General features: G+C 70.9%; 400 protein-coding genes, 2 tRNA genes, 1 other RNA gene and 3 pseudogenes (2 of these 406 only partly in view). 210 read left to right on the top strand and 196 right to left on the bottom strand.

Annotated features, from left to right (window positions below; all coding sequences use genetic code 11):
* The 4 genes from typA to ACUKCB_RS16700 form a co-directional block, all read left to right on the top strand.
* Positions 1-234 carry the 3' end of a translational GTPase TypA gene (gene typA / locus ACUKCB_RS16715; protein WP_473036533.1) on the top strand. Its footprint begins 1,659 nt before the window's first position, so 234 of the gene's 1,893 nt are visible here — the last part of the coding sequence; its start codon lies off the left edge, out of view; it ends in the stop codon at positions 232-234.
* A 110-nt stretch (positions 235-344) separates the two neighbouring features.
* The gene (locus ACUKCB_RS16710) at positions 345-1,010 is read left to right on the top strand and encodes a DUF6758 family protein (protein ID WP_473036532.1); all 666 of its coding nucleotides are present in this window, start codon (positions 345-347) and stop codon (positions 1,008-1,010) included.
* Between the two features lie 61 nt (positions 1,011-1,071).
* Positions 1,072-1,947 (top strand): PHP domain-containing protein, encoded by an 876-nt coding sequence (locus ACUKCB_RS16705; protein WP_473036530.1) that lies wholly within the window; start codon positions 1,072-1,074, stop codon positions 1,945-1,947.
* A 104-nt stretch (positions 1,948-2,051) separates the two neighbouring features.
* Positions 2,052-2,981, top strand: a complete 930-nt coding sequence (locus ACUKCB_RS16700) for an MBL fold metallo-hydrolase (protein WP_473036529.1) — start codon at positions 2,052-2,054, stop codon at positions 2,979-2,981.
* An 87-nt stretch (positions 2,982-3,068) separates the two neighbouring features.
* On the opposite strand, the gene ACUKCB_RS16695 is transcribed toward ACUKCB_RS16700, so the two are convergent.
* Positions 3,069-3,977 carry an alpha/beta fold hydrolase gene (locus ACUKCB_RS16695; protein WP_473036528.1) on the bottom strand — a complete coding sequence of 303 codons (909 nt, stop codon included), beginning with the start codon at positions 3,975-3,977 and terminating at the stop codon, positions 3,069-3,071.
* Positions 3,978-4,029: 52 nt separating this feature from the next.
* Entirely contained in the window at positions 4,030-5,538 is a 1,509-nt protein-coding gene (locus tag ACUKCB_RS16690) for a DEAD/DEAH box helicase (protein ID WP_473041037.1), read from the bottom strand.
* Positions 5,539-6,163: 625 nt separating this feature from the next.
* Here ACUKCB_RS16690 and ACUKCB_RS16685 point away from each other — a divergent pair.
* The 3 genes from ACUKCB_RS16685 (at position 6,164) to ACUKCB_RS16675 (ending at position 7,850) form a co-directional block, all read left to right on the top strand.
* Complete coding sequence (locus ACUKCB_RS16685) at positions 6,164-6,853, top strand: ferritin-like fold-containing protein (protein WP_473036527.1); 690 nt, start codon at positions 6,164-6,166, stop codon at positions 6,851-6,853.
* A 175-nt stretch (positions 6,854-7,028) separates the two neighbouring features.
* Positions 7,029-7,340, top strand: coding sequence for a DUF6401 family natural product biosynthesis protein (locus ACUKCB_RS16680; protein WP_473036526.1), 312 nt, complete (start codon positions 7,029-7,031; stop codon positions 7,338-7,340).
* 267 nt (positions 7,341-7,607) lie between these two features.
* Complete coding sequence (locus tag ACUKCB_RS16675) at positions 7,608-7,850, top strand: hypothetical protein (RefSeq protein WP_473036525.1); 243 nt, start codon at positions 7,608-7,610, stop codon at positions 7,848-7,850.
* Between the two features lie 101 nt (positions 7,851-7,951).
* Here the strand turns inward: ACUKCB_RS16675 and ACUKCB_RS16670 are convergent, their stop codons facing one another.
* From ACUKCB_RS16670 to ACUKCB_RS16660, 3 genes are all read right to left on the bottom strand, one after another.
* Complete coding sequence (locus ACUKCB_RS16670) at positions 7,952-8,752, bottom strand: mechanosensitive ion channel family protein (RefSeq protein ID WP_473036524.1); 801 nt, start codon at positions 8,750-8,752, stop codon at positions 7,952-7,954.
* Positions 8,753-9,062: 310 nt separating this feature from the next.
* The gene (locus ACUKCB_RS16665; RefSeq protein ID WP_473036523.1) at positions 9,063-9,710 is read right to left on the bottom strand and encodes a TetR/AcrR family transcriptional regulator; all 648 of its coding nucleotides are present in this window, start codon (positions 9,708-9,710) and stop codon (positions 9,063-9,065) included.
* A 279-nt stretch (positions 9,711-9,989) separates the two neighbouring features.
* Positions 9,990-10,217: a hypothetical protein gene (locus ACUKCB_RS16660; protein ID WP_473036522.1), complete on the bottom strand. Its 228-nt coding sequence runs from the start codon at positions 10,215-10,217 to the stop codon at positions 9,990-9,992.
* A 282-nt stretch (positions 10,218-10,499) separates the two neighbouring features.
* On the opposite strand from ACUKCB_RS16660, the gene moeZ reads away from it, so the two are divergent.
* Entirely contained in the window at positions 10,500-11,663 is a 1,164-nt protein-coding gene (gene moeZ / locus ACUKCB_RS16655) for an adenylyltransferase/sulfurtransferase MoeZ (protein ID WP_473036521.1), read from the top strand.
* Between the two features lie 182 nt (positions 11,664-11,845).
* Complete coding sequence (locus tag ACUKCB_RS16650) at positions 11,846-12,232, top strand: SPW repeat domain-containing protein (protein ID WP_473036520.1); 387 nt, start codon at positions 11,846-11,848, stop codon at positions 12,230-12,232.
* 23 nt (positions 12,233-12,255) lie between these two features.
* Here ACUKCB_RS16650 and ACUKCB_RS16645 read toward each other — a convergent pair whose 3' ends face one another.
* Positions 12,256-12,543 carry an EamA family transporter gene (locus tag ACUKCB_RS16645; RefSeq protein ID WP_473036519.1) on the bottom strand — a complete coding sequence of 96 codons (288 nt, stop codon included), beginning with the start codon at positions 12,541-12,543 and terminating at the stop codon, positions 12,256-12,258.
* A 96-nt stretch (positions 12,544-12,639) separates the two neighbouring features.
* Here ACUKCB_RS16645 and ACUKCB_RS16640 point away from each other — a divergent pair, with 96 nt between their 5' ends.
* From ACUKCB_RS16640 to ACUKCB_RS16630, 3 genes are all read left to right on the top strand, one after another.
* Positions 12,640-12,996, top strand: coding sequence for an MGMT family protein (locus ACUKCB_RS16640; RefSeq protein ID WP_473036517.1), 357 nt, complete (start codon positions 12,640-12,642; stop codon positions 12,994-12,996).
* A gap of 87 nt (positions 12,997-13,083) precedes the next feature.
* On the top strand, positions 13,084-16,224 hold the full coding sequence (locus tag ACUKCB_RS16635) for an ATP-dependent helicase (protein WP_473041036.1): 3,141 nt from the start codon (positions 13,084-13,086) through the stop codon (positions 16,222-16,224).
* Positions 16,217-19,843 carry an ATP-dependent helicase gene (locus tag ACUKCB_RS16630; RefSeq protein ID WP_473036516.1) on the top strand — a complete coding sequence of 1,209 codons (3,627 nt, stop codon included), beginning with the start codon at positions 16,217-16,219 and terminating at the stop codon, positions 19,841-19,843. The genes ACUKCB_RS16635 and ACUKCB_RS16630 overlap by 8 nt, the downstream gene beginning before the upstream one ends.
* A gap of 102 nt (positions 19,844-19,945) precedes the next feature.
* Here the strand turns inward: ACUKCB_RS16630 and ACUKCB_RS16625 are convergent, their stop codons facing one another.
* Positions 19,946-20,182 (bottom strand): DUF397 domain-containing protein, encoded by a 237-nt coding sequence (locus ACUKCB_RS16625; RefSeq protein WP_473036515.1) that lies wholly within the window; start codon positions 20,180-20,182, stop codon positions 19,946-19,948.
* Entirely contained in the window at positions 20,179-21,042 is an 864-nt protein-coding gene (locus ACUKCB_RS16620; protein ID WP_473041035.1) for a helix-turn-helix domain-containing protein, read from the bottom strand. The genes ACUKCB_RS16625 and ACUKCB_RS16620 overlap by 4 nt, the downstream gene beginning before the upstream one ends.
* A gap of 233 nt (positions 21,043-21,275) precedes the next feature.
* Between ACUKCB_RS16620 and ACUKCB_RS16615 the strand changes: the two genes are divergently transcribed.
* Complete coding sequence (locus tag ACUKCB_RS16615) at positions 21,276-21,821, top strand: ATP-binding protein (RefSeq protein WP_473036514.1); 546 nt, start codon at positions 21,276-21,278, stop codon at positions 21,819-21,821.
* A gap of 108 nt (positions 21,822-21,929) precedes the next feature.
* Entirely contained in the window at positions 21,930-22,301 is a 372-nt protein-coding gene (locus ACUKCB_RS16610) for a hypothetical protein (RefSeq protein WP_473036513.1), read from the top strand.
* Between the two features lie 216 nt (positions 22,302-22,517).
* Here ACUKCB_RS16610 and ACUKCB_RS16605 read toward each other — a convergent pair whose 3' ends face one another.
* Together ACUKCB_RS16605 and ACUKCB_RS16600 are read right to left on the bottom strand one after the other, a co-directional pair.
* On the bottom strand, positions 22,518-23,174 hold the full coding sequence (locus tag ACUKCB_RS16605) for a DUF4333 domain-containing protein (protein ID WP_473036511.1): 657 nt from the start codon (positions 23,172-23,174) through the stop codon (positions 22,518-22,520).
* A 260-nt stretch (positions 23,175-23,434) separates the two neighbouring features.
* Positions 23,435-23,977, bottom strand: coding sequence for an EF-hand domain-containing protein (locus ACUKCB_RS16600; RefSeq protein WP_473036510.1), 543 nt, complete (start codon positions 23,975-23,977; stop codon positions 23,435-23,437).
* Between the two features lie 155 nt (positions 23,978-24,132).
* Between ACUKCB_RS16600 and ACUKCB_RS16595 the strand changes: the two genes are divergently transcribed.
* Both ACUKCB_RS16595 and nudC read left to right on the top strand, forming a co-directional pair.
* Positions 24,133-25,515 (top strand): dipeptidase, encoded by a 1,383-nt coding sequence (locus ACUKCB_RS16595; RefSeq protein ID WP_473036509.1) that lies wholly within the window; start codon positions 24,133-24,135, stop codon positions 25,513-25,515.
* A 121-nt stretch (positions 25,516-25,636) separates the two neighbouring features.
* Entirely contained in the window at positions 25,637-26,587 is a 951-nt protein-coding gene (gene nudC / locus ACUKCB_RS16590) for an NAD(+) diphosphatase (RefSeq protein WP_452546349.1), read from the top strand.
* 143 nt (positions 26,588-26,730) lie between these two features.
* Here the strand turns inward: nudC and ACUKCB_RS16585 are convergent, their stop codons facing one another.
* Together ACUKCB_RS16585 and ACUKCB_RS16580 are read right to left on the bottom strand one after the other, a co-directional pair.
* Positions 26,731-27,213, bottom strand: a complete 483-nt coding sequence (locus tag ACUKCB_RS16585; protein ID WP_473036508.1) for an ANTAR domain-containing response regulator — start codon at positions 27,211-27,213, stop codon at positions 26,731-26,733.
* A 109-nt stretch (positions 27,214-27,322) separates the two neighbouring features.
* Entirely contained in the window at positions 27,323-27,583 is a 261-nt protein-coding gene (locus tag ACUKCB_RS16580) for a mycoredoxin (protein ID WP_452546525.1), read from the bottom strand.
* Positions 27,584-27,844: 261 nt separating this feature from the next.
* On the opposite strand from ACUKCB_RS16580, the gene ACUKCB_RS16575 reads away from it, so the two are divergent.
* The 6 genes from ACUKCB_RS16575 to ACUKCB_RS16550 all read left to right on the top strand — a co-directional run bounded on the left by ACUKCB_RS16575 (position 27,845) and on the right by ACUKCB_RS16550 (position 33,044).
* Entirely contained in the window at positions 27,845-29,956 is a 2,112-nt protein-coding gene (locus ACUKCB_RS16575; protein ID WP_473036507.1) for an ATP-dependent DNA helicase UvrD2, read from the top strand.
* Complete coding sequence (tesB, locus tag ACUKCB_RS16570) at positions 29,949-30,836, top strand: acyl-CoA thioesterase II (protein WP_191268412.1); 888 nt, start codon at positions 29,949-29,951, stop codon at positions 30,834-30,836. Before ACUKCB_RS16575 ends, tesB begins: the two co-directional genes overlap by 8 nt.
* Positions 30,837-31,072: 236 nt before the next feature.
* A complete protein-coding gene (locus ACUKCB_RS16565) occupies positions 31,073-31,423 on the top strand; it encodes a hypothetical protein (RefSeq protein ID WP_473036506.1) in 351 nt (116 codons plus the stop codon).
* Positions 31,424-31,627: 204 nt separating this feature from the next.
* The gene (locus tag ACUKCB_RS16560) at positions 31,628-31,906 is read left to right on the top strand and encodes a WhiB family transcriptional regulator (RefSeq protein WP_191268410.1); all 279 of its coding nucleotides are present in this window, start codon (positions 31,628-31,630) and stop codon (positions 31,904-31,906) included.
* A 56-nt stretch (positions 31,907-31,962) separates the two neighbouring features.
* Positions 31,963-32,121 (top strand): hypothetical protein, encoded by a 159-nt coding sequence (locus ACUKCB_RS16555; protein ID WP_473036505.1) that lies wholly within the window; start codon positions 31,963-31,965, stop codon positions 32,119-32,121.
* A gap of 356 nt (positions 32,122-32,477) precedes the next feature.
* Positions 32,478-33,044, top strand: coding sequence for a M48 metallopeptidase family protein (locus ACUKCB_RS16550; RefSeq protein WP_473036504.1), 567 nt, complete (start codon positions 32,478-32,480; stop codon positions 33,042-33,044).
* Positions 33,045-33,057: 13 nt separating this feature from the next.
* On the opposite strand, the gene ACUKCB_RS16545 is transcribed toward ACUKCB_RS16550, so the two are convergent.
* The 6 genes from ACUKCB_RS16545 to ACUKCB_RS16520 form a co-directional block, all read right to left on the bottom strand.
* Positions 33,058-33,318 (bottom strand): Txe/YoeB family addiction module toxin, encoded by a 261-nt coding sequence (locus ACUKCB_RS16545; RefSeq protein ID WP_473036503.1) that lies wholly within the window; start codon positions 33,316-33,318, stop codon positions 33,058-33,060.
* Positions 33,315-33,569: a type II toxin-antitoxin system prevent-host-death family antitoxin gene (locus ACUKCB_RS16540; protein WP_473036502.1), complete on the bottom strand. Its 255-nt coding sequence runs from the start codon at positions 33,567-33,569 to the stop codon at positions 33,315-33,317. The genes ACUKCB_RS16545 and ACUKCB_RS16540 overlap by 4 nt, the downstream gene beginning before the upstream one ends.
* A 72-nt stretch (positions 33,570-33,641) precedes the next feature.
* Entirely contained in the window at positions 33,642-33,839 is a 198-nt protein-coding gene (locus ACUKCB_RS16535; protein WP_473036501.1) for a hypothetical protein, read from the bottom strand.
* 31 nt (positions 33,840-33,870) lie between these two features.
* Positions 33,871-34,254 (bottom strand): hypothetical protein, encoded by a 384-nt coding sequence (locus tag ACUKCB_RS16530; protein WP_473036500.1) that lies wholly within the window; start codon positions 34,252-34,254, stop codon positions 33,871-33,873.
* Positions 34,245-34,817 (bottom strand): NUDIX hydrolase, encoded by a 573-nt coding sequence (locus ACUKCB_RS16525; protein WP_473036499.1) that lies wholly within the window; start codon positions 34,815-34,817, stop codon positions 34,245-34,247. Before ACUKCB_RS16525 ends, ACUKCB_RS16530 begins: the two co-directional genes overlap by 10 nt.
* A complete protein-coding gene (locus ACUKCB_RS16520) occupies positions 34,818-36,251 on the bottom strand; it encodes a zinc-dependent metalloprotease (protein WP_473036498.1) in 1,434 nt (477 codons plus the stop codon).
* A gap of 120 nt (positions 36,252-36,371) precedes the next feature.
* Here ACUKCB_RS16520 and ACUKCB_RS16515 point away from each other — a divergent pair, with 120 nt between their 5' ends.
* From ACUKCB_RS16515 to ACUKCB_RS16505, 3 genes are all read left to right on the top strand, one after another.
* Positions 36,372-37,442, top strand: a complete 1,071-nt coding sequence (locus tag ACUKCB_RS16515; RefSeq protein WP_473041034.1) for an NAD-dependent epimerase/dehydratase family protein — start codon at positions 36,372-36,374, stop codon at positions 37,440-37,442.
* A 91-nt stretch (positions 37,443-37,533) separates the two neighbouring features.
* Positions 37,534-37,971, top strand: coding sequence for a molybdenum cofactor biosynthesis protein MoaE (locus tag ACUKCB_RS16510; RefSeq protein WP_473036497.1), 438 nt, complete (start codon positions 37,534-37,536; stop codon positions 37,969-37,971).
* A gap of 126 nt (positions 37,972-38,097) precedes the next feature.
* Entirely contained in the window at positions 38,098-39,165 is a 1,068-nt protein-coding gene (locus ACUKCB_RS16505; RefSeq protein WP_473041033.1) for a YlbL family protein, read from the top strand.
* A gap of 383 nt (positions 39,166-39,548) precedes the next feature.
* Here ACUKCB_RS16505 and ACUKCB_RS16500 read toward each other — a convergent pair whose 3' ends face one another.
* Positions 39,549-40,058, bottom strand: coding sequence for a PPA1309 family protein (locus ACUKCB_RS16500; RefSeq protein WP_473036496.1), 510 nt, complete (start codon positions 40,056-40,058; stop codon positions 39,549-39,551).
* Positions 40,059-40,354: 296 nt separating this feature from the next.
* On the opposite strand from ACUKCB_RS16500, the gene ACUKCB_RS16495 reads away from it, so the two are divergent.
* From ACUKCB_RS16495 to ACUKCB_RS16485, 3 genes are all read left to right on the top strand, one after another.
* On the top strand, positions 40,355-43,318 hold the full coding sequence (locus ACUKCB_RS16495; protein WP_473041032.1) for a UPF0182 family membrane protein: 2,964 nt from the start codon (positions 40,355-40,357) through the stop codon (positions 43,316-43,318).
* A 267-nt stretch (positions 43,319-43,585) separates the two neighbouring features.
* Positions 43,586-43,662 (top strand) — tRNA-Met (locus ACUKCB_RS16490).
* A 261-nt stretch (positions 43,663-43,923) separates the two neighbouring features.
* A tRNA-Met gene (locus ACUKCB_RS16485) sits at positions 43,924-44,000 on the top strand.
* 109 nt (positions 44,001-44,109) lie between these two features.
* On the opposite strand, the gene ACUKCB_RS16480 is transcribed toward ACUKCB_RS16485, so the two are convergent.
* The 5 genes from ACUKCB_RS16480 to hisN form a co-directional block, all read right to left on the bottom strand.
* Entirely contained in the window at positions 44,110-44,829 is a 720-nt protein-coding gene (locus ACUKCB_RS16480) for an ABC transporter ATP-binding protein (protein ID WP_473036495.1), read from the bottom strand.
* Positions 44,830-45,867 carry a permuted SH3 domain-containing protein gene (locus ACUKCB_RS16475; protein WP_473036494.1) on the bottom strand — a complete coding sequence of 346 codons (1,038 nt, stop codon included), beginning with the start codon at positions 45,865-45,867 and terminating at the stop codon, positions 44,830-44,832.
* Between the two features lie 10 nt (positions 45,868-45,877).
* On the bottom strand, positions 45,878-47,113 hold the full coding sequence (locus ACUKCB_RS16470) for an ABC transporter permease (protein WP_473036493.1): 1,236 nt from the start codon (positions 47,111-47,113) through the stop codon (positions 45,878-45,880).
* Between the two features lie 229 nt (positions 47,114-47,342).
* Positions 47,343-47,876, bottom strand: a complete 534-nt coding sequence (locus tag ACUKCB_RS16465; protein WP_473036492.1) for a hypothetical protein — start codon at positions 47,874-47,876, stop codon at positions 47,343-47,345.
* Positions 47,877-47,968: 92 nt separating this feature from the next.
* On the bottom strand, positions 47,969-48,778 hold the full coding sequence (gene hisN, locus ACUKCB_RS16460; protein ID WP_191268397.1) for a histidinol-phosphatase: 810 nt from the start codon (positions 48,776-48,778) through the stop codon (positions 47,969-47,971).
* Positions 48,779-48,947: 169 nt separating this feature from the next.
* On the opposite strand from hisN, the gene ACUKCB_RS16455 reads away from it, so the two are divergent.
* On the top strand, positions 48,948-49,535 hold the full coding sequence (locus tag ACUKCB_RS16455; RefSeq protein WP_473036491.1) for a TetR/AcrR family transcriptional regulator: 588 nt from the start codon (positions 48,948-48,950) through the stop codon (positions 49,533-49,535).
* A gap of 10 nt (positions 49,536-49,545) precedes the next feature.
* A complete protein-coding gene (locus ACUKCB_RS16450) occupies positions 49,546-49,839 on the top strand; it encodes a DUF2087 domain-containing protein (RefSeq protein WP_473036490.1) in 294 nt (97 codons plus the stop codon).
* A gap of 60 nt (positions 49,840-49,899) precedes the next feature.
* Here the strand turns inward: ACUKCB_RS16450 and ACUKCB_RS16445 are convergent, their stop codons facing one another.
* A complete protein-coding gene (locus ACUKCB_RS16445) occupies positions 49,900-50,793 on the bottom strand; it encodes an NAD(P)-dependent oxidoreductase (protein WP_473036489.1) in 894 nt (297 codons plus the stop codon).
* 107 nt (positions 50,794-50,900) lie between these two features.
* Between ACUKCB_RS16445 and ACUKCB_RS16440 the strand changes: the two genes are divergently transcribed.
* Positions 50,901-51,260: a winged helix-turn-helix transcriptional regulator gene (locus ACUKCB_RS16440; protein ID WP_473041031.1), complete on the top strand. Its 360-nt coding sequence runs from the start codon at positions 50,901-50,903 to the stop codon at positions 51,258-51,260.
* A gap of 133 nt (positions 51,261-51,393) precedes the next feature.
* Here the strand turns inward: ACUKCB_RS16440 and rsgA are convergent, their stop codons facing one another.
* Both rsgA and aroA read right to left on the bottom strand, forming a co-directional pair.
* Positions 51,394-52,425 carry a ribosome small subunit-dependent GTPase A gene (rsgA, locus tag ACUKCB_RS16435; RefSeq protein ID WP_473036488.1) on the bottom strand — a complete coding sequence of 344 codons (1,032 nt, stop codon included), beginning with the start codon at positions 52,423-52,425 and terminating at the stop codon, positions 51,394-51,396.
* Positions 52,422-53,762: a 3-phosphoshikimate 1-carboxyvinyltransferase gene (gene aroA, locus ACUKCB_RS16430; RefSeq protein ID WP_473036487.1), complete on the bottom strand. Its 1,341-nt coding sequence runs from the start codon at positions 53,760-53,762 to the stop codon at positions 52,422-52,424. The genes rsgA and aroA overlap by 4 nt, the downstream gene beginning before the upstream one ends.
* Positions 53,763-53,881: 119 nt before the next feature.
* Here aroA and ACUKCB_RS16425 point away from each other — a divergent pair, with 119 nt between their 5' ends.
* Complete coding sequence (locus ACUKCB_RS16425) at positions 53,882-55,054, top strand: cysteine desulfurase family protein (RefSeq protein ID WP_473036486.1); 1,173 nt, start codon at positions 53,882-53,884, stop codon at positions 55,052-55,054.
* A 20-nt stretch (positions 55,055-55,074) separates the two neighbouring features.
* Here the strand turns inward: ACUKCB_RS16425 and ACUKCB_RS16420 are convergent, their stop codons facing one another.
* A complete protein-coding gene (locus ACUKCB_RS16420) occupies positions 55,075-56,187 on the bottom strand; it encodes an NAD(P)H-dependent flavin oxidoreductase (RefSeq protein WP_473036485.1) in 1,113 nt (370 codons plus the stop codon).
* Positions 56,184-56,783: a flavodoxin family protein gene (locus ACUKCB_RS16415; protein ID WP_473036484.1), complete on the bottom strand. Its 600-nt coding sequence runs from the start codon at positions 56,781-56,783 to the stop codon at positions 56,184-56,186. Before ACUKCB_RS16415 ends, ACUKCB_RS16420 begins: the two co-directional genes overlap by 4 nt.
* A 135-nt stretch (positions 56,784-56,918) precedes the next feature.
* Between ACUKCB_RS16415 and ACUKCB_RS16410 the strand changes: the two genes are divergently transcribed.
* A complete protein-coding gene (locus ACUKCB_RS16410) occupies positions 56,919-57,518 on the top strand; it encodes a TetR/AcrR family transcriptional regulator (protein WP_473036483.1) in 600 nt (199 codons plus the stop codon).
* A gap of 46 nt (positions 57,519-57,564) precedes the next feature.
* Here the strand turns inward: ACUKCB_RS16410 and ACUKCB_RS16405 are convergent, their stop codons facing one another.
* Entirely contained in the window at positions 57,565-58,167 is a 603-nt protein-coding gene (locus tag ACUKCB_RS16405) for a peptidylprolyl isomerase (protein ID WP_473036482.1), read from the bottom strand.
* A 104-nt stretch (positions 58,168-58,271) separates the two neighbouring features.
* On the bottom strand, positions 58,272-58,742 hold the full coding sequence (locus tag ACUKCB_RS16400) for a PLD nuclease N-terminal domain-containing protein (RefSeq protein WP_473036481.1): 471 nt from the start codon (positions 58,740-58,742) through the stop codon (positions 58,272-58,274).
* 203 nt (positions 58,743-58,945) lie between these two features.
* Here ACUKCB_RS16400 and ACUKCB_RS16395 point away from each other — a divergent pair, with 203 nt between their 5' ends.
* The 3 genes from ACUKCB_RS16395 to ACUKCB_RS16385 all read left to right on the top strand — a co-directional run bounded on the left by ACUKCB_RS16395 (position 58,946) and on the right by ACUKCB_RS16385 (position 61,494).
* Positions 58,946-59,764 (top strand): helix-turn-helix domain-containing protein, encoded by an 819-nt coding sequence (locus ACUKCB_RS16395; RefSeq protein WP_473036480.1) that lies wholly within the window; start codon positions 58,946-58,948, stop codon positions 59,762-59,764.
* Positions 59,765-59,899: 135 nt separating this feature from the next.
* Positions 59,900-61,114, top strand: coding sequence for an amidohydrolase (locus ACUKCB_RS16390; RefSeq protein ID WP_473036479.1), 1,215 nt, complete (start codon positions 59,900-59,902; stop codon positions 61,112-61,114).
* A 212-nt stretch (positions 61,115-61,326) separates the two neighbouring features.
* A complete protein-coding gene (locus ACUKCB_RS16385; protein WP_473036478.1) occupies positions 61,327-61,494 on the top strand; it encodes a hypothetical protein in 168 nt (55 codons plus the stop codon).
* 12 nt (positions 61,495-61,506) lie between these two features.
* On the opposite strand, the gene ACUKCB_RS16380 is transcribed toward ACUKCB_RS16385, so the two are convergent.
* A complete protein-coding gene (locus tag ACUKCB_RS16380) occupies positions 61,507-62,448 on the bottom strand; it encodes a DUF3592 domain-containing protein (protein ID WP_473036477.1) in 942 nt (313 codons plus the stop codon).
* Positions 62,449-62,517: 69 nt separating this feature from the next.
* Positions 62,518-63,324: a TIGR03089 family protein gene (locus ACUKCB_RS16375; protein WP_473036476.1), complete on the bottom strand. Its 807-nt coding sequence runs from the start codon at positions 63,322-63,324 to the stop codon at positions 62,518-62,520.
* A gap of 154 nt (positions 63,325-63,478) precedes the next feature.
* Between ACUKCB_RS16375 and ACUKCB_RS16370 the strand changes: the two genes are divergently transcribed.
* From ACUKCB_RS16370 to ACUKCB_RS16360, 3 genes are read left to right on the top strand one after another with little or no spacing between them, the layout of a single operon-like run.
* Positions 63,479-65,575, top strand: a complete 2,097-nt coding sequence (locus ACUKCB_RS16370; RefSeq protein ID WP_473036475.1) for a hypothetical protein — start codon at positions 63,479-63,481, stop codon at positions 65,573-65,575.
* Between the two features lie 10 nt (positions 65,576-65,585).
* Positions 65,586-66,521 (top strand): glycosyltransferase family 2 protein, encoded by a 936-nt coding sequence (locus tag ACUKCB_RS16365; protein ID WP_473036474.1) that lies wholly within the window; start codon positions 65,586-65,588, stop codon positions 66,519-66,521.
* The gene (locus tag ACUKCB_RS16360; protein WP_473036473.1) at positions 66,518-67,678 is read left to right on the top strand and encodes a glycosyltransferase family 4 protein; all 1,161 of its coding nucleotides are present in this window, start codon (positions 66,518-66,520) and stop codon (positions 67,676-67,678) included. The genes ACUKCB_RS16365 and ACUKCB_RS16360 overlap by 4 nt, the downstream gene beginning before the upstream one ends.
* A 48-nt stretch (positions 67,679-67,726) precedes the next feature.
* Here ACUKCB_RS16360 and ACUKCB_RS16355 read toward each other — a convergent pair whose 3' ends face one another.
* Together ACUKCB_RS16355 and ACUKCB_RS16350 are read right to left on the bottom strand one after the other, a co-directional pair.
* Positions 67,727-68,500: a hypothetical protein gene (locus ACUKCB_RS16355; RefSeq protein ID WP_473036472.1), complete on the bottom strand. Its 774-nt coding sequence runs from the start codon at positions 68,498-68,500 to the stop codon at positions 67,727-67,729.
* A gap of 96 nt (positions 68,501-68,596) precedes the next feature.
* The gene (locus tag ACUKCB_RS16350) at positions 68,597-69,586 is read right to left on the bottom strand and encodes a lysylphosphatidylglycerol synthase domain-containing protein (protein ID WP_473036471.1); all 990 of its coding nucleotides are present in this window, start codon (positions 69,584-69,586) and stop codon (positions 68,597-68,599) included.
* 206 nt (positions 69,587-69,792) lie between these two features.
* Between ACUKCB_RS16350 and ACUKCB_RS16345 the strand changes: the two genes are divergently transcribed.
* From ACUKCB_RS16345 to ACUKCB_RS16335, 3 genes are all read left to right on the top strand, one after another.
* Entirely contained in the window at positions 69,793-73,446 is a 3,654-nt protein-coding gene (locus tag ACUKCB_RS16345; RefSeq protein ID WP_473036470.1) for a tetratricopeptide repeat protein, read from the top strand.
* 21 nt (positions 73,447-73,467) lie between these two features.
* Complete coding sequence (locus ACUKCB_RS16340; protein WP_473036469.1) at positions 73,468-73,830, top strand: hypothetical protein; 363 nt, start codon at positions 73,468-73,470, stop codon at positions 73,828-73,830.
* A 79-nt stretch (positions 73,831-73,909) separates the two neighbouring features.
* Positions 73,910-76,537: a bifunctional FO biosynthesis protein CofGH gene (locus tag ACUKCB_RS16335; RefSeq protein WP_473036468.1), complete on the top strand. Its 2,628-nt coding sequence runs from the start codon at positions 73,910-73,912 to the stop codon at positions 76,535-76,537.
* Positions 76,538-76,666: 129 nt separating this feature from the next.
* On the opposite strand, the gene ACUKCB_RS16330 is transcribed toward ACUKCB_RS16335, so the two are convergent.
* The 4 genes from ACUKCB_RS16330 to cofD all read right to left on the bottom strand — a co-directional run bounded on the left by ACUKCB_RS16330 (position 76,667) and on the right by cofD (position 83,105).
* Entirely contained in the window at positions 76,667-79,039 is a 2,373-nt protein-coding gene (locus tag ACUKCB_RS16330) for a chitinase C-terminal domain-containing protein (protein ID WP_473036467.1), read from the bottom strand.
* A gap of 126 nt (positions 79,040-79,165) precedes the next feature.
* Complete coding sequence (locus tag ACUKCB_RS16325) at positions 79,166-80,401, bottom strand: glycosyl hydrolase family 18 protein (protein ID WP_473036466.1); 1,236 nt, start codon at positions 80,399-80,401, stop codon at positions 79,166-79,168.
* A gap of 422 nt (positions 80,402-80,823) precedes the next feature.
* On the bottom strand, positions 80,824-82,119 hold the full coding sequence (locus tag ACUKCB_RS16320; protein ID WP_473036465.1) for a coenzyme F420-0:L-glutamate ligase: 1,296 nt from the start codon (positions 82,117-82,119) through the stop codon (positions 80,824-80,826).
* The gene (gene cofD, locus ACUKCB_RS16315; RefSeq protein ID WP_473036464.1) at positions 82,116-83,105 is read right to left on the bottom strand and encodes a 2-phospho-L-lactate transferase; all 990 of its coding nucleotides are present in this window, start codon (positions 83,103-83,105) and stop codon (positions 82,116-82,118) included. The genes ACUKCB_RS16320 and cofD overlap by 4 nt, the downstream gene beginning before the upstream one ends.
* 249 nt (positions 83,106-83,354) lie before the next feature.
* Between cofD and ACUKCB_RS16310 the strand changes: the two genes are divergently transcribed.
* The 4 genes from ACUKCB_RS16310 (at position 83,355) to ACUKCB_RS16295 (ending at position 90,746) form a co-directional block, all read left to right on the top strand.
* A complete protein-coding gene (locus ACUKCB_RS16310; protein WP_473036463.1) occupies positions 83,355-84,689 on the top strand; it encodes a hypothetical protein in 1,335 nt (444 codons plus the stop codon).
* A gap of 239 nt (positions 84,690-84,928) precedes the next feature.
* Positions 84,929-85,216 (top strand): WhiB family transcriptional regulator, encoded by a 288-nt coding sequence (locus tag ACUKCB_RS16305; protein WP_014908913.1) that lies wholly within the window; start codon positions 84,929-84,931, stop codon positions 85,214-85,216.
* Positions 85,217-85,526: 310 nt separating this feature from the next.
* Positions 85,527-89,099, top strand: a complete 3,573-nt coding sequence (locus ACUKCB_RS16300; RefSeq protein ID WP_473036462.1) for a glycosyltransferase — start codon at positions 85,527-85,529, stop codon at positions 89,097-89,099.
* Between the two features lie 3 nt (positions 89,100-89,102).
* On the top strand, positions 89,103-90,746 hold the full coding sequence (locus tag ACUKCB_RS16295) for a DUF5719 family protein (protein ID WP_473036461.1): 1,644 nt from the start codon (positions 89,103-89,105) through the stop codon (positions 90,744-90,746).
* Positions 90,747-90,783: 37 nt separating this feature from the next.
* Here ACUKCB_RS16295 and ACUKCB_RS16290 read toward each other — a convergent pair whose 3' ends face one another.
* On the bottom strand, positions 90,784-91,179 hold the full coding sequence (locus tag ACUKCB_RS16290; protein WP_473041030.1) for a metallopeptidase family protein: 396 nt from the start codon (positions 91,177-91,179) through the stop codon (positions 90,784-90,786).
* Positions 91,180-91,415: 236 nt separating this feature from the next.
* Between ACUKCB_RS16290 and ACUKCB_RS16285 the strand changes: the two genes are divergently transcribed.
* The 4 genes from ACUKCB_RS16285 to ACUKCB_RS16270 all read left to right on the top strand — a co-directional run bounded on the left by ACUKCB_RS16285 (position 91,416) and on the right by ACUKCB_RS16270 (position 95,128).
* Positions 91,416-91,814: a DUF3499 domain-containing protein gene (locus ACUKCB_RS16285; RefSeq protein WP_191268363.1), complete on the top strand. Its 399-nt coding sequence runs from the start codon at positions 91,416-91,418 to the stop codon at positions 91,812-91,814.
* A 141-nt stretch (positions 91,815-91,955) separates the two neighbouring features.
* A complete protein-coding gene (locus ACUKCB_RS16280) occupies positions 91,956-93,326 on the top strand; it encodes a phosphomannomutase/phosphoglucomutase (protein ID WP_473036460.1) in 1,371 nt (456 codons plus the stop codon).
* Between the two features lie 63 nt (positions 93,327-93,389).
* Positions 93,390-93,566 (top strand): Trm112 family protein, encoded by a 177-nt coding sequence (locus ACUKCB_RS16275; protein ID WP_014911237.1) that lies wholly within the window; start codon positions 93,390-93,392, stop codon positions 93,564-93,566.
* 179 nt (positions 93,567-93,745) lie between these two features.
* Positions 93,746-95,128 carry a serine/threonine-protein kinase gene (locus tag ACUKCB_RS16270; protein WP_473036459.1) on the top strand — a complete coding sequence of 461 codons (1,383 nt, stop codon included), beginning with the start codon at positions 93,746-93,748 and terminating at the stop codon, positions 95,126-95,128.
* A gap of 26 nt (positions 95,129-95,154) precedes the next feature.
* Here ACUKCB_RS16270 and ACUKCB_RS16265 read toward each other — a convergent pair whose 3' ends face one another.
* Both ACUKCB_RS16265 and ACUKCB_RS16260 read right to left on the bottom strand, forming a co-directional pair.
* Positions 95,155-96,306 carry a hypothetical protein gene (locus ACUKCB_RS16265; RefSeq protein ID WP_473036457.1) on the bottom strand — a complete coding sequence of 384 codons (1,152 nt, stop codon included), beginning with the start codon at positions 96,304-96,306 and terminating at the stop codon, positions 95,155-95,157.
* An 82-nt stretch (positions 96,307-96,388) separates the two neighbouring features.
* Entirely contained in the window at positions 96,389-96,835 is a 447-nt protein-coding gene (locus ACUKCB_RS16260) for a MerR family transcriptional regulator (protein ID WP_473036456.1), read from the bottom strand.
* Between the two features lie 128 nt (positions 96,836-96,963).
* Here ACUKCB_RS16260 and ahcY (ACUKCB_RS16255) point away from each other — a divergent pair, with 128 nt between their 5' ends.
* Both ahcY (ACUKCB_RS16255) and ahcY (ACUKCB_RS16250) read left to right on the top strand, forming a co-directional pair.
* Positions 96,964-98,400 carry an adenosylhomocysteinase gene (ahcY, locus tag ACUKCB_RS16255; protein ID WP_473036455.1) on the top strand — a complete coding sequence of 479 codons (1,437 nt, stop codon included), beginning with the start codon at positions 96,964-96,966 and terminating at the stop codon, positions 98,398-98,400.
* An 18-nt stretch (positions 98,401-98,418) separates the two neighbouring features.
* A complete protein-coding gene (gene ahcY, locus ACUKCB_RS16250; RefSeq protein WP_473036454.1) occupies positions 98,419-99,681 on the top strand; it encodes an adenosylhomocysteinase in 1,263 nt (420 codons plus the stop codon).
* A gap of 10 nt (positions 99,682-99,691) precedes the next feature.
* Here ahcY (ACUKCB_RS16250) and ACUKCB_RS16245 read toward each other — a convergent pair whose 3' ends face one another.
* Entirely contained in the window at positions 99,692-100,573 is an 882-nt protein-coding gene (locus ACUKCB_RS16245; RefSeq protein WP_473036453.1) for an RDD family protein, read from the bottom strand.
* A 116-nt stretch (positions 100,574-100,689) separates the two neighbouring features.
* Here ACUKCB_RS16245 and ACUKCB_RS16240 point away from each other — a divergent pair, with 116 nt between their 5' ends.
* A complete protein-coding gene (locus tag ACUKCB_RS16240; RefSeq protein ID WP_473036452.1) occupies positions 100,690-101,685 on the top strand; it encodes a stage II sporulation protein M in 996 nt (331 codons plus the stop codon).
* On the opposite strand, the gene ACUKCB_RS16235 is transcribed toward ACUKCB_RS16240, so the two are convergent.
* The 6 genes from ACUKCB_RS16235 to ACUKCB_RS16210 form a co-directional block, all read right to left on the bottom strand.
* A complete protein-coding gene (locus ACUKCB_RS16235; RefSeq protein ID WP_473036451.1) occupies positions 101,682-103,718 on the bottom strand; it encodes a tetratricopeptide repeat protein in 2,037 nt (678 codons plus the stop codon). The genes ACUKCB_RS16240 and ACUKCB_RS16235 overlap by 4 nt on opposite strands.
* A 62-nt stretch (positions 103,719-103,780) precedes the next feature.
* The gene (locus ACUKCB_RS16230) at positions 103,781-105,079 is read right to left on the bottom strand and encodes a DUF58 domain-containing protein (protein ID WP_473036450.1); all 1,299 of its coding nucleotides are present in this window, start codon (positions 105,077-105,079) and stop codon (positions 103,781-103,783) included.
* Complete coding sequence (locus ACUKCB_RS16225; protein ID WP_473036449.1) at positions 105,079-106,062, bottom strand: AAA family ATPase; 984 nt, start codon at positions 106,060-106,062, stop codon at positions 105,079-105,081. The genes ACUKCB_RS16230 and ACUKCB_RS16225 overlap by 1 nt, the downstream gene beginning before the upstream one ends.
* Before the next feature lie 106 nt (positions 106,063-106,168).
* The gene (locus ACUKCB_RS16220; RefSeq protein ID WP_473036448.1) at positions 106,169-107,353 is read right to left on the bottom strand and encodes a DUF4350 domain-containing protein; all 1,185 of its coding nucleotides are present in this window, start codon (positions 107,351-107,353) and stop codon (positions 106,169-106,171) included.
* The gene (locus ACUKCB_RS16215) at positions 107,350-108,000 is read right to left on the bottom strand and encodes a DUF4129 domain-containing protein (RefSeq protein WP_473036447.1); all 651 of its coding nucleotides are present in this window, start codon (positions 107,998-108,000) and stop codon (positions 107,350-107,352) included. The genes ACUKCB_RS16220 and ACUKCB_RS16215 overlap by 4 nt, the downstream gene beginning before the upstream one ends.
* Positions 107,997-109,430, bottom strand: coding sequence for a DUF7847 domain-containing protein (locus ACUKCB_RS16210; RefSeq protein ID WP_473036446.1), 1,434 nt, complete (start codon positions 109,428-109,430; stop codon positions 107,997-107,999). Before ACUKCB_RS16210 ends, ACUKCB_RS16215 begins: the two co-directional genes overlap by 4 nt.
* A 435-nt stretch (positions 109,431-109,865) precedes the next feature.
* Here ACUKCB_RS16210 and mtrA point away from each other — a divergent pair, with 435 nt between their 5' ends.
* The 5 genes from mtrA (at position 109,866) to hpf (ending at position 116,590) form a co-directional block, all read left to right on the top strand.
* Entirely contained in the window at positions 109,866-110,543 is a 678-nt protein-coding gene (gene mtrA, locus ACUKCB_RS16205; protein WP_191268349.1) for an MtrAB system response regulator MtrA, read from the top strand.
* Between the two features lie 16 nt (positions 110,544-110,559).
* Positions 110,560-112,341 carry an MtrAB system histidine kinase MtrB gene (gene mtrB / locus ACUKCB_RS16200; protein WP_473036445.1) on the top strand — a complete coding sequence of 594 codons (1,782 nt, stop codon included), beginning with the start codon at positions 110,560-110,562 and terminating at the stop codon, positions 112,339-112,341.
* A gap of 44 nt (positions 112,342-112,385) precedes the next feature.
* Positions 112,386-114,236: an LpqB family beta-propeller domain-containing protein gene (locus ACUKCB_RS16195; RefSeq protein ID WP_473041029.1), complete on the top strand. Its 1,851-nt coding sequence runs from the start codon at positions 112,386-112,388 to the stop codon at positions 114,234-114,236.
* Between the two features lie 120 nt (positions 114,237-114,356).
* Entirely contained in the window at positions 114,357-115,181 is an 825-nt protein-coding gene (locus tag ACUKCB_RS16190; RefSeq protein ID WP_473036444.1) for a ComF family protein, read from the top strand.
* Between the two features lie 737 nt (positions 115,182-115,918).
* Complete coding sequence (gene hpf, locus ACUKCB_RS16185; protein ID WP_473036443.1) at positions 115,919-116,590, top strand: ribosome hibernation-promoting factor, HPF/YfiA family; 672 nt, start codon at positions 115,919-115,921, stop codon at positions 116,588-116,590.
* Between the two features lie 92 nt (positions 116,591-116,682).
* Here hpf and ACUKCB_RS16180 read toward each other — a convergent pair whose 3' ends face one another.
* Positions 116,683-117,177 (bottom strand): hypothetical protein, encoded by a 495-nt coding sequence (locus ACUKCB_RS16180; protein ID WP_473036442.1) that lies wholly within the window; start codon positions 117,175-117,177, stop codon positions 116,683-116,685.
* A 326-nt stretch (positions 117,178-117,503) separates the two neighbouring features.
* Between ACUKCB_RS16180 and secA the strand changes: the two genes are divergently transcribed.
* Positions 117,504-120,353 carry a preprotein translocase subunit SecA gene (gene secA, locus ACUKCB_RS16175; protein ID WP_473036441.1) on the top strand — a complete coding sequence of 950 codons (2,850 nt, stop codon included), beginning with the start codon at positions 117,504-117,506 and terminating at the stop codon, positions 120,351-120,353.
* Positions 120,354-120,483: 130 nt separating this feature from the next.
* Here secA and ACUKCB_RS16170 read toward each other — a convergent pair whose 3' ends face one another.
* Positions 120,484-121,527 carry an SIS domain-containing protein gene (locus ACUKCB_RS16170; RefSeq protein WP_473036440.1) on the bottom strand — a complete coding sequence of 348 codons (1,044 nt, stop codon included), beginning with the start codon at positions 121,525-121,527 and terminating at the stop codon, positions 120,484-120,486.
* A 298-nt stretch (positions 121,528-121,825) separates the two neighbouring features.
* Here ACUKCB_RS16170 and ACUKCB_RS16165 point away from each other — a divergent pair, with 298 nt between their 5' ends.
* The 17 genes from ACUKCB_RS16165 (at position 121,826) to ACUKCB_RS16085 (ending at position 142,417) form a co-directional block, all read left to right on the top strand.
* Positions 121,826-122,563 carry a GntR family transcriptional regulator gene (locus ACUKCB_RS16165; RefSeq protein ID WP_191268342.1) on the top strand — a complete coding sequence of 246 codons (738 nt, stop codon included), beginning with the start codon at positions 121,826-121,828 and terminating at the stop codon, positions 122,561-122,563.
* 48 nt (positions 122,564-122,611) lie between these two features.
* A complete protein-coding gene (locus ACUKCB_RS16160; RefSeq protein WP_473036439.1) occupies positions 122,612-124,078 on the top strand; it encodes a PTS transporter subunit EIIC in 1,467 nt (488 codons plus the stop codon).
* 119 nt (positions 124,079-124,197) lie between these two features.
* Positions 124,198-124,434, top strand: coding sequence for a PTS sugar transporter subunit IIB (locus ACUKCB_RS16155; protein ID WP_191268340.1), 237 nt, complete (start codon positions 124,198-124,200; stop codon positions 124,432-124,434).
* A 91-nt stretch (positions 124,435-124,525) separates the two neighbouring features.
* Complete coding sequence (locus ACUKCB_RS16150) at positions 124,526-125,014, top strand: PTS sugar transporter subunit IIA (RefSeq protein ID WP_473036438.1); 489 nt, start codon at positions 124,526-124,528, stop codon at positions 125,012-125,014.
* A gap of 104 nt (positions 125,015-125,118) precedes the next feature.
* Entirely contained in the window at positions 125,119-126,798 is a 1,680-nt protein-coding gene (locus tag ACUKCB_RS16145; protein WP_473036437.1) for a glycoside hydrolase family 3 protein, read from the top strand.
* A gap of 95 nt (positions 126,799-126,893) precedes the next feature.
* Positions 126,894-127,550 (top strand): HAD family hydrolase, encoded by a 657-nt coding sequence (locus tag ACUKCB_RS16140; protein ID WP_473036436.1) that lies wholly within the window; start codon positions 126,894-126,896, stop codon positions 127,548-127,550.
* 89 nt (positions 127,551-127,639) lie between these two features.
* The gene (locus ACUKCB_RS16135) at positions 127,640-128,098 is read left to right on the top strand and encodes a DUF6912 family protein (protein WP_473036435.1); all 459 of its coding nucleotides are present in this window, start codon (positions 127,640-127,642) and stop codon (positions 128,096-128,098) included.
* Between the two features lie 259 nt (positions 128,099-128,357).
* The gene (locus ACUKCB_RS16130; RefSeq protein WP_452546534.1) at positions 128,358-129,053 is read left to right on the top strand and encodes an HAD family hydrolase; all 696 of its coding nucleotides are present in this window, start codon (positions 128,358-128,360) and stop codon (positions 129,051-129,053) included.
* A gap of 440 nt (positions 129,054-129,493) precedes the next feature.
* Entirely contained in the window at positions 129,494-134,374 is a 4,881-nt protein-coding gene (locus tag ACUKCB_RS16125; protein ID WP_473036434.1) for an NAD-glutamate dehydrogenase, read from the top strand.
* Between the two features lie 115 nt (positions 134,375-134,489).
* The gene (gene prfB, locus ACUKCB_RS16120) at positions 134,490-135,608 is read left to right on the top strand and encodes a peptide chain release factor 2 (RefSeq protein ID WP_473036433.1); all 1,119 of its coding nucleotides are present in this window, start codon (positions 134,490-134,492) and stop codon (positions 135,606-135,608) included.
* A gap of 365 nt (positions 135,609-135,973) precedes the next feature.
* A complete protein-coding gene (gene ftsE, locus ACUKCB_RS16115) occupies positions 135,974-136,663 on the top strand; it encodes a cell division ATP-binding protein FtsE (RefSeq protein ID WP_191268333.1) in 690 nt (229 codons plus the stop codon).
* An 89-nt stretch (positions 136,664-136,752) separates the two neighbouring features.
* Positions 136,753-137,664 carry a permease-like cell division protein FtsX gene (gene ftsX, locus ACUKCB_RS16110; protein ID WP_473036432.1) on the top strand — a complete coding sequence of 304 codons (912 nt, stop codon included), beginning with the start codon at positions 136,753-136,755 and terminating at the stop codon, positions 137,662-137,664.
* A 79-nt stretch (positions 137,665-137,743) separates the two neighbouring features.
* A complete protein-coding gene (smpB, locus tag ACUKCB_RS16105; protein ID WP_191268332.1) occupies positions 137,744-138,208 on the top strand; it encodes an SsrA-binding protein SmpB in 465 nt (154 codons plus the stop codon).
* Positions 138,209-138,243: 35 nt separating this feature from the next.
* A complete protein-coding gene (locus ACUKCB_RS16100) occupies positions 138,244-140,280 on the top strand; it encodes a penicillin-binding transpeptidase domain-containing protein (protein WP_473036431.1) in 2,037 nt (678 codons plus the stop codon).
* Between the two features lie 404 nt (positions 140,281-140,684).
* Positions 140,685-141,056, top strand: a transfer-messenger RNA (tmRNA) gene (ssrA, locus tag ACUKCB_RS16095).
* Between the two features lie 280 nt (positions 141,057-141,336).
* Positions 141,337-142,074, top strand: coding sequence for a CPBP family intramembrane glutamic endopeptidase (locus ACUKCB_RS16090; RefSeq protein ID WP_473036430.1), 738 nt, complete (start codon positions 141,337-141,339; stop codon positions 142,072-142,074).
* A gap of 10 nt (positions 142,075-142,084) precedes the next feature.
* On the top strand, positions 142,085-142,417 hold the full coding sequence (locus ACUKCB_RS16085; RefSeq protein WP_452546496.1) for a PadR family transcriptional regulator: 333 nt from the start codon (positions 142,085-142,087) through the stop codon (positions 142,415-142,417).
* Here ACUKCB_RS16085 and ACUKCB_RS16080 read toward each other — a convergent pair.
* Positions 142,309-144,864: an MFS transporter gene (locus tag ACUKCB_RS16080; protein WP_473036429.1), complete on the bottom strand. Its 2,556-nt coding sequence runs from the start codon at positions 144,862-144,864 to the stop codon at positions 142,309-142,311. The two genes, ACUKCB_RS16085 and ACUKCB_RS16080, sit on opposite strands and share 109 nt — an antisense overlap.
* A 106-nt stretch (positions 144,865-144,970) precedes the next feature.
* Between ACUKCB_RS16080 and ACUKCB_RS16075 the strand changes: the two genes are divergently transcribed.
* Positions 144,971-145,303, top strand: a complete 333-nt coding sequence (locus tag ACUKCB_RS16075) for an ArsR/SmtB family transcription factor (RefSeq protein ID WP_473036428.1) — start codon at positions 144,971-144,973, stop codon at positions 145,301-145,303.
* Positions 145,304-145,361: 58 nt separating this feature from the next.
* On the opposite strand, the gene ACUKCB_RS16070 is transcribed toward ACUKCB_RS16075, so the two are convergent.
* From ACUKCB_RS16070 to nagA, 3 genes are all read right to left on the bottom strand, one after another.
* Positions 145,362-145,868 (bottom strand): SRPBCC family protein, encoded by a 507-nt coding sequence (locus ACUKCB_RS16070; protein WP_473036427.1) that lies wholly within the window; start codon positions 145,866-145,868, stop codon positions 145,362-145,364.
* A 106-nt stretch (positions 145,869-145,974) separates the two neighbouring features.
* Entirely contained in the window at positions 145,975-146,283 is a 309-nt protein-coding gene (locus ACUKCB_RS16065; protein ID WP_191268326.1) for a hypothetical protein, read from the bottom strand.
* A 102-nt stretch (positions 146,284-146,385) separates the two neighbouring features.
* Complete coding sequence (nagA, locus tag ACUKCB_RS16060; protein ID WP_473036426.1) at positions 146,386-147,519, bottom strand: N-acetylglucosamine-6-phosphate deacetylase; 1,134 nt, start codon at positions 147,517-147,519, stop codon at positions 146,386-146,388.
* Between the two features lie 631 nt (positions 147,520-148,150).
* Here nagA and ACUKCB_RS16055 point away from each other — a divergent pair.
* A complete protein-coding gene (locus ACUKCB_RS16055; protein WP_473036425.1) occupies positions 148,151-148,666 on the top strand; it encodes an NADPH-dependent FMN reductase in 516 nt (171 codons plus the stop codon).
* A 68-nt stretch (positions 148,667-148,734) separates the two neighbouring features.
* Here the strand turns inward: ACUKCB_RS16055 and ACUKCB_RS16050 are convergent, their stop codons facing one another.
* Positions 148,735-149,646 (bottom strand): hypothetical protein, encoded by a 912-nt coding sequence (locus tag ACUKCB_RS16050; protein WP_473036424.1) that lies wholly within the window; start codon positions 149,644-149,646, stop codon positions 148,735-148,737.
* 388 nt (positions 149,647-150,034) lie between these two features.
* On the opposite strand from ACUKCB_RS16050, the gene ACUKCB_RS16045 reads away from it, so the two are divergent.
* The 9 genes from ACUKCB_RS16045 to ACUKCB_RS16005 all read left to right on the top strand — a co-directional run bounded on the left by ACUKCB_RS16045 (position 150,035) and on the right by ACUKCB_RS16005 (position 164,178).
* The gene (locus ACUKCB_RS16045) at positions 150,035-151,639 is read left to right on the top strand and encodes a GDSL-type esterase/lipase family protein (protein ID WP_473041028.1); all 1,605 of its coding nucleotides are present in this window, start codon (positions 150,035-150,037) and stop codon (positions 151,637-151,639) included.
* 3 nt (positions 151,640-151,642) lie between these two features.
* Positions 151,643-153,535 (top strand): MmpA family trehalose lipid delivery protein, encoded by a 1,893-nt coding sequence (locus ACUKCB_RS16040; protein ID WP_473036423.1) that lies wholly within the window; start codon positions 151,643-151,645, stop codon positions 153,533-153,535.
* Complete coding sequence (locus tag ACUKCB_RS16035) at positions 153,532-153,672, top strand: hypothetical protein (protein WP_017542507.1); 141 nt, start codon at positions 153,532-153,534, stop codon at positions 153,670-153,672. The genes ACUKCB_RS16040 and ACUKCB_RS16035 overlap by 4 nt, the downstream gene beginning before the upstream one ends.
* Positions 153,673-153,902: 230 nt before the next feature.
* Positions 153,903-155,252, top strand: a complete 1,350-nt coding sequence (locus ACUKCB_RS16030; protein ID WP_473036422.1) for a glycosyltransferase family 4 protein — start codon at positions 153,903-153,905, stop codon at positions 155,250-155,252.
* Positions 155,249-159,691 (top strand): alpha-(1->3)-arabinofuranosyltransferase, encoded by a 4,443-nt coding sequence (locus ACUKCB_RS16025; protein ID WP_473036421.1) that lies wholly within the window; start codon positions 155,249-155,251, stop codon positions 159,689-159,691. The genes ACUKCB_RS16030 and ACUKCB_RS16025 overlap by 4 nt, the downstream gene beginning before the upstream one ends.
* Positions 159,688-160,767 carry a cell envelope lipid trafficking protein PgfA gene (pgfA, locus tag ACUKCB_RS16020; RefSeq protein WP_473036420.1) on the top strand — a complete coding sequence of 360 codons (1,080 nt, stop codon included), beginning with the start codon at positions 159,688-159,690 and terminating at the stop codon, positions 160,765-160,767. Before ACUKCB_RS16025 ends, pgfA begins: the two co-directional genes overlap by 4 nt.
* Before the next feature lie 10 nt (positions 160,768-160,777).
* Entirely contained in the window at positions 160,778-161,632 is an 855-nt protein-coding gene (locus ACUKCB_RS16015) for an SOS response-associated peptidase (RefSeq protein WP_473036419.1), read from the top strand.
* A 232-nt stretch (positions 161,633-161,864) separates the two neighbouring features.
* The gene (gene thiC / locus ACUKCB_RS16010) at positions 161,865-163,532 is read left to right on the top strand and encodes a phosphomethylpyrimidine synthase ThiC (protein WP_473036418.1); all 1,668 of its coding nucleotides are present in this window, start codon (positions 161,865-161,867) and stop codon (positions 163,530-163,532) included.
* 103 nt (positions 163,533-163,635) lie between these two features.
* Positions 163,636-164,178: a hypothetical protein gene (locus ACUKCB_RS16005; RefSeq protein WP_473036417.1), complete on the top strand. Its 543-nt coding sequence runs from the start codon at positions 163,636-163,638 to the stop codon at positions 164,176-164,178.
* A gap of 91 nt (positions 164,179-164,269) precedes the next feature.
* On the opposite strand, the gene ACUKCB_RS16000 is transcribed toward ACUKCB_RS16005, so the two are convergent.
* Entirely contained in the window at positions 164,270-165,088 is an 819-nt protein-coding gene (locus ACUKCB_RS16000; protein ID WP_473036416.1) for a class I SAM-dependent methyltransferase, read from the bottom strand.
* A gap of 358 nt (positions 165,089-165,446) precedes the next feature.
* Between ACUKCB_RS16000 and ACUKCB_RS15995 the strand changes: the two genes are divergently transcribed.
* The 4 genes from ACUKCB_RS15995 to ACUKCB_RS15980 all read left to right on the top strand — a co-directional run bounded on the left by ACUKCB_RS15995 (position 165,447) and on the right by ACUKCB_RS15980 (position 169,927).
* The gene (locus ACUKCB_RS15995) at positions 165,447-166,121 is read left to right on the top strand and encodes a sigma-70 family RNA polymerase sigma factor (RefSeq protein ID WP_473036415.1); all 675 of its coding nucleotides are present in this window, start codon (positions 165,447-165,449) and stop codon (positions 166,119-166,121) included.
* Complete coding sequence (gene rsrA, locus ACUKCB_RS15990) at positions 166,118-166,429, top strand: mycothiol system anti-sigma-R factor (protein ID WP_473036414.1); 312 nt, start codon at positions 166,118-166,120, stop codon at positions 166,427-166,429. The genes ACUKCB_RS15995 and rsrA overlap by 4 nt, the downstream gene beginning before the upstream one ends.
* Before the next feature lie 820 nt (positions 166,430-167,249).
* A complete protein-coding gene (locus ACUKCB_RS15985; protein WP_473041026.1) occupies positions 167,250-168,596 on the top strand; it encodes an HD-GYP domain-containing protein in 1,347 nt (448 codons plus the stop codon).
* A complete protein-coding gene (locus ACUKCB_RS15980; RefSeq protein WP_473036413.1) occupies positions 168,596-169,927 on the top strand; it encodes an HD-GYP domain-containing protein in 1,332 nt (443 codons plus the stop codon). Before ACUKCB_RS15985 ends, ACUKCB_RS15980 begins: the two co-directional genes overlap by 1 nt.
* Positions 169,928-169,946: 19 nt before the next feature.
* Here ACUKCB_RS15980 and ACUKCB_RS15975 read toward each other — a convergent pair whose 3' ends face one another.
* On the bottom strand, positions 169,947-170,687 hold the full coding sequence (locus ACUKCB_RS15975) for a GntR family transcriptional regulator (protein WP_013154702.1): 741 nt from the start codon (positions 170,685-170,687) through the stop codon (positions 169,947-169,949).
* A 144-nt stretch (positions 170,688-170,831) separates the two neighbouring features.
* Between ACUKCB_RS15975 and ACUKCB_RS15970 the strand changes: the two genes are divergently transcribed.
* Positions 170,832-172,376 carry a sensor histidine kinase gene (locus ACUKCB_RS15970; RefSeq protein ID WP_191268311.1) on the top strand — a complete coding sequence of 515 codons (1,545 nt, stop codon included), beginning with the start codon at positions 170,832-170,834 and terminating at the stop codon, positions 172,374-172,376.
* 175 nt (positions 172,377-172,551) lie between these two features.
* On the opposite strand, the gene ACUKCB_RS15965 is transcribed toward ACUKCB_RS15970, so the two are convergent.
* A complete protein-coding gene (locus ACUKCB_RS15965; RefSeq protein WP_191268310.1) occupies positions 172,552-172,806 on the bottom strand; it encodes a WhiB family transcriptional regulator in 255 nt (84 codons plus the stop codon).
* Positions 172,807-173,091: 285 nt separating this feature from the next.
* Positions 173,092-174,024 carry a diacylglycerol/lipid kinase family protein gene (locus tag ACUKCB_RS15960; RefSeq protein ID WP_473036412.1) on the bottom strand — a complete coding sequence of 311 codons (933 nt, stop codon included), beginning with the start codon at positions 174,022-174,024 and terminating at the stop codon, positions 173,092-173,094.
* 111 nt (positions 174,025-174,135) lie between these two features.
* Here ACUKCB_RS15960 and ACUKCB_RS15955 point away from each other — a divergent pair, with 111 nt between their 5' ends.
* Positions 174,136-174,534, top strand: a complete 399-nt coding sequence (locus tag ACUKCB_RS15955; RefSeq protein ID WP_473036410.1) for a hypothetical protein — start codon at positions 174,136-174,138, stop codon at positions 174,532-174,534.
* A gap of 31 nt (positions 174,535-174,565) precedes the next feature.
* Here ACUKCB_RS15955 and ACUKCB_RS15950 read toward each other — a convergent pair whose 3' ends face one another.
* The 7 genes from ACUKCB_RS15950 to ACUKCB_RS15920 all read right to left on the bottom strand — a co-directional run bounded on the left by ACUKCB_RS15950 (position 174,566) and on the right by ACUKCB_RS15920 (position 180,113).
* Entirely contained in the window at positions 174,566-175,324 is a 759-nt protein-coding gene (locus ACUKCB_RS15950) for an RNA polymerase sigma factor SigF (protein ID WP_014909463.1), read from the bottom strand.
* A gap of 41 nt (positions 175,325-175,365) precedes the next feature.
* The gene (locus ACUKCB_RS15945; RefSeq protein WP_452546857.1) at positions 175,366-175,791 is read right to left on the bottom strand and encodes an ATP-binding protein; all 426 of its coding nucleotides are present in this window, start codon (positions 175,789-175,791) and stop codon (positions 175,366-175,368) included.
* A gap of 125 nt (positions 175,792-175,916) precedes the next feature.
* Positions 175,917-176,408: a GNAT family N-acetyltransferase gene (locus ACUKCB_RS15940; protein ID WP_473036409.1), complete on the bottom strand. Its 492-nt coding sequence runs from the start codon at positions 176,406-176,408 to the stop codon at positions 175,917-175,919.
* Between the two features lie 125 nt (positions 176,409-176,533).
* A complete protein-coding gene (locus ACUKCB_RS15935; RefSeq protein WP_473036408.1) occupies positions 176,534-177,124 on the bottom strand; it encodes a class I SAM-dependent methyltransferase in 591 nt (196 codons plus the stop codon).
* Between the two features lie 214 nt (positions 177,125-177,338).
* On the bottom strand, positions 177,339-178,184 hold the full coding sequence (locus tag ACUKCB_RS15930) for an amino acid ABC transporter ATP-binding protein (protein ID WP_473036407.1): 846 nt from the start codon (positions 178,182-178,184) through the stop codon (positions 177,339-177,341).
* On the bottom strand, positions 178,184-179,146 hold the full coding sequence (locus ACUKCB_RS15925; protein ID WP_473036406.1) for an amino acid ABC transporter permease: 963 nt from the start codon (positions 179,144-179,146) through the stop codon (positions 178,184-178,186). The genes ACUKCB_RS15930 and ACUKCB_RS15925 overlap by 1 nt, the downstream gene beginning before the upstream one ends.
* A gap of 43 nt (positions 179,147-179,189) precedes the next feature.
* Positions 179,190-180,113, bottom strand: coding sequence for an ABC transporter substrate-binding protein (locus ACUKCB_RS15920; protein WP_473036405.1), 924 nt, complete (start codon positions 180,111-180,113; stop codon positions 179,190-179,192).
* A 384-nt stretch (positions 180,114-180,497) separates the two neighbouring features.
* Here ACUKCB_RS15920 and ACUKCB_RS15915 point away from each other — a divergent pair, with 384 nt between their 5' ends.
* On the top strand, positions 180,498-181,691 hold the full coding sequence (locus tag ACUKCB_RS15915; RefSeq protein WP_473036404.1) for an NAD(P)-dependent malic enzyme: 1,194 nt from the start codon (positions 180,498-180,500) through the stop codon (positions 181,689-181,691).
* 74 nt (positions 181,692-181,765) lie between these two features.
* Here ACUKCB_RS15915 and ACUKCB_RS15910 read toward each other — a convergent pair whose 3' ends face one another.
* The 3 genes from ACUKCB_RS15910 to ACUKCB_RS15900 form a co-directional block, all read right to left on the bottom strand.
* Positions 181,766-181,945, bottom strand: coding sequence for a hypothetical protein (locus ACUKCB_RS15910; protein WP_473036403.1), 180 nt, complete (start codon positions 181,943-181,945; stop codon positions 181,766-181,768).
* Positions 181,946-182,030: 85 nt separating this feature from the next.
* Positions 182,031-183,020: a PadR family transcriptional regulator gene (locus tag ACUKCB_RS15905; RefSeq protein ID WP_473036402.1), complete on the bottom strand. Its 990-nt coding sequence runs from the start codon at positions 183,018-183,020 to the stop codon at positions 182,031-182,033.
* Positions 183,021-183,872, bottom strand: a complete 852-nt coding sequence (locus ACUKCB_RS15900) for a DUF4097 family beta strand repeat-containing protein (protein WP_473036401.1) — start codon at positions 183,870-183,872, stop codon at positions 183,021-183,023.
* Between the two features lie 246 nt (positions 183,873-184,118).
* Here ACUKCB_RS15900 and ACUKCB_RS15895 point away from each other — a divergent pair, with 246 nt between their 5' ends.
* On the top strand, positions 184,119-184,538 hold the full coding sequence (locus tag ACUKCB_RS15895) for a hypothetical protein (RefSeq protein ID WP_473036400.1): 420 nt from the start codon (positions 184,119-184,121) through the stop codon (positions 184,536-184,538).
* An 83-nt stretch (positions 184,539-184,621) separates the two neighbouring features.
* On the opposite strand, the gene ACUKCB_RS15890 is transcribed toward ACUKCB_RS15895, so the two are convergent.
* Both ACUKCB_RS15890 and ACUKCB_RS15885 read right to left on the bottom strand, forming a co-directional pair.
* Positions 184,622-184,801 (bottom strand): DUF6104 family protein, encoded by a 180-nt coding sequence (locus ACUKCB_RS15890; RefSeq protein WP_191268298.1) that lies wholly within the window; start codon positions 184,799-184,801, stop codon positions 184,622-184,624.
* 10 nt (positions 184,802-184,811) lie between these two features.
* A complete protein-coding gene (locus ACUKCB_RS15885; protein ID WP_473036399.1) occupies positions 184,812-188,453 on the bottom strand; it encodes a multifunctional oxoglutarate decarboxylase/oxoglutarate dehydrogenase thiamine pyrophosphate-binding subunit/dihydrolipoyllysine-residue succinyltransferase subunit in 3,642 nt (1,213 codons plus the stop codon).
* Between the two features lie 562 nt (positions 188,454-189,015).
* On the opposite strand from ACUKCB_RS15885, the gene ACUKCB_RS15880 reads away from it, so the two are divergent.
* Positions 189,016-189,411, top strand: a complete 396-nt coding sequence (locus ACUKCB_RS15880) for a BlaI/MecI/CopY family transcriptional regulator (protein ID WP_473036398.1) — start codon at positions 189,016-189,018, stop codon at positions 189,409-189,411.
* On the opposite strand, the gene ACUKCB_RS15875 is transcribed toward ACUKCB_RS15880, so the two are convergent.
* Together ACUKCB_RS15875 and ACUKCB_RS15870 are read right to left on the bottom strand one after the other, a co-directional pair.
* A complete protein-coding gene (locus ACUKCB_RS15875; RefSeq protein WP_473036397.1) occupies positions 189,397-190,623 on the bottom strand; it encodes an MFS transporter in 1,227 nt (408 codons plus the stop codon). The genes ACUKCB_RS15880 and ACUKCB_RS15875 overlap by 15 nt on opposite strands.
* A 169-nt stretch (positions 190,624-190,792) precedes the next feature.
* Positions 190,793-191,878: a suppressor of fused domain protein gene (locus ACUKCB_RS15870; RefSeq protein ID WP_473036396.1), complete on the bottom strand. Its 1,086-nt coding sequence runs from the start codon at positions 191,876-191,878 to the stop codon at positions 190,793-190,795.
* Positions 191,879-192,089: 211 nt separating this feature from the next.
* On the opposite strand from ACUKCB_RS15870, the gene rlmN reads away from it, so the two are divergent.
* Positions 192,090-193,187 carry a dual-specificity RNA methyltransferase RlmN gene (gene rlmN / locus ACUKCB_RS15865; RefSeq protein ID WP_473036395.1) on the top strand — a complete coding sequence of 366 codons (1,098 nt, stop codon included), beginning with the start codon at positions 192,090-192,092 and terminating at the stop codon, positions 193,185-193,187.
* A gap of 6 nt (positions 193,188-193,193) precedes the next feature.
* Positions 193,194-193,667 (top strand): hypothetical protein, encoded by a 474-nt coding sequence (locus tag ACUKCB_RS15860; protein ID WP_473036394.1) that lies wholly within the window; start codon positions 193,194-193,196, stop codon positions 193,665-193,667.
* A 34-nt stretch (positions 193,668-193,701) separates the two neighbouring features.
* Here ACUKCB_RS15860 and ACUKCB_RS15855 read toward each other — a convergent pair whose 3' ends face one another.
* Positions 193,702-194,520: an alpha/beta hydrolase gene (locus ACUKCB_RS15855; protein WP_473036393.1), complete on the bottom strand. Its 819-nt coding sequence runs from the start codon at positions 194,518-194,520 to the stop codon at positions 193,702-193,704.
* Positions 194,521-194,658: 138 nt separating this feature from the next.
* On the opposite strand from ACUKCB_RS15855, the gene ACUKCB_RS15850 reads away from it, so the two are divergent.
* Positions 194,659-195,270 carry a hypothetical protein gene (locus ACUKCB_RS15850; protein ID WP_473036392.1) on the top strand — a complete coding sequence of 204 codons (612 nt, stop codon included), beginning with the start codon at positions 194,659-194,661 and terminating at the stop codon, positions 195,268-195,270.
* A 2-nt stretch (positions 195,271-195,272) separates the two neighbouring features.
* Positions 195,273-195,599 (top strand): transcriptional regulator, encoded by a 327-nt coding sequence (locus tag ACUKCB_RS15845; RefSeq protein ID WP_473036391.1) that lies wholly within the window; start codon positions 195,273-195,275, stop codon positions 195,597-195,599.
* A 23-nt stretch (positions 195,600-195,622) separates the two neighbouring features.
* Here ACUKCB_RS15845 and ACUKCB_RS15840 read toward each other — a convergent pair whose 3' ends face one another.
* From ACUKCB_RS15840 to ACUKCB_RS15830, 3 genes are read right to left on the bottom strand one after another with little or no spacing between them, the layout of a single operon-like run.
* Positions 195,623-197,221, bottom strand: a complete 1,599-nt coding sequence (locus tag ACUKCB_RS15840; RefSeq protein WP_473036390.1) for an ABC transporter permease — start codon at positions 197,219-197,221, stop codon at positions 195,623-195,625.
* Positions 197,218-198,147 carry an ABC transporter ATP-binding protein gene (locus ACUKCB_RS15835; RefSeq protein WP_473036389.1) on the bottom strand — a complete coding sequence of 310 codons (930 nt, stop codon included), beginning with the start codon at positions 198,145-198,147 and terminating at the stop codon, positions 197,218-197,220. The genes ACUKCB_RS15840 and ACUKCB_RS15835 overlap by 4 nt, the downstream gene beginning before the upstream one ends.
* 47 nt (positions 198,148-198,194) lie before the next feature.
* Entirely contained in the window at positions 198,195-198,857 is a 663-nt protein-coding gene (locus ACUKCB_RS15830) for a TetR/AcrR family transcriptional regulator (protein ID WP_473036388.1), read from the bottom strand.
* A 122-nt stretch (positions 198,858-198,979) separates the two neighbouring features.
* On the opposite strand from ACUKCB_RS15830, the gene ACUKCB_RS15825 reads away from it, so the two are divergent.
* A complete protein-coding gene (locus tag ACUKCB_RS15825) occupies positions 198,980-199,792 on the top strand; it encodes a carbon-nitrogen hydrolase family protein (protein ID WP_473036387.1) in 813 nt (270 codons plus the stop codon).
* Between the two features lie 240 nt (positions 199,793-200,032).
* Positions 200,033-200,275, top strand: a complete 243-nt coding sequence (locus tag ACUKCB_RS15820) for a hypothetical protein (RefSeq protein ID WP_473036386.1) — start codon at positions 200,033-200,035, stop codon at positions 200,273-200,275.
* Positions 200,276-200,551: 276 nt separating this feature from the next.
* Here the strand turns inward: ACUKCB_RS15820 and ACUKCB_RS15815 are convergent, their stop codons facing one another.
* Together ACUKCB_RS15815 and ACUKCB_RS15810 are read right to left on the bottom strand one after the other, a co-directional pair.
* Complete coding sequence (locus tag ACUKCB_RS15815) at positions 200,552-202,060, bottom strand: CoA-acylating methylmalonate-semialdehyde dehydrogenase (protein ID WP_473036385.1); 1,509 nt, start codon at positions 202,058-202,060, stop codon at positions 200,552-200,554.
* 33 nt (positions 202,061-202,093) lie between these two features.
* A complete protein-coding gene (locus ACUKCB_RS15810; protein ID WP_473041025.1) occupies positions 202,094-203,380 on the bottom strand; it encodes an aspartate aminotransferase family protein in 1,287 nt (428 codons plus the stop codon).
* A gap of 183 nt (positions 203,381-203,563) precedes the next feature.
* On the opposite strand from ACUKCB_RS15810, the gene ACUKCB_RS15805 reads away from it, so the two are divergent.
* Positions 203,564-205,168, top strand: coding sequence for a PucR family transcriptional regulator (locus tag ACUKCB_RS15805; protein ID WP_473036384.1), 1,605 nt, complete (start codon positions 203,564-203,566; stop codon positions 205,166-205,168).
* Positions 205,169-205,216: 48 nt separating this feature from the next.
* Here ACUKCB_RS15805 and gabT read toward each other — a convergent pair whose 3' ends face one another.
* Positions 205,217-206,551 carry a 4-aminobutyrate--2-oxoglutarate transaminase gene (gene gabT / locus ACUKCB_RS15800; RefSeq protein WP_473036383.1) on the bottom strand — a complete coding sequence of 445 codons (1,335 nt, stop codon included), beginning with the start codon at positions 206,549-206,551 and terminating at the stop codon, positions 205,217-205,219.
* A 163-nt stretch (positions 206,552-206,714) separates the two neighbouring features.
* Between gabT and ACUKCB_RS15795 the strand changes: the two genes are divergently transcribed.
* The 11 genes from ACUKCB_RS15795 (at position 206,715) to ACUKCB_RS15745 (ending at position 222,333) form a co-directional block, all read left to right on the top strand.
* Positions 206,715-208,163 (top strand): PucR family transcriptional regulator ligand-binding domain-containing protein, encoded by a 1,449-nt coding sequence (locus tag ACUKCB_RS15795; RefSeq protein ID WP_473036382.1) that lies wholly within the window; start codon positions 206,715-206,717, stop codon positions 208,161-208,163.
* A 139-nt stretch (positions 208,164-208,302) separates the two neighbouring features.
* Entirely contained in the window at positions 208,303-211,386 is a 3,084-nt protein-coding gene (locus ACUKCB_RS15790; protein WP_473036381.1) for a DEAD/DEAH box helicase, read from the top strand.
* 101 nt (positions 211,387-211,487) lie between these two features.
* Positions 211,488-212,366 (top strand): Fpg/Nei family DNA glycosylase, encoded by an 879-nt coding sequence (locus ACUKCB_RS15785; RefSeq protein ID WP_473036379.1) that lies wholly within the window; start codon positions 211,488-211,490, stop codon positions 212,364-212,366.
* A 163-nt stretch (positions 212,367-212,529) separates the two neighbouring features.
* A complete protein-coding gene (locus tag ACUKCB_RS15780) occupies positions 212,530-213,576 on the top strand; it encodes a LacI family DNA-binding transcriptional regulator (RefSeq protein ID WP_473036377.1) in 1,047 nt (348 codons plus the stop codon).
* 172 nt (positions 213,577-213,748) lie between these two features.
* Complete coding sequence (locus ACUKCB_RS15775) at positions 213,749-215,443, top strand: ABC transporter substrate-binding protein (RefSeq protein ID WP_473036376.1); 1,695 nt, start codon at positions 213,749-213,751, stop codon at positions 215,441-215,443.
* Positions 215,444-215,511: 68 nt separating this feature from the next.
* Positions 215,512-216,507, top strand: a complete 996-nt coding sequence (locus tag ACUKCB_RS15770) for an ABC transporter permease (protein WP_473036375.1) — start codon at positions 215,512-215,514, stop codon at positions 216,505-216,507.
* Positions 216,504-217,415: an ABC transporter permease gene (locus tag ACUKCB_RS15765; protein ID WP_473036374.1), complete on the top strand. Its 912-nt coding sequence runs from the start codon at positions 216,504-216,506 to the stop codon at positions 217,413-217,415. Before ACUKCB_RS15770 ends, ACUKCB_RS15765 begins: the two co-directional genes overlap by 4 nt.
* Positions 217,415-218,368, top strand: a complete 954-nt coding sequence (locus tag ACUKCB_RS15760) for an ABC transporter ATP-binding protein (RefSeq protein WP_473036373.1) — start codon at positions 217,415-217,417, stop codon at positions 218,366-218,368. Before ACUKCB_RS15765 ends, ACUKCB_RS15760 begins: the two co-directional genes overlap by 1 nt.
* 4 nt (positions 218,369-218,372) lie before the next feature.
* Positions 218,373-219,284: an ATP-binding cassette domain-containing protein gene (locus ACUKCB_RS15755; RefSeq protein WP_473036372.1), complete on the top strand. Its 912-nt coding sequence runs from the start codon at positions 218,373-218,375 to the stop codon at positions 219,282-219,284.
* A gap of 49 nt (positions 219,285-219,333) precedes the next feature.
* The gene (locus ACUKCB_RS15750; protein ID WP_473036371.1) at positions 219,334-221,850 is read left to right on the top strand and encodes a glycoside hydrolase family 2 protein; all 2,517 of its coding nucleotides are present in this window, start codon (positions 219,334-219,336) and stop codon (positions 221,848-221,850) included.
* Positions 221,851-222,129: 279 nt separating this feature from the next.
* On the top strand, positions 222,130-222,333 hold the full coding sequence (locus ACUKCB_RS15745) for a cold-shock protein (protein ID WP_191268270.1): 204 nt from the start codon (positions 222,130-222,132) through the stop codon (positions 222,331-222,333).
* Between the two features lie 166 nt (positions 222,334-222,499).
* Here the strand turns inward: ACUKCB_RS15745 and ACUKCB_RS15740 are convergent, their stop codons facing one another.
* Positions 222,500-224,068, bottom strand: coding sequence for a glycerol-3-phosphate dehydrogenase/oxidase (locus tag ACUKCB_RS15740; protein WP_473036370.1), 1,569 nt, complete (start codon positions 224,066-224,068; stop codon positions 222,500-222,502).
* 432 nt (positions 224,069-224,500) lie between these two features.
* Here ACUKCB_RS15740 and ACUKCB_RS15735 point away from each other — a divergent pair, with 432 nt between their 5' ends.
* Positions 224,501-225,355, top strand: a complete 855-nt coding sequence (locus ACUKCB_RS15735) for a helix-turn-helix domain-containing protein (RefSeq protein WP_473036369.1) — start codon at positions 224,501-224,503, stop codon at positions 225,353-225,355.
* Between the two features lie 75 nt (positions 225,356-225,430).
* Here ACUKCB_RS15735 and ACUKCB_RS15730 read toward each other — a convergent pair whose 3' ends face one another.
* The 5 genes from ACUKCB_RS15730 to ACUKCB_RS15710 form a co-directional block, all read right to left on the bottom strand.
* Positions 225,431-226,180: an MIP/aquaporin family protein gene (locus ACUKCB_RS15730; RefSeq protein ID WP_473036368.1), complete on the bottom strand. Its 750-nt coding sequence runs from the start codon at positions 226,178-226,180 to the stop codon at positions 225,431-225,433.
* A 217-nt stretch (positions 226,181-226,397) separates the two neighbouring features.
* Positions 226,398-227,897, bottom strand: coding sequence for a glycerol kinase GlpK (glpK, locus tag ACUKCB_RS15725; RefSeq protein WP_473036367.1), 1,500 nt, complete (start codon positions 227,895-227,897; stop codon positions 226,398-226,400).
* Between the two features lie 290 nt (positions 227,898-228,187).
* Positions 228,188-228,976 (bottom strand): IclR family transcriptional regulator, encoded by a 789-nt coding sequence (locus ACUKCB_RS15720; RefSeq protein ID WP_473036366.1) that lies wholly within the window; start codon positions 228,974-228,976, stop codon positions 228,188-228,190.
* Between the two features lie 180 nt (positions 228,977-229,156).
* Positions 229,157-230,161 carry a threonine aldolase family protein gene (locus ACUKCB_RS15715; protein ID WP_473036364.1) on the bottom strand — a complete coding sequence of 335 codons (1,005 nt, stop codon included), beginning with the start codon at positions 230,159-230,161 and terminating at the stop codon, positions 229,157-229,159.
* 94 nt (positions 230,162-230,255) lie between these two features.
* Positions 230,256-230,885 (bottom strand): DJ-1/PfpI family protein, encoded by a 630-nt coding sequence (locus ACUKCB_RS15710; protein ID WP_473036363.1) that lies wholly within the window; start codon positions 230,883-230,885, stop codon positions 230,256-230,258.
* A gap of 401 nt (positions 230,886-231,286) precedes the next feature.
* Here ACUKCB_RS15710 and ACUKCB_RS15705 point away from each other — a divergent pair, with 401 nt between their 5' ends.
* Positions 231,287-232,663 (top strand): GntP family permease, encoded by a 1,377-nt coding sequence (locus tag ACUKCB_RS15705; protein ID WP_473036362.1) that lies wholly within the window; start codon positions 231,287-231,289, stop codon positions 232,661-232,663.
* Between the two features lie 24 nt (positions 232,664-232,687).
* Here ACUKCB_RS15705 and ACUKCB_RS15700 read toward each other — a convergent pair whose 3' ends face one another.
* Positions 232,688-233,398 carry a FadR/GntR family transcriptional regulator gene (locus tag ACUKCB_RS15700; RefSeq protein ID WP_473036361.1) on the bottom strand — a complete coding sequence of 237 codons (711 nt, stop codon included), beginning with the start codon at positions 233,396-233,398 and terminating at the stop codon, positions 232,688-232,690.
* Positions 233,399-233,540: 142 nt separating this feature from the next.
* Between ACUKCB_RS15700 and ACUKCB_RS15695 the strand changes: the two genes are divergently transcribed.
* Positions 233,541-234,056 (top strand): gluconokinase, encoded by a 516-nt coding sequence (locus ACUKCB_RS15695; protein WP_473036360.1) that lies wholly within the window; start codon positions 233,541-233,543, stop codon positions 234,054-234,056.
* Positions 234,057-234,156: 100 nt separating this feature from the next.
* Complete coding sequence (locus ACUKCB_RS15690; RefSeq protein ID WP_473036359.1) at positions 234,157-234,651, top strand: hypothetical protein; 495 nt, start codon at positions 234,157-234,159, stop codon at positions 234,649-234,651.
* A 115-nt stretch (positions 234,652-234,766) separates the two neighbouring features.
* Here ACUKCB_RS15690 and ACUKCB_RS15685 read toward each other — a convergent pair whose 3' ends face one another.
* Positions 234,767-235,168: a hypothetical protein gene (locus ACUKCB_RS15685; RefSeq protein ID WP_473036358.1), complete on the bottom strand. Its 402-nt coding sequence runs from the start codon at positions 235,166-235,168 to the stop codon at positions 234,767-234,769.
* A 340-nt stretch (positions 235,169-235,508) separates the two neighbouring features.
* Here ACUKCB_RS15685 and ACUKCB_RS15680 point away from each other — a divergent pair, with 340 nt between their 5' ends.
* The 5 genes from ACUKCB_RS15680 (at position 235,509) to ACUKCB_RS15660 (ending at position 241,541) form a co-directional block, all read left to right on the top strand.
* A complete protein-coding gene (locus tag ACUKCB_RS15680; RefSeq protein WP_473036357.1) occupies positions 235,509-237,179 on the top strand; it encodes an ABC transporter substrate-binding protein in 1,671 nt (556 codons plus the stop codon).
* Between the two features lie 180 nt (positions 237,180-237,359).
* Positions 237,360-238,364: an ABC transporter permease gene (locus ACUKCB_RS15675; protein WP_473036356.1), complete on the top strand. Its 1,005-nt coding sequence runs from the start codon at positions 237,360-237,362 to the stop codon at positions 238,362-238,364.
* Positions 238,364-239,362 (top strand): ABC transporter permease, encoded by a 999-nt coding sequence (locus ACUKCB_RS15670; RefSeq protein WP_473036355.1) that lies wholly within the window; start codon positions 238,364-238,366, stop codon positions 239,360-239,362. Before ACUKCB_RS15675 ends, ACUKCB_RS15670 begins: the two co-directional genes overlap by 1 nt.
* Positions 239,363-239,364: 2 nt before the next feature.
* Positions 239,365-240,435, top strand: coding sequence for an ABC transporter ATP-binding protein (locus ACUKCB_RS15665; protein ID WP_473036354.1), 1,071 nt, complete (start codon positions 239,365-239,367; stop codon positions 240,433-240,435).
* Complete coding sequence (locus ACUKCB_RS15660; protein ID WP_473036353.1) at positions 240,432-241,541, top strand: ABC transporter ATP-binding protein; 1,110 nt, start codon at positions 240,432-240,434, stop codon at positions 241,539-241,541. Before ACUKCB_RS15665 ends, ACUKCB_RS15660 begins: the two co-directional genes overlap by 4 nt.
* Before the next feature lie 43 nt (positions 241,542-241,584).
* Here ACUKCB_RS15660 and ACUKCB_RS15655 read toward each other — a convergent pair whose 3' ends face one another.
* The 3 genes and pseudogenes from ACUKCB_RS15655 to ACUKCB_RS15645 all read right to left on the bottom strand — a co-directional run.
* Positions 241,585-242,649, bottom strand: a complete 1,065-nt coding sequence (locus ACUKCB_RS15655) for an IS110 family RNA-guided transposase (protein WP_473036352.1) — start codon at positions 242,647-242,649, stop codon at positions 241,585-241,587.
* Positions 242,650-242,996: 347 nt separating this feature from the next.
* Positions 242,997-243,716, bottom strand: coding sequence for a hypothetical protein (locus tag ACUKCB_RS15650; protein ID WP_473041163.1), 720 nt, complete (start codon positions 243,714-243,716; stop codon positions 242,997-242,999).
* Between the two features lie 66 nt (positions 243,717-243,782).
* Positions 243,783-244,049, bottom strand: a pseudogene (locus ACUKCB_RS15645) (type IV toxin-antitoxin system AbiEi family antitoxin domain-containing protein); the annotation flags it as partial.
* Positions 244,050-244,703: 654 nt separating this feature from the next.
* Between ACUKCB_RS15645 and ACUKCB_RS15640 the strand changes: the two are divergent.
* From ACUKCB_RS15640 to ACUKCB_RS15630, 3 genes are all read left to right on the top strand, one after another.
* Positions 244,704-245,498, top strand: a complete 795-nt coding sequence (locus tag ACUKCB_RS15640) for a hypothetical protein (protein WP_473036351.1) — start codon at positions 244,704-244,706, stop codon at positions 245,496-245,498.
* Between the two features lie 185 nt (positions 245,499-245,683).
* On the top strand, positions 245,684-246,118 hold the full coding sequence (locus tag ACUKCB_RS15635) for a thiol-disulfide oxidoreductase DCC family protein (RefSeq protein WP_473036350.1): 435 nt from the start codon (positions 245,684-245,686) through the stop codon (positions 246,116-246,118).
* Complete coding sequence (locus ACUKCB_RS15630) at positions 246,118-246,531, top strand: SdpI family protein (protein ID WP_473036349.1); 414 nt, start codon at positions 246,118-246,120, stop codon at positions 246,529-246,531. The genes ACUKCB_RS15635 and ACUKCB_RS15630 overlap by 1 nt, the downstream gene beginning before the upstream one ends.
* A gap of 18 nt (positions 246,532-246,549) precedes the next feature.
* Here the strand turns inward: ACUKCB_RS15630 and ACUKCB_RS15625 are convergent, their stop codons facing one another.
* Positions 246,550-247,434 (bottom strand): 3-methyladenine DNA glycosylase, encoded by an 885-nt coding sequence (locus tag ACUKCB_RS15625; protein WP_473036348.1) that lies wholly within the window; start codon positions 247,432-247,434, stop codon positions 246,550-246,552.
* A gap of 51 nt (positions 247,435-247,485) precedes the next feature.
* Here ACUKCB_RS15625 and ACUKCB_RS15620 point away from each other — a divergent pair, with 51 nt between their 5' ends.
* On the top strand, positions 247,486-248,082 hold the full coding sequence (locus tag ACUKCB_RS15620) for an HD domain-containing protein (protein WP_473036347.1): 597 nt from the start codon (positions 247,486-247,488) through the stop codon (positions 248,080-248,082).
* A gap of 20 nt (positions 248,083-248,102) precedes the next feature.
* Here ACUKCB_RS15620 and ACUKCB_RS15615 read toward each other — a convergent pair whose 3' ends face one another.
* Positions 248,103-249,902, bottom strand: a complete 1,800-nt coding sequence (locus tag ACUKCB_RS15615) for a hypothetical protein (RefSeq protein WP_473036346.1) — start codon at positions 249,900-249,902, stop codon at positions 248,103-248,105.
* 275 nt (positions 249,903-250,177) lie between these two features.
* Between ACUKCB_RS15615 and ACUKCB_RS15610 the strand changes: the two genes are divergently transcribed.
* Positions 250,178-251,602 (top strand): aldehyde dehydrogenase family protein, encoded by a 1,425-nt coding sequence (locus ACUKCB_RS15610; protein ID WP_473036345.1) that lies wholly within the window; start codon positions 250,178-250,180, stop codon positions 251,600-251,602.
* 128 nt (positions 251,603-251,730) lie between these two features.
* Here the strand turns inward: ACUKCB_RS15610 and ACUKCB_RS15605 are convergent, their stop codons facing one another.
* Together ACUKCB_RS15605 and ACUKCB_RS15600 are read right to left on the bottom strand one after the other, a co-directional pair.
* A complete protein-coding gene (locus ACUKCB_RS15605; protein ID WP_473036344.1) occupies positions 251,731-252,807 on the bottom strand; it encodes a trypsin-like serine peptidase in 1,077 nt (358 codons plus the stop codon).
* 191 nt (positions 252,808-252,998) lie between these two features.
* Entirely contained in the window at positions 252,999-254,630 is a 1,632-nt protein-coding gene (locus tag ACUKCB_RS15600) for a CocE/NonD family hydrolase (protein ID WP_473036343.1), read from the bottom strand.
* 298 nt (positions 254,631-254,928) lie between these two features.
* On the opposite strand from ACUKCB_RS15600, the gene dxr reads away from it, so the two are divergent.
* From dxr to ACUKCB_RS15570, 6 genes are all read left to right on the top strand, one after another.
* The gene (gene dxr / locus ACUKCB_RS15595) at positions 254,929-256,137 is read left to right on the top strand and encodes a 1-deoxy-D-xylulose-5-phosphate reductoisomerase (RefSeq protein ID WP_473041024.1); all 1,209 of its coding nucleotides are present in this window, start codon (positions 254,929-254,931) and stop codon (positions 256,135-256,137) included.
* 28 nt (positions 256,138-256,165) lie between these two features.
* On the top strand, positions 256,166-257,524 hold the full coding sequence (locus tag ACUKCB_RS15590) for a M50 family metallopeptidase (protein ID WP_473036342.1): 1,359 nt from the start codon (positions 256,166-256,168) through the stop codon (positions 257,522-257,524).
* A gap of 244 nt (positions 257,525-257,768) precedes the next feature.
* The gene (ispG, locus tag ACUKCB_RS15585; RefSeq protein ID WP_191268238.1) at positions 257,769-258,923 is read left to right on the top strand and encodes a flavodoxin-dependent (E)-4-hydroxy-3-methylbut-2-enyl-diphosphate synthase; all 1,155 of its coding nucleotides are present in this window, start codon (positions 257,769-257,771) and stop codon (positions 258,921-258,923) included.
* Between the two features lie 417 nt (positions 258,924-259,340).
* A complete protein-coding gene (locus ACUKCB_RS15580; protein ID WP_473036340.1) occupies positions 259,341-260,801 on the top strand; it encodes an amino acid permease in 1,461 nt (486 codons plus the stop codon).
* A 261-nt stretch (positions 260,802-261,062) separates the two neighbouring features.
* Positions 261,063-261,866, top strand: a complete 804-nt coding sequence (locus ACUKCB_RS15575) for a carbon-nitrogen hydrolase family protein (RefSeq protein ID WP_473036339.1) — start codon at positions 261,063-261,065, stop codon at positions 261,864-261,866.
* Positions 261,867-261,921: 55 nt separating this feature from the next.
* Positions 261,922-263,643: a flavin monoamine oxidase family protein gene (locus tag ACUKCB_RS15570; protein ID WP_473036338.1), complete on the top strand. Its 1,722-nt coding sequence runs from the start codon at positions 261,922-261,924 to the stop codon at positions 263,641-263,643.
* Between the two features lie 187 nt (positions 263,644-263,830).
* Here ACUKCB_RS15570 and ACUKCB_RS15565 read toward each other — a convergent pair whose 3' ends face one another.
* Positions 263,831-264,298 (bottom strand): Lrp/AsnC family transcriptional regulator, encoded by a 468-nt coding sequence (locus tag ACUKCB_RS15565; protein ID WP_473036337.1) that lies wholly within the window; start codon positions 264,296-264,298, stop codon positions 263,831-263,833.
* Positions 264,299-264,443: 145 nt separating this feature from the next.
* On the opposite strand from ACUKCB_RS15565, the gene ACUKCB_RS15560 reads away from it, so the two are divergent.
* From ACUKCB_RS15560 to ACUKCB_RS15550, 3 genes are all read left to right on the top strand, one after another.
* The gene (locus ACUKCB_RS15560) at positions 264,444-266,081 is read left to right on the top strand and encodes an alpha/beta fold hydrolase (protein WP_473036336.1); all 1,638 of its coding nucleotides are present in this window, start codon (positions 264,444-264,446) and stop codon (positions 266,079-266,081) included.
* A gap of 109 nt (positions 266,082-266,190) precedes the next feature.
* A complete protein-coding gene (locus ACUKCB_RS15555; protein ID WP_473036335.1) occupies positions 266,191-267,030 on the top strand; it encodes a GNAT family N-acetyltransferase in 840 nt (279 codons plus the stop codon).
* Between the two features lie 149 nt (positions 267,031-267,179).
* Positions 267,180-268,409: a Bcr/CflA family efflux MFS transporter gene (locus tag ACUKCB_RS15550; RefSeq protein ID WP_473036334.1), complete on the top strand. Its 1,230-nt coding sequence runs from the start codon at positions 267,180-267,182 to the stop codon at positions 268,407-268,409.
* Between the two features lie 75 nt (positions 268,410-268,484).
* On the opposite strand, the pseudogene ACUKCB_RS15545 reads toward ACUKCB_RS15550, so the two are convergent.
* Together ACUKCB_RS15545 and ACUKCB_RS15540 are read right to left on the bottom strand one after the other, a co-directional pair.
* Positions 268,485-268,796 (bottom strand): annotated as a pseudogene (locus tag ACUKCB_RS15545) (phosphotransferase); the annotation flags it as partial.
* A 9-nt stretch (positions 268,797-268,805) separates the two neighbouring features.
* Complete coding sequence (locus ACUKCB_RS15540; protein WP_473036333.1) at positions 268,806-269,999, bottom strand: epoxide hydrolase family protein; 1,194 nt, start codon at positions 269,997-269,999, stop codon at positions 268,806-268,808.
* 82 nt (positions 270,000-270,081) lie between these two features.
* On the opposite strand from ACUKCB_RS15540, the gene ACUKCB_RS15535 reads away from it, so the two are divergent.
* The gene (locus ACUKCB_RS15535) at positions 270,082-270,657 is read left to right on the top strand and encodes a CGNR zinc finger domain-containing protein (protein WP_473036332.1); all 576 of its coding nucleotides are present in this window, start codon (positions 270,082-270,084) and stop codon (positions 270,655-270,657) included.
* 91 nt (positions 270,658-270,748) lie between these two features.
* On the opposite strand, the gene ACUKCB_RS15530 is transcribed toward ACUKCB_RS15535, so the two are convergent.
* The 4 genes from ACUKCB_RS15530 to ACUKCB_RS15515 are packed head-to-tail and all read right to left on the bottom strand — an operon-like array spanning position 270,749 to position 275,899.
* Positions 270,749-272,437, bottom strand: a complete 1,689-nt coding sequence (locus tag ACUKCB_RS15530; protein WP_473036331.1) for an ABC transporter ATP-binding protein — start codon at positions 272,435-272,437, stop codon at positions 270,749-270,751.
* Positions 272,434-273,318: an ABC transporter permease gene (locus ACUKCB_RS15525; RefSeq protein ID WP_473036330.1), complete on the bottom strand. Its 885-nt coding sequence runs from the start codon at positions 273,316-273,318 to the stop codon at positions 272,434-272,436. Before ACUKCB_RS15525 ends, ACUKCB_RS15530 begins: the two co-directional genes overlap by 4 nt.
* A complete protein-coding gene (locus ACUKCB_RS15520; RefSeq protein ID WP_473036329.1) occupies positions 273,315-274,250 on the bottom strand; it encodes an ABC transporter permease in 936 nt (311 codons plus the stop codon). The genes ACUKCB_RS15525 and ACUKCB_RS15520 overlap by 4 nt, the downstream gene beginning before the upstream one ends.
* A 44-nt stretch (positions 274,251-274,294) precedes the next feature.
* The gene (locus ACUKCB_RS15515; protein ID WP_473036328.1) at positions 274,295-275,899 is read right to left on the bottom strand and encodes an ABC transporter substrate-binding protein; all 1,605 of its coding nucleotides are present in this window, start codon (positions 275,897-275,899) and stop codon (positions 274,295-274,297) included.
* Between the two features lie 721 nt (positions 275,900-276,620).
* Between ACUKCB_RS15515 and ACUKCB_RS15510 the strand changes: the two genes are divergently transcribed.
* The gene (locus ACUKCB_RS15510) at positions 276,621-277,148 is read left to right on the top strand and encodes an ATP-binding protein (RefSeq protein ID WP_473036327.1); all 528 of its coding nucleotides are present in this window, start codon (positions 276,621-276,623) and stop codon (positions 277,146-277,148) included.
* Between the two features lie 77 nt (positions 277,149-277,225).
* On the opposite strand, the gene ACUKCB_RS15505 is transcribed toward ACUKCB_RS15510, so the two are convergent.
* From ACUKCB_RS15505 to hisS, 4 genes are all read right to left on the bottom strand, one after another.
* Positions 277,226-278,074, bottom strand: a complete 849-nt coding sequence (locus tag ACUKCB_RS15505) for an AMP-binding protein (protein WP_473036326.1) — start codon at positions 278,072-278,074, stop codon at positions 277,226-277,228.
* A 410-nt stretch (positions 278,075-278,484) separates the two neighbouring features.
* Positions 278,485-281,004 (bottom strand): LuxR C-terminal-related transcriptional regulator, encoded by a 2,520-nt coding sequence (locus tag ACUKCB_RS15500; RefSeq protein ID WP_473041023.1) that lies wholly within the window; start codon positions 281,002-281,004, stop codon positions 278,485-278,487.
* A 164-nt stretch (positions 281,005-281,168) separates the two neighbouring features.
* The gene (locus tag ACUKCB_RS15495; protein WP_473036325.1) at positions 281,169-283,619 is read right to left on the bottom strand and encodes an ATP-binding protein; all 2,451 of its coding nucleotides are present in this window, start codon (positions 283,617-283,619) and stop codon (positions 281,169-281,171) included.
* A gap of 187 nt (positions 283,620-283,806) precedes the next feature.
* Positions 283,807-285,126, bottom strand: a complete 1,320-nt coding sequence (hisS, locus tag ACUKCB_RS15490) for a histidine--tRNA ligase (RefSeq protein ID WP_473036324.1) — start codon at positions 285,124-285,126, stop codon at positions 283,807-283,809.
* Between the two features lie 1,374 nt (positions 285,127-286,500).
* Between hisS and ACUKCB_RS15485 the strand changes: the two genes are divergently transcribed.
* From ACUKCB_RS15485 to ACUKCB_RS15470, 4 genes are all read left to right on the top strand, one after another.
* Positions 286,501-287,118: a GTP-binding protein gene (locus ACUKCB_RS15485; protein WP_191268224.1), complete on the top strand. Its 618-nt coding sequence runs from the start codon at positions 286,501-286,503 to the stop codon at positions 287,116-287,118.
* A gap of 121 nt (positions 287,119-287,239) precedes the next feature.
* Positions 287,240-289,549, top strand: a complete 2,310-nt coding sequence (gene secA2 / locus ACUKCB_RS15480) for an accessory Sec system translocase SecA2 (protein ID WP_473041022.1) — start codon at positions 287,240-287,242, stop codon at positions 289,547-289,549.
* Between the two features lie 172 nt (positions 289,550-289,721).
* The gene (locus tag ACUKCB_RS15475) at positions 289,722-289,991 is read left to right on the top strand and encodes a DUF6406 domain-containing protein (RefSeq protein ID WP_473036323.1); all 270 of its coding nucleotides are present in this window, start codon (positions 289,722-289,724) and stop codon (positions 289,989-289,991) included.
* 552 nt (positions 289,992-290,543) lie between these two features.
* The gene (locus ACUKCB_RS15470; protein ID WP_473036322.1) at positions 290,544-290,846 is read left to right on the top strand and encodes a Dabb family protein; all 303 of its coding nucleotides are present in this window, start codon (positions 290,544-290,546) and stop codon (positions 290,844-290,846) included.
* A 281-nt stretch (positions 290,847-291,127) separates the two neighbouring features.
* On the opposite strand, the gene ACUKCB_RS15465 is transcribed toward ACUKCB_RS15470, so the two are convergent.
* The 6 genes from ACUKCB_RS15465 to ACUKCB_RS15440 form a co-directional block, all read right to left on the bottom strand.
* Positions 291,128-291,490, bottom strand: coding sequence for a hypothetical protein (locus ACUKCB_RS15465; protein WP_473036321.1), 363 nt, complete (start codon positions 291,488-291,490; stop codon positions 291,128-291,130).
* Between the two features lie 533 nt (positions 291,491-292,023).
* Complete coding sequence (locus tag ACUKCB_RS15460; protein WP_473036320.1) at positions 292,024-292,962, bottom strand: cytochrome d ubiquinol oxidase subunit II; 939 nt, start codon at positions 292,960-292,962, stop codon at positions 292,024-292,026.
* Between the two features lie 19 nt (positions 292,963-292,981).
* On the bottom strand, positions 292,982-294,301 hold the full coding sequence (locus ACUKCB_RS15455) for a cytochrome ubiquinol oxidase subunit I (RefSeq protein ID WP_473036319.1): 1,320 nt from the start codon (positions 294,299-294,301) through the stop codon (positions 292,982-292,984).
* A 382-nt stretch (positions 294,302-294,683) separates the two neighbouring features.
* Positions 294,684-295,361 carry a response regulator gene (locus tag ACUKCB_RS15450; RefSeq protein WP_473036318.1) on the bottom strand — a complete coding sequence of 226 codons (678 nt, stop codon included), beginning with the start codon at positions 295,359-295,361 and terminating at the stop codon, positions 294,684-294,686.
* A complete protein-coding gene (locus ACUKCB_RS15445) occupies positions 295,336-296,550 on the bottom strand; it encodes a sensor histidine kinase (protein ID WP_473036317.1) in 1,215 nt (404 codons plus the stop codon). Before ACUKCB_RS15445 ends, ACUKCB_RS15450 begins: the two co-directional genes overlap by 26 nt.
* A 121-nt stretch (positions 296,551-296,671) precedes the next feature.
* A complete protein-coding gene (locus ACUKCB_RS15440; RefSeq protein ID WP_473036316.1) occupies positions 296,672-297,523 on the bottom strand; it encodes a spermidine synthase in 852 nt (283 codons plus the stop codon).
* Between the two features lie 167 nt (positions 297,524-297,690).
* Between ACUKCB_RS15440 and ACUKCB_RS15435 the strand changes: the two genes are divergently transcribed.
* A complete protein-coding gene (locus ACUKCB_RS15435; RefSeq protein WP_473041021.1) occupies positions 297,691-299,424 on the top strand; it encodes a proline--tRNA ligase in 1,734 nt (577 codons plus the stop codon).
* A 109-nt stretch (positions 299,425-299,533) separates the two neighbouring features.
* On the opposite strand, the gene ACUKCB_RS15430 is transcribed toward ACUKCB_RS15435, so the two are convergent.
* Both ACUKCB_RS15430 and ACUKCB_RS15425 read right to left on the bottom strand, forming a co-directional pair.
* Positions 299,534-300,010 (bottom strand): ferritin-like domain-containing protein, encoded by a 477-nt coding sequence (locus tag ACUKCB_RS15430; RefSeq protein WP_473036315.1) that lies wholly within the window; start codon positions 300,008-300,010, stop codon positions 299,534-299,536.
* Between the two features lie 41 nt (positions 300,011-300,051).
* Entirely contained in the window at positions 300,052-300,600 is a 549-nt protein-coding gene (locus ACUKCB_RS15425; protein ID WP_473036314.1) for a hypothetical protein, read from the bottom strand.
* 366 nt (positions 300,601-300,966) lie between these two features.
* On the opposite strand from ACUKCB_RS15425, the gene rimP reads away from it, so the two are divergent.
* The 7 genes from rimP (at position 300,967) to truB (ending at position 307,873) form a co-directional block, all read left to right on the top strand.
* The gene (rimP, locus tag ACUKCB_RS15420; protein ID WP_473036313.1) at positions 300,967-301,449 is read left to right on the top strand and encodes a ribosome maturation factor RimP; all 483 of its coding nucleotides are present in this window, start codon (positions 300,967-300,969) and stop codon (positions 301,447-301,449) included.
* Between the two features lie 24 nt (positions 301,450-301,473).
* Positions 301,474-302,496, top strand: coding sequence for a transcription termination factor NusA (gene nusA / locus ACUKCB_RS15415; protein WP_473041020.1), 1,023 nt, complete (start codon positions 301,474-301,476; stop codon positions 302,494-302,496).
* Complete coding sequence (locus ACUKCB_RS15410) at positions 302,474-302,818, top strand: YlxR family protein (protein ID WP_473036312.1); 345 nt, start codon at positions 302,474-302,476, stop codon at positions 302,816-302,818. Before nusA ends, ACUKCB_RS15410 begins: the two co-directional genes overlap by 23 nt.
* Before the next feature lie 233 nt (positions 302,819-303,051).
* Positions 303,052-306,096: a translation initiation factor IF-2 gene (gene infB / locus ACUKCB_RS15405; RefSeq protein WP_473036311.1), complete on the top strand. Its 3,045-nt coding sequence runs from the start codon at positions 303,052-303,054 to the stop codon at positions 306,094-306,096.
* Positions 306,097-306,182: 86 nt separating this feature from the next.
* A complete protein-coding gene (locus ACUKCB_RS15400) occupies positions 306,183-306,479 on the top strand; it encodes a DUF503 domain-containing protein (RefSeq protein WP_017542630.1) in 297 nt (98 codons plus the stop codon).
* A 2-nt stretch (positions 306,480-306,481) separates the two neighbouring features.
* The gene (rbfA, locus tag ACUKCB_RS15395; RefSeq protein ID WP_473036310.1) at positions 306,482-306,919 is read left to right on the top strand and encodes a 30S ribosome-binding factor RbfA; all 438 of its coding nucleotides are present in this window, start codon (positions 306,482-306,484) and stop codon (positions 306,917-306,919) included.
* A 66-nt stretch (positions 306,920-306,985) separates the two neighbouring features.
* Positions 306,986-307,873: a tRNA pseudouridine(55) synthase TruB gene (gene truB / locus ACUKCB_RS15390; RefSeq protein ID WP_473036309.1), complete on the top strand. Its 888-nt coding sequence runs from the start codon at positions 306,986-306,988 to the stop codon at positions 307,871-307,873.
* Here truB and ACUKCB_RS15385 read toward each other — a convergent pair whose 3' ends face one another.
* The 3 genes from ACUKCB_RS15385 to ACUKCB_RS15375 form a co-directional block, all read right to left on the bottom strand.
* Entirely contained in the window at positions 307,874-308,287 is a 414-nt protein-coding gene (locus ACUKCB_RS15385) for a type II toxin-antitoxin system VapC family toxin (protein ID WP_473036307.1), read from the bottom strand.
* The gene (locus ACUKCB_RS15380; RefSeq protein WP_473036306.1) at positions 308,284-308,565 is read right to left on the bottom strand and encodes a hypothetical protein; all 282 of its coding nucleotides are present in this window, start codon (positions 308,563-308,565) and stop codon (positions 308,284-308,286) included. Before ACUKCB_RS15380 ends, ACUKCB_RS15385 begins: the two co-directional genes overlap by 4 nt.
* 133 nt (positions 308,566-308,698) lie before the next feature.
* Positions 308,699-309,643, bottom strand: coding sequence for an alpha/beta fold hydrolase (locus ACUKCB_RS15375; protein ID WP_473036305.1), 945 nt, complete (start codon positions 309,641-309,643; stop codon positions 308,699-308,701).
* A gap of 175 nt (positions 309,644-309,818) precedes the next feature.
* Between ACUKCB_RS15375 and ACUKCB_RS15370 the strand changes: the two genes are divergently transcribed.
* From ACUKCB_RS15370 to ACUKCB_RS15355, 4 genes are all read left to right on the top strand, one after another.
* Complete coding sequence (locus ACUKCB_RS15370) at positions 309,819-310,781, top strand: bifunctional riboflavin kinase/FAD synthetase (RefSeq protein WP_473036304.1); 963 nt, start codon at positions 309,819-309,821, stop codon at positions 310,779-310,781.
* 268 nt (positions 310,782-311,049) lie between these two features.
* The gene (rpsO, locus tag ACUKCB_RS15365; RefSeq protein ID WP_073704321.1) at positions 311,050-311,319 is read left to right on the top strand and encodes a 30S ribosomal protein S15; all 270 of its coding nucleotides are present in this window, start codon (positions 311,050-311,052) and stop codon (positions 311,317-311,319) included.
* A gap of 292 nt (positions 311,320-311,611) precedes the next feature.
* Positions 311,612-313,924 carry a polyribonucleotide nucleotidyltransferase gene (locus ACUKCB_RS15360; protein WP_473036303.1) on the top strand — a complete coding sequence of 771 codons (2,313 nt, stop codon included), beginning with the start codon at positions 311,612-311,614 and terminating at the stop codon, positions 313,922-313,924.
* 108 nt (positions 313,925-314,032) lie between these two features.
* Positions 314,033-315,367 carry a M16 family metallopeptidase gene (locus ACUKCB_RS15355; protein WP_473036302.1) on the top strand — a complete coding sequence of 445 codons (1,335 nt, stop codon included), beginning with the start codon at positions 314,033-314,035 and terminating at the stop codon, positions 315,365-315,367.
* Between the two features lie 83 nt (positions 315,368-315,450).
* On the opposite strand, the gene ACUKCB_RS15350 is transcribed toward ACUKCB_RS15355, so the two are convergent.
* From ACUKCB_RS15350 to ACUKCB_RS15330, 5 genes are all read right to left on the bottom strand, one after another.
* On the bottom strand, positions 315,451-316,680 hold the full coding sequence (locus tag ACUKCB_RS15350) for a Dyp-type peroxidase (RefSeq protein ID WP_473036301.1): 1,230 nt from the start codon (positions 316,678-316,680) through the stop codon (positions 315,451-315,453).
* Entirely contained in the window at positions 316,680-317,300 is a 621-nt protein-coding gene (locus ACUKCB_RS15345) for a copper chaperone PCu(A)C (protein ID WP_473036300.1), read from the bottom strand. Before ACUKCB_RS15345 ends, ACUKCB_RS15350 begins: the two co-directional genes overlap by 1 nt.
* 137 nt (positions 317,301-317,437) lie before the next feature.
* Positions 317,438-317,905 (bottom strand): Hsp20/alpha crystallin family protein, encoded by a 468-nt coding sequence (locus ACUKCB_RS15340; protein ID WP_473036299.1) that lies wholly within the window; start codon positions 317,903-317,905, stop codon positions 317,438-317,440.
* Complete coding sequence (locus ACUKCB_RS15335) at positions 317,902-319,569, bottom strand: BCCT family transporter (RefSeq protein WP_473041019.1); 1,668 nt, start codon at positions 319,567-319,569, stop codon at positions 317,902-317,904. Before ACUKCB_RS15335 ends, ACUKCB_RS15340 begins: the two co-directional genes overlap by 4 nt.
* A 262-nt stretch (positions 319,570-319,831) precedes the next feature.
* On the bottom strand, positions 319,832-320,272 hold the full coding sequence (locus ACUKCB_RS15330) for a MarR family winged helix-turn-helix transcriptional regulator (RefSeq protein WP_473036298.1): 441 nt from the start codon (positions 320,270-320,272) through the stop codon (positions 319,832-319,834).
* Between the two features lie 398 nt (positions 320,273-320,670).
* Between ACUKCB_RS15330 and ACUKCB_RS15325 the strand changes: the two genes are divergently transcribed.
* From ACUKCB_RS15325 to ACUKCB_RS15310, 4 genes are all read left to right on the top strand, one after another.
* Positions 320,671-321,705, top strand: a complete 1,035-nt coding sequence (locus tag ACUKCB_RS15325; RefSeq protein ID WP_473041018.1) for a polyprenyl synthetase family protein — start codon at positions 320,671-320,673, stop codon at positions 321,703-321,705.
* 121 nt (positions 321,706-321,826) lie between these two features.
* Positions 321,827-323,293: a phytoene desaturase family protein gene (crtI, locus tag ACUKCB_RS15320; RefSeq protein WP_473041017.1), complete on the top strand. Its 1,467-nt coding sequence runs from the start codon at positions 321,827-321,829 to the stop codon at positions 323,291-323,293.
* On the top strand, positions 323,290-324,249 hold the full coding sequence (locus ACUKCB_RS15315) for a phytoene/squalene synthase family protein (RefSeq protein WP_473036297.1): 960 nt from the start codon (positions 323,290-323,292) through the stop codon (positions 324,247-324,249). The genes crtI and ACUKCB_RS15315 overlap by 4 nt, the downstream gene beginning before the upstream one ends.
* An 11-nt stretch (positions 324,250-324,260) precedes the next feature.
* Positions 324,261-325,268: a DUF5914 domain-containing protein gene (locus ACUKCB_RS15310; RefSeq protein ID WP_473036296.1), complete on the top strand. Its 1,008-nt coding sequence runs from the start codon at positions 324,261-324,263 to the stop codon at positions 325,266-325,268.
* On the opposite strand, the gene ACUKCB_RS15305 is transcribed toward ACUKCB_RS15310, so the two are convergent.
* Together ACUKCB_RS15305 and ACUKCB_RS15300 are read right to left on the bottom strand one after the other, a co-directional pair.
* Complete coding sequence (locus tag ACUKCB_RS15305) at positions 325,232-326,806, bottom strand: FAD-dependent oxidoreductase (RefSeq protein ID WP_473036295.1); 1,575 nt, start codon at positions 326,804-326,806, stop codon at positions 325,232-325,234. The two genes, ACUKCB_RS15310 and ACUKCB_RS15305, sit on opposite strands and share 37 nt — an antisense overlap.
* Complete coding sequence (locus ACUKCB_RS15300) at positions 326,803-327,549, bottom strand: class I SAM-dependent methyltransferase (protein WP_473036294.1); 747 nt, start codon at positions 327,547-327,549, stop codon at positions 326,803-326,805. Before ACUKCB_RS15300 ends, ACUKCB_RS15305 begins: the two co-directional genes overlap by 4 nt.
* Positions 327,550-327,601: 52 nt before the next feature.
* Here ACUKCB_RS15300 and ACUKCB_RS15295 point away from each other — a divergent pair, with 52 nt between their 5' ends.
* Positions 327,602-328,831 (top strand): lycopene cyclase family protein, encoded by a 1,230-nt coding sequence (locus ACUKCB_RS15295; RefSeq protein WP_473036293.1) that lies wholly within the window; start codon positions 327,602-327,604, stop codon positions 328,829-328,831.
* Here the strand turns inward: ACUKCB_RS15295 and ACUKCB_RS15290 are convergent.
* Positions 328,800-329,867: a MerR family transcriptional regulator gene (locus ACUKCB_RS15290; protein WP_473036292.1), complete on the bottom strand. Its 1,068-nt coding sequence runs from the start codon at positions 329,865-329,867 to the stop codon at positions 328,800-328,802. The two genes, ACUKCB_RS15295 and ACUKCB_RS15290, sit on opposite strands and share 32 nt — an antisense overlap.
* Before the next feature lie 92 nt (positions 329,868-329,959).
* Here ACUKCB_RS15290 and ACUKCB_RS15285 point away from each other — a divergent pair, with 92 nt between their 5' ends.
* The 3 genes from ACUKCB_RS15285 to ACUKCB_RS15275 all read left to right on the top strand — a co-directional run bounded on the left by ACUKCB_RS15285 (position 329,960) and on the right by ACUKCB_RS15275 (position 334,493).
* Positions 329,960-330,619: a DUF4383 domain-containing protein gene (locus ACUKCB_RS15285; RefSeq protein ID WP_473036291.1), complete on the top strand. Its 660-nt coding sequence runs from the start codon at positions 329,960-329,962 to the stop codon at positions 330,617-330,619.
* Positions 330,616-332,118: an SDR family oxidoreductase gene (locus ACUKCB_RS15280; protein WP_473036290.1), complete on the top strand. Its 1,503-nt coding sequence runs from the start codon at positions 330,616-330,618 to the stop codon at positions 332,116-332,118. The genes ACUKCB_RS15285 and ACUKCB_RS15280 overlap by 4 nt, the downstream gene beginning before the upstream one ends.
* A 155-nt stretch (positions 332,119-332,273) precedes the next feature.
* Entirely contained in the window at positions 332,274-334,493 is a 2,220-nt protein-coding gene (locus ACUKCB_RS15275) for an MMPL family transporter (protein ID WP_473036289.1), read from the top strand.
* Here the strand turns inward: ACUKCB_RS15275 and ACUKCB_RS15270 are convergent.
* On the bottom strand, positions 334,453-335,238 hold the full coding sequence (locus ACUKCB_RS15270) for an aminotransferase class IV family protein (protein WP_473036288.1): 786 nt from the start codon (positions 335,236-335,238) through the stop codon (positions 334,453-334,455). The two genes, ACUKCB_RS15275 and ACUKCB_RS15270, sit on opposite strands and share 41 nt — an antisense overlap.
* A 181-nt stretch (positions 335,239-335,419) precedes the next feature.
* On the opposite strand from ACUKCB_RS15270, the gene ACUKCB_RS15265 reads away from it, so the two are divergent.
* Genes ACUKCB_RS15265 through ACUKCB_RS15255 form a run of 3 tightly spaced genes read left to right on the top strand, consistent with a single transcriptional unit; the run spans position 335,420 to position 337,714 of the window.
* Positions 335,420-336,208, top strand: coding sequence for a LamB/YcsF family protein (locus ACUKCB_RS15265; protein WP_473036287.1), 789 nt, complete (start codon positions 335,420-335,422; stop codon positions 336,206-336,208).
* A 28-nt stretch (positions 336,209-336,236) separates the two neighbouring features.
* The gene (locus ACUKCB_RS15260; RefSeq protein WP_473036286.1) at positions 336,237-336,848 is read left to right on the top strand and encodes a 5-oxoprolinase subunit B family protein; all 612 of its coding nucleotides are present in this window, start codon (positions 336,237-336,239) and stop codon (positions 336,846-336,848) included.
* On the top strand, positions 336,845-337,714 hold the full coding sequence (locus ACUKCB_RS15255; RefSeq protein ID WP_473036285.1) for a 5-oxoprolinase subunit C family protein: 870 nt from the start codon (positions 336,845-336,847) through the stop codon (positions 337,712-337,714). Before ACUKCB_RS15260 ends, ACUKCB_RS15255 begins: the two co-directional genes overlap by 4 nt.
* Positions 337,715-338,057: 343 nt before the next feature.
* On the opposite strand, the gene ACUKCB_RS15250 is transcribed toward ACUKCB_RS15255, so the two are convergent.
* Entirely contained in the window at positions 338,058-338,738 is a 681-nt protein-coding gene (locus ACUKCB_RS15250; protein ID WP_473036284.1) for an ABC transporter ATP-binding protein, read from the bottom strand.
* Complete coding sequence (locus ACUKCB_RS15245) at positions 338,735-339,832, bottom strand: ABC transporter permease (protein ID WP_473036283.1); 1,098 nt, start codon at positions 339,830-339,832, stop codon at positions 338,735-338,737. Before ACUKCB_RS15245 ends, ACUKCB_RS15250 begins: the two co-directional genes overlap by 4 nt.
* A 168-nt stretch (positions 339,833-340,000) precedes the next feature.
* Here ACUKCB_RS15245 and ACUKCB_RS15240 point away from each other — a divergent pair, with 168 nt between their 5' ends.
* Together ACUKCB_RS15240 and ACUKCB_RS15235 are read left to right on the top strand one after the other, a co-directional pair.
* Entirely contained in the window at positions 340,001-341,236 is a 1,236-nt protein-coding gene (locus ACUKCB_RS15240; protein ID WP_473036282.1) for a sensor histidine kinase, read from the top strand.
* Positions 341,233-341,910, top strand: coding sequence for a response regulator (locus tag ACUKCB_RS15235; protein ID WP_473036281.1), 678 nt, complete (start codon positions 341,233-341,235; stop codon positions 341,908-341,910). Before ACUKCB_RS15240 ends, ACUKCB_RS15235 begins: the two co-directional genes overlap by 4 nt.
* Here the strand turns inward: ACUKCB_RS15235 and ACUKCB_RS15230 are convergent.
* The 6 genes from ACUKCB_RS15230 to ACUKCB_RS15205 form a co-directional block, all read right to left on the bottom strand.
* Positions 341,894-342,538: a hypothetical protein gene (locus ACUKCB_RS15230; RefSeq protein WP_473036280.1), complete on the bottom strand. Its 645-nt coding sequence runs from the start codon at positions 342,536-342,538 to the stop codon at positions 341,894-341,896. The genes ACUKCB_RS15235 and ACUKCB_RS15230 overlap by 17 nt on opposite strands.
* Positions 342,539-342,748: 210 nt before the next feature.
* Positions 342,749-343,543 carry a hypothetical protein gene (locus ACUKCB_RS15225; RefSeq protein ID WP_473036279.1) on the bottom strand — a complete coding sequence of 265 codons (795 nt, stop codon included), beginning with the start codon at positions 343,541-343,543 and terminating at the stop codon, positions 342,749-342,751.
* An 86-nt stretch (positions 343,544-343,629) separates the two neighbouring features.
* Positions 343,630-344,604, bottom strand: coding sequence for an arsenic resistance protein (locus tag ACUKCB_RS15220; RefSeq protein ID WP_473036278.1), 975 nt, complete (start codon positions 344,602-344,604; stop codon positions 343,630-343,632).
* A gap of 381 nt (positions 344,605-344,985) precedes the next feature.
* Positions 344,986-346,161: a glycoside hydrolase family 1 protein gene (locus ACUKCB_RS15215; RefSeq protein ID WP_473036277.1), complete on the bottom strand. Its 1,176-nt coding sequence runs from the start codon at positions 346,159-346,161 to the stop codon at positions 344,986-344,988.
* A gap of 16 nt (positions 346,162-346,177) precedes the next feature.
* A complete protein-coding gene (locus tag ACUKCB_RS15210) occupies positions 346,178-348,424 on the bottom strand; it encodes a glycoside hydrolase family 3 C-terminal domain-containing protein (RefSeq protein ID WP_473036276.1) in 2,247 nt (748 codons plus the stop codon).
* Entirely contained in the window at positions 348,421-349,176 is a 756-nt protein-coding gene (locus ACUKCB_RS15205) for a TetR/AcrR family transcriptional regulator (protein ID WP_473036275.1), read from the bottom strand. The genes ACUKCB_RS15210 and ACUKCB_RS15205 overlap by 4 nt, the downstream gene beginning before the upstream one ends.
* A gap of 243 nt (positions 349,177-349,419) precedes the next feature.
* On the opposite strand from ACUKCB_RS15205, the gene ACUKCB_RS15200 reads away from it, so the two are divergent.
* The 5 genes from ACUKCB_RS15200 to ACUKCB_RS15180 are packed head-to-tail and all read left to right on the top strand — an operon-like array spanning position 349,420 to position 356,221.
* A complete protein-coding gene (locus ACUKCB_RS15200; RefSeq protein WP_473036274.1) occupies positions 349,420-350,946 on the top strand; it encodes an ABC transporter substrate-binding protein in 1,527 nt (508 codons plus the stop codon).
* Positions 350,947-350,951: 5 nt separating this feature from the next.
* Positions 350,952-351,893 (top strand): ABC transporter permease, encoded by a 942-nt coding sequence (locus tag ACUKCB_RS15195; RefSeq protein WP_473036273.1) that lies wholly within the window; start codon positions 350,952-350,954, stop codon positions 351,891-351,893.
* The gene (locus tag ACUKCB_RS15190) at positions 351,890-353,707 is read left to right on the top strand and encodes an ATP-binding cassette domain-containing protein (protein ID WP_473036272.1); all 1,818 of its coding nucleotides are present in this window, start codon (positions 351,890-351,892) and stop codon (positions 353,705-353,707) included. Before ACUKCB_RS15195 ends, ACUKCB_RS15190 begins: the two co-directional genes overlap by 4 nt.
* A complete protein-coding gene (locus ACUKCB_RS15185) occupies positions 353,704-354,663 on the top strand; it encodes an ABC transporter ATP-binding protein (RefSeq protein WP_473036271.1) in 960 nt (319 codons plus the stop codon). The genes ACUKCB_RS15190 and ACUKCB_RS15185 overlap by 4 nt, the downstream gene beginning before the upstream one ends.
* Positions 354,647-356,221: a family 20 glycosylhydrolase gene (locus ACUKCB_RS15180; protein WP_473036270.1), complete on the top strand. Its 1,575-nt coding sequence runs from the start codon at positions 354,647-354,649 to the stop codon at positions 356,219-356,221. Before ACUKCB_RS15185 ends, ACUKCB_RS15180 begins: the two co-directional genes overlap by 17 nt.
* A gap of 512 nt (positions 356,222-356,733) precedes the next feature.
* Here the strand turns inward: ACUKCB_RS15180 and ACUKCB_RS15175 are convergent.
* The 6 genes from ACUKCB_RS15175 to fxlM (ACUKCB_RS15150) form a co-directional block, all read right to left on the bottom strand.
* On the bottom strand, positions 356,734-357,897 hold the full coding sequence (locus ACUKCB_RS15175; protein ID WP_473036269.1) for a hypothetical protein: 1,164 nt from the start codon (positions 357,895-357,897) through the stop codon (positions 356,734-356,736).
* Complete coding sequence (locus tag ACUKCB_RS15170) at positions 357,894-358,721, bottom strand: thiopeptide-type bacteriocin biosynthesis protein (RefSeq protein ID WP_473036268.1); 828 nt, start codon at positions 358,719-358,721, stop codon at positions 357,894-357,896. Before ACUKCB_RS15170 ends, ACUKCB_RS15175 begins: the two co-directional genes overlap by 4 nt.
* Positions 358,722-358,747: 26 nt before the next feature.
* Entirely contained in the window at positions 358,748-359,995 is a 1,248-nt protein-coding gene (locus tag ACUKCB_RS15165) for a lanthionine synthetase C family protein (RefSeq protein ID WP_473036267.1), read from the bottom strand.
* Positions 359,992-363,015: a lantibiotic dehydratase gene (locus tag ACUKCB_RS15160; RefSeq protein WP_473036266.1), complete on the bottom strand. Its 3,024-nt coding sequence runs from the start codon at positions 363,013-363,015 to the stop codon at positions 359,992-359,994. Before ACUKCB_RS15160 ends, ACUKCB_RS15165 begins: the two co-directional genes overlap by 4 nt.
* An 80-nt stretch (positions 363,016-363,095) precedes the next feature.
* On the bottom strand, positions 363,096-363,242 hold the full coding sequence (locus tag ACUKCB_RS15155) for an FxLD family lanthipeptide (protein ID WP_473036265.1): 147 nt from the start codon (positions 363,240-363,242) through the stop codon (positions 363,096-363,098).
* Positions 363,243-363,293: 51 nt separating this feature from the next.
* Positions 363,294-364,511, bottom strand: coding sequence for a methyltransferase, FxLD system (fxlM, locus tag ACUKCB_RS15150; protein WP_473036264.1), 1,218 nt, complete (start codon positions 364,509-364,511; stop codon positions 363,294-363,296).
* Between the two features lie 463 nt (positions 364,512-364,974).
* On the opposite strand from fxlM (ACUKCB_RS15150), the gene ACUKCB_RS15145 reads away from it, so the two are divergent.
* From ACUKCB_RS15145 to ACUKCB_RS15125, 5 genes are all read left to right on the top strand, one after another.
* Positions 364,975-366,177: a helix-turn-helix domain-containing protein gene (locus tag ACUKCB_RS15145; protein ID WP_473036263.1), complete on the top strand. Its 1,203-nt coding sequence runs from the start codon at positions 364,975-364,977 to the stop codon at positions 366,175-366,177.
* 11 nt (positions 366,178-366,188) lie between these two features.
* Positions 366,189-367,052 (top strand): class I SAM-dependent methyltransferase, encoded by an 864-nt coding sequence (locus tag ACUKCB_RS15140; RefSeq protein ID WP_473036262.1) that lies wholly within the window; start codon positions 366,189-366,191, stop codon positions 367,050-367,052.
* Between the two features lie 59 nt (positions 367,053-367,111).
* Entirely contained in the window at positions 367,112-367,597 is a 486-nt protein-coding gene (locus ACUKCB_RS15135; RefSeq protein ID WP_473036261.1) for an exonuclease domain-containing protein, read from the top strand.
* Between the two features lie 684 nt (positions 367,598-368,281).
* A complete protein-coding gene (gene fxlM, locus ACUKCB_RS15130; RefSeq protein ID WP_473036260.1) occupies positions 368,282-369,538 on the top strand; it encodes a methyltransferase, FxLD system in 1,257 nt (418 codons plus the stop codon).
* A 4-nt stretch (positions 369,539-369,542) separates the two neighbouring features.
* The gene (locus tag ACUKCB_RS15125) at positions 369,543-369,689 is read left to right on the top strand and encodes an FxLD family lanthipeptide (protein WP_473036259.1); all 147 of its coding nucleotides are present in this window, start codon (positions 369,543-369,545) and stop codon (positions 369,687-369,689) included.
* Between the two features lie 323 nt (positions 369,690-370,012).
* On the opposite strand, the gene ACUKCB_RS15120 is transcribed toward ACUKCB_RS15125, so the two are convergent.
* The 3 genes from ACUKCB_RS15120 to ACUKCB_RS15110 all read right to left on the bottom strand — a co-directional run bounded on the left by ACUKCB_RS15120 (position 370,013) and on the right by ACUKCB_RS15110 (position 371,479).
* The gene (locus ACUKCB_RS15120) at positions 370,013-370,195 is read right to left on the bottom strand and encodes a DUF397 domain-containing protein (RefSeq protein WP_473036258.1); all 183 of its coding nucleotides are present in this window, start codon (positions 370,193-370,195) and stop codon (positions 370,013-370,015) included.
* 237 nt (positions 370,196-370,432) lie between these two features.
* A complete protein-coding gene (locus ACUKCB_RS15115; protein WP_473036257.1) occupies positions 370,433-370,621 on the bottom strand; it encodes a DUF397 domain-containing protein in 189 nt (62 codons plus the stop codon).
* Positions 370,622-370,633: 12 nt separating this feature from the next.
* Positions 370,634-371,479, bottom strand: coding sequence for a helix-turn-helix domain-containing protein (locus ACUKCB_RS15110; RefSeq protein WP_473036256.1), 846 nt, complete (start codon positions 371,477-371,479; stop codon positions 370,634-370,636).
* 232 nt (positions 371,480-371,711) lie between these two features.
* On the opposite strand from ACUKCB_RS15110, the gene ACUKCB_RS15105 reads away from it, so the two are divergent.
* Positions 371,712-371,945 carry a hypothetical protein gene (locus tag ACUKCB_RS15105; protein WP_473036254.1) on the top strand — a complete coding sequence of 78 codons (234 nt, stop codon included), beginning with the start codon at positions 371,712-371,714 and terminating at the stop codon, positions 371,943-371,945.
* Entirely contained in the window at positions 371,945-372,664 is a 720-nt protein-coding gene (locus ACUKCB_RS15100) for a hypothetical protein (protein WP_473036253.1), read from the top strand. The genes ACUKCB_RS15105 and ACUKCB_RS15100 overlap by 1 nt, the downstream gene beginning before the upstream one ends.
* 141 nt (positions 372,665-372,805) lie before the next feature.
* Here ACUKCB_RS15100 and ACUKCB_RS15095 read toward each other — a convergent pair whose 3' ends face one another.
* The 3 genes from ACUKCB_RS15095 to ACUKCB_RS15085 form a co-directional block, all read right to left on the bottom strand.
* Positions 372,806-373,897: an IS110 family RNA-guided transposase gene (locus tag ACUKCB_RS15095; protein WP_473036252.1), complete on the bottom strand. Its 1,092-nt coding sequence runs from the start codon at positions 373,895-373,897 to the stop codon at positions 372,806-372,808.
* Between the two features lie 234 nt (positions 373,898-374,131).
* Positions 374,132-375,004, bottom strand: a complete 873-nt coding sequence (locus tag ACUKCB_RS15090; RefSeq protein ID WP_473036251.1) for an RpnC/YadD family protein — start codon at positions 375,002-375,004, stop codon at positions 374,132-374,134.
* A 174-nt stretch (positions 375,005-375,178) separates the two neighbouring features.
* A complete protein-coding gene (locus tag ACUKCB_RS15085) occupies positions 375,179-376,033 on the bottom strand; it encodes a Rossmann-fold NAD(P)-binding domain-containing protein (protein ID WP_473036250.1) in 855 nt (284 codons plus the stop codon).
* 86 nt (positions 376,034-376,119) lie between these two features.
* Between ACUKCB_RS15085 and ACUKCB_RS15080 the strand changes: the two genes are divergently transcribed.
* From ACUKCB_RS15080 to ACUKCB_RS15060, 5 genes are all read left to right on the top strand, one after another.
* Positions 376,120-377,151, top strand: coding sequence for a cupin domain-containing protein (locus ACUKCB_RS15080; RefSeq protein ID WP_473036249.1), 1,032 nt, complete (start codon positions 376,120-376,122; stop codon positions 377,149-377,151).
* Positions 377,152-377,191: 40 nt separating this feature from the next.
* A complete protein-coding gene (locus ACUKCB_RS15075) occupies positions 377,192-377,983 on the top strand; it encodes a class I SAM-dependent methyltransferase (RefSeq protein WP_473036248.1) in 792 nt (263 codons plus the stop codon).
* A gap of 74 nt (positions 377,984-378,057) precedes the next feature.
* Positions 378,058-378,216, top strand: a complete 159-nt coding sequence (locus ACUKCB_RS15070) for a hypothetical protein (protein WP_473036247.1) — start codon at positions 378,058-378,060, stop codon at positions 378,214-378,216.
* A 147-nt stretch (positions 378,217-378,363) separates the two neighbouring features.
* Positions 378,364-378,846 carry a DUF1269 domain-containing protein gene (locus ACUKCB_RS15065; RefSeq protein ID WP_473036246.1) on the top strand — a complete coding sequence of 161 codons (483 nt, stop codon included), beginning with the start codon at positions 378,364-378,366 and terminating at the stop codon, positions 378,844-378,846.
* Between the two features lie 199 nt (positions 378,847-379,045).
* Positions 379,046-380,866 (top strand): alkyl/aryl-sulfatase, encoded by a 1,821-nt coding sequence (locus ACUKCB_RS15060; protein WP_473036245.1) that lies wholly within the window; start codon positions 379,046-379,048, stop codon positions 380,864-380,866.
* Between the two features lie 47 nt (positions 380,867-380,913).
* Here the strand turns inward: ACUKCB_RS15060 and ACUKCB_RS15055 are convergent, their stop codons facing one another.
* The 4 genes from ACUKCB_RS15055 to ACUKCB_RS15040 form a co-directional block, all read right to left on the bottom strand.
* A complete protein-coding gene (locus ACUKCB_RS15055; protein ID WP_473036244.1) occupies positions 380,914-381,813 on the bottom strand; it encodes a GlxA family transcriptional regulator in 900 nt (299 codons plus the stop codon).
* A gap of 65 nt (positions 381,814-381,878) precedes the next feature.
* Positions 381,879-382,487 (bottom strand): isochorismatase family protein, encoded by a 609-nt coding sequence (locus tag ACUKCB_RS15050; protein WP_473036243.1) that lies wholly within the window; start codon positions 382,485-382,487, stop codon positions 381,879-381,881.
* Positions 382,488-382,604: 117 nt separating this feature from the next.
* The gene (locus ACUKCB_RS15045; RefSeq protein ID WP_473036242.1) at positions 382,605-383,054 is read right to left on the bottom strand and encodes a GNAT family N-acetyltransferase; all 450 of its coding nucleotides are present in this window, start codon (positions 383,052-383,054) and stop codon (positions 382,605-382,607) included.
* A gap of 53 nt (positions 383,055-383,107) precedes the next feature.
* On the bottom strand, positions 383,108-384,010 hold the full coding sequence (locus ACUKCB_RS15040; protein ID WP_473041016.1) for a LysR family transcriptional regulator: 903 nt from the start codon (positions 384,008-384,010) through the stop codon (positions 383,108-383,110).
* 171 nt (positions 384,011-384,181) lie between these two features.
* On the opposite strand from ACUKCB_RS15040, the gene ACUKCB_RS15035 reads away from it, so the two are divergent.
* The 3 genes from ACUKCB_RS15035 (at position 384,182) to ACUKCB_RS15025 (ending at position 387,514) form a co-directional block, all read left to right on the top strand.
* A complete protein-coding gene (locus ACUKCB_RS15035; protein ID WP_473036241.1) occupies positions 384,182-385,189 on the top strand; it encodes an NADP-dependent oxidoreductase in 1,008 nt (335 codons plus the stop codon).
* 242 nt (positions 385,190-385,431) lie between these two features.
* Positions 385,432-386,250 carry an aldo/keto reductase gene (locus tag ACUKCB_RS15030; RefSeq protein ID WP_473036240.1) on the top strand — a complete coding sequence of 273 codons (819 nt, stop codon included), beginning with the start codon at positions 385,432-385,434 and terminating at the stop codon, positions 386,248-386,250.
* Between the two features lie 376 nt (positions 386,251-386,626).
* Positions 386,627-387,514 carry an alpha/beta fold hydrolase gene (locus ACUKCB_RS15025; protein ID WP_473036239.1) on the top strand — a complete coding sequence of 296 codons (888 nt, stop codon included), beginning with the start codon at positions 386,627-386,629 and terminating at the stop codon, positions 387,512-387,514.
* A 134-nt stretch (positions 387,515-387,648) separates the two neighbouring features.
* On the opposite strand, the gene ACUKCB_RS15020 is transcribed toward ACUKCB_RS15025, so the two are convergent.
* Positions 387,649-388,248 carry an HAD family hydrolase gene (locus tag ACUKCB_RS15020; protein WP_473036238.1) on the bottom strand — a complete coding sequence of 200 codons (600 nt, stop codon included), beginning with the start codon at positions 388,246-388,248 and terminating at the stop codon, positions 387,649-387,651.
* 324 nt (positions 388,249-388,572) lie between these two features.
* Here ACUKCB_RS15020 and ACUKCB_RS15015 point away from each other — a divergent pair, with 324 nt between their 5' ends.
* Both ACUKCB_RS15015 and ACUKCB_RS15010 read left to right on the top strand, forming a co-directional pair.
* Entirely contained in the window at positions 388,573-390,249 is a 1,677-nt protein-coding gene (locus ACUKCB_RS15015; protein ID WP_473036237.1) for a BCCT family transporter, read from the top strand.
* A 67-nt stretch (positions 390,250-390,316) separates the two neighbouring features.
* Complete coding sequence (locus tag ACUKCB_RS15010) at positions 390,317-391,099, top strand: nucleotidyltransferase domain-containing protein (RefSeq protein WP_473036236.1); 783 nt, start codon at positions 390,317-390,319, stop codon at positions 391,097-391,099.
* Between the two features lie 90 nt (positions 391,100-391,189).
* Here the strand turns inward: ACUKCB_RS15010 and ACUKCB_RS15005 are convergent, their stop codons facing one another.
* Both ACUKCB_RS15005 and ACUKCB_RS15000 read right to left on the bottom strand, forming a co-directional pair.
* Complete coding sequence (locus ACUKCB_RS15005; protein ID WP_473036235.1) at positions 391,190-392,161, bottom strand: GNAT family N-acetyltransferase; 972 nt, start codon at positions 392,159-392,161, stop codon at positions 391,190-391,192.
* A gap of 183 nt (positions 392,162-392,344) precedes the next feature.
* A complete protein-coding gene (locus tag ACUKCB_RS15000) occupies positions 392,345-393,595 on the bottom strand; it encodes a benzoate/H(+) symporter BenE family transporter (RefSeq protein WP_473036234.1) in 1,251 nt (416 codons plus the stop codon).
* Positions 393,596-393,709: 114 nt separating this feature from the next.
* Between ACUKCB_RS15000 and ACUKCB_RS14995 the strand changes: the two genes are divergently transcribed.
* Positions 393,710-394,471 carry a class I SAM-dependent methyltransferase gene (locus ACUKCB_RS14995; protein ID WP_473036233.1) on the top strand — a complete coding sequence of 254 codons (762 nt, stop codon included), beginning with the start codon at positions 393,710-393,712 and terminating at the stop codon, positions 394,469-394,471.
* A gap of 74 nt (positions 394,472-394,545) precedes the next feature.
* Here the strand turns inward: ACUKCB_RS14995 and ACUKCB_RS14990 are convergent, their stop codons facing one another.
* From ACUKCB_RS14990 to ACUKCB_RS14975, 4 genes are all read right to left on the bottom strand, one after another.
* On the bottom strand, positions 394,546-394,899 hold the full coding sequence (locus tag ACUKCB_RS14990) for an antibiotic biosynthesis monooxygenase family protein (RefSeq protein ID WP_473036232.1): 354 nt from the start codon (positions 394,897-394,899) through the stop codon (positions 394,546-394,548).
* Positions 394,900-394,953: 54 nt separating this feature from the next.
* Complete coding sequence (locus ACUKCB_RS14985; protein ID WP_473036230.1) at positions 394,954-395,802, bottom strand: alpha/beta fold hydrolase; 849 nt, start codon at positions 395,800-395,802, stop codon at positions 394,954-394,956.
* A 90-nt stretch (positions 395,803-395,892) separates the two neighbouring features.
* Positions 395,893-396,714 carry an SDR family oxidoreductase gene (locus ACUKCB_RS14980; RefSeq protein ID WP_473036229.1) on the bottom strand — a complete coding sequence of 274 codons (822 nt, stop codon included), beginning with the start codon at positions 396,712-396,714 and terminating at the stop codon, positions 395,893-395,895.
* Between the two features lie 121 nt (positions 396,715-396,835).
* A complete protein-coding gene (locus tag ACUKCB_RS14975; protein ID WP_452547128.1) occupies positions 396,836-397,255 on the bottom strand; it encodes a hypothetical protein in 420 nt (139 codons plus the stop codon).
* 215 nt (positions 397,256-397,470) lie between these two features.
* Between ACUKCB_RS14975 and ACUKCB_RS14970 the strand changes: the two genes are divergently transcribed.
* On the top strand, positions 397,471-398,544 hold the full coding sequence (locus ACUKCB_RS14970) for an ArsO family NAD(P)H-dependent flavin-containing monooxygenase (RefSeq protein ID WP_473036228.1): 1,074 nt from the start codon (positions 397,471-397,473) through the stop codon (positions 398,542-398,544).
* A 123-nt stretch (positions 398,545-398,667) separates the two neighbouring features.
* Here the strand turns inward: ACUKCB_RS14970 and ACUKCB_RS14965 are convergent, their stop codons facing one another.
* From ACUKCB_RS14965 to ACUKCB_RS14920, 10 genes are all read right to left on the bottom strand, one after another.
* Positions 398,668-399,843: an MFS transporter gene (locus ACUKCB_RS14965; protein WP_473036227.1), complete on the bottom strand. Its 1,176-nt coding sequence runs from the start codon at positions 399,841-399,843 to the stop codon at positions 398,668-398,670.
* Positions 399,844-399,997: 154 nt separating this feature from the next.
* The gene (locus ACUKCB_RS14960) at positions 399,998-400,303 is read right to left on the bottom strand and encodes a hypothetical protein (protein WP_473036226.1); all 306 of its coding nucleotides are present in this window, start codon (positions 400,301-400,303) and stop codon (positions 399,998-400,000) included.
* Between the two features lie 262 nt (positions 400,304-400,565).
* On the bottom strand, positions 400,566-401,753 hold the full coding sequence (locus tag ACUKCB_RS14955) for an ADP-ribosylglycohydrolase family protein (RefSeq protein ID WP_473036225.1): 1,188 nt from the start codon (positions 401,751-401,753) through the stop codon (positions 400,566-400,568).
* A gap of 82 nt (positions 401,754-401,835) precedes the next feature.
* Positions 401,836-402,684 carry an alpha/beta fold hydrolase gene (locus ACUKCB_RS14950; RefSeq protein WP_473036224.1) on the bottom strand — a complete coding sequence of 283 codons (849 nt, stop codon included), beginning with the start codon at positions 402,682-402,684 and terminating at the stop codon, positions 401,836-401,838.
* A 100-nt stretch (positions 402,685-402,784) separates the two neighbouring features.
* The gene (locus ACUKCB_RS14945) at positions 402,785-403,693 is read right to left on the bottom strand and encodes a F510_1955 family glycosylhydrolase (RefSeq protein WP_473036223.1); all 909 of its coding nucleotides are present in this window, start codon (positions 403,691-403,693) and stop codon (positions 402,785-402,787) included.
* Positions 403,694-403,779: 86 nt separating this feature from the next.
* Positions 403,780-404,457, bottom strand: a complete 678-nt coding sequence (locus ACUKCB_RS14940; RefSeq protein ID WP_473036222.1) for a DUF305 domain-containing protein — start codon at positions 404,455-404,457, stop codon at positions 403,780-403,782.
* 107 nt (positions 404,458-404,564) lie between these two features.
* A complete protein-coding gene (locus ACUKCB_RS14935; protein WP_473036221.1) occupies positions 404,565-405,083 on the bottom strand; it encodes a hypothetical protein in 519 nt (172 codons plus the stop codon).
* Positions 405,084-405,230: 147 nt separating this feature from the next.
* Entirely contained in the window at positions 405,231-406,895 is a 1,665-nt protein-coding gene (locus tag ACUKCB_RS14930) for a glycoside hydrolase family 10-like protein (protein WP_473036220.1), read from the bottom strand.
* Positions 406,896-407,111: 216 nt separating this feature from the next.
* Positions 407,112-407,693, bottom strand: a complete 582-nt coding sequence (locus ACUKCB_RS14925) for a type I-E CRISPR-associated protein Cas6/Cse3/CasE (RefSeq protein WP_473036219.1) — start codon at positions 407,691-407,693, stop codon at positions 407,112-407,114.
* Between the two features lie 144 nt (positions 407,694-407,837).
* Positions 407,838-408,842, bottom strand: a complete 1,005-nt coding sequence (locus ACUKCB_RS14920; RefSeq protein WP_473036217.1) for an ABC transporter substrate-binding protein — start codon at positions 408,840-408,842, stop codon at positions 407,838-407,840.
* 173 nt (positions 408,843-409,015) lie between these two features.
* On the opposite strand from ACUKCB_RS14920, the gene ACUKCB_RS14915 reads away from it, so the two are divergent.
* From ACUKCB_RS14915 to ACUKCB_RS14905, 3 genes are all read left to right on the top strand, one after another.
* Complete coding sequence (locus tag ACUKCB_RS14915) at positions 409,016-409,879, top strand: PP2C family protein-serine/threonine phosphatase (RefSeq protein ID WP_473036216.1); 864 nt, start codon at positions 409,016-409,018, stop codon at positions 409,877-409,879.
* A gap of 528 nt (positions 409,880-410,407) precedes the next feature.
* Entirely contained in the window at positions 410,408-411,379 is a 972-nt protein-coding gene (locus tag ACUKCB_RS14910; protein ID WP_473036215.1) for a TauD/TfdA dioxygenase family protein, read from the top strand.
* A gap of 137 nt (positions 411,380-411,516) precedes the next feature.
* Positions 411,517-411,909: a RidA family protein gene (locus ACUKCB_RS14905; RefSeq protein ID WP_473036214.1), complete on the top strand. Its 393-nt coding sequence runs from the start codon at positions 411,517-411,519 to the stop codon at positions 411,907-411,909.
* Between the two features lie 125 nt (positions 411,910-412,034).
* Here the strand turns inward: ACUKCB_RS14905 and ACUKCB_RS14900 are convergent, their stop codons facing one another.
* From ACUKCB_RS14900 to ACUKCB_RS14880, 5 genes and pseudogenes are all read right to left on the bottom strand, one after another.
* Positions 412,035-412,214 (bottom strand): hypothetical protein, encoded by a 180-nt coding sequence (locus ACUKCB_RS14900; protein WP_473036213.1) that lies wholly within the window; start codon positions 412,212-412,214, stop codon positions 412,035-412,037.
* A 106-nt stretch (positions 412,215-412,320) separates the two neighbouring features.
* Positions 412,321-412,434, bottom strand: a pseudogene (locus tag ACUKCB_RS14895) (hypothetical protein); the annotation flags it as partial.
* Positions 412,435-412,466: 32 nt separating this feature from the next.
* The gene (locus tag ACUKCB_RS14890) at positions 412,467-412,754 is read right to left on the bottom strand and encodes a hypothetical protein (RefSeq protein WP_473036212.1); all 288 of its coding nucleotides are present in this window, start codon (positions 412,752-412,754) and stop codon (positions 412,467-412,469) included.
* A complete protein-coding gene (locus ACUKCB_RS14885) occupies positions 412,751-413,674 on the bottom strand; it encodes an NADP-dependent oxidoreductase (protein ID WP_473041014.1) in 924 nt (307 codons plus the stop codon). The genes ACUKCB_RS14890 and ACUKCB_RS14885 overlap by 4 nt, the downstream gene beginning before the upstream one ends.
* Positions 413,675-413,706: 32 nt before the next feature.
* Positions 413,707-414,345, bottom strand: coding sequence for a DsbA family oxidoreductase (locus ACUKCB_RS14880; protein WP_473036211.1), 639 nt, complete (start codon positions 414,343-414,345; stop codon positions 413,707-413,709).
* A 136-nt stretch (positions 414,346-414,481) separates the two neighbouring features.
* On the opposite strand from ACUKCB_RS14880, the gene soxR reads away from it, so the two are divergent.
* Positions 414,482-414,931 carry a redox-sensitive transcriptional activator SoxR gene (gene soxR / locus ACUKCB_RS14875; protein ID WP_191268139.1) on the top strand — a complete coding sequence of 150 codons (450 nt, stop codon included), beginning with the start codon at positions 414,482-414,484 and terminating at the stop codon, positions 414,929-414,931.
* A 67-nt stretch (positions 414,932-414,998) separates the two neighbouring features.
* Here the strand turns inward: soxR and ACUKCB_RS14870 are convergent, their stop codons facing one another.
* The gene (locus tag ACUKCB_RS14870) at positions 414,999-416,528 is read right to left on the bottom strand and encodes a sodium:solute symporter (RefSeq protein ID WP_473036210.1); all 1,530 of its coding nucleotides are present in this window, start codon (positions 416,526-416,528) and stop codon (positions 414,999-415,001) included.
* Between the two features lie 96 nt (positions 416,529-416,624).
* Positions 416,625-417,803, bottom strand: coding sequence for an anhydro-N-acetylmuramic acid kinase (locus ACUKCB_RS14865; RefSeq protein WP_473036209.1), 1,179 nt, complete (start codon positions 417,801-417,803; stop codon positions 416,625-416,627).
* A 189-nt stretch (positions 417,804-417,992) separates the two neighbouring features.
* Here ACUKCB_RS14865 and argG point away from each other — a divergent pair, with 189 nt between their 5' ends.
* From argG to ACUKCB_RS14845, 4 genes are all read left to right on the top strand, one after another.
* The gene (argG, locus tag ACUKCB_RS14860) at positions 417,993-419,438 is read left to right on the top strand and encodes an argininosuccinate synthase (RefSeq protein ID WP_191268136.1); all 1,446 of its coding nucleotides are present in this window, start codon (positions 417,993-417,995) and stop codon (positions 419,436-419,438) included.
* A 155-nt stretch (positions 419,439-419,593) separates the two neighbouring features.
* Positions 419,594-420,025, top strand: a complete 432-nt coding sequence (locus tag ACUKCB_RS14855) for a Fur family transcriptional regulator (RefSeq protein WP_191268135.1) — start codon at positions 419,594-419,596, stop codon at positions 420,023-420,025.
* A gap of 68 nt (positions 420,026-420,093) precedes the next feature.
* Positions 420,094-422,316: a catalase/peroxidase HPI gene (katG, locus tag ACUKCB_RS14850; RefSeq protein ID WP_473036208.1), complete on the top strand. Its 2,223-nt coding sequence runs from the start codon at positions 420,094-420,096 to the stop codon at positions 422,314-422,316.
* Between the two features lie 261 nt (positions 422,317-422,577).
* Complete coding sequence (locus ACUKCB_RS14845) at positions 422,578-423,894, top strand: DUF418 domain-containing protein (protein ID WP_473036207.1); 1,317 nt, start codon at positions 422,578-422,580, stop codon at positions 423,892-423,894.
* Positions 423,895-424,281: 387 nt separating this feature from the next.
* Here ACUKCB_RS14845 and ACUKCB_RS14840 read toward each other — a convergent pair whose 3' ends face one another.
* From ACUKCB_RS14840 to ACUKCB_RS14830, 3 genes are all read right to left on the bottom strand, one after another.
* Positions 424,282-424,857: a snapalysin family zinc-dependent metalloprotease gene (locus ACUKCB_RS14840; protein ID WP_473036206.1), complete on the bottom strand. Its 576-nt coding sequence runs from the start codon at positions 424,855-424,857 to the stop codon at positions 424,282-424,284.
* A 117-nt stretch (positions 424,858-424,974) separates the two neighbouring features.
* Positions 424,975-425,823 (bottom strand): HAD family hydrolase, encoded by an 849-nt coding sequence (locus ACUKCB_RS14835; RefSeq protein WP_473036205.1) that lies wholly within the window; start codon positions 425,821-425,823, stop codon positions 424,975-424,977.
* A 43-nt stretch (positions 425,824-425,866) separates the two neighbouring features.
* On the bottom strand, positions 425,867-428,578 hold the full coding sequence (locus ACUKCB_RS14830) for a protein kinase domain-containing protein (RefSeq protein ID WP_473036204.1): 2,712 nt from the start codon (positions 428,576-428,578) through the stop codon (positions 425,867-425,869).
* A 162-nt stretch (positions 428,579-428,740) separates the two neighbouring features.
* Here ACUKCB_RS14830 and ACUKCB_RS14825 point away from each other — a divergent pair, with 162 nt between their 5' ends.
* On the top strand, positions 428,741-429,151 hold the full coding sequence (locus ACUKCB_RS14825; protein WP_473036203.1) for an ArsR/SmtB family transcription factor: 411 nt from the start codon (positions 428,741-428,743) through the stop codon (positions 429,149-429,151).
* Complete coding sequence (locus ACUKCB_RS14820) at positions 429,148-431,067, top strand: heavy metal translocating P-type ATPase (protein ID WP_473036202.1); 1,920 nt, start codon at positions 429,148-429,150, stop codon at positions 431,065-431,067. Before ACUKCB_RS14825 ends, ACUKCB_RS14820 begins: the two co-directional genes overlap by 4 nt.
* Before the next feature lie 117 nt (positions 431,068-431,184).
* On the opposite strand, the gene ACUKCB_RS14815 is transcribed toward ACUKCB_RS14820, so the two are convergent.
* The 4 genes from ACUKCB_RS14815 to ACUKCB_RS14800 form a co-directional block, all read right to left on the bottom strand.
* The gene (locus ACUKCB_RS14815) at positions 431,185-432,330 is read right to left on the bottom strand and encodes a hypothetical protein (RefSeq protein ID WP_473036201.1); all 1,146 of its coding nucleotides are present in this window, start codon (positions 432,328-432,330) and stop codon (positions 431,185-431,187) included.
* Between the two features lie 252 nt (positions 432,331-432,582).
* Positions 432,583-433,263 (bottom strand): helix-turn-helix domain-containing protein, encoded by a 681-nt coding sequence (locus ACUKCB_RS14810; protein WP_473036200.1) that lies wholly within the window; start codon positions 433,261-433,263, stop codon positions 432,583-432,585.
* 177 nt (positions 433,264-433,440) lie between these two features.
* Entirely contained in the window at positions 433,441-434,658 is a 1,218-nt protein-coding gene (locus ACUKCB_RS14805) for a DUF418 domain-containing protein (RefSeq protein ID WP_473036199.1), read from the bottom strand.
* On the bottom strand, positions 434,655-435,380 hold the full coding sequence (locus tag ACUKCB_RS14800) for an NAD(P)-dependent oxidoreductase (RefSeq protein WP_473036197.1): 726 nt from the start codon (positions 435,378-435,380) through the stop codon (positions 434,655-434,657). Before ACUKCB_RS14800 ends, ACUKCB_RS14805 begins: the two co-directional genes overlap by 4 nt.
* 93 nt (positions 435,381-435,473) lie before the next feature.
* On the opposite strand from ACUKCB_RS14800, the gene ACUKCB_RS14795 reads away from it, so the two are divergent.
* The gene (locus ACUKCB_RS14795; RefSeq protein ID WP_473036196.1) at positions 435,474-436,190 is read left to right on the top strand and encodes a TetR/AcrR family transcriptional regulator; all 717 of its coding nucleotides are present in this window, start codon (positions 435,474-435,476) and stop codon (positions 436,188-436,190) included.
* Between the two features lie 89 nt (positions 436,191-436,279).
* Here the strand turns inward: ACUKCB_RS14795 and ACUKCB_RS14790 are convergent, their stop codons facing one another.
* Positions 436,280-437,062 carry an MBL fold metallo-hydrolase gene (locus tag ACUKCB_RS14790; protein ID WP_473036195.1) on the bottom strand — a complete coding sequence of 261 codons (783 nt, stop codon included), beginning with the start codon at positions 437,060-437,062 and terminating at the stop codon, positions 436,280-436,282.
* Between the two features lie 85 nt (positions 437,063-437,147).
* Between ACUKCB_RS14790 and ACUKCB_RS14785 the strand changes: the two genes are divergently transcribed.
* Positions 437,148-437,747, top strand: a complete 600-nt coding sequence (locus ACUKCB_RS14785) for an ABATE domain-containing protein (RefSeq protein WP_473036193.1) — start codon at positions 437,148-437,150, stop codon at positions 437,745-437,747.
* 25 nt (positions 437,748-437,772) lie between these two features.
* Here the strand turns inward: ACUKCB_RS14785 and ACUKCB_RS14780 are convergent, their stop codons facing one another.
* The 6 genes from ACUKCB_RS14780 to ACUKCB_RS14755 form a co-directional block, all read right to left on the bottom strand.
* Positions 437,773-438,768, bottom strand: a complete 996-nt coding sequence (locus ACUKCB_RS14780) for a sodium:calcium antiporter (protein ID WP_473036192.1) — start codon at positions 438,766-438,768, stop codon at positions 437,773-437,775.
* Between the two features lie 151 nt (positions 438,769-438,919).
* Positions 438,920-439,189 carry a hypothetical protein gene (locus ACUKCB_RS14775; RefSeq protein ID WP_473036191.1) on the bottom strand — a complete coding sequence of 90 codons (270 nt, stop codon included), beginning with the start codon at positions 439,187-439,189 and terminating at the stop codon, positions 438,920-438,922.
* 261 nt (positions 439,190-439,450) lie between these two features.
* A complete protein-coding gene (locus tag ACUKCB_RS14770) occupies positions 439,451-440,488 on the bottom strand; it encodes a hypothetical protein (RefSeq protein WP_473036190.1) in 1,038 nt (345 codons plus the stop codon).
* A gap of 98 nt (positions 440,489-440,586) precedes the next feature.
* Positions 440,587-441,132, bottom strand: a complete 546-nt coding sequence (locus ACUKCB_RS14765) for a hypothetical protein (protein ID WP_473036189.1) — start codon at positions 441,130-441,132, stop codon at positions 440,587-440,589.
* On the bottom strand, positions 441,095-441,352 hold the full coding sequence (locus ACUKCB_RS14760) for an alpha/beta fold hydrolase (protein ID WP_473041013.1): 258 nt from the start codon (positions 441,350-441,352) through the stop codon (positions 441,095-441,097). Before ACUKCB_RS14760 ends, ACUKCB_RS14765 begins: the two co-directional genes overlap by 38 nt.
* Before the next feature lie 437 nt (positions 441,353-441,789).
* Complete coding sequence (locus ACUKCB_RS14755; protein ID WP_473036188.1) at positions 441,790-442,161, bottom strand: hypothetical protein; 372 nt, start codon at positions 442,159-442,161, stop codon at positions 441,790-441,792.
* A gap of 1,008 nt (positions 442,162-443,169) precedes the next feature.
* Here ACUKCB_RS14755 and betT point away from each other — a divergent pair.
* The 4 genes from betT to ACUKCB_RS14735 all read left to right on the top strand — a co-directional run bounded on the left by betT (position 443,170) and on the right by ACUKCB_RS14735 (position 447,652).
* Positions 443,170-445,260 (top strand): choline BCCT transporter BetT, encoded by a 2,091-nt coding sequence (gene betT / locus ACUKCB_RS14750; RefSeq protein WP_473041012.1) that lies wholly within the window; start codon positions 443,170-443,172, stop codon positions 445,258-445,260.
* A gap of 1,305 nt (positions 445,261-446,565) precedes the next feature.
* On the top strand, positions 446,566-446,964 hold the full coding sequence (locus tag ACUKCB_RS14745; RefSeq protein ID WP_473036187.1) for a helix-turn-helix domain-containing protein: 399 nt from the start codon (positions 446,566-446,568) through the stop codon (positions 446,962-446,964).
* Complete coding sequence (locus ACUKCB_RS14740) at positions 446,856-447,080, top strand: helix-turn-helix domain-containing protein (RefSeq protein ID WP_473036186.1); 225 nt, start codon at positions 446,856-446,858, stop codon at positions 447,078-447,080. The genes ACUKCB_RS14745 and ACUKCB_RS14740 overlap by 109 nt, the downstream gene beginning before the upstream one ends.
* Positions 447,077-447,652, top strand: coding sequence for a transposase (locus ACUKCB_RS14735; RefSeq protein WP_473036185.1), 576 nt, complete (start codon positions 447,077-447,079; stop codon positions 447,650-447,652). The genes ACUKCB_RS14740 and ACUKCB_RS14735 overlap by 4 nt, the downstream gene beginning before the upstream one ends.
* A gap of 164 nt (positions 447,653-447,816) precedes the next feature.
* Here the strand turns inward: ACUKCB_RS14735 and ACUKCB_RS14730 are convergent, their stop codons facing one another.
* From ACUKCB_RS14730 to ACUKCB_RS14715, 4 genes are all read right to left on the bottom strand, one after another.
* Positions 447,817-448,689 (bottom strand): Vgb family protein, encoded by an 873-nt coding sequence (locus ACUKCB_RS14730; protein WP_473036184.1) that lies wholly within the window; start codon positions 448,687-448,689, stop codon positions 447,817-447,819.
* 29 nt (positions 448,690-448,718) lie between these two features.
* A complete protein-coding gene (locus ACUKCB_RS14725; RefSeq protein WP_473036183.1) occupies positions 448,719-449,618 on the bottom strand; it encodes an alpha/beta fold hydrolase in 900 nt (299 codons plus the stop codon).
* 83 nt (positions 449,619-449,701) lie between these two features.
* The gene (locus ACUKCB_RS14720; RefSeq protein WP_473036182.1) at positions 449,702-451,345 is read right to left on the bottom strand and encodes a DUF6518 family protein; all 1,644 of its coding nucleotides are present in this window, start codon (positions 451,343-451,345) and stop codon (positions 449,702-449,704) included.
* Positions 451,346-451,400: 55 nt separating this feature from the next.
* Positions 451,401-451,874, bottom strand: a complete 474-nt coding sequence (locus tag ACUKCB_RS14715) for a MarR family winged helix-turn-helix transcriptional regulator (RefSeq protein WP_473036181.1) — start codon at positions 451,872-451,874, stop codon at positions 451,401-451,403.
* Positions 451,875-451,946: 72 nt separating this feature from the next.
* On the opposite strand from ACUKCB_RS14715, the gene ACUKCB_RS14710 reads away from it, so the two are divergent.
* Entirely contained in the window at positions 451,947-452,321 is a 375-nt protein-coding gene (locus ACUKCB_RS14710; RefSeq protein ID WP_473036180.1) for a cupin domain-containing protein, read from the top strand.
* Between the two features lie 255 nt (positions 452,322-452,576).
* Here ACUKCB_RS14710 and ACUKCB_RS14705 read toward each other — a convergent pair whose 3' ends face one another.
* From ACUKCB_RS14705 to ACUKCB_RS14695, 3 genes are all read right to left on the bottom strand, one after another.
* Positions 452,577-453,497, bottom strand: coding sequence for a transposase (locus ACUKCB_RS14705; RefSeq protein ID WP_473036179.1), 921 nt, complete (start codon positions 453,495-453,497; stop codon positions 452,577-452,579).
* 110 nt (positions 453,498-453,607) lie between these two features.
* A complete protein-coding gene (locus ACUKCB_RS14700) occupies positions 453,608-454,003 on the bottom strand; it encodes a transposase (RefSeq protein WP_473036178.1) in 396 nt (131 codons plus the stop codon).
* Between the two features lie 1,248 nt (positions 454,004-455,251).
* On the bottom strand, positions 455,252-455,716 hold the full coding sequence (locus ACUKCB_RS14695) for a hypothetical protein (RefSeq protein WP_473036177.1): 465 nt from the start codon (positions 455,714-455,716) through the stop codon (positions 455,252-455,254).
* Positions 455,717-456,508: 792 nt separating this feature from the next.
* Between ACUKCB_RS14695 and ACUKCB_RS14690 the strand changes: the two genes are divergently transcribed.
* Positions 456,509-461,373: the 5' portion of a DNRLRE domain-containing protein gene (locus tag ACUKCB_RS14690; RefSeq protein WP_473036176.1), read on the top strand. It continues 4,252 nt past the right edge of the window; the window shows 4,865 of its 9,117 coding nt (coding positions 1-4,865); it begins with the start codon at positions 456,509-456,511; its stop codon lies beyond the right edge, outside the window.

Genomic DNA, 461,373 nt, shown 5'->3' with positions numbered 1-461,373 from the left:
ATGGACGTCAACATCACCAAGGAGAAGAAGCTCACCAACATGCGTTCGGCCACCGGCGACGAGCTCGTCCGCCTGGTGCCGCCGCGCAAGCTCTCCCTCGAACAGGCCCTGGAGTTCTGCCGCGAGGACGAGTGCGTCGAGGTGACCCCCGAGAACGTCCGCATCCGCAAGGTCATCCTGGACCAGAAGGAGCGCGGCCGGATCGCCGCGAACAAGAAGCGTCAGCAGCAGTAGGACGCCTCGGGGGGCCGAGCGCCCTCCCGGTTCCGGAGTGGGCGGAGTGCGAACGGCACCCCGCCCGCTCCGCGTTTTCGCTGGTCCCCACTCGGGTAGACCCGTAGAACATGAGACCCGAGCCCTCGTGTCCACGTTGCGGGCGCACCGTACAACCCCCGGGGTTGTGGACCAGCGCCTGGCAGTGCGACGCCCACGGACCGGTGGCGCCCCTCCAGGGGATACGCGCCCCGGGTGCCGCCGCGCTTGAGACCCTCCTTCCACAGGTCCGGGTCCCGGTGTGGATCCCCTGGCCGCTGCCGGCGGGATGGGTGGTCACCGGGTTCGCCGAGGCCGGGGACGAACGCAGCGGTTCGCTGGCCGTGGCAGTGGCCCTGTCCGGGCCGAATCCGCTCGGCGGCGTCGGCGAGGCCGTCATCGTCGCGGAGGACCCCGGGATCGGCCTCGGAGCCCGCATCGCGGGGTTGGAGGGTCCCGATCCCGGCAACGGGTTCGACTCCGGACCACCCGACGCCAAGGTACGGTTCGACGGCCACGAGATGGCCCTGTGGAACCTGGACGTGGGCCGGGACCGGGCCGTCTACGCCGGGGAGGCGCTCGCCGACTGGCTGTGGTTGGTCTTCGCCTCCGCCGACACCGGCATGCTGATGTGCGAGGTCAAATCGTTGCGGGACCTGCGTGACATGCAGGACGGGGGTGTGGCCCTGGAACCGCCGTACGGGGCGCCCAGCCCCTTCCTGAGCCGGGTCCTGGCGCCGCGGGAGGAGCCGGAGTGATCCGACCGCTCGGCCCGGCCCGGCCCGAGCGCGAGCGCCTCGACTTACGTACAATCGCCCGGTGACACGTATCGACCTGCACTCCCACAGTTCGGTCTCCGACGGGACCGACGCCCCAGCCGAGGTCATCGCGTACGCGGTCGCCGCCGGACTCGACGTACTCGCCCTGACCGACCACGACACGGTCGGCGGGATCGAGGAGGCCGCCAGACACCTGCCCCCCGACTTCACCCTGGTCCCGGGGATGGAGCTGTCCTGCGCCTACGAGGGGTCCAGCGTCCACCTGGTCTCCTACCTGTTCGACCCGGACTCTCCGGGGCTCGACGCCGAACTGCGCCGGGTCCGCTCCGACCGTGCCTCCCGCGCGGAGGAGATGGTGTACAAGCTTCAGGCGCACGGCGTGGAGGTGACCTGGGAGCGGGTCCTGGAGATCGCCGGGGCCGGACAGGACGAGTACGCCGACGCCAACACCATCGGCAGGCCACACCTGGCGCGCGCCGTGGTGGAGGCGGGGGCCGCCCGGAACGTGCAGGACGCCTTCGACCGGTGGATCGGGTCCGGCGGGCCCGCGTACGCCTCGCGGTACGCGATCGACCCGGTCCGTGCGGTGGAGCTGGTCCGCCAGGCCGGCGGGGTGTGCACACTGGCGCACCCCGCCCGCGCGGAGGGGGCCACCAACGGGGCGGTCCCGGTGGAACTGGCCGAACGGATGGCCGAGGCCGGGTTGGGCGGCATCGAGGCCGACCACCCCTCGCACAACCGGCCGCAGACGAAGTTCTGGCGGGGGGTCGCCGCCGACCTCGGAGTGGTGGTCACCGGATCCAGCGACGACCACGGGGTCCTCACCGGTCACCGGATGGGCTGCCGGACGACCTCCCCGGAGGCGTTCGACGAGCTCATCGCCCCGGCCACCGGGGTACCCCTGATCAAGGGCTGAGAGGGCGCCGCTCCCCGGGATTCGGTACGGTACGGACCACTGCGCGGGAGCGCGACAATAGTCGCAGCGTTTTACTACCCATACCGGACGAAAGGTCTGACGCCGTGTTCTGGAAGCGGAAGTCGAAGAAGCAGGACGGCCAGGAGGCCACCGATTCCGCTGCGGAGGTCGCGGAGGACACCACCGAGGAGACCGAGGACGAGGCGGCCGTGACCGGGGCCGAGTCCGAGGACAAGGACGCCGCGACCGGGGCTGAGCCCGAGGACAAGGGCGCCGCGGCCGAGGACGGCAGCGCCGGGGACGCCGGGGAGAGCGACGAGGCCGACGACGCGGAGTCGGACGAGGACCCCTCGGAGACCGCCGCCGAGTCCGAGGACGAAGAGGTCGAGGAGGTCGGTGTGACCGGCCCCGACACCGACGGCATCACCCGTGTGCGCACCGCCGGAACCTTCGAGTTCGACGGCGAGAAGTTCGACGTCATCAGCAACACCTGGATCATCGAGGCGGACAAGGAGGGGGTCGTGGTCATCGACCCCGCCCACGACGCCGAGGCGATCATGAAGGCCGTCGGTGACCGCGAGGTCTACCTCGTGGCCTGCACCAACGCCTACAGCCCCCACATCGGGGCCGCGCTGGCCATCGCGGAGGAGACCGAGGCGGACATCGCCCTGCACCCCCGTGAGATGCGTGCCTGGCGCCGCATCCACGGCGCGGAGCACCGTCCCGAGATCGACGTGGAGGGCGAGGGCGCCCTGGACATCGGCGACCTGCACATCGACGTCCTGGCCCTGCCCGGTACCGCCAGCGGCACCGTCGGTTTCTACGTGAGCCAGCTCGGCGCCGTGTTCAGCGGTGACACCCTGCGCAAGGGCGAACCCGGCATGGTCGGCAACACCTACATCGACTACACGACGCAGCTCGCCTCCATCGGCGAGAACCTGCTGTCGCTGCCGCCGGACACCCGGATCCTCCCGGACCGCGGCCCCTCCACCACCGTCGAGGCCGAGAGCCGCAACTTCGACTCCTGGGTCTGACCCCGAGGCCCCCGGGTCACCAGGACGAACCGCCGTGCCGCCGTCCCCTCCCGGGGCGGCGGCACGGCGGTTCCACGGCGTTGCGGGTCAGCGGCGGCCGACGGACTCCGTCTCGTTCCAGAAGGACGTCAGCGCGCTGGACGTGGTCTCCGGGGCCTCGACGTTGGGGGAGTGTCCCGCGCCGGGGACCACCAGGCGCCGAGCACCCAGCCGCTCCGCCATCTCGTCCTGCTCGGCCAGCGGCCAGGCGTCGTCGTTCTCGCCGTAGAGCACCAGCTTGGGCACGTCCACCTCGGCCAGCTCCTCGACCCGGTCCGGGGCGCCCAGCAGATCCTCGGCCATGCGGACGAGAGCCAGCGCACTGCTGTTGACGAACCGGTCGCGCAAGAACGCGAGCATCTCGGGGCCGACCGCTCGGGAACGGGCCTCGAGCTCGAAGCGTTCGTCCCACAGTTCGCGGAGGCGTTCGGTGGTGGGGGCCATCGAGAGCGCGGCGATGAGGTTGCGGGTCCGGGCCGCACCCTGGCCGCTCAACGGTCCGGGACCGGAGCACATCAGGGTGAGGGAGGCCAGCGGGGAGAGTTCGGTCAGCGCCGCCTCACGGGAGACCAGACCGCCGAAGGAGTGCCCCACCAGGTGGACGGGACCGCCGTCGCCGACCTGGTCCATGACCTCGGTGACCACCCGTCCCAGCGAGGAGAGCCGGTAGTCGGGGAGTTCGACCCCCGGAGGCGGGGTGAGGGTCTCCAGGCCCGGAGACCGGTGGCTCCCGGGCAGGTCGACCGCCACCACCTCCCGCCCGGCCTGGGCCAGGCTCTGGAGGAGGGCGATGAAATCCTCCTTGCTGCCGGTGAAACCGTGCACCAGGACAGCAGGGGCCAACTCTGTGCCGCCGGACGTGGGCAGAGCCCGGAGTGCGGCCACCGGACCGTACGAAAGTCGCAGGTCCGTGTGCCGCACACCCGGCGGCAGATCGAGGAACTCAGGTGTACTCACGTCGGGCAACCCTAGACGATCGGCGGACCGGCCCGGGAGTACCCGACGGTGATCAGGTGTTCTCGGGGTCCCGGCGCACACCGCCGCGGGTGCGGCGACGACGGCGGACCTTGCGGGCGCCCTCCCCGTCGGAGGACTTCTCGGAGCCGTTCGCGGGGCTCTCGGACTTCACCGCGGTCCTGCCCGCCGAGCCCTCGGCCCCGGTGGCGTTGTCGCCGCCCCGGGTCCGCTTACGGGAACGGTTGCGGCCGCCCGAGCCGGCGCCGCCGCCTCGACCGCCCTGCTCACGGCCCTCCTTGCGGTCACCGCGGCCCCGTCGGCCACCGCGGTCGCCGCCGCGGGGCTGGCCGGTGTCGCCGATGTCCTCGACCTCCTCGGCCTCCAGGCCGGCGTGCTCGCCGCGCTTGTCCACGGCCAGCTTGCCCTTGGTCCCTTCGGGGATGTTGAGCGCCTCGAAGAAACTCGGCGAGGTGGAGTAGGTCTCCTCCGGCTCGTGGAAGTCCAGGCCGAGCGCGCCGTTGATCAGCTTCCAGCGCGGCATCTCCTGCCAGTCCACGAAGGTGACCGCGGTACCGGTGCGCCCCGCACGGCCGGTCCGGCCGATCCGGTGCGTGTAGGTCTTCTCGTCGTCGGGCGTCTCGTAGTTGACCACGTGCGTCACGTCGTCGACGTCCAGGCCGCGGGCGGCCACGTCGGTGGCGACCAGGATGTTGATCTTGCCGTTGCGGAAGGCGCGCAGGGCGCGCTCGCGCTGGCTCTGGCCCAGGTCGCCGTGGACGGCCGCGGCGGCGAAGCCACGGGTCTTGAGGTCGCCGGCGACCCGGTCGCAGGCCCGCTTGGTCTGGCAGAACACCATGCTCTGGCCGTGGTCCTTGGACTGCAGGAGGCGGGCGAGCATCTCCGGCTTGTCCATCTGGTGGGTGCGGAACGCGTGCTGGGCGATCCGGCTGGGGATGGTCGAGCCGTCGATCTCGTTGTCGTCACCGGCCCGCACGTGGGTGGGCTGGCGCAGGTAGTTGCGCGAGAGGGTGACGATCTCGCTCGGCATGGTCGCCGAGAAGAGCATCACCTGGCGTTCGGTGGGGATCTTGGTGAGGATGCGCTCGATGTCGGGGAGGAAGCCCAGGTCGAGCATTTTGTCCGCCTCGTCCAGGACCACCGCCGAGACCTCGTCCAGCCGCAGGTGCTTCTGGTTCTCCAGGTCCAGCAGGCGGCCGGGGGTGCCGACGACGACGTCGACGCCCTCCTTGAGGCCGTTGATCTGCGGCTCGTAGGAGCGGCCGCCGTAGACGGTCAGGATGCGGCCGCTGCTGCGCTTGCTCGCGGTGGTCAGGTCGGCGGCCACCTGGATGGCCAGCTCACGGGTGGGAACCACGACCAGGGCGCGCGGTCGCTTGGCCGAACCCGGCTTCTCCTGCGCCCGCTGGAGCAGGGGCAGACCGAAGGCGAGGGTCTTGCCGGTTCCGGTACGCGCCTGTCCGATGATGTCGCTTCCGTGCAGCGCGATCGGCAGGGCCAGTTCCTGGATCGGGAAGGGTTCGATGATCCCCTCCGCCTCCAGGGCGTCGGCGAGCTCGGGGCTGACGCCCAGGTCTCGGAAGGTGGTGCTGGGTTTCGTGGTCGTCTCTGTACTACTCAGGGCTCAGGCCTCCATCTAGGCGGGCCACAGCGTTGTTCGTGGCCGCGGCGGGGTGCGGTCGCGGGCGGCTTCTGGCCGCCGCGGAGGGCGCGGCTCACCGGGTTCCCGCTTCGGCGAGGGATCCGTGGTGGCGCTGCCGACTGGACCCGCGCGGCCCGGGGGGTGACCCTGGCCGCTGTCTCTCGGTTCCATCCGCTGGTTGTCGTGTGCGGTGCGTAGCTGGGCGCGTGGGCCGTTGCTCCCTCACGCCGCACTGCTCGTGAGGACACGTTGTGGTGTCCGGCTGACACGTCACCGGGCGCCCGCGTCCGCGGCGCCGAAACGTACTCGCGGGAGGGCCCGCGTCGCGGGGGTGCGGGACGCGGCGCCGTGATCGTGCACGCCGGTCATCACGCTGAGTCTAGCTGCTGGTTCGCCCGGTGCACATACCAGTTCGCCGGGCTGTGGACGGCTGTGACCGTACCCGCTCCCAGGTGGTGCAACCGTTTCCGAGCAGCGTTTAGTCCCCGATTGGGGGGCCTGGGGGACGGGCGATACCCTGGCGGGCATGACCAAAGGCCCCTCCGCCGACCCCGGCGTGATCGATCTTCTCGGACTGCTCGCCTACGCCGAGCTCGGTTCCTTCTTCCGGCTCGCCGACGACGCCGGACTGGCGCCCTCGCTGCGAACCAGGGGCCAGCTCGCCGGTCTGGCCGCCACCGAGCAGAACCACTACCAGGCGCTGCGCGAGCGCCTGGTGGAGCTCGGGGTGGACCCGGAGGAGGCCATGGAGCCCTTCGTCGCGCCGCTGGACCTGTGGCACGAGCGCACCGAGCCGCAGAGCTGGCTGGAGAGCCTGGTCAAGACCTACGTCGGCGACGGCATCGCGGGTGACTTCTACCGCAAGGTCGCCGAATTGGCCGACGCGGACACCCGGGCGCTGGTCGAGGACGTGCTCGCCGAGACCGAGCGCGCGGAGTTCCTCGCCGCCCAGGTGCGTTCCGCGCTGGCGGAGAACCCGAAGCTGGCCGGCCGCCTGTCCCTGTGGGCCCGCCGCCTGGTCGGTGAGGCGCTGAGCCAGGCGCAGGCGGTGGCCGTGGACCGGCCGGAGCTCGCCGCGCTTCTGGCGGGCAAGGGGCGGCGCGGGGAGGGCCCGGGCGACTCGGGACTGGACGACCTCGCCGCGGTCAGCCGGATGTTCGCCTCCCTCACCGAGGGTCATGTCGCGCGACTTAACGCCATGGGATTGGCCGATTAGGACACCGAATCGCCGGTGCGACACCGGTTCTGGTGCTTTTGTGATGTTTGACCAGGACTTGGCGCGACTTGGTCAAGTGCGGGTAATTTCCAACACATTCGTTACGATCCATTGGTCCGACGCGCATAGAGTCGATGGAGTTTCCCGTCTCCTGACCACACGAGTAGGTACTTCCATGCCCCGTGGGACCTCCGTGCGCCATCCGCTGGCCGGACTCACCCGTGACTTCCACAAGATCGGCCCCCTGGACGGGCCGGTAGAACCCTGGATGAGCGCTGAGCTGGATCAGCACGCCGCACAGGTGTGCGAGGGCATCGTCTCCGGCGGTGCCGAACTCACCGCGAACACCCTCGGAACCTACCTCCACGGTTTCCTCGACGGCTGCCTCGAACGCGGCTGGGACTCCGAGGACGCCGACTACGACTGGGAGACCCTCCGCATTCTCGCGATCTGCCGACTGGCGAGGGAGCGCGGTTTCGTCCGCTAGGTTGGTGGCATCCGCAGCCGGGTGTGACCTACGACGCGAGATGTATCGCGGTCACCGCCCCACGGGTTCTCCGGCGAAAAGCCGTTGCCGGGCGTACGCTGAAACGTACCGGTGAACCCACAGTGGCCGACCCGGGGCCGGTTCACCCCGGTGTGACCAGGGTCCTGCGGAATGCAACGTGGGATTCACGGTGTTATCAGGGTCCAGGTGGATCTCGGGCGCCGTGACTGGCGGAGCGGCCCGAAGAGCCGCGAGAAAGGAATGCGAATGAGGAGCGGTCGGCATGGGGCGGCGCGCCCACCGGTCGGCGTCCTGATCCAGCAGGATCGCGTCGACTTCGCGCTTTTCGCACTGATCTTCGTCGTCGCACTCGCGTCGATGGTTTTCACCGGACCCGGGAGCATTGTCTTCTGGTTGGCGTTCCTGCCGTTGATCGCCACCGGCGTCCTGGCCTTCCGGCGTATCGAACACCTCGCCCGGCTGGAGCTGCGCGACTCCGAGTTCCTGTGAGCCGGGGCCGCGACGGCGGCACAAGGACGAGGGCGAGGCCGCACGGCCCCGCCCTCCTTCGCTGTCCGGGCCGCCCCCGCGGGTGACCCGGGTCCCTGCGGTCACACGGTGGGCTCACCGCCCGTGCCGCGCTGCCCCGGCATGCTGGTGGCCTCCCTCTTCGACTCGGTGCTCTTCCCGGCCTCGGTGCTCGGACGGTTCATCGCCGCCTCACGCCCGGCCTGGTAGCTGCCCTCGCCGGTGAGCTGTCCGGTCTCGCGTTCGGCGACCTCCAGCCAGCGCGCCCAGCGGGACTGCATCGGCTTGATCATGCCGCCGCCGACGCCGACGATCAGGATGCCGCCCACCGTGGCCAGCGCCGCGATCAGCACCGGCAGGGTGACGGACACGGCCACGCCCATCTGGTTCAGCGCGGCGATGACACCGAGGGCCAGGATGGCCACGGCGGCCACGTTGGCCAGGAGGCGCCCGTAGGAGAGCCCGCCCAGGGCGCCGGTGACCAGGTCCCGGACGGCCTTGGCGATCATGGCCGTGACCACGACGATCACGAGGGCCACGAGGCCGTTCGGAATCCACGCGATGACGTCGCTGAGCAGTGTGCTCACCGGGTTCGGTCCGAAGACGTTGAACGCCATCGTCAGCACGAACAGCAGCCCGACGTAGTAGATGATCTTCCCGCACAGCTCACTGGCGGTCCAGCGGCTGCGCTCGAAGTACTCGCCCACACCTCCGCGGTGCAGCGCGCGGTCCAGTCCGACGCTGTGCAGGCCCTTGCCGACGGCCTTGCCCACGAACCAGGCGATGATCCAGCCCAGTACCAGGATCACCAGGAAGCCCAGCAGCATGGGTACAAAGCCCACAATCGTCTGCCAGGCGTCCGTCAGGCCCTGACCGATGTCCATACGTCTTCACCTCCGAATCGCTAGTTCCACTCAGGGCACCGGGTGGTCGGTGTCCGGCGGATACGGCGAAGAGAAGCGCGGTACTCCTCAGTTTCGCGATACCCGGAGAATGGGAATCGAACCGCTTGTCGGGCGAGCGTCCGGGTGATTGCCAAGCCTTTGCCGGGCAATGATTACTTCTTTGTTCTTTTATTTTCCGGGCGGTGGGAAAATGCCCGATTCGCTGTTGTGTGAAGAGGCTTGTTCGGAAAAAGGAGAGCCCCCGGCGCGCGTTCGCGCGCCGGGGGCGGTGGCTTCGTCGGGCCGGGGCTCAGTCCCCGGCCTCGTCCTCCTCGCCGGACCGGGCGAGGTCCCAGCCGCTGATCCCGCGCCAGGCCAGCCGGGCCACCAGCTGCTCGGCGGCGTTCTGGGGGACCGAACCGTGGTTGTTCAGCCAGTACCGGGCGCTGGTCTCGGCCATGCCGACCAGGGCGATGCTCAGCAGGTGCGCCTCCTCGTCGGAGATGCTGGTGTCCTGCCGGATCACCTTGCCGATCAGCTCGGCGCAGCGCTGGAACGTCTCTTCGCTCTTCTCCCTGACCGCGGGGAGGTTGCGCAGGTCGGACTCGAAGACCAGCCGGAACGCCTCTCCGTCGCCCGCGACGAAGTCGAAGTAGGCCTGGAAACTGGCGGTGACGCGCTGACGGTTGTCGTCGGTGCTCTCCAGTGCCTCCCGCTGCTTCTCGACCAGGGCCTCGGAGTGTTCCTCCAGAAGGGCCAGGTAGAGCTCCAGCTTCCCGGGGAAGTGCTGGTAGAGGACCGGTTTGCTGACACCCGCGCGGTCCGCGATCTCGTCCATCGCCGCCGCATGGTAACCACGGGCGACGAAGACCTCCTGAGCTGCGGCCAGGAGTTGGCGGCGGCGCCTGACCCGGGGCAAGCGGGTGCCCCGGGCGCGGGCGTCTGAAGGAGCTGTCACACCCACACCCTCCGAACTCGGCATGGCAGATGCACGCCATTCATTGGACATCTGCGTGGCTGACGCTGTCGGACCCGGCGTCGGCGCTGTGACGCGGCCCGCAGCTTTTCCCTCATCTTACTGCTGCGTAAGTTCGGTGTGGGCAGCACGGAGCGACGGCTTTCCCGCACCGACCGGGCCGAAAGCCCGCGTCGCAGGTGGGGAGGGGCGCCAAACGCCCGCCGTGCAGGCGAACGGGCCGCCCCCGCCCCCCGACGGTGTGCGGGGCGCGGATCCGCCTCAGCGGCGTTCCTCCTCGTCCGGGCCCACCTCACGCACCTGTTCGATCACGTCCGCCTCGTTGGCCTGGTCGAGGGCCCCCTCCGGGGGCTCCTCGGCCCAGTCGTCGCGGTCCTCGTCCTCGGCCGGGACGCGCTGTTCGGCCGCGTCGGCCTCGGGTACGGCCGCCGCCGGGTCCTCGCCTGCGGCGGTGCGCCCTCTGTTCCCCCTGGGATCGGAAGATGTCACGGGATCCTCCCAACGTCGTCGCGGAGCGTACGAGCGACACTACCTCCGGGTCGCCGCCGGGAGGGGGATCCGCGCGGGATGAACTCCCGGGCCGCCGTGGTTGGGGAGGTCAGGGCACCACCCCGGGGGCGACGAGGGCCACGCCTGCCCGGGGTGGGAATGGAAAACCCCACCCGTTAGGTTGGGTATGAGTGCAAGCAGCTTCGCGCACCGCCCCATGTTCCCGTGGGCCCCTCGGCACGGGTGGATGCGAAGCGACCCGAACAGACATGAGGAGTCACCGTGTCGCTGCCGCCGCTGGTGGAACCAGCCGCAGAGCTGACCGTGGACGAGGTGCGCCGCTACTCGCGTCACCTGATCATCCCCGACGTGGGCATGGACGGCCAGAAGCGTCTGAAGAACGCGAAGGTGCTGGTCGTCGGCGCGGGCGGCCTGGGCTCCCCGGCCCTGCTCTACCTCGCCGCCGCGGGTGTGGGCACGCTCGGCATCATCGACTTCGACGTCGTCGACGAGTCCAACCTCCAGCGTCAGATCATCCACGGTCAGAGTGACGTCGGCCGGCCCAAGGCCGAGTCCGCCCGGGACAGTGTCAAGGAGGTGAACCCCAACGTCGAGGTCGTCCTGCACCAGGAGCGCCTGGAGTCGGACAACGCGTTGGATGTCCTCGCCGACTACGACCTGATCCTGGACGGCACCGACAACTTCGCCACCCGTTACCTGGTCAACGACGCCGCCGTCATCCTGAACAAGCCCTACGTGTGGGGCTCGATCTACCGTTTCGACGGCCAGGTCAGCGTCTTCTGGAACGAGTACGGGCCGCAGTACCGCGACCTGTACCCCGAGCCCCCGCCGCCCGGCATGGTCCCCTCCTGCGCGGAGGGCGGCGTCCTGGGCGTGCTGTGCGCCTCCATCGGCTCGGTGATGGTCAACGAGGCGATCAAGCTGATCACCGGCATCGGTGACCCGCTGGTCGGCCGTCTGCTCATCTTCGACGCCCTGGAGATGAGCTGGCGCGAGGTCAAGGTCCGCAAGGACCCGGACACCGAGCCGGTCACCGAGCTCATCGACTACGAGGCCTTCTGCGGGGCCGTGTCCGAGGAGGCCACCGAGGCCGCTGCGGACTCGACCATCACCGCCCCCGAGCTCAAGGAGCTCCTGGACAACAAGGCCGACGACGTCTTCCTCGTCGACGTCCGGGAGAAGAACGAGTACGAGATCGTCAACATCCCGGGTGCGACGCTCATCCCCAAGGGCCAGTTCCTGAACGGCAAGGCCTTCGAGCAGCTGCCGCAGGACAAGCGCGTCATCCTGCACTGCAAGTCGGGTGTGCGTTCGGCGGAGGCCCTGGCCGCGGTCAAGGCCGCCGGCTTCTCCGACGCCGTGCACGTGGGCGGTGGCGTCCTGGCCTGGGTCAACCAGGTCGACCCGAGCCTGCCCACCTACTAGGACCGCCCGGCCGACACGCCCACCGAGGGCGCGGGGCCACCAGGACGGCGCCGGGGTTCCCCGGCGCCGTCCGCTGTTTTCCGGTGCCGCCCGGCCCTGGGATCCTCCCGAGTGGGTACAGGTCCCACACGGGGTGCCGAGCCGACCACCGGCGCGCACCCCCGCCGCAGGGAGGTGGCGTTATGCGTGTGAAGGGACGCTGGGCGGACTGGGCTTCGGTCGTCCTCGGTGTCGCGGTGGGCCTGAGCTGGATCTGGCACGGGATGTACGGATTCTCCGGCGGGCTGTTCTTCGTACTGGGGCTGGCGGTCGTCCTCGCCGCGGCCGTGTCGCTGACCCGCCCGGGAGCGGTGTCGAGCGAGGTCGGGGTGCTCGCCGTCGGGGCCCTGATCTTCACGCTGCCGTGGATCCTGGGCTTCACCCACATCCTCGGGGCCGCTCTGACCGCATGGATCGGCGGCGGGGCCATCGTCGTGCTGGGCGCCGTCGGGCTGGTCATGGCCGGGGCGGCGCGCAGGCGCGACCCCGAACTGGCCTGGGGCGGCCACAGCAACACCGTGCCGGAGTAGCCACCCGGCCCCGGGCCGTCCGCTCAGCGCGGGCGGCTCCGCTCCGTCCCGGAGGGCTCGGCGTTCTCCGGCGGCTTCACGGACTTCGGGGGCTGTGCCGCAGTGCCCTGTCCTCGTCGGGAGACGGCCACCCCGGCCAGGCACAGCGCCCCGCCCAGCAGCGCGCCCGGCACCGGTATCTCGCCCAGGAGGGCCCAGGAGAGGGCCACCACCAGGGCGGGGACCAGGTAGGTGGTGGCGCCGAGCCGCCCGGCGGGCATCCGGGAGAGGGCGAAGGCCCAGGTGGTGAAGGCCAGCGCGGTGGGGAACACCCCGAGGTGGACGACGGTCGCCGCGCCCTGCGGTGGGGGCCGCCCCGAACCCGCCGCGGAGCCGCTTCGTCGTGGCGGTTGGCTAGGCTTCGCACCATGCCCGAGGAACCCCGAACCCGCACCCCCGGCGACGAGGCACCGGAGGAGACCCTCGACGACTACACCGAGGAGGTCCTCTCCGTGGTCGAGCGCATCCCGTCGGGCCGGGTGCTGAGCTACGGAGACATCGCCGAGTACGTCGGCCGGGGCGGCCCCCGGCAGGTGGGGGCCGTCATGTCCCAGTGGGGCGGGGGAGTGCCCTGGTGGCGGGTGGTGCGGGCGGACGGGCGCCCCGCCGAGGGGCACCTGGTACGTGCCCGATCCCACTACGCCGCCGAGGGGACCCCGATGCGCCCCCGGAGCGACCGTGTGGACATGCGCCGGGCCCGGTGGGACGGGGACTGCGGAGGCTGAGGGCCCGTCCGCACCCCTGGCCGGCCGTCCGGGATGGTCATCCGACTCTGGTGAACTGGGGGCGTGAACACATCCCCGTACCGTCTCGTGCGGCGCGCCCACCAGGTGCAGCCGCCGCCGGTGCTGGACGAGAACCAGCAGTGCGTCGTCGACCACCCGGGCGGACCCCTGCTCGTCCTGGCCGGCCCCGGAACAGGCAAGACCACCACCGTCGTCGAGGCCGTGGTGGACCGCATCGACAACCGGGGCGTGGACCCCTCCCGCGTCCTGGTGCTCACGTTCAGCCGCAAGGCCGCCCAGGAACTGCGCGAGCGCATCACCGGACGGCTGCGCCGCACCACCCGCGAACCCCTGGCGCTGACCTTCCACAGCTACGCCTACTCCCTGATCCGGCGCGAGTTCCAGCGGATGGGCGACCTGCCGCCCCGGCTGCTGTCCGGCCCCGAACAGCTCATGGAGGTCCGCGAACTCCTGTCCTGGGAGTTCCAGGACGGCGCCTCCGGCTGGCCGGAGCGCCTGCGCCCCGCCCTGGAGACCCGCGGTTTCGCGGAGGAGCTGCGCGACTTCCTGATGCGCGCCCAGGAGCGCGGGCTGGGGCCCGGCGAACTCGCGGGGCTGGCCGCAGAACGCGAGCGCGACGACTGGACCGCCGCCGCCGGGTTCCTGTCCCGGATGAACGGCCGCTTCGACATCGCGCCCGTGCCCACGCTCAACTACGCCGAGCTGGTACGGGTGGCCGCCAACATGCTCTCCGACCCCGAGGTGCAGGAGCGCGAGCGCGCCGCCCACGAGGTGGTGTTCGTCGACGAGTACCAGGACACCGACCCCGCCCAGGAGGAACTCCTGCGCGCCCTGGCCGGGGACGGCCGCGACCTCGTGGCGGTCGGCGACCCCGACCAGTCCATCTACGGCTTCCGCGGCGCCGAGGTGGACAACATCCTCGACTTCCCCGGCCGCTTCCGCACGCTCCAGCGCACCGACGCGCCGGTCGTGGCGCTGCGCACCTGCCGCCGCAGCGGCTCCGCCCTGCTCGCGGCCTCCCGCGGCCTCACCCGCCGCCTGCCCGCCGTCGCCGCCGCACACGGCCGGGTCAACGCCCACCGCGACCTCACCCCCGCCGCGGGCGTCCCCGACGGCGAGGTGCACCTGATGATGGCCGACAGCGCCACCCAGGAGGCCGCGGTCATCGCCGACACCCTGCGCCGGGCCCACCTGGTGGACGGGGTCCCGTGGTCGGACATGGCGGTCCTGGTCAGATCCTCCAGCCGCCAGCTCCCCGTGCTCCGCCGGGCCCTGACCGCCGCCTCGGTGCCGGTGGTCGTGGGCCCCGACGACCTGCCGGTGGCCGCCGAACCCCTCGTCCGGCCCCTGCTCGGGCTGATCCGCCATGGCCTGCGCCCGGAGGAACTGGACGAGGAGTCCGCCCGCGAACTCCTGATGAGCCCGTTCGGTGAGGCCGACACGGTCCGCCTGCGCCGCCTGGTGCGCGCCCTGCGCCGCCTGGACCTGGACCGGGCCCGGGAGGCCGGGGACGGCGAGGACCCGGGGTACCGGCCCTCCGCCCGCCTGCTGGTGGACGCCCTGCGCGACCCGCGCGAACTCACCCTGGTGGACCCCGCGGTCGCCGCACCCGCCACCCGGGTGGCCAAGGCGCTGCGGACCGTGCGCGACCTGGCCGCCGAGGGCGCCGACGCCGAACAGGTCCTGTGGGAGCTGTGGCGCGAGAGCGGCCTCGCCGACCGGCTGCTCCGCGCCAGCCTCGCGGGCGGACGCCGGGGGGCCGCGGCCGACCGCGACCTGGACGCCGTGGTGGCCCTGTTCGAGAGCGCCGCCCGCTACTGCGACCGCCTGCCGCCCGGCACCCCCGACGGCTTCCTGGAGGACCTGGCCGCCCAGGAGATCCCCGGCGACAGCCTCGCCGAACGCGCCCCCGACGGCGAGGCGGTGCGCATCCTCACCGCGCACCGCTCCAAGGGCCTGGAGTGGGGGCTGGTCGTGGTCGCCGGAGCCCAGGAGGGGGAGTGGCCCGACCTGCGCCTGCGCGGCTCCCTGCTCGGCGTGGAGGAACTGGTCGACGCCCGGAGCCACGCCGCGGACTCCTTCGGCGCGGCCCTGGCCGCCAAACTCCTGCACGAGGAGCGCCGCCTCTTCTACGTGGCGCTCACCCGCGCCCGGCGCACCCTTCACGTCACCTGCGTGGGCGGCGAGGACACCGACGAACGCCCCTCCCGCTTCATCAACGAGATGGGCCTGGGCGAGCCCGAACAGGTCAGCACCGGCCGCCGCTGGCTCTCCCTGCCCGCGCTCGTCGCCGACCTGCGCTCGGTGGTCACCGACCCCGACGCACCCGGACCGCTGGTCGAGGCCGCCGCCGCACACCTGGCCCGCCTGGCCGAGGAGGGCGTCCGGGGGGCCGACCCGGCCGAGTGGTACGCGCTCACCCCCTTCACCGACGACCGCCCCCTCGCCGAGGAGGAGGACACCATCCGGGTGTCGCCCTCCCAGGTGGAGAGCTTCACCAACTGCCAGCTGCGCTGGCTGCTCGAACGCGCCGCCGGGGCCTCCTCCGGCGACTCCGCCTCCGCGCTCGGCACCGTGGTGCACGCCGTCGCCGTCCTGGTCGCCCAGGGCAGCAGCGCCGAGGAGGTGGGCGCCCGGATGGACGAGATCTGGGCCGACCTGGACTTCGGCGGGCCCTGGCAAGCCGACAAGCAGCGCGACCGCGCCGACGAGATGGTCCGCAAACTCCTCAGCTGGGACGCCGGAAACGAGCGCGAACTGGTCGTCACCGAGGAGGGGTTCCGGGTGGACGTCGGCGGTATCGAGATCACCGGCCGCGTCGACCGCCTCGAACGCGACGAGCAGGGCCGCGCCGTGGTGGTGGACATCAAGACCGGCCGCAACAAGGCCGACGACCTGGCCCGCCACCCCCAGTTGGGCGTCTACCAGATGGCCGTGCTCAGGGGCGCCTTCGCCAAGCTCGGCCTGGCCGAACCCGGCGGCGCCGCACTGGTGCACGTCGGCGGGGCCGCATTCAGCAAGAAGGCGCGTGAACAGGCCCAGCCCCCGCTGGGCGAGGACCCCGACCCCGGATGGGCGCAGACCCTCGTGCGCGAGGTCGCCACCGGCATGGGCGGGTCCCGTTTCGCCGCCACCCGCAACACCGGATGCAACTCGTGCGCCGTGCGCGCCTGTTGTCCGGTCCAGGACGAGGGCAGACATGTCTGAACCCAGCACCCCCACCCCCGACCCCCTCCCAGCCCCCGCCCCCGGATCCCCCGGACCGACTTTCACCCCGGCAGAGCTCGCCCGTCTCCTCGGGCGCCCCGAACCCACCTCCGAGCAGGCCCGGGTCATCTCCGCGCCGCTGGAACCCGGGGTGGTCATCGCCGGGGCGGGGTCCGGCAAGAGCGAGACCATGGCCTCCCGGGTGGTCTGGCTGGTCGCCAACGGGCACGTGCGCCCCGAGCAGGTCCTCGGGCTGACCTTCACCCGCAAGGCCACCGCCGAGCTGGCCGAACGGGTGCGCAAACGCCTGGAGCAGCTACGCGCCACCGAGCAGTTCCCCGAGGAACTGCTGGACGGCGAACCCACGGTCTCCACCTACAACGCCTACGCCGGGCGCATCGTGGCCGACCACGCCCTGCGCGAGGCGGTCGAACCCACCTCCCGGCTGCTCAGCGAGGGCCAGTCCTGGCAGCTGGCCGCCCGGATCGTCGGGGAGTACGACGGGCCGATGGACCACGTCGACGTCGGCGCCGATACCGTCACCCGCCGGGTCCTGGACCTGTCCGGGCAGATCGCCGACCACCTCACCGGCACCGACCAGGTGCGCGGCGTCGGCCGGTGGATCCAGGCCGGGCTGGACCGGATGACCCGCAAACCCACCAAGGAGACCCGGGACCTGGTGGACACCCAGCGCCGCCGCGAGGAACTCCTCCCGCTGGTCGACCGGTACAACCACGCCAAACACGCCCGTGAGGCGATGGACTTCGGCGACCAGATGGCGCTGGCCGCCCGCATCGCCCGGAACCACACCGAGGTCGGCCTCATCGAGCGGGGCCGCTTCCGGGTGGTGCTCCTGGACGAGTACCAGGACACCAGCCACGCCCAGCTCGTGCTGCTGCGTGCCCTGTTCGGCGACGGGCACGCGGTGACCGCCGTCGGCGACCCCTGCCAGTCCATCTACGGCTGGCGCGGGGCGATCGCCGCCAACCTGACCAGCTTCCCCACGGACTTCCCGGCCGCGCCCGGACGGCCCGCCTCCGTGCGCCGCCTGTCCGTCAGCTTCCGCAACGGCCGGCGCGTCCTCGACGTCGCCGAACGCATCTCCGAGCCGCTGCGGGCCGAGGCCGCCGACGTGCCCGTCCTGCACCCCGGGCCCGCACGCCGCGACCGGGGCACCGCCCTGACCGCCCTGTTCACCACCGAGACCGGGGAGGCCGCGTGGATCGCCGACCAGGTGCGCCGCCTGGTCAGGGCCACCGCCGAGGACCCCGGCGGCCCGGTGTTCGCCCCCGACGGCCGGGCCTGGCCCGAGGGCGAGTCCGGCGGGGCCTCCGACGGGGCGGTCAGCCCCGGCGACATCGCCATCCTGTGCCGCAAGCGCTCCCAGTTCCCGCCGCTGCGCGAGGCCCTGGAGGCGCACGACATCCCGGTGGAGGTCGTGGGCCTGGGCGGGCTCATGCTGGTGCCCGAGGTCCGCGACATCATCGCCACCCTGCGCGTGGTCCACGACGCCTCCGCCGGGAACGAACTGGCCCGCCTGCTCACCGGCCCGCGCTGGCGGATGGGCCCCCGCGACCTGGCCGCCCTCGGTGCCCGGGCCGCCGAACTCGCCCGGCACACCCGCCGCGACCTGACCGGGCCCGCCGCCGAGGAGGGCCCGGAGGGCGAGGACGGCGAGGACCTGCTGCGCCGCACCGTCCTGGACCTGACCGCGGAGAGCGGCAGCCTGGTGGACGCCGTCGACGACCCCGGCCCCGCCGGGAACTACTCCGAGGCCGCCTACGAACGCCTGGGCCGCCTCGCCGAGGAACTGCGCTCCCTGCGCAAACTCGTCGGCCAGCCCCTGCCCGACCTCATCACCGAGGTCGAGCGCATGCTGGGCCTGGACATCGAGGTGGGCGCCCGCACCCACCGGGACCCGCTGTCGGCCCGGGCCGACCTCGACGCCTTCGTCGACCACGCCGTCCGCTTCGTGGGCAACACCGAGGACCCCACCCTCGGCAGTTTCCTGGGCTACCTCAACGCCGCCGAGGAGAACGAGAGCGCGCTCAGCCCCGGGGAGCGGGTCGGCGGTTCGGACAGCGTCAAACTCATGACCATGCACGGCGCCAAGGGCCTGGAGTGGCCGGTGGTGATCGTGCCGGGGGTGAGCGCGGGCAAGCGCGCGCCGCTGTTCCCGGCCAAGGCGCGCGACTCGCTGGCCTGGGTGAAGGCCGAGCACCTGCTGCCGTACCCGCTGCGCGGCGACCGCCAGAGCCTGCCCGTCCTACAGGGGGTGGACAAGGAGTCCATCGCCGCCTTCAAGGAGGCCGAGGACGCCCGCCACCTGATGGAGGAGCGGCGCCTGGCCTACGTGGCGGTCACCCGCGCCTCCTACGCCCTGGTGTGCACCGGGCACTGGTGGGGCCGGACCGGCAGCAGCCCGCGCGGCCCCTCGGAGTTCCTGGAGGAGGTCCGCGAGGCGTGCGAGCGGGGCGCCGGGAGCGTCGTGCACTGGGCTCCGCCGCCCGACCCCGAGGACACCAACCCGCACGACGACGAGGAGTCCTCCGCCGTGTGGCCGCCCGCCGAGGTGCCCGCGGTGGGGGGCGGGGCCGCCGCGGCCCCGGCCGAGGCCGCGCCCGTGGTGGACCCGGACCCCGGTGCCGACTTCGTTCCCGGCCCGGAGCCGGAGCACGAGTACGAGCCGGAGTACGACCCCGAGTACGACGACGGGCCCCCGCCCCCGTACGACCCGGGCCCCGAGCCCGTGTTCGAGCCGGAGCCCGGGTTCGAGACCGGACCCGCCCCGGTGGCCGCGCCTGCGCCGGACAGCCGCCGCGCCCAGATCCTGGCCGGGGCCGACCTGGTCGAACGCGCCCGCGCCCGGCTCCGCGCGGGCAGGCCCGCCGGTCCTCAGAAGACCCCCGAGGGGCTGCGCCGCCGCCTCCAGGGGTGGGAGCGCGACACCGAACTGCTGCTCGCCCACCGGGAGACCGAGAGGGCGGGCCCCGGCGACGGGACCGTCCAGGTGGAGCTGCCGGACCACCTGTCGGTGTCCTCCATGGTCTGGCTGGCCCGCGACCCCTCCGCCCTGGCCCGGCAGATCCGCAGGCCGCTGCCCCGGCCGCCCGCGCCGCACACGCGCCGGGGCACGGCTTTCCACGCCTGGTTGGAGCAGCGCTTCGGGCAGCACGCCACCCTGCTCGACGAGCTCCCCGGTGCCGCTGACGAGACGGCGGGGGAGGACGAGGACCTGGCCGAGCTGCAGAGGAAGTTCGAGGAGAGCGAGTGGGGTCCGCGGGTGCCGGTCGAGGTGGAGGTGCCGTTCGAGACGGTCATCGGTGACCGGTTGATCCGCGGCCGGATGGACGCGGTCTTCTACGACACCCTCACCGGGCGCTACGACGTGGTGGACTGGAAGACCGGCCGCCCGCCCGGGAACGGGGCCGAGCAGCGGGCCGTGGGCGTGCAGCTCGCCGCCTACCGCCTGGCCTGGGCCGATCTGGCCGGGGTGGGGCTGAAGGAGGTCCGGGCGGCGTTCCACTACGTGCGGGCGGGGGAGACCGTGCGCCCCACCGACCTGCTGGATGCCGAGGGTCTGGCCGCGCTGATCGCCGGTGTTCCGGAACCGGAGTGAGTCCCGGGGTGTGGGGTGCGGATTCCGCAGCCGAAGGCCCCGGCCGTGACCTGGGATCGGTCACGGCCGGGCTCTGGTTCTGCTGGAGGGGGTCGGAGGCGGTTACCCGAGGGCGGTGGTGAGGAAGGAGGTCCACTCGGCGGCGGGGAAGGGCAGGTGCCCGGCGCCCGGGTGTTTGGAGTCCCGCATCGCCGCACCACAGGGGAGCGATCCCACCTCGACGCAGTTCTGAGCGTGTCCGCTGTGGCTGCTCTTGTGGAAGCCGGTGGGGATGGGAGCGACCTCTACGCAGTTCTGATCCTGTGCACTGTGGGTGCTCTTCCGAAACTCCAGGATCATTCGTTTTCGCTTTCTATCGATGCTTTGACACTGGCGATGAACTGCACAGATGCAGTTGACGATAGTGCTACGCCTTGCACATTACCGAAGGCTACGTTGAAGCGCTCGATGTCACTTGGCTGCTCTAGGTACAGACCATCGGCTGCTGTGCTCACGTAGATGATCGATGGATCACGCGGCTCTGGGAAGTCCAGGATGGTGAACGCTCCAGCCATGCCCAGGTGCGCTCCGCTCGTGAAGCGGAGCACCTGGATATCGATGTTGTGTCGCATAGCCAGGTGTTCGAGGTGTTCAAGCTGCTCGCACATGACTTCTCGGCTGCCAACTATCCGTTTCAGCGCAGCTTCATCGATGACCGCGGTCATGTGGGGTGCCTTGACTCCTGCCAGGATGTTCTGCCTTGTGAGTCGCGCTTCCACTCTTCGTGCGATGCTGGGGTCATCGGTGGCGCGTCCACCCTTGAAGACCTCCTCAGCGTAGGCAGGGGTCTGAAACAGGCCGGGGATGACCTGTGCCTCGTAGGTTCGAAGCGCCGATGCCTCAGCTTCGAAGTCAGGCAGCGCGTTTTCGCTGAAGATGTCCTTGTACCTGGACCACCACCCCTTTTCCTTCGATTCTCGGGATAGGCGATGGAGCGCTTCGCGAGTCTCCTGGTCAATGCCATAGAGGTCAGCCAAGGCGTCCAGGTCTCGTGCGCGCGTACGGCGGGACTCGGCAGTCTCGATCTTGCCGACTGTGGCTCTTGGGACTCCTGAACCTTTAGCGGCTGCGTCCAAGGTCAGGCCGTGCTCTTCGCGGAGGCGACGCAACTCGAAGCCCAGTCGCCTGCGTCGGATGGTGGGGCTATAAGGCCGGTACATAAGGGACAAACTAGCAAGTTCTTCTCCGATTCTCAGTTATTCGTTGAAAACTGAGAATCGCAGTTACAAGATGAAGCTGTAGCCACGACCAGTCCATCACCAGAGGACTTTGAGATTCTTACTGGTCAGGCTATGTCCAGCCCGTTCTGTGCGTCATGGGAACCGTGAACCTCCCGACGGGCGACCTTCCCCACCCCTGTTCGTGCTCTGTCATGCCAAGGAGTGTGTTCGTCATGTCCAACTTCGCCCCGGCGCTCGCGCGAAGCGAGGTCACGGTTCCGTTGGCCAGCTTCATCAAGCCCTTCCACGCCCACTACTTCTCCGGGGCGCCCGACCGCCCCCACTTCCGCAAGCGCCAGTACAGCTTCCCGGGGCTGGCCTCCCTCCTGCCCCTGGCCCGCGCCTTCCTGGACACCTGCGCGGCCGACCGCTCCACCGACTACCGCTACCTGTTCACTCTCCTGGGCGCGGAGCTCGCCAACAACGCCGTCGCGCACTCGCGCTCCAGTAAGGACGGCGCCTGCTACACGCTCCAGGTGGAAAGGCTGGCCGACGGGCTGGTCCTGACCTGCCGGGACCGGGGAAGCCTGCGTCCGACCCGGCCCGTCCCCCTCGCCGCGGACCCGGACGGGCTGGACCTGGAGAGCGAGTCGGGGCGCGGACTGGCCATGGTCAACGCCCTGGCCACCCGGTGGGGCGACAACGCCAACCCGGAGTTCCGCAACGTCTGGTTCTTCCTGGCCAGCGACCTCAGCGAGAGCTGCTGGAACACTCTCTGACCTGAGCTCAGGAACGAGAAAAGGGCCCAGAAGACGCGCCAACGTCCTCTGAGCCCCAACACAAACCCTGAAATCCAGTCCGCTAAAACCAAGAAAGCAGGATCAACGATGAATCCTATCCCCATGCCCCGGACCTCGCGGGAGAACCGGGTGATCGGCGCGACCTGCCCCACCTGTGAGCACCGCTCCTGCCGGACCTGCCGGGCGCAGAGCCTGCCCCGCCTGGGCGGGCACCGGGCGGAGTTCCACACAGAGCACGCCCGAGCCGCGCTGCTCCAGGCCCACCCGTCGCCCGCCACCACCCTCAACGGACGCCTTCGGCGCAGCCCTGATTCCAACCGGCACCTGATCATCTACTTCGGGGAAGCCACCCAGTCCTACTGGGTCGCCTCCCGCACCGGCCTGTACGAGGCCGGGACCTGGGACGACCTGCTCGCCCACCTGTGGGCCCGCGACCAGCTCCGCCGACCGCACCACTAGCGCCACCCCGGGCAACGCCCGTCCTGCCGCCGACAGGTTCCTACCCGGAGGGCGCTGTCGGCTGCCCCAGGACGGGCGTTGCCTGCCTCGGTGGCCCGGGCCCCTTCGGCCCCTTTTTTCGCGGTGATCTTGCTACCAGGGGCCATTTCGGCGCCGAAGTTGCTTCTGGTAGCAAGATCACCGGTTGGGGAGGAGCCGCTGGGTGGTGCGCCGACGCTACTGGGCCTTGTCGACCTGGATGTCCCACAGGACGCTGCTGCCCTCGACGGTGGTCACCGTGATGGTGACGTCGTGGTAGACGCTGTCCTCGAAGAAGTTGCAACTCATCTCGGCTCCCACCTCCGCACGGAGGGAGGTGGAGGTGCAGGCGAGGTTCTCGGGGGCATAGCCCTCCGCTTCCAGCGCGGTGGTCGACTGCTCGATGACCTCTGAAACGGGGACCTCGCCGCCGCTCGCCGCGGTGCTGTTCTCGTCGCCGCCGGTCTCCTCGGCGGCCCCGTCCTCGGCCGCGCCCTCGTCCTCGGCGGCGGTGTCCTCGGCCGGGGCATCGTCGACCTTGATGTCCCACTCGGCCCGGCCGCCGTCCACCGAGGTCGTGGTGATGGTCACGCCGACGCTCTCGCCGCCGTTGGTGAGCTCGCAGCGGATCTCGGCGCCCACCTCCGCGGGCAGGTCCTCGGAGCAGGTGAACTCGTCCGGGGCCCCAGCCGGCTGCTCGGCCAGCATCTCCATGGACTTCTCGGCGACCTCCTCGGCGGAGACGGAGCCGGGGCCGCCGATGCTGAAGTCGAACGAGCAACCGGTGGACAGGAACAGGGGAAGCGCTCCCAGAACTGCTCCGGCGATGATTCGGTGACGGGGGACCTGCCGCATCGCGGCCTCCTAGATCTGTGGTGACATGCCACCTGAACGGACGCCGGGTGCGGCGGGAAGGTTCCGAATCCGAGGGTTCCGATACCGGTTCGTGGTCTAGGCGCCTGATTCGTTGACCAGGTGTCGGCGGGGGTAACCCCTGGGTCACGGGCCGGGACCCTCCGAACCCTCCCGTGCACGCTCCGACAACGGGGCCCCGGCCCCCGGCGGGGACCCGTGCCGGGCGGCGCAGATCCCCGTCCTCCGCCGCCCGACTCCGGTCAGACCACCCCGAAGACGAACCCGCCCGGGGAGTCGATGTCGTCCCCGAACAGGTACCGCCGGGCGGACAGCACGAACTCCTCCCGGCTGATGAAGGCGTCCCCGTCCGTGTCCACGTGCGCGAACCTCTTCCGGGCGCCCGGCTCCTCCGCGCCCAGGGCCTTCGCGTAGACCAGGAACTCCTCCTCGCTGATCCGGCCGTCCTCGTCGGCGTCCAACAGGTCGAACACCGCCTCCGCCACGGCCTCGGCCGCGTTGGACCGGCTCCGGTCCTCCGAGGCCGCCTGCATGGCTGCCACGAACGCCTCCCGGTCCAGACGGCCGTCCCCGGCCTCCTCGTGCCCGGCCAGCTTGTGCCACATCACCTCGTACGCCTCCCGGATGGCCAGGGCGCGGGGCGCCTGCGCCTCCAGGCCGTACCCGGACACGTACCGGTCCACCAGCCTCTGGTAGTCGTCCCAGGTCACGGACTTGTCGCCGTCGGTGTCCAGGACATCGAAGAGATCGCTGAACCTGGCGGCGATCCGGGGGTTGGTGCTCAAGTCTTCCTCCTGTCGGTCCGGGACGCCTACCGTCCCGTTGTGAGTGATGCGGGCCCCGAACGGTTCCATGCGTTGTGCACCCACCGCCGTTCTCGGGCCGTTCGTCCAGGTTCTAAGGTCGATCCTGACAAGGATGTCTAGGACAAGGACGGCTGATGGACGCACGTGCCTACATCGAGGCGCACCGGGACGAGTTCCTCACCTCGCTCAGGGAGTGGCTGGCGATCCCCTCGATCTCCGCCGACCCCGAGCACCACGAGGACGTGCGCCGCTCGGCCCGCTGGCTGGCCGACCACCTTACCGGGACCGGCTTCCCCACGGTCGAGCTTTGGGAGACCCCGGGGCTGCCCGCCGTGTTCGCCGAATGGCCCGCCGCCGACCCCGACGCGCCCACCGTGCTCGTCTACGGCCACCACGACGTGCAGCCCGTCGACCCCCTCGACGAGTGGGAGACCGAACCCTTCACCCCCACCGAACGCGGCACCTCCCTGTACGCGCGGGGTGCCTCCGACGACAAGGGCCAGGTCCTCTTCCACGCCCTGGGCGTGCGTGCGGCCCTGGCGGCCTCCGGCGCCGAGGCCCCGCCCGTCACGATCAAACTCCTGGTCGAGGGCGAGGAGGAGTCCGGCTCCGTGCACTTCGCCGAGCTGATGAAGACCAACCGGGAACGTCTGGCCTGCGACGTCGCCGTCATCTCCGACACCACCATGTGGGCGGCCGACACCCCCTCCATGTGCGTGGGCATGCGCGGCGTCACCGACGTCGAGATCAGCCTGTACGGCCCCGAGCGGGACCTGCACAGCGGCTCCTTCGGCGGCGCCGTCCCCAACCCGCTCAAGGTCATGAGCGACCTGCTGTCCGGGCTGCACGACGCCGACGGTCGCGTCGCGGTCCCCGGCTTCTACGACGGCGTCGTCGAGGCCAGCGAGCAGGAGCGCGAACTCATCGCCCGGTTGCCCTTCGACGAGGCGGCGTGGCTGGCCACCGCCGGCTCCACCGCGGCCCGCGGCGAGAAGGGCTACAGCACCCTGGAGCGCGTCTGGCTGCGGCCCACCGCCGAGATCAACGGCATGTGGGGCGGCCACACCGGCGCGGGCGGCAAGACCATCGTCCCCCGCTCCGCGCACGCCAAGATCAGCTTCCGCCTGGTCCCCGGCCAGGAACCGCTGCACGTCCAGGACCGCGTCCGCGCGTACGTGGAGGCGGGCGTCCCCGACGGTGTCCGCGCCGAACTGGAGTTCGGCGGCCCGGGCGTGCGCGCCTGCGCCTCCGACCTGTCCTCCACCGCGCTGAAGGCCGCCCGCTCCGCGATGGGGCGCGCCTTCGGCAAGGAGGTCCTGTTCACCCGCGAGGGCGGCAGCGGCCCCGAGGCCGACATCGCCGACATCCTCGAAACCCCGCTGGTGTTCCTGGCCGTGGGCCTCAACGAGGACCGTATCCACGCCCCCAACGAGAAGGTCGAGACACCCCTCCTGCTCAAGGGAGCCGAGAGCGCCGCCTACCTCTGGGAGGAGCTGGGCGCCGCCAAGGAGGCCTGAGTCCGTCCGGGGCCGAGCCCCGGACGCGCGCCCCCGCCGTGCCACCGGTTAGCCGGGCGGGGGTGCGCACGGGGCCCGGAGGCGTTAAACCTTGAGGAGAACCACGAACCCGGAAGGCCGCATGGAATCCGAAGCCGCACCCCTGCTCGCCCGTTCCACCGTCGACCCCGTCGGACACCGGCGCGGTGACGACGACTGGCTGGCCGCCGCCTGGGCGGATCCGGCCACCAGGGTCCTGGTCCTGGAGGGCGGTGAGCCCGGCAGCTACGGCTGGAAGGCGCTCATGGCCAAACAGTCCCGTGCCCTGGTCACCACCGGCCGCACCCGGGAACTCGTCCTCACCGACCCGCAGCACGCTCCCGAGGGCGAGCGCTACCTGCTGGGCAGTGACGGGGAGCGCGCCTACTTCGCGGTCCGCTCCACCGCGGAGCTGGCCGCCAACCCGGTGGCCGAGCCAGCGTCCCTGCGCGAGGTCGGGGCGGTCCTCAACGACCACGACACCGGCCTGTTCACCCGGGCGATCGCCCTCGCCAACTGGAACGCCGGCCACGGCTTCTGTCCGCGCTGCGGCGCCGGGACCCGGATCGAGAAGGCGGGTCACGTGCGCGTCTGCGAGCAGGAGGGCACCGAACAGTTCCCCCGGATGGACCCGGCGGTGATCATGCTGGTGCACCGCGAGCGCGACGGCCGCGAGGAGGCGCTGCTGGGCAACAATCCGAACTGGGACGCGCACCGCTTCTCCGTGCTGGCCGGGTTCGTCGACGCGGGGGAGTCCCTCGAACAGGCCGTGGTCCGCGAGGTCGCGGAGGAGGCGGGCGTGGTCGTCGACCAGCCCCGCTACGTGGCCTCGCAGCCCTGGCCGTTCCCGCGCAGCCTCATGGTGGGCTACACCGCCCGCGCGGTGGGCCAGACCGAGCGCACCGACGACGAGATCGCCGAGACCCGCTGGTTCACCCGCCCCGAACTGGCCGAGGCCGTGCACAGCGAGGAGGTCGTCCTTCCGGGGCGGGTCTCCATCGCACGCACCCTCATCGAGCACTGGTACGGCTCGGAGCTCCCCGGCGGCTGGTGACCCCGGGTCTGCGCGCACGTCCCGGCGGCAACGCACGCCGGCGGTGGCGGTGCGCACACCGGCGGCGGGGCGCCCGTCCCCCCGGAAGCGGACGCCCCGTGTCCGTGCCGGTTCCGGTCAACCGGTCCCGGCCGGCGGCCGGTTCAGGTGGAGAGCTCCTCCGGCAGGACGGTCAGCGGGCTGGTGCTGCTCTCCACCACGTCCCGGGCCAGTTCCGCGACCTTGCGGCCACGGGAACGGGCCGAGGAGCGCAGCTTCTCGAACGCCTCGCGCGGCGGCATCGTGTGCCGTTCGGCGAGGACCCCGATCGCCTGCTCCACCACGACACGGGAGTGCAGCGCGTGCTCCAGCTGCGTGATCGTGTGCCGCAGGCGCTCCACCTCCGAAGCCCCCTCGGGGGCCCGGCCGGGCGCCTGCGTCCGAGGACGGTCGGCACCCGCCTCGGAGGTGAGAAGGTCCGCCAGGACCATCGCGCTGACCAGGTCCGGCGTCTCGTGCCCGCTCTGGCCGGTGCCCACACGCCACCCGTGCGGGGTGCGGTGCACCACCTCGACGTCCACCGTGTCGGTGCCCGCTATGTCATGAGGCCTCACATCGTCCCCCAACTCAACACTCCCCGTCATCATGGTCCGAGCTACGGTCTCGGCCGAGCCGTCCCTCGGAACGGGGGTGTCCGCCCCTGGGGGGAGGGGTCCCGCCGCGCGGGCCGCGTCCTGCGGCCCGCGCCGTCCGTCCTCAGGACAGTTCGGCCAGCTTCTTCTTCACCTGAGCGAGCGACGGATTGGTCATCGCGGTCTCGTCCTCGAAGACCACGGTGGGGACCGTCTGGTTCCCGCCGTTCACCTTCATCACGAACTCCGCGGCCTCCGGATTCTCCTCGATGTTCACCTCGCGCAGGGCGATCCCCTCGCGGGACAGCTGGCTCTTGAGCCGCTTGCAGTATCCGCACCAGGGGGTGCTGTACATCGTGAATCGTTCGGTGCCCGTACTCGTCATCTCACTCACGTCTTCTCCGGTCGAAGGTCATGTTCGGGGATCGGTCCCCCCATCCCAACACCAGGGGGCTCCCACCGCTTCCCATGACCGCACGACACAACGTGGGACGCCTCACAGGCCCGACTGGTTCTGGAATGTGTCGATCGGCTCGTTCACCGACCCCGCCGCCGGCACAGGCGGATCCGCTCCCGACGACAGCCGATACTTGAGAGACTGTGCGCCCACGGTAGGACAACCGCCCCAACCAGATGCAGGAGCACCATGGACCCCGACCGCGTCCTGGAGGGACTGGACCCGGAACAGACCGAGGCGGCGCGCGCCCTGCGCGGCCCCGTGTGCATTCTGGCCGGTGCCGGAACGGGGAAGACCAGGGCGATCACCCACCGGATCGCGCACGCCGTGGCCAGCGGGATCGTCTCCGAACAGCAGATCCTCGCGGTCACCTTCACCGCCCGGGCCGCGGGGGAGATGCGCGGACGCCTGCGTTCCCTCGGCGCCCCCAGGGTCCAGGCCCGGACCTTCCACGCGGCCGCCCTGCGCCAGCTCGGATTCTTCTGGCCACAAGTGGTCGGTGGCGAGAAACCCACCCTGATCGACAGCAAGATCCAGGCGGTGGCGCGGGCCGCCCGCTCGGTGGGCCTGCAACCGGACCGGACCGGGCTGCGCGACCTCGCCGGCGAGATCGAGTGGGCCAAGGTCACCCAGGTGCGGCCCAGCGACTACGACAAGGCCGTGGTCAAGGCCGGGCGCGAGGCGCCCATGTCCACCGGCGAGGTCGCCCGCGTCTTCGAGGCCTACGAGGACCTGCGCCGCGAGCACAACCTCCTCGACTTCGAGTCGATGCTCGAACTCACCGCGGGGATGATCACCGAGTACCCCGCGGTCGCCCAGCGGGTGCGCGACCAGTACCGGTACTTCGTCGTGGACGAGTTCCAGGACGTCAACCCGCTCCAGAAACTCCTCCTGGACGCCTGGCTCGGCGACCGCGACGACCTGTGCGTGGTCGGCGACCCCAGCCAGACCATCTACTCCTTCGCCGGGGCCAGCCCGGAGTACCTGACCGGGTTCGCCAACCGCTACCCGCACGCCACCGTCGTCCGGCTGGTCCGCGACTACCGCTCCACCCCCCAGGTGGTGCGGGTGGCCAACCACGTCATCGCGCAGGCCAGGGGCGCGACCTCCGCGAACCACCTCACCCTCCGGGCGCAGCGCCCCGACGGGCCCGATCCGCTCTACCAGGAGTACGACGACGAGCCCGCCGAGGCCACCGGCGTCGCGCGCAAGATCAGCGTCCTGCTGTCCGACGGGGTCCCCGCGAGCGAGATCGCGGTGCTGTTGCGCACCAACTCCCAGTCGGCCGCCTACGAGCAGGCCCTGGCCGACGAGGGCGTCCCCTTCACCGTGCGCGGCACCGCACGCTTCTTCGAGCGCCCCGAGATCAAACAGGCCGTGCACACCCTGCGCGGCGCCCGGCACGGAGCGGCGGGCGAGGAGGCCGAGCCCCTCGTCCCGACCGTGCGCCAACTGCTCTCCCAGATGGGGTTGGCGGAGACCGCCCCCGAGGGGCGCCAGGCCCGGGAGCGCTGGGAGTCGCTCTCGGCGCTGGTCCAGCTCGCCGAGGACATGGCCGCCAGGCCCGGACCCGACGGCCGCCCCGTCACCATGGCGGGCTTCGTGGACGAGCTCGAGACACGGATGGCCACCGAGCACGCGCCCGGGTTCGAGGGGGTGACCATCGCCTCACTGCACTCCGCCAAGGGGCTGGAGTGGGATGCGGTGTTCCTGGTCGGCCTGACCGAGGGCATGGTGCCGATCATCTACGCCGAGACCGACGAGCAGGTGGAGGAGGAGCGCCGGCTCTTCTACGTGGGGGTCACCCGGGCCCGCTCCAGCCTCGCGATGTCCTGGTCGCTGGCTCGCTCGCCCGGCGGCAGGAGGACCCGCAAACCCTCCCGCTTCCTCGACGGCCTGCGCCCCGCCTCGCCCTCCACCGCCAACCGCCGGGATCGGCGCAAGGGCGGGGTCGTGCGCTGCCGGGTGTGCGGGGGCCCGCTGTCCGACTCCACCGAGCGCAAACTCGGCCGCTGCCTGGACTGCCCGTCCACCTACGACGAGGCCCTGCTGGAACGCCTGCGCGAGTGGCGCAGGCAGAGCGCGCAGGAACAGAAGGTGCCCGCCTACGTGATCTTCACCGACGCCACCCTCCAGGCCATCGCCGAGCAGGAGCCCTCCAGCGTCTCCCAGTTGACGGCCGTGTCCGGTGTGGGCCCGACAAAACTGGACCGTTACGGTGAAGCGGTACTCGCGCTGGTCGCGGGGCGGGAACCGGCGGATGCGGACGCCGGTGACGAGGAGGAAGAACCGGATGAGTGAACAAGGTGCGGGGCACACCCGGCAGTCCCTGGCCGACCTGCTGAGGGTCCTGGACCTGGAGCAGATCGAGGTCAACATCTTCCGCGGGATCAGCCCGGACGAGGGGCCCCAGCGGGTCTTCGGCGGACTGGTCGCCGGGCAGGCGCTGGTGGCGGCGGGCCGGACCGTGCCCGCGGGGCGGTACGTGCACTCCCTGCACGCCTACTTCATAAGACCGGGCGACCCGGCGGTGCCGATCGTCTACGAGGTCGACCGGGTCCGGGACGGGCGTTCGTTCACCACCCGCCGGGTCGTGGCGATCCAGCACGGCAAGGCGATCTTCACCCTGTCGGCCTCCTTCCACAAGGAGGAGCCGGGGTTGGACCACCAGATCCCGATGCCGGACGTGCCGCCGCCCGAGGACCTGCTCAGCACCCGCGAGCGGCTGCGCGAGGCGTTCGGGAAGGTGCCGAACTTCGTGCAGTGGCACCCGATCGAGACGCGTCCGGTGGGCGCCATGTCGTTCGAGGCCGAACGCGACCCGCAACTGCGCACCGCCACCAACCCGGTGTGGTTCAAGGTCGACGGCGAACTCCCCGACGACCGCCTCACCCAGGTGTGCCTGATGACCTACGCCTCGGACATGACCCTGCTGGACACGGTGCTGCTCCGGCACGGCCGGTCCTTCGCCGGTATCGCGATGGCCAGCCTCGACCACGCCATGTGGTTCCACCGCCCGTTCCGCGCCGACGAGTGGCTGCTCTACGCCCAGGAGACCCCGACCGCGCAGGGCGCGCGGGGGCTGGCCCGCGGCCTCGTCTACACCCGGGACGGACAACTCGTCTGCTCCGTGGTGCAGGAAGGGATGATCCGCGTGGTCGACGCGGAGGGCTGGGGCTGAGGACCCGTCGGCGCGGGTGGCCCCCGAGGGGGCGGTCCGGGGCCGGAGCGCGGTGGGTAACGCTCCCAGGCCCTTTCCCATTCCCGTGAAGTTCTGGCCGGATGCGGACGTTTTCGCAGGTCAAAAATAGGTTGCCTTGTTTGTTGGGCTGACCGTAGTGTGTACACCGTCGTAATGACCGCTCTCGGCGCAGGTGCAAGACCCTGCGCCCGACTCTGAAGGAGGTGCCCGATCTGATGGCCACGAAGAACACGATGAACCCCGGTTTCGCTGCTGCTTGGCAGCTGTTCTCGCCGCGCGTCGCCCCGGGCACCAGCCTGGGCGGTAGCACCATGGTCGCCACCATGGGCAGCCGTACGAACACCGAAAGTGGCACCGCCGCCATCGGCATGGCCCAGCTCCTCGGAGCCGGTCTCGTGTCCGAGCGGACCAGTGTGCCCGCTGGCGGTGCCATCGGCGGCCTGCGCCACGAGTCCGAGCTCGCCCTTGATCGAGGCAAGTTCACCGGCGGCTTCGAAGACGCATCGCACGAAACCCCGCGCCTGTACGGCGCATCGGGGGAGTGTCCACGGAAGATTCCGGCCTAGAGCAACACGGGCCGAGAGTTTCGACCGTGGCCGCGGACCCCGATACAGGGGCCGCGGCTTTCTTTGTATCTCCGTAGGTTTCCCGTCCCCCAGGGGCGAGGGAGAAGACGGCGGCATCGCAAGTCCAGGTCCCGCACCGGATCTGTTCCGGTGACTGAACACCGACCGCGTTGTACGAACGATCAAAGATCTTGGAGGGCACCGATGCTTGCGTCGGTCCTGGAAACGCCCGCGCTGGGCGAGGTCGACATCCCCTGCCGCAACGAGCCGGACCTGTTCTTCGCGGAGTCCCCCGCCGAGGTCGAGCAGGCCAAGGCGATCTGCGGAGCCTGCCCGATCAGGGAGCAGTGCCTGGCGGACGCCCTCGAACGGCGTGAACCCTGGGGTGTCTGGGGCGGGCAGCTGCTCGTCTCCGGCCAGGTCGTGGCGCGCAAGCGCCCGCGCGGCCGCCCCCGGAAGAACCCCGCGCCGGTCGCCGCCTGACCGCTCGGGTGATCCCGACCTCCCCGACAGACCACTGACAATCGAAGGACTCAGCGATGATGCAGGAACTCATGCAGATGGTGGAGCGTTCCGACGAGGAGCCGCGCGAGCACCAGATCAGAAGGCTCGGTGCCCGACAACTGCGCGCCCGCCAGCGCGAGGAGCGCCGTGCGGAGCAGACGATCATGGAAATCGCGTGGTCACGGCTATGTTGACCGGGGCCCGCTGAGCGGTGTCGAAGGCCCTGGCGAGCCGGGGTCGGGGCGGCACCGCTCAGCGCCCGGCGCGGTCATCCGTGCGGGACAGGCGGACGACGGGGCCGAACGGTCGCACCCTCGGCGGGGGTGCGCCGTTCGGTCTCGTTTGTATAACCAAAAGTGCCGGAAGGTGCCGAATCGGGCCCCGATATGGTCTCCGTCACCGCCCAAAAATCGCCCTGGTCAGAGCGGAACCCGGTACCCGGGGCCGTTTTTCGGTACGGAGCCGGTGGACGGACATCGCGTCAGACAAATGACATTTCGGTACAAGGCACACCTGTTCGGGAGCGCTTCGCTGGGCTACCGTAAACTTCGTGCCCTCGAACACCAAAATCGAGGTACGACGCAGTCCTCGTCGCCGGCGCACAGTGTCGGCCTACCGGGACGGGGACACCACTGTCGTCCTCGTGCCCGCGACGTTCTCCCGCGCAGAGGAAAAGCGCTGGGTGGACCAGATGCTGCAGAAGCTCGACGCACGCGAGGGCCGCAGGCGCCCCGGGGACCGAGAGCTCCACGCCCGTGCGGTCGAACTCGCCGAACGCTACCTGGGCGGCACCAGACTGCCCGACAGCGTCCGCTGGGTCGACAACCAGAACTCACGCTGGGGCTCGTGCACCCCGGACACCGGTATGATCCGCATCTCCCGCCGCGTCGCCGGAATGCCCGCCTGGGTGGTGGACTACGTCCTCGTCCACGAACTCGCGCACCTGCACATCCCGCACCACGGCCGGGACTTCTGGGACCTGGTACGCCGCTACCCCAAGGCCGACCGGGCCCGCGGCTACCTGGAGGGGTTCAGCGCGGGCAGCCGCTCCGAGGGCTGCGCCCACGCCGAGGAGGACGAGGACCTCGAAGCCGACGAGGTCGCCTTCGAGGAGTGAGTCGGAGCGCGTCCTACTTGCCGTAGTGGTAACGGCAGGCCACGATGCGGCTCTCGTCCTCGTGGATTCGGTGGACCAAGTGGTGCTCGTCGGTGATCCGGCGCGACCAGTAGCCATGGAAGCCGTGGCGCAGCGGTTCGGGCTTGCCCATACCGTCGTTGCCGTGCCGATCGATGTCCTTGATCAGGGTGTTGATGCGCTTCAGGACCTTGCGGTCCTGTCCCTGCCACCAGACGTAGTCCTCCCAGGCGTTCTCCGCCCAGACCAGCTTCATTCGGCCAGACCCCGCTCTATCCCGTGTCCGGACTCCAGCTGCTCGATAGCGTCGACCAGGCGCCGGGCGTTCTCCGGGCTGCGGAGAAGGTAGGCGGTCTCTCTGAGGGATTCGTACTCGGACAGAGCCATCATCACCACGGGCTCGTGTCCCGCTCTGGTGATGATGACCTCCTCACGGTCGTTCACGACCGCGTCCATGGTGGCCGCGTAGTTGGCACGGGACTCGGAGTAGGTGATCGTCCTGGTCACTGTTCCTTCTGGGGTTGCCAGCGCGATGTGCACCAGGAGTCGTTGTACAGAAAGTTGTACACCCGGGTGTGGTCAGTCGCCGAACCCGGTGACCGGCGGCGGCTGGGGGAGGAACGGGTTACCGGGCTCGTCCGGGCCGACCGTCTGCCAGCCGTACTCCGGCTCCGGGCCCTGGCCGACCCGGCTCGGGGCACCGGTCACCACGTACAGCAGCGCCATGAAGGCGGCGGCGACGAGGGCGAGGACGGCAACGGTGCGGGCAGGACCCATGGGGGTGTGTCCTTCCTCGGATCCGGGCCGGTCAGCGGCCCCGGGGACGGTCCGGTTCGCCCAGCCCGGCACGGGCCCCGGCGAGGTCGGCGGCGACCCGGCGCAGAGCCAGCGCGCTCACCACCAGCAGGATCCCGAACACGGTCGCGTAGTAGGCGGTCATCCCGCCCCACTCACCGGACACGCCCGCGCGCCCCAGCACCGCGACCAGCAGTACGGCCAGGAACGCACAGATGACCTGGCCCAGGCGCAGGGAACGCTCCTTCTGCCGCACACGGGCCAGGGCCACCTCACGGGGTGAGGCCAGACCCGCGCGCTCGTCTGCGAGCAGCCTGTCGAGGGCCTTCCTGCCACGGCGGGCGGCCAGCACGATGAACAGTCCGCCGAACATGCCCGCGACGGTGATCAGGGACACTGCGCAGCCCCCCGGGGAAGCCGGGACCGGACCGCCGTGGCGGCCGCCCCGACCAGGTCCCGCACCGAGTCGTCAGTGGGCTCGGGCAGCTCCCCGACGGGGAACCAGCCCAGGCCCTCGGACTCGTCGGGGTCCCGGACCAGGACCGCCTCGGCGGGGGCCAGGGCCGCGTACTGCACGTCCAGGTGGAAACTGCCGCCGCCGCACGGCACCGAGTGGCGGTCCAGTCGCACCGGCCGCGGCAGCAGGGTCAGGCCCGTGATCCCGGACTCCTCGACGGCCTCGCGCAACGCGGCACCGCCCAGGGTCCGGTCCTCGGCCTCGCAGTGGCCGCCGGTCTGCAACCACATCCGGTGGATGCGGTGCAGCACCAGGGCCACCCTGGAACCGTCCGAGGAGATGATCGCCGCGGACGCGGTCAGGTGCCCGGGCAGGCAGGTGCGCCACATACCGTCCGCGTGGGCGTCCAGGTGCTCCACGTAGGAGCGGCGAAGCTCCTCCTGCCCGTCGTCGGGCGCGTCCCAGCCGCCCAGCACCGATCGGGCGTCCGCGTGCAATGTCACCTACTCGCCGTCCCTGTCGTCCTCGTCCCCGCCGGATCCCTCGCCGGGCTTGGGCTTCTCCGAGCCGTCGGGTTCGGTCAGCGACGAGATGTCGAAGTCCGGTCCCTCGAACTCGCTCCGCCCGTGCACGAAGGCGTCCGGGTCGGCCAGGTCGTCGCCGGTGGGCATCAGGTCCGGGTGCTGCCAGACGGCGTCGCGGCCCTCCACGCCCCGGGCCTCCTCCAGCGCGGTCCACAGGGCTCCGGCCTCGCGCAGACGGCGCGGGCGCAGCTCCAGACCGACCAGGGCGGCGAAGGTGTGTTCGGCGGGGCCGCCGGTGGCACGGCGCCGACGGGTCGTCTCGGCCAGGGCCCCGGACTGCGGGAGCCGGTCGGCGACGGCCGAGGACACCACGGTCGCCACCCAGCCCTCGATCAGGGCGAGTGTGGTCTCCAGGCGCGTCAGCGCGGCCTTCTGCTGCGGGGTGTCCTCCGGCTGGAGCAGGCCCTCGGGACCCATGCCGCCGGACATCGCCTCCTGCAGAGCCTCGGGGTTGGTGATGTCGATCTCGCCGAGTTTGTCCTCAAGGCCGCTGACGTCGAACGACATCCCGGCCGCGTACTCCTCGACCAGACGGGACACGTGCGAACGCAGCCACGGAACGTGCGAGTAGAGGCGGTGCACGGCCGCCTCCCGGGCGGCCAGGTACAGGCGGACCTCGTCCTCGGGGATCTCCAGGCCCTCACCGAAGCGGGCCACCCCCGAGGGCAGCAGGGCGGCGTTGCCCTCACCCGCGAGCGGCAGGCCGATGTCGGTGGTACCGATCACTTCCTGGGCGAGCTCGCCGATGGCCTGACCGGCCTGCTGGCCGACCATCATGCCGCCCATCTGCTGGATCATGCCCAGCAGCGGACCGGCGACGGAGGCCATCTCCTCGGGCAGGTTCTGCCCCATGGCCTGTACGGTCTTGGCGGTCAGCGGGTCGCACAGCTGCGCCCACGAGTTCATCGTCTTCTCGATCCACTCCGACCGGCTCCACGCCTGGGCCGTCTGGAGCCCCGACGGCAGGTCGGTAGCCTGGTCGAGCCACAGGTCGGCGAGGCGCAGCGCCTCCTCCACCCGTGCGTAGTCGGCGGGCGGCACACTCGGGTCCCCTTGCTGGGACACCGCGTGCCGCGCGATGTTCTTGGCCATGTCCCAGTTGATGCCGGACGTCGAGGACGTCTTCTCCGCCTCGGGTGCGCCGGGGGTGGGCTGGGACGACATCATGTCCGCGAACTGGCGGAGCATGTTGGCCATCTGTTGCGGATCGCCGAACGGGAAACCGTCCGGCATTCCGGAGTCCCCCCCGCCCGGGCGGCCGCTGCCGGCACCCGAGCCGGAGTCGCCAGAACGGCGTCCGGACTCGTCATCGGGATCGTTCGGCATGCTGAAACCGAAAGGCAGGTCGCTCACAATCAGACCTCAGGCAGGATTAGGTTTGGTCTCCACTGTCACGTTAGCTGGGAGTCGCCCGGAGTGAATACCGAAAGCAACCAGGTTCGCCCAGAGCACAGCCCTCCGGACCCGGCGGGCATGGTCGTGGCGGTCACCGGTGCCGCCTCCGGAGTGGGCCGACTCCTCGTGCAACGCCTGGCCGTGCCAGAAGGTTCCATCGCCGCGCGCGAGGTCGTCGCGATCGACGAGGAGTTCGCTGACCTGCGCGGAGTCACCTGGCGGATCGCCGACGTCCGGGACCCCGGCCTCGTCTCGCGGCTGGGCGGCATCGACGTCCTCGTGCACACCGCCGTCGACCGCTCCCTGGACACCAAGCCCTCGCTGCGCCGGGCGAACAACATCCGGGCGGCCCAGACGGTCCTGACCGCCGCGGCGGCCTCCGGGGTGCCCAGGGTCATCCTCGTCACCAGCACCATGGTCTACGGCGCGGCCCCCGACAACCCGGTCCCGCTGGACGAGAACGCCGCCCGCGTCTCCGACAACAGCGAGGGCCTCATGGGCGACTTCGCCGAGATCGAGGAGTTGGCCGAACGCGCCCGCCGGGCCCACCCCGGCCTGACCGTCACCGTGGTGCGTCCTGCACCGCTCGTGGGGCCGGAACTGGACACCCTGCTGAGCCGGCACTTCTCCGCGCCCCGGCTGCTCACCGTCAAGGGCCACGAACAGCACTGGCAGTTCTGCCACGAGGACGACCTCGCCTCGGCCCTGGCCCACTGCGCCCTGCACGGGGTGACCGGTGAGGCCGGTGTGGTGGCCGTGGCCTGCGAGGGCTCCCTGACCCAGGGGGAGGTCGAGGCGATCGCGGGCATGAAGCACTTCGAGGTCCCCGCCAACCTGGCCTTCGGGGCGGTCCGCCGCCTGCACCAGGTCCGCATCACCCCGGCCGCCGCGGGTGAGATCAAGTTCCTGGTCTACCCGTGTGTGGTGGACTGCTCGGCCCTGCGCGAGGCGGGCTGGAAGCCCGGCCACGACAACGAGTCGGCGCTGGAGGCGCTCCTGGACGCCAAGAGCGGCAAGCACGCGATCGCCGGACGCAGCCTCGGCCGCAAGGAGGTCACCATCACCGCGGCCGGTGCCGCGGGCGCTGCGGCCGCCGCCATCGGAACCGCCGCCGCCATCCGCCACATGCGCAAGCGCGGAAAGGCCTGACCTGCGGGGGAAACCCGGAGCGCGGGAAGCCGCACGTGCGGACGGCACGTGCGGAAGCGTCGTTCGCCGGTCGTCTTGATACGGTTTCCACGTGGAACAGATCACTCTCGCGGCCGTACGCGACACGCCCCTGTCCGTCGACGAGGTCCTGGCGGCGGTGGCCGACCCCAGAGCCGGCGGCACCGCGGTCTTCATCGGTACCGTCCGCGACCACGACCACGGTCGGGACGTGTCCGCCCTGGCCTACTCGGCCCACCCGAGCGTCGAGGCGCAGCTGCGCGTCGTCATGGAGAAGGTGCTGAGCGACACCTCCGTCCCCGGGCGCCCCCTCGTGCGGATGGCCGCCACCCACCGGGTCGGCGACCTACGGATCGGCGACACCGCCGTGGTCGTCGCCGTCTCGGCCGAACACCGCGAGGAGGCCTTCGCGGCCTGCCGCAGGCTCATCGACGACCTCAAGGCCCAGGTGCCCATCTGGAAGAACCAGGCCTTCGAGGACGGCGGAGCCGAGTGGGTCGGCTCCCCCTGACCGGGCGGGCCCCGACCCTCCCCTGAGCGCCGACACGCGCCCCCGCGACCGGTGACGGCCACCGGGGACGCCTGAGCGCCGGAGGGTCCACGGGGGCTCTAAGGTGTCAGCATGGTTCGTCGTGTCATGACCCTTGTCGCCGCACTCGTCCTGCTTGCCGGGCTCGGGTACGGCAGTCTCCTCCTGCCCATGCCCTACCTGGTGGCCGCACCCGGTGTCACCCTGGACACCATCGGGGAGCAGGAGGACGGCCGGCCCATCATCGGTATCGAGGGGGCCGAGGACTACGAGCACGACGGATCGCTCTCCATGGTGACCGTCCAGTACGCGGGCGGCCCCCAGCACCGGCTCAACCTCTTCACCCTGGTGACGGCCTGGATCTCCCCGAGCCAGGCGGTCCTGCCGGAGGAGCTCCTCTTCCCGGCCGGTCGCTCCCAGCAGGAGGTCAGCGAGCGGCAGACCGTCCAGATGAACGACTCGCAGACCAAGGCCACCGCCGCGGCCCTCGACCAGCTCGACATCGACTACGAGGCGGTCCCCCGGGTCGCCGAAACCGTCGAGGGCATGCCGGCCGAGGGAATCGTCGAACCGGATGACGTCATCGTCGCCGTCGACGGCGACCCCGTGCCCACCAGCACCGACGGTGCGGCCCCCGAGGAGCCCCTGGGCAGCGCCTACGTCGTGGACCGGGTCAGCGCGCGCGAGGCCGGAGAGCCGGTCGCCCTCACCCTGGAGCGCGACGGCGAGGAGGTCGAGGTCGAGGTCGAGACGGTCAGCAACGACGACGGTTCCGCCGCGGTCGGTGTGCTCATCACCGACGACATGGACTTCCCCGTGGACATCGACATCACCGTCGGTGAGATCGGCGGCCCCAGCGCGGGCATGATGTTCGCCCTCGGGATCATCGACCGGCTCAGCGAGGAGGGCATCACCGGCGGGGCCGGCGTCGCCGGTTCCGGAACCATCTCCACCGACGGCCGGGTCGGCGGGATCAGCGGTGTCCCGCAGAAGATGGTCAGCGCCCAGCGCGACGGCGCGGAGTACTTCTTCGTGGCCGCCGACAGCTGCTCCCAGGTCGCCCAGTCGGCCGCCTACGGCGAACTCGAGGTGGTGCGCGTCGAGACGCTCACCGACGCCGTGGACGCGCTGGAGACCATCCGCGAGGGCGGCGACGACCTGCCCCGCTGCGAGTAAGCGGGACACACGACGAAACGACCCCCGGGCCGCGCGGCCCGGGGGTCCTGCCATCTCGGCCGCAGGGGGAGTGCTTCCCACTCACCTCAGCCGCGGGAGAACACCCCGCCCGCCTGAGCCAGCGGGGGATGTGCCCGCTCTTCTGCCCCAGCCACAAGGGGAGTGCCTCCCACACACCTCAGCCGCAGGGGGTGCCCCTGCCTGCCCGCCCGGCTCCAGGGGGTGTTCTTTCGTTCGGGCGCGGGAGTCTGGGTTTCAGCAAACACAGTGCAAGACGAGTCAAGCCGCCGGCGAGGAACGAGCCAGGCGTAGACGAGGATGAAGAACGCTCCCCTGAGGCGCCCGAACACGGGCCGAAGCGCCAGCGGAGGCCCAAAGAAAACTCAGCCCTCCTCCAGGTCCAGGGTGAGGGCCAGGGCCGAGGTCAGGGCGGGGATCAGGTCCGGACCGTTGAGCACCTCGGTCTCGCTGTCGTGGCTGCGCATCCGCATCGCGCAGTGCCGCGAACCGTCGCGCAGCACGCCGGCGACCATGCGGATCTCCTCGGTCTCCTTGTCCGAGCCGGTGGGGTCCTCGCCCGCGGCCAGGGTCTCGTCCGAGCCCTTCACCACCAGGCGTTCCATGACCAGAGCGCAGCCGGCCACTCCCTCGGGCCACAGGATGCGGCCCAGGGCCTCCTCCAACGGGACGTCTCCGGGCAGCGCCTCCTGCTCGACGGGGGTCAGCTCGTCGGGGCTCACGGGGGATTCGATCCCCAGCATCCCGGCGAGGGCGGGTTCCGCGGCCAACAGCTCCGAGGTGGGGACCAGGGCGTACAGCCCCAGCGGGCGGTCCCACCCCTGTTCGGCGGCGTGGCGTTCCAGGTCCATGACGGCTTCGCGAATGTTCGACACGTTTCCATGGTGGCCGATGTGGGAGCCTCGCCGGGCCCGTTCGACGGCAGTAGGGTCGCAAAGGTGCCGTGCGGTTGCGACTCCGATACCCCAACGATGCAGCCTTGTCACCCGCTGACGGGTGATTTCGGGAACCCGACGGCCACCGATTAAGTTTTTAGTAATAAGGCGCCACACGCGCACCGAACGCACCTACCAAGTCAGAACGAGGGGGAGGCGTGAGCTTTCGATCGCCCGGCGCACCACCTGCGCGTATGCCTCGCCGATCAAGGTTGCTCGCGCCAGTCGCGGCGACCGTGGTCGTCATCATCGCGGCGTTGATGATCGCCGCGAACTTCTGGACCGACTACAAGTGGTTCAATTCCGTCGGCTACACCTCGGTCTTCCTGACCGAGCTGTGGACCCGAGTCCTGCTGTTCGCGGTGGCGGGGATCGTGATGGCGGTCATCGTCGGCGCGAGCATCTTCTTCGCCTACCGGGCCAGGCCCGGCGTCCGGCCGATGAGCCTGGAACAGCAGGGCCTGGACCGCTACCGGCAGTCCATCGACCCCCACCGCAAGCTCTTCTTCTGGATCGCGGTGGGCGCCCTGGCCCTGTTGGCCGGTGCGGCCGCCAGCGGTGACTGGCGCTCATACCTGCAGTTCATGAACGGCGTCGACTTCGGGGCGAACGACCCCGAGTTCGGTATGGACATCTCGTTCTTCGCCTTCACCTACCCGTTCATCCGGGTGCTGCTCGGCTACCTGTACGCGGCCGTCATCCTGGCGTTCATCGCCGCGGTGGTCGTGCACTACCTGTACGGCGGCGTCCGTCTGCAGAACGACTCCGGCCAGCGCGCGACCCCCGCCGCCCGCGTGCACCTGTCGGTCCTGCTGGGCCTCTTCGTGCTGCTGCGCGCCGGGTCCTACTGGCTGGACCGCTACGGACTGGTGTTCTCGGAGCGCGGTTACACCTTCGGTGCCTCGTACACGGATGTGAACGCGGTCAAGACCGCACTCACCATCCTCACCGTCATCTCGGTGATCTGCGCGGTCCTCTTCTTCGCCAACATCGTCTTCAAGAACACGCTGATCCCGGTTGCCTCCCTCGGCCTGCTGGTGCTGTCCGGCGTGGTCGTCGGTGTGGCCTACCCCGCGATCGTCCAGAACTTCCAGGTCGACCCGAACGAGCAGCGCCTGGAAAGCCCCTACATCGAGCGCAACATCGAGAGCACCCGTGAGGCGTACGGCATCGCGGACTCCGAGGTCGAGACCTACGACGCCACCACGGAGCTCACCCCGCAGGAGCTGGCGGCCGAGGCCGACACCATCCCCAGCGTCCGTCTGGCCGACCCTGCGGTGGTCTCGCAGACCTTCCAGCAGATGCAGCAGGTCCGCGGGTTCTACCAGTTCCCGGACGTGCTGGAGGTCGACCGCTACCCGGACTCCGATGGCAACCTGATCGACACGATCGTCGCCGTCCGGGAGCTCGACGGTCCGCCCGCCGACCAGGACAACTGGTTGAACCGGCACCTGATCTACACCCACGGCTTCGGCATGGTCGCGGCTGCGGGCAACCTGATCGACGACGAGGGCCGTCCGGTCTTCACCGAGTACAACATCCCGCCGCGCGGTGAGCTGAGCGAGGTCACGGGCGAGTACGAGCCCCGGATCTACTACGGCCGCGAGGGCGCCGACTACGTCATCGTCCAGGCCGAGCAGGAGTACGACTACCCGCTCGACTCGGAGGAGGTCGGAGGCGACGTCCCGACCCTGGAGGACGCGGCGGAGCCCAGCCCCAGCCCCGAGGCCGACGAGGCCCGCGTGCCCGCCGACTCCGCCGAGGAGGACGCGGCCGCGGACGAGGACGCGGCTACCGAGGAGGAGCCTGCCGCCGAGGAGGGCGCCGACGAGGGGGGCGCCAACGGCGAGGGGTCCCAGCAGTACAACAGGTACGAGGGCGACGGCGGCGTCGAGCTCAACAGCTTCTTCGACCGCATCCTGTACGCGATCAAGTACCAGGAAACGAGCATCCTGCTCAACAGCGCGATCACCAGTGACTCGCGGATCATCTACGAGCGGGACCCGCTGGACCGGGTCGAGAAGGTCGCACCGTTCCTGACCGTGGACAGCCGCCCCTACCCGGCGGTGGTCGAGGGCAAGGTCGTGTGGATCGTCGACGGGTACACCACCTCCGACGGCTACCCCTACGCCAACCGGATCGACTTCACCCAGGCGGTGACCGACACCTTCACCGACGGTGCGGCGCAGCAGGTCGGCGCACTGCCGGGCAACGAGGTCAACTACATCCGGAACTCGGTGAAGGCCACCGTCGACGCCTACGACGGCAGCGTCACCCTCTACGGCTGGGACGAGGAGGACCCCGTCCTCCAGACCTGGAAGGGCGCCTTCCCGGGTGCCGTGGTCAGCAAGGACGACATGAGCGAGGAGCTCGTCCAGCACCTGCGCTACCCGGACGACCTGTTCAAGGTGCAGCGCGAGATCATGCGCGAGTACCACGTCACCGACGCCGCCTCCTACTACGGCGGTCAGGACTTCTGGTCGGTGCCCAACGACCCGACCACCGAGGGGGACCTGCCCGAGCCGCCCTACCGCCAGACCATCAACTACCCCGGTACCGACGAGGCCAACTTCTCGCTGACCAGCACGTTCGTGCCGCGCGGCCGTGAGAACCTGGCCGCGTTCATGGCGGTGGACAGTGATCCCCAGTCCGAGGACTACGGCCAGTTGAAGCTGCTGCAGCTGCCTCGGAGCACGGTGATCTTCGGTCCCGGGCAGGTGCAGAACGCGTTCGACGCGGACGCGGACGTGCGTGAGGTGCTGCTCCCGCTGGAGCAGTCCAACGCCGAGGTGACCCGGGGCAACCTGCTGACCCTGCCGTTCGCGGGCGGTCTGCTCTACGTGGAGCCCCTCTACGTGCAGGCCGGCGGCGGCGGAGCGGCGTCCTTCCCGCTGCTCCAGCAGGTCATGGTCGGCTTCGGTGAGGAGGTCGCCATCGGCAGCAACCTCCAGGAGGCCCTGAACAACCTGTTCGAGGGCGGAGAGGGCCCGCTGCCCGAGGAGGGCGCGGACGCCGAGGAGGGCACCGAGGACGAGGAGTCGTCCGAGGCCGGATCCGGTGACGAGGGCGCCGACACCGACCTGACCGAGGCCCTCAACGAGGCCGTCGAGGCCTGGGAAGAGGCACAGGAGTCGAGCGAGGAGGCCAACGAGCGCCTGCGCGAGGCCCTGGAGGCCCTGGAGGAGGCCGCGGAGAACTAGGTCCGCAGCACCCCCGCGGTGACTGCGGCAGCGGGGGTGCCGGGCGCTCCTGAGAGCGCTTCGCAGGACGGGGCGGGACCCTTCCGGGGTGTCCCGCCCCGTTCGGCTTTCCCCGGGCCCGTACGCCTTCGCGCGGAGCCTGCGCCCGAACGTCCCCCACCGGGGCTCCCCGGGGTGTTCGGCGGCGGCCCGGGGACAGGGTGCGCCACGTCTCCGTCGCCTGATTTGGCTTTCCAGGCGGGGCGCGCTAATCTGAGAACACAACGACGCGGGGTGGAGCAGTTCGGTAGCTCGCTGGGCTCATAACCCAGAGGTCGCAGGTTCAAATCCTGTCCCCGCTACCAAGATCGGACCCGGGAGAAATCCCGGGTCCGGTGCTTTTCCCGGTTTTTCCGCCTCGGCGGGGAATCGGGGGGCGTGCATCGGCGACGGTGCGCGTGCGCGGCGAAAATGCCGGTGCTGACCGCGAGGAAAGCCTGGTAGAGTAGCCAAAGGCCAGGTCGGCCAGCCGACCAGGACAAACAGGTGGATCTCCGATCGGTTTAAAGCAAAACAAGCCGATTTGCCACCCAGGGTTAAAGGCCCTAAAGTAGAGATCACAACGACGCGGGGTGGAGCAGTTCGGTAGCTCGCTGGGCTCATAACCCAGAGGTCGCAGGTTCAAATCCTGTCCCCGCTACCAGGAAAGCGCCGGGTGGAGAAATCCACCCGGCGCTTTTTCGTGTGCGCGAACCCCGTATCCGACGGGATTGTGCCCGGCACCGCTCCCGGAGGACGGTGCCGGGCACTGCTCAGCGGGTGCGGCCCTCCAACAGTTCCACGACCCGGTCGGCCCGCTCGGCCACCTTCGGGTCGTGGGTCACCACGACCACGGCGGCGTCGCGCACCCGGGACTGGTCGATCAGCTGATCCATGATCATGGTGCTGCTGGCGGCGTCCAGGGCGCCCGTGGGCTCGTCGGCCAACACCAGGGCGGGTTCCCGGCTCAGGGCGCGTGCCAGGGCCACACGCTGCTGCTCACCGCCGGACAGCTGGTGCGGCTGGGAGTGCAGCCGGTGCCCCAGCCCCACCGCCTCCAACAACTCCCTGGCACGCGTTCGGCGGCGCCACAGGGGGACCCCGCCCAGCACCATCGGAACGCCCACGTTGGCCAGGGCGGAGCGTCGCTCCAACAGGTGGAACTGCTGGAACACGAAGCCGATCCCGTCCCCGCGCAGCCGCGACCTGCGGCCCTCCCGCAGGGACGTGGTGTCGATCCCGTCGAAGGTGTAGGCACCGCTGCTGGGTTCGTCCAGCAGGCCCAACACGTTCAGCAGGGTGGACTTGCCCGACCCCGACTGCCCCACAATGGCCACGACCTCGCCGCGGCTGACGTCGAAGGTGCAGTCGTGCAACACGTCGATCCGGGTGCCGGAAACCATGAAGTGCCTGGTCAGGCCCTCCACGCAAAGTAGTGGGGGGGTGGGCTGCCGTCCGGTCGCGGCCACCGGACGGGGAGTGTCGACCGTCATCTAGCCGTCCACCCCGTACATGTCGTCCATATCCTCGTCGGCGTCGCCGGGGACGTCGAAACGCGGGTCCAGCGGGACCGGGTCCATGACCGTCTCGCCGACGCTCAGTCCCTCGGTGACCTCGACGAGCTGCCCGTCGGACAGTCCCAGGGAGACCTCGCGGGCCTCCTCGGCGCCGTCGTCGCCGATCACGGTCACCTCGCCCTCCTCGGCGGTGCCGCGCACGGCGGTCACCGGGACGACCACGACGTCCTTGGCCTCGCCCGTGCTCACCGACAGCTTCCCCCGGACCCCGTCGAACACCTGCAGGTCCGAGGGGACCCGGCAGGACAGCTCGGCCCCGGGGCCGCCGCCTTCGGACTCACCGGTGAACGGGTCGAACTCCTCCGGTTCGGGGGCGGGAGCCGAACCCTCCTCCGCCGAGCCCAGGGAGATGAACTCGCACTCGGCGGAGGGCGGCCCCTTGTCGATCTTGAGCATGATGTCGCTCGGGTCCTCGTAGAGCCGGTACAGGTCGTTGGCGGGGACCGTGGCCACGGCGCGGAACTCGTCCGGTGCGACGGTGGCCACTGCCGCACCCGGTTCCAGGACGTCGCCGACCTGGACGTCGTCCATGCCCCTGATCGTCCCGGAGGCGGGTGCGTACAGGGTGACCTCGGTGGTCGCGGGTCCGGCGTCCGAGTCGGCCTCGGCCGCACCCGCGGTGCCCTCCGCGGGTACCGACACGTTGAGGATCGGGGCACCGTTCTCCACGGTGGCGCCGTTGTCCAGCCACAGGTGTGTGACGGTGCCGCCCTGACGGGCCTTGAGCGACTTGCCCGGCTCCGGTCGGACGGTCGCGTCGAGCACGAGCAGGGAACTGACCGTGCCCAGTTCCACCTCCACCGGCCCGCCGTCCGCGTCCGCCGCGGACTGCTGGAGGAACTCCTCCTCCGCCGCCGGGTCGGCGCCTCCCATGCGGGACAGCAGGAGGTAGCCCGAACCGAACAGGCCCAGCACCAGAATGAGGGCCGCGCCGATGATGATCCACTTCTTCACGTGTTGTCTCCTATTCCCGCAGCCCGGCGACGACGGACGCGCGCAGCGCCCTGATCGCGGGGATGATCCCGGCCAAGAGTCCGACGAAGGCCGCACTGCCCAGGCCGACCAGCGCGGCCGAGGGCGGAACCGCCATGCTGATGTCGGGTGGCAGCCACACGAAGCGGCCGATGAGGGCCCCGCCCGCGGCGACCATGGCCCAGGACAGGGCCAGGGCGATCAGCCCGGCGACGACCGCCACGACCACCGCCTCCATCACCACGGCCACGAACAGGGTGAACCTGCTCGCGCCCAGGGCCCGGTAGGTGGCGAGCTCGCGGCGCCGCTCCCGCACCGTGACCAGCCCCACGTTGAGGACTCCGAGCAGGCCGGTGGTGAGGGTGATCACCGCGATGCCGATCAGTCCCAGGGACAGGTAGCCGATGAGCTCCTCGGTCTCCGCCGCGTAGTCGGTGCGGTAGACCATGATGTCCTCCTCGTTCTCGATCCCCCAGCGCCAACTGGCCGAGAACAGGCGGTCGGTGAACACGCCCCCGGAGAACATCTCGTCGGCGGCCTCGTCGGAGGGGTCCACCCGCGCCAGGTAGGTGGGCTGGGAGAGGGAGTTGTCCTCGGGGTCCCAGGAGGGGCCGAAGACGATCTCCCCGGAGGAGGGCGCGCGCAGCAGGTAGGCGCTGTACTGGTTGGCGTTGAAGGTGGAACCCTGCGAGACGCCGACGATCCGCACGTGGGCCCAGTGGTCGGTGCCGATCTGGACGTCGTCGAAGTCGCCGAGTCGATCGGCCAGGGCCTCGTTGACCACCAGGACGGGGGCCCTGGATTCGAGGTCGGCCTCGGTGAACCAGCGGCCCCGGGTCATGTTGATCCGTCGGATGTCGCCGAGGGCGACGTCCACCCCGACGATGTCGGTGTTCCGGATGACCTCGTCGTCCACCCGCAGCGGCGGGGCGGACTCCATCCGCTTGTAGACCGACACCTCCAGGGCGCCGGCCCGGCCGAGGTCCTCCTCGAACGAGTCCAGGTCGGTGACGGTGCCGAAGGTGCTCACCTCGAGGGTCGCCGCACGTCCGGCGTTGGCCTCGCTGTAGGCGGTGGCGAAGCGCTGCCCGAGGTCGCCCGCGGTGACCACCAGGATCAGCGCGCCGACACCGACGACGATGCCGGCGCAGGACAGGATGGTTCGGGCCACGTTGGCCCGGGAACCGGCGAAGGCCAGTACGATCCCGGCGGTGAGGGAACGCAGCATGAAGCCCCTTCCCGTGTGTCTGTAGGGGTCCGGCGCGGCGCCGACGGCGCCGGGGTGCCCCGCGTCGGGCGGGGTGCCAACAGTTCCATCGCGGGCGCGGGGGGTTTCGGTTCACTGGGAACCGGGTTTTCTCGTGGCCGAACCCGGACACACGTCGTCACGGCCGGGGACCCGGGCGCCGGGGCGGGGGAGGCGGTCCGCTCCGGGCCGCGGGCACGGGGCCGCGGGCCTACTCGACCTCGAAGCCGTCGCAGGTGAGGGGCGCACCGCTTCGACCGTCGGACCACACCACCGTGTAGACGCCGGGCACGGTCTCCCCGGCGCCGAAGTCCTCGGGGTAGTCCAGACGCGCCCACGGGTCCCCGGTCAGATCGGCCTCGGCTGTGGCGGTCTCCCTGTCGGGTCCGGTCACGGAGGCGAGGACGGGGCCGGAGTGCTCCGCCTCGGAGTCGGTGAGGCCGAGTTCGACCGGTTCGCCGCCCCCGACCACGGTGCGGGGTGCCTCGCTGCGCCAACCGCCGGGGAGTTCGGGATCGACGGCCGGGGCGCAGGCGTAGCGGGCCGGGTCGAACAGGGTGTCGGGCATGCCGAGCCCGAGCGGACCGGGATCGGCGCTCTCGCGCACGGTCTCGGCGATCATCTCGCTGAGCTGCTGGGGGCTGTGGCCGTGGCCCTCGCCGCAGGCCGTGGCCAGGAGCAGGACCGCCCCGCAGAGCGCGACCGTGCGCCGCGGGTGGGTTCGGGTGGTCAGCACACAGCGCACGTTACTACTCAGCGTGCTGCATTGGGTGCTCTTTGTGTCGGCCGGGGCGGGTCAGTCCGGGACACCGCGCCGGGAGCGCCCCCGCGGGCCGCTCACTCGGGGCGGCGCAGGGGGGTGGGTCCGCCGTTGAGCCAGGTCAGTACCTGGTCGTGGATGGCCCCGTTGGTGCACACCAGCGGCCCGCCGTCCTCGAAGCCGTCACCACGCAGGTTGGTGGCGCGGCCGCCGGCCTCCTCCAGGATGATCGGCAGCGGGGCCGCGTCCCAGAGCGAGAGCTCGGGCTCGGCCGAGATGTCCACGGTCCCCTCCGCCACCATCACGTGCGACCAGAAGTCGCCGTAGGCCCGGGTCCGCCACACCGAGCGGGTCAGCCCCAGGAACGACTCCAGCCGCCCCTGCTCCTCCCAGCCGGTCAGTGACGAGAAGCTCAGTGAGGCGTCCGACAGCTCCGTCACCTTGGAGACGTGGCAGCGCGAGGCCTTGGACAGGCTCCTGCCCGTCCAGGTCCCGCCGCCCTTGGACGCCCACCAGCGCCGGTGCAGCGCCGGAGCCGAGACCACGCCCACCACGGGGCGGTCGCCCTCCAGCAGGGCGATGAGCGTCGCCCACACCGGGACGCCGCGCACGTAGTTCTTCGTGCCGTCGATGGGGTCGATGACCCACACCCGGTTGCTGTTGCCGGTCCTGCCGTACTCCTCGCCGACCACCGCGTCGCGGGGGCGGGCGCGGGAGAGCACACTGCGCAGGGTCTCCTCGACCATGCGGTCGGCTTCGGTCACCGGAGTGAGGTCCGGTTTGGTGTCGACAACCAGGTCAAGCGCGCGGAAGCGCTTCACCGCGATGTCGTCGGCAGCGTCGGCGAGCACGTGGGCCAGCCGCAGATCATCGTCAAAGGACGCCATGGCCGACAACGCTACCCTCCCCGGCACGAACACGCCCAAGGCAGCACCCCCGCGTGATCAGAGTGTTAGGGGGAGCACAGGGCGCCGGGGGAGCGAGGGGACGCCGGTGCGGGAGCGGGCCCGGGGCCGGAGCACGACGGGAGGGGAGGTCGGATGCGAGGATGGGGGAATGGCAAGCGTGAGCGGAGACAGGCGGCCCCGGGAGGGCACCGGGGCGCGTGAACGCCTGATGGACGCCGCCTACGCCGAGGTGCTGGCGGGGGAGTGGGGGGAGCGGCGGATGGCCGACATCGCCGCGGCCGCCCAGGTGTCCAGGCAGACCCTCTACAACGTCTTCGGCAGCAAGGAGGGGTTGCTCCAGGCGGTGGTGGTGCGTGAGGTCAACGCGCTGCTCGACACCGTGGTGGGGGTCCTGGAGTCCGACGGGCGCGACCCCGCGCACGCGGTGAGCCGCACGACCAGGATGGTTCTGCTCGCGGCCCGGGACAACCCACTGCTGCGCGCGGTGGTCACCGGTGACGACGAGCTCCTGCCCGTCCTCACCACCAGGTCCGCGCCGCTCCTGGACGCCCTGGGGGAGCGCATCGTGTGGACGCTGCGGGAGCACTGCCCGGAGGCGGACCCCGCCGTCACCGAGGCGGTCGCGGACGTGACCCTGAGGCTGATCGTGTCGTACTCCCTCCAGCCCGTCGATCCGGACCGGGCCGCCCACAGGGTGGAGATGGTCGTGCACGGCATGCTGCCCGTGGACCGCTGAGGAGACCGTGGTGCTGGAAGGGCCGGGACCGAGCGAACCCGAGCGCCGCGAGGTGCTGCGGACCCACATGCCCCGGGGACGGATCACGTCCCTGCCCGTCCGCCGCACGGACCGCCTCGTCCTGCTCGACCAGGTCGCCCGCGCCTTCGAACCCGGTGTCCGGTACACCGAGGAAGAGGTCAACGCGGTCCTGCGCCGGTTCACCGCCGACCTGGTGGTCCTGCGCCGTAGTCTCACCGACGAGGGCTTCATGGAGCACGACCGGACCCGCTACTGGCGGTGCGGTGGCACCGTCGACCTGTAGGAGGTGTCCGGCGTGCGGCGCACGCCGGACACCCTTCGGCGGTCCCGGGACGGGTGGACTTCAGGAACGCTCGACGAGCAGTTCCAGGGCCCCGGTGCCGTCCTCGTGGGCGAAGCCCTGTGCCAGGCGCTCCGCCAACAGTTCGGAGTAGGGCGCCAGGAGCCGGAAGTCCACTCCCCGCTCCCGGGCCGCCGCGGCCAGGGTGCGGTTACCGGAGACCTGCATGGCCAGGTTGGAGACCACGTCCCTGGTGTAGTCGCCGCTGTCGATCTGCTCGGCCATCGTGTCCGCCGCGGACGCCATCGCGGTGAGCCACGAGGTGAGGAGCCCGGAGAACTCCTTCAGCGGCATCTCCTCACCGCGGACCAGGGCGAAGGCGTGGGTGATCCCGGCCAGCATGCCGTTCATCGCGCTGAGCAGGGCGATGTCGTACAGGGCGGCCGCCCCCGGCCGGGCCCCGGCGAAGTGGACGCCCAGGGGCGCCGCGAGAGCGGGCCGGTGCCGGTCGAAGACCGCCCGCGAGCCGCCGTAGAACACGTAGCCCCCGGCCTCGGGAACGCCGACCATGGGCGGGACCGCCATCACCCCGCCGCTGAGGAAGCGGGCGCCCCGGTCATGGGCCCACACGGCGCGGGCGTCCGCCTGGTCCGGGGTCCCGGTGGTCAGGTCGACCAGGTCCCTGCCGTCGAGGTCGGCCCCGGCCAGAGCCTCCTCGACCGAGGCGTCATCCAACAGGCAGGTCACCACCAGAGGTCCGGCGGCCACGGCCTCGGCGGCGGTGCCGGCCACGTCGGCGCCGAGCGCGCGGAGCGGTTCGGCACGGGCGGCGGTCCGGTTCCAGACGGTTATCGGGTACCCGGCGGCGAGCCAGGCCCTGCCGAGCGCGGCACCCATCGCGCCGAGGCCGAGCAGGACCACGCGGGGCTTGGTTGACTGTGCGGTGTCGTGTGTCATGCGTTCAGGTTCGGGCCGGGCCCGGAGAGCGGACAAGTACGCACTTCGAAGTGGGCGCGCACCTGTGGGTAAGCATCCAGTTGGACAGACGGAACGGAGCGGTCACGTTGGTCACCAGGCGGGCGGAGAACGCGTACCACTGCGGTATCGATGCGGCGATGGACGTGGTGGGCGGTAAGTGGAAGGTGCTCGTCCTGTGGGCCCTCGACGAGCGTCCGCGCAGGTTCGGCGAGCTGCGCAGGGAGTTGTCAGGCGTCACGGAGAAGGTCCTCGCCTCGCACCTGCGTGAACTGGAGGGGGACGGGATCGTGCACCGGGAGGCCTTCGCCGAGGTTCCGCCGCGCGTGGAGTACTCGCTGACGGACCTGGGGCGGAGCCTGAACCGGGCCCTGGAACCGCTGGGGCTCTGGGGTCGCGAACACGTGCTGGCGCAGGCACCGGTCGACGGGGGCCCGCCGAGGCCCTGAGCCCGCGGACCCGGGCGGAGCCACGGGGTTCACCGGGTCGGGGAGTAGGGCGGGCGACGGCCGCGCGGAGTATGCCCGGACGCCCCCCGCGCGGCCTGGGGCAGCCGCGGAGGGCACAGGACGGCCGGAGCGGTCAGGCGTGCGGGCCGGGCGGGGGCTCCGCGGCCTCGGACTCCTCGTCGCCCTCACGGCTGCTGAGCAGGCGCCTGAGCGAGGCCACCCGTTCGGGGTCGGCCTCCCCCCGGTCCAGGGCCGCCCCGATCGCGCACTCCGGGGCCTCGGGCTGGTGGGTGCAGTCGGGCGGGCAGTCCTCGGCGATCTCCGCGAGGTCGTGGAAACCGGCGACGATCTCCTCGGGTGAGACGTGCGCCAGACCGAAGCTGCGCACACCCGGGGTGTCGATCAGCCAGCCGCCCCCGAACCGCAGGGCGAGCGCAGAGGTGGAGGTGTGGCGGCCGCGGCCGGTGACCGCGTTGACGTGGCCGACGGCCCGGTCGGTCCCCGGGACCAGCCGGTTGACCAGGGTCGACTTGCCCACACCGGAGGAGCCCACGAACACCGTGGTCCTGTCGGCCAGGCGGGCGCGCAGCCCGTCGAGGCCGCCCTCGGGGCTGAGCACCTCGTACGGGATCCCCAACGGCCTGTAGGCGCCCAGCATCTCGTCGGGGGAGGCCAGGTCCGCCTTGGTGAGGCAGAGCAGCGGCTCCAGCCCGGCGTCGTAGGCGGCCACCAGGCACCGGTCCACGAAGCGCGGCTGGGGTGCGGGGTCGGCGAGGGCGCAGACGATGGCGAGCTGGTCGGCGTTGGCGACGATCACCCGCTCCACGGGGTCGGTGTCGTCGGCGGTGCGTCTGAGCACCGAGTCGCGCTCACGGACCCGGACCACCCGCGCCAGGGTGTCGGGCCTGCCGGACAGGTCGCCGACCACGTCCACCCGGTCACCGACCACGATGGAGCCCCGACCGAGCTCGCGGGCCTTCATGGCGACCACGGGGACGCCGTCCACCAGGCAGCGGTACCGGCCCCGATCGACGGCGGTGACCAGGCCCTCCACGGCGTTCTCGTGCTTGGGCCGCTTACGGGTGCGCGGTTTGGAACCGCCCCGGGCGCGTACGCGGATGTCGTCCTCGTCCAGATGGCGTCCCCCGCCCCGCGTGCGGCTCATGCCAGGACCTCCGACCACAGGCCCGGGAAGTCGGGCAGGGTCTTGCGTGTCGTGGCGATGTTCTCCACCTCCACTCCGGGCACCGCGAGCCCGATGACCGCGCCGGACGTGGCCATCCGGTGGTCGTCGTAGGAGTGGAACACCCCGCCGCGCAGCGGCCTGGGGCGGATGACCAGACCGTCGGGCAGCTCCTCGGCGTCTCCGCCCAGCCGGTTGATCTCGGCGGCCAGGGCGGCGATGCGGTCGGTCTCGTGGCGGCGCAGGTGTGCGATACCGGTCAGCCGGGAGGGGGAGTCGGCCAGGGCGGCCACGGCCGCGATGGTCGGGGTGAGTTCGCCGACGTCGCGCAGGTCCGCGGTGATGCCGTGGATCCCGCCGGTGCCGCGCAGGGTCAGGTCCGTGCCGTCGGCGCCGGTGCGGGAGACCTCGCCGCCCATCCGGGTGAACAGCCCGCGCAGGGCGTCACCGGGCTGGGTGGTGTGTACCGGCCACCCCTGGACGGTCACCTCGCCCTTGCTGACCAGCGCGGCGGCGAGGAAGGGGGCGGCGTTGGACAGGTCCGGTTCGACGGTGATCTCGGTGGCCCGGACCGGCCCCGGACCGACCTTCCACGAGTTTTCGGCGGTGGTGACGTCGACGCCGACCGCACGGAGCATCTCGACGGTCATGTCCAGGTGCGGCTGGGAGGGGACCGGCGGCCCCTCGTGGCGCACGTGCACCCCTTCGGTGAAGCGGGCGCCGCTGAGCAGCAGGGCCGAGACGAACTGGGAGGACCCCGAGGCGTCCAGGGTGACCTCGCCGCCGCGTACGGCACCGGTCCCGTGGATGGTGAGCGGCAGGGCGCCGCGCCCCCCGTCGTCGATGTCGGCGCCCAGGGCGCGCAGCGCGCGGAGGAGTTCGTCCACGGGCCGCTCACGGGCCCGGGGGTCGCCGTCGAAGTGCACGTCACCGTCGGCCAGGGCGGCCAGCGGCGGCACGAAGCGCATGACGGTGCCGGCGTTGCCGACGTCCACGGTGGCCGGCCCGCGTGGGGGCGCCGGGGTGACGGACAGGTCGGAGACGGCGCCCGGGGACGACGCGGGCAGCTCCTCGATCCGGGTGCCGAGCGCGCGCAGGGCGCCCACCATGAGCTCGCTGTCCCGGCTGACCAGGGGGCCGCGCACCGTGCACGGCGTTTCGGAGAGCGCCGCGAGGATCAGGGCCCGGTTGGTGACGGACTTGGAACCGGGAAGGGAGATCCGGGCGCGCACCGGCTGGCCGGCGGTGGGCGCGGGCCAGTGCTCCCCGGCGGGGGCGGCTGCGGTCTGGTCGGGCTGCGTGGACGCGGAGTCAGGCATGCCCCAAGGTTATCGGGCCGGGCGCGGTCGGGCGGTGGTCGATTCCGGCCTGTGGACAACCGGGCCGCGGGTCCCCGGGGCCCGGAGGGAGGTTGGTCGGACGTATCCTGGCATGCGCCATGGTGTATCTGGATCACGCAGCCACGACCGAGGTCCGCCCCGAGGTGATCGCCGATGTGGCGGCGGAGCTCGGTGCCCTCGGCAACCCCTCGTCCCTGCACGGCCACGGACGGGCCGCCCGGCGAACCGTCGAGGAGGCGCGCGAACGCGTCGCCGAGGCGGTGGGGGCGACCCCGCACGAGGTGGTCTTCACCGCGGGGGGGACCGAGTCGAACAACATCGCGATCAAGGGCCTGTACTGGGCCCGCAACGCCGAGGACCCGGCGCGGGTGCGGATCCTGGTCAGCGCCGTGGAGCACCACGCCGTGCTCGACCCCGCCCGCTGGATGGCCGACCACCAGGGCGCCTCCTGCGAGGAGCTGCCCGTGGACGCCCTGGGCCGGGTCGACCCCCAGGCCCTGCGCGCGGCGATCGAACGCGACCCCGCCTCGGTCGCCCTGGTGTCGGTGATGTGGGCCAACAACGAGATCGGCACGGTGCAGCCGGTGCGCGAGCTGGCCGCGGTCGCCGCCGAGTACGGCGTCCCCTTCCACACGGACGCGGTCCAGGCGGTGGGGGCGCAGGAGGTGGGGTTCGCGTCCAGCGGGGTGAGCGCCCTGACGCTGAGCGGCCACAAGCTCGGCGGTCCGGTGGGCAGCGGGGCGCTCGTGGTGGCGCGGGGCGTCGCCCCGGTGCCGGTCCTGCACGGCGGCGGACAGGAGCGCGACATCCGCTCCGGGACCCTGTCGGCCCCGCTCGCGCGGGGGCTGGCCACCGCCGTTCACCTGGCCGTCGAGGGACGCGAGGAGCACGCCAAGCACCTGTCCGCGCTCCGGGACGAACTGGAGTCCCGGGTCCGCGGGGTCGTCCCCGACGTGGTGGTCAACGGCGACCCGGAGCTGCGCCTGCCGGGGATCGCCCACCTGTCGTTCCCAGGTTGTGAGGGCGACGCCCTGCTGATGCTGCTGGACGCCAGGGGGATTTCCTGCTCCACCGGTTCGGCCTGTTCGGCGGGGGTGGCCCAGCCCAGCCACGTGCTGCTGGCCGCCGGTGCCGGGCCCGAGGCGGCCCTGAGCAGCCTGCGCCTGTCGCTGGGCCGGACCTCGACCGCCGAGGACGTGGACCGGCTGGTCGGCGAGATCGGCCCGGCGGTCGAGCGAGCCCGTGCGGCCATGGCCAAGCGGCGGCGCTGACCGTTCGGGAGCGGTCCTGGCTACGGCGGTGGCGCCTGCGACGGGAGGCCGAGCACCCTGTCGGCATCGGCCACCAGCGCGGCCAGGTAGTCCCCGGCGGTGCCGCCGGGGGCCAGCAGAGCGGCCTGTCCGGACCACAGGTTGAGCCGGTCGGGTCGTTCGAGCTCCGCGGCCCTGGCCCGGATCGGCAGCATGAGGTTGTTCTGTGCCGGGTAGGGCGGGACCCGGTCCTCGGCGTCGGCCATCCCCCGCACCAGGTCGTTGGCGATCCCCCTGGCCGGGCGTCCTGAGAAGAGCCGGGTGAGTACGGTGGTCCGCGCCTGTTCGGAGCCGAGCGCCTTCCGGTGGGCCGGGTTCGCACCCGACTCCCGGGTCCGGAGGAAGCCGGTCCCCACCTGGACGCCGTCAGCGCCCAGGGTCAGGGCGGCGGCGACGCCGCGTCCGTCGGCGATTCCGCCCGCTGCGACGACCGGGACGGTCACGGCGTCACTCACCTGGGGAACCAGGGAGAACGTTCCGACGAGTGACTCGCGCACGGGCGCCAGGAACGAACCGCGGTGTCCGCCCGCGTCGCTACCGGAGGCCACGACCACGTCGCATCCGGCCTCCTGGAGCGCCCGGGCCTCGGCGACCGTGGTGGCCGTGCCGATGAGTGGCGCTCCGATCCGTCGGGCGCCCTCGACCAGCCGCTGGGGCGGTGGGCCCATCACGACGCTGATCACCGGGGGCCGGGCCGCCAGGACGGCGTCCACCTGGGCTTCGAAGTCCAGGTGGGTGTTGACGGTGTCCAGGTCGGGCGGGGTGAGCCCGAACTCGGCGTAGTAGGCGGTGAGTCGGTCGGTGTGCGCCGCCAGTGCCGCCGTGTCCGGTACGGGCCGCTCCTCCTCGGCGCGCGGTATCCACAGGTTGACGGCGAACGGTGCCGAGACGGCCGCGCGGATCCGCTCCACCAGGGGGCCGATCCGTTCGGGGGCCATGGCGTGCACGCCGTAGGATCCCAGACCGCCCGCCTCGGAGACCGCCGCGGTCAGGTCGACCGTGGACAGTCCGCCGCCGAACGGCCCCTGGACCACGGGGTGGCGGATGCCCAGAACCGAGGTGAGGGCGGCTCCGGGCCGCTGGCCGGGGTTCACGCGGTCACCGCCGTGCGCCCGTGCTCGAAACGCACCGCGGCCCGCGCGACCTGGGCGCCCAGGTGCTCGGCCGTGCGCAGGTCGCTGTCGCCGGGAGCCTGGTCGGGGCCCAGGTCGGACGGGGACTGGGCCATGGCACCGGTGAAGCCCGCGAGGCGGTTGAGGTCCGCCCGGCTGCCCCGGCTGGAGTACTCGCCGCCCGGGGCCAGGCCGAGCGGTACCCAGATCATCCCGTGCTGTGCGGCGAACACCGCGAGCGCGCTGAGGGCGGTGTCCTTGTTGCCGTTGGTTCCGGCGGAGTTGGTGAACCCGGCCGCGAGCTTGCCCTGCCAACGCCGTTCCTGCCAGACGGGGGCGGTGGCCTCGGCGAAGCCCTGGAAGACGGCGGAGTTGCCACCCATGTAGGTGGGGGTGCCGAACACGATCGCGTCGGCGTTGTCGAGTGCGGACCACAGGACGTCGTCGGGGGCGGTGACGTCGTGCAGTGAGGACCGCGCGCCGCTCGTGCTCGCGGCCCCTCGGGCGACCGCCTCGGCCTGCCGGGCGGTGTGGCCGTAGCCGCTGTGGAAGGCGACGGCGACTCGGACGTCGTGCATGGGGGACTCTCTTCCTCCGTCGGGTGGGCGCGTCGGCCCGCGTTGGGACAAACATAGACGACCGGTCAACTATTTGGCAATACTGCGATCCTGTGGCTCAACACCGATAGTTGACCGGACGTATACTCTTGGTCCATGGGACGGACGAGTGACGCGAGGGAACGCATCCTGGACTCCTCGCGCAGACTCATGCGCGCGCGGGGCTACACGGCCCTCGGGATCGCGGACATCTGCGCCGACGCCGGGGTGAAGAAGGGCAGTTTCTACCACTTCTTCGACTCCAAGCAGGCGCTGACCGTGGAAGCGGTCGACGAGCAGTGGGCCCAGGAGCGCCGCGCGCTGGAGGCAGCCCTGGCCCAGGCCGCCGGAGGGCCCCTGGGGCGGCTCCGCGCCCTGGTCGAGTGCCTGCTCGGTACCCAGCGCACCGACCACAGCGAGTCGGGGGTGATCCACGGGTGCCTCTACGGCAACCTCGCCCTGGAGCTGAGCGGACAGGAACCGCAGGTGCGCCGGCGGCTGTCCGAGGTGTTCGACGAGCAGGTCGGTATGGTCGCCCGCCTGATCGGCGAGGCGCAGGAGGCGGGACTGGTCGGATCGACGGCCGAAGCCGGCGCTCTGGCCAGGTCGACGGTCGCGCAGATCGAGGGCATGGTGCTGCTCGCCCGGGTGCGCAACGATCCCGCCCTGTTGGACGAGGTCTGGCCCGGCGCCGCACGGCTACTGGGCGTGACCTGATCCCCGGGCCGCGGCTGTCGGCCCGGGAACCCCGTGGGAACCGCCGTCAACCGTCCGCGTGGTTGATGGTCACCGACTCCAGGACGACGTCGCTGAGGGGACGGTCGTTGGCGTCCGTCTCGACCACCGAGATCGCCTCCACGACCGCCATCGACTCCTCGTCGGCCACCCTGCCGAAGATGGTGTGCTTGCCGTCCAGTGACGGGGTCGGCTCCACCGTGATGAAGAACTGGGAGCCGTTGGTGTTCGGGCCCGAGTTGGCCATCGCCAGTACGCCCGGCTCGTCGAAGGTCAGGCCCGAGTCGAACTCGTCCTCGAACTGGTAGCCGGGGCCGCCGCGGCCGGTGCCCTGCGGGTCGCCGCCCTGGATCATGAAGTCCTCGATCACGCGGTGGAAGACCGTGCCGTCGTAGAACTCGTCCCGGCCCGTCTCCGGGTTGGCCGGGCCGTTGCCCTCGGCGAGATCGACGAAGTTGGTGACGGTCAGCGGCGCCTCGGAGGCCAGCAGTTCCACCCTGATGTCGCCCGCACTGGTGTGGAGCGTGGCGCCTCCCGCGTCCGAGGTGGGCTTCTCCTCGTCCTGGCACGCCGAGGTCGCGAACAGGGCGGTGCAGGCGAGGATCGATACCGGCAGGGTCAAACGGTTCATGGTTCACTTCCGAGATCAGGTGCGCAGCGGGCGGCACACAGAGTACTGCGCACAAGTGCACACCAAATCCCCGGGTGGCACCTGACCGAAACTCGGCGCTCGGCTCAGGAGGCGGGGCCCGCCGGGTCCTCGTCCCCGTCGTGTCCGCGCGGCTCTCCGGTCTCCGGGCCGGGGCCGTCGCCGGTTTCCGTCCCGGGGCCGCCGCCGGCCTCCCGGGCCTGCCGTTCCTGCATCTCCCTGGCCCGGCGGCGCTGTTCCTCGGCGCGTTCGCGGCAGCGCCGCAGGAAGGCCTCGTCCTCCTCCGGGGATGCGGCCCGGGCGCGTCCGGGGTGCTCGTACTCGGGGAAGGGCGGCGCGGGGCCGACCGGTCCGCCGGGCGGCGCGGGCTCCCGCGGCGGGCGCCCCAGCAGGAACCACAGCGCAGCACCGAGTTTGGGCAACAGGAGGACGATCACCGCCCACACCGGCTTCGGCAGCAGCCTGATCCGCTCGGAGTCCGACCCGATGACGTCGAACAGCACGTACACCCAGAACGCGAGCGACATCAGTGCGAGGAGGAGGGCGAGGTGGACCAACGGACCTTCCAATCGGGGGAAACACTCGACAGAGAGGGGCGACATCGTCGACTTTGTACTGACTTATCACGGATGGCCGCTCCCGCCCGGTCGCTTGACCAGCCGCCCCGGCGCGGGAGAAGGTTCGAACAGAGGGGCTGGGGCGTCGAACCGAGGGTACGTCACCACAGGCCCGCAAACCTCGGGCGAGGACGGGAGAGGTTATGGGTGTGAACACCGTGTTGCCGTCGGCGATGTGGCTCCCCTTCGGGGCTCGGGTACTGCGTGCCCGATCCGACCGGGGCCTCTCGCGCGCCGAGCTCGCCGAGAACGTGGGAGTGACCGACGACAAGCTCCGCGAGGTCGAGGACGCGCACTGCCGACCGGCCCGCTCCCTGGTCGAACGGGTCGACACCGTCCTGGGCACGGAGCACCAGCTGGTCGACGCCTGGGCGATCACCATCCAGGCGGAGGCGTTCCCCACCGAGTTCGGCGACATGAGCGAACTCGGTACGCACGCCGCCCGCCTGTGGGAGCACCAGCCGATGACGGTCCCCGTCTTCCTGCGCACCCGCGAGTACTCGCGGGCGGTCCTCGAACCCGGCCACCCCAACCTGGAGCCCGCGGAGATCGAGGCCATGGTGGACGGGGAGATGGCCGACCGGGCGGCGATGACCGGACCGGGCGGCCCGGTCCTGCGCGTGGTCCTCAACGAGTCCGTGCTCCAGCGGCCCCAGGGCGGCGCCGACGTGCTCAACGGCCAGCGCGACTTCCTCGCCGACCTGATCAAGGCGGGCATCGTCGACCTCGGGATCATCCCCGAGAAGACACCGAACCACCCGGGGCTCGGCGGGGCCTTCCGGATCATGGAGTTCGCCGACCGCCCCAGCATGGTCTACGCCTTCGCCGCCCAGGGCGGCGAACTCACCGGGGACAGCGAGGACGTCGGCCACTGCCGGATGGTGCGCGACTCCATCGAGGAGGCCAGCGTCGACCTGAGCCCCGAGTCCGAACTCCTCACCGCGCGCTGGTCGGCCGACTGACCGGCCGCCGGGCACGGGCGGTGGACGGCACCGGGCGCACCCGCGGACGGCGAGGGGCGTGCACGGCCGGTCGTGGGATGATCGGTTGCGAAAGAGCCTTGGGAACGTGACCGTCCATGGGCTAGGTTGCCCGCCATGGATATCGCTATCACTTCCGGATACGTCGTCCCCGTCGACGGAGACCCCATCGACGGCGGCACGGTCCTCATCACCGACGGCAGGATCGCCGCCGTCGGCGCGGCAGCCGACGTCGCCGTCCCCGAGGGCGCCGAGATCGTGGACGCCGCGGGCAAGTGGGTCCTGCCCGGCTTCGTCGAGGCCCACGGCCATGTCGGCATCCACGAGGAGACCATCGGCTGGGCCGGTGACGACACCAACGAGATGACCGACCCCAACGGTGCCCGGATGCGGGCGCTCGACGCCATCAACCCCGCCGACCAGGGGTTCACCGACGCCCTGTCCGGCGGTGTCACCAGCTCCGTGATCAAGCCCGGATCGGGCAACCCCATCGGCGGCCGCACCGTGGCCATCAAGATGTGGGGCCGCAGCGTGGAGGACCGGCTGATCAAGGAGCCCGCCAGCGTCAAGAGCGCCCTGGGCGAGAACCCCAAGCGGGTCTACGGCAACAAGGACACGCTTCCCTCCACCCGCCAGGGTGTGGCCGCGGTCATCCGCGACGCCTTCACCAAGGCCCAGGACTACAAGGCCAAGCGGGACCACGCCGAGCGGGAGGGCACGCCCTTCGACCGCGACAACACCCTGGAGACCCTCGTCCGGGTACTGGACGGGGAGGTGCCCTGGTGCCAGCACGTGCACCGCGCCGACGACATGCACACCGCGATGCGGCTGGCCGACGAGTTCGGCTACCGGCTCATCATCAACCACTGCACCGAGGGCCACCTGCTGGCCGACGAGATCGCCGAACGCGGCATCCCGGTCATCACCGGGCCGCTGATGACCAGCCGGTCCAAGGTCGAGGTCGGCAACAGAACCCTCGCCAACCCCGGCATCCTGGACCGCGCGGGCGTCAAGGTCGCCCTCACCACCGACGCCCCGGTCATTCCGATCGAGTTCCTCGTCCACCAGGCCATCCTGTGCGTCAAGGAGGGCATGGACCGCGACTCCGCGATCCGCGCCCTGACGCTCAACCCCGCCGAGATCATGGGCCTGGACGACCGGGTGGGCGCCCTCAGGCCGGGGATGGACGCCGACATCGTGGTCTGGTCCGGGGACCCGCTCGACATCATGAGTCGCGCCCAGCGCGTGTTCGTGGGCGGCCGCGAGGTGTACACCTACGACGAGGCCAGGCGTGAGGGTGTGGCCGCCGACCCCTACTACCGGGAAGCCTGAACCCGTCCCGCCGTCTGAGGCACCTGCGGTCCCGACCGGTGTCCTCTGAGGTACCTCAGACACCTCCGGCGCCGTGCCCCGCACCACTGAGGCGGGGCACGGCGCCGGTTTCTGGTGCACTTTCCCGATGTGGCGGCGGGGGCCTTACCGGGAGTCTGAAGGCAGTCGGACAGAGGGAATCCGGCGGACACGGACTCACCGAAGGGGACACCATGCACCCGGAACTCGCCGCCCAGGCCGCCGACGTCTACCGAGCCGAGGCCGAACGCGCCGCCCGCGAGGAGCGCGCGGTCCGCAAGGCCGTGCGGGAACGGCGCCGGCAGGAACGCGAACGGGGCCGCGGCCCGCGCCCGGCGGGCCGCCCGAACCCGGCGGTGTGAACGACCCGGCCCTCAGAAGGGGGCGAGAACCCGGAACACGAACGTCAGCACCGACCCGACGAGGGTGAACACCACGCCCACGAGGAGCGGCAGCAGGACCGGCAGGGCACCCGGGTTCGGGTGGTCGGCCAGGGCGTAGTGCGGCGGGTGGGCGGGGTCGTAGTCGACGTGCAGGCGCTCCCCGGGTTCGGGTGCGAAGCTGCTGCCGGCGATGGGGTGGCGCAGGTGGACCTCGCGTCCGTCGGCGGCCCGGAATCGGACCGTGAACGGGTGCAGACGCACCTTCCTGCGCCTGTTCCCGTCGCGCTTCCACCTCACCTCGGTCCAGCAGTCGGTGACCACACCGGTGGCGGAGGCGCCGTACTCCGGGCGGACGACCTTTCCGGTGAGCATGCGGTACACCGTGCGCACCAGCAGTCCCAGGCCCACCAGCGCGAAGAGCGGTGGCACGAGGAGTAGAACCGTGCCGCTCATGTTCAGGGCGGCCAGGACGGCGGCCCCGAGGACCACCAGGGCTCCCGCGAGGGGGGAGACCGCCGCCAGGAGGGAGGGCGGCTCGGGGATCCCGTCGCGGTACAGCGGGTAGTCGCCCATGGAGGGCTCCGGGAAGGCCGCGCGCTCCACCCGGGCGTTCGAGGGGTTCCCGGGGGCGTACAGCACCGTGACCGGGGTGCCCTCCCGAAGGAGGTAACCGCCCGTCCCCGAGTCGTCGGCGGTGTCCCAGGAACGCCCCTGGCCGTCGTGCACCCGGACGGCCACCGAGTGCCGGCCCGAGGCACGGTCCATGGGATGGACGGCGGAGACCACCCCATGGGCCCGGACCCCGGACCCGGTCAGTTCCAGGTCGCGTCGGCGTCGTGCGAGGGCGGAGAGGGTCCGGCGGCCGCCCGTGTAGAGGGCCACGCCCGCGGCGACCGCGAGCAGGAGCAGTGTCAAGAGGGTTTCGTCGTCCACCGGGGTGTTCTACCAAACCGACATCACAGACAAAGGGCCGGCCTTGTTCGGGGCCCGCCCGGACCGGGCTCAGCCCACCCGGCGGAAGGGCAGCTCACCTTCGAGTTCGGTCCCGTACAGGGCGCTCACCCGCTCCGTCCCCATCCGGTCCAGGAACCGCTGGAGGCCGTCCTCGGCCGGGGCGGGGGTCAGCACCAGGGGGACCCCGGAGACGACCGCCGCGGTGAGCACCGCCAGCTCCCCGCCCAGGGCGGTGAGCGGGGCGTCCGGGGCGACGACCACGGCGAGCCGGTCCTGCGCGTCCAGTTCCCACTCCTGGGCCAGGGACCGTCCGGCGGCCACCACCTCGGAGCCGGTGAGGGTGCGCCCGGCGGACTCCAGAGCGGGTTCCGCGGGGTCCACCGGGTACGCGGGGAAGTGGTCGCCGTGCCCGCGCACCTCCACGGTGTAGTCGGTGACCATGGGCGGAACCTCGCGCAGCGGCAGGCCCAGCGGGTCCAGGGAGGTGCCCACGACCTCCTCGGCGCCGCTGTCCAGGGCGTCCTCCAGGCGGCCCGGGGCGGCCACCGCGACCTCGGCGCCCGGGGCGACCCCGTCCGCGGACAACACCGCCGCGGCCCCCACCGACCAGCAGGACAGCAGCCACGCCAACGACTGCCAGTGCGGCGGCAGGGCGAGCGCGATCCGGTCCCCCGGCTGCGTACCGAAACCGTCCACGAGCATGTTGGAGGTCTTGGACACCCAGTTGTCGAGGGTGGCCCGGGACAGCTCGATCCGGTCGCCGAATTCGTCGTAGGAGGTCACGAACGGCCGGGAGGGATCGGTGGAGACGAGGTCGCGCCAGAGCCGCGCGGGAGAGTCGGACATGGCGCCCATGTTAGGGCGTGTTCGGCGGGCGTCCGCCCTGCCGCGCGTCGCCCGGCACGTCTCCCACCGAGCTCGTGGCCGACCGCCCCGCCCCGGCGGCGCAGCGGCCCCGCCACGGGGGCGCGGTGTGCGTACCGTGCCGACAAGTGCCAGAGTTGCCCCCATGCGCCTGCTTCCCGGACGGTGCCTCGCCCGTGTGACCGCGCTCCCCGCGATCGCCCTGTCGGCCTGGCTCCTCGCGGCCTTCCCCCTCCTGCTCCTCGGCCAGTTCACCCCGCTGACCGGAGCCGCCCTGGGGCTCCCCGCCGTGGTCGCGGCCTGCGCCCTCCTGCCCCGCCTCGTCCCGGACCCGCCGGTCGACGAGGACGTGCCCTGGTGGCCGGTGATCGCGGTCCTGGGCATCACGGTGGCCTTCGCGGCCGTCCAGATCGCCTTCCACGCCGAGGCGCTGGTGATCCGGCGCGACCCGGCCTCCTACGCGATGTACACGTCCTGGATCGCGGAGAACGGCTACCTGCCCATCCCGCAGCAGCGCGAACTCATCGCGGGCGACGACCCGGGGCTCAGCTACCAGAGCCTCGCCCACTACCAGCGCGACGACGTCATCTGGCCGCAGTTCATGGCCGGGGCGCCCCTGGTGCTGGCCGCCGGCTACTGGCTGGGCGGACTCGACGGCATGCTCGTGACCGCACCGATCCTGGGGGCCCTGGGCGTCCTCACCTTCGCCGGGCTCACCGCCCGCCTCGTCGGTGCCCGCTGGGCCCCACTGGCCGCTCTGGTCCTGGCGGTCTGCCTCCCCCAGCAGTGGGTCAGCCGGTTCACCTACAGCGAACCCCTCGCCCAGGTCCTGCTCCTGGGCGGCCTGGTCCTCGCCTTCGACGCCCTGTCCCGGCACCGCCACCTCACCGACCGCTGGCAGTCCCCGCAGACGCTGGCGGCCGTCGCCGGAGTGGTGTTCGGCCTGGGGGTGCTGGTGCGCATCGACGCCATCCGCGACCTCCTGCCGGTGGTGGGCTTCGTCGGGCTCCTGCTGGTCGCCCGGCGCGGACAGGCGCTGCCGCTGCTCGCCGGGCTCTGCGTGGGCCTCGCCTACGGACTGATCGCGGGGTACGGCTACTCCTACCCCTACCTGGAGTACCTGTCGGACTCGCTGAATCCGCTCCTGCTGATCAGCGCCGGGGTCGTCTTCGCCACCGTCGTGCTCACCGCGGCCCTGTGGCGGTACGGGCTGCCGCACACCGAACGGGTGCGCTGGCTGCCCGGCGCGGTGGCGCTGTTCGCGCTGCTGGTCATGGTCGGTTTCGCTGTCCGCCCGCTGCTGTGGCCGGACTACGGGCACGGCAGCGACTTCACCGACCAGTGGGTCGCCTACGTGCAGGGGGTCGAGGGCCTGCCGATCGAGGGCAGCCGCACCTACTACGACATGAGCCTGTACTGGGTGGGCTGGTACGTGGGGCTGGGCACCGTGCTGTTCGCCTCCCTGGGCGTGGCCCTGGTCCTGCGCAGACTGATCCTGCGCCGCGACCCGTACTGGCTCCTGCCCGCCATGCTGCTCGTGTGGACGGTCGGCACGACCCTGCTGCGCCCCGCCATCACCCCGGACCACCCCTGGGCCAGCAGACGCCTGATCGTGCTGGTGATCCCCGCGTTCATCCTGTTCGCGGTGTGGTTCCTGGCCTGGCTGACCCGCTATTGCGAGAGGGCCGTCGACGACGCCCGGGGCGGGCCGCTCGCCAGGTCGCTGCCGTCCGTGCTCGCCGCCGGCGCCGCCGTGTCCCTGCTCGTGCCCGCGGCCGTGACCTCCGCCTGGGGGATCATGGGGTACCGGCAGGACGTGGGGACGGTCGCGCAGACCGAACGGCTCTGCGAGTCGCTGCCGACCCACGCCTCGGTCATCGTGGTCGACTCCGGGATGGCCGGGGGGTACATGCCGCTGCTGCGCAACGTGTGCGGGGTGCCCACCGCCGCCCTGGACGACCCCACACCGGAGTCGGTCGAACGCGTCGTCTCCGCCGTGCACGAGCGCGGCCGGGACGCCGTGCTCGCCGGGCCGGAGTGGGACCTGCTGACCGAGCTCACCGGCCCCTCGGTGGAGCCCGAACGGCACTTCCACGTGGTCGCCGAGATGGACCCGAGTACCCTCATGGAACCCCCGACCGGGCACTGGACCTTCAACGGAAGCGTGTGGACCGCCGTTCTGCCCGCACCCGAGTGCCCTCCGACGGCCTCGTGCCCCGACCCAGTCACCAGCACAAGCTGAGAAGAACCGGATGAGACCAGCAGACCCGAACCGCCCCGAAGGCCCCGAGCAGGACCCGCCCGTGCGGGTCACCGTCGTCCTCCCCTGCTACAACGAGGAGGAGCACGTCGTCGACGAGATCAAGCGGATCTGCTCGGCGATGGACGCCTCCGGGTACGGGTACGAGCTTCTCGCGGTCGACGACGCCTCCACCGACGGCACCCTCACCCGGCTGCGCGAGGCCGCCGGACTCTTCCCGCACATGCGCGTGGTGGCCTTCGGGCACAACGGCGGCTCGGGCACCGTGCGGCGGATCGGCAGCCAGCGGGCCCGCGGCGAGTACGTGGTGTGGACCGACGCGGACATGAGCTACCCCAACGAGCGCATCCCCGAGTTCGTCGCCATGCTCGACGCCGACCCCGAGACGGACCAGGTCGTGGGCGCCCGCACCCAGGAGATGGGCACGCACAAGGCGCTCCGGGTCCCCGCCAAGTGGCTGATCCGCAAGATCGCCGAACGCCTCACCAACACCCGCATCCCCGACCTCAACTCGGGCCTGCGCGTGTTCCGCCGCGACGTCGCCCGCCCCTACCTGCGCCTGCTGCCGCCCGGTTTCTCCTGCGTCACCACCATCACGCTGGCGTTTCTCTCCAACCAGCACCCCGTGAAGTACGTGCCCATCGAGTACGCCAAGCGCGCGGGCACGTCCAAGTTCCACTTCGTGCGCGACGCCTACCGGTACATCCTCCAGGTGCTGCGCATGGTCATGTACTTCAACCCGCTCAAGGTCCTGATGCCGCCCGCCCTGTGGCTGCTGGGGATCGGCGCGGCCAAGTTCGTCTACGACCAGGTCCGCAATCCGCTCTACATGCCCAACAACACCGTCATGATCCTGATGACCGGGCTGATCATCGCGGCGATCGCGCTCCTGGCCGACCTCATCGTGCGTTCCAGGGAGCACCCGTGACCGAAGCGGACCGGAGCGCGGGCGGCCCGGGGGTCCCCGCGGCACGGAGCATCGTCCTCGTCGGCCCCGCCCACCCCTACAAGGGAGGCGGGGCCCGGCACACCACCGAGCTCGCGCACCGGCTGCGCGGCCTCGGCCACGCGGTGCGGATCGAGTCGTGGCGGGCGCAGTACCCGGCGGCGCTGTACCCGGGACGGCAGACCATCACCGACCCCGAGGGCGAGCCGTTCCCCGACACCCGGCACGACCTGGCCTGGTACCGCCCGGACGGTTGGTGGCGAACCGGGCGGTGGCTGGCCCGGGACGCCGACCTGGTGGTGCTGACCCTGTTCTCGCCGGTGCAGGTGCCCGCCTACCTGGGTCTCCTCGCCGGGATCAGGTCCCGTGGCCGGACCGGTGCCGGTCCCAGGGTGGTGGCGCTGTGCCACAACGTCCTGCCGCACGAGCGCCGCGCGATCGACGTCTCCCTGGTCCGTGCGCTGCTGCGCCGGGTCGACGGGGTCCTCACCCACTCGTCCGAGCAGGGCCGCCTCGCCGAAGGGCTCCTCGTGCCCCAGGGGCCGGCCCCCGTGGTCGCGGAGATGCCCCCGCACCTGCCCGAGACCGGGGGAGCGCGTTCGGAGGAGCAGCCGGGCGAACACCGGCACCTGTTGTTCTTCGGGATCGTCCGGCCCTACAAGGGTGTGGACGTACTGCTGCGCGCCCTCGCCGAGGGAGCGCCCGAGGACGTCACCCTCACCGTCGCGGGTGAGTTCTGGGGCGGCTCGGCGGACCTGGCCGCTCTGGCGGGGGAGCTGGGGCTGACCGATCGGGTCCGGTTCCGGGAGGGCTACGTGCCGGTTGAGGAACTCCCCGGCCTCCTCGCCGAGGCCGACGCCCTCGTGCTGCCCTACCGTTCCGCCACCGCCACCCAGAACGTGTGGCTGGCCCACGAACACGGGCTCCCGGTCATCGCCACTCGGGCGGGCACCCTCGCCGACCACGTCCGGGACGGGGCGGACGGCCTGCTCTGCGAGCCCGGAGACGTCCCGGACCTGGCCCGGGCGCTGGCCGGGTTCTACCGTCCCGGTGAACCGGCCAGACTCCGGGCGGGGGTCCGTCCGGTCGACGCCGAACCGTACTGGCGGGCCTACATCGACCGGCTCCTCGGGTCCTGAGCCGGCCGCCGGGCCGGAAGCCGGGTCCAGGGCTCGGAGCCGCCGGGCCTACCGCGCGGCCCTGTCCCTCAGATGCAGGACGGCCGGCACCAGCAGGCAGAGCGCGCCGAGCACGCCCATGGTCAGGATGACCCAGGGCAGGTGGTCCCGCCAGTCGGAGGGACCGGCGGCCTCGTCCGCTCCGGCCTCCCGCTGCTGGTCCTGCTCCTCCTCGGTGCCGACCTGGACGCTGGCGAGCGGGCCGCCGCCGACCACCGCGCAGTCGCCGAAGCCGGGAAGGGAGAAGGCCTCGGTGGCGACGCGGACCTCGTAGAAGCCCACCGGGGGCTCCCAGTCCTGCCAGGCCAGGGTGGGTGAACCGTCTCCGGACAGGAGCCGGCCGTCTGCACCGGACAGGGTGGCGGTCAGCGGTCCGGCGCGATCGGCGGCTTCGGTCATCTCCTCGGGGGTGACCCCGGGCAGGGGCCGTGCGTGCGGTGCCAGGGCGAGTTCGAGTTCGGCCACCGTCTCGGCGCCCCCGGTGGTCCCAGCGTTCTCTGCGACCTCGGCGTCCCCGGCGAGTTCGGCCGCCAGGTCCAGGGAGAGCTCCGAGCGCCCCTCGGTGGACCGGCTCAGGACGGGGAAGACCTGCCCGACCACGGTGACGGTGCCCGCGCCCCGGTCGCACTCGACCTCGGCGGGTTGGACGTAGGCGTGCGAGGGGCCTTCGGGCGTCGGGTCGGTGGCGGTCGCCGGAGCGGCGGCGCCGAGCAGGGCCGGTACCGGGGCCAGTGACAGGGCGAGGGCGGACAGGACACGTGGGGAGCGGGGGGCCCAGTTCATACGGCATGAGCATAGGCCGCGCCGACCATAAAAGAAAGGTTTCTTTCCTGTTTTGCGCGGACATACCCCCAGGGTCCGGGTCCTGGAGAGCCGTGTTCAGACGGGGCCGGTCGCCGGATCGGACGCGGTGCCGTCAGCGTGCTCCGGCCCGTCTTCCCCACCGGGGCCCGGAGCCCTGGTCAGCAGTACCGCCAACCCGGCCCAACCCACGTCCGCCACCGTCATCACCAGCCGTGAGAGCACCGCCACGACCAACGCCGCACCCGCGTCCACCACAGGGGCCAACGCCACCACCAGCACTGCCTCGCGCACGCCCAGACCGGCGGGGGCGAACACCACCAGCAGCCCCAGGATCCAGGCCAGCGCGTAGGCGCCCACCGCCGGGCCGACCGAGCGCAGCGCGTCGCCGCCCACCGCCCAGGTCAGCAACCACACGTGCAGCCCCAGCGGCACCCAGGCCACCAGGGTCCAGCCCACGGACGCGGCGACCGAACTCCCCTCGACCCTCAGCGGACCCGCCTCGGCCACCTCCCGGAACCGGGAGAAGGGGCGCGCCGCCGACCGCACACCCCAGCCCAGCACACGCGGGTGCAGGCAGACCAGCAGCAGTGGAGCGGCGGCCAGCGCCCACCACCAGCGGCGGGCGGCCTCCACCGAGGACAGGGGCAGCGCCACGGCGGCCACCGCCAGGCTCACCGCCACCGTCACCGCGATCGCCAACAGGGTCGCGGCCGCTCCGCGCGAGCGCGGCACCCGCCAGTCCCGGGCCAGCTCCACCTGGGCCACGAACGCCCACACCGAACCGGGCAGGTACTTGCCGAGCTGTCCGACGAACATCACCCGGGCGGCCGCCGCGCGCGGCAGCGCGGAACCCAGACCGGCGAGCAGTGACCGCCACGCCAACATCTGCGCGGCCAGCCCCGCCATCCCGGCCAGGGCGGCGGCGGGCAGCACCCACAGCGGGAGTTCGGAGACGGCGTCGCGGGCCTGCGTCCAGTTGGCGTACAGGGCCGCGCCCGCGCACGCGCACACCAGCGCGAGCAGGGACAGGCGCACCCACATGTTGCGTCGGAGCCGAGTCAGCACTCCGCCACCCTAGTGCGCCGGACCCGCTCGCATCGGTTGCCCGCGGGCCCGTCCCTCCGAAGGGACGACTGTCCTCGGCGGGGCGGGGCCGTGGTCGGAAAGCACCACAAGCCCGCCATCGCGGGCTTTCGGTGTGCTTCCATGGAGGCCCTGTCACGCCCCGCCCCCCGGGCAGTACGGCCCAGCCCCCAGGAAGAGAGGCCCCCGTGGTCGACCGAATGATCGTGGACATCTCCCCCGGGGGTGTCGTGGACGTCGCGGTGCACTGGGCCCACGAGACCGCTCCCCAACGGATCGGTGAACCCACGGCGGTGGAGCTGCCGTTGGACAGCTCCGACCTGGAGGATCTGCGCTGGTACCTGGAGGACTACCTGCGCTGGCCGTACGGAAAGTACGCCGACCGGGGCCGGGAGGTGGCCCGGCGGATGACCGAGTGGGGCACGGCCCTCTTCCAGGCCCTGTTCCGGACCGGCCCCTGGCGCGAGGCCTACGGCGCCCTGCGCGCCCGCGCCACCCACGTCGAAGTGGTCGTCCAGTCCACTTCCGCGCTCCACCTGGGCCTGCCCTGGGAACTGCTGCACGACCCCTCCCGGGACAGGCCGCTGGTCCTGGACGGGGTGGGCGTCGTCCGCAGTCTGCCCGCCAACCCGCTGGAACCCGCCTTCCCCCTCGCCCAGAAGGACCTACGGGTCCTGATGGTCATCTCCCGCCCGGCCGGGGAAAGGGATGTCGGTTACCGGATCATCGCCCGCCCCCTGCTGGAGCGGTTGGAGGCCGTGCGCGGCAGGGTCGACCTGGTCCTGCTGCGGCCGCCCACCCTGGACCGGCTGAGCGAGGTGTTGGCCGAGGCCGTGCGGGAGGGCAGACCCTTCCAGATCGTGCACTTCGACGGTCACGGAGCCTTCGGGACAGCACCAGCGTCCACCTCGGGGGCGGGCCGGGGGTGGGACCGGCGCCTGTTCCAGGGCGACGTCCCCCAGGGCATGCTGGCGTTCGAGAGGTCCGGAGGCGGCACCGACCTGGTGCCCGCGGAGCAGGTGGCCCGGGTCCTGGCTGAGGGGCAGGTCCCGGTGGTGGTCCTCAACGCCTGCCAGTCCGGTCAGCTGGAGGCGGAGGCGGAGGCGGCGATCGCGACCCGCCTGGTCCAGGACCGGGTCGCCTCGGTCATCGCGATGGCCTACAGCGTCTACACCTACGCCGCCGCCGAGTTCATGACCGCCTTCTACGAGCGCCTCTTCGCCGGTGACCGGGTCGCCGAGGCCGTCACCGCGGGCCGCCGTCGACTCGCCCTCAAGGACACCCGCACCAGCCCTCGCGGCGACCTGCCCTTCAAGGACTGGGTGGTGCCGGTCCACTACCGGCGCAGCGACATCGCCCTGCCCGGCCTGCGCACCGAGCGCACCGGGATGGACCCGATCGGGGAGATCCTCGACCGCCACCGCACCGCCACGACGGCCGCCACCCAGCCGGGCGAGGGGGAGTTGGCCTCCGAAGGTGTGTTCGTGGGCCGTGACAGCGTGTTCCACGCCCTGGAGACCGCTCTGCCCCACCAGAGGACGGTCGTGCTGCACGGTGCCGCCGGATCGGGCAAGACGGAGCTGGCCAAGGCCTTCGGCCGCTGGTGGCGCGACACCCGCGGGGTGGACCGGCCGGACCTGGTGTTCTGGTACTCCTTCCGGCCCGGCGGCCCCGCTTCCTACAGCCTCGACGGGGTGATCGGCCGGATCGGCGCTCAGGTGTTCGGGCCCGAGTTCACCACCCTGGACCCCGACCAGCGGGAGGCCGCGGTCCGGGAACTGCTCGCCACCCAGCGGTGCTTGCTGATCTGGGACAACTTCGAGAGCACCCACACCCTGCCCGACCCCGGAACCGCCACCCCGCCGCTGGACGAAACCGAACGCGACCGGATCAACGCCTTCCTGGGCGACCTCGCACGCGGCCGGAGCGCCCTGATCATCACCAGCCGTACCCGGGAGGAGTGGCTGGACGGGGTGCGGCGGGTACCCGTCGGCGGGCTGACCCTGGAGGAGGCCAACGAGTACACCGACCACCTCCTGGCGGGCTACCCCGACACACTGCCCAAACGGCAGGGGGAGGCCTTCGCCGACCTGCTGCGTTGGCTGGACGGCCACCCCATGAGCATGAAGCTCGTCCTGCCCCTGCTGGAGAGGGCCGACCCCGAAACCCTCCTGGAGGGATTGCGCGGCACGACTCCGCTGCCGGGGCGGGACGGTGCCGACCGGGACACCTCCCTGTCGGTCAGCATCACCCACTCCTTCACCCACCTGGCTCCGGAGGACCAGCAGGCGCTGACCGTGCTGTCGCTGTTCCACAGCACCGCCGACATCAACGTCCTGGGTGTGCCCACCGAGGGGCAGGGAGTCCCGGACCGGCTCCAGGGGCTCAGCCGTGACGACTGGAAGAAGGTCCTGGACCGGGCCGCCGGGATCGGGCTGCTCACCGAGCTCGGCGCGGGCATGTACCGGATGCACCCGGCCCTGCCCTCCTACCTGTCCGATCTCTGGCGCGCCACCCACCCGGAGGACTTCACCGCCCAACGCGAGGCGACCGTCCACGCGCTTTCGACCGCCTTCGCGGCCATCGCCGGATGGCTGTCCAAAAACTTCGGTACGGACGACGCCTCGACAGCCCTGGCGATGACCGCGGCCCACCAGTCCAACCTGGGGTACTTCCTCGCCCACGCCCTCGAACACCAGCTGTGGGAAAACGCCGTGCCGATTCGTCGGGTGCTCGAAAAGTACTGGGGTTTGCAAGGTATGGAAACGGAGGCCCAGGCTTGGTCGGATCGGGTCCGTCTGGTGGTGGAAACCGGCGATGGTTCGCCGCCTCGCCTGAACACGGGGGCTGGAGAGCTGTGGCTGTCTGTCTCCGCGGCTGAGGTGGTACGTCAACTGATCGCCAAACGGCTTGATGCCGCTCAGATGGTCTGTGTCGACATGATCGACGCTTTGCTGGAGCAGTCGGTTTCCGGGGAAGCGCGCGCGTACCTTGCTTTCGCTTATCGTCAGTTGGGTGTGGTTGCCCAGGAGCGCGGTGACCTGGACGGTGCCGGGGACTGGCACCACCGGTCGCTCGCCGTCGAGGGGGGACTGGGTGACCGTCAGGAGATGGCCGCCTCCTTCCATCAGCTGGGCATGATCGCGCATGACCGCGGTGACCTGGACGGCGCCGCGTCCTGGTTGCGCCAGTCGCTGGCCATCTCTGAAGAGCTTGATAACAAATCGGGCGTGGCATCCTCCTGCCATCACCTGGGTGTGGTCGCTCAGGCGCGTGGTGACCTGAAGGGTGCCGGGGACTGGCACCGCCGGTCGCTCGCCTGCGAGGAGGAACTGGGCGACCGTCGGGGTATGGCCGCCTCCTTTCACGAGTTGAGCATGATCGCCCAGGAACTCGGTGATTTCAGCGGTGCCCAATATTGGGTCCACCGGGAACTCGAAATTTCCGCGGAGCTTGATGACGGTCCGGGCCTGGCCTCCTCGTACCACCAATTGGGTATGATCGCCCAGAAGAGCGGCGACCTGGCCGGGGCCGAAGAATGGTTCCGCCATTCACTCGCCGTCAACGAAGAGCTCGGTGACCGGCCGAGAATGGCCTTGAACTACGCGGAGCGGGGATTTCTGGCGGTAGAGCGCGGGTCGCTGGGGCAGGCGCTGGAGATGGTGATTCGAAGCGTCGCACTGTTCTCGGACCTCCCGCATCCATCGACGGAAAGAGCGCTCGCCCTGCTCCGATTGCTGGCCAGGAACCTTGGGGTTCCCGTCCTGGAACAAACCTGGTCCGAAGTGATCGGGAACCCCTTGCCCGACAACGTGCGCGAGTTCGTCGAAGCATCCGAGTAACCCAAGTCGAGGAGTCCTCCCATGAACGACCCCGTCGCCCTCGGGGCCCGCGCCGCCGCCGAACGCCTGAGCGCGGTCCACGGCCCGCGGCTGCTCGCCGACGTGGAGGCCGAACTCCACGGTCGCGAGGCCGACCGCCGCCCCGACCAGTTCGTCGATCCGGTCGCGGTGGGTTCCCTCATTGTGGCCGTCGCCACCCTCGCCTGGACCGTGTACAAGGACCTGAGCTCCAAGAATCCCTCGGTAGCGCCCAGCTCCCAGGTGGTGACCCGGACCGTCACCACCCGACTGCGCCGCACACGCACCCTGACCGAGGAGGACGTCGAGATCGTCACCACCACGGTGGAGGAGACCCTCCCCGCGCTCGACGAGTCCCCGTCCTGACCCGGTCGTCCCACGACTGCCCGAACTGTCCGGGTGGCGGCCGAGGCCGGGAAGGGCCAGGAGCGTAGGGTGAGCCGTTATGAGTGGTGCGAACGACCCTGCCCCAATCCCCACACCCACGGCCTCCGCGATGCGCAGGGCACTGGCCCGAGCCCGGGACGGCAAGACCCTCGACGTCACCGAGGCCGAGGTACTCCTGCACGCCCGCGGTGAGGCCCTCGACCAGCTCCTGGAACACGCGGGAAGGGTCCGTGACGCGGGCCTGGAAGCGGCCGGGCGCCCCGACGTCATCACCTACAGCCGCAAGGTTTTCGTCCCGTTGACCCGCCTGTGCCGCGACCGCTGCCACTACTGCACGTTCGCGACCGTCCCCGGCCGCCTGGACGCCCCCTTCCTGTCCCCGGACGAGGTCCTGGACATCGCCCGAAGGGGCGCGGAGACGGGCTGCAAGGAGGTCCTCATCACCCTGGGGGACCGGCCCGAGGACCGGTGGAAGCAGGCCGCCGAATGGCTGAACTCGCGCGGCTACGACGACACCCTGTCCTACGTCCGCGCCATGGCCATCATGGTCCTGGAGGAGACCGGGCTGCTGCCGCACCTCAACCCCGGGGTGCTGACCTGGTCGGACCTGCAACGTCTCAAGCCGGTGGCCCCGTCCATGGGCATGATGCTGGAGACCACCTCCAGGCGCCTGTTCGAGGAGAAGGGCCAGCCCCACTACGGCAGCCCCGACAAGGACCCCGCCGTACGGCTGCGGGCGATGGAGGACGCGGGGCGCTCCAGCGTCCCCTTCACCACGGGCATCCTGCTCGGGATCGGTGAGACGGTCAGGGACCGGGCCGAGTCGATCTTCGCGATGCGCGGTGTCTCCCGCCGCTACGGCGGCATCCAGGAGGTCATCGTGCAGAACTTCCGGGCCAAGCCGGACACCGCGATGATGCACCGCCCCGACGCGGAACGCGACATGATGGCCGCTACCATCGCCGTGACACGTCTGGTCATGGGTCCCAAGGCACACATCCAGGCTCCGCCCAACCTCATCGCGGCCGAGCGGGGCGGCGTCGACGAGTACGAGCTGATGGTCCGTGCGGGCATCGACGACTGGGGCGGGGTGTCCCCGCTCACCGCGGACCACGTCAACCCCGAACGCCCCTGGCCCCAGATCGACGACCTCGCCGCCCGGACCGCCGCCCAGGGGTTCAGGCTGCGCGAACGCCTCACCGTCTACCCGGAGTACATCCGGGCGGGCGAACCCTGGGTCGACCCGCGCCTGAGCGCACACATCGAGGCGCTCGTGGACCCGGAGACCGGTCTGGCCCGGGAGGACGCCCCGCTGGTCGGACGCCCCTGGCAGGAGCCCGAGGCGGTCCTGGTCTCCTCCGGACGTACCGATCTGCACACCGGGATCGACGCCGAGGGGCGCACCTCGGACCGGCGCGGCGACTTCGACGCGGTCTACGGGGACTGGGACGAACTCACCCCGGGGGTGGACCGCAGGGGCGCCGAGCCCAGGCGCCTGGACCCCGAGATCTCCGCCGCGCTGCGCAGCGCCGAACGCGACCCGGCGGGGCTGAGCGACTCCGAGGCGCTGGCGCTGCTGCACGCCGAAGGCGACGCCCTGGAGGCACTCACCGGGCTGGCCGACCGGCTCCGCCGGGACGCCGTCGGCGACGACGTCACCTACGTTGTGACCAGGAACATCAACTTCACCAACGTCTGCTACACCGGTTGCCGGTTCTGCGCCTTCGCGCAGCGCCGCACCGACGCCGACGCCTACACCCTCTCCCTGGACCAGGTCGCCGACCGGGCGGAGGAGGCCTGGAAGGCGGGGGCCACCGAGGTGTGCATGCAGGGCGGGATCCACCCGGACCTGCCCGGCACCGCGTACTTCGACATCGCCGCCGCCGTCCGCGAGCGGGTTCCGGACATGCACGTCCACGCGTTCAGTCCGATGGAGGTGGTGAACGGCGCGGCCCGCACCAACCTGCCGGTCCGCGAGTGGCTGACCCGTGCCCGCGATGCGGGACTCGGCTCGATCCCGGGGACGGCCGCGGAGATCCTCGACGACGAGGTCCGGTGGATCCTCACCAAGGGCAAACTGCCCACCAGCGAGTGGATCGACGTCGTCACGACCGCGCACGACCTGGGCATTCCCACCACGTCCACGATGATGTACGGGCACGTGGACTCACCGCACCACTGGGTGGCGCACATCAAGCTGCTGCGCTCGCTCCAGGAGAGGGCGGTGGAGCGCAACGGCAGGCGCGGTTTCACCGAGTTCGTGCTGTTGCCGTTCGTGCACACCAACGCGCCGATCTACCTCGCCGGGCTGGCCCGCACGGGGCCGACCGTCCGCGAGAACCGCGCGGTGCACGCCCTGGCCCGCCTGCTCCTGCACGGACACATCGACAACATCCAGGGCTCCTGGGTGAAGCTCAACGAGGGCACCTTCCACCAGCTCCTCAACGGCGGCGTCAACGATGTCGGGGGCACGCTGATGGAGGAGACCATCAGCCGGATGGCCGGTTCCGGCCAGGGTTCGTTCAAGACGATCAGCGACATCAGGGCGCTGGTCGAACCCACGGGCCGTCCGGTGCGCCAGCGCACCACGACCTACGGTCCGGTCTCCGAGGAGCGGCAGCGCGTCGCGGAGGCCAGCGACGGCGTGGCCCCGAGCATCCTGCGCCCCGGTCTGCCCGTGGTCTGACCCCGGAACAGGAAACGAGGGGCGGGGCGCCGGGGATGGCGTCCCGCCCCTCGTCACTGCGCGGCCCCTCGGGGATGGGCCCGGGGCGAGGGGACCGCCGGTCGCGGGGGTGGGGCCCCGCGGTGCGGGTCAGCAGGTGCCGAGTACCTCCCACGCGCCCCACTCACCGGTGGTGCCGGGTTCGCCCTGAGTCCACCACCGGGCCCTGTACGCCGTGCCGTTGTGCGTCACGGTGTCGCCCTGGGTGTAGGTCCCGGCGGTCCACGCCGGTGCGGTGCAGTCGGCAGGCGGGTCGCCGCCGCCGTCGTCACCGCCCGCGGGCGCGTCGACCAGCGTGCCCTCCCTCGGGTGGTCGTAGGTGATCGCGTACTCGTTGGAGCCGACCGTGACGCGGAAGTTCGAGGGCTGTGAGATCGGGAGCTGGTAGCTGAGGGTGAAGTCCAGCGAACCTCCGGCCGGGATGCTCTGCCAGCCGGGCACGGTCAGCTCCACCCGGTGGAAGTCGCCGTCCAGGCCGCCGATGTTGTCCCCGCGGCTGTGCCCCGTCTGCACGTGGGTCAGCCCCATGCCGGACTGGTCGCTCATGTTGGCCGGGGCGGAGGTGCCGTAGTCGAACGTGATCGTCGAGCCGCCGGGGATCTCTCCCGCCGAGTTGTTCGTGACGGTCACGTCCGGGGTGATCGGGTAGTTGTTGTCTCCGAGGGAGAACCCGTGGAAGTCCACGTCGACGTCGAGGACCTCGGCGGGCGCGGCGGTCTGGGCCTTGACCGCACCGTAGGGGCCCGCGTTGCTCAGCGTCTGGTGCAGCGAGGTGACGAGCGTGTCGCCCATCTCGTACTGGCCCTTGGCGGAGTCGTACGAGTAGTCGCCCGCCATCTCCCAGATCATCACGCCGCCCAGGCCGGTGTCGGCCACGTAGTCGGCCTTGGCGCCGATGGCCTGGTCGGCGTCGCCCGACAGGAACGTCCGGGTGTCCGCGTTCCACCACCACTCGTTCTTGGTCACGTCGTCCCAGTGGCGTGTGTAGGTGCCTTCGAGCCCGTCGGTGACGCCGTAGTCGGCCGCGTAGTCCCCGACGACCCCGTTCTCCAGGTTGAGGACGTGCCAGATCGGGTTCACGCCCGCACCGATCGCGTCGCCGGTCACCGGGTCGCTGTCGTACCACAGGTTGTCGACGCCCTCGGCGCCGTGCCCGCAGGGAACGTTGATACCGGTGCCCGGTTGGCACTGGTTCTGGTCGGGCAGGGCCGCGGTGCCCCACAGGCCGTTCTCCCCGCCCTGCACGTCCTGCCAGCCACGGGTGTAGAAGGGCACGCCCAGGTTGATCCGGCCCGCCTGCATGGCGCCCCGGAAGTAGTGGTGCGCCCAGTCCGCGTTCAGGTAGCCGATGCCGTCGAAGGCGCCGTAGACGTCGCTCAGCTCGGGGTCCTGGCCGCTGTCGTAGAGCGCGGCGTTGTGGCCCACGAAGTGGTTCCAGGTGCCGTGCAGGTCGTAGGACATCATGTTGACGAAGTCCAGGTACTGGACGATCTGGTGCACCTCCTGGCCGCGCAGCAGCCAGCCGGAGGAGGGCGCCGCGACGGTCAGCTGGTAGTAGGTGCCGTCCTCGGCGGCGGCCTCGTCGAGCTTCTCGCGCAGGACGCGCATCAGCTCCTCGTAGCCCTCCCAGAGCAGGTCGCGCCGGGCGTCGGAGATCCAGTAGTCGTCCGGGCTGCCCGCGCCCTGCATCGAGGTCGCGTACTCGTAGTCGATGTCGAGGCCGTCGAACCCGTACTCGCGCACGAACTCCACGGCGGAGTCGGCGAAGGTCTCGATCCCGGCGTGGTTGACCCCGGTCTCGGTGGTGGTCGTCGAGTAGAAGCCGCCGCTGTCCACCCGCTCGCCGTCGGGACCGAAGAACCCGCCGGTCTCGGCCCAGCCGCCGACGGCGACCAGGGTCTTCACCCCCGGGTTCTCCTTCTTGAACTTGTTCAGCAGGTTGAAGTGGCCGTCGTAGCCGAATTCGGGGTCGGGCTCCAGACCGGGCTGGTCCCAGGTCATCCCGGTGGCGGGGTTGTCGGGGGTGTCGGGGCCGACGGACAGGCGGTTGTTCTCGTCGACGTGTCCGAACGCGTAGTTGATGTGGGAGATCTTGTCCCAGGGGATGTCGTCGGCCAGGTAGGCGGGCTGTCCGTTGGCGCCGTTGCGCCAGCTGGTGAAGTAGCCGATCACCCTGCGGTCGAGGCCGTTGGGCAGGAGCTCACGCCCCTCGGCGTCGTAGACGTCGCAGTAGGGGACGTCCAGGCCGGGGGTCTGGTGGAGCCCGTCGGGGCGGCAGTCCTCCCCGGCGGAGGCCGGAGCCGGCGCGCTCGGAGCAGACGAGGCCGGAGCGGGCTTGCTCGGGACCGGTGCGGGGAGGGCGGCGGCGGGAGGTGTGGCGAACAGCAGGCTCGCTGTGAAGCCCAGGCCCGCGGCGGCGGCGCCCAGGGCGCGCGCCCAGCGGGGGGAGGGTGTGGCTGTCATCGGGGGTTCCTTCGGGGGAGGAGAAGGCAGACAGGACGGACGGGGGTGGTCAGGTGGGCGAAACGGGTGGGAGAGGGGAGCGGTCCGGGGAGGGAGTGGCCCCGGACCGCTCATCGGGGGAGGAGGTCAGCAGGTGCCGACGCGGTCCCAGACGCCCCACTCGCCGGTGGTGCCGGGCTCCTCGCCCCGGGTCCACCAGCGGGCGGTGTAGACCGAACCGTCGTGGGAGACCGAGTCGCCCTGCGTGTACACGCTGCCGGAGCTCCAGGCGGGAGCGTCGCAGTCGGGGTCGGTCGGCTCGTCGGTCGGGGAGGGGGTGGGTGTGGGGTCCGGGCCGGGGTCGCCGGGGCCGCTGCCCAGCCGGGCGGAGATGGTGTCGGCGAAGTCGTAGCCGTTGGTGGCGTCCCAGTTGATCGACCAGGTCATCACGCCGCCGATCGGGCCGTACGGGGTGGCGGGGGAGAAGGAGCCGCAGTTGGTGCCGGCTTCCAGGCAGTCCAGGGCCGCGATGATGTCGCTCGGGGGCATGTGCCCGCCGCCCGCCGCGGAGGGGACCGCGGGCAGTCCCAGCCCGACCTGGCTCGGGTCCAGGCCCATCTCCAGCTGGATGCAGGCCTGGGCGGCGACGAAGTCGCTGGTGCCCTGGTGGTAGACGCCGTTGTCACACCCCAGCATGGAGCCGGAGTTGTAGTACTGCATGTTCACGATGGTGAGGATGTCGGAGATGTTCTCGGCCAGCTGGTAGTAGCCGGCGCTGGTGCTCTGGAAGTCGATGGTCTGCGGGGCCATCGTGATGATCAGGTCGTCCCCGACCTGGCCGCTGAGGTCGTGCAGGGCGTTGGACATGTGCTCGGCGTTGATGCCGTGCTCCAGGTCGATGTCCACGCCGTCGAACCCGTAGTCCTGCATGAGTTGGCGGGTGGTGTCCGCGAAGTTCCGGGCCTGGGTGGGGTTGGTGACGTCGACGTGCCCGAGTTCGCCGCCGACGGAGATGATCACCTTGCGGCCCTCGGCCTGGATGCCCGCGATGTCCTCGCGGAACTGCTCCTCGGTGTAGCCGTTCAGCTCGCTGCCGGCCAGGTTGAAGGTGATGCCGCCGTCGAGTTCGGGGTGGTTGTCGGCGAAGGCCACCGCCACCAGGTTGTACTCGCTGGGGATCTCGGAGAGCGGCATCACCGTGGAGCCGTTGTCGAAGTTGTGCCAGTAACCGGTGAGCCACTGGTCCGTCTGCTGGACCTCGGCGGTGTCGGACACGGTCTCGATCTCCGTGAGCGTGGCCTGACCACAGGCGGCGACGAGGGCGGTCGCGGCCGCGGCGAGGCCCCCGAGAAGGGTCAGCCGGGTCTTGCGGGGGGTGGACATGCGGGGGTGTTCCTTTCGTCGTGCGGAAGACGAAGAGGCGGCTCTCTGGGAGCCGGGTCGTGAGCCGGGCTAATTGTTAGGAAACTTTAAAGTTGCTGGGGCGGGGCGTCAACGGAAACGGTAAGGAAAGTTTGCAGTTTTCTTGGGCACCCGGTACCACCCGTGACCCCGCGCTCCGCGCAAACGGGACCCGTTGAGCCCGCACGAGCCCGCTCCACACCCGGGTCCGCTCTGTTCGGATCAGAGCCCGCAACGCCCCCGCACGGGCGTTCGCGGTCCGCTCCTGCGACCGTGCCCCCGCCCCGGTACACCGGAAGACGGGGGCACAGTCGCAGGGGAACCAGGCAGGTAGGCGCCGCACGGGGCCGGGCGGTCGGCGCGGTTCCCGTCGGCGCACGCCCGCCGTCAGCACACGCTCCCGGTCAGCGGACCTCGACGAAGTCGTCCGGGTCGCGCGGCGGCCGGTCCCTGGGCGCCTCGGCCGCGTAACCCACGGCCACCGCGCCCATCGGACGCCAGTCGTCGGGCACGTCCAGCACCTCGCGCACCACGTCCGCGCAGAACATCGTGGAGGAGATCCAGGCCGAACCCAGGCCCTCCATGGCCAGGCCCACCAACAGGCTCTGCACCCCGGCGCCCATGGCCACCAGGAACATCGACTGCTCGGCCTCGGCCCGGCGCTCGTCCGGGTAGGGGTGTGCGCCGTCGGCGACCAGGAACGGGACCACCAGGTAGGGCGCGCCGCGCAGGACGTCGCCGCGCCTGGTCCGCCTGGCGATCTGCTCCTCGGTGAAGCCGTCGCCACGCAGGTCGGCCACCCAAGCCTGGAGCATCGAGTCGAGCAGCCGCTTACGCGTGTCCGCCGACTCCACCAGCACGAACCGCCACGGCGTGGTGTGGTGCGGGGCGGGCGCGGTCACGGCGGTGGCCACCGCCCGGCGCACCAGGGCCGGATCGACCGGCCGGTCGGTGAAGGAACGCACGGTCCGTCGGGCCGGGACCACGTCCCGTGATCCGTACCGGAACATGTCGGCGTCGGCCGGGCGCACCAGCTCCGCGGCGCCGGGGCCGTCCTCCTCGGTGACCAGGTCGCCCAGGCCCGAGACCACCGCGACCGGAACACCCGAGGTCTTGCCCTTGACCAGCTCCCCCGCGCCCGCGATCTCGTCGGCGACCGCGTTGACCGTCGCCTCCATCAGGTTGCCGTGGGTGTCGACGGTGCCGCGCAGGTCCTGCACGGCGCGCAACCCGGCCGCACCGATGGCCACGTCGGTCTGGCCCACCCGCCACGGGCGGCCGAACGTGTCCGAGACGATCACCCCCACGCGCACGCCCAGGCGTGCCCGCAGGCTCGCGCGCAGACCGCGGGCCGAGGCGTCGGAGTCCTCGGGAAGCAGTAGTACGGTGCCCTGCTCGACGTTGGAGGCGTCCACCCCCGCCGCGGCCATGACCAGTCCCTGGCGGGTCTGCACGATCCGGGTCCGACCCATCCGCGCGACCACGCGCTCGGTCTCGGCGTCGACGGCCTCGTCGCGGTCCCCGCGCACGGAGCGGCCCTCGGCCTTGCTGACGATCTTGGAGGTGACGACCAGGACGTCGCCGTCGAGCAGCGGCTCGCCGGAGGCGGCCACGGCGTCGGCGATCAGCGCGGCGATGTCGTCACCCGGACCCACCTCGGGCATCCCGGTGAGTCCGCGTACCCGCACCCCGGCGCTCACCGCTGGCCGGCCCGGCGCTCGGACAACTCCACGGCCAGGTCCACGGCGGCCCGGGCGAGTGCCTCGGTGGCCTCGGGGTCGCTCATGTACAGCGGACGTGAGCGCACCTCGATCCCGTCCACCTCGGTGCCGGCATCGGCCTCGTCGACCAGCCAGCCGTCCAGCAGGTCCGAGCCGAGGTGCTCGGCGACCGCGCCGGCGCTGGTCCGCACACCGATCGCGTCCAGGCAGGCGTCCGCCATCCCGCGCACGGGGGCGTCTCCGATGATCGGTGAGACGCCTACCACCGTCTTGTCGACCATGGCTTCCCGGATGCCCTCGATGTTGAGGATGGAGCCCACGCTCACCACCGGGTTGGACGGCGGGATGATGACGGCGTCGGCGTTGCGGATGGCACGGATCACACCGGGGGCGGGCTTGGCCTTCTCCGCGCCCAGGCTGATGATCTCCTCGGCGGGCAGCGCGGCGCGGTGTCTGATCCACCACTCCTGGAAGTGGATGGCCCGGCGGCCGTCCCCGTCGTTGACGACCACGTGCGTCTCGACCTGGTCGTCGGTCATCGGCATCAGCCGCACGCCGGGCTGCCAGCGGTCGCACAGCGCGGTGGTGATCGCGGAGAGGGGGTAGCCGGCAGCGATCATCTGCGCTCGGACGATATGGGTGGCGGTGTCCCGGTCGCCCAACCCGAACCAGGTGGGTTTCATCCCGTAGGCGGCGAGCTCCTCCTTGACGGTGAAGCTCTCGTCGGTCCTGCCCCAGCCCTGTTCCTCGTTGATCCCGCCGCCGAGGGTGTACATCACGGTGTCCAGGTCGGGACAGATCCGGAGACCGAAGAGGGTGATGTCGTCACCGGTGTTGCCGATGACGGTGATCTGGTTCTCTGTGGCCTGGTTCGATTCGGTGGCCGCGTCCGTTCCGAGGGCGGCCTTGAGGCCGCGGAGGAAACGTGCGCCGCCGATACCGCCGGCCGGTACGACTATCCGCATGCGCCCAAGTCTGGCAGGCTGGGGGCGTGTATGGGTCGTCTGCCCCGCAGTGGATACGATCCGGCGTGACCGATTCGGTACCGACGGTGCGTGAACCTTCGGGCGGCGGTCGCCATCCCATCTCATCGGCCCTGCGTTCGGTGTCCCCGTTGTTCCTTCCCGGGCGCGCTTGGGTCGATTCACCCGACAGCCCGACGATATGCCAAGCTTCCTCCGACGCGACGGCGAAGCAGCAGAGGGGAACCTCTCTTGAACAACGAAACACTAGAACGCCTGCGCCTTCCCGGGGCCTGGGTCCTGCTGGGCGCCGTGGGCGTCCAGATGCTCGCCGGACTCATCTCGATGATCATCCGGTCGAACGACCAGTACTCGAGCTTTCCCCTGGCGATGACCAGTAGCGGCGGCAGTTTCTACGGAATCACCACCACGCTCCTGATCATCGGCGCGGTCGCCCTGGTGCTCACCAGCGAGCGGGCCAGGGCCTCGGCCTTCCCCGTGGTCCTGACCTCGATGATCATGGTCGGTATCGGGTTGCTGTTCTGCCTCATCAGCGCGATCAGCGGTTTCGTGGACGTGAACGACGGCGGCCTGGCCTTCGCCGGCTTCCTCTCCACCGCCGCCCAGGGCGCGGTGCTCGGTTTCTTCGGGTTCTACCTGATCAAGATCTTCAACGACCCCACCGTGGTCCCGCGGGCGCAGCCGCAGCAGCAGATGTACAACCAGCAGCCGTTCCCGCCCGCGACCGGTGCCCAGCAGTCGTTCGCCCAGCCCGGCTACCCGGCGGCGGACCCCGCGCAGCAGGCCCAGCAGGCCTACGGTTACGACGCCCAGCAGCAGGCTGCCTACGGTCAGGACGCGGCTGCCCAGCAGCAGGCCGCCTACGGTCAGGACGCCTACGGTCAGGCGCAGCCGCAGTACGGCCAGGACGTGGCCGCGCAGCAGGCCTACGGCTACGACGCCGCCCAGCAGGCGCAGCAGGCGCAGGCCTACGGCACCGGTGCCCAGCAGGCCTATGGTTACGACCCGGCGCAGCAGGCGCAGGCCTACGGGACCGGTGCGCAGCAGGCCGCCTACGGCACCGGTGCCCAGCAGGCCTACGGCCAGGACGTGGCCGCGCAGCAGGCCTACGGCTACGACGCCGCCCAGCAGGCGCAGGCCTACGGCACCGGCGCTCAGCAGGCCGCCTACGGCACCGGTGCCCAGCAGGCCTACGGTCAGGACGCCTACGGCCAGGTGCAGCCCCAGTACGGCCAGGACGTGGCCGCGCAGCAGGTCAACGAGTACGGCCAGGCCTACGACCCGTCCCAGTACGCGCCGCAGGCCGGGGCCGACCAGCAGGCTCAGGACGCCATCCAGCACGGTTGGTACCAGGACCAGGCCCAGCAGGGTCAGGACGCACCCGCCGAGCCCGGAGTTGAACCATTCTTTAACTCCGGTGAGAACACTGGTGGTGAGACGTCCGACCAGAGTGGTGGGGCGTACGGAAGCCAGTATGGCTCCGGCTCCGGCTACGGCTCTGACCAGCAGGGACAGGGCGGTACCGACAACCAGCAGAACTGGTACGGCAGCGACGGCCAGCGCTGAACCGGCTCGGGCCACCGCGCTCTCCGCACCTTGGGAGGTACGTGAATTGCGTGGTAATCCACAGAACGGACATCGCGGGCCTGCCGTTCACGGTTCGTTACATGATATTCAGTGGATTACCACGCAGGGCGCTTGACTCACAGTGAGGCGCACGCGTGTAATTCCAATGTGGGATTTCCACCCGACCTGGGGGACGAAAAGGGTCGGGGACATCTATTGGGGGGCTACAGGAGGTGCGCATGAGCGAGGTCATCCCGCTGGCGCACGGCTCGGACGAAGATCTGGGCTGGCAGGAACGTGCCCTGTGCGCGCAGACGGACCCGGAGGCGTTCTTCCCCGAGAAGGGCGGCTCGACCCGGGAGGCCAAGAAGGTCTGCCAGTCGTGCGAGGTCCGTGCGGAGTGCCTGGAATACGCGCTGGAGCACGACGAGCGCTTCGGCATCTGGGGGGGACTCTCCGAGCGCGAGCGCCGAAGGCTGAAGAAGGCCGCCGGGGGAGATTTCGATTTCCTGGCGGACATGCTGTAGGAGTGCGCGTCACAGCGCGCCCGGGCCACGAGCCCGGGCGCGCTTTTTTCATGTTCGGTGTACTTGAGTACCCTTCGTGCCCTTGGGCATGATTGGTGACTCATGCCTTCTGAGAGCTGAATGCTCCGATATGGTCGCCCCAGGCAGACCCGACCTAATAGGTCCCTAATGGTTCGGGGTGGCGTATCGTGATGTCCCGCGCCCGTGAGTCGCACCCGGCGCACCCCGACGCCCACCGGCCGCCCCGGCCGGCAGAACCCGGGCCCGCACACGGGCCCGTCCCTTCTCCCGGAGAGAACCCACCACAGCCGTGCTTGACCTGGATTCCGCCCGCCATGTCGTCACCGCGGTCATCGTGTCCCACGACGGTGCGCGATGGCTGCCGGAAACCCTGTCCGCGCTCCGCGCCCAGACCAGACCCGTGCAACGGGTCGTGGCCGCCGACACCGCGAGCTCCGACGACAGCACCGACGTCCTCGCGGACCACCTCCCCTCCGACGCCGTCATCGGCCTCCCCGCCTCGACCGGCTACGGTGACGCGGTCAGGGCCGCCCTCGAACTGCCGCGGGCCGACACCGAGGTGCACGGCTTCGACGAGGACGCCACGGAGTGGATCTGGCTCATCCACGACGACCTCACCCCGGAGAAGGACACCCTCGAACAGCTCCTCGCCGCCGCTGACAAGGATCCGCGTACCGCCGTCCTGGGACCCAAGCTCCGTGACTGGTTCGACCGCCGCCTTCTCGTGGAGGCCGGTGTCACCATCGACGGCGCGGGCCGCCGGGAGACCGGGCTGGAGCAGCGGGAGTTCGACCACGGGCAGCACGACGGCACCAGGCAGGTCCTGGCCGTCTCCAGCGCGGGCATGCTGGTGCGCCGCGACGTGTGGGAGCGCCTCGGCGGATTCGACCCGGCGCTGCCCCTCTTCCGGGACGACATCGACTTCTGCTGGCGGGTGGGCGGAGCCGGCCTGAGGGTCCGCCTCGTCACCGAGGCCGTCGCCTACCACGCCGAAGCCTCGGCCCGTCGCCGCAGGAGGATCACCGCCACCCGCAACCACCCCCGCCGGGTGGACCGCAGGCACGCGGTGTTCGTGCTGCTGGCCAACCTCCCCTTCGGCGGCATGGTGTTCGCGCTGCTGCGCAACTCCGTGGGCTCACTGCTCCGCGTGATGATGTACCTGCTCATCAAACAGCCGGCCAACGCCCTGGACGAGGCCGCCGCCATCACCCTCGTCCACGGTCGGCCGTTCCGCCTGGCCCGGGCCCGGTTCCGGCGCCGCCGCGACCGCCGCCGCACCTACAGCGCCATCCGGCCGTTCCTCGCCAGGGGCGTGGCCATGCGGCAGTTCGCCGACGCGGTCACCGGCGTCCTGACCGGTGAAAGGGTCGGCGACACCGCAGGACGCCACCAGGCGGTCACCGTGCCGCCCGGGGAGGACGACGACGGCCTCGCCGACGACTCGACGTCGTTCTTCCGGCGGGTGGTCCTCCAACCCGGGGTCCTGCTGGTCATCGGTCTGACCGTCGTGACGATCATCGCCGAACGCCGGTTGCTGTTCGGCGACATGCTCGCCGGCGGCGCCCTGCCGCCGGTCACCGGCAACGCCATGGACCTGTGGAACCTGTACCTGTCCGGTCGGCCCGACAGCGGGGCGGGGGCGGGGGGACCGGCCCCGCCCTACGTCGGGTTCCTCGCGCTGCTGTCCACCCTGGCCCTGGGACAGCCGTGGCTCGCGGTGATGGTCATCCTGCTGGGCTGCGTCCCGCTGGCCGGGCTCACCGCCTACCTGCTCGCCAGGGAGGTGCTGCGTTTCCGCCCGGCCCGCCTGTGGATGGCCGGAGCCTACGCCCTGCTCCCCATGGCCACCGGTGCGGTGGCGCAGGGCCGGTTGGGCACCGCCCTCGTCCACGCCCTGCTGCCCGTCCTCGGCCTGCTGCTGGTCCGCCTGGTCTCGATGCCGCCCAAACCCTCCAGACGGGCCGCCTGGGGGCTGGGCCTGACACTCACCGTCACCACTGCCTTCGTCCCCCTCGTCTGGCTCCTGTGCCTGGTCACCGGGGTCCTGGTCGCGGTCGCCTTCGGCCACCTGGGGCGCCGGATCTATGTCAGCGTCGCGATCAGCCTGGCCGCGCCGGTGGTCCTGCTGATGCCCTGGACGCTGGAGCTGCTGCTGCACCCGAGCCTGTGGCTGCTGGAGGCCGGGCTGCACCGGCCCGAGCTGTCCGACCCCGGGGCGACCCCCATCGAGCTGCTCATGCTCTCGCCGGGCGGCCCCGGCACACCCCCGTACTGGGTGACCGCGGGGTTCATCGCGGCCGCCCTGTGCTCCCTGCTCCTGCTCCGCAACCGGATGCTGGTCGCGGCGGGCTGGTGCCTGGCCCTCTTCGGGATGCTCATCGCCGTCCTGACCAGCCGGATCGTCATCGAACCCCACTTCGGTGGCCCTCCCGCCCAGGTCTGGCCCGGCGTCGCCCTGGCCTTCTCCGCGACCGCCGTGCTGCTGACGGCGGCGACGGCGGCCCGAGCCTTCGGGGGGATGATCAGAGGAAAGACTGCGCCGCAGGCGTCCGTTGAGGGTGGCGGAGGGCGAGGGGTGGGCGGGGGCCTGCGAAGGTACTTCGCGCTGGGCGTGGCCGCCCTGGCCCTGGCCACCCCCGTCTCCGCGGCGGCCCTGTGGATGTGGGAGGGCGCCGACGGGCCGATCACCGCGAACGCCCCCCGCTCGGTCCCCGGGGCGCTGGAGAGCGTCAGCTCCGACGGCACCGAGCCCCGGGCGCTCATCGTCACCCCGGCCGGGGACGGCGGCGCCGACTACGTCGTGGTCCGCGGCCGTGAACCTCGGCTGGGGGAGGAGCGGGTCCTGCCCGACCCCGAGTCCCGGGCCGTCCTGGACCGGGCCGTCGCCGAGCTCGCCGCGGGCCAGGGCGGCGAACAGCTCATCACCCTGCTCGACCACGGTGTCCAGTACGTGGTCTACCCACGCCCGGAGCTCGGCGGCCCCGCCGACGCCACCATGGTCGACACCCTCGACGGCACCCCGGGGCTGACCCGGCAGTCCCTGTCCGACCACTACGGGCTCTGGCGGATCGCCGAACCCACCGGGGCCCTCCGGGTGGTCTCCGAGGACGGACTGGAGGCCGAGGCGCTCCAGGTCGCGGGTTCCCCGGACGAACTCACCGCCGAGGCGGGCGAGGGGCGCACCGGTCGCCGCCTGGCCCTGGCCGCTCCGGCGGACGGCGGTTGGCGCGCCACCCTCGACGGAACCGAACTGTCCCCGGTGAGCACCGAGAACGGAACCCAGGCATGGGCCCTGCCGGTGCACGGCGGTGAACTGCGCGTCTGGCACACGGACCTGGTGCACACCGCCTGGACGGTCACCCAGGGCGCCCTGCTCCTGATCGTCGCGGTACTCGCCGCCCCGGGCGTGCGCACGGAGGAGGAGCGAAGGCTCATCGAGGCCACCCCGATGCCGTCGCCGCGGCGCCCCCGCCGGGGGCCGCTGGCCCGCTCCTCGGGACCCGGGCGCCGGAGCCGGGTGAACAGGGGCGCCACGGACCCCGGCCGGGGAGAGGCTCCTGGAGGTTCCGACGGCCCCGAGGGGTCCGGCGGGCCCGAGGACGGACCCGAGAGCGATCCGCAGGACCGGCAGGGCGCTCCGGAGCCGACCACGACCGGATCCATCCCCGTGGTGGGCGGCAGGCGCCGCTCCGGCCGGGGCACCCGGCGGGCCGGGAGCCGCAGCAGGCAGGAACCGGGCCGCAGGCGGCGCCCCAGGGCGGACGAGGGCGAGGGCCGGACCGGGGGCCGACGCCGTGCGGGCTCGCCCCGCCGGCCCCGGGACGCATCGGATGGCACCGGCACCGACGAGTGGGAGGAGTAGGTCGTGCGACTGATCGTGGAGAACCGGTTCGCGCTGTTCGGGCTGGTCACACTGGCCCTGCTTGCGCTGTTCGGGGTCGCGTTCGTGATCCGACCGATCGACGCGGAGCTCGGCGTCACCGAACCGGGGACCGTCCGGCCGGAGCTGGCCGCCCGGGTCTGCCCGGCACCGCACGAGTCGGACGACGACGGTGCGGAGAGCTCCGTGGCCGCTTTCGCGCCCCGGGTCAGCCGGGACGACGAGGGTGCGCTGTGGGCCGTCCCGTTGTCCGGGGTCCCGGAGGAGGACGAGGAGGGAACCGGGGACGAACAGGACGACCCCGAACCCGAGGAGGCGGCGGACGAGGAGGACCCGGCTCCCGGCGGGGAGGCGGACGAGCGCGGCGAACTCCTGGGCGAGGAACAGACCGAACCCGGCCGTGTCTGGCGTACCGACACCGGCGACGCGACCGTGCCCACCGCCCTGCACGCCGAGGGCTCCCTCGCCTCCGGCCTGGACGCCGCGCAGACCACGGTCTCCGCCGACGGCGTCACCGAGGTCCGCTGCACCGAGCCGGCCATCGGCACCTGGTTCGCCCTGCCCGGCGCCGCGGACCCCGAAGGCGTGGACCTGGACGCCCTCACCGTGCACCTGGCCAACCCGGAGACCTTCCGGGCCACCGTCAGCGTGGACATCTACACCATGGAGGGCCCCTCCTACTCGCCGGAGAGCCGCGGCATCCACCTGGGCCCGGGGGAGTCCACCCGGCTCGACGTCACCGAGCTCATCCAGAGCACCAGCTCGATCGGTGTTCACGTGCGCACCAGCACGGGCCGCGTCTCCGCCGCACTGCTCGCCGAACACTCGGCCGGCCACAGCGACTGGGTCCCGCCCACCCGGGCACCGGACGAGCGGCAGGTCGTTCCCGGGGTCCCCGGAGGCAAGGGGACCCGCCGCCTGATCGTGGCTGCCCCCGGCGACGCACCGGTCGAGGTACGCGTGCACGTGGTGGCCGCTCAGGAGGAGACGGAGTCGGACGGGGAGGAGGCCGGAGAGGGCGACGCCTCCGGAACCGCCGGTGACCCGCTGGTCCTGCACGTGCCACCGGCGGCCTCGGCCTGGCTGACCCTGCAGAGCGTGCTCGACGGGCGGCCGGGGACGGTCGTGGTGGAGGCGGACGCCCCCGTGGTCGCCGGGGTGATCGCCGAGGAATCCGAAGCCGTGGATGACGACCTGCTGGTCGTGGAGACCGCGTACGCGGCGTCCGTGGACCCGTTGCAGGGGCCGTTGGACACCACGGCCGTCATCCCGGACATGCCCGAGGGGGCCGACGTCGAGGTGGTCCTGGGCGCTCTGGAGGGCGACGCCAGGGTCGTGGCGACCCCGATCGCCGCCGACGGCAGCATGGGCGACTCCGTGCGCGCCGAGGTGGCCGCGGGGACCACCCACGTCTTCGGAACCGACACCGAGGGCTGGGGAGCCCCGGCCGGGACCGACCCCGAGGACGGACACGCGGTGCGGTTGGAACTGCTGGAGGACTCCGGACCGGTGTACATCGCCCGGGTCCTGCGCGCGGGCGGGGGGATCAGCGTGCTACCGGTACGCCCCGCACCCGTGTACGTCGAACTGCCGGTCGTGCGCAACAGCATGACCGGTGTGGTTCCCTAGGCCTGCGTTCGTCCGGGCCCCGCGCGACCCGCGGAGATCAGCTCTCCGGGTCGACCGACTCGGGTTCCACCCCGAGCAGATTGGCGACCTCCTCGACCACGGTCTCGTGGACCAGGAGGGCCATCTCCTCGGGATCCTTCGTCCGGATCTCCACGGGGCGCCGGTAGACGATGATCCGCGCCCGCCCGGCGGGATCGGTCTCCAGGCGGGAGAAGGGGATCGTCTCGGACAGCTCACCGCGGGGCGGGATCGGGGGAACGTCCTCCACGAGGAAGTCGACGTTCGCGAGCTCGCGGGCCCACAACCGTTCGAGGCGTTCGACCGCGTCCAGGACAAGATCGTCGAAGGCCTGCGCCCGGCTACGGGAAACAGGTAGGTCAGAGGGCACGAGAGGACCGCGGATGCCTCGGCCGCGGCGGTCCCGGCGCCGCACTCGGTCTGGTTGGCCACTGGAAAGGCGCACTCGTCGCACACCTTGAGACTAAGCCATCACGGGCCCGCAGCGTAGCCCCGGCGGCCAACCGGCGTCAGGGCCGGCGTCGGGCGGGGACACGCCGGCTCTCCCCGGCGCCGCACGACCTGCCCGGGTCAAGAACAGTCGCCCAAAAACTGTGCAGGTCATGGGACGATGCTGGCGTGTCCCTCGGTAAAGGCATACAGTCAAAAGCTGTGAGCCATGTTCGACGCTGTTCCCGCACCGCGTGCAGGCAGCCCGCCGTATTCACGCTCACGTACGTCTACGCCGACTCCACGGCCGTACTCGGTCCGCTCGCCGCCTACGTGGAACCGCACTGTTACGACCTGTGCGCCATACACGCCGAACGGTTGACCGCGCCGCGGGGCTGGGAGGTCGTCCGGCTTCCGGTCGAGACGTCGGGGGGTGGTCCCGGCAGTGATGACCTGGAGGCCCTCGCCGACGCCGTACGTGAGGCGGCGAGGCCGCCGACGCGCCCAGAGCCGTCCCCCGGGGAGCCCGTGGGTGAAGGCCAGGAGACGCTGCGCCGCGGGCACCTGCGTGTGGTCAAGTCCGACCGCGGTGAGCAGCGGCCACCGCATCCCGAGAGCTGACGGCCCCGGCCCGACCAGGCGGGCGTGCGCCCGGCCGGTGCCCGAGGGGCGTCCCGGCGGGCTCTTGCTAGTTTTGTACGGCGCTCGATTCACGGGGCGCTGGACCGAATTCGTCGCAGAACCGACCTGGCCGGAGCAGACGTGGCTGATCTCGGAAGCATCTTCAAGGCATACGACGTACGCGGTGTGATTCCGGACACCTTCAACGCCGACATCGCCCGGGCGGTCGGCTCCGCCTTCGCCCAGGTGGTCGGTGGTCCCGCCGTCGTGGTCTCGCACGACATGCGGCCCTCCTCCCCGGAGCTCGCCCGCGCCTTCGCCGACGGTGTCCTCTCCCGCGGCGTGGACGTGGTGTTCGCCGGGCTCGGCTCCACCGACCTGCTGTACTACGGTTCGGGCTCCCTCGACCTGCCCGGCGCCATGTTCACCGCCAGCCACAACCCGGCCGAGTACAACGGCATCAAGATGTGCCGCGCGGGGGCCGCGCCGATCAGCGCCGAGACCGGACTGGACGAGGTCCGCGAACTGGCGGAGCGGAACCTGACCGACCCGGAGGCATCCGACGGCGGCCGGGGCCCGCGCGGCACCCTCACGGAGCAGGACCTGCTGCCCGGGTACGCCGACTACCTGCGCGACCTCGTCGACCTGTCCGGCTCCCGCCCGCTCAAGGTCGCCGTGGACGCGGGCAACGGCATGGGCGGCCACACCGTCCCCGCCGTCCTGGAGCAGGGGCTGCCCCTGGAGGTCGTCCCCCTCTACTTCGAACTCGACGGCACCTTCCCCAACCACCCGGCCAACCCCCTGGACCCGGACAACCTGGTCGACCTCCAGGCGAAGGTCCGGCAGAGCGGTGCCGACATCGGCCTGGCCTTCGACGGCGACGCCGACCGCTGCTTCGTCATCGACGAGCGGGGCGAGCCCGTCTCCCCGTCCGCCGTCACCGCGCTGGTCGCCGCGCAGGAGCTCAAGCGCGAACCCGGCGGTACGGTCATCCACAACCTCATCACCTCCGCCGCGGTCCCCGAGATCGTGGCCGAGCGGGGCGGGAAGCCCGTGCGCACCCGGGTCGGCCACTCCTACATCAAGGCCACCATGGCCGAGACCGGCGCGATCTTCGGCGGGGAGCACTCCGCCCACTACTACTTCCGGGACTTCTGGAAGGCCGACACGGGTATGCTCGCGGCCATGCACGTCCTGCGGGTCCTGGGGGCGGACGAGCGTCCGCTCTCGGAGATCACGGAGGAGTACTCCCGGTACGCGGCCTCGGGCGAGATCAACTCCAAGGTCGCGGACGCCCCCGGGCGCATGGCCGCGGTGCGCGCCCAGTTCGCCGACAGGGACGGGGTCACCGTCGACGAACTCGACGGTCTCAGCGTCTCCCTGCCCGGCGGGGCGTGGTTCAACCTGCGCGCCTCCAACACCGAACCGCTGCTGCGACTCAACGTGGAGGCCCCGGACGACACGGCCGTGGCGCGCCTGCGCGACGAGGTCCTGGCCATCGTCCGAAGCTAACCCGGATCCGCGCCCGACCCGGCCATCACACGAGGCCCGGCCATCACACGAGGAACGAGAAGCATGAGCACGAAGATCGACGGCTGGCTGCTGGAGATCCTGGCCTGCCCGCAGAGCCAGGCCCCGCTGCGCCACGACCCGGAGACCGACGAACTGGTCTGTGACGAGAGCGGTCTGGCCTACCCGATCCGCGACGGGATCCCGGTCCTGCTGGTCGACGAGGCGCGGAAAATCTCCTGAGGACGGAAAAAGGTGGGGCGGGGGGTGGAACGTTCTCCTCGTCGCGGTAGTCAGAGGGGGTACGCCCGGGTCGACGGCGCCCTCCGGGGGGCCGGGTCGCGCGCGACCGTACCCGGCCTCGCCTGCCCGTACCCTGATCCTGCGCTCCCCGCCCACGACGACCTCCCTGGAGGACACCGATGCCCGGTCCCGAATCGCTACTGCCGAGCGACCCCCCATCGTTCGGTGACTACAGCGTGACCGGACGTCTGGGCAAGGGCGGCCAGGGGGTCGTCTACCTCGCCGAGGACTCCGCCGGCGACGAGTACGCGGTCAAGGTCCTCAACGACCAGTGGTCGGCCGACGCCGACCTGCGCAGACGGTTCGAGAAGGAGGTCCGCGCGGCCCAGAAGGTCGCCTCCTTCTGTACCGCCGCGATCATCGAGGCCCAGCTCGACAGCGACCCGCCCTACGTGGTCAGCGAGTTCGTCCCGGGCAAGGACCTGCAGGAGACCGTCGCCAAGGGCCGGGTGGTGCGCGGCTCCGCCCTCCAGAGGCTGGCCGTCTCCACCGCCACCGCGCTCGTCGCCATCCACCGGGCGGGGATCGTCCACCGCGACTTCAAACCCGGAAACGTCCTGATCGGCCCGGACGGGCCGCGCGTGATCGACTTCGGTATCGCCCGGGTCGACGACGGCACGGCCACCATGACCAACTCGATCGTCGGAACGCCCTCCTACATGGCGCCCGAGCAGATCGAGGGGCGCGGGATCACCGACAAGTGCGACATCTTCGCCTGGGGTTGCGTGATCGCGTTCGCCTCCACCGGCCGCGCGCCCTTCGGCTCCGACACCGTTCCGGCCGTGGTGCACCGCGTGGTCAGCGCACCGCCGGACCTGGAGGAGATCGACGAGGCGCTGCGACCGGTCGTCGAGGCCTGCCTGGACAAGGACCCGGAGAAGCGCCCCAACGCCCAGACGCTGCTGATGCGGCTGCTCGGCCACGACGGCCCGGTCGGGTCCCCGGAGTCCGCCGACCCGTTCGAGCAGGGTGAGCGGGTCGCCCAGACCGGGCTGCTCAACGGCAACCAACTGCCGCCCGTGCAGCCGCAGGGGCCGCAGTACCCGCCCACCGGGGGCCAGCCCGGGATGGGCTACCCGCCGGGCGTCTCCGACCCGCGCCTGGGTCAGGGCCCCGGGGCGCCCAACCCCTACGGCGGTCCCGGGGTGTCCAACCCCAACCCGATGGCCAACCCGGGGGTGTCCAACCCCCGCCCCGGCCAGATGGGTCACCCGGGGAGCTCGGACCCGCGGCTCGGCGGGTTCGGCGCGCAGCCGGGTACGTCCAACCCCCGGCCCGGGATGCCGGGCCACCCGCAGCAGCCGCACGCCGCGCACCAGGGCGCCAACCCGATGATGACGGGCGCGGTGAACCCCAACCAGACCTACGCCCCGCACGCCGCCCGTTACCCGCGGACGGGCGGACAGGACGCGGTGCTCCAGCAGGGCTGGGTGATCCCGGCGGTGCTGATCACCATCATCATCCTGCTGCTGCTCCTGCTGATCCTGTTCCTCAGCCAATGACCGGGGACCGCGCCCGGCCCGGGAGGTCAGACGCGGGTGAGTTCGTTCATGGAGCGGGACACCGCCTCGTCCACCAGGTCGCGCACCTGGGGCCAACGGTCGTCCACGCAGTCCGTGGGCATCACGGTGACGCTGTCGGTCCCGGACATCTCCAGCGTCTCCCGGACCCCCTCCGAGGTCACCAAACGCGCGTTCGCGGTCACCGCCAGCACTCCCGAGGGCGGGCTGCCCACGTCCTGCACCACCACGTACAGGGCCAGTGACGCCTCACCCGCCACCAGCTCCAGACACGTCCACCAGTGGGCGGCACCCGGAGTGAACAGCGAGCGGTCGGTCGCGCGCGACCCGCGTTCGCCCATCGGGCCTCCCTCGTCCCCCGAGGTCACCGTGGCGCTCGCCCGGGGGTCCAGGGCGCGGAGGATGAGTGCCACCGGGTCCCGCCGGGACCGCACGTACTCCAGGACGCGGCGGCGTGTCACGGCGGCCAGCGGAGGAACCGGTGTCCTCGCCGTGGGCACCGCCCCCGGGTGCCGGCCGAGCTCACCGCGCAGGGCCCCGGTGACCAGCCGCGCGAAGTGGGAGGTCAGGGCCGCGAGCCGCTCCGCCGGATCCTGCCCGGCGCCCGCCCCGGGCGGGGGCGTGCGCGGGTCGAGGAGCAGCGGGGGCAGGTCGGCGCGTTGGAGCACGTGTGAGGCCAGGACCCACGGCAGCACCCAGGGCGGCCCGGCCTCGTCGGGATCCTCTCCGGTGGCCTCGGTCAGGACCCGCACGCACTCGGCGTAGGTGTGCGCGGCTCGGACCACGGGGTGGGCCGGCGCCGCGGCGGACCGGGACAGTTCGAGGGTGTACTCGTCGGACAGGGGGGTTCGCAGCGGTCGCAGCGCGTAGCCCTCGGGAAGTTCGGCGACCCGCTCCGCCAGCGCGGCGACACGGGGCCCGGTCATCGGATCCCCGGACACGTCCGCGCCGGTCAGCAGCAGGTCGGTGAGGGCGCTGCCGCATCCCCACTCCAGGACGCGGGCGTGCGTCAGCGCCCGCCGCGCGGCCCGGCGCACGTCCGGGGGCTGGTTGTGGCGTTGCTCCGCCCAGACCTCCCGCAGGCGGTCGACGTCCCTGAGGTCTTCGCGCACGCGCCCGGGAAGGGACTCCCGGACCGTGTCGCCGAGTTGGCTGTCCACGGTCTCTCCGTAGCCCGTGGGCTGTTTGCCAAAACATGCCGAACGGTTGGTCTGGGTGTCCGGTGGCGGCCGCGGTCCCGGGTCAACCGGAGCGGTCGGTGCGCGTCCTGCCGTCGGAGCGGCCGGGGCCACGGGAGTGCAGCAACCGCATCGCCTTCTCCTTCTCGAAGTCCAGGGCCCGGGCGGGGGCCGCGGCCAGTCTGCCCAGGCGTTCACCGTGCGCGCGCACCCGGGCCAGCACCTCGGGTTCGGCGAGCACGCGCAGGGCGAAGGCCAGCGCGGCGGGCGGGATGTCGAACTCGCGTTCCAGCTCCAGCCCGCCCGCGATCGTCTCCAGGTCCTCCTCGGTGAAGCGGCGGTGCCGGTGTCCGCGGCCGGTGGGCTGTTCCTGGGTGCGGGGGAGGAGGCCCAGGCCCTCGCGGTAGCGCAGCATGCGAGCGGTGCTGCCGACCTGTTCGGCGGCCACGGAGATGGGGACCGGGGAAGGGTCGGGTCCGGGCGCTGTGGGGTCGTCGTCGAGGGCGGCCATGCACGGACCTTAACCCACGCCCGACGCCATACCGAGCAAACCTGACATCCGCGTGTGAGCTTTGTGCCCCGGGGGCGGGCGCGGGCCTAGAATCGGGTCGCAACCACGACTTGACGAGTGAGGAACGCATGGCATTCGACTTCAAGGTCGCAGATCTCTCCCTGGCCGAGTTCGGCCGCGACGAGATCCGCCTCGCCGAGCACGAGATGCCCGGCCTCATGGCCACCCGCGCCGAGTTCGGCGACAGCAAGCCCCTCGCGGGCGCCCGCATCATGGGTTCGCTGCACATGACCGTGCAGACCGCCGTCCTCATCGAGACCCTCGTCGCGCTGGGCGCCGAGGTCCGCTGGGTGAGCTGCAACATCTTCTCCACCCAGGACCACGCCGCGGCCGCCGTCGTGGTCGGCCCCGACGGCACCGCGGACGACCCCCGGGGCGTCCCGGTCTTCGCCTGGAAGGGCGAGACGCTGGAGGAGTACTGGTGGTGCACCGAGCAGGCGCTGACCTGGCCGGGCGCCGAGGGCCCCAACATGATCCTCGACGACGGCGGCGACGCCACCATGCTCGTCCACAAGGGCGCCGAGTTCGAGAGGGCCGGGGCCGTGCCGGACCCCTCCACCGCTGACAGCGAGGAGTTCTCGGTCGTCCTGAGCCTGCTCCAGGAGAGCCTGAAGAAGGACTCCGGCAAGTGGACGAAGATCGCCCAGGGCATCCAGGGCGTCACCGAGGAGACCACCACCGGTGTGCTCCGCCTGTACGAGATGCAGCGTGACGGCAGCCTGTCCTTCCCGGCGATCAACGTCAACGACTCGGTCACCAAGAGCAAGTTCGACAACAAGTACGGCATCCGCCACTCGCTGCCGGACGGCATCATGCGCGCCACCGACGTCCTCATCGGCGGCAAGGTCGCCGTGGTCTGCGGTTACGGCGACGTCGGCAAGGGTTCGGCCGAGGCACTGCGCGGCCAGGGCGCTCGCGTCATCGTGACCGAGATCGACCCGATCAACGCCCTCCAGGCGGCCATGGACGGGTTCCAGGTCGCCACCCTGGAGGACGTGCTGGAGACCGGTGACATCTTCATCACCACCACCGGCAACTTCAACGTGATCATGGCCGACCAGATCCTGCGGATGAAGCACCAGGCGATCGTCGGCAACGTCGGCCACTTCGACAACGAGATCGACATGGCCGGCCTGGCGAAGGTCCCCGGGATCAGGAAGAAGGAGATCAAGCCGCAGGTCCACGAGTGGACCCAGGAGAACGGCAAGTCCGTCCTGGTGCTCTCCGAGGGCCGCCTGCTCAACCTGGGCAACGCCACCGGCCACCCCAGCTTCGTGATGTCCAACAGCTTCACCAACCAGGTCATCGCGCAGATCGAGCTGTTCACCAAGCCCGACGAGTACCCGACCGACGTGTACACGCTGCCGAAGATCCTCGACGAGAAGGTCGCGCGTCTGCACCTGGACGCGCTCGGCGCCAGGCTGACCGAGCTCACCAAGGAGCAGGCCGCCTACATCGGCGTGGACGTGGCCGGGCCGTACAAGCCCGACCACTACCGCTACTAGGGGCGAGTCCGTTCACAGATGACACTCCCCTCGCATGAGGTGGCGGACCTCGGCCTGTCCGGGGCCGGGGTCCGCCGGGTGGCATGGGCCGAACGCTCCATGCCCGTGCTGCGCAGCGTCCGTGGGAGGTTCGCCCGGGAGCGGCCCCTGGCCGGACTCCGGGTGGCCGCCTGCCTGCACGTGACCGCCGAGACCGCCAACCTGCTCCGCGTCCTGCGCGCCGGCGGGGCCCAGGTGTGGTTGGCCGCCTCCAACCCGCTCTCGACCCAGGACGACACCGCCGCAGCGCTGGTCACCGAGTACGGGGTGGCCGTGCACGCCTGGGCGGGGATGGACACCGCCGCCTACGACCGCAACCTGGTCACCGTCCTGGAGGCGCGTCCGCACCTGCTGCTGGACGACGGCTGCGACCTGGTCAACACGGCCCACGCGGACCGCCCCGAACTGCTGGAGGGCGTTCTGGGCGGCTGTGAGCAGACCACCACGGGGGTGATCCGGCTGCGCAGGATGAGCGCGGAGGGCGAACTCCGGCTGCCGATGGTCGCGGTCAACGACACCCGCACCAAGCGGATGTTCGACAACCGCTACGGCACCGGGCAGTCGACCGTGGACGGGATCCTGCGCGCCACGAACACACTGCTCGCAGGCCGGACGGTCGTCGTGGCCGGGTTCGGCTACTGCGGGCGCGGCCTGGCGGAACGGTTCCGGGGCATGGGCTCGAACGTGGTCGTCACCGAGGTGGACCCGGTCAAGGCGCTGGACGCCGTGATGCAGGGATACACCGTCGCGACGATGGACACCGCGGCAGCGGTCGGGGACGTGTTCGTCACCGCCACCGGCAACCGTGACGTCATCCGCCGCGAGCACCTGGCGGTGATGCGGGACGGCGCGATCCTGGCCAACTCGGGCCACTTCGACCTGGAGATCGACCTCAACGCCCTGGACTCGTTGTCCGTCGCGGTCGACCGCGGCGTACGCGAACAGGCCGACGAGTACGTCTTCGCCGACGGGCGCAGGCTCCTGCTGCTGTCCGAGGGGCGCCTGGTGAACCTGGGCGCCGCGGAGGGCCACCCGGCGGCCGTGATGGACATGTCGTTCGCCGTGCAGGCGCTCACCACCGAGTGGCTGGCCCGCGAACACGGCGCGCTCGCGCCGGGGGTGGTGGACGTTCCGGAGGAGACCGACAACGAGGTCGCCCGGCTCGAACTCGCCTCCCTGGGGGTGGGGATCGACGTCCTCACCCCGGGCCAGGAGGCCTACCTGAACTCCTGGCGCCCCTGAGCGGGCCCGGTCAGCGGGCCGGGCCCCGGTACGGGTCGTTCCACCGCGGCGCCTGGTACTGGTGGAACCCCTGGGCCTGTGTGCGGTCCTGCGCCTGCCCCGGGCCCTGTCCCATGGCCTCCATGCTGCGGCGGCGGCGCTCGGCGAGCACGGCGGCGAGGAAGTACGGCGGGGTGGTGCCGGCCGGCGGGGGCGGGCTGACCTGCGCGGCCACCGCGTCGGCCAGTTGGACCCCCATCTCGTGCCGGGTGTGCTCGGCGAGCTCGCCGTAGCGCAGCACGTACTGGCGGGCGGCGTTCGCGGTCTCCGAGGACAGGCGCGAGAGTTCGGTGCTCGCCGCCCAGGCGGCCAGGTGCGGCGGCATCGGGACGACCGGGTCCCGGCGTCCGCCGGAGCGCTCCTCCACCACCATGGTCCCGGCCACGAAGTCCCCGATCCGCCGACCGTCCCGGTTGAGCATCGAGGTGACCAGGGCGACCACGCCGAAGGTCAACCAGAGCTCCACGAACCCGGCGAGCGCCCGCCCCAGCGCCTGGCGGAAGCGTTCGGGCGAACCGTCGGTTCCGACCACCCGCAGCCCCAGGGCCAGCTTGCCCAGGGAGCGTCCACGCGAGACGGACTCGAACGCGGCGGGGTAACCGACCATGATCAGGATCGAACCGGCGAGCGAGATCGCGGCGGTCGCGGCGGGGTCGATGCTCACCCCGATCCAGGAGACGACGACGGCCATGGCGATCAGGGCGATGACCTGCGCCAGGAAGTCGATGGCGATCGAGGCCGTGCGTGTGGCGAACCCGGCCGGGCGCAGTTCGAGGACCACCGCGTCCCCCGTGACCAGCGGCGTCACGCCGTACACGTCGTCACGGGCCTGGCCACCACCGGGATAGGACACCAGCGCACGCTCCCTTACCGGGTGTCTGAAACCGTCGCTTTGACACTACCTGCCAGAGGAGGGGCGAGTTCGCACCCGTCGCGGTCCCGGGGGCCGGATCCAGTAGTGTCCAGTGCGTGGATATCGACGTGTTCGCCGCGGCGCACGCCCGGGAGTGGGAACGGCTGGACGAATTGGTGCGCAGGCGCCGTTCGCTCACAGGTGAGGAGGTCGACGAACTCGTCGAGCTCTACCAGCGGGTGTCGACCCACCTGTCGGTGGTCCGCACCTCGGGGCAGGACCCGGCTCTGGCGGGACGGCTGTCCTCCCAGGTGGCCCGCGCCCGATCCGCGGTCACCGGCTCGCACGCCTCCTCGTGGGCCGACTTCGCGGGGTTCTTCACCAGGGTGTTCCCGGCGGTGCTGTACCGGCTGCGCTGGTGGTGGATCGGCGTCACGGTGGGAACCCTCACGGTGTCGACGGTGACCGGGGTGTGGATCGCCACCAACCCCGACGTCCTGGCCGCACTGGGCACCCCGGAGTCCATCGCGCGCTACGTCGAGCACGACTTCGCCAACTACTACGTGGAGAACCCTCCGGGGTCGTTCGCGGCCCAGGTGTGGACCAACAACGCCTGGGTGGCGGCGCAGGCGATCATCTTCGGGGTGGCCTTCGGCCTGCCGACGCTCGGTGTGCTGTTCCTCAACGCGGTCAACCTGGGGGTGGCCGGGGGGATGATGTTCTCGCTCGACCGCGGAGACGTGTTCTTCGCGCTGATCCTCCCGCACGGCCTGTTGGAGCTGACCGCCGTGTTCGTGGCCGGGGGAGTGGGGCTGAAGCTCGGCTGGACGCTGGTCTCCCCGGGGCGGCGGACCCGTCTGCGCGCCCTGGGCGAGGAGGCCCGCGCGGCCGTCGCCGTGGCGCTGGGCCTGGTGGTGGTGCTGTTCGTCTCGGGCCTCATCGAGGGCCTGGTCACCGGGTGGGTAACCAACACCTGGCTGGCGATCGGCATCGGCGTGGTCGCCGAGGCCCTGTTCTTCGCCTACGTGTTCACCGTGGGCAGGAAGGCCCACCAGGAAGGCGAGACCGGCGACATCGAGAACGCCCCCGCGGCCGTCCCGGTGGCCGGTTAGCCGGAGTTCACGGCCCCGCCAGCCCTGGGCTCCTCCAGGGGCATACCGGCCAGGCGGTCGCGGACCAGTCGGGTCTGCGGGTGCCCCTCACCCAGGTGGTAGGAGCGGCTCCTCAGTACGCTCCCGAAGATCCGGTGGGCCGCGTCGTCGTCACCGCGCCGCAGCGCGAGCAGCCCGAGCTTGTACTCGGCGTTCAGGGTGAGGCGATGTAGCTCGCCCAGGAGATCCCGACGGGTCTCGAAGACCTCCCGGAACAACGGTTCCGCCGCGTCCGTGTCGTGCTCCTGAAAGGCGGCGTACCCGAGTGCGTCCATGGAGGCCAGGGTCTCGGCGGACTCCGGCCCCTGCACCCTCAGCCGCGCCTCCAGAATCTCCGTGTGCTGTTGCCTGGCGAGTGCCCAGTCCCCGCGCATTCCGGCCACCAGGGCGATCTGGTGCCGTGTGTCCAGGGTCCGGGGGTGTTCGGTACCCAGCAGTCGTTCCCTGTCCGTGAGCAACGCGAGATACTCCTGCTCCGCCTCCGGTACACGGTCCTGGAAGAGCCACGCCTCGGCGCACAGGTGCCGGGCCTGGAGGGTGAAAGGATCTTCGGGGCCCAGTGTTTCCTCGGCGCTCCTCCAGGCGGCACCCGCGTGCCGCTCCGCCTCGGCGAACTGACCCAGCTGCAGGTGCCGTCGTGCCTCAGCGAGTCCGACCCTTATCTCGAACTCCGGCCCGAGCGAGGGCACCTTGCGGGCCAGAGAGCCCAAGGCGGCGAAGGCGCCCCGCTCGAGCCGAGGGTGCTGGTCGCCCTGTCCCGTCAACAGCGCCTCGATCTCCAGAATCAGGGGCCGGTCGGTCTCGCCGAGCCGTGATCGCACCGTCTCCGAGACCAGGGGGTGCAGGCGCAACCCGCGCCCCACGAAGCGCAGCTCGGCCTGGACCAGTCCGTGGACGATCAGCGAGTTCACCGCCCGGGCGAAGGACGCCTCGTCCAGCGGCTGATCCGCGACGTCGATGGCACCGCCGAGCAGCTCGGACACCGGCAGCCTCCGCAGCGGCACGGTCTGCCCCTGCGGGCCGAGCAGGGCCAGAGCCCGCAGCAGTGGGACGGCCTGCGGGTTCTGTTCTCCCACCATGCGCAGGGACAGGTCCCAGACCCCGGAGAGCAGGCGGCGCTCGCTGTCGCCCCCCGTGACCAGAGGTTCGGAGAGTTCGTCGAGCCGCGCGACGTTCCCGTCGAGGTGCTCCAGCAGTGAGTTCGCGTTGGGGAAGAGGATGTGGTGGGTGGCCAGGATGCTTCCGGCCAGGAAGAGCGCCAAAGGCACCCCGCCCAGGCGTTCGGCCAGCTCTTCAGCCCCCGGCAGGTACTCGGCCCCCGCGTGGTCCGTCAGTGCCGCGGTCGCGTCCGCACTCTCCAGAACCCCTACCCGGTGCACCTTCGCCGGTGCCCACAGCGCGGGGTCGTCCAGTCTGCTGGTCACGAGCACGAAGCCCTTCGGGCTGGAACGCAGCCAGCCCCGCTGCTCGCCCGGCCGGTGCTCGGGGTCGATCTCCGCGGCCCGGTCGGCATTGTCGATTACCAGCAGCCAAGGGTAAGTCGCGGTGTCCAGGTACCGCCACACCCATCGGGCCGCCTGCCGTGGCGCGTTCCGAAGCCGCTCCGCCTCCTCACGAGAACCGCCCAGCTCCACGGCGACCTCCAACATGCTCGGCAGGATCGCGTCCGGACGCACCCAGAAAACGGTCCACCCTTTCCCCCGCGCATGCGAGGCCAGGGCTGCCGCCGCGGTCGTCTTGCCGAACCCGCCGGGTCCGGTGAGCACATGCGGCACTGATGACCCGCGTTCCATGGCTGCCTGGAGTTCCAGCAGGAGGTCATCACGCCCGCGCGGTGTGGTTGCTGTCCGCGGAGCGTCAAGGGAGACGTCGGAGACAGGCAGGGGCACCGCTGCGGCGTTCAGGGTGACGCTGCCGTGAATCTCTCGGACCTGGAGCAGCTGCCCGTAGATGGTTCCGGTGGCGTGGTTGTGGGCGTCGGGGGGTGAGGCCATGTCCCCATAGTGCCCGAAGGGGGCGCCCTCCGACGGAGAGCGCCCCCTTCGGGAAGCCGGTGCTACAACCGTCCCTGGGCCTTGAGGTTGATGTAGGCGTCGGCCAGGGCCGGGGCGATGCGGTCCGGGGACGCGTCCACCACCTCCGCGCCCATGCGGCGCAGCTCGGCGCTGATCCGGTGCCGTTCGCTGAGCGTGCGCTCGGCGGAGGCGGCCCGGTACAGCGCCTCGGTGCTGCCCCGTTCCGCCGCCATCTCCTCCACCTTCGGGTCCTTGACCGCCGCCACCATCAGCAGGTGGCGAGAGGACAGCAGCGGAAGCCTCGGCAGCAACCCCTCCTCCAAGGAAGTGGCGTTGAGGTCGGTCAGCAGCACCACGAGCCTGCGGGCCCGCCCCTGGGCCATCACCGAGCTCACCAGCCCCGCCGGGTCCGACTCCACCAGCTCGGCCTCCAGCGGAGCCATGGCCTCCACCACACGGTGTACCTGGCTTCCCCTGCCCGAGGCCTTCACCTGGGCGCGCACCCTCCGGTCGTAGGCCATGAAGTCCACCCGGTCGCCCGCCCGGCCCGCCAGCGCCGTCAACAGCAGCGCGGCGTCCATGGCGTGGTCCAGGCGCGGGGTGTCCCCCACCCGTCCGGCCGAGGTGCGGCCGGTGTCCAGTACGACGAGGATCCGCCGGTCCCGCTCGGGCCGCCAGGTCCGCACCACCACGCCGTCGTTGCGTGCGGTCGCGCGCCAGTCGATGGAGCGCACGTCGTCGCCGGGCACGTAGTCGCGCAGGGAGTCGAACTCACTGCCCTGACCGCGCACCATCGCCGTGTGCTGACCTTCCAGCTCACGCAGCCGCGACAGCTTGCCGGGCAGGTGCCTGCGGCTGTGGAACGGCGGCAGCGTCCGCACGGTCCACGGGGCGGTGAGCGTGCGCTGCCGTCCGGCCAGCCCCAGCGGGCCGATGCTGCGCACCGTCACCCCCGCGGAGCGGGCGTCGCCGCGCCGCGTCGGGGTGAGCACGGTCCGGACCCGGCGGCGCTCACCGGGTCCCACCCGCAGGGGTTGGGACCCGGGGGCGGCGTGCGCACTCGGCGGCCAGGCGTCCCGTACCGAGCCGCGCAGCCGGCGCCCGGTCGGGTTGGCCACCGTCACGTACACCTCGGCGCTCTCGCCCAGCCGCAGCGAGGTGTCGCCCTCCCGGGACAGGCGCATCCGCTTCGGCCCGGTCGCCAAGAACACGTCCAACGCGACCAGCAGCACCACCAGGCCCACGCAGACGTAGGCGACGGTCGCGCCGATCTGACCGGAGATCGCCACCGCGCCCGTCGCGAGGAGCGCGAGCAGCGCGGCCCGGCCGGTGACCACCATCAGCGCGGCACCTGGACGGAGGCCAGCACACCGTCCAGGATTCCGTCGGTGGTGGCCCCCTCCAACTCGGCCTCCGGGCGCAGCCCGATCCGGTGCCGCAGCGTGCCCTTGGCCAGGGCCTTCACGTCGTCGGGCGTCACGTAGTCGCGGCCGGACAGCCACGCCCACGCCCGGCTCGTGCGCAGCAGCGCCGTCGCACCGCGGGGTGAGGCGCCCAACTGGAGGGAGGGCGACTGACGGGTGGCCCGGCACAGGTCCACGATGTAGCCGAGGACCTCGGGCGCGATCCGCACCTGCGCCACCGCGTCCCGGGCCGCCTGCAACTCGGCGGCGCCCGCCACCGCGCCCACACCGGCGGCCGCCAGGTCGCCCGGGTCGAAGCCGGCGGCGTGGCGGCCCAGCATGTCCACCTCGGCGGCGCGTTCGGGCAACGGGACCGTCACCTTCAGCAGGAACCGGTCCAGCTGGGCCTCGGGCAGCGGGTAGGTGCCCTCGTACTCGACCGGGTTCTGGGTGGCCGCGACCATGAACGGGTCCGGGAGGGCGACCGGGCGCCCCTCCACGGTGACCTGCCGTTCCTCCATGGCCTCCAGCAGCGAGGCCTGGGTCTTGGGCGGGGTCCGGTTGATCTCGTCGGCCAGCAGCAGGTTGGTGAAGACCGGGCCCTTCATGAACTCGAACTTCGCCGTGTTCTGGTCGTAGACGAGCGAACCCGTCACGTCACCCGGCATCAGGTCAGGGGTGAACTGCACCCGTTTGTGGTCCAGTGACAGGGCCTGCGAGACCGTGCGCACGAGCAGTGTCTTGGCGACACCGGGCACGCCCTCCATCAGCACGTGGCCACGGCACAGCAGTGCCACGACCAGGCCGGTCACCGTCTCGTCCTGGCCCACGACCGCCTTGGCCACCTCGCGGCGCAGGGCGGTCAGCGCCGCCCGGGCCTCGTCGGCGGATGGCAGTGCCTCGGGTGTGAAGGCGCTCACGTGCCGTCTACCTCTCTCGATACCTCAGTGGTCTGTTCTCGTCTGCGGGGGGCGCGGCCGGGGAGTGGCGCCGCGTCCGTCTCCGGCCCCGCCCCGGCTTCCGGGCTCACCGCAGCCTTCCGGCGAGCCGGTCGAGTTCGTCGGCGAGCCGCAGCATCGCCTCGTCGTCCGCCGTGTACGGGTCCGGTTGGGGCGGGTACAGGAGCCGCCACAGGTCCTGGGGGTCCTCTCCGCTCCGGGCGGCGGCCGCGGCCACCACCGAATCCGGGCCGGAATCGGCGCGCAGACCCAGCTTGGGCACCGAACGCTCCAGGAACCCGTTGCGCAGGGCCGAGGCCGCGCGGTCGCGCGCCTTGCGGGACTGGTACAGCCCGGCACGGCCCTCGGTGGTCTCCGAGGCCCGGACCAGGGCGGGGAGCGATTCCGGGACCAGGGCGCCCATCCGCCGCCCGCGCCAGAGGGCGAGCAGCAGCAGGGTCAGCGCCAGGGGGGCCAGGGACCAGCGCAGGCCCGCGGGTACGAGCTCCCACAGGGTGGCGCTCCCGACCTCCTCGGGCGCGTCCGGGCGCAGCCACACCACGTCCTCGGCGGAGAGCAGGTTCAGCGCCAGGGCGGCGTTGCCCGCGGAGTCCAGCTCACGGTTGGTGAGCGGGTCCCCGGTGCCCAGCACCGTCGTGGTGGATCCGTCGGGTGCGGTCACCTGGAGCAGCCCGGAGCCGTCGGCGGCCGGATAACAGCCCAGGGCCTCGGCCCCGTCCCCGGCCCTGTAGAGCTCCCCGGTGACCCCGGCGTCCCCCGCCGCGGTCGCGGCGGGCAGCGCGCACCCGGGTTCGAGGGTGCGTTCGTCGTCGACCCGGCCGGTCATGTCCGCCCCGGGTGCGAAAGCCGCGAGGGAACGCAGGGAGGGCCGCACAAGGACGGTGTCGGACCCCAGGTCGGCCAGGGCGTCCAGCTCCTCGGGGAGCAGCCGGTGGTCCAGCAGGACCACCAGCACGGTGTCCTCCCCCGACCGTTCCACGGCCCGCGCCGCAGCTTCGGAGGTACGGGCGACGGTGACGTCGGAATCCTCGTCGAGGAGCCGTACCAGCGCCCGTGCTCCGTCGGGTTCGGGGCTCCCGGGTTCCAGGTGGCCGGAGGGGAACTGTTCGCTGCCCAGTGACAGCAGGACCGACACCGCGACCAGCAGGCCGATCACGGCGGCGGGTGCCCGGCCGGCCCGCCACAGGCGTCCGGCGGCGGATCCCGGCGCTGAGCCGGCCGGTGGGTGTTCGGGCGGCGCGGTGGTCGTCATCGTCGCCCTTCGTCATGGGTCGGGGACTCGGGTACGACCGGGCGCGCCGCGGCCAGCCGCACGTCCAGCTCACGCAGGGTGCGGGCGGATTCCGCGGTCGCGCCCCGGTCGCCGTAGGCCACGTCGTTGAAGATCTCGGCTCCCCTGTGCAGGCCGGTCGCCTCGTCCGGCAGGGTCCGGGCCGCTTCGGTGGCGAGTTCGGTGGCGGTCCGTCCGGCCCGGGGGCCGATGACGGCTCGTTCCTCCAGGTCCACGCTGATCGCGCGCAGGCGCTCGGTCACCGCCGCGGCGAAGTCGCCCGCGGCCTCGCTCCGGTCCGCCGCCGCGCGGTGGTCGGTGGCGGACCGGGCCTCGTCCTGGTGCACCGACACCTCGGCCCGGCGGTTCCGGGAGGGGCGCAGGTAGAAGATCAGGCCGACCACCAGGGCCAGAACCACCAGCAGGACGCCGGCGAGGAGCCAGCCGCCCGGGACGACCCCCTCGCCCGCGACGACCAGCCGGTCCAGCAGTTCACCCAGCCAGTTGAGGAACCGGTCGATCAGGGACGGTTCGTGGTCCCCGTAGAGCGGGTCGGACAGCTCCTCGATCGCACGCCGCCGTCCCTCCTCCCGGGTGACTTCCAGGGGAGCCGAGTGCGGGGGGCTCACGTGCGGTACTCCGGAAGGTAGATCTCCGGGCCGACCGCCTGGCCCCGCTGCGCGGCCTGGTGCAGCTTGAGGTCCAGTCCCTCGCGGCGCATGCGCAGGTCGATGTAGAGCAGGGTGTTCACCCCGGCGAGGAAGGGCTGGGTGATGGCGTAGATCAGGACGGTGACCACATAGGTGATCACGCCCGCCAGGACCGGCGCCCACACCGCGTCCCCGCCGAGGGTGCTGATGACGCCGGCGAGGAAGCCGAACGGCATGGCCAGGATCATGTTCACCACCAGCACGATCAGCAGGGCCAGCAGCCAGTAGCCCAGAGTCCGCCACCAGTTCTGCTGGGAGAGCCGCCAGGACCTGGCCATGGCCCGGCCCGGACCGAGCCGTTCGAGCACGACCAGGGGCATGGCGTAGTAGAGCCGGATCCAGATCCACAGGGCCGGGATCCCGACGAGGGCACAGCCGACCAGCATGACCAGGAGGCCGACGGCCACGCCCGCCCACGGTTCGTCGGCTCCGAAGGCGATGGCGAAGCCGACGATGAGCGCGATGAACAGGACGACGAAGGCGATGATGCCGATGGCCACCTGGATGCCCAGTTTGATGAAGGCCAGGCCGATGATCGCGCCGACCCGTCCGCGTACGGCCTGCCAGGCCTGCCCCATGGTGAGCCGGTAGCCGAGCACCGACATGCCGACGACCGCGGCGAGCAGACCGAGCAGTACGGCCCCGCCGACGAGGAGGAGCAGGTCCCCGACGAATCCGAGCAGGGTGAGCAGCGGGGAGGTGTTGAAGAGCGGGTCGTCGGGGTCGACCGCGTAGGGGTCCGCCATGATCTCGTCGATGCTCGTGACGTAGTCGTTCGTCACCCAGGTCGTGGAGACGGTGCTGAGCACGGACGCGATCGCCATGACGAGCAGGGCCAGCCCGACGGTGGTCCTCGGGTTGTTGCGGACGTAGCTGAACGCGCCGTTGAAGATGTCGCCGAGCGTCATCGGACGGAGCGCGACCACACCGGGTTTGACGGCCTGCGGTCGCGGGCCGTACCCCTGCGGCGGCCCGTAGGCCTGCTGGGGTCCGTACCCGGGCTGGGGTCCGTAACCCTGCTGGGGCCCGTACCCGGGCTGGGATCCGTAGCCCTGCTGGGGCCCGTAACCGGGAGGGATGCCCTGACCGGGAGCGGGGTGGCCGGGAGGCGGGCCGTACCCCTGCTGCTGCCCTTGACCGGGGGGCGCGCCCTGGCCGGGTGCGCCGTATCCGGGGGGCGGTCCGTGACCGGAGGGCGGGGGCGCGTGGCCCTCCCGAGGCGGTTCGGCGGAGGCCCCCTGGCCTGGTGCGGCCCAGCCGCCGGTCCCGGGAGCGCCTCCGGACTCGGGTGACCCCTGGCCCTCCGGGCTGCCCTCCGGAGTCTCCCGGTGGCCGTCCTCCTGGCTCATCTGCCCCGCCCTCCGTGGGATTCGGTTACTCCGCGCGATCGTTTTCGCGCCAATTCTGACCTGTCGGGAACCAACCTACCGGCCGGTTCCACCGCGCTTCGGCGGTGTTGGAGTGTGTCCCACGACAACCGACGCACTTCATTCCTTTTGTATGCTTTCTGTTACCAACCGGCCAAGTCACGAAGCTTTCTGGGCCTTCCTGGCCAGGGACGACACCGCCGGCGACCGAAAACGGTCCAAAAGGGCCCAACACCGCGGACCGCTCTTCCAACCGCGTCCGAAGCTGGCAAGGTTGGGGGAGGCCGGACGCAGTTCCCCGTGCCCGGGGGACACGGGTACCGACCACTGACGCCGTTTGAGTGTTCCAGGAGAGAGGAGTAGGCGCCGCGGATCCCCGCCCCCGAGGCGGTGGACAACCCGGTGCCGGACACACCGATGAAGGGACGTGTACTGGTTGTCGATGACGACCTCGCCCTCGCCGAGATGCTGGGCATCGTGCTGCGGGGTGAAGGGTTCGAGCCCTCGTTCGTCCACGACGGGGACAAGGCTCTGGAGGCCTTCCACGAGACCAAACCCGACCTGGTCCTCCTCGACCTGATGCTGCCCGGGGCCGACGGGATCGACGTGTGCCGTCAGATCCGCGCCGAGTCCGGGGTTCCCATCGTCATGCTCACCGCCAAGAGCGACACCGTCGACGTCGTCCTCGGTCTGGAGTCGGGGGCCGACGACTACATCGTCAAGCCCTTCAAGCCCAAGGAGCTCGTGGCCCGCGTGCGCGTACGGCTGCGCCGTACCGAGGAGCCCGCGCCCGAGGTCCTCCAGATCGGCGACATCACCATCGACGTCGCCGGACACGCGGTGCGCCGCGACGGCGAACAGATCAGCCTCACCCCGTTGGAGTTCGACCTCCTGGTCGCCCTGGCCCGCAAGCCGCGCCAGGTCTTCACCCGTGAGGTCCTGCTGGAGCAGGTCTGGGGCTACCGCCACGCCGCTGACACGCGCCTGGTCAACGTGCACGTGCAGCGCCTGCGCGCCAAGATCGAGAAGGACCCGGAGCACCCCGAGGTCGTCGTGACCGTCCGCGGTGTCGGCTACAAGGCCGGTACCGCCTGACCTGGTCGGGATCCACATGACCGCGTCCGAACCCGAGGAGGGGCGCAGGACCGAGTCCGAGGGGGAGCGGTCCGCCCCTCCCGTCGGCCTGCCCGAGACCGGGGGCGGCTGGCGGGACAACAACACCGGTCTGACCCGCGCCTACCTGCTCGCCCAACGGGCGGCCCGGGCCCTGGTACGCGTGGTGCACACCAACTGGCGCCGCTCGCTGCACCTGCGGGTCATCAGCACGACCCTGGTCCTGTCCCTGCTGGTGATGGCCGGGCTGGGATACGTGCTGATCTCCGAGGTGCGCGGGGGCCTGTTGGAGGCCAAGACCGAGGCCGCGGTCAACGACCACCGCGCCGGTCTCAACTACGCGCTCCTCGAACTGCGTAAGAACGAGATCGGCGACCGCAACAGGCTTTTGAACAACATCGCGAGCGAGCTGACCAGCCGCAGCGGTGACACCGGGCTCTACAGCGTGTTCATCCTGCCGTCGGTGAGCGACGAACTCGGCTGGGCCACCGGTGAGGGCGACGTTCCGCCCAGGCTCGTGGAGCAGGTCCGCCAGTCCGAGGTGCTCGATCAGCAGTACCACACGTACACGCGCATCGACATGGACGACGGTTCGGTCGAGCCGGCCCTGGTCGTGGGCGCCCAGCTCACCCACGCCTACGAGCTCTACTACATCTTCCCGCTCCAGCACGAGCAGGAGATCCTGGACCTGGTCCAGGGCACGGTCGCCCTGGTCGCGATCCTGCTGGTCATCCTGCTCGGGCTCATCGCGTTCGTGATCACCCGCCTGGTGGTCACCCCCGTGCGTTCCGCCGCACAGTCGGCCGAACGCCTGGCCTCGGGCGATCTCACCGAGCGCATGACCGTGCACGGCGAGGACGACCTCGCCCGGCTCGCCATGTCCTTCAACGACATGGCGGGCAACCTGCAGGAGAAGATCCAGGAACTGGAGGAGCTGTCCAAGCTCCAGCGCCAGTTCGTCTCCGACGTCTCGCACGAGCTCCGCACCCCGCTCACCACCATCCGGATGGCCGGGGACCTGCTCTTCGACGACCGCGAGGAGCTCGACACCTCGCACCGGCGCTCCGTCGAACTGCTCCAGAGCCAGGTCGAACGCTTCGAGGAGCTCCTGTCCGACCTGTTGGAGATCAGCCGCCACGACGCGGGGGCCGCCACCCTGGGCACCGAGTCCACGGACATCCGGGACTCGGTGATGAAGGCTGTCGGCGACGCCGAACAGATCGCGGAGCGGCGCGGTATCAAGGTCATCCTGCGCCTGCCCGCGGAGCCCTGCGTAGCCGAGTTCGACACCCGACGGATCAACCGCATCCTGCGCAACCTGGTGGTGAACGCCATCGAACACAGCGAGGGGCGCGACGTGGTGGTCGCGGCGGCCGGCGACCGCGACGCGATCGCCGTGGCGGTGCGCGACTACGGTGTGGGGCTCAAGGAGGGGGAGGAGCACCTGTGCTTCGACCGCTTCTGGCGGGCCGACTACTCCCGGGTGCGCACCACCGGCGGCACCGGCCTGGGCCTGTCCATCGCCAAGGAGGACGCCACCCTGCACGGGGGCTGGCTCCAGGCCTGGGGGATGCCCGGTCAGGGATCGCAGTTCCGGCTGTCCCTGCCTCGGCGCTCCGGGGCCGAGCTGCGGGGGTCCCCCTTGCCGCTGGTTCCTCCGGAGATCGCCCTGGGGCGCAACTTCACGTCTCTCGGCGACAAGGACGACGGGAACGGTGCGCCGGAGACCCGGAGCCCGGAGAGGGAACGGCCCGGAGCCGACGAGGAGGAGGCCCTGTGAGCGACGTGGTGAGCCCAGGACGATGGAAGCGGGCAACGAGCACCATGGCCGCGGGCGTGCTCGCCTGCGTGTCTCTGGGGGCCTGCGCGAGCGTTCCCATGACCGGTCCCGTCGTTCCCGGTGAGGGCGGGGACACCTCGGGTGACCCCTACGGCAGCTACGTACGGCTCCTGCCCGCCGGACCCCAGCCCGGGGTGGAGCCCGAGGGCCTGATCAACGGTTTTCTCCAGGACATGGGCAGCTTCGAGGACGACCACAAGGCCGCCCGCAGTTACATGCTCCCCGAGATGAGCGAGGACTGGTCCCCGGACGGCTCCGTCCAGGTCTTCGCCGACCTGGACGCGGTGAACCTCGAGTCCGAGGTCTCCGCCGACGGCCTCACCGCCACGGTGCGGCTGCTCAGCAACGAGGTCGCCAGCATCGACGAGAGCGGCAAGTACGTCCCGGCCGATACCGGGACCGTGCTCGAGGAGACCTTCACCCTGGCCCGCGAGGGGGGCGACCCCGAAGGCGAGTGGCGGATCCAGGACCTGCCCGAGGAGATCATCCTCAGCCAGTTGGACGTCGAGCGCACCTACCGCCCGTTCAACCTCTACTACTTCAACCCGGACGGGACGGCCCTGGTCCCGGACCCGGTCTACTTGCCGGTGAGTACCGACCAGCTCGCCGACCGCCTCCTGCGCAAACTCGCCCTGGGGCCCACCGACTGGTTGGACCCGGCGGTGACGTCCTCCTTCCCCGACGGGCTCGTGCCCAAGGTCGAGGTCGACTCCGAACGGGTCATGATCAGTGTCAAGGGCCCGACCGAGGCGGACGAGTACAGCATGGGCGCGCAGATCGCCTGGACGCTGCGGCAGCTTCCCGAGATCCAGGAGTTCACCCTCCGGATCAACGGCGAGGAGGTCGGTTTCCCCCAGGCGGACGGGGAGAGCTCCGACCGGCCGCGCCCGGGCAGCGACTTCTGGGACCGGGTGAGCCCCGGCGCCATGTCCCCGGACGTGCACGCCTACTTCACGCACGAGGGCCAGCTGTGGTCCGCCTCCGACTGGGAGCCGGACACCTTCGAGGACGCCGAACGGGTCCCGGGCCCCCTCGGTGCCGGAGACGTCCAGCTGGACCGGTTCGCGGTCTCGCTCGACGAGAGCACCGTCGCCGGTGTCACGCTGGGCGGCGGGGAGGTCGTCACCAGTTTCACCAGCCCCGGAGCGGAGACCAGGGAGGTCCTCGCCGACGGGGTGTTCACCGAGCTGTCCTGGGACGTGAACGGCAACCTCTGGGTGGTCGAGGAGATCGAGGGCCCGGACCCGGAGGAGGACTCGGAGGACGAGGGAGCCCCGGAGCCGGACGCCGTCCAGCCCGAAGGCGCCGGGGATACGCGCCCGCCCGCCCCGGAGGACACCGCGCTGTGGATGCTGCGCGACGGGGACGAGGTGGTCGAGGCCCAGGTGACGGGGCTACGGGGGCACACCCTGGTGCACTTCAAGATCTCCCGGGACGGCTCCCGGGCCGCCGTGGTCACCGAACGGGACGGGGAACGCGCGCTCCAGGTCGGCCGGGTCGTGGAGGGTGAGGACGGCCAGGTCTCGGTGGGCGGCTTCATCCCCCTGGCGCAGCAGGAACTGGACGACGTCACCGGTATCGCCTGGCGTTCGAGCGACCAACTGGTCGTCCTGGGCAGCCGTGACGGCGGCACCCAGCAGGCGCTGTTCGTCGCCCTGGACGGGGGTACGCCCGCAGCCAGCGCCGGAGCTCCGGGCGCGGGTACGGTCACCATCACCGGAGCCCCCGGGCAGCCCCTGCTCGCCGGTTCCGACGACGGCAACGTCTGGGCGTCCAACGACCCCCTGAACTGGCAGGTCGTGGTGGAGGGCAGCTCGCCCACCTACCCGGGCTGACCCCGGGCCCGACGCGCCCCCCACGCGCCCTCCCCGCCGCTGCGGGGAGGGCGCGTCGGGTTTTCCACAGGCGGGGCGGCGGCACTGGCGGGGACGGCCGTGGCGGTCGATCCTGGAACCATGGACCAACGGACCGGTGCTCTCCGCCGGCGGCCGGACGGTGTCCTCTCCCTGGTGCGACGTCTCCTGGCCGGCCTGCTCGAGGCCCTCCTCGAACTGCTGCTGCCGCACGCCTGCGCGGGATGCGCGAGCCCGGAGGGGCCGCTGTGCGCCCGCTGCCGGACGGTTCTGGAGCGCAGACCGCACCCGTGCGCCCCACGTGAGCGCTGCCCGCCGGCCTGGGCCGCCGGGCCCTACGCCGGGCACCACCGCAGGGTCCTGCTCGCCTACAAGGAACGCGGGGACGGACACCTGGCGGATCACCTGGGGGAGCGGTTGGCCGCCGCCTACCACGCCTCGGGTTGGGCGGGGCCGGACACGCTGCTGGTACCGGTCCCGGGTCGCGGGGGATCCTCGTCCCGGCACAGCCCGGTCACCCGTCTGGCGCTGTCCTGTGCGCACCGGGCGGGCGTCGCGTCGACGGGCGGGGTGGTGCCGCTGCTGAGCTACCGACGCAGGACGCGCCGACAGGTCGGGTTGGGGCGCGCGGAGCGACTGGCCAACAGGGAGGGGGCCTTCACCGTCGGCCGGTGGCCCCCTGCCGCGGGCGGGGGCGGTCGTGGCGGCTCGGGGGAGGTCCGGCGGGGCCTGCGCGGTCGCAGGGTGGTCGTCGTGGACGACGTGCTCACCACCGGTGCCACGGTCGCTGAGGCGACCCGTGCGCTGCGCGAGGAAGGGGCCGCGGTGGTGGGCGCCCTGGTGCTGGCCGAACGGTCCGGGTCCCGGAACCGTCTGTCTCCGGTCACGGGAGCGAGGTCGGAACGAAGGTTTTACGAACCCCCCTGAACAGGCGAAAGGTGCATGTTCACAAGGGTTTGCGACGCTTCTCGGTCAGTTGGGCGCCCGTCCGCTACCTGACATCCGCGCCGGGACAGGTTACGGTCCAGGTATGGCACCCGTCCGGGTCCGTGGTTGCGCCGGATTTTTGAAGCTCCCGGGAACACCGGGGAGCGACTCCGGCAAGCCGATGCCAGGCGCAGGCGAAACGGCCCACGTAAGGCGACTTTTCGTCGACCGATCACGGTGCGCCTTAGAGGTAAGTCCTGCCCCGCGGAGGGTCCCGATGTCCCTCATGACAGGGAGAAGAGCAGTAGTCGCGGATAAGAGCGGCGACACTCTCAGCAGGCGGATGTGGGGACGAAGACCAGGTCGGCCGGACGGGTGGCATACCGACGCGCGGGGGTTCGCCGGTCCCGGAGCGCATGCTCCGGGACCGCGGGCCCCCTCCCGTCCCCTTCACACCGACCCGGCCCGTTTCCCAGCCCTCCTGCCCGCCGGGTGTTCGGTACCGAATGGGCCGAAGGTCCTTTTCGCCAGTTCAGAGGTCGTGATCAATCGTGCCCGTGGGGAGCGTGATGACCCTGCCTCTGATGGGTATACGCACTTCCAACCGAGTCGTGACCCGGATCCGACCGGTTCACAGACGGAAGGGGGCTAGCGCGTCACACCTTCCCCGGCGAGGGAGGGGAGCAGAGCCAGCCTGGCCGTCGCCTTCACGGCGGTCACGCGATGAAGGGGGTCCTATGGACATCATCGTCAAAGGTCGACGCACCAGTGTGAGTGACAAGTTCCGACAGCACGTCGAGAACAAGCTCGACAGGCTCTCCAAGTGGGAGCGCAAGGGCATGAGCGTCGATGTGGAGGTGTCCCAGGAGCGCAACCCCAAGCTCGCCGACGTCCGCGAGCGGGTTGAACTGACCATCCACTCCGATGGCCCTGTCATCAGGAGCGAAGCCGCGTCCGCGGACCGCCACGGTGCGCTCGACCTCGCGGTCGACAAGATCGAGGCCCGCCTCCGCAAGTCCGCGGACCGCCGCAAGGTCCACCGAGGAAACCACACTCCCGTCTCCGTGGCGGCCGCGACCGCCGATCTCCCCGGAGACCTGCCCTCATCCACCCCGACAACAGCCGAGGCACCCCCGGCCCAGCGCAGCGGGGACGAGGAGATCAACGGCGTCGAGCTCGACGGCCGCTTCTCCGACGAGTTCGTCGAACTCGACACCCAGGGGGAGACTCCCGTGATCGTGCGGGAGAAGTACCACCGGGCCAAGCCGATGAGCATCGACCAGGCGCTGATGGAGATGGAACTCGTCGGCCACGACTTCTACCTCTTCCACGACGAGGTCAAGGACGCCCCGAGCGTCGTCTACCGCCGTAAGGGCTTCAACTACGGCGTACTGAGGCTTGTGGACTAGGAACCCCGTCTCCGAACTCCTCCGCACGGGAGGTGGAGAACCGAGCCGAACACGCATCGCGGCGGGCCCGAACGGCCCGCCGCGGTCGTGCGTCACGCCTTCCGGCCCCGCTTGATGCGGTGCAGCGGGGTCTGGTGCGGTTCCTCGGATTCGTAGCGCGGCGGGTCGAGCACCACGTCGCCGAGGATGTCGCAGAACACCGCCACCGCGAGCGCCGCGACCAGCAGGACCCCGCCCAGGATCAGCAGCAGTGGGGCGCCGCCCAGGGCGATCCCCAGTCCGCCGAGGGAGAAGCCGGCCACGGCGAGGGCGACGCAGACCCAGGAGGCCGGGCTCCCCCGGTGACCGTTGCTCGGGGCCAGGGTGCCGCCCTGACGTTGGAACCCCCGGATACGCCCCTTCTCACGTTCCTCGTCGGCCGTCGGGTGGTACTGCTCCCACGCCAGAGCCGGGTCGTACGCCGCAGCGGGACGGACGGACGTCCGCCGGGCCCCCTCCACGGCCGTCTCGATCACCTCGGCCGGTGTTCTCGGAGAGAACGTTCGTCCGCCCCTCCCGGCTCGTTCGGTGCCTCTGTTCGCTCGCATGGTGATCCCTCCCGGGAGCACGTTCGCGTCGGCGGAGCCGCGGTCACACGATTGCGCGCACAACCGTTCGGAACCGCCCCTGCACCCATTGCACTACCCGAAGAAATGCGCGAGTCTGCACAAACATCATGAAAAAGGCGGGAACATCCATACCCGTTCCGCTCGTTTGCTGAGAGGACGGGAAGCGGTTCCGGGTCCTCTAGGATGTAGGCCCGAGGACCAGGGGTCCCCCTGATCTCCGTGGCCGCGAAAAGCGGTCAGCGGGCCTAGATCTGACTCTCCGCCCACGGTGGAGCCAACCGCGATCTGCGAGGAGCGCATAGGAAGTGCCAGGCATACTCGACAAGCTCCTGCGCGCGGGTGAAGGAAAGATCCTGCGCCGGCTCAACAAGCTGAAGGACCAGGTCAACGCGCTTGAGGACGACTACGTCGACCTCACCGACGAGGAACTGCGCGACCTCACCCGGGAGTACAAGGAGCGCTACGAGGACGGGGAGTCCCTGGACGACCTCCTCCCCGAGGCCTTCGCCACCGTCCGCGAGGCGGCCAAGCGCACCCTGGGACAGCGCCCCTTCGACGTCCAGATCATGGGCGCGGCGGCTCTGCACCTGGGCAACATCGCCGAGATGAAGACCGGTGAGGGCAAGACCCTGACCGGAAGCCTCGCGGTGTACCTGAACGCCCTCGCGGGCAAGGGCGCGCACGTCATCACGACCAACGACTACCTCGCTCGGCGCGACGCCCAGAACCTGGGCCGCATCTTCCACTTCCTCGGGCTCGGGGTCGGCGTGGTCGGCCCCCAGATGACCGCGGAGGCCCGTCGCAAGGCCTACCAGGCCGACATCACCTACGGCACGAACAACGAGTTCGGGTTCGACTACCTGCGCGACAACATGGCGCTCTCGCTCAAGGACACGGTCCAGCGCGAGCACTTCTTCGCCCTGGTCGACGAGGTCGACTCCATCCTCATCGACGAGGCACGTACCCCGCTGATCATCAGCGGCCCCTCCGAGCAGAACTCGCGCTGGTACTCCGAGTTCGCGAAGATCGCGCCCCGCCTGAAGAGGGACGTCGACTACGACGTCGACGAGAAGAAGCGCACCGTCGGTATCACCGAGTCCGGTGTGGCCAAGGTCGAGGACTGGCTCGGGATCGACAACCTCTACGAGGCGGTCAACACCCCGCTGATCAGCTTCCTCAACAACTCCCTCAAGGCCAAGGAGCTGTACCGCAAGGACAAGGAGTACATCGTCAAGGACGGTGAGGTCCTCATCGTCGACGAGTTCACCGGGCGCGTCCTGGCCGGCCGCCGCTACAACGAGGGCATGCACCAGGCCATCGAGGCCAAGGAGCGCGTCAAGATCAAGGACGAGAACCAGACTCTCGCCAAGGTCACGCTCCAGAACTACTTCCGCCTCTACGAGAAGCTCGCCGGTATGACCGGTACCGCCCAGACCGAGGCGGCGGAGTTCACCCAGACCTACGGTGTCGGCGTCGTCCCCATCCCGACCAACAAGCCGATGATCCGTGAGGACGTCAAGGACGTCGTCTACAAGCACGAGGACGCGAAGTTCCAGGCCGTGGCCGAGGACATCGCCGAGCGCCACCAGGAGGGACAGCCGGTCCTGGTCGGTACGACCAGCGTCGAGAAGTCCGAACTCCTCTCCCGGATGCTCAAGCGCGAGGGCGTCCCGCACGAGGTCCTCAACGCGAAGAACCACGCCCGTGAGGCCTCGATCATCGCGCGTGCGGGCAAGCTCGGCGGGGTCACCGTGGCCACCAACATGGCCGGCCGCGGTACCGACATCATGCTGGGCGGCAACCCCGACTTCCTCGCCGACGAGGAGCTCCAGAGCCGTGGCCTGAGCCCGCTGGAGACCCCGGAGGAGTACGAGGCCGCCTGGCCGGAGGCGTTGGAGAAGGCCAAGGCCGAGTTCGAGGCGGAGCACGAGAAGGTCGTCGAGGCCGGCGGTCTGTACGTGCTCGGCACCGAGCGCCACGAGTCTCGCCGGATCGACAACCAGCTCCGCGGCCGCTCCGGCCGTCAGGGCGACCCGGGTATCTCCCGCTTCTACCTCTCCCTCCAGGACGACCTGCTGCGTCTGTTCAACTCCAGTCGTCTGGAGGCGTTCATGAACCAGCTGAACATCCCGGACGACCAGCCGATCGAGTCCGGCATGGTGAGCAAGGCGATCGCCTCCGCCCAGGGCCAGGTCGAGACGCAGAACTTCGAGATCCGCAAGAACGTCCTCAAGTACGACGAGGTCCTCAACCGCCAGCGCAAGGTCATCTACGCCGAGCGCCGCAAGGTGCTCGAAGGCCAGGACCTGCGCGACCAGGTCGTGGAAATGCTCCAGGAGGTGCTCCGCGGCTACGTCGTGGAGGAGACCGCCCAGGGCGACCCGGAGGACTGGGACCTCGACAAGCTGTGGCGGGCGTTCAAGCAGGTCTACCCGATCAGCTTCACCGTCGACGAGTTCATCGAGCAGAACGGCGACCTGCACACCCTGACCGGTGACCTCATCGCCACCCAGGTGATCGAGGACGCCGGCGCCGCCTACGACGCCCGTGAGGCCGAGCTGGGCGAGGAGGCCATGCGTGAGGTCGAGCGCCGGGTCATCCTGCAGGTGATGGACCGCAAGTGGCGTGAGCACCTCTACGAGATGGACTACCTCCAGGAGGGCATCGGCCTCCGTGCGATGGCCCAGCGCAACCCGCTGATCGAGTTCCAGCGCGAGGGCTTCGACATGTTCCAGCAGATGCTGGAGGCGATCAAGGAGGAGTCGGTCGGCTACCTCTTCAACGTCGAGGTCCAGGTCCGCAAGAAGGAGGAGCCGACCATCACCGCCTCCGCCGCCGCGCAGACCGCCGCGGCCGTGGGCGGCGGCTCCACCGGCGCGGCCGCCGTCGCCACCGCGGTGGAGGAGGACGAGGAGGCAGTCGGGGCCGACGCTCCCGCCGAGGAGTCCGAGCCCGCCGAGGACGTGGTGGTCCCCGGTTTCGGTGAGGGCCAGCCGGACCGCCTCCAGTACTCCGCGCCCAGCGAGGACGGCGGCGTCGAGCGGCACAGCGAGACGGTGGACCACGAGTACGCGGGCACCGCTCGCAACTCGCCCTGCCCCTGCGGTTCGGGCAAGAAGTACAAGAAGTGCCACGGTGACCCCACGGCCAAGTAGCCGCTGAGGAAGCCACGGACACGCGCGTGGGCGCGACCCCCTGGGGGTCGCGCCCACGCGCTGTTCTGTTGGAGATACGGGCCCCGGCCGTACTGTGCCGGGCGCCGGGGCCTCGGGCCGTGGGTCGGGCTCAGGAGGTCTGGGTGACCTTGTTGAGGCCGCGCGGGACGTCGGGGTCGTAGCCCAGACGGCGGGCGAGGTGCTCGGTGAGCAGCTGGGCGGGAACGATGAGGTTCATCGGGGACACCCACTCGGGCACGTCCGGTACCGGCACGGACAGATCGCTCGCCGCGGCCAGGGCCGCGCCGCCGCCGAAGCCGAACACCGGTGCGCCGGCGGACCGGGCCCGCTCCGCGAGGGCGACCGTGCCCTGCAGGGTGGGGCCGTCGGGCGCGGCCACCAGCAGTGCCGGGGTGCGCGGGTCCACGACCGCGATCGGGCCGTGCAGCAGGTCGGCGTAGGACAGGCCCATCGCGTGCAGGTAGCAGGCCTCCTTGAGCTTCAGGGCCGCCTCCAACGCCGTGGAGAAGGCCATGCCGCGTCCGGAGATCACCGCCCCCTGGACGGCCACCATCCGCTCGACGATCTCCTCCAGGGCGTCCGTGGGCGCAGCGAGGGTCTGCTCGATGCCCTCCGGCACCAGGTCCAGTTCACCGGCGTCGAGGTCCGCGCCCAGGCCCAGGGCGAGGACCGCGAGGGCGGCCAGCTGGGTGTTGTAGGTCTTGGTGGCCGGGACCGCGACCTCGTTCCCGGCCCGGGTGACCAGGGCGACGTCGGCCTCGGCCGCTAGCGGGGAGTCCGCGCCGTTGGTGACGCCGACGGTCCGGGCCCCGCAGTCGGCGGCCCAGCGCATGGTCTCGACGATCTCCTCCGTCTTGCCGGACTGGGAGATGGCCACGGCGAGGACGTCCGAGAGGTCGATCCTGGCGCCGTAGGCGGTCGCGATGGAGGGGGAGCCCAGGGTGGCCAGACGGCCGGTGTGTGCCTGCAGGAGGTAACTGCCGTAGACCGCGGCGTTGTCGGAGGAGCCGCGGGCGATGAACAGGACGTGCTTGGTACTGCGGCCGAGCGCCTCGATCTCGGGGCGCAGGGGCAGCAGGTCGGCGAAGGTGCGGCGCAGCGCCTCGGGCTGTTCGGCGATCTCGGAGCTCATCAGGCTCGTCGTGCTGGTCATGGAGAACCCTCCGGGGTGGACGGGCGGGCCTGGACATGCGCCGGGGGCCGCGCTGGTCACTCGTGGACAGGCCGGGGCAACGCCTACGGCCAGTCACGATGCTGGTTCGCTCCGCGTGCCACAAGGTGGATTGACACGCGGGTCGCGCTATGGTCTAGTCCGGACTATACCAGTTGATATCCGGTATGCGCCGGTACGAGTCAGGTGCCGGAGCAGGCCCCGCGCCAGGGCGTGTTCGGTGGATATGCCCTAGGGTCTAACGCCAACCCGACCGCCGACCGAGAAGGCCGCCCGCCCCATGCCGATCGACGCCAGCAACCCGCTGCCCAAGTACGTCCAACTCCGTGACCTGCTCCTGGACTGGATCACCGCGGCCGGGCTGGGCGTGGACGACATGGTGCCCTCCGAGCGCGAGCTCAGCACCACCTACGGCCTCTCCCGGATGACCGTGCGCCAGACCATCGACCTGCTGGTGGCGGAGGGGCGCCTCTACCGGGTTCCGGGCAAGGGCACCTTCGTCGCCCGGCCCAAGATCGAGATGTCCCTCGTCCTGGCGTCCTTCAGCGAGGACATGCGGGCCCGCGGCTACGAACCCGGCGCCCGCGAGCTGATCCGTCAGGTCATCCCGGCCAGCGGCCACACCGCCCGCATGCTCGACATCGCCCCGGGAACCCTCGTCCACCACATCGAACGCATGCGTACCGCAGACGACGAACCCATGGCGGTGGAGCGTTCCAACATCCCCGCGGACATGGTCCCGGGGCTTGAGGACTACGACCTCGCCGAACGATCCCTCTACGAGGTCCTGGAAAACGAGTTCGACATCCTGTTGGATTCCGGAGAACAGACCATCGAGGCCGGGATCTGCGACTCGGCCGACTCCCGCCTCCTCGGCCTGCCCGCCGGAAGCCCGGTGCTGATCATGCAGCGCCGAAGCTTCGCCAAGGGACAGTGCGTCGAACTCGCGCTGTCCACCTACCGTGCCGACCGCTACCAGCTGCACTCCCGCCTCGACCCGAGGCAGCACGGCGACTGACGCACCGCGCCCGCAGGGCGCGCGTTCGAAAGGGAGGTACCCCCCACCATGTCGGACCCGACCCCCGTTTCCCCGGGCGCCCAACGCGGCGCCGAACGCGGAACCAAACGCGGTTCCTCGGCGCTGGCCGTACTCCAGCGGCTCGGCCGCAGCCTCATGATGCCGATCGCGGTCCTGCCCGCCGCCGCGATCCTGCTCCGCCTGGGACAACCCGACCTGCTCGGCGCCGACGGTCTGGCCGGGCTCAGCGGAATGGGCTGGATGGACCCCGTCTCGGGCGCCGTCGGCACCGCGGGCGAAGCGATCTTCGAGGCCCTCCCGCTGCTGTTCGCCATCGGTGTGGCCATCGGCTTCGCCAGGCGCGCCGACGGTTCGACCGCCCTCGCCGCCGTGGTCGGCTACCTGGTGTTCGACCGGGTGGCCACCTGGACGATGGTGACCTTCGACGGCGCCACCGGCGACATCGGCTCACGGCTGGTCAGCTACCCCCTCGCCGTCGATCCGGTGACCAGGGAGCCGCTCACCGACCCGGAGGCGGTCAACGCCGTCGCCCCGATGATCAACCACGCGGTCAAGAACCCCACCGACGTGCTCGGCGGAATCGCGGTGGGCCTGGTGGCGGCGCTGTTGTGGCAGCGCTACCACCGGATCAAACTGCCCACCTGGCTGGGCTTCTTCGGCGGCCGCCGCTTCGTGCCCATCGTCACGGCCCTGGCTGCCCTGCTCATGGGCGTGGTGCTGGGCCTGGTCTGGCCGCTCGTCGGCATGTGGATCCAGAACCTCGGCGAGGCCATCATCGGTGCGGGTGCGCTCGGCGCGGGCCTCTACGGAGTCATCAACCGCGTTCTGCTCCCCATGGGTCTGCACCACGTGGTGAACTCGTTCATCTGGTTCGTCTCCGGCACCCACACCGCCGAGGACGGCACGGTCACCCACGGCGAGATCACCCGGTACTTCGCCGGGGACCCGGACGCGGGCGGCATGCTGTCCGGGTTCTTCCCCGTGCTCATGTTCGGCCTTCCCGGGGCCGCGCTCGCGATGTGGCTGACCGCGTCCAGGGCCAGGCGCACGCAGATCGGCTCGATCATGATCCCCGCGGCGCTGACCGCGTTCGTCACGGGTATCACCGAACCGGTGGAGTTCGCGTTCATCTTCGTCGCACCGGTCCTCTTCGCCGTGCACATCGTGCTGACCGGCATCTCCATGGCGCTGATGAACCTCCTCGACGTCCAGTTGGGCTTCGGCTTCTCCGCCGGGCTGATCGACCTGCTGCTGAACGCGACGAAGGACAACACCCAGGGGTTGGGGATCCTGCTCCTGTTCGGGGCGTTCTACTTCCTGGTCTACTTCGGGATCTTCTACCTGCTCATCACCAGGTTCAACATTCCCACCCCGGGACGCGAGCCGGATCCCGACGAGACAGCCGCCCCGCACACGGCCCCGACCACCGCGGACGGCACCTCCGAAACCGGACCGGAGCGCCCGGCCGACGGGGACGCCGGGCGCTCCGGCTGAGGGCCGCGCCGGCCCGGTGACGACCGGCCACCGCGCCCACCCTGGCAAGTGGGCGAAGTCACCCCTAAGCTCGGTCCAGGCCCCGGGGCACGCGATCCCGGGTAGAGCACGGAGGGCACATGGCGGACAAGGCAGCGGCGATCGTCGCCGGGTTGGGCGGCGCGGCCAACATCGAGGACATCGAGGCCTGCATCACCCGGCTGCGTACCGAGGTCGCCGACCCCGGACTGGTCCGGGAGAACGACCTGAAGGCGGCGGGCGCGCACGGCGTCCTCGTCTCCGGAAACGTCGTCCAGGTGGTGGTCGGCCCGGAGGCGGACTCCCTCACCGACGACATTCGGGACCTTCTCGACTAGTCCTGGCGGAACGGCACCCGAAAGCAGGACTTCGGCCCTTTCGGGTGGCCGGTTCGCGGGTTAAGTTCCGTCCCTGGGGAAGATCTCCTCCATGTCAGACGTGAACGGTGCGCTGCGCGTACTCTCCCCCGTCACCGGAACGGCGATGTCCCTGGAGACAGTGCCGGACCCGGTGTTCTCCCAGAGCATGGTCGGCCCCGGGGTGGCGGTCCACCCCGAACCAGGGCAGGAGGGCGGCCAGGAGTCCCAGCACGAGGCGGTCGCCCCGATCGCCGGGACCCTGGTCAAGCTCCATCCGCACGCCTACGTGGTCATGGCCCCCGGCGGCGGGCGCGGGGTCCTCGTCCATCTGGGCATCGACACCGTGCAGCTCGCCGGCGAGGGGTTCGTCCTCCTCGCCCGGGAGGGCGCGGAGGTGGCGGCGGGCGCCCCGGTGATCCGCTGGTCGCCCGGGACGGTGGCGGCCCTGGGCAAACCCTCGGTCGTTCCGGTGGTGGCCCTGGACGCCCGGCCGGAGGCCCTCTCCGAACAGGCGGAAGGAGCCGTCGAGCCGGGAGAGGCCCTCTTCCTCTGGGAGTGAGGCCCCGAACCCGCCCGCGCCACGGCGGGGTGCGCCCTCCCCGGCCCCGCGACCGGGTAGTCTCCGGCGGCAAGCAGCGACCCGCCGGAGAATGAAGCCCCGCCATGAGACCGTCCGTTCCACCTGCCCTGGCCCCGGCCTGTGTGGCCCTCACCCTGATCAGCACAGCCTGCTCCACACCCGAGGAGGTGGACACCTCGCCCGGCAGCGATGACCGGAGCCCCGGAGCCTCGGCCGAACCCTTCGAACCGGTCCTGGCCCCGCAACTGCTCGCGGACATGGACCTGGACGACAAGATCGGCCAACTCCTGGTGCTCACCGCGCAGGGCACCACGGCCGCCGAGAACGCCGCCCAGATCGAGGCGCACCGCCCCGGCGGCCTCATCTACTTCGACGCCAACCTGAACGACGCCGAGCAGATCGCCCGGATGTCGGCGGATGTCCAGGACCTGGCCGCCGAACAGGGGCAGGGCGTCCCCCTGCTGATCGGTATCGACCAGGAACAGGGCCTGGTGGCCCGGATGCCCGTGGGCACCCGGTTCCCCGACGCCATGGCGGTCGGCGCCACCGGGGACACCGAACTGGCCGCCCTGCGCGCCGCCACCACCGCCGAGGAGCTCACCGCCGTCGGCGTCAACATGAACTACGCGCCCGACGCCGACGTCAACACCAACCCCGACAACCCGGTCATCGGCATCCGGTCCTTCGGCTCCGACCCGGAATCGGTCTCCGAGATGGTGCTCGCCGAGGCCGGAGCCTACGCCGAGCACGGTGTGGTCCCGGTGGTCAAGCACTTCCCGGGCCACGGGGACACCGACGTGGACAGCCACACCGGGCTGCCCGTCATCGACATGCCCCGGGACCAGTGGGAGGCCGAGCACCTCCCGCCGTTCCGGGCGGCCGTGGACGCGGAGGTGGACGCGATCATGACCGCCCACGTGCTCATGCCGCAACTGGACGCCGAGGAGGACCCGGACCCGGCCACGCTGTCCCCGTCGATCATCGACGGCATCCTGCGCGAGGAACTCGGCTACGACGGGGTGGTCACCACCGACGCCCTCAACATGGAGGGCGTGCGCCAACGCCACGACGACGGCGAGGTGGCCGTCCGGGTGGTGGAGGCCGGTGTGGACCAGCTCCTCATGCCGCCGGACCCCGCGGCGGCGGTCTCCGCGCTGCGCGAGGCCGTCGGGAGCGGGAGGATCACCGAGGAGCGCATCGACCGGTCCGTCCTGCGAATCCTCACCCTCAAGGAGAGGCGCGGGATCCTCGAGGGCGGATCCGCCGATCCGGCCGGGGCCGCCCAGGTACTGGAGGAGCCCGAGCACGCCGAGGCCGCCCAGCGGGTGGCCGACGCCTCGGTCACCCTCGTCCGCAACGAGGCCTCCCTGCTGCCGCTCGCCGAGGGCACACGCGTGCGTGTGCGGGGCGTGGGTGCCGACCGGCTCTCCCCGGCCCTGGCGGACGCCGGCCTGGAGGTCGTGGACAGCGGTGAGGAGGTGCTCGTGGTGGGCACCGACGGCGCCCGGGGGTCGCAGGAGCAGCAGGGCCTGGTCTCCGCGGGCGAGGCCGCGGGCACACCGGTCGTCGTGGTCTCCCAGGGCGGCCCCTACGACCTGGAGGCGTTCCCCGAGGTGGACGCCTTCCTCGCCCTGTACTCGGCGGTGGAGGTCTCCCGGGTGGCCGCGGCGAAGGCGATCGCGGGGGAGCTCGACCCGTCCGGAACACTGCCGGTGGCCATCCCCGGGGCCGAGGTGAGCGCCGGAACCGGGCTCGGCTACTGACCGGACCGCGTGGTTGAACGGTGCGGGGAACGGGAAGAACCGTTCCCCGCCCGGACCCCTCCGGGCGGAAGACGTCCAGGAAGGGAGGGGATCGGATGAACGGCGCCCGACGCGGTGTCATCTCCGACTGGGGCGGTGTCCTCACACCGCCCCTGCTCGACGGCATCCGGGCCTGGCTCCAGGCGGACCGGATCGATGCCGAGCACTACTACGAGGTCATGCGGCCGTACTTCGACGGAAGCCTGCCCGACAACCCCGTGCACGCACTGGAGCGGGGCGAGATCGACACCGGTGAGTTCGAACGCGACCTCGCCGCCCTGCTGCGCTCCACGCACGGCGGCCCCGTGGTGGCGGACGGGCTGATCCACCGCATGTTCTCGAACTTCGACCCGGTCCACGACATGTACGAGACCATCCGCTCGGTGCGGTGGAGCGGTGTCAGTACCGCGCTGCTGTCCAACTCCTGGGGCAACGGGTACCCGCGCGAACACTTCTCGGACACCTTCGACACCGTGGTGATCTCGGGCGAGGTGGGTATGCGCAAGCCCGAGGAGCGCATCTACCTGCACACCTGCGAACAGATGGGACTCAGCCCCCGGGACTGCGTGTTCATCGACGACCTGGAGCACAACGTGGCGACCGCCGAGTCGCTCGGGATGACCGGCATCCTGCACACCGACGTGGCCAGCACCCGCCAGAAGCTTTCCCGCTTCCTGGCCCCCGAGGGCGAACCCGAACGCCAGCGGGTCTGATCGCGGAACGGTCCGCGGCGGGGCGCCGGTCCGGTCACCACGGGTTCTTTGGGAAACTCGTAGGGACCCGACCACGCCCTGGAGCTCCCATGTACGTCTTCCTTCCCAGCACCGTCCCCGCTCTGGCGGCCCTGCTCGACGCGGGCCGCCTGGAGGGTGCGGAACTCACCGCCTTCACCGCCGATCCCGGACCGGGCGGTGACCTCGAGGAGGCCGGGTACGACGCCATGTACGCGGCCGCCGAAGCCTCGCTCGGACTCCTGGCACAGGCCCCCGAGGCGCCCCGCCGCCGCGTGGTGCTCGCCGCGGAGATGCCCGACCACGTCGTCGAACACGAGGCCCGCCACGCCGACGGCGTCGCCCGGGTCAGCGTCCGGGCCGGTGTGCCCTACAAGAGGCTCAGGTCCGCGCACGTGGACGACGCAGACGCGGCCGAGGACATCGCCAGGGCCGCGGCGGACCCCTCCTCCGACGCCGCCGACGAGCACGAACTCATGTGGTTCGCCGTCCAGGAACTGCGCCATCTCGTCGAGGACTCCCGGATGTGACGGAGGGCGGGAACCGCCTCCGCAGATCGGGTGAACCGCGGTGATCTTGCTACCAGGGGCAACTTCGGCGCCGAAATCGCCCCTGGTAGCAAGATCACGGTGAAAGAGGGGATCGCATCCGCCCGCTCGGGCCCGGAACCCTGTCCCGACCCCTGCCCCTGGCCGGATTCGGACGTCGTTTCCTCCCCGAATCGCCCGTCCGGCACAATGGTTGCGTCCCCGAACCCCGACCGCCGAGGAGTCAGCCATCAGCCGCCTGGTGCTATGGAACATCGACCTCACCCTCCTCGACGTGGGGCAGGTGATGCGGGCCGCCTACGCCGAGGCCTTCGAGAAGGTCACGGGTGAACCGCTGGTCTACCTGACCTCGTCGGCGGGACGCACCGACTCGGAGATGTTCTTCGAGTTCTGCGCCCGGAACTACGTCGATCTCGAACCCGACACCGACACCCTGGCCGACTTCCTGGCCGCTCTCGAGACGGCGTTCGGCGCCCGCCACGAGCAGCTCCTGGCCAAGGGCCGGGTCATGCCGGGAGCCGCGGCGTCCCTGGCCGCCGTCGCCTCCATGCCGGACACCGTCCAGACCGTGGTCAGCGGAAGCACCCGGGCCAACGCCACCGCCAAACTGGTGGCCTTCGGCCTGGACACCCACCTCAACCTGGCCGTGGGCGGGTTCGGTTCGGTGAACTACCCCAAGTCCAGCCTCATCCAGTCCATCCGGCTGCACGCCACGGGCGAGGGCGGCCGGGCCTACGCCGAGGAGGAGACGGTGTTCGTCACCGGTTCGGCCCCGGACGTGCGCGCCGCCCTGATCGGCGGAGCGACCCCGCTCGCGGTGCTCAACGGCACGGCTACCGAGGGCCAGTTGCGGGAGGCCGGAGCGCAGATCGTGCTCCCCGACCTCAGCGACCCCAGGGCCGTGATGACCGCCGTCCACCGGGCGACGTCCCGATAACGGCGGTGAGCGCCACCGATGGCGGGTTGCGGCTCCGTGCGCACCCTCGTCAGCCGCGTCGAGGCCGGTGCCGGGGACGGTGCCGCCAGGAGCCCCCGGTGATCTCCGCAATCCGTTTCTTACAGTAGGTAACCACCGTGTAACGGTGTTGGTCCTGTCCTCGGGCGCGAAAAGCAGTAGCCTGTTCACGGTCCCCACGTCGTGGGGGCCGCGCAGGGGCAGGGACAACGGTGTTCCACCGCCCCGTTTGACGCGACCTGTGCGCACAGGTACCAAGCCGACCACCGCCTTCAGGGGTTCACTGCGACCCGAGGCGCTCACGAAAAGTCACAACTCAGCACAGAAGTTCACGGGTCAACTGACGAGCCACACACGTCACATGACCGGGTGTTCTCCCATGCGTTCGTGCGACGTTGCTCACAAAGGAGTGAGAGTTCCCTATGTCCGGGCAATCCGACGTCATCCTCCAGAAGCTGCTCAGCGACGCGGCCTCCCGGTGGAATCCCGGGGACCGACTGAGCCCCGAGTCCGCCGACGCGGTCCGTCGCTTCCTTCCCTTCTACTACCGGCACACCGATCCCGAGGAGATCAGCGGGCGCAGCCCCGAGCAGATCTGCGGGACCGCCGAGGCCCACCGCTCCTTCGGCGCCGAGCGCGCCCAGGGGCGGGCCAAGGTCCGGGTCTACACCCCGGACCTCGACCGGGACGGCTGGGAGCAGCAGACCAGCATCGTCGAGATCGTCACCGACAACGCGCCCTTCCTCGTCTCCTCCGTCACCATGGCCCTGCGGGACCTGGGCACCGGGGTGCGGCTGATCATCCACCCCCAGATGACCGTCGGCCGGGACCTGTCCGGCCGCCTCCTGGAGGTCGACCCGGAGATCGGCGGTGACGGCCTGCTGCCCACCGACGAGTCGTGGATGCACATCGAGATCGACCGCCAGAGCGATCCCGACCGGGTCAAGGAGATCACCACCAGGCTGGAGCGCGTCCTCAACGACGTCCGCTGCGTGGACGAGGACTCCGCCAAGATGAACGACCGGGTCATCCGGATCGCCGACGAGCTGGCCGCCTACCCGGACCGCCTGGTCTCGGGCGGCGTCGACCAGCGTGAGATCGGTGAGAGCGTCGACTTCCTGCGCTGGATGGCCGGCCGTCACTTCACCTTCATGGGCTACCGCGAGTACTCCCTCGTCACCGACGAGAACGGCGACGACTCGCTGCGCCCCGAGCCCGGCACCGGCCTGGGCATCCTGCGGATGGACTCGCCCGCCTCCACCAGCTTCGCGGCCCTGCCCCCGGAGATCCGCGCCAAGGCCCGTGAGCCCTACGTCCTGGTGCTCACCAAGGCCAACTCCCGCGCCACCGTCTACCGGCCCAAGTACCTGGACTACATCGGGGTCAAGAAGTTCGACTCCCAGGGCAACATCGTCGGCGAACGCCGCTTCCTCGGCCTGTTCACCTCCCAGGCCAACACCAGCAGCATCGCCCAGATCCCGATCCTGCGCCGCAAGCAGGCCGAGGTCCTCTCCCTGGCCGGGTTCGAGGCCGAGAGCTACGACGGCAAGGACCTGATCGAGCTCCTGGAGACCTTCCCCCGCGAGGAGCTGCTGCAGATCCCGGTGGGCGAGCTCTACAACATCGTCCGCGGCGTCCTGCGCCTGCGCGACCGCCGCGGCACCAAGCTGTTCATGCGCCGCGACCCCTACGGCGGCCGGTACATCTCCTGCTTCGTGTACATGCCGCGCGACGAGTACAGCACCCGGGTGCGGCTGGAGATCCAGAAGGTCCTCGCCGACGCCTTCCAGGGCGCCACCATGGACCACAACGTGATGATCGGCGCCGCCCCGCTGGCCCGCCTCTACCTGGTGGCCCGCGCCCGGCCCGGGCACACCCTCGCCGACATCGACCAGGTGGCCCTGGAGGAGAAGGTCCGCCGGGCGGCCCGCTCCTGGGACGCCGACTTCGACGACGCCCTCATCGACGAGTTCGGCCCGACCCGCGCCACCACGCTCAAGGAGCGCTACGCCTCCGGGCTCACCGAGGCGTACAAGGTCGACAACAGCCCGGCCTTCGCCGCCAGGGACATCGCCCGCGTCGAGGGCCTGCTCAAGCGGACCACCCCGGGTTCCCGCCAGGGCGAGTTCTCGGCAGGCCTCTACCAGCCCGAGGGGGCCGACCCCTCGACCTGGCGGTTCCGCCTGGCCCGGATCGGCGAACCCATCTCGCTGTCCCGCGTGCTGCCCGTGCTGGAGCACCTCGGCGTCGAGGTGGTCGACGAGCGCCCCTACGACCTGCACGTAGAGGGCCTCGACAAGGTCTGGATCTACGACTTCGGACTCGGCCCGCTGGAGTCCTCCGACCTCTCGCCCGCCCGCCTCAAGGCACTCTTCGAGGACGCCTTCGACGCCTCTTGGCGCGACCTCAGCGAGTCCGACCGGTTCAACGCCCTGGTCGTGCGCGCCGGGCTCGACTGGCGCCAGCTCACCGTCCTGCGCGCCTACGCCAAGTACCTGCGGCAGACCGGGTCCACCTTCAGCCCCGACTACCTGGCCGACGTCCTGGTCGCCAACGTGGGGATCGCCAACCTGCTGGTGGACCTCTTCGAGAACCGCTTCGATCCCGACCGGGACGACGAGGGCCGCGACGAGCGCTGCGAGGTGATCGCCGGCAAGATCAGGAGCGAACTGGAGGGCGTGGCCAGCCTGGACCACGACCGCATCCTGCGCTCGTTCCTGGCGGTCATCCAGGCCACCCTGCGCACCAACCACTACCAGGGCGGAGGCGAACGCCACCCCTACCTGGTGCTCAAGCTCGACCCGCAGGAGATCCCGGACCTGCCCAACCCGCGTCCCCGGTTCGAGATGTACGTCTACTCGCCGCGCGTCGAGGGCGTCCACCTGCGCTTCGGCTCCGTGGCCCGCGGCGGCCTGCGCTGGTCGGACCGGTTCGAGGACTTCCGTACCGAGATCCTCGGCCTGGTCAAGGCCCAGATGGTGAAGAACTCCGTCATCGTGCCCAGCGGCGCCAAGGGCGGGTTCGTCTGCAAGCGGCTGCCCGTCGGCGGTAGCCGTGAGGAGGTGTCGGCCGAGGTCGTCTCCTGCTACAAGCAGTTCATCAGCGGCCTGCTCGACGTCACCGACAACCTCGTCGACGGCCGCGTCGTGCACCCCGAGCGCACGGTCCGGCACGACGCGGACGACTCCTACCTGGTGGTCGCCGCCGACAAGGGCACCGCCACCTTCTCGGACACCGCCAACGCGATCTCCATCGAGCGCGGCTTCTGGCTGGGCGACGCCTTCGCCAGCGGCGGCTCGGTCGGTTACGACCACAAGGCCATGGGCATCACCGCCCGCGGTGCCTGGGAGTCGGTGCGGTACCACTTCCGCGAGATGGGCGTCGACGTCCAGCAACAGCCGTTCACCGTGGTCGGGATCGGTGACATGTCCGGTGACGTGTTCGGCAACGGGATGCTGCTGTCCAAGCAGATCAAGCTGGTGGCCGCCTTCGACCACCGCCACGTCTTCCTCGACCCGGACCCGGACCCCGCGACCTCCTGGGCCGAACGCGAGCGGTTGTTCCACCTTCCGCGCAGCACCTGGGAGGACTACGACCCCGAGCTGATCTCCGAGGGCGGGGGCGTGCACCCGCGCACCGCCAAGTCGATCACCCTCACCCCGCAGGTACGCGAGGCCCTCGGTATCGACGAGGACGTCACGGCGCTCACCCCGGACGAGCTCATCCGGTACGTGCTCACCTCGCCGGTGGACCTGCTGTGGAACGGCGGTATCGGCACCTACGTCAAGGCCGGCAACGAGACCGACGCCGACGTCGGGGACAAGGCCAACGACCAGGTGCGCGTCGACGCCTCCGCGCTGCGCGTGAAGGTGGTCGGGGAGGGTGGCAACCTGGGCCTGACCCAGCCCGCCCGGATCGAGTTCGCCCGGGAGGGCGGCCGGGTCAACAGTGACTTCATCGACAACTCCGCCGGTGTGGACACCTCCGACCACGAGGTCAACATCAAGATCATGCTGGACCGCGAGGTGCAGGCCGGCGAACTCGCCAAGGACGACCGCGACCAGTTGTTCATCGACATGACCGACGAGGTCGCCTCGCTGGTCCTGGACAACAACTACGCCCAGAACACGGTGCTGGCCGCCGCGCGCAAGCAGGCCCACGAGATGCTGCACGTGCACGGCCGCTACATGCGCCAACTGGAGCGCGCCAAGGTCCTCAAGCGCAAGCAGGAGGACCTGCCCTCGGACAAGGCGATCGCCGAGCGGCGGGCCCAGGGCAAGGGGTTGACCGGACCGGAGTTCGCGACGCTGCTCTCCTACACCAAGATCAGCCTCAAGGACCAGATCGAGCTCTCCGACCTGGCCGACGACCCCTACCTGGCGTCGACCCTGACGAACTACTTCCCGACGCCGCTGCGCTCGGACCGCTTCGCCCCGGGGGTGGAGTCCCACCCGCTGCGCAAGGAGATCATCGTCAACCAGGTGACCAACCAGATGGTCAACCGGTCGGGGATCACCTACGCGTTCCGCCTCAACGAGGAGCTGGGCTCCAGCGCCGCGGACATCGCCCGCGCCTACCTGGTGGTCCAGGACGTCCTCCAGCTGCGCAGGTTCTGGGGCGAGATCGAGGCGCTGGACCACCGGATCTCCGTGGACAGCCAGCTGGCGCTGCTGCTGGAGACCCGCAAGCTCGCCGAGCGCTCCGCCCGGTGGCTGCTGCGCAAGCGGACCTTCCCGTTCGACCTGAGCAGTGAGATCGGTTTCTTCGCCGAGGGCGTGGGCGAGGTCCTGCCCCAACTGGAGGACCTGCTGCGCGGCCGCGACCGGGAGGCCTTCGAGGAGCGCCGCGACCGGTACACCTCGCTGGGGGTGCCCACCGGCCTGGCCGGGCAGGTCGCCGCCATGGTGCCCGCCTACTCCACCCTGGACCTGGTGGAGATCGCACACCGCACCGGCCACCCGGTCGGCCGGGTGGCCGGCCTGTACTTCGAACTGGCCGACCGGTTCAACATCAGCTGGTGGCGTGAGCGGATCATCGACCTGCCGCGGGACGACCGCTGGGGCACGATGGCCCGTTCGGCGCTGCGCGACGACCTGTACACGGCGCACGCCGACCTGACCGGCCGGGTCCTGGAGTCGGGGACGGCGGAATCCAACGCCGAACTGATCGCCGGCTGGACCGAGCAGAACGAGACCGCGGTGGAGCGCGCCGGGATCACCCTCTCGGAGATCCAGGAGAACGAGCGCTTCGACCTGGCCACCCTGTCGGTGGCCCTGCGGTCGATCCGTTCCCTGGTCGACTAGGCCGACCAGGAGACGGGCACACGAGGGGCGTGCGGGCGACCGCGCGCCCCTTTCGTGCCCTGACGGGAAGCGCGGATGGGGGACCGCCCCTTTACTGGGTCCTACACTGGGTCCCGTGGCAGAACTGGACCCAGCAGAGAAGATCAAGGAACTCGCGGCGACCCTGGCGAGTGTGACCGCCGTGTTGGACCTGGAGGCGATGCAGACCCAGATCGCCGAACTGCGCGAGCAGTCCGCGGACCCCGACCTGTGGTCCGACCAGGGCAACGCGCAGAAGGTGACGCGCCAGCTCTCCGTTCTGGAGTCCATGGTCAACAAGGTCGGTGGTATCAGGCAGCGCCTCGACGACCTCGGGGTGCTCTACGAGCTCGCCGAGACCGAGGACGATCCGGACACCAAGGCCGAGGCGGACCGTGAGCTCGAGCAGCTCCGCAAGGACATCGGTGAGCTGGAGGTGCGTACGCTCCTCAACGGGCCGCACGACGAGAACGAGGCCATCGTCACCATCAACTCCCAGGCCGGCGGCGTCGACGCCGCCGACTGGGCGCAGATGCTCCAGCGCATGTACCTGCGCTGGGCGGAACGGCACGGATACCCCACGGATGTCTACGAGACCTCCTACGCGGAGGAGGCGGGTATCAAGTCCACCTCGTTCGTGGTCAAGGCGCCCTTCGCCTACGGCACGCTGAGGGGGGAGCACGGCACCCACCGGCTGGTGCGCATCTCGCCCTTCGACAACCAGAACCGGCGCCAGACCTCGTTCGCCGGCGTGGACGTCGTGCCGGTGGTCGAACAGAGCGATCACATCGAGATCGACGAGACCGAGCTGCGAGTGGACGTGTACCGTTCCAGCGGTCCCGGCGGTCAGGGCGTCAACACCACGGACTCCGCGGTGCGTATCACCCACCTGCCCACGGGCATCGTGGTCTCCTGCCAGAACGAGCGTTCGCAGCTGCAGAACAAGGCCACCGCGATGTCGATGCTCCAGGCCAAGCTCCTGGCCCGCAAACGCGAGGAGGAGCAGGCCGCCCTGGACGAGATCCGCGGCGACTCGGTGAGCAGTTGGGGGACCCAGATGCGCAACTACGTGCTGCACCCCTACCAGAGTGTCAAGGACGTGCGGACCGGCGCGGAGACCGGTAACACCTCGGGTGTCCTGGACGGTGAGATCGACGGTTTCATCGACGCCGAGATCCGGTGGATGCGCAGTAGGGAGAAGAACGAACAGAACTGACCCGCCGGGCCCCGGACCGCGGTGTCCCCGCCCCGAAGGCGGGGACACGCCCGGTCGCGGTATTCCCACCCAGAGTGAGTGAACGCGTGTGGCGAGCGGCCTTGTATCCAGATGGTGACGCCCGCGTCTCCGTAGTTTTACCGAAACTACTATATGTGAACGTTATCATCGGTTGACACCTCCGATATGCTCGTGGCTGTTGTCCGATAGTGCTCTGATCTCCACAGATCTCGCGGGTGTGACGGGACCTGGACAATCCGGGCCGCGGCCCCCTCTAAACTGTCGGTGGCCATGCGGCCGGTACGATCCCGAGCGGAGCTCTCTCCGTCGGGTGCCCATACCTTCGAGAGCCTTGTGATGCGCCTGTGATCCACTTCGATAACGTCACCAAGCAGTACCTGACCCAGAAGCGCCCCGCGCTCGACGGTGTTTCCATCGACGTGGACAAGGGCGAGTTCGTCTTCCTGGTCGGCCCGTCCGGCTCGGGCAAGTCGACCTTCCTGCGCTTGGTGCTGAAAGAGGAGAAGCCCAACGAGGGTCGCGTGCACGTCGCGGGCAAGGACCTCGCGCGCCTGTCCAACTGGAAGGTTCCGCACCTTCGCCGCCGCATCGGCTGCGTCTTCCAGGACTTCCGCCTGCTGCCGAACAAGAACGTCTTCGAGAACGTCGCCTTCGCCCTGGAGGTCATCGGCAAGCCCCGGCGGTTCATCAAGAAGGTCGTGCCCGAGGTCGTCGAACTCGTCGGGCTCGAAGGCAAGGCCGGGCGGATGCCCGGGGAGCTCTCCGGTGGTGAGCAGCAGCGCGTGGCCATCGCCCGCGCCTTCGTCAACCGCCCGCAGATCCTGCTGGCCGACGAGCCCACCGGAAACATCGACCCGGCGACCTCCATCGGCATCATGAAGGTCCTGGACCGAATCAACCGCACGGGAACCACCGTCGTCATGGCGACGCACGACGCCGCCATCGTCGACTCGATGCGCAAGCGCGTGATCGAGCTTGAAGAGGGCTTGGTGGTGCGCGACCAGACGCGAGGCGTCTACGGCCAGGCGTACTGACCTCTGGCACGCTCGTCGCCGCGCGGTCGGTCGGCGACCGCGAGACAACCGGCACGGCGAAGCCCCGAAGGATGGACCTTTAACAGATCATGCGAGCACAATTCGTTCTCTCCGAGACGTGGATCGGCCTACGTCGCAACCTGACGATGACCATCGCCGTCATCACGACGGTGGCCATCTCCCTCGCCTTGTTCGGTGCCGGTCTGCTGGTCAACCAGCAGGTTTCCGAGATGCGCAACTACTGGGACCAGCGGATCACGCTGACCGTCTACATGTGCAACGACATCTCCCCGACCGCGGCCTGCCAGGAGAACGGCGCCGCGACACCGGAGGACCGGGAGGCGCTGGAGGAGCAGCTCCGGTCGCTGTCCGAGGTCGAGGACTTCCGCTACCTCACCGCCTCCGAGGCGTGGGCCGACTTCCAGGAGCGCATCGGCTCCTCCAACGAGGCGCTCGCGGAGGCCGCGCAGGAAGGTGACATCCCGGAGAACTACCGGGTCCAGCTCACCAACCCCGACCACTACGACACGGTCCGCGCGGCGGTCGACGGCGCCTCCGGTGTCGACTCGGTCTCCAACGACCAGCGGGTCCTCGAACAGTTCTTCGGGCTGCTCGACGGGCTCAAGTGGGCCGCCCTCGTGGTCGCCGGCGTCCAGTTGGCCGCCGCCGCGCTGCTGATCGGCAACACCATCCGCCTGTCGGCCTACAGCCGCCGCCGGGAGACCGGCATCATGCGGCTGGTCGGTGCGTCGAACTTCTACATCCAGCTGCCCTTCCTCCTGGAGGGCGCCATCGCCGGTTTCATCGGCGGTGTCATCGCGTCCGGGTTCATCGTGGCCACCAGGTACACGCTGCTCACCCAGATCGAGGAGTGGTTCCAGTTCGACGTGGCACTCGGCACGGGTGCCCTGCTCTACGTCATCGGTGTGTCGATGATCCTCGGTGTGCTCCTGTGCACCGTTACCTCGTTCCTCACCCTGCGCCGCTACCTGAAGGTCTGACGGGTCACCGCCGGACACGGGCGGGCCGGGTACCGGGGGGTCACACAGTGGCCCCCCGGACGCATGAAGGGATACAACCGTGGCCAAGGAAACCGGGCAGAAGAAGATCGCCCAGAACCGGCGGGCCCGGCACGACTACCACATCGACGAAACCTACGAGGCGGGTCTGGTCCTGACCGGAACCGAGGTCAAGTCCCTCCGGCAGGGGCGGGCCTCACTCGTGGACGGTTTCGCCCACATCCACGACGGTGAGGTGTGGCTGGAGGGTGTGCACATCCCGGAGTACACCCAGGGGACCTGGACCAACCACTCGGCCCGCAGATCACGTAAGCTACTCCTGCACCGCGAGCAGATCTCCCGGCTGATCGGCAAGACCCGTGAGCCCGGGCGCACGCTGGTTCCGCTGTCGCTGTACTTCAGCGACGGTCGGGCCAAGGTGGAGATCGCTCTGGCTCGCGGTAAGCGTGAGTACGACAAGCGCCACGCCATCGCTGAACGTGAAGCCAAACGCGACATGGAACGCGCGCTTCGCCGACGCCGTTGAGCCGTCCCATGAGGCGCCTGAAAGGAACACACAAGGTGTCCCCCCGTCCCCTCGGCCGCAGGATCGCGGCCGCCAGCAGCGGCCTGATCGTCGCCCTGAGCCTTGCGGCGTGTACGACCCACCCCAGCCCGGAGGTGGCGGTCAGGTCCTTCCTCCTCGCCTGGCAGGACGGGAACTACGCCGAGGCCGCCCGCCACACCGACGGTGACCCCGAAGAGGTCGAGCGGGCCCTGGCCGACGTCCACGACCAGCTCGACCTCGCCTCCATCCGTTTCGACCTCGGCCAGATGTCCCTGCGGGACGAGTCCGCGACCGCCGAGTTCGAGGTCACCGCGGACCTCGGCATCGGGGACCCGGTGTGGAGCTACACCGGGCGGATGCCCCTGGAGGACGGACCGGCGGGCTGGCGGATCAACTGGTCGCCCGGGGTCATCCACCCCGACCTGGGCGAGGGGGAACGCCTCGCGGTCAGCTACGAGATCGAGGACCGCGGCCAGATCCTCGACCGCGAGGGCGAACCCCTGGTCTCCGCGGACAGCGTCACCGCCTTCGGTGTGCTGCCCGCCGACATGGAGGACAAGGAGGCGGGCGTCACCGAGCTCGCCGAACTCCTCGACGAGGAACCCGAACCGCTGCTCAACCGGGTGCGTTCCGCCCCGCCGGAGCAGTTCCAGCCGCTGGTCCTCATGCGTGACGCGGAACTGGACGGAACCCTCCTGAGCGAGGCCGGGAAGATCTCCGGCGTCGACACGCAGGAAGTCAAGATCAACCTGTCCCCCCGGGTCGCGCCCTTCCTCCTCGGTGAGGTCGCGGGTACCGCCGAGCACCGGGTCTCCGCCCGGGTCTCCGGTTCCTACCAGGCCGGCGACACCGTCGGCCTGAGCGGCCTGCAGAACATCTTCCAGCACGAACTCGCCGGTTCGGCCACCACCCAGGTGGTGACCCTCGGCGGGGACGGCGAGCAGACCGACGTCCTGGAGTCGTGGGAGGGCGTCCGCAGCGGCGGCGTCGAGACCACCCTCGACCTGGCCACGCAGAGCGCCGCGGAGAGTGCGCTGGAGGCGCTGCCCGGCAACGGGTACATCGTCGCCGTCGACTCCACCAACGGTGAGGTCCTGGCCGCGGCGAACGCCTCGGGCAGTGCGGCCGACGACGGCGCCTTCACCGGCTCCTACGCCCCGGGCGGGGCCTTCACCCTGGTGTCGTCCCTGGCTGCCCTGGACTCGGGCGCGGTCACCGGGGACACCCCGATGCCCTGCGGTTTCCAGTCCGAGATCGGTGACCAGGTCTTCACCAACCCCAGCAGCGGGTTCCTCTCCGACAACCCCACCCTGGCCCGCAACCTGGCCTACATGTGCACCGTCGGCTTCGTGGACATCGCCTCCGAGGTCGGCCCCGAGGCGCTCACCGAGACCGCCGCCCGGCTCGGTCTGGGTGCCGACTGGCAGCTTCCGCTGCCCGTCTCCTCCGGCACCGTCGACATCGACGGCGGTGACGCCGACGTGGCCTCCGCGATGGTCGGCGAGCACGGTGTCCGGACGAGCCCGCTCGCCATGGCCCTGGCCGCCGGTGCCATCGCCGACGGCTCCTGGCACGAACCCACGCTCGTCCGCGAGGAGGGGCCGACCCGCTCCGGCGAGAACGCACTCGACGAGGCGCACCTGGAAGTGGTCCGGGAGGGGCTGCGGAACGCGGTCGCCAACCGGATGCCCGAGCTGAACCTCGGCGGGGACGAGGTGTCCGGCCAGGCTGCCCGCACCGAACAGCACGACACCGCCCTGCACTGGTTCGTCGGTTACCAGGGTGACGTCGCCTTCGCGGTACTGGCCGAGGTCGACCCCGAGATAACCCAGTGGCAGCAGTACGCCGTCACCGCTGCGGTGAGTTTCCTCAACGGGATGGCCAACGGGACCGTGCCCGAGGGCCAGGTACCCCCGGTCGAGAACACGGCCCCGCCGACGGAAGCTCCGGGCACCCAGACCGGTCCCGGTACCCAGACCGGTCCGGGAACCGAGGCCGGTCCGGGAACGGAAACCGGTTCGGGGACCGAGGCCGACCTCAACGGGACCTGACCGGAGGACTCGGAGAAAAGAAGGGCGCCGCCGAGCAACCCGCGGGTTGCTCGGCGGCGTCTTCTCCTATGACTGGGATCGCGACAGGGGGTAGCGGCCAGTCGCAGAGGGCAGGACCTCGTCTCGGGGGAGGCCCTGCCGGTTCCACAGGTCGGCCCGACCCTGCCGACCGCCCCCGTGAGCTGCGTAGACCACATCTGGAGTCCGCCTCACGGGGGTTTCTCCCTGTTCGGGAGGGTGCAAGGGAGACCGCTCCGATCCGAACCAGGATCTTTGCCCGCACCGGGAATCAGCTTGGTTCCCACACTGTTCAACAGGTAGAGTGACGAACACGAGAGTGCTCGCACACTCGCATGTCAGCCGCCCCGAATCCACGGGTGACGGGTGGTTTTGACAACTTCACAGGGGGTGATCGGTTTCGACTTCGGTAGTCGTTCCAGGGGAAGCGGGTCGAGGGTTGCGTTTGTGACCTCGTTAATCCTGCATTCGCATAAATTCAAGTGCCAATTCTAAGCGCACTGAGTTCGCTCTCGCTGCCTAAGCGATTGTGACTCTGTCGGTCCGGGCTCGTCATCGGCTCGGGATCCGGCACCATTCAGATGACTTACCGCTCAGATCAGGCCACGGGGCCTGAGTGGGACATTTTCGTGGCTGGGCCCGTCAGCGATGTGTCTGTGCAAGCGCTGGGGCCGAGTAGAACGACATCGCAGACTGCACCCGGAGAAGCCCTGGCTCGGTGCTGAAGGACGCGGGTTCGATTCCCGCCACCTCCACCTGACAACGAGACGACCCTGTTCGCGCATTCGCATGCGACCAGGGTCGTTTTGTCGTTCCTGCTGGGGAACCGCCTCAGACCCCCTCGCGCTCCTCGGTCTCCGGACCGCGGGGCGCTTTTGCGTGTCCGGGCCCAGATGCGGGGCGGGGCGGGTGGTCCTGCGGGGCCTCCCGTCCCGCCCCTCCGCTCCCGGCGCCGAAGGGGTTCGTGTGGCTATCTAGGTTGTAATCCTAACTAGGTTGCTTTACCTTCTAAGTAGTGAAGCCGACCAAGGAGACGCCATGCCCCCCGAGCTTCCCGCCCCCGACTTCTCCGTCCCGGCTCTGGCCGTGGTCGCGGTCATGGCCGCCTACCTGCTGCTGGTCGAGCCCTTGTGGGGGAAGAGCTGGTTCGAGCGGATGAAGCGCGACCGCGACACCGACCCGAACGCCTTCACCCGTCTCTTCGGGTGGGGCATGGTCGGCTCCTGGGGCCTGACCGCCCTCGTCGCGGTGTCCGTCCTGCTCTCCCCGGGGGTCTCCTGGGCGCACCTGGGGTTCACCCCGGGAGTGGACTGGAGCACGTTCGCGGGGGTCGTGGTCGGGGCGTCCATCGCGGTCGCGCTGTTCGCCTTCCTGGCCCGGCGGTACGGATTCGGGCCGCGGATCCTGGCGGACCTGCGGCCGCGCAACGGGCGTGAGCGCCGGTACGCGGTCGGAGTCTCGGTCACCGCCGGGATCTGCGAGGAGATCATCTTTCGTGGCCTGTTCATCGCCGTGGGCGTCTCCCTGGGGCTGCCGCTCTACGCGGCGGCGGGGATCAGTCTCGCGATCTTCACCCTCGCCCACCTGTACCAGGGGCCGAAGGCGATGGCGGGGGTCGGTCTCATCGGTTTCAGCTTGACCTACCTGTACCTGAGCACCGGGAACCTGCTGCTGCCGATCCTGCTGCACGTGCTGATCGACCTGCGCGGGTTCCTGCTCGCCCCTGAGCCCAGGAACACTGACGGGGCGCCCGAGAACGTCGCCACCACGGCCTGAAGGAGTACGAATGGATCGACGATCGAGCTGGTTGAAGGGGGTCCTCGACCTCCTGGTCCTGGCCGGGCTGACCGAGGGGGAGAGCTACGGCTACGCCCTGGCGGCCCGGCTGGACGAGGCCGGGTTCGGCCGGATCAAGGGCGGCACCCTCTACCCGGTGCTGAACCGGCTGGAGGAGGCGGGGCTGGTGGTCGCGGAGTTCCGGGCGGCGGCGAAGGGGCCGGGACGGCGCTACTACCAACTGACCGACCACGGCCGTGAGGTCCTCGCGGAGCAGGGCGCCGCGTGGCTGGAATTCGACGGGTCCGTGCGCGAGGTCCTCGGGAAGGGCGGTATCCGATGAGTTATCTGGACGAACTGGAGAAGCTGCTGCGTGAGCGTGGCGTGGCGCCGCAGTGGATCCGGGCCACGACGGACGACCTCGCCGCCTTCCTGGCCGAGGGCGGCACGGACCCGGAGGAGGAGTTCGGTCCGGTGGCCGTGTTCGCCGACGACCTCACCGGGGAGGACGGCGGGACCGGGTCCGCGACCGGGCCCGGGGCCGAGACCCTGGTGTGGGGTGCGGATGCCTTCGAGTCGCCCGTTCGGATGAATGAGATGGGCGCCCAGGGGTGGGAGGTCGACCGGGTGGACCCCAGGGGCCGCTTCGTCAGCCACCGGGACGAAAAACCCCAGACCTGGGAGTACCGACAGGAGTCCGCCCTCGGAAGCCGGGACCGGGCACGGATGGCCGGCCGGCTGGCTCCGGAGGGGTGGGAGCCGTGCGGCCACTACTTCACCTTCGCCTACTTCAAGCGGGCGCGGGCCGCTCTGGTCGGCCCGCGGGCGGAGCTGTCCGAGCGGCCCGAGCCCGGCCGCAAGCGCTTCTTCTGGAGTCTCCCGGGGCTGGTGTTGACCGCGATCGCCCTGCTCGTCGGGGTCGTGGGACTGTTCGGTCTGGGGCGGACCCTCTGGGCGGGCGACGCCGCGGACCGGGTTGCGACCCTGTCGGGTGCCCTGGTGGGCGCCGCTGTGGGGATGGCCGTCACGACCCTCGTGCTCTGGCTGCTCTTCAAGCTGTTCGCCAGGGTCCGGAACCGCTGACCACCCGGACTCCTGGAGGAGCGGGTCGTCACCGAGCGCTTCGCCGCTCTCCGGGACGAACCCGCCCCGGACCTGTTCCGCACGGTCCTCGACCCCTTCCCCGTCGTCGGCGTCGTCGTCCCCGCCGCCGGTGGTCGGTGCGGCGGCCTCGTCGGCGGGGGCGCCGGCGGGGGTCCCGCCACCACGCAGCAGGGCGGCGATGATCACGAGGAACAGCAGGCAGACTCCGGCGAGGATCCAGAGGACGTTGTGGAACGCCCCGTCGTAGGCACCGACGAGGAAGGACGCGAATCCGCCGTCGTCGCCGGGCAGTTCGGTGGCGGGGCCGGAGGTGTGCCCGCCCGCCAGTTCGTTGGCGACGGCGTCCGCCTGCCCCGCGCCCTCGAAGGCTCCGATACCGTCTCCGATCCGGGAGGACAGCAGGGTCGCGAGAAGGGAGCCGTACACGGCCACCGCGATGGCCTCGCTGCCCAGTCGCAGGGTGTTGAGGAAGCCCGCGGCCATCCCGGCCTTCTCCTCTGGCACGATCTCCAGGGCCAGACGGTCGACCAGACCGGCGGGCAGGCCCATGCCCGCACCGGTGATGAGCATCGGCGCGGCCACGACGGCCAGGGAGGCGTCCGGCCCGAAGAGCAGCAGGCCGAGGTCGCCGAGGACCAGGCAGGCCAGGCTGACGTAGAGCAGGAGCAGAGCGGGCACGCCCCGGGCCACGAGTGCGGCGGCGATCAGGGGGCCGACCAGTACGGGGAGGGTCAGCAGCACCATGATGAGCCCGGCTGTTCCGGGGCCGTATCCGCCGACCACCAGCAGGTAGCTGGGCAGGTAGGTGAGGATGGTGACGAAGCCGAACGACGCGGCGACCGGTACCAGGCACAGGCCGACGAACCGGCTGTTGGTGAGCAGGCTCAGGTCCAGCATCGGATCATCGCGGCGGTTCTCCACGACCGCGAAGAGGGCGAGGGCGACGGCGGATCCGGTGAAGAGGCCGAGGACGCTCGGGCTGGCCCACCCCCACTGGGAGCCCTGCACGATGGCGGTGGTGAGCAGGAGCATCGCGATGATGAACAGCAGGCTTCCGGGGAGGTCGATCCGGGCACCGGGGCGACCGCCCCGGGGCACCCCACGGGCGATGAGGGGTACGGCGGCCAGGACCAGGCCCAGGGCGATGGCGTGGGTGCCGAAGATCCAGCGCCGGCCCAGGGCCTCGACGATGAGACCGGAAAGGGAGGGGCCGAGCGCTACGCCGACACCGGCGACGGTGCCGAACAGGGCGAAGGCCTTGGCTCGGTCGGCCCCGTCGAAGACCGTGGCGAGGATGGCGCTGCCGCAGGCGAAGATCGCGGCCCCGCCCAGGCCGGCCAGGCCGCGGGCCAGGTCGAGCAGGAGGACGTCGGTGGCCAGGGCGCTGGCGAGGGAGGCCGCGGCGTAGATCGCGGCGCCGACGGTGAAGGCGCGCATGCGTCCGACGATGTCGGCGATGGAGCCCCAGGCCAGGGTGAAGCAGGCGAAGGCCACGTTGAAGGCGTTGAGGACCCACTGCAACGGAACCAGGTCTGCTCCGGTGTCCGCGCCGATCGCGGGCAGGGCCACGGCTGTGCCGGAGATGGAGGTGGGGACGACGAAGACCGCGAGCAGGATCGCGGCGAGTATGAGAATCCGGGAGGGCGGCGCGCCCGTCGCGGTTCGCGCCGTCGGTGTTTCGGGCATCAGGGGGTCCCTACTGTAGGTTCGATAAATTTCGAACCTACAGTCACACGAAATCTAGGTATGATGCAAGTAGAACCTACTCGTGATGGAGGACACAGGAGGGGCGATGCCTGATCCGGAAGGCCACCCGGACGCCGAGGAGATGGATCTGCGGCTCGTGATGAGCGCGTTGGCCGATCCGCTCCGCTACCAGGTCATCTCGGGCCTCATTGCCGAGCCGGAGGGGGCTGAGCGGAGCTGTGTGTCCTTCGGTCTGCCGGTGTCGAAGTCGACGCGCACCTACCATTTCAGGATCCTGCGCGAGGCCGGGCTCATCCGGCAGGTCGACCGCGGCAACAGCCGGATGGCCCAGCTCCGCCGCGGCGAGATCGAAAAGCGCTTCCCCGGCCTGATCACCCTGGTCCAGCGCAATCCGGCTCGCGTGACCGAGGAGGTCTGACCCCCGATCGGGACAACGGCCGCGGCGGGGGAGTGGGGGAGGCGTTCCGGATGCGGGGTCAGCGCACTTCGGTCAGTGGGCCGAAGTGGTTTCGGGTGTCCTTGACCAGGGAGGCGAGCAAGCTCTCGGCCAGGGGCCTGCCCAGCTGGAGAGCGCTGTCCAGACCCTTCCACGGGGTGAAGGCGAACGACCACACGAGCTTGCTTCCGCCGTCGAAGGGGAGCACGCGGTAGTCCTCGGCGAAGGCGCCGAACACGGGGAGGGTGCCCTCGGTGGCGTGGAAGGACTTGCGGCGTTCGGTCTCGTCCCAGTGGAAGAAGCGCTCGCGCATCCGGTACGCCCCCAGAACACTCGCCTCGCGGGTGGTGCCCACGCCGAAGGGCGCCTCGGAGGTGTAGCGCACGTCGGGCAGCGCCCGGCACCAGGACAGCGGCAGGGGCGAGGTGAGCCCGGCCCAGACCTCGTCGGGGGAGGCTGCCAGTTCGAGCCCCACGCGCCAGCGCATGGGCGCGGTGTCGAAGAAGGTCTCGTCGACGGGGTCGAGTGCGTAGCGGAAGGTGGTCACGAGGGGTCCTGTTCGTCCGGGGGCGCCTCCGGTGAAGGTACCAACTTCCGCGGTGGCACGGAGAGGGGGCGGCGCCGGCCGGCGCCGCCCCCTGACGTACGGCTTCCTATTCCTTGGTGGCCCCGACGAGCCATGCGACCTTGTGGGCGGTGAGCGGCACGCTCCCGCTGTTGCCCAGATGAACCCCGAACGAGGCGATGAACGCGAAGTCGTGTTCACGGCGCTCGCAGATCACGTCCTCGACCGCGTGCGCGGAGGACGGGTTGCGCACCCGGAGACAGAGTGCGGGTTCGTCGACCACTTCCGCCCGGACCTCGTAGCGGGACAGTTCGCTGGCGAGTTTGCCGAGGTGTTCGTGTTCCTCGGAGGGCACCCGGGTCGGCTGCTGCTCGTCGGCCTGTCTCGACTTGGCCATGGCGAATCCTTTCGTGTCAAGCACGGTGCTTTCCTCGACGCCCTGTCCATAATTGTTGCCCAGGGGCAAGTTACTAATCCGTACCGTGCGCACGACACGCCGTTACGCTACCCAACTGCCCCGATACATCACGGCATCGACCGAAAGGTCCTCATTGAGCACCACGAGGTCGGCGTGGCCCCCGACCTCGACGCTCCCGACGCCGGACAGCCCCAGCGCCGCGGACGGGACCGAGGACGCCGACCGGATCGCCTCCGCGGTGGGAACGCCCGCGGCGACCGCGTTGCGCACCGCCTGGGGCAGCACGATCGTGCTGGAGGCGATCGCGCCGGTCTCCACCACGTGTGCCCTGCCGTCCGTCACGCGCACGCGTAGCTCGCCGAGCGTGTACTCGCCGTCTCCCAGGCCCGTCGCCGACATCGCGTCGGTCACCAGCGAGACCCGGTCCGGGCCGGCCGCGTCGAACACCAGCCGCGCGGCCCCCGGGTGGACGTGCACGTTGTCCAGGATCAGCTCCACGGTCACGCGTTCGTCGCCCAGTACCGCTGCGATCGGCCCCGGGTCGCGGTGGTTCAGCGGGCGCATCGCGTTGTACACGTGGGTGGCCACCCTCGCTCCGGCGTCGATCGCGGCGAGGGTCTGCTCGTAGCTGGCCTCGGTGTGCCCGACCGCCGCCACGACGCCGGAGGAGTGCGCCGCCCCGATCAGGTCCAGGGCTCCGGGCAGCTCCGGGGCCACCGTGATCATCCGGACGTGCCCGCGCCCGGCCTTGAGCCAGGCGTCGAACTCGGCGGTGTCGGGGTCGCGTAGCAGGTCGGGGTCGTGGGCCCCGCATTTGGACCGTGCAATGAACGGCCCTTCGAGGTAGATTCCGGCCAGTTCGCCCGCGTCGCACAGTTCGGCCAGTGCTTCGACCTGGCGGAGCGTGTTTCGGGGGTCTGCCGCGACCAGGCCGCCGACCAGGGAGGTCACCCCGGCCCGGCGGTTGAAGGCCACGATCTCCCGAACCCCCTCCGGGTCGGCGTCGGGGAAGGCGTGCCCCGTGCCGCCGTGGATGTGGGTGTCGACCAGCCCCGGTGCGACCAGCCGTCCGCCGACGTCGTGCCGCTCGCCCGGGCCGGGGTCGCCGGTGCCGAGCCCGGCCACCCTGCCGTTCTCGATCCGGACCCAGGTTTCACGGGTTCCGTCGGCCGTCACGGCACGCGCGCCGGTCAGGATGAGGGGTGTCTGGACCATGTTTCGGGCTCTCCCTGTGTCTGGGGTCCGCTGTTGAGCGGGTGCCGATTCCTGTGTGTCGTAAATTACATCCGGGTGGCCGAGCGGTTCGGCGGAGGCCGTGCGCACCTCAGCCGGGTCACGTATTCCCAGCGGAACAGGGTGATCCCGCTCCCTGGGACGGTTGTCCGCGAGGTGGACCGGGCCGCGCGGAGCCCGCCGGCCCCGAAGGAGGGGAGGCGGCACGCATTGACGATAGCGGCCGGGGCGCCCCATGATGGAGACATGTCCGCCGGTGAGCTGCTTGTCCAGCGCCTGCATGTCGATCTGAGACAGCAGGCGAGCGCGCTCTGTCGTAGCTAGCGCCTTGCGGGGTTCGCGCCCCGCGCCACGGTTCTGACCCGTGCCCCTGTGCCCTTACGCAGACACCGGACGCTCATCTCTCCCGACTGGGTCCCGGACCTCTTCCACCGGTCCGATTGAGCACCCCGCCCGAGCCGACGCACACGAGCCCCGGACGACGAGGTCCCGCTCCGCTTCGGTTCATGAGGAACAACGGTCCTCCTCCGGTGTCAACGATTCCGATCACCGCCCCCCGCGTTCCTTCCGGTCGATCCCGGCTTGCTCTGACCGAACCCAGGAGTTCTCCGCCATGACCCGTTTCACCGTGCTCGTCGCCGCACCCCAGACCCACTCCTCCGTGCACACGGCCGCACTGCGCGCCGCGGCGGAGGTCGCCACCCGGGCCGGCGTCACCTCCCGCCCCGAACTCATCGACCTGGCCGAGCTGGGTCCGGACCTGCTCAACGATTCCTCGGACGCCGTGGCCGAGGCCCTGGACCGGATCCAGCGCAGTGACGTGCTGCTGGTGGCCTCCCCGCAGGTGCACGGCACCTACACCGGACTGCTGAAGGTCTTCCTGGACCGGCTGCCCGAGCTCGGCCTGGGCCACACGGTCGCGGTCCCGCTGGCCGTCGTGGAGGACCTGCGCAACAGCCGCGGCATCGAGGAGGACCTGCGGATCCTCCTCGCCGACCTGGGTGCCTGGGTCGCCGAGCCCGGCCTGATCCTGGCCACCGACGAGACCCACCAGCCGGAGAGCGTCGTGCGCGCCTGGGCCGACGTGGCCGCCCCCGGTCTGCGCGAGGCCGTCTCCGTCGCCGCCTAGCACGGGCCCGGGCCGGGCGGCTGCCGCCGGCCCGCCGTACGGGGCCCGCCGGCGGCAGCTGCCCGGGGCTACTCGGCCCGTGCGGGGGAGTCCTGCCCGCGCAGCCTGCTGGTGTCGGCCTCCGCCGCGGCCACGTTGCCGCGGACCAGGACCACCACGAGCAGGGTCAGCGCGAAACCACCGATCCGCAGCGCCAGCGTCAGCGGGTCCTGGGGCAGTTGTTCGCCGAACAGGACCGTGCCGACCACCACCACGAACACGTTGCCGACCACGTTGGACACCGGAGCCGTGATGGAGGCGCGGGAGCGCTGGAGCGAGGTCTGGAAGAGCACGATGCCCACCGCCCAGCCCAGTGCGTACAGGTAGGGGTAGGGCGAGAGCAGGGCGGGGACGATCGCCGCCGGCAGACCGTTGTCGGCCAGCAGGCCGCCCAGGCCCTTGCCCTGGAGCCCCGCACTGCCCTGGGCGAGCCCGGCGGCGGCGCCCATCGCGGCGGCCGAGACGTACCTGCCCCGTCCACCCGCGAGTCCCATCGCGGCCACGCACGCCACGACCGTGACCACACTGACCGTGATCAGCAGCGGGGCGCTCGCGGTCGTGCCGGTCTCGGCGCCGTCGGCGGTGGACAGGCTGAGCAGGCCCAGGGCCACCGGCATGACGCCCAGCGCCACGTACTCGCCCCTGGTGATCCGCTCGCCCAGGACCAGCGTGATGACCAGCAGCATGGTGGCCACGCCCGCCGCGAAGGCCGGTTGGGCCACGGACACCGGGGCCAGGCCGAGGGAGACGATCAGGCCCACACTGCCCAGGGCGGCGAAGACGCAGCCGAACACCCAGCGCGGGTTACCCAGCAGTACCCTGGCCAGATGCAGGGGGCGGTTGATCGAGATCGACTCGCAGCCGTGCAGGGCGCGCTGTTCGACGGTCAGGCCGACCGTGTAGACCACTGCGGAGAGCAGCGCGACCAGGAGTCCGATCACGGCGGGCACCTTTCGGCTCGGTGTGGCGGGGTCCGGCTGGGCCAGCAGGTTGACGGGCTCTATATAACCAGTTCTAGTCTGGTCTGGCGAGCTTCTGTCCCCAGGTCGCCCGACCGGGGGTGATGGTGCTCTGATGACGGACAGGAACCTGTAACTATCCGCGAAGCGCGGCGGCGGGAGATGGGGCACGGTGCAGGACCCGGGCGAGGACGACGCCACCCCCGACGGGCAACCCCCGGAACACGGCCCCCGACGGAGCCGCTGGTCCCCGCGTGTGCCCCACTGGCTGACCGCCGAGCACTGGCGCGGCCTGACCTGGCGCGATCTCGCGGCCCGGCAGCGGGCCGGATCCCGCTTCGAACCCGGCCCCCTGGGTCTGCTCGGCGTCATGCTCGCCGCCATGGCCGCCACCCTGCTGCTCCTGCAGACCGGCTCCGGCGGACTGGGCGGAGGCCGGGACGAGCTTGCCGACGGACCCGTCCCCGTTCCAGGGCCCCCCGACGGGCGGTTGCGGATGATGATGGTGGGCGACTCCGCGACCCAGGGCAGCAGTGGCGACCACACCTGGCGCTACCACCTGTGGTCACACCTGTCGGCCCAGGGCGTCGACTTCGACTTCGTCGGCCCCAGCGACGACATGTACTCCCTCGACGAGGGGGAACCCGGCGACCGCACCTACGCCGAACCGGGCTTCGACACCGACCACGCCGCCCGCTGGGGCGCCACCGCCCAGGACCTGTCCTCCGACGTCGCCCGGGTCGCCGACGAGTACGAACCCCAGTACCTGCTCCTTCTTGCCGGGACCGAGGACATCCTGGCCGGGGGTGGCGCCGACCACGCCCTCGACGGCATTGCCGAGACCGTCTCCACGGTGCGGGTGGTGCTCGACGAGGCCCGGTTCGTGGTCGGCGAACTCCCCGGCGTGCACGGCACCGACGACGACGGGCGGGCCAACGACGAGATCGCCCGGTTCAACATGGGCCTGGTCGACCTCGCCGGACAGATGTCCTCCGCCTCCTCGCCCGTGGTCGTCGCCCAGGTCGCGAAGGACTACTCCCCGGCCGATGACAACTGGGACGCGAGCAACCCCAACGTGCGGGGCGAACTCAGGATCGCCGCGGCCTTCGCCGACGCGCTCGCCGAACCGCTGGGTGTGGGGGCCGCTTTCCCCCGGCCGTTGCCGGAACTCTCCACCGGCCCGCGGATCGCCCCCGAACCCGACCACGAGGAGACCGACGACGGACTCCTGCTCACTTGGGCGGCTGTCCCGGGAGCCACCGACTACCGGGTCCTGCAGCGCAGGGTGAGCCCTTCCCCGGACGAGGCGTCGGTGATCCCCGCGGAGGTCGACAGCGAAGGGGACGAGCGTTCCGTCCGTGTCGGGTCGCTCTTCAGCGGCGCCCGTTACGAGTTCACCGTGCGCACCATCAAGGGCCGTGACGAGGGTGTGGAGTCCGAGCCGATCCAGCTGGTGTGGGACGACGATCCGCCGCCCGGGCCCTCCTGGGTGCGGGTCCAGGCGGAAGGTTCGGTGGTGACCTGGGAGGACGTGGCGGAGGCCGGACACTACGAGGTCTGGGTCCGGCAGTTGGAGTGCGTCCCCGACGACCGCCCGGCGCCCGACGACCGGCGTGCGCCCGGTGACGTCCAAACGGAGGACTCCGGCACCGACGGGCAGGACGGTACCGGTGGCAGGGAACCCGGGGAGCCGGAGCCGAGACCGTCCCCCTCGTCGCCGCAGACACCGCGGCCCGAACCCGAACCGGCCCCCCGACCCTCCCCGACCCCTGCTCCGGAACCCTCGGGCGGCACGTCCTGTGAGCCCCGGGACGGACGGGGGCCCGAGGACGGCGAGGGCTGGCGCACGCTCGGCTCCGTCGGTGAGCGGCCGCGCTGGGAGGCGACGGTCTCCGGACCCTACGAGATCGTGGTCCGCTCCTACCGGGACTACGTGGAGGGCGGCTACTCCGACAGCGTCGTCCTGGAGGACTGATTGATGGGAGCCCCCGCGCGTGTGCTGCCCTGGACGGTGGGTCTGGTCGCGGCGGTGCTCGCGCTGGGACCCGCGCTGGGGCCCGGGTACGTGCTCCGGTACGACATGCTCTTCGTCCCCGGGCTCTCGCTTCCCACGGTGCTGGCCGGGGCGGACGGTTTTCCGCGGGCGATCCCGAGTGACGCCGTGGTGGCGGCCCTGTCCCTGGTCCTGCCGGGTGACGCGGTGCAGGCCCTCGCCCTGCTGGCGGTGTTCACCCTGGGTGGGGCGGGCGCCTTCCGACTGCTGGCCCGGCTGGCGTGTGGTGCCGGGCGGGTCCCGGGGCCCGTGCTGGCGGCAGGTGCGGCGGCCGGGACGGCCTACGTCTGGAACCCGTTCGTGGCCGAACGTCTGTTGTTGGGCCAGTGGGCGGTCCTGCTCGGTTACGCCGGGCTGCCATGGGTGGTGTGGGCGGTGGTTCGGGCGGCGTCGGCACGACCGGCGGCGGGCCTGGCCGCTCTGGTGTGCTCGCTGGTTCCGGCCGCGGTCGGGGGTTTCTCCTCGGTGGTGCTGAGCGCGCTCACCGCCGGCCCGCAGGCTCTGGCGGGACCGCGTCGCCTGCGGGTCGCGGGCCTGTTCCTGTTCGCGTTGGTGCTGGTGTCCCTGCCGTGGCTGCTGCCGTCACTGTCCAGCGGCGCGGCCACGGACCCGGCCGGGGTGGAGGCCTTCGCGGCCCGGGCGGACACCCCGTTCGGCGTGCTGGGGTCCCTGTTGGCGCTCGGCGGGGTGTGGAACTCGGGCGCGGTGCCGCCGGGCTACGGCGAACCGGTGACGGCGCTGGCGCGCCTCCTGCTCTGCGCGGCGTCTCTGGCCGGGTGGGTCTGGTGGCTGTACAGGTCTCCTCCGGCGGTGGGGACCGGGCTCTCGGTGTCGGCCGCTGCGGGGTTCGGGGTCGCGCTCCTGGGGGTGTTCGCTCCGGGGAGGGAGTTCCTGGCCGCGCTGATCGGCCTGTGGCCGGGGTTCGGGCCGCTGCGCGACGGTCAGCTGTACCTGGCGCCGCTCGCCCTGGTGCAGGCGCTCGGGCTGGCAGCGGTGGTGCTGTGGCTGTTACGGGCGCTGCCGGTCCGGACAGACGTGGGACCTGTCGCGGACACGGGCGGAACGGGTTCGTCGGGGGAGGTGGATCGGAGCGGTTTGCCTCTGTGGCGGGTGGGGGCCGTGGTGTTCACGGTGTGCCTGCCCGTGGTGGTGCTGCCCGGCTTGCTGTGGGGGGCGGGAGGCCGGTTGGCCCCGGTGCAGTACCCGGATTCGTGGCTGGCGGCGCAGAACGCGGTGGCCGCCGACGACCGCCCCGGCGCCGTCCTGGTACTGCCGTGGAGCGCGTACCGAGGGCTGGAGTGGTCCGGTGAACCGGTGGTGGTGCTCGACCCGGCGACCAAGCTGTTCGACCGCCGCACGATCTGGAACGACGACCTGATGGTGGGCACCAGGGACGGCGGGACCGTCGTGGTGACCGGTGAGGACGCCCGGGCGCGGGAGGCGGCCCGCCTGCTCGAGCCCGCTCCCGGGACCGCTCTGCCCGGGACCGGCCGGTCACGTGACCCCGATGCGTTGGCGGAGCTCCTGGGTGGTCTCGGGGTGCGCTACGTGGTCGTGTCGGCGCCAGTCGATAACCAGTTCTGGTCTGGTGCCGAAACTTTGTCGCCGGTGGTCGAAGAATCCGACATGACCTTGTTGGAAGTGTCGGACCAGCACATCAAAGCGGATAAAGAGGACATCTCAGGGTTGGAAGTTACCGGGGGGTTAGTTACAGTTGGGGCAATCATCTGGTCTATAGCTAGATCAGGTTCTAGTCTCGGGTTCCAGCGCCCCCAACCACGAACGGGCCGGGGCGCGCGGAAGGAGATCCCCAAGTGATCAAGGTAATCGCCGCCTGTGTGATCGGTGCGGCTCTGGCGGGAGGTGCCACCGTGGTGGCCACCAACCTCGCCACCGAGTCCACCGCGACCGCGGAACCGGTGAACGAAACCCTCTACAACTACGGCGACCGCTAGAGCGCCGTTTTCTGCGGAGGGCGGGCGCCCCGCCGCCAGCGGGGCGCCCGGCCCCGCACACCCCTCGCGACCGCACCCCACGCGGCCGCCCACCCCCAATGACGTCCGGTCGACGGGTCTGCTCGGCGTGCGCTCGGCACACCCCGAAGCAGTCACGCAAGGTTCCTGGTCTATTGCCCTTGGTGACCAGGGTCAGGCGTCGCGCCGGACACCGCGCGGAAGGAGTGCGTGTGGTCTTCCAGAAGGTCCCGACCCGGGTGGAGCCCGGGCACCACCCGGTAGCCCCCGCCCCGGCCGCCATCCCCGCCCCCGCCCGGGCGGAGGCCGGTGAGTCCGCAGCACCCGAACCCGTCACGGTCCCGCCCCGGACCGACCCCGGCCCCCGCCTCGACGGCGTCCGGATCGTCATGGTCAACTGGCGCGACCCGTGGCAGTCCGCCGCGGGCGGCGCCGAGGAGTACGCCTGGCGGATCAGTCGCCACCTGGCCGAACGCGGCGCCATCGTCACCTTCCTGACCAGCCGCGAACCCCACCAGGCCCGAGTCGAGACCAAGGACGGCATCGTCATCCGCCGGATGGGCGGCAAGTTCACCGTCTACCCGCGGGTGATGGCCTGGCTCGCCCTGTGGAGACGCGAGTTCCACCTCGCCTTCGACTGCATGAACGGCGTCCCCTTCTTCTCCAGGCTCGTCCTACGCCGTCGCACCAAGGTCGTCAGCGTCGTCCACCACGTCCACGACCTGCAGTTCAACGCCTACTTCTGCGCGCCGCTGGCCTGGTTCGGCCGGTTCGTGGAGTCGTCCGTGGCCTCCCGGATCTACCGGAACTGCACCACCGTCACCGTCTCCGAGTCCTCCCGCGCCGCCATGCGCGACAAGCTCGGCTGGCGGGCGCCCATAGAGATCGTCCACAACGGGGGCGTCGCCCCGCAGAACCCGGGCGAGGTCCCCGCCGCCCCCGCCCCGGACACCGCCCCCGCGCTGGTCAGCCTCGGCCGACTCGTCGTGCAGAAGCGCGTGTCCCGGGTCGTCGACCTCGCCCGCACGCTCAGCGATGACCATCCCGGCCTGCGGGTCCACATCATCGGCCGCGGTCCCGAGGGCGAGCACCTCGCCGAACAGGTCGGTCGGGACGGCCTCCAGGAACGGGTGGACCTGCACGGCTTCCTGTCGGAGGAGGACAAGAACTCCGTACTGGCCTCCTGCCACCTGCACGTCACCGCCTCCGAGTTCGAGGGATGGGGCCTCACCGTCATCGAGGCCGCCCGGCTCGGTGTGCCCACCGTGGCCTACGATGTGGACGGACTTCGCGATTCGGTCCGCGACGGCGAAACCGGATGGCTCGTCCGCGAGGGAGAGACCCTTCAGGACGTCGTCTCCGGGGCCCTCAAGGAACTGTCCGACCCCCGCAGGGCCGAGGAGGTCCGGCGCGCCTGTCGCGCCTGGGCGGCCCACTTCACCTGGGAGGCCAGCGGTGCCCGGATGACTCGCCTCGTCGCCGCTGAACTCGGCACCGGCGGATCCGCCTGCACACCCCCCGGCATCACCGACCCCGCAGCAGGCAAGAAAGCGAAGATGTGACTTCGGCGGAATCCACCGCCAGGCGCGAACCGGAGGATTCCAGAACACCGACCGCCCCCGGCGGAGTGGACGAGAAGCTGCTGGCGCGGCTCAAGGTCCTCGCGGTGTGTCTGCTCCTGGGAGCACTGGCAGCGAGCATCGACCCCGGCAGGATCGTCAGCGACACCAAGATCGACCTGACGGTCAACCCCCTGGGGTTCATGGAGCGGGCCCTCCACCTCTGGGACGCCTCCTACTTCGGCCAGCTCCAGAACCAGGCCTACGGGTACTTCTTCCCCAACGGCCCCTTCCACCTGCTGTTCGACGTGCTCGGCATGCCCGAGTGGCTCATCCAGCGCCTGTGGATGGCGGTCCTGCTCATCGCGGCCTTCGTGGGCGTCTACAAGGTCGCCGGGGCCCTGGGGCTGGGCACCGTCAACACCCGGATCCTCGCCGGCGTCGCCTACGCGCTCGCTCCGCGCGTGCTCACCCTGCTCTCCTACAACTCGGCCGAGCTCCAGCCCATGCTGCTGATGCCGTGGATCCTGCTCCCCCTGGTGCTGGGTGCCAGGCGGGGGTACTCCCCGGCGCGGGCGGCCCTGCTGTCGGGTCTGGCCTTCCTCCTGTGCGGCGGTACCAACGCCGCCTCCGAGCTCGCCGTCCTCGTCGTCCCCGGCCTCTACCTGCTCACCCGGGCGAACGGCCCGCGCAAGTGGCGGCTCATCCTGTGGTGGTCGGGCGCGCTCGTCCTCGCCTCGTTCTGGTACATCGCCCCGCTGCTCATCATGTCGCGGTACGTGTACTCGTTCATGCCCTACACCGAGGACGCCGCGGTCACCACCGGGATCACCTCCCTGTTCAACTCCCTGCGCGGCACCTCCAACTGGATGGGCTTCCTGCCCGACATGGGCAACACCGCCCTGCCCTCGGGGGCCGAACTCTCCCTCACCCCCTGGCTGGTCGCGGTCACCGCGCTGGTCGCGGGCCTCGGCCTGGCCGGGCTCATCAACCGGCGCACCCCCGAACGCCTCTTCCTCATCAGTAGCCTCCTCGTGGGAACCGCGATCATCGTCGCGGGCTTCACCGGAGCCCTCACCGGGCCCTTCGCGCCCCACATGCGCGAGCTGTTCGACGGCGCCCTCGCGCCCTTCCGCAACGTCCACAAGTTCGACGCGCTCATCCGGCTGCCGATCGTCCTCGGCCTGGCGCACCTGCCCCTCGTGGTCGCCCGGGACCGGGCCGACCGCTCCGGCCCGTCCTCGTTCACCAGGGTCAGGAGGACCGTCGCCGGGGCCGGCGCAGCCGTCTTCCTGGTCACGCTGGTCCCCATCGCCACCGTCGGCATCGCACCCAAGGGCGGTTTCGTGGAGATCCCCGACTACTGGTACGAGGCCGTGGACTGGTTGGAGGAGCGGGGCGACGAACGCGGCATGACCATGGCGTTGCCCGGTTCGGCCCGCGGGGAATACCAGTGGGGGCGCCCCCTGGACGAACCCCTGCAGCCCCTGTTCTCCGGCGCCTGGACCAACCACCAGATCATCCCGTGGGGCTCCTCCGGCATCTCCCGGATCAACCACGAGATCGACCAGCGGGTCTCCTCCGGGCGCGGCTCCGCGGGGCTCGCGGACACCTTCGCGCGCCTGGGCGTCACCCACCTGATCGTCCGCAACGACCTCCAGCGCGTGGGCAACAACGGCGGCTGGCCCGCCCGTGTTCACCAGTCCCTGCAGAACTCGCCGGGCATCACCGAGGCCGCCGAGTTCGGTCCGGTGCTCGGTTCCCTGGACCACCAGTCCGCCTCCCAGTGGTTCGACCAGCCCTACCCGGCACTGACCGTCTACGAGGTCGAGGGGGCGGCGCCCCGGGTCGGCACCGTGCCCGCCGGGGAGGCGCTGCGGGTCACCGGAGGACCCGAGTCCGTCCTGAGCCTGGCCGAACAGGGCCTGGTCAACGACGACCGGCCGATCCTTCTCGGTGACGACCCCGGTGCCGAGGAGATCGCCGCCGAGGACACGATCGTCACCGACACCGCCCGCCGCCGCGAGGTCGTCTACTCCGACGTGCGCCGCAACGTGTCGGCCACCATGACCCGGGACCAGGAGCTCGAACGCGAGGTCCCCGCCCCCGACATCCTGGACCCCGCCTGGGAGGAGTACGTCGCCCACGCCGAGGACCTGGGCGTGGCCGGGGTCACCGCGTCCACCTCCGAAGCGGGGGTCGAAGCCCACGCCGCCAACCGGGACCCGGGACACGCCCCCTACGCGGTCCTGGACGACGACCTCGGGACGGCCTGGCGCTCCAGCGGTTTCGCCGGAGCCCTGCGCCAGTGGGTCGAGGTCGAGTTCACCGAGCCCCGGGACCTCACCGGACTGAGCGTGGCCTTCGAGCAGCTGCCCGACGAGCCGCCGCCCTCGCGTGTCACCCTCATCACCGACAACGGCCGATCCGAGGCGGCCGTCGCCGCCACCGACGAACCCCAGGAGCTCACCGCCCCGCCGGGGCGGACCACCAGACTGCGGATCCGGATCGACGAGCTCGCCTGGGAACCGGAGTTCCGCTTCGGCACCCGGGTGGGCGTCTCCTCGATCTCCGTCCCCGGTCTGGAAGCCTCCCGCACCCTCGACGTGCCCGGGCCGGCCGACGCCGGCACCCTGCTCTTCACCGGGTCGACCGGCACCGCCCCCGGCTGTATGGAGGGTTCGCACGTGTGGGTGTGCAACCCCGCGCTGGAGGTGTCCGGCGAGGACGCCAACAGGCTCGACCGCACCTTCGAACTCTCCGCCGGGGCGGCCGGCGCGGCCCACCGGATCTCCGGGGAGGTGGTCCTCACCGATCCCCGCGAGGCGGAGAACGCCGCCAACCGGTCCGGCGGCCTCCCGCACGTGAGCGGTTCCTCGACCGCCGTCCAGCACCCCGCGGCCATGGGCCGGGGCGCGCTCGACGACGAGGAGAGCACCGTCTGGTACCCGGACCCGGAGGAGAAGAGCCCCTGGCTCGACATCGAGTTGGGTGACCCGACGACCGTGGACCACATGAAGGTCGACTTCCCCCGGTCCGACAGCGTGATGCGGCCGATCAAGGTCACGGTCGAGGGCGGCGGGACCGTCCGGGAGGGATGGCTCGACGGCAGCGGCCGGGTCGACTTCGCACCGCTGACCGCATCCTCCCTGCGGCTGACCTTCGAACGCCCCGAGGGGCAGGCCCTGGAGATCGGGACCATCGAACTCCCCGGTGTTCCCGCGGTGGACGCCGCACCCGACGGTGACGCCGCCACCGCCTGCGGCCTCGGCCCCACCCTGCGGGTCAACGGTCAGCGGGTGGAGACCCGGATCAGCGACGGGACCCTCGCGGACCAGCTCACCGGTGGCCCGCTGCACTACGAGACCTGCACCGACCTGGACCTGACCGAGGGCGGGAACCGGGTCGTCGTCGACCCCGGTAACCGGTACCAGGTGCGGTCGGCCCTGGTGGAGTCCGTCGAGGAGGGTGTCGCCGACCGCCCCGAGGTCCGGATGGCCGAGGTCGGGACCCTGCACTCCTGGGGGCCGGGCGAGCGCCGTTTCGACGTGGCCGCCGACGAGGACAGCCTGCTCGTGGTGAACGAGAACTTCAACGAGGGCTGGGAGGCCCGGATCGAGGGCCGCGACGGGCCGCTGGAGCCGGTCCGGCTGGAGGGCTGGAAGCAGGCCTGGCTGCTGCCCGAGGGCAGTGCCGGCACCGTCACCCTCACCTACACCCCCGACGCCGTCTACCACCGTGTCCTGGCGGCGGGCGGGGCGCTCGCCGCGCTGCTCGTGGTCCTGGCGCTGTGGCCGCGCCGCCGGCTGCCCGCCGGGCGCCGGCTCCGCACCGGCCCTCCGACGGGCTCGCGGGCCCTGCCCGGTGCGGGCCCCGGTTGGCTGCCCCGCTGGGCGGTACTGCCCCTGGGCCTGGGCTACGGTGTGTGGATCGCGGGCTGGGCCGGGGCCGCCGTGGTCGGCGTGCTCCTGCTGTCCCTGTGGTGGCTGGCGCGCCGGGCGCCCAGCAGGCTGCGCCACGCCAAGCCGGGAAGGCCCGCCATGGGCGGCCGGATCCTGCCCCACCTGGCCGGGCCGTGGGTGGTCGTCGTGTCCCTGTCCCTCGCCGGACTGGCGGCGGCCTCGGGGACCTACCTGGCCCTGCACATGCCCTTCCACGACATCACGCAGACCCTGGGGACGGCTCTGCGCGGCTGGGTCCCGCAGGTGCTGTGCCTGCCCGCGATGGCCCGCCTCGTCCTCGCCCTGGGGCAGCGCGGACCGGAGCACGAGCCGCCGGCCGCCGTGCGGCCTCCGGCCCGGGCGCGCACCGGTACGGCAGACGGGGACGCGGGCCGTGCGGGCCCGCCCGGTGCCAACGGGCACGGCGGACCCGGCCCCGGGCGGGACGGGGAACCCGGCCGGGTCGTGGCCGGGCGCGGAGCAGAGGAGGTCCACCGGTGAGCACGTCCTCGAACCCGGGCTCGGTGCCCGCCCCCGGACCCAGGGGCCTCCGCCCGGGGCCCGGCCTGCCCGGGGGCACCCTCCCGGTGGCGGCGGGCGCGTTCCTGCTGACCCTGTCGCTGCTGCTGCCGTTCTACGTCCACGACCGGGTCGCCCCGCTCCCCGCGGACGCCTCCTTCGACCTGCGCATGGTCGACAACCAGGCCAGCTACCTGGACACCGCCACCTGGACCCGGACGCAGGACGTCCGAGTCGAACAGGTCACCCAGGTGGAGGCCTCCGCGCACACCGGCGACTGGTCCGCCTGGGAGATGACGGTGAACACCTCCGCCGCCGACCGGGTCATCGACTACTGGAGCCGCCGCGTCATCGTGCACCGGGAGACCGGCCGCGCGGTCAACTGCTGTGGTGAGCACGTCAACGGTGACCACGCGGTACGCCAGGCCGGGCTGATCCTGTACTGGCCGCCCGGAGCGGCCGAGAGCGGACACTCCTTCTACGACGCCGAGGTGCGTTCGGCCCCCTCGGTCGAGTTCGAGGAGGACGACGAGGTCGCCGGTGTGGCGGTGCGCCGCTACACCCAGGACCTCGACGCGACCCAGGTCCCGGAGTCCGCGCGGCAGGTCCCCGCGGCCCTCTTCGATCCCGGAGCCGAGGGCACGGCGACCGCGACCCGCTGGCTGGAGGTGCGGAGGACGTTCTGGGTCGAACCGGTCACCGGAATGGTGGTGAACATGGAGGAGGACCGGTCCGAGACCCTGCGCCCGCAGAACGGTTCCGGTGAGACGGCCCTGCTCGACGCCGAACTCGCCCTGGCCGACGGGCAGGTCTCCGCCTACGCGGAGCAGGCCCGGGTGCGCTCGCTGCTGCTCCGCGCCCTGGACACCTGGGCCCCCCGGGTCCTGGGCCCGCTCGGTGCGCTCGCCGTGTTCGCCGGGCTGTTCCAGGCATGGCGGTCCCGCCCCCGGGCCGCGGGGTCCGCGGTGGTCGGAGGACCGGTACGGACCGTGGAGCGCGCGACCCGGACGGGTGAAGAGGCTGTGGAAAACCGGGAGCAGCGGGCATCCGCACCGTAGAATCGGACACATGTGCGGTCGCTATGCCCAGTCCAGGAACGTGCACCAGCTGCAGCTCGCCTTCGGTCTGCCGGAACAGGCGGTCGGGGAGGAAGAGGATCCGCGGGCCTGGCCACCCCTGGAGGACCTGGAGCCCGACTACAACATCTCGCCGGGAAGACCCGTCTACGCCGTGCTCGGACCACCGCCGCAGGGTGCTGACGAGGGTCCGGCGGGCCCGCGCTCCCTGCACACGATGCGCTGGGGGCTCGTGCCCTCCTGGGCCAAGGACCGCAACATCGGCTACCGGATGATCAACGCCCGGAGCGAGACGGTCGCGGACAAGCCCGCCTTCCGCACGGCCTACCGGCGCCGCCGCTGTCTGCTTCCCGCCGACGCCTACTACGAGTGGCAGTTGCTCAACAGGGACGGCACCGCCCAGGCCAGCACCTCACCCGTCACCGACCCCGAGCACCGCAGGCGCAAGGCCAAGGCGGCCAAGAAGCCCTTCTCCATCCACTACTCCGACGCGGAGCCCCTCGCCCTGGCCGGGATCTTCGAGCGCTGGCGCGACCCCGAGATCCAGGACGAGAGCGACCCCGCCGCCTGGTTGTGGTCCTGCGCGGTCATCACCACCGAGGCCGCTCCCGAGCTCGCCCACATCCACGAACGCATGCCCGTCGTGGTGCCCACCGAGGGCTGGTCCGCCTGGCTCGACCCGGGTTCGGGCCCCGACGACCTGGCCCACCTGATGGGGGAGACCCCGGTGGACAGGTTCGAGGTCGACGAGGTCTCCACCGACGTCAACAGCATCAAGAACAACCGTCCTGACCTGCTGGAACCCGTCGAGGACACTGGACCGGACCAGTCGGAGACACTTTTCTGACCCCGGAGGAGGCTGGACAGGCCCGGGGACGCCCTGTGTATGGTGTGCGAGGCCACAGGGGAGTGCTTCCCCGGGCTGGGGACACCGTGATCGAGGTGTCCCGGCACATTCGACGTGCACACATGTGAATACGCAACGCGGGAGCTCGCGCCATGGCGGGCTGAGAGGGCGACTCAAGGGTGCCGCCGACCGCAGAACCTGTTCGGGTAATTCCGACGTAGGGAGGCATGCCATGACGGCTCTTGACGGTCGTGAGGTTTCCACCACCGACGAGCACCGGGTGACCACCGGTCCCATCATGGGATCACGGAAGGCCCACCGGGAGATCGACACCCCCGAAGGTCTCACGCTCCGCGTCCCCGCACGCCGGGTGGAACTCAGCAACGGCAGCCACTTCGATCTGTACGACACCTCTGGCCCGTACACCGACGACAACGCGGACATCGACGTCCACCGGGGCCTGCCCAGGACCCGTGAGGCCTGGGCCCTGGACCCCGTGAACGGATCGGTCAGCCAGCTGGCCTACGCCAAGGCCGGGATCACCACTCCGGAAATGCGCTTCGTGGCCGCCCGCGAGGGCATGGACCCCGAGTTCGTCCGCGAGGAGGTGGCGATCGGCCGCGCGGTCATCCCGGTCAACCGCAACCACCCCGAGTCCGAGCCGACCATCATCGGCAAGAACTTCCTGGTCAAGATCAACGCCAACATCGGCAACTCCGCGGTCACCTCCTCGGTGCCCGAGGAGGTCGAGAAGATGGTGTGGGCCACCCGATGGGGCGGCGACACCGTGATGGACCTGTCCACCGGCAAGCGCATCCACGAGACCCGCGAACGCATCATCCGCAACTCCCCGGTGCCCATCGGCACCGTCCCCATCTACCAGGCGCTGGAGAAGGTCGACGGCGACCCCACCCGGCTCAGCTGGGAGATCTACCGCGAGACCATCATCGAACAGGCCGAACAGGGCGTGGACTACATGACCGTCCACGCGGGCGTCCTGCTGCGGTACGTGCCGCTGGCCGCCCGCCGTGTCACCGGGATCGTCTCGCGCGGCGGTTCCATCATGGCCGCCTGGTGCCTGGCCCACCACCGGGAGAGCTTCCTCTACACCCACTACGAGGAACTCTGCGAGATCTTCCGCCGGTACGACATCACCTTCTCCCTCGGGGACGGCCTGCGGCCCGGTTCCATCGCCGACGCCAACGACGAGGCCCAGTTCGCCGAACTGCGCACCCTGGGGGAGCTCACGCACATCGCCCGCTCCCACGACGTACAGGTGATGATCGAGGGCCCCGGCCACGTACCGATGGACAAGATCAAGGAGAACGTGCGCCTGGAGGAGGAACTGTGCGGCGAGGCGCCGTTCTACACGCTCGGCCCCCTGGCCACGGACGTCGCCCCCGGGTACGACCACATCACCTCCGCGATCGGTGCCGCCCAGATCGGCTGGTACGGCACCGCGATGCTCTGCTACGTCACCCCCAAGGAGCACCTGGGCCTGCCCAACCGGGACGACGTCAAGACCGGCGTCATCACCTACAAGCTCGCCGCCCACGCCGCCGACGTCGCCAAGGGGCACCCCGGGGCGCAGGCCTGGGACGACGAGCTGTCCAAGGCGCGCTTCGAGTTCCGCTGGCAGGACCAGTTCCACCTGTCCCTGGACCCCGAGACCGCCCAGTCCTTCCACGACGAGACCCTGCCCGCCGAACCCGCCAAGACCGCGCACTTCTGCTCCATGTGCGGGCCCAAGTTCTGCTCGATGAAGATCTCCCAGGACGTGCGTAAGTACGCCGAGGAGAACGGCCTGGACACCGTCGAGGCGATCGAGAAGGGCATGGCCGACAAGTCCACGGAGTTCGCCGAGGGCGGAAACCGCGTCTACCTGCCCCTGGCCGACTGACCGGCGGGGGACCCGGCACCTGCGGGCCCGCAGGTGCCGGGTCCCCGGATGCCGGGTCCCCGGACCCGTGCCAGGGTGGGTTCCCCCCTCAAGAGAGGTCCGTATGGATTTCCTCCTCCGTGATGCCGCCATGACCCTGGCCGTCTTCGGTTTCTTTTCCGCCGCGTGGTTCGGCTGGGCCCAGGAACGCCCGCCGGCGGGCGCCGCCAGGTGGTTGCTGGGCGCGGGTTCGTCACTGGGAACCCTGGCCGCCGCGGCCGGCGGACTGTCGGCCTGGCAGCACTGGAACAGCGGTTCGGTCCTGGCCGAGGACCCGGACATGAACCTGTACCTGATCATCCTCGGGGTCGAGTTCGGCCTGGCGCTGCTCGGTGTGCTCGTGCTGCTGGCCCTGGGCCGCAGTGACTACTTCGCCCCGTGGGTCTGCCTCGTGGTGGGGGCGCACTTCTTCCCGCTGGCCCCCGTGCTGGCCAACCCGGTGCTGTACGTACTGGGGGCGTGGCTGACCGTGTGGCCCTTCCTCGCGGTTCGCTGGGCCCACCGCCAGGACCTGGCTCCCAGCTTCACCACCGGTACGGGTGCGGGCCCCGCCCTGCTGCTGGCCGCCCTGCCGGCCGCCGCGGCCCTCCTCGGCGCCGGGATGTGAACAGAGGCCCCCTCCACCCCGTACCGCGGTGCGGCGGCCCCGTCTCGGAGCCCGTGTCCTCCCACCGCGCGCAGGCGAGGGGCGGCGGGGCTCAGTGCGGCTTGTGGGCGCTGGCCACCAGGTGGACCCCGACGTAGTCGTCGGAGTCGGCCGCGTGCAGTTCCATCTCCACCAGCCGCGCCATCGAGCGGGGGTCGCGGGCCAGCATCATCTCCACGGTGGAGGCCGACAGCACCGTACGCGGCTTGATCCACTCCAGTTCGAGCCCGGCCTCGGTGACCATCTCGGTGAGCTGTTCGGCGGTGAAGCAACGGGTGATGGAGCCGTCCGGCCAGGGGACGAGGAGCACGTCCGCGCTGGGAGCGTGGCTCAGTTCGGGCCAGTAGTCCTGTTCCGCCAGCAGCGCCATGCCCAGCACCACCGAGTCCACGCAGACCAGGATCCGGCCGCCCGGACGCAGGACCCTCGCGACCTCCGCCATCGACGACTCGGTCGCCAGCTGGCGGGAGAACACCCGGTTGTCCGCGATCACCCCGTCGAAGGAGCCGGGCGCGAAGCTGCGCAGGAAGGCGGAGTCGCCGACGACGTGGCGGAGCCTCCCCCTGCTGGCGGGACGCGGGACGGTGGCCCGCCCGTTCACCAGGGTGAGGGGGCGCATCGCCATGTCCGCGGAGGGCAGCAGGGTGACGACGTCGTGTCCGGCGGCCACGGCGCGGGGTGTCCCGTGGAAGTCGGGGCTGGACAGGTCGAGCAGGCGGGAGGGCGAGGCCGGAAGCCACCGGCTGATCTGTGCCTCCGCGACCGCCCAGTAGAACCGCCAGTAGTCCGAGAGTCGGTCGGTGGTGGCGAACTGCGCCGCGGGCGATCGGGGGCGGTCGGAGGCCGGAGTCGGGGACGGTCGCACGTGCACTCCTCTCCCATCCTTCAAAGGTTTCTACCCGCACTCTGCCATGCCTCACCTTCACCGACCGGGCCAAACGACAAAGTTCGGCCGCGGAGGGGGCTTTGGTCCCCGGTGCGGGCGGAATCAGCTCGCGGAGGACGTTGTTGTCACCAGCACCGTCCGAGGAGCAGATGCCCGGAGGGTGTTCGCGACACGAGGACAGGGAAGGGGCTGGGTTCGGAGCATGCCGACCGCCGGAGCGTGCCTTGAGCGCGGGGAAGCGGTGTCGACGCCACGCGACACCGGTGCGCAGGTCCTGGCTGTGGGGCCGTATCGTTGGGATATGGACGCCCCACCAGGGACCAGCGCGAGGAGGCCGAAGGGCTTGGATCAGAGCCAGGAGACAGCCGAGGAACGGGACGAGCGGTTCGAGAGGGACGTGCTCCCCTTCCTCGACCAGCTCTACTCGGCGGCACTGCGTATGACCCGCAACCCCGCCGACGCCGAGGATCTGGTCCAGGAGACCTTCGCCAAGGCGTTCGGTTCCTTCCACCAGTTCAAGGCGGGGACCAACCTCAAGGCGTGGTTGTACCGCATCCTCACGAACACCTTCATCAACTCCTACCGCAAGAAACAGCGGGAGCCGAAGCAGGCCGGGACCGAGGACGTCGAGGACTGGCAGTTGGCGCAGGCCGCCTCGCACACCGCGGCGGGCCTGAAGTCGGCCGAGGCGGAGGCGCTCGAACACCTCCCCGACAGCGACGTCAAGCGGGCCCTGCAGGAGTTGCCCGAGGACTTCCGGATCGCGGTGTACCTCGCCGATGTCGAGGGCTTCGCGTACAAGGAGGTCGCCGAGATCATGGGCACCCCGATCGGAACGGTGATGTCCCGTCTCCACCGGGGTCGGCGCCAGCTGCGCTCCCACTTGGAGGAGTACGCCGTGGACCGTGGTTTCCTCCCCGCGGAGAGAGCGGCCGAGACCGCTGGAGCCGTTGCTTCGGCAACGCCGGCCGGAGGCCGGGCACAGGTGAGTGGTTCGGATCGAGGAGATCTGCGATGAGCGGCGGCCACGACAACGCGGAGACGGACACCCCGTGCAGCGAGGTGCTCGGCAAGCTCTACACCTACATCGACGGTGAGCTTGAGGAGGGCAACTGCGCGGAGGTCAGGGAGCACCTGGACGGATGTAGCCCGTGCCTGGACGAGTACGGCCTGGAGGAGGCCGTGAAGAAGCTCGTCGCCAAGCACTGCGGTTGCGATCCGGTCCCGCTGGACCTGCGCGACAAGGTCCTCGGGCGCCTGGCCGAGGCGCGTAACGAGCAGTTGGCCCGCGAGGCCAGGGCCGAGTCCCCCGGGACGCCCGCCTGAGCTCCGGCTGAGGGACGGGCCGCCGGGGGCGGTTCGAAACAGGGTGGCGAGAGCTGGAATTCCAGCTCTCGCCACTTTTTGTGCGTTCGGGGAATGTTGTTCTGGTCTGCTGTCTTATGGTCCTTTTGTATGGTTTTGTGTAAAGAGTGCGGTTGCTCTCCTTCGTTACGAGGGTTTTGGTCATCGGGGCGCCCCGTGGGTGGTTCTCGGGGGGTTCGACACGCCCGGTCTCGGGAATCGGTTTTCGGCCGTGACCGACTCGGAATAAATTTCCTCGTCCTTCGCTGCGCCCGTTTCGCTTGGTAACTAACAGTAGTCATGGCTGATGGCTATCGGGTGAGGTGTCGCGGGATCGCCCGAAGGAAGGGGGGTTCCCGGGGGGTACTTTGTGGGGTGTTGTAACTCTGTGTAGTGGCTATCAATTGCTAATTGAATTAGTAATTCCACGCTTCGGAACTTGGTCCCCCTGTGGGCGTCCGGGGTGGCCCCGGTTCGGGTTGGGGGTAATCAGGAAGGTGTCATGGCCCGTTAAACTGGACTCCTTATCCAACGAATGAGGTAATTTGCGCGGCGTGCTCGGTGGATGAGGGGGTCGCCGCCGTGAAGAGAAGGGAACAACGATGTTCGTCAGCATGTTCGGTGCCATGATGGCTGCTGTTTTGATGGCTTCCACTTTTACCGGGTGGTCTTGGTGGTAGAACAGAACCGGTGAAACCATGACAGTCCGGTCGTCGTCGGCGGGGGGTGAACGGGGGTGCGGGCTCTTCCTTGGGGCGCGCGTGTCTACGTCGGAATCATCGTTGTCAGTGCTGTCGCCATCGTGCTCATCGGTCCTTACACGGGTATCGATCTGGGGACCCTGGTGCTCATCGCGGTTCTCTTCGTCGTCGCGGAGTCGATAAGCACGCACGTCGTCGTCGACGTCAAGGAAGCCGGAATCTCACCGAGTTCGGCGGTGTCTCTCGCCGCCGTCATCCTGGTGGGGCCGGTCGGCGCCGCGGTGGTCGGTTTCTCCTCCTGTCTGGCAGTACGCAGACAGGGCCCGGTCAAGCGGGCCTTCAACGGAGCCCAGTTCGCACTGGCGGCCTACACGGCCGGACACGTCTATCTCCTGCTCGGCGGCACCGTCGGAGTGCCGGGCCAGTCGGATTTCCCCGGCATCGTGCTCCCGTACGTCGCCGCGGTCCTGACGCACACCCTGCTCAACTCGGTGCTCATCGGCGCGCTCATGTGGTGCCTGGGCGTCACCCGGCCCGCGGGGCCCGGGCCCGTGCGCTGGCGTCCGCTGATCGTCCTGGAGGTCACTTCCGTCGGCTACCAGATGCTCGGCCTGGCGATCGCGGCGATCTGGGGGGCGGTGGGGATCATCGCTCCGCTCCTGGTCCTGATACCGCTGTTCATCGCCAGGTGGGTCTTCGGCCAGCAGACCGCCGAGGCCCGGGCGCACGAGGCCACCCTGGCCACCCTGTGCCAGGCGGTGGAGACCAAGGACTACTACACCCGGGGCCACTGCATGCGGGTGGCCGAGGGCTCCGCCATGATCGCCGCGGAGCTGGGGATGCCCGCCGAACGGGTGCAGAAGATCCGGTACGCGGGCATGCTGCACGACATCGGCAAACTCGGTGTGCCCACCAAGGTGCTGCAGAAGAACGGGAAGCTCACCGACGACGAGTACGCCGCGATCAAGCTGCACCCCACGCGCGGTTACGAGATCGTTCGTGAGATCAGCTTCCTCGACGAGGCACTGGCGGGGATCCGGCACCACCACGAACGCCTTGACGGACGCGGTTACCCGATGGGGCTGCTCGGAATGGAGATCCCCGAGTCGGCCCGGATCATCAGCGTGGCCGACGTCTTCGACTGCCTGACCTCCACCCGGTCCTACCGCAGGGCCTGGTCGGTCGAGGCCGCCATCGCCGAACTCCGGCGCTGCGCGGGAAGCCAGTTCGACCCGAGGATGGTCGAGGCCCTGGTCCGGGCCGTCTCCCGCGAGGGATGGCAGACCCCGGACATCGCCGAGCCGCCCGGCGGGCGTTACTGCGCGACCGAGGACCCCGAGCCCGGCGGCCCGAGCGCTCCGGTGCCGGCCCCCGCGGAGACGGGGAGGACGGCGCCGGTGGCGGAGTCCACATCGGCCGGAGTGGTGACGGGTGGTCAGGACCGGTGATGACGCAGAAGCAGCCGGACAGCCCGGTCCCGGTCGGTCCCGGATCCGGTGGACCGGAGGGCGGCGCGCTCAGCCACCAGCGTTCGGGTGAGCCGCTCTGGCGCACCCCGCGGCCCTTCCGGGCCGTCCTGGTCGGCGGGGTGGGCGCCGCCGCCCTGGCGGCTCTGGTGTCCACGGCCGCCACCGGGTTCGCCGACCCCTTCGTGGCGCTGGCCTTCTGCCTGGTGATCGCCGGTGGCGAGCTGGCCAGGATCACGCTGCCCGGTCATCGGGAGTCCGCACCGATCGCCCTGGCCGGGGCGATCGCCTACGCGTTCCTGCCCAGCCTGGGCGGGGAGCCGGTACAGCACACCGCCTGGCAGGTGACGGCGGTGGTCGCCCTGGGGGTGGCCCTGGGCGAACTGCCACACGTGGCGGTGGGGCGCAGCCCCCGGCTGGAGGACGTCGCGCGCAGGGTGCTCACGGCACTCCTGCTCGCCGCGGCGTTCCGGCCGCTGGTGGAGTCGCTGTCGTTGACCGGCCCCTCGGTCACCGTCGCCCTGCTCATGACGGCTCTGGTCGCGATGGCCTGGGTGCTGGACGTGGCGGTCTCCGCGGTGCTGCGTGCCGAACGGCTCCGTACCCGGCTGCGGGTGGCGATGCGCGACGAGACCCTGGCGCAGGTCGCCACGGGCGGGGCCATCGCTTCCAGCGGCGTGCTCATCGCGCTGGCCTGCACGGTGACGGGGCTGGTGGGCCTGTTGGTGTTCACCGCCCCGCTCCTGGTCTCCCAGGTGGCCTTCCGCAGGCACTCCGAGGTCCGCCGCACCTATCTGGAGACGGTCCGGGCGCTGTCCCGCGTCACCGAGGTGGGCGGTTACGTGGAGAACGGGCACTCGCGCCGGGTCAGCCGGCTCTCCCACGGGATCGCCTGCGAACTGGGACTGGCCGAGGCGGAGCTGCTGGAACTGGAGTACGCGGCCCTGATGCACGACATCGGCCAGCTCTCGCTCCGCGAGCCCATCGCGGGCGGGGCGACCGTACTGGCCTCGCCCCGGGAACAGCGCCGGATAGCGGAACTGGGCTCGGCGATCATCCGGGAGACCGGGGTGCTGGACAACGTCGCGGAGATGGTCCGCCGCCAGTGCGAGCCCCTGGCGGGGGACGGCGACGAGGGGGTGCCCCCGCTGGGCAGCCGGATCATCAAGGTCGCCAACGCCTTCGACGACCTGGTCGGCGAGAACGGCGACGCCGAGCGCAGGGCCGCCGTCGTCGAGCGCTTGCGCATGGACACCGACAGCGAGTACGACCCCCGCGTGGTGGACGCCCTGGCCAGCGTGCTCGCCCGCTGACCGGGGCGCCGTCCGGGGGTCAGTCCCGGGGCGGGCGCAGGCGGGTGACGAACTTGTACCTGTCGCCGCGGTAGAGCGAGCGGACCCACTCCACAGGGTGGCCGTCGCCGTCGAAGCTGTGCTGGCAGTGCAGGACCAGGGGCAGGCCCACGTCCACCCCCAGCAGCCGCGCCTCGTTCGGGGTGGCCAGCACCGTCTCGATCGACGCCTCCGCCTCCGCGAGGGAGACGTCGTAGGCGCTCGCCAGAGCCTCGTAGAGCGACGCGTATCGGTCGAGCTGCCTACGGAGTCCGGGGAAGCGCCGTGCGGCCAGGTGGGCCGTTTCCACGGCCATGGGTTCGCCGTTGGCGAGGCGGAGCCGCTCGATTCGCAGCACGCGGCCGCCGGAACGGATCGCCAGCAGTTCGGCGAGCTGGTCGTCGGCGTTGATGTAGCTGACGTCCAGGATGCGCGTGGCGGGGTGCAGGCCGTGTGCCCGCATCTCCTGCGTGTAACTGGTCAGCTGGAGGACCTGGGCGACCTTCGGCTTGGCGACGAACGTCCCCTTGCCCTGGATGCGCAGCAGCCGCCCCTCCACGACCATCTCGGTCAGGGCCTGGCGCACCGTGGTGCGCGAGGTGCCGAACTGGGTGGCCAGAGCACGCTCCGGCGGGACCGGGTTCCCGGCCGGCATCGCCTCGATCAGCTCCAGCAGCTGCTTCTTGACCTGGTAGTACTTCGGCACCCGAGGGTTGCCGTCCAGTGTGCGCTGCCCAGTCATCAGTCTCCTCCGCCGCATCCCGCGCTTGTCCCACACCCCGCCCGGAAGTGGCCGGTCCGGCTGCCCTTCGGCCGCCGATTGGTGTGGACCACTGGTCGAGTGCGTGTCTCTTGAGTATGCACGGCTCCATGGGATGATTTGTGAGTGCCTCACCTCAGCGACCTCATTCGCCGCCACACGTCACTCAAGCAGGCGGACCTGGAGTGGATCCACTCCCTGGTCTCCGACTGGCAGCTCCTGGCCGACCTCTCCTTCGCGGACCTCGTGCTGTGGGTGCGCCTACGCGGGGACGACGGCTGGGTAGCCATCGCGCAGATGCGCCCCACCACCGGGCCCACCGCGTTCCAGGACGACCTGGTCGAGACGGTGCTCAGGGACGACATGACCGATGTCACGTCCCGTTCCGGCCCCAGGGTGGTCGGCCGCCGCGCACTCATAGACCGGGCCTGGAGCGAGGGCCGGATCTGCCGGGACGGCGACCCCGACTGGTCGGGCGGCGTACCGGTGAGGGAGGAGACCATTCCGGTCCGCCGCGCGGGCAATCTCATCGCCGTCATCCAACGGAGTACCAACCTGAGCTCGGCGCGTACACCGAGCCGTCTGGAGCTCACCTACCTCCAGAGCGCGGGCGACCTCGCCCAGATGATTGCCGAGGGCGCCTTCCCGTTCAGCGACCAGGGTCCGCTCATGGTCCGCTCCCCGAGGGTGGGCGACGGTCTGCTCCGACTGGACCAGAACGGCGAGGTGGTCTACGCCAGCCCGAACGCCCTCTCCGCCTACCGGCGCCTGGGACTGACCGCGGACCTGGTCGGCGCGCGCCTGGACCGGACCACGCTGGAGCTGGCCGTCCAGGGTGAGGCCCGCGACGAGAACCTGACCTACACCGCGAGCGGGCGCGCCCCGCAGGAGGCCGAGGTCGAGGCACGCGGGGTCACCGTCCAGCTGAGGTCCATACCCCTGGTCATCGACGGTGTGCGGATCGGCGCCCTGGTGATGGTCCGCGACGTCACCGAGCTCCGGCGGCGCGAGCGCGAGCTCATGACCAAGGACGCGACCATCCGGGAGATCCACCACCGGGTGAAGAACAACCTGCAGACGGTGGCGGCGCTGCTGCGCCTGCAGTCGCGGCGCCTGGACATCCCCGAGGCGCGGGCGGCCCTGGACGAGGCGGTCGGCCGGGTGGGTTCGATCGCGATCGTGCACGAGATGCTCTCGCACACCCCGGACGAGGTCGTGGACTTCGACGACATCGCCGACCGGGTCATGCAGATGGCGGCGGAGGTGTCGTCCACGGGCAGCACGGTGGTGCCCCGGCGCGACGGGCACTTCGGGCTGTTGAACGCGTTGGTGGCCACACCGCTGTCGATGGTTCTGGCCGAACTGGTACAGAACGCGGTGGAGCACGGGCTGGGTCAGGGGCCGGGGCTGATCGAGGTGAGGGTGCACCGGTTCGACGCGGGGCCGGGCTTCCCGGGCACGAGCAGCCTGGAGCTGGCCGTCTCCGACGACGGGGGCGGCCTTCCGGAGGACTTCGACCTGGAAGGGACCACGAGTCTGGGGTTGCAGATCGTGCGAACCCTGATCGTGGGCGAGCTCGGGGGGACTCTGGCGATCAAGCCAAAGGAGAGCGGCGGTACGGAGGTGGCGATCAGCCTGCCTCTGGAACACGAGGAGAGGGAGGCCCCCTAGCCGACCGCGTCCGCTCGGCGGTGGGACTCCGCCCGCACGGCCGTGTGCCGGCCCCCGCCGCGCCAAGCGGGGGGTCGGTGGCATCACCGCCACGCGGTGCCCGGAGGCACCGTTGCGCTCCGGGGCGTACCGGGACGGTTCTCGCGTGGTGTCCGTCGGTGACGGAGCGGGAGGATCAGCTGCGGACCATGGGCCGCAGTGCGGAGCCGCGGCGCTTGATGCGACGCCGCTCCTCCTCGGAGGTCCCTCCCCAGACCCCGCCGTCCTGGCCGCTTTCCAGCGCCCACTTCAGGCAGGCGGAACTGACCGGGCAGCGCTGGCAGACTGCCTTGGCCTCCTCGATCTGGATCAGTGCGGGGCCGTAGTTGCCGATGGGGAAGAAGAGTTCGGGGTCTTCGTCACGGCAGGCTGCGTCATGGCGCCAGTCCATGCGGTCCACTCCTCACAGTGAGGCGATCATTTGTGAAGCTTTTCACGATCGGAATGTGCAAGGGCGCCCGGTGGATGGGGACCACCGGGGGGCGTCCAGGCCGAGGTAGTTGAGGTTTCACCCCACGGCCACGTGGGAAGCGCCCAAATTAACTCGCCCGTAACTCGCGGCGATAACTTGAGCGTGACAGGATCGCGGGGGCCATGCAAGAGCTCCCGAGGCCGAAGGTCCTGTTCGGCGTGTCGGGTGCGTCACAGTGGTCGTGAATGGCTGCTTTTCCGGTAATTAACAGAAGATTCGTAATGCCTTCGGTACCGAGTGGAAGTTGACCTGTTTGCGCTCTCCCAGGTATTCACCATCGATTTGGAAGGCTCTCGGATGGCTTGACGAGATCCGGAGCTCCGGCTGGTCGTGCCAGGTCACGTAGCCGTCCCCACGTGCGGGAAGGCCCTTGGGGAAGAACATCTGGGAAAGAACCCAGCCAGTCAGCGCGTGCGAGGACTGGGTCAGCGCGAAAGCGTCCAGGCCGAGCTCGAAACGGGAGTCCGGGGTCGGTTGAAGTGGTAGCGCTCCCGCGTACGTCCACGGAGTGGTGTTCGTGACCAGTGCGAAATAGACATGGTCCAGGGACCTTCCACCACCGGCCACGCTGAGTGACGGATCGCTTATATCCCCTTGGAAGAACAGCTTTACCGCGGCTTCCGCGTAGAGAGCCGGAGTCGCCTTCCTGCCGTTGCCGCGTTCGTGTTCCACCTGTTGCACCACGTCGGCGTCCCAACCGAATCCGGCACAGAACGTGAAGTACCGGTCGTCCTGGTCGCCGGTGATCCGGCCCAGCCCGATCTCCTTCTCGCGTCCCGCCCGGATCGCCTCCAGTACCGCGCCGGTGGCCTCGATCGGGTCGCCGGGGACGCCCAGAGCACGGATGAACACGTTCGCGCTGCCCCCGGGGATCACGGCGTAGCGGGGGCGGGTCAGCTCCTGCGGGGTGGCGAGGAGGCCGTTGACGATCTCGTTGACGGTGCCGTCGCCGCCCAGGCTCAACACGAGTTCGTAGCCTTCGGCCGCGGCCGTCGCGGCCAGTTCACGGGCGTGGTCGCGGTAGGCGGTCTCGACGGGGGTGACGTCCAGCTCGGATGCCAGGGCGCCCAGGATCACCTCGCGGGTGCGCGAGGTGGTCGTGGTCGCATGGGGGTTCACGATGAATAGGGCTCGCACCCGGCCAGTCTAGGCGGTGGGCGCCTCGCCGGGGGTGGAGTGGATCCCCATGGCCCGGAGCAGGACGGGGGCGGGGAGGGGTGAGTTCCGGGGCGCGTATAGGCTCTTCGGGTGTCCTCGCGTCCCATCACCCTCGTCGTCGCCGCCGCACTGGAGGCCCTGGTCGGGCTGGCCGCGGCGGCCGGCGGTCTCTACAGCCTCTACACCGCGGTCACCGGCCGGGCCGGTGATCCGGTCACCTCCGCCGTCCCGCTCACCCTGATCGGCGTCGGGGTCGGTGCGTTGCTGGTCTTCGTCGCGCGCGGGCTGTGGCAGCTGCGCGACTGGGCCCGCACCCCGGTGGTGGTCACCCAGCTCTTCATGGCCGTGGTGGCGTACTACATGTTCACCGGGGAGCAGTACCTGTTCGGCGCCCTCATGCTCGGCACGGCCGTCGTCGCCGCGGCCGCGGTCCTGGCCCCGCCGACGACCGCGGTGCTGTTCCCCGGGACCGAAGAGGATCGCCGGTAGCCAGCACCGCGGCCGAAGGCCACGGATCAGGTCAGTCGTCCGTGGTGAGAGCCTGCCGCAACTGTGCCAGGGTGCGCGCCAGCAGACGCGACACGTGCATCTGGGAGATCCCCAGCTCCTGGGCGATCTGCGACTGGGTCATGTTCCCGAAGAAGCGCAGCAGCAGGATGCGCTTCTCCCGGGGCGGTAGCTGTTCCAGAAGAGGTTTCAGCGACTCGCGGTACTCGACGCCCTCCAACGACTCGTCGACGATCCCCAGGGAGTCGGCCACCGCGGGGGCGTCCTCGTCACCGCTGTCGGGAGCGTCCAACGAAACCGTCGAGTAGGCGTTGGCGGACTCCAGGCCCTCCAACACCTCCTCCTCGGTCATCTGGAGGTGCTGGGCCAGTTCCGCCACGGTGGGGGAGCGCCCCTCCCGCTGCGAGAGGTCGCTGACGGCCTTGGTCAGCGAGAGCTTCAGCTCCTGAAGGCGGCGGGGAACCCGTACCGCCCAGCCCTTGTCCCGGAAGTGGCGCTTGATCTCACCGACGATCGTCGGGGTCGCGTAGGTGGAGAACTCCACCCCGCGCTCCAGGTCGAACCGGTCGATGGACTTGATGAGCCCGATCGTGGCCACCTGGGTGAGATCGTCCAGCCACTCACCGCGGTTGCGGAAGCGCCGGGCCAGGTACTCCACCAAGGGCAGGTGGAGTTCCACCAGCTCGTCCCGGATCCTCCGGCGCTCGGCCGAATCCGCGTCGAGTTCGTTAAGGCGCTCGAACAACTCTCTCGCGCGCGCCCGGTCGGGCACCGCGTGCTCGGTCTTCGCTGTCAGAGCGGGCCCCCTTTCGCTCACGCCGGCTCCAGGGTGCCGCGGCGTTTGTACAGGACGATGTAGACGCGATCGTCCGGGCCGACCCCCGCGTCGACATCCCCCGCGAGAGCGGACAGGACGGTCCAGGCGAAGGTGTCCCGGGCGGGGAGGCGTCCGTCCGCGGTCAGCACCGAGACGGAGATGCGCATCCCATCGGGGGTGAGTTCGAATTCCGTGGTCAGATCTGTGCCCGGCAGCGCCTGGGAGAGGAGCATCGCGCACGCCTCGTCGACCCCGATCCTCAGGTCCTCGATCTCGTCGAGGGTGAAGTCGAGCCGTGCTGCCAGCCCTGCGGTCGCCGTGCGCAGGACAGACAGATAAGCGCTGTCGGCGGGCATGTTGACGGTGACAGCGTCGCGTACACCGGTGGCGTCGGCCGTGGGCACAGCGGTTTCTTCGGTCACGTCCCTCCTTCGGGGGGCGAGGTTGCCGCTTGAGAGCAATGTATCTCGTTTCACCCTGCCACTGACGCAGGGAGGGTGGATCGTGTCCGTCCGTCAAGGCGCGGATACGAGACGAACGGCCCGGCTCAGCCCTTTGTGGAGCCCAGGTCGGCCAGCGCGTCGCCGTCCAGGCGACGGACCGTCCACTCGTCCAGGGACGTCGAACCCAGGGACTTGTAGAACTCGATCGCGGGCATGTTCCAGTCCAGCACCGACCACTCCAGCCGGGTGTAGCCGCGTTCCACGCAGAGCCGGGCGAGGTTCCTCAGCAGGGCCAGGCCGTAGCCGTTTCCGCGCAGTTCGGGGCGGACGTACAGGTCCTCCAGGTGGATGCCGTGCCGACCGGTCCAGGTGGAGTAGTTGCGGAACCACAGGGCGAACCCCGCAGGGGCGGGCGGGCCGTTGCCGCCCGCGTGTTCCGCCACGTGCGCGTAGACCGAGGCGTCCGGTCCGAACAACGCGGTGTGCAGATCCTCCTCGGTCGAGACGACCGCTTCGGGCTCCTTCTCGTACTCCGCGAGTTCCCGGATCATCCGATGGATCTCGGGAACGTCGTCGGGGCGTGCGGGACGGATCATCGGTCCACCTCGGTCGCGGGTCAAATCTGCGGTCGTTTCCAGGGTATGTGCTGGACGGGCGGGGTTCGCGGGGACCGGGGGACCCGCGTGGCGGTCGGCCCGCGGGATCCGTCCGGCCGGTCCGCTCAGCGCGGCCGGTGCGCGACCAACCGCTCCACCAGTCCGAGGAGCAGGCGGTCGTGGTGGCCCACCTCGAAGCCGACCTCCTCGGCCACGGTCCGGGGCAGTCTGCGGGGGTGTTTGCGCAGGCGTTCACGTAGCCGGAACGGGAACCGGGTGTACTCGATGTGGTCGACCAGCAGCAGCCGCCCCCCGGGTACCAGCACCCGGTACATCTCCGCCAGCGCACGCTCCTGGTCGGGGACGGCGCACAGGGCGAGCACGCACACCACGGTGTCGAAGGAGCGGTCGGAGAAGGACATCCGTTGGGCGTCGCCCTCCACCAGGGAGACCGGACGGCCCTGTTCCTCGGCCCTGTCCCGGGCCCCGGCCAGCATCGCGGGGCTCAGGTCCAGTCCGGTCAGCTTCACCTGGGGCGGGTAGTACTCCAGGTTCCGTCCCGTGCCCACGGCCACCTCCAGGGTGCGCCCCCTGGCACCGCCGCAGAGCAGAGCGCGGGTCCGCAGGATCGCCGGTGGCTCGTAACGGCCCCCGGTGTCGTAGCTCCCGGCCCGGTTCTCCCAGAGCCTGCGGGCCTTCTCCGTACGCGCGTCCATGCCTCTCCCCGGGGTCCAGGCCCTGATTCACGGATCACTCCAGACCGTCTGGGTGCCCCTGGGAAATGACTCTGGCGTTGGGAGGCCCTCCGGTCAAGGGCATCGGGCCCCGGCCCGGCGGGCGTCGTCGCGCCGGGGACCCGGGCGAGGCCAGGGCCCCGCGCTCGCGGAGGAACGCGGGGCCCTGGGCGGGTCCGACCGGGTGGGCCCGGTGTCAGAGGACCTTGGAGAGGAACGCCTGGGTGCGCTCGTGCCGGGGGTTGGAGAGCACCTCGTCGGGCGACCCCGACTCCACCACGACGCCGTCGTCCATGAAGACCAGCGAGTCGCCGACCTCGCGGGCGAAGCCCATCTCGTGGGTGACCACGACCATGGTCATGCCGCCCCTGGCCAGGTCCTGCATGACGTCCAGGACCTCACCGACCAGTTCCGGGTCCAGGGCGCTGGTGGGCTCGTCGAACAGCATGAGCGACGGCTCCATGGCCAGCGCTCGGGCGATCGCCACGCGCTGCTGCTGGCCGCCGGAGAGCTGTTCGGGGTAGGCGTTCGCCTTGTCCGGTAGCCCGACCCGCTCCAGCATTTCCATGGCACGCTCGGTGGCTCGGGCCCTGGGAACCCGCTTGACCTGGACCGGAGCCTCGATGATGTTGCCGAGCACGGTCAGGTGGGGGAACAGGTTGAAACGTTGGAAGACCATCCCGATGTCGCTGCGCTGGGCGGCGATCTCGCTGTCGCGCAGCTCGTACAGGCGCCCGCGCTTCTGGCGGTACCCCATCAGCTCGCCGTTGACCCACAGGCGGCCCGCGGTGAGCTTCTCCAGGTGGTTGATGCAGCGCAGGAAGGTGGACTTACCCGACCCCGAGGGGCCGACGACGCACATGACCTCGCCTCGCCGGACCTGCAGGTCGATGCCCTTGAGTACCTCCAGGCGCCCGAAGCTCTTGTGCACGTTCTCGGCCACCACGAGGGCGTCCCCGGGCACGGCCGTTCCGGACGCGGCCGCGCCCTCCGCGGTTCCGGGTGCGGCCTGTTCCCCGTGGTCCCTGGTCTTCTCAGCCATCAGTGCGCCCCTCCGGCGATGCGCTCCCGGGCCGTGCCGCGCCCGCTCCGGTTGAACCTGCGTTCGATGAAGTACTGACCGGTCATCAGGACACTGGTGATCGCCAGGTACCACAGGCACGCCGCCACCAGCATCGGGAAGATCTGGTAGCTCCGGGTGCCGATGGCCTGGAGCTGGTAGAACAGCTCGATGGTCACCGGTACGTAGGCGAGCAGTGCCGTGTCCTTGAGCATGGCGATGGTCTCGTTGCCCGTCGGGGGGATGACGACCCGCATCGCCTGCGGCAGGGTGATCCGCCGCATGATCTTGCTCTTGCTCATGCCCAGGGCCTGGGACGCCTCGGTCTGCCCCTTGTCGACCGACTGCAGACCGGCGCGGATGATCTCCGCCATGTAGGCGCCCTCGGACAGGGACAGGGCCAGCAGACCCGCGGTGTAGCCGGTGAGCAGGGTGCGCGCGTCGATCTCGAAGAAGCGGGCGTCGCCCTCGAGGCCGAGCCACGGCATCCAGTAGTTGTCGAACGGCAGTCCGATGTGGATGGTCGAGTACAGGATGGCGAGGTTGCCGAAGAGCACCGCCAGCACGAGCCGGGGCACGCCGCGGAAGAACCACGTGTACGTCCAGGAGACCGTGACCAGGACGGGGTTCCCGGACAGGCGCATCACCGCGAGGACGATGCCCAGGACGACGCCGATGACCATCGACAGCACGGTCGCGCTCAGCGTCACCCACACGCCCCGGACCACCGGTTCCGAGAACATGTTGTCGAGCATGAACGGCCAGTTGAACGCGGGGTTCGTGAACAGCATGTGCACGAACATCGCGGCGAGGACGAGGATGATCCCCGCTGCCACCCACCGTTCGGGGTACCGGACGGGGACGGCTGTGATCGGTGCGGCCGAACGGCCCGGGGTCGGTTCCTTCGACCCCGGGCCGCCCACCGGTTCGCTCGGTGAGGTCACGTTCAGACTTTCGCTTGGTGTCGGGCGGGAGCGGTCGGAGGAACTACTCCTCGACGGAGGGGTTCACCTCAGCGGTCTCCATGGCGCCGACCTCGATACCCCACTCGCCGAGGACCTCCTCGTAGGTGCCGTCCTCGATCATGGTGTTGAAGGCGGCGGCGACGGCCTCCGCGAGCTCCTCGTCGTCCTGGTGGGTGAGGATGCCGTAGGGGGCGGCGTCGTACTGGTCGCCGATGAACTCCAGCTGTTCGCCGGTCTGCTGCAGGGCGTACAGCGAGGTCGGCAGGTCCGCCAGGGAGGCGTCGTTCAGGCCGGAGACGACGGTCTCGGTGGCCTGCGGCTGGGTCTGGAACTTCTCGATGGTGATGGCTTCCTCGCCGGCGTCGACGCACTCCTGGCTGCGGGCCTCGATGTCCGCGTCGTGGGTGGTGTTCGACTGCACGGCGATGCGCAGGCCGCAGGCGTTCTCGGGGTCCACCCCCTCGGGGTTGCCCGCCGGGCCGAACCACTGGGTGCCGGAGGAGAAGTAGCTGACCATGTTCACGGCCTCCATCCGGTCCTCCGTGATGGTGAAGGAGGAGGAGCCGAGGTCGTAGGTGCCGGTGTCGACGCCGATGATGATCGAGTCGAAGGTGGTCGGCTCCCAGTCGGCCTCCAGACCGAGCTTGCCGAGGGCGGCCTCCAGCAGGTCGACGTTGAAGCCGAGGACGGTCTCGCCGTCCTCGTCCAGGTACTCACCGGGCGGGTAGGAGGCCTCGACGCCGATGGTGACGGAGCCGGCCTCGGCGATGTCCTCGGGGACGAGTGCGGCGAGCTCCTCGTCGACCGCCACCTCGGGCGCCTCTGGCGCCGCCGTGTCCTCGGTGGCGTCCTCTCCGCCACCGCAGGCCGTCAGGGCCAGGACACCGGCCGCGGTGAGGGCGGTGAGGTAGGTCCGGGGCTCGGACAGGGGCTTGCGCAGTGCCATGTGGGGTCTCCTTCTGGGAGCACGGAGTGCCTGTTCAGAGCCGGGTTCAGCGTTGGACGCGGCCTGTCGGTAGCGACATCCAGGACATTATGCTTCATGTGGTGATGCGTCGGTAACGTTCCATCGTGTCGACCCGCGATTTTCCTCTGGTCACCGTTGTGAGAGAATTACGTAACGGGTCATCCCCGTGAGAGGCGGACGCGCAGTACTCGCATAGGAGTCCGGCGAAGACTTGTCTCCCCCGGCGACACAACCGGTCATGGCCGACCGGCGCCGCGGAGAGCTCCCCTAGCACCCTTACGTCTTCGCGCGCGGTCCGTGGCTAACGCCGACCGTCCCCGTCATGGCCGACGTGGACGAACAGCAGACCGAGGGGTTTGAGTAGTGACCACCTTTTCTTCGCGTACCCAGAACACGTCCAAGCTGGACGAGGACCCGGCTTTCGCCATGCACCGCGGCGGCAAGCTGCACGTGACCTCCTCCGTGGACGTCAGTGACCACGAGGGCCTGTCCCTCGCCTACACCCCCGGCGTCGCCCGCGTCTGCGACGCCATCGCCGAGACCCCCGACCTCGTCGAGACCTACACCTGGAAGAGCAACCTGGTCGCCGTCGTCACCGACGGCACCGCCGTGCTCGGCCTGGGCAACATCGGCCCGGAGGCCTCCCTGCCGGTCATGGAGGGCAAGTCGCTGCTCTTCAAGCAGTTCGGCGACGTCGACTCCGTGCCGATCGCGCTCAACTGCACCGGTGTCGACGAGATCGTCGAGACCGTCGTGCGGATGTCGCCCTCCTTCGGTGGCATCAACCTGGAGGACATCGCGGCCCCGCGCTGCTTCGAGATCGAGGCCAAGCTGCGTGAGCGCCTGGACATCCCGGTCTTTCACGACGACCAGCACGGCACCGCCATCGTGACCGTCGCCGCGCTGCACAACGCCGCCCGCCTCACCGGCCGCACCCTGGCCGACCTGCGCGTCGTCGTCTCCGGAGCGGGCGCCGCGGGCGTCGCCGTCACCAAGATGCTCATCGACGGTGGTATCGGCGACATCGCCGTGGCCGACTCCAAGGGCATGATCTACGACGGCCGCGAGGGCCTGACCCCGGTCAAGCAGGAGCTGGCCTCGATCAGCAACAAGGCCGGGATCCAGGGCTCCATCGAGAGCGCCCTCAACGGCGCCGACGTGTTCGTCGGGCTCTCCGCGGGCGAGGTCCCCGAATCGGTCGTGGCCACCATGGCCGACGACGCGATCATCTTCGCCATGGCCAACCCCAACCCGGAGGTGCACCCGGACGTCGCCCGCAGCTACGCGAGCGTCGTCGCCACCGGGCGCAGCGACTTCCCGAACCAGATCAACAACGTGCTGGCCTTCCCCGGCGTCTTCCGGGGAGCCTTCGACGTCCAGGCCACCGACATCACCGAGAACATGAAGCTGGCCGCGGCCAAGGCGCTGGCTGAGCTCGTCGGTGACGACCTGAGCGCCGACTACGTCATCCCCAGCTCCTTCGACGAGCGGGTGGTCCCGGCGGTCTCCGCCGCGGTCGCCGAGCAGGCCCGCCAGGACGGCGTCGCCCGCCGTTAGGCACAGGCCCCGGGCACCACAGGCCCCGGGTACGCCACGAGGGGCCCGGTCCGCAACCGTACGGACCGGGCCCCTCACATCAGCTCTGCGGGAGTGCCGAACTCCTCGGTCAGGAGTGCCAGGGCCGCACGCAGGTCCGCGAGTGCGGCGTCCGGGGTGTCCCCCTCGCCGTGGGCGCCGATGCCGGGGCGCAGCAGGGCGCGGGCACGCCAGCGGCCGTTCTCGTCCTCCTCGATCGTGTACGGGACCAGCACGGGTTCTTCCTTCTCCTTCGGATGATGCGGCCGCGGGGCCCGGAGGACCATGCCCCCGCGTGGTCCTCCGAGCCCCTGCTGCCGGTCAGTCCCTCTTCCGGTCGTCCTCGCCGGTGGCGGCGGACCAGGGGTCGCCGCCGGTGGGCGGCATCGGCCGGGCGTCCCGGCTCGGCGATCCGGGCTCCTCGGCCGACGTCCCCCCGTCCGTGCCCTGGGACCCCCGGGGCCCCTCGGCCGCGCTCTCCGGGCCCTCGCGGTCCTCCCCGTCGTCCTTCTCGGGCGGGCCCCAGCGACTCATGTCGCGGCGGATCACCTCGACGGTGTCGTCGAGGATGCGGCGCAGGTCGTGTGCGGCGGACCCGCCCACCTGCCCGGCTCCGCGGACCATGTCGCGTACACGCACCGAGAAGTCCCGCAGGGCGTGCTCCAGGTCCGGGCGATCGTCCCTGCCCGCCCCTTCCCCGGACTCCTCGCCGGTGCGCTCACCCCGGTCGGATTCGTTGCGGCCCCAGGGGGCCCCGAAGGAGCCGAAGCCCTGGGCGAACCGCTCCCACTCGCGGGCCCACATGCCGCTGTCCCCGCAGTCGCGGTCCCGCTGCCGCTCGCGGTCCCGGTCGTCCTCGGCGGACTCGCCCGGCTCGCGCTCCTCGGAGCGCTGCTCTCCTGCGGCCTCCCCGGCCGGGTCGCGGCGGCTCCCGCCCGCGGTGAACTTGAGTTCGTCGCGCAGGGAGCTGATGGTGGCGCGCACGTCCTGCTTGACCGCCCGGGCGATGTCACGCACCGAGTCGGTGATCTCCTGCTCCAGGTCGTCCAGGTCGCCGCTGCGGGCGCGCAGTTCCGCGCGTCCCTTGTCGGTGAGGCTGTAGACCTTGCGGCCGCCCTCCTCGGTGTGCGTGACCAGGCCCTCCTCCTCCAACCGCGCGAGCCGGGGGTAGATGGTGCCGGGGGAGGGCGAGTACACGCCGAGGAAACGGTCGCGGAGCAGACTGATGATCTCGTAACCGTGCCGCGGGCTCTCGTCCAGCAGCTTGAGCAGGTAGAGACGCAGCCTGCCGTGGCCGAAGATGGTACTCATTCAGGCCCCCTCGGGGATCGCGGCCGGAGCCTCGGGCGCGCGCCGCAGCAGTGCGGTCCGGCCGGACACGGTGTTGACACTGATGGAGGCGGGGTCGACGCCCACGCCGATCTTGCCGCTCAGGGCGCTGCGGGCCGGAGCGCTGCGCCGGTCCAGACCGAAGTCGGAGTCCACCTTCCCGGTGACGGTGCGCAGCTCCACGGTGGCGGAGCTCTCCGAGGGGACCCGCAGGGCCACCTCGCCGGAGACCGTGTTCACCCGGACCCGGGCGGAGGGCGCCAGGTCCGTGTCGACCAGTACGTGGCCGGAGGCGGACTTGGCGCGCAGCTCGGACAGGCGGCCGCCGGCCACCGCCAGCTGGCCGCTGGCGCTGTTGAAGCCCAGGGCGCCGCCGGGGGCGCGCACCGAGGCGTTGCCCGAGGCGGTGTTGAGCTCGGTCTCGCCGGAGACGCCGTCCAGGGTGATCTCGCCGGTGGCGGTGCGCACCCGGGTGCGGGAGGTCAGCCCGGCCACCACCACGGGGGCGCCGGCCGTGGTCACCTCGACCGGGCAGGCGCGCGGGACCCGCAGGTTGACCGTGGCCCGTCGCGAGCCGATGTTCCTGTACCCGCTCAGCTGGATGGGCTTGAGCCGGTCCAACAGGCCCTGACCGGTGAGGTCCCGGTAGTGGACGGTGAGGATACCCGCCTCCTGGGTGACCTCCAGGGGCTCGCCCTCGACGTCGGTGATCTCGAAGGTGACCGGGTCATCCGTGGGGATGATGTTGACCTGGCCGCCGACGATCCGCACCTTCAGGGCGACGATGCCGTCCAGGGTGTGGGTCATCGGACTGTCGATGGTCCATCGTGCCATCGTGAACCCTTTCCACTCGCTCTTGATGACTTCACGATATGTCTCGTGTCTGCCGAACTCAAGATATGTCGCGGATTTCAGGGTCGGCTCAGGGGTGACTAGGGGCTGCCCCCGGCCGCCGGGGGCGCGGGCCTGCGCTTGAATGGGGACGCCACCTGCGAATACGCACAGAACAGCGAGGATTACCCCACCGTGCATCCCCCACAGGCCCCTCCCGAGAAGACACCCCTGCCCGAGAGTCCGCCCATGCCGCGCGCCCTGCGGTTCCTCCGCGTCCTGTTCAGCCTCACGGCGACCCTCTCCGCCCTGACGTCCCTCTTCGCCGGGCTGGGCGTGTTCGCGCTGTTCACGCAACCCGACGCCTTCGGTGAGGCGGCCCTGACCCCGGCGGAGGAGGTGGGCGCCGTCGCCCTCAGCGCCCTGTGGGCGGTCCTGTACGGCACCGCCGCCGTCCTGCTCGGCCGGGGCGGGCGGACCGGACGGCGCTGGGCCCTCGTGGCGATCGGCTGCGAAGCGGCCTTCGTGCTGGCCGACGCGGTTCTGAACGGGGGCACCGAGCCCTTCCTCCGGGCCTCGATCCTGGGCGCGCTCATTCTGCCCGGACTCTTCCTCCTGCTGCTGTGCGCCAGGTCCAGCCGGGAGTGGTTCCGCGCGACCACTGCCTGAGGCACCGGACACACGCGAGGGGCCCGGGTCGGATCGACCCGGGCCCCTCGGCCGGAAACACCGCTCAGCGCGGCTTCCTGTGACTACTCCTCGTCCTCGTCGTCCAACCGGGCCAACCAGGTGGCCAGTCGTTCGACCGGTGTCTCGAACTCGGGGTTGATGTCGGTGAACACCCGCAGCTGCTCGGCGAGCCAGGCGAAGCTGACCTCCTCGTCGCCGCGGCGGTTCTCCAGCTCCTCGATTCCGCGATCGGTGTAGTACATACCGTTCCGCCTACTCGGCGGGCGGGAACACCGTGTCCACCAGGGCCCGCTGCTCGGCCTCGTGCCGCTTGGCCGAACCGGCCGCGGGCGCGGAGGAGGCCGGACGCGAGATCCGGGTGAACGGGCGGTCGAGCTGCTCGGAGAAGACCAGCGCGACGAAGGGCCACGGCCCCATGTTCGCCGGCTCCTCCTGGACCCACAGGACCTCACCCGCGTTCGGGAAGGCCTTGAGCTGCTCCCGGATCTCCTCGATCGGCAGCGGGTAGAGCCGCTCCGCCCGGATGATCGCGGTGTGCTTGTCACCGCTCTTGCGGCGGGCCGCGTCCAGGTCGTAGTAGATCTTGCCCGAGCAGATGACCACGCGACGGACCTTCTCCGGCGCGAGCGAGTCATCCCCGATCAGCGGCTGGAAGTGGCCCGAGGTGAAGTCCTCGGTGGCCGAGGTCGCGGCCTTCAGGCGCAGCAGCGACTTCGGCGTGAACACCACGAGCGGACGCTCGAACGGCGACTTGGCCTGCCACCGCAGGAGGTGGAAGTAGCTCGCCGGGGAGCTCGGCATCGCGACGGTCATGTTCTCCTGCGCGCACTGCTGCAGGAACCGCTCGATACGGGCCGAGGAGTGGTCCGGCCCCTGCCCCTCGTAGCCGTGCGGCAGCAGCATGGTCACGCTGGAGCGCTGGCCCCACTTCTGCTCGCCGGCGCTGATGTACTCGTCGATGATGGTCTGGGCGCCGTTGACGAAGTCGCCGAACTGCGCCTCCCACATCACCAGGGCGTCCGGCCGGGTCAGCGAGTAGCCGTACTCGAAGCCCAGCGCCGCGTACTCGCTGAGCAGCGAGTCGTGCACGTGGAACTTGGTGGTGCCGTTGTCGAACTGCTTGAGCGGCGTGTGGTTCTCGCCGGTCTCGCGGTCCATGAGCGTGGCGTGCCGTTGGCCGAAGGTGCCGCGGCGGCTGTCCTGACCGATCAGGCGGACCGGGTGGCCGTCCATCAGCAGCGAACCGAAGGCCAGCAGCTCACCGGTGGCCCAGTCGATGGTGCCGTTCTCGACCATCGACGCACGGCGGGAGAGCTGGGGCGCCAGCCGCGGGTGCGGCGTGAAGCCCTCGGGCAGCGACACCTGGGTGTCGATGATCCGCTTGACCGTCTCGGTGCTGACCGCCGTCTCGACCTTGGAGTGGTCCAGCCGGGACTCGGTGAAGACCTCGGGCTTGACCACGGCGCCCGCCTCGACCGGCTTCCGCTCGACCTCGCGGGTCTCGGTGAAGGCGCGTTCGAGCTCGGTCTGGTAGTCGCGCAGCGCCGACTCCGCCTCCTCCACCGTGATGTCACCGCGGCCGATGAGGGACTCGGTGAACAGCTTGCGGGTGGAGCGCTTGGCGTCGATGACGTCATACATCAGCGGCTGGGTGAACGCGGGGTTGTCGCCCTCGTTGTGCCCGCGGCGCCGGTAGCAGACGAGGTCGATGACGACGTCCTTGTTGAACGTCTGACGGTAGGCGAAGGCCAGGTGCGCGACCCGGACCACGGCCTCGGGGTCGTCCCCGTTGACGTGGAAGATCGGCGCCTGCACCATCCGTGCGACGTCCGTGGCGTACACGCTGGAGCGGCTGTCGGTCGGCGAGGTGGTGAAGCCCACCTGGTTGTTCACGATGACGTGCACCGTGCCGCCGGTCCGGTAGCCGCGCAGCTGCGACAGGTTCAGGGTCTCGGCGACCACGCCCTGACCGGCGAACGCTGCGTCGCCGTGGATCAGGATGGGCAGGACCGTGAACCCCTGCGGGCCCTTGTCCAGGACGTCCTGCTTGGCGCGGACGATGCCCTCGGCCACCGGGTCCACCGTCTCCAGGTGGGACGGGTTGGCGGCCAGCGTGATCTGGATCTTGTCGCCGTCGGTGGTCTGGAACGTGCCCTCGGTGCCCAGGTGGTACTTGACGTCACCGGAGCCGTGCGCGCTGCGCGGGTCGAGGTTGCCCTCGAACTCACCGAAGATCTGCCCGTAGGACTTGCCGCAGATGTTGGCCAGCACGTTCAGGCGGCCGCGGTGGGCCATGCCGATGACGGCCTCGTCCAACTCGGCCCTGGCGGCCTTGGAGATCACCCCGTCCAGCAGCGGGATCAGCGACTCGCCGCCCTCCAGGGAGAAGCGCTTCTGGCCCACGTACTTGGTCTGCAGGAAGGTCTCGAAGGCCTCCGCGCTGTTGAGCCGGCGCAGGATGTGCAGCTGCTCGTCGCGGTCGAGCTTCTCGTGCTCGCGCTCGACGTGCGCCTGGATCCACTCCCGCTCCTCCGGGCTCTGGATGTGCATGTACTCGATACCCACCGTGCGGCAGTAGGTGTCGCGCAGCACGCCCAGAACGTCGCGAAGCTTCATGACCTGCTTGCCGCCGAAGCCCCCGGTGGGGAACTCGCGGTCCAGGTCCCAGAGGGTCAGGCCGTGCTCCAGCACGTCCAGGTCCGGGTGCTTGCGCTGCTCGTGGTCGAGCGGGTTGGTGTCGGCCATGAGGTGGCCGCGCACGCGGTACGCGTGGATGAGCTCCTGGACCCGGGTGGTCTTGTCGAGCTGGGTCGCCTTGTTGACATGGATGTCCTGCACCCAGCGGACCGGCTCGTACGGGATCCGCAGCGAGTTGAAGATCTCGTCGTAGAAACCGTCGTCGCCCAGCAGCAGCTGGTGGATCCGGCGCAGGAACTCGCCCGACTGGGCACCCTGGATGATCCGGTGGTCATACGTCGAGGTGAGCGTCATGACCTTGCTGATGCCGAGCTCGCTCAGGGTGTCCTGGGACGCGCCCTGGAACTCGGCCGGGTACTCCATGGCGCCGACGCCGAGGATGGTGCCCTGCCCGGGCATCAGGCGCGGCACGGAGTGCACGGTGCCGATGCCGCCGGGGTTGGTCAGGCTGATCGTGGTGCCCTGGAAGTCCGGAACGCCCAGCTTGTTGTTGCGGGCCTTGCGGACCAGGTCCTCGTAGCCGCCCCAGAACTCGTTGAAGTCCATCTCGTCGGACTTCTTGATGGAGGGCACGACCAGCTGACGGGAGCCGTCGGGCTTTTGCAGGTCGATCGCCAGACCGAAGTTCACGTGTTCGGGCTTGGCGACGCCGGGCTTGCCGTCCAGCTCCGTGTAGGAGTGGTTCATCTCCGGCATGGCCTTGAGGGCCTTGACCATGGCGTAGCCGATGAGGTGGGTGAAGGAGACCTTCCCACCGCGACCGCGCCGGAGATGGTTGTTGATGACGATGCGGTTGTCGAACAGCAGCTTGACCGGCACCGCGCGCACGCTCGTCGCGGTCGGCAGGGCCAGGCTCGACTCCATGTTGGTCGCGGTGCGAGCGGTTGCGCCACGCAGCCGCTCCTCCTTGACCTGGAGTGCATCATCGGTGCTCTTGTTGTCCTTGGCGGCAGCGGCGGGGGCCGCGGCCTTCTTCTTCGGCGCGGGCGCGGCAGGGGCCTTCTCGGTCTGCGCCTTCGCGGCCGCAGTGCCCCCACCCTTCCCGTTGGCCGAGTCCGCGGGCTTGTAGTCCGCGAAGAAGTTCCACCAAGCCTTGTCAACCGAATTCGGGTCGGTGAGGTACTTCTGGTAAAGCTCCTCGACCAACCACTCGTTCGGGCCGAAATCTGTCAGGGGTTGAGACGCCTCAGACGACACGGCGGAGATCGCCCACTTCCGCAGCTCGCTTGTGAATGTGTAGGAAAGACGGGTGGCTGCTGGCAAGGCGGGCTCAAAGAAGCATGTGGTCGCTCCCCGCACAGGGGGAGAATCTGCCCTGGCCAGCACTCGTCGGATACCAGGCTACTTGTACCGACCTCCCTGACGGGAACTTCGGTGTTGTTGAAACTGGGAGATAGCTAACAATCTTTCACACGAACCTTGTCGCTGCGTGTCCGTGTCTTTGCCTTGCGTGGCCATCATGTCGTGTTTGCTCATGTTTGACGGGTTTTTTGGCGCGCTTGTGCGTGTCCGTCTCCGACCATCTCCGATGTGGCGCGTCACACGTTTCCGGGCGGGGCGCGGGCGCCGCCCGCGGAAGCCGGAGCGGGGCCGCGGGACAGCAACCGACGGTGCCCGCGGGCCGTCCGGCGGTGAAACGCCGGTGATCGGCAGCGGAGATGCCCGGATCTGTGTGCTCTCCCCGGTTCTCCCACACCGCGACCCCGCCGGTACCTACGATCGCCCGTGCAAACACCGACACATCGGGTGGGGGAGGCGCATGAGGGGGCTCGGGGAACTGGAGGCGGCCATCATGGGTGCCCTGTGGCGCTCGGAGGGGCCGCTGTCCGTACGCGGGGTCCGGGAGAGCATGGTCTACGACCGGGACATCGCCTACACCACCGTCATGACGGTCGCGAACATCCTCTTCCACAAGGGACTGCTGGACCGGGAGAAGCACGGTCGCGCCTGGGTCTACTGGCCCAGGGAGAGCCACGCCGAGTACACGGCCCGGGTGATGGGCGAGGTCCTCGAAACCGGTCCCGACCCCGACGCGACCCTGCTCCGCTTCGTCGAACGCTTCAGTGACGAGGAGATGGCCCGACTCCACCATGTGTTCCGCCAGGTCCGCGACCGCCGCGGCGCCGGCCGCCCCCGCACCTCACCGACGACGTAGCGAACGCACGCTCCGCGCGCAGACCGCGGCCAGCGTCGCCGTCAGCGTCAGCGCCGCCACGACCAGCAGCGACCGGCCGGGTCCGATCGCCTCCGCGACCGGTCCGATCGCCATCTGCCCCACCGGCATCGCCACGAACGAGCCCAGCGCGTCGTAGGAGTACACCCGCGAGAGCCGTTCCGGCGGGACGTTCTCCTGTACCGAGACCTCCCACGCCACACTGAACTGCTCCACCGCCGCCCCGGCGACGAACATCGCCGCGAACAGCAGCGGCACCACCGGGGAGGGGTCGGCCAGCACGAAGAACGGCAACGTCTGCACGGTGACCAGCGCCGTGCCGTAGAACAGCGCCCGCTGCGGTTGCCACCGGGCCGCCAACACACCGCCCACCAGCAGCCCCACGCTGTTGGTCGCCATCAGCAGCCCCCAGACGGTCCGCCCGAACGCGGCGTCGGCGATCCCTGGGCCCAGCACCGAGGTGGCCGCCGACCACCCGGCGTTGACCACCATGAACTGCAACACGATGATCCACACCCATGGCCGCGCCACGAACTCGCTCCACCCCTCCAGCAGGTCGCGCAGCACGCTCTTGCCGCCCGGCACCGCCGTGGACGGCACCCGCAGGAAGAGGAAGGCCACCCCGGCCGCGGCGAACATCACCGCGTCCGCGCCGATCGCCCACCCCGGTCCCAGGAGTCCCACGGCCACGCCGCCAGCCGACATCCCGGCGAACATCCCCAGTTGTTTGGCGATCCCCGCCAGGGCGTTGGCCTGGCGCAGCAGGGCGTGCGGCACGGTCTGCGGGGTCAGCGCCGCCACGGCGGGCAGGTTGGCGGCGGCCGCGGCCCCGTTCAGCAGACTCAGCGCGACCATCAGCGCCAACGAGGCCGTACCGGTGAGCAGGGACAGCGCCAGCAGCCCCTGGGAGAGCGCCGCGAGCACGCAGGCGCCCTGGATCACCAGGGTGCGCGGCAACCGGTCGGCGAGGACCCCGCCCAGCAGCAGGAGGGACACATTGGCGGCCGAGCGCGCGCCCACCACCAGCCCCACCTGGGCCAGGGATCCGGTCACGTCCAGTACCGCGAAGGCCAGGGCCACCGAAGCCATACCGTTGCCGAAGAGCATCAGGACCCGGCCCGCGACCAGGGCACGGAAGGGCCGGTACGCCAGTGGCGCGGTGATACCGGGGCCGGAGCCCTTCGTCTGCGTCATCTCGGATCCGTCCCCGTGGTCAGCCTGCCGACCGGAGCACTCTCTCCGAACGCGGAGGCGGGGGCAATCCTTTTTCGGGGGCGCCGCGCGGCCCGGCGCCGGGCCGCGCGGTCGGTCCGGGACCCGGGGGAGTGCTCCTGATCCAGGACCCAGTGCTGGGGGAGTGCTCCTAGTCCAGGACCCAGCTGCGGCCCTCCGCGGCCAGCTTCTCCACCAGGGTGGCGCTGTCGTGCTCCTTGGCGAACAGGTGCTCGGGGCGGCTGATCGGCACGATCCACAGCCACCGCACCGGGTCGCCCTGGAAGGTCAGTCCTGAGGTGTCCGGCGGTGTCCGGTAGGGGTCGTCCACCAGGGCCCCGGGGTCCTCCAGCAACAGGACCGCGCCCGCGCCCCGGCGCATCGCCCGGTCCTCGGGGTTGTCCAGCCACTTGACCGTGTGCCCGGCCCCGAACCAGGTGACCGCCCGCCACGGAAACGCCCCGATCCACCGGAAGATCCGCGCCGCGTGGTGCGCGGGCAGCGTGGTGGCCAGCGCCAGCTCCACCCGGGCGTACCCCGAGGTGTCGGCCATGTACCGGTCCAGGGTGGGCATCCGCTGCCCGCACATGCCCACCGTGGACAGGACGGTGAACGGCCGCTCCTGCGAGGGCGGGCGCTCCGAGACCCGCAGCAGCGGCGGGTGCCCGTCCGAGACGTCCCAGTAGTGTCCGGCCTCGCCCACCCGGCGGTTCAGATGGCTCAGCACCGTCCGCTGCACGCTGCGCCAGGCGCCCGAGGCCCGCCGCCAGTCCCAGTACGCCTCCGCGTGCACCACCCGCGGCCACAGCTGGTTCCGCACCGAGTCCAGTTCCCAGGCGTAGGCGCTGCGTCCGATCGCCTCCCGGGCGTACCCCGGCAGGCCGCTGTCGGCCTCCGCCCAGCCCGGTATCACCGCGAGCAGGCCCTCCTCGTCCACGAGGGCCACCCCGTCGCCCTCCTCGAACCACACCGCGCGCAGCGTGGCCGGGTCGAAGCGGGGGCGCCCCTGCGGGTGCTTGGTGTAGGCCTCCGGCATCAGCGGCGCCCGGCCCTGGTAGAGACCGCTCGAATCGCTCTCCAGGGGTGCGATCTCGTGGTTGGCCAGCCACACCGGGACCCGGATGCGCTCACGGGCGTCCAGCAGGTAGGCGGCCGTGGTGTGGGAGTCGCACTCGACGACGACACGACGGCTCTGATAAGGACTGATCTCGTCGAGCAGGACGTCGATCTCGGTCACCGGCCCTCCCAGGCACCGACGGGCTCTCGTGTTGTCGTGGCTGCCGCCGGGGCGGACCTGCCCGGGCTGTCCCCACATTAAGTAGAATCGACGCTAGTGCCCTGACAGGCGGAGCAGCACCGCGGTCGCGTATAGGTCGTATAACGACCCGCGGCACCACATCCCTCCCGCGCCGGGCGCAGTCCACCGACTCCACTCCTTACGGATTCTTATGCCCGCCGAGCTCACATTCGTCGCACCCCGTCGCGCCAAGCCGCCCCGGCACCTGGCCGACCTCAGCCCCGAAGAGCGGCAGGAGGTCGTCAGGGAGCTGGGCGAGAAACCCTTCCGGGCCAAGCAGATCGCCAAGCACTACTACGGCGGGCTGGAGTCGGACACCGCCAAGATGACCGACCTCCCGGAGGCCTCCAGGGAGAAGCTCGGTGAGGCGCTGCTGCCCACGCTGCTCACCCCGGTCCGGCACATCACCTGTGACAACGGGATGACCCGCAAGACCCTCTGGAAGGCCTTCGACGGGGTCATGTTCGAGTCGGTGCTGATGCGCTACCCGGACCGCGTCACCCTGTGCATCTCCTCCCAGGCCGGATGCGGTATGAACTGCCCGTTCTGCGCCACCGGCCAGGCGGGCCTGACCCGCAACCTGTCCACCGGCGAGATCGTCGAGCAGGTGGTCGCCAGCGCCCGCGACCTGGATCGCGGCGAGGTCGCCGGCGGCCCGGGCCGGATCAGCAACATCGTGTTCATGGGCATGGGCGAGCCCATGGCCAACTACAAGCGGGTGCTGCAGACCGTCCGCCAGATCACCGACCCGGTCCCGGCCGGCATGGGCATCTCCCAGCGCGGCGTGACCGTCTCCACGGTCGGCCTGGTCCCGGCGATCAACAAACTCATCGACGAGAGGATGCAGGTCCGTCTCGCGATCTCGCTGCACGCCCCGGACGACGAGCTCCGGGACGAACTGGTGCCGATCAACACCCGGTGGAAGGTCCAGGAGGTCCTGGACGCCGCCTGGCGCTACGCCGGGACCACCGGCCGCCGTGTCTCCATCGAGTACGCGCTGATCAAGGACATCAACGACCAGGCCTGGCGGGCCGACCTGCTGGGCAAGCTCCTCAAGGGCCACCTGGTGCACGTCAACCTCATCCCGCTCAACCCCACCCCGGGGTCGAAGTGGACGGCCTCGCGCCCGGAGGACGAGCGCGAGTTCGTGCGGCGGCTCCAGTCCCACGGGGTGTCGGTGACCGTTCGCGACACCCGCGGCCAGGAGATCGACGGCGCCTGCGGACAGCTCGCCGCCGCCGAGAAGTAGCCCGAGGTGGTCGAGACCGCCCTGGCCTTCGTGGTGGCCACCGCGGCAGGGCTGGTCCCGCTCATCAACATCGAGGTCTACCTGCTGGGCGCCGCCGCCCTCAACGGCGACGGCGCCCTCGTCGCGATGGCTGTGGCCGCGGCTGCGGGGCAGACGCTCGGCAAGATCCCCTACTACTACGTGGGGTACGGGACGATCACCGCGCCCTGGCTCAGGCGGAAGGCCGCCACCCCGGGCAGGTGGGCCGAGCGGACCGCCCGCTGGCGGGCGAAGGCCGAGGAGCGCCCCGCCTGGGGCGCGGGCCTGCTCGCCCTCAGCTCCTTCGCGAGCGTGCCGCCGTTCATGGTGGTGGCTGTCCTGGCGGGGGTCCTGCGGATGAACATCGTGCTGTTCTGCGCGGTCACCTTCGCCACCCGCACCGCGCGCTTCCTCGTCCTGGTCCTGGCCCCCGGCTGGGCGATGGACGTCCTGCCCCTCTGACCCGGAGCCGCTTCGGGGGGAGACCCGAGCACCCTCAGCCGACATGGTCGGCCAGGCGGACGAACGCCCGCACCACCTCGGGGCCGTGGACGGTCTCGGGGTCGTTGTGGCCGGCTCCGGGCAGCACGACCTCCTCGAACAGGTTCGCGCTGGCCCCGGCCACCGCACGGCTCTGCTCCGGGGGCACGACGCGGTCGGCGTCGCCGGCGAGCACGCTGGTGGGCCGGTCGATCCCCGCGACCCGTTCCGTCACCGGGTAACGGTCCCGCAGCAGCAGGCGCACCGGCAGGAACGGGTAGTGGTGGGCGCCCATGTCGGCCAGGGAGCTGAACGGCGAGCGCAGGAACAGCGCGGCGGGCGGCCGTTCGGCGGCCAGGCCCGCGACCACCGCGGCGCCCAGGCTCTCCCCGAAGTAGATCGTGTCTGCGGGGCCGAAGCCCCGCTCCTCCAGGAGGGAGGCGGCGGCGCGGATGTCGGCGGCCAGCCCCTCCTCGGAGGGGTTTCCGGGGTTGCCGCCGTAGCCCCGGTAGTCGAACAGCAGCACGGAGAACCCGTTGGCGGCCAGGGCGCGGGCCAGGGGCGCCCGGCTCTCCCGGTTCCCCGCGTTGCCGTTGGCCACCAGCACGGCGGTCTCCCGGTCCGCGTCCCGGGCGGGAACGAACCAGCCGCCGAGTTCGAGTCCGTCCCCGGTGCGCAGGCGCACGTCCTCGGCGCCCTCGATCACCTCGGCTGCGGACGGCGGCTCCCCGCCCAGGGGCACGTAGACGACCGATCTCTGCATGGCCCACAGGAGTCCCAACAGCACCACCAGTACAAGCGCCACCACCGCGGCCACGATCAGGGTGCGCCTCACCACGGCTCCTCTCGGGGTTAGCTCCCCCTCTCGGGCGGGTTACCCGGTGACGAGCGAAAGCATCCAGGTCTGCATTGCCAACCAAAGGGGTCTCGCCTATCGTGCAGAAAAGGTTTGCACTACAAACCGGAGGTTCGGATGACAGCCCCCCACGAACTCGACCGGCTCGAACGGATCCGCCACGTCACCGCCAACTACCTCGACTACCAGGGCCTGTACACGGTCCTCTTCGGGGTCTTCCTGATCTTCCTGGTCTTCATGGACCAGGGGCGGCTGGAGGCGCTGATCCTCGGCGTGCCCGTGGTGACCGCTCTCTACGTCCTGATCCGGCGCCACTACCGGAAGCGGTTCGGTGACGTGCGTCCGCTGCGCTCACCGAACCGGGCCCTGGCCCAGGCCTGCGTGACCGTCCTGGTGCTGGGCGCCTTCCTGGCCGCGGTCGTGATCGCCAACTCCTTCGACCGGCAGGGCCTGTGGATCTACGGCCTGCTGCTGGCGGGGCTGTTCGTGCTGACCGCCGGCTGGTACTGGAGGATGCGTCCGCACTACCTGGTGTCCGCGGCGGTCGCGCTGGTGCTCTTCGTGCTTCCGCTCGGCGCGCTCACCCCGTCGGGTGCCCACCCCTTCGAGATCACGAGTCCCAACGTGCTCCTCCTGCTGGTGGCCGCCATGTTCGTCGTGAACGGGCTGCTCGATCACCGTACGCTGGTGCGCACCCTTCGACCGGTGGCAGAGAGCGAGACCGACTGACCATGGGCACGCCCTTCGAGGACATGGCGGAGATCGACCGCCTGGTGCACGAACCCTCGCGGCTGGCGATCACCAGCGCCCTGCTCTCCTGTGAGAGCGCTGACTTCCTCTTCCTGCAGCGGATCACCGGACTGTCCAAGGGCAACCTGTCCAGCCACCTGTCCAAGCTGGAGGCGGGGGGCATCGTGGAGATCCTCAAGACCTCCGAGGGGCGCCCGCGCACGACGATCAGCCTCACCCCGGCCGGGCGGGGCACCGTCGCCGAGCACTGGGACCGGCTGACCCGGCTGCGTGACGCCGCACGCGAGTGGACCGCCCCCGAGGAGTGATCCCCGGCGGCGGTCCTGCGGTCTCAGGCCGTGGCCAGGTCCCGGTTGCGGAACCCGACCAGCGACAGCGCACCGAGGAGGAGGACCGCACCCGCGTACAGGACGTAGTGCAGGGGCTCGAAGTCCTCCACCGGCAGCCGCGGCAGGATCTCGAAGGCGCTGAGGTTCATCGCCCACTCCGGGAACTCCAGCAGACCGCCCATCACGGTGGCCAGGATGCTGTACCCCAGCCACAGCCAGAGCAGGCCGGTCAGCCTCGGGGCGGCCCCCAGCAGCAGGGCCGCCAGGGCGCCGAACACCAGGGCCGCCGGAAGCTGGGCCAGTACCGCCTCCAGCAGTCGGCCGACCCACGCCCCGTCCTCCAGGACGGCGGCGGCGCCCAGGCCGAGCCCGAGGCCGCCCGCCACCACGACGAACAGGGTCGACAGGGCGGCCACCACCAGTGCGGAACCGAGCCAGGCCACCCGGCCCACCGCGGTGGCCAGGACCAGTTCGGTACGGCCGGAGTTCTCCTCCGCGCGCAGCCGCAGCACGGACAGGGCGCCGAAGGCCGCGGCGCCCATGATCACGTAGCTGGTGACGAAGGACAGGAACCCGCCGATCAGGTCGTCCACACCGGTGCCGAAGACCGCCTGCAGGTCCGGGTTGGTCTCGAACATCCCCTCGACCTCGGCGGCGAGGGTGCCGAAGGAGACCGCGAACAGCAGGACCGCCAGCGTCCAGACGATGATCGAGCCGCGCTGCTGGTGCAGTTGGAGGGTGGTCACACCGCGCAGCAGCCGACCGGCCCCACCGGGGCCGGGGCGGGCCGCGACCAGGCCGGCGCCCAGGTCACGGCGGCCGGACAGCAGGTGGGCGGCGACCACCAGGGCCACGATGACCAGGCCGTACAGGGCGAGCGGGGCCCAGCGCAGATCGTGGAAGGGCTGGGCCTGCTGCCCCCAGGCGAACGGGGAGAGCCAGGAGAGCAGGTTGCCGCCGGACTCGGCCATGTCCCCCACCACGCGGAGCATGAAGAGGACGCCCACGGCCAGGAAGGCCAGCCCCGAGGCGGTGCGTGCGTGCCCGGAGACCTGGGCGCACACGGCGGCGATCGCGCCGAAGGTGATCCCGCCCAGCGCCAGGCCCAGGCCGTAGGCGAGCGAGTCCGCGGCAGCCAGGTCGAAGCCGATCAGCGTGAGCGCGATGGTCCCGCCGATGAGCAGGTTGACCAGCGTGATCGTCAGCAGGGCGGAGGCCATCGGCGCTCCGCCACCCAGGACGTTGGCGCGCAGCAGTTCGGCGCGCCCGCTCTCCTCCTCGGCCCGGGTGTGCCGGATGACGTGCAGGATGCTCATCACCGCCATGGCGATGAGCAGGGTCATGGTCATCTCGTTGACCATCATCGGACCGAGGGTGTAGTCGTCCAGCCCGTACCCGGGGCCGCCGAAGACGATGCCGGTCGGCGTGTCCATCAGGGCGGCGCGGCCCTGGCGCTCCTCCTCGGTGGAGAACATGTCGTCCAGGACGGGGACGGTGGCGGCGGTGGTCCCGGCCAGTGCCAGGGTCCACACCGACAGGCGGATCCTGTCGCGTCGCAGGATGAACCGGGTCAGCGTTCCGGTGCCGGTGAAGCCGCTCACCTGCGCTCACCTCCCTCGGTGCCGCCGTCGGGTGCGGCCGTCTCGTCGCCGTAGTGGCGCATGAACAGTTCCTCCAGCGAGGGCGGGTTGCTCACCAGGGAGCGCACCCCCAGGGAGGTGGCCTCGCTCAGGACCGGCCCCAGGTGCTCGTGGTCCACCGAGAACGAGATCCGGCGGCCGTCGATCTCCGGGTCGTGCACCCCGGGCAGGGCGGAGAGGGGGGCGGGGTCGCCCTCGACCTCCGCGTGCACGGTGGAGCGGGTCAGGTGGCGCAGGTCGTCCAGGGTCCCCGACTCCACGGCGCGTCCCTGCCGGATGATGGTCACGGTGTCGCAGAGCTTCTCGACCTCGGACAGGATGTGGCTGGAGAGCAGGACCGTGCGCCCCTCCTCCTTGACCTCGCGTACGCACTCGGTGAACACCGCCTCCATCAGCGGGTCCAGGCCGGAGGTGGGTTCGTCGAGGATGAGCAGTTCGGCGTCGGAGGCCAGTGCCGCCACCAGGGCGACCTTCTGCCGGTTGCCCTTGGAGTAGGTCCGGGCCTTCTTGGTGGGGTCGAGTTCGAAGCGTTCCAGGAAGTCCTTCCTGCGCCGGGCGTCGAGCCCGCCGCGCAGGCGGCCCAGCAGGTCGATGGCCTGGCCTCCGGTGAGGTTCGACCACAGTGAGACGTCCCCGGGCACGTAGGCCAAGCGCCGGTGCAGGGTGACGGCCTCCTTCCACGGGTCGCCGCCCAGGAGTCGGACGCTGCCGGAGTCGGCGCGGAGCAGGCCGAGCAGGACGCGGATGGTGGTGGACTTGCCCGAGCCGTTCGGGCCGAGGAACCCGGCGACCTGGCCGGCTCCCACGGTGAGATCGAGCTTGTCGAGCGCCTGGAAGCGTCCGAAGTACTTGTCGACGCCGCGGGCGTCGATGACGGGTGCGGTCATGGTGGTGCGGCTCCTGGTCCGGTGGGGATCCTCTGTTCTGGGGGAGGTCAGCGTTCCGCCGGGGGATCGCTGACGTAGAGCAGGTAGCCGTCCAGCATGGTGCGGTCCACCAGTAGGCCCTCGGTGTACACCTCCAGGGCCGGGAGGACGTACTGCTCCTGCCAGTCGCGCAGGACCTGGCCGAAGTCGGGGTTCTCCTGGTCCTGGTACATGGTGGCGAGCACCAGGAGCGACCCGAAACCGTTGGCGGCGAGCCAGCGGGCCCGCTTGGCCGGGTCCCGGCTGGGCCGTACGGTGCCCTCCCGCACGCCCAGTTCCAGGTAGCTCTCCACGTCGGCCACCATCGCCTCGTACAGGTGGCGGCCGAGGTCCCCGCCCGTCTGCATGGAGCGGAAGAGGTAGGCCAGCAGCCCGGAGTACCTGTCGATCTCCTGGAGCGAGCGGGCCATCCCGTCCGCGCTGGGGCGGCTCACCGACTCCTTCTTGGTCTCGTAGACGACCCGCCTGACGTGCTCGTCACAGGCCTCCCGCAGCTCGGCCTTGCTGCCGAAGTGGTGGATGACCAGCCCGGGTGAGACCCCCGCCCGCTCCGCGATGGCGCGCACGGTGACGCCGAACCCCTGTTCGCCGAAACAGGCGACGGCCGCGTCGCGGATGCGCGCGCGGGTGCTGAGGTCCTCGTCGGGAGGAGCCTTCTTCCTTGAACCCATGTTCAATAGGTTAAACGCCTGTTCAGTCATCGCGCAAGGGGCCGTCCGGGCCGGGGACGTACACTCGGGGCACGTTCGGCGCGGCCGGAGGGGTCGCGTCCAGGCCACGAGGGGGAAGTTCGATGGTGCAGGTCGCGGTCGCCCAGTTCGCGCCGGGTCAGGACAAGGCCGAGAACCGGCGTTCGGTGGCGGAGCTGACCGCCCGTGCGGCCGCCGACGGGGCGCGGGTAGTGCTGTTTCCCGAGTACACGATGTTCACCGCGCCGCGCACCGACCACCGCTACGTCGAGGCCGCGGAGCCCCTGGACGGCCCCTTCCTCGCGGACGCCGCGGACACCGCCCGCCGCGAGGGCGTGTACCTCGTGCTGGGGGTGAACGAGTCCGAGGGCGAGGGCGCCACCCACTTCACCAACACGCTCGTCGCGCTCTCTCCCGAGGGCGAGCGGATCGCGCTCTACCGCAAGATCCACCTCTACGACGCCTTCGGGGTGAAGGAGTCGGACGTGGTGGCCCCGGGCCCGATCGAGGCGCCGGAGACTTTCACCGTGGACGACGTGGTCTTCGGTCTCCAGACCTGTTACGACCTGCGCTTCCCCGAGGTGACGCGGCGGATCGCCGACGCCGGCGCGCACGTGGTGCTGCTGGCCGCCCAGTGGGTGCCCGGTCCGCTGAAGGAGGACCACTGGCGCACGCTGGCCCGGGCGCGCGCCATCGAGAACACGGTCTACGTGGCCGCGGCGGGGCAGGCGGCGCCCACGGGGGCGGGCGACAGCATGGTGATCGACCCGATGGGGACCGCGCTCGCGGCACTGGGGGAGCAGACCTTCGAGGTCGCCTCCGCCCGGGTTTCGGCCGCGCGTGTGGAGGCGGTGCGTGTCACTAATCCGGCGCTGTCGCTGCGCCGTTTCGGGGTCACCCCACAGGGCGAGGACTGAGCCCCAGGTCCCCCTCCGTCCGTACATTTCTGGCGCTTCGTATGAAAAACCGACTGTGTTCTGGGGTCTTCCCAGGGTCCGTTACTTAGGGTTATGATCGCCGTGCACGGAGTGATTTAGATCGGTCCGGGCCCTTCCAGGCGCCGAGAGCTTCTGATTCAATTAAGAGCCGGTAACTATCGGCCCGCCAGACTGTCCTAAACCACGGGGGGAGCAAGGACATTGCGCGGAACGAGCACGATGTGCAAACCAGACACGACGCCTGACACCGCATCCGAGAGCTACGTCTACGACCCGAGCTGGCTGAGCAGGGCGCAGCGCATGGGGGATGCCTGCGCCGTCTGCCACACCAAGTGGCCCCGGCCCCGCCGGGTCCTGGGCGAACAGCCGGACGGGAGTCACGTGTACGGATGTGACGAGTGCGCGGGGATCATCGGCTACCAGCCGGTCTCCGCGGGCGAACCGTTGGTCGCGGCCCGCTGACGGGTGGCGGTCGGTCGGCGAAGAGGGGAAGCGAAGAGGAGGAGACGGTCGCGCTCCGGGTCCGGGGGGAGTCGTGCGGACCCGGAGCGCTTCCGCTGACACGCCCGCTTCCATGGGGAGGAGGGGAAATGAGCGTGTCCATCCAGGATGGTCTCTCGTGACGTACGTGGCCCACGGCCACGCCCCGTGAGGGGCGTCGGTGCACAACGATACTCCGTGTCGCACTCCGTAGACCGTCAGTGAGAGACATCCGACCGTTATTTCGGTGAACTCCGGTTAGCCGTTGGTCGGGAAGCCCAGGTTGACGCCGCCTTCGGGCCGTTTGCCCGGGTCGGTCCAGCGGGCCGTGACCGTCTTCGTGCGGGTGTAGAAGTGAACACCCTCCGTGCCGTGCACGTGCGAGTCACCGAACAGCGACTGCTTCCAGCCGCCGAAGGAGTAGTAGGCCATGGGCACCGGGATGGGCACGTTGATGCCCACCATGCCCACCTCGATCTCGTTCTGGAAGCGCCGTGCGGCGCCGCCGTCGTTGGTGAAGATCGCGGTCCCGTTGCCGTAGGGGTTGTCGTTGACCAGGCTGACGGCCTCGTCGTAGTCGCCGACCCGGAGCATGCTCAGCACCGGGCCGAAAATCTCCTCCTGGTAGCAGGACATCCGCGGACCGACGTGGTCCAGGACGGAGGGGCCCAGCCAGAATCCCTCCGGGTCGCCGCCCAGGACCGGGTGGACCCGTCCGTCGACGGCCAGGGTCGCGCCCTCGCGGACCCCCGACTCCAGGTAGGAAGCGACCCTGTCCCGGTGTTCACGGGTGACGAGCGGACCCATCTCGCTGCGGTCGTCGTCGCCGGGGCCCACGCGCAGCCGTGCGACGCGCTCCCTGATCCGCTCCAGGAGGTCGTCGGCGACCGAGTCCACCACCGCGACCGCGGAGATGGCCATGCACCGCTCGCCGGCGGAGCCGAACCCGGCCGAGACCGCGGAGTCCGCCGCCAGGTCCAGGTCGGCGTCGGGCAGCACGACCATGTGGTTCTTGGCGCCGCCCAGCGCCTGCACCCGTTTGCCGTGCTCGGAGGCGGTCCGGTAGACGTACCGCGCGATCGGGGTCGACCCCACGAAGCTGACCGCGGCCACGTCCGGGTGCTCCAGGATCGCGTCCACCGCGGCCTTGTCGCCGTGGACCACGTTGAAGACCCCGTCGGGCAGCCCGGCCTCGGCCCACAGCTCGGCCAGGAGCAGCGACGCGGAGGGGTCCTTCTCGCTGGGCTTGAGCACGAACGTGTTGCCGCAGGCGATCGCCACCGGGAACATCCACATCGGGACCATCGCCGGGAAGTTGAACGGGGTGATCCCGCTGACCACGCCGAGCGGCTGGAGGATCGAGTAGGAGTCCACCCCGGTGGACACGTTCTCGGAGTAGCCGCCCTTGAGCAGGTGCGGGATGCCACAGGCGAAGTCGACGACCTCCAGCCCCCGGGCCACCTCGCCCCGGGCGTCGGAGAGGACCTTGCCGTGTTCGGCGCTGACCAGGGCGGCCAGTCGGTCGCTGTTGGCGCGCAGCAGTTCCCGGAATCGGAACAGCGTCTGCACGCGCCTGGACAACGACGTGTCCCGCCACCCCGGGAAGGCCGCTGCGGCCGCGGCCACGGCGGCTCCGACCTCCTCGGGGCCGGCGAGGTCCACCGTGCCGGTGACCTGGCCGGAAGCCGGATTGTAGATGTCCCCGGTGCGTCCGGCGGGCCCCTCGTGCGCCCTGCCGCCGATCCAGTGGGTGACGTGCTCGCTCATGGTTTCCTCTTCTTCCTCGTCACGGGCCGGGTCTCAGGCCCGGTCGGCGACCGCGTGGACGGCGTCCAGCAGGATGTCCCGGCCCTCGGCGGCCTCCTCGGACGACAGGGTCAGCGGCGGGGCCATGCGCAGCACGTTGCCGTGCACGCCGCCCTTGCCCACCAGCAGGCCGCGTTCCCGGGTGGCCTCCAGGACCCTCCCCGCCAGCGGTGCGGAGGGGGCGCCGGTCTCCGGGTCGACCATCTCGATCGCGAACATCAGGCCCTTGCTCCGGACGTCCTTCACGCACGGCAGTTCGCGCAGCTCGCGCAGGCCCTGGACGACCGTGGCGCCCTGGCGCAGCGCGTTGCCCTGGAGGTCGTGCTCCAGGACGTAGTCGAGGGTGGCCCCGGCCGCGGCCATGGACACCGGGTTGCCGCCGAAGGTGGCCACGCCCAGTGCCGTGAGTCCGTCCATCAGGTCGCCGCGGGCCACGACACCGCCCACGGCGAAGCCGTTGCCGAGCCCCTTGGCGAAGGTCATGGCGTCCGGGGTCACTCCGTGGTTGCCGATCCCGAAGAAGCTGGTCCCGGTCCGTCCCCAGGCGGTCTGCACCTCGTCGGAGACGAACAGGATGCCGTGTTCGTCGAGAACCTCCTTGTAGGCGGCGTACAGGCCGTCCGGCGGCATCGCGAACCCGCCGACGCCCTGGACCGGTTCGGCGATCAGGCAGGCCACGTCGGGTGCGGCGGTGTCGAGGACCTCGCGCAGGTCGGCCACGCACACGTCGATGTACTCGCGTTCGGACAGTCCGCGGAAGGCGGGGGAGGCGTGGTCGGTGCCGTGCAGGTAGTGCACGTTGAGCGGCGACAGCGAGGAGTTCTTCCAGGCCTTGTTGCCGGTCACCGCCACGGTGCCGAAGGAGCGTCCGTGGTAGCTGCCGCGCATGGCCAGCACCTCGTCGCTGCCTCGCGCGTGCGTGGCCAGGAGCAGGGCGGTCTCGTTGGCCTCGGTGCCGGAGTTGGTGAAGAACACCTTGGCGTCGGGGATCCCGGACAGGCGGGCGATCTTCTCCGCCAGCTCCACCTGGGAGCGGATGAGGTACAGGGTGGAGGTGTGCACGACCCCCTTGGCGATCTGGCGTTCCACCGCCTCGCGCACCTCGGCGACGTCGTAACCGAGCATGTTGGTCACGATGCCGGTGAAGAAGTCCAGGTAGGTGCGCCCTTCGGCGTCCGTGACACGGGCGCCCCTGCCGCTGACGATCTCCAGCGGGGACTCGTAGTACAGGGGCAACCAGGAGGGCATGACCGCGCGGTGGCGGGAGAGCAGTTCCGACATGCCCTCAGTCTCCCCGGGAGCGGAGAGCATGGCCAGGATCAGCATGTTGACAACATGCTGGGCGCGTTTACGGTCTGTAAAGTGCCCGCCGGACTGTGGAAGCGGAGCTCACAGCCCTGTCCGCGGGTGCACGATGTAAAGCGAAATGCCCTCCTGGCTGACAGAACGTCCTAGACTGTCGGGGTGCTTCCCACCCTTGCCGAGGTCCTCCGACTCCCCGCCCTGCAGCGAGCCCGGCCCCGTGTGGTGGCCGGTTCCGAGTACCTGGACGTGGCCGTGCGCTGGGTGCACATCGCCGAGGTCACCGACCTCGCCCACCTGTTGCGCGGTGGGGAGCTGGTACTCAGCACGGGCATCGCCATGCCCGACGACCCCGACGCCCTGCGCCGCTACATCGAGGACATCGCCGACGCCGGGGTCAGCGGCATCGCGGTCGAGCTCGGCCGCAAGTACCACGCGGAACTCCCCAGAGCCTTCCTCGACGCCGCCCGCGACGCCCGGATCCCCGTCATCCTGCTCGACCGGGAGGCGCGTTTCGTCGAGATCACCGAGGCCGTGCACATCCGGGTGGTCAACGAACAGCTGGAGGAGCTGCGCGAGTCCGAGAAGCTCCACTCGGTCTTCACCCAGCTCTCCGTCGAGGGGGCCGACACCGGACAGATCCTGCACGAGGCCGCCCAGCTCTCCGGCTGCCCGATCGTCCTGGAGAACCTCACCCACCAGGTCCTGGCCTGCGACCTCAACGGCGAGGACCCCGGGACCCTGCTGACCTCCTGGGAGAGCCGCTCACGCGCGATCCGCACCGGAACCCGTACCGTGCACGCGCCCGCCACCGGGTGGCTGGTCACCCCGGTCGGCGCCCGGGGGCAGGACTGGGGCCGCCTGATCCTCATCGCCGGAGCCACGCCGACCGCTCGCCAGACCATGCTCATCGAGCGCGCGGCCACCACCCTCGCCCTGGGTCGCCTGCTGGAACGCCACCAGGAGAGCCTGGAGCGCCAAACCCACCGCACGATCATCGCGGGCATCATCGACCGCGCCTACTCCGACCCCGAGGAGGCCCTGGTCCGGGCCCGCGCGGTCGGGGTGCCCCTCAACGGCCGTGAACTGGTCGGACTCGTCCTACGCCTGCGCGAGGGCGGGACGGGCCTGGCCGCCCAGGCCCGCCTGTCCGACACCGCCGAGGGCGCGGCCAGGGCCTGCCGTGAACTCCGCCTGCCCGCCCTGGTGGGTTCCCTGGACGACCTGCGCGTGGGCATCCTGCTGGCCCTGCCGAACCGGCAGGGCCTGGACGCCGCACTGCACCTGCTCGCGGACCGCCTGCGGGGAGCTGTCGGGGACGCGGCCGTACTGGCGGTGGGTTCCACCGCCGACGGTATCCGCGAGGTGCGCCGATCCTTCCTGGAGGCCCGCCAGGTCGGCGACGTGGCCATCAAGCAGAGCGACCGGCGCCCCTTCTACCGGCTGCCCGACCTGCACCTGCGCGGGCTGCTGCACCTGTTCCGCGACGACGAGCGCCTCCAGACCTACGTGGAGCGCGAACTCGGCCCGCTCCTGGACCACGACGCCAGGCACGGCGGGGACCTCGCCGACATGCTGCGCCACTACCTCGGCGCGGGACGCAACAAGGCGCTGGCCGCGAGCCGCGCGCACCTGTCCCGACCGGCCTTCTACGAACGGTTGCGCCGGATCTCCAACGTGCTCGACGCGGACCTGGAGTCGGTGGAGACGTGCCTGTCGCTGCACGTGGCGCTGCTGTCGCTGGACTCGGTCCGCAACGAGCGCTGAGGCGCCGCCCCGGAGACGCCCCAGCGCGCGGCCCGTCGCTCCGGCGGACTACAGCCCGGCCAGGGCCTCCTCCAGGATGTTCAGGCCCTCGTTGAGCAGCTCATCGCTGATGACCAGCGGCGGAAGCATGCGGATCACGTTGCCGTAGGTACCCGCGCTCAGCAGGACCAGACCGCGGGAGTGGCAGTGCCCGAGCACCTGCGCCACGGCCTCGGGGTTGGGCGTCCTGCCGTCGGAGACCAGCTCGATCGCGATCATCGCGCCGCGGCCGCGCACGTCGCCGACCACGTCGAACCTGTCGGCGAAGGAACGCAGACGGTCCAGCATGAGCTCGCCGATCTCCCGGGCCCGGCCGGTCAGGTCCTCGGACTCGATGACGTCGAGCGAGGCCAGTGCCGCCGCGCAGGCGGCCGGGTTGCCGCCGTAGGTGCCGCCCAGACCGCCGCCGTGCACGGCGTCCATGAGCTCGGCGCGGCCGGTCACCGCGGCCAGGGGCAGGCCGCCCGCGATGCCCTTGGCGGTGGCGATCAGGTCCGGCACGACCCCCTCGTGGTCACAGGCGAACATGTCGCCGGTGCGCGCGAAACCGGTCTGCACCTCGTCGGCGACGAACACGATCCCGTTGGCGCGGCAGAACTCCGCCAGCGCGGGCAGGAAACCGGGGGCGGGTTCGATGAAGCCGCCCTCGCCCTGGATCGGCTCGATGACCAGCGCGGCCACGTTCTCGGCGCCGACCTGCTTGGCGATCTGGTCGATCGCCGCGGCCGCCGCCTCGGGGCCGCAGTTCTCCGGGCCCGTGGGCCAGCGGTAGGGGTAGGCCATGGGCATCCGGTGGATCTCGCCCGCGAACGGACCGAACCCCTGCTTGTAGGGCATGTTCTTCGAGGTCAGGCCCATGGTGAGGTTGGTGCGGCCGTGGTAGGCGTGGTCGAACACCACGACGGCCTGGCGCCCGGTGGCGCTGCGGGCGACCTTGACGGCGTTCTCCACCGCCTCCGCGCCCGAGTTCAGCAGGACCGAACGCTTCTCGTGGTCGCCCGGGGTGATCCGGTTGAGCGCCTCGCAGACCTCCACGTACGCCTCGTACGGGTTGACCATGAAGCAGGTGTGCGTGAAGCGGCCGAGCTGTTCGGCGGCGCGCTCCACCACGCGGGGGTTCGCGTTGCCGACGTTGGTCACGGCGATGCCGGAGCCGAAGTCGATCAGGGCGTTGCCGTCGACGTCCTCGACGATGCCGCCGCCCGCGCGCTCCACGTACACGGGCAGCACACTGCCCACGCCCTGGGCGACGGCGGAGGAGCGGCGCTGCTGGATCGCGCGGGACTTGGGGCCGGGGATCTCGGTGACGATCCGGCGGGACTGGGCGACCTCGGTCGGGGCCATACGGCTGCCTCCCTGTGGAGTGGTGGTACGGGGTGCGGACTCGCAAGACACTAGGCCGCGTCGAACCGGACACCCATGGACACAGTGGATAATCGAATGAGCGTCCTGCGCCATTGCGTCAGGGCGTGGCGGACCACGGGTAGAGCTACGGGGGGAGAGGCGGATGCCGCCGACACTGGGGGCCCTGCTGCGCACACCCCACCTGCGCCTGAGGCTGCTCGCCGGGCAGGACCGGGTGCACCGTCAGGTGGAGTGGGTGGCGGTCAGCGAGCTCGGCGACCCCACCCCCTACCTCGCCGGGGGAGAACTGGTGCTCACCACCGGCGTGCGGTGGGTCGAACGCCTGCCCGACCTGCGCGCCTACGTGCGCCGCCTGGCGGAACGCGATGTCGCCGGACTCGGTTTCGGCGCCGCGGTCAACTTCGAGGAGACTCCCGGGGAGCTGCGCGCCGCCGCCGAGGAGTTCGGCGTCGCCCTGCTCGAGGTCGACCGCCGGACGCCCTTCATCGCGGTCGGCAAGGAGGTATCACGGCTGCTGGCCAAAGAGGAGTACGAGGGGCTGAACCGGGCCTTCAACGCCCAGCGCGAACTCACCCGGGCGGCGCTCACCGGGGCGTCCGCCGTCGTGGACCGGCTCGCCCGGGAACTGGGCGGGTGGGTCCTGCTGCTGGCACCCGACGGCTCCGTCCGGCACGCGGCCCCCGCCACCGCGGCCGACCGCGCCCCAGGGCTGACCGCGGAACTCTCCCGGTTGCGCGGCGCGGGCCCCAGGTCCAGCGTCTCGGTGGCCTCCCGGGACGACCGGGTCTTTGTCCAGCCCCTGTCCACGGGGCGCCGGGCCCGCGGGTTCCTGGCGGTCGGTGGGGTGCGGGTGTCCGGATCCGAGGACCGCACCCTGGTGAACGCGGCGGTGTCGCTGCTCTCCCTCGAACTCGAACGCTCGTCCCCGGGTCGGGTCGGCCTGCTGCGCGCGGGCGTGCTCTCGGCCCTGCTCGACGGAGCCCTCGACCCGCTGCACCCGGGCGCCTCCGGGCTGCGCGCGGTCCTGCCCGCCGAACCCGTGGCGGTGGCCGTCGCGGAGGGGGCGCAACCCGAGGGGCCCCTGCCCGAGGGGGCCCTGGTGACCGAGCACGAGGGGTGCACGGTGCTGTTGGCGGCCGCGGCCACGGAGGAGAGCGTGTTCGGTGAGGTCCTGGACGGCCCCGTGGGGTTGAGTGCCCCGGTCGGCTACCCGGACCTGGCCGCCGCCCGGGCCCAGGCCGAGCGCGCCCGCACGGCCGCGGTGGAGGACGGCAGCGCCCTCCAGCGCTTCGACCTGTTGCCGGGCGGTCTCCTCGGTCTGCTGGACACCCCCGAAGGCGCCAGGCTGGCCGACGACCTGCTCGCCCCGATCGACGACCAGCGCGGCGCCCCCGAACTCCTCGCCTCGCTGCGCGCCTACCTGGCCGCCTCGGGGCGCTGGGACGCAGCCGCCGAACGGTTGGGCGTGCACCGGCACACCCTGCGCTACCGGATGAGGCGTATCCGGGAGCTGCTCCCCGGGGACCTGGACGATCCGGACCACCGCACGGAACTGTGGATCGCCCTGCGCGTGCGCGAGGGCCGGTCCTGACCCGTCCCGGCGGTCAGGGGCCGAAGTGGTGACGGGTTCCGGCGTTCCCCGGGCAGCTCCGCGGAAAATGCACCACAATGAACCCTGATAGCGGGGAGTAGTCGTCTGGTCACCAAAGGTCGGACGGTCAGGGGGGCTCGTGAGGTCACTGCGGGACGACGAACAGATCACCGGAACCGGGCCGTATCCGCCGCCCGGCGGACACGCTCCCGGTGGATACGGTCAGACCGGCAGGACCGGGATCGGCGCCGCCTCCCTGCTCTGGAGCCCCCCGGTGGACCAGGGCGGGGTCCGCGCCTTCCTGGCCTACCTCCGGGCCTGCCTGCGCAGGGAGGCCGTGCACACCCACACCGTGCGGGCCGAGCACCTGGGCTCCGACGCCTGCGCCTGCCTGCCCGCCGGCCCCGAACTGCTGTTCAGCGGAGCCAGGGACACGCTTGTGCTGCACCCGGAGGGCGCACGGGTCCTGCGCCTGGCCGGACGCCACGGCCAGGCCCTGCGCTACGGCTACCCCCTCGTGGTCCTGGGGCGGGGGCCGGAGCGCGTGGTCCTGCCGCTGCTCACCGTGGACGTTCGGGCCGCGGACGGGGCCGAGGAACACGGCGGCCGTGCGGACGGCGCCGCCCCGCTGGTCCGCGCCGTGGGACCGCCCGACATCAACGCGGCCCTCCTCGCCCGGCTCGGTATCACCGACCCCGAGGACCTCTTCGAACTGCGTGCCCGGCTCCGCGCCGGGGCCCCCGACACCTCCCGGCGCCCCGCCGCCGTCGCCGACCTGGCGGCCAAGGTGCGCACCCTGCTCACCCGGCTGGAGATCGAACGGGTCGACGACATCGCCCCGCTCGGCACCCGGGGCCGACCCCGTGCGCTTGCCGAGGGGGCCCACAACACCGCCGTGCTCTTCCGCGCCGGGCCCGGTGGGCCGGACGGCGCGCAGGAGTGGGGCGGTGCCGAGGGCGTTCTCGCCGACCTGGACCCCGCGGACCGCGACGGGCTCGACCCGGACGCCGTCCCGGGCACCTCTCTGGAGCCCCTGCTCCGCGGCGTCCCGCGCGACCGGGGCGCCGCACCGCGGACGGCCCCCGGCCTCCTGCGCAGGAGTGCCCGGTCCCAACGTCGCGCGCCCGGAACCGATGACCACAATCCGGCACCGGTGCCCGTCTCGACCACCTTCCTCGGCCAGGCCCAGTACACGGTCCTGCGCTCCGCCATGCGCGAGCAGCTCACCGTGGTCGCCGCCCCGCCCGGAAGCGGGCTCCACGACCTGGTCGACGCCCTGGCCCGCACCGCCGTCACCCACGGCCAGCGGATCCTGGTGTGCGGCCGCACCGAGGCCGACCTCGACGAGGTCCTGGCCCGGGCCGACACCGCGCCGGGCCACCCCGCGGTCCGAGCGGGTGGGCCCGGACACCGTGCCGCGGAGCACCGCCTCCTCACCGGGCTGCTCGCCCGGGACTCCGACGCCCCGCCCGTCGCGAGCCCGCCGGGCCCCGGGGAGGAGGACACCTCCCACCGGGCTGAGCCGGCCGCGTCCTGGAACAGGGTCCTGCAGGTCTGGGCGGCCATGGACACGATGGCCTCGGGCGGGCACGTCCTCGCCCGCCTGGCCGAGGAACGCAGCCGCAGCATCGCCCGCGGCTGGGACCCCGACAGCCTTTTCACTCCCGAACGCGGCGGCCCCGAGTACTGGCTGTACCGCGCCGAACGCGCGGCCGCCGGCGGTCTGGGCGGGCTGCGCCACCGGGCTGCCGTCCGCCGGGAGCTGGGGGTGGCCACCGACCCCGAAGGGCTGAGCCAGCTGGGCTCGGTGGCCCGCCTGGAGAGCGAGTGGCGCGAGGCGGTGGACCGCAGAACACGGTGCGCGCCCCTGAACGAACTCACCGAAGAACTCGCCGATGCTCTGGCCGCTCACCGGCGAGCCGGCTCCGACTGTTTGGCCGCCGTCACCGGTCCCCGTCTCCGGCGCGGCCGCACGGCGGTCGAGAACCGTCTCGAAACGCTCAACTGGAACCACGGAGAGGGCTGGCCCGGGCTGGCCAACCTCCTCGACACCCTGCCCGTCTGGGTGTGCCGTACCGACCAGGTCCGCTCCCTGCCGCCACAGGCCGGCCTATTCGACCTGGTCGTCGTGGTGGGCGCCGAACAGACCCGGGTCGGCGAACTGCTACCGGCGCTCTACCGGGCCAACCGTGCCGTGGTGGCGGGCGATCCCGCCCATCCCGGACCGGGGACCGTGCTGGAGCCGGAGGAGGAGCGCCGGGCCCTGGCCGCCGCCGGACTCGCCGCCGACCAGTTGGACGACCGCGCGCTGCGGCACGGCACGGGTTCGGCGCTGCACGCGGCGCGGGAGGCCGGACCGCCGGTGCTGTGGTTGGACGAACACGAGGGGGCGCCCGAGGCCCTGGCCGAGGCCGCGTCCCGGCACTGCTACGGCGGGCGGGTCAGGGTGCCGGGCCGTCCCGGACCCGCCGACGCGCCCGTCCTCGACTGGCGCGACGTCAGCGGGGAGTGCGAGGCGGCTCCGGGCTCCTCCTACGTCAACCGGGAGGAGGCCTACCGGGTGGCCGTGGTCGTGGCCGAGCTCGACCGGGAGCTGCCGGAGGGGCACGGTCTGGCAGTGGTGGCTCCGATGCAGCCGCAGGTGGCGCTGGTCCGCAGGTTGCTGCGCCAGCGCACGCTGAGCCGCCCGGTGCGGGTCGGCGGGCCCGCGATGCTGGACCGCGACACCGCGGCCGTCGACGTCACCGTGCTCTCACCGATGCTGGCGGCCGGGGCTCCGGCCATCGCCGAACGCCGGGTGCGCGGGATGACCCACCTGTGGTCGTCGGTGCTCACCCGTACCCGGAGACGGCTCGTGGCTGTGGGCGACCGCGCGTACTGGTCCGACGGCCAGGGGCCGTTGGGCGAACTGCTCACCGGGCACCCCCGGCCCGGGGCCGACCCGGTGGGCGCCGCCCTGGTGGACGCCCTGCACGCGGCGGGCACGGACGTGGCCGTGGGCGAGAGCATCCGCGGCCTGACCGCGGACCTGGTGGTCAGCTACGGCGCCCGGCGCGTGGTCCTGTTGCTCGACCGGGAACCGGACGGACCCTCCCTACGGCGCCTGCTGGCCAGGGGCGAGGCCCTCAACCAGGCCACCGAGGACCTCGTGGTGGTGGTCCCCGCCTGGCGGTGCCTGGCCGACCCCCGGGCTCTGGTGGAGGAAATCCTGTCCGCCTGTTGACCGCCGGGCGCGCACTATCCTGTGGGCGACGAGCACATGCCCGAAAGGACCTGGTTCGCCCGGATGCCCGGGCGATGTGAGGGGCGGGGAGGGGAGCACGGGTGCCTGAGGGCCATACGCTGCACCGGCTGGCGGCACACTTCGACAAGACCTTCGGCGGCACGGCCGTACGGGCCGGCAGTCCCCAGGGGCGCTTCGCCGGGGGAGCGGCCCGCCTCGACGGGCGGGTCCTCACCGAGAGCGAGGCGCACGGCAAGCACCTCTTCCTCGGCTTCGACTCCGGGGAGTGGCTCCGCGTGCACCTGGGCCTCTACGGCGCCTGGACCTTCGGCGACGCCGACGGCGAGCGCCACCTGGGCGCGCCCAGGACCGCGGGAGCCGGCCGGAGCGACCTGGAACACGACCCCGACGGCTTCGTCGTCCCGCCCGAACCGGTGGGCGCGGTCCGGGTCCGGCTGGTCAATTCCTCCGGCTGGGCCGACCTGCGTGGCGCCTCCGCCTGCGAGGTCATCACCGCCGACGACAAGCGCGCCGTCCAGGACCGCCTCGGCCCGGACCCGCTGCGTCCCGACGCCGACCCCGAGCGGGCCTGGCGCACGGTGAGCCGTTCCCGCAGCAGCCTCGCGGTGCTCCTCATGCGCCAGGACGTGATCGCGGGTATCGGCAACATCTACCGTGCCGAGTCCCTCTTCCGTGCCGGAATCGATCCGAGGACCCCGGGCCGGGAGCTCACCAGGGAGCGTTGGGACGCCCTGTGGGCGGACCTCACCGGGCTGCTGCGGGACGGTGTCCGGGACGGCTACATCATCACCACGCGTCCGCAGGACCGCCCGGATCCGGAGGCGTACCCGGTGCCCCGGCCCGACACCCTCTACGTCTGCTACCGGACCGGTGAGCCCTGCCGGGTGTGCTCCTCTCCGGTCGCCGCCGCCGAACTGTCGGGGAGGACCCTGTACTGGTGCCCCGGCTGCCAGGCGTAGCCCGAACGGCCCCGCCGCCGAGCTCCGGAGGGAAAACCCCCTGGGGGACCGGGATCCCCGTGTGTACAATCCCCACCGATCGCTTAACCGGTTCAGCCGAACCGGGCTCCGCGAGGTGCGTCGGGGAGGAACCTGTGCTGGGGGGAACACTGTGGGGGCTCTGATGCGACGGCCGACCATCATGGACATCGCCAAGGCCGCGGGGGTGTCCAAGGGGGCGGTCTCGTACGCGCTCAACGGGCGCCCGGGGGTCTCCGAGGGGACCCGTAAACGGATCCTGGACATCGCCCGTGACCTGGGGTGGGCCCCCAGCAACCCGGCCCGGGCGCTGTCGGCCGGCGGCAGGGTGGGCGCGGTCGGACTGGTGGTGGACCGACCGGCCCGATCGCTCGGGATCGAGCCGTTCTTCATGCAACTGGTCTCCGGTATCGAGACGGAGTTGGCCGCCACCGGAATCGACCTGTTACTCCAGGTCACCGAGGACGCGGAGGCGGAGCTGGCAGTCTACCGGCGCTGGGCGTCGGAGCGCCGCGTCGACGGGGTGGTCATGGTCGACCTGCGGGTCGACGACCCCCGTCCGGCCGCGGTCCGCGGTCTGGACCTGCCCGCCGTGCTCCTCGGCGGCCCCGGCGGGGCGGGTGACCTCCCGTGCCTGTACACCGACGACGCCTCCTCGGTGCGCGAGGTGGTCCACTACCTGGCGGCGCTCGGCCACCGGCACGTCGTCCAGGTCTGTGGGCCGGAGGAGTTCGTGCACACCGCGGACCGGGGTGAGGCCTTCCGGGAGGCGGCGGACCGGGCGGGCCTGGCCCAGGCGTACTCGGTGCACTCCGACTACACGGGGGAGGCGGGCGCCAGGACCACGCGGCGGCTGCTCGCCGCGGCCGAGCGACCCACCGCGCTGGTCTACGACAACGATCTGATGGCGGTGGCCGGCCTCGGGGTGGCGGCGGAGATGGGGGTGGACGTGCCCTCCCAGTTGTCCATCGTGGCCTGGGACGACTCCGCGCTCTGCCGTCTGGTGCGGCCCTCACTGACCGCGATCGGTCGGGACGTGGTCGGTCACGGACGCCAGGTCGCCAGGATGCTCGGCCGGGTTCTGGCGGGTGAGCCGGTGGCGAGTCAGGAGTCCTCGGCCGGTGAGCTGTACCCCCGTGGGAGCACGGGTCCACTGGCGGTTTCCCACGTATCTGCTGTTACAAGCGAATAACAGCAAAGTGTCGGGGATTGACGGGGTTCGTCGGTCCGTGTTGTTGTTAACGTCACTTACCCGGTTCAGCAACGGTCCTTTGCGCTCCCGATTGGGAGCGCTCCCAGCCTTCCGAGACAGGAATCGGCTTCCCCCCATGTGGAGGGCCGACCGGGTGGAAGGAGGAGTCGAGATGAGATTTCTGAGGCTTCCCGCCGTTCTGGCGGCGGCGGCGCTCATTGCCACCGCCTGCTCGAGCGAGGGCGGAGACAGCGGCGATTCGGAGGGTTACCCCCGGAACGAGACGCTGTACACCACCGGCACCGCCTGGGGCCCGCCGGTCAACTGGAACCCGATCATGCGCGGCCAGTACGCCGTGGGCACCTTCGGGCTGGCCTACGAGCCGCTCTTCCACTTCGACCCGGAGGAGAACGAGTACGTCCACTGGCTCGCCGAGAGCGACGAGTGGACCGACGAGACCACCCACGTCATCACCCTCCGCGAGGGGATGACCTGGAGCGACGGCGAGCCCATCGTGGCCCAGGACGTGGTGACCACCATCGAGCTCGGCCAACAGGACGTCTCCTACAGCAACATCTGGAACTTCATCGAGGGCGTCGAGGCCACCGGGGACCGCGAGGTCACCGTGACCTTCTCCGAGGCCCGCCCCCAGGAGTGGATGAACTGGGCCTACAGCCACCCCATCGTCCCGGACCACATCTGGGCCGACAAGGACCAGCAGGAGCTCACCGACGACCCCAACAGTGAGCCGGTCGGCAGCGGCCCCTACGTCTACGAGGACCACTCGGACGCCAGCATGGTCTGGAGCCGCAACGACGACTGGTGGGGCACCGAGGCACTCGGCCTGGAGATGCAGCCGACCTACATCGTGGACATCGTCAACGCCTCCAACGAGGTGACGATGAACATGATCAGCAACAACGAGGTCGACCTGTCGAACAACTTTCTGCCCGGGATCGACCAGATGATCGACGGCCAGGCCATCACCAGCTACTACGACGGCCCGCCCTACATGCAGTCCGCCAACACCGCGTGGCTGGTGCTCAACCACGACCGCGAGCCGATGAACGACGCCGAGTTCCGCAAGGCGCTGGCGCACTCCATCGACATGAGCGCGATCATCGACGGCCCCTACTCCAACCTCGTCGAGGCCGCCAACCCGACCGGTCTGCTCCCCCAGTGGGACGACTACATCGACCACGAACTGGTCGCGGAGGAGGGCTACACCTACAACGCGGACGAGTCGGTCGCCCTCCTGGAGGACGCCGGCTACACCGACCAGGACGGGGACGGCTTCGTCGACACCCCTGACGGCGAGCCCATCGAGCTGACCCTGCAGGTGCCCTCCGGCTGGACCGACTGGATGGAGGCCGCCCGGGTCATCGCGGAGAACGCCAAGGAGGTCGGGATCAACGTCGAGGCGGAGTTCCCCGACTACGACCTGCTGGTCGAGCAGCGCAACTCGGGTGAGTACGACCTGCTGGTCAACAACGAGCGCCAGCTGAGCAACACTCCGTGGACGTACTACGACTACCTCTTCCAGCTGCCGGTCCGCGACCAGCAGAGCACGGTCAACTTCGGCCGCTACGAGAACGAGGAGGCCTGGGCCCTGGTGGAGGAGCTCGCCGCCGTCCCGGCCGACGACGTGGAGGCCGCCGCGGAGATCACCTCGAAGATCCAGGAGATCCAGCTGGCGGAGCTGCCGGCCATCCCGCTCTGGTACAACGGCCTCTGGTCGCAGCAGACCAACACCACCTGGACCAACTGGCCCAGTGACCAGGGCAACCCTGGTTACGCCACGATGTGGGACGGATGGTTCGAGCTCGGAGCCGTCCGCACCCTCGCCGAGATCGAACTGGCCGAATAGCACGTGTGGAGCGCGCCCCCGGTGCGGGGCGCGCTCCACACCCGTGCCCCCGCACCTGGAGGACACCCGTGTGGCGTTACATGGGCCGCAAACTCGGGATCTACGGCATCACCTTCGTCGTCGCGGTCACCATCAACTGGATGATCCCGCGGTTCATGCCCGGCGACCCCGTCAGCAGCATGCTCAACAGGGCCTCGGTCTCCGACCCGGAGGCCCTGGAGCGAATGAACACCTACTACAACGAGGTCTTCGGCCTCGACACCCCGCTCTACCAGCAATACCTCAGCTTCTGGAGCGGTCTCCTACGCGGTGACCTGGGCATCAGCGTGTGGCTCTACCCCGAGCCCGTCACCGACATCATCCTGCGGCACATCCCGTTCACCCTGGGCCTGCTGCTCCCCGCCATCATCCTGAGCTGGATCGTCGGCAACCGCTTCGGCGCGTTCGCCGCCCGCAGCAAGATCCTCGACAACACCGTGCTGCCGGTCGGCTACATCCTGACCGCGACCCCCTACATGTGGCTCGCCCTGCTGCTGGCCTGGGCGCTCGGTGTGGTGGGCGGCTTCTTCCCGACCGCGGGAGGCTACAGCTTCGCGCTCACGCCCTCCTGGTCGTGGCCGTTCATCTCGAACCTGATCACCCACTGGTTCCTGCCGTTCCTGTCCATGTTCCTGGTGGCCCTCGGCGGTTGGGCGATCGGGATGCGCAACATGATCATCTACGAACTGGAGGCGGACTACTCGAACTACCTCCAGGCGCTGGGGGCCCCGCGCCGGCTGATCCGCCGCTACGCCTTCCGCAACGCGATGCTGCCGCAGATCACCGGCCTGGCCGTGCAGCTCGGCACCATCATCGCGGGCGCGCTGCTCACCGAGATCGTCTTCAACTACCCCGGCCTGGGGACCCTGGTACTCAACTCCCTGAACAACAACGACTTCTTCCTGCTGCAGGGAATCTTCCTGTTCGTGGTCGTCGGGGTGCTGATCGCCAACTTCATCATCGACATCATCTACGTCCTGGTCGACCCGCGCACGCGAGTCCAGATGACGGGAGGCGGATCATGACCGACGTCCCCGCGACCCCTGGGGCGGCCGGCTCCGGTACGGCACCGGAACCGGCCGGTGAACGCAAGTTCTCCGAGGGCCTGCACTTCGCCCGGCGCAACCCCAAGCTCCTCATCGGCACGGCGATCGTGCTCGCGCTCCTGTTCACCGGCTTGATCGGCCCCCTGTTCATCGACCACGGGCCCAACGTCTACGTCGGTCCCAAGAGCCAGCCGCCCAGCTCCGAGTACTGGATGGGCACCACCTCCTTCGGCCAGGACATCTGGGCCCAGTTCGTCTACGGACTGCGTTCGACCTTCCTGGTCGGGGCCCTGGGCGGAGGCATCGCCTTCATCGTGGGCACCGCGGTCGGGTTCGTCGCCGGTTTCAAGGGCGGGCTCGTCGACGAGATCCTGAACATGCTCACCAACGTGGTGCTGGTCCTGCCCACCCTGGTGGTGCTCATCGTCGCCGTCGCCTACCTGGACGTGCGCGGTGTGGTCGTCCAGGCGCTGTTCATCGGGCTGACCTCCTGGCCGTGGGCGGCGCGCGCGGTCCGCTCCCAGGCGCTGTCCCTGGCCACCCGCGACTACGTGGACCTGGCCCGGCTGAGCGGCCGCCGCACCTGGCGGATCATCACCGCCGAGATCGCTCCGAACATGAGCTCCTACCTGGTGATGTCGTTCATCCTGCTCTTCGGCGGGGCCATCCTCATCGCCGCCGGACTCGACTTCATCGGCCTCGGACCCGCGAACGGCGTCTCCCTCGGCCTGATGCTGGAGAGCTCCGTCGCCTGGAGCGCCCTCCAACTCGGCATGTGGTGGTGGTTCATTCCACCGGGTGCCGGGATCACCATCCTGGTCGGTTCGATGTACATCCTCAACGTCGGGTTGGACGAGGTCTTCAACCCCAAGCTGCGGGAGCTGTGATGACCCTGCGCGTCAACGACCTGAAGGTCTACTACCAGACCCTGCGCGGGGACGTCCACGCCCTCGACGGGGTGAACTTCGACCTCGCCGACGGGGAGATCATGGGCCTGGCCGGGGAGTCCGGCTGCGGCAAGAGCACCCTCGGCAAGAGCCTGATCCGGCTGGACGGCCGGATGCGGCACGTGGACGGCACGATCGAGCTGGACGGCGAGAACGTGCCCATCGCCGACGACCGCGCGATGAACAGGTTCCGCTACCACGAGATCTCGCTCATCCCGCAGTACGCGATGAGTGCGCTCAACCCCACCCGCAAGATCGGCCGGATGATCAACGAGCTGCTGCGTTCACGCGGCGTGCGTCCGGGCGATGTCGCGGAGGAGCTGGACCGCCGCCTGGAGCTGGTCGGCCTGGACCCGGACGTGCTCAAGCGGTTCCCGATCGAGCTGTCCGGCGGGATGAAGCAGCGTGTGGTCATGGTCATGGCCACCCTGCTCAACCCCTCGCTGCTGATCGCGGACGAGGCGACCTCGGCCCTGGACGTGTCGACCCAGCGGTCGGTGGTGGAGTCCATGGTGGAGTTCCGCGACCGCGGTTACGTCAAGAGCATGATCTTCGTGACCCACGACATCTCGCTCGTCTACCAGATGGCCGACACGGTCATGGTGATGTACGCGGGCCGGATCGCGGAGAAGGCCCCGGCCTCCACGATCATCAACGACCCCCAGCACCCGTACACCAAGATGCTCATCGGTGCGCTGCCGGAGGTCGGTACGACCACGGAGGACACCCGTCTGGAGGGCATCCCCGGCACCCCGCCCGGGCTGCTGCACCCGCCGACCGGCTGCCGGTTCAAGGACCGCTGCCCGATCGCCTCCGAGGAGTGCTCGCAGACTCCGCCCCTGGTGGAGATCGAACCCGGCCACTGGGCCGCCTGCTGGAAGACGGGGAGGTAGAACCGTGCTGGAACTGAGCCACGTGCACAAGGTGTACCGGGTGGGCGCCTTCGGCGGCGCCAGGCTGCGCGCGGTCCGCGACGTCAACCTGACGGTGGAACCCGGCGAGGTGGTGTCGCTGATCGGTGAGAGCGGCAGTGGAAAGAGCACGATCGGGAAGATGGTGCTGGGCCTGACCGGGGTCAGCTCCGGCCAGATCCTCTTCGAGGGCAAGGACGTCTCCCGGATCCGAGGGTTCTCCGCGAAGAAGGAGTACTACCGGAGGGTGCAGGGCGTCTTCCAGGACCCCTTCAGCTCCTTCAACCCGATCTTCAAGGCCGACCGCGTCTTCGAGATGATCCGCTCCTCCTACTTCCCCGCGACCTCGGACGCGGACTGGAGACAGAAGGTCCTGGACGCGATCGGCACGGTGCGGCTGGACCCCGGCAACGTCCTCGACAAGTACCCGCACCAGCTCAGCGGCGGGCAGCTCCAGCGGCTGCTCATCGCTCGTGCGCTGCTCCTGGACATCAAGCTGCTGGTGGCCGACGAGATCATCAGCATGCTGGACGCCTCCACCCGCATCGACGTGCTCAACCTGCTCGCCGATCTCAAGGAGCGCGGGCTGGGCATCCTGTTCGTCACCCACGACCTGTCCCTGGGCAACTACGTCAGCGACAGGTCCGTGATCCTGCGCAAGGGCACCATCGCCGAGATGGGGCCCACCAGGGCGGTGTTCGAGAACCCGATGCACCCCTACAGCCGGCACCTGCTCTCCTGCGTGCCCCAGCTGCACCGCACCTGGACCGAGGTGGACGAGGAGCTGGCGGCCAACCCGCCGGAGGACGTGGTCCTGCCCACGGTCGGTGAGGACGACGACTCCGCTCCCCTCACCGAGGTCGAGAAGGGGCACTTCGTCGGGATCGACCAGCACTGAGCCGCGCCGCGCCGCGACCGCCACACACCACGGGAAAAGAGGAACACGCATGACCGCGTGGTTCGACCTGCACGACGGCTGGAAGCTGACGGCGGTGCCCCACGAGGGCGCCCTGCCGGAACCGGCCGCCGAGGTCGGCGAGGTCGGCGCCACCGTGCCGGGCTGCGTCCACACGGACCTGCTCGACCACGGCCTGATCGCCGACCCCTACCTGGATGACAACGAGGACCGGCTGGGCTGGATCGGCCGGACCGACTGGAGGTACACGCGCTCCCTGGCCGCGGAGGTCCGGGCCCTGGGCGGCGCGGGCAGGGGCGCTCCGGACGCGGAGCGCGTCGACCTGGTCTGCGAGGGCCTGGACACCGTCGCCACCGTCCGGGTCGGCGGCAGGGAGGCGGGCCGGACGGCCAACATGCACCGTTCGTACCGCTTCGACGTCACCGATGTGCTGGCGGCCGGGGAGGCCGATCCCTCCCTGGAGGTGGAGTTCGCCTCGCCCTACCGGTACGCGGAGGCCAACCGGGAGCGGATGGGCGCGCTTCCCGCCGCCTATGACGAGCCCTACCAGTACATCCGCAAGATGGCCTGCAACTTCGGCTGGGACTGGGGACCGACCGTGGTCACCTCCGGGATCTGGCGGCCGATCCGGTTGCACGCCTGGTCCACGGCGCGACTGGCCTCGGTCCGGCCGCTGGTGTCGGTCTCCGCGGACGGATCACTGGGGCGGGTCAGCGTGCGGGTGGAGGTGGAGCGCACCGGGCCCGGGCGGGACAAGGACCTGACGCTGACCGCCTCGGTCGCGGGCGCGGAGGCCACCGCGGTGGTGGCGGCCGGAGAGACGGAGGCGGCCCTGGAACTCGTGGTCGCCGAACCGGAGCTGTGGTGGCCGCGCGGCCACGGCGGCCAGCCGCTGTACGGCCTGGGGGTGGAGCTCTCCGCGAACGGGGAGGCCCTCGACGGCTGGGAGCGCCGGATCGGCTTCCGCAACGTGGCGGTGCGCAGCGGGCCCGACGCGGACGGGTCCGCCTTCGCGGTCCGGGTCAACGACCGCGACATCCTGGTCCGGGGGGCCAACTGGATCCCCGACGACGCCTTCCCGCACCGGGTCGGCCGGGACCGCTACCGGGAGCGGATCGAGCAGGCCCGGGACGCCGGGATGAACCTGCTGCGCGTGTGGGGCGGCGGGATCTACGAGTCCGAGGACTTCTACGAGCTCTGCTCCGAGCGCGGCATCCTCGTGTGGCAGGACTTCCTCTTCGCCTGCGCCGCCTACCCCGAGGACGAACCGCTGGCCTCGGAGGTCGAGGCCGAGGCGCGTGAGGCGGTCGCGCGGCTGGCGCCGCACCCCAGCCTGGCGGTGTGGTGCGGCAACAACGAGAACATCTGGGGTCACGAGGACTGGGGGTGGAAGGAGGAGCTCGACGGACGGGCCTGGGGCGCCGGGTACTACCTGGACGTGTTGCCCCGAGCGGTCTCCGAGCTCGACCCGACCCGTCCCTACTGGGCGGGCAGTCCCTACTCCGAGGCCGAGGGGGTCCACCCCAACGAGCCCTCGCACGGGACCATGCACCTGTGGGACGTGTGGAACGAGCTCGACTACACCGTCTACCGGGAGCACCGCCCCCGGTTCGCCGCGGAGTTCGGGTACCAGGCGCCGCCGACCTACGCCACGCTGCGCGGTTCGGTGTCCGACGACCCGCTCACCCCGACCTCGCCCGGGGTGATGCACCACCAGAAGGCGATCGACGGCAACGGCAAGCTCGCCCGCGGGCTCGCCGCGCACTTCGGCGACCGCGAGTGGGGGTTCGAGGACTGGCACTACCTCACGCAGGTCAACCAGGCGCGGGCCCTGACCCTGGGCATCGAGCACTTCCGCGCCACCTGGCCGTACTGCACGGGCACGGTGATGTGGCAGCTCAACGACTGCTGGCCGGTCACCTCGTGGGCGGCGGTCGACGGACAGGGGCGGTACAAACCGCTGTGGTACGCGCTGCGCCGTGTGTACGCGGACCGGGCGGCCACGGTGCAGCCCGCTCCCGGAGGCGGGCTGCAGGTGGTCCTGGGCAACGACACCGGTCAGGAGTGGGTCGCCGAGGTGACGGTGGCCCGTCGCGACACCGTGACGGGGGCCGAGTTGGCCGCCTCCGCGCACCCGGTCCGGGTGGCGCCCCGCGGGGCGCTGCGCATTCCGGTGCCCCCGGAGGTCGCGCGGGCGGGTGCGGACGCCCGCGAGGTGCTGACCGTCGACGGTGCCGGAGAGCGGGCCTGGTGGTTCTTCTGCCGGGATCTCGACCTGGACTACCGAAAACCTGAATTCGAAGTCGAAACACGGGTGGACGGTTCCGATTTGCATGTGAACGTACAAGCCCGTGTGCTGTTGCGGGATCTGGTGCTGAACGTCGACAGACTCGACCCGGGGGCGAGTGCGGACAGCGCGCTGGTGACGCTGTTGCCCGGCGAGTCGCACACGTTCACGGTGTTCAAAGGAGCGGATCTCGACCCGGGGGCCGTGACGGCGCCACCTGTGCTGAAGTGCGTCAACGATTCCCTCGTGAACCCTCGGTGACACCTGCGTGACACGCCGGTGATCTTCACCCGCCTCACACGCGTCTCCCGCACGGCCCGCCGGTATTCCCCGGCGGGCCGTGCGAGTTGCCACACTTGAAACCCTCGACAGCCGCTCAGGCTGTGGTACGTTCGTTAGAGATTGTTAGTCGTTGAATTTCGCAGTTGGTGTCTTGCCCGCGGAGTTTGTGACCGGCGGGCGGTTTCTCTTGGAGTCGGCTCGCGGCAATTTTCGGGCGTGTGAGTATGCGTCCGTGTACACCGAGCTGAAGGAGAAAACATGGCTCAGGGAACTGTGAAGTGGTTCAACGGCGAGAAGGGCTTCGGCTTCATCTCCCCCGACGACGGTGGCCCCGACGCCTTCGTTCACTACAGCGCCATCCAGGGCACGGGCTTCCGTAACCTGGAGGAGAACCAGCGCGTGGAGTTCGAGGTTGTCGCCGGCACCCGCGGCCCGCAGGCCGAGAACGTCGTCGGTATCTAAGACCGCAAAGACGTAGCGTCGTCACCCCTTGCAGGCGTAGACGTCGCTGAACGCCCCCGGAGGGTTTCCACTCTCCGGGGGCGTTCGCGCGTCCGGGCCCCGCCTCGGACAGCACCGGACCCCGGAGCCGTCAGTGACGGTTCCGGGGTCCGGTGCGTGCGGGGGGTCAGGCCTCCAGCAGGGCCCGGGTGCGTTCGCGGACCTCGGCGGTGTCCAGGCCCCGCACGGTGACGGTGGTCCGGCGCCGCAGCACGTCGTCGACGGTCACCGCCCACTCGCGGTCGCGGGCGAACACCACCTGGGCCCACACGTCCGGGCCGTCGGGGTGGATCCGCTCGCCCAGGCCGGGGTCGGCCCGCACCAGGCCGGCGATGTCCATGGCCAGGCTCCCGTAGTGCGAGGCCAGGTGCCGGGCGACCAGCGGGTCCAGGCGGGTGCCCGGCTCGCGGTCGATGATGAGGCGCTGGGTGACCGCGTCCGGACTGGCCAGCCCGGGCAGCGGCACGGTCCGCAGCGGGTCCGCCATGTCCTCGGCCAGCGGGACCGTCGCCACCTTGCGCAGCTCCTCCAGGACGGTCCGGCCGATGTGCCGGTAGGTCGTCCACTTGCCGCCGGCCACGGAGAGCATTCCACCCCGCCCCTGGGTGACCACGGTCTCCCGCTTGGCCGAACTGGTCTCGCCCGGGCCGCCCGGCAGGACGCGCAGCCCGGCGAACGAGTAGGTCATGCGGTCGCGGTCGAGGTAGGGCGCGTCGATGCCCAGGGCCGCCTCGCCCAGGATCTGGTCCACGTCCGAGGACACCACCCCCACGTCGGCGGGGTCGCCCTCGTAGGCCTCGTCCGTGGTGCCCAGGAGCAGGTGTCCCTCCCAGGGGATGGCGAAGGAGACCCGGTACTTGTCCACCGGGATGGTGAGCGCGGCCCGCCACGGGTCCGGGGTACGCAGCACCAGGTGGGCGCCCTTGGACAGCCGGACACTGGGCGCGGCGTCCGGGTCCTCCAGCCGACGCAGGTGATCCACCCAGGGGCCGGTCGCGTTGAGGACCAGCCGTGCGTCGATCCCGAACTCGCTCCCGTCCACCCGGTCGCGCAGATCGGCCCCGGTCACCCGGCCCCGGGTGGTGCGCAGCCCCCGGACCTCGGCGTGGTTGAGCACCACGGCCCCGGCGTCCACGGCGGCGCGTACCGTCATGACCGCCATCCGGCTGTCGTTCATCTGGTGGTCGCTGTAGGCGGCGACGGACTTCAGGCCCTCGGTGCGCAGCCCGGGGGCGAGGCGCTTGGCCTGGAGCGGGGAGAGCAGGCGGCCCATGCCGTCCCCGAAGGCGGACAGCGCCGAGTAGAGGAAGACGCCCGCGCCCATCTTGGCGGCGCCGTGCGGGCCGCCGGAGTAGATCGGAACCAGGAAGGGGCGGTGGTTGACCAGGTGGGGGGCCACGTCGGAGGCGAGGGAGCGCCGTTCCTTGTGGTTCTCCGCGACCAGGCGCACGTTACCGGTCTGGAGGTAGCGCAGGCCGCCGTGTACGAGCTTGGAGGAGGCGCTGGAGGTGGCCCCGGCGAAGTCGCCGGCGTCGACCATGGCCACCCGCAGGCCCGCCTGGGTGGCGGTCCAGGCGACGGAGGTGCCGAGGATCCCGCCGCCGATGACGAGGAGGTCGAAGGTACCCCGGGTGAGTTCCTCGCGCGTGCGCGCGCGGATGGTGGGGGCGTCGCTTCGGTGGGTGCTGGCGGTCATGGCTGGTGCTCCGTCCGTTGGGAAGGGGGGCGGTTACCGCACGTACCTGAACGGGCTCCACGATTCAGGTGGGCGTCGTATGCATGATACGACAATGCCGAACGTTGGTGAAGATGGGCACCGCCATTGGCGCGAGCTCCCTGGCGCTGCCCGGTTTTGGGTGGTGGAGAGGGGGATGGCTGTTACCCAAGGGGTTCGTGTTGTTGCTTGCTGTGTCTGAAGTTCGGCATTGTCGAACGACTGGCCTGGGCGGGAGGAGGGCTGGGCGGGCTCGGGTCGGTGGGGACGCCCTGCGGTGCGGTTCGGGGTCCGATCAGAATGAAGCTGGAATCCGGGTTCTGAGAAGACGGCGTCCCGGTTTTGCGGACCGAGGTGATGCCTGGACTCCGAGTTCCCCGGATTGCCCCACTTGGGGACATCTCCGGTCCTACGATGAACGACATCATGGCCACTAGGTACTCACCCACGATCCGGCGGCGCCGGCTCTCCGCCGAACTCAGGCGCGTCCGGCTCGCCGTCCGCAAGACCAGCGAAGAGGCCGCGGCGGACGCGGGCCTGTCCAAGTCCACGTACTCCAACATCGAGTCCGGGGTGAAGAAGCGCCCCAGCCTCCAGGAGGTCAGATCGATCCTGGACGCGTGCGAGGTGCCGCGGGGCAGAGAGTTCGACGAGATCCTGGACCTGTGCCGCCAGTCGCTCGAACGCGGCTGGTGGACGCGGTACCGGGACGTCCTCGCGGCCAGGTTCGTCGGTTTCGAGACCGAGGCCCGGTCCATCACGACCTGGCAGCCCCTGATGATCCCCGGACTCCTGCAGGTCCCGGAGTACATGACGGCCACCGCGCAGTCCTGCCTGGCCAACCCCCAGGAGATCCGTCGGGCCGTCGACGCCCGGATGACCCGGCAGCGGATCCTCCAGGACCAGGACCCGCCGGAGCTGTGGGCGATCTTCGACGAGGGCTCCCTGCTGCGCCTGACCGATCACCCCGAGGTCCGGCGCACCCAGGTCAAGCACATCCTGGAGATGGCCCAGCGCCCCAACGTCACCGTGCAGATGACCAGGGCGGCCAAGCTCAACCCCGGGTGCGGGGGCTCCTGCGTGATCCTGGAGTTCCCCGACACCATCGACCCCACCGTCGTCTTCCTGGAGACCGCGACCGACGGCATCTACCTGGAGGAGCCCGACGACGTGGCCCGGTACCAGAACCTGGTCAACCACCTCAGGCTGGTCGCCCTCAGGCCGGGGGAGACCCTCGACTACCTGGAGGAGGTCCACCTGAGCCCGTAGGGGGCCGGCCGCCCCGGACACGTCGGGGGCGCCCGGCCCGAGCCGGGCGCCCCCGGAGAGCGGAGGAGGGGTCGATCAGCCCCCGAAACCGGTCAGGTTCCAGATCCAGGCGCCGATCACACCGCCCAGCAGAGGGCCGACCACCGGGATCCAGGCGTAACCCCAGTCGGAGGAACCCTTGCCCGGGATCGGCAGCAGCGCGTGCGCGATGCGCGGGCCCAGGTCGCGGGCCGGGTTGATGGCGTACCCGGTGGGGCCGCCGAGGGACAGGCCGATCGCGAGCACCAACAGGCCGACCAGCAGCGGGGACAGGCCGTGGGCGAACAGGGCGGACAGGTCGGCGTCCCCCTGGGTCACCGAACCCTCGTTGGCTCCGATGCCGAGGATGCCCAGCACCAGCATCGCGGTACCGATGACCTCGGTGACCAGGTTGGCGACCGGACGGCGCACCCCGGGCGAGGTGCTGAAGACGCCGAGCTTGGCGTCGGCGTCCTCGGTGGGCTCCCAGTGCGCCAGGTAGGCCAGGTAGACCAGGCAGGCGCCGAAGAAGGCACCGGCGACCTGGGCGCCGAGGTAGCCGGGCACCATGGCCCAGTCGAACTCGCCGATGCTGGCCAGGCCGACGGTGACCGCGGGGTTGATGTGGGCGCCGCTGGTGGTGCCGACCACGTAGACGGCCATCGCGACCGCCATACCCCAGCCGAACGTCACCACGATCCAACCCCCGTCGAGGGCCTTGGACCGAGCGAGCGAGACGCCGGCGACGACACCGCCGCCGAGAAGGATCAGGATCGCCGTACCGACGAACTCTGCCAGATAGACCATGGGGACCTCCGCCCCGTACGGGGCAGCCGAGTCACGGGAGTGTCCTGCCCGGGGAACGGAACCGTTCCACCACAGGCATAATCGGACTCACCCGTCACGAGTTGATGGGCAGGGGCACCGAACAGGTGCCTGCGAACCGCGCCCCAGGGGTTCCAGTTGGCGCTAGCGTCCCTGGGGCGCGGTCATGTGTGTGGGGAGTCGGGGAGCGTCCGCCCCGTTACTTGTCGTCCTTGTGCTCGACCCAGCCCAGGGTGCGCTGCACGGCCTTGTTCCAGTTGTGGTACTCGCGCTCGCGGACCTCGGGGTCCATCTTCGGGTTCCACTCGGCGGCCTTGTGCCAGTTGGCGCGCAGGGTCTCCATGTCGGGCCAGTAGCCCACGGCGAGCCCCGCCGCGTACGCCGCGCCCAGGCAGGTGGTCTCGGCGACCATCGGCCGGACGACCTCGGCGTCCAGCACGTCGGACAGGATCTGCATGAGCAGGTTGTCCGCGGTCATCCCGCCGTCGACCTTCAGGGTGGTCAGGTCGAGCTGGGAGTCGGCGTTCATGGCGTCGACGACCTCACGGGTCTGCCAGGCCGAGGCCTCCAGGACGGCACGGGCGATGTGGCCCTTGTTGACGTAACCGGTCAGCCCGGCGATCACGCCCCGGGCGTCGCCGCGCCAGTGCGGGGCGAACAGTCCGGAGAAGGCGGGGACGACGTAGCAGCCGCCGTTGTCCTCCACCGAGCGCGCGAGCGTTTCGATCTCGGGCGCGGTGGAGATCAGCCCCAGGTTGTCGCGGAGCCACTGGACCAGGGAGCCGGTGACCGCGATGGAGCCTTCCAGGGCGTACACGGCCGGCGCGTCGCCGATCTTGTAGCCCAGCGTGGTGAGCAGGCCGTTGGTCGAGGTCACGGGCTCGTTTCCGGTGTTCATCACCAGGAAGGTGCCGGTGCCGTAGGTGCCCTTGACGTCGCCCTTGTCGAAACAGGTCTGGCCGAACAGGGCGGCGTGCTGGTCACCCAGCGAGGCGGCCACGGGCGTGCCGGCCAGGTAGCCCCGGGCCTCCCCGTAGACCTCGGAGGAGGAGCGGATCTCCGGCAGCAGGCTGGACGGGATCTGCATGGCCTCCAGGATCTCGGGGTCCCACTCCAGGGTGGCCAGGTTCATCAGCATGGTGCGGCTGGCGTTGGTCACGTCGGTGACGTGGCGGCCGGTCAGCTTCCAGATGAGCCAGGTGTCCATGGTGCCGAACAGCAGCTCGCCGCGCTCGGCCCGCTCGCGCACCCCCTCGACGTTGTCGAGGAGCCAGCGGATCTTGGGGCCGGAGAAGTAGGTGGCCAGGGGCAGGCCGCACTTGGGGCGGAAGCGGTCCTGGCCCTCCTCGGCACCGAGCTCGCGTGCGAGGTCGTCGGTCCGGGTGTCCTGCCAGACGATGGCGTTGTGGACGGGTTCGCCGGTCTCGCGGTCCCACAGCAGGGTGGTCTCACGCTGGTTGGTGATGCCGATCGCGGCGACCTGGTCCGGGCTGATGTCGCTCTTTTGGAGGGACTCCTGGACCACCGCCTCGACGTTGGTCCAGATCTCCAGTGCGTCGTGTTCCACCCACCCCGGCTGCGGGAAGATCTGACGGTGCTCTCGTTGGTCGACCGAGACGATGCGCCCGTCCCGGTCGAAGAGGATGCAGCGGCTCGACGTGGTGCCCTGGTCGATCGCGGCGACGTACTGCTGACTCATCGGTGCTCGCCTTCAGGAGAACGGCTCTGGGTGCGGACTCGGTCGGTTCTCGGTCGGTGCGCAAGTAGCGGTTGACCCCGCACGATGTACGACATTGACGTATGATTAGGCGTAAGTTTCATCCGACTTTCCTGCCCGTGTCAAGGCAGCGTGACGCAATTGTGTCGCGTGGATCACGTGTTCGGATGGTTACTGTCTCAGGGGGAGCGGGGTCGCGGAAGCACCGCACCGGGGAGTCCCGCGGTGCGGTCGGGCGGCCCTCGGGTGGCGGGGTCCGCCGCGCTCGGCGCTCAGTAGGGTGTGGCGCCCAGTTCGCGGGAGATGGCCCGGGCGGCGTCGCGCACGTAGGAGACCTGCTCCATGTCGGGCTTGCCGTCGTCGCCGCGCAGCCGCTCGACGGCACCGCGCACCCCGATGGCGCCGACGGTGACTCCGCGCCGGTCGCGGATGGGCGCGGCGATGGAGACCTCGCCGTCGACCAGTTCCTCGGCCTCCCAGCCCCAGCCGCTGTCCCGGATCCCGGTCAGCCGCCCCTCCAGCGAGGCCATGGACGTGACGGTGTGCCGGGTGAAGGCGGTCAACTCCACCGGGGAGTCGGGCTCGACCGAGGCGACCTCCTCGGGGACCGCCAGGGGGTCGAAGGCCATCAGCACCTTGCCCAGGGCGGTCGCGTGCAGTGGCAGCAGGGTTCCCACGTCCAGGGTCTGCCGGGTGGAGTCCGGGCGGAAGACGTGGTGCACCACCAGGACCTGGTGCTTGTGCAAAGTGCCGATGCGCACGCTCTCACCGCTGCGCGAGGCGAGGGTGTCGGCCCAGTTCAGCGCCCGGGTGCGCAGTTCGTTGCCGTCCAGATAGCGGGTGCCCAGGCTCAGCATCCCGCCGCCCAGCCGGTAGCGGCCGGACTCCGGGTCCTGCTCCACGAAGCCCACGTGCTGGAGCGTGCGCAGGATGCCCAGGGCGGTGCCCTTCGGTAGTTCGAGGGAGCGGGAGACCTCCGCCAGGCTCAGTCCGCGGGCGCCACTGGCCAGGAGCCGGAGGATCGCGGCGGCGCGTTCGATGGACTGGATTCTTCCCGGCATTGCGGTGCTACCACTCTCTAGTACGACAATGTCATACGCTCGATGCTACTACGCGATGTGATGCGCAACACCTCCCGGTGTCTCGTGTTCGCGCGGGACCGGCCAAGTGTACCGACGGCCCACCGCGCTGACCTGCGAGGCTCCTCCAGGCGCGGATTCGTTCACACCGGGCGAGCATCCTCAGAGCTCCGCGACGGCCCTCTTGATCGCCCCGGCCGCCTCCTCGACGTCGCTGTCGGTGATCTCCAGGCTCAGCACCAACCGGATCCGGGAGCCCCCGCCCAGCCCGCGGACCCCCTGCTCGGCGAACGCCTCCGCGTACCGGGCCGCCTCCCCCTCGGGGGTCGAGACCAGCACCATGTTGGTCCGGGCGACAGCGGAGATCCCCGGCAGGCCGTCCACCCGTTCGGCCAGCCTGCCCGCACGTTCGTGGTCCAGCACCACCCGCTCCCGGTGGTGGCGCAGCGCGTACAGGGCGCCCGCGGCGATGATCCCCGCCTGGCGCATGCCCGCGCCCAACAGTTTGCGGCCCCGTCTGGCCCGCCGGATCGTGTCCGCGTCACCCGCCAGCGCGGAGCCCACCGGGGCGCCCAACCCCTTGGAGAAACAGACCGACACCGTGTCGAACCCCCGGGCCACCTCCCCGGGGGAGACCCCCAGGTGTGTGGCGGCGTTCCACAGGCGGGCCCCGTCCAGGTGGGCGCGCAACCCGTGCGCGTGCGCGAAGTCCGTCACCCGCCGCTGCTCGGCCAACGGCACCACCCGGCCGGTGAAGGTGTTCTCCAGCCAGAGCAGGGCGGGGTCGGCCCGGTGGACGTTGCCGAGTCCGGAGATCCAGGACTCCAGCAGTTCCTGCGGGGGGAAGGGGTCGCCCGAGTACAGGCGGGGCAGGACCCGGGAGAGCACCACCGCGGCACCTTGCTCGTCCCCGATGAGGTGGTGGTGTTCGTGTGCCCACACCTCCTCGCCGCTGCGGGTGGACACGTACAGCCCGAGCTGGTTGGCCATGTGGCCGGAGGGTACGTAGAGGGCGGCCTCGTGGCCCAGGAGGGCGGCGGTCTCCTCTTCCAGGGCGCGCACCGTCGGGTCCTCACCCCACACGTCATCGCCCACCTCGGCCTCGGCCATGGCCCGGCGCATGTCGGGGGTCGGACGGGTCAGGGTGTCCGAACGCAGGTCGATCAAGGGTCCCCCCGGTGTGGTGCGGTGCCGTCGCGAGTACGCGGTACTGCCCTGACGATACTGGGGCGGGTGGTGACCGAATTCCGCCAGGTGCGGATCAGCCCTCGTCCGCCAGGCTCAGGCGGGCGCTCCCCTCGTGCAGGGCGTGCAGCCGGTACCAGGCGTCCAGGGTGCGGGCGGTGTGGACGTCGAGTCTGGCGAGGACCTCGCGGGCGAACTCCACGGCGGCGGTGGGTCCGGCGGTGACGAGGTCGGTGTCGGTGACCGCCAGTTCCGACCGGTACCGGTGCGCGCCGGCGTACCCCGTCGCCAGCAGTTTCTCCCGGGTGCCGGTGTGGTCCCGGTGGTCGAGCAGGCCCTCCCGGGCCAGCCCTGCGGTGGCGTCACCGATCGCGGCGACCGGAATTCCGGCGTCGAGGAAGATGCCCGCCGCCGAGGCCAGCGGGGCCATCATCTCGGGGGAGGAGTCCCACTCGGGAGCGCCCGGCAACACCAGCATCGCGCTGGCCGAGGGCTTGAGCTGCGGCAGTGCCAGGTCCGGCAGAACGGTGAGTCCGCCCGCCGTCGTGACCGGCGCCCCGGTGAACCCCACCGTGAGGACCCGGCGGCTCCCGGTGCCGTGCGGACCGATGCCCGCCCGCGCGTGGGCGACCGCGTGACCGTACTGCCAGTCGGCCATCTGGTCGTAGACAGCCAGGTGGAGGGGGGTGCGGGGCTCAGCGTTCATGGCACGAGGTTGGGGGCAGGGGCGCCGGGGTGTCAATTTTCGGAAACCGGGTCCCCGGAGGCCGCTGCGAGCGGCTCCGGTTTTATTCGCCGGTGCCATGAAAAAACCGTTCTGACCCGGGCGGGGCACGGGCCCGCAGCGGTCGTACCCCACGGGCGGGGGAGCACCGGGCCGCGGGATCGCTCCGGACCGGAGGCGGATCGGTGGCGGGATGGCTGTGCCGGAGGTGTCTCCCACGGATTCCAGGCCTGTGACCTGCGTCTCCATCACAAAATCGAAACCTGGAGTTCACATGGGATCACAAATGGTATTACCATTCTCGGAGCCTGGTCCAAGAGCAGGTCAAGGGCGTGTTCCGACACGGCCGAGCACCACCGTCCCGTCCACTGGAAGGCTCCGTCGTGGAGAACTTCGCACCCGTCTACGGCACGGGTCCCCTCCTCGGAATCGCGGCAGGGGCCATCGCCCTCCTGCTGTTCCTGATCATCCGCTTCAAGCTGCACGCGTTCATCGCGCTGGTCCTGGTCAGCGTGCTCACCGCCCTCGCGGCGGGGATCCCGGTCGACGGGGTGGTGCCCACCCTCCTCGACGGGTTCGGCGGCACGCTCGCCAACGTGGCCCTGCTCGTGGGGCTGGGCGTGATGATCGGACGCATGCTGGAGGTCACCGGCGGTGCGGCCGTCCTGGCCGGGGCGCTCATCAAGCTGTTCGGTGAGAAGCGCGCGCCCCTGGCGCTCGGCGCGGCCTCGCTGCTCTTCGGCTTCCCGATCTTCTTCGACGTCGGCCTCGTGGTCATGCTGCCGATCGTCTTCAGCGTGGCCCGCCGCCTCGGCGGCTCCGTGCTCACCTACGCCCTGCCCACGGCGGGCGCCTTCGCGGTCATGCACGCCTTCGTGCCGCCGCACCCCGGACCGGTCACCGCCGCCGTCGAGATCGGCGCGGACATGGGCCTCACCCTGCTGGTGGGCGTGGTCCTGGCCATCCCCACCTGGTACCTGGCCAGCTACCTCTACGGCCTCTGGGCGGGCAGGCGCTTCCAACTCCCCGCCCCCGACGACGTCACGGCCGACGGCGAGGTCACCCACGAGAACCCGCCGCGTCTGGCCACCGTCCTCAGCATCCTGCTGCTGCCGATGCTGCTCATCTTCGCCAACACCGGCACCGGAACCCTCGTCGCCACCGGGACCCTGTCCGAGGGCGCCGTCTGGGTCCAGTCACTGCTGCTGCTCGGCCAGACGCCCATCGCACTGCTCATCACCGTCATCTACGCGATGGCCGTGCTCAGCAGGGGCCGCTTCACCCGGCAGCGGGTCGAGGAGATCGTCGGCGGCGCGCTCGGTCCCGTCTGCGGCATCATCCTCATCACCGGCGCCGGCGGCATGTTCGGCGGCGTCCTGCGCACCAGCGGGATCGGTGACGCACTCGCGGGCAGCCTGGAGTCCACCGGGATGCCGGTCATCGTCGCTGCGTTCGTCATCGCCCTCGCGCTGCGCGTCGCCCAGGGGTCGGCCACGGTCGCCCTCACCACGGCCGCCGGGCTGGTCGCCCCGGCCGTGCAGAACACCTCCGGGCTCAGCTCGATCGACCTGGCCCTGATCGTGATCGCCATCGCCTCCGGCGCGACCGCGCTCTCGCACGTCAACGACTCCGGGTTCTGGCTGGTCGGGCGCTTCCTGGGGATGGACGTCAGGACCACGCTCAGGACCTGGACCGTGATGGAGACCCTGATCGGCTTCATCGGCTTCGGGTTCGCCTTCGGACTCCACCTGATCCTGTGACCCGGGGCGCGGGCGGGATCCGGGTCAGGGCGAAGGCGGGCCGTCACCCCTGAGGGCATCCGCGACCTCGGTGACGATCGACCGCATCGCCGCCTCGGCCACGTCGGGCAACCCGTCCCGGATGGCCTGTGCCACCGCCGTGTGCAGGCGCAGTGCCTCCGGGCGGGGGTTGTGCGGCATCAGGTCGTAGGAGGTACGGCCGACCAGTACCTCGGTCACCACCTCGGCCAGGCCGGACAGCATCTCGTTGCCGGACAGCTCCAGGATGCGGCGGTGGAAGACCACGTCGAGTTCGAGGAAGGTCTCCAGCTCGCCGGCCCGGCCGGTCCGGGACATCTGCTCGGCCACCACCACGAGCTGGGCCCGCTCGTCGGCGGGGCCGCGTTCGGCGGCCAGGGCGGCGGCGCCCGGTTCCACCGCGGCGCGCAGTTCGTTGAGCGAGCGCAGCTGCTCCATCCGGCCCGAACCGGTCAGGCGCCAGCGGATCAGCTGCGGGTCGAAGACGCTCCAGTCCCGCTGGGGCCTGACCCGGATGCCGGTCCTGGGCCGGCTGACCACCAGCCCCATCGATTCCAGGACGCGGACCGCCTCGCGGGCGACCGTCCGGGACACCCCGAACTCCTGCTCCAGCCCCTGGAGGGTGAAGGCGTGCCCGGACACGTACTCACCGCCGGCGATCGCGGGGCCGAGGACCGCCAGCACCCGGTTGTGCAGCGTTCGGTGCTCGGTCGCCATCGTCGTTCCCCGTTGCTTCCCAGGTTTCGTTCGCCCCGGCCGGGCCTGGCCGGAGTCTCAGGCTGAAGCCTAGCCGGATTGATTGATACCACTATTGGTGGCGGCGTCGCGGCCGTGCGGCGAGCCAGGACACGGAGAGATCATGCACTTTGTCTTCATGGGCGTATCCGGCAGCGGTAAGACCAGTGTCGCCGAACGGGTCGCAGAGCGGCTCGGGCTGCCCTTCGCGGAGGCCGACGACTTCCACCCAGAGGCCAACATCGCCAAGATGTCCTCCGGGACGCCGCTGACCGACCTCGACCGGTGGCCCTGGCTGCGCGAGCTGGCCGGGTGGATCGCCGAGCACGAGGAGCGGGGCGAGTCCACGGTCATGGCCTGCTCCGCGCTCAAGCGCACCTACCGGGACGTGTTGCGGACCGGGGCCCCCGGGGTGAGCTTCCTCCACCTGCACGGGCCCTCCGAGGTGGTCTGGGAGCGGATCGGGGCCAGGGAGGACCACTTCATGCCGCCCGCCCTCCTCCGCTCCCAGATGGAAACGCTGCAAAGGCTCGGCCCGGACGAGGCCGGCGTGGAGCTGGACCTGCGCGGTGACCTGGACTCGCTCGTCGCTCAGGCCCTGGAGTACGTGTCGGGTCGGCTGCGCGTCACACAGGACTGAGCAGAGGTTTTCGTGTGGATATGTGACGATATGGCAACCGTGTGTTCGGGAGATCGTGCTCCACTTGTGTAGTGCGCCCCGGCGCGCGACCCTGTTCGTCATGCAAGACACCCAAACGTCCCCTGTCTCCTCCGCCTCCCGGCCCTTCAGCGTGGTTCCGGCGCCCCGGCAGAGCATTCTCGCCGCACGCCACCCGGGCGTGCGACCCCCGCAGGACGTTCGGCAGACCTGTGTCCTGATGTTCGTCGCCGCCGCCGGGTACGCCCTGCTGGCCTACCAGTCCTGGACGATGCTGGACGCCGGCGCTCCCGGCCCGGTCGTGAGCGATCTGCGGTTCCTGCTGGTCCTGGCCGCGCTGGTCGCCCTGGGGATGGCCGTGCTGGCGCTGCCCGTGCGCCGTGCGGGCCACGTGCTGTGGCGATCGGCCCAGTTCGGGGCGCTGGTCGCGCTCGGCACGGCCGTGTCCGCGCTGTACACGGCCGGCAAACTGGCGGACACCCCGATGCTGGGTGCTGGGCTGCTGGCGACCCTCTTCGCGATCATCGTGAACATCGCGCTGTGGAGCACCAGCGTGCGCCGCTGGTGCGGTCTGTAGGTCCGCGGAGGACCGGTACGCCAGGGGCCCGGTGGGGCGGGAGCACTCCCGCCCCACCGGGCCCTTCACCATGCGGGGGACGTGCTGCGGCCGACCCGGGCCCGCCCCGGTCGGATCAGTCCTCCTCGCCGTCGGCCAGGACGTGCAGGCGGGCCAGGTGCTCGCTGTCGTCCTGGCCGTGCCGGGTCGTGTAGAGCTCGCGTGCCTCGTCGGCGATGTCGCCGACCTCGTCCTCGAAGCCGTAGTCGAGGAGGTCGTCCAGCAGGTCGAGCGCCCGGTGCAGCGGATCCCCGTCGTCGGGGTCCTGGGCCGAAGCCGCGGAGGAGTGCTCCGTGGTCCGGGACAGCACGACGGCCCGGGCCTCCTCCACCGCGCTCTCCGCTCCGGCCGCGGCGCTCAGGCGGATGCGTGTGATGGGGTCCTCGTCGGCGACGAGCATCAACTGCTCGGCCAGCCAGGCGCTGTCCTGGCCTTCGAGGAACGCGGTGAGGTCCGCGTCGTCAAGGGGAGTGTTCATCCGCAGATCATAGGACGAGCAGCGCCTTCGCGCGGCCCCCGGGCGGACCCGGGAAGCGGACACAACGTCGAAAAGGTTATTCGTCCCATGGTCGGATAAAGGAATTGGCAATGGTGGTCGGGCGAATGTCCGGGGGATGCCGGAGCAAACCCGGAGTGCCCGCGGAGACGGACCTCGGTTGAACACCTGTGGGTCAAAAACCGACCTATGGATCACGGCACAGATCTGAAACGGTTGTATTAATACCAAGCCGTCTACCTTCCCAGGCGGTCATGGTGCGGTTTAGGGTCCGACTCATCGTTCAGGGACCCGACCCCCCGGCCCCACACTGAGGTGGACCATGTTCACGAAGTCTTCCCGAAATCCGCTCGGCCTCCTGGCCGCCGCGGCGTCGCTCACGCTCGTGGCGACGGCCTGCGCGGAAAGCGACCGAGACGCCTCTGACGGCGGCGAACAGCCGTTCGTCTTCGCCTCCGCCGGCGACATCGCATCGCTCGATCCCTTCCTCGCGACCGACGGAGAAACCTTCCGTTACAGCCGCCAGGTCTTCGATACCCTTCTGCAGCACGAATCCGGCGGTTCCGAAATCGTCGGTGGACTGGCCGAGACCTGGGACCAGTCCGAGGACGGAACCGTCTGGACCTTCGGCCTCCGTGACGGCGTGGAGTTCCACGACGGAGACGAACTGAACGCCGAAGCGGTCTGCGCCAACTTCGACCGCTGGTTCAATCTGACCGGTGCCTACCAGAGCTCCAACAACTCGTACTACTGGCAGAAGATCTTCGGTGGTTTCGCCGAGAACGAAGAGGACCACGCCCCGCCGGAGCCGCGTTTCGTCTCCTGCGACGCCGAGGACGAGCTCACCGCCGTCATCGAGGTCAGCGAGTACTCCTCCCTCTACCCGGGTGGTTTCAGCCTCGCGGCCTTCGGCATCATGAGCCCCAGCAGCCTGGAGGCCATGGAGGGCCAGGAGATCGGTGGTGAGGAGGGCAACCCGACCCTGCCCGAGTACAGCCAGGTCCCGGGGACGGTCGCCGGTACCGGTCCGTTCACGGTCCAGGAGTGGAATCAGGACCAGGGCGAGATCACCCTCAACCGCTTCGACGGCTACTGGGGCGACCCGGCGGGCTTCGAGACGATGATCATCCGGGCCATCCCGGACGAGAACGCCCGCCGCCAGGCGCTGGAGGCCGGCGACATCCACGGCTACGACCTGGTCGCTCCGGCGGACGTCGCCCCGCTCCAGGAGGCGGGCTTCGAGGTGCCCACCCGCGACGTGTTCAACGTCCTCTACCTGGCCTACCAGCAGGACCACGAGGCCCTGGCCGACCTGGAGGTCCGTGAGGCCCTCTCCCACGCGGTGAACCGCCAGCGCATCGTGGACACCATCCTCCCCGAGGGCGGCGAGGTCGCCACCCAGTTCCACCCGGACACCCTCGACGGATGGTCCGAGGACGTGCGCGAGTTCGAGTACGACCCGGACCTGGCCCGGGAGACGCTGGCCGACGCCGGTTACGGGGAGGGGGAGCTGGAGGTCGAGTTCTGCTACCCCACCGAGGTCACCCGTCCCTACATGCCCGCCCCCAAGGACATCTTCGACGTCATCACGGAGGACCTCCAGGAGGTCGGCGTGACGGTCGAGGCCACCTCCTACGAGTGGGCCGAGTACATCAACCAGACCGACAGCGGTAACTGCCCGCTCTACCTGCTCGGCTGGACCGGTGACTACAACGACGCCTACAACTTCATCGGCACCTGGTTCGCCGGCCCCAGCAGTGCCTGGGGCCTGGATGACCAGGAGCTGTTCGACCGGATGGCCGAGGTGAGCTCCAACCCGGACGCCGAGGAGCGCGTCGCCGGCTACCAGGAGCTCAACGAGATGGTGATGGACGTCCTGCCGGGCCTGCCCATCTCCAGCTCGCCGCCCTCCATCGCGTTCTCCGGGGACGTCAACCCGCCGAACGTCAGCCCGCTGACCCAGGAGAACTTCGCCGAGGGTTCCTGGAAGTAGTCGGACCCCCTCTCCCCGACCCGGGAGAGGCACGCACCGGGCCCGGCCGGCCCAGACCGGCCGGGCCCGCCTCGCAGGACCCCTCCCTTCCCGTACCTCCGGGGCCCACGTACATCCCGCCACACCCCGGCGGGGACGCTTCGCGTCCATCGTTCCCACCACTGGCGAAAGGCGGCGAAGGTGCTGCGATTCATCGTCAGGCGACTCCTACAGCTGATCCCCACACTGGGCGGCCTGTCGATCCTGCTGTTCGTCTGGCTCCAACGGTTGCCGGGCGGTCCGGAGTACGCCCTCCTCCCCGACGACGCGACCGCCGAACAGCGCGCCGCGCTACGGCGCTCGCTCGGCCTGGAAGAACCCGTCGCGGTTCAGTACCTGGCCTTCCTCCGTCGCATCATCCAGGGCGACCTGGGAACCTCCATCCAGACCGGGCGCCCCGTGCTGGAGGAGTTCCTCCTCCGGTTCCCCGCCACGTTCGAACTCGCCGTGACCGCGATGCTCATCGCCGTCACGGCCGGTCTGCCGCTGGGCTACCTCGCCGCGCGCCGTCGCGGCACGGTGCTGGACTTCGCCGCCGTCGGCGGCTCCCTCCTGGGTATCTGCACACCGGTGTTCTTCCTGGCCTTCATCCTCAAGGTGATCTTCGCCGAGCGGCTCGGCGTCTTCCCGTCGGCCTTCCGGCTCTCTCCGGGGCTCAGCCGCACCGACATCACCGGATTCGTCGTCCTCGACGGCCTGATGACCCGGGAATGGGACGTCGTCACGGACGCCCTCGCCCACCTGGTGCTGCCCGGGCTCGCGCTGGCCTCCATCCCGCTCGCCGTCATCACCCGGATGACCCGGGCCAGCGTCCTGGAGGTGATGGGCGAGGACTACGTCCGCACCGCCAACGCCAAGGGCCTGCACCGCACGACCGTGCGCACCCGCCACGTGCTCCGCAACGCCCTGCTGCCGGTGGTCACCGCCGTCGGCCTGCTGGCCGGAAGCCTCTTCGCCGGAGCGGTCCTCACCGAGAGCGTCTTCGCCTTCCCGGGCATCGGATCGTTCGTCTACGAGGCCACGCAGAACCGCGACTACCCGGTGCTCACCGGGTTCATCCTGCTCATCGCCACCATGTACGTGTTCATCAACCTCCTGGTCGACATCTCGTACAGCCTCCTCGACCCGAGAGTGCGGGCCCAGTGATGCCTACGACACCGAGCACCAACCCGTCCCAGGTCCCGCTCCACCAGCGCAGGGCCGCCAAGGTCGACCGACTCGCCGAACTCATGGGCGAACGGGGCGACGAGGGCCACGGCGCCGGGATCTGGCGCGAGGCTCTCCAACGGATGCGCCGCAGCCCGATGGCGATCACCGGAGCGGCCATCGTCGCGCTGTTCGTCGTCGTGGCGCTGCTCTCGGAGTTCATCGCCCCCTACGGCGCCACCTCCCAGACCTGGGGCGGCGAGGTCTTCCCCAACCGCAACGAGTTCGTCGGCCCGCGGGCCGAGAACTGGCTGGGCCTGGACCACCTGGGCCGGGACATGTTCTCCCGGATGGTGATCGGCGCCCGTCAGACCCTCCTGGTCGGCGTGGTCGCCACCCTCGTCGGATTCCTGTTCGGCGCGCTCCTCGGCGGTGCCGCCGGCGCCTGCTCGGTCCTGGGCGGCCGGTGGGGGCGCCAGGTCGACAACGTCGTCATGCGCGTCATCGACATGATGCTGGCCATGCCGACCCTGCTGCTGGCCGTCACCGTCGCCGCCCTGGTCGGGCCCAGCCTCACCACGGTCATGGTCGCGGTCGGCGTCGCCCAGATCCCGATCTTCGCCCGCCTGCTGCGCGGGGCGATGATCTCCCAGGGCAGCCGCGAGTACGTTCTGGCCGCCGAGGCGCTGGGCGTGCGCAGGCACAGGATCGCCCTCACCCACATCCTGCCCAACTCCATGGGCCCGGTGATCGTGCAGTCCACGCTCACCCTGGCGACCGCCATCATCGACGCGGCCGCACTGTCCTACCTGGGCCTGGGAAACCCGGACGCCTCCTCCCCCGAGTGGGGGACGATGCTCTCGGAGGCTCAGCGGTTCCTGTCCAGCGCACCGTCCCTGGCCGTCTACCCGGCCCTGGGCATCATCATCACCGCGCTCGGCTTCACCCTGCTGGGTGAGGCGCTGCGGGAAGCGCTCGACCCGAAGTTGAGGAAGTGACCATGACTACCAGCACACCGCTGCTGGCGGTGGACGAGCTGTCCGTGGTGTTCCACCGGAAGGGGCAGGGCGAGACGCGCGCCGTCGACGGTGTCTCCTTCGCCCTGGAGGAGGGCCGGGTCACCGGCCTGGTCGGCGAGTCCGGCTGCGGCAAGAGTGTCACCTCCCTGGCCCTGATGGGACTGCTGCCGGACCGGGGGGTGAAGGTCGGCGGGAGCGCCCTCATGCGCCTGCCCGACGGAGAGCAGGACCTGTTGAAGGTCTCCCAGCGGCGGATGCGCGACCTGCGCGGGTCCCAGCTGGCGATGATCTTCCAGGACCCGCTCAGCTCGCTCAACCCGGTGGTCCCCATCGGCGTCCAGGTCACCGAGATCCTCAGGCGGCACCGGGGCATGCGCGGCGCCGCCGCCCGCAAGGAGGCCGCCGACCTGCTGCACCGGGTGGGCATCCCCGACCCGACCCGACGCCTGGGCGAGTACCCGCACCAACTGTCCGGCGGTATGCGCCAGCGCGCGCTCATCGCGATGGCGGTGGCCTGCCGGCCGCGGCTGATGATCGCGGACGAGCCCACCACCGCCCTGGACGTCACCATCCAGGCCCAGATCCTGGAACTGCTCAGGGACCTGGTCACCGAAGAGGGCACCGCCCTGCTCATGATCACCCACGACCTGGGGGTGGTGGCCGGGCTGTGCGACGAGATCAACGTCCTGTACGCGGGCAAGGCCGTGGAGACCGCCCCGCGCGGCCCGCTGTTCGCCGACCCCGCCCACCCCTACACGGTGGGCCTGCTCGGCTCCATCCCCCGTCTGGACGCGCCGCGCGGCGACCCGCTCACCCCGGTGCGCGGTTCGGTCAACGACAACATCGCCTGGGCGGACGGGTGCGCGTTCGCCCCCCGCTGCGACCACTACACGATGGAGTGTCTCCAGGGGCCGCCCCCGCTCGTCGCGGCGCCCGGTCAGGAGGAGGGCCCCGGCCACATCCACCGGTGCGTGAACCCTGTCGGCCGCACCGGCCCGGACCGACCCGAACCGGAGATCCCGGCCGCGGCGAGTGAGGAGGAGCGGGGATGAGCCTGCTGGAGATCAGGGACCTCAAGGTCCACTTCCCGATCAGGCGCGGGGTGGTCGTCGACCGCACCATCGGTCACGTGCGCGCCGTGGACGGGGTGTCGCTGGGCATCGAGCGCGGCCGTACCTACGGCCTGGTCGGCGAGTCCGGCTGTGGCAAGACCACCCTGGGTCGCGCGGTCCTGCGGCTGAACGAGATCACCCACGGCGAGGTCTGGTTCGACGGGCGCGACCTGGCCGGGCTCGACCCGGAGTCGATGCGCCGTGAGCGCGCCAACCTCCAGATGGTCTTCCAGGATCCGCTGGGCAGCCTCAACCCGAGGCAGAACATCGGGTCCATCCTCCTGGAGGGCCTGCAGACCCACGGGATCGGCGGTCCCTCCGACGAGGAGGCCCGGGGGCTCACCCGCAGGCAGCGGCGCGCACGGACCGCGCAGGACCAGCGTCGCCGGGTGGTGGCGGCGCTGGAACGGGTGGGCCTGTCCGCCAAGGCGCTCCAGCGTTACCCGCACGAGTTCTCCGGCGGTCAGCGCCAGCGCATCGGCATCGCCCGCGCCCTGGTCCTGGAACCCGACCTGATCATCTGCGACGAGCCCGTCTCCGCGCTGGACGTGTCCATCCAGGCACAGGTACTCAACCTCCTGGAGGAGCTCCAGGACGAGCTGGGGCTGACCTACCTGGTGATCGCGCACGACCTCGCGGTGGTGCGGCACGTCAGCGACGTCGTGGGGGTGATGTACCTGGGGTCGCTGGTGGAGGAGGCCACCGGCGACGAGATGTACGGCTCTCCGGCGCACCCCTACACCCGGTCGCTGATGTCGGCGGTGCCGGTACCGGACCCGACGGTGGAGGACACCCGGGAGCGCATCCTGCTCGCCGGTGACCTGCCCTCGCCCGCGGACCCGCCCCCGGGCTGCCGTTTCCACACCCGGTGCCCGTGGCGGCAGGAGGAGCGCTGCGACACCGAGCGCCCCGAGCTGCGCCCCCTGCACGGTGTGCGGGGCAGCGGTACCCACCGGGTGGCCTGCCACTACGCCGAACAGATCCTGTCCGGGCAGCTCCGGCCGAGCGCGGACCAGGCGGAACGGATCGTGCGCGGGGCGGGCTGAGCCGGGGCGAACGCGCTCTCCCATCCGCCGTGACGCTTCTATGTCAAGTGGCGGGCTGAAGAGAGACAACAGCCCGCTCTCTCACCACTTGATCAGCGACCATCGCCCGATACACCACATCCATCAAATGCCGTTTCAACGCCCGATACGCACCCTTGGTGCCCTTGGCCTCCTGCCGGGAACGCACGAACTCCCGGGCCGGCCCATGGAACCGGGCCTGCACCACAGCGATCGAGTGCAGCGCCCGGTTCACCTGCCGGTTCCCACCCCGATGCAACCGGTGCCGCTGGCGCCCCGAGGAGAACACCGGGATCGGCGCGCACCCCGCCCACCGGGCCATCCTCGCCGAGGTCTTGAACCGCGACACGTCCCCTACCTGCGAAAGCAACACCGCAGCCCAGACCACACCCACACCACGAATCCCCAACAGGTTCGGCGCCAACGGCTCCACCAACTCCTTGAGCCGCCGCTCCACCCCAGCGATACGCACCAACAGCGTGTGCACCTCACCCAGCTGCTCGGCCAGCGCCCATCGCACCACCTCACCCAGCTCGGCCCCCTCCACCAGCGCACGCACCCGTCCCACCTTGGCCCGGGTGGCCAACGCACCCTTGCCCAGGTTGTGGTCCAGTTCCCGGTGCAGCATCGCCAGCACCCGGTTGGTCAGGGCCACCCGCCGCCGCACCAGGTCCTGGCGCAGATCCACCAGCACACGCACCTGCCGCACCAGCGGATCGAGACGGTGGCGGGCCAGATCAGGGTCGGCCATCGCCGCGCGGGCCACCGCCACCGCGTCGATCACGTCGGACTTGGCGCCCACCGCCCCGCTCAGGCGGCGGTGGGCGGCCATCGCGCGCGCCGGCACCCACACCACTTCCTGGCCCGCCCCCAACAAGGCGTCAGCGATGGCCCGGCCCAGCCCGGGGCCGCCCTCGATCGCCCACAACACCGGGGCATCGCCCGCCAGAGGGCGGATCCAGGCCAGGAGCTCGCCCAGGGCCTGCGGGCCCGCGGTGACCTTCTTGGCAGTGCCCAGCCGGGTGCCGTCATCGGCCAGCGCGAGGGCCTGGTGCATGTTCTTGTGCGGATCGATGCCCACTGTCACCATGGTGGTGTCCTGTCTTTCCTTTGTTCAGGAACGGGACGACTACCAGGGCCCTGGCCCGGGGGACAGATCTACTGTGAGTTATCGGCTGCACAGGCTTCTATGAGGTCACTCCCGCGGCCAGGGTCTTGGCCTGCGGGTGCTGGTGGACAGGTCACGACAAGGTCCACGTGGGACAGATCTTGCTGGAGTCACCCCAGCCCCGCTGTCGGGCGGCTCCCGTCGAAACCCTCCCGACACACACCAGGATGAACCAGTAGATCTTGCTACCAGGGGCAACTTCGGCGCCCATTTCGCTTCTGGTAGCAAGATCACGGGCCACGGGCCGCAGGTGTGCTCTGGGGAGGTGCCTATCCTCCCGCGCGGGTGATGGCGGCGAGAATGTACTGGGGCCGATTCAGGTCCTGCCAGGTGAAGCGGACGATGCGCACACCCGGATGCCAGCGCTGGAGGGCGTTCTGCCGCTCCCGGTCCCTGAGCAGTGCCCTAGGCAGGCCGTGCGGACCGTGTCCGTCGGCCTCACCGATGAGCTGGTACTCCTCCCACCAGAAGTCGGCGATGCCGATGGTACGGCCGAGGCCGTCTCGAAAGCGGTGCTGCAGGTCCGTCGGAGGCGCTCCTCCGTCCACGCAGATCAGGCGCACGCGGGTCTCCAGAGGGCTCTCGGCGCGCCCGTCGGCCAGGGGCCACCACCGGCGAACGTTCACACAGCCCTTCCGTCCTCGGTTGGCCAGCTCCAGTTCCTCCACGTCCTCTTCGAGGATGAGTCCACGGTGCAGCGCGGAGTCCATGAGGCAGACAGCGGTCTCCCGATCCACCCGCAGCAGGGTGTCACGCAGGGTCCTGCCGGGGTCGGTCAGGCGGATGCCCGTCGTTGTGGCGACCTCGCCCGGAGATACCTGCCAGCTGTGCAGGGTGATGCGATGGTGGTGACGCTGGGCTCCGAGCGCGGGGATGACCATGTGAACGGTCCGTCCGTCCCACCGCGGAAGACCCTGCATCCCCCACAGGAGTGCGGCGGTCTCGCCACCGGCGAAGGCGTCCGGTCCGAGAGCCAGTTGGGCGGCCATGGCTGCCGAGCGAAGGTGCCCGTCCGAGCCGGAAGGGGCGGTCAGGCTTCGTACGGAGTAGACGCCGGTGTGCGGGCGCCCCCATTCACCATTGCGAACAAGGCGGCGCGCGTCGCTCTTGGTGACACCGGCGGCACGGGCCTGTCCCCAGCTGAGTACTCCGTGCTGCCGAGCGGCGACAGCGAGAGCGGAGCCGGGGACCGCACGGGTACCGCGCGCGGCAGGGTACGGATGGGTGCGCCGTCGCTGAGCGGTAGCGGTGGGTCGCCCCGGTGCGTGGAGCCTGGACTGTTGCGGGGCGATGAGACCACGGCGGGGTTCGGGAGGGGTCATGCCTTCAGAATGCGGTGGAGTCCCTTCGGAAGCGAGACCCTGTTGCCAGGCTGTGGATAACCCCCTGTATCTTCCGTGATCTTGCTACCAGAAGCGAAATGGGCGCCGAAGTTGCCCCTGGTAGCAAGATCACGGGTCGAGGGTGGGCCGGGTGAAGCAGCGGCACACGTACACCTGGGTGTCGAACAGGCCCGCCACGGTGCCGTCTCGTAGGGCGACCGACCCCACGGACCTCATGGATCCCACCGACCCCGGAGGACTCGTGCAGTCCCGGCCCGGCCGGAGGAGGGAGGCCAGGGCCCGGCAACGGGGTCACTGGTCTTCGCGGGAGGGGCGCGGTAGGGGCGGATCTTCGCGTCGGTCATGGGCCCAACCTCGGCAGCCCGAACGCGGGCCGCCACGGGTTTTTCACCCGCACGGGCCGTCCTCGTGGCCATAGCCCGGCCTGGGCAGGGCCCTGAACAGGCGGAACCCCGGTCACTCTTCGCGGTTGAGCCAACCCCGGTATTCCGAGCCAAGTTTCTTGATCGTGATTTTTCGGTTATGGGTTTGTCAGGCGTGCCACGGGGAAGAGCAGTAAGTTTCTTGTGTACCTTTCGCAACTTCTGTCCACTCCCGCCCCGGTGGACCGCATCGACCACACAGGAGTCCCCCGTGTTCCCTTCCCCCGGTACCGGTGCGCTCAGCACCCGACTCATCACCGGAGTCGCCCTCACCGCCGGCCTCGTCCTCGGCAGCGGTGCCTTCGCCGCCGCGGCCCCCGGCGCCTCCGGTGACAACGGAACGGTGAAGATCCACAACCCCGAGACCCCGGAGGAGGACAACCGCAACGAACCGAAGGTCTGCGACTTCCAGGTCGTCGCCTTCGGCTTCGACTCCGTCCAGGAGGTGTCCTGGGAGATCCTGGCCCACGGCGGGTCGAGCGACGCGGGCACGGTGAAGCTGGACGGCGAGCTCGTCCTCGACGAGGAGGGCGCCGGCAGCACCGAGCTCCTCACCCTCGACGACGGCCACTACAAGCTGGAGTGGACCTTCGAGGGGCAGAAGGGCAAGGCCAAGCACAAGGTCTTCAAGGTCGAGTGCGCCGAGGAGGAAGAGGAAGGCGAGACCGACCCGACCCCGACGCCGACCCCCACTCCGACCGGCGAGCCGGAGACGGAGACCCCCGAGGACCCCGAGAACCCGGAGACCCCCGAGGTCCCGGACGACGGCAAGACCCCGGGCGGGGAGACCGAGCAGCCCGAGGACGGGACCACCGAGGAGCCCGAGCCCACCACCCCCGTCACCGAGCCGGGCCAGACCCCGGAGAACGACGGGGACGACCTCGCCGTGACCGGTTCGGCCCTGGCCGGCCTGGTGGCCGCGGGCGCCCTCGCGGCGGCCGGCGGTGGCGCGGCCCTGTACATGAGCCGTAAGCGCCGCGGCGAAGGCGCCGACACCGAGGCGTAGGCAGAGCGCGGCGCACCGGCTCCGCCGGGTGCGTCACCGGGGCGGGATCCGCACGGGTCCCGCCCCTCGCCGTGTCCGGGCGGAGGAGGCCGGGTCGCGGTCATGACAGCAGGCACGGCGCGACGTGCGGCGGACCGTGACATCCGTGACTGTCACGGCGCGCGGACCTACGGCAGAATAGGGGTATGGGACGAGGAACGGACGCGAGCGCGTTTCCCGGTTCCGGGCTCTTCCTGTACGACCGGGACTGCGGTTTCTGCCAGCGGGCGGTCGGCTTCGCCCGGGACCGCCTGCGCACCCGGACCGCCTTCGCGGCCTGGCAGGACGTCGACCTGGCCGCCGCGGGACTCACCCCGGAGCAGGCCGACGAGCGGGCCTGGGTCGTCTACCCGGACGGGCGGCTGCTCGCCGGGGGCGACGCGGTCGCCGGGGTCCTGCTGGCGGCGGGGCTCCCCGCCAGGGTCCTGGGCCGCCTCATGCTGCTGCCCGGGGTGCGCCTGCTCAGCCGTGCCGCCTACCGGCTCGTGGCCGCCAACCGGCACCGGCTCCCGGGCGGGACCGCCGCCTGTGCCCTGCCCCCGGAGGACGCTCCCGCACGCAGAACGACGGAGGACCGGTAGTGACCCTGATCGCCCAGCCCGCCGAGCAGACCATCCCCCTCGCCCCGCTGATCCTGGTGATGCTGAGCCTGTCCGGCGCGGCCGCTGCACTGGTGGCGGTAGGCGTCCTGGGGGCGCGACGGCGGATCGGACCCAACGAACTCGTCGGAATCCGCACCAGGTACACCCGGTCCAGTGACGCCGCCTGGTACGCGGTGCACGAGGCCTCCGCCCGCTGGTCGGTCCTGGCCGGGCTGGCCTTCCTGCCGGCCGTGGTCCTCACCCCGCTGGTCTCCGACCCGAACGGCCAGATCGTCGCGATCCTGGGCCCGGTGGCCGCGGGCATGCTGCTGCTGATCGTGGGCACGTGGCGGGGCCACCGCCTCGCCCGGGAACGCCTGGCCCGTGAGGAGGGCCGGGCCGACCTGCCCTGAGACGCCTCCGCGGCCCCGTCAGGACGCCGCGCGCAGGTCCCGGCACACGGCCAGGAGCCGCTCGCGCAGGACCGTGCCGCGTTCGGCGAAGTCCCGCTGGTACTCCATGTAGGCGGCCTTGCCCTCGGCGGTCTCGATCCGCACCGGCTGGTACCCCCAGTCCCGGAGGTCGTACGGCGAGGCGCGCATGTCCAGTACGCGGATCTGTCTGGAGAGCTCGAAACAGTCCGCCACCAGTTCCGACGGCACCGCCGGGGTGAGCTTGTACGCCCACTTGTACAGGTCCATGTTGGCGTGCAGACAGCCCGGCTGGTCCAGTTCCGCCTGTGCCTCCCGGGTGGGCTGCAGGGTGTTGAGCGGGCGCGCGGGTCCGGTGAAGAACCGGAAGGCGTCGAAGTGCGAGCACTGGACGCGGTGCGACTCCACGACCCGGTCGGTGCCCTCGTGGCCCAACCGTAGCGGGACCTGGCCGTGCCTGACCTCCTCGGTCCGGTACACCATCGCCCACTCGTGCAGGCCGAAACAGCCCAGGTGCGCGGGGCGCCGTGCGACCGAGGACAGCAGGCGCTCCACGAAGTCCAGCACCGGGCGGGCGGCCAGGAACGCGGGCACGTCCAGACCCACCCCGCCGGGGAGTTCGGTGTAGAACCGCTCCGAGAGCCGCGCGCGGGCGCCCTCGCCCAGCAGCACCGAACCGACGCCGGGGTGCCAGCGCCGCAGCTGCGCGGGTTTGAGGTTGTAGTAGGTGAACAGGAAGTCCTCGACCGGGTGCCGCTCACCCGCGCGCCGGCGCCGCAGGTGGTCGCCGACCAGCGCGTCCACGCGCCGCTCGTGCCGCTCGGCGCGCTCGCGCCACTCCGTCTCCGCCAGGCCCGTCACGGCCTCGGTGCTCGTTCCCGTCACGGGCTCCAGGGTATGCGCAGACGGGGCGGGGCCTGCGGCTAGTGTGCGGATGTGCTGATTCCCACCGACGAACAGATCCGCGCCCTCCACGAGCGGCACGCGCCCACCCCCGAGTCCTTCGAGCGCGTGTACACGCACTGCCGGGCGGTGTGCGCCGTGGCCGAACAACTCCTCGACCGCGCGGCCCCCGGGGTGAACGCCGACCTGGTCCGCGCGGGGTGCCTGCTGCACGACATCGGCGTCTACCGGTTGATCGACGGCTCCGGGCGCATCGACCACGACCGCTACGTCGGCCACGGGGTGCTCGGCCACGAGCTCCTCGCGGGGGAGGGGATGCCAGAGGTCCTGTGCCGGTTCTGCTCACACCACACCGGTGTGGGGGTGACCAGCGACGACGTTCGTGAGCAGGGTCTGCCCCTCCCGGTCGCCGACTACCTGGCCGAGTCCCCCGAGGAGGAACTGGTGATGTACGCCGACAAGTTCCACAGCAAGACCGATCCGCCGGTCTTCCACTCCGCGCAGAGCTACGCCGCCAAGGTCCGGCGGTTCGGCGCGGACAAGGAGATCCGGTTCAAGGAGATGGTGGAGTCCCACGGTGAACCGGACCTGGCGCCGCTCTCCCGGAGTTTCGGGCACCGGGTGCTCTGAGCGTGCCCGGGCCCGCCGGCTCAGTTGGACTGCTGGACGGGCAGGTGGCGGCCCAGGTAGCCCACGTACACCCGGTTGGTGGTGTCCGGGCCCAGGTGCGGGAAGAAGTACAGGCGCGGACAGATGCCGTACTCGATGTCCAGTTTGATGTGCGCGTACATCGGTACCCGGCCCGCCGGGTCCACCTCGGCCGGGACCCGGAACACCCGCTTCTCGTTGAGCTTTCCCCGATTGCGCACGTAGTCCGACTCCTGCGAGGCCAGCCTCTTGACCGGGATCACCCGGTAACCGTCCGGGGGCTCGCGCAGGTAGGAGTGGAACCCCAGACCGCTGCCGGGGTTGTCGAACTGGTATCGGGCGTAGTCGTTCAGGGCCAGCAGGGCCTCCCAGGCCCGGGTCACCCAGAGCGTCTCCTTGCGGCTCTCGGAGAGCTCGTACACCGTCTGGTCCTCGATGGTGAAGAACAGGTGGGGCAGCGCCGTCCCGTCGGTGATCCGCTCCAACAGCTCCGACACACTGGACGGGGGGCGCTGCTCGGGGTCGAGTGGTGCCGGGGCCGCGGCCAACCGGAACAGGCCCGCTTCCCGCACCTGGTCACGCAGCCACCGGGCCTCGTAACGGGCGGCACGCCGTTCCTCCCGGGCGGTGTCCAGTTCCTCGGTCAGGTCCGCGGTCTCCGCGAGCAGGGCCTGGCGTTCCTCCGACAGCTCTGCGATCCGCGTGCTCAGTCGGCGCACCTCCTCCCTCAGTCGTCGTGTCTGCTCCTCCTGGGCCTGGGTGGCGGCGAGTTCCGCCATGGTGACCGAATCCTGCTCGGACTGGTGGGCGATGGCGTTCCCCGATCCGGTCGGTGCGGTCCGCGCAGGGAGCGGAGCGGGAGTGTACGGGCCCCGTCGCAGGTCCTCGGTCTCCTCCGCCAGGAGGGCGTCGATCGCTCTGAGCGGCCCGGGCAGGGCGAGCCCGAGGGCGTTGTCGCGGACCCTGCGGGAGAGGGCGGCGCCCACCCAGTTGCGCACGCGTGCGCCGTCGCGGGCGGTGTCGAGTGTGGCCGGGTTCATCCGGGGGTGACGCTGGGCGTTCTCCGGGTCGGTGAGGTCCACCCCGGGTAAGAACGTGCGCACCCCGCCGGCGGGGACGTCCAGGTCCCGGGGGAGCAGGCGGCCCACCCGTTCCAGCGCGGCCCCGTCCAGCACGTACCCGGCGCACATGCCCATGCAGCGGGACAGCACGCCCGCCATCGTGTTGCGCCAGTCGGCGACGGTCACGCCCCCGGGCGCACCGGTGGCGACGACCGCCATCCGTCTGAGCGGGTCGCGGACGGTCGAGAGCAGGGCGGACACGTCGGCCTCCTCACGGCCGCGCACGATCCTGGGGCAGGGGTGCAGCGGGTGCGCGCCGTCGTACGCGCCCACCGACTCCAGCAGCATCCGCGCGGCCTCGGGTGGCATCACGTCCAGCCGGGGGGCGTCCGGGGCCGCGGAGGCGCTCGCGGCGTCGACGGTCATGTCGATCCACAGGTGGTTCCACGGGGAGAGCTCGGGGTCGACGACGACGGTGGCGAGGGTCCGCCACACCCCGTCCGGCTTCTCGGACTCCGTGGTCAGGCGGAGGAAGGTGAGGCCCTCGTCGGCGTTGTCGTGCCGCGCGACCAGCGCACGGGAGCGGTTGCTGAGCTCATGGCGGCCGGAGGAGGCGAAGTCCACCCGCGCGCCCGAGTTGCCGCGTTTGCTCAGCCAGCGGGAGAGTACGGCCGAGGCGACGGCGACGAGGTCCCCCTCGTCGTCGGGGACGGCGACGAGCGTGCGGTAGACGAGCGGCAATGGGCACTCCCGGGTTCCCGTCGGCGGCGGTGGACCCGAGGGTCTGGCCGAACGTGCTGGCAGAGCCCTCTCCCACCACTGTGTATCAAGGAGCGCGCGGACGCCAGCCGGTTGACCGAAGATCCACTGACGGGATTGCCGCCCTGCGGCCGCCGCGGCCTGCCGACCACGCGGGGCCCCGCCGCCGTCAATGCGCCACAGTGGCCAACGCGAGCTTTCGGATTGGCAACTGTGGACAAGGCGGTCGGTGTCCTCGGGGGTCTAGCGTCACGGACATGACCACGCACCCGTTCTGGCTGGCCGGCACCGCTGCGACCGGCGACACCGAGATGACCGTTCTCAACCCCTACACCGGCGGGGCGGCCGGCGTCGTCGCCGTACCGACCGCGGCCCAGGTGGAGGCCGCTGTCGCCGCCGCGCACGCGGTGGCCGCCGAGGCCGCCGCCCTGCCCGCGCACGTGCGGGCCGGGGCCCTCGACCACGTCTGTCGGCGGATCGCCGAACGCGCGGAGGAGATCGCCCAGGTCATCACCGCCGAGAGTGGAAAGCCGATCAAGTGGGCCCGTGCCGAGGCGGGGCGCGCCGTCTCGGTGTTCCGCTGGGCTGCGGAGGAGGCCCGCCGGGACAGCGGCGAGCTCCAGCGCCTGGACACCGATCCCGGCGGCACCGGGCGGATGGCCCTGGTCCGCCGGGTCCCCAAGGGGCCGGTCCTGGGCATCTCCCCGTTCAACTTCCCACTCAACCTGGTCGCCCACAAGGTCGCCCCGGCCATCGCCGTCGGCGCTCCGGTGGTCCTCAAGCCCGCCCCGGCCACCCCGATGACCGCCCTCCTCCTCGGCGAGATCCTCGCCGAGACCGGGCTTCCCGAGGGCATGTTCTCGGTGCTGCCCATGCCCAACGAGCTCGCGGCGCCGCTGATCACCGACGAGCGGCTGCCCGTCGTCTCCTTCACCGGCGGCCCGTTCGGCTGGGAGATCCAGCGGCGTGCCCCGCACAAGCACGTCACCCTGGAACTCGGCGGCAACGCCGCGGCCGTGGTGCTGGACGACGCCGACCTGGACTGGGCCGCCCAGCGGGTGGCACTGTTCGGCAACAACCAGGCCGGGCAGGTGTGCATCGGGGTCCAGCGGGTCGTGGTCACCGACGCCGTCCACGACGACTTCCTCCCGCGCCTGGTCGACCGGGTCGAGGCTCTGGGCACCGGCGACCCGGCCGACCCGGGGACCGACGTCGGTCCGCTGGTCGACGAGGCCGCGGCCGAGCGGGTGGCGGCCTGGGTCGAGGAGGCGGTCGCCGCCGGGGCCAGGCTCCTGACCGGCGGACACCGTGACGGCGTCACCATGGCGCCGACCGTCCTGGCCGACGTGCCCTCCGATGCCAGGGTGGTGCGTGAGGAGGTGTTCGGCCCGGTGCTGGTCGTGCAGCGGGTCGCCGACACCGACGCGGCCTTCGACGCGGTCAACGACAGCGACTTCGGCCTGCAGACCGGTGTCTTCACCCGGGACCTGCCCACCGCCTTCCGGGCCCACCGGGAACTGGAGGTCGGCGGTGTGGTCATCGGTGACGTGCCCACCTTCCGCGCCGACCAGATGCCCTACGGCGGCGTCAAGCGCTCGGGCGTGGGCAAGGAGGGGCTGCGCGCGGCCATGACCGACCTCACCCACGAGCGCGTCCTGGTGCTCACCGGCATCGACCTCTAGTTCCGAGCCGTCGTCCCGTACCGGTACGGGACGACGGCCGGGCGTCCGACGGGGCGGTGGCGGCCGGTCGGGGCCGCCACCGCCCCGCCGTTTCCGGGCTTCTGGTGGGTCCGTGGCTCCCGGTGGTCCTACAGCTTGGCGGCGTGCTCGAAGAGGCGCTCGGCCTCCGCGCCCAGACGCGGCCCGTACTGGGTGTTGCGGTCGTCGGCGTACTTGAAGCTGACGACCGAGGAGATGGTCCCCCTGCCGGTGGCGGTGTCGAAGTCGCTGAACCAGGGGCCGCCGCTGGAGCCCTGGGTCATGGTGCAGCGGACCCCGTTGGCGGTGGTGCCGCCGGTGTCCGGGACGGTCCGACCGGAGCAGTAGTGCAGGTCGCGGCCGTTGTAGGGCGAGGCCGACGGGTAGCCGAAGGTGTACACCTGTACGCCCTCGCGGACCCGCTCCTCGGTCCAGGTGTCGAAGGCCAGGCGCTGGGCGCCGACCCGGTCCTGTACCGGGGTGCCGTCGTCGCTGTTGAGCACCACCATCGCGAAGTCGTAGCTGTCGTCGGCCTCGCGGGCCCACTTCGGGGAGACCATCAGGTCGCGGGCGGTGAACCTGCCGTAGGGGTCGGCGCCGTCGTCGTGGCCGGGGACGAAGGTCCAGTTGCGGGCCCAGGAGCCCCGGCCGTCCTTGGCGCAGTGCCCCGCGGTCACCAGGGTGCTGCTGTTGGCGGAGTCCACGACCGAGGCCGAACAGGTGAAGTCGCGGCCGTCCATGGTCAGGTACACCTTGCCGGTGGTCCTGGCGACCAGGCCCCCGTCGCCCCAGAGCTCGCCGTCGCTGTCGGGGCGGGCGGCCTGGGGCTCGGTCACGGCGCCGCCGCCGCGGGGCTCGGCGAGTTCGAGAGCGGAGTCGACCAGGCTGGAGATGGGCTGGGCCGCGGCCATCCGGTCGCTGGTCCAGTAGTCGAGGACGGCGTCGTGCTGCTCGTCGGTGACCGCTCCGGTCTGGTGGACGACCCCGTCCGTCCGGGAGAGGGAGGCCTGGCTCTCCCGGACCGGCTCTTCGGGGGTCTGGGCGGCCGGGAGTACGGCCGGGGCGTGGATGGCCCGGGTCACCGCCGCTGCCGGGGCGGGGAGTCTGTCGATGAGGGCCAGACCCCCGAGGGCGACCGCGGCGGCGGCCAGCGGGGCGAGGATCTTCTGTGTGGTGGACGAGGTCATGGCCACGATCTTTGCATACTTGGAGTAGTCTATTGACTACTTTAGGTTTGTGTCGTGGCTTTCTCGGGAAACAGGTACCGGCCCCCGGCGCCTGCACGCCGGGGGCCGGTCCGGGGAGGCGGCCGACCGGCCCCGCGGGAGTTCGGGCCGACCGGCCGCCGGTTCTGTCGGCCGTCGAACGGCCGGAGGGGTCAGCCGAGCGGAATGGTCACCCGGGTCGGGTTCTCCTCGGGTGAGGTCACCTCGACGCGGTCCCCGAGATCGCTCTCACCGAGGTAGCGGGCGTCCTTGCTGTCCACCACCACTGCCAGCCGGTGCCCGGCCGGAACGTCCCACACCACCGACGAGAGCTCGGTCTCCACCGTCACCGGCTCGCCCGGGACGGAGCCGCGCAGGGTGACGGGCGCGTGGCTCAGCAGCGAACCGGTGCCCCGGCCGTCGATCGCGTACAGGTACACGAACACCGACTGGTCCTCGGCGGTCGGGGTGAACGTGAACGTCGCCTCGGGGGTTCCGGCCACCCGCGCCCCGTCGGGGTAGGTGGGGCTGGTCCACACCGCCGCCCGGTACCGGTCCACGAGGGGCAGTGAGACCCCGGTGGGCACGTCGAAGAACTGCTGGAGCGCCCCGGACAGGATCACGGTGCCGCTGCGCGCCGTCGTGCCGATGCCGGTGCGGAAGTCGTAGTCCCATCCGGTCGAGGGCTCGGGCTCCATGGCCCCGCTGCTCTGCCAGCGGCCCCAGCTGGTGCTGGGCCTGTCGAGGAAGTACTGGTCGCTCCCGGCGCTCACCGAGGCCCAGTCCGGGTGCGAGGTCCAGCCCCCGTTCCCGTTGTTGGGCCTCAGGCGCACCGGCTGCTCGGTGTCGATGCCGTTGTCCTCGCCCTTGAGGTGGTGGTCGAACCAGCGGGCCAGGTCCTCCCACACCTCGTTGGGCAGGCCCACCGCGCCGAACGCCTCCTGGGTGGCGTGGTCGCCGGGGGCCAGCATCAGCCGTTTGGGCCCGGAGAGCTCCTCGTAGAAGTCGGCGAGGTGCCCGACGGGGAACATCCCGTCGTTCCACCCGTGCGCGATCATGACCGCGGTGCCGTTGGCGTTGATCGCGTCCACCTTGGTGGCGGCGGAGCGGTCCGGGGCCAGTTCGAGGATGGGGTCGACGTTGCCCCTCCGGTACTCGCGCTCCATCTCGCGGAGCGCTTCCCCGGGGGTGCCGAGCAGGTTGCCCGCCAGGAGCAGGAGTTCGGCGGACTGCACGTCGATGGTCTCGTTGGGGTAGAGGGAGGCCTGCAGGTCGGCCCAGCCGCTCATGGAGCCGACCGCCCGGACCCGTTCGTCCTCGGCCGCGGTGAGCAGGCTGATGCCGCCGCCGTAGGAGATGCCGGCCATGCCGATGCGGTCGGCGTCGGCCTCGGTGTTCTCCAGGGCCCAGTCGATGACGGCGCTGGCGTCGGCCCGGTCGTCGGGCCCGGCCACCTCGATCCCGCCGCCGGAGTCCCAGAAGCCGCGCGAGGTGTAGGCGACGACCTGGTAGCCGGACTCCTCGGCCAGCTTCTTGGCCGCCCCGACGTAGAGGATGTGCGGGGTGCCCCAGGCGGAGGGCATCACCAGCAGCGGGCGCGGGCCCTCGGCGCCGGTGGGGGTGATGACCTTGGCCTTCAGTTCGGTGCCGTCGTGGCTGACGATCGTCTCGTAGCTGATGCTGGAGCCGACGGCGGCCGCGGCGGGTGCGGGGGACAGGGTGGCGGCGGCGACCACGGCCGCGACGACCCAGGAGAGGGTTCGGGTGCGCGCACCCCGGGCGGGGCGCGCTCTGGTGGTGAACATGTCGGGAACCTCGGGGGTGGGGGAGCGGGGGAGGCGGGGAGGCTCCGATGGACACTCGCGCCGTCGCCATCGGGGCGGGCCGGTGTTCGGTCGCACCGGCGGTGATCGGTATCTCTCTTTACTGTGAGGTAACTTACTCACGGGTCAAGTTAAACGATCCCGACGCCTCTGTAAACCTCCCGTGTCCTCCGGTGCCCGGAACCGCCGGCCGGCCGCGGGCCCCGTCCACAACCCCTCGGCAGGCGGGCGCCGGGTGCGCGACAATGGAGCGGTGCGAGAAGAACAGCAGCGAACAGTAGTGATCCTCGGTTCCACCGGCTCCATCGGGACCCAGGCCATCGACATCGTCCAGCGCAACCCCGAGCGCTTCCGGGTGGTGGGCCTGGCGGCCGGGGGCGGCCGGGTGGACCTGCTCGCCAAACAGGCGGTCCAGCTCGGAGCCGACCGGGTGGCCGTGGCCGACCCGGCGCGCGCCGAGGAGCTCACCCGCCTCCTCGGCGAGCAGGGCGCGGCCGCCGAGGTCCTGGTCGGTGCCGAGGGCGTGGCCGAACTGGCCGCGACCCCCTGCGACGTCGTCCTCAACGGGATCACCGGAGCCCTGGGACTGGAGTCCACCCTCGCCGCGCTGCGCGCCGGGACCACCCTGGCCCTGGCCAACAAGGAGTCCCTGATCATCGGCGGTCCGCTCGTGCGCGACCTGGCCGCACCGGGGCAGATCGTCCCGGTCGACTCCGAGCACTACGCCATCGCCCAGTGCTTCCCGTACCTGCCCGAGGCAGAGCTGGCCAGCCCGGCCCAGGGGCTGGTGCACGCCCGGCGCGGCGACGTGCGCCGACTGGTCGTCACCGCCAGCGGCGGCCCCTTCCGCGGCCGCCGCGCGGACGAGCTCGCCGACGTCACCCCGGCCGAGGCGCTCGACCACCCCACCTGGAGCATGGGCCCGGTCATCACCGTCAACTCCGCGACCCTGGTCAACAAGGGGCTGGAGGTGATCGAGGCCAACCTGCTGTTCGACGTGCCCTTCGAGCGGATCGACGTGGTCGTCCACCCGCAGTCGATCGTGCACTCCATGGTCGAGTACGTGGACGGCACCACCCTGGCCAAGGCCAGTCCGCCCAGCATGATGATTCCGATCGCCTACGGGATCGGCGCCCCCGAACGGGTCCCCGACGCCGCGCCGGGCATGGACTGGACCAGGGCGCAGAGCTGGACCTTCGAGCCGCTGGACCACGAGGCCTTCCCCGCCGTGCGGCTGGCCGCGGAGGTCGGCGCCGCGGGCGGAACGGCCCCCGCCGTCTACAACGCGGCCAACGAGGAGGCGGTCGACGCCTTCCTCAAGGGAAACCTCGCGTTCTGGGCCATCATGGACACCGTCTCCCGGGTAGTCTCTGAACACCAGCGGGTGGACCGTCCGGGGGTCTCGACCCTGCCCCTGACTCTGGACGACGTGTACGCCGCTGACAACTGGGCCCGAACCCGCGCGCGCGAGCTGCTCACCCGCGGCTGAGGACCGACGTCGGCTTGAGGAGAGATGCATGGTCGTGCTGCTGACCGTGGTCGGGATCGTCCTGTTCGTGCTGGGACTGTTGTTTTCGATCGCCTGGCACGAGCTCGGCCACATGTCCACCGCGAAGATGTTCGGCATCAAGTGCACCGAGTTCATGGTGGGCTTCGGCAGGACACTGTGGTCGGTGCGCAGGGGCGAGACCGAGTACGGGATCAAGGCCGTGCCGCTGGGCGGGTTCGTGCGCATGGTCGGCATGCTGCCGCCCGCCCGGGTCCGGGAGGGCGCCGGTGCCCGGAAGATCTCCCGTTGGCGGGCGATGGCCGAGGACGCCCGGGAGGCCTCCTACGTGGAGCTGGCCCCCGAGGACCAGGACCGGCAGTTCTACCAGCGGGCCCCCTGGAAACGCCTGATCGTCATGTTCGCCGGACCGGCGATGAACCTCGTCCTCGCGGTGGTCCTGCTGGGCGTGCTCTTCATGGGCATCGGCGTCCCCAAGGACGTCCCCCAGCTCGGCGCGGTCCGTGAGTGCGTGGTCCCCGCCCAGGTGACCGCCACCGAGTGCACCGACGAGTTCGCCCCCACCCCGGCCCACGAGGCCGGGCTGGAGCCCGGTGACACCATCGTCTCGATCGACGGCGAGCCCACCCCCGACGGGGTCACCGTCAACCGGGCGATCCGTGCCTCGCTCGGCCCCACCGAGTTCGTCATCGAGCGTGACGGCGAGCAGTTCACCACCACCGTCGACATCGTCGAGAACGAGCTGGCCGCCCGGAACGCCGACGGCGACCCAGTCTACGAGACCGACGCCGAGGGCGACCTCGTCTACGACGAACAGGGGCGCCGGGTCGTGGCCACCGAGACGGTCGGCTTCCTGGGCGTGCTGTTCATGCAGGAGCGCCAGCCCCTCACCGTCACGGAGTCGGCCTCCGAGGTGGGTTCCATGCTGGTCAGCGTCGGCGAGGCCATCATCGCGCTGCCCAGCCGGGTCCCGGAGGTGTTCGGCGCCGCCTTCCTGGGCGAGCAGCGCACCGAGGACTCCCCCGTGGGCATCGTCGGCATCTCCCGCATCGGCGGCGAGATCATGTCCCAGGGCCTGCCGCTGATCGACACCGTCGCGATCATGCTCAGCATCCTCGCCAGCGTGAACCTCTTCCTGTTCGCCTTCAACATGTTGCCGATCCTGCCGCTGGACGGCGGGCACATGGCGGGGGCGATCTGGGAGTCCGTCAAGAGATGGACGGCCCGGCTGTTCCGGCGCCCGGACCCGGGGCCGGTGGACGTGGCGCTGCTGACCCCGGTGGCCTACGTGGTCGTGGCCTGTTTCCTCGTGTTCAGCGTCATCCTGCTCGTGGCCGACCTGATCAACCCGGTCCGGCTGTTCGGCTGACCCCGCCGCGGGAACCGCGGGTGAACTCTGCCCGAACCGGTGTGAGCAGGGCCACGACGTGCCGAGCGTTCGCCCGGGGGCGGGTAACCTTGGGGTCGCGTTCCGGGAACGACGCCGCGGCCCAGGCCGCCCGGACGGAATCCCGGACGCGGTTTCGGGCGCTGTGCTCCGTGTGCCCTTTCCCACGAACCGGACGACATCAAGTGCCGCTCTCCCTCTCGGCGGCAGACGAGGTGAATCAAGCGTGACCATCGATCTCGGTATTCCCGCCACACCGCCGCGCCCGCTGGCGACCCGGCGCAAGACCCGGCAGATCATGGTCGGGAACGTTCCTGTCGGCGGGGACGCCCCGGTGTCCGTGCAGTCGATGACGACCACCCGCACCTCCGACGTCAACGCGACCCTCCAGCAGATCGCCGAGCTGACCGCTTCCGGCTGCCAGATCGTCCGCGTGGCCGTCCCCACCAACGAGGACGCCGACGCGCTGCCGATCATCGCCAGGAAGTCGCAGATCCCGGTGATCGCCGACATCCACTTCCAGCCCAAGTACGTGTTCGCGGCGATCGAGGCGGGTTGCGCCGCGGTCCGCGTGAACCCCGGCAACATCAAGAAGTTCGACGACAAGGTCGCCGAGATCGCCAAGGCGGCCGGTGAGGCCGGTACCCCGATCCGGATCGGGGTCAACGCCGGTTCGCTCGACAAACGCCTGCTCGCCAAGTACGGCAGGGCCACCCCCGAGGCGCTGGTGGAGTCGGCGCTGTGGGAGTGCTCGCTGTTCGAGGAGCACGGCTTCCGGGACATCAAGATCTCGGTCAAGCACAACGACCCGGTGGTGATGGTCAACGCCTACCGGTTGCTCTCGCAGGCCTGCGACTACCCGCTGCACCTGGGTGTGACCGAGGCCGGTCCGGCCTTCCAGGGCACGATCAAGTCCTCGGTGGCCTTCGGCGCGCTGCTCTCGGAGGGGATCGGCGACACCATCCGCGTCTCCCTGTCCGCTCCGCCCGCCGAGGAGGTCAAGGTCGGCGCGCAGATCCTGGAGTCGCTGGGTCTGCGTGAGCGCGGCCTGGAGATCGTCTCCTGCCCGAGCTGCGGCCGTGCCCAGGTGGACGTGTACACGCTCGCCGAGGAGGTCACCGCCGGGCTGGAGGGTATGGAGGTGCCGCTGCGGGTGGCCGTCATGGGCTGTGTCGTCAACGGCCCGGGTGAGGCGCGCGACGCCGACCTGGGTGTGGCCTCGGGCAACGGCAAGGGGCAGATCTTCGTCAAGGGCGAGGTCATCAAGACCGTTCCCGAGTCCAAGATCGTGGAGACCCTCATCGAGGAGGCCATGCGCATCGCCGAGGAGATGGGCGAGGCCGGGGCCGAGGGCGAGCCCAGCGTCTCCGTGGCGGGCTGACCCGCACCACGGTTTCCGAAAGGGGAGTACGGCAGCCGCCGTACTCCCCTTTCGCGTGTCCGGGGTCGCCATGCGGCCCGGTCGGTGGCGGGTGGTCCGGCCTCCGCTCCCGGCCGGGGCGGAACAGCACGGGGCTGCGAGCGTTACACCTACCGGTGCGCTCCACCGACGTCGTCGCAGGTCAGACGATTTCAATCACGGAGCGTAATTTTTTATGACCTGCATCACGCTCGCATGCGTTTTCTTGTCCGAGTACGCACGATTGCAGCGTTTGAGACAGACAAATGCAACGAATGTGGGTCATGTTACCCAGGCAACACCATTACCGTTGCCTAGGGCACATTTGGGGCGCCGTTGGTTCGATGAGCGGCGCCGATTCCGGTGTGCCCGTCCCGCAGAACGTCGAGGAGTCATTTCGTGGTGGACCAGAAGACCCCCGCGCCGATGGGCACGGACGTGCCCACGCTCGGGCAGCGCCTGAGCCGGCGCAAGCCGGTGGAGAAGCTGGTGGCGGAGACCGAGAGCGGCACCGGGCTGCGCCGAACCATGGGTTTCTGGCAGCTGTCCATGATCGGCATCGGTGCCACCCTGGGCACCGGCATCTTCGTCGTCCTGGGTGAGGCCGTCCCTGTCGCCGGGCCCGCCGTCATCCTGGCGTTCGTCCTGGCCGGTGTCACCGCGCTGTTCTCCGCGCTCGCCTACGCCGAGATGGCCGGGATGATCCCCGCCTCCGGTTCGGCCTACTCCTACAGCTACGCCACCATGGGCGAGTTCATGGCCTGGGTGTGCGGCTGGTGTCTGATGCTCACCTACGGAGTCTCCGTCGCCGCGGTCGGTGTCGGCTGGGGCCAGTACATCAACGAGCTCCTCGAACTGACCACGGGTCTGGCGCTGCCCGGCGCCTTCCTGGCCGGCCCCCTGGAAGGCGGCCTGGTCAACCTGCCCGCCGCCATCGTGGTCCTGCTGTCCATGTTCGCCCTGCTGGCCGGGGTCCGCGAGAGCACCCGCGCCAACGCCGTCATGGTCGCCATCAAGATCGCCGTCCTGGTGATGTTCGTGGCCATCGCGATCACCGCCGTCCAGGACGGCAACTTCGCCCCGTTCATGCCGATGGGTATGGCCGGTGTCTCCGCCGCCGGCGCCACCCTGTTCTTCTCCTACATCGGCTTCGACTCGGCCTCCACCGCCAGCGAGGAGGCCAAGAACCCCCAGCGCGACCTGCCGCGCGCCATCATGTTCTCGATGATCGTGGTCACCGCGATCTACTGCCTGGTGGCCTTCAGCGCGATCGGCGCCCTCAACTGGACCGAGTTCGCCGCCGGACGCACCTCCCTGGCCGGGATCCTGACCGTGGTCACCGGAACCCCGATCTGGGCGGTCATCTTCGCCGCCGGCGCCGTCCTGGCCCTGGCCAGCGTCGTCCTGGTGGTGCTCTACAGCCAGACCCGCATCCTCTTCGCGATGTCCCGCGACGGGCTCATCCCCAAGGCCTTCTCCGAGGTCGACGCCAAGGGCACTCCGCGCGCGAACACCGTCATCACCTCGGTGTCCATCGCCGTCCTGGCGGCGCTCATCCCGCTCGGTCCGCTCGCCGACGCCACCGCGATCGGTACCCTGTTCGCCTTCGCCCTGGTCAACGTGGCCGTCCTGGTACTGCGCAGGAACCGCCCCGACCTCAAGCGCGCCTTCCGGATGCCCGGAGCCCCGGTAACTCCGGTCCTCGGCGTCCTGGCCTGCGCCTACCTGATGATCAGCATGCCGCTGAGCGTGTGGATCGCCTTCGGCGCCTGGCTCGTGGTCGGCCTGGCGGTCTACTTCGGCTACGGCATGCGCCGTTCCGCGCTGGAGACCGAACCGGCCACCGAGGTCCGCGCCTGAGACGCGCACGGGCCGCGCTCCGTGTCGGGCGCGGTGTGACCTGACCGGGCGGGCCCGGGGAATCCCCGGGCCCGCCCCCGTGTTCTCCGTCAGGGGTCGGGACTGAACGATCCGGCGCGCGTGTGCACATCAGCGCAACGAAACGGGTCATGTCGGCGATAACTCGCAACAGAGTGCCCGCCCGACACACGGTTCCCACGCCCCCGCCCGCCTAGAGTGGACGCGGTCGACCAGCGACAAAACACCGGGAGGTGCCAGGCGATGCCCGAGACACTGCGAGTGGCCCTCGACCAGGGCACGGGACGCAGCGGCGACCCCGCATCCTCCCTGGACCGGCTCCGGGAGCGGGCCCGGGCGGCCGCGGCCGACGGCGCCGCCCTGCTGGTCACCCCGGAGATGTCGATGACCGGCTACAACATCGGGGCCGAGGTCGAACGGCTGGCCGAGCCCGCCGACGGGCCCCTCTTCCGGGCGGTCTCCCGGATCGCCGCCGACACCGGGGTCGCGATCGTCTACGGCTTCCCCGAGCGGGCGGACGGGAACGTGTACAACGCGGTGCGGTTCGTGGACGCCACGGGGGCCTCCCGCGCGCTCTACCGCAAGACGCACCTGTTCGGCGACCTGGACCGGAACCTCTTCGCCCCCGGCGGTGAACTGGTCGTCCAGGTCGACCTCGGCGGCCACCGTCTCGGCCTGCTGGTCTGCTACGACGTGGAGTTCCCCGAGGCCGTGCGGGCGCACGCACTGGCCGGGACCACCGTCCTCCTGGTGCCCACCGCCCTGATGGGCCCGGACACCTCGGTGGCCACCCTCCTCGTCCCCGCCAGGGCGATGGAGAACCAGATCCACCTGGCCTACGTGAACCGCTGCGACACCGAGGGGGAGCTCGACTACGTCGGGCTGAGCACCCTCGTGGGCCCCGACGGCACCGAGCTGCTGCGGGCCGGTCCCACTCAGGCCCTGCTGGTCGGCGACATCGACCCGGCCGTCACCGAGGCCGCCCGGGCGGAACTGTCCTACCTGGGCGACCGCCGTCCGGCCCTGTACTCGGCGCTCGAGCGCTGAACCCCGAACCCGTATCCGAAACCCGTACACCCAGCCCCAGCGTAAGGAGGGCCTCATGACGTCTGCCGTGCCCACGGCCGCAGGTACCGCACCCGCCACCGCCCCGGCGGATGAACGGCCGCTGACCATGTCCGGGCCCGACTTCCCGTTCGCCTACGACTCCTTCCTGGAGCACCCCGCAGGGCTGGGCCAGGTCCCCGCCGAGCACCACGGCACCGAGGTCGCGGTCATCGGCGGCGGCCTCTCGGGCATCGTCACCGCCTACGAGCTCATGAAGATGGGCCTGAAGCCGGTCGTGTACGAGGCCGACCGGATCGGCGGCCGGCTGCGTACCGAGCGTCTCCCCGGCTGCCCCGACGACGTGGTCGCCGAGATGGGCGCCATGCGCTTCCCGCCGTCGTCCACCTCCTTCTGGCACTACGCGGACCGGATGGGCCTGCGGACCAGCCCCTTCCCCAACCCGCTCGCGGCGTCCACCCCGAGCACCGTCGTCGATCTCAAGGGCGAGTCGCACTACGCGACGCACCTGGACGACCTGCCACAGGTGTACCGGGACGTGGCGCAGGCCTGGGACCGGACCCTGGAGAGCGTCGAACACACCCGGATGCAGAAGGCGATCCGGGAACGCGACACGGCCACCCAGAAGGAGATCTGGAACCGGCTGGTCGAGAAGCTGGACAACCAGACCTTCTACGGTTTCCTGTGCGAGTCCCCGGGCTTCTCCTCCTTCCGCAACCGCGAGGTCTTCGGCCAGGTGGGCTTCGGCACCGGCGGTTGGGACACCGACTTCCCCAACTCCATCCTGGAGATCCTGCGGGTCACCTACACCGGTGCCGACGACGACCACATGGGCATCGTGGGCGGTGTCGACCAGCTTCCGCTGCGCCTGTGGGAGGACGCCCCGGACAAGCTCGTGCACTGGGCGCAGGGCACCTCCCTGGCCTCGCTGCACGGGGGCGAGCCGCGGCCGGCCGTGACGGCGCTGCGCCGTACCGCGGCCAAGGGCTCCCCGGCGGGCAACATCACGGTCACGGACTCCTCCGGCTCCATCCGCACCTACGCGTCGGCGGTGTTCACGGCGCAGTCCTGGATGATGCTGTCCAAGATCGACTGCGACGACGACCTGCTGCCGATCGACCACTGGACGGCGATCGAGCGGACCCACTACATGGAGTCCTCGAAGCTGTTCGTGCCGGTGGACCGCGCGTTCTGGCGGGACAAGGACCCCGAGACCGGGCGGGACGTCATGAGCATGACGCTCACCGACCGGATGACCCGGGGCACCTACCTGCTGGAGGGTGAGGACCCCGATGCCCCCGCGGCGATCTGCATGTCCTACACCTGGTGCGACGACTCGCTGAAGTGGCTGCCGCTGTCGGCCAACGAGCGCATGGAGGTCATGCTCGCCTCCCTCGGCAAGGTCTACCCGGACGTGGACATCCGCTCCCACATCACCGGTGACCCGGTGACCGTCTCCTGGGAGGACGAGCCCTACTTCATGGGCGCGTTCAAGGCCAACCTGCCCGGCCACTACCGGTACCAGCGGCGCCTGTTCACCCACTTCCACCAGGACGACCTGGCCGAGCGCCACCGGGGGCTGTTCCTGGCCGGCGACGACGTGTCCTGGACCGCCGGCTGGGCCGAGGGCGCGGTGCAGACGGCCCTGAACGCCGTGTGGGGCGTCATGCACCACTTCGGTGGTCGGACCGACCCGTCCAACCCCGGCCCGGGCGACCTGTTCGATGAGCTGGCCCCGGTCGCCCTCCCCGAGGACTGACCCACGGGCCGGTCCACGGACCGAGGCCCCTGTCGGGCCTGCCGGGACCCCGGACGCGCTCCCTGACGGCGTGCCGGGGTCCTTCGGCGTTGGCGGCCGTCCTGGTCGCGCTGCACGCCGTCCACGTGGTGTTCGGTGGCGGATCGGGCTGTGGCCGTGCGATCACCGGAGGGCCGCCGGTCCGGACCTACCGGTCCAGGCCGGCGGCTCCGGCGAGGACGGGCTGGTCGACCAGTCGGGACAGCACCAGGGTGCTCTTGGTGCGTACCACGAAGGGTTCGGCGCCGATGCGCTCGATGACCTCTTCCAGGTGGTGGGTGTCGCGGGCGCGGACCTGGACTATGGCGTCGGCCTCACCGGTGACGGTGCACGCCGAGGTGATCTCCGGGTAGCCCGCCAGGCCGACGCGGATCTCGCCCGGGGAGGTGCGCGCCCGGCAGTAGAGCTCGATGAAGGCCTCGGTGGTCCAGCCGATCGCCTGGGGCTCGACGACCACGGTGAAGCCGCGCACGGCGCCGGACTCGATCAGGCGGTCCACCCGGCGCTTCACGGCGGAGGGACTGAGACCGACCTCGCCACCGATCTCGGCGAAGCTCATCCGCGCGTCCGCGCCGAGTATCGCGATGATCCGCTCATCGACACGATCAAGCCGCATTGTGCCCCTTTTGTCCACGTCTGATACGACCAGGGCACATGTTACCGGGAGAGTGTCCACCTGGGCCCCGTGTCGCTTCCCCATGTCACCCTCAGTAACAGAGACAATGCACAAGGACAATATGGTCGGCATCGGGGGTAGACGAGTGCGATCGACGGGCACGCAGTGGGCAGCCATCTCCGCCGGGGCCCTGCTGGCTTCCCTGCTGGCCGCACCGGCGGCGCACGCCGCCCCCGGTGAGGTGACGGTCGCGCCCGCCACCCGCATCGACCAGAAGGCGCTCGACTGGCAGCCCTGCGAGGACCTCGAACCGGTCGGCGGCACGAGCCTGGAGTGCGCCGCCATCACCGTCCCGCTGGCCCGGACCACCGGCGACGAACGCGTCAACGACCTCGCCGAGACCGTGGAGATCGCCCTCTCCCGCGTTCCCGCCACCGGCACCGCGGAGCACACCGTACTGGTCAACCCCGGCGGACCGGGCAGCGCGGGACGCATGTGGGCCGCGCACACCCACAACCGGATGCCCGAGGAACTCCGCCGGACCCACGACGTGGTCGCCTTCGACCCGCGCGGCATGGGAGCCTCCACCCCCGCCGTCAACTGCGACCCCGATTTCTTCGCCCCGGTCCGCAAGGACACCGTCCCCGCCGACGCCCTGGCGGAACGGGCCCTGCTCGCCGACGCCGAGGCCTACGCCGCGGCCTGCGCAGAGGACGCCGGACCGCTCCTGGACCACATGCGCACCGAGGACACCGCGCACGACATGGACGACATCCGGGTCGCCCTCGGCCTGGAGCAGATCGACTACCTGGGCTACTCCTACGGCAGCTATCTCGGCACCGTCTACGCCTCGCTCTACCCCCGCAGCGTGCGCGCTCTGGTCCTGGACAGCGTCGTGAACCCGGACAACCCCTGGTACGAGAGCAACCTCGTGCAGAGCCGAGCCCTGGACCGGTCCGCCGGAAACTTCTTCGACTGGGTCGCCCGCCACGACGACACCTACGGTCTGGGAACCGACCGGGAGACCGTCGCCGGGGCCTACTACGACCTGCGCGCCGAACTGCGGGAGAACCCGGCCCGGGACACGGTCGGCCCCACCGAACTGGAGGGTGCCGTCATCGTCGTCGCCTACAGCGGCAAGACCTGGCCCGCGGTCGCGGGCGCCCTGGCCGCCCGGATCAACGAGGACGACCCCGACCCGCTCCTCGCCCTGCACGAGGCCTACGGCGACGACGCGGACAGCGACCCCGGTTACGGCGGCTACCTCGCGGTCCAGTGCACGGACACCCTGTGGCCCCGGGACTGGGACATCTGGCGCTCGGACGCCCGGGAGGTCCACCGGGACGCACCCTTCATGGGGTGGCACAACATCTGGTACAACGCTCCCTGTCTCTTCTGGGAGGGCGAACCCGACCTCTGGTTCCAGGTCGGCGACGGCCCCTACGAGCACCCTGCCTACGACGGCGACGTCCTCCTCGTCCACGCCACCGAAGACGGCGCCACCCCCGTGGCGGGGGCGCACGCCCTGCGCGACCGCCTGCCCGGCTCCTCCCTGGTCATCGAGGAGGGCGGTGTCACACACGGCGTCGCGCTCACGGGCAACACCTGCGTCGACGAGGCCGTCGTCGCCTACCTCCGGACGGGGGACCTGCCGCAGCGCCGAGACCAGGGGCCGGACCTGACCTGCGACGCCCGGCCCGAACCGCAGCCGCGCACCGCCCAGAGCACCCCCCGTACTCCGGTGGACCGACTCGGCCCGGTCGGACTCGAAACATCCAGGTGAGTCCGGGCAGGTGGTCGAATAGTCTGGAATCGGCGCGAATTCGTCGTGGGCCCGCGAGCCGCTCCGGTATCCCGCCGGACACGGTGACCGGGTAGATGGGGGAGATGCGATGCTGCGAACCTCGGCGGTTCGGATCCTTGGAGAACGAGACCGGGAGGCCGTCAGCGCGCTCCTGGACACCGACCCCGTGGGCAACGTCTTCGTCGCCTCACGCCTGATGACCACCGGTATCTCCGGGGGCGGCGGTGCCGAGGTCTGGGGCCACACCGAACGCGGCAGGCTCACCGCCCTGTGCTACTCGGGCGCCAACCTCGTCCCGGTCAACGCCGGACCGGCCGCCGTGCGCAGCTTCGCCGACCACGCCCGCTGGCGGGGCCGCCGCTGCTCCTCGATCGTCGGCCCGGTGGAGGCGGTCAACGACTTCTGGCAACAGGTCACCCCGGCCTGGGGCCCGGCCCGCGTGATCCGGGCCAGCCAGCCGGTCCTGGAGATCGACGGGCCGCCCGAGGTCGCCCCCGACCCACTGGTGCGACGCGTCCGGATCCACGAGATCAACACCCTGGTGCCCGCCTGCGTCGCCATGTTCACCGAGGAGGTCGGGGTGCCGCCGGACTCCGGCGACGGCGGCGCGCTCTACCGCGCCCGCGTCGAGGAACTGGTCCGCACCGGCCGCGCCTTCGCGCGGATCGAGGACGGCCGCGTGGTCTTCAAGGCCGAGATCGGTGCCGTCACCCGGCACGCCTGCCAGGTCCAGGGCGTGTGGGTACATCCCGACCTGCGCGGCCGGGGCCACTCCAGCGCGGGTATGGCCGCGGTGGTCAACTACGCGCTGGCCGAGATCGCACCCCGGGTGACGCTGTACGTCAACGACTTCAACACCCCGGCCCGCGCCACCTACCAGCGGGTCGGCTTCCGGCAGGTCGGAGAGGTCATGTCGGTGCTCTTCTGACCGTGCCCGCCCGATGGCCGCGCCCGCCCGAATCCCCTTCCTGACCGGTTCCCGTCAGGTTGGGCCCGGGCACGGGGGCGCCGGCGCGACGGCTCGGTACCGTGGACGGGCCGCCCCGCCCACGTCCCCTGGTGCCCGAGAGAGGCCTGATGCTCCGCAACCCGACCGGGCGCGCCCGCCTGGGCCTGGCCCTCCTGCTCGCCCTGCTCACGGTGTTGGGCCCGCTCAACATCGACATGTACCTTCCGGCATTTCCGGAGATCTCCGCCGACCTCGGGGCCAACGCCTCACAGGTGCAGTTGAGTCTGACCTCCTGCCTGGTCGGACTCGCCGTCGGTCAGGTGGTGATCGGGCCGCTCAGCGACGCCCGGGGTCGCAGGGGCCCGCTCCTGGTCTGCCTCGCCCTGTTCGTCCTGGCCTCGGCCATGTGCGCCCTCGCCCCCGGCACGGCGGTGCTGGTGCTCGGCCGCTTCCTCCAGGGGTTCACGGCCAGCGCGGGCGTGGTGCTCTCCCGGGCGGTGGTGCGCGACGTCTTCGACGGCGCGGCGCTGACCCGGTTCTTCGCCCTGATCATGGCCGTGGTCGCGGTGGCACCGATGGCGGCGCCCGTGCTCGGCGGCGGGGTCCTGTGGTTGCCCTTCACCGACTGGCGGAGCGTCTTTTGGACGCTCGCCCTGCTCGGCGCCGTGATCGTGCTGGTCGTCGCCCTGCGCCTGCCGGAGACCCTTCCGAGGGAGCGCCGCATCCCCGGCACCCCGGGCGGCAGTCTGCGCACGATGGGCGCCCTGCTGCGCGACCGCCGGTACCTGGGTTACACCCTGGTGGTCGGGCTGCTGCACGGCGGCAGCTTCGCCTACGTCGCCGGGACCCCGTTCGTCTACCAGGACCTGTACGAGGTGTCCCCGCAGGTCTTCGGGGTGCTCTTCGGGGTCAACGGCATCGCGATCATCCTGGGCAGCACCGCCGTGGGCCGGCTCAGCGAGAGGTTCGGTGAACGCTCCCTGCTGCGTCTGGCCGTGGCCACCGCGGTGGCGGCAACGTCGGTGGTGCTCGCCACCGCGCTCCTCCAGGGCCCGCTGGTGCTCCTGGTCGTGCCCATCTTCGTCTACATGACCTGCATGGGCATGGTCCTCACCGGCTCGTTCGCCCTGGCGATGGAGGGCCAGGAGAACCGGGCCGGGAGCGCCGGCTCACTCCTGGGCGCCCTGCCCATGCTGATCGGCGCCGCGGTCGCCCCCCTGGTCGGCCTGGACGAGTCCACGGCGGTCCCGATGGGCGCGCTCCTGTTCGGCACCTCGGCCCTGGGGCTGCTGGTCATGGCCACCATGACCCGCCCGCCGGCCAGGACCGACGTTTCCGACCCCGACCCTCACCCGTGACCCCGGCCCAGACCTGGAGCCCCGCTGCCCGGTCGCCTGCCGTTCCCACGTGACCTCCGGCGGCTTCCACAGGTCGTCCAGCCGCTCGTCCATCATGTCGAGGGTCTGCCAAGGAGGGCCGTCGCGCAGCGCGCGCAGGAGTTCTTCTCCGAACAGTCGCCCCTTCGGGAACTCGTCGCCACGATCCCGACGCCACGCCGCGACCATCGAGAGGACGAGCTGTCGGCACTCGTCCAGCAGCCCTCGGTCGATGTTCGGGTAGTGCTCGCAGACCGTCTCGGGAACATGGGCGAGGTCGAACTCGACGGGGCCACGGCAGCACGTCTCGAGGTCGACGAACAACGGGCCGTTCTTCGTGTTGAGCACGTTGCCTGGATGCGGCTCGCCGGTACGGCCTTACCCCTGCCGTCCCTCCTCGTGCCGATGAGCGGCCAGCACCGCCGCGAGGCCCTCCCGCAGATCCTTGACGAAGTACTCGGGAACCTCCAGCGACGGGAAGTGCCCCCCGGTTTCGGGCGAGTTCCATCGGACGATCTGCCGGTACCGTTCCTGTGCCCAGGGACGCGGATACTTCTCGATGTCGCGGGGATACGTGCTGACCGCCGACGGGACGTCGACCCGGAGGTCGGGGTCCAGCGAGTCGTGGCTCTCGTAGTAGATACGCGCTGACGACGCGCCGGTCCGCGTCAGCCAGTACAGGGTGACGTTGTCGAGAACGCGGTTCCTGGAAACCGTCTCGAACGGGCTGTCCTCGGTGTCCGTCCACTCGGCGAACTTGTCGAGGATCCAGGCGAGAAGCCCGACGGGTGAGTCGACGAGCGAGTAGCCGATGGTCTGCGGCCGGGTCGCCTGCTGCTTCGCGTACGCCGCGCGGTGGTGCCAGAAGTCCCGGGTCTGCTCGGTCCACCCGCGTTCGACCGCCGTCAGTCCGTCCGTTGCCAACCCCGGCGGCGCATGCGCCACCGTCGTGTGGATGCCGAGCACGTGCGCCGGGAACCTGCCTCCGAGAACCGTGGTGACGTTGCTTCCCCAGTCGCCGCCGTGGGCCAAGAACCTGCCGTAGCCGAGCCTTCCCATCAGCTCGACCCAGGCGGCCGCGATCCTTTCGATTCCCCACCCGGTGGCGGTCGGCTTGTCGCTGTACCCGAAGCCTGGTAGCGACGGGGCCACGACGTGGAACGCCGGCGCGTCCGCGTCCTTCGGGTCCGCCAGCTCGTCCACCACGTCGGTGAACTCGGCGACGCTGCCCGGCCAGCCGTGGGTCAGGACCAGCGGAGTGGCGTCCGCGCGTGCGGACCGGCGGTGCAGGAAGTGGATCCCCAGACCGTCAACGTTCGTGCGGAACTGGCCGATCCGGTTCAGGCGCTCCTCGAACGACCGCCAGTCGTACCCGGTGCGCCAGTAGTCCACGACATCGACGAGATCGGCGAGCGGAACGCCCTGTTCCCAACGCCCCGGGCCTGGTGCGGAGCGGTGGACCGTCTCGGTCTCCGGCAGCCGCGCCGCGGCCAGCCGCGCGCGCAGATCGTCGAGGTCGGCGTCGGTAGTGCGGGCTTCGAACGCCTGCACGTCGCTGTTGGGACGGAGCATGAGACCTCCAGGCCATTGTGGAACCGTCTAAGCCGGTTCTAATACTCCTCCGAGTCCTGCCGCAACCGGCTAAGGTGGTTCCATGTGCGCTGGCTTCCCTGAATTCCGCCTCGGCAACGTGCTGGCGACCAGCTTCACGGCGACTCTGTCGGAGCGTCACGGCGACGCTGTGGAGCGCGTCCCCACGCCGCACCGACTCGTCGACTGGCTGGCCGTGAGCGGCCTCGCCGTGGACTCCTGCACCACTGCCCAGCTCGACCTCGCTCGTGAGCTGAGGGAGTCGATCCACGCCGCAGCGACAGCGGCCGCGACCCAGGACGCCCTCCCGGAGGTCGCCGTCCAGGTCATCAACGACCGCAGCGCTCAGGGCCGGGCCGCGGCGATCCTGACGCCCGAGGGCAAGCGGTGCTGGCGGCTCAGCTCCGCCTCCAGCGTGGAAGACGCCCTCAGCGTGATCGCCGCCGACGCGATCAGCGTCATCGCGGGCGAGCGGGACGGAAGGCTGGCCCTGTGCGCATCGCCGACCTGTCAGGCCGCTTTCTTCGACACCAGCCAAAGCCGCACCCGCAAATGGTGCGACATGAACACGTGCGGAAATCGCCAGAAAAAGGCGCGCTTCAGGGCCAACCAGCGCAAAAACCCCGAATCAGCGCAGTGATGGTGGCCTCGGTGCGTCCGAGTGACAGCGAGGGGGCGGGGTGCGCGTCCCGCGCACCCCGCCCCCTCTTCCGGACTCGTTCTCCGTTCGTCTAGCCCTCCACGGCCCGCTCCTCCTCCGCCAGGCCCAGACGCTCCTGGGCGCCCGGGAAGGACAGCTCGAAGTCCGGGGTGTCGGCGATCAGCGCGCGCGTGTACTCGTGCTGCGGTGCCGACATGACCTGACCGACCGGACCGTACTCGACGATCTCGCCCTTGTTGAGGATGGCGACCCGGTCCGCGATGTTGGACACCAGCGCGATGTTGTGCGTGACGAACAGCAGCGCCATGCCCTGGTCCTGGAGGCCGCGCAGCAGCTTCACGATCTCCGCCTGCACCGACACGTCCAGCGCCGAGGTGATCTCGTCGCACACCAGCAGGGCCGGGTCGGTCGCCACCGCACGCGCGATACACACGCGCTGGCGTTCGCCCCCGCTGAGCTGCTCGGGGAAGCGGTCCGCGTAGGAGGCGGGCAGCGCGGCCCGCTCCAGGGACTCGGCCACCACGGCGTCCGGGTCCTTCGGACGGCCCACCAGGTGCCGGTACGGGCCCAGGATCTGCTCCCGCACCCGCTTGCGCGGGTTCAGCGCCTCGTACGGGTTCTGGAACACGTACTGCACCCGGCGGCGCTGCGCGGCCGTACGGCGGTAGCTGCTGGTCGCGAGCCGATCGCCGTCGAAGAGGACCTCACCGGTGAACTGGTGGTGCAGACCCGCCACCGAACGCGACAGGGTCGTCTTGCCCGAACCCGACTCGCCCAGCAGGGCCACGCACTCGCCGCGGGAGACCGAGATGTCGATCCCCTCCAGCACCTTCGTGCGCCCGTACCCGGCGGTCAGACCGGAGACCCGCAGCAGCGGCTCCTCCTCCGGCTCGGCCTCCTCGTGCCCGGACGTCCGCAGCAGCGGCACCGCCAGCAGCAGTTGCCGGGTGTAGGCGTGCCGGGGGTCGGAGAGCACCTCGGCGGCGCGTCCGCGCTCGACGACCTCGCCCCGGTACATGACCGCGATGTCGTCGGCCAGGTCGGCCACCACGGCCATGTCGTGGCTGATGTACACACCGGCGGTCCCGTAGTCACGGGTCATCGCCCGGATGGTCTCCAGCACGTGCGCCTGCGTGGTCACGTCCAGTCCGGTGGTCGGCTCGTCGAGCACGATCACCTCCGGACGGCCCACGAACGCCATCGCGATCGCCACCCGCTGCTGCTGGCCGCCGGACAGCTGGTGCGGGTAACGGCGCAGGAAGGCGTCGTCGTCGGGCAGCGCCACCTCGCGCAGGACCTCGCGGACCCGCCCGACGACCTCCTGCTCCGACAACGAGTCGTCGTGCAGGGCCTCCCGCAGCTGTACACCCAGGCGCAGGGCCGGGTTGAGCGCGGAGGCGGGCGACTGGGGGATGTAGGCCACCGCGCGGCCGCGCAGCCGCCGGACCCCCTTCTCGTCCAGCCCGGCCAGGTCCTGGCCGCCGACACGCACATGGCCGCCGGTGATCTCCGTGGCGCGCTTGCAGTGCGCCAGCAGTGACAGCCCCAGCGTGGTCTTGCCCGAACCGGACTCCCCGACCAGGCCGAGGATCTCGCCCCGCTTCACGGTGATCGAGACGCCGCTGATGATCTCGACGTCCGAGGGGCGACCGATCACGGTCAGCCCGTCGACCACCAGCACGGCCTCGCCGTCGCGGGCCGCGCCGCCGGTGGCCCCGGACCCCGTGTCCGTGTTCTCCGTGTGCTCGTTCTCCGTCACTTCTCGACCCCCCGGTCGATACCGATCGCCGCACGGGAGAGCCCGTCGGTGATGAGGTTGGCGCCGACGGTCAGCACCGCGATCGCCGTCACGGGCAGTGCCACCGCCCACGGCTGCACGGCCATGCCCTGGCGGTTCTCGTTGATCATCAGGCCCCAGTCCGCGGTGGGCGGCTGCAGGCCCATGCCGAGGAAGCCGAGCACGGCCACCACGCCGATGGAGTAGGTCAGGCGCAGACCCAGCTCCACCAGCAGCGGGCTGGTCACGTTCGGCAGGATCTCCACCGTCATGATCCGCCAGCGCGGCAGCCCGATCGCCTCGGCGGCCTTCACGTAGTCCTGCTCGATCACCTTGCGGGTGGCCTCGCGGATGACCCGGGCGACCCGCGGCATGTGCGAGACGGCGATGACCGCCACGATCAGCCACACCTTCGGGCCGATGATCGACATCACCAGCAGCGCGGCGATCAGCTGCGGGAAGGCCAGCAGCACGTCGTTGGTCCGCATGAGGACGTCGTCCACCCAGCCGCGGCGGTAACCGGCGATGATGCCGACCACCGTTCCGGCGGCCACGCCGACGGCGGCGGCCGAACCGGCCAGCAGGAGCAGCGTCCAGCCGCCCCACATGAAGCGGGTCAGCACGTCACGGCCGCGGTTGTCCCCGCCGAACAGGGCACCGTCGACGCCCGTCTCGTACGGTTTGGCCACGAACTCGGTCGGGGTGTACGGGGCCACGAACGGGCCCAGTACGGCGATCAGGACGATGAGGGCGGTCAGGGCCACACCGACCTTGGTGCGGCCGAACCGCCACGCGGTCCGGAAGAGCCCCGGACGGCGCCGCGCCGGCGCCGCGGGGGCGGTACTCGTCGAAGATCCACTCATCGGTTCGCGACCCTCACCTTCGGGTTGGCCGCCAGCCCGATCACGTCCGCGATCAGGTTGACCAGGATGTAGATCCCCGCGATGAGCAGAACCACGGCCTGGATCAGCGGCACGTCGCGGTTCTCGATGGCGTCCATGAGGACCTTGCCGACACCGGGGAAGTTGAACAGGAACTCGATGGCCACCACACCGCCGGCCAGCCAGGCCAGTTGGAGGGCGACCACCTGGGCCACCGGCCCGATCGCGTTGGGCGCGGCGTGCCGCCACAGCACCGTGCGCTCGCTCATGCCCTTGAGCCGGGCCTGTTGCACGTACTCGCTCTCCAGGACCTCGATCATCGTCGCCCGCATCATGCGGACGATCGGCGGGGCCACCGCCAGCGCCAGTGTCAGCACCGGAAGGATCCACTGCTCGGGGCCGCCCTCACGGGCGTAGACGGACGGGAAGAGTCCCAGGCCGCCCGGGCCGAGCATCAGGATCAGCAGGATGCCGACCACGAACTCGGGGATGGACGCCACGACCAGGGTGCCCATCGAGGAGGTGTGGTCGAAGGTGCGGTCCCGGCGCAGGGCGCTGAACGCGCCGATGAACAGGGAGACGGGGGTGGCGACCAGGGCTGCCAGCCCCATCAGGGTCAGCGAGCTCTGGACGGGGCTCAGAAGGTACTCGGCGACGGGCAGCCCGTTGGAGAAGGAGGTGCCCAGGTCGCCCTGGACGATCCCCTGGAGCCATTGCATGTACTGCACGGCCACGGGCTCGTGCAGGTTGAGCTGGTCGCGCAGCGCCTCCAGCCGCTCCGGGGTGGCGTCGCGGCCCAGGATCAGCTGGGCCGCGTCGCCGGGCAGTGCCTGCGTGGCCGCGAAGACCACGAGGGACACCGCCCAGAGCGTCAGTGCGCCGAAGAGGAGGCGGACGACGATGAGTCGGGTCATGGTGAGCTTTCGTCAGCGGGGTGGGCTCGGGAACCGGACGTCCGCTAGGACTGCTCCTTCCACATGGTGTGGAAGGCGTAGGAGCCGAGCGGGTGCCCCGAGACCGCCGGCTCCAGGCCGTGCACGGAGGCGGCGTGGGCGTCGAGCAGGTTCACGAAGCCCCACACGATGTAGCCGCCCTCCTCGTACTCGATCTCCTGCGCCTTGCGGATCAGCTCGTTGCGCTCGTCCTCGTCGGCGGTCCGGCGCGCCTCCTCCAGGTAGCCGAGCCACTCCTCGTGCTCGCCCCACATGGTCTCGTTGTAGGGCGCGCCCACGATCGAGCCCTGGGCGGTCTGGGTGATGTAGTTGCGGGCGCTCCAGAAGTCCTGGCCGAAGGCGTAGGGGAAGCCCTCCTCCGGGCTCCAGTAGTCGCTGGGGTTGACCCGGCGCAGGTTGACGGTGACCCCGGCCTCGCGGGCCTGCTCCTGGAAGACCTCGGCGGCGGCGACCACACCGGCGTTGATGTCGGAGGTGACCAGCTCGACCTCCAGCCCGTCCTCGTGGCCGGCCTCGGCCAGCAGGCGCTTGGCCTCGTCGATGTCCTGCTCGCGCTGCTCGAAGTCCTCGGGGTAGGAGGGGTCCATCCGCGCGTACATGTCGTTGCCGATCTGGCCGTATCCGGCCAGCGCCTGGTCGATCATCTCCTGGCGGTCGACGATCAGCCGGAAGGCCTGGCGGACGCGGACGTCGTCGAAGGGCTTCTTCTCGATGTTCATCGTGAACGGCAGCCACATGCCGGTCTCGGACTCCAGGATGTTCACGCTGGGGTCGCCCTCGATGATGGCGACCTGGGCGTGCGGAACCTGGCTGATCACGTCGACGGTGCCGCTGCTGAGCGCGTTGACGCGGGCGTCGTCCTCGGGGAAGTCCACGATCTCCAGCTCGTCCACGTAGGGCCGGCCCTCGACGTGGTAGCCCTCGTGGCGCTCGAAGACGCTGTACTCGCCGACCTTGAACTCGGAGTACTTGAAGGGGCCGGAACCGATCGGGTTCTTGGGGTCGTAGCCCACCGGGACGACGCAGTTGTAGTACTCGGCGAGTGCCTCGGGCAGGGTCACGAAGGGTTCGTCGGTGCGGATGACCACCGTGCGGTCGTCGACGATCTCGGTCTTGGCCAGGTCGACGCCCTCCAGGTCGCCCGCGCCGCGCATGGGGTTATCGGGGTCGAGGATGCGCTCCAGGGAGAAGAGGACCGCCTCGGCGGTGACCGGGGAGTCGTCGTGGAAGAGCAGCCCCTCCCGCAGCACCACGGTCCACTCGGTGGCGTCGTCGTTGGGCTCCATCGACTCGGCCAGGTACGGCTCGAGCGTGCCGTCGTTGGCGAAGTGCATGAGGGAGGTGTAGAGGGCGTAGTTGCGCGCGATGTCGACGTTGTCGGTGGGATTGTGCGCGTCCAGCGTGTCGTTGGCGCCGCCGCCGGCGATGCCGACCTTCAGGCGGCCGCCGTACTGGGGCTCGCCGCCGCCGGCGCCGCCGGACTCGGAGTCACTGCCGCAGGCGGCCAGGACCGGTGCGACGGCCGCGCCGGCGGCGGAGGCCTTGAGCAGGCTCCGGCGGGAGGTGAAGCGGTTCGCGGCGGGGGTGGAGTCTTCGGGCAGGGCAGGCACGGGACACCTCATGTGGGACGGGGAACTTCGGTCGGCCGACACCGTGGTGACACGGTGGGGCTGGAGGTACCCCTGGGGTTTTTGTCGGTATCGGCCCCCAACGATCCTTGTTCGCACTACAGGAAGCGTCAAACGACGGCGTGAGCGGGATGGGGGTGTCCAGGAGATTTCCTGCCGTCTGTCTGGAGTGGTGTTTCGGAGACTGTTGAAACACGCTGTGGCCTGGGGGTTTCAGGTGGTATGGGCGGGAGCCGAGAGCGGTCGTGTGCGCATGCCGCCCGAGCCGTGCCAGCGCTCATGGGCGCGCTTCCATCGCTTCCCGTTGTGTCCTCATCGTTGTCGCCGGGTAGCGAAAACGTGGCGTTTAGTCGCTGCTTTTTCGTGTTTCCCGGTGGGTCGGCTACCCAGGGTGAGGTCTGTTCGGCCGGGCTCGGCCCCGGGTGCGTTCCCGAGACGGCGGCCCCCGTTCCGGGGGCGTGCGCGGGTCGGGCGGCGGTCCGGTCGCTGTCGGGTATTGCCAACGTGTTACACCTCACATGGCCGGTACTGGACCGCGGGCAGTTTCCTTTGTCCTCATCGGGGAGGACACGGGACGGGGTTTTGTGGCCAATCCCCAGCGTTGGGAACGCGGGTGTGCTGTTCTGGAGCAGGTACACCCTTGTCTAAGGTGAGTGCAGGCGGCGCAACCCGCGCGCCCGTCGCGGGTGATTGGAGTGACCGGATGGCTGAGGCGAGGCAACTCCGGGACCACGTGCCCGCGGATGCCCCAGACGCCGCGACGTCGACCGCACCGACGATCGACGTCGGCGACCTCACGGGTGGGGTCACCGACCACACCGTGTGGAGTTGTGCGGGGAACCTGACCGCGGTGCGGTCCATCCGCGCCCGGGTCCGTGAGTTCCTCACCAGGACCGGGCACAGCGAGGGTGCCATGGACGACGCCGAGCTGGCCGTCAGCGAGCTGGCCACCAACGCCCTGCTGCACTCGCGTTCGGGACAGAGCGGCGGGGTGATGACCCTGTTCATCCGCTCCGACGCGGGTCGGCTCCGGGTGGCCGTCGCCGATCAGGGCGAACGCGACCCGGCCGACTCCGAGGGCGGTCACGTCCGGGAGGACGGCGGCGACTACGGGCGCGGCAAGCTCATCGTCGACAGCTGCGCCACGCGCAGCGGCGAGTACCGGAGCGAGGCGACGCACGTGGCCTGGTTCGAGATCGACGACGAGGTCGCCGTCGCCGAGCCCGCCTGAGCGGACCGGTGCGGGACCCGGCACGGGCCCGCGTCGACGTCTCCGCGCGGGCGTCCTGCCCCCGGCGATCGGTACGCCTAACGCACGCCGTCCGGGTGGGGGAGGCTGATCCGGGTGGGCGCGGGGTCGCACGCGACCGTCACCCGGCGGCCCTCCGGCGGCGGACAGTCGTCACCCGCGACCACGCAGGCCCCGGTCCACAGCGCCAGCGCCACCAGGGCGAGCCGGGTGGCCTCGTCCCCCCGTTCGCCCACCGCGACCACGTCGTCGGCGGTCAGGGCCAGCCCTGCGCGCAGTTCCGCGAAGCGGGCCAGGAGATCGTGGTGGGTGTGCAGGGTGGTGAGGATGTCGTCGCCGACGGTCTCGTAGCCCAGGAGTCCGTTGTCGAACAGTCCGCGTGCGGGGCTGTAGCCGTTGCCGTCGGGACTGGGCAGCAGCAGGTCGGCGAAGGGCGTCGTGCCCAGGGCGGTGCCGAACGTGATGATCTGCCGGATCCGCGACCGTTCCGCCAGCTCCAGGGCCCGTTCGGCCAGGTCGGCGCTGACCAGGAGCAGCCGTGCGTCGGTCTCCGCCAGGGCCCGGTATTGGGTGCGCAGGTCGGATTCGGGCGCGACGGTCAGGGCGCGCCCGCCCACGGCCATCACCGTGTACGAGGCCAAGAAACGGTCGGGGGAGACGGGGGCGAGTACGCCGACGACGTCCCCGAGGCACATACCGCGGCGGCTCAACCCCGCGGCGGCCTGTTCGACCGTCGCGGCGAAGGTCAGCGCGTCGGTCCGGCCGGAGCTCCCCCGGATCGTCCCGCCGCGGCCGGGCCGCAGTCTCAGACGCTCGCACAGGCCTCCGGTGAGTGAGCCGATCGGGTCGTCCCGACGCGGCAGGTGACGGCCGGGTCGTCCGGTTCCAGAAGTCAGCCCTACCCCCATGCGTTCTCCCCTTCGAACAGCGTTCTGGCGGGACCGCTACCCGGGCTCGTCACGCCCCCTCCACGTGACGAGCCCGGAAGCGCCGTGCCGGGCGTTCGCCGCGAGGGGCCTCCCCAGGTTCTCCCTCGCGCCGGCACGGTTGCCCACCGGTTCCGGAGCCGGCTCCGGAACCGACGGCGCGACGGGAACCCGGTGTTCGGTCCGGGATCCGACGGCCGTTTCTGGGACCGGCAGGGCCCTGTTCGCGCAGTGCCGAGAGCCTGATGTCCCATGGCTTGAAGCCTAGCGTGTTCACAGCCATATGCACATGCATCTTGCTATGCAGATGCATATGTAGATTCATGGCAGGGGGAACTACACAACCCTCTCGCGACCGGACCGCACGTTCGGGCGCGGCGTCCCGGAGGGGGTCAGGCCGTACGGTGCCGCTCGATCCACGCGGTGATCTGCGTCCGCGAGTGGAACCCCATCTTCCGGTTGATGTTGGCGACGTGTCTGGCCGCCGTGGACGGTGTGATGAACAGGTCCCGGGCGATCTCGGGGTTGCTCCTGCCCGTGCTCACCAGCTGGGCGATCTCCAGCTCCCGACGGGTGAGGAGCTGCCGGGGATCCGTCGACTCGGGACAGGGCCCGGCGGTCCGCCCGGCACGCTCCCCGCCCCTGCGCCCCCGACGCGAATCGGACCGGGGGCTCGGCTGGGAGGAGGGACGGCGGCCCTCCTCGGCCAACCGTTCCGCCTCCCGGACCGCTTCGGACAGGCCGAGGACGTACCCCTGCTCCCACCAGCCCACCAGGTGCCGACGCCGCCGGCGGACCCGCTCCACGTCCAGGAACGGCCACGGAGCCCCGTGCACGGGCAGACCGACCTGGGACCGCACCGCCATGGCCGCTCCGGCCAGGCGGCAGGCGGGCTCGCGCAGTCCCGAACCGAACGCCGCCCGGGCCAGGGAGAGCAGGGTCCGGGCCGCTTCGGCGCGCTGTCCGCTCCCGTGGCTGAGCAGCAGGCCCTCACTCAGATAGTCGTAGGCCTGACCGACGGAACCCTGGGCGTGTGCGACCCGGCCGATCCCGGCCAGGCAGCGCGCCTCTTCCGAGGTCGCGCTGATCAGCCGCTGGGTGTCCAACGCCTCCCGATAACAGCGGTCGGCGGTCATCAGGTCGCCGTTGGCCTCCGCGGCCCGGGCCTGACCGATCAGGACCACCCCCACCCCCCAGCGGTGGTCGATCCCCCGCAGCAGGGTCAGGGCGGCGTTGTAGTGGTGGTCGGCGGCGGGGTAGTCGCCCTGCTGGGCCACCAGCGCGGCCCTGGTCCCCAGGGCGATGGCCTCCCCCCACAGGTCACCTGCCTCCCGGCACAGCCGAAGGGCCTCCTCGACCCGGACCGAGGCCAGGTCCGGCCTGCGGTCGCGCACCTCCACCAGCGCCAACAGGTTCAGGCAGGTGCGGACGAACACGTCGTCGCCGGCCTCCCGGCACAGCCGGAGCCCCTCCTCGCCCGTGGAACGGGCCAGGGCGTGGTCCCGCCGGACACGTGCCAACTGGGCCCGGGCGACGAGCGCCCTCGCCCGGGAGGGCGCCTTGGCGGTCTCCTCCAGGGCCAGCAGCCGGTCCATCCAGTGGGCGCCCTCGGAATAACTGTTGTGGCTCACCCAGTGCGCCACCAGGCTCACGCACAGCCGGAGTCCGGATTCGGCCGCCCCGCGCTGGTGGGACCAGCGCAGCAGCGACCTGAGCGTGTCGTACTCGGCGATGACCCGCTGACGACCGGAGTCGCGTTCGGACCACGGCATCGACCGGCTCGACTCCAGCTTCTGCCCCAGGTCCTCCACCAGGTGCAGCATGCGCACCAGCAGCCGGTCCTGGAAGGCCTCGCCCTCGCCCGCGGCGATCAGGCGCTCCTGCGCGAACTGGCGCACCGCCTCGGGGAGCCGGTAGCGCACCCGGCCCTCGAACTCACCGGTCACCGTGATCAGCGCCCGGTCCAGCAGGCAGGTGAGCAGATCGAGAACGTTCGACTCCGGCAGGTCCTCGTCCGCGCACACCTGCTCGGCCAACTCCAGGTCCCAGCCCCGGAACACCGAGAGGCGGCGCAGCAGCACCTGTTCGGGGCCGGGCAGGGACCGGTAGACGAAGTCCAGTACCAGCGGCAGCACCTGACTGCGCGAGACGGCCTGCCCCGGACCGGGCTGGAGCGCGGGGGAGGCCAGGTGGGAGCGCAGTCCCTCGGTGAGCGCCCCGATGCCCTCCTCCGGGGCCCGCGCGCCCAGCACCTCGATCCCCAGCGGGACACCGCCGGCCAGGTCGCACAGGGTCGCCACGGTCTCCAGTTCCGCCTCCGAGGCGGTGAACCGGGGGTCCCGGGCGCGGGCCCGGTCCAGGAACAGACGCACCGACTCGGCGTCGGCCGGATCGGGCGGCGGAGCGTTGCGCGCGGCCACCGGCAGCGCCATCGGGGGCACCCGCCACACCGTCCCGCCCGCGAGGCGCACCGGCAGCTCGCTGGTCAACAGGACCGACACCGCGGGGCACTCCGTGAGCAGGGCCTCACCGACCTCGGTCACCTCGTCCGCGATGTGCTCGCAGGAGTCCAGCACGAGCAGCAGCCGGCGGTCGCGCAGCGCCTCGGTCACCGTGTCCGCGAGGGGGAGCCCGGGCTCCTCGACCACGCCCACGGCATGGGCGATCCGCGCGTGGACCTCCAGGGTCGTGCGCACGTCGGTCAGGTCGGCCATCCACACACCGTCGGGGAAGGAGACAGTGGACTGCTCGGCCACGCGCAGAGCCAGCCGCGTCTTGCCGATTCCGTCGGCACCGCACAGGGTGACGGACCGGCTTGAGCCGAGCAGGCGGAGCAGATCGCTCAGATCTCGCTCCCGGCCCACGAAGCTGGTACCCGGCCGGGGGAGATTGTGCCGCGCGGGCGCGGTCAAAGGTGCCATGGCCTTCACAAGTAGGGGCTGTCGGGGGTGGTCCCACCGAGGAGGGACCAGGGGGCGGCGGGGGCGGACGTCATGAGGTGGGCACTGGGGCTTGGGCTTTCTGGTTTAGCGGGTGCACGCGCACTGTGCAAGTGCTGCCGGGCGAACGCAGCCGTTCAGCCGGACTCCTGCGGGGCGGCCCAGCCGGTCAACTGCGTTCTGGAGGAAATCGAGAGTTTTCTGAAGATGTTCGCGATATGGCGTGCGGCGGTGGCCTGGCTGATCGTGAGTACCCCGGCGATCTCCCTGTTGGACAGGCCCTGCCCGGCCAGCGTGGCGATCTCGCGTTCCCGGGGTGTCAGGGAGCCGGGGCCGCTCGCACGGGACTCCGGGGGCCGGGGAAAGGCCAGGGCCCGGTCGCGCACCTGCTCCAGGGGCAGCGAACGCCAGGCGTTCCACGCCTCGGTGGCCCGCCCGGCCCCCACCCGCCGCTCCACCGCCGAACGCAGCCGGACGGTCTCCGCGGACGGCCGGTCCAGCGCGGTCCTCAGGTCCGCGGCCACCCCGGCCAGGGCCGCGGCACGGGTGGGCTCCTCCTCGGCCAGGGCCAGCTCCGCCAGGGCCTCCAGGGCGTGGGCCACCGCGATCCGCCGACCGGACGTGAAGCTCACCCGCAGGCACCGGTCGAGCGGTTCGCGGGCGGCCAGGGTGTCGCGCGCGGCCAGGTGGAGCCGGCCCAGGTCGGCGGCGCACTGGGCGGCGTAGGGGGCCGAGGGCAGTTCGCCGAAGACCTCCAGGGCCTCGGACAGCAGCGCACTGGCCCGGTCGTGGTCACCGGCCTCCGCCGCGATGGAACCCAGCCCGTGCAGGCAGCGCGCCTCGCCCCACCGGTCGCCCAGCTCCCGTGCCAGGCCGGCGCTCTCCTCCAGGTGGGCGACGGCCTCCTCGGTGGCGCCCCGCCGCCGGGCCAGCTGGGACAGCACGTCCCGCGTGGTGCCCTCGGTCATCGGGTCCGCGGCCCGGCCGAGCCACTCCAGGGCGCGTTCGGCCTGCCGTCCGCCCTCCTCCAGAGCGCCGCTGCGCAGGGACAGGGTCGCCATCGTCGCCAGGGCGGAGGCCGCCGCGACGGGTTCACGGCAGGCCCGCGCCGCCTCCAGGGCGCACGCGGCCAGGGTGTCGACCCGCGGCGCGGAGTCCGTACCCAGGCGCAGCTCCGCGTGCAGGGCCAGGGCGCGGGCCCGCAGCGGGGGCGACTGCTCGTCGGGTTCACAGGCCAGCACCTGCTCCAGGAGCCGACTGCCCTCGGCGGACAGGTCCCGCACCAGCCAGTAGGGGCGCAGGGCCACGCAGATCCGCAGGGCCTCGTCCACCCGGCCCCTGGACAGGGCCCACGCCACCACCCGGGCGTGGTTGTCCCGGTGGTGGTCGTGCATCCGCAGCCGCCCCAGGCGCTCCTCCCAGGTCTGCGGGCAGGCGCCCTCCTTGACCTCCTCCTCCAGACGGGCGACGCAGAACCGCAGGTAGCGTTCCCAGCGCTCGTCGCCGTCGGCGCCCAGGCGCTCGGCGGCGTAGACGCGTACCGTCTCGGTCAGCCGGTAGTGGGCGGTGCCGTTGATCTCGGAGTCCATCACCACCAGCGACTTGTCCAGCAGCGAGAAGTGCAGGGGCAGGATGTCGGCGGGATCGACCCCCGAGCCCGAGCACACGTCCTCCGCGGCCTCCAGGTACCAGGTGGAGAACACCGACAGGCGGTGCAGGAGCAGGCGCTCGGCGTCGGTGAGCATGCCGTGGCTCCACTCCAGCACGGCGCGCAGGGTGCGCTGGCGCGCGGGCAGGTTGCCGGTCCCGTCACTGGTCAGGAGTTGGAAACGGTCGTCGAGGCGGCGCAGGATCTGCTGGACCGACAGCACCCGGACCCGGGCGGCGGCCAGCTCGATGGCGAGCGGCATGCCGTCGAGCATCCGGCAGATCTCCGCCACGTAACCCGAGTTCTCCCGGGTCATCTCGAACCCGGAGCGGGCCGCGTGCGCGCGGGTGAGGAACAGGCGCACGGACTCGTAGCGCTGGGCGTCGCGCCGGGGGATGGGGGCCGGCACCGGCGCGTAGGGGTCGGTGGGGGTGGGGCGCGCGGGCAGGGAGAGCGGCGGGACCCGCCAGATGTTCTCCTCCGGCATGTGCAGGGGCTGGCGGCTGGTCACCAGGATCCGCACCCGGGGGCAGTCGCGCAGCACCGCCTGGCAGAGTTCGGCCACCGGGCCCACGGCGTGCTCGCAGGTGTCCAGCAGCAGGAGGAGGTGCTGGGTACGCAACGCCGTGATGATGCCGTCCATCAGGGTCCGGGCGTCGCCGGTTACGGCGTGCAGCCCCGTCGCGACCGTGCGCAGCGCCTGTTCGCGGGTGGAGGCCTCGCTCAGGTCGATGAACCGCACCCCGTCGGGGAAGCGGCGCAGTACACGCTCGGCGAGGTGGAGCGCGAGCCTGGTCTTGCCGATCCCGCCGGTACCGGTCAGCGTGATCATCCTGGCCGTGCCCAGCAGGCGGCTCAGGTCGACGATGTCGCGTTCACGTCCGACGAATCTGATGAACTCGCCGGCGGACAGGGGCAGGTTGTGGCGGGGAGGAGACATGGCCTCGATTACTAGGACACCGAATCGGCCCGCGTCGTACGCGCGGTACGGCACGGAGTACAGCCTGTCCCAGTCTGGCACCCGGTTCCCGGAGCTGTCTCGGGAATGGCCGGTTCCGGCACGGGAGGTCGAAAACCACCCGTGCCGGGCCGATAACTGCTAAGTGGGGGCGGGCGCAGGCGCGGGGCTACCCCTCGGGGGTCCACACGGTCGGGTCGGCCGGACCCTGCTCGCCCCTGGCCATGTCCTTGACCTCGTGCTCCCCGCCCTGCTCGAAGGGCGGGAACCACACGAAGGGGATGCCCTTCTTCGAGGCGTACTGGATCTGCTTGCCGACCTTGGCGGTGGAGTGGAACACCTCGGTGTTGAAGCCGCGCTCGCGCAGCAGTTCGCCGGTGCGCAGCGCCTCGGCGCGCTGGTCGGCGCTCGGGACCACGACCATCACGTCGGTGGGGCAGACCCGGCCCCCCTCGATCCTGCCCTCGGCCACCAGTTTGGCGAAGATCCGGGTGAGGCCGATGGAGATGCCCACGCCCGGCAGGCGCCTGCGGATGAACTGTCCGGCGAGGTTCTCGTACCGGCCGCCCGCGCAGATGCTGCCGTAGCCGGGGTCGTCGTCGAAGGAGGCCTCGTAGACGGTCCCGGTGTAGTAGTCCAGACCGCGCGCGATGGACAGGTCCGCGACCACGCTGCCCTCGGGCAGGTCGGCGAGGTCGTTCAGGACGAAGGCGAGCTCCTCCAGGCCCTCCTCCAGCAGCTCCGAGACCACCCCGAGCGCCCGGACGCTCTCGATCACCTCGACGCCGGTGCCCTTCACCCGGGCCAGGGCCAGACAGGGGTCGATCTGCTCGTCGGTCAGCCCCTCGCCCTCCAGGATCGCGCGCACGCCGTCGTCCCCGATCTTGTGGAGCTTGTCCACGGCGCGGATGACCGCGATCGGGTCCTTGATGCCCAGGCCCTCGTAGAAGCCCTGGAGCACCTTGCGGTTGTTGACGTTGAGGGTCCAGGCGGGGATGTCGAGCCCGCTGAGCACCCGGTGCACGATGCGGGGGAGCTCGGCGTCGAAGTGCAGGGGCACCGAGTCCACGTTGATGACGTCGATGTCGCACTGGGTGAACTCGCGGAAACGGCCCTCCTGCGGGCGCTCGCCGCGCCAGACGCGCTGCATCTGGTAGCGCTTGAACGGGAAGGTCAGCTCGTTGAAGTGCTGTGCGACGTACCGGGCGAAGGGCACGGTCAGGTCGAAGTGCAGACCGAGCTTGGCATCGGAGTCATCGGAGTCGTCGGCCTGGAGCCGGTGCAGGGTGTAGACCTCCTGGGAGGTCTCGCCCTTGGCCATCAGCACGTCGAGGTTCTCCACGGAGGGTGTCTCCACGGAGGCGAAGCCGAAGGACTCGAATCCGCTGCGGATATGGTCCAGCCAACGCTGCTCCACGGCCCGGACCTGGGGGGTCCACTCGGGGAAACCGCTGATGGGAGTGGGGCGGACGACGCGCTGATCGGACATGTGGGGTTCTCGGCTCCGGAGTGTTCGGCCTGTTCGGGAAATCGGCCCTCGACCCGTTCGCGCGCGCACGCGTCGCACCGCGGCGGGCGCCGTCCGGGGAGGGTGCCCGCCCATCCTACGCACCCCGCCGCCGGGACGCTCCCGTCCACAGCCCCCACTCGTGCGATGTGCGCCAACCCGCCGTGATCTTGCTACCAGGGGCAACTTCGGCGCCGAAGTTGCCCCTGGTAGCAAGATCACGGCTCAAGAGGGGGCCGAATCCGCCCGGGAGGAAGAGCAGAGGGCCCCGGCCAGTGGTCAACCTCGGCCACAGGAGCGCCCCCGAGTGCCTACCTCCGCCCCAGGAGGCGCCCCTGTCCAGCCACCTCAGCCCCAGGGGGAGTGCTTCCCGCTCACCTCTGCCCCAGGGGGTGTGCCAATATCCGGGGCAGAAGCTCAGCCCCAAGAGGCGTGCCTTCCCACCTCAACCACAGCAGGAGCACCCTCCCACTCACCTCGGCCCCAACGGGTGCCCCTGCCTGCCCGCCCCGGCCCCAGGGGGTGTTCTTTCGTTCGGGCGCGGGAGTCCGGGTTGCAGCAAACACGGTGCAAGACGAGGCAAGCCGCCGGCAGGGACGGGCACCGCGCCGTAGGCGTCCGTTGAGGGTGGCGGCGGGCGACGGGTGGGCGAGCAGGGCGCCGCCGAGGATGCTGTGCCTGCTACAACCCGAATCCCTCCGCAAAGGCGCCGAACACGGGCCGAAGCGAAGCGGAGGACCAAAACAAACACATCAAGCACAGCAAACACGTCACCGGCCCACGTGGACGGTTGTGGGCCGGTGACGGTTGTAGGGGCGTCCTGTGGGGGATACGGCCGGTCCGACGTCGAAGAGCGAGACGTCGGCGGTGGTCGTGCCCCGGGGCGCCGCCAGGGCCCCGTGGTGGCCGCGCCTCGTGCCAGGAGATTCGTGCGACCGCGCTTGGGTGGTGCCCTGTTCTCCACCGTAGATGGCGTGGGCGGGCGCCGGACAGGGATTGGCGCGGCCGAAAGCGGCCGAAAACGGCCTCTCACAATGTCGTAAAGTCGACCGTCCGGGGTACGGGAGTGTGCTTGTCTGACTACGGTCCGTCGGCCAAGGCGGACTCCCCGCCACGAGGTGGACATTCGACCTTGGGGTCTCTCGGGGTGCCTGGTGGCCGGAAAGGGCGCAATGGCCGGGGTTGTGACCTCGCTCCCCACTGTGCGGAAACCCCGGATTCCAGCGCCGTCCGGTGTTAGGTTCCAGATGCGGTCGTTCCTGTGGAAGTTCGGACCCGGGAGCGCCGCGCCCCCTCCAGACCGGGTCGTGTGAGCCAACCGTCCGTGCAGGCCCGGCACTCTCGCTAGGACAAACTGTGACCCACTCAGCTAACAGCACGAACAACGTCCACGCACCCACCGAACTGTCCACCAAGATCATCATCGCCGGGGGCTTCGGGGTCGGAAAGACCACGTTCGTCGGGGCTGTGTCGGAGATTCCCCCGGTTCGCACCGAGGCCGCGGTGACCGCGGCCAGCGCGGGTGTGGACGACCTCTCGCACACCCCGGACAAGACCAGCACCACGGTGGCGATGGACTTCGGCCGGATCTCCCTGGACACCGACCTCACCTTGTTCCTGTTCGGCACGCCCGGTCAGCAGCGTTTCTGGTTCATGTGGGACGACCTGGTCCGGGGCGCTCTGGGCGCGGTGATCCTCGCTGACACCCGGCGCCTGGAGGACACCTTCCAGGCCCTGGACTACTTCGAAAGGCAGTACCGTCTGCCCTTCGTCGTCGCCGTCAACGAGTTCGACCCCGAGGCGGCCTACAGCGCGGAGGAGTTGCGTGATGCCCTGGACCTGACCCCGGACGTCCCCGTCGTCTACTGCGATGCGCGCGACCGCAGGTCCGTGGTGCGGGTCCTGGTCACTCTGGTCAAGCACGCGATGGCGGTGGAGGCGCGGCAGCGGACCCAGCGTCAGCTCGTCAACTGACCTCTGCACCCCTCGATGCCGGACTTATGTGGTGGTTTGTCCCTGTTGGTTCGGTCAAGCGAGCGTACGGGGGGAACCAATCGGTTGTGTCCAGCGTTACCCTGGCGTGGTGTTCGGACGAATGGCGGAAAGCGTCCGCCGCCTACTGGGCAAGCCCGGTGCGGTGGACCTGCGGCCCTATACCAAGCTCCTGCCGGCGATCGAGGCCGAAGAGGAGGGTCTGCGAGAACTCAGCGACACAGAGCTGACGGAGAAGGCCATCGACCTCGGCTACGCCGAGCTCCCCTACTCCCCGGGTGACCTTGTCAACCTGTGTGCGGTCGGCCGTGAGGCCGCCCGGCGCACCCTCGACGAGCGCCCCTTCGACGTGCAGTTGCTCGGTGTCATGGCCCTGCTCGACGGCCACGTCGCCGAGATGGCCACCGGTGAGGGCAAGACCCTCGCCGGAACCCTCGCCGCGGCGGGGTTCGCCCTGCGCGGCAAACGTGTCCACGTGCTCAGCGTCAACGACTACCTCGCCAGGCGCGACGCCGAGTGGATGCGGCCCCTCTACAAGATGCTCGGGGTGACCGTGGGCTTCGTCAGCGAGGAGTCCACCGTCGCCGAGCGCAAGGACGCCTACGCCTGCGACGTCACCTACGCGGCCGTCAGCGAACTCGGTTTCGACGTGCTGCGCGACCGCATGGTTACCGACGTCGACGACAGGGTGGTCCCCGAACCCCACGTGGCGATCGTCGACGAGGCGGACTCCGTGCTCGTCGACGAGGCCCGGGTGCCCCTGGTCCTTGCCGGCGCGGCGGAGAGCATGCCCGCCGACGTGGAGATGGCCGACGTCGTCCGCACCCTCAAACCGCGCCTGCACTACGAGGTCGACAGCGAGGGGCGCAACGTCCAGCTCACCGACGCCGGGATCGACGCGGTCGAGAAGTCCCTGGACGGGGTCGACCTGTACTCCGAGGAGGACACCTCGGTCCTCCCGCAGGTCAACCTGGCCCTGCACGCGCACGTGCTGCTCCAACGCGACGTCCACTACGTGGTGCGCGACGGCGAGGTGCGGCTGATCAACGAGTCGCGCGGCCGTATCGCCCTGCTCCAGCGCTGGCCGGACGGCCTCCAGGCCGCGGTCGAGGCCAAGGAGAAGGTCGCGGTCAGCGAGACCGGCGAGGTCCTGGACTCCATCACCGTGCAGGCCCTGGTCATGCGCTATCCGACGCTCGCGGGCATGACCGGTACCGCGATGGCCGTCGCCGAGCAGCTTCGTGAGTTCTACGAGCGCGAGGTCGCGGTCATCCCCTCCAACAAGCCGAACATCCGGGAGGACCACGGCACCCGCCTGTACGCCACGCGCGAGGAGAAGGAGGACGCCCTCGTCGCCCGGGTGAAGGAGGTCCACACGACGGGCCGCCCCATCCTCATCGGTACCCAGGACGTGGCGGAGTCCGAGCTCCTGGCCTACCGGCTGCGCGAGGCCGGGCTGGAGAGCGTGGTCCTCAACGCCAAGAACGACGCGGACGAGGCCTCCATCATCGCGGAGGCGGGCACCCACGGCGCGATCACCGTCTCCACCCAGATGGCCGGTCGCGGCACCGACATCCGGCTCGGCGGCAGCGACATGGCCGACCGCGACCGGGTCGTGGAGGCCGGAGGCCTGTTCGTCATGGGCTTCGGCCGTTACCCCAGCAGCCGCCTGGACGGACAGTTGCGCGGGCGTGCCGGACGTCAGGGCGACCCGGGTGACTCCATCTTCTTCGTCAGCATGGACGACGACCTGCTGGTGAACCACGCGCCCGAGACCACGGGCTTCCAGACCACGGCCGAGGGCGAAATCACCGACGAGGCCTGGCTGGGCATGGTCGACCACGCCCAGCGGGTCTCCGAGGGGCAGCTGCTGGAGGTGCACCGCAACACCTGGCGGTACAACAAGCTCATCGACGTGCAGCGTGAGGTGGTCCTGGAACACCGGGAGCTGGTCCTGTCCGGGGACGAGGGCGACCGGCACATCAGGGCGGACCGCAAGGAGCGTCACGAGGAGCTGGTGGAGGAGCTGGACGCCGAGAAGGTCGCCAGGGCCGCCCGGTTGATCACCCTGTACCACCTGGACCGGGGCTGGACCGACCACAACGCGTTCCTGTCGGAGCTGCGGGAGGGCATCCACCTGCGCTTCCTCGGTCGCCGGGATCCCCTCGACGAGTTCAACCGCGAGGCCGTCCCGGTCTTCAAGGGCTTCCTGGACGAGGCCCGGGCGCGGGCCGCAGCCAGCTTCGAGGAGCTGGAGGTGGTCGACGGGGAGCTCGACGTGAGCTCCGTCGGGGTCAAACGCCCGACGATGACCTGGACCTACATGGTGCACGACCACCCGTTCAGCTCGGCGCTGGAAACGCTCGTGGGTCGGCTCAAGGGCGGTCGGGGTTCGTCGAACGGCACGAATTAGCTTCACTACCGCATGCGCGGGTCGGGACTAAAGTCCTGGCCCGCGCATTACTTTTGTCGGTTATTCTGCTCAAACGCTGATCCGGTCTGCTGGTTCCCTGTGTCATTGATCGGTCCGGGTTAATATGGATGCGTTTTCAATGGAATCCGAGACGGTTGGGACTGAGTCCACGGTGGTCCACGAGATCGGCGCGCAGGAGAAGATCAGTTACGGGCGCAACGACCGCTTCACTGGCGGACCCGTTGGCGGAGGGAGCTTCTGGACCGACGAAGACGGTCAGCCGGTGGCCAAGATCGGCGGCCCGAAAGAGTGGCGGCCCACGCCCATGATCGATGTCCGGGTGGGTGATGTGTTCAGTGTCGGCGGCCAGGTGTGGAGGGTCACGGAAATTATTGACGCCGATTCGCCGAGTGCGTATCTGATAGCTACCAGGATTAGCTGAACCACTTCCCCGGGGTGACCCGGGATCTTCTTTGTCTGTGCCTCCGCTGGAATTGCAACCCATTGCAACCTTTCCCCTGGTTGCTGCGGGACGTTCCTGTTCCGGTTTTCCGGCGGGGGCTTCGCCGTTTCCTTCGGCCATGCGGGTCCGACCGCGCCGGCCAGGCCGTCCGGGCCCGCCCGGCCGAACCCGGAGCCCGGGTCCGGGGCCGGGTCCGGGTCCGGGGTCGGCCTACGGCCTCGGTGCCGGCCGTACCAGATGTGCGGACTGTGTACTTCACCTTGCGGACAGTTCGTCTCCGCAGGTCAGAAGGGGCGTGCGTTCGTTGGCTGGTGGGAATCGAGACGTTCCGGTTATCCGAAGGGGGGTGTTCGCGTTACCGGTGCCTCGTTAACGTCAGTTGGGTATGGCGCGCCCCGGTGTTCGTGGGAGGGTTCTTCGTCCCCGGGGTGAGGGTCGTGGCGTCCTGCCGCCGCCGGTCCCAGGGGCTGTCCCCCGCCCCTGGGCCTGGTCGGCCTCCCCTCCCTCCCGGACCCGGGTAGGTTCTCGGGTATGGCACTTCGACACATCGCGCTCTTCCGCTGGCAGGACGGCGTCACCCCCGAGCAGGTCGCCCAGGTCGAGAGGCTGTTGGGCGCGCTTCCCGACGCGATCCCCGAGCTTGATTCCTACACCTTCGGCCCGGACCTCGGGATCAGCGAGGGCGCCTACGACTTCGCCGTGGTCGCCGAGGTCGCGGACGAGGCCGGTTTCGTCGCCTACCGGGACCACCCCGAGCACCGGTCAGCCCTCGCGGTCATCGGCCCGCTGCTGAGCGACCGGGCCGCGATCCAGTACTCGATCCCGGACAAGTAGATCCTGTTTCAGAGAAGCTTTTGACCCTGTCTCTGTCACTTCTTCTTTGTAATCAGGGGTTTTCTGGAAAACCGAGTGGCGCTCTGGTCTTGCGGTAGAACTCGTTCCAGTATTAGCCTCTGGGTAAGCCTCGCCCGGTGAGGGCATCCCGCAGTTCGGTCGTGGGGTGTCGCCGGCGGCAGGCGAACCGAAAACCGTCGCCCGTCGAAGTCGGATCGCGCCCCGACTTCGGCGGGCGACGTCCGTTGTGCGGGTCCCCGTCCACGGGGGCGGGCGGACGCTCAGCCGAGGAGTCGTGAGATCTCACCGAAGGTCGGGCACGGCCAGGTCAGGTGGCAGCTCCGACATCGGCGCCCGGTGGCCTGGTCGGGCTGTTCCGAGCCGTCGGGGCTGTGCAGTAGGAGGAGGTCCACGCAGACGCTCGCCAGGGTGGCTACCTCGTTGCGCGCGTTCGCGTAGAAGGCGACGTCGTTGATCCGGGCGAGTGCGCTGCCGGAGCGGGTGTCGGGGAGTCCGACGGTCTCCGGTTCCCAGGGCACGGCCCGAGTCGAGCGCTCCAGGATCTGCTGCACGTACTGGAGCAGCCTCGCGTGGTCGGAGAGGCGTCGTCCCCTCCGTGTCGCTGGTCTCGTGAACGGCGGCATCGCCTTCCCCAACGGGTGGATACGCAGCGGCTCATCCCCAGGGGAAAAGCGCTGTGACTTAGAGTACACATATCGTTGCGGATTGTCGCGATGTGGGAGTGGGGTCCGCCGGGCAAAGGACGCGGGCCGTCCCCGAGGGGAGGGACGGCCCGCAGGAAGGGGTGGGGCACCGGTCAACTGGACGGGTGCCCCGGTCGGGGCGGTCAGCCGCAGTTGCCGCCGCAGCCGCACGAGCCACCGCTCTGGCAGCCGCAGCCACATCCGGAGCCGCAGTTGCAGCCGCTCTGACTCGGTGGTCTGGTCAGGGGGTGGGTCACAGTCCCTCCTCAGGGCTCGACGCCGCGCCCGTGTGCGATCACGCCGGATCCTCCCGGGACCGGGAGGGGCGTCACGGGTACGTTTCCCGCAACAGGAAGTGCCCGTCGCCCGGCTTTCCCAACCCGAGGCGGGGAGTTGACCCTGCCTCGGCCCGGGGGCGTGAAACCGGCACCTCTCGACCGGGACCGCGCTGACCAGTGGCTTCTCCGGGGGGATCAGGCGAAGAAGCTGGGAGGGGCCGCGGGGTGGCGGGTCATTCGGTAGAGCCAAACCTGGCCGAGGAGCATGACCGGAACTGCGGGCGCCAGCATCGACCACACGAACACGGCGGTCACCTGGGGGATGTCCGCCGACGGAAGTTGCGCGGACGAGGCCACCAGCAGCCCCGGGACCGCGATCGCCAGGGCGGAGGTGTACCGGGACAGCATCGGACCGCTCAGACCGCTGGTGGCGGCCAGGGCCGCCAGCAGTACCGCGACCAGCAACACCGCGACCTCGAGGCGCACCAGTACCGGCCCACCGAAGCCCGCCGCGGCGGCCACCGTCACCGCGACGGAGCCCAGCGCCACCCGGGCCAGGGTCCGCGTCGCCCTGGCGGCGGTGTCAGCGCTCTCCCCGGGGACCGGCCCGACCAGCCGCTGTGCGCCGAAGGCCGCGCCGCGCAGCGCGAACAGGGAAGTGACCGCCGCCGTGCACGTGACGGTGAAGGGGTCCACGGACAGGCCGCCGCCGAGCAGACCGGCCAGCACCAGCCCCCAGGCGACGGCCAGGGCCCAGCTGCCCGTCACGAGCGCGGTATCGCAGACGGACCGCCACCGCCGGCCGTCCACCCGGGCGCGGAACCACAGCCCCGCGTCCCGGAACAGCCATCCGGCCAGCAGGACGACGATCACCGGCCACAGGTCACCGACCACCTGGTGCTCCAGGGCGGGGAAGAGCCCGGCCAGCACCCCGACCGCGGCGACCAGCCACACCTCGGAGGCCAGGAAGTAGGGGGCGATGGCGGACACCACGCGACGGCGTTCCTCCGGGGTGTGTGCCACGTGCGGCATCAACATGCCCAGACCGATGTCGGCCCCGGCCAGGACCAGGTAGCCCACGACGAACAGTGCGAGGAGTACCGCGGAGGGCGTTGTTTCGGCGAGGACGGCCATGGTTGTCTCCCTCTGGCTCTCAGAACGTGTGGACGGGGGCGTCGGTCTTCTCAGGGGCCTCCTCGCGGTGCTCGGCCAGGGGGCCTGCCTCCGGGCCGCGGCGGGCGAGGCGGACCAGCAGCCAGTACGTCACGGCGGCCAGCACGGCGAAGGCGACGGTGAACAGGGTGAAGGACACCAGGGCCGCGCCCGTGGACATGGGTGTCACGGCGTCGGCGGTGGTCAGGTGGTGCACCACCACCCAGGGCTGGCGGTTGGTCTCCCGGTAGACCCAGCCGCCCACACTCGCCAGGTAGGGGAGGAGGGGGGAGAACAGCAGGACTGCCAGGCCCCACCGGCGCGGCCTGAACCAGGCCGGGAACAGGACGCCGGGGCGCTTCCGGGAGGCGAACCGGTTCGGAAACCACCGCCTGGGGTCGAGCAGGGCGAGGATCCGGGGCAGCAGCATGACCGGGCCGAGGAAGAACATAATGCCCCAGGCGGTCATCATCACGGCGTCACCGGTCACGTTCGCGGTGGTCACGAACGCGCTTCGCCCGGCGGCCTCGACCGCCTCGATCTCCTCGGCGGTGTAGGTCAGCCCGCTGGTGGGCGGGTCCTCGCCGAAGATCTGGAACTGCATACCGCCGAAGGTCACGACGAGGAACGGCATCACGCACATCGTCACGGCGGAGTAGCTCATCCCGCGCCGGAAGATCCCGTGCGGGTCGTTGCCGCGCAGCAGATGGTAGGCGCTGGCGGCCGCGATGACGAGGGCGCCCACCAGCATCGCGCCGGTGACCACGTGCAGGAAGGCCACGAGTGCCGCGGGGTTGGTCATCAGGGCGACCGGGTCGGTCATGTGCGCGGTCCCGTCCACCATCTCGAAGCCCACGGGGCGGCGCATGAAGCCGTTGGAGACCAGCACCCACCACGCCGACCCGTACGCTGTCGCGGTCACCACCGCGAAGCAGAACAGATGGGCCCACCGGCCCATCCGGTCCCAGCCGAAGATCCACAGGCCCAGGAACGTGGACTCGACGAAGAAGGCGGTCATCGTCTCCAGGGCCAGTGGCGCCGCGAAGGTGTACCCGAACATCTCGTGCAGTCCGCTCCAGTTCAGGGCGAGCTGGAGTTCCATCACGAGGCCGGACAGGATCCCCATTCCGTAGTTGACCAGGTACAGGCCGCCCCAGAACCGGACGGAGGCCATCCGTGCGCGGTCACCGCGCAGGACCGCGAGGAACTGGGCGCCGAGGATGTAGGGGGCCAACCCGAGGGTGAGCGCGACGAACATGTAGTGCGTGGCGGCGGTCAGCGCGAACTGGAGCCGTGCCAGGACGAGCGGGTCTTCGAACATCGGCTGGCCTCTGCGGTCGGCGGTGGGGACGCCGAACAGCATCCGCCGACGGCCAGGGGCGTCGCATCGTCCCCGGGGCGGCACGTGGGGCACCCCGGGGGAGGTATCCCGGCCGGGGGCCTACTCTCCGAGGCGTAGGGGACGACCCCGACGTCCGCCCGGGGTCTCCGGAAAGCGATCCGTACGCCCTGTAAGCGGCCTCGGACACCGCACCCGCATGCCACAGCACCACCGAGGAGAGCACCGACAGCACGGCGAACACAACGGGAGGGGGCGTGCTGACCATCCTCGACGAGGTCCGCCTTCTGTCAGAACTTCACCCGGGCCGGTGTGGGCCGCGGAGGGCGGGTCCGGCAGAGGCCCGGGACAGTGCGTCGCCCGGTCACCGGTCGTCCCGGGCCCAGCCCGGGGTCACCAGGGCGGTCTCGTAGGCGAGTACCACCAGCTGGGCCCGGTCGCGTACCCCCAGCTTCACCATGGTGCGGCTGACGTGGGTCTTGGCCGTGGCCGGGCTGAGTACCAGCTTCCGGGCGATCTCCTCGTTGGACAGTCCGTGGCCGACCAGGGCGAGGACCTCGCGCTCGCGGTCGGTGAGCCCGTTCAACCGCGCCGACGGTTCGGGGTCGCGGGGCGGGCGGCGGGCGAAGTCGGCGATCAGCCGCCGGGTGATGCCGGGGGAGAGCAGGGCCTCGCCCCCGTGGACGACCCGCACCGCCTGAAGCAGGTCGCGCGGTTCGGTGTCCTTGACCAGGAACCCGCTCGCGCCGCCGCGCAGCGCGTCGAAGATGTACTCGTCCAGGTCGAACGTGGTGAGGATGACGACCCGCGTCCGCTCCAGGGAAGGCTCGGCCAGGATCCGCTCGGTGGCGGCCAGACCGTCCACCCCTGGCATCCGGATGTCCATCAGCACCACGTCGGGCCGTTCGGTGCGTGCGAGGCGGACCGCGTCCTCGCCGTCGGACGCCTCCGCGACCACCTCGATGTCGGGCGCGCTGTCCAACAGGGCACGGAACCCCGCTCGAACCAGTGCCTGGTCATCGGCGAGCAGTACCCGGATCAACCTGTTCTCCCTGTCCCTTCGCGGGGCCGCCGTCGACCGGCAGCCTCGCCCGTACCCGAAATCCTCCCCCGTCCGCAGGGCCCGCGTCCACCGAACCCCCGACGAGGGCGGCCCGCTCCCGCATCCCGGTGATGCCGTTGCCCGCGGCCGGCGGGCCCACTGTTCCGCGGCCGTCGTCGGTGACCTCCACGGACAGCTCCGAGGGCCCGTAGTCGAGGCGAACCCACGCCCGGTCCGCGTCCGCGTGCCGGACCACGTTGGTGAGCGCCTCCTGCACGGTCCGGTAGGCCACACCGTCCACCCCGACGGCCAGCCGCCGCTCCTCGCCGGTGACCCGCACGTCCACGGCCAACCCCGCTCCGCGGGCGCCCGCCACCACCTCCTGGACCCGGTCCAGGCCCCGGACCGGTGACCGCGGCGCCGACCCGTCCTCGTCGACCACCCGTAGTACCCCGAGGATGGCCCGCAGCTCCGACAGCGTGTCCTTACTGGTCTGTTTGATGGTGGCCAGCGCCTCGGCGGCCCGTTCCGGCTGGCTCTCCATCAGGTACAGCGCGGTTCCGGCCTGCACGTTGATCAGCGAGATGTTGTGGGCGACCGTGTCGTGCACGTCGCGCGCCAGCCTCAGCCGCTCGTCGGAGGCCCTGCGCAGCAGCTCCTCCTCCCGGCTCCTGGTCACCTCCGCTTCGCGCTCCTGGTCCGCGTGCAGGTACTCCTGGCGCCAGCGCACCACCTCGGCGGAACACAGCAGGACCAGGACCCAGGCCACGATGCCCAGTGCCTCCGGCCGGTAGTCGCCCATGACCAGGAATTCGTAGCCGTTGACCGCCACGAACTGGCCGATGCCGAGTGCCCACCCGAAGCCCCGGTAACCCCGGCGCACCACGGTGTAGAGCATCACGGCGGCACAGAGCATCACCACCCCGTCCGGGAAACCCAGCGGATAGTAGGCGGACGCCGTGGTGACGGAGACCGCCGCGACCGTTCGCGGGAAGGCGGACCGCCACAGGAGCGGCAGACCGGCGGCCAGGATGAGCGCGTACCCCCACGGCCAGGGCTCGGTGTCCTCGGGCACGGGATCGATCACCTCCACCGCCGCGGTGCTGGCCACCGACAGGGCCAGGAGCACGACCGTGAGCCAGAGGTCGGTGCGGTCGGGGCGCGGGAAGCGGGAGAGTAGTGCTGCCACGAGTCCGACAGTACGGTCCTCGCGCCGGGGACGCCGTCCCCCTGAGGGGGACACTTCGGGGCGGGTCTACTCCCCGGGGAGTAGACCCGCCCGCGGATCCCGGACCCGTGGCGGACCGGCCTCAGAAGATGTCGGTCGGCGGGGCGGGCGAGTCCACGGCGTCGGCGTCGCGCACGGGGGAGTGGCCGGAGACGAACCGGTCCAGGTCGTCGCCCTCCACCAACCGCGCCATCTCCGGGTCCCGGTGCGCCAGCCGCCCCAGCTCCTCCACCGGGAGCGGCCGGTGCCCCGCCACCAGGACGAGGTTGCCGAAGCGCCGACCGCGCAGGACACCCGGCTCGGCGGTCATCACCACGTGCGGCAGCACCGAGCGGGCCGTGGCCACCTGGGCACGGGTGTGCTTCAGGGCGTAACCGTCCCCCACGTTGACCACCAGGAAGCCGCCCGGCCGCAGTACCCGTGCGGCTTCGGTGTAGAACTCGGCGGAGGTCAGCCGGGCCGGGGTCCGCGCCCCCGCGAAGACGTCGGACACGATCAGGTCGGCACTGGATCCGTGCCGCGCGGCGATCCAGTCCCGGGCGTCGCCGACCCCCACCCGCAGCTGCGCCCTGCGGTCCCACGGAAGGCGCCGCCGGACCATCTCCACCAGCGCCGCGTCCACGTCCACCGCGCGCTGACGCGACCCGGGACGGCTGTGCGCCACGTAGCGGGCCACCGTCAGCGCCCCGGCCCCCAGGTGCATCGCCTCGACCGGCTCACCCTCCGGCGCCACCAGATCGACCGCGTGCGCGATCCGCCGCACGTACGAGAAGTCCAGGTAACCGGGGTCGGACAGGTCCACGTGCGACTGCGGGGTGCCCTCCACCAGCAGGAACCACGAGTTGGGCCGGTCCGCGTCGGCGAGCAGGTCCACTCCGGGCACCGCCGAGAACTCCTCCTCGGGCTCCACCCGCTCACGCACACGTCTGCCCATGCCCCCGCCTTCGCTCCTCGAAAACCGTTCACACCCTAGGCGCACCTGCGCCCTGTCGGGAACCGGCGCGCGAACCCCCCTGCGGTGGCGCTAGCCTGGGTTTCCCCAGATCTTCCAACCTGCGCCCCCCGGGGCGTGATCACCTAGGAGTGGCCGTGCTACTGCGGATGTCGACCCTGTTCCTGCGCACCCTGCGTGAGGACCCGGCGGACGCCGAGGTGCCGAGCCACAAGCTGCTCGTCCGCGGCGGCTACGTCCGCCGAGCCGCACCCGGCGTCTACACCTGGCTGCCCCTGGGCAAGCTCGTCCTGGAGAACGTGGCACGGGTGGTGCGCGAGGAGATGAACGCGATGGGCGGCCAGGAGGTCCTCCTGCCCGCCCTGCTCCCCAAGGAGTACTACGAGGCCTCCGGGCGATGGGAGGAGTACGGCGACACCCTGTTCCGGCTGAAGGACCGCAAGGGCGCCGACTACCTGCTCGGCCCCACCCACGAGGAGCTCTTCACCCTCCTCGTCAAGGGCGAGTACTCGTCCTACAAGGACTTCCCGGTCGTGCTCTACCAGATCCAGGAGAAGTTCCGCGACGAGGCCCGCCCCCGCGCCGGGATCCTGCGCGGCCGCGAGTTCCACATGAAGGACGCCTACTCCTTCGACATCGACGACGAGGGCCTCCAGGAGTCCTACGACAAGCACCGGGCCGCCTACGTCCGGATCTTCGACCGGCTCGGCCTGGACTACGTCATCGTCGCCGCGACCTCCGGCGCCATGGGCGGCTCCGCCTCCGAGGAGTTCCTGGCCGTCGCCCCCACCGGCGAGGACACCTTCGTGCGCAGCACGGAGTCCGACTACGCCGCCAACGTCGAGGCCGTCCGGACCCCGGCACCCGCGGAACTGCCCGTCGAGGGGCTGCCCGAGGCCCGGATCCACCACACCCCGGACACCGCCACCATCCAGACGTTGGTGGACTTCCTCAACGGCGCCGGCCTGGGCCGCGACTTCACCGAGGCCGACACCCTCAAGAACGTCCTGGTCAAGACCCGGGCCCCCGGCTCCACGGAGTGGGAGCTCCTCGCCGTCGGCCTGCCCGGCGACCGGGAGGTCGACTTCAAGCGCCTGGAGGCGGCCCTGGAGCCCACCGAGGTCTCGCTCCTGGAGGAGTCCGACTTCGCGGCCAACCCCTTCCTGGTCAAGGGGTACATCGGCCCGAAGGCCCTGCTGGACAACGAGGTCCGCTACCTCGTCGACCCGCGCGTGGTCACCGGCACCGCCTGGGTGACCGGCGCGGACAAGGCCGACCACCACGTGGTCGACCTGGTGGCCGGGCGCGACTTCACCCCGGACGGCACCATCGACGTGGCCGAGGTGCGCGACGGCGACGCCTCGCCCGACGGCCGGGGCACGCTGTACACCGCGCGCGGCATCGAGATCGGGCACATCTTCCAGCTCGGCCGCAAGTACACCGACGCCTTCAAGCTGGACGCTCTCGGCAAGGACGGCAAGCCCAAGCGCGTCACCATGGGCTCCTACGGCATCGGTGTCTCCCGCGCCGTCGCCTCCGTCGTCGAGCAGTCGCACGACGACAAGGGCATCATCTGGCCGCGCGAGATCGCGCCCGCCGACGTGCACGTGGTCGGAACCGGCAAGGGCGGCGAGGTCGAGGAGGCCCTGCGGATCGGTCGCGAACTGGAGGCCCGGGGCCTGCGCGTGCTGGTCGACGACCGCAAGGCGGCTCCCGGCGTGAAGTTCAACGACGCCGAACTGTTGGGGGTGCCGACCACCGTCATCGTCGGCCGCGGCCTCAAGGACGGCCTCGTCGAGTTGCGCGACCGTCGCAGCGGTGAGCGCTCGGACGTGCCGGTCGGGGAGATCGTCGAGCGCACCGTGGCCGCCTGCGCCGAGTAGTGCGCGGCCGCTCCGCCGGACACCGAAGACCGAAGGGGGCTCCCGCGCACACGCGCGGGAGCCCCCGGCCGTCCGCCGTCCGACCCGCGCCCGGGCGGGACGCACGGTCTCACCCGTCGCCGAAACCGGGGAACGCGTCCAGTTCGGCGCCCCACTCCAGTGAGCGCACGGTCGCCTCCTGGAGGACACGCGCCGCGGTCATCCTCAGGTCGGTGTCCTCGGCGGCGCTCAACCACAGGTAGGCGTCCATCGTCGTCTGCTCCAGGCCCGCCGCGAAGGCGTCCATGTCGGCGCCGCTGCGCCCCTCGGGCAGCGGGTAGGACGTCCGCGCGGGCGGGGGCTGCACGCCGCGTTCCGTCGCGGCCGTGTGCAGTTCGTCCCGTAGCGCCCTGTGCTTGTACGTCGCCGCCGAGGCGCGCTCCCGCCGGGTCTCGTCTCCGGCGGCCCCGCCGATGAACTCGAAGCCGTACACGGCGGCGTGCTCGGCGCTCAGAGCCTCCGTCAAGGCCGCCGACGCGGGATCGCCGGCCCCCTCCGGTCCAGCGCTCTCCGAGGAGCTCTCCACGGGTGTGGGGCTGTCGCTCACCTGACTGCCTTTCGGTCGTTTCCGGGGGTTCGGGCGGGCGCTCAGGCCCGGGCGAGCAGGTGGGCGTGCCCGGCCTCGCACGCACCGATCCCGCTGATGAGCTGGGCCAGGGCCGGGTCGGTGACCGCGGCCGCCTGGTCGAGCCTGGCGCTGGTCGCCGCGGCCGTCAGGGCTCGCAGCCCCGCCGGGTCGAGCACGGCGTCCAACGCGGGGTCCTCGGGCGGGGGCGACGGTTCGCCCTCCGGCCCCGCCGAGGGCTCCTCGCTCGCCCCGACCCCCTCCGGAAGGGCGTCGACGAGCGAGTCCAGGTGGGTGACGTGCTGCTCCAACAGCCGTTCCAGGAGTTCGGCGGGCCCCGTGCCGGCCTCCAGCGCGGCTTCGTACCGCACCACCATCCGCTCCTTCTCCAGGATGAGCGAGCGCAGGACGGACACGTCGGGTGTCACGTCGAACGGATACCAGTCGGCCCTGCCGCAACCGCTCAGCCCCACGGCACCGGTCACCGCGATTCCGGACGCGACACTCGTCACCGCGAAACCCCTCACCGCGGCCCCGAGCACCGTGCGACGGCTGACGCTCCCCTGGCCCACGCGCTCTCCTCCCGTGCCCCGCGACTCGGCGCGGCGTCGACAGGACCGCCGCCAACGGCGGTCAGCCCCCATCTTTCCACGGGCGGCGGCGGGCCCGGGCCGCGCCGACACCCCCTACCAGGGCGGTGTTGCGGGCACCGGGGCCGGTGCCGGCGACGCGCCCCACCCGCTCGGACCGACCCTGGGGGCACTCAGGTGTGGATACCCTTACAGCACAACCGCCGTCGCACGCGACGCGCGGCGCTTTGCGCGTCCCTCCCGGGGCGCGGAGCGAATTCGTCGCAGACACTACGTACAGAGCTGGACCGCCCCGTTGACGGCCACGGCCGAGCGGGCGGGATTTCGCCGTTTGAGGGGCTAACACGCATGGGAGCGCAGGCGCGCAACGAGCGCATCGCCGAGCTGCTGGAGCCGGTACTGGCCGAAGCCGGACTGGACCTGGAGGGCGTCGAACTGACACCCGCGGGCAAGCGCCGGGTGCTGCGCGTGGTCGTCGACTCCGACAACGGGGTCGACCTCGACACGGTCGGTGAGGTCAGCCAGGCCGTCAACGAGGCCCTGGACGCCTCCGACGTCATGGGCGAGCAGCCCTACGTCCTGGAGGTGACCTCGCCCGGGGTGGACCGTCTACTGACCCTGCCGCGCCACTGGCGGCGCTCCCAGGGCCGGCTGGTGAAGGTCTCCCCCGTCGAGGGGGCGGACATCACCGGTCGCGTCACCGGCTCCGACGACCAGGGCGTGACCCTGGACGTCAAGGGACGGCCCCGCACCCTGGCCTACGACTCGATCGCCAAGGCCAGGGTCCAGGTGGAATTCCGTCGCGCAGCCGACGCCGACGCGGCGGACTAGAGGGGGAGCCCCGTGGATATTGACATGAGCGTCCTGCGCAGCCTGGAGCGCGAGAAGGACATCGCCGTCGAGCTGGTCGCCAAGGCCATCGAGGACGCGCTGCTGATCGCCTACCACCGCGAGGAGGGCCCCGAGAAGAAGGCTCGCGTCGAGCTGAACCGCTCCACCGGCCACGTGGTCGTCTGGGTCGCGGAGACCGACGAGGAGGGCGGGGTCGTCGGCGAGTTCGACGGCACCCCGACCGGGTTCGGTCGCATCGCGACCTCCACCGCCAAGCAGGTCATCCTCCAGCGTCTGCGCGACGCCGAGGACGAGCTGACCCTGGGCGAGTTCGCCGGCCGTGAGCACGACATCGTCTCCGGCATCATCCAGCAGGGCAAGGACCCGCGCAACGTCCTGGTCGACCTCGGCAAGATCGAGGCCGTCCTGCCCCCGCAGGAGCAGGTCCCCACGGAGGACTACACCCACGGCGAGCGCCTGCGCGCCTACGTGGTGCAGGTCCGCAAGGGCCACCGCGGCCCCTCGGTGACCCTGTCGCGCACCCACCCCAACCTGGTGCGCAAGCTCTTCGAGCTGGAGGTCCCCGAGATCGCCGACGGTACCGTCGACATCGCGGCGATCGCCCGTGAGGCCGGTCACCGCACCAAGATGGCGGTCCGTTCCAACCGGGGCGGCGTCAACGCCAAGGGCGCCTGCATCGGCCCGCTCGGCAGCCGTGTCCGCAACGTGATGGCCGAGCTCCACGGGGAGAAGATCGACATCGTCGACCACTCCGAGGACCCCGCCGTCTTCGTCGCCAACGCGCTGTCTCCGGCCCGGGTGAACTCGGTGGAGATCCTCGACATGGCGGCCCGCGTCGCCCGCGTGGTCGTGCCCGATTACCAGCAGTCACTGGCGATCGGCAAGGAGGGCCAGAACGCCCGTCTGGCAGCCCGTCTCACCGGTTGGCGGATCGACATCCGCTCCGACGCCGAGCCCGCCAGGACCGTCGCGGAGGGTGTCGACGAGCCCGTCCAGGGCGATTATGATGCCCCTCCGGCCGGTTAATCGGATCGCACCCATGTCCCGACACGATATGGTGGCCGGAGACGGTCCTGACCGTCCCGTGCGTACGTGCGTGGGGTGCCGGTCGCGGACAGTCCAGTCCGACCTCGTGCGGCTGGTGGCCGAGGGCACGGTCATCACGCCCGACACCCGGGGTCGACGTCCGGGGCGTGGCGCCTATCTGCACCACGACCGGCGATGCCTTGAGCTCGCCGAACGTCGCAGAGCGTGGCCCCGCGCCTTCCGGAAACGGAACGGTGGAGGCACCACCGGGTGGGACGTCTCACTTGTGGCGTCCCTACTCGGTGACGCCCCGCGTGAGTGAGCGCTTCACCGATCCGGATAGGGTTGGAATGTCTGGGCTGGCCTCAGGGTTGTAGAGACCGAGGTCGGCGTGCAGTGCTGTGTCGGCGCGTAAGGGCTGGCCCATTGTTGTGTAGCGATGAGGAAGCAGGTCGAGATTGCGATGAGCGCCTGATGAGTACGCAGCGATGAGTAACTCGAGCTAACGACGGTCCGGCACAAGCCCATGTCCCGGACCGAAGCTGAAGGAGAAGAGTGGCGAAGGTCCGGGTGTACGAACTCGCGAAGGAGTTCGGTGTAGAGAGCAAGGCCGTGCTGGCCAAGCTCAACGAGATGGGCGAATTCGTTCGTTCGGCGTCCTCGACGATAGAGGCCCCCGTCGTGCGACGCCTACAAGAAGCTTTCAACAACGGTTCCGACGGAAACGGCAAGAAGGGTGGCGCGGCTCCCAAGCCGGGCCCCGCCTCCAAGCCCGCCGCCGGTTCCTCCGAGCGTTCCGCGGCCCCCAAGCCGGGGCCCGCTCCCAAGCCGGGCCCGAAGCCGGGCCCCGCGGCCAAGCCCGCCGAGCCGAAGGCCGAGAAGCCGGCTGAGCCGAAGGCCGCCAAGCCTGCCGCGCCGGTCGACAAGCCTGCGGTCCCGCATTTCGAGAAGCCCGCTGAGCCCGCTCCGAAGCCCGGTCCCAAGCCGGGCCCGAAGCCGGCCCGCGGCGAGAGCGCGCCGCGCCCCGGCGGTCCCAAGCCCGGTGCGGCCGGTGGCCGCGGCGAGCGCGGCGACCGTCCCCAGCGCGGTGACCGTCCGGAGCGTTCCGGCGGTCGTGAGGGTGGCCGCGGCCCGCGTCCGGGCGGTCCCCGTCCGGGCCCGCGTCCCGGCAACAACCCGTTCGCGTCCAACGCGTCCGGCATGGGTTCCAAGCCGGCCGCTCCGCGTCCCGGCGGCGGTGCTCCGCGTCCGGGCCCGCGTCCTGCCGGTCCGCAGCAGGGTGACCAGCGCACCCCGCGTCCCGGCGGCGGCGCTCCGCGCCCCGGCGGTGCCGGTGGCCCGCGTCCGGGCCCCCGTCCCGGCGGTCCGCAGCAGGGTGACCAGCGCGCTCCGCGTCCCGGTGGCGCCGCCGGCGCCCCGCGTCCGGGCGGTGCCGGTGGCCCGCGTCCGGGCCCCCGTCCCGGTGGTCCGCGTCCCAGCCCGATGAACATGCCCTCGTCCCGCCCGGCCGCGCCTGCCGGCGGCGGTCGCGGTGGTGGCGGCGGTCGTCCCGGCGGCGGTGGCCGTGGCCGCGGCGGCGCTCCCGCGGGTGCGGGTCCGCGTCCCGGTGGCGGCGGCGGTCGTCCCGGCGGTTTCGGCGGGCGTCCCGGCGGCGGCCGTGGTCGCGGTGGCGGAACGGCCGGTGCGTTCGGTCGTCCGGGCGGTCGTCCCGGGCGTGCCCGCAAGTCCAAGAAGCAGCGGCGTCAGGAGTTCCACGAGCTCTCGGCCCCGTCCTTCGGCGGCGTCAAGATCCCGAGCGGCAACAACCAGACGATCCGTCTGTCGCGCGGTGCCTCGCTGTCGGACTTCGGTGACAAGATCGACGTCAACCCGGCGTCGCTCGTCCAGGTCATGATGCACCTGGGTGAGATGGTCACGGCGACCCAGTCGCTGCCCGACGAGACGCTGCAGCTGCTCGGCGAGGAGCTCAAGTACCGCATCGAGGTCGTCAGTCCCGAGGACGAGGACCGCGAGCTGCTGGAGTCCTTCTCCATCGAGTTCGGCGAGAACGAGGGCGGCGACGCCGACCTCCGTCCGCGCCCGCCGGTGGTCACCGTCATGGGTCACGTCGACCACGGTAAGACCCGACTGCTGGACACCATCCGCAAGACCAACGTCGTCAGCGGCGAGGCCGGCGGAATCACCCAGCACATCGGTGCCTACCAGGTCGCGACCGAGGTGGACGACGAAGAGCGCAGGATCACCTTCATCGACACCCCTGGTCACGAGGCGTTCACCGCCATGCGTGCCCGTGGTGCGAAGGTCACCGACGTCGCGGTTCTGGTCGTGGCGGCCGACGACGGCGTCAAGCCGCAGACGGCCGAGGCCATCGACCACGCCAAGGCGGCCGAGGTCCCGATCGTGGTCGCGGTCAACAAGATCGACGTCGAGGGCGCCGACCCGCAGCGGGTGCGTGCCCAGATGACCGAGTACGGCCTCGTGGCCGAGGAGTTCGGCGGCGACGTCCAGTTCGTGGACATCTCCGCGCTCAAGGGCGACAACATCGACGCCCTGCTCGAGTCGATCGTCCTGACCTCCGACGCGGCCCTGGACCTCCAGGCCAACCCGGACATGTCGGCGCAGGGTCTGGCCATCGAGGCCTACCTGGACCGCGGTCGCGGTTCCATGGCCACGGTGCTGGTCCAGCGCGGCACGCTCAACGTCGGTGACTCCATCGTCTGCGGCGACGCCTACGGCCGCGTTCGCGCCATGCTCGACGAGCACGGTGAGAACGTCCAGTCGGCTGAGCCGTCCCGTCCGGTGCAGGTGCTGGGTCTGACCAACGTTCCCAGCGCCGGTGACAGCTTCCTGGTCGTCAAGGACGACCGCGTGGCCCGTCAGATCGCCCAGCAGCGCGAGGCGCGCGAGCGCTTCGCCCAGCAGGCGAAGTCGGCCCGCCGGGTCACCCTCGACAACTGGCAGTCCGCCATCAAGGAGGGCGAGCGCTCCGAGCTGCTCCTCCTCATCAAGGGCGACATGTCCGGTTCGGTCGAGGCGCTCGAGGAGTCGCTGCTCAAGATCGACGCCGGTGGCGACGAGGTCAGCATCCGGATCATCGGTCGCGGTGTCGGTGCGATCACGCAGAACGACATCAACCTGGCGTCGTCCGCTGACGCGATCATCGTCGGCTTCAACGTTCGGCCCGAGGGCAAGAACAGCCAGCTGGCCGACCGCATGGGCGTCGACATCCGGTACTACTCGGTCATCTACCAGGCCATCGACGAGGTCGAAGCCGCCGTCAAGGGTCTCCTCAAGCCCATCTACGAGGAGGTCCAGCTCGGCAGCGCCGAGATCCGCGAGGTCTTCAAGGTGCCGAAGATCGGCAACATCGCCGGTTCCATCGTCCGCGACGGCATCATCCGCCGTAACAGCAAGGCACGTCTCATCCGCGAGGGCCGGGTCATCTCGGAGAACCTCAACGTCGAGTCGCTGCGTCGCTTCAAGGACGACGCCACCGAGGTCCGCGAGGGCTTCGAGTGCGGTATCGGTGTCGGTTACAACGACCTCCGGGTCGAGGACGTCATCGAGACCTACGAGATGCAGGAGAAGCCCCGCGACTAGTCGCGAGGACTGATCCACCTGGGGCCCCGGACGATCGTGTCCGGGGCCCCGCCTTTGACGGCTCACACAACACCACAGGTGATCACTTGTACGTTGGGGCGCTGACCCTGGACGTCCTCCTCGGAGACGTCCACTCGCTCAAACAGAAGCGTTCGATGGTGAGGCCTGTCGTCGCCGAACTGCGCCGGAAGTTCTCGGTGTCGGTCTCGGAGGTCGGCGAGCACGACCTCTACCGTCGGGCGAAGATCGGTGTCGCGGTGGTCGCACCGACCGCCGCCCACGCCCGGGACCAGATGGACACCTGCGAGCGTTTCGTCGCGGGCCGTCCCGAACTGGAGCTGCTCTCCGCCAGGCAGCGGCTCTTCAACGAAGAGGAAGACTGACGATGGTTGACGCCGCACGTGCGCGAAAGATCGCCGACCGTATCCAGCGCATCGTCGCCGAGATGCTGGACCGGCGGATCAAGGACCCGCGCCTGGGATTCGTCACCGTGACCGACGCCCGGATCACCGCGGACCTGCGGGACGCCACGGTGTACTACACGGTGTTCGGATCCCCGGAGGAGAAGTCGGCCAGCTCCGCCGCTCTGGAGAGCGCCAAGGGCGTGATCCGCAGCGAGGTCGGCCGACAGACCGGTATCCGGCACACGCCCAGCCTGACCTTCGTCGTCGACGAGGTCCAGGAGAACGCCCAGCACATCGAGAAGTTGCTGGTCGAGGCGCGTAAGGCTGACGAGGAGGTGGCCCAGCGGGCCACCGGTGCCAAGCCCGCGGGTGAGGCGGACCCGTACAAGGTCCCCCGCGAGGACGAGGACGACGAGTAACACCCTTCCGGGTGGCGGCGCGACCTGCGCCGTCACCCCTCCCTTCCCACATCCCTGAGGAGTCCCATGGCCGAGAGCGGTGTCGTGGTGGTCGACAAGCCCGCCGACTGGACGTCACACGACGTGGTCGCCAAGACCAGGGGTCTGGCGCGGACCCGGCGTGTGGGCCACGCGGGCACCCTGGACCCGATGGCCACCGGGGTCCTGGTCCTGGGGATCGAGAAGGGCACCAAGCTGCTCGGCCACCTGACCCTGACGGAGAAGACCTACGAGGCCACGATCCGGCTCGGCCTGGTGACCAACACCGACGACGCCGAGGGCGAGCCCGGAGCGCGGGCGGACGCCTCCGGGGTCTCGGAGGCGGACGTGCACGCGGCCGTCGCGAAGCTCACCGGCCTGATCGAACAGGTGCCGCCGCAGGTCAGCGCGATCAAGGTGGACGGTAAGCGGGCCTACAAGTCGGCCCGTGAGGGCAAGGAGGTCGCGCTCAAGGCCCGCACGGCGACGATCTCCCAGTTCGACGTCACCGGCATCCGCCGTGTCCCCGACCCCGAGGGCGCCTTCGTCGACGTGGACGCGGTCATCACCTGTTCCAGCGGTACCTACATCCGGTCGCTCGCCCGCGACATGGGCGCGGACCTCGCGGTGGGCGGACACCTGACCGCGCTGCGCCGCACCCGGGTGGGCCCCTACGACCTGTCGCAGGCCCGTACCCTGGACCAGCTCGCCGAGGAGTACACCCAGATCCCGCTGGCCCAGGTGGTGGCCGCGACCTTCCCGGTGCGCACGATGGACGAGGCCGAGACCCGTGCCATCCGGCACGGCAACCGCATCGGTCCGAGCTCCCTGGGCGAGGGGCCCGTGGGCCTGTTCTCCCCCGACGGCACCGTCATCGCCCTGGGTGAGAACCGTCCCGGCCACATGAAGCCGGTCGTGGTCTTCTCCCCGGCCTGATCAGATCTTGATCACGGCGGCTCGGCCCGCGCACAGGGCCAGCAGGTCGTCTGGATCGGACGTCAGGATCGTCGCCGGTCCGCCGACCCGTAGCGCGGTCGCGCACAGCATGGCATCGATGGCGTGCCTGTGACCGTGAAGACCGGCGTCTCGCAGCAACTGCGCGGCCAACAGGGAGACGTCCCTGGTGACGGGTTCGATGATGATTCTGGAGAGGACCCAGTCCAGGGCCGGACGCCTGATCCTTGGGTGGACGACTTCGACCAGTGTCGCTGCGCTGGTCAAGACCGGAATTCCCTTCGCGGAAGCAGCTGTGACCCACTGGGTCATCCGACTGTCCCGAAGGACGGTCTGGGACAGGCCCTCGGAGTCCAGGACGAGGGCACTCGTCCTGGAGGTGCGGTTCCGGTTCACGCCGCCTCCCGGCCCGGGTCCTCGGATCCGGGGACAACACCTTGTTCCGTATGGGCACGATCGATTTCGTCGTGGACCTGTTGGATCGCCTCGTCACTGACCGGGCCGTTCGCTTCCTGCATCCAGGTCGCGAGCTCGTGGAGCCGTTCCCGCTCGACACGGTGTCGGAGCGCCTGCTCCAGATACGAGGACAGCCCGGAGTCGCCGCTCCTGCCCCGTGCTTCGTCGACGAGGTCCTTGGGGAGGTTGACGGAGTATTCCTGGTACGAGCTGCTCATGGGTTGAACGGTACCCAGAGTGGTTCCGGCCATACCGGGGGCACGGTTGCCGACCATCGGAAACATGATGTCCTGCATCCGCTCTTCATGTTGTACTTTGCTCGCGCTCAGTAACATAACGGCCTGAGGTCCGCTACGGGGCGACTTCTTCGAACCCGTGGGGAAAAGGTGTCCGTGGAGAAGCATCCGCCCTGGTCCTCGCGTCGATCTGAGCTCTCCCGCCAGGCGGGCGCCGAGCGTTCAGGAACTCTGACAGGGCGGCCGTCAGCTCGCCGGGGCGTTCCACGGAGGGCAGGTGGCCGGTCTCGGGCAGTTCCAGCAGCCGGGCGCCGCGAACCCCCTTCGCGTACAGGTCGGCGACCGCCTGGACCTGGGGGACCTCCGACAGGCCCTTGACCACCAGGGTCGGTACATCGATCTCGTGCAGGCGGTCCACCGCCGGGCGCTCGGGCCACTCCGCGTGGTTGGCGGGGCTCGCCCAGCGGCGGGCGAACATCTCCCGAAGCATCAGCAGCGACAGGTCCCAGGCCTCGGTGGGCATCTCCTCGGGTGCGCGCCCCGGGCCCAGCACCATGAACCTCGCCTGCGCCTCGGCCATCGCGGCCACGTCCGCCGGGTCCACCGACGCGCCGCCCGCCCGATAGGCGGACAGCCGTTCGTGGGGTACCGCGGACAGCGCCATCTGCTGTCCGGTCCGGACGAACACCTCCGGCCACACGTACCCCGACATCCCGGGGCAGACCAGGGCGAGCGCGCTGACCCGCTCCGGGGCGGCCAGGGCCGCGTCCACCGCGTAGGCGCCGCCGAAGGACGCGCCGACCAGTGCGGCCTCCCCGATCCCCAGGGCGTCCATCAGGGCCAGCAGGTCCTCGTGGTGCCGGACCGGCCCCTCGTGGTCGGCCGAGTCCCCGTGGCCGCGCCAGTCGTAGCGCACCACCCGGTGCCGCCTGGCGAGTTCCGCGAACTGGTGGTCCCACATCCGCCGGTCGGCCACCCCCGCGTGCACGAGGACGACCGGGGGGCCGGCCCCGGCCTCGTCGTAGGCCAAACGTGTCGTACCGGTGTCGATCGTCGCCATCCAGGCACGCTAGACCTTGCCCCGTGGGCGTGCCAACCCGCCTCTGCCCACGGCAGAGCCCCGGCCGTGCCGCGCCGGAGCGCGGCGGGCCGCACCGGGGGAGTGTCGGAAACAGGGCCGCCGCCGTGGCAGGCTTGGGGCGAACGAACTCTGACGACGGACAAGGGGACCGGACGTGCGGCGATGGGACGGGCTGGAGGACATTCCCTCCGACTGGGGGCGGTCCGTGGTGGCGGTCGGTGTCTTCGACGGGGTGCACCGAGGCCACCAGGCGATCCTGGCCTCCGCGCGCGCCCACGGGCGCGAGCTCGGGCTCCCGGTGGTGGTGGTGACCTTCGACCCCCACCCCCAGCGGGTGCTGCGCGGGGTCACCCCGCCCGTGCTGACCCCCGTCGGGCGTCGCGTCGAGCTCATGGAGCCCTTCGGGGTCGACGCGGTGTGCGTCCTGCCGTTCAGCGAGGAGCTGTCCGATCTCAGCGCCGAGGGGTTCGTCCAGCGGGTGCTGGTCGACCGGCTCGCCGCCGCCGCGGTGGTGGTCGGGGAGGACTTCCGGTTCGGGCACCGCGCGGCCGGGAACGTCGCCGTGCTGGCCGAACTGGGCGAGAGGTACGACTTCACCGCCGACGGGGTGCGCCTGGTCGCCGAGGGCGAGACCATCACCTCCACCCGGATCCGTTCCCTGCTGGACGAGGGCGACGTGGCCGCCGCGGCGGACCTGTTGGGCCGCCCCCACCGGGTGAGCGGAAGGATCGTGCACGGGGCGGCCCGCGGCCGTGAACTGCTCGGTTTCCCCACCGCCAACGCGGACCTGCCCCCGGACACGGCTGTGCCCGGCGACGGGGTCTACGCCGGGTGGCTGAGCCGCCTGGAACCGGTCGGCGGACAGGAGGGCCGCTGGCCCGCGGCGGTCTCGGTGGGCACCAACCCCACGTTCAACGGGGCCGAGCGCACGGTGGAGGCCTACGCGCTGGACCGGGACGACCTGGAACTGTACGGGCTGCGCATGGCGGTCGACTTCACCGCGCGTATCCGCGGCCAGGAGAGGTTCGACAGTATCGACGAGCTGATCGTGGCCATGCACCGCGACGTCGACCGCTGCCGGGACGTGCTGGCCGCGGAAGCCGGCGACAGCGCCTGAGCGGGCTTCGCCGGGACGAGCCCGGGGTCACCGCCGGGGCGGGGTCCCCGGCCCCTGAACTGCGGTAGGGTGGATGAGTCCACGTGTGCCCGCGGCCGGGCCACCCCAGGGGTGGCGGAGCCGGCGGGGCGCGGTGCACCCACGCCGTCGGCGTCGGTCCGCGCACACCACACGCGACGGTGACTGTTCGTACGCGCGGTCACCGCGTCTGACCCCTGTCACGTGCCGGGGTTCGCCCTGCGTACCGATTCATCAGAGAAGGAGCGTTGTGTCGATCGACACCGCCACCAAGGAAAAGATCATCGCCGAGTACGGCACCAAGGAAGGCGACACCGGTTCGCCCGAGGTCCAGGTCGCGCTGCTCACGCACCGCATCATCGAGCTCACCGAGCACCTCAAGGACCACAAGCACGACCACCACAGCCGCCGTGGCCTGCTCCTGATGGTCGGCCGCCGTCGTCGGCTGCTCAAGTACGTCGCCAAGCAGGACATCACCCGCTACCGCTCGCTGATCGAGCGTCTGGGTCTGCGCCGCTAGGTGAATCCGGAGGGAGTGGCTTCGGCCGCTCCCTCTTTGTTAGTAAGGTGTAACCGTAGTGGCGGCCGACACGGTCGCCGCACGGTGAGCCACACCCGTGCCGTTTCCCCGGTCCATATGGGTCGGTCCTCGGTAGTGGTCTCCGGCAACACCGCCTCAGCGGCGGTGCCGTGGACTTCGATCGATGACCGGCCGTCATCACCTCCGGGGCACGACGCGGGCGAGAAAGCAGCGTCGCGCCCTCCGGCCCAGCCGGAGGCGACGCAGTCCAACGTGTAGTAGGAGGTCGCCCATGGAGGGCGCTTACTCGGCCGAAGCCGTCATTGACAACGGCAAGTTCGGCACCCGTACCATCCGCTTCGAGACCGGCCGTCTGGCCCGTCAGGCCGCCGGCGCGGCCACGGTCTACCTGGACGACGAGACCGTCGTCCTGTCGGCGACCACCGCCTCGAAGCGCCCCAAGGAGAACCTCGACTTCTTCCCGCTGACGGTGGACGTCGAGGAGCGGATGTACGCCGCGGGCCGCATCCCCGGCTCCTTCTTCCGGCGTGAGGGCCGTCCTTCCGAGGACGCCATCCTCACCTGCCGCCTGATCGACCGCCCGCTGCGCCCCTCCTTCAAGAAGGGCCTGCGCAACGAGATCCAGGTCGTCGAGACGATCCTGGCGCTGCACCCCGAGCACCTGTACGACGTCGTCGCCATCAACGCGGCCTCGATGTCCACGCAGATCTCCGGGATCCCCTTCTCCGGCCCCATCGGCGGCGTCCGTGTCGCCCTGATCGACGGCCAGTGGGTGGGCTTCCCCACCCACGGTGAGCTGGAGAACGCCACCTTCGACATGGTCGTCGCCGGCCGTGTCCTGGAGGACGGCGACGTCGCGATCATGATGGTCGAGGCGGAGTCCACCACCCAGACCCTGAAGCTGGTCGCCGAAGGGGCCGTCGGTCCCAACGAGCAGACCGTCGCCGAGGGACTGGAGGCGGCCAAGCCCTTCATCAAGGTGCTGTGCAAGGCCCAGCAGGCCGTCGCCGAGCAGAGCAGCCGCGAGCAGGCCGAGTTCCCGATCTTCCTCGACTACGAGGACGACGCCTACGCCGCCGTCGAGGGCGCCGTGCGCGAGGAGCTGGCCAAGGCGCTCACCATCGCCGACAAGCAGGACCGCGAGGCCCAGCTCGACAAGATCAAGGCCGAGGCCGCCGAGAGGCTCGCCGAGGACTTCGAGGGTCGGGAGAAGGAGGTCAGCGCCGCCTTCCGCAGCCTGAGCAAGCAGCTCATGCGCGAGCGCGTCCTGCGCGAGAAGGTCCGCATCGACGGCCGCGGCCCCAAGGACATCCGCCAGCTGAGCGCCGAGGTCGGCATTCTGCCGCGGGTGCACGGTTCGGCCCTCTTCGAGCGCGGTGAGACCCAGATCATGGGCGTTACCACGCTGAACATGCTGCGCATGGAGCAGACGGTTGACACGCTCAACCCGGACAAGACCAAGCGCTACATGCACAACTACAACTTCCCGCCCTACTCCACCGGTGAGACCGGTCGGGTGGGCTCGCCCAAGCGGCGCGAGATCGGGCACGGCGCCCTGGCCGAGCGGGCCCTGCTGCCGGTTCTGCCCGCCCGCGAGGAGTTCCCGTACGCCATCCGCCAGGTGTCCGAGGCCCTGGGGTCCAACGGCTCCACCTCGATGGGTTCGGTCTGCGCCTCCACCATGTCCCTGATGGCGGCCGGCGTGCCGCTCAAGGAGATGGTCTCCGGTATCGCCATGGGTCTGATCAGCCAGGGCGACGAGTTCGTCACGCTGACCGACATCCTCGGTGCCGAGGACGCCTTCGGCGACATGGACTTCAAGGTCGCCGGTACCCGTGAGCTGATCACGGCCCTGCAGCTGGACACCAAGCTCGACGGCATCCCCGCCGAGCAGCTGGCCCTGGCCCTGCAGCAGGCCCGCGGCGCCCGCCTGGCGATCCTCGACGTCATGCAGGAGGCCATCGAGCGTCCGGCCGAGATGAGCCCGAACGCTCCGCGCATCCTGACCGTCAGGGTCCCCGTCGAGAAGATCGGCGAGGTCATCGGCCCCAAGGGCAAGATGATCAACTCGATCCAGGACGACACCGGCGCGGACATCTCGATCGAGGACGACGGCACCATCTACATCGGTGCCACCGACGGCCCCTCCGCGGAGGCCGCCCGGGACACGATCAACCAGATCGCGAACCCGACCATGCCCGAGGTGGGCGACCGCTACCTGGGCACCGTCGTCAAGACGACCGCCTTCGGCGCGTTCGTCTCGCTGCTGCCCGGCAAGGACGGTCTGCTGCACATCTCGCAGATCCGCAAGCTGCACGGCGGCCAGCGGATCGAGAACCTCGACGACGTGATCAGCATCGGCGAGAAGATCCAGGTCGAGATCCGCGAGATCGACGACCGCGGGAAGCTCTCCCTGGTCCCGGTCGAGGTCGTCGAGTCCGAGGCGGCACCGGCCCCCAAGGCCGAGAAGCCCGACGAGGCCGAAGCCGCGGACGAGGGTTCCGACAAGGGCGACGACAAGGGCGAGGGCGCCCCGCGCCGTCGTCGGCGTCGTAGCTCGGGCGGGCGTTCCGAGAACACCTGATCCCATCTGACCCGGTACGGGGCGGTCGCGTCTTTCACGATGCGGCCGCCCCGCCGTCGTTCGACACGTATGCTCTGCTGGATGTTCCGACGCGTAGAAGAAGGATTTATGAGTTCTGTCCCCATCGCCGCCGAGCAGGATCCGGGCACGACCGTGACACTGCTGGAGCCCGACGGCGGTTCCGGTCTGGTGCGTCGGACGGTGCTGCCCGGCGGACTGCGCGTGGTCACCGAGAACATCCCCGGGGGCCGGTCCGCGGCCTTCGGGATCTCCGCGGCCACCGGTTCCCGCGACGAGGACTCCGCGCACGCGGGGTCGGCGCACTTCCTGGAGCACCTGTTGTTCAAGGGGACCAGGACCCGGTCGGCGCTGGAGATTTCCGCGCTGCTGGACGGGGTGGGCGCCGACCACAACGCCTACACCACCAAGGAGCACACCTGCTACTACGCGAAGGTCCTGGACCGGGACCTGCCGCTGGCGGTGGACGTGGTCGGCGACATGGTCGCCAACTCCGTGCTCGACGAGGGCGAGGTGGAGACCGAGCGTGGCGTGATCCTGGAGGAGATCGCCATGTACGAGGACGAGCCCGCCGATCTGGTGGACGACGTCTTCGCGGAGCACTTCTTCGGCGACACCCCGCTGGGCCGCCCCATCCTGGGCACCACCGACAGCATCGGGGCGCTGACCCGCGACCGCATCGCCGAGCAGTACCGGGACGCCTACGTGCCCTCGGAGCTCATCGTCACGGCGGCGGGCAGCCTGGAGCACGACAAGGTCGTCGAGCAGGTCCGGGCGATGTTCGCCGACCAGTTGGCGGCCGCGGGCGACGCCCGCCCGTCCCGTCCGCGCGGGCCCGGTGAGCCGGTGCGCACGTACGGCGGCACGGTCGTGCAGCCGCGGGAGACCGAACAGGCCCACATCATCCTGGGCTCGGAGGGCCTGACCCGCGCCGACCCGCGCTGGCACGCCCTGCGCCTGCTCAGCGCCGCCCTGGGCGGCGGTATGTCGTCCCGCCTGTTCCAGGAGGTGCGGGAGAAGCGCGGCCTGGCCTACGCGGTGCAGGCCTACCACACGGCCTACGCCGACACCGGCACCTTCCAGATCTACGCGGGCTGCCTGCCGGAGAAGGCCGACGAGGTCATCGGGGTCTGCCGTGACGAGCTGGCCAAGGTGGCCGCCTCCGGTATCACCTCGGAGGAGCTGAGCCGGGCCAAGGGCCAGATCCAGGGGGCCATGGTGCTGGGCAGCGAGGGCACCAGCGCCCGGATGGGACGCCTGCTCTCACACGAGCTGACCCGGCCGCGGCACTCCTCCATCGACGAGGACCTGGCCCGGTACGACGCCGTCACCCGTGACGACGTGGCCGAGGCCGCGGCCGAGCTGCTGGCCCGCCCGCGCGCGCTGGCCGTGATCGGCCCCTACGAGGCCGACCGCGAGTTCTAGGCTCCCGTGTTCCGGTCCGTTCCGGGCCCGCTCCGCACGCCGCGGGGCGGGCCCGGTCCCGTTTCCCGGGCCCCGCGGGCCGGTCAGCCCTCCACCAGGCCCTGGCCGACGAACCCTCCTTCGGCGCAGCCGGGCGGGATCGCGTACACGGCCGATCCCACCGCCGTCACCCACTGGTTGAGCAGGTCCAGTTCGTCCAGGCGGCGCTGGACGGGCAGGAACTGACGTACCGGGTCGGCCTGGAAGGAGACGAACAGCAGCCCCGCCTCCCCCCTGGCCCGGTCGTCGTAGTTGTAGCCGCGGCGGAACATCCGTTCGTCCGGGTCCCCGGTGCGGGCGCGGCGCACGTGCGCGAAGTCGGCGATCACCGGGAGTCCGCCGTCCCCCTTGGCCTCGAAGTCGGGTTCGTCGTCTTCACTGTCCCCGGTCAGCGGTGCGCCGTCGGACAGCCTGCGCCCGATCACCGCCTCGCGGGCGGGGCGGTCCAGTTCGTCCCAGGTGTCCAGGTGGGTGGCGATCCGGCGCAGGACCAGGGAGGTGCCCCCGGTCAGCCAGTCCGGTCCGGCCCCGCCCCACACCAGGCGCTCGAAGTCCTCGGTTCCGGGAGCGGGGTTGACGGTGCCGTCCACCTGGCCCATGAGGTTGCGCATGGTGGTCCCGTCGGGTTGGGATCCGTGGGCGCGGCGGAAGCCGTCCTGGCTCCAGCGCAGCCGGCCGAACGCCCGGGAGTCCTTCAGCAGGATCCGGGCGGCGTGCGAGACGGTGACCGGGTCGTCGGCGCACACCTGGAGCAGCAGGTCGGTCTGGCCCCAGGCGGGGTCGAGGTCGTCGTGTTCGAAGTCGGGAAGGTCGGTGAGCCAGTCCGGGACCGCGTCGGGGTCCACCCGCTCCACCAGGCCCGGGCCGAAGCCGAAGGTCACGGTCAGGCGGGCGGGCACCCGGGCGAGTTCGGGCTCGGTGTCGGCCAGCGCCGGTTCGCCCCGGGCCAGGCGTGCGGCGTCGTCGCTGAGCAGGAACAGCAGTCGGCGCACGCCCTCCGCCGTCACCTCCGGCTCCAGGTCGATGCCGAGGAGGGTGGCGTGCGCCTGGGGCGCGGTCTGTACCCCGGCCTGGTGGGTCCCGTGGAAGGCGACGGTCTGTTCACCGTGCGGCGGGGGAGGGGCGGCCGGTTCGGGTTCGTCGGTGGGCAGCACCCGGTGGGTGAGGGTGGCGCCGAGCGCGCCCGCCCCGGCCGCGGCCCCGCCCAGGAACAGGTTGCGGCGGCTCAGCCGACCGTGGGGCGGCCCTTCGTCCTGGTGCCCGGCAGCGCCCATCAGTGGTCCCCGTGCTCGTCGTCGCCCTCGTGCTCCCCGTGCTCGGCCCCGCCTTCGTGGTCTCCGTGGCCATCGCCGCCCTCGTACTCCTCGTTGGCTCCGGCGTGTTCCTTGACCGGTGCGGTGAACTCGGTGGTGGAGCCGTCGGAGAACTCCAGGGTGAGGGCGGTCTCCGATCCGGGCTCCAGGTCCCCGGTCAGACCCATCAGCATGATGTGGTCCCCGCCCGGGGTCAGCGGGAGGGCTCCGCCGGCGGGGACGAGGAAGCCGTCCTCCTTCTCCCGCATGGTCCCCTCGGTGCCCTCGCCCACCACCTCGTGCAGCTCCGCGGTCTCGGAACCCTCGTGTGCGGCGGCGACGACGGTGACGTCGGTCCCGGTGCCGTTGACGATCTCGCCGAAGACCGCGGTCATACCGTCGTCCTCGGTGGCCGCCTTGATCCAGGGGTCGGTGACGGAGGAGCCGTCGGCCGCGGTTCCGGCCCCGCCGTCATCCGTGGAGGAGCCGTCGGCTCCGGCGGTGTCGGGGGCCTCGGCGGTGCCGGTGCCGCCGCAGGCGGTCAGGGCCAGGAGCAGGGTGAGGGACAGCGGCGCCAGGGACAGGGTTCGGGCGTGGGCCATGGGATCTCCTCGGACGGGCCGTCGGACGCGGCCGTTCGGTAGGAGAGTCGGTCACGCGGCGGCCCTGGTTCCCGCGGACACGTAAAAAGCCCCGCCGGAGGGTGTCCTCCGACGGGGCCGGGTGCCTCGGGGGCGGGTCAGCGGCGCTTGCGCCGCGTGACGGTGATGCGCTTGGGGCCCCGCTGGTTGGCGGCCCCGCGCACGACGACCTCCAGGAGCCCCTCACCGTAGCTGGCCGTGATGTCCTCCTCCTCGACCCCGTCGGGGAGGCTGATCTCGCGGCGGAACGTACCCATGAACCGTTCCGAGGAGTAGTAGACGACGTCCTCGCCGTCGCGCTGCCGCTCCCCGCTGATGGTCAGGATGCCGTGGTTGAGGCTGATCGCCACGTCCTCCTCGTACACCCCCGGCACCTCGCAGCGGATCACCAGGTCGCTTCCCTTGGCGAGGATGTCGGTGGGCGGGCTCCAGGCGTCGGCGAAGCCGCGTTCGCGCTCGCCGGCCTGACCGCCCTCTATCGAGGACATGGTGTCGGAGATGCGGTTCATCTCGGTGATCATGTCAACGACCCCGTGGAAGGGGTTGCTGAACCTCTTGGGTGTCATGTGCCCTCTGCCTCCTCTGGACTGTCGCCCTCGTTCCTGCGGTCCACCCGGACGCTTCCCGTGCGGGCCGGCGGCGGCCGGTCCTCCGCCCGCAGCCGTTTGGCCTCACCGGGCTTGGGTTCGTTGCCCAGCCCCTTGAACAGCCCCCACAGCATGAACACGAGGATGACCGCGAAGGGCAGGCCCGTGACCACGGAGGCCGCCTGGAGCGCGTCCAGGGCGTTCGTCCCGCCCAGCACCAGCAGGATGAGCGTCACGCCGCCCTCGCTGACCGCCCAGAAGGCGCGCTGGAGCCGGAGCGGTTTGGTGTCCCCGCCGTTGGTGAGGGTGTCCACCACCAGTGATCCGGAGTCGGAGGAGGTGACGAAGAAGATGGTCACCACCAGGATCAGCAGGACGGAGGCGATCACCGTGACCGCCGGGGCCAGGGGCAGGGCGTCCAGCAGGTGGTAGGCGGCCTGGGCCTCGTCGCCCTCGTTGAAGCCGCCCTCACCGAACAGTTCGTAGTACAGGCCGGAACCGCCGAACACCCCGAACCACAGCAGGGAGACCACGACCGGGGCGAACAGGGCGCCGAGGATGAACTCGCGGATGGTGCGGCCGTAGGAGATGCGGGCCAGGAAGACACCGACGAAGGGCGCCCAGGAGATCCACCAGCCCCAGTAGAAGACGCTCCAGCCGGTGGTGAAGTTCGCGGCGGTCTCGTCGGCGAGTGGGCTCGGGAAGGACAGGCTCCAGGGGACCAGGTTGCCCAGGTACTCGCCCGCTCCGGTGAGCGTGGAGCTGATCATCCACAGCTTGGGTCCCACGGCGAAGACGAACGCCAGCAGGATGAACGCCAGCCACAGGTTGATCACCGACAGGCGGCGGATGCCCTTGTCGATCCCGGACAGGACGCTGAACAGGGCGATGCCGGTGATCACGATGATGATGGCCGACTGGGACCACGAGTTGTTCGGCAGCCCGAAGACCTCGGACAGGCCGCCGTTGATCTGCAGGGTGCCCAGACCGAGCGAGGTCGCCAGGCCGAAGATGGTGCCGAACACCGCCAGGATGTCCACCAGGTTGCCCGGCCAGCCGAAGGCCCTGTCGCCGAGTAGCGGGTAGAGCGCCGACGCGGGGCGCAACGGCAGCCCCTTGCGGAAGGCGAAGTAGCCCAGGGACAGCCCGAGGGCGATGTAGATCGCCCAGGGGTGGAAGCTCCAGTGGAAGAAGCTCAGCCCCAGGGCCTCCCCGACCGCCTCGGGCTGGGGCACCGGGTCCGCGCCGGGCTCGGGGGCGACCGGGGCCAGCTCGCTGGAACGCGGTGAGTGCAGGTGGGTGACGGGCTCGGCGACGCCCCAGAAGACGAGGCCGATGCCCATACCCGTGGTGAACAGCATCGCGAACCAGGCGATCGTGCCGAACTCGGGCCTGGAGTCGTCGGGTCCGAGCCTGATCTTCCCGAACCTGCTCAGCATCAGGAAGACGGCCACGCCGAGGAAGAAGGTGGTCGCCAGCACGTAGAACCAGCCCAGCTGGGAGCCGATCCAGTCACGGGCGGCCGAGGCCCCGGCCAGCAGGGGATCGGTGAGGACGATCCCCAGCACGACGAAGGCGATGATGACTGCGCCTGAGACGACGAAGACGGGTGGGTTGGTGTGGTCGCGAACGTACTCGCGCAGGGATGAGATGGTGGCTCCTTCCCAGCCCCGCTGGGTGTACGGGGGTTGGAGCGCCGGTTCCTGCACCGGCCACGGACATGTCCCGTGGGATGGTAGAGGCTTTGGTCCCTGGCAGTAAAGCGAGCGTTCGCTCACGGAGAGTTCCGACAAAGTGTGCCATGTCGGTCTTCGAACGCAACTCCGGAGTCAGGGGCGAAGCGCCGGTCCCCGGGACTCCGGTTCCCTGGAGGTGTCGGTCCGCCGGGGCGGCCGGACGGAGCCGTCAGTGGCGGCGGGGCGTCCGCTGGGCGACGAGCGTGTCCAGAGCCGTGTTCACCCGGTCCAGCCAGCCCGTGATCACCTCCAGCTCCTCCAGCGAGTAGTCCTCGTGCAGAGAGGTCATGACGTCGCGCATCCCCGGCGCGGTGCCGGCGGCCATCTTCTCGGCCCCCTCCACCAGGCGCACCGCGACCTTGCGCCGGTCCAGCGGGTGGGGGGTGCGTTCGACCAGGCCGTGCGCCTCCATCCGGTCGATCACCCCGGTCACCGAACCCGTGGACAGGCACAGGCTGTCCGCGATCTCCCCCGGGGTCATGGTTCCGGCCACCCGCAGCAGTGTGTAGCACTGGAAGTCGGTCGGGTTCATGCCCGAGCGCTCCGACATCCGGTGCAGCAACCGCACCAGTCCCACCGCCAACTGCTGACCGTCGGTCTGCAGCGCCATGTACAGGTCCGTGCGGGAGCGCGGCCCGTTCGCCCCGGGGCCGTGCGGTTCGTCCGGATTCGGCGTGGACGCGTTCGCAGCCGACGCCTCCACCCCGGACGCGGTCGACCCCTCGGGCACGGCGGGCCGGGTTCTGGGCGCGCTGTCCATGGGTCTCCCAACGTCGCGGTGACCGGGCCCTCCGGTCACCGGGAACGAGTTTAGGGGGACCTCGAAGTGTTGGGTGGCCCGGGAAGAGCGCGATGTGTAATAGTTCGGAATAGAAGAATCATGGAAAACGAGACATTTGGTTCGTTGTGCCTTCCGTTGAGGAGGTTGTCATCACCGAAACCGGTAGGGAAGCACCCGCCGTACCCGGGCGAGCCCCGGCCGGGGACGTCGACGGGGTCCGGGCGGCCGTGGGCGGGGTCCTGCACGAACACCTGGGCGCACGGGTACGCGAAGTGGATCTGCTCGACCCCGGGTGCGGCCGTGAACTGGCCGAACGCATCGTCTCCTTCACCCTGGGCGGCAAACGGCTCCGGTCCGTCCTGCTCTGGTGGGGGTGGCTCGCAGGCGGGGGCGACGCCCGGGGCGGCCCGGCCCGGGCGGCACTGTCCGCCGGGGCCGCCATCGAGATGCTCCAGACCTTCGCGCTGGTCCACGACGACGTCATGGACGCGGCGCCCACCCGGCGGGGGGAGCCCTCCGTGCACGCCGCCCACGCCGCGGCGCACCGCAGGCGCCGCTACCGCGGTGAGTCCGCCCGCTACGGCGACTCCATGGCGGTCCTGACCGGCGACCTCGCCCTGGCCTGGGCGGACGACCTGCTGTACGGGGCACTCGCCGACCTGGTCACCCGGGCCCGGGCGTACCGCGTGTGGAGCGACATGCGCACCGAGGTGATGGTCGGGCAGTTCCTGGACCTGCGCTCCCAGGCGCGTGCCGAGCGCTCGGTGCGCACCGCCCTGCGGACCGACCGGCTCAAGACGGCCTCCTACACCGTCGAACGCCCCCTGCAACTGGGAGCGGTCATGGCCGGAGCCCCCGCCGCGACCGAGGAGGCGCTGCGCGGCTACGGCCGTGACGTGGGGGTGGCCTTCCAACTCCGCGACGACCTCCTGGACCTCTACGGGGACCCGGACCGCACCGGGAAGGAACCGGGGGAGGACCTGCGCGAGGGCAAGAACACCATGCTCCTCGCGGCGGGGATCGAACTGGCCCGTGAGCGTGGTGACCTCGCCGCCCTGGCCCTGTTGGAGGGGGTGGGGGCCGTTCCCGTGGACCCGGCCGAGGCCGCCGCCGCGCTCGACCGCGTGGGCGCCCGAGCCCTGGTCCACGGACGCTGCCGCGCCCTGGCCGGGCGGGGGACGGCCCGCCTCGCCGACCTCGACCTCGACCCGGCCCTGCGGGAGGGGTTGGCCGGCTTCGCCGACACCGCGGCACGCATCTGACCGGCCCCGCCCACGAACCCCACCCACGAACGGAAGAGATCCCGTGAACCCTGTCCAGACACCGCAGCCAGTCACCGGGCTCCCCCGGCCGCCCGGGCGCCCCCGTACCGGCCGGGACCCCGTGGTCGTCGTGGGCGCCGGGCTGTCCGGCCTGTCCTGTGCCCTGCACCTGCTCGGTGCCGGACGCGACGTGGTCCTCGTCGAACGCGAGGAGCACCCGGGCGGCCGGGCCGGCCGCCTGGACATGGACGGCTTCCGCGTCGACACCGGGCCCACGGTCCTGACCATGCCCGAAATCCTGGACGAGGCCTTCGCGGCGGTCGGCGAGAGCCTCCGGGACCGCCTCGACCTCCTGCCGCTGGCCCCGGCCTACCGCGCCTCCTTCGCCGACGGTTCCGTCATCGACGTGCACACCGACCGCCGCCGGATGACCGCCGAGGTCGCCAGGGTCGCCGGGATCCGGGAGGCGGTCGGTTACCTGCGTCTGCGCGAGTGGCTCACCCGCCTGTACGAGGTGGAGATGCGCTCGTTCATCGACGCCCGGTTCGACTCGCCCCTGGACCTGCTCGGCCCGGACCTGGCGCGGTTGGCGGCGATGGGCGGCTTCGGCCGGCTGGCCCCCGCGGTCGGCCGCCACCTCGGGGACGAGCGCCTGCGCAGGATCTTCTCCTTCCAGTCGCTGTATGCCGGGGTGGCGCCCGAACGGGCGCTGGCCGCCTACGCCGTCATCGCCTACATGGACACCATCGCGGGCGTGTACTTCCCGCGCGGCGGGATGCGCGCCATCGCCGACGCCCTGGCGGGAGCCGCCGCCAAGGCGGGCGCACGGCTGCGTTACGGGTGCGACGTCACCCGGCTGGAACGGTCCGGCGACCGGGTCACGGCGGTACTGACCGACCAGGGCGAACGCATCGCCTGCGACCAGGTCGTGCTCACCGTCGACCTGCCCGCCGCCCACCGCCTCCTGGGCCACCGTCCGCGGCGCCCGGTGCCGCACCGGTTCTCGCCCTCGGCGGTGGTCCTGCACCTGGGCACCGACCGCACCTGGGACCACCTGACCCACCACACCATCTCCTTCGGAGAGCAGTGGGAGCGCACCTTCACCGAGATCATCGACCAGGGGCGCCCGATGAGCGACCCCTCGCTGCTGGTCACCCAGCCCACGCTCACCGACCCCTCGCTGGCCCCGGACGGCCACCACCTGCTCTACGTCCTGGCCCCCGCCCCCAACCTCGCCGCGGGCGACACCGACTGGGACCGGGAGGGCCCGCGCTACCGCGACGCCGTCGTCCGGACCCTGGAGGAGCGCGGACTCACCGGACTGGACGCCTCGGTACGCGCCGAACGGCTGGTCACCCCGGCCGACTGGGCCCGCCAGGGCCTGGCCCGGGGGACCCCGTTCTCGTTGGCGCACACCTTCGCCCAGACGGGCCCCTTCCGCCCCCGCAACACCGTGCCCGGCACCGCCAACGCCGTCCTCGCGGGTTGCGGCACCACACCGGGAGTGGGGCTGCCCACCGTGCTGCTCTCGGGGAAACTGGCCGCCGCGCGCCTTCTGGCCGCATCGAAACGACGGGGACGCCGATGAGCACCGCCACCGCCGAACTGGACGCCGCGGGTATCACCGCCCGGCGCTTGCGCGAGGACTACCTGCGCTGTCGCGGGCTGCACGCCCACCACGGCCGCACCTACTACACGGCCACCCGGGTCCTGCCCCCCGAACGCCGCCCCGGCATCCACGCGCTCTACGGGTTCGCCCGCTGGGTGGACGACATCGTCGACGAACCGGCCCCCGGGACCACGGTCGAGGACCGCAGGTCCCGCCTGGACCGCATCGACGTCGACCTCGCCGCGGCCCTGTCCGGGGCCGAACCGGCGGAACCGGTCCTGCGCGCCCTGGCGCACACCGTGCGCCGCTACGCGCTGCCGCCCGAGTACTTCACCGCCTTCATGGCCTCCATGCGGATGGACCTGACGGAGACCGGGTACCGCGACCTCGACCACCTGCGCGAGTACATGTACGGATCGGCCGCGGTGATCGGGCTCCAGGTCCTGCCCGTCCTGGGCACCGTCGCGCCCCGCGAGGAGGCCGCGCCGCACGCCGCCGCCCTGGGCGAGGCCTTCCAACTCACCAACTTCCTGCGCGACGTGGCGGAGGACCTCGGCCGCGGGCGCGTCTACCTGCCCGCCGACACCCTGGACCGGCACGGCGTCGACCGGGCCCTGCTGGAGCATTGCGCCGGCACCCGCGCCCCGGACCCCCGGGTGCGGCGGGCCGTCGCCGAACTGGTGCAGGTCAACCGGGACCTCTACCGGCTGGCCGAACCCGGGGTGGCGATGCTCGAACCGGTGGCCCGGCCGTGTGTCGCCACCGCCCTGCGCCTCTACCGGGCCATCCTGGACGAGATCGCCGCGGCGGACTTCGACGTGTGGAGCGTCCGCCACCGGGTGTCCGACACCCGCAAGATGGCGGCGGCCATGCCCGCCCTCGCCCGCTCCCTGTGGGCACGGGCCGTCCCGCGACCCCGCAGCTCCACCCCCTGAGGAGAGCACAGATGTCCCTGCCCGACCCCGAACCGCGACGGATCCCCCTGCGCCGGATGCCCAGGGGCACCTGGGCCCGCCAGGAACCCACCTGGCGGGAGGCTGCCCCGGGGGTGATCGGGGCGGCCCTCAAACGTGCCCTGGCCCGTCCCTCGGGCAACTGGTACGTCCTGGCCGCCGCCGACGAGGTGCGGACCGACCGCCCCTTCGGCCGGGTGGTGGCCGGCACCGAACTGGTCGCCTGGCGCACCCCCGACGGGGTCGTGCACGCGGGCCCGGGGGCCTGCCCCCACCTGGGCGCACCGCTGTGTCGGGGAGCGGTGGACCGGGGGCGCCTGGTGTGCCGCTGGCACGGGCTCTCCCTGGGGGCCGAGGGCTTCCCCGGTTGGAGCCCCTACCCCGCCCACGACGACGGCGTGCTCGTGTGGGTGCGTCTGGACCGCGCGGGCGGCGAGGAGCCCCTGGACGCACCCGTCGTCCCCGAACGCCCCGCGGCCGCCCTGCGCGTCGCGGCGGTGGAGAGCATGGCGGGCCGGTGCGAACCCGAGGACGTGGTCGCCAACCGGCTCGACCCCTGGCACGGTTCCTGGTTCCATCCCTACTCGTTCGTCGGGCTCCGGGTGACCGAAGTACCGAGCGGCCCCGACCCCGATCCGGACCGGATGGTGGTGGACGTCGGCTTCCGGGTGGCCGGCCAGTGGGGCGTGCCGGTGCGCGCCGAGTTCACCTGCCCCGAGCCCCGGACCGTGGTCATGCGCATCATCGAGGGCGAGGGGGAGGGGAGCGTGGTGGAGACCCACGCCACCCCGTTGGGCGTGGACGAGCGCGGCGTGCCCCGCACCGCCGTCATCGAAGCGACCGTCGCCGCCTCCGAACGCACCGGCTTCGCGCTGGCCCGCAGGGCCGCGGGGGCGGTCCGCCCACTGATGCGGATGGCCGCCCGCCGCCTGTGGCGCGACGACCTCGCCTACGCCGAACGCCGCTACCTGCTTCGTGCCCGCGGCTGCTGGCCCGGCTGACGCAGGGACCGGGCCGCGGCGCGCAGCGGAGCGAACCTGCCCCGGCGGGGCACGCTCCACACGGTGTGGCCCGGCAGCCCCCACCGGGTGAGCAGGGCGTTGGCGGCCAGGACACCGCTGGTGGCCGCGCGCTCCATCAACGCCACCGGCAGGTCCACCCGCACGTGGTCACCGGCCACCGTCAGCCAGGGGACCGGTGTGGTCACCGTGCAACGCCCTGCGTAACCACCCGGTGGGAACAGCGGGCAGTCCTGCCGCACCTCGTGCCGGGCGTCCACCACCCGCGCCGCGCGCAGTTCGGGGTAGGCGGTCAGTGCCTGTTTCCACAGCGAGGCCTGCTCGGCCGCCTGGTCGCACCCCTGCGGCAGTGCGTAGGCGTGCAGTTCCACGACCGAACCGCCGGTGCGCCGCGCCCAGGCCGACGCCTGGTCCTCGTAGCGTTCCAGGACGCTGATGTTGTCCAGGGTGGGGTACCCGGCGGTGCCCAGGAACGCCTGCCGATGGGGGCGCACCGGCCGGTCCAGCCAGTAACGGGAGACCAGGAACGGCGGTGCGGACGGCAGCGCGCCCACCCGGGCCCGCCAGGCGCTGGTGCCCAGGCCGGGGGAGTCCGCCACCAGGCGGCGCAGCCCGGGCGGATCCGTGGCCAGTACCACCCCGTCGAAGGACGAGCTGTGCTCCCCGCTGTTGTCGGACCAGGCCACGGAGGCCGCGTCGGCCCTCGACGGGGTGATCCGGTCCACCCGGGCCCCCTGGTGGAAACGGACCCCCGACCTGCGCAGGCGCTCGGCCAGCGGATCCCACAGCGCCTGCGGGAAGGGTGAGCGGGGCACGTCGAACACCAGCCCCTCGGCGGAACCGAGGAAGTAGATGTGGAACATCACGGCCATCTCCGCCGCGGACAGGTGCTCGGGTGCGGCGAAGAAACTCCGGCTGAAGACCTCGAAGGCCAGGTGGCGGGCGCTGCGCGGGAAGCGGACCAGGTCCAGCAGCTCCTGGGCGCTCAGGTGGTCCAGGCGTTCGTGCACACCCGGCACGTCCACGTCCAGCAGTTGCAGCGCGGCGGGCAGGTTCACCCCGGCCAGCTCACGGAACGGGAAACTCCGGCTGGTGGCCGCCAGGACGAGGGCGTTCCACGGCGGGGCCGGAGGGAGGCCGGAGAACCGGTCGGCCAGCCCCGAGGAGTGCACCAGCGGGTAGTCCGTCAACGGCACCAGGCCGGACAGCTCCGGGTCGGCGTGGCGCAGCAGCGCGCGCAGGTTGTAGTACTGCCGGAAGAAGGCGTGGAAGCCCCTGCTCATCGTCGCGGTGGAGCCGTCCGCCAGTTCGGTGTCCCAGCCGCGCAGCCGACCGCCCAGCCCCTCCTCGCGTTCCAGGACCCGCACCCGGACACCGCGCTCGGACAGGGCGCGGGCGGCCGACAGCCCGGCGATGCCCCCGCCCACCACCGCCACCCGCGGGGTGCTCCGCGGCGGCGGTCCCACCGGCGGGGGCGCCGGGACCGCCTCCGCGGCCGGGTCGTGTACGTCCGCGTTCACCAGCGGCCCCCGGGCCGGGCGCCGACGAAGGTGTGGGTGATCCCGTACTGCCAGCCCGGCAGCGGGGCCCCGGCCACCGACTCCAGCCCGGCGGCGCGCATCCGCGCCAGCAGGGCGCGGGCGCCGTCGAACTCCACCACGCTGCGCCACAGGTAGCGGAACAGGTCCGCGCGGCCGGTCAGGGCCCGCCCGGAGGGGATGACCACCCCCCAGCACACCGCGGTCCACACCGCCCGGGCCGACACCGAGTCCGCCACGGAGTACTCGTGCAGGGCCACGCGCCCGCCGGGCCGCAGCACCGCCGAGATCGCGGACAGCAGGGCGTCGGGGTCGGGGACGTTGCGGATCAGGTACGCGGCGAACACCGCGTCCGCCGGGCCGCCCAGGCGCTCGGCCACCCACTCCGGGGTCAGCGTCTCGGCCCGCGCCCGGTGGAATTCCACACCGTGCGGCCAGACCTTGGCCCGTGCGGCGTCGAGCATGCCCTGCGAGGCGTCCACAGCCACGATCCGGGCCCGCGGCGCCGCCTCCGCAAGGGCCGCCGTGGACGCTCCGGTCCCGCACCCCAGGTCCAGCAGGCGCAGGCCCTCCCCCCGCCCCGGCAGCCGTAGCCGCCGCACGGAGGTGCGCAGGTCGCGGTGGTATCCGGGGTTGGCGCCGACCAGCCTGTCGTAGGCGTCGGCCGCGTGGTCGAACTCGTGGGTGACCGCTCCGGTCTTCATCCGGCCCGTCGTGGTGGTCATGATCCTCCCGTGTCCACCCGCCGAACGCCCCGCGCCCCGGCATGCTGGTGGTATGGCCGACTACGAAGTGGTGATCATCGGTGGGGGAGCCGCAGGGCTCACCCTGGCCCATAGCATGGGCGGGGTCAACGAACGACGCGGACGGCCCCTGCGCACCGCCCTGCTGGAACCACCGCCCGGGCCGCACACGCCGCCCCCGCGCACCTGGTGCTTCTGGGAGGCGGAGGGCGGACTCTGGGATCCGCTCCTGGCCGCACGGTGGCGCGATCTGACCGTGCTGGGGCCCGACGGCGCCGAGTACCGTTCCCCTGCCGACCCCTACCTGTACAAGATGCTGCGCTCCACCGACGTGGCCGCGCACGTCCGCGACCGCGCCGACGAGCACCTGGATCAGCGGGAGCTGTACGTGACCGCCCTGGTCGACGGCCCCGACCACGCCACGGTGCACGCCACCGCCCCCGACGGGACCGCGGTCCGCCTGAGGGCCCGGTGGGTCTTCGACTCGCGTCCGCCGCCCGTGCCGCAGGGCGGGCGCACCACCCTGCTCCAGCACTTCCGGGGCTGGTTCGTGCGCGCCCCCCGCGACGCCTTCGACCCCGGGGCCGCCGTTCTGATGGACCTGCGTCCGCCCCAGCCCCGCACTGGGGTGGCCTTCGGGTACGTGCTCCCGCTGTCCTCCCGGGAGGCGCTGGTGGAGTACACCGAGTTCGGGCGCAGCGCCCTGACCACGGCCGAGTACGACGAGGCGCTCACCGACCACTGCGCCCGGGTCGGGCTGGGGGACGTCGAGGTCACCGCCGCGGAACAGGGGGTGATCCCGATGACCGACGCGCCCTTCCCCACCCGTACCGGTCGGCGCCTGTTCCGCATCGGCACCGCGGGCGGGGCCACCCGGCCCTCCACCGGCTACACCTTCAGCGGGGTGGCCCGCCAGACGGCCGCGGTGGCCCGGGCCCTGGTCGAGGACCGGACCCCGGTGCCTCCGGTGCCCTACCGGGCCAGGCACCTGGCCATGGACGCCATCATGCTCCGGGCGCTGGACAGCGGTCGGGTGGCGGGCGCCGACTTCTTCACGCGGCTCTTCGCCGCCAACCGGCTCGGCGACGTCCTGGCCTTCCTGGACGGCACCTCCCGCCTGCCGGGGGAGCTCGCGATGGGGCTGACCACCCCTCTCGGAGCGATGTCCCGGACCACCCTCGACCACCTGTGGTACAGCCTGCGCACCCGCGTCGGCGGGGCCCCGGGCCGGTTCAGGGAGCCAGGGCGGCCATCGCCTCGGTGAGGGAGCCCAGGTGGCCGCCGGCGAACCGCCGGGCCGCCCGCACACCGCGCCAACCCGGGCCCGCCGTGTACAGGCCGACGTGTTCCCTGGCGGCGTCGGCGGCCCCGGCGGCGGCCAGCAGCGCCCCGGCGCCCTGTTCGCCACGGGTGTGGCACCACAGCACCACGGCGCTCGGACCGGTCCGCCGGACGGTGCGCACGACCGCCTCGGCGGGGGTGCAGGGCCCCAGGACCCGGTGGGCCCGCCCGGCCTCCCGCAACGCCGCGGCCAGGGCCTCCACCGGCAGGCTGTGCATCTCGTGCGGGGCGCAGGCCAGGACCACCGGCCGGCCGGATCCGTGCGCGCGGCCCGGACCCGCGGCCGGGTCCGGCCGCCCCGGGGGCACCCGGCGCAGCGCCGAGGAGACCGACCAGGACAGCAGGTGCTCCACCTCCACGTAGCGGCGGGTGTCCTCCCACTTGCGGCCCATTCCGTACAGCAGCGGCATCGCCAGGTTCTCCCAGACCGCGACGGTGCCGTGTTCGGCCAGGGCCCTCTGCAGCAGGTGTTCGACCAGGTCGGAGTCCATGCGCATGGCGGCGCGGGCGATCCCCTGCAGGGAGGGGGACGCGGAGCCGAGCGGCAGGGTGTCCCCGCCCGGCCGCCCCGGCCGTCCTGGGGCGGACCGGGAGGGGCTCCCGGGTGGTGTTGACGGGGTGTCGTGGGGGTCTGCTGGGGCGTGAGTGTGATCCTGTCCGGTTCGCCCGGGCGTGTCCGGGGAATCCTTCTGGGACACGGCGGCGGACGCGCGAAGGACCGGCCGAGCCGCCGGGGTCCGGTCCAGGATCCGCTGTGCGGCCGAGGCGGGGGGCACGCCCTCACCGACCAGGCGGCACAGTTCCCGCAACCGGTCCATGTCGGCCGGTGAGTACCTGCGGTGGCCGCCGGGGCTGCGCTCCCCGGGACCGATCCCGTAACGCCGGTCCCAACTGCGCAGCGTGGTCGGCGTGACCCCCAACAGGCGGGCCGCGGCCCCCGGGGAGAGTGCGTCGTTCATGGCACCCCAACACGTTGCGAAAGCGGTGCGACTTGTGGCGCGCGTCGCTGACCTCCGACTCTAGTCGGGAGAGCACCGAAAGGGGCGACAACATGGATCTGGACACCAAGCGCCGGGCGGACCGGCGGCTCGACATCGTTTACCGGATCGGCGCCGGTCTCACCGGACTGGTCCTGATCGGTTTCGGTATCGCGGGGCTGATGATCAGACTCCCGCTGTTCGACACCCAGGGCGAGGTGATCGCGGGACTGTCCACCAACGGGGCGCTGAGCTTCCTGTCGATCGCCATCGGATCGCTGCTGGTGGGCGCGATGGTGCTGGGCGGGACCTTCGCCTCCACCGTGTGTGTGGCGGTCGGTGCGGCCTTCGTGGCCAGCGGGCTGGTCAACCTCTACCTGATGAGCACCGACTTCAACATCCTGGCCTTCTCCATGCCCAACGTCATCTTCAGTTTCGTCGTGGGCCTGATGGTGATGACCTTCGGTATGTACGGCCGCTTCAGCGGCGGCCTCGCCGAGGACAACCCCTTCCGCCAGCACCGGGAGTCCCGGCACCGGGACCGGGTCCCGGCTCCGCGTGCCGAGGGCGTCGGCGGGTCCGTCGGTCACGGGAGCACCGACGAACGCCTCCGGGACGCCGCCGGGGAACCCGACCACCGGGTGGAACAGCAGGCCGGAGCCCGGGACGCCACAGCTGACGGGGGCGCACCGCGCGTGCGCGGCCGCCACCGCGCCGACGGGGCGGCGGAGTGAGCGGCGCGTCCCGCCGGGGGCGCCTGGCACTGGTCACCGGAGCCAGCGGGTACATCGGCGGCCGTCTGGTCCCCGAACTGCTCGCCGCCGGGTACCGGGTCCGCTGCCTGGCCCGGACCCCGGACAAGCTCCGCGACCACCCCTGGCGGGACCGGGTGGAGGTGGCACGCGGCGACGTGGTCTCCGGCGAGGGCCTGGCCGAGGCCCTGGACGGGGTGGACGTGGCCTACTACCTGGTGCACTCGATGGGCGGGGGTGGCGACTTCGAGAGCAACGACGCGAAGGGCGCCCGTACCTTCGCCCGTGCCGCCGGGGAGGCCGACGTCGACCGGGTGGTCTACCTGGGCGGGCTCGCCCCGGACGGTGAGGAGCTCTCGGCGCACATGGCCTCCCGCAAGGAGGTCGCCGACCTCCTGCTGGACGGTCCGGTGCCCACGGTGGTGCTGCGCGCGGCGGTGATCCTCGGTTCGGGTTCGGCGTCCTTCGAGATGCTGCGGCACCTCACCGAACGCCTGCCCGCCATGACCACGCCGCGGTGGGTGCGCAGCCGGGTACAGCCCATCGCCGTACGTGACGTGCTGCGCCTGCTGGTGGAGGCCGACACCCTGCCGGCCGACACCAACCGCGCCTTCGACATCGGCGGGCCCGAGACCCTCACCTACGCGGAGATGATCCAGCGCTTCGCCGCCGAGGCGGGGCTGGCCCGCAGGCTCATCCTTCCGGTGCCCGTGCTGTCGCCGGGGCTGTCCAGCCTGTGGGTCGGCCTCATCACACCGGTTCCGCCCGCGGTGGCGCGTCCGCTGGTGGAGTCGCTGCGCCATGACTCGGTGGCCCAGGAGGACGACCTGGCCGAGCTGCTGGACGACCACGAGCGGATCGGGTTCGACCGGGCGGTGGCGCTGGCGCTGCGCCGCATCGACGAGGACCGGGTGGACACCCGCTGGTCGTCCGCGGCCTGGCCCAGCGCCCCTTCGGACCCCCTGCCCACCGACCCCGACTGGTCCGGGGGCAGCCTGTACACCGACCGCCGCGCCCGGGTGGTGGACGCGCCCGCCGAACAGCTGTGGCGGGTGATCGAGGGGATCGGCGGGGAACGGGGCTGGTACTCCTGGCCGCTGGCCTGGGCCGCCCGGGGCTGGATCGACCTGGCCGTGGGCGGGGTGGGGCCGCGCCGCGGCCGACGCGATCCCGAACGCCTGCGGGTGGGGGACTCGCTGGACTTCTGGCGGGTGGAGGAGATCGTGCCGGGTCGGCTGCTGCGGTTGCGTGCGGAGATGCGGCTGCCCGGACCGGCCTGGTTGGAGCTGGGGGTGGGCGAAGTCCGGGGGCGCACCGTGTACCACCAGCGGGCGCTGTTCCACCCGCGCGGGCTGTTGGGCCACCTGTACTGGAAGGCGGTGACGCCCTTCCACGGGGTGGTGTTCGGGTCGATGGCCGCCAACATCGCCGCCCGGGCCGAGCAGGGCGCCGCGGGGAACTCGCGGGACCGGGGCGCCTAGCCGCGGGGCCACCCCCGGGGGAAGCTCCCCCTCGCCCGCCCCGAACCGGTGGGGCGGGCGAGGGGGAGGGGACGGTGCACTTCCAAAATTCGCTAGGATTCCAAGAAGCTCGTATTCCTAGCTATACCTCAGTGAACCCGGAAGGACACCCGACGGTGAGTACACGACTCGAAACCCCGGCCCGGCGGTCCCGCTGGTGGGTGGGGGCCGCCCTCCTGGTCGCCCTGGTGTGGATCCTGGGCGCGGGCCCCCTCGGCGCCTTCCTCGGCAGACTCGGCGAGGTCCAGACCAACGACCCCGCCGCCTTCCTCCCGGACGGCGCCGAGTCCACCGAGGTCGACCGGATCGCCGAGGACTTCGACCGCGCCGACAGCGTCCCCGCCGTCGTCGTCCTCTCCGGCGACGAGGACCTCGCCGACGCCCGGCTCGCCGACGCCGCCTCCCTCGCCGAGCGGATCGGCGAACAACCCTGGGTCTCCGGTCAGGTGATCGGCCCCGTACCCGGCACCGAGGACCCCTCCGTCGCCCAACTCGTGGTCCCGGTGGACAACGGCTACGACACGGGTGAGTCCGTGGCCGAGCTGCGCGCCCTGCTCGCCGACGACCCCGTCGACGGCCTCCGGGCCCAGGTCACCGGCCCCGCCGGATACGCCGCCGACCTCTCCGCGGCCTTCGGCGGCATCGACTCCACCCTCCTGCTGGTGGCCGTGGCCGCCGTTCTGGTCATCCTCGTCGCCGTCTACCGCTCACCGCTGCTGCCGGTCCTGGTCATCGTCGCCTCCCTGCTCGCCCTCGGCCTGTCCGGCGCCCTGGTCTACGCCGCGGCCGACACCGGGCTGGTCAGCCTCAACGGCCAGAGCCAGGGGATCCTGTTCATCCTCGTCGTGGGCGCCTGCACCGACTACGCGCTGCTGCTCGTGGCCCGTTACCGCGAGGAGCTCGCCACCCGCGACCGGGTGCCCGACGCCGTCCTCGCGGCCGTACGCGGGGTCACCGGACCCGTCCTCGCCTCCGGCGGCACCGTCATCCTCGGCCTGCTCTGCCTGCTGGCCGCCGACCTCAACTCCACCAGCAGCCTCGGCCCCGTGGTGGCCGTCGGCGTGGTGGCCGCCATGCTCGCCGCGATGACCTTCCTGCCCGCCGCCCTGGCCCTGTGCGGGCGCGCGGCCTTCTGGCCCGCCGCCCCGCACGGCCCCCGCCGGAAGGAGGGACGGACCACCGACGGGGTCCTCCGGCAGCACCCCTTCTGGGGACGGATCGCCCGCGCCGTCGCCCGCCGCCCGCGCGCCCTCTGGCTGGGCACCGCCGCCCTGCTGCTGGTCGCCGCCGTGTTCGCGCCCCAGTTCACCGCCGAGGGCACCGGTCAGGCCGACGTCTTCCGCACCGAGGTCGAGGCGGTCGACGGTCAGCGCACCCTCGAACGCGGCTTCGGCTCGGACTCCGGCGCGGCCCCCGCCCTGGTGGCCGCCGACGCCGACCACCTGGACGAGGTCGTCGAGGCCGCGGCGGCGACCCCGGGGACGGACGGCGCGGCAGCCGTGACCGAACCCGCGCCGCCCGGAACCCGGAGCCCCGCCCTGGTGGTGGACGGCCGCGTCCTGGTCGAGGTCGACCTGACCGCCGACCCGGAGAGCACCGAGGCCGTCGACACCGTCCGCGAACTGCGCGAGAACGTGCGCGCCGTGCCGGGCGCCGACGCCCTGGTCGGCGGGGTCAGCGCCACCGACCTCGACACCCGGGAGACCGCCCAGCGCGACTTCGCGGTCGTGGTCCCCCTGGTCCTGGTCGTCGTGTTCCTGGTGCTGATCCCGCTGCTGCGCTCCCTGGTGGCGCCGTTGCTGCTCATGGCGGCCAACGTGCTCTCGTTCGCCGCCGCCCTCGGGGTGGGCACCCTGGTGTTCGACCACGTCCTGGACCTGCCCGGGGCCGACCCGGTGGTGCCGCTGTTCGCGTTCGTGTTCCTGGTGGCCCTGGGCATCGACTACAGCATCTTCCTGATGTCGCGGGCCCGCGAGGAGACGCTCCTGCACGGCCACCGGGAGGGCGTCCTGCAGGCCCTCACCGTCACCGGCGGGGTGATCACCTCCGCCGGGGTGGTGCTGGCGGCGACCTTCGCGGCGCTCGCGGTCATCCCGCTGCTGTTCCTGCTCCAGTTGGCCTTCCTGGTGGCCTTCGGGGTGCTGCTCGACGCGCTCGTGGTGCGCACCCTGCTCATCCCGGCGCTCGCCCTGGACGCGGGGCCCCGGCTGTGGTGGCCCGGGCGCGCGGGTCGGAACGCACACCCGGGCCCGGAAACCGGTGTGGACGCGGGCTCCGGCACGGGTCCGCGACAGCTCACAGCAGCTCGCCGGGGAGCTCCCGGTAGGCCCGGCTGAGCTCGTCGAGCAGTTCGGGGCGGGGCAGGTGGACCCCGTCCACCGACGCCACCGGGCGGACCCCGGTGGTGGCGTTGGTGACGAAGGCGCCCGCCACCCTGGTGGCCGCGACGGCTGCCAGCGGGCGCGTGGAGACCGGGACCCCGAGCCGCTCGGCGACCTGGCTGACCAGGCGCATCGTCACCCCGGGCAGACAGGGGGCCTGCGGCCAGACCAGCCCGGATCCCTCCAGGAAGCCGATGTTCCAGGTGGGCCCCTCCGACACACGGCCGTCCACACCCATGAACAGCGCGTCGTCGAACCCGTCCAGCTGGGCCGCGCGCCGCTGCCGGATCACACCGAACAGCCCCGTCCCCTTGACCGTGGGGGTGTCCCGGTTGAACAGGCGGGTACCGAGGTGGACCGGCGGTGGCGCGGATCCGGGGGCCGCCCGCGTGGACACCAGGATCTGGGGCAGGGGGCGCGAGGAGGGGCGGCCCAGGTCCAGGGCGGGGTCGTAGACGGTCACCCGGACCACGGAGGGCGAGGGGTGCGCGCGGGCGGAGCGTCGGGCGAGCTCGCGCACGCGCGCGATGTCGAGTTCGGTGCCGAAGAGGGTCGCGCAGTCCCGGCTGAGGCGTTCCACGTGCAGGTCCAGGCCGCGCACCCGCAGGTCCGTGACGAGCATGGTCGTGAAGTGCCCGTAGCCGTAAAGGGCGAGGCCAGCGAGTTCTCCCGTGCTGACGGGGCGTCCGTTCAGTTCCATTACGGGCACCATTCTGGCACTTCGGGACCTGCGGCAGGGGGTGGTCCGGGGGCCCGGACCGGCCGTGTCCGGCCAGGCGCCGACCATGCTCGGCCGGGCGGGATCATGGAGGCACCCGGCACGCCGGCGGAGGTAACAGCCGCCCCACCGGGTAGGACGACCAGGAAAGGGGAGCACCACGTTGCGTATCGACCTCAACTCCGACCTCGGGGAGAGCTTCGGCCGCTGGGAACTCGGCGACGACCGCGCCCTGCTGTCCGTCGTGACCAGCGCCAACGTCGCCTGCGGCTTCCACGCGGGCGACCCCTCGGTGCTGCGCCGCACCACCGCGGAGGCGGCCGACCGCGGGGTCGCCGTCGGCGGCCACGTCTCCTACCGCGACCTCGCCGGGTTCGGCCGCCGCTTCGTGGACGTGCCGCCCGCCGAACTCACCGACGAGGTGATCTACCAGCTCGGCGCGCTGTCCGCCTTCACCTCGGTGGCCGGCGACCGCGTCCGCTACGTCAAACCGCACGGCGCCCTGTACAACGCGATCGTCCACCACGAGGAGCAGGCCGCCGCGGTCGTCGAGGCCGTCCGCGCCTTCGATCCGGACCTGCCCGTCCTCGGCCTGCCCGGCTCGCGCTTCCTGGCCCTGGCCGAGAAGGCGGGCCTGACCGCCTACCGCGAGGCCTTCGCCGACCGCGCCTACACCCCGCAGGGCACCCTCGTCCCGCGACACGAACCCGGTGCGGTCCTGCACGACCCCGAGGCCGTCGCCGAGCGCTGCCTGCGCATCGCCCGGGGCGAACCCGTCGAGGCCGTGGACGGTACCCGGATCCTGGTCGAGGCCGACTCCCTGTGCGTCCACGGGGACAGCCCCGGCGCCGTGGAGATCGCCCGCGCCGTTTCCGAGCGGCTACGTGCCGAGGGCGTCACCATCGCCCCCTTCACCGGCGCGCCCGCCACCGCACCGCCCGGCACCGCCTGACCGAACCCGACCCGATCTGGAGCCGTACGTGCGCGTCCTGAAGTGCGCAGACACCGGGATACTGGTGGAGGTCGCCGACCTGGACCAGGTCATCGCCCTGGGCGCCGCCCTGGAAGCGGACCCGCTGCCGGGCGTCGCGGACGTCGTGCCGGCCGCCCGCACCGTCCTGCTGCGGCTGGAACCCGGAGCCGACCCGGCCGGGGTCGCCGAGGCCGTCACCGGACTCCCGCTGACCGGCCAGACCCACCGCAGGAGCGGGGACACCGTCACCATCGGCGTCCACTACGACGGCGAGGACCTCGCCGACGTCGCCGAACTCACCGGACTCAGCCCGCGCGAGGTCGTCCGCGCCCACACCGCGGCGACCTGGACGGTCGCGTTCTGCGGGTTCGCCCCCGGCTTCGGCTACCTGGTCGGGGACGATCCCCGCCTGCGCGTACCCCGCCGGGGCGAGGCCCGCACCCGGGTCCCCCGGGGGTCCGTGGCACTCGCGGGGGAGTTCACCGGCGTGTACCCGCGCAGCTCCCCCGGCGGGTGGCAGCTGCTCGGCCGCACCGACACCGTGACCTGGGACCTGGACCGGGATCCGCCCGGCCTCCTGCGGCCCGGCGTCCGGGTGCGCTTCGAGGAGGTCGCGTGAGCGGCACGGCCGGGAGCGCGCTGGAGGTCCTGGCGACCGGGCCGATGACCACCGTGCAGGACGCGGGCCGGTTCGGCCACGCCGCCCTCGGTGTGGGCCGCTCCGGTGCGGCCGACCCCGACTCCTACGCCCTCGCCAACCGGCTCCTGGCCAACCCTCCGGGCACCGCGGCCCTGGAGGTGACGCTCGGCGGACTGCGGGTCCGGGCGTACGGCACGGTCACCGTCACGGTGACCGGGGCCCGGGTCCCGGTCCGGGTGGACGGGCGCGGCGCGGCGGTTAACGAGGTCCTGCACCTGCCCGACGGAGCCGAACTCACCCTGGGCGTGCCCGACCGGGGGCTCCGTTCCTACCTGGGCGTACGCGGGGGAGTGGACGTACCGCCCGTGCTGGGCTCACGCAGCACCGACGTGCTCGCCCGGCTCGGCCCCGAAGTCCCCGTGGCCGGGGACGTACTGCCGGTCGGGCCCGCCCCCGCCGCCTTCCCGAACCTGGACCACGCCCCCGTCGGGCCGGTCGGCGGCGACCGGGTGGAACTGCGGGTCGCACTCGGCCCCCGTGAGGACTGGTTCACCGAACGGGCCCGCACCGCCCTGCTGTCCGGGGACTACGAGGTGACCCCGCGCAGCGACCGGGTGGGCGCCCGCCTGGCCGGACCGGCCCTGGAACGGGCCCGCGAGGGCGAACTCCCCAGTGAGGGCATGGTCGCCGGGTCGCTCCAGGTCCCCCCGGACGGCGAACCGGTGCTGTTCCTCGCCGACCACCCGGTCACCGGCGGCTACCCGGTCATCGCGGTGGTCTGCTCCGCCGACCTGCCCCGGGCAGCTCAGGCCCGCCCTGGGACCCGGATCCGCTTCGTGCTGTGAACAGTGACGTCCCGGGTACCGGAGCCGGGGCCGTGGCCGGGGCGCTGTTCAGTGGTTCGCGCCGCGCGGGGCCCCGGCATCGGGGAAGGACTGGTCGGAGTGGTTCCGCCCACCCCGCAGGCGTGCGCCCCGGCCGTCCCGGGTTTCCGCGGTCCCGGCCGGTTCCCGCCCGGGCGACGGGCGCGCGGAGTCGGAACCGGAGGTGTCACGGGCGGGGAGGTCGGACTCCGGCCGCGCTGCCTGGCACATGGGGCGCTCCAAGGGTCTGGTCTGCCTCCCAGCCTAGCGGGCTGCCCGGAAACGTTGCCGGTGTGAGCCAGGGAGGACGAGTCCGGAACCGGCCTCAGGCGGGCGCCGCGGCGCCCAGGCGCCCATCGCGCATCTCCAGCACCCGCCCGGCCGCGCCGAGGTGCTCGGTGTCGTGCGTGACCAGCAGCGTCGCCACACCGAACGTTTGTGTCGCCTCCCCGATCAGCTCCATGATCCGCGCGCCCCGGTCGTGGTCCAGCGCCGCCGTCGGCTCGTCCACCAACAGGGCGCTCGGCCGCCCCGCCAGCGCCCGGGCGATGTTCACCCGCTGGCGCTCGCCTCCGGACAGCTGGTGCGGGCGCCGGTGCTCCTTCCCGGAGAGACCCACCGCGGCCAGGGTCTCCATCGCCGAGGCCCGCGCCTCGCGCACCGGACGGGACCGCATGTGCCCGGTGACCACCAACTGCTCCACGGCGGTCAGCGAGCTGATCAGGTTCGGCTGCTGGAAGACGATGCCCACTTCGGCCAACCGCAACCGCGCCGTCTCCCGGGGACGCAGCCCCAGCGTGTCCGTACCGCCGACACGCACCGTGCCCGAGTCCGGCCGGATGAGGGTCGCGGCCACCGCCAGCAGGCTCGACTTGCCCGACCCGGACGGGCCGACCACGGCTGCCAGTTCTCCGGGGGCCACCCGCACCGACACGCGGTCCAGGGCTGTCACCACCCCGTCGCCGTCGGGGTAGGTCAGGGTCACGTTGCTCAGTTCCAGGCTCATCGGACGCCTCCCAGGGCGGTCAGCGGGTCAACGGAGGTGATACGGCGCACGGCCAGGACCGCGCCGAGCATGCCCAGCACGACCATGGCGGCGACCGGGCCCAGGGTGGTGGCCGCGGTCAGCGAGAACGGCAGGGCGGAACCGGCCAGGGCGCCCAGCCCCACGCCCGCGGCGCCGCCCGCGGCGGCGCCCAGGAGCAGCACGATCAGGGCCTGGGCCAGGGCGTCGCGCAACAGGTAGCGGGTGGAGCCGCCGAGCGCCTTGAGGATCGCGACGTCCCCGCTGCGCTGGATCGTCCACACGGTCAGGAACGCCCCGATGACCAGGGCGGAGATCGCGTAGAGGAAACCCTGCATGGCGACCAGGGAGCTGTTCTCCGAGGAGAACGAACCAATCGCCCGGAGGCTGCCGGACAGGGTGGTGGAGACGGTGCCCGCCGCCTCGTCCGCGGCACCGGCCGCCTCCTCCGGCCCGACGGATGAGGCGACCACGTTGGCGATCGGCGCGTCCTCGCCCTCGGCGTGCCGCACCCGGGGGTCGACGCTCTGCCAGGTTCCGATGCCGGTCCACACCGCCGGGGTGTGGCTGTAGTGCTCGGTGGGGGCGAGGGCGTCGACCTTCAGCTCGGTACCGGCGACGGTCACCGTGTCGCCCTCGGCGACGCCGAGGTCCTCGGCGATCTCCTCGCTGACGACCAGACCGCCGTCGGCACCCAGACCCCCGGGTGCCAGGCGGCCGCCGGGGACCACCCCGAACAGCGCGATGGCGGCCCCTTCGCCGCCGTCGATTTCGATCCGGCTCCGGGTCACGCCGACCGGTTCGGCCCACTCCACCCCCTCGGCGGCGGACCAGGCGTCGAGTTGGGCCCGGGTGACGGTGCTGTCGGCGTAGGACTCCTCGGGGTCGCCGTCACCGGACGTGCCGAAGGCGATGCGGCTGGCGGGCAGGTTCCCGACCGCTGACGTGGACTGGTCGGCCAACCCCGCCGTCAACCCGGACAGCAGCACGATGAGCAGGGTGATGAGGGCGACGACGGAGCCCATCAGCGCGAACCGCCCCTTGGCGAAGCGGATGTCACGAAGGGCGACGAACACGGCGGCCCTCCTTTCGGTGGACACTCGGTGGATGCGTGCCTCCAGCCTCGTCCGCTCCGGGGCCGCCGTCATCGGGCGAACGGAGCGTTCCCGGCGGCGGCAGGGTGGAGCGCGGACTCCATCGAACGGTTGATGACCCGGTCACCCGTACCGTCATAAGCTGCACTGATGCGGTACGGAAGGGGGTGGGCGCCCGAACTGCCCGGTGTGGTGACGGTGCTCCGGGTGCTGCGTCTGCTCCTGCACGCCTGCTTCCTTTTCCTGCTCGGGGTCGGCACCGCCCGGTACGCGCTCACCGGCCCGGCCGCCGCCCACCCGCAGTGGACGCACTGGGCGGTCGGCTGCGGGGCCGCGCTGCTCGGCGCGGTCTACTGCGCCGGGGCGCTGGCCGCCCGGCACGACGTGCACCGGACCCGCTCCCTGGCGTGGCTCGCCGCGGTCACCCTGCTGTGGGCCCTCCTGTCCTGGGCGGCACCGGACTTCGTGTGGCTGGCCTTCCCGCTGTACTTCCTGCACCTGCACCTGCTGCGCGGGCTCCACTCGGTGGTCGCGGTCGTGGTCATCACCGCCGCCGCGGTCCTGGGCCAGGTCCTGCACGGCGGAGCCCTCACCGCCGGAATGGTCCTGGGGCCGGTGCTCGGGGCGGTGTTCGCGGTGGCCATCGCCGCCGGTTACACGGCTCTGGACCGGGAGAGCGAACGGAGCCGGGAACTCATCGACACCCTCACCCGGACCCGCGACGAACTCGCCGCCGCCCAGCGCCGCACGGGGGTGCTCGACGAACGTGAACGCCTGGCCCGGGAGATCCACGACACCCTCGCCCAGGGCCTGTCCAGCATCGTGCTGCTGTTGCGCACCGCGGAGAGCGCCCTGCCGCAGGACCCCGGTCTCGCGGCCACCCGTGTCGCCGAGGCCCGGGAGAGCGCCTCCGCCAACCTCGCCGAGGCGCGCAGGTTCGTCCGGGACCTGGCCCCGCCCTCGCTGACCGGGGCCAACCTGCCCGATGCCCTGCGGCGGCTGTGCGAACGGGTCGGCCGCACCGGGGGTCTCGACTGCCGGTTCCGCACCGACGGCACCCCGACCGAACTCCCCTCCGGCTACGAGGTCGCGCTACTGCGCGCCGCCCAGGCCAGCCTCGCCAACGTCACCGCGCACGCCCGCGCCACCACCGCCGTGGTCACCCTCGGCTACCTGGGGGAGGAGGTCACCCTGGACGTGTACGACGACGGGGAGGGTTTCGTGCCCGAACGGCTCCGCCCGCGCGAGGACGGCACCGGTTACGGGATCGCCTCACTGCGCGAGCGCGTGGCCGCCCTGGGCGGGGACCTGCAGGTGGAGTCCGCGCCGGGCGAGGGCACCGCGGTGGCCGTCCGACTGCCCCTGACCCCGGAGGAATCCCGGTGACCGACAGCCCCCTGCGCATCCTGCTGGTGGACGACCACCCGGTGGTCCGCCACGGACTCAAGGCGATGTTCGCCGAACGACCGGACATGGACGTGGTGGCGGAGGCCGCCGACGGCCGGGCCGCCCTGGACGTGCTCACCGGTGCCGGGGGGTCGGGCTCCGGGGGACCGGGCGGCGGCCGGACGGAGGTCGACGTCGTGCTGATGGACCTGCGGATGGGCGCCGGCATGGACGGGGTCACCGCGATCCGGCGCATCACCGAACTCGACTCCCCGCCGCCGGTCCTGGTCCTGACCACCTACGACACCGACGCCGACATCCTCGCCGCGGTCGAGGCGGGCGCCACCGGCTACATGCTCAAGGACGCACCGCCGGACCAGCTGTGCGAGGCGGTGCACGCGGCCGCGCGCGGACAGACCGCGCTCGCCCCCGACGTCGCGAACCGGCTCATGGCCCGGCTCCGCTCACCGCATCCGGCGCTGAGCGGACGCGAACTGGAGATCCTCGGCCTGCTGGCCAGGGGGTTGTCCAACCGGGCGATCTCCCGCGAGCTGTTCATCAGCGAGGCCACGGTCAAGACCCACCTGGTGCACGTGTTCGACAAGCTCGGAGTGGACAACCGCACCGCGGCCATCACCACGGCCCTGCAACGCGGCCTCATCCGAGTCGACTGAACACCGGCCTTCCGTTCCGGGCCTTCGGGCGCAGCCCCAGGCGCCGCAGCTCCAGCGCGGCCAGTTCCGCCACCACCGTCCGGTCGTTCTCCTGCCAGGCCCCGGCGGGGTCCTCGTGCACCGCCGCCAAGTTGGCGGCGGGGGCGCCGGACAGGGCGCGCAGCGCCAGCAGCCGGGTACGCGCCTCGGGGGACAGCGCGCGGAACCGCACCGTTGCGGTGGCGCGGACGATCCAGCGGGCGCGGGCGGGCAGCCAGGTGGCGGCGAGCAGGAACAGCGCAAGGGCGGCCACGAGCAGCGGCAGGGTGAGGGCGAGCGTGCCCACGGAGTCCTGGAAGGAGTCCCCCGCGGCGCTGAGGGACTCGCCGGTCCCGCTGAGGCCGGTGAAGGGGGCGGCCAGCGCCTCCCCGGCGAGGGGGACCTGTTGGACGTTCTCGGCGGCGGTGTCCATGTGCTCGGTCAGTCCCGCCCCGGTGCTGGACATGAGCTCGCCCGGACGGTTCAGGGACAGGAGGGTCTCGCGCAGGGCCAGGGCCGCGTGGATCCACACGAACGCCCAGACGAGCGCGGCGAGGTCGCAGACGAGTTGGAGGCAGGCGCGGACCGGGGTGTCGGCGTACAGCTTCACGGGGGCTCCCGGGGGGTGAGGGGGCTGGGGGTGATGCCCACCCTTGCCCGTTACCCGTTTCCGCCCGGCGGCACCCGCCCCGGGAACGCCGGGCGCGGGGCGGATCAGCGTGGTTCTCGCGGCGCGGAGCGTGACCCGGGACTGTCTCCTCGAACTCCTCGCCCTGGGGATTGCTGGAGGGAGCGCTCTTCTCCGGCCGGGATCGAGGTCTCAGAAGTCGGGGGCGGCGGCGAGTGCGCGCAGCGGTTCCGGAAGGGGCAGCCCGTTGAGCTCCCACCCGGGGAACCCGCCGTGTGCGACCACGGCGCGCAGGTACTCCACCAGGGTGACCCCGGGGCGCCCCCTGACGCCGATCAGGACCGGATCCGCCGAGGCTTCGGGCAGCAGGACGTCGTGGGTGCCGCCGCTGATGTTGGCCTTGTGGAGTTCGTCCGGTGCCAGGTCGAAGCTGGTCACGGCACTGACTGGCCGAGTTCTTGCGATCGTGTTCCGGGTGTCGTCGGCCTCAAGGACCCCCTCGTCCTCGTCCGGGGCCCGGAGGCACTCCTCCACCCAGAAGCGCAGGTGGTCGATCCCGGGCAGGCAGAGAGGGTCCGGTGATCCGGTAACCGGGGAGAAATCGGTCTCCTCCGTCCAGGTCGGGGCCGAGTGGTAGTGCAGCCCGATCTCCGGCCAGTCCCCGGTCAGACCGACCTCCCCGACCGTGCTCAGGTACGCGGCCAACGAGGCGGGGACGCCCCCGATCTCCTCGGCGAGTGCGGCTGTCTCCGCCCGGGCGTCCGGACCGGGCGGTATGTGGAAGGGGAACCCGCCGGAGGGCTCGAACCCCAGATCGGGCAGGGACTCGGCGAGCCGGGACACGTGGGCGGCCACCCGGGCCATCGTCAGGTCGGCAACCTCCCGGACGTCCTCGCGCAGGTGGTCGGGGACCTGGCCCAACGCGCCCAGGTCGGCCCAGACCTCCTCGTGCCTGCCCGAAAGGTAGTGCTGTGCGTGGCTCGTCATGGAGGAGAGCCTAGGACGGTGTCCCGACGGTTTCCGGAACGGGCCCGTCAGGGAGACGGGCCCGCAGGAAAGCGGCCGGAGGGGGGTCAGGAACGCGGGCCCGTGCCGGACCCGGGGTCGCGTACCCGCACGATCTGGCTCAGGGCCGCGAGCAGCGGCAGTTCCAGTAGCGGCCCCGCCACCAGGGCGAGGGCGATGAGCGGGCGGCCCGGGAACGCGGCCACGGCGACCGCCAGCGCCACCGGCGAGTTGCGGGCCACCGAGGTCATGGTGAGGGTGACCCGCTGGTCGGCGGGGAGCCGGAGCAGTCGGCCCGTGCCCGCCGCCACCAGCGGCATGAACAGGAAGAACAGCGCCAACGGGAGCAGTAGCACCACCAGCTCACCGAGGTGCCCCACCACCGTTCGGGCCTGCCAGGCGAACATCGCGAAGACCGCCGCGTACAGCAGCGGCAGGACCGAGGCGGCCACCACCGGCAGGACCCTCCGGTCCCGCCACCGCGCGCCCCGCCAGCGCCGGGCGCCCCAACGCAGCAGCACGGCGAGAACCACGGGCACCACCAACACCAGCAGGACCGCCTCCGCCAGGGTGCCGGTGTCGACCATCGCGGCCTCGCCGCCGAGCAGCAGTACGTACACCGGCAACAGCAGCAACTGCAGAACCAGGTTCACCGGCAGTACCGCCGCCGCTGCCCCCATGTGCCCGCGCGCCAGCCCGGTGAACACCAGGTACCAGTCGGTGCACGGGGTGACCAGCAGCAGGAGGAGCCCGATGCGCAGGTCGGGGGAGCCGCCCAGCAGCCCGGCCCCCAGGGCCCAGGCGAAGAGGGGGGTGAAGACGAAGTTCAGCACCAGGCTGGCGGCGACCACCTTCCGGGCGCCGCGCGCCTGGCGTGCCTGCCCGGCGTCCACCTGCGCGAACACGGCCGCCAGCATCACCACCAACAGGGGGAGTACCAGGTGTCCCGCGGCCGTGCCCAGCGGCCACAGCAGCCCGGACCCCAGACCGAGCACGGCGGCCAGCGCCACGAACACACTCTGGAACTTCTCTGACGTGGACACGCTGTGGCTTCCCGCGGCTTCTCGGACGACGGTGGTGGATCGCCCGCCCACGCTATTCGACGGTGGTCGCCGGGGCCTTCTCCGGGGGTTTCGCCGGGCCCGGAGCAGGTTGGGAGCAGACGCGGCGGGGCCCGAGCTCACACGTCGTGGGCACGGCGGAGCGTGCGCGGCGCGGGCCTGCCGCAGCGCCGGAACGGGGGCCTTCGCCGGGCCCGGACAGCGGGGCGGGCAACGGGGTGGGCAGCACGAAGCCGACGGGGACGGAACTCCCCCTGATATCGAGTCAACCGCGAACCGGCGGGGGTACGCCAGGGGCGGCCCCGGGCCTGTGGACAACCACCGCCCGGGGCCAACCCGGGGCCGCCCGGGACCGCCTCGGAGTCAGCCCGGCAGCTCACCCCCGCGGGCGAGCTCCCCGTACCAGCGGCCGCTCGGTTTCACGGTGCGCGCGAAGGTCTCCCGGTCCACCCCGACCAGCCCGAACGTGGGCGCCCAGCTGCCCCACTCGTAGTTGTCCAGCAGCGACCAGTGCAGGTAGCCGCGCACGTCCACCCCGTCGGCCATCGCCCGGCCCAGCCCGGCCAGGGCGCCGGTGGTGTACTCGATCCGCTCCTCGTCGGAGGAGGTGGCGATGCCGTTCTCCGTCACGAGGACGGGGACCCCGCCGGTGCGTTCGGCGGTGTGCCGGACGGCCCCTTCGAGGGCCTGCGGGTAGAACTCCCAGCCGGTGATGGTGCGGCGGACGCTCGGTTCCGGCTCCCTCGGCCCCTCCGGCCCGACCACGACCCGGGTGTAGGCCTGCACCCCCACGAAGGCGTCGTCCTTCGCGGCGTCCAGGAACTGGTCCTCGCGGGTGTACGCCCACTCCTCGGCGAGGGCGTCGGCACCGTCCACCGCCTGGAAGTTCTGGTTGGCCACGGTCCACCCGGTGGCCGTCCCCGGCAGGTCGGACAGCTCCTCGCCGGCGGCGTGGTGCGCCGCCACCAGCGCCTCGGCGGTCTCCTGGTCCGGCGGCGGCATCGCCCCGGCCACGGCCTCTTTGCGCTCGCCCCGACGGAACATGTTGGCCATCATCGCGAGCATGTTCGGCTCGTTGACGGTGCACACCCACGGCACACCGTCCAGGATCGCCTTGGCCTGGCGCACGTACCGGCGGAACAGGCCGACGCCGTCCGGGCCGGTCCAGCCGCCCGCCGCGCGGAACCAGGCGGGCGAGGTGAAGTGGTGCAGGGTCACCACGGGGGTGAGTCCGCGTTCCAGGCACCCCTCGACGATCCGCCGGTAGTGCGCCAGTTCGGCCAGGGAGAAGCGCCCCGGCTCGGGTTCGACCCGGGCCCACTCGACCCCGAACCGGTAGCTGTTCAGCCCCAGGTCCCGGACGATGTCCAGGTCCTCGCGCCACCGGTGGTAGTTGTCGCAGGCGTCGCCGCTGCGCTCGGGCAGGATCGACCCCTCGGCGTTCTCCAGCGCCCAGATGTCGCTGTTGGTGTTGTTGCCCTCGACCTGGTGCCCGGCGGTGGCCGCGCCCCAGAGGAACCCCTCGGGAAGGTTCGTCATCGTGTCGGTCCCCTCCTCAACCGGTGATCTCGCCGCGTTCGACGGCCGCCCGGCGTTTGGCCTCCACGTCGTCCACGAGGAGGTCGAGCATCTCCTCGGTGACCCCGAGGCCGAAGGTCCGCAGCGTGATCAGCGGCAGGGAGTCCGCCATCCGGAGCAGGTCCTCGGGCACGTCCGAGAGCCCGGGGAACGCGGACATCAGCTCCCGCATCACCGGCCCCCCGACGCGGTGGGTGCGCCACTCGCTCACCGTGCAGTACTTGGTCAGCTTCCGTACGTACCGGTCGCCCTCTGTGGTGATCTCGCCGGTGAGCCGGACGTCCCGGGAGGAGGCGCCGACCGAGACGGTGTAGGTGCCCGCTGCCAGGGACCAGCGGTGGTCCCTGGGGTCCCAGACGGACAGGTCGCGTCCGGTCAGCGGGAGCTCGATCCGGGTGCTCTCCCCCGGCTCCAGCGCCGCCTTCGCGAAGCCGCGCAGTTCGCGGCGGGGCCGGGTCGGATGGTCCTGCTCGACGCCGGTGTAGAGCTGGGCCACCTCGCTCCCCGCGCGGTCGCCGGTGTTGGTGACGGTGAACGACACCGTCCACGCGTTCTCCCCGTCCGGAGCCACCTCCAGCTCCGAGTAGGCGAAGCTCGTGTAGGTGAGCCCGAACCCGAAGGGGTAGGCGACCGGGACGTCCAGGGTGTCGAAGTGGCGGTAGCCGACGAACACGCCCTCGCCGTGGCGGACCCTGCCGTGCTCGCCGGGGAAGTTCAGGTACGTGGCGTGGTCGCTCAGCCGCACCGGGATGGTCTCGGTGAGGCGCCCGGACGGTGCGGCGGCCCCGGTCAGCACGTCCACGACGGCGGCCCCGCCGGCCTGGCCGAGCAGCCATCCCTCCAGGACGGCGTCGGCCCGGTCCTGCCATTCGGTCACCGAGACCACACCGCCGTTGGAGAGCACGACCACGACCCGCTCGCTGACCTCGCGCACCCTGGCGAGCAGTTCGAGCTGGGGCGCGGGCAGGCCGATCGTGGTCCGGTCGTAGCCCTCGGACTCGGCGGACTCGGGCAGCCCCAGGAACAGCACGGCGGTGTCCGCCTCGCGGGCGGCCTCGACGGCCTCCTCGGCCAGTGCGGGCTCCTCGGTCCCGTCCAGGGTGAACCCGGCGGCGAACCGCACACCCGCGAGGGCGCCCTCGGAGACGGCGGCCTCGAAGGAGTCCAGGGCGCTGTGCACCTTGGTCGGTACCACGTGGGAGGAGCCGCCGCCCTGGTAGCGGGGGGTGCGGGCGAACTCGCCGACCACGGCCACGGACCGGTCGGCGGCCAGCGGCAGCACACCGCCGTCGTTCTTCAGCAGCACCAGCGCCTCACGGGCGGCCTCGCGGGCCAGGGCGTCGTGTGCCTCGTGCTCCGGGGAGCCGGTGGTGTCGGTCCGCACCCGGTCCTGGAGCCGTTTCAGCCGCTCCACCACCGTGTCCAGCACGGACTCGTCCAGTTCGCCACTGCGCACGGCGTCCGCGACGAGCTGGTCGGTGCCGCTGGGCGGCATCTCCAGGTCGAGCCCGGCGCGTACCGCGGCGACCCGGTCGAAGACGGCGCCCCAGTCGGAGACCACCACGCCCTCGAACCCCCACTCGCCGCGCAGCAGGTCGGTCAGCAGCCACGGGTTCTGGCTGGTGTAGACCCCGTTGAGCCGGTTGTAGGAGCTCATCACCATGGCGGGCTCGGTGGTGCGGATGACCTCCTCGAAGGCGGGGAGGTAGATCTCGCGCAGGGTGCGCTCGTCCACCTCGGCGCTGACGCGGTGCCGGTCGGTCTCCTGGTTGTTGGCTGCGAAGTGCTTCACGCAGGCGCCGACGCCCTGGGACTGGATGCCCTCCACCAGTGCGGCGGCGATCCGCGCGGTGACGTGGGGGTCCTCGGAGACGTACTCGAAGTTGCGGCCGCACAGGGGCGAACGCTTGATGTTCATGCCGGGGCCGAGGACGACGTCCACCCCCAGCGCGCCGGCCTCGCCGCCCAGGGCCTCGCCGACCCTGCGCACCAGGGCCGGGTTCCAGGTGGAGCCGAGCCCGACGGCGGGCGGGAAGCAGGTGGAGGGGACGCTGCCGCCGATGCCGAGGTGGTCGCCCTCGTCGGGTTGCTGCCGCAGGCCGTGCGGGCCGTCGGCCAGGTGGAGGGGGCGCAGTTCGCCCTCCACCCCGGTGCTGTGCCAGGTGTCGGAGCCGGAGGTGACCGAGGCCTTCACGGCCAGGTCGAGGCGGGGGTGGGTGCTCATCTGGACCTTTCTTGGGTGGGCGCGGTGGTGCTCGCGGGGTCGGCTGGGCCGGTGCTGCCGGTGGTGTCGGTGGCACCGGTCGTGGGGTCGGCGGGGTCGGGCGCGAGCCGTTCCCCGGGGACCCGGTCCGGGGCGGGGATCCCGAGGCTGCGCAGGAAGGAGACGACCGCGGCCCGCATGTCGACGGCGCTCGGGTCCAGCAGCCACTGGACCTGGAGCCCGTCCAGGAGGGCGAGGAACTGCTGTGCGGCCAGCTCGGGGGAGGGCGCGTGGGCGGGTTCGGTCCGCTCGTCGAGCAGGGCGGCGAACGCGGGCACGAGCAGGCCGCGCAGGATCTGGTAGCGGCCGAAGAAGTACTCGTGCGCGGGGTGGGCGGGGTCGGTGGCCTCGGCCGACAGGTTGACGTAGAGCGAGACCAGGCCCGGGGTGCCCGTGTTGCGTTCGACGATCCCCACGACGTTGTCGACGAGTTCCCGGGGGGTGAGGCCCTCGTCGAGGACCAGGGGGGCGTCGACCGCGTCGCGCCTGCTCAACACGTGTATGAGGGTCGCCTCCTTGTTGGGGAAGTGGTGGAGCACCCCGGCGTGGGTGAGCCGGGCGTGCGCGGCGATGTCGCGCAGGGACACCGCCCGGTAGCCGGAGCGGGAGAACAGCTCCGTGGCGGAGTCGATGATGCGCTGCCGGGTGCGTTCCCCCTTGCTCATGCGGTTGCCCTGGTTCAGGCGCTGCCGGGCGCGCTCTCTGTCCGTCACGGGACGGTCTCCTAGCGGGTTGTCGCGTGTTCGTGCCACGAGTTTTCGGGTCTCCCGGCGGCCGTGCAGGCCGTGGTGGCTCCGAGATTACGGTCCCGGCCGCCCGTTCTCCCGCTCTTCCTGGATCGGTTTCGGTGTTGTACGGTGACCGACACGAAACCTACCATGTGGTTAATTTGTGGTGCCAGACACACCAATCAATCCCCCGGAGTTTCCTTCGGGCCTTGCTCACCGGAGTGGGACATGCAGACCAAGACCCGCATCAACGCAGGTGTGGCCGCCGCGGGCGCGCTCGCGCTCACGCTGACCGGCTGCGCCGGTTCCAGCCCCGACACGGACTCCTCGTCCCTGACGATCGGAACCATGACCGTCCCGCAGAGCCTGGACCCGGCCGAGGCGATGGGCAGCGCCATGCCCTACTTCCAGGCGGTCTACGACACGCTCGTCAAACGGGAGCCCGACGGCGGCTACACGCCCATGCTGGCCACCGAGTGGACCTACGACGAGTCCCTCACCGAACTCACGCTCACCCTGCGCGAGGACGTCACCTTCGACGACGGGACCCCGTTCGACGCCGAGGCGGTCAAGGCCAACCTGGAGCGCTTCCGCGACGGTGGCGGCGGCCAGGCCCAGACCATGGCCCTGCTGGAGGAGGTCGAGGTCGTCGACGCCACCACCGCCGTCCTGCACCTGGAACAGCCCAACCCGGCGATGGTCTTCTACCTCAGCGACGCCGCGGGCCTCATGGCCAACCCGGCCGCCTTCGACGGCGACTCCCTCACCACCGACCCGGACGGCACCGGACCCTACGAACTGGACTCCGGCCGCACCGCCGTCGGCACCACCTGGGTGTACACCCGCGCCGACGGCTACTGGGGCGAGGAGCTGCCCTACGACGAGGTCGCCATCAACCTCTTCGACAACGAGAACGCGATCGTCAACGGCGTGCGCACCGGGCAGATCAACGCCGCCCTGCTCCAGGACGTCGACCAGCAGGCGGTCGCGGAATCCGACCCGCAGGTGCGGACCCAGCCCCAGGACATCGACTACCAGGGCATCATCCTGTTCGACCGGGACGGGCACATCACCCCCGAACTCGCCGAACCCGAGGTCCGCCAGGCCATCAACCACGCCGTGGACCGCGAGACCATGCTCGAACAGCTCCGCAACGGCCAGGGCGAGACCACCAACCAGATCTTCGGCCCCCAGACCGACGCCTACGACCCCGAGCTGGACTCCTACTACGACCACGACCCCGAACGCGCCCGCGAACTCCTCGCCGACGCCGGGTACCCCGACGGCTTCGCCCTCACCCTGCCCCGGATGAGCGAGATCGTCTCCGACCCGCTGGCCACCAGCCTCCAGAGCGACCTCGCCGACGTCGGCATCGACCTGACCTGGGACAACCTCGACTCGGGCAGCGCACTGAACAGCATCTTCACCGAGCAGGCCTACCCGGGCATGGTCATGAACAACGCCCAGCCCGCCGAGGACTGGGTGACCACGGTCGAACTGGTCCTGCCCGGCACCTTCAACTTCTTCGGCACCACCGACGAGACCGTCCAGGAACTCACTCACGCCATCCAGACCTCCCCCGAGGGCGAGGCCGCCGACCAGGCGCGCGAACTCAACCGGCACCTGGTCGAACAGGGCTGGTTCGTGCCCTTCTACCGGATGACGTTCCTACACGTCAGCGACGGCACCGTCGACGTCGAACCCCAGTCCGGCATGGCCGTCCCCGCCCTGTACAACTACGCCCCCGCCGAGTAGGGACCATGCTCTCGTTCATCCTGCGGAGGCTGGGGTCGGGGCTGCTGCTCCTGGTCGTCATCTCCGCCCTCGCCTACCTCCTGCTGTCCCTGCCCGGCACCGACGTGGGTCGCCACGTCCTGGGCCCCGCAGCCCCGCAGCAGGCCGTCGACGCGCACAACGCGGAGCTCGGACTCGACCGGCCGGTCGCCGTGCGTTACCTCGACTGGCTCACCTCCGCCCTCCAGGGCGACCTGGGCCGGTCCTGGTTCACCAGCGAGGACGTCTCCCGGGCCCTGGCCAACCGGCTCCCGGTCACCGTCAGCCTGATGGTCGGGGTCACCCTCGTCACCGCGGCGGCCTCCTTCGTCCTCGGCGTGTGGGCGGGAGTGCGCCGGGGCGCCGTGGACCGGGTGGTGCAGACGGTCGGCGTGCTCGGCTACGCCCTGCCCGGCTTCCTCGTCACCCTGGTCCTCGTGCTGGTGTTCGCGGTCCGCCTCGGCTGGTTCCCCGCCGTCGGCTACACGCCCCTGAGCCAGTCCCCGGGCGGCTGGCTCGCCACCATCACCCTCCCGGTCCTGTCGCTGTCCGTCGCCGGGATCGCCGGCGTCTCCCAGCAGGTGCGCAGCTCCGTCATCGAGGTGATGGGCCGCGACTACGTGCGCACCCTGCGCTCCCGGGGGCTGCCCGCCTCCCGCGTGGTCTTCCGCCACGTGCTGCGCAGCGCGGCCACCCCGGGCCTGACCGTGCTCGGCATGCAGTTCGTCGGCCTGCTCGGCGGCGCGGTGATCGTGGAGCAGATCTTCGGCCTCCCCGGCATCGGTGCGATGACCGTCCAGTACACGACCCGGGGCGACATCCCGGTGATCATGGGCGTGGTCATGGTGACCGTCGTCGGGGTCATCCTCACCAACCTGCTCGTGGACGTCCTCGTCGGCTGGCTCAACCCGAAAGCGAGGGTCTCGTGAGCTCCCCCGTCACACCAGACGCGGCCGGCAGGGTCGCCACGCAGCCGGAACACCGGCCGGAGGCGGCCGGGCCTCCGGGGCCGGGGCGCCGGTCGGCGACGGTCCGGCGCTTCCTCACCAGCCCCCAGGCACTGGGCTCCTCCCTGGTCCTGGCCGTCGTCGTCACCCTGGTCGTGTTCGCCCCGCTGTTCACGGCACATGCCCCGACCACCGCCGACCTCAAGGACGCCTTCGGACCGCCCGGCGGCGGCCACCTGCTCGGCTTCGACTCCTCCGGACGCGATGTGTGGTCCAGGCTGCTGTACGGCGGCCGCAACACCCTGGGCGGCGCCCTCCTCGCGGTGGCCGTGGCCCTGGTCGTGGGCGTGCCGAGCGGACTGGCCGCCGGGTACTACGGCGGCTGGTTCGACTCCCTGTCCAACTGGTGGGTCAACCTGGTCATGGCGCTGCCCGCCATGGTCGTCCTGCTGGCCACCCGCGCCGTCCTGGGCACCAACGTGTGGGTGCTCATGGTCGTGCTCGGCGTCCTGGTCGCCCCCGCCTTCTACCGGCTGGTGCGCGGCGCCGTCGCGGCGATGCGCGGCGAACTGTACGTGGACGCGGCGCGGGTGTTCGGCCTGCGCGACTCGCGGATCATCGCCCGCCACGTCCTCGTCGTCGTGCGCGCCCCCGTCATCATCCAGGGTGCCCTGGTCGCCGGGATGGCCATCGGCCTCCAGGCCGGGCTGGAGTTCCTCGGCATCGGCAGCGGCGACCTGCCCACCTGGGGCGCCATGCTCAACGAGGCCTTCACCAACATCCAGCGCGCACCCCTGTTCATGCTGTGGCCCGGACTCGCGCTGGGCCTGACCAGCGCCGCCCTGGTCCTGCTCGCCGCCTCCCTGCGCGACGTCCTGGAGGACCGGGGCACCGCACCCGCCACCGGGCGCGGGGCCCGCAGGGGCGGCGCCGACGCCCCCACCACCCTGGACAGCGCTGGCGAACGCGCCGACCTGCTGTCCGTCCGCGACCTCGCGGTCACCTACACCCTCGCCGACGGCGGCTCCCGGGAGGTCGTGCACGGCGTCGACCTGGACGTGCGCCGGGGCGAGGTCCTGGGCCTGGTGGGGGAGTCCGGTTCGGGCAAGACGCAGACCGCCTTCTCCGTGCTCGGCCTCCTGCCCGAGGGCGGCCGTGTGTCCAGGGGCAGCGTCCTGCTCGACGGCACCGAGGTGGTGGGTTCGACGGACAGGGCCCTGCGGAACCTGCGCGGGGACACCGTCGCCTACGTCCCCCAGGAACCCATGAGCAACCTGGACCCCGCCTTCACCATCGGCGACCACCTCACCGAACCGCTGCGGGTCAAGCTCGGGCTCTCCCGCGCCCAGGCCCGCGAACGCGCCCTGGACCTGCTCCGGCAGGTGGAGATCCCCGACCCCGAACGCACCTTCCGCAGCCACCCGCACCAGATCTCCGGCGGCATGGCGCAGCGGGTGCTCATCGCCGGAGCGGTCTCCTGCGACCCCGACCTGCTCGTCGCCGACGAACCCACCACCGCCCTGGACGTCACGGTGCAGGCCGAGGTGCTGGCCCTGCTGCGCCGCCTCCAGGCCGAACGCGGCATGGGTGTGCTGCTGGTGACGCACAACCTCGGTGTGGTCGCCGACCTGTGCGACCGGGTCGCGGTGATGCGCGACGGCCGGATCGTGGAGACCGGCACCACCGAACGGATCCTGAGCGACCCCCGGGAGGACTACACCCGGGGTCTGCTCGACGCGGTACTCGACGACACCCCGGCCCGAGCGCCGTGGCAGCCCCGGGAGGCGGCCCAGTGACCGATCCGAACAGCCCGCGCGACCCGAACCCCGCCCACGGTTCCGGCCTCGGCCACGCCAACGGCCCCGCCCACGGCCCGGACACCGCGGCCGGAGGGCACGGCGGCGCCGGCGGGACCGGCACGAAACCGCTCCTGGACGTGCGCGACCTGCGGGTCTCCTTCCCCGGCAAGGGGTGGCGGGCTCCCCGCACCGAGGTGCTCAGGGGCGTGTCCCTGGACATCCGCCCCGGCGAGACCCTCGGCCTGGTGGGGGAGTCCGGTTCGGGCAAGTCCACCATCGGCCGCGCCGTCCTCGGCCTGGTGCCCGCCTCCGGCGGCAGCATCAGCTTCGACGGCGAACGCGTCGACGGGGCGTCCCGGCGCCGGAGGCGCGAGCTCAGCCGACACATCCAGGTGGTCTTCCAGGACCCCTACACCTCCCTCAACCCGTCCCTGCTCGTCGGCGACACCCTCGCCGAACCCCTCCTCGCCCACGGGGTGCCCGCCGCCGAGGCCCGCACCCGGGTGGCCGACCTGCTCGACCGGGTGGCCCTGCCCCGGGACGCCGTGCACCGGCTGCCCCGCGAGTTCTCCGGCGGCCAGCGCCAAAGGGTGGCCATCGCCCGGGCGCTGGCGATCGCGCCCCGGCTGATCGTGTGCGACGAACCCGTCTCCGCCCTGGACCTGACCACCCAGCGCACCGTCATGGATCTGCTGCTGGACATCCAGGAGCGGACCGGGACGGCCTACCTGTTCGTCTCGCACGACCTGTCGGTGGTGCGGGCGCTCAGCCACCGGGTCGCGGTCATCCACCAGGGACGGATCGTCGAGTACGGCGACGCGGACCGGGTCACCACCGACCCCGAACACCCCTACACCCAGCGGCTGCTGCTGTCCGCCCCGGTCGCCGACCCGGGCCGTCAGAGCGAGCGCCGCGCCGAGTACGAGAGGCGTTTCCATGCCCGAGCACACTGAGCGGGGCCTGGTGCCCGCGGCCGCCCTGGCCGAGACCGGTGCGGCGGTCCGGATCGGGACCGCCGGGCGGCTGACCCTGTCCGGTGCCGTCCCCGACGCTGCCGACTGGTTCGCCTGGGCGGCCGGGCGCCTGCACGGGCTGCGGGTGGAACCCGTCCACGGGGAGGCGGACGTGGCGGTCTGCACGGAGTCCGATCTCTCGGAGTTCGCCTCGGTCGCTCCGGCCACCGGGGTGGACCCGCGTCCCGAACCGGGGGCCGACGAACGCCACCGGTTGGAGGTCGCCCAGGGCCGGGTCCTGGTCTCCTCGGCCGGTGCCGAGGGAGCCTTCCGCGGTCTGACCAGCCTCGTGCAGACGCTCAGCGTGGACGGCGAGGGGAACGTGTGGGCGCCGCGGGGAGTGGTCGTCGACGGGCCCCGGTACGCCTGGCGGAGCCTGTCCCTGGACGTGGTCCGCCACTACTTCACCCCGGACGAGGTGCGGCGGGTCATCGACCTGATGGCGCTGTACAAGTTCAACGCCCTGCACCTGCACCTGACCGACAGCGAGGGCTGGCGGCTGGAGTCACGGGCCTGGCCGGAACTGACCAGGCCCGGCCCGGACGGCGTCCGCGAGTACTACACCCGGGAGGAGTTCGCCGGTCTCGTCGCCCACGCCGCCCGCTGCCACGTCACGGTTGTGCCGGAGGTGGACCTGCCGGGGCACATCCGGTGGGCCTTCGACGCCTACCCCGAGCTGGCGGGCGGGGTCGAGTACCCGCATCCCCGGCTGCGGTACCTGCACCCGGACTCCGAGGTCGCACGCCGGTTCGCCGGGGACGTCATCGCCGAGTTCGCCGAGGCCGCGCCGGGGCCGTTCCTGCACCTGGGCGGCGACGAGCCGTTCGGGATGGGCCACGAGGACTACGTGGAGTTCGTCCGCCTCGCCCACCAGTGGGTTCGTGAACACGGAAAACGCGCGGTGGGCTGGCAGGAGACCGCCCGCGCCGGGGCCCTGGGCGCGGACGACGTCCTCCAGTACTGGATCGGTGCTCCCGACGAGTTCGACCCCGAGGCGATCAAGCGGACGGTCCCCGAGGAGTTCCACCCGCTGGTGGAGCAGGCCGCCGAGACCTTCCGGATCTCACCCGGCGACGTTCCGGCCGCCGCCGAGAAGGGCGTGCCGGTGCTGCTGTCGCCCAACTCCCGCCTCTACCTGGACCGGCCCTACGCCGACGGGTGCGCCGACCCTGCCCAGGAGGGCGACCGGGACCGGTTGGGGCTGCCCGCCTACCCGCCGATCACCGTCGAGGAGAGTTTCGCCTGGGACCCGGCGGAGGCCGCGCGGGAGGCGGCCCCCGGCACGGTGGTCGCGGGAGTGGAGGCGGCGGTCTGGGGTGAGACCCTCACCGGCTTCGGTGACCTGGCGTTCCTGCTGCTGCCGCGGCTGCCCGGGGTGGCGGAGAAGGCCTGGACCCAGCAGCGGACCGGGTGGGCGGACCACCGCGCACGCTTGAACGGCCACGAGTCGCTGTGGGAGGCACTCGGGTTCGAGGACCATTTCCGCCCCGCCACCTGAACAGACGCCTCGCCAGCGGCAATCGCCTCCGGGCTCCCGCTGGCGGGGCTTGGGCATCAGTCGAAAAGGTCTTCCGGGCGGTCAGCCGTGACAGCCAGGGGAATCCACTTCCCCAGGGTGTCCAGGCCGGCACAGGACTCGATGAGCTCGCGAGTCACCTCGGAGAGGTGGAGTTCTGCAAGGTGATCACATGGAACGATGCGGAGTTTCCGGGGCCGCGAACGTCCCACGGCCCGGGACACGGACCACCCAACCTCGTTCTGTGAGCAGCGCATAGACGCTCCGGGCCGTCCGCCCATCGCGAGAACTCCACGCGGTCTATCCAGAGAGGTTCTCTCGCCGACCGGAACCACCTCGGTTGCCCGAGACGGTCTGGATCAACGATCCCTCCAGACACCGGGAGGTCGCGCTACAGAACCCGTGACCGGCTCACCGTTTGATTTGATCTGACATCTGCCGCCTCGTCTGGGTAATGGTCAAGGTAGGCGGCTGGCACGCCTGCGATGTCGGAGTCACTGATCGCCACGGTCTGCTCCCTCCCCAGAGTCAGAGCCAGCTACACCAAGCCCCGCTGTTTGGAAGCTGTGGGTGAGAAACGTAGTCGCTCTGTCACCGGCCCCCGCGAGCTCCTTCTCCAATCCGATCGACTGCTGGGTCCTGGGCGGTTGCGCCTGCGCGACACGTTCCCGCAACGCCTGACTCTGTTCTTGGGTCAACTGTGCGGTGAGGACCGCAGACTCCAGGACCGCGGTAGCCGCGTGCGCGTCTGCGGACTCTATGGCGCCGGAGATCAGGTGCGCAGCCAAGGCGTGGTGGTCGGGAGCTAGTTCGCACGCCAGCACGCCCAGCCGGGCGGCGAACACCGCCCTGCCGGGTGTGGGCGGCAGGTGTTGGACGGCGTCGACCATGGTGGTGATGGCGCCGACCGGATCACGTCCGGCCACCAGGTCGGTCGCGGTGTTCAGACACGCGGCCACCGCGCGCTCCCATGCCTGCGAGCAGTCCGTTTCGGCCAGCAAGCCGGTAGCGGTGTCGGGGTCGTGGAGGTGGAGGGCGGCTAGAGCGGCGACTTGGCGGCCATCCAACAGCCGGGCGCCGATGCCGTTGTAGCGGTGCAGATGGGCCACCGCGTCCTGCCAACGCCCTGCCGCGCACAGCGCCCGGGTGCCGTCAGCGAGGAGGACCGCCCACAGGAACCGGCGTAGCTCAGCACGATCGCTCGGGGTGGCGACCAGGCCTCCGACTGGGCAGCTGCGGCCGAGCACGTTCGCGGGACCGCCACGATCGGCGGCCTCGAACAGGGACTCCAACACCGCGTAGGCAGCGGAAGGGTTCTCGGTGCGGATGGTCAGGCGGCCGAGGTTCACCAGGGGTTGCAGGGCGAAGGTCGCCGCCTTCGCGGTCAGGGGTGCTGCCAGGGTGAACGTCGCGTACTGCTGCCAGCACAGGGCGGTGGCCAGGCCTGGGTGGCCGGTGTCGCTGGCGATGAGCGCGGCCTTGTTCATCGCCTCGCAGGCGCGCGCCATCCCTTCTTCGGGGCCGAGGGCGTGATCGGCCTGGTGGAGCAGGTCGTGGAGTTCGGTGAGCCGCTGTCGGAGGGGGAGTGCTGCGGGTCGGGGGCGTGGCACCAGCGGCAGGTAACGGGTCGCTGGGGGAAGGAGCGCGCGCTGGTTCATAGTCCGACCGTTTCGGGGTCGAAGATGCTCCGGGCGGCGGCGTGGCAGAGCACTGCCTGGGCCGAGACGGGGATGGCGAGCCGGTTCCAGTGGAAGATGAGGTGGTGGGCCAGGACGCTGCGCAGCCCGCGGTTCAGGTGGCCGCGGGCGTTGAGGTCGGCCAGGGTTCGCCCGCACGTGTGGAAGGCTTCCGCCCAGGGGGCGTAGCCGTTGAAGGCGCCGCCGGGGGAGAAGTGTGCGGCGCGCGGGCCGGGCTCCACGCTCAGTAGGTGGTGCACCTGCCCGCAGATCTTGCCTGACAGGTGGGTGGGGGAGGGCAGGGGGCGCAGAGCGGCTACGCGATCCCACACATCGCCCTGTTCGAAGGGGTCCAGTTCAGCGGCGCGCATGAGGGTGTGGACCAGGAACAGGGACACCTCCTTGCGGCGGTCGGATCGGTGGGTGGTGGCCAAGAAGCGGGTCAGGTGGTGGGTGTCGGCGCAGAAGAGGGTGTGGGCTGCGGCCATCGCCTTGCTGCCACCGAAGGCGCGGATCTCAGGCTCGTACACCACGGGTGTCCACCTGCTGATGTGCCCGGTGCGGGCGAGCTCGTCCAGGAGCTCACCCACCTGCTCTCGCACGGCCGCCTGCGCAGCCTGGGCCCCGGGCAAGGGGGCACGGCACCGCCAAGCGCCCTTCTTACGCATCAGGAACCAGCCCCTGTCGGCCTGCTCCAGGGCCGGTGCCAGACGGCGGATGCCGACCTGCTCGGCTGTGGCCGGGTCGGGGAACTCGACGTTGACCTGCCACCACACCTCGGCGGTGGCAGGGGCATCGTTGAGCACGGTCGGCTCCTTCCAAAGGGCTGGGGTCAGGCCAGGGCCAGGTGGGCGTCCCACGGCACACCGGGGGCGGCCCCGTTGGCGTAGGTGTTCAGGGCCAGAGCGATGCCGGCGCGGCCGTCGAGGAACTCCGGATCCGGGTGGGCCTCATCCTGGAGTCGGTCCAGGAGGACGGTGGCGATCCGGTCCAGGTCTGCTGCCAGGGGAGCAGCAGGGGCGTCGGTGTTGATGCGCCACGCGCAGTGCAACAGCCCGGCCCATCCGTGGCAGAGCCCCAGGTCGGTGAGCGTGCCCAGCTGAGAGGCATCGCGTAGGCAGTGGGCCATGCTCTGCTCGGCCATCGCCCGACGGTCCTGGTCGTTGAGGGCGATCCCGGCGAGCTGCTGGGCCCGGGCCAGGCCGGGGGTGCCGTAGCACCACGTGGGCCGTTGCCCGCAGGCGGCGGTGGTAGGTCCGCTCTTCCACCGCTGGGGGGTGAGGTAGTAGGGCCACCACACCCCCGCGCGTGCGCTGTGGCGGTAGGCGTCCAGGACGGCGCACATCCGCTCGATCGCTTCGGTGTGCCCGCTGACGGTCAGGCCCCGCAGCGCCGCCAGCGACAACACGGCCAGGGTGGCGCTGATGCCGTGGGCCACACCGAGGTTGAGGTGCCCACCAGGGAACTCGGGGTCTGGGCGGCTGTGGGGGGACTGCTCGCTCCACCAGCCCGGCAGCTGCTGGGGATCCTGGGGCAGCGGCAGGGACAACCGCACCAGGTAGGCGAGGGCCCGTCGGGTGATTACGGCTTCGGGGTGGGTGTGCAGGTGGTGGACGGCCAGCCCGGTGAGCCCTTGGATGAGGTCGAACTCGGCCAGGGGCGGACGTCGTCCCCGCTCGATCCGGATGTGGGCCTGGTCCAACCGGTGCTGGGTCAGGCGTGTGGTGACCTCGTCCAGGCGGGCGCGTGCTCTGGCCAGGTGGGCGGGCGAGGTCGCGGCGATGGCCGTGAGCAGGCCCAGGGCCGGGGCGCCGGACCACAGGGTGGCGGTGTCGCTGCCGTTGACCGGGCCGGACAGGGCGCGGGCGATCCACGTGCGGGCGCTCTCCCAGGGGCCGTGTCCGGTGCGGGCTGCCTCGGTGTGGGCCAGCGCCACCCCCGCGGCCCCGCCGCCCACCGAGGCGGGGCGTGTGCGCAGGGCCGGTTTGCCGGGCAGGAACTGCACCTGGTCGGGGTCGGTGAGGTCGTCCAGGAGCCTTCGGGCAGCGGTGTAGGCCCGCTGGGTGGTGACGGTGTTCACCGTTTCTCCTTGGTGCGGGCGTTCCAGCTCAACGCAGCCGCCCGTGCCAGCGCCAAGCACGCCCGCTCGGCGTCCGGGTCGGGGCCGAACAAGCGTGTGGTGTGCAGGTGCAGCAGGTCCGGCAGTACGTCCTCAACGGTGAGGCCGAGGTCGGCGAGGGCCTTGGTGTAGGCGCGGGCCGCCACCGCGCGGCGGCCCCAGGCCCGCTGGAGCGGGTCGGGAGGGTGTTGTGTGTGGCCGGGAGCGGTGAGCGTGATCGTCTGCGTGGCCTCACTGCGGTCGGTGACGCCTGGGGGTGCGTGGTCGATGAGCCACCGTCGGGCGGCCGGTTCGTCGCCGAGGAGGTGGTGGACCAGGTCGGTCATGCTCACCGCCGCCCACACCCGCTTACCGTGGTCGGTCGAGTCGGTGGCCAGCTGGGAGGCCACGGCGCGGGAGTCGGCCACGAACAGTGTCTCGGCGGCCTCCATCGCTGCACCGGGGCCGAACCTGCCGGATTCGGGGGTGTAGGTGTCGTGGACGACGGCGGCGACCAGGCCTCGCCCGCGCAGGTCACGCGTCCAGGCGTGCAGGGCCTGGAGCTGGTCGGGCTCGTCCACCCGGACCCGCACACGCAGGTGGGGGTCGGGGTCCTGGTAGCGCAGGAACCACACCTGGGGTGTTCCTGCCGTGGTCAAGTGGGGGAGTTCGTTGGTGATCAGATCGGTGGTCCGATCGGGGTGACCGTACAGCTTCAGCGAACACCACCCAGCCGTGGTGCCGGGCAGGTGTTCGACACTGCGGGGGTGTCCCGACCCGGGACGGGGACGGTAGGGGACCGGTGCCTGGTTCGCGGTCAGGGTGGCGACGAGCTCGTGGGCGCGGCCCCCCAACCATTCCAGGTCCTGATCGGTGGGTGCTTCGCGTAGGAACACCCGCCCGGCCGCGGCCAGCTCGGCGCGTACCAGGTCCTGGTGCGCGGGCAGGTCCAGGTCCACCAGGAGGCGTTGATCGTTCTCCCCGAGCTCCACACGCGCCGGGACCCGGTGGGTGGTGCGCCAGTGGTGCAGGCTTTGGGTCCATTCCCGCCACGGCGCCCGGGGGAGGGTGTGGGCGTCCAGCCGCCACCGGGCCGGGGCCAAGACGCATTGCCGCCAACGCACTCGAGGCAGTACCGGCAGGTGGGTGGCGGCTCCCCAGGAGAAGGGGACCGGCACGGTGGTGCGGCTCCAGGGAAGTTCCGCGAGGAAGCGCAGCAGCGGGTGTGCGGCGCGGGTGAACTCGAGCGCGCTGAAGAGCACCGGCTCCACTGGACGCAGGTCGCGGCGGGTGATCAGATGCAGATGGTGCGGGTCGGCGCTGACGGCCAGATCGTCCAACCCCAGGGCGTGGGGGTCACCCGGATGGTGTTGCCCCAACGCCAACCGGGTCGGCAGCACCGCGGGGGTGCGTGAGACCTGGTCGCCGCGTGCGGAGGCCGCCGGGCAGGTGAGCTGGGCCAGGGTCGCGTCCTGGCGCAGGGTGGGCAGATGCCGGTACAGCTCACTGAGAGCCTCTCGACCTGACGAGGGCAGCAGGTCGAGGAAGCGGCCTACGGTCGTGCCCGCCCCGCGCGAAGCCCCGGCGACCACGACACGAAAGTCACCGGAGTCCAGGGTTGTGCGGCTGGTGGCGTGAACACGTACCCGCAGTTCGGTGTGCGGCCACACCGTCTCGAGCTGGTCGGCGCCGAGGCGGTTCAGGAGGGCATCGTCCACCACGACCTCGCCCGTTCCGTCGAGGGTGGCACGGTGGGCCAGGTCGAGTAGGGCGGCGTCGCGTTCGGAGAGCGCTTCGCCCGGAGGTGAGGGCAGCCGGGTGCCGTGGAATCCGGCGGGCAAGCCGAGCCCGCGATCGGGGTCGGTCAGCTCGGCTACCGGTACCACCGTTCCGATTCCGTAGCGTTCGCAGAATCGGCGGTGGTAGTCGCGCCAGGCAGGAGTGCCTTCGCGCAGGGGGGACAGGCGTGCCAGAACGGAAGCGGCTTCTTGGATCTGCCAGGCGACGGTGCGCGGCAGGTGCAGGTCGCTTTCCAACCGCAGATCCACACAGGTCGACTCCTCCACGGAGGCCACCTGCGCCAGGGCGGTGCGGGCCTGGCTTCTCGCCTTGGCTTGCCCTTGGGGGGTGAGCGCGGTGTCGTGCTCCTGTAGACCCTGGTGGGCGGCCTCAAGTTGGGCTAGGACCGCTGCGGCGTGCGGGTACCGGTCAGCGCCGGCCCCGCATGCTGTCGCGATGAGATACCCCAAGGGGTCGGCGGTGTCCATGGGCGGGTGCAGGCAGCTCAACAGCACACGGTGACGCACCAGCGTGCCCACCAGGTCACGGACAGCCTCGGGCCGTCGGGGAAAGGCCGTGTTCAGCGCGGCCTCCACCGCGGCCCAGGGAACAGGGGCCTGGGCCACCTCCAGGGCCTTGCGCGCGGGTGCGGTCAGGCGCAGCGACGAACAGGTGCCCCGTTCTGCCCCCGGCACGGGCTGGTGCTCGACAATGATCCTCCCGCTCCGGATGAGGGCGAGGTTGTTGACGGTGACCCTCAGACGAGCGGTGAACTCCCTCTCGCAGGACTCCAACCGCTCCACGGCAGCCCTGATCCATGCCGTACTCACCCGCCCCACGGGCCGGTGGCGGTCCCCGATGCCTCCGGACACAGCGCCGGTGAACCGGGTCGTGGTCACTGCGGCGAACAACCCGAACGGTGCGGCACGGCTCTGGGCGCGCAACACGTACCGGGCACAGGAGCGCACCACCCCGGCCAGGTCACGCCCACTACCCCCCTCGCGGCAGATCTGGTTGATGCGCTGGGCGAGTGGGGGACTGGCGTCGCTGATCGCCGCCCCCAGCATGGGGTGGTCACGGACCTGCCCCAACCAGAGGAGCCACGCACGGCGATGCTCAGGGCTGTCGATGGGCCCCTCGGGCCAGGGCGGCGCCTCCTGGGGGCCTGAAAGCGCGGACGCGCGCAGCACACCGGTGGGGTGGGCGGTGAATCGAGGGTGCACGGGTGTGCTCCTTCAAAAAAAGGGGGGTGTCCCGGCGCCGCTGGCCGCGGCGCCGGGGGCTCAGCCCAAGACCGGCACGGTTACGAGCAGGAGGTGGAACAGGCGCTCTCGCACGTGGACCCGCAGTTGTCACCGGTCAGGTTGAGCAGGCTGTCCAGGCGAGGTCCGCTCTCGACGACCTCGACGTCCAGGTCGAACCCGTCGGCGTCGAGCTGGGTTTCGTACATGGTGGTTTTCCTTTCGGGTGGAGGGACACGACCCCAGGGGATGGGGTGTGTTCAGGGCCAGGCCAGGACCGTGCGCGTGTGCGGCTTGTCCAAGACCCGGACCCGGTCGGTGGGCAGGTCAGCCTCGGGTGTCCCGCTGGGCCAGACCTCGATGCGGGCCATGGAACCCTCGTGCTGGTCCCAGGCCCGCAGAACGTCGATGTAGTCCTGGGCGGCGCGCTCACCGTGGGGCCCGTAGGCGAACACCCCGATCTCGAACCGGTCCTCGCCCAGCGCGCGCTTGGCGCGCACCGCCACGCTTCCCTCGTCGGCGAGCACCACCGGCACGGGCTGGCGGGCCAGCGGCCCAGCGGGCCCGTGTTCAAGGACGTCTTCGGCCACGTGCAGCATCGCGTACCGGTCGGCGTGGCCCGCGACCCACAGGTGCAGCCGGTCGGGACGGGTGAACTCGATCCCCGGCCAGAACTCCTTACGGGGCCCGTGCAGGGCCTTGCGCAGCGCGGCCATATCCACGGGCTCTTCGGCGCCGTACAGGACGATCTCCTCCCCCTGCACAGCGATCCCGCGCTCTTCGTGCGCTCCGGCGCCCTGCATGGGCACGAACACCGTCAGGTGGTGGTCGGGGCGGCTGACCAGGTGACTGCCGACGCGGTCGAGCCCCACTGTGCGGTTCACCCCGCGCAGACGCATCGGGGTGACCAGGCGGCCGGTCTCGGTGAGCTGCGCGAGCCAGGCCGGGGGCAGGTCCCAGGCCCGGACGGTGACGATGACGCGGTCATAGGGCGCGAACTCCGCCACGCCGTATTCGGCGTCACCGGTCACCACCCGCACGTCCTGGTAACCGGCCTCGTCCAGATAGCGGCGTGCCCGGCCGGTGACCTCCGGGTCGATGTCGATGGTGGTCACCTCACCGGCGGAACCGACCAGCTCGGCGATGAGCGCGGCGTTGTATCCGCCCGAGCCGATCTCCAGCACCCGCATACCGGGTTCGAGGCCGGCCTGGTCGAGCATCATGGCCTGCACCCGCGCCGCGGACATCGAACTGGTGACCAACCCGTCCTCGGCTCGCCTGATGGGCGGCGCGTAGTCGGTCGCGTAGGCCTCATCCAGTGAGACCTCGGGCACGAACACGTGCCGGGGCACCGTTCGGAGCACGGACGCGACCCGCTCCGAGATCTCCGGCATCCCCCACTCCTTCTGCAACTGGAGCAGGGTGTCGACCATGTTCTGCCGGGCCTGGGCGGGGCTCGTCGTCGGTGTGGCGGGCATGGATGTCCTTCACGATCGTGGTCATCGCCGCCGGGCAGGCCCCGGGGCTGTGGTTGGGTGTTTCGATGGCCGAGGTGAGGCGCGGGCGTGGTGGCTCTTTTGGGGCGCGAGACGGCTCAGCCGCCTTCAGCCCTTCGGTGTAAGGCCGCCTGGCGCAGTATCGTCGAAATTCCCTCACCAGACCATGCGAGATCGCATATGCGAAACCGGGCCCATGCGCAGTGTTCGATTCTTCCGCTTCCACCTGCGAAAACGCAGGGAGTGCCTGTTGGTTGAATGAAGTTGGCGAAGCAGAAAAATCACATATTCCTCATTTATTGCATGATGGGTGACGAAAGCGATGATGTGTGTGCATTGCGCACGAGAGCGGAGAGATGGAACCTCAGGGTGCGCGTGCATCCCTCCAGGGTTCTGGGACCGGTCAGGGGTGGCCCAAGCTCTCCAGGCTCGTGATGCTCGCACCGTGGTGCTGTTGCTGCACCGTGCCACCGGTCTCACCCACGAGGCCCTGGCTGTCCTGTGCGGTCTCACCCAGAGCACCATCACCCGAGCCCTGGCCGGGCACGGCCTGACCCGCCCCGACGTCGTTACCCGGGTACTTTCCGCCCTGGGGGCACCCGTCACGCCCAGTTATCCTGCCGCTGGGCCGCGGCCCCGCACCACAAGCACGCCTTGGGACCAGCGCCTGGGACAGGACTCCACTACCACCCTCGAACAGGTGCGTGCTCTGGTGGGCGGCGCGGCCCCGGAACAGGCTGTGGATCTGCTGGAAGCGGACGTGCACCGACTGTGCAGCACCTACGTCCACACCCCGCTCACCGAGCTCTACCCGCACATCATCGAACGCTGCCGCGCAGCCCTGGACCTGGCTTCGACCCTCACCCACCCCGAGCAGTCCCGCCGCGCCCACATCGCCGCCACCCGGCTGGTGGGCCTGCAAACCCACGCCGGCATGGACGTCGGCGCCTACGCCTACGCCCACGCCACTGTCCACGCCACAGCAGCGCGGACTCTGGCCGACCGGGTCACCGACCCCGGGCTGCAGGCGTGGGTCTGCGCCCTGCACAGCCTCATCGCGTACTGGGACAGCCGCCCCGGCGACGCCTTACGAGCCGCCGAAGCCGGGCTCGCCCACAACCTCACCGACAGCAACCTCACCCGCCTGCACGCCCTGCGCGCCCGTGCGGCAGCCGCGCTCGGCGACCGGAGAACCACCCGGGAGGCCATCGCCGCCGCCGAGGACCACAACGGGCAGATGGTCCTGCCGGGCGTCCTGGGCTTCCCCCAGGCCAAGACACACACCTACGCAGGCACAGCCCTGCTCGCCCTGGACACACCGGCCGAACGCCGACTCGCCATCGCTCACACCGAACGCGCCATCGCCCTCTACACCGGACCCACCCGGTCCACCGGGGACCTGCTGGCCGCACGCCTGGATCTGGCCACCGCTCACCTGCGCAACCACGACCTCGACGGGGCACTGGAACAGATCGACATCATCTGTGCGAGCCCACCCGAACAGCGCACCGCGAGCATCACCCAGCGCGCCCGCCGACTCATCCCCCTGACCCAGAGCCTCCACACACCACCCGTACGCGAAATCCGCGACCGTCTGGCCACCTTCAGCACCACCCTCACTGGCGAGGGCGCCAACGCGGGTCGATGAGGATGGAGCCCATGGAAGACCGCCCCCGCACCTCCACCGACCGCACACTGCTGACCGGCCACGCCTACCGTGACGACCGCCCACTCGCCGCCCGTCAACGCCTCTACGACCACCAAACTCCCCAGTACGATCTGCCCGGCATGGTTCTGGAACAGGCAGGGCACCGAACAGGGGTGTGGGCGGACGTGGGCTGTGGCAACGGCCGCTACCTGCAACGCATCCGCGCCGAGCGCCCCGGCGTGCGAACGATCGGCCTGGACCTGTCCGCGTCCATGCTCACCGACCTGCCCGGCCCCGTGGTGTGCGCCGACGCCGCCCGTCTCCCTCTGCGGTCGCAGAGCGTCCAAGTGGTGCTGGCGATGCACATGCTCTACCACGTGGACGCCCCTGACCGGGCTATCGCGGAGGCGGCCCGTGTCCTGGACCCCGACGGGATCCTGATCGCCTCCACCAACTCCCGGTACGACAAGGCCGAACTGGACGAGTGGTGGGCACAGGCGGCCGCTGACGTGCTCGGAAGCGACACAGGGCCAAAGCGGATGAAACTCTCCGAGCATTTCCCAGCAGAGGGTGCAGCTGAAGCGGTGGGCGCTCACTTCGCCGAGGTGGACGTCATCGCCCTGGACGGGGTGATCGAGGTCAACACCCCCGACCCGATCCTGAACCACTACGCCTCCTACCGGGCCTGGTCCGACGGGGCAGGCGTACCGTTCGAGGCCACCCTGGAACGAGCCGTGTCCGTGCTGAGCGCACGACTGAAAGATGGCCCCCTGCGAATCACCACACGCCAAGCACTGATCATCGGCCAACGCTTTGCCACGGACGGGCCGCAACCAGCCACAGGACAACAGACAGTCGGCCCCGAGCCTGCTTGAGCAATCCCAGACGAGGTACCCAGCGCCGGCACTACAGCGGAAGACGGAAGGGTGGATGCATGGGCGAGTTGACCCAGGACCCTGACTTCCTGGAAACGGTGTGGGTGGTCATCGACTTCGAGGCGACCATCCCAGCAGGCCACCCACCTCAGCCCATCGAGGTCGCCGCTCTCGCGCTGCGCTACGCGGCCGGGCGCTGGACAGAGGCCGCCCGCAGCACGTCCCTCATCCGCCCGCCTGCCTTCGCTCGGGTGACGGCCGCCAACACAGCGGTGAGTGGCCTGACCCCTGATCAGTTCACGACGGCGCCGCCCCACTGTCCAGGCGCTGGGGCACTGGACCGGTGCTTCACCACAGGCACCCGGTATCTGCTGGTGGCCCATTACGCCGCCACCGAGGCCAACTTCACCTACCATCAGCGCGAGCACTGCCCGGCCCTGGCCCACATCAACCTGATCGACACCATCCCGCTCGCCAAGCATCTTTTCCCGGCACGGGAGGTTCACGCCTTGCGGGCCCGGAACTTCATTCCGGCCAGCGGGTGAGTGGCGGCCGTTCGCCCCTCTCAGGGGGAGAGGCGAACGGCACCGCACGGGCACGGCGGCCCATTCCGGCCAGGGGATGCCTGCACCGCCGTGCCCCGCGGGGATAGGGCTCGTTGCTCTCCTCCAGCCGGGCCCCGTACCCCGCCAACGCAGCCAGAAGAACCACCCCTGAAGGAGAGGAACGAGAAGGCGGCTGACACCGGGCACGCAGGATACGGCGCTCTTCCGCGACGACGCCGACCGGCAGAGCACACGTGCGCGGACGACGGCCGCCCGCTGCTGCGCCCCTACACCCTCCACGGCGAGCAGGTATCGGAAGCGGTGATGGTATGGCGGCGAGCCCGGGCCGACGAACACCGCCGGGCCCTCGAAGTCCTGGGCCGGATCTCCGTCCAGCAGGTCTGTGCGAGCGCTGACCTGCACCTGCAGGCCCTCACTTCCAGCCTGGCCGCGGACGCCGCCCCTGATGACCTGTCAGAGCTGGCCTGCGCGATCAAGCGACTGGTCCGTATCCGTCCGGAGCTCGCTCACACTTCCGACAGCTCCTCCCGGCTGCCTTGGAACCCTTCGCATTTTCGTCACACAAAGTGACGAGCGTGCGATGGTCGTGCCGTGGCCGCACGTAAGACCGGGTAGTCCCGGAACGCCTGCCGCCGACACACCCGTATGGAGAGAAGAGATCTCGTGACCGAACCGACAGTTGGCACCAGCCGGGCCGCTGAACTCCGCAGGCAGCTCACCGAGGAGCTCAAAGCGGACGGACTGATCACCACGGCCCCAGTCGAGAGGGCCTTCCTCACGGTCCCGCGTGAGCGGTTCGCCCCGGAGGTGACCTTGGAGGAGGCGTACAAGAAGGGTGTCGTGGTCACCAAACGCGACGAGCACGGCACCACCATCAGCTCGGTCTCCGCCCCGCAGATCCAGGCCACCATGCTCGAACAGGCCCAGATGGACAAGGGGATGCGGGCACTGGAGATCGGCTCGGGCGGGTACAACGCTGCCCTGATGAGCGAACTGGTGGGGCAGGACGGTGAGGTCACCACGCTCGACATCGACCCCGAGGTCACCGACCGCGCCCGCACGTGCCTGAAGGACGCCGGATACAACGACGTCAACGTCGTCCTGGCCGACGGTGAGGACGGCTGCCCCCAGTACGCCCCCTACCAGCGGACCATCGTCACCGTCGGGGCCTGGGACATCCCTCCCGCGTGGATCGAACAGCTCACCCCGGACGGAACCCTGACGGTTCCGCTGCGCATGCGCGGTCTGACCCGCTCGGTCACCTTCACTCGCCAGGGGACCCACCTGGTCAGCACCTCCGCCAAGATCTGCGGCTTCGTCAAGATGCAGGGTGCCGGCGCCCACACCGAGCGGCTGCTCCTGCTGCGGGGGCAGGAGATCGGGCTGCGGTTCGACGACGGGGAGCCCGCTGACCCCGACCAGCTCAGCGGCGTGCTGGACACCGAGCGCATCGAGGCGTGGTCGGGGGTGGAGATCACCGCCTCGGAGCAGTTCGACACACTCCAACTGTGGCTCGCCACGGCTCTGGACGGGTTCTGCCTCATGAGTGTGGACCGCGCGCTCGACACCGGGGTGGTCTCGCCACAGAACAAGCTGGCCTGCCCGGCCGCAGTGGACCGGGGCAGCTTTGCCTACCTGGCCGTACGAAAGACCGAAGCAGGAGGCGAGGCCCGTTTCGAGTTCGGAGTCCACGCCTTCGGCCCCCGCGCCCGTGAGGTCGCCGAACCCATGAACGCAGCGATCTCCGCCTGGGGGCGCAGCCACCGCAGCGGCCCCGGAGCGCGCATCAGCTTCTACCCGGCCACCACCGACCCCAAGGACCTTCCTGAAGGGCGAATCCTGCCCAAGCAGCACGGGTCGGTCGTCATCTCCTGGCCCGACGAGGGCCAGGCCGCATCACACAACCCCAACGAGGAGTAACCCCATGGTGAACCCCCTGGCGCCCAACGCCTTCGACGACTTCACGCTCGACATCCAGGTGGTGGAGGAAGCCGCTCAGCCGCTGCCCGGTCTGCTGCGCTCCACCAGCGACAACTGCGGTTCCAGGTGCGACGGGACCGCCTGCGTGTGACCCGGCCTGACACCGGGCGTCCCGTCGCCTCCCCCGTACGCAGCGAGGCAGGCAGGACCTCTGCTGATACCACCAAGTGCGGACCGCGCCCGGTACCACTGGGCGGGTGGACCACCGCGCACGCTTGAACGGCCACGAGTCGCTGTGGGAGGCACTCGGGTTCGAGGACCATTTCCGCCCCGCCACCTGAACCGGAGCTGACCAGAGGGAGCGCCCAGGGGAGTTGTCCACAGGTCAGGGCGTGGGGGTGGCGGCTCAGGCGCGGGCACGGTTGACTCGATATCGGGGGAGTTCGGCTCCCGTCCGCCTCGTGCTGCCCGGTGTCAGCGGGCAGCGGCCCGAAGGAGCGAGATCCACTCGGTTCCGGGGAAGGTGAGGTGCCCGGCCTGCTGGTTCTGGCTGTCCCGGACAGCGGCGCCCCGGGGGAGGTCGGCGACCTCGACGCAGTCGCTTCGGTCGCTGTGGCTGCTCTTGCGGAACTTCAGGCCAGGTGTGTGGGTTCGCATGTGGGCCGTCCTTCGCCGGGAGTGGGTCCACCTGCTGGTGTACACGCGAAGGGAGCCGACGAACCGTCTTCGGGACGGCCGCCACTGGCCAGGAGCGGTCACGTGCTGCGCCGGTTCGGAGCTGAGCACGGCACTTCTCACCCCGCACACGCCCGGGTACAGTGTTTCCGGGATTGCATCAGGTAATGCAACGGCAAGGCCCCGGTCATAGCGCCGGGGCCTCTGTCGTACTCGGATCTAGGAACGCACGGTGCTGATGAGGGCAGCCCACTCTGGGCCAACGAAGGCCAGGTGCCCAAGCTCACGGTTCTGAGTGTCGCGAACAGCAGCACCGCCGAGAAGATCAGCGACCTCAACGCAGTTCTCAGTTCGTGCGCCGGAGTAGCTGCTCTTGCGGAACTTCAGGTCAGGCGTGTGGGATTGCATGTCAGGTTGTCCTTAGTCGAGCAGACGTTCCAGGAAGTCTCGTGACTCTTGGACGCCTAAGGCGGATGCACTCACATACTGATACACGAGGTCGAACGCCTCGACGTCCTCAGTTTCATCGTGCACCTTCTGGCGTGCGGCGCTCTCGGTGTACACCAGCCCGGAGTCCTCAGCGAAATCTAGGATGGTGAAACCGCCACCGATAGCCGCGTGGAGTCCCGCGCTGTCCGGTAGCACCTGGACTCGCAACTCGGGGCGCTGAATGTCGATCATGCGACGTATCTGCTGCTCTCGAAGGTCCCCAGGGATCTTGCGAAGCGCTGCCTCGTCCAGAATGCACCAGTATGTGGGACCGTCGGCTTGGGGATCCAGGATCCGCTGACGCAGCATCCTGGCTTCAACGCGACGTTCAATCTCTTCTTGGTCCACGATCCCGCCGCCGACCACGACCGCACGGGCATAGGCCTGGGTCTGCAACAATCCCGGAATCACAGTGAGCGCCACGTCGCGGATCCGAGATGCTCCGGGCTCAAGTCCGGTGAGCTCCCCTTGCCCGATCACATCGCCATAGCTCGCCCACCAGCGCTTTTGCCTTGCTTCCTTGGCGAGGCGAATGTACTTCTCCCGCTCGGAGAGTCCGGTGATCCCGTAGATGTCGAGCAGGACTTCGACATCGTCGAGCTTCGGCCGAACCCACTCGTCGCGTTCCAGGCGGGTGATCTTCGACGGCGACCAACGGGCTGAGCCCAGTTTCTGTGCCCTCTCCGTCACCTGATCAGCGGTGAGACCTGCTGCCTCCCTGCTCTCACGCAGCAGTCGCGACAGGCGTCGCTTGCTTAGGGGAGGGGACGAGGTCACCAGCTCTACTCCTTGCTCGGAGGCGGGTTTCTTCTTGCCCTTCGATCCTACGGTGGGTCCTTGGTTCTCAGACATTTCAGTCATCACCAACCTTCAAGTGAGGGAACTACAAGAGATGATCTCACTAATTTAAAAGTTGGTCTTGCATTTTTTGGTTGGTCGGGCAAACATGGAGCTACCTGATCGATCCCGCTGGGCTTCCCACCCGGCACTCGAACACCAGGAGTTCGCCATGTCGCGATGCCTGATGCCCTCGGCCCTCGGGGCCGTCCACCACCTCGCCGCCGAGGCGGTGCGCTTCCGGCGCCCTCGCCGCGCGCGGCGGGTCCGCTCCTACGCACCCGTCTTGATCCCCCCGATCCCCCGCCCCCGGCGGCCCCTGGACCACCACCCCCGGGTGGCCCCCAGCACCATGGCGGTCCTGGGGCGGGTCCTCGAAGGCCTCTACCGGCTGGAGGCGTTCTGATGATTGACATCCGGACCGAGGACTTCCTCGACACCCTCGATGACGCCCTCGCCTTCCCCGCCTCTCCCGGTTCCGCAGGCCCCACCGCTCCTGCCGACTCCACCGATCCGGACCGGCGTTCGGAGCTCATGAAGCTCATCGAACTGCGCACCGCCGGGGTCAGGGAGGTGATCCAGCGACTCCGCGCAGGCGACCTGGACATGGACGACGCGGTCAGCTCCCTGGAACGACTCAGCGAGGGGCGACCGCCGAGGAACCGCCCCGAGCCCCGGATGACCCGCTTCTGCGACATCAGGGAGCTCCCCACCCCCGAAGCGCTCCGCGACTGGGCCCACGCCCACGGGACCCCGGTCCGCCTCCTGGGCAGGGACGTCCACGGCCGGGAGGTCTACGGCGCCACCCGGGGCCCGACCACCCGCGTCGCCCGTGGCCCGGCCACAGAACCCCCGGGCAGGACCCCCGGTTGGCGCTCCCCGCTGGAACGGGCTCCAGAAGACCCCCGGGCCACGGCCGACCGCGTCCTCGACGAGCTCGTGGCCGGCCGCTGGGTCCTCAGCATCGAGGGCGAACCCGCCGCACAGGAGTACGTGGCCTACCGCCCGGTCGGCTGGGTGGGTGAGGGCAACCCGCACGAACGCCTCCGAGCCCCCACCCGGGAAGCCCTGATCGACGCCCTGGCCGCCCGGGCCCACCAGAGCCGACGACCGGTCTCCGACTGAAACCGGCCCCGCTCCTGTCAACGTCAGGAGCGGGGCCGTCTGCCGGACACGCTTTACCGAAGGCCGTCCCGGCCCCCGGTCAGCGGGCGCGGAGCTTCTGCGCGGCGCCGCACCGGTATCCGGGTGATGCTCCTATAGATGTCAAGCAGCTTGGGCGAGATCGTGTCGGGCGGGTGGAAGCCCGCTCTCAAGGACCCTGGCCTGCCTGGTCAGGACCTTGTAGACCTCGCGTGCCACATGGCGTTTCAAACAGCGCATGATGTCCTTCTTGGCCAGGCCCTGCCCGGTGCGCCGCTCCACGTAGGCGCGGGTGCGCTCGTCCCAGCGCATCCGCACCAGCACGATGGTGTGCAAGGCGTGGTTGGCGGCCCGGTCACCGCCCCGGTTGAGCCGGTGCCGATCCCGCCTCCCCGAGGAGGCCGGAATCGGCGCGACCCCGCACAGATGCGCGAACGCCGCCTCCGAGGCCAACCGGTCGGGGTTGTCCCCGGCCGTGGCCAACAACTGCCCGGCCACGTCAGGTCCCACCCCCTTCAGCTCCAGCAGCTCGGGGGCCGCCCGGTGGGTCAGGGCTTTGAGCTCGACATCCAACTCGGCGATCTCCTCGCCCAGGGCGCCGATCCGCTTGCCCAAACGGCGTAGAGCGGCCTTGACCGCCTGGGCGGGGTCGGCCAGGTCCGTACCGGGACGCAACCGGGAGCACACCGCGGCCAGCTTCGCCACCGCCAGCCCGCGCAGCGGGGTCCGGACCTGTTCGGGGGCGGTGACCACCAACTGGCGGGCCTGGTTGATCGCCTGGGTGCGGGCCTTGACCGCCGAGCGGCGCACCACCCGCAGGGAACGGATCGCCTCCACGATCCCATCACGAGTCTTGGGCGTGCCCGACGCCCGTCCCGAGGCCACCGCGGTGGCGGCGGCGTAGGCGTCGATGGGGTCGGACTTGCCCTTCATCCTGCGCGTCTTGCGGTCGGGGCGGTCCACCTCGACCACGGCCAGGCCCGCACCGCGCAGCACACGGGCGAGTTCAGCGCCGTAGGCGCCGGTGCCCTCCACCCCGACCGCGTCCACCGTGCCGTGGGAGCACAGCCAGGACACCAGGCGGCGGTAGCCGGTACCGGTGGCGGGGAACTCGGCGTCGGCCAGGTGGCGGCCGAGGGGATCGATGAGGGCGGAGTGGTGGGTGTCACCGTGGGTGTCCACGCCCGCTGTGACAACGAGGGGCTGATCGGTCATGCTGGTCATGGTCGTCCTGGCGCTGGTTCCGTCGGGGCGGCACGCGCCGGCCGGGCGGGCGGACAAGACTGTGGCGGGGCTTCTCGACCAAGCTCCTATGAGGTCACGGTCGCCCGTCCGGTCGCGTGCGGTGGCTTCCCCGGGCAGGCCGACGAATCCCGTAAAGGACAACCTTGCGGTGTCGGTCAGTCGGTGGGTCAGACCTGCCGGAGAAGCCACTACACATCCTCACAGTCAGTCGAAGAGGTCTTCCGGACGGTCGGCCGTGACGGCCAGCGGGATCCACTTCTCCAGCGTTTCCAGGTCGGTGCAGGACTCGATGCGCTCACGGGTCGCCTCAGAGAGGGAGAATCCGCGCGCTTGGAGGATCGAGACCACGTTCCGGGCCGCCTCGACGACCCGGCCTTCTTCGCGGCCCTTCTCCTCACCGATACCGACGTACTTGCGGGCGAAGTCGCTCTGCCACTGGTAGGTTTCCACGCTCATCAAGCCCTCCAGCTCCTTCCGGGCGGCCTCGTTCAGACCGGCCAGTACGTAGTCATAGTAGAACGCCCTGTTCCTGTTCGCCGTGGTGTTCAGCGCCTCCATCACGGCCGTCAACGTGCGTGGATCGTCGTCACCGTGCGCCCGCGCCGACAGCACCGCCAGCTCGGGGAGTGCCCGCGCCTGTCCGTGGTCCACGATCAGTGGCATCTTGGCGGGTCCGATGGTCAGCGGTGCCAGATCGAACCCCGGGTGCCCGACACGGATGGGCGCGGCGCACCAGTGCGCCAGCGCGTCGGTGGGGCACAGGACCACCAGCATCGTCGGACATTCCAACCTGGTGTGCAGGGTGGTCAGGTAGGCGGGCCAGGTGAGCCGTTTCTCGGCGTCGCGGCCGTTCTGGCGCTCCACCACGATCGCCAGAACCTGCTGGGGGCCGTCGCGGAGCAGGACGGCGCCGTCGCTGTTGAGCTCCTTGGGATCACAGTTGGTCAGCACCGAGCTGGTGTTGACCGCCTCGGTGTGGTGCGGGACGTCGAAACCCAGGGATTCCAACAGGGCGGGGGCCATGGCGGGCTGGTTCTGCACCGGCCTGAGCGGGATCTCGTGTTCTCGACCGGGCACAGGGGTTTCCTCGTGATGTGTTCGGTTCCCGGCGGTGACCCGGTTCGTCCAGGTCACACGCGGGGGAGGGGCACAGGGGGATCATGTCGTGTCCTCCACCGCCATGTGGGGGTTTTCCGGAGATCCGTGGGTGCCCCGGCCCGGCCGGGCCGGGGCACCCGCACGGGGTGTCGGTCAACCGTGCGCCCACACCCCCGTCCCGGCGGCCCGTGCCGCGTACTCCTCGAACGCGGTCGCCGGGCGGCCCAGGGCCCGCGGGACCCCGTCGGCGGGCTTGACGTTGCGCCCGTCGAGGATCTCCTCGCACAGCGCCACCAGCCCCCGGGCCAGCTCCTCGGGGGCGCCCTCGGCCACGGCCCCGGCGACGAACTCCTCCGGCTCCACCCGCACGAACCCCACGGTGCGGTCGGCCGCCTCGCCCAGCACCCTCCCGGCCTCGGCGAAGGTCAGCGCCCGCGGCCCGGTCAGCTCGTACAGCTCACCGGCGTGCCCCTCCTCGGTGAGCGCCCGGACGGCGATCTCGGCCACGTCGTCCAGGTCCACGAACGGCTCGGGCACGTCCTCCACGGGCAGGGCCAGGGCGCCCGCGCGGACCGCGCCCAGGAAGAAACCCTCGGAGTAGTTCTGCGCGAAGAAGGAGCAGCGCAGCACGGTCAGGTCCGGGAAGACCGACCGGACCTGAGCCTCCGCGCGCTGGGCCTCCGGCTCCCCGCGCCCGGACAGCAGCGCCATCCGGCGCACCCCGCTCGCGGCGGCCCGGGCGGCGAACGCCGCGACGGTGTCCGCGGCCCCCGGGAAGGCCAGGTCGGGGTGGTAGCAGAGGTAGACGGAGTCGGCCCCCGCCAGGACGCCGTCCCAGGTGTCGGGCGAGTGCCAGTCGAAGCGCGGGGTGCCCGTCTCCGGGTGGCCCGACCGGGAGCCGACCCGGTGGTCGACCCCCCGCTCCGCCAGCAGTCGGGTGATGCGGCCGCCGGTCAGGCCGGTGCCGCCGGTGACGAGGACTCGTTGTGTGTTGCTGTTCGTATCCATGCCTCAAGTACAGCGGGGAACTGCTGGACGGGACATGGTTTATCTGCTGGATTCCATAAGAGAACGTCTGAAAGTAGGCTGGGGGCATGGATCCTCTGGTTCGCCTCCTCGACGGCCCCCGGGCCCGGGGCGCCTTCACCCTGCGCACGGTGATGAGTCCGCCCTGGTCGATCGACGTCCGCGAGGGGGCGGCCCTGGACATGCTGGTGGCGGCCTCCGGTTCCCTGTGGCTGACCACCGGGGCCGAGACGGTCGAGGCCGGGCCCGGCAACGTGGTCCTGGTCCGCGGCCCGGAACCCTACGTGCTCTCCGACCGCCCCGGCAGAACCCCCGCCATCACCATCGAACCCGGGCAGCGCTGCGTGTCCGAGGACGGCCAGGAACTCCACGTCAGCATGTGCCACGGGGTCGGAACCTGGGGAAACGACCCCGACGGCACCGACAGCGCCATCATCGGCTCCTACGGGGACACCGGTGAGGTCGGCCGTCTGGCCCTGGCCGCGCTGCCCCCGCTGGCGGTGCTGCGCGCCGGAGCCGTCGACCCGGCACTCGTCTCCCTGCTGACCAGGGAGGTGACCAGCGAACGGGTGGCGCAGAGCTCCCTCAACGACCGCCTCCTCGACTGCCTTCTGGTCATGGCGGTCCGCGCCTGGCTGGAGTCGCACCCCGACACCGCACCGAACTGGCTGAGCGCGCGCAACGACCCGGTCGTCGCACGCGCCCTGGACCTGGTGCACGAACACCCCGACCGCCCCTGGACCCTGGAGTCCCTGGCCCGGGAGTGCGCGGTCTCCCGGGCCACCCTGGCCGCCCGCTTCCAACCGGCGGTGGGCAGCCCGCCCATGACCTACCTGCGGACCTGGCGGCTGACGCTCGCCTGCGACCTGCTCGTCGACGAACCGTCCCTGGGCCTGGAACGGCTGGCCGCGCGGGTGGGGTACGGCAGCGCGTTCGCGTTCAGCACCGCCTTCAAGAAACACGCGGGCACGAGCCCCTCCGAGTACCGCAGGACCAGGGGAGGGGGCGGCCCGTCCCTCGGTCCGCCGGTCCCCGCGACCCCGGCCACCTCGTCGCCGGTCCCGGTGCCCCCGTCCCCCGTGCCCGCGGCCCGCGGTTGAGGGCGCGTATCCTGTCCACCCCACCGCGGAGAGGATCCCGTTGAGCGACCGCACCCAGGCCTTCACCGGCCTCACCGACAACTACCGCGACTTCCGCCCCGGATACCCCGAGCAGATCCTGGAGACCCTGCGCGGCCACGTCCGGGACGGCGCCACCGACGCCTGGCCCGAGCCCTGGCTCCTGCTCGACGTCGGCGCCGGAACCGGCATCTCCACCCGCGCCCTGCGCGCGGCCTTCGGCCCCGGCCCCCGCGTGGTCGGCGTCGAACCCGGACACGACATGCGCGACACCGCCGAGACCGGTGCGGACGGCGCCGACGGGGTCGAGTACGTGGACGCCCGGGCCGAGGACGTCCCCTTCCCGGACGCCGGCGCGGCCCTCGTCCTCACCGCCCAGGCCGTCCACTGGTTCGACCGGCCCGCCTTCTACGCCGAGTCCGTCCGCCTCCTCGCCCCGGGCGGCACCCTCGCCGTGCTCAACAACAACCGCGACCTCGCCGGGAGCGCGTTCATCGACGAGCACGAGGGCTTCCTGGAGCGCCACAGTCCCGGTTACGACCGCTACTACCGCGCCTACGACCTGGTCGGTGAGCTGTCCGCCGTCCGGGGCCTGACCGGTGCCGAGGAGTACTCCCTGCCCTGGGTCCGGGCGCTCACCCCCGACGAGTACCTGGGCATGGCGATGTCCTCCAGCAAGATGGCGGCCGCCGCCCGGGAGATCGGGCAGGACCGCACCCGCGCGGAACTCCGGGCCATCGCCGACCGCCACTTCCCCGACGGGCGGGTCGAGGTCCCCTACACCACCCAGTTGGTGCTGGCCCGGCGAGTGTGAGGCACACTCCCGGGTAGGAACCGGAGGGAAGCCGAGACCCGTGCACCCGTGATCCGCGAACCCGGGAGGCCCGCGTGGAACTCGGACCGCTCGCCCACCTGGTGGTCGCGTCGGCCGTCCTGGCCTGGGGGTACGTCCTGTATCGGCTGGTCCGCCGCCAGAGGCGCCGCGAGCAGGATCCCGACGGGCCCGACTCCGCCCCGAGGCCCGGCGGTCCGCTCCGCGACTGGTGAGGCGGCCCCGCTGAGACCGTGCCTGGGATTTTGCGCGATCAGTGCCCCGCAGTGGCCTTCGCCGTAACCGCACGCGGGAAGGCTTCCGCGGAGCGGCCCCGCGCTCGGCGGGCCGGGCAGGAAACGACGACGGGGGAACACACACCCATGGCGCAGCTGATCGTACTCGGGGTGGCCGACCGCGACACCGCCGAGAAGGCTCTCGACATCGCCGCCGACCTGAGCAAACAGGAACTCCTCCAGCTGGAGGACGCCGCCTACGCCTACAAGGACGACAAGGGGCGTCCCCGCATCCACCAGACCGTCAACCTCGCCGGTTACGGCGCCGCGGGCGGGGCCCTGTGGGGCACGCTCATCGGTCTGCTGTTCCTGAACCCGCTCCTGGGCCTGGCCGTCGGTGCCGGTGCGGGCGCGATCGCGGGCAGGCTCAGCGACGTCGGTATCGACGACGACATGATCAAGAAGATCGGCGCCGAACTCCAGCAGGACCGGGCCGCGGTCTTCCTGCTCGCGGACGACGCCACCATCGACCGTGTCGTCGACGCCTTCAGGCCGCTGGAGCCCACGGTCATCCGGACCAACCTCTCCAAGGACAACGAGCGGGAACTCGTCGAGGCCCTGCGGGCCTGAGACCCGGGTTCCGAGCCCTCCCACGCCGCCGGTGCGGCCACCCGCACCGGCGGCTCCGCGTTTCCCGGGGCGGGTGGCACCGTCCGCCTTGGCGAACAACTGGTCCGGGCGTTGCACCCCGCTGAACCCTCCGCCGTGATCATGGGACGTGCGCCCGGACCCGGCCCGCTGGCCAGCGTCGACTCGACGAGGAGAAGTGATGACCGGTAACGGAGCAGAACACTCCGGCAGCTCCGAAAGCACCGACAGCACCGACTTCGCCAACGCGGACCGCGGCCTGATCGCCCGGCTCGAACCCGGCCAGATCAGGGACGAGAACGGCCGGGTGGTGTGGGACGCGGACGCCTACGGATTCCTCGACGAGGAGTGCCCCGACACCGCCAACCCGAGCCTGTGGCGGCAGTCCCGGCTGTGCGCCAGGCAGGGGCTGTTCGAGGTCACCGAGGGGATCTACCAGATCAGGGGCCTGGACCTGTCGAACATGACCCTGGTGGAGGGCGATCAGGGGGTCCTGGTCATCGACCCGCTGGTCTCGGCCGAACCCGCGCGCGCCGGGCTGGAGCTGTACCGGGAGCACCGGGGCGACCGCCCGGTCACCGGGGTGGTCTACTCGCACTCGCACGTCGACCACTTCGGCGGGGTCGGCGGTGTCACCGACGGCATGGTGCCGATCCTCGCCCCGGCCGGGTTCATGGAGCACGCGGTCGCGGAGAACGTGCACGCCGGTCCCGCGATGGCCCGCCGCAGCCTGTTCCACACCGGTTCCCACCTGGAGCCCGGGCCGCGGGGGCAGATCGGTGTGGGGCTGGGCCAGACCAGCTCCACCGGGACGGTCACCCTGATCGCCCCCAACCGCGACATCACCCGCACCGGCCAGGAGGAGGTGGTGGACGGGGTGCGGATCGTCTTCCAGATGACCCCGGGAACCGAGGCGCCCACCGAGACGAACTTCTACTTCCCCGAGCACCGCGCCCTGTGCATGGCGGAGAACGCCACCCACAACCTGCACAACCTGCTCACCCTGCGCGGGGCCCCGGTCCGGGACGCCCGGATGTGGTCGCGCTACCTCGACGAGGCCGTGGAGCTCTTCGCGCACGAGTCCGACGTGCTGTTCGCCTCCCACCACTGGCCGACCTGGGGGACCCAGAACCTCGTCGCCTACCTGCGCCAGCAGCGGGACCTCTACGCCTACCTGCACGACCAGACCCTGCGGCTGATCAACCAGGGTCTGGTGGCGGCGGAGATCGCCGAACACCTCCAGATACCGCCCGGGCTGGCGGGGGAGTGGCACACCCGCGGCTACCACGGTTCGGTCAGCCACAACGTCAAGGCGATCTACCAGCGTTACATGGGCTGGTTCGACGGCAACCCGGCCCACCTGTGGGAACACCCCCCGCAGGAGGCGGCCCGCAGGTACGTCGACTGCATGGGCGGCGTCGACGAGGTGGTGCGCAGGGCGGACGAGTACCGCGACCACGGTGACCTGCGGTTCGCGGCCACGCTGCTCAACCACGCGGTGTTCGCGGAGCCGGAGCACGGCCGGGCCAGGGCGGCCCTGGCCGGGGTGTACGAGCGGTTGGGGTTCGGCGCGGAGAACGGCACCTGGCGCAACTCCTACCTCCAGGGCGCCGCGGAGCTGCGGCGCGGCAAACCGGACCTGCCGTCCGACCTGGGTTCGGGGATGGCGGCGGCGCTGTCGGTGGGGCAGCTCTTCGAGTCCGTGGCGATCCGGATCAACGGCCCCAAGGCGTGGGAGGAGTCCTTCGTCATCGACTGGGTGTTCGCCGACCTGGACACCACCTACCGGACGACGCTGTCCAACGGGGCGCTCACTACCAGGGAGAAGCCGCGCCGGGGCGAACCCCAGCTGACCATCACCCTGAACAAGTTCCGGCTGCTGCGGCTGCTGGCGGGCAAGGGCACCGAGGGGATGGGGTTCGCGGGCGACCCGGCGCTGCTGGACCGGCTGCTCGACCTGGTGGACCGGCCCGACCCGACCTTCGACGTCGTGACCCCCTGACCGGTGCCCCGCGGGGCGGGCTCCGGGCCGCGGGCGGTGCGCGGGCGTCAGCTCCGGGTACGCAGGCGGCGGAGCATACGGGCGTCCTGGAAACCCGCGGCCCGGGCCGCGGACTCCACCGTCCACCCCGCACCGATCAGCTGTTCGGCGCGCTCCACCCGCAACCGCTGCTGGTACCGCAGCGGGGTCAGCCCGGTGGCCGAGGTGAACGCCCGGGTGAGGGTGCGTTCGCTGACCCCCGCCGAGGCGGCGAGTTCGGACAGGCGCAGCGGTTCGGTGAAGTGGGCGTCGATGGTGTCCTGCACCCGGTGCACCACGTCCACGGGGTGGCTCCGGTACCGCAGCATGGCGCTGGCCTGGGGTTCGTCGCCGTTGCGGCGGGCGTAGACCACCATCTCCCGGGCCGCCGACGCCGCCACGGACGGGCCGTGCCACCGGGTGACCAGGTGCAGGGCCAGGTCGATACCGCTGGCGATACCCGCGGAGGTCACCACCCGGTCGTCGGACACGTGCAGCACGTCCGGCACGACCCGGGCCCGCGGGTACCGGCGGGCCAGTTCGTCCTGGAGGGAGTGGTGGGTGGTGCACCGGCGTCCGTCCAACAGTCCGGCCAGCGCCAGGGCGAAGGCCCCCGAGCACACGCTCGCCACCGTGCCCCCGGCCGCGTGGTGGGCGGCCAGCGCCCCGGCCTGCTCCGGGGCGATGCGCGGGGTGGGGCCGTCGGTCCGCCACCCGGGGACCAGGACCAGGTCGTCCGGGCCCGGTCGGGGCCAGTCCGTGGCGGCCCGCAGGCTGATTCCCTGGGCGGTGGGAACCTCGGGCAGGTCCGCGACGTGGTGGAGCTCCACCGGACGGCCCAGACCGGACAGGGTGGAGAACACCTGCGCCGGACCGGCCAGGTCCAGCAGGTGCAGCCCGGGCAACAGCAGGAAGACGATCTTGCGCACGATCCGGTCAGCCTAGCCCGGACGTCCGGGCCGGTCGGGGGAGCGCGCCGGTCGGCCCGCCCCGCTCAAGTGGTCCCCGCGACGATCGCGTCCACCGTGCGCACGGTCGCGAAGCGGCCGGACAGGGCGTAGACGGTGCGGGTGACGACGACCCGGGGCAGGAGGGTGCCGGGGTCGTCGAGGACCTCCTGGAGCGGTCGGCCGGGCGGCGACCCCGGCGCCTCAAGGGGTTCGGTCGCGGTCGCGTCCACCGCGAACACCATGGCGAACCCCAGTTCCGACCCCATACGGGTGGTGGTCTCGCAGCACTGTTCGGTGCGCACCCCGCAGACGGTGACCTCCCCGATCCCCCACCCCGTGAGCAGGCGCTGCAGGTCGGTGCCGGTGAAGGCGCTGTGCGCGGTCTTGGTCAGCACCGGCTCGCCGTCCATGGGGGACAGCCCGGGCATCGGCTCCACGAACCCGCGCTCGGGGTCGAACACCGTGCCGCTGCCGGGCTCGGTGTGCAGGACCCACACGAGGCGGTCGCCCCGGTCACGGAAGTGGTCGACCAGGCGGCCGATCGGCCCGGCGATTCCGGGGTCGGAGGCGGCCCGCCAGCTCTCGCGCTGGAGGAAGGACCGCTGTGCGTCGACGACCAGGAGTGCCCTGCCGGTGCCGGAATCAGTTCTCATACTCCGAACCCTCCCAGCGGGCCGCGCCCCGCACCAGGCACGATCCCGGCCCCGACCGGACGGATCCGGTCACGGTGCCGGGCGGGCGCCGGCCCCGGGACCGGCGCCCGCGGCGGCTCAGCCGAGTCTCTTCTTGAAGCCGACGTGGCTGGCCTCGTAGCCCAGCCGTTCGTAGAAGCGGTGCGCGTCCTTGCGCTTGGCGTCCGAGGTCAGCTGGATCATCACACAGCCGCGTTCCCCGGCCTCGCGTTCGGCCCACTCCAACAGTTCGCTGCCCAGCCCGCCGCCGCGCTCGTCGGCGTGCACCCGGACCCCCTCCACCTGTGCGCGGGCGGCGCCCCGACGGGACAGGCCCGGGACGAGGGTGAGTTGGAGGGTGCCGACCACCCTGCCGTCGCGGCGGGCCACGGCCAGGTACTGGTGGGGGTCGGCGTCGATGGCCTCGAAGGCCTCCAGGTAACGGGACAGGTCGTCGGGGGTCTCCCGCTGGGCGCCGAGGGGGTCGTCGGCCAGCAGGGCGACGATCGCCGCCACGTCCGTCCTCAGCGCGCGTTCGATGATGAGCATGCGTTCAACCTAGCGAGACGGGCGCCCCGGCGCGGCCCGGTTCGGCCTCCCGGTCACCAGTGGCGGGCGGCCCGGGTCAGGAAGGAACGGACCTGCTCCAGGTGCGGGTTCTCGTCCACCCCGGGGCGCCGGGCCAGGTACACCGTGTTGAACGGCGGGTCCTCCGGTTCCAGCAGGGCGACCAGGCTCCCTTCGAGCAGGGCCTCCTGGCACAGGTAGCGCGGCAGCACGGTCGCACCCGCCCCACCCGCCACGGCGGCCATCACCGAGCGCAGGTCGGGCACGGTGAGCGCCGGGGCGACCGTCAGCCGCACCCCGAACACGTGCCGCCAGTAGCGGCGGGCGATGGGCAGATCGTCGGCGTAGGCCACCAGGGGGACCCCGCACAGGGCGGCGCAGCCCTGGCGCCGGACCCGGTCGAGCCCGACCCGCTCCGCCCAGGAGGGCCCCGCGACCAGGACGAACTCCTCGTCCATCAGCGGTTCGGCGAGCACCGTCCGGCCCCGGGGCCGGACCGTGGACAGCACCAGGTCGTGCCGCCCCGCCCGCAGCCCCTCCAACAGTTCGTCGGCCAGCCCCGTGTGCACGCGCAGCCGCAGGTCCTGGTCGGCCACCATCGGGGACAGGGCGGGCAGGACACGCTCGCCGAGCAGTTCGGCCGGGCCGGCCAACCGCAGCGGTGCGGGCGGCAGGGCGGAGGAATGCGGCGCGTTGTGGATCGCCACCCGCTCCAGGTCGTCGAGCGGCCCCGACACTCGGGCGGCGAGGTCGTTCGCGTCGGCGGTGGGAGCCACACCGCGGGGGAGGCGCTCGAAGAGCTCGTGCCCCAGACGGCGCTCCAGTGTGCGGATCTGGGTGGTCACAGTGGGTTGTGAGAGGCGCAACAACTGGGCCGCGGCCGTGAAGGAACCGGAGCGGTGCACGGCCAGGAAGGTGCGGAGCAGCTGGAGGTCCAGGGGGCCGTCCGCCGCGGGCACGGTCTCGGAGGAGACCGAACTATTGGAAATCTTATAGGTCACCTCGCCGATTCTATTGGTCGTCGTATGTCATCCGGGTCTAGTGTCGTGAACGCGTGGTCGTACCGGACCCGGTCCCACGAAATCGCTTTCAGGGGGAGTGCTCCAACCATGCCCGTTTCCAAGGAAGTCCACCTCGTCGCCCGGCCCGTCGGAGAGCCCAGGCCCGAGGACTTCTCCGTGGTCGAGACCACCGTCGCCGACCCCGGCCCGGGCCAGATCCTGGTCCGCAACGACTGGATGTCGGTCGACCCCTACATGCGCGGCCGCATGAACGATGTGAAGTCCTACGTGCCGCCCTTCAAACTCGGCGAGGTCATGGAGGGCGGCGCGGTCGGCACCGTGGTCGCCTCCGAGAGCCCCGAGGTTCCCGTCGGCGCCAGCGTCCTGCACTTCCAGGGCTGGCGCCAGTACGCGCTCATGGACGCCGAGCGGGCCAAGGTCGTCGACACCGACGCCGCACCCGCCCAGGCCTACCTCGGCGCGCTCGGCATGGTCGGCCTCACCGCCTACGCGGGCCTGACCGCCGTCGCCGGGCTCAAGGAGGGCGACGTGGTGTTCGTCTCCGGCGCCGCGGGCGCGGTCGGCAGCCTCGCGGGCCAGATCGCCAAGCAGCTCGGCGCCTCGAAGGTGGTCGGCTCCGCCGGCGGCCCCGAGAAGAAGCGTCGCCTGGTGGAGGAGTTCGGCTACGACGCCGCCATCGACTACCGCGAGGGCGACCTCGAGGGCCAGCTCGCCGAGGCCGCCCCCGAGGGCATCGACGTCTACTTCGACAACGTCGGCGGGGACCACCTGCGCGCCGCCATCCAGGGCATGCGCGTCCACGGCCGCGCCGCGCTGTGCGGGGCCATCTCGTCCTACAACGACACCGAGCCCGCGCCCGGACCGGACAACCTCGGGCTGCTGGTCGGCAAGCGCATCAAGCTCCAGGGCTTCCTCGTGGGAGACCACGGCGACCTGGCCCCCGAGTACCAGAAGAACGCCGCCCGGTGGCTGGCCGAGGGCAGCCTGCGCACCGAGGAGACCGTGGTCGAGGGGATCGACAACGCGGTCGACGCGTTCCTCGGCATGATGCGCGGTGCCAACACCGGCAAGATGCTGGTGCGCCTGCCCGCCTGAGGGCCCGGTCCCGCGGGGCTCCGTGACCACCCGGAGCCCCGCGGCCCGCCATGGCGCCCGGAGCCCGCCATGGCACCCGACCCGGGTGCCCTCCTGGTTCTCCCGGTTTGCCTGGAGTGCACTCCAGGTCGGCATCATGGGGTCCGGAACGGCCCCGGCACACCCGCCGCGGCACGGCCACCGCCGGGGCACGGCCACAGCCACGGCCGCGGCGCACCCGCAACCTTCGAAAGGCACCCCTTTTGCAGCACGTCACGCTGAACAACGGCCTCCCCATGCCGCAGCTCGGTTTCGGTGTCTGGCAGGTCCCCGACGACGAGGCCCACAGCGCCGTCACGACCGCCCTCGAGGTCGGCTACCGCAGCATCGACACCGCCCGGATCTACGACAACGAGAAGGGCACCGGCCGTGCCATCGCCGAGTCCGGCGTGGCCCGTGAGGACATCTTCCTCACCACCAAGCTGTGGAACGACGACCAGGGCTACGACAGGGCCCTGAAGGCCTTCGACGCCAGCCTGGAGCGCCTGGGCACCGACTACGTGGACCTGTACCTGATCCACTGGCCGACCCCCGAGCGCGACACCTACGTCGACACCTGGAAGGCGCTGGAGCGCATCCACGCGGAGGGCCGGGCCAAGGCCATCGGCGTGTCCAACTTCACCGCCGGCACCCTGAAGCGCCTGGTCGCCGAGACCGAGGTCGTGCCCGCGATCAACCAGATCGAGCTGCACCCCTACTTCGCGCAGAGCGGGATGCGCGCGGCCAACAGCGCCGAGGGCGTGCTGACCGAGGCCTGGAGCCCGTTGGGCCAGGGCAAGGGCCTGCTGGAGGACCCCGTGCTGGCCGAACTCGGCGCCAAGCACGGCAAGTCCGCCGCCCAGGTCGTGCTGCGCTGGCACCTGCAGCTCGGCAACGTCGTCATCCCCAAGTCCGTGACCCCGTCGCGGATCCGGGAGAACTTCGACGTGTTCGACTTCGAGCTCACCGCCGAGGACATGGAGCGGATCGGTTCGCTGGACCGCGGCGGCCGCATCGGCCCGGACCCCGACACGCTCAACTAGGTCTTCGCGGGGCGGCCGGGCGGCGCAGCGGCGGCCCGCCCCGGCGGCCCCCGTCCCCGGGCCCGTCGAGCACTGCTCGGCGGGCCCTTCGGCTGCGCGAACACGCCTGAGGCCGGATCCGGTCGGGGTAAACCCCGCTGGGGCGAATGGCCGCTTTCGGTCGGGAGCATCGACTCCCGACCCGGGGAGAACACGCGCAACAGGGGGCCCCGGACGGAGGGTAGGAATACGTCGTACGCGGCTGGTCGGCGACACCAGGACGGGGACCCCGGTCCCGGGGTGGCGAGAGGTCGGACAGAGGCGTACAGTCCTCTCTGGTGCGCCGGGGAAGTTCACGCGGCGGACACCACATCTCTCTCTAGGCGAAATCAGATCCATGACCGTCGTCCCCCTCCGCGCCGCGCGTGTCTACCGCTCCGAAACAGCCGAGCGGTCCGTGCACGCCTGGTGTCACAGAGCCCTCAGCCAGTGGCCCGAACTCGGGCCCCTCCCTCCCGTGCAGACCCGGCTGGGCCCCACGCAGGCCTTCCGCGCCTCGGGCGGGACCGGCACCCCGGTCCTGGTCCTGTCGGGCACCAACTTCAACGCCGCCACCACGGTTCCCGCGGCCCGCGCGCTCGCCGCGGAGCGGCCGGTGCTGCTGGTCGACCCTCCGGGGCAGCCCGGGCTGAGCTGTAGCCAGCGGACCTCCGGTTCCCGGATCGGTGCCTACGGTGAGTGGCTCGACGAACTGCTGCCCCGGATCACCGACGAGCCGGTCATCGTCCTGGGCCACTCCCGGGGCGCGGCGATCGCGCTGTCCTCGACCCCGAACCCGCTCGTCGCCGGAATGCTGCTGCTCAACCCCGCCGGGTTGACCGCGGCCGGCGTCAGCTCGGAGTCGATGCGCGTCACTCTGCCGTGGATGCTCCACCCCAACGAGCAGACCAGCAACCGGCTCATAGAGTTCCTCAGTGGACCGTCCACGGACACCGGCTGCGCGGAGCACCGGTCCGAGGCGGAGTGGCTGACCCTGGTCTCGCGCCACTGCCGCACCCACTCCACGCCGACCCCGCTGCAGGCGGAGTCCTTCCTGGCCTGGGCCGGAACCCCGGTCCGGGTGGCCACCGGTTCACACGACCCGTTCTTCTCGCCCGCCCGCCTGCACGGTCCGGCCCGCCGGTTCCTCGACACGGGTGTGCACACCATCGAAGGGGCCGGGCACCTGTCCCTGTACGAGCAGCCCGAGAAGGTGGCCGAACTCCTCCGCGAGCTCGACGCCTGAGTCCTGCCCGGCCCGCGGGCCACCGGACGAGCGGCCACCGGTGACGGCCGGACGGTCGTCACCGGACCGCGCTCCGAGGGGCCGGTTATCCGTGCGCCGGGTGTTCGTGCCCAGGTACCGCTGGGGTGGGGTCCTCAGGGGCGGCCCAGCGCCCGGCGCAGCTCCGGCACCGAGGTGAACACGTGCCCCCGGAGCCCGAGTGCCCGGGCGGCCTCGACGTTGGACCGGTTGTCGTCCACGAACAGCACGTCCCCGGCCGGGGCGCCCATGCGCTCCAGGCACCACCGGTAGGCGTCCGCCTCCGGTTTGGCGTGCCCGATCCGGCAGGAGAGTCCCAGCACCGGGAACAGCTCCAGCACGCGCGCGTGGCGCTCCTCGAAGCGGGCGGCCAGTTCCGGGGGGATGTTCGAGAGCAGCCCGAGCGGGACCTCCGCGTCGGCGAGCTCCGAAACCAGCTCCACCGAGTCCTCGTTCACCCGTGACCAGCTCTCCAGGTCCAGGGAGAGGAGCCGCTCGACCCGGTCCAGGGAGAAGGCGGTGCCGAGCAGCTCGCCCACCGCCTTCCAGTAGGCGGGTCCGTCCAGGTCGCCTCGGTCGTAGTCCTGGCGCGGCGCCCAGTAGGCGGACCAGAAGGCGTCGTGGCTGTGTCCGGAGTACTCCACCATCGCCTCGCGGGCCGTCGGTGACTGGTCCATGGCGACCACACCGAACATGTCGAACAGCACAGCGTCCAAGAGGGGCTCCCGGGGGTCGGACGGCGGTCTTCGGTCGGGGTGCGAAGGGGCTCCTTCCCCGTACATCCGCCACGAATCCCCCGTGCTCGGAGGGGTGCTCCGAACGTGCGTGCTTTTGTCATTCTTTTTGGTCTTTGAGTAGGTTCAGGATGCTTTTTGCTTTTTCTGGTTTATGTCCGGAGAAAATGGTTCTGGTGTCCGTGCAACGGCAAGGAGGGAGGGGAAAAGCTCTTCCCGGTGCGTATCCTTGCCCGAGGCAGACAGCGGGGTGGAAGGGTCGGACCGCGTTGTCGGACAAAACCGGTAAACCAGAAAGCAGTCGGCATGTTCGAAAAGCTGGCACACAAGCTGGGATTGGAAACCAATCCGGCGATCTTCTTCATATCGGCCGCACTGACCGTCCTGTTCGTCGTGTGCGCCATCGCCTTCACCGACACGGTGGACCTGGTCTTCGGCGCCACCTCGGGCTGGATCCTGTCCCGACTGGGCTGGCTCTACATCCTCGGTGTGACGAGCTTCCTCATCTTCCTGATCTGGATCTCGCTCAGCCGGTTCGGGCACGTCCGTCTCGGCTCACCGGACAGCAAACCCGAGTACAGCAACCTCACCTGGTTCTGCATGCTGTTCGCGGCCGGTATCGGCAGCATCCTCATGTTCTGGGGCGTGGCCGAACCGATCAGCCATTTCGCCAACCCGCCGCAGGGCAACGTCGAACCCGGAACGGTCCAGGCCGCGGAACAGGCCATGGGGTTCACGCTCTACCACTTCGGGCTGCACACCTGGACGATCTTCTGCCTGCCGGCCCTGGCCTTCGCCTACTTCGTCTACCGCAAGGGCTTGCCCTTCCGGGTCAGCTCGATCTTCTACCCCTTCCTCGGTGAGCGGATCAACGGCCCCTTCGGCCGGCTCATCGACATCTTCGCGGTGCTGGGCACCCTGTTCGGTGTGGCGGTGACCATCGGTCTGGGCACCATGCAGATCAACAGCGGGCTCAACACGCTGTTCGGTATCGAGGAGAGCCGCCTCACCCAGATCATCCTCATCTCCGTCATCACCCTGATCGCGGTGATCTCCGTGATGACCGGGCTGGACACCGGCATCAAGTGGCTCTCCTCCATCAACATCGTGATGGCGGTCGGGCTGCTCCTCTTCGTGTTCTTCGCCGGGTCCTCCCTGTTCCTGGCCAAGGGCGTCATCGAGACCACCGGTATCTACCTGGAATGGCTGATCCCGCTCTCGTTCTGGAACGACGCGTTCGGGAACACGGGGTGGCAGGGCACCTGGACGGTCTTCTACTGGGCTTGGACCATCACCTGGTCGCCGTTCGTGGGGATCTTCATCGCCCGCATCTCCAAGGGGCGCACCATCCGGGAGTTCGTCCTGGGGGTGTTGGGGCTGCCCACCGCGTTCAGCATCGTCTGGTTCAGCGTGTTCGGGCTCTCCTCCTTCGACATCGAGATGAACCAGGGCGGCGGCCTGGTCGAGGAGGTCGTGGACCAGGGGGACATCCCCGGCGCGCTCTTCGCCTTCCTGACCCACTACCCGCTGACGACGCTGCTCTCGGTGATAGCCATCGTCATCGTGGTCATCTTCTTCACCACCTCCTCGGACTCGGCGTCCCTGGTGGTGGACATGCTCTGCTCCGGCACGTCGGAGTCCCCGACCCGCCAGCGGGTGTTCTGGGGTATCACCGAGGGGGTGGTCGCCGCCACGGTCCTCACGGCGTCCGGCGAAGGGGGACTCGACGCGCTGCAACAGACGATCATCGTGTTCGGACTGCCGTTCTTCGTGATCGGCTTCTTCATGATGGCCGCGCTGGTGAAGTCCCTCCAGGCGGAGTTCGCCGAGGGTTCCGGTGTCCAACGGCAGCGCAAGGCGCCCCTGACGGCGCGGTCCCGTCGAATGCGGCGCGATCAGCAGCGTGATGCCGGAGGCGGTCCGAGCGGTCCCGAGAGCGGGACCAACGGGGTCGGCGGCCGGGAGACCGGCGGACCCGCCTGACCGCGGCCCGGGGACCGGGCGGGGTCAGGCGGGGCGGCGGGGGAGCCGGGCAGGGCACCATGGAGGCATGACCCACACCGACGGCCGTGCCGGCCCCGATGAACGCTTCCTCTCCGCCACCGCCGACCGACTCGCCGCCCTCCCCGGGGTCGAGGCGGTCTCCCTGGGCGGCTCGCGGGCCCAGGGCACCCACCGGCCGGACAGCGACTGGGACCTCGCCCTCTACCACCGGGGTTCCGGGGGCAGGTTCGATCCCCGGGCGTTGCGGGAGACCGGGTGGGAGGGCGAGGTCCCCGAGAACGGCGGCCGGAGCGAGGGCGTGTTCAACGGTGGTGCCCGGCTGCGGATCGACGGCCGGGCCGTGGACGTCCACTACCGCGACCTCGACGCGGTCGAACACGAACTGGCCGAGGCCGAACAGGGCCGGTTCCGGATCGAACCGCTCATGTTCCACCTGGTGGGCGTCCCCACCTACCTGCTCGTCGCCGAACTCGCCGTCGGCCGGGTCCTGGTCGGTGACCTGCCCCGGCCCGGCTACCCGGACGCGCTCCGCCGGAGTGCCCCGCCCCTCTGGCGCGGGCTCGCCTCGGCCAACCTCGCCTGCGCCGAACACGACCACGCGCCGTACGGGCGGGTGGCCCAGTGCGCGGGGCTGATCGCCCAGGCCGCCTCGCAGACCGCGCACGCCGTACTGGCCGCCCGCGGCGAGTGGGCGACCAGCGACAGGACCCTGCTCGCCGGCGCCGGGCTGGAGGAGGTGGACCTCGCGGTCGCCGGGATGACCGCCGACCCCCAGGACCTCCTCGCCGCGGTCGCCGAGACCGGGCGGATCATCGCCGGGGCCCGGTAGCGCCGAACGACACCTTCGCGGAGCAGACGGCACCGCAGAGCCCACGCGCGGGCGGGGGGCGTTCCTACGCCCCCGCCCGCGCGTGCGCCGCTATTTCGTCCAGGTCATGTTCATCACGGCGCTGACGGTGTCGTAGCCCGCCCGGGTGAACGCCTCGGCCATCGGTACGTTGCCGACGTCCGTGGTGGCCCGGACGTTGGCAACACCCTCCTCGGCCAGCACCCGGGTGCCCTCGGCGAGCAGGTCGTCGATGTAGCCGTTGCCACGGTGCTCGGGCAGCACCGCGATGTAGGCGATGATCGGGTGGTAGGCGTTGCGGGCGGGGATGACGAAGCCCACCGGCTCGCCGCCGGGGAGCGTCGCCACCCGCCACCAGGCCCGGGGCGTCGTGTAGTTGGCGAACTCGTCGGCGAAGTTGGCCGCGGCGACCTCCTCGGCGGACTTGCCGTCGAGGTCGGCGCGGTCGTGGGCGTCCAGGGTCCCCTCCAGGGCGCGGGCCATGAGGCCGAGGATGTCCTCGGTTCCCTCGATCCCGCGGAACCGCAGGCGCCCGCTCGGCCGGGGGACCGGATACCCGGCGAACCACTCGTAGCGCAGGCGCTCGACGAGCGGGACGGCGCCCACCCGCTCGACCGCGTGCACACGGTCCTCCACCGCGCGCCGGGCCGCCTCGTCCTCACGCCAGTCGGCGGGGACGAAACGCAGGTACTCGGGTGGGGGAGTGCCCTGGGGGACCGGGGCGCCCTCCGGGAAGAGGGCCTCGTTCGCGGTGCGCAGCAGGTGTTCGGCCACGCCGACACGGTCCACGTCGCGGGTGCTGTCGTCCACGTCGAGGACGTCCAACAGGAAGGGGGCGTCGTCCTGGTCGCGGCACCACCAGGACAGGCGGGCCAGGAGCCGGTCGCCGTCGAGGGCCACCCACATCCAGGAGGGGCGGCGGCGACCCTTGGCGAGGTCGTCGGCGAACTCGGGGTTCTGCACGTAGGGCAGCCGGTTGAAGAGCTCCAGCTCTTCGGGGCCGGTGATGGGACGGACGGTCAGGGCGTTCGGAAGAACGGTCAAGGCAGCACCTTCGGTGTGTGCGCCCGCCGTCGCCGGGGTCAGCGGTGGTCGCCGACCCGGGAGGACACGGACGCGGTGATCACGGGGAACATCGGATGTGCCTCCTCTCTGGTCTCCGCCGCGCCGGGGGTCGGACGCGGCCCCAGCATTTATAGCGGCGGGGCGTCCGTTCCCGCAAGCCCTTTACCGCAGGGGGTCCCGGGGCGGCGCTTCCCGCGGGGGCTCGTCCGCGGTCTGCTCCGCCACCCCGGCCGCAGCCCGGCGCGGGCGGGTCACCAGCAGGGTGAGGGCCCCGGCGAGCAGGCCCCAGAAGGCCGACCCCACCCCGAACAGGGTGAACCCGGAGGCCGTCGCCAGGAACGTCACCACCGCGGCTTCCCGGGACCCCTCGTCGGAGACCGCCGAGGCCAGCGAACCGCCGATCGTGCCCAGCAGCCCCAGCCCGGCGATCGCCAGCACCAGCGTCGACGGCAGTGTGGCCAGCAGCGACGCCACGGTCGCGCCGAACAACCCCACGCACAGGTAGAAGACACCCGCCCAGACCCCGGCGAGGTAGCGGCGCTCCCGGTCCGGGTGGGCCTGCGGTCCCGTGCAGATCGCCGCGGTGATCGCGGCCAGGTTCATCCCGTAGCAGCCGAACGGGGCCAGGACCAGGTTGGTCGCCCCGGTCCACCCGATCACCGGGGAGATCGGCACCCGGTAGCCGTCGCCGCGCAGCACCGCCACCCCTGGCAGGTTCTGCGAGGCCATCGTCACCACGAACAGCGGCAGGCCGACACTGACCAGCACCGGCAGGGAGAACTCGGGGGCGACGAACACGGGCGCGGCCAGGGCGAGTTCCACCGCCCCCAACCGCAGGGAGCCCTGTGCGGCGGCCACCAGGCCACCGGCGAGCAGGGAGAGCAGGACCGCGTACCGGGGAAGCCACCGGCGACACAGCAGGTACACCGTGAACATCGCGAACACCACCGCGAAGTCTCCCTCCATGCTGGTGAACAGCCCGATCCCGAACTGCAGCAGCACCCCCGCCAGCAACCCCGCGGCCAGCGGCACCGGGATACGGTCCATCACCCGCTCGAACCATCCCGTCACCCCGCTCAGCGTGATGAGCGCGGCCGAGAACAGGAAGGCGCCCACGGCCTGTGCCATGGTCACCCCGTCCAATCCGACCGCCAGCAGGGCGGCCCCCGGCGTGGACCAGGCGGTCACCACGGGGGCCCGGTAACGCAGGGACAGGCCCACGCAGGTCACGGCCATGCCCACGCCCAGTGCGAGCATCCACGAGGCGATCTCCCCGGGGGAGGCTCCGGCGGCCTCGGCGGCGGTGAACACGATCGCGGCCGAGCTCGTCACACCGACCAGGACGGCGATGAGCCCGGCGGTCACGGCGGACAGGGGAAAGGCGTGCCGCGCACGCCGGGCGAGCGTTCTCATAACGAACCATCCTGGCGTCCCACCACCGAGCTCCGGCAACCGGGTGGGGGACACCGGGCACGGCGGGACGAAAACCGGTGGCTCCGGGGCCTGACCTGGGAGGAGGATGTGCGGATGAGCAGAACCTTCGACGAGCTCCTCGCCGGGGCCGCAGCCGAGCCGACCGAGGGCTGGGACTTCTCCTGGTTCGAGGGCCGTGCCACCGAGCAGCGCCCCTCCTGGGGCTACCAGCGCCTCATGGGTGAGCGGATGGCCCGCGCCTCCGCCGCCCTCGACATCCAGACCGGGGGCGGCGAGGTCCTCGCCGGGATCCCCGGACACCCGCCGCTGACCGTCGCCACCGAGGGGTGGCCGCCCAACGTCGCCAAGGCCACCCGTCTCCTGCACCCCAGAGGGGTGGCCGTGGTCGCCGACCCGGACGAACCCCCGCTGCCCTTCGCCGACGCCGCCTTCGACCTGGTCGTGTGCCGCCACCCGGTGACCGTCCGGTGGGAGGAGATCGCCCGCGTCCTCACCCCCGGCGGCACCTACCTGGCACAGCACGTCGGGCCGTCGAGCGTGTTCGAGCTGGTCGAGTACTTCCTCGGCCCGCAGCCGGAGGAGGTCCGCGAAGCACGCCACCCGGACCGGGAAGCGGCCGGGGCCGAGGCGGCCGGGCTGGAGGTCGTCGACCTCAGGGCCGAGCGGCTCAGGATGGAGTTCCACGACGTCGGAGCAATCGTGTACTTCCTGCGCAAGGTCGTGTGGATGGTGCCCGACTTCACCGTGGACGGCTACCGCGACCGGCTGCGGGAGCTGCACGAGCGGATCACGGCGCACGGCCCGTTCGTGGCCCACTCCGCCCGCCACCTGATCGAGGCCCGCAAACCGGGGTGAGGCCCGTGCCCGTTTCCCGCGCCCGCCCTCCCGGCCGGTCACACGTACCGGCCGGGAGGGGAGGGCGACCGGGTTCAGCTCCGGGCGGTGACGTGCTGGACGACCTCGAAGCCCCAGATCTCGCTGTTGCTCGCCGCCGGACCGCCGTGCCCGCCGGAGGCGTGGCCGTCCTTCTTCGCGTCGGCCGCGGCCTGGGCGTGGCCTTTCTGGAAGGCCCGGCCGTTCACCCAGTTCTGGAAGTCCTCCTCGGACCGCCAGCGGGTGTACACCAGGTACTTGTCGGTGCCCTCGACGGGGCGCAGGAGCTGGAACTCCTCGAACCCCTCCTGGTCCTCCACCAGCCCCGCGCGCTTGGCGAAACGCTCCTCCAGCGTGGAGCCCTCGCCCTCGGGGACGGTCAGGACGTTGAACTTGACGACACTGGTCACGCGTGTACCTCCGGTCGGTCGGATGCCTTGCTGAGGCCAACCTAAGGGACCAGCTCAGGCGCCGGTCACCCGATCCACCCACTCCACCAGCTCACCGACGACCTCCGCCCGGTTGGTCTCGTTGAGCACCTCGTGCCGCGCCCCCGGGTAGGTGCGGTACACGAGGTCGGTGACGCCCGCCTTGCGATAGCGCTCGACCAGCGCGTCGCTGAACTCCAACCGGTGGTTGAGCGGGTCCTGGTCCCCGACCAGGACGTATACGGGCAGGTCGCCTCGCAGCCCCGAGGGGTCCGTGAGCGGGCCGAAGGCCGCGGCGGCCAACCCCGTCAGTCCGTCCTCGTCCAGCGCGAACCCGCACAGGGGATCGGCGACGTACAGGTCGACCTGCTCTTCGTCGCGGCTGATCCAGTCCGCTCTGGTCCGGATCGGCTGGAAGGGGGCGTTGAACACCTCGTCGAGGTCGGTGGTGCCCGGCGGGACCGAGTCCAGGAACAGGTCCGCGGCGGTGGTGCCGCTGAGCGCCGCTCCGGTGAGCAGGTCGGCGTGTTCGAGCAGGTACTGCTGGGTGGCGAAGGAACCCAGGCTGTGCCCGATCAGTACCAGGGGCAGGCCGGGGTGGCGGTCGCGCAGGATCCGGGAGAGCGCGGCCATGTCGGCGACCAGCAGGTTCCAGCCGTCCGCGCCCAGGTGGCCGGGCGCGGCGTGCATGGTGGCTCCGTGGCCCCGGTGGTCGTTGGCGTACACCGTGTACCCGCGCTCGTTGAGTGCCCTGGCCAGGGGAGCGTAACGCAGGGCGTGCTCGCCCATGCCGTGTGCCAGCTGCACGACTGCGCGCGGCGGGCCGTCGGGCTGCCACTCGTGGACATGCACGGTGAGGCCGTCGCTGCTCTCGAAGGTGAACATCGCTCTCCCGGGAATGGATGACGGGACTGCGGGCTCAGGGGTGTGGGAAGCCCGCCGTGTCACTGATTGTGCCCTGAGGTCATTCCCGCGTCATCCCAGGCCGTGCTTGCGGGCCACGATCCGCAGCATCGCGGCGCGGGGCAGCAGACGGCGCAGCGCGAACACGAGCGGGGCGTTGCTGCCCACGGCGTACAGCGGCCGCGGCCGCCTCGCCTCGATCGCCCCGACCACGGTCGCGGCCACCCGCTCCGCCGAGATCCCCTTGGCCTCGTTGGCGTTGAGCGCGTTCACCATGGTCCGGTACTCCTCCCGGAACGGGGAGTCCTCACCCACGTACTGGGTGCGGCGCTCACTGATCCCGGTGTTGATCGAACCCGGCTCCACCGTCGTCACGCCCACCCCGAACGGCGACACCTCGCGCCGCGCGGCGTCCGCGAAACCCTTCATCGCCGCCTTGGCGGCCACGTACGAGGAGCGGTACGCCAGCGGGAAACTCGCCAGCATCGAGCCGACCATGACCACGCGCCCGTACCCGCGAGAGCGCATCCCCGGCAGGACCAGCTGGGTGAGGCGGACCGCGCCGAACACGTTGAGCCGGAACACCCGCTCCACCGCCGCCATCGGCAGTTCCTCGATCGGGCCGTTCTGGCTCTCGCCCGCGTTGTTGACCAGGACGTCCACCTCGCCCGCGGCCCTGGCGCACGCCTCCACGGACTCGTAGTCGGTCAGGTCCAGGGGCAGGTACTCGACCCCCGGGACCGGATCGGCGACCGTCGCGGGGTCGCGGCTGGTTCCGAACACGCGGTAGCCGCGGCCGACCAGTGCCGCGGCCACCGCCGCCCCGATGCCGGAGGAGGCTCCGGTGACGAGCGCCGTACGACGGGAGGGGGACGAGGGGGTGGCAGGGGGCACGGGGAACCCTTCGGGTCGGAGGGGGTGAGGCGCGCACCACACTAGTTGACCACCGTTCAACAGGACCGCTCCGGGAACCCCGCACCGGCACCGGCCCCGCCCGGGCGCGAGGGAGCGTGCGTCAGTCCCGCTCGCAGCCCTCCAGGACCAGGGAGAGCCCGGCGCCGAGCAGCCACAGGTCCTTGGACAGGGGCAGGCCGTCCGGGGTGGGGGCCAGGCTCCGGGGCTTGTGCATCCCGGGTGTGCGCAGGTAGAGGCCGAGCAGGCCGGCGGCGAAGGCGCTCAGCCCCGCACCGGCGAGCCTGCTCGGCACGAGCGGCACCAGCAGAGCGGTGCCCAGGGCGATCTCCCCGGCGGACAGGAGCCTGGTGAAGGTGGCCGGGTCGACCTTGTCCAGGAACGGGTACGTGCCGACCGCCATCCCGTGCAGTCCCATCGCGGTGTCCTCGTCGGCGCCCCGCTTGTCCAGTCCCGAGTTGAGGATGGAGGCGCCGGTGGCGATGCGCAGGGCCAGCTGGTGCGGTCTGAAGGGCGGCTTCATACGGACTCCAAGGCGGATCGACAACGGACTGTAGCTATTGGTGTTCAGAATGCTACTCACAGTTTGTCTGTTGGGTCCGTCACGACCTGCCGGTGTCCGCTCTCGCCCGGCCCCCCGGTCGCTGGGGACGGCACGTCGTCGACACTGGGAAGCCGACCCCGACGCCGCACCAGTCACGCAGCAGTCGGCCGACTCCTACACCCCGGAGGGAACACGTGGTCGCATCCGCTGACGCCGAGACCGACGTCGTCGTGATCGGAGGCGGCCCGGCGGGGCTGGCCACCGGCTACCACCTGGCACGCGCGCGGGCCGACTACGTCATCCTCGACGGGCAGGGGGCGCCGGGCGGCTTCTGGGACCGGGCCTGGAGCAACTACTGGGACTCCCTGCGGTTGATCTCCCCCGCCGAGCACAGCTCCCTGCCGGGCTGGCGGATGCCGGGCGAGCCGGGGCAGGAGCTCCCCTCGGCGCGGCACGTCGCCGACTACCTGGCCGCGTACGAGAGCCGCTACGAGCTGCCGGTGCGCCGCCCGGTGACCGTGACCGGGGTGCGCCGCGCAGACGGGGCGCTGGAGGTGGTCGGCTCCACGGGCACGTGGCGCGCCCGGCACGTGGTCAGCGCGACCGGGACCTGGCGCCGCCCGTACACTCCCGACCACCCCGGACGGCACCTCTTCGAGGGCCGACAGCTGCACACGGCCGACTACCGCGGCCCGGAGGAGTTCGCCGGGCAGCGGGTGACGGTCGTGGGCGGCGGCAACTCCGCGGCCCAGCTCCTCGCGGACCTCTCGGAGGTCGCCCGCACCACGTGGGTCGCCCGGCGCCCGGTCAGGTTCATGCCCGACGACGTGGACGGCCGCGTGCTGTTCGACGCGGACACACAACGCGCCCTGGGCGGGGGAGCGGGCCGGGGCGCCGCGTCCCTGGGCGACATCGTCATGGTGCCCAGTGTGCGCCGGGCGCGGGACAGGGGAGTCCTCACGGCGCTGCCGATGTTCGAGCGGCTCACCCGGACCGGCGTGGCCTGGGCCGACGGCAGCGAACTGGAGACCGACGCGGTCCTGTGGTGTACCGGGTTCCGTCCGGCCCTGGACCACCTGGCCCCGCTGGAGCCGTTCGACGCGGACGGCCGGATCCCGGTCGACGGGAACCGCAGCGTCCGGGAGCCGCGGCTGCACCTGATCGGTTACGGGGACTGGACCGGGGCCGCGTCCGACACGCTGGTCGGTGCGGGCCGCACCGCCGAGGACGCGGTCGCCCGCATCGTCGAGGACCTGTGGACGGGTTAGTCGGCCCACGGGGTTCTCGGGTGCGCGGGAGGGCCGTGGAGCGCGGCGCGGAACCGGCGGTGGTCGTAGCGGCGCACCGCCACCGGAACGCCTGGCGCTGCTCGACCGCGCGGGTACGGGGGCTCAGGTTTCGGACGGCACCGTCCGGGAGCGCTTTGTGCCGGTTCTGGCGCGTACGCCCAGGAACACCGCCCCCGCCAGGACCGCGGCTGTCCCCGAAGCCAACACCAGTGCCCGCGCCCCCTCGGTACCGGCCACAGCCCCCGAGACGTATCCGCTCAGCAGGCAACAGGTGACCATCCACCGGAACGCGGCCCACGCACGACCGTGTTCGGCTGGGGTCACCCGTGTCCAGATCGCCGTGGCCAACGCCGTGTTGAACACCCCGTTGCAGACACCGCCCGCCCCGAAGGAGGCCACCGCCGCCCACGGCACCGGCACCAGCGCGGGCAGGGAGATCATCGCGCCCATGCCCACAGCCGCCAGGGGCATGGCGAACCGGAGCGGGGCCAGGCCGCCGAACAACGCCCCGCCCACCACGATCCCGCCCGCCCACGCGGCCACCGCGAGCCCGTACCCCGCCTCGCTCACCCCGACGAACCCGGTCAGCACGAACACACCCGAGACCGCCTCGACCGACGTACCGAGGACGACCCCCACCACGCACGCCACCCCGGCGAGGCCGAACACGTCGGGGGAGGTCAACCGCCGGAACCCCACCAGCGCCCCGGTGCCGGACGGGGCCCGCTCCGTAGCGACCGCTCCCCGGTAGTCGACCGCCAGCGCGCACAGCGCCAGGACGAGCAGGGCGCAGCCGGTGACGGCCAACAGCAGTCCCCGGCTCCCCACCGCGAACGACACCCCGCCCAACGCGGTCCCCAGGACCGCTGCGGTACCGGTCGCCGCGGTGTTGGCCCTGGCGGCCCGGTTCTCGTGCCCCCGGGCCAGCGCCCCGAGCAGTTTGCTGCCGACCGGGCCCAGGACCGCCGCGGCCGAACTACTCAGGGCCACCCCCGCCACCAGGTGCCAGGGGGTGTCCAACCGGGACAGGACCAGGTAGACCCCGGCCTGGAACCCCAACCCGAGCGGCCACCACCACCAGTGCAGGCGCCGGTCGGCGACCACCCCGCCGACCAGCCCCAACAGCAGCCCTGGGAAGGCGGAGGCCAGTAGGACCGCGGCGAGGAAACCACTGGAGCCGAGTTCGACGGCGTGCAGTGCGAAGGCGATGTCGGCGAACCTGTCGCCCATGGTCGCGGCGAAGAGCCCGACGATCAGGAGCCAGGCCCGCCAGTCCATGCGCCACCGCCTGTGTCCGGGAGAGTTCGGATGCGTTCCAGGGGAGGGTAGTTCTCCCGGAGCTCAGGGGCAGCTGGTTTTCCCGTCGGCCGCTCCCGGACCGGTCCGACTCCGGTCCGGGCACGCCGTCAGCACACGGTGGCACCCACCGGGCTCAGCCCTGTCCACCGAGGCGGTCGCGGACCTCGTCCGTGGCGGCTCCCATCGGGTCCTCCGCGATGCCGCCGAGGTCCTGTGCCTGCTCCTGGAACCCCTGCGCCGCTTCGGTCGCACCGCCCAGACCCTCCTCGGCGAAGGCCTGGCCCTGCGCCCCGAGGTCCTGGCCCGCCCCCTCAAGGCCGTTGAAAGCCGACTCCGCCCCGCCGCCCACCTGGTCCAGGGTGCCGCTCACCCCGTTCGACACCTGCTCCGCGGTATCGCCGAACAGGCCCTTGAACCAATCGATTATTTCGCTGATCATCGCGTTTCGTTCCTTCCGTGGGCGCACTGCGCCTGGGTTGACGGGGACTCCCTACCCAGGCGGGGTAAGCGCCGTGTAAGGGATTCCGGGAATACACGAGGATCCCACACGCGGGCGGAAGGGACGGGGCGCAGGTGTCCGTCGGCACGGGTGGGAGGGCAACACACGGGAGGGATCGCGGGAGCCGACCCGACCGGCGTCCTCCTCCCGCACCTGGCCGTCCCACCGGGACTCGTTGCGGACCTCCGCCCCGGCCCCGGGCTCAACCGGAACAGGACGGAGCCCAGGACTCGTGCACCCCGCCGTGGTCCAGAGCGGCGGGGGGACACGGGCCGTACTCCAGCGCGGCGTCGGCGGCCAGCCCGAGCACCCGGTCCCGCGCCTCCAACTGGGACTGCCAGTGCCCGGGGAAGGCGTGCACCCCGTACCGGGCGCCGATCAGGTTCCCGCACAGGGCCCCGATGGTGTCGCTGTCCCCGGAGTGGTTGACCGCCAGCCGCAGGCCGTACCGCCCGGCCTCGGGGAGCCCCCGGGAGCCCGGGGTGGTGTCCGGGACGGTGAGGTCCTCGGCGCGCAGGGCCACGCACACCGCCACCGCCAGGGCCTCCTCCGAGGTCCACCCGTCACCGAGTCCGGCCAGGTCCCAGGCGTCCGGGACGCCCCGGGCGGCCACCGAGGCTGCCGAGTCCAGCGCCCGTGAGACCTCCCCGTGGCCCCGCCTGTCCTCCAGCAGGCCCCGGGCCCGGGCCAGGGACCCGGGCAGCTCCCCACCGCGGACCAGACCCCATACCGTGGCGGCGAACACTCCCGCGGCGAGTTGGGCCGTGCGGTGCCCGTGCGTCAGCGCGGCCACCTGCTCCGCCAGTTCGAAGGCGTACTCGGCGCTAACCGTCCCGAACCCGCACGGGGCCGTCCGGACCACGGCGGCGCACCCCTTCGAGTTGTTGACCGGCTCCGCCACGGTGCCCAGGGGCAGCCCGGGCTCGTTCCGGGCGGCGGCCTTGCGCAGGGCGGCCACGGTGGCGGCCCCGTAACCGCGCGGGGTGTGCAGTGGGCCGGGACCGTTCCGCGGGCCCGCCGGAGCCGCCGGGTCCGCGGGGGACGGCCCGGACGGTGCCGGGGCGGTGTCCGGGCCGCTCCCGTGGATCCGCGCCCACCCCAGGTAGGCCATCTGGACCATGCCAACGGCGGCCCCGCCGATGCCCTTGTCCCGGGCCCGGACCGAGGCCCGCACCAGGGCGTCGGAGGTGAGCAGGGTCAGTTGGGTCTCGTCGGTGATCGCCCCGACCCCGTAGGAGCCCTCGGCGTACTCGGTGAGGCCCCTCCCGCCGTACCGTTCGTGGATCTGGTCGAGCCCGAGCCCTTCGACGGGGGCTCCGAGCGCGTCGCCGATGGCGCCGCCCAACAGGCAGCCGGACAGGCGGTCGGGAAGGGGTGAGGGGGTGCGCATTGCAGGATGTTAGGTGGCTTCTGTGCCGCTTACAAGCCTTGCCCGGCAGGGCTTCGCGGCTGCGGAAGCGGACGCGCCGCGCTCAGGGCTCGGAGAGGAAGGCGTCCAGGGCATCGAGCCACGCCTCGCCCCGGTCCAGGTGCGCCATGTGCCCCGCGCCCTCCAGGACCACCGCCCGGGCTCCCGGCAGGAACCCGGCCGCGCGTTCGGCGAGGGAGGCCGGGAAGACCATGTCCTGGCGGCCGTGCAGGAACAGCAGGGGAGCGGCGAGCCCGCGCAGCCGTTCGGGCCCCTCCGGCGGCCGGGGCGAGTCCAGGGAACCCGCTCGGAACGCCTCCAGCCACTCGCCCGACCAGGAGACGCGGTCCAGCAGGGCCAGGTAGCCGGGGACCCGCTCCGGTGTGTGGACGTTGGCCGGAGCGCCGGCGACGGCGGCCTCCCGGACCAGTGCGGGGCCGGTCAGGTGGGAGCCGGACCACACTCCGGCCTCGGCGGCGCGCCGGGCGGTGCGTTCGGGCCACGGCCCGAAGTCGGCGTCGGTGACCGGCCACAGGCTGCTCGACGCGACCACGGTCCGGCGCACCCGTTCGGGCGCCGCCAGCAGGACGCGCTGGGCGATCTGCCCTCCGGTGGAGAACCCGAGCAGGTCGAAGCGGTCCAGGCCGAGCCGGTCGGCGAGGACGACCAGGTCCGCGGCGGCGGCTTCGAAGGAGTAGCCGTCGGGGCCCAGACCCCGCGTCGACCGGCCGCAGCCCCGCAGGTCCGGGAGGAGGACCGGGCGCCCCAACCGGTCCAGGGGCTGGCGCAGGTAGCTGTGGTCCCAGTCGGGGCCGCCGTGCACCACGAGCAGCGGCGTACCGTCGGGCGGCCCGAGGGACGAGCAGAACAGGCTGACGTCGGGGTGCTCCCGGACGGTGACGAACTCTCCCATCCCCCGAGTCTCGCAGAGCCCCGGCCGCCCCGGGCCGACCCGCCAGCACCCCTTCAGCGGGACTCCCGCGGGGCCCTCCGGAGGGCCCCGCGGGCCGCCCTCACCAGGCGTCGAAGGTCGCCCCCAGGTCGGTGGAGCGGGCCACGTGCCGGTCGGCGACCACGATCACCTGGTCCTCGTCGGCGTGCAGCGCCTCCGGGCTGCCGGGAAGTTCTCCGGTGCGCTCCCAGGTGGCGCCGGCGTTCTCGCTCCGGTGCACACCGCCGTCCACCGCGACCCCGAACACCGTCTCGCCCCCGGGCACCCAGTCGACCAGCGCCAGCGGGGGAGCTTCCGCCACCGCATCGAAACCGGCCCCGCCGTCGGTCGAGCGCACCGGGCCCCGGTCGGTGACGGCCACGACGGTCCCGCCGTCGTCGGACACCGCCAGGTCGAAGGCCGCCACCTGCGGGTCCAGGTCCGTCCAGGTGGTGCCGTCCCCGGTGGTGCGGAGCGCGCCGTCGAAGCCGACCACCAGGTCGTCCCCGGAGGCCAGCGCGTGGAAGTCGGACTCGCCCGCGAGCGACAGGGCTTCCCAGTTCCGGCCGCCGTCACGGGTCTCGATCAGCCCGACGGGGTCGGGCATGTCGGTCTCGCCCCCGGGGTGGCCGCCGGCCAGGTAGTGGCCGGGGCCCCGAACGGTGAAGCCCATGAGGTCGATCACGGGGCCCACACGGGCCGGTACCGTCGCCTCCCGGGTGGGCCGCTCGGGGGCGGGGACCGTGTACAGGCCCGAGTGCGAGGCCACCAGGACCTCCCCGGAGCCGGGGTCGACACCGACCCCGTGCACGTGCCCGGTCTCCTCGGGCAGGGCGACCCCCAGGCTGTTCGGCACACCGTCCCCGCCCCGGTTTCCGGCCTGTGCCCGCACGCCCTCCTCCGGTTCCGCGCACGCCGTGGTGACGGCGAGCAGCCCCGCCGCGGTCAGCGCGGTGAGGGTTCGGGTGTGTGTTCGTTTTCCGTTGCGCATGGATCTTCTCCGGCCTCTCGGTTTCCACTTCGGTTCCACGGGTGGCGGGGCGGCGCCCGCGGTCCACGGGCGCCGCCCCCTGGGCCTCAGTGCTCCGAGTGGCCGTTCTCGGCGGTGCCGTCGTCCGACTCCCCGGCTTCGGGGGTTGCGGAGGCCGGGTCCCCTCCCGGCTCCTCGGCGCCGAGCATCTCGTTCATCAGCTCGATCTCGCTCTCCTGGGCGGCGATGATCTCCTCGGCCAGTTCGAGCGCCTCGGGGTTGGCCCCCTCGTCGAGCTCGGTGCGGGCCATGTCCACCGCGCCCTCGTGGTGCAGGACCATGTACTCCAGGAACAGGGTGTCGAAGTCCTCCCCCTCGGCGGTCTCCAGTTCGGACATCTGCTCCTCGGAGAGCATCCCGGCCATCCCGGAGTGGTCCGTGCCGTCCCCCGTTCCGGCGCCCCACGCGTCGAGCAGTGTCTCCATCTGTTCGATCTCCGGGCCCTGGGCGTCGCGGATCTCCTCCGACAGGGCACGGACCTCCTCGCCCGCCCGGGACCCGGCGAGGTCGGTCATCGCCACGGCCTGCTCGTGGTGGGGGATCATCATCTGCGCGAACTCCACGTCCGCCTCGTTGAACTCGGCGGTCCGCTCCTCGCTGTCGGACGTGGTGGTCGGGGTGTCCCCGCCGTCGTTTCCGCAGGCCGCTGCGAACAGGGCGGTGGCGAAGGCGGCCGCGATCGCGGTCAGGATCCGCCTGTTCGGGGCATGTTCGGTTGAGGTCATGGCGACCGTGTTTCCTCTCTGGACTCCTTGCCGCGCGGAGTCCGGCTCCGGCGCGGTACTGGCGGTGCGCGGGCGCGGAGCCGACGGGTGTCGGCCCGCGTGGGCATCTAGATGCGCAGCACCTGCAGGCGGGCCAGGGAGGGCTTGGCCGGCCCGGGGAGAGGGGATCGCACGGAGCACAGGGCCGGGTCCGCGGGGTTCACGGGGACGACGGGCCAGCGGGTGAAGGCGACGGCGCCGACCCCCAGCAGTACGGCGGTGAAGGCGGCCAGGGCCAGGCACGCGGAGGTCGGGTCCAGTTCGGGGAGCTGGGCCCGGTCCTCCCACACCGCAGAGTGCGCCCCGGCCGGGGCCGCGTGGTCGGCCGTGGGAGCGCGGGTGACCTCCGAGGCGTGACCGGACGCGTGCGCTTCGGCGGAGCCCGCCCCGTGGTCGCCGTGACCGGACGAGTGCGGCGCCGCCGTGGGTTCGGCGAGCCCGCCGTACGGGCCGACCGAGGCGTGGGCCTCGTGCTGGAGGTGGCCCAGGGTGTGCATGGCGCCGAACCCGAGCAGCAGCGCGGTGAGCAGCAGGATGCGCGCCCAGGCGTATCCCGTGCGGCTGCGGTGCGGCCGGGACGGTGACATGTAGGCCAGGGTACCCCTACCCCGAAGGGGTACCGATTCGGCTCTGCCGGAGGATGCCGAGGAGGCCCGGAACCGGGAGCAGCGGTGCCGGATCATGGTCCGTCACCGCTGCTCAGCGCAGCAGTATCGGCGGAAGGGCCCTGTGCGTCAGGGCAGGTGGACCGGTCGGCTGGCCCGGCTCTCGTGGTGGAGCCGGTGCAGCGCGGTCACGTAGTACGTGGTGTCGCCGCCGTCGGGCGCGGTGAAGGTCGCGGAGCCGTCGTCATCGGCACGCACGGTGCCGAGCATGGTGCGCGGGTCCTCGACGCCGCACCTGGCGTCGTCCCGGTCGGGTCGGCCGTCGAAGGCGTACACCGCGTAGTAGGCGGGCGCCTCGCCGGGGCCGGGGTCGATGTCCAGTTCGGTGCCCTCCGCACCGCTCCGAGCGCTCACCCGCGGCGGCGCGGGCACGGTTCCGCCCAGGCCCTCCTTGACCGGTACGAGGGCGGGACTGGAGTAGTGGTCCTCGACCACGGCCTCCATGGCCTCCCGCGCGTTGGTGCGCAGCGAGGTCGCGCTGAAGTAGACGTCGCCCAGGACCCCGGGGTGGTCGCGGTTGAAGTCCAGGTGGCTGGAGAGCTCGCCGGGATCGGACCAGGCGCCCTCGTTGCCGACCTTGTAGGCGGCCTGCCCGACGTACAGGTGCGTGCCGGTGCCCGCGACCACCTCCGCCCACCAGGGGACCAGGACCGAGTAGTCCGCGACGGGCAGACCGATCTCCCAGTAGACCTGCGGGTTGATGTAGTCGAGCCAGCCCTCCCGCACCCACCTGCGGCTGTCGGCGTACTGGTTGTCGTAGGACTGCGAGCCGTTGGTGTCGGAACCCTCGGGGTCGGTGCTGGAGTTGCGCCAGATCCCGAACGGGCTGATGCCGAACTTCACGTGCGGTTTGGCGGCCTTCACCGCCTCGCTCATCTCCCGCACCATGAGGTCGACGTTGTTGCGCCGCCAGTCCCCGACGTCGTCGAACCCGTCCCCGTGCTCGGCGTAGGTGTCCTGGTCCGGGAGCTCCACGCCCGCCACCGGATACGGGTAGAAGTAGTCGTCGAAGTGCACCCCGTCCAGGTCGTAGTTCTCGACCGAGTGCATCATCGCCTCGATCACGAACTCGCGGGCCTCGGGGATCCCCGGGTCGTAGTAGAGCTTGCCGCCGTACTCGAACACCCAGTCGGGGTGCTGCCGGGCGGGGTGGTCCTCGACCAGGGCGCCGGGGTCATCGTGCATGGCCACCCGGTACGGGTTGTACCAGGCGTGGAACTCCAGGTTCCGGGCGTGGGCCTCCTCGACCGCGAACTCCAGCGGGTCGTACCCGGGGTCGCCGCCCTGCTCACCGGTGAGCCACTCGGACCAGGGTTCGTGCGGTGACGGCCAGAAGGCGTCGGCGGTCGGCCTGATCTGCACGAACACGGCGTTGAGGCCGTTGGCGACGGCCTCGTCGTACAGGTCGGCCAGATCGGCCTGCTGCTCCTGGGGGCTCTGGCCCTGTTCGGTGGGCCAGTCGATGTTGTACACCCCGGCGATCCACTGCGCCCGCATCTGGTGTTTGGGCGGGGCCTGGGCGTCGGTCTCGCAGGGAGCGCGGCCCTCCGGTGCGGGTTCCGCCGCGGCCTGCGGCGCGTGGAGCAGTGCCGCGGTCAGCGCGGCGGCCAGTGCCCCGCCGAACAGGGTTCCGCCGAACAGAGCGGTGCGGGAGACGGGTTCGCGGGCGGTGCGGGGGGACGGGGCCGGGGGCTCGGATCGTGCCGCGGATCGGTGCCGGTGCGGGTACGCCAAGGTTGCTCCTTCAGGCTTGCGTCGCCGGTGAAGGGACCGGGAAGGCGCCGGGGCGCTCCTCCCGAGGCCCGGATGCGACGGTCAGCTTGGGCTTAGCAGAGAACCTTCATGATTTACCCGCTGAATGCAACACTCCTACCCGAGGTTGAGCCAGATGGGTGAAATGGGAGCCCTTTTAATCAAAATCCCTTTTGTTGTGGATTTCGATGGTGCCTTTTACCACTCCTCCGCGGCGTCGTCCAGAGGAGAGGTGAGCAGCAGCCCGGCCCCGGTCGCGGTTCCCGCTCCGATGCCGCGCAGGGAGATCTCCTGGAGCGCCTCACTGTCCTGGACGACCGCCTCGCCGATGAAGTGGTAGCGGGCGGGCCGACCGCCCAGGCGCTTCCACTTTGCCGAGGTGATGTGCACGGCCTCCGCCAGTTTGGTGTCCAGCCACTCCTCGAACTCGGACTCGGGCAGGGCGGTCTTCTTCTTGCCGCGAGGGCGTTCCCCCTCGGCGGTGGGTTCCGCCTCACGCTGCCCGGTGGGCGCCGTGACGAGCTCCCAGCGGATGGTCTCGCCCTCCGGGTGCCGGGGCATCGGCAGGATCGCGGCCGAGACCGCACCGGGGATCTTGCCCCAGGCCGGAGCGGTGTCGGAGCTGATCACCAGGGTGGTCGGGGAGGTGCGCGTCCACAGCACACGGGCGTCGGAGTCGGGGTCGGGGTCGAGGGCCTTGCGCACGGCCCGCCCCATGACGGCCCACTGCTCCATGCCGGTGCTGCGCTTGGGGTCGAGTTTGACGCGGGACAGGTACAAGGAGGTCCGATCTGGGTCGTCCCGCCGGGGCGGGGAACGTGTGCTGGCACGGATCACCGGGGTGCCCGGAGCCGTGGTGGGCTTCTCACTCTATGAGGGGCGGGCCCCTGGTCAGCCCACCCCTCACCGCCGCACCCCGGGGTCCTACCCCTGGGACAGGGCGTCGTCGATCCGGGGCACCAGGTGGTCCAGCGCGTAGGGAACGGAGAGCACGGAGTTGTAGGTGACCGCGCCGCGCTCGTCCAGGGTGGTGGTGACCACGGCGTCCTCACGCACCACGTCGAGGGCGTCGAACACACTGGCGCCCTCGGTGATGTCGAAGTCCTCGTCCTCGCTCATCACCAGGAGGAGGTCACCGTCGAGCAGGTCCACCCGCTCCGTCGACAGTTCCACGAAGAAGTCGTCCCCGTCGTCCCGCTCGGCGATCGCCTCGGGGACCTCGAAGCCGAGCGAGAGGAGGAACCGGCCCCGGGCGTCGCCGGGCAGGTAGGCGCCGTACCTGCCGTCGTAGGGCAGTACGGCGGTCCCGGTCAGCCCGGCGAAGCCCGGGTACTCGGCGCGCGTCCGCTCCAGGAGTTCGTCGGTGGCCTCGTTGAGTTCGGCACCCTCCTCCGGGCGGCCGAGCGCGGTGGCGATCACCTCCGTCGCCTCCTCCCGGGGAACGGTGTAGGCGGCGGACCCTGCGGGGCGGGCGATCACGGGGGCGATCCGGGAGAGGTTCTCGTAGACCTTCTCGTCGAAACCGGCGGAGATCCCGATGATGAGGTCGGGGGCGAGGTTGGCGATTTGCTCGATGTTGGGTTCGGAGTCCGAGTCGATCCGGGTCAGCTCGGCGTCCTTCACCAACTCGTCGGTCCACGGGCCGAGGCCGGACTCGTAGAAGACGTAGCCGGTGTTGCCGACCGGGACGACCCCCAGGGCCAGGACCGGGTCGGCGTCGGTCACCCCGAGGGTGACGACGCGCTCGGGCTCCTCCTCGACGGTGGTGCTGCCGAACTCGTGCTCGATCGTCACGGGGAAGGCACCCTCCTCCGCCTGCGGTGCCGAGGAGGCTCCGGACGGGTCGCCCTCCGCGGTGCCGCAGGCGGTGAGCGGCAGGAGGAGGAGTACGGCGCAGGCGAGTGCACGCGGGGCGGAACCGGGGGACATGGGACTCCGTTCAACTAAGGTTAGGCACGCCTATGTTAATACTTGTCTCGCGGGTCGCCTCCCCGGCCCCCGGCTGCGGGCCCCGGGCACGGGTGTGCCGAGCAGTGCGCGGAGCACAGGGCCCGGGGATCGCGTCCTTTCCCGCTGTGGGGCGCTCTGGAAGAATCCCGCAGATGAGCCAGATCCCGGGTTGTGTCGCGTGCGAAGGGACGGTCGCCCCCGACGGCCACTGCTGGGACTGCGGTGCGGACCAACCGGACTTCCGGTTGCGCATGGAGACCACCGGGGTGAACGGTGCCGCGGGGGTCAGCGATCGCGGATCGCGGCGCGGGGTCAACGCTGATGCCATGGCTCTCACCGGCACGGGGGAGTGGACGGTCGGGGTGGTCTGCGACGGGGTGTCGATGTCGCCGCGGGCCGAACGCGCCGCACAGCTCGCAGCCGAGGTCGGCGGGAGCACCCTGGCCGAGCGGTTGGCCGCCGGGGACCTCCCCGAAACCGCGCTGGGCCGTTCCGCCGCACGCGCCCGCCGGGCCGTCGACGCGCTGGCCGGAGCCGAACCCACCGCCCCCGCCTGCACCTACGTGGCCGGCGCCGTCGGACCGGAGGGGCTCTGGGTCGCCTGGGTCGGGGACAGTCGTGCCTACTGGCTGCCGGACCGGGGCCCGGGCCTGCCGCTGACGGAGGACCACACGGGCGGGTCCGGTGCGATCTCGGAGTGGCTGGGCGCCGACGCGGAGCCGACCGTCCCGGGTGTGCGTTCCCTGCGGCCCCCGGGGTCGGGGGCGCTGCTGCTGTGCACCGACGGTCTGACCCGCTACCTGACCGGAGCGCAGGACCCCCGGGTCGCGGTGCCCGCCCCGCCGCTCCGCGATGGCCTCCTGCCCACGGCCCGCGCCCTGGTCGGGTACGCCCTGGACCAGGGCGGACACGACAACGTCACCGCTCTCCTCCTGCCGGTCGGCCCCCGGGGACCGACCGGCCCCATCGGGCGGGAGGCCCCCTGCCGGACCGGGTTCCGAAGCCCGGACGGTTGACAGACAGCTTCCGGTACCCCACGCTCGCAGGTATGAGAACCCCCTTGTTGAACCGCTCGACCGCTCGCCGGTCCGCCTCGGTCGACAGGGCACGCCGCGGGACGCCGGGACTCATCCTGCGCCGCGGCCGCCTGGGTTCTCCGCCTCGCCGCTGAGCCGCCGGCGGGTACCGGCGATGCGCCGGACCCCCTCCTGAGGGCCGTGCTCCCGGTGCGAGGGCCCTCACCTGCGATGCGTCGCTCCGCCTCCGTCGCCAGGCGACGACCAGCGGTCTCCACACCCGAGCCCGGCTCCGGTGTGACCGGGCAGCCCGACGCACCTCGTCGTCCGTGCCCCCTCCTGCGGCCCGCCCCGTCACCGGGACGCTCGGCTCGTGCAGCGCTCGCACGGTCTCTCAGGTCCTCAGAGCCCGATCCCGTTCGGCCCCGGCCGTCCCGTCCGTTCCCGGGCCCGGTTTCGCGAGCCCGGAACCCGCGCCCCGGACCACCGAACCCTTTGCCGCTGCTTCCGACCGGAAAGACAGAGAACATGAACCCGACCCTGAGCCCGAGAACCGACACCGGTGCCGCCGAGGCCACCCGGCCCGCGAAACCCGCCCTCCGGGGGAGCGCCGCCGTGGACACCGCCCTGGTCGAGGGGCCGCGCACGCTGCGCAGGCTCCCCGAGGGTGAGGTGCCCCGCCCCTACGAGCTGTTCGAGGTCCGGCCGCTGGGCGCCCTCATCGGGGCGGAGATCCACGGGGTCGACCTGCGGGAGGAGATCAACGAGGAGCTGCGCGCCGAACTCAACCGCGCACTGCTGGAGTTCAAGGTGATCTTCTTCCGCGACCAGCCCATCGACTCCGTCCGCCAGCAGGAGATCGCCCGGCTGTGGGGCGAGCTGGAGACCAACCCGTTCATCGACCAGGGCGACGACGCCCACGTCGCCCGGTTCGCCAAGAGTGAGGCCCCGCCCAGTTACGAGAACGTCTGGCACACCGACGTCACCTGGCGGGAGGCGCCCGCCCTCGGCGCGATCCTGCGCCTGGTGGAGGTCCCGCCGGTCGGCGGTGACACCGTGTGGGCGGACATGGCCGCCGCCTACGACAACCTGCCCGAGGACATCAAGGAGCGCATCGAGGGGCGCACCGCCGTACACGACGTGATCCCCGGCTTCGCCCGGTTCCTGGACGAGGAGCGGCTGCTGGAGTGGCAGGACCGGTTCCCGCCGGTCGAGCACCCCGTCGTGCGCACCCATCCCGAGACCGGCCGCAGGACGCTGTTCGTCAACGTCTCCTTCACCACGCGGATCGTCGGCATGGACGAGGCGGAGAGCGACGAACTGCTGCGCTTCCTCTTCCAGCAGGCGCACACCCCCGAGTTCCAGGTGCGTTTCGGGTGGGAGCGGAACTCGGTCGCGTTCTGGGACAACCGTGCCACCCAGCACTACGCGGTGAACGACTACCACCCGCACCCGCGGGTGGCCGAGCGCGTCGCGATCGTCGGCGACCGGCCCTTCTGATCGGGGTCGGTACCGGGGCCCGCCCGGCCTCCGGAACCGCTTCCGTGGACCGGGCCCCGGCCGTCGTCCTTGACCTCAATCAAAGTTGAGGTTTTACCGTGGGGTCCGCCCAGTGACCAGCACCGGAAGGACCGGCCATGCGACGAACCACGGTCAACCCCTGGACCTACCCGGAGGGCATGGACCAGGGGATCCTCATCGAAGGACACCAGCGCCTGCTCTTCGTCAGCGGGCAGTGCTCGGTCTCGGAGACGGGGGAGTCCCTGTACCCGGGCGACCTGCGCGCCCAGACGGCGCAGGCGCTGGACAACGTCGAGGCGGTGCTCCACCAGACGGGGATGGACCTGGGGAACATCGTCCGGATGAACACCTACGTCACCGACGTGGACTCCTTCTTCACCGAAGCGGGGGAGATGATGGCGGAGCGCCTGGAGGCCTTCGACGTCCGCCCGCCGGGGGTCTGCGCCGAGATCACCCGACTCGGCCGCCCCGAACTGCTCGTGGAGCTGGAGGCCTTCGCCGCCGACTGATCCCGGGCCCGCCAACCACCACCGCTCGACGCCCGAACCCCGCCCGAAGCCCGAACCCCGCCCGGCCCCGGATCCGCTCCGGGGTCGGGCGGGGTTCGCCATTCTTGGCGCCCTTCCCCGAACCCTCACCCGTTCCGGCCGAAGCCCCCTTGTTCCCCGGCTCCCCGGACCGGGCGCAGGACCAGGGTGACGGCGAGGGCGGCCGGCGCCACGGTCCCGGGCAGCGCGTAGACGGCCAGGTACCCGCCCAGGAACGAGACGGTCAGCACGCCTCCGGTGACGGTGATCAGGGCGGAGGTGACCATGGACTCCGCGACCTGGAGGGCCGAGCTGTTGTTGCCCTGTCGTTCTTCCGGAGACCAGTGGGCCGACGACCGACAGCAGCAACCACGCCAACGTCAACAGACCGAACATGCGTGCTCGCACGTCCTCGGGCACGAACCGTGCGATGACCACGTACAGGACCACGGAGTCGATGCCGCCGCCGAAACCCTGGAGCAGCCGCCCGACGACGAAGACACCCATGGCGGGTGCGGCCGCGCACAGCGCGAGCCCCGTCAGGAAGGCCGCCCCGCCGAACAGCAGGGACGCATCGGACCGCTCCGGTCCGCCCAGGTGCCGCCGAGGGTCATGCCCACGAGCCCGGTGGTCACCGCCGCGGCGAAGGCCGGCGAGTACCACCGTTCGGCGTCCAGGTCCCGGGCCACGACCGGCAGGGCGGTGGTGACGGCGAAGACCTCGAAGGCGATGAAGGTCATCAGCCCGAACACGCGGAGCACCAGCATCCGGGACCCGGGGGCCCAGAGCCGGGTGGCCGGGAGGGGGACCCCCAGTCCGGAGGTCATGGCGCCTCGTCCCCGATCACCAGGGCGATCTTGCCCCGGCCGTGGCCGGTCTCCACGTCCAGGTGGGCCCGCCACACCTGGTCCAGCGGGAACGTCTTCCGGACCGTGACGGTGAGTTCGCCCCGCTCGCACGCGTCGAGCAGTTCACGGAGCCGTGCCGCCGAGCGGTCACTGCTGATCCACAGGCAGCCCAGCTCCCGGGTGAGGCCGATGTCGACGATCGTCCCGATCCGGTCCCGGTCCCCGACCAGTTCCACCGCGGTCCGGAGGTTGCCGTGCCCGGCCGCGTCCAGGGCCGCGTCCACCCCCTGGGGCGCCGCCGCCCGGATCCGCTGGAGCTGCCCCGGGCCGTACTCGACCGGCACCGCACCCAGGGAGCGCAGGTACTCGTGGTTGGCCGGGCTCGCCGTGCCCACCACCCGTGCCCCACGTGCCACGGCCAGTTGCACGGCCACCGTGCCGACCCCGCCCGCCGCGCCGTGCACCAGCAGGGTCTCGCCCCCGGCCACCCGCAGGCGTTCGAGGGCGGTGTGCGCCGTCTGCCCGGAGGCCGACAGGGCCCCGGCGGTCAGCCACGACACACCGGAGGGTTTGTGCACGACCTGTTCGGCGGGCACGTTGACGTACTCCGCGTAACAGCCGAGCACCCGGTACCCGGCGACCTCGTCGCCCACCGCGAACCCCCGCACCCCGGAGCCGACCCCGTCGACCACTCCGGCGAACTCGTTGCCGAGGATCTGCGGGAACTCGATGGTCGCGCCCGGGGGAGTCCAGCCGTCCCGGATCGCGGCGTCCGTCAGCTGCACGCCCGCCGTCCGCACCCGGATCAGCAGTTCTCCCGGTCCCGCCACGGGTCGGGGCACCTCCCTGGCGGTCAGGGCCCGGGCCGGGCCGAACGCGTCGATCGCGGCGGCGCGCATCGTGTGTTCGGGAACCGTGTGTTCCGGGGCGGTCATCGCGCAACCCCCTCGCCGCTCAGGAACGCGGTCAGCTCCCCGGCGTCGCGCCGACCGCTCAGCACCCGGTCCCCGTGAACGAACGCCGGGACCGAACGCACCCCGTGCTCCGCCGCGGCCCGATGGTCGGCCCCGACCTGCTCCGCGAAGTCGTCGGAGTCCGACAGGCCGTCCACCTCGGCGGGGTCGAGCCCGAACGCCGCACCGAGACGACGCAGTACCGCCGGGTCCGCCACGTCCTCGTGCCGTTCCAGCAGCGCGGAGAAGGCCAGGTCCCAGGCCCGGTCGGGGTCGGTGCCCCGGGCGTCGGCCAGCTTGAGCAGGCGGTGGACCGGCCGGGAATCGACGTTGCGGACCCCGTCCATGTCGATGGCCAGGCCGTCCTGGCGGGCCGCGGCCGCCACCCGTTCCCGCATGGCCTCCCAGCCCGCCCGGTCCATGCCCCAGGAGGTCAGCGCGGCCTCCCGCACCGTCGGGGCCGGACCGTCCGGGCCCGTCGGTTCCAGCAGGTAGCTCCGGCGTACGACCGTCACCCCCCGGTCCGCCCCGAGCCGCCGCACCGCGGCCCCCAGTTGCCGGTGGCCCATCCAACACCACGGGCACCTGACATCCGCCCACACCGTGACCGTCGTCATCCCACACTCCGAACTCTCGTCTGCCGTGTCCGTCGCGTAGAGTCCACTTCGTCAAGTGGACTTGATGTCAAGTCGTGTGGTGGCGGGCGGTGGCGTTCGGCCGCCGACACACGGCGACCGAGGCCGAGGAGGGACGATGCCCCAGCTGGATCCGAAGGCCGTCTGGCTCAAACCGGGCCAGGTGGCCCAACGGGCGGGGGTGGCGGTCTCCGCCCTGCACTACTACGAGAGCCTCGGGCTGATCAGTAGTCGGCGCACGGCGGGCAACCGCCGCGAGTACCGGCGGGACACCCTCCGCGTCATCGCGTTCATCCGGACGGCCCAGCGCCTCGGTCTCTCCCTGGAGCGGATCAGGGAGGCCATCGACCAGCTTCCGGAGGAGGGGCTGCCGACCAAACGCGACTGGGCCCGGATCTCCCGCCAGTGGCACGACGAGCTCACCCGGCGCATCGAGGAGCTCACCGCGCTCCGGGACCGCTTCTCCAACTGCATCGGTTGCGGGTGCCTGTCCCTGGTGTCCTGCCCCTACTCCAACCCCGACGACGTTCTGGGCCGGGACGGCGCGGGCGCCCGGCGCTTCCCCTGAGGGCCGGGGGAAAAGGCGTTGTGGTCCCGTGGAACTTCCCCGGGGCCGACCACCACGGTCAGTACACCTAGGTGGTCTCCTCACCGCTCCGGTCGGGTTCGCGTCCGGGGGCGCCGATGTCCTCGGGCGTACCGGCGTCCGCCGTGGGGGAGTCCCCGGGGTGGCGGCGGGACAGCAGGTAGCCCAGCCCGAGCACGATGCCGGTGCCGATCGCCGTGTACCAGGTGAACCCGATCAGCCCCGGCTGGAACAGGAACAGCCAGGACATGGTCGCCACCGCGACGGTGAAGGCGATGACCGCGTCCGCCTGTCGTGCCCTGCGTACCCACAGCCCCAGCAGGAACGCGCCGAGCAGACCCCCGTAGGTCAGGCTGGCCACGGACAGGCCCAGTTCCACCACCGGGCTGTCCGTGCCGGTGAACAGCGCCGCCGCGGCGATGAACACCAGCCCCCAGCCGAGGGTGAACAGTCGGCTCAGCCGCAGTGCCTGCGCGTCGGAGAGCCTGCGGCGGGAGAACTGTTCGTACAGGTCGGCCATGGTCGAGGAGGACAGCGCGGACAGGGACGAGGACAGGGTGCTCATCGCCGCCGCGATGACCCCGGCGAGCAGGAGCCCCGCCAGGCCCGGGGGCATCGCCTCCACCACGAACACCGGGAAGAGTTCGTCGGAGTTGTTCAGGCCCAGCTGGTCGACCGTGGCTCCCTGGAAGTACGAGTACAGCGCCAGGCCCAGGATGAGGAACAGGGCGAACTGGAGGAACACCACGAGGCCGCTGACGACGACCGCCTTCTGGGCGTCGCGCAGGCTCCGGCAGCTCAGCAGCCGCTGCACGACGATCTGGTCGGCGCCGTGCGAGGCGGTGGAGAGCAGGGCGCCGCCCAGGACGGCGGTGACCGTGGCGTAGGGGGCCGAGACCGGGTTCGAGGTGAAGTCGAGGAACCGTGTCTTCCCGGCGTCCGCGGCGACCGTCAGGAAGTTCACGTCGAGGCTGCCGGCGATCACGGTCAGTGCGACCGCGCCGCCGACGCAGTACAGGCCCATCTGCAGCACGTCCACCCAGACCACGGCCCGGATCCCGCCGGCCAGGGTGTAGACGATCGTGACGGCGCCCATGACCGCGACGATCGCGAAGTAGGAGACCTCCGCCCCGAGCGAGTCGAGGATGATCTTCATCGGGATGGCCGCCGCGAACAGCCGCACCCCGTCGGCCAGCACCCGGGTGAACAGGAAGGTGACCGAGGCGGTGCTCTGCATACCCCGGCCGAAGCGCAGGCCGAGGTAGGCGTAGGCGGTGGTCATCTCGCCGCGGTAGTAGCGGGGCAGGAGCAGGAAGGCCACGGCCACGCGCCCGACCAGGTAGCCGATCGCCACCTGGAGGAAGGTGATGTCGCCCAGGTAGGCCACCCCGGGGACGCTGATCACGGTCAGGGCGCTGGTCTCGGTGGCCACCACCGAGAGGCACACCGCCCACCAGGGGAGTTGTCTGCTGCCGAGGAAGTAGTCCCGGACGTTGCGCTGGCGGCCGGACAGCCTCAGGCCCAGCCAGGCCGAGGCCGCCAGGTACACCGCGATGACGACGAGGTCGATGGTCTGCACTTGCGCGACTCCCGAGGCTGGTCGGCGGGTGGGGGATCGGGGGGCTGGTGCCCGGGGCTCCGGCGGCGGGGGCGGTCGGTGGTCCGGGCGGGACGGTCAGGAACCGGGGGCGTCCACGTACAGGCGCCGGGGGACGACGGAGGCGGGTTCGGGCAGGCGCAGCGGCGCGGCGCCCGGGGTGAGGCGCCCGGCGATCGGGGCTCTGCGGGCACCGGTGCAGTCCGGGACGGAGCCGGCGAGCCCGTGCCAGCCGAGGAAGCCGATCAGTGCGAACAGGTAGGCCTCCTTGGCGTCGCCGTCCAGGCCGAGCCGTTCGGAGGAATCGATCCGGGCGGGGGCGAGCCGGGCGGTGAGCCGTTCCATCAGTACGGGGTTGCGGACGCCCCCGCCGGAGGCGATCACCTCTGCCACCCCGAAGGGGCGCAGGGCGTCGGCGACGGTCACGGCGGTGAGCTCCACGAGGGTGGCGAGCAGGTCCCCGTCCGAGGGCCTTTCCTCCGGGCCCAGGGCCGCCTGCAAGTACTCGGCGCCGAACAGTTCCAAGCCGGTGGTCTTGGGCGGGGGCAGCCGGTAGTAGGGCTCGGCGAGCAGACGCTCCAGGAGCGCGGGGTCGGGGCGGCCGGCGCGGGCGAGGGCGCCGTCCGCGTCGAGGTCCGTCTTCCCGCCGGTGACCAGGCGCACGGCGGCGTCGACCAGGGCGTTGGCGGGTCCGGTGTCGAACGCGCTCGGCGGCTCGCCGCCTCGCACCACCGTCACGTTGGCGATCCCGCCGAGGTTCAGTGCCGCGGTCGGTTCCGTGCGGTCGCCGAGCAGCAGCAGGTCCAGGGTGCTCGCCAGCGGGGCGCCCCGGCCGCCGGCGGCCACGTCGGCTGACCGCAGGTCCGACAGCACGGGGAGGCCGGTGGCCTCGGTGATCCAGGCGGGTTGGCCGAGCTGGAGGGTTCCGTGCACGGTGCCGCCCTCAGCCCAGTGGAAGAGGGTCTGGCCGTGGGAGGCGACCAGGTCGGCCCGCCCGCCGGTGAACTCCTCGATCCCGTTGCGCGCCGCCGCGGCGAACTCCTGGCCGATCCGGGTGTCCAGCCGGCAGACGGCCTCCAGGGTGGTCTGAGCCGGGGGCAGTGCCGCGCGGATCTGTTCCCGCAGCTCGGCGGGGTAGGGGTGGGTGAGGTGTCCCAGCGGGGTCAGCCGGACCGCGTCGCCTTCCTGTCGGAGGCGGGCGGCGGCGACGTCGATCCCGTCCGCCGAGGTCCCTGAGGACAGGCCGATGACGATCATGGGGCTCCTACGTCAGGGGACTCACCGTGTATCAGCGGTATACCGGTCGTCACGGCCGCGTCAATCCCCCGAACGCCCTCTCTCCGGCCGGATGCCGGGGCGGTCGCTCGGGTGGGGGCTCCCGGGCGGCCGGGTCCCTGGCCGGAGCATCAGTTTGCATGTTCATACATTTACGTGCATACTTTTTGCATGTCCAAGGTGCTCACTTCCCTGCCTGTCGGTGAACGTGTCGGAATCGCCTTCTCCGGAGGCCTCGACACGTCCGTAGCGGTCGCGTGGATGCGCGAGAAGGGCGCTGTCCCCTGCGCCTACACCGCCGACATCGGCCAGTACGACGAACCCGACATCGCCTCGGTGCCGGGCCGTGCCACCGACTACGGCGCGGAGTTCGGGCGCCTGGTCGACTGCCGCGAGGCCCTGGTGGAGGAGGGGCTCGCCGCCCTCGCCTGCGGGGCGTTCCACATCCGCTCCGGCGGTCGCGTCTACTTCAACACCACCCCGATCGGCCGTGCCGTCACCGGCACCCTGCTGGTCCGGGCCATGCTCGAGGACGGCGTCCAGATCTGGGGCGACGGCTCCACCTACAAGGGCAACGACATCGAGCGGTTCTACCGCTACGGGCTGCTCGCCAACCCCTCCCTGCGCATCTACAAGCCGTGGCTCGACGCCGACTTCGTCACCGAGCTCGGCGGTCGCAAGGAGATGTCGGAGTGGCTGCAGAACCGGGACCTGCCCTACCGCGACAGCACCGAGAAGGCCTACTCCACCGACGCCAACATCTGGGGTGCCACCCACGAGGCCAAGGCGCTCGAACACCTCGACACCGGCATCGAGATCGTCGACCCGATCATGGGCGTGCGGTTCTGGGACCCCGAGGTCGAGATCGCCGCCGAGGACGTGACGATCGGTTTCGAGAAGGGCCGCCCCGTCACCCTCAACGGAAAGACCTTCGCCAACTCCGTCGAGCTGGTCCTGGCGGCCAACGCCATCGGTGGCCGTCACGGCATGGGTATGTCCGACCAGATCGAGAACCGGGTCATCGAGGCCAAGAGCCGCGGCATCTACGAGGCCCCCGGCATGGCGCTGCTGTTCGCCGCCTACGAGCGACTGGTCAACGCCATCCACAACGAGGACACCCTGGCCACCTACCACAACGAGGGCCGTCGCCTGGGCCGCCTCATGTACGAGGGCCGCTGGCTGGAGCCCCAGGCCCTCATGCAGCGCGAGGCCCTGCAGCGCTGGGTGGGCACCGCGGTCACCGGCGAGGTGACCCTGCGGCTGCGGCGCGGTGACGACTACTCGATCATGGACACCACCGGCCCGGCGTTCAGCTACCACCCGGACAAGCTGTCCATGGAGCGCACCGAGGACTCCGCCTTCGGCCCCAGTGACCGGATCGGCCAGCTCACCATGCGCAACCTGGACATCGCCGACTCCCGCGCCAAGCTGGAGGAGTACTCCGCCCTGGGCATGGTCGGCGACACGCACCCGACGACCATCGGTGCGGCCCAGGCGGCCTCGACCGGCCTGATCGGCGCGATGCCCGAGGGCGGCGCCGAGACGATCGCCTCCCGCGGTCAGGGCTCCGAGGACGACCTGCTCGACTACGCCGCCATCGAGTCCGGCACCGACTAGGTACCGATCTCCGCCGCGGTTCCCCGCCGCCGACCCGTATCCGCCCCGTCCTGGTTCGCCAGGGCGGGGCGGACGCGTGTGCGGATCCGGCCCGGAAGAACTCTGACTGGTTCCATAATTTGACTCATTCCAGAAAACGGGGCAGACTGCTGAGCATGGCAACCTCTTCGGATTTCGAGCAAATGCTGCGCGAGTCCGCTCTGAGGGTGACGAGCCCTCGGTTGGCTGTGCTCTCCGTCGTGCACAGGAACCCACACGCGGACACGGAGTCGATCATCGACCTCGTGCGCGGGGAGCTGGGCGCGGTGTCCGTCCAGGCCGTGTACGACGTGCTCAAGGCGCTGACCGGCGCCGGGCTGGTACGGCGTATCCAACCGCAGGGCTCGGTGGCCCGCTACGAAACGCGGGTCGGAGACAACCATCACCACGTCGTGTGCCGGTCCTGCGGTGCCATAGCGGACGTCGACTGCGCCGTCGGCCACGCACCGTGCCTGACCGCGTCCACCGACCACGGTTTCGCGATCGACGAGGCCGAGGTCGTCTACTGGGGCCTGTGCGCCGATTGCTCCGGCAGCCACAGCTCCTGAACCACATACCTCCTGAACCACACAGCCCCGAAACCGCAAGGTTCACCCCTTCCCTGTTAAGGAAGTCGATGTCTGAGAACAACGAGGTCGTTGCACCCACCCCGCCGCAGGCCGGCGGCTGCCCGGTCGCGCACGGCGACCAGACCCCGCACCCCACCCTGGGTGACGGCAACCGCGCCTGGTGGCCCAACCAGCTCAACCTGAAGATCCTCGCCAAGAACACCCCCGTGTCGAACCCGCTCGGTGAGGGCTTCGACTACGCGAAGGCCTTCGAGGCGCTGGACCTGGACGCGGTGAAGGCGGACATCGCCGCTCTCCTGACGGACTCCCAGGACTGGTGGCCCGCGGACTTCGGGCACTACGGCCCGCTCATGATCCGCATGGCCTGGCACAGCGCCGGCACCTACCGCTCGCACGACGGCCGCGGCGGCGGCAGCGCCGGTCAGCAGCGCTTCGCCCCGCTGAACAGCTGGCCCGACAACGGCAACCTGGACAAGGCCCGCCGCCTGCTCTGGCCCGTGAAGAAGAAGTACGGCCAGAACATCTCCTGGGCGGACCTGTTCATCCTCACCGGCAACGTCGCCCTCGAGTCGATGGGCTTCGAGACCTTCGGCTTCGGCGGCGGCCGTGAGGACGTCTGGGAGCCGGAGGCCGACGTCTACTGGGGCCCCGAGACCACCTGGCTCGACGACCAGCGCTACAGCGGGGACCGTGAGCTGGACAAGCCCCTGGCCGCCGTCCAGATGGGCCTCATCTACGTCAACCCGGAGGGCCCCAACGGCAACCCGGACCCGCTGGCCGCCGCCCGCGACATCCGTGAGACGTTCGGCCGCATGGGCATGAACGACGAGGAGACCGTCGCGCTCATCGCCGGCGGCCACACCTTCGGCAAGACCCACGGTGCCGCCCCGGACAGCAACGTCGAGGCCGAGCCCGAGCGCGCCGGCCTGGAGATGCAGGGCCTGGGCTGGAAGAACAACCACGGCACCGGCAAGGCCGGCGACGCCATCACCTCCGGCCTCGAGGTCACCTGGACCACCACTCCCGCCCAGTGGAGCGAGGGCTTCTTCAAGAACCTCTTCGAGTTCGAGTACGAGCTCACCAAGAGCCCGGCCGGCGCCAACCAGTGGGTCGCCAAGGACGCCGAGGAGATCATCCCCGACGCCCACGTCCCCGGCAAGAAGCACAAGCCGACCATGCTCACCACCGACCTGTCGCTGCGCGTCGACCCGGTCTACGAGCAGATCTCGCGCCGCTTCTACGAGGATCACCAGGCCTTCAAGGACGCCTTCGCCCGCGCCTGGTTCAAGCTGACCCACCGCGACATGGGCCCGAAGGTCCGCTACCTCGGCTCCGAGGTCCCGGCCGAGGACCTCATCTGGCAGGACCCGCTGCCCGCCCGGGAGGGCGAGGTCATCGGTGACGCGGAGATCGCCGCCCTGAAGGCGCGGATCGCCGAGTCCGACCTGTCCGTCGCCCAGCTGGTGTCCACCGCCTGGGCCTCGGCCTCGACCTACCGCGACAGTGACAAGCGCGGCGGCGCCAACGGCGCGCGCATCCGCCTCGCACCGCAGATCGACTGGGAGGTCAACAACCCGGCCGAGCTGCGCGGCGTGCTCGCCGAGCTGGAGGGCATCGCCAAGGAGTTCAACGCCTCCTCGGAGAAGAAGGTCTCCCTCGCCGACCTGATCGTCCTCGCCGGCGGTGTCGGTGTGGAGCAGGCGGCCAAGGCCGCCGGCCAGGACGTCACCGTCCCGTTCACCCCGGGCCGCGTGGACGCCACCGAGGAGCACACCGACGTCGACCAGTTCGCCTACCTGGAGCCGGTCGCGGACGGTTTCCGCAACTACTACGGCAAGGACAACCGGCTTCCCGCCGAGTACCTGCTGCTGGACCGCGCGAACCTGATCGGCCTCAGCGCCCCGGAGACCACCGTCCTGGTGGGCGGCCTGCGTGTGCTGGGCGCCAACTTCGACAACTCGGACCTGGGCGTCTTCACCGACAGGCCGGGCGCGCTGACGAACGACTTCTTCGTCAACCTGCTCGACCTGGGCACCAACTGGTTCCCGACCGGTGAGACCTCCGAGACCTCGGAGACCTTCGTCGCCAAGGACGACTCCGGCGCGGTCAAGTGGACCGGCAGCCGCGTCGACCTGGTGTTCGGCTCCAACTCCGAGCTGCGCGCCGTGGCCGAGGTGTACGCCTGCGACGACGCCAAGGAGAAGTTCGTCCAGGACTTCGTCGCCGCGTGGAACAAGGTCATGAACGCCGACCGGTTCGACCTGGTCTAGTTCACGGACCGGGTCCCGCCCCGGGCTCCCGGAGCTCCCAGGGCGTCGATCCCCGGGTCCACAGGACCCCGACCGGCCCGACCTGCACAGGTCGGGCCGGTCCTTTCTGTATGCGGTCCCCGCCGGGGCCACCAGTGACACCGCGTCACGGGTCCCACCTCGGAAATGTCACGGGAGAACGGTGACGCGGCCGCACTGCCCCCGGGCGGTGCCGTTGGGTGAGAGTGGCGTCATGACGCCGACGACCTGGAGCACGACACCATGACCACCCGCCGTGACGGACACCCGCGTTCCGCTCCCGGTGCCGCAGCCCCAGCGCACCCGAACCGGGGGCGCTCGACCCCGGTCGCGGAGCGGGTCCTGGCGCCGGACCTCGCCCGTGGCATGATGCTGCTGCTGATCGCCCTGGCCCACGTGCCGTGGTTCATCTACGCCGCCCCCTCGGGTTCGGCGCTGCTGCACCCCACCGGCGGCAACCTCGCCGACCGGATAGCCCAGGTCCTGACGATGATCGTCGTGGACGCCCGCACGCACACCATGTTCGCCTTCCTCTTCGCCTACGGCATCGGGCAGATGTACACCCGCCAGAGAGCACGCGGAACGAGCCGGAGGCAGGCCCGAAGGCTGCTGCGCACCCGGCACCTGTGGCTGCTCGCCTTCGGCGCGGTGCACGCCCTCCTGCTGTGGCAGGGCGACATCCTGGGGACCTACGGCCTCATCGGCCTGATCATGATGCCGCTGTTCTTCGACCGCAGCGACCGCACGCTCAAGGTCTGGGTGGTCGTCCTCCTGGCCCTGGGCGCACTGCTCAGCGTCCTCACGGTGCTCTCGGCCATCGTGGCGCCCCCGGCCGAGACCGCGGTCACGGCGGCCGACCTCCAGAGGACCAGCATCGCCGAGACCGGCTACCTGCTCTCCGCCGTGATCCGCTTCCCCACCTGGCTTTTCGGGCTGTTCTCCGGCCTGTTCACCCTCGCCCTGCCCACGGCCTTCCTGATGGGGCTCCTCGCGGCACGGCACCGGATCCTGGAGGAGCCCTCACGCCATCTGCCGCTGCTTCGGCGGGTCGCGATCGCGGGCGTCTCCGTAGGTTGGGCCGCCGGGCCGGCGCTCGGCCTCCAGCACGTGGGCGCCGTCGACATCGGCGACGAGACGCTGCTCTCCTCGGTGCACTTCTACACCGGGACCTTCGCCGGGGTGGGTTACGCGGCTCTCTTCGGGCTCATCGCGCACCGGATCACCACCCGGGGCACCCGGGACAGCCTTCCCGCCCGGGGACTGCTCGCCCTCGGCCGCCGCTCCCTCAGCGGCTACCTCGCCCAGTCGGTGGTCTTCGCGCCGTTCCTGGCGGCCTGGGGTCTGGGGCTGGGCGTGCACCTGTCGAGCTGGTCGGCGGTGCTGGTCGCCCTCGCCACCTGGCTGCTCACGGTGGTGGCGGCGCTGTGGATGGACCGGGTGGGCATGCGCGGCCCGGCGGAGACCCTGCTGCGCAGGCTCACCTATCGCGGGGCGATCCGGAACGAGACAGCGCCCGGTGTGACCAGCTCGTTCCCGGTGACGAGAGGCGACGCGGGCTGACCGAGGTCCGCTCCGGATCCGGAGGAGCGCCGGCCCTCGCCTCGGCGGCGTCCCTTCCTGGATCGGAGGACGGGCACGCCCCAGCCGTGGTCGCCCTGGCCGACGTCGGTACGGCGGGCACCCGGGTCGAGCGGGCGGCGGACCTCCTCGTCCCGTTCCCTGTCGGCGGGGTTCCGGTCAGGTGGTGCGCCGAGTGGCGGGCCCGGCGGCAACGGTTCCCCGTTTCGACGAAGGGGACCCACCCCGGGCCCGCGGATCGTTCGGGAGCGCGGCGTGCCAGCCACGGGCGGGCTTCGGCACCGACCCGCTGAGGGGATCGACGCCGAAGGCCGTTTGCTCCGTGTTCGCTGGTCCGCGCTCGCTCTGCGCAGGTTGGCCCGTGCTTGTTCAGGCGCGGTCGACCAGGAGCCGTCCGTCGGTGGCTCGCTGGCCCGCCATGCCGCTGCCGTAGTTGGCGTCGACCCGCCGGCGCTCGGAGGCGTTGGGCTCGGGGTTGGCGCAGCCCACACCGCCGGTGGAACCCGACATCAGCGACGAGCACGGGCCGGGCTTGGCGTCAGGCAGGCCCAGGCTGTGGCCGAGCTCGTGCGCGGCGATCCGCACCGCGTCGTAGCCTTCGGTGGTGCCCTGGCGGCCCATCCAGACGGTGACCCGGCCGCCCGGCCGAACCGGGCCCAGGTGGGCGCGGGGCCAGCCGTCGTCGGCGATGACCCTGATCTCCGCGTGCTGTCCGGAGGACGCCGGCTCCAGGCGGACGTTGCTGACGCTGGAGTTCCACACGGCCACGGCCGAGGCGACGGCGGAGGTGTACTCCGCGGCCCGGCTGGAGTCGTAGTACAGGATGGTCTGGTTCAGCGGTCGGGACTGCTCCGCGGATACCGCGGTCGCCGGGGCGGTGCTCACCAGCGTCAGTGCCAGTGCGCTCAGTGCGATCAGAAGGGGCGAGAGGATACGTCTCAGCATGCGGGGGCTCCCAGGGGTGAGGGTGCTGACGCCTTCCGTGACCCGGTGGGGTCGGGCTGATGCTATGTGTAGTGACGTATCGCCACAAGACGTGCTTGACCCTCAAATTTCGGTGCTTTACCGGTGGGGTGTCCGTCGACCCGTGCGGAGTCCGGAACCGATCGAGGGTGGATCTGTCGCAGGGCCACCGGAGGGCTCGGGGTTCGTCGGAGCTCTCGCCACGCGGGCGGTTTCGCCGCGCCCCCGGGTCCCCGTCACCCGGAAGCCGCCCGACCTGTGCAGGTCGGGCCGGTTCTGTTGTGTCCGGTGCCGCGGCCGCCAGTCGACACGCACCCACTGTTCCGGTCCGGTGAGCTGTGCGCGCAGACTCTCCACGGTGGCTTCGGGCAGGTTGACCAGGACGGCGGTGCGGGCCAGGTCCAGCATCGGGCCGTCGGAGGCGCTGTCGCTGTAGGCTGCGGCGATCTCGCCGCCCACACCGGACCGGAGGAGCATCTCGACCTTGCGGGCGCCGTAGCAGTGGCGGTTCGCGACCAGGCCGCCCCCGCGCCGCCTCAGGGTGGAGGCGACCACCCGGATCCGCGGGTCGATCGCGCGGCACAGCGGAACGGCGAGCTGTTCTGCGCAGGCGGTCACGACCGCGACGCCGTCTTCCGCCGCGAAGTGTCGGGCCAGGGCCGCCTCGCCGTCCGGTACGAGTCGTCCGCGTACGTCGAGCCGGCGCAGGTAGTCCCGGACGATCCGGTCCAACCGGGTGTCGCTCACCCCGACCGTGCCCAGCCACAGCAGGACCGACCCTGCGTGAACACGCCAGACGCGGCGGGTGAACACGGCTGCGACCAGGGGTGAGAGCAGCACGGCCGCCGTGGCCCGGACGGGGTTGCGTCGTAGCAGGTGAAGGGTGAACCGCGCGAACGAGTCGTGGTCGAGCAGGGTGTCGTCGAGGTCGAACAGCGCCCAGGACACGGTCATCTCCTCGTCAGGACGGGGCGGTCGGGCCCGGGCGGTCTCAGGACTGGTCGGTCGGGAGCGCGAACCCGGTGGCGGCCTCCAGGTCCCCGTCCAGGAGGGTGAGCGAGTCCGGGCCCACTCCGGCGAGCGGGTGCGCCGCGACCAGGACGCCCTCGCCGGAGGGCGGTGTCTGTGCGGCCCGGTACTGGACCGTGTCGGTCCACTGCTCGTCCAGCGTCTCCCCGTTCCGGTCCCACCTGCGCAGGAAGCCGTGGAACCGGCTCACGTGGCCCGCGGCGACGATCGTGTCGCCGTCGTCAGCGATGGAAAGCGACGTGATCCAGGGATTGGCCTCCGGGTCCAACTCGGGGTGGCCTCCGGAGTTGTCGAACGTCACCTCGAAGCTCTCCGGCCCCGCCTGGGACCAGGGTTCCCACAGCAGGAGGTGCTCGTAGGAGGCGGTGGCGACGACACCGTCGGTGATCGCCATCGGGCCGGAGAGGCTGCCCGACCACTCCCGTAGTTCGGGGACGCCGGGCACGGGCTCCCCCGTGGCCGCGTTCCACACCGCGAGCCCGGAGGTCAGCGCCGCGATCAGCAACTCCCCGTCCGGTGAGGTGCCCAGGTCCTGCACGCTCCCCTGGAGGCCCTCCCCGTCCTCCGGGATCTCCCTGCTGTAGAGCTGCTCCCCGGTGCGTGTCTCGTAGGCGGTCACCCGGTTCCTCCCCGGCCCGGACACCAGGCCGGTTCCCACGAACAGCGTCTCCGCGTCGGGGGAGAGCGCCAGGGGCGCACCGCTGCGGAACGCCTCGGGAAGCCTGATGTGGTGCTCCTCGTCCTCCTCGAGGTCCCAGACCACGACCGTGGACTTGGCGCCGGAGGAGTGGCCCCCGTCCTGGACAGCCAGCGTGGTTCCGTCCCGGTCCGTCACGAGCTTCGAACGCCCCAGGGAACGGGAGTCCGCGTCGACCAACTGCTCGGTCGGCCCGGACCCGTCCGTCTCGTACAGGTGCACACCCACACTGGACAGGACGGCGAAGCGGTCCTCGTCCAGGAAGGCGACCTCCTGGATCTCGGCGGGTTCGGCCGGCTCGGGGGCCGTTGAGGTGCCGGGGTCTCGGGCGGGTGCCGGTGAGCTCTCCTCGGAGACCCGCCCGTCGGCTCCGGTGGCACCGGGCGCGTCCTCGGCGTCCCCCAGGTTCAGCACGACGATCAGAGCCACCAGCAGGGACAGTACGGAGATCGCGGCGCCCCGGGCCGCCCCGGCGGAGGAACGGCGCGGTTCCGGGGCCCGTTTCACGACACGATGGGCGTCGGGCACCGCCGAGGGGGCGTTACGGGCCGGAGCCGGGGCGTCCCGCCCCACCGCCGCAGACGGGGCCGACCGTTCGGCTGCCTGCGTGCCGCCGGTTCCCCGCGGGTCGCGGGGGCCTTCGCCCGCGCCGGACCGTTCGGGTTCCGGGTCTCCCGCGGACGGTTTCGCCGTCCCTGCGGGGGAGCGGTGCCCTCCCGTGTCCTCGGTTCCCTCAGGCCTACGGGACCCGCCGGATCCTCCGGTCCGCCTGGCCCAGGCCGGGAGTTCGGGCTGTTCGCCGCTCCCACCTCGCCAGGGCTTCCTGTCGCTCGGATGTTCCGCGGCAGCGGGGGACTCCTCGCTTTCCCGGGACTCCTCGGCTCCGGGGGTTCCTCCGTCCCTCCGGGGTCCCTCATCCTCCCGGGGGCTCTCGACTCCGCGCGGTTCCTCGGCACCGCCGGTCCCGGATTCGGCCGGTTTCCCGTCCTGAGCAGGTTCTTCCGCAGCTCCGGGAGCCCGGGGCCCCGGCTCCTCTCCGGTGCCCTCCTCCGCGAGGGTCCGCGTGGGCAGCATCCGGGTCGCCGCGACCGTGTCCAGGACTCTCGTGGCGACGGCCTCGGGCAGCCACTCGGTGGGGTCGTCGTCGCCTCGTGGCAGTGCGGTACCGGCCAGTTCGGCCAGTACCGATCCCAGTTCGGGACGGTCCCCGGGGTCCTTGGCCAGGCAGGAGGTGACCAGGGGGCGGATCTTCTCCGGTACCCCGTCCAGGTCGGGTTCCTCGTTGACGACCCGGTAGAGCAGGGCGGGGGCGCTGCCGGTGCCGAAGGGTTGGCGGCCGGTGGCGGCGAACAGCAGCACGCCGCCGAAGGCGAACAGGTCGCTGCGCGGGCCCAGGTGGGCGCCGGTGGCCTGTTCGGGCGACATGTAGGCGGGGGTGCCCAGGGTCTGCCCGGTGCGGGTCAGGGCGGTGGCGTCGGTGGCGCGGGCGATGCCGAAGTCGATGACCTGGGGCCCGCGCGGGGAGAGCAGGACGTTGGCGGGTTTGAGGTCGCGGTGGACCAGCCCGACCGAGTGGATGGCCGCCAGCGCCTCGGCCAGGCCGGCGGCCAGGGCGCGCAGCGAGTCCTCGGGGAAGGGTCCGCTCTCGCGTACCGCCTCGTGCAGGGCCGGTCCGGCGATGTACTCGGTGGCCAGCCACGGGCGCGGGCCGTCGGTGTCGGCGGCCAGGACCCGGGCGGTGTAGGTGCCCCGCACCCGTCGGGCGAGGTCGACCTCACCGGTGAACCGGGCCCGGAACTCCCGGTCCTCGGCGTACTCGGTCCGGATGGCCTTGACCGCGGCCAGGTCGTCCCCGTCACCGTCGGCGCCGTCGACGGCGACCGCGAGGAAGACGACGCCCATACCGCCCTCGCCGATCCGGCGCAGCAGCCGGTAGGGCCCGAGTTCTCGGGGGTCGTCAGGGCGCAGGGGTTTCATGGGCCGTTTCCGCTTACGAGGGGATTCAAAGGGAGGGTAGCGGATGTGCGGCTTCCGGTGTCTGGTGGCCTCGCCCCGAGCGCGGCCGCCAGGGTGCGCGGGTAACGGGCGGCGTCCACCTCGGGGTTGGCGCCCGGCGGCAGGTGGACTTAGTATCTGCGTATGAGCGCAGGTACGCATGAATGCAGTCTTGATGAGAACAGCCCCTACGTGGAGTACGCCGTGGAGATCCTCACCCTGCTGGCCGACGCCACCCGGGTGCGGATCATCCTGGCCCTGCGCGGGGGCGAGCTGTCGGTGAACGAGCTGGCCGAACGCCTGGACAGGCCCGGCCCAGCGATCTCCCAGCACCTGGCCAAGCTCCGTATGGGTCGCGTCGTGGCCTACCGTCGCGAGGGCAACCGGATGTACTACAGCCTGGCCAACGAACACGCCCGCAAGCTGGTCGCCGACGCCGTCTTCCAGGCCGAACACGCCCTGGAGGTCGAGCCCGCCCACCACCGGGCCCGGGCCGCGGACCCGGAGCGCACCGGCCGCGACCACACCGGCCGGGCACAGGGCGGCCACCCGTGACCACAGCCCCGACCGCGTCCACCGCCCGAACCCGGGACCACCTGGCCCGACCGCCCTCGCTGCCGGCCACCGGCGTCCGACTCGCCGAGGTGCGCTGGGCCGCCGCCGCACTGGCCCTGTTCCTGGTCGGCTGGGCCGCCCAACTCCTGGACGCCCCCGCCTGGCTGTGGTGGGGCCTGTACCTGACCTGCTACGCCACCGGCGGATGGGAGTCGGCCCTGTCCGGGCTGCGCGCCCTCAGGGAGCGCACCCTGGACGTGGACCTGCTGATGATCGTCGCCGCCGTCGCCGCCGCCTCCATCGGCCAGGTCTTCGACGGGGCCCTGCTCATCGTCATCTTCGCCACCTCCGGCGCCCTGGAGGCCGTGGTCACCCAACGCACGGCCGACTCCGTGAACGCCCTGTTGAACCTGGCCCCCGAACGCGCCGTACGACTCCACCGGACCCCGGACGGTGAGCACGAGGAGGTCGTGGAGACCTCCCGGCTCCGGGTCGGCGACACCGTCCTGGTCCGCCCGGGCGAACGCGTGGGCGCCGACGGCACCGTCACCGAGGGCTTCAGCGAGGTCGACCAGCAGGCGATCACCGGTGAGTCGGTGCCCGTTCCGCGCCGTGTCGGCGAGGGGGTGCTCTCGGGCACGATCAACGGCACCGGAGCCCTGCGCGTCCGTGTGGACCGGCCGGCCGGGGAGTCGGTCATCGCCCGGATCGTGACCCTGGTCGAGGAGGCCTCGGCCACCAAGGCCCGCACCCAGCTGTTCATCGAGAGGATCGAGCAGCGCTACTCCGCCCTGGTGGTGGCGGCCACCCTGTTGGTGCTCGGTATCCCCCTGCTGTTCCTGGGGCACGACTTCGAGGCCGCGCTGCTCCGCGCGATCGTGTTCATGATCGTGGCCTCCCCGTGCGCGGTGGTGCTGTCCACGATGCCGCCGCTGCTGGCCTCGATCGCCAACGCGGGACGCCACGGAGTCCTGGTCAAGTCCGCCACCGTCATGGAACAGATCGGCCGCGTCGACCTGGTGGCCTTCGACAAGACCGGCACGCTCACCCGGGGCGAACCCCGGGTCACCGGGGTGGAGCCCGAACCTGGGCACACCGCCGACCAGGTCCTGGCCCCGGCCGCGGCGGCCGAGCGCAACAGCGAACACCCCCTGGCCCGCGCCATCCGGGCCCACGCCGAACACCGGGATGTGGCCGTGCCGTCCCGGGTGGAGGACTTCGAGTCCCTGCCGGGTACCGGGGTGAGCGCGACGGTGGACGGCTCCCGGGTCCGGGTCGAACGCGCCCCCGCCGACGCCGAGGGCCCGGCGAGCACCCGGGTCCTCGTCTGGGTCGACGGGCGGGTGCGGGGTCGGATCACCCTGGCCGACGCCCTGCGCCCCGAGGCCGCCCGGACGGTGGCCGAGGTGGGCGCGCTCACCGCCCAGCCGGTACACCTGCTCACCGGGGACAACGCCGCCACCGCCGCACACGTGGCCCGGGCCGCCGGTGTCGACCGGGTGCACGCCGACCTCCTCCCCCAGGACAAGGCCGCGCTGGTCAAGGAGAGGGAGGACGCGGGCACCCGGGTGCTCCTGGTGGGCGACGGCATCAATGACGCCCCCGCGATGGCCGCGGCCACCACCGGTGTGGCCATGGGCCGTCGCGGTTCCGACCTGGCGCTGGACACCGCCGACGCCGTCGTGGTGCGCGACGACCTGTCGACCCTGCCCCGGCTGATCAGCCTGTCCCGCAGGGCCCGCCGGTTCGTGGTCGCGAACCTGTGCATCGCGGGCACCTTCATCGTGGTGCTGGTGACCTGGGACCTGGCGGGAACACTGCCGCTGGCACTGGCCGTGGCCGGACACGAGGGGTCCACCGTCGTCGTCGCCCTCAACGGCCTCCGACTGCTGCGCGAACGTGCCTGGACACGGTGAACCGGGGTGGTGGCCCCGGGACGGACCGTGCCGGGGCCACCTCCGTCGGGGCGCCGGTAACGCTGGAGGCCGTCCGTACCGCTGGAGACCGGCCCCGGTCGGAGCGGATGCCGGGCGTCAGAGCTCGCCCCGGGGCACGTCCAGCCCGGCGCCCAGTTCGAGTGCGGCCAGGGTCAGCTCGACCAGTTCCTCCTCCAACGGTTCCAGGGAGGCGGCGTCCACGAAGACGCGCAGCGCCCCGGGGACGTGGGTGTGCAGGGCCCGCCGTACCAGTGGCAGGCCCGCCCGGTCCCGGAGGGTGGCGACGCTGCCCGGGTCGGTGTGCTCCTGCACCGCGCCGAGGGCGACCGCGGTGTTCCACGCGCCCAGTAGCAGGTCGGGACGCACGGCTGCGGCCAGGGCGGCCGCGCCGGAGGTGACCCCCAAAGCCCGGCGCGAGCTGTCCTGGTCCAGGCCCCAGTCGGCCAGGACCCCTTCGGTGGGCCGGTGCGCGGTGGGCACGTCCTCGGCGGTGTCGATGACGATCGCGTTGCCGGTGTTCCAGGCGTAGAAGGGCAGGAGCCGTGGCAGGTCGAGCACGGAGGTATCGAAGGGGACGTCGGGGACGGCGGTGAAGCAGGCCGAGCGCCGTACCCCCTGGCCGGTGTTGCCGGTCAGGCTCGGCAGGTCGTCGTGTTCGACCAGGTTGGGGACCATCGTCAGGGTGCGCACGCCGCGTTCGCGCAGCAGGCGCAGCAGTGCCCGGTCGTCGGGTTCCTCGTCGCCGTCTCCGCCATCGTTTCCTTTCGCCATCTGTTCGGCGATCTCGGCGGTCAGGGCGCTGGGCATCGCCAGGGCCGGCGAGGGCATGTAGGGGTTGATCACCGGTACCGCGCTGATTTCGGAGAAGACCGCCATCCGGGCCAGGACCGCTGTGCGCGAACCCCATTCGACGAAGAAGGACAGGGCCGCGTCCGGGTGCAGGCGGCAGCACTCCAGCACGGAGGCGGGCAGGTCCTTGGCCGGCAGGACGTCGTCCTGGAGGAGGAGGTGGTGGGTGCTGGTGTCGGGGGTGGCGCGGGAGAGCGCGGCGGCCGCGGTCCGCAGCGAACTCGGCGGCGCGTCGGGGTAGGGGTCGAAGACCGCCTCGGCACCGGGGAGGGAGAGTTCGGCCAGGACGCGTTCGGCCTCGGAGGAGCGGGAGGGATGCGCCATGACCGTGGCGTTGAGGGAGAGGGGCGGGTTTTCCGAGCCGGATTCTTCGGAATTCTGAGCAGAAGCCATTACCTGATTTTATCGAGCGGGACCGCCGGAGGGACAGCGGTTCCGCCGGACCGGACCGGGCCGTTCAAAGACCCTGGTCGCCTCGCCCCGGCGGAACCTGACTCGGCGGAAGGAAATACCCGACCGGCGAAAAATACCCGTACCACCTGCGTTCAGAACGGCCGCTTCCGTTTTCCCGAACCACCTTTGGAACGGCTGCCGAAACCCCTGGGGCCCCTCACGAGCAGCCCCACGGCTGCGCGTCCGCGCCCGTCACCCGGAGGTCCGGCCGCTCACCTCACGCCCGCTGACCCTGTCCGGGGCGACCCGGACGAAGAGGTCGCGGTCGCCTCCCGCCCACGGCCGGACGCGGGCGCCGGAGCGGAGCGCGGCCGCCTCGGCCTCGTCGGTGACCGCTGCGGCACGACCGACCAGAAGGACGCTCCACCCCTCACTCGTCGCACCGTCGACCCGGTCGACCTCGAAGGCGGCGTCCCCCGGGAGGTGCTCGGCGATCACCCCGTGGTCCTCGGTGCGAAACACCACGGAGCCGTCCCGGACGAGGTAGTTCACCGGGAGGATGGTCGGCGCCGAGTCGCCCTCGGGGACGAAGCCGATCCGTCCCACGCCTCCCGGGCCGATGAGTTCCATGCACCTGTCGGGGGACAGCGTGTGCGTCTCCGGGAGCGGCGCCGCTGTGGTCGCCGCACCCGGCGGCACGTCGGTGTCCGTGCCCAGCAGGCGGTCCTGGCTGGTGTTCAGCGCACGGGCGAGCCGGTACAGCGACTCCCTGGGCATCCGTGGCGCATGCTTCTCCAGATAGGCCACGTATCCCGGATCCATGCCGGCCGAATCCGCGACCTCCTCCCGGGTCAGCCCGAGTTCCTCCCTGCGCGCCGCGGCCCTGCGTCCGAGGTCGCTTCCTCCGTGCCCGACACTGCCCTCGCGTCCCACGGCACGCCTCCCTTCCTGGTCACGGGGGTTTCCGCCCCCGTACTGTCCGCATCTGAACCCCTACCCGTATCCGTGCGCGGTGGCACGGGCCGTTGGGGGGAGAGAGGAGGCCACCCGCATGGTGCCCCCGGTGTCCTTCGTCCGGGAACGGCTCCTCGGCCGGGGGCCCGCCCGTTCTCAGGAGGCGGCGGGAGCCCCGCGGGGGCGCCTGTCGCGGCGGACGAGGGCGCGCAGCAGCCGTTCCGCGGGGCCGGGCCTGCCCGTGTGCTCCAGGACTGCCGCGAGGACCAGGGTGAACAGCCACACGGCCACCGCCACGAGTACGGCCTGCCACTGCGCCAGGACGCCGCCGAGCCCGAGTCCCCACGCGCACAGCAGCGGCGCGAAGAGCACCGACTGCAGCAGGTAGCCGGACAGGGACCTCCTGCCCAGGGCGCTGAGGGCCCGCACGGGACCCCGGTGGGCCCGCGCCGCCGACAGGCGCGCCGCGAGGAGGGCGATCAGCGCCACGTAGCCGAACGCCGCGAACAGCCCGGTGAGGCCGTTGAACATGAGCGGCGTCCACACCGGGACGTCCCATGCTCCGTGCTGCACGAGCACGGAGGGGACCGCGCCGAGCCACCCCGCGGTGATGCCGGTGACCGCCACGACCGACAGCAATGGCCGGTGCCGCTCGGAGGACTCCAGGATCCGGTGCCGGGCGCAGAGGACCGCGGTGAGGACGGCCACCGGTACGACGAGCCCCAGCACGCCCTGGCCGACTGTCAGAAGCAGCCACATCCGGAGCCGGGGCAGGACCGAGTCGGTGTACGGGGTGAGGGCGGCGAACTGCGGCATCGCTCCCTCGGACAGCACGGCCCCCGCGGCCGGGGCGGCCGCCCCGGCCGCCAGGGTGAGCACGGACAGGAGCCCGAGCAGACCGCCGAGCACCAGGGCCCACACGGCCAGGGTCCGGTTCGACCGGCGCAGGAACAGCCCGGCCACGACGAGGCCGATCAGCCCGTAGGCGCCGAGTACGTCCCCGTGCCACAGCAGCGCGGCGTGCACCGCGCCGAAGGCGAGCAGCCACAGGTGCCGCGACTGGAGGGACCGGCGTGCGTCCGCCTCGTCCTGGCCGGCCGTGCGCCGTCTGGTGTAGGCCTGCCAGATGCCGTAGCCGAAGAGGAAGGCGAACAGCGGGTAGCTCCGCCCGTCGACGGCGACGATCGAGACGCCCTGCCAGAGGGCGTCGGGCCCCGTGGCGTCGGCACGGTGGGCGGAGACCGCTGGGGTCGGCGCTCCGTAGAGGTACCAGGACACGTTGGCCAACGCGATGAACAGGAGCATGATCCCGCGGGCGAGGTCGGGCGCGAGGGCGCGTTCCGCCGGGCCGGGGGAGTGGTCGTGGCCGGTCATGGTCCGGTCGCTCCCCGCTCCGCTTCGGCGGCGTGGGCCAGGGCGCTGGGGGAGCGGCGGCCGACGATCGCCGGCGCCTCGTGCACGAGGGTGTCGTCGGTGAGCGCCTCGACCATGAACAGCGCGAAGTCCACCCGCCGGGTCAGGTTGCCGGCCAGGACCGGGTCCCCGACGTGGCGGCTCCACACGGGCAGCCCCTGGCTGTCACCCTCCTCGAGGTCGCTGCCTCGGACGACGGTCCACCGCCGGTCGCTGGCGAAGATCCGTCGGCACGCCTCCACCTGGTCGTTCACGTCGACCGCGCGCACCAGACGGGCCAGCGGGGTGACGATCCGCAGCGCCAGCCTGAGCTTCCAGGAGTACCGGTCCCCGCCGTCCCGGCTGATGTGCCAGCCGCAGGAGAAGACCAGGCGTGCGTCGGGTTCGGCGTGGTCGAGTACCGCCTGGGCGGTACCGGACGAGTACTGCTGCACCCCCCAGGGCACGAGCACGGTCAGCACCCCGTCGCATCCGGCCACGGCCCGCCGGATCACCTCCGGATCGTTGGTGGAGCCGGGGACGACGGTGATCCGGTCGGCGAACTCGGAGAGTTTGGGGACGCTGCGTTCGCGGCAGACGCCGACGACCTCCAGACCCCGGTCGAGCGCGTGGCGCACCATGTACCGCCCGAGTTTGCCCGAGGCCCCGATGACGCAGATCCTTCGCACCGGTGTCGTACCCATGTTCCGACCCTCCCTCTCATCCTGCTGAACTTACGGTGTAAGTAACGATAGACTTACTCTGTAAGTAAGACAAGTGCCGGAGGAGGGCGCATCATGGGCGGGCGCGGCAGCGGACGGCGCACGCAGGGCAGGCGGGAGCCCCTGAGCAGGGGGCGCGTGATTCGCGCCGCGATGGAATTGGCGGACGAGAAAGGGGAGCCGGGGGTCACCATGCGGGCGGTCGCCGCCCGGTTGGGTGTCGAGGCGATGTCGCTCTACAACCACGTGGCCGACCGGGGGGACCTCCTGGACGGGATGGTCGACGCGGTGTTCGCCGAGATCGACCTGCCGGCGCCGGGGGTGGACTGGAGGCAGGACATGCGCGACCGCGCCGCCTCGGCGCGCGCGGCCCTTCGCCGCCACCCCTGGGCGGTCGGCCTGATGGACTCCCGCAAGAAACCCGGTCCGGCGACCCTGCGCCACCACGACGCCGTCCTGGGAGCGCTGCGGTCCGGAGGCTTCTCCGCAGCGGGGGCGGCCCGGGCCGTCTCGGTGATCGACAGCTACCTCTACGGGTTCGTCCTGCAGGAGCTGAGCCTGCCCTTCACCGAGCAGGAGGGGCCGAACGAGCTCGCGGACGGCATCCTGGGTGGCCTGCCCGCCGACACCTATCCGCACCTGGCCGCGGTCATCAGCGAGCACGCCTTCGGGCAGGGGTACGACTACGACGGGGAGTTCGGGTTCGGGCTCGCCCTGATCCTCGACGCACTGCGCCCCGACGGGGGGCGGGCACCCTCCCGACCCGGCGCCGAGGGCGACCGTCCGTCATAGTCGCCGGACACGGGCGGGGCGGCTCTCCGGGTACCCCGCCCGCCCTCCGGGGCGCGGTGCCGGGAGGGCGGGGAGGGGATCCCCTCTGGTCAGCCGTGCTGTCCCCAGTCCAGAAGGTCGGCCAGGCCAGCTGTGGTGAAGGCGGCGGTCAGTTCCTCGGCGCCCTCGGTGAAGTGGGTCCAGCTGTCGTGGTGGACGGGGACCACGCGGCGGGCCCCCAGAATCCGGGCGGCCTCGGCGGCCTGGGTGCTGTCGAGGACGAGGGGCCGGCCTCCGAAGAGGACCGGGAACCGCGGGGCTCCCGCGAACAACAGGGCCGTGTCCACCGGGCCGAAGCGCTCGGCGATCCGTTCGACCAGTTCGAGTGAGGCGTTGTCGCCGCTGACGTAGACCGTGGGAAGGCCCTCTCCGGTCAGGACGAAGCCCACGACCTGGCCGGTGAACGGTTCGACGTCCTCTCGCGCGCCGGGCCCGTGCAGGGCCGGGACCGCGGTGACGGTGACCGTGCCGCCGTCGGGCCGATCCAACTCGGCGGCCTCCCAGTCGGCCAGTCCTCTGGCGCCGTCGCCGAGGCGCTGCCCGCCGCCGGTGGTCGTCAGGGTGAGGGGGACCTCGGCGAGCAGGGCGCGCCCGGCGTTGTCGAGGTTGTCGGCGTGCTCGTCGTGGGAGAGCAGGACCGCGTCGACGCGACCGAGGTCGGCTGGGGCGCCGGCCGAGGGCGCGGTCTTGGTCAGTCTCGGGCCGCCAGGCGTCTCGTAGTCTCCCGGGCCGTCGAAGGTCGGGTCGGTCAGGAAACGCAGCCCGCCGTACTCGAAGAGGGCGGTGGGGCCGCCGAAGACGCGGACGGGGAACTGTTCGGTTGCGACGGACATGCATACACCTCACGGATGGAAGTAAATCAACCGTGATGAACGGTAGCCGCCTCTCACGGATGGCGCAAGTTGTACCATGAGATGCATGGACGAGACCGTGACCGAAGAACTGGACCTGCCGCCTGCGCCGGGTGCGGAGCAGTACCCCTCCCTCGCCCTCGCCAACAGCGCCGTCGCACTGCCCGGTGGACGTCTCGTGGACCTCCTCGCGACCCCCGCCGAGACCAACCGGTGGATGACCGAGCGCGGTCTGGCCCCGGTGGACGCCGGAATGCAGGAGATGTGCGCCGCACAACTGCATGTGCTGCGCGAACACCTCAGATCCCTGTTCGCCTCACACGTCGCCGGACTCCCCGCCCGCCCCGCCGCCCTGAGGGCCGTCAACGACGCGCTCACCAAAGTGCCCACCGCCCCCCTGCTGCGGTGGGACGAGCGGAACGGTCCCTACCGGGCAACGCAGCACCCCACCGGTGAGATCGTCGACCACGCCCTGGCAAGCCTCGCCGCTGATGCCGCCGACCTGTTGGCCGGTCCCGACGCCGTGCGCCTGACCGCCTGCGGCTCCGCCCCCTGCACCCGCTACCTGCTGCGCCGCGGCCGCCGTCACTGGTGTTCCACCCGCTGCGGAGACCGGGCCCGTGCCGCGCGCGCCTACGCCCGTCGTGCCCACCCCGACGAGGTCTGACCGCTCCGTGCCGCTGCCCACGGCCTCACCCCAGGGAGACCAGCATGGCCACCCCGGCCGCGTAGAAGCCGAGCAGGGCGATGCCCTCGAACCCGATGCCGGACTCCTGTCGGCGTATCAGTCCCGCCGCGACCAGCAGGTTGAGCACGATGCCCAGGCCGATGAGCAGCACCACCCGGGCGTCCATCGCGCTGTAGAGGGAGCCCTCCCGGTAGGCGACGTCGGAGGCGGACAGGAAGAGCACGTCGAAGCCGTTGCCGCCGATGATGTCCCCGAGCGCCAGGTGCAGCGCGCGGATGCGGATGGCGTACAGCACCGTCACCAGCTCGGGCAGGGAGGTGACCACGCTGGTGATCAGCGCGCCGACCAGGCCGCTCGACATCCCCGTCCGCTCGGCCAACGACAGTCCGGCCTCACCCACGACGTAGCCGGTGACGGCCACCAGGCAGGCGAGCGCCGCGAACTTCACCCACATCCCCCCGAGCGACTCGTCGCTGTCGAGGGCGGCCGGGTCCGGTTCGTCGGCCTGGGTGTAACGGGTGCGCTCCACCTGCCACATGGGTTTGGAGCGGACCTTCTGGGAGAGCCACAGCCAGTACAGGTAACAGGCCACGAGGACCAGTGAGGCGGGGTGGATGCCCAGGAGGCTGAACTGCGGCCCCATCCCGGCCACCAGCACCACGCCGAACATGATGGAGAGCCCGATCGGGGCGAGGAGGTTGGGCAGGGAGGCGGCGGCGTGCTCCAGGTTCGCGCGCCGGTAGAACATGTCCGCCAACGCGATGAACACCGTCTGGGCGGCGATCCCGCCCAGGGCGTTGTTCATGGCGAAGGAGGCGTCGCCGTGGGCGGCCCCGACGAGGCTGGTGATCAGGCCGGGCAGCGAGGTCACCGCGCCGACCAGGACGATGCCCGCCAGGGTCTCGCCCATGCCGGTGCGGTCGGCGAGCCGGTCGACCAGCCGGGTGAACGGGCCGCCACCGATGACGAGGATCAGCGCCGCGGCCGAGATCGCTGCCACGTCCCACAACAACGGTCGCCCTCCTGGCCTCGCCGGTCCGGCCCACGCCCTCGCGGGGCGATACCTCCGGCCACCCTACGCACACGGTGCCCGTCCGGCCCGTCACCGCACCAGGGGAACCGGGGCCGTGCCCGTCAACGGCCGGCCGGGGTCAGTGGGCCCTGCCCGCGAAGGTGACGGTGCGGGAGCCGGCGCCGCCTGTCTGGTCCTCCAGGGTGAGGGTGTAGACCCACCACCGGCCCGACCTCGGTGACGGACAGGAGTCCGCGACGCCGGTGGCCAGCCCCGCCGGCAGTGAGACTTCCTCCCCGTTCCGCTCGGCCAGGGCGGAGGGGCCGGACTCCAGGGGCGGCACGGCGTGGCGGCAGGTCGAGGACAGGCTCAGGTCCAGCGGCCCGTCCGTCCCGTTGATGACCTCCACCCCCCCACGTGACCCTCTCCTGTCCGTCGACTTGCTCGTGGGAGATGCTCAGGAGCTGGAGCCTGATCCCGTCGCCGTACTCGAAGGACCGGTTCGCCGGTACGAGCAGGTGCCTGCCGACCAGGACGAGGACGACGAAGAGGATCACGAGCGTGAGCGCGATCCTCGGCGCGAATCTTCGCACGGTGGTGCCCTCCATGGGGTTGGGGGAAGGGGGCCGGGGGAGGGCGGAGCGTGCCGGATACGACTAGCGGAAGCCGACTACGCCTCGGTCTGGGCGGACAGCGGGATCTCCAACTTCTGGCAGGCGCGGACGTACTCGTATTCCGAGCTCAACTCCCACTGGACCCACGCCGAGAAGTTCTGGATGGTCGTCCCGGCCAGCCGCAGGGCACGGGAGGCGAGCTCTGTCTCGCCCGCGAAGTAGAGCGCGGAGCCGAACTCGTGCGCGGTCTCCTGCCTGGTGGGGTGGTCGTTGTCCCCGGACAACCACAGGTCCGCGGCGTCGACGATCTCCGACCGCACCCCGTGGTCGGTGAGGTACTCCTGGCGCAGGGAGTTGAGGTCGCCGACGGTCACCACGTCGTCCTCCCGTTCCCGCTGCAGCATCATGAACCGTTCCACGTGCGCCCGCGGTACCAGTTCCAGCAGCGGGTCGCCCTTGCGGGCGTGCGCGGCGGCCTGCCGGGCGAAGGCGAACATGTCCTCATGGGATCCCTCCCATTTCTGGCACAGAACCTGGAGACGGGACTGGTGGCCCGCGAAGTGCCACGGATCGCGCTCGACGAGCCGGTCCCACAGGACGTCGAGGTCCTCCCGGGGCATCCCGGTTCCCAGACCGAACCACTGCAGGTGGTTCACCGCGTCCGGCTGCTCCGGGGCCGCGTTGGCCGCGTACACCAGGTACTCGTAGGCCGGGGGGAGCATGGCGTGGAACTCCTCGAAGCGCTCCCGGCCCACGTCCTTGGCCCACGCTCCGGTCCGGACCTCCCACGCCGCGCGGATCCGCGTCAACCCGGTCAGGAGGGCGAGGTCGGGATCGGGCTCCTCACTCTTCCCCAGACCGTCCTCGAGCCTGTGCAGGAAGGGCATGCACTCCATCCCCAGGACATCGACGCGCAGGGCGCGCAGGTCCGGGTCCGGGGTCTTGAGCAGCATGACAGCTGTCTCCAGGTCACCCGAGCGGACGACGGGGAGCTTCGCCGCCAGGTCCTGGTCCCGCCAGGCGCGTCCCGTGGTGACACCCGCCTTTCTGACGACGCGCTGCTCGTGCATGTAGATGAGTTTGGTGAGCACCATGGTGTTTTTCTAGCGGTTCGGCGTGCACGGTGGGCGTTTTGTCGGCATCAACTATGAAACGGTTTCCCCGGTACTCCCGCGGCCACGGTGCACCCCGGTCATGCCCCGGGCCGGGCGGGCACGAGATCCAGGATGATGCGGGCGAGTTCCTCCGGTCTGGCCATGGGCACGTTGTGGTGGGTGTGCATCTCCACGAGTGCCCGTTCCGGGCGCGCGGCGGTGATGGCTCGCACCTCGTCCCGGCGCGCGGCGTAGAACCCCTGGTCGGGAAGCACGATCGTGAGCGGACAGGTGAGGCGTTCGTAGACGTCGACGCTGGGGTAGACGGCGGCGTCCGGGGCGGGTGCGCTGATCACGGTGATCTGTTCGGGGGTGGGGCGCCGCAGCCACCTGTGCTGCTCCTTGGTGAAGGAGCGTTCCAGCACGCTGCGCACCAGGCCGGGGCGGCAGTCCCGGTTGAGCCAGTCGTCCGGGGCGTCTCGTACGCACTGCTCCACGTATTCGTGGGCCTGGTCGGGGGTGGCGGACCAGCCGTAGCGGAACTGGGTACGGATCTGCTCCCGCGCCTCGGGAGTGGTCCACCTTTCCTGTTCCCGCACGGCCTCGTCACGGGTGTTCAGGACGAGTCCGTCGACGACGCACACCGCGGCGGGCCGGACCAGGCCGCTGGCGGCCGCGGCGGTGACGGCGTAACCCCCCCAGGGAGTGTCCGACCAGGACGGGACGCTCCCAGCCCAGGGCCCGGGAGACACCGGCGAGATCCCGCCAGTACTGTTCCGCGCTGTGGGACTCGGCTTCGGTCCGACCGTGCCCCCGTAGGTCGACGGCGACGACTCGGCAGCGGTCGGTCAGGTGAGCTGCCACGTCGGCCCACGCGGCCGCGTTGTGCCCGCTGCCATGGACGAGGAGGACCGGAGTGCCGGTGCCGCCGAAGTCCAGCGCGGCCAAGGTGTCGCGTCCCAGGTCCGGTCTGATCTCTCGGGTCTGCACCGGACCATCCTGGGTCCGGCGGATCTTCCGCGCAACCGTGTTTCCGGGCCCCGGGCCCGTGTCCGTATGGTGGATCCGCAGGAGGCCGACGTCGGACTGAACGTGTACGTTCCCCGAACGTGAGAACCACAGGGCCCACCGTCGACGCAGGCGTACGCACCCTGGTCAGCGTCGAACCCCGGAATTCCACAAGGACGAAGGAGCCCCGTTCCCCCAGTCACCATGTGAAACGGGGCTCGTGTCCGCGGGCAGCAGGAAGCCGGGCGGAAAGGACTTCTGACTGTCCGGCGGATCCCTGCGTCGCTGGGAAACTAGCAGTGCCTGGTTATGGTGTGGACGGATTCACCTGCCCCCTTGGAGAACAGCTTGCTGCCCTTCCCCGTGGGTACACGCCAGCAGACAGTACGCTCTCCCCCGTTGACCTGGTAAATCTGAACGGTGACGTACCGCACGTCGCTGCAGTGGTTGTTGTAGTAAATCCGGGTGCTGGTGATTCCGTTGTCCCAGGAGAAGTTGAGGTTGCCCGACTCCCACTCGCAGGAGAAGGACCTCCTCTCCACCGCGGCCGGCTCCACCGAGGTCCCCGAGGAAGTGCTGGCGAATGCGGCTCCTCCGCCGAAGAACCCGGACAGCACGAGTGCCCCGGCAGCACCGGCGACGGACAAGCCCTTGATGATCTTCATTTTTTCTCCGATGGTCCGTGCGTCCCCTGTGGTGAGCCCTGCCGACACGTCTCCTGGAAAGGAAGCCGTGATGGCAATGCCTGGGAGGCTTCGTGTTTGCCCCACGCTTTTGGGCCTGTCGGAAGGCAACCACGTTGGCCAATTAAGTTCAATGGTTAATCATTGGCGAGGCGGTTGAGTTCGACGAATGTTTACCACCAGGAAAGGTGCACGCCATTTTCGTGAGTTTCGTCAAAACGGACCAAGGTCGGGGCCAGGGTTGCGGTTCTTGGGTGCTTCCATGGACGTGATTTTCAGCAGGCCGGAATGTGCGGCGTTCCCGAATGGTATGACACAGCCGAACTCATGCCCTACTGCCACCTTGTTTCGTGGCGGGTCCGGGTCGAGCTCTGGAGTGTGCCGGAATCGCCTCCCCCACTCGGCTCCGGCCCCGTCACCGGGAATCGGTGGTTTGTCTCCGTGGCGAGCCTCTGCCCGTCGACCTCTGCACCCCCGGAAACCCCTACACGGAGTGTGTGTCCCACTACCTCCACGTGTCCCACCACCCTCCACACGACTGCCCCCGGGCTGGGCCGCTACCGGATGGCGAGACCCCGGCGGCCGGTCTCGCACCCCCCTCCCTCGCGGCGCCGGGACGGCGTTGCCTCGCCGCATGACCAGGGGCGACGCGCCACGCCACCGTGCGTGGGTTACGGGCCCGGTGACGGACGATCGGTGAGGATGGCGCCGTGGACTACCTGAGTCCCATGGTTCGCTTCCCGCCGGCCTCGCGGCGCCGGGACGGCACCTAGGCGGGCGCCGGACAGGGCTGCGCGGTCCGCGCCGAGGCTGCGCGCTCCCGAGCGCGGTGCCCGGCCGCGGTCGCGGAAGGCCCTCGGCCCCTCCTCGGCGCCTCCCGTCACCGCCGCCCGCGGGGAGCCACTACCGGCACCGCAGGAACGAGAGGTGAGATCGGTGGCCACCGATGACGGAGGACAGGATCGTCAGGACGGCGCGGCGAATCCGGAGATGCCGGCGGATCTGGAGCGGGAGGAGCCCGGGCGGAGCCAGCTCAAACCGACCGTGTTCTTCGGCTCCGCGATCCTGATCCTCGCGCTCTCGATCTGGGCGATCATCACTCCGACGGGAGCCGAGTACGTCATCGGCACCGTCGTGGGCTGGATCAGCCGGGTGTTCGGCTGGTACTACTTCCTCGCCGCCACCCTGTACCTGGGGTTCGTGGTGTTCGTCGCGCTCTCCCGGTACGGCACCATCAAGCTCGGTCCCCAGCACTCCCGGCCGGACTACGGGGTGTTCGCGTGGGCCGCCATGCTGTTCGCGGCGGGGATCGGCATCGACCTGATGTTCTTCTCCGTGGCCGGGCCGGTCACCCACTACCTGGCCCCTCCCGAGGGCGACGCACAGACCGTCGAGGCGGCGCGGCAGGGCGTGGTGTGGACGCTCTTCCACTACGGCATCACCGGGTGGGCGATGTACGCGCTGATGGGCATGGCCCTCGGCTACTTCTCGTTCCGCTACCACCTCCCCCTGGCCATCCGTTCGGCCCTGTACCCGCTGATCGGCAGGCGCATCCACGGCCGCATCGGTGACGCGGTCGACCTGGCGGCCATCATCGGCACGATCTTCGGCATCTCCGTGTCGCTGGGCATCGGCGTCGTCCAGCTCAACTACGGGCTGAACTTCCTCTTCGGCATCCCCGAGGGGACGGCGGCGCAGATCGGTCTGATCCTCGTCGCCGTGCTGGTGGCCACGGTGTCGGCCGTGGCGGGTGTCGACCGGGGCATCCGGCGGCTGTCGGAGCTCAACGTCGTGCTCGCCATCATCCTGATGCTCTACGTGCTGGTCTTCGAGAACCCCGTCCAGCTGCTCAACGCCCTCGTGCTGAACATCGGCGACTACATCAGCCGGTTCCCCTCGATGACGCTGAACACCTTCGCCTACGATCCGCCGATCGACTGGCTCAACGACTGGACCCTGTTCTTCTGGGCCTGGTGGGTCGCCTGGGCGCCCTTCGTCGGGCTCTTCCTGGCCAGGATCTCGCGCGGTCGCACCATCCGGCAGTTCGTGACGGCGACCCTGGTGGTCCCGCTGCTGTACACGCTGACGTTCCTGTCGGTCTTCGGCAACAGCGCCCTGAGTATCGTGCGCCAGGGCAACGTGGCGTTCGGAGAGCTCGCCATGAACGAACCCGAACGGGGGTTCTACACACTGCTCACGCAGTACCCGGGCGTGCTGTTCAGCGCCGGACTCGCGACGGTCGTCGGCCTGCTCCTCTACGTCACCTCGGCCGACTCCGGTGCGCTGGTGATGGGCAACCTCAGCTCCTACCTGCCGACACCGACCACCGACGCGCCGGCGTGGCTGCGTGTCTTCTGGGCGGCGGCGACCGGCCTGCTCACCCTCGCCATGCTCCTGGTCGGCGGGTTGGACGCTCTGACCAGCGCGACCATCATCATGGGGCTGCCGTTCTCGTTCGTGATGCTCCTGATCATCTGGGGGCTGTACAAGGCGCTGAGGGTCGAGAGATTCCGGCAGGACGCGTTCCGGACCACCCTGTCGTCCTCGCTGTCGGACCGGACCGCGGTCGACCGCCGGGGTGCGGAGCGCAACTGGCGCCAGCGGATCGCGAGGGCGGTGAACTTCCCCGGCAAGCGTGCGGCCACCAGGTTCGTCCGGGAGGTGTGCCGTCCCGCCTTCGAGGACGTCGCCGAAGGGTTGCGCGAACAGGGCGCGGAGGCGTCGGTGACCGAGGGGGTCGACAAGGAGGTCGGGATCCCGCACCTGGACCTGCGGGTGCCGATGGGCTCCGAGGAGGAGTTCACCTACCGGGTGTGGCCGATCGTGGTCCCCACCCCGGCGTTCGCCATGCGCTCGCTCGCCGAGCACGACAACTACGTGCGCTTCGAGGTCTACCTCACCGAGGGCAGCCAGGGCTATGACGTGATGGGCTACACCAAGGAGCAGCTCATCGGGAACATCCTCGACGAGTACGAGCGGCACCTGGAGTTCCTGCGCCTGCACCGGGAGGCGCAGGCCCGCTCGGCCATGCCCGACCACGGGCCCGGTACGGCCGACGTCCAGGCCGAGGAGGGGACGTGAGGCCGTTTCCGCGTACCGTGCGACCGGTCGCACCGTGGCGGGAACAGGCCGAGAGCGCGTCTCCCGGGGTCGGCCCGCGGTAGCGGACCGGTGTGCGGGCGGTGCCGGCGAGGGCCGGGAAGCGATCGGCGGTCGGTGGCGGTGCGGGCGGCGGCATCCGGACAGCCAGGCCATGGCGCGCTCGGCCTGTCACCGGTGCCGCCCCGACCGCTCGGAGGATTCCACGCCTCTGCGGGTCAGGCGCTCAACCGTCGGCACACGGCCCGTTCCGGCCCGGGGCTTCCTCGTGGCCCAAGCGGGCTGACCGTCGGGTCGAAGGCGCTCGGTCCGCGTGGGTCACAGGATCCTCCTTGGTTCCCCGGTGGTGGTGCCGTCCTCATCGCGTCCATGGAAGTCGCCGTCCAGCTCGGATATCGCCGGAGACACGGGCGGCAGGTCAGGAGTCTACGAAGAGATCGACGGTGTTTCCGTCAGGATCGTGGATGATGGCGTAGCGCTGCCCAGGGCTGTTGGAAAGTCGGGTGAGGGACGTTTCTGCCCTGTTCAGGGGATTTGGAGTAGCTGGAGAGGGCGGGTGAGTACACCCAGCGCACCGCTTCGGAGATGCTGATCATCCTCAGCCCACTCAACAGCGGGATCACCAGGTTGCGCAGCATCGCCACACTCCTGCGGTTCGCGCTCTGGAGGCGCCCTCTGTGAAGCCCGAATCCCGCATGTGGTGCAGTACCTCGATCCGCCAATTGAGACCCCGCGTCAGGCCCGCCAACCCGGGCAGGCTCGTGATGACATAGGCGTAGGTGCGCTACACCCGACCGGGGGAGACCTCCTTGATCCACCGGTGTACCCGCAACACCTGCCTGGTGTGGGGGAAGGCGATGCGGGGGCGGTGAGTACCTTGACCGTGCGCCTTCCGTGCTTGCCGTCGACGATGAGCACGGCCAGGTCGGCGGTGGTGGTCATGCGGGCCGGTGCGGTGTGGGCCAGGCTGATCGGCACTCGGCGGATGATGGTCGCCCACTGGCCGATCGCGGTCAGGGAGTGGGCCCCGGCCGGCACCGCGCACAGGCAGGGCGGGTGCTCCGATTCCGGTACGGCAGCCGGTTCAGGGGAGCACACCAGGAGCCCCATGAGGCGCTCCGACCCCAGGTCGGGATACGGGTTCACCCGCCCTGGCCTGGGGGTTTCTCGTGGTCGGGGACGGTCGGCCATTGGATCAAAGGTCCCCTGGTCGAAGTTGTGGAGTGCTTACTGAGTTTTTCGTTAGTTGTGTGGGTATAGAAAGCTCGGTCGTGTGAGCATGGCGGTATGCCCCGCCAAGCTGAAACCGCTGCCCCCGCACAAGCCGTTTCGCCGCTGACCCGCCCCCAGGTGGCCGAGGCCCGACGGATGCGTGCGGTGGAACTCCTGGACCAAGGCCACTCCCAGTCCCAGATCGCGCGCATGCTCGGGGTCACGCCCGAGAGCGTGCGGCGCTGGCAGCGGCGGATGGAACAGGGCGGGACCGCGGCGCTGCGCCGCCGCCCGCCCACGGGGCGTCCCCGCAAGCTCACCGATGCGCAGGTGGAACAGATCCGTGTGGCCTTGGAGGAGGGTGGGTGGCGCACGGGTTCGCCTCTGATCTGTGGACGTTGGAGCGCGTGGGTTCGGTGGTCGAGCGCACGAGTGGTGTGGGTTTGTCGCGGGCCTCGGTGTGGCGGCTGCTGACTGGGCGGTTGGGGTGGAGCTTGCAGCGGCCCCAGCGCAAGGCTGTGGAGCGCGATGAGGACGAGATCGCCCGGTGGGTGTCGCACGAGTGGCCGCGCATCAAAAGGGGGCCTTGAGAAACCGGGCATGGATCGTCTTTCTCGACGAATCGGGTGTCTCGCTGCTGCCTCAGGTGCGCCGCACCTACGCACCCCGTGGCCGCACCCCCACCCTGGCCCACCGGTTGAACTGGAAGCGAGCGGGAATGGCCGCCGCGCTGGGCTACCGAGCCGCCGAGGCCGGACGTGGGGCGCGGTTGTGCTTCGACCTGCGTCCGGGCAGCTATGACACCGAGGCGCTGATCGCAGTACTCGAACAGCTCAAGGCCTTCTACGAGGGCGAGCAGGTGGTGTTGGTCTGGGACGGGCTTTCCGCGCACTGGAGCCGGGCCATGCGCGCTTGGGTGGAGGGTCAGGACTGGCTCGCGCTGGAGCGGCTGCCTGCCTATGCCCCCGAGCTCAACCCCGTGGAGATGCTGTGGTCGTCCATCAAGGCCCGGGAGTTGGCCAATGTGGCCGGTGGCCACCTGGCCGACGTCGCCGACGCAGCCGAACGAGGTATCAACCGCGTCTGTGAAGACGACCGACTCCCATGGTCCTTCCTTGCTCATACCGGGCTGGAGATCCACTCTCCAACCCCACACAACTAAAGAAAAACTCAGTAGGTGAGGATGCGGTTTTACCCGTCCTGGCCTGGGGTTTTCTCATGCTTGAGGTCGGCCGACTATCGGATCAAAGGTCCGATGGAAATGGGTTCCAGAGCAACCCGTACGAAGGGAGATGCCCTTTCGGGACACGAGTTCGCTCTGCTGGATCACGGTGTGAGGGAGGCGATACTTCCGGATTCCAGTGCGACCCAGACGGCCCCGTCGTCCGTGACCGTGATTCCGTGGGGTTCGCCTGCGGGCGCGGGTAGGTCGAACAGGTCGATGTCGCCCTCGGCTGTGATGTGTCCGACCCTGTTCGCGCCCCACTCGGTGAACCAGCATCCGCCTTCCGGATCAGGGGTGATCGCGTGGGGCCGCGAGTCGCGCTCTGGAAGGGGAAACTCTCGGATGTGGCCGTCCTGGGTGAGGCAGCCGATCTGGCCCGCGTTGATCTCCACGAACCACATAGCTCCATCCGTTCCCTTGGTGATGCCGACGGGACCCGCTTCGGAGGTCGGGAGAGGATGGAGCGTGGCTCGTCCATCGATGGTCATGCGGCCAATGGCATTGGCCTGGTTGAGGGTGAGGTAGAGGGCTCCGTCCGGACCTGGTGTGATGAATGAGGGAAACCCTCCGCGTGTTGGTAGAGGGAATTCGGTGATCTCTCCCTCCGTGGTGACGCGTGCGACAAGGTCGGTGTTCATCTCGGTGCACCACAAAGCCCCGTCGTGCCCGAGTGTGATACCGAAGGGCCGACCATCAGGGGTCGGTAGCGTGAAGGAGTCTGCTCTTCCGTCTTTGGTGATCCGGCCGATCCGGTTGTCGTGCAGACGTGTGAACCAGAGTGCTCGGTCGGGCCCTACGGTGATGATGGAGGGTCCACACGCGGCGGAGTCCAACGTGTACAGGGTGGCCGAACCGTCACGTGTCAGGCGGGCGATCTGACCGTGGTGGACGAAGGTGGCCCACAAGGAGCCGTCGGTGTCGGCAGTGAGGCTGTAGGGCCCGACCCCTTGAACAGCCAACGGGTACTCATGCACGGAACGTGGCTGGGCACGGTGCGTCAACGCTACTCTCCGGTGGCGAGGCGGTTCGGGGGAATCAGGTCGAGGATGACACGGGCGAGCTCGGCTGGTCGGGCCATCGGGACGTTGTGGTGGGTGTCCATTTCCACGAGTTCCCTTTCGTGGCGAGCCTCGACGACAGCTCGCACCTCGTCCCTGCGTGCGGCATAGAAGCCCTGTTCGGGAAGCACGATGGTGACAGGGCACGTGAGGTGTTCGTAGACCTCCACACTGGGGTAGACAAAGGCATCTGGTGAGGGCGCACTGATCACGGCGATTTGTTCGGGTGTGGGCCGCCGTAGCCAAGAGTGTTCATGGTGGGAGAAGGACCTTTCGAGCACTTTCCGGAGCAGCCCTGGCCGTGAACCCTGGTTGAGCCAGTCATCGGGTGCTTCGCGCACGCTTTGTTCGATGAACTCGCGGACCTGATCCGGGCCGGCGGACCAGCCGTAGCGGAACTGGGCGCGGACCTGATCCATCGCTTCGGGCGTGGTCCACTTCCTCTGCTCCGCTACAGCCGCTTCCCTGTCGTCCAGGACCAGTCCGTCGACGACACACACTGCGTGGGGGCGGATCCGGCCGCTGGCGGTCACAGCGGTGACTGCGTAGCCGCCCAGGGAATGGCCGACCAAGACGGGCTTTTCCCAGCCGAGGGATTGCGCGGCGCTGGCGAGGTCGTGCCAGTACTGTTCGGCGTTGCTGGAGTCGATCTGGGTTTGGCCATGTCCACGCAGGTCAACCGCTACCACCCGACAGTAGTCGGTCAGGTGGAAAGCCACGTCCGTCCACGCAGCCGCGTTGTGTCCACTGCCGTGCACGAGAAGAACGGGGTGGCCCGTGCCTCCGAAGTCCAGGGCGGTCAGGGAACCGTCGTTGACGGGCAGGCTGATTTCTTTCGCTTCCACACCGGCCATGGTGGTTTCAGCGAAAGGAGCTCGCAACTGTATTTACTGTGTCGTTGGAGACTATGCAGGTCGGCAAAGGGGGCTCACCAGTTGTTAGCTCTGGAGTGTGGTGGCTCGGTTGGTGACGGGGTTGGCCCCGGGCTCTCAGAGCGCGGGGCGGGGCCGCTAGGGTCACGGTTCGGCAAAGTGCTCCGCGAGGTCGAGCCCCACCTGCACTCACCTTGTACTGGGGAGCACACGAGGAGCACACAAGCCCCGAAAACGCCGCGAGGACCCCGCCTAAGGTCCTCGCACACCCCGTCTGACCTGGGGTTTTGTGGCGCACCCGGCAGGATTCGAACCTGCGGCCATCGGATTAGAAGCGCGCGCCAGAGGAGGACGCTGTTGAGCACCGACACCACGGTCAGTGGCCACAGGAACAAGGCTGCGCAGACCAGTGCTGTGATCCGGGCGGCGACCCCCTTACACATCGACAGCAACACCACCGCGGCGGACAGGTCGAAGGTCCTCGTGAGGAGGTTCGTGTTCTCCACGTAGTACTCGGAGTCCAAACCGAGGTAGAACGGGACGCAGATCCACGCTACGAGCACACCCGCTGCGCAGGCCTGTGCGATCAGCCTGCGGGACCGGATCGTGTGACCTAGCCAGCCCAGCACCGGGCCCAGGACCATACTGATCACAGCCCAGGCCCGGTACTCCAGGTTGTTCTGGTCATAGTCGGTGAACTGGGCGCCGACGAAGTGGCCGACGACGGCTGCCGCGAGGGCGACCGCACCGACCACCGCCGCGTGCCGAGGTCGCAGGGCCAGCCAGCCCAACAGTGCGGATGGAGCGATGAAGGCGCCGAACGATGGGCTGTTCCACTCGTTCCACTTGAAGACGAACAGCCCTGACGCCAGCCCCGCGGTCAGCCCTGTGAACGCCGCGAGTACACAGAACAGCAACAGGCGGCTTCCCAGAAAGGCCCTGGCGCGGGAGACCGGTGCGTCCGCGCCTTCCTGCGGCAACCACATGTGGGCCAGCGGTGAGGGGCGATTCGCCTCGGGTCGGTTCGTCATGGGCTGGTTTCCCGTCATGAGGTCGCCGAGGTAGTCGAGGGTCTGATCGTCCGCGAAGTAGCCGGAATGGCCGGTCTCCTCGTCGGGGTCGAGACGGTTGCCCAGGGTCTCGCCGGGATTATCGGGATCCGCGAAGAACTCCTCGCTGTGCAACGGCACACCGAAATGACCGTCCAGGCCCAGGTCCCGTGCACCGTTGATCCAGTCCTCGTCGCCCGCGATGACGTGGATGTCCTCCGGATTCATGGACAGTTCGCTGATGTTGTCCACGCTGGCCCCGGCACCGCCCACGAGCACCATGCTGTCGGCGTCCAGGCCGCCATCGATGTCGGGGTTGTCCGCGGCTCCCACGACGAAGGAGCCGAAACTGTGACCCAAGACGCCGTTGTGGGAGGGCTCGTCCCCTTGGTGGGTCGCGCGCAGGCCCGCCTGGAAATCCGCCAGGCTCCGGCCGGCCTCGTCGGCCGACACGTCCCCTGGGAAGGGCGGGTCGTATCCGAACCACACGATGGAGGCGTTGTCGGTGCCGGGGGCGTGCTCGTTCATCTGGCCGTGCATGGTCTCGGACCGTTCGATGGACAGCCCAAGGGTGCCTGCGTGGTTGAACATCCCGGGCACGAGTGTGGAGACGTTGTCCGCGGTGTCAAGGTTGCCCGTGGAGATGGCCACCTCTTCCCCTCCTTCGCCTGCCAGGGGGTCGAAGTGGAGAATAGAAGGGGCGTTGTCACCAGGTGGGGCGTAGCGGTGGTACCTCGTCCCCGGCCAGACTGCGGATGATGGTCGCGAGCTGGCTCCTCAGCTCCTCCAGTTGACCGTTCCCGAGCTGTTCGCTGATCTGTGTCTCCAGGCCACGCAGCGTACGCCCGGCCACGATGAGGTGCTCCCATGCCTTGTCCGTCAACAGGACCAGCTTCCGCCGTCCGCCCTCAGTGTGTTCGGTCCTGTATACGTAGCCGGCCTCTTCCAGATGGGCGACGATCTGCCCCGCGGCCTGCTTGGTGACCCCGAGCTGTACCGCCAGCTCGGAACTGGTGGTCCCTCCTCGGGCCAGGATCTGGAACACCAGGCCGTGTACAGGGCGTAGATCCCCGTAGCCCTCCGATTCCAGAAGCTTCACGAACTCGCCCAGCAGTAGCTGGAAGGCCATACCCAGGAGGAATGTGAGTTCGGTGTGCTCCAACGGGTCGTCTCCACTCATGAGTCCATCTTGACACATGTGCGTCAAGCCGCTTTACTCGCGTGAGTAAAGTTGCTTGACTAAGGAGGAGACGTGAAGGTCATCGGCGAGTCCGAAGCGCGCACCACGACGACCCCGGCCGGCGTGATGAAGGCGCTCGCGGGTCCCAGTCAGGGCAGCCATCAGTTGAGCACCTGGAGGGTGGAGATGGCGCCCGGATCGGCTTCTCCCGAGCACATGATCGACCGGGACCAGGTGTGGATGCCGGTCTCGGGCGTGTTCGAGGTCATGATCGAAGGTGAGACCTCCGAGTTGATCCCTGGGCAGGCGGTCGTTATCCCCTCCGGCTCGGTCCGCCAGATCCGCACGACCACGTCTTCCGGCGAGGCGCTCGTGTGCATGACCCCCGGCGGCCAGGCGTCGGTGGTCGGCAAGGAGGGGAAACTGCCCCTTCCCTGGGCTGAGTGACCCTCGCCCGACCCAAAGCCCCACCCTGAAGAAAGGGACCTCTATGTCACCGCCTTCACCGAAGATCAACGCGGTTCGTGTCATCGGAATCGTCGTGGTGGTCCAAGCCGTGCTGGTCTCACTGTTCGCCTGGTCCGCAGGCAGTGCTTCCCTCAGGGATCTGACGGTGGCCGTTTCCGGTGAGTCCGCGTCCACGCAGGACGTGGTCCAGACTCTGGACGCCGCCACGGAAGCTGTCAAACCTGTTGAGACGTTCTATGCTGCGGGTTTTCCCAGCTCGGGAGTGGTCTCCTCCTCGGCTGCGGGCTGGGGCGGGTTGATGTGGACCACCTCGGGCAACGCGGGCGGAACGGGTTTGGAGTGGAACCGGTGCGGGTGGTCGGCGTAGGCCTGCTCCAGCACCTGGGCCCGCTCGGCCTGGACCTGGTGAGCGGTGCCCTCGTGCACCGAGGCCGGGGTGTGGTAGCCGATCCCTGAGTGGCGGTGGTGATGGTTGCAGTAGTCGAAGAAGGCCGCGCAGAACTGGCGGGCCTGGGCCAGGTGCTCGAAGCGTTCGGGGAAGGCCGGGCAGTACTTCAACGTCTTGAACTGGGCCTCGGAGAAGGGGTTGTCGTTGGAGACCTTGGGTCGGGAGTGTGTTTGGTCGATGCCCAGGTCGGCCAGCAGGTGCGCGACTTTCTTGGAGGTCATCGAGGTGCCCCGGTCGGCGTGGATGCCGTGGGGTATCAGCCCGTCGTTGGCCGCCACCGCGTCAGCGATGAACTCTGAGGCCAGCACGTCGCACTCGCGTACCTCTACCCGGTGGTGGATCTCCTTGCGGGAGAAGATGTCGACCATCACGAACAGGTCGAAGTAGGTGCCTTTGGTCGGGCCTTTGAGTTTGGTGATGTCCCAGGACCAGATCTGGGAGGGGCCGTGGGCGGTCAGTTCGGGGCGGGCGCGGGGTGCGTGGCGGGCCTGGGAGCGGCGTTCGCGGACCTGGTCGTGTTCGCGTAGCAGCCGGTACATGGTCGAGACGCTGCACAGGTAGGTGCCTTCGTCGAGCAGGGTGGCCCAGACCTGTTCGGGGGCTTTGTCGGCGAAGCGGTCGGCGTGCAGGTGGGCCAGGATACGGGCGCGTTCATCCTGGCTGAGCGCGGCCGGGTGCTCTTTGCGGGGCTGCGGCGGGCGAGTCACGGCCGCTTTGGGGGTGCGGTGGCGGTGCACGGTGGCGCGGGAGGTGCCACTCAGGTGGCAGGCCCGGGTGGTGCCCCACAGGGGTTCGAGTTCGGTGAAGGCGGTGGTGGTTACTTGTCGGGCTTGTTGGCGGAGTCCGAGCTCTCGGAGAGAAGTTCCAAGAGCTCGTGTGCTTTTCCCAGGATCTGCAGGGATTTACGGGTCTTGTCCAGTTCGGCTTTGAGGCGTTCGTTCTCTTTGGTCAGGCGCTCGGTTTCCTTGTCGGTGGTGGTCTTGGGTGTGGGGCCGGTGCGTTGGGGTGTCAGGGCTTGCAGGGTGCCGGCGTCCCGTGCGGCCTTCCAGTCCTTGATGTGGGAGTGGTAGAGGCCTTCCTTGCGTAGGAGGGCGCCGCGTTGGCCGGTGCCGGTGGCCTGGTCGTAGGCGTGGAGGATCCGGAGTTTGTAGGCGGCGGAAAAGGTGCGGCGTCGGGGCTGGTCGGCCCGAGGGGTCGGCTGGTCGTTGGTCATGGTTCCAGCATCGCTGCTCGCTGGGAGGTCGGTCAGGCTCATGGTCACAGGTCGGGGTGTCCTTGTCTCGCCCTGAGTGTGCTAGGGAAGACTAGTTCATCCTGTTTGTCTCACTTGAGTCTGACAGACAGGGCCACCCTGCTTCGGCCTTGTACGTGGCAACCAGTGACATCAACCTCCAGACCAAACTCGCGGCTGTCGGCCTGCCCTTCGTGGAGATGGCATGAACAAATACCTGATCGCTTTGAGGGTGTGACCTGTGGAGCCGGTCTGTACTCCTGGTCACTGCGGTGGTGGGTAGCTGTAGTGATCGCCGCGCGATCGTCGCACAGGGGCGGGACCGGTACAGGGCGATGGTGTCGGCCTTGAACTCGGGCGGGTAGTGCTTCATGGCCATGGTGTGGACTCCTCCTCGTGTTTCCAGTGTCGGAGATGTCCACTACTCGGAGGGAACGTCTAGCCCAGTTTCAGGTTGGTTGGGGCCGGGTTGGACGGGTGCTGTCCGTTTTTCTGGATGCGTCCCAGCGGTGGCCGGAGCCACCGCCGCCCTGTTGCGCGGGGCCGTACCCGTCAGGGGGCCGGTGGGCGTATGACCGGGCCGCTGGGCCCCTGGGGGTAGGGGCGGGGTGTTCGGGGGCGGACGTGGCCGTGTGGGGCCGGGTTCGCCCCACCGTCATTTCCGGGGCGGAGTAGGGTTTCGGGGCGGGGTTTCTCAGTCCGATGGGTGTGTTTTGACTGAGGTTGAACTGAAGAGCACGTATGGAGCACGCAACGCCCAAAAACACGGCGAGGACCTCGTTCGAGGCCCTCGTGTACCCAGTCTGACCTGGGGTTTTGTGGCGCACCCGGCAGGATTCGAACCTGCGGCCATCGGATTAGAAGTTCCATAGTCACGTAACGTCATGTGTCGCTACGTACCGTTGTGTCCCGCACTATCCGATCCGTGATGCCGTCCTGTGCCGCGTCGTGCTACCTGGTGACGTCCCGGTCCAAAACTGCGGAGCACAAACGGAGCACACACCGGCCCCGGTGGCGTCCGATAGTGCTTGGTGAGGTGCTCGCCGATCACGGGCTGAAGGCGGTGCTCCACCTTGGAGGCACTTGCCCGTCCCGTGCCCGGTCAAGCGATCTCTGTCGGCACGGCTGACGAGCGCTGAGCCATCGCCGGGCCCCGTGCCCCCGGCGGAGAGCGTCTCGGACAACGATGTTCGTCGGACCGCGGCACAAGGAGCCGCTCCACGTAGCTCCTCAGCCTTCTTGCGAGGCGGCGTTGACGCAGTACACGTACGAGTTCACGTCAGGTTCGTGTTCGAGGAGATGGTCGACGGTGCCCCAGAACAGCGGCAGCCACGGGTGCGACAGGGCCCTTTCCCGATCGAGCCGGTCACCGTAGAAAGGGTTCCCTTCATGGAACTCGGCCGCCTGGACGAGCGAGCACGCGGGAGCGGGGGAGCCCTCCACCGGGCCGACCCGGCAACCGAAGGTCGTCCGCTTGGGACTGGCCTCCAAGGGACTGCCGGGCTTCCAGTCATCGTCCATGACGATGTCGACGTAGGCCTCGTGCACGTCACCGTGGTTGTAGAGGTGGGCGTAGTAGACCGCGAACGCGCCGTGTTCGTTGTTGACGAAGCCGCAGATCCTCAGGTGCTCGGAGCTGCAGTGGCCGCAGGTCAAGGGGGTGCTCTGGCGGTCTGGGTCGATTCTCAGTTGCATACTCGGATGGTCCCACCCCGCACCGACACCCATCTCCGGCCACGTCGCAGCTGCCTTCGGTATCCATCCCGTCTGCGGAGTTCGAGTCCCTCGGGCCGGTATCAGGCGAGCTCTGCCTCGGCCTGGCTCTGTACCCGAAACCCGGTGTTCAGGGCAGTCAGGGGACTGGTGTCCTTCCGGCTTCAGGAAGGCGAGCTGGTCCGAGACGCATCCGTCTTGATCAGGCGCTATCGAGGCTGTGAGGTGTGCCGGGACCGCTTTTCCTCACTCCCGTGAACGGACAGCCATCACTCTCGATCCTGGGGTCATGTCGAAGGTGGTGTTGTGTCCGAGCGGCGTTGTGCCGTCGGAAGCGGTACTGGGTAACGAGCACGCACTGCCCCCGGTGGTCTCCGCCCGGCCTCTCGAGGCGCAGACGCAGCCCACGGGCTCGCAGATCCGCTGTTATGCCTGTTCATAGGGATCCCTGCGTGTTGCTCGGAACCTCTGACCGTGTGCGAACTTCTCCTCTTGGAGCTCCTGCTAGTTGGCCCTGGCCCCGTATAAGCCCTAAGCGCACTCGGACAGTCCAGCGCAAGCCACCTTCCAGGCCTATTGCACTTCGAGAACAAGTCAGGAGTGGACCCCAGCACCTTGCGGTACTACGCCCCTTTTATGCTAGCTTTACGCCCGGTCCTGTCAGTTTAAGGCGTTGCTCCGGATTTGCGGGCTTTGGGGGAAGCGTGCATGCCTAGGGATAGGCGTGTGCTTTCCGCACCCGGCTCGCCATAGGTGATCCGGAGGTGACCGGTCGTGTCGACCGGCCAGCAGTCGTCCGTGCGCACAGTTCTCGCACGGTTCTTCCTCAAGGGCGATAACGCCCAGAGACAACGCGCGAAGACCAAGGTCAGAACGCTTCAGACCACTGCAGTTGGTTGTGTTCTGGTCCTTCTTCTGACGGACTCCATGTCCGCTGTGCCCGCCAACCCGACTATGCCCCGTCTTGTCCCTGTGTCCGCTGCTGACGTGGAGACACCGGATCAGGACGACGGCAACGCCGAAGGTCTCGGTCACGTGTCCGAGAGCGCCTTGGCCAACGGTTCTTCTGAGCCGACGGGTTCGGGCCCGGATGTGGATGCTCCGGATGGGGCCCTGCCCCATGTGTGGCCGGATCTTCCCGAGGACGCCGACACACTGAGCCCTCCGGACCCGGAGAACACAGCACGCCTTGCTGAAGAGGAGCCAGAACCAGAGGTCACAGGCTTCGACCCTGAGACGAGTGTGGAACTACCGGAGGAACGCGACGAGCACTCGCGTACCTTCGAGAACGAGGACGGCACCCACTCCACAGATTTCTCCCAGGAGCCCCTTCACTACGAGGAAGATGACGGCTCGTGGCAGGAAGTGGACCCTAGTCTGGTTCCAGAAAACACTTTGACCTGGACCAACGCTGCGGATTCCAAGGAAGTGGCTTTCGCGGCGAATGCGGATGCGGCCGAGCTTGCACGCATGGAGTTGGAGGGCGGTCACGGTCTGTCCTTCTCGCTCGAAGGCGCTGCCGGTGCTGAGGGCGAGGTGTTGGAGGAGGACCCCGACACCATCGTCTACTCCGAAGCTCTTCCCGGTACGGACATCGAGCTGAAATCCCTGCGTGGAGGCGGTGTCAAGGAGACCATCTGGCTCCACGAGCCCCCCGCCACGGCGGAGGACGCCCTCTGGCGGTTCCCGTTGGAACTCGAAGGGTTGGAACCGGTCCTGCTGGAAGACGGTGGCATCGACCTGCTCGATAGTGAGGGTGAAGCGGTCGGGCACATCCCTGCTGGCTACATGGAGGACTCAGACATTGATCCCCGCTCGGGGGATGGTGTCTCGTCTGAGGCGGTTGAGTTCGAGCTGCTGCAGGAGGAGGGAAACTGGGTCCTTCAGGTCCGTGCTGACTTCGACTGGCTCGCTGCCGACGAGCGTGTCTACCCGGTTGCTGTGGACCCCACTACCGCGTGGAACTACAACGTCTCCCAGGACACCTATGTCCAAACCGGGTTCAATACCTCGCGTTACACCGAGCAGGATCTCAAGGCGGGAACCTACAACGGCGGTTCCACCCGGACGGCCTCGTACCTGCGGTTCAACGCGATGGTCAACGAGCTGAGCAACCACAAAATTTTTGAAGCTGAGCTCTACCTGTTCAATCACTGGTCCTACTCGTGCACCCCGAGCCCCGTTCATGTGCACGAGGTGACTCAGTCCTGGTCACAGAAATCCATCTCCAACTTCCCCGGCCCCAGCTACAACTCCACCGCGCTCGGTAGTGAGAGCTTCGCCCGCGGTTGGATGCCCGCCGGAGCCAGCTCCAGCTCTTGTCCCGCCCGCTACGAGGGCATCGACCTGGGTACGCGTGGCCGCGATCTGGTCCAGGCCTGGGTGGACGGGGACAAACCCAATTACGGCCTCACCGTCCGAGCCTCCAACACCAGCAGTAGTGGTTGGAAGAAGTTCGGTAGCCGGGAGTCGTGGGGCGCGCCGTACATGACGGTCACCTACAGCCCCTACCGCGCTGACTACGCCTTCGCTCAGAGCCCTCCCGTGTTTGATCCTGCCCCGCAGGCCAACCGCGGGACCAACGTCGACGTCAAGGTGACCAACCGGGGCGACAAGACCTGGACGCCCACCAACGGTTATGAGCTCGGCTACCAGGTCTTTGACGAGGATGGAAAGCGCGTCTACCACGTCGCCCCCACGACCCCGATGCCCAAGAACGTAGCCACAGGACAGACAGCGACGGTGCGGGCCAAGATTGATCCCCTGCCCCCCGGAACCTGGACCATCCTGTTCGACATGACCCATAAGGCCCAGTCCTTCGCGGCTTGGGGTGTGCCGCTATCAGTCGGGGTGGAACTGGAGGTTCCGGACCTTCCCCCGCAGTTGTTGGACTACAGCCCCCGTGACGGCGCCCGGGTGGCGACGTTGACCCCTGAGTTCACCGCTTTGGGACGTAACAACGATGCCTGGCCCACCGAGGGTACGGAGTTCTGGTTCAACTTCTGCGATGGCGAGTGGCCGGACTGGGAATGCGTCGATTCCGGATGGCAGGAGGAAACCTCCTGGAAGCTACCGGACGACAAGATGGAATGGGGTAACCAGTACTGGTGGAACGTCTTCGTCCGTGACGGTAGCCAGAACGTGGAAAGCGGTTGGCTGCGAGTCATCGCCGAGCCTGACCAGCCCGCTGTCACCGCCAACCTGGCGGGCGGCAGTTCAGGCGAACACGGCACGGTCAACGCACTGATCGGCAACTACACCCAGAGCGTCACCGACGCCGTCGTACCCACGGTCGGACCGCCGCTGAGTGTCACCCGCACTTACAATTCCGCTGATCCGCGTCAGGACGGCATGTTCGGTGCGGGGTGGTCCACCCGGTTCGACATGCGTCTGGTCCAAGATGTCGACGGCACCGGCAACGTGGTGGTGACCTATCCCGGTGGTCGTCAGCACCGGTTCGCGCGTAATACCGACGGTAGTTTCACGCCTCCTTCGGGGATGCACGCGGTGCTGGCCGAGACCGATACGGGCTGGCGGCTGATGGACAAGGCCTCCACCTCTTATGTCTTCGATGACACCGGCCGTTTGCTGGAGGTCACCGACCACCGGGGCCGTTCCCAGACCCTCACCTATGACGGATCCGGCCAGATCACCACTGTCACCTCCGATGGTGGGCGGTCCCTCGACTTCACTTGGACTGATGGGCGTGTTACCGCGGTGGTGGCGCAAGGCGGTGACACCTCTGCGGAGTGGACCTACGTCTACGACGGCCAACGCCTGGTCCAGGCCTGTAATCCCGAGTCCGAGTGCTCCTCCTACACCTACCAGGACGGTTCACATCACCGGGCTGCGGTGATGGACGCCAACCCCTACGGCTACTGGCGTTTCGAAGAGAGCGGCGGTGAGACCTTCGCCAACGAGGTTCCTCAGGAGCTCGGTAGTGAGAAGGCCATCAGGGTCGGGTCTCCGGCTGGAGCCGAGGGCGTGCTTGCAGGAACGGAGACCAACGCGCTTGATACGGGCCAGGGCAGCTACGCCGAGTTGCCCGAGTCGATCCTGCACCGGATTGGTACCCGTCTCACGGTGGAGGCCTGGTTCTCCACCACCGAGCAGGGCACTGTCATCGGGGCTCTTGACAAGCCGACCAGCCCCAAGGAGCGCACACAGCTCGTCTATGTGGGCACCGACGGCAAGCTCCGGGCCCAGTTCTGGACCACCACCGGTGGAGTCGACCCGATCACCACTGACGGTACGGTCAACGACGGCCAATGGCACCACGTGGCCCTGACCTCGGACGGCACAACCCAGACGCTGTACCTCGACGGCGAAGAGATCGGCACCAAGAGCGGTCAGGTCGAGCACCGCAACACCAAGTTCGTCTATGTCGGCCACGGCATGGGCAACAGCGGCTGGCCCGCGACCCTGCCCTCCCTGGGTGACTTCCCCTTCCAGGGGCAGATCGACGAGGTCGCGATCTACCAGCGCCCCCTGCACCCGGACACCGTCGCGCTGCACCACGCCTCCGGCCTGGACCCGGCAGACCGGCTGAAAGAGGTCACCACCCCTGAGGGGAACCGGGCGGCCCACCTGACCTTCGACGAATCCACCTCCCGGGTCCGGATCCACAACGACCACAACGGTGGCAAGTGGATCTACTCCGACCGTCTCCACGACGGCGACGTCAACGACGAAGAGCCCCAGGTCACCACAGAAGTGACCATCACCGATCCGCGTGGAGCCACTTCGTCCTCCCGCTATGACGCGTTGGCGGGCCACCGACGTGTCCTGGACGTGGACCAGCTCGGCTACGAGACCGCCTACACCTACGACACGGGCGGGTTTTTGGTAGAGACCGCCCTGCCCAACGGTGCGCAGATGCGGTTCTTCAACGATGAGCGCGGAAACCGCCTCGGACAGATGAGTTGTCGGGATGTGGAGGCCACGGACTGTCATTGGGAGTGGTTCTCCTTCCACCATGACCCGGACGACCCCTTCGATCCGCGTAACGACCAGCTCGTCTCCCGCCTGGACGCCCGGTCGGAGAACATGCTCGACACCACCTATCGCACCTGGTGGGGCTACAACTCCTACGGTGACCAGATCTCCGAGACCAGCCCGGCCACGGAAGACTTCCCTGACGGCCGCACGGTTCGCTACTTCTACACCGAGGGCACCGAAGCGGCGACGGGCGGCGGGACGGTCCCGGCCGGCCTCCTAGCCGAATCCTGGGATGCGGACGGAGGCAAGACCCGTCATTCCTACAACGCCCACGGCGACATCACCCGGGTGCGAGAACCCTCAGGCAAGGTCACCGAGTACACCTATGACGGGCTCGGCCGGATGGTGACATCAACGATCATCACGGAAGACCACCCCGAAGGCGTCACCACCACACTCACCTACGACAACGCAGGCCGTGTGCTCACCGAAACCGGCCCCGCCGTCACCAACGAGCTGACCGGGACCGCCCACCGCCAGCGGACCAGCCACGTCTACGACAAGGACGGTAACCCCATCCGTCAGACGGTCAGTGACCTGACCGGCGACGATCCCGACCGGGTCACCATGTTGGCCTACAACCGATACGGACACCTGGTGGCCCAGACCGACCCGGAAGGAAACACCGAGCACTACGGCTA

It is taken from the genome of Nocardiopsis moroccensis (genome assembly GCF_055763695.1).
The sequence above is the reverse complement of the archived record's forward strand: the minus strand, read 5'-3'. Positions and strand labels throughout refer to the sequence as shown.

Bases quoted from the DNA above. Each gene is read 5' to 3' on its own strand.
- ACUKCB_RS16710 (WP_473036532.1), top strand. From the start codon at position 345: ATGAGACCCGAGCCCTCGTGTCCACGTTGCGGGCGCACCGTACAACCC.
- ACUKCB_RS16685 (WP_473036527.1), top strand. From the start codon at position 6,164: ATGACCAAAGGCCCCTCCGCCGACCCCGGCGTGATCGATCTTCTCGGA.
- ACUKCB_RS16680 (WP_473036526.1), top strand. From the start codon at position 7,029: ATGCCCCGTGGGACCTCCGTGCGCCATCCGCTGGCCGGACTCACCCGT.
- ACUKCB_RS16675 (WP_473036525.1), top strand. From the start codon at position 7,608: ATGAGGAGCGGTCGGCATGGGGCGGCGCGCCCACCGGTCGGCGTCCTG.
- ACUKCB_RS16670 (WP_473036524.1), bottom strand. From the start codon at position 8,752: ATGGACATCGGTCAGGGCCTGACGGACGCCTGGCAGACGATTGTGGGC.
- ACUKCB_RS16650 (WP_473036520.1), top strand. From the start codon at position 11,846: ATGCGTGTGAAGGGACGCTGGGCGGACTGGGCTTCGGTCGTCCTCGGT.
- ACUKCB_RS16640 (WP_473036517.1), top strand. From the start codon at position 12,640: ATGCCCGAGGAACCCCGAACCCGCACCCCCGGCGACGAGGCACCGGAG.
- ACUKCB_RS16630 (WP_473036516.1), top strand. From the start codon at position 16,217: ATGTCTGAACCCAGCACCCCCACCCCCGACCCCCTCCCAGCCCCCGCC.
- ACUKCB_RS16625 (WP_473036515.1), bottom strand. From the start codon at position 20,182: ATGATCCTGGAGTTTCGGAAGAGCACCCACAGTGCACAGGATCAGAAC.
- ACUKCB_RS16620 (WP_473041035.1), bottom strand. From the start codon at position 21,042: ATGTACCGGCCTTATAGCCCCACCATCCGACGCAGGCGACTGGGCTTC.
- ACUKCB_RS16615 (WP_473036514.1), top strand. From the start codon at position 21,276: ATGTCCAACTTCGCCCCGGCGCTCGCGCGAAGCGAGGTCACGGTTCCG.
- ACUKCB_RS16610 (WP_473036513.1), top strand. From the start codon at position 21,930: ATGAATCCTATCCCCATGCCCCGGACCTCGCGGGAGAACCGGGTGATC.
- ACUKCB_RS16605 (WP_473036511.1), bottom strand. From the start codon at position 23,174: ATGCGGCAGGTCCCCCGTCACCGAATCATCGCCGGAGCAGTTCTGGGA.
- ACUKCB_RS16595 (WP_473036509.1), top strand. From the start codon at position 24,133: ATGGACGCACGTGCCTACATCGAGGCGCACCGGGACGAGTTCCTCACC.
- nudC (WP_452546349.1), top strand. From the start codon at position 25,637: ATGGAATCCGAAGCCGCACCCCTGCTCGCCCGTTCCACCGTCGACCCC.
- ACUKCB_RS16585 (WP_473036508.1), bottom strand. From the start codon at position 27,213: ATGATGACGGGGAGTGTTGAGTTGGGGGACGATGTGAGGCCTCATGAC.
- ACUKCB_RS16580 (WP_452546525.1), bottom strand. From the start codon at position 27,583: ATGACGAGTACGGGCACCGAACGATTCACGATGTACAGCACCCCCTGG.
- ACUKCB_RS16575 (WP_473036507.1), top strand. From the start codon at position 27,845: ATGGACCCCGACCGCGTCCTGGAGGGACTGGACCCGGAACAGACCGAG.
- tesB (WP_191268412.1), top strand. From the start codon at position 29,949: ATGAGTGAACAAGGTGCGGGGCACACCCGGCAGTCCCTGGCCGACCTG.
- ACUKCB_RS16565 (WP_473036506.1), top strand. From the start codon at position 31,073: ATGGCCACGAAGAACACGATGAACCCCGGTTTCGCTGCTGCTTGGCAG.
- ACUKCB_RS16560 (WP_191268410.1), top strand. From the start codon at position 31,628: ATGCTTGCGTCGGTCCTGGAAACGCCCGCGCTGGGCGAGGTCGACATC.
- ACUKCB_RS16555 (WP_473036505.1), top strand. From the start codon at position 31,963: ATGATGCAGGAACTCATGCAGATGGTGGAGCGTTCCGACGAGGAGCCG.
- ACUKCB_RS16545 (WP_473036503.1), bottom strand. From the start codon at position 33,318: ATGAAGCTGGTCTGGGCGGAGAACGCCTGGGAGGACTACGTCTGGTGG.
- ACUKCB_RS16535 (WP_473036501.1), bottom strand. From the start codon at position 33,839: ATGGGTCCTGCCCGCACCGTTGCCGTCCTCGCCCTCGTCGCCGCCGCC.
- ACUKCB_RS16515 (WP_473041034.1), top strand. From the start codon at position 36,372: ATGGTCGTGGCGGTCACCGGTGCCGCCTCCGGAGTGGGCCGACTCCTC.
- ACUKCB_RS16505 (WP_473041033.1), top strand. From the start codon at position 38,098: ATGACCCTTGTCGCCGCACTCGTCCTGCTTGCCGGGCTCGGGTACGGC.
- ACUKCB_RS16480 (WP_473036495.1), bottom strand. From the start codon at position 44,829: ATGACGGTCGACACTCCCCGTCCGGTGGCCGCGACCGGACGGCAGCCC.
- ACUKCB_RS16470 (WP_473036493.1), bottom strand. From the start codon at position 47,113: ATGCTGCGTTCCCTCACCGCCGGGATCGTACTGGCCTTCGCCGGTTCC.
- hisN (WP_191268397.1), bottom strand. From the start codon at position 48,778: ATGGCGTCCTTTGACGATGATCTGCGGCTGGCCCACGTGCTCGCCGAC.
- ACUKCB_RS16455 (WP_473036491.1), top strand. From the start codon at position 48,948: ATGGCAAGCGTGAGCGGAGACAGGCGGCCCCGGGAGGGCACCGGGGCG.
- ACUKCB_RS16445 (WP_473036489.1), bottom strand. From the start codon at position 50,793: ATGACACACGACACCGCACAGTCAACCAAGCCCCGCGTGGTCCTGCTC.
- rsgA (WP_473036488.1), bottom strand. From the start codon at position 52,425: ATGAGCCGCACGCGGGGCGGGGGACGCCATCTGGACGAGGACGACATC.
- aroA (WP_473036487.1), bottom strand. From the start codon at position 53,762: ATGCCTGACTCCGCGTCCACGCAGCCCGACCAGACCGCAGCCGCCCCC.
- ACUKCB_RS16425 (WP_473036486.1), top strand. From the start codon at position 53,882: ATGGTGTATCTGGATCACGCAGCCACGACCGAGGTCCGCCCCGAGGTG.
- ACUKCB_RS16415 (WP_473036484.1), bottom strand. From the start codon at position 56,783: ATGCACGACGTCCGAGTCGCCGTCGCCTTCCACAGCGGCTACGGCCAC.
- ACUKCB_RS16410 (WP_473036483.1), top strand. From the start codon at position 56,919: ATGGGACGGACGAGTGACGCGAGGGAACGCATCCTGGACTCCTCGCGC.
- ACUKCB_RS16405 (WP_473036482.1), bottom strand. From the start codon at position 58,167: ATGAACCGTTTGACCCTGCCGGTATCGATCCTCGCCTGCACCGCCCTG.
- ACUKCB_RS16395 (WP_473036480.1), top strand. From the start codon at position 58,946: ATGGGTGTGAACACCGTGTTGCCGTCGGCGATGTGGCTCCCCTTCGGG.
- ACUKCB_RS16390 (WP_473036479.1), top strand. From the start codon at position 59,900: ATGGATATCGCTATCACTTCCGGATACGTCGTCCCCGTCGACGGAGAC.
- ACUKCB_RS16385 (WP_473036478.1), top strand. From the start codon at position 61,327: ATGCACCCGGAACTCGCCGCCCAGGCCGCCGACGTCTACCGAGCCGAG.
- ACUKCB_RS16375 (WP_473036476.1), bottom strand. From the start codon at position 63,324: ATGGGCGCCATGTCCGACTCTCCCGCGCGGCTCTGGCGCGACCTCGTC.
- ACUKCB_RS16370 (WP_473036475.1), top strand. From the start codon at position 63,479: ATGCGCCTGCTTCCCGGACGGTGCCTCGCCCGTGTGACCGCGCTCCCC.
- ACUKCB_RS16365 (WP_473036474.1), top strand. From the start codon at position 65,586: ATGAGACCAGCAGACCCGAACCGCCCCGAAGGCCCCGAGCAGGACCCG.
- ACUKCB_RS16355 (WP_473036472.1), bottom strand. From the start codon at position 68,500: ATGAACTGGGCCCCCCGCTCCCCACGTGTCCTGTCCGCCCTCGCCCTG.
- ACUKCB_RS16340 (WP_473036469.1), top strand. From the start codon at position 73,468: ATGAACGACCCCGTCGCCCTCGGGGCCCGCGCCGCCGCCGAACGCCTG.
- ACUKCB_RS16335 (WP_473036468.1), top strand. From the start codon at position 73,910: ATGAGTGGTGCGAACGACCCTGCCCCAATCCCCACACCCACGGCCTCC.
- ACUKCB_RS16330 (WP_473036467.1), bottom strand. From the start codon at position 79,039: ATGACAGCCACACCCTCCCCCCGCTGGGCGCGCGCCCTGGGCGCCGCC.
- ACUKCB_RS16325 (WP_473036466.1), bottom strand. From the start codon at position 80,401: ATGTCCACCCCCCGCAAGACCCGGCTGACCCTTCTCGGGGGCCTCGCC.
- cofD (WP_473036464.1), bottom strand. From the start codon at position 83,105: ATGCGGATAGTCGTACCGGCCGGCGGTATCGGCGGCGCACGTTTCCTC.
- ACUKCB_RS16305 (WP_014908913.1), top strand. From the start codon at position 84,929: ATGAGCGAGGTCATCCCGCTGGCGCACGGCTCGGACGAAGATCTGGGC.
- ACUKCB_RS16275 (WP_014911237.1), top strand. From the start codon at position 93,390: ATGAGCACGAAGATCGACGGCTGGCTGCTGGAGATCCTGGCCTGCCCG.
- ACUKCB_RS16270 (WP_473036459.1), top strand. From the start codon at position 93,746: ATGCCCGGTCCCGAATCGCTACTGCCGAGCGACCCCCCATCGTTCGGT.
- ACUKCB_RS16260 (WP_473036456.1), bottom strand. From the start codon at position 96,835: ATGGCCGCCCTCGACGACGACCCCACAGCGCCCGGACCCGACCCTTCC.
- ahcY (WP_473036455.1), top strand. From the start codon at position 96,964: ATGGCATTCGACTTCAAGGTCGCAGATCTCTCCCTGGCCGAGTTCGGC.
- ahcY (WP_473036454.1), top strand. From the start codon at position 98,419: ATGACACTCCCCTCGCATGAGGTGGCGGACCTCGGCCTGTCCGGGGCC.
- ACUKCB_RS16235 (WP_473036451.1), bottom strand. From the start codon at position 103,718: ATGGCCTCACCCCCCGACGCCCACAACCACGCCACCGGAACCATCTAC.
- ACUKCB_RS16230 (WP_473036450.1), bottom strand. From the start codon at position 105,079: ATGGTGGTCACCGGCCGGGCCGCGCTGCTCGCGCTCCTCGCGACGGGC.
- ACUKCB_RS16220 (WP_473036448.1), bottom strand. From the start codon at position 107,353: ATGACGACCACCGCGCCGCCCGAACACCCACCGGCCGGCTCAGCGCCG.
- ACUKCB_RS16210 (WP_473036446.1), bottom strand. From the start codon at position 109,430: ATGAGCCAGGAGGACGGCCACCGGGAGACTCCGGAGGGCAGCCCGGAG.
- mtrA (WP_191268349.1), top strand. From the start codon at position 109,866: ATGAAGGGACGTGTACTGGTTGTCGATGACGACCTCGCCCTCGCCGAG.
- mtrB (WP_473036445.1), top strand. From the start codon at position 110,560: ATGACCGCGTCCGAACCCGAGGAGGGGCGCAGGACCGAGTCCGAGGGG.
- ACUKCB_RS16195 (WP_473041029.1), top strand. From the start codon at position 112,386: ATGGCCGCGGGCGTGCTCGCCTGCGTGTCTCTGGGGGCCTGCGCGAGC.
- ACUKCB_RS16190 (WP_473036444.1), top strand. From the start codon at position 114,357: ATGGACCAACGGACCGGTGCTCTCCGCCGGCGGCCGGACGGTGTCCTC.
- hpf (WP_473036443.1), top strand. From the start codon at position 115,919: ATGGACATCATCGTCAAAGGTCGACGCACCAGTGTGAGTGACAAGTTC.
- ACUKCB_RS16180 (WP_473036442.1), bottom strand. From the start codon at position 117,177: ATGCGAGCGAACAGAGGCACCGAACGAGCCGGGAGGGGCGGACGAACG.
- ACUKCB_RS16170 (WP_473036440.1), bottom strand. From the start codon at position 121,527: ATGACCAGCACGACGAGCCTGATGAGCTCCGAGATCGCCGAACAGCCC.
- ACUKCB_RS16165 (WP_191268342.1), top strand. From the start codon at position 121,826: ATGCCGATCGACGCCAGCAACCCGCTGCCCAAGTACGTCCAACTCCGT.
- ACUKCB_RS16160 (WP_473036439.1), top strand. From the start codon at position 122,612: ATGTCGGACCCGACCCCCGTTTCCCCGGGCGCCCAACGCGGCGCCGAA.
- ACUKCB_RS16155 (WP_191268340.1), top strand. From the start codon at position 124,198: ATGGCGGACAAGGCAGCGGCGATCGTCGCCGGGTTGGGCGGCGCGGCC.
- ACUKCB_RS16150 (WP_473036438.1), top strand. From the start codon at position 124,526: ATGTCAGACGTGAACGGTGCGCTGCGCGTACTCTCCCCCGTCACCGGA.
- ACUKCB_RS16145 (WP_473036437.1), top strand. From the start codon at position 125,119: ATGAGACCGTCCGTTCCACCTGCCCTGGCCCCGGCCTGTGTGGCCCTC.
- ACUKCB_RS16140 (WP_473036436.1), top strand. From the start codon at position 126,894: ATGAACGGCGCCCGACGCGGTGTCATCTCCGACTGGGGCGGTGTCCTC.
- ACUKCB_RS16135 (WP_473036435.1), top strand. From the start codon at position 127,640: ATGTACGTCTTCCTTCCCAGCACCGTCCCCGCTCTGGCGGCCCTGCTC.
- ACUKCB_RS16125 (WP_473036434.1), top strand. From the start codon at position 129,494: ATGTCCGGGCAATCCGACGTCATCCTCCAGAAGCTGCTCAGCGACGCG.
- ftsX (WP_473036432.1), top strand. From the start codon at position 136,753: ATGCGAGCACAATTCGTTCTCTCCGAGACGTGGATCGGCCTACGTCGC.
- ACUKCB_RS16090 (WP_473036430.1), top strand. From the start codon at position 141,337: ATGCCCCCCGAGCTTCCCGCCCCCGACTTCTCCGTCCCGGCTCTGGCC.
- ACUKCB_RS16085 (WP_452546496.1), top strand. From the start codon at position 142,085: ATGGATCGACGATCGAGCTGGTTGAAGGGGGTCCTCGACCTCCTGGTC.
- ACUKCB_RS16080 (WP_473036429.1), bottom strand. From the start codon at position 144,864: ATGCCCGAAACACCGACGGCGCGAACCGCGACGGGCGCGCCGCCCTCC.
- ACUKCB_RS16075 (WP_473036428.1), top strand. From the start codon at position 144,971: ATGCCTGATCCGGAAGGCCACCCGGACGCCGAGGAGATGGATCTGCGG.
- ACUKCB_RS16065 (WP_191268326.1), bottom strand. From the start codon at position 146,283: ATGGCCAAGTCGAGACAGGCCGACGAGCAGCAGCCGACCCGGGTGCCC.
- nagA (WP_473036426.1), bottom strand. From the start codon at position 147,519: ATGGTCCAGACACCCCTCATCCTGACCGGCGCGCGTGCCGTGACGGCC.
- ACUKCB_RS16055 (WP_473036425.1), top strand. From the start codon at position 148,151: ATGACCCGTTTCACCGTGCTCGTCGCCGCACCCCAGACCCACTCCTCC.
- ACUKCB_RS16045 (WP_473041028.1), top strand. From the start codon at position 150,035: ATGCTCGCCGCCATGGCCGCCACCCTGCTGCTCCTGCAGACCGGCTCC.
- ACUKCB_RS16040 (WP_473036423.1), top strand. From the start codon at position 151,643: ATGGGAGCCCCCGCGCGTGTGCTGCCCTGGACGGTGGGTCTGGTCGCG.
- ACUKCB_RS16015 (WP_473036419.1), top strand. From the start codon at position 160,778: ATGTGCGGTCGCTATGCCCAGTCCAGGAACGTGCACCAGCTGCAGCTC.
- thiC (WP_473036418.1), top strand. From the start codon at position 161,865: ATGACGGCTCTTGACGGTCGTGAGGTTTCCACCACCGACGAGCACCGG.
- ACUKCB_RS16005 (WP_473036417.1), top strand. From the start codon at position 163,636: ATGGATTTCCTCCTCCGTGATGCCGCCATGACCCTGGCCGTCTTCGGT.
- rsrA (WP_473036414.1), top strand. From the start codon at position 166,118: ATGAGCGGCGGCCACGACAACGCGGAGACGGACACCCCGTGCAGCGAG.
- ACUKCB_RS15980 (WP_473036413.1), top strand. From the start codon at position 168,596: ATGACGCAGAAGCAGCCGGACAGCCCGGTCCCGGTCGGTCCCGGATCC.
- ACUKCB_RS15975 (WP_013154702.1), bottom strand. From the start codon at position 170,687: ATGACTGGGCAGCGCACACTGGACGGCAACCCTCGGGTGCCGAAGTAC.
- ACUKCB_RS15965 (WP_191268310.1), bottom strand. From the start codon at position 172,806: ATGGACTGGCGCCATGACGCAGCCTGCCGTGACGAAGACCCCGAACTC.
- ACUKCB_RS15940 (WP_473036409.1), bottom strand. From the start codon at position 176,408: ATGATCCGTCCCGCACGCCCCGACGACGTTCCCGAGATCCATCGGATG.
- ACUKCB_RS15935 (WP_473036408.1), bottom strand. From the start codon at position 177,124: ATGGACGCGCGTACGGAGAAGGCCCGCAGGCTCTGGGAGAACCGGGCC.
- ACUKCB_RS15930 (WP_473036407.1), bottom strand. From the start codon at position 178,184: ATGGCTGAGAAGACCAGGGACCACGGGGAACAGGCCGCACCCGGAACC.
- ACUKCB_RS15920 (WP_473036405.1), bottom strand. From the start codon at position 180,113: ATGGCACTGCGCAAGCCCCTGTCCGAGCCCCGGACCTACCTCACCGCC.
- ACUKCB_RS15905 (WP_473036402.1), bottom strand. From the start codon at position 183,020: ATGAGTACCATCTTCGGCCACGGCAGGCTGCGTCTCTACCTGCTCAAG.
- ACUKCB_RS15900 (WP_473036401.1), bottom strand. From the start codon at position 183,872: ATGGCACGATGGACCATCGACAGTCCGATGACCCACACCCTGGACGGC.
- ACUKCB_RS15895 (WP_473036400.1), top strand. From the start codon at position 184,119: ATGCCGCGCGCCCTGCGGTTCCTCCGCGTCCTGTTCAGCCTCACGGCG.
- ACUKCB_RS15890 (WP_191268298.1), bottom strand. From the start codon at position 184,801: ATGTACTACACCGATCGCGGAATCGAGGAGCTGGAGAACCGCCGCGGC.
- ACUKCB_RS15880 (WP_473036398.1), top strand. From the start codon at position 189,016: ATGAGGGGGCTCGGGGAACTGGAGGCGGCCATCATGGGTGCCCTGTGG.
- ACUKCB_RS15875 (WP_473036397.1), bottom strand. From the start codon at position 190,623: ATGACGCAGACGAAGGGCTCCGGCCCCGGTATCACCGCGCCACTGGCG.
- rlmN (WP_473036395.1), top strand. From the start codon at position 192,090: ATGCCCGCCGAGCTCACATTCGTCGCACCCCGTCGCGCCAAGCCGCCC.
- ACUKCB_RS15850 (WP_473036392.1), top strand. From the start codon at position 194,659: ATGACAGCCCCCCACGAACTCGACCGGCTCGAACGGATCCGCCACGTC.
- ACUKCB_RS15845 (WP_473036391.1), top strand. From the start codon at position 195,273: ATGGGCACGCCCTTCGAGGACATGGCGGAGATCGACCGCCTGGTGCAC.
- ACUKCB_RS15835 (WP_473036389.1), bottom strand. From the start codon at position 198,147: ATGACCGCACCCGTCATCGACGCCCGCGGCGTCGACAAGTACTTCGGA.
- ACUKCB_RS15830 (WP_473036388.1), bottom strand. From the start codon at position 198,857: ATGGGTTCAAGGAAGAAGGCTCCTCCCGACGAGGACCTCAGCACCCGC.
- ACUKCB_RS15825 (WP_473036387.1), top strand. From the start codon at position 198,980: ATGGTGCAGGTCGCGGTCGCCCAGTTCGCGCCGGGTCAGGACAAGGCC.
- ACUKCB_RS15820 (WP_473036386.1), top strand. From the start codon at position 200,033: ATGTGCAAACCAGACACGACGCCTGACACCGCATCCGAGAGCTACGTC.
- ACUKCB_RS15815 (WP_473036385.1), bottom strand. From the start codon at position 202,060: ATGAGCGAGCACGTCACCCACTGGATCGGCGGCAGGGCGCACGAGGGG.
- ACUKCB_RS15810 (WP_473041025.1), bottom strand. From the start codon at position 203,380: ATGTCGGAACTGCTCTCCCGCCACCGCGCGGTCATGCCCTCCTGGTTG.
- gabT (WP_473036383.1), bottom strand. From the start codon at position 206,551: ATGGCCCCGACCGAGGTCGCCCAGTCCCGCCGGATCGTCACCGAGATC.
- ACUKCB_RS15795 (WP_473036382.1), top strand. From the start codon at position 206,715: ATGCCGCCGACACTGGGGGCCCTGCTGCGCACACCCCACCTGCGCCTG.
- ACUKCB_RS15780 (WP_473036377.1), top strand. From the start codon at position 212,530: ATGCGACGGCCGACCATCATGGACATCGCCAAGGCCGCGGGGGTGTCC.
- ACUKCB_RS15775 (WP_473036376.1), top strand. From the start codon at position 213,749: ATGAGATTTCTGAGGCTTCCCGCCGTTCTGGCGGCGGCGGCGCTCATT.
- ACUKCB_RS15765 (WP_473036374.1), top strand. From the start codon at position 216,504: ATGACCGACGTCCCCGCGACCCCTGGGGCGGCCGGCTCCGGTACGGCA.
- ACUKCB_RS15760 (WP_473036373.1), top strand. From the start codon at position 217,415: ATGACCCTGCGCGTCAACGACCTGAAGGTCTACTACCAGACCCTGCGC.
- ACUKCB_RS15750 (WP_473036371.1), top strand. From the start codon at position 219,334: ATGACCGCGTGGTTCGACCTGCACGACGGCTGGAAGCTGACGGCGGTG.
- ACUKCB_RS15745 (WP_191268270.1), top strand. From the start codon at position 222,130: ATGGCTCAGGGAACTGTGAAGTGGTTCAACGGCGAGAAGGGCTTCGGC.
- ACUKCB_RS15740 (WP_473036370.1), bottom strand. From the start codon at position 224,068: ATGACCGCCAGCACCCACCGAAGCGACGCCCCCACCATCCGCGCGCGC.
- ACUKCB_RS15735 (WP_473036369.1), top strand. From the start codon at position 224,501: ATGAACGACATCATGGCCACTAGGTACTCACCCACGATCCGGCGGCGC.
- ACUKCB_RS15730 (WP_473036368.1), bottom strand. From the start codon at position 226,180: ATGGTCTATCTGGCAGAGTTCGTCGGTACGGCGATCCTGATCCTTCTC.
- glpK (WP_473036367.1), bottom strand. From the start codon at position 227,897: ATGAGTCAGCAGTACGTCGCCGCGATCGACCAGGGCACCACGTCGAGC.
- ACUKCB_RS15720 (WP_473036366.1), bottom strand. From the start codon at position 228,976: ATGCCGGGAAGAATCCAGTCCATCGAACGCGCCGCCGCGATCCTCCGG.
- ACUKCB_RS15710 (WP_473036363.1), bottom strand. From the start codon at position 230,885: ATGAACGCTGAGCCCCGCACCCCCCTCCACCTGGCTGTCTACGACCAG.
- ACUKCB_RS15700 (WP_473036361.1), bottom strand. From the start codon at position 233,398: ATGGCGACCGAGCACCGAACGCTGCACAACCGGGTGCTGGCGGTCCTC.
- ACUKCB_RS15695 (WP_473036360.1), top strand. From the start codon at position 233,541: ATGCACTTTGTCTTCATGGGCGTATCCGGCAGCGGTAAGACCAGTGTC.
- ACUKCB_RS15690 (WP_473036359.1), top strand. From the start codon at position 234,157: ATGCAAGACACCCAAACGTCCCCTGTCTCCTCCGCCTCCCGGCCCTTC.
- ACUKCB_RS15685 (WP_473036358.1), bottom strand. From the start codon at position 235,168: ATGAACACTCCCCTTGACGACGCGGACCTCACCGCGTTCCTCGAAGGC.
- ACUKCB_RS15680 (WP_473036357.1), top strand. From the start codon at position 235,509: ATGTTCACGAAGTCTTCCCGAAATCCGCTCGGCCTCCTGGCCGCCGCG.
- ACUKCB_RS15670 (WP_473036355.1), top strand. From the start codon at position 238,364: ATGCCTACGACACCGAGCACCAACCCGTCCCAGGTCCCGCTCCACCAG.
- ACUKCB_RS15665 (WP_473036354.1), top strand. From the start codon at position 239,365: ATGACTACCAGCACACCGCTGCTGGCGGTGGACGAGCTGTCCGTGGTG.
- ACUKCB_RS15660 (WP_473036353.1), top strand. From the start codon at position 240,432: ATGAGCCTGCTGGAGATCAGGGACCTCAAGGTCCACTTCCCGATCAGG.
- ACUKCB_RS15655 (WP_473036352.1), bottom strand. From the start codon at position 242,649: ATGGTGACAGTGGGCATCGATCCGCACAAGAACATGCACCAGGCCCTC.
- ACUKCB_RS15650 (WP_473041163.1), bottom strand. From the start codon at position 243,716: ATGGCCGCCCAACTGGCTCTCGGACCGGACGCCTTCGCCGGTGGCGAG.
- ACUKCB_RS15635 (WP_473036350.1), top strand. From the start codon at position 245,684: ATGGGACGAGGAACGGACGCGAGCGCGTTTCCCGGTTCCGGGCTCTTC.
- ACUKCB_RS15610 (WP_473036345.1), top strand. From the start codon at position 250,178: ATGACCACGCACCCGTTCTGGCTGGCCGGCACCGCTGCGACCGGCGAC.
- ACUKCB_RS15605 (WP_473036344.1), bottom strand. From the start codon at position 252,807: ATGACCTCGTCCACCACACAGAAGATCCTCGCCCCGCTGGCCGCCGCC.
- ACUKCB_RS15600 (WP_473036343.1), bottom strand. From the start codon at position 254,630: ATGTTCACCACCAGAGCGCGCCCCGCCCGGGGTGCGCGCACCCGAACC.
- ACUKCB_RS15590 (WP_473036342.1), top strand. From the start codon at position 256,166: ATGGTCGTGCTGCTGACCGTGGTCGGGATCGTCCTGTTCGTGCTGGGA.
- ACUKCB_RS15575 (WP_473036339.1), top strand. From the start codon at position 261,063: ATGCCCGAGACACTGCGAGTGGCCCTCGACCAGGGCACGGGACGCAGC.
- ACUKCB_RS15570 (WP_473036338.1), top strand. From the start codon at position 261,922: ATGACGTCTGCCGTGCCCACGGCCGCAGGTACCGCACCCGCCACCGCC.
- ACUKCB_RS15565 (WP_473036337.1), bottom strand. From the start codon at position 264,298: ATGCGGCTTGATCGTGTCGATGAGCGGATCATCGCGATACTCGGCGCG.
- ACUKCB_RS15555 (WP_473036335.1), top strand. From the start codon at position 266,191: ATGCTGCGAACCTCGGCGGTTCGGATCCTTGGAGAACGAGACCGGGAG.
- ACUKCB_RS15550 (WP_473036334.1), top strand. From the start codon at position 267,180: ATGCTCCGCAACCCGACCGGGCGCGCCCGCCTGGGCCTGGCCCTCCTG.
- ACUKCB_RS15540 (WP_473036333.1), bottom strand. From the start codon at position 269,999: ATGCTCCGTCCCAACAGCGACGTGCAGGCGTTCGAAGCCCGCACTACC.
- ACUKCB_RS15535 (WP_473036332.1), top strand. From the start codon at position 270,082: ATGTGCGCTGGCTTCCCTGAATTCCGCCTCGGCAACGTGCTGGCGACC.
- ACUKCB_RS15525 (WP_473036330.1), bottom strand. From the start codon at position 273,318: ATGAGTGGATCTTCGACGAGTACCGCCCCCGCGGCGCCGGCGCGGCGC.
- ACUKCB_RS15520 (WP_473036329.1), bottom strand. From the start codon at position 274,250: ATGACCCGACTCATCGTCGTCCGCCTCCTCTTCGGCGCACTGACGCTC.
- ACUKCB_RS15510 (WP_473036327.1), top strand. From the start codon at position 276,621: ATGGCTGAGGCGAGGCAACTCCGGGACCACGTGCCCGCGGATGCCCCA.
- ACUKCB_RS15505 (WP_473036326.1), bottom strand. From the start codon at position 278,074: ATGGGGGTAGGGCTGACTTCTGGAACCGGACGACCCGGCCGTCACCTG.
- ACUKCB_RS15495 (WP_473036325.1), bottom strand. From the start codon at position 283,619: ATGTCTCCTCCCCGCCACAACCTGCCCCTGTCCGCCGGCGAGTTCATC.
- hisS (WP_473036324.1), bottom strand. From the start codon at position 285,126: ATGTCCGATCAGCGCGTCGTCCGCCCCACTCCCATCAGCGGTTTCCCC.
- secA2 (WP_473041022.1), top strand. From the start codon at position 287,240: ATGGCGGAAAGCGTCCGCCGCCTACTGGGCAAGCCCGGTGCGGTGGAC.
- ACUKCB_RS15470 (WP_473036322.1), top strand. From the start codon at position 290,544: ATGGCACTTCGACACATCGCGCTCTTCCGCTGGCAGGACGGCGTCACC.
- ACUKCB_RS15465 (WP_473036321.1), bottom strand. From the start codon at position 291,490: ATGCCGCCGTTCACGAGACCAGCGACACGGAGGGGACGACGCCTCTCC.
- ACUKCB_RS15460 (WP_473036320.1), bottom strand. From the start codon at position 292,962: ATGGCCGTCCTCGCCGAAACAACGCCCTCCGCGGTACTCCTCGCACTG.
- ACUKCB_RS15455 (WP_473036319.1), bottom strand. From the start codon at position 294,301: ATGTTCGAAGACCCGCTCGTCCTGGCACGGCTCCAGTTCGCGCTGACC.
- ACUKCB_RS15440 (WP_473036316.1), bottom strand. From the start codon at position 297,523: ATGGGCAGACGTGTGCGTGAGCGGGTGGAGCCCGAGGAGGAGTTCTCG.
- ACUKCB_RS15435 (WP_473041021.1), top strand. From the start codon at position 297,691: ATGTCGACCCTGTTCCTGCGCACCCTGCGTGAGGACCCGGCGGACGCC.
- rimP (WP_473036313.1), top strand. From the start codon at position 300,967: ATGGGAGCGCAGGCGCGCAACGAGCGCATCGCCGAGCTGCTGGAGCCG.
- nusA (WP_473041020.1), top strand. From the start codon at position 301,474: ATGAGCGTCCTGCGCAGCCTGGAGCGCGAGAAGGACATCGCCGTCGAG.
- ACUKCB_RS15410 (WP_473036312.1), top strand. From the start codon at position 302,474: ATGATGCCCCTCCGGCCGGTTAATCGGATCGCACCCATGTCCCGACAC.
- rbfA (WP_473036310.1), top strand. From the start codon at position 306,482: ATGGTTGACGCCGCACGTGCGCGAAAGATCGCCGACCGTATCCAGCGC.
- truB (WP_473036309.1), top strand. From the start codon at position 306,986: ATGGCCGAGAGCGGTGTCGTGGTGGTCGACAAGCCCGCCGACTGGACG.
- ACUKCB_RS15380 (WP_473036306.1), bottom strand. From the start codon at position 308,565: ATGAGCAGCTCGTACCAGGAATACTCCGTCAACCTCCCCAAGGACCTC.
- ACUKCB_RS15375 (WP_473036305.1), bottom strand. From the start codon at position 309,643: ATGGCGACGATCGACACCGGTACGACACGTTTGGCCTACGACGAGGCC.
- ACUKCB_RS15360 (WP_473036303.1), top strand. From the start codon at position 311,612: ATGGAGGGCGCTTACTCGGCCGAAGCCGTCATTGACAACGGCAAGTTC.
- ACUKCB_RS15355 (WP_473036302.1), top strand. From the start codon at position 314,033: ATGAGTTCTGTCCCCATCGCCGCCGAGCAGGATCCGGGCACGACCGTG.
- ACUKCB_RS15350 (WP_473036301.1), bottom strand. From the start codon at position 316,680: ATGGGCGCTGCCGGGCACCAGGACGAAGGGCCGCCCCACGGTCGGCTG.
- ACUKCB_RS15345 (WP_473036300.1), bottom strand. From the start codon at position 317,300: ATGGCCCACGCCCGAACCCTGTCCCTGGCGCCGCTGTCCCTCACCCTG.
- ACUKCB_RS15340 (WP_473036299.1), bottom strand. From the start codon at position 317,905: ATGACACCCAAGAGGTTCAGCAACCCCTTCCACGGGGTCGTTGACATG.
- ACUKCB_RS15330 (WP_473036298.1), bottom strand. From the start codon at position 320,272: ATGGCGCTGCAGACCGACGGTCAGCAGTTGGCGGTGGGACTGGTGCGG.
- ACUKCB_RS15315 (WP_473036297.1), top strand. From the start codon at position 323,290: ATGAGCACCGCCACCGCCGAACTGGACGCCGCGGGTATCACCGCCCGG.
- ACUKCB_RS15310 (WP_473036296.1), top strand. From the start codon at position 324,261: ATGTCCCTGCCCGACCCCGAACCGCGACGGATCCCCCTGCGCCGGATG.
- ACUKCB_RS15300 (WP_473036294.1), bottom strand. From the start codon at position 327,549: ATGACCACCACGACGGGCCGGATGAAGACCGGAGCGGTCACCCACGAG.
- ACUKCB_RS15295 (WP_473036293.1), top strand. From the start codon at position 327,602: ATGGCCGACTACGAAGTGGTGATCATCGGTGGGGGAGCCGCAGGGCTC.
- ACUKCB_RS15290 (WP_473036292.1), bottom strand. From the start codon at position 329,867: ATGAACGACGCACTCTCCCCGGGGGCCGCGGCCCGCCTGTTGGGGGTC.
- ACUKCB_RS15285 (WP_473036291.1), top strand. From the start codon at position 329,960: ATGGATCTGGACACCAAGCGCCGGGCGGACCGGCGGCTCGACATCGTT.
- ACUKCB_RS15270 (WP_473036288.1), bottom strand. From the start codon at position 335,238: ATGGAACTGAACGGACGCCCCGTCAGCACGGGAGAACTCGCTGGCCTC.
- ACUKCB_RS15250 (WP_473036284.1), bottom strand. From the start codon at position 338,738: ATGAGCCTGGAACTGAGCAACGTGACCCTGACCTACCCCGACGGCGAC.
- ACUKCB_RS15240 (WP_473036282.1), top strand. From the start codon at position 340,001: ATGCGGTACGGAAGGGGGTGGGCGCCCGAACTGCCCGGTGTGGTGACG.
- ACUKCB_RS15225 (WP_473036279.1), bottom strand. From the start codon at position 343,543: ATGACGAGCCACGCACAGCACTACCTTTCGGGCAGGCACGAGGAGGTC.
- ACUKCB_RS15215 (WP_473036277.1), bottom strand. From the start codon at position 346,161: ATGACGAACCTTCCCGAGGGGTTCCTCTGGGGCGCGGCCACCGCCGGG.
- ACUKCB_RS15210 (WP_473036276.1), bottom strand. From the start codon at position 348,424: ATGAGCACCCACCCCCGCCTCGACCTGGCCGTGAAGGCCTCGGTCACC.
- ACUKCB_RS15200 (WP_473036274.1), top strand. From the start codon at position 349,420: ATGCAGACCAAGACCCGCATCAACGCAGGTGTGGCCGCCGCGGGCGCG.
- ACUKCB_RS15195 (WP_473036273.1), top strand. From the start codon at position 350,952: ATGCTCTCGTTCATCCTGCGGAGGCTGGGGTCGGGGCTGCTGCTCCTG.
- ACUKCB_RS15180 (WP_473036270.1), top strand. From the start codon at position 354,647: ATGCCCGAGCACACTGAGCGGGGCCTGGTGCCCGCGGCCGCCCTGGCC.
- ACUKCB_RS15175 (WP_473036269.1), bottom strand. From the start codon at position 357,897: ATGAACCAGCGCGCGCTCCTTCCCCCAGCGACCCGTTACCTGCCGCTG.
- ACUKCB_RS15155 (WP_473036265.1), bottom strand. From the start codon at position 363,242: ATGTACGAAACCCAGCTCGACGCCGACGGGTTCGACCTGGACGTCGAG.
- fxlM (WP_473036264.1), bottom strand. From the start codon at position 364,511: ATGCCCGCCACACCGACGACGAGCCCCGCCCAGGCCCGGCAGAACATG.
- ACUKCB_RS15140 (WP_473036262.1), top strand. From the start codon at position 366,189: ATGGAAGACCGCCCCCGCACCTCCACCGACCGCACACTGCTGACCGGC.
- ACUKCB_RS15135 (WP_473036261.1), top strand. From the start codon at position 367,112: ATGGGCGAGTTGACCCAGGACCCTGACTTCCTGGAAACGGTGTGGGTG.
- ACUKCB_RS15125 (WP_473036259.1), top strand. From the start codon at position 369,543: ATGGTGAACCCCCTGGCGCCCAACGCCTTCGACGACTTCACGCTCGAC.
- ACUKCB_RS15120 (WP_473036258.1), bottom strand. From the start codon at position 370,195: ATGCGAACCCACACACCTGGCCTGAAGTTCCGCAAGAGCAGCCACAGC.
- ACUKCB_RS15115 (WP_473036257.1), bottom strand. From the start codon at position 370,621: ATGCAATCCCACACGCCTGACCTGAAGTTCCGCAAGAGCAGCTACTCC.
- ACUKCB_RS15105 (WP_473036254.1), top strand. From the start codon at position 371,712: ATGTCGCGATGCCTGATGCCCTCGGCCCTCGGGGCCGTCCACCACCTC.
- ACUKCB_RS15100 (WP_473036253.1), top strand. From the start codon at position 371,945: ATGATTGACATCCGGACCGAGGACTTCCTCGACACCCTCGATGACGCC.
- ACUKCB_RS15095 (WP_473036252.1), bottom strand. From the start codon at position 373,897: ATGACCGATCAGCCCCTCGTTGTCACAGCGGGCGTGGACACCCACGGT.
- ACUKCB_RS15085 (WP_473036250.1), bottom strand. From the start codon at position 376,033: ATGGATACGAACAGCAACACACAACGAGTCCTCGTCACCGGCGGCACC.
- ACUKCB_RS15080 (WP_473036249.1), top strand. From the start codon at position 376,120: ATGGATCCTCTGGTTCGCCTCCTCGACGGCCCCCGGGCCCGGGGCGCC.
- ACUKCB_RS15065 (WP_473036246.1), top strand. From the start codon at position 378,364: ATGGCGCAGCTGATCGTACTCGGGGTGGCCGACCGCGACACCGCCGAG.
- ACUKCB_RS15060 (WP_473036245.1), top strand. From the start codon at position 379,046: ATGACCGGTAACGGAGCAGAACACTCCGGCAGCTCCGAAAGCACCGAC.
- ACUKCB_RS15050 (WP_473036243.1), bottom strand. From the start codon at position 382,487: ATGAGAACTGATTCCGGCACCGGCAGGGCACTCCTGGTCGTCGACGCA.
- ACUKCB_RS15045 (WP_473036242.1), bottom strand. From the start codon at position 383,054: ATGCTCATCATCGAACGCGCGCTGAGGACGGACGTGGCGGCGATCGTC.
- ACUKCB_RS15035 (WP_473036241.1), top strand. From the start codon at position 384,182: ATGCCCGTTTCCAAGGAAGTCCACCTCGTCGCCCGGCCCGTCGGAGAG.
- ACUKCB_RS15025 (WP_473036239.1), top strand. From the start codon at position 386,627: ATGACCGTCGTCCCCCTCCGCGCCGCGCGTGTCTACCGCTCCGAAACA.
- ACUKCB_RS15015 (WP_473036237.1), top strand. From the start codon at position 388,573: ATGTTCGAAAAGCTGGCACACAAGCTGGGATTGGAAACCAATCCGGCG.
- ACUKCB_RS15010 (WP_473036236.1), top strand. From the start codon at position 390,317: ATGACCCACACCGACGGCCGTGCCGGCCCCGATGAACGCTTCCTCTCC.
- ACUKCB_RS15000 (WP_473036234.1), bottom strand. From the start codon at position 393,595: ATGAGAACGCTCGCCCGGCGTGCGCGGCACGCCTTTCCCCTGTCCGCC.
- ACUKCB_RS14995 (WP_473036233.1), top strand. From the start codon at position 393,710: ATGAGCAGAACCTTCGACGAGCTCCTCGCCGGGGCCGCAGCCGAGCCG.
- ACUKCB_RS14985 (WP_473036230.1), bottom strand. From the start codon at position 395,802: ATGTTCACCTTCGAGAGCAGCGACGGCCTCACCGTGCATGTCCACGAG.
- ACUKCB_RS14975 (WP_452547128.1), bottom strand. From the start codon at position 397,255: ATGAAGCCGCCCTTCAGACCGCACCAGCTGGCCCTGCGCATCGCCACC.
- ACUKCB_RS14965 (WP_473036227.1), bottom strand. From the start codon at position 399,843: ATGGACTGGCGGGCCTGGCTCCTGATCGTCGGGCTCTTCGCCGCGACC.
- ACUKCB_RS14960 (WP_473036226.1), bottom strand. From the start codon at position 400,303: ATGATCAGCGAAATAATCGATTGGTTCAAGGGCCTGTTCGGCGATACC.
- ACUKCB_RS14955 (WP_473036225.1), bottom strand. From the start codon at position 401,753: ATGCGCACCCCCTCACCCCTTCCCGACCGCCTGTCCGGCTGCCTGTTG.
- ACUKCB_RS14950 (WP_473036224.1), bottom strand. From the start codon at position 402,684: ATGGGAGAGTTCGTCACCGTCCGGGAGCACCCCGACGTCAGCCTGTTC.
- ACUKCB_RS14945 (WP_473036223.1), bottom strand. From the start codon at position 403,693: ATGCGCAACGGAAAACGAACACACACCCGAACCCTCACCGCGCTGACC.
- ACUKCB_RS14940 (WP_473036222.1), bottom strand. From the start codon at position 404,457: ATGACCTCAACCGAACATGCCCCGAACAGGCGGATCCTGACCGCGATC.
- ACUKCB_RS14935 (WP_473036221.1), bottom strand. From the start codon at position 405,083: ATGTCACCGTCCCGGCCGCACCGCAGCCGCACGGGATACGCCTGGGCG.
- ACUKCB_RS14920 (WP_473036217.1), bottom strand. From the start codon at position 408,842: ATGTCCCCCGGTTCCGCCCCGCGTGCACTCGCCTGCGCCGTACTCCTC.
- ACUKCB_RS14915 (WP_473036216.1), top strand. From the start codon at position 409,016: ATGAGCCAGATCCCGGGTTGTGTCGCGTGCGAAGGGACGGTCGCCCCC.
- ACUKCB_RS14910 (WP_473036215.1), top strand. From the start codon at position 410,408: ATGAACCCGACCCTGAGCCCGAGAACCGACACCGGTGCCGCCGAGGCC.
- ACUKCB_RS14905 (WP_473036214.1), top strand. From the start codon at position 411,517: ATGCGACGAACCACGGTCAACCCCTGGACCTACCCGGAGGGCATGGAC.
- ACUKCB_RS14900 (WP_473036213.1), bottom strand. From the start codon at position 412,214: ATGGTCACCTCCGCCCTGATCACCGTCACCGGAGGCGTGCTGACCGTC.
- ACUKCB_RS14890 (WP_473036212.1), bottom strand. From the start codon at position 412,754: ATGACCTCCGGACTGGGGGTCCCCCTCCCGGCCACCCGGCTCTGGGCC.
- ACUKCB_RS14885 (WP_473041014.1), bottom strand. From the start codon at position 413,674: ATGCGCGCCGCCGCGATCGACGCGTTCGGCCCGGCCCGGGCCCTGACC.
- ACUKCB_RS14880 (WP_473036211.1), bottom strand. From the start codon at position 414,345: ATGACGACGGTCACGGTGTGGGCGGATGTCAGGTGCCCGTGGTGTTGG.
- soxR (WP_191268139.1), top strand. From the start codon at position 414,482: ATGCCCCAGCTGGATCCGAAGGCCGTCTGGCTCAAACCGGGCCAGGTG.
- ACUKCB_RS14865 (WP_473036209.1), bottom strand. From the start codon at position 417,803: ATGATCGTCATCGGCCTGTCCTCAGGGACCTCGGCGGACGGGATCGAC.
- argG (WP_191268136.1), top strand. From the start codon at position 417,993: ATGTCCAAGGTGCTCACTTCCCTGCCTGTCGGTGAACGTGTCGGAATC.
- ACUKCB_RS14855 (WP_191268135.1), top strand. From the start codon at position 419,594: ATGGCAACCTCTTCGGATTTCGAGCAAATGCTGCGCGAGTCCGCTCTG.
- katG (WP_473036208.1), top strand. From the start codon at position 420,094: ATGTCTGAGAACAACGAGGTCGTTGCACCCACCCCGCCGCAGGCCGGC.
- ACUKCB_RS14845 (WP_473036207.1), top strand. From the start codon at position 422,578: ATGACCACCCGCCGTGACGGACACCCGCGTTCCGCTCCCGGTGCCGCA.
- ACUKCB_RS14840 (WP_473036206.1), bottom strand. From the start codon at position 424,857: ATGCTGAGACGTATCCTCTCGCCCCTTCTGATCGCACTGAGCGCACTG.
- ACUKCB_RS14830 (WP_473036204.1), bottom strand. From the start codon at position 428,578: ATGAAACCCCTGCGCCCTGACGACCCCCGAGAACTCGGGCCCTACCGG.
- ACUKCB_RS14825 (WP_473036203.1), top strand. From the start codon at position 428,741: ATGAGCGCAGGTACGCATGAATGCAGTCTTGATGAGAACAGCCCCTAC.
- ACUKCB_RS14815 (WP_473036201.1), bottom strand. From the start codon at position 432,330: ATGGCTTCTGCTCAGAATTCCGAAGAATCCGGCTCGGAAAACCCGCCC.
- ACUKCB_RS14805 (WP_473036199.1), bottom strand. From the start codon at position 434,658: ATGACCGGCCACGACCACTCCCCCGGCCCGGCGGAACGCGCCCTCGCG.
- ACUKCB_RS14800 (WP_473036197.1), bottom strand. From the start codon at position 435,380: ATGGGTACGACACCGGTGCGAAGGATCTGCGTCATCGGGGCCTCGGGC.
- ACUKCB_RS14795 (WP_473036196.1), top strand. From the start codon at position 435,474: ATGGGCGGGCGCGGCAGCGGACGGCGCACGCAGGGCAGGCGGGAGCCC.
- ACUKCB_RS14790 (WP_473036195.1), bottom strand. From the start codon at position 437,062: ATGTCCGTCGCAACCGAACAGTTCCCCGTCCGCGTCTTCGGCGGCCCC.
- ACUKCB_RS14785 (WP_473036193.1), top strand. From the start codon at position 437,148: ATGGACGAGACCGTGACCGAAGAACTGGACCTGCCGCCTGCGCCGGGT.
- ACUKCB_RS14770 (WP_473036190.1), bottom strand. From the start codon at position 440,488: ATGGTGCTCACCAAACTCATCTACATGCACGAGCAGCGCGTCGTCAGA.
- ACUKCB_RS14755 (WP_473036188.1), bottom strand. From the start codon at position 442,161: ATGAAGATCATCAAGGGCTTGTCCGTCGCCGGTGCTGCCGGGGCACTC.
- betT (WP_473041012.1), top strand. From the start codon at position 443,170: ATGCCGGCGGATCTGGAGCGGGAGGAGCCCGGGCGGAGCCAGCTCAAA.
- ACUKCB_RS14745 (WP_473036187.1), top strand. From the start codon at position 446,566: ATGCCCCGCCAAGCTGAAACCGCTGCCCCCGCACAAGCCGTTTCGCCG.
- ACUKCB_RS14715 (WP_473036181.1), bottom strand. From the start codon at position 451,874: ATGAGTGGAGACGACCCGTTGGAGCACACCGAACTCACATTCCTCCTG.
- ACUKCB_RS14700 (WP_473036178.1), bottom strand. From the start codon at position 454,003: ATGACCAACGACCAGCCGACCCCTCGGGCCGACCAGCCCCGACGCCGC.
- ACUKCB_RS14695 (WP_473036177.1), bottom strand. From the start codon at position 455,716: ATGCAACTGAGAATCGACCCAGACCGCCAGAGCACCCCCTTGACCTGC.